Origin of the sequence: Streptomyces bottropensis ATCC 25435 (genome assembly GCF_000383595.1) — a bacterium.
Classification (GTDB): domain Bacteria; phylum Actinomycetota; class Actinomycetes; order Streptomycetales; family Streptomycetaceae; genus Streptomyces; species Streptomyces bottropensis.
On sequence record NZ_KB911581.1, the window covers coordinates 1,088,595 to 1,450,505 of the forward strand.

Consider the following 361,911-nt stretch of genomic DNA (forward strand, 5'->3'; position numbering starts at 1 on the left):
CGACCCACTCGATTAGCAGTCCGCTTGACCGAGTGCTAATCGCGGTCATAGTCTCAGGTCTGGCACTCCCCCCTGGAGAGTGCCAACTAGCGACGGGCAGGTCCGGCACCCGCGACGACGGATCCACCTGGTCGCCACCTCAGACAGTTAACCCCGTAATCTCCGAAGGGGGAGGTCGGATCGTGACGACCACCAGCTCCAAGGTTGCCATCAAGCCGCTCGAGGACCGCATTGTGGTCCAGCCGCTCGACGCCGAGCAGACCACGGCCTCTGGCCTGGTCATCCCGGACACGGCCAAGGAGAAGCCCCAGGAGGGCGTCGTCCTGGCCGTGGGCCCGGGCCGCTTCGAGAACGGCGAGCGCCTGCCGCTCGACGTCAAGACCGGCGACATCGTGCTGTACAGCAAGTACGGCGGCACCGAGGTGAAGTACAACGGCGAGGAGTACCTCGTCCTCTCGGCTCGCGACGTGCTCGCGATCATCGAGAAGTAATTCACCCATCGTTTTTCTGAGCTGCGCCCCTGGCCCCCCGACCATAATCAGCCGGGCGCCCGGGGCGCAGTTCGTTTCACCCACGTTTTCCGAGAGGGCTGAACCGCTCCCATGGCGAAGATCCTGAAGTTCGACGAGGACGCCCGTCGCGCCCTCGAGCGCGGCGTCAACAAGCTTGCCGACACGGTCAAGGTGACGATCGGCCCCAAGGGCCGCAACGTCGTCATCGACAAGAAGTTCGGCGCCCCCACCATCACCAACGACGGTGTGACCATCGCCCGCGAGGTCGAGGTCGAGGACCCGTACGAGAACCTCGGCGTCCAGCTGGTGAAGGAGGTGGCGACCAAGACCAACGACGTAGCGGGCGACGGTACGACCACCGCCACCGTGCTGGCCCAGGCGCTCGTCCGCGAGGGCCTGCGCAACGTCGCCGCGGGTGCCTCCCCGGCCTCCCTGAAGAAGGGCATCGACGCCGCGGTCAAGGCCGTGTCCGAGGAACTCCTCGCGACCGCCCGACCGATCGACGAGAAGTCCGACATCGCCGCCGTCGCCGGTCTGTCCGCCCAGGACAGCCAGGTCGGCGAGCTCATCGCCGAGGCGATGGACAAGGTCGGCAAGGACGGTGTCATCACCGTCGAGGAGTCCAACACCTTCGGTCTGGAGCTGGACTTCACCGAGGGCATGGCCTTCGACAAGGGCTACCTCTCCCCGTACTTCGTCACCGACCAGGAGCGTATGGAGGCCGTCCTCGACGACCCGTACATCCTCATCCACCAGGGCAAGATCGGCGCCATCGCCGACCTGCTGCCCCTGCTGGAGAAGGTCATCCAGTCCAACGCCTCGCGCCCGCTGCTGATCATCGCCGAGGACGTCGAGGGCGAGGCCCTGTCGACCCTGGTCGTGAACAAGATCCGCGGCACCTTCAACGCGGTCGCCGTCAAGGCCCCCGGCTTCGGCGACCGTCGCAAGGCGATGCTGCAGGACATGGCCACGCTGACCGGCGCCGAGGTCATCTCCGAGGAGGTCGGCCTCAAGCTCGACCAGGTCGGCCTGGACGTGCTCGGCTCCGCCCGCCGCGTCACCGTCACCAAGGACGACACCACGATCGTCGACGGTGCCGGTGACTCCGGCGCCGTGCAGGGCCGCATCGCCCAGATCAAGGCCGAGATCGAGAACACCGACTCCGACTGGGACCGCGAGAAGCTCCAGGAGCGCCTCGCGAAGCTGGCCGGCGGCGTGTGCGTGATCAAGGTCGGCGCCGCCACCGAGGTGGAGCTGAAGGAGAAGAAGCACCGTCTGGAGGACGCCATCTCCGCGACCCGCGCCGCGGTCGAGGAGGGCATCGTCTCCGGTGGTGGCTCCGCGCTCGTCCACGCCGTGAAGGTGCTGGAGGGCAACCTCGGCAAGACCGGCGACGAGGCCACCGGTGTCGCCGTCGTCCGCAAGGCCGCCGTCGAGCCGCTGCGCTGGATCGCGGAGAACGCCGGCCTGGAGGGCTACGTCATCACCTCCAAGGTCGCCGAGCTGGACAAGGGCCAGGGCTTCAACGCCGCCACCGGCGAGTACGGCGACCTGGTCAAGCAGGGCGTCATCGACCCGGTCAAGGTCACCCGCTCCGCCCTGGAGAACGCCGCCTCCATCGCCTCCCTCCTCCTGACGACCGAGACCCTGGTCGTCGAGAAGAAGGAAGAGGAGCCGGCCGACGCGGGCCACGGCGGCCACGGCCACTCCCACTGACGTCAGCCACGTCGGCGGGCCACCGCCACAGATGAGGCCCGGCACCCCCGCGCGAGGGGGTGCCGGGCCTCACCGCGTCGCAGCCCGTTCCGCTCCGTCCGCTCAGGTCGCCGCGCCTACTTCTCCAGGTCGTCGAGCGCGCCCAACTGCCCCATCAGCCCGAGCCGGTCGTACTCCCACCACCCCTCGCTGATCTTCCCGTCGGAAGCGCACCGGTGCACGATCGTCCCCGTCATCCGCACCGCCCTGCCGCTGGCCGGGATCCCGAGGAAGTCCCCCTTGTGGGTCGCGTTCCAGGTCCACCGTGTGCACACCCGGTCGCCCTGGGCGATCTGGTCCTCCACGGTGAACGCGAAGTCGAACCCGCGCCGCCACTCCTCGACGGTCCGCCGGAACGCGTCCATCCCGATGGCGTCCGGCTCCTCCGAGGGAACATGGTCGTGGTAGTCCTCGACGAGCAGACCGTCGAGCGGCGGCAGTTCGCCCTCGGCGGCGATGGCCGAGAGGAACCGCCGGGCCGTCTCCGCGTACAGCTGCTCGTCACGCACCACGTCCAGATCCGTGAACGTGGGCATCTCCTCGCACAGCGCCACCATCTCCTGGAAGATCCGCTCCGTCTCCGGCAGCCCGGAGTTCCGCATCGCCTCCTCGTACGACGGGAACTCCACGATCTCCACGAAGTGCGACCCGTCCGACCGATCCTTCCCGATCACGCTGTGCGTCGCCGTCCGCTTGCCCTTGGTCTGCTCGACCCATGTGTCCATCAGCCGGTTCATCTCGTCGAACCGGCTGGTCCTGCAGTCGATGAGCTGCACGAATGTCATGAGACCGCCTCCGGCCCCCCTGCGTCCGGGTGAACAGCTCCATTGTCCCCCGGCACCCGCCGTCTCTCACCCCCGGACGCCGCCGAGGCCCGCCGCCACCGCGGCCCGGAGCCGTCCTGCGCTACTGCGGCCCGTACTTCCGCCCCGTCTTCGAGCTGATCCCGCCCAGCAGCCCCCGCGGCACCACCTTCACCACACCCATCAGGACCTTGTAGCGCGGGTCGGGGATGGAGACGGTCCGGCCCCGGGACAGATCGGCGAGGGCGGCGGTGACCAGCTTGTCGGCGTCCAGCCACATCCAGGACGGAATGCTGTCGGTGCCCATGCCGGCCCGGTCGTGGAACTCCGTGCGCACGAAGCCGGGGCACAGGGCCATCAGCCGGACCCCGGTGCCGGCCAGGTCCTTCGCCGCGCCCTGCGTGAACTGCACGACCCACGCCTTCGACGCCCCGTACGTGCCCCGCGGCACGAACGCGGCGACCGACGCCACGTTCACCACGCCACCCCGGCCCCGCTCGCGCATGGCCTCGCCGGCCGCCGAGGTGAGACGCAGGACCGCCTCGCAGTGGACCTTCAGCATTCTCAGCTCGTCGGCCATGGAGACGTCGAGATAGCGGCCCTTGTTGCCGAAGCCGGCGTTGTTGATCAGCAGGTCGACCGGGTTCTTGCGGTCCGACAGCCGCCGCGCCACCGTCTCGATGTCGTCGTCCGTCGCGAGGTCCGCCGTCAGCACCTCCGCCTCGATGCCGTGCCGGTCGTGCAGTTCGGTCGCCTGTTCCCGCAGCCGCTTGGTGTCACGCGCCACCAGCACCAGGTTGTGCCCGTCCGCCGCCAGGCGCCGCGCGAACGCGGCACCGATCCCCGCGGTCGATCCCGTAATCAGAGCCGTTGTCATGGCGCAAGCGTAGTGACCGGAACTGTGCGGGTCCGTTCGCTCCACCCCCCGTTCGGCGGCGTACGCGCCGCTGTCACGCGGAACACCCGCACCGGCCGGACGCCTTCACGGACACCGCACCGCCCACCGGCCCGTCACCCCTGCCTCGCCACGTGCTCGCGCGCCATCTCCAGCAGCTCGGGATGCAGCGCCTCGCCCGCCGCCAACAGCCGCGGCAGCAGCTCGCGTTCGCCCATCGTGGCCCGGAAGGCGAGGTTCACGGTGACGTCGTGGGCGGGCCGGTGGACGATCTCGATGGGGTCCCCCGCCCGGATCTCGCCGGGCTCGATCACCCGGAGATACGCGCCGGGCGCGCCCTGCCGGGTGAAGCGCTTGACCCACCCCCGCTCGCCCAGGTGCCGCTGGAAGTTGAGGCAGGGGACACGGCCGCACGTGACCTCCAGGACCAGCTCGGGACCGATCCGCCAGCGTTCGCCGACGAGGGCGCCGGAGACGTCGAGCCCCTCGGTGGTGAGGTTCTCGCCGAAGACTCCGCTCGGCAGGGTGCGGCCCAGTTCGCGCTCCCAGCCGTCCAGGTCCTCGCGGGCGAACGCGTACACGGCCTGGTCGTCGCCGCCGTGATGCTCGGTGTTGCACACCGCGTCCCCGGCCACGCCGCTGGCGCCGACCCCCTTCGGCCCGGGCGCCGCCACCCGCACCGGCCCGTCCACCGGCCGCTTGTCGATGCCCGTGACGCGCTTCGACTCCTCCGGGACGTCGACGGCCTTGGGACGCCCCACATTCAGTGACAGAAGCTTCATACGGGCACGGTAGGCGGAGGGACATCAAAGCGTCGACGCAATATTCGGCACCTCGCCCAAGCTCCCCTTATGCTCACTCCCGTGATCGAGGCCCGTCATCTCCGTGTTCTGCGCGCCGTCGCCGCCACCGGCTCCTTCTCGGCCGCCGGACGCGAACTCGGCTGCACCCAGCCCGCCGTCAGCCAGCAGATGAAGGCGCTCGAATCCTCCGTCGGCACACCGCTGCTCGTGCGCAGCGGCCGCGAGACACGGCTGACCCAGGCGGGCGAGGCCCTGGTGCGGCACGCGGCCGGCATCCTCGCCGGGCTCACGGCGGCCGAGGAGGAGGTCGCGGCCATCGCCGGACTGCGCGCCGGCCGGGTCCGCCTGGTCTCCTTCCCCAGCGGCAGCTCCACCCTCGTCCCCACGGCCCTGGCCGCTCTGCGCGCCGCCCACCCCGGCACCCGGGTCTCCCTGGAGGAGGCGGAACCGCCGCGCTCGGTCGAGATGCTCCGCGAGGGCGACTGCGACATCGCGCTCGCCTTCCGCTACGAGGGCGCGCCGGGCGCGGAGGAGGGGGAGTGGGCCGACCTGGTCGTCCGGCCCCTGCTCACGGACCGGCTCGTGGGACTCGTACCGCAGGGACACCGGCTGGCCCGTACGCGGTCCATCGGCATCGGGGAACTCGCCGGGGAGGCCTGGATCGCCGGCTGCCCGCGCTGCCGGGGACAACTGGTGCGGGTCTGTGAGAGCGCGGGTTTCACGCCCCGCATCGATTTCGCGACCGACGACTACCCGGCGGTGGTCGGCCTGGTGGGCGCGGGCCTCGGGGTCGCCGTCCTGCCGGAGCTGGCCATCGAGTCCGTGCGCCCCAAGGGTGTGCGGATGGTGTCGGTCGAGCCGGTGGTGCGACGGGAGATCGTGGCACTCACCCTGCCGGACCTGGCCCAGGTGCCCACGGTCGCGGCGACGCTGGACCGGCTGGCCGGGGCGGCCGCGCGCTGAGGCCGCGCGGTGGCGCCGGACGGTGGCGCCGGACGGTCCCACGGCCGTCGAGATCCTAGAGAAACGTTCCTTCAGTCGTCCGAGGCGGTGTCGCCCCCCGGCGCCGACGCGGACGCCGTCACCAGCCGGTGGCGCGCCCTGCCCATGAGTTCCTCGCGCTCGTCCTCGGTCAGCCCGCCCCACACGCCGTACGGCTCGCGCACCGCGAGGGCGTGGGCCGCGCACTGGGCGCGGACGGGGCATCGCATGCAGACCTCCTTGGCCGAGTTCTCACGAGCACTCCGTGCCGCACCGCGTTCTCCTTCGGGGTGGAAGAAGAGTGAGCTGTCGACCCCGCGGCATGCCGCGAGGAGCTGCCAGTCCCACAGATCAGCGTTCGGTCCGGGAAGGCGGGAGAAATCTGCCATTACGTGTCCCCTTGTTGCCGTTATGGGCGGAGATGTTGCCCATGACCGTACATCGACTATCTAAGGAGATGAAAATATGACTCATTGCGAATCTAGCCTCAGACACCAAGAAATGGGAAGAAAAACGGCTGAATGGGGCATGCGTTGTGATGAAACATTGAGGGTCCGTTGTGCATGTCTGCACCGTGTGCGCGCCCTCACGTAGAGTGCCGAAGGTAGCCGGCCATCCCGTAACTCTTTCGAGTGACCGTCGTTGAGACGGGCGGAGGCGGTTGAAGGAACAAGCGCTCGGGCAGGCGTTCGTGTCCGCTCGTGAGTGTCGACCGCACAGGTGACGATTTCGTACCAGCCTGGAGGCTCAAGGTGACGCGCATCAGCTGCGGAGGGCGGCCATGACATCCGTCCTCGTCTGCGACGACTCCCCGCTCGCCCGAGAGGCGCTGCGCCGCGCGGTGGCCACTGTGCCCGGCGTCGAGCGCGTGACCACGGCGGCCAACGGCGAGGAAGTCCTCCGCCGCTGGGGGGCCGACCGCTCGGATCTGATTCTGATGGACGTACGCATGCCCGGACTGGGCGGCGTCGAGACCGTACGGCGGCTGCTGTCCGCCGACCCCGGGGCGCGCATCATCATGCTCACCGTCGCCGAGGACCTGGACGGCGTGGCCCTCGCGGTCGCCGCCGGGGCGCGGGGCTATCTGCACAAGGATGCCTCCCGCGCCGAGCTGCGCGCCACGGTGACGCAGGCCCTCGCCGACCCGACCTGGCGGCTCGCCCCGCGTCGGCTGCGCTCCGCCGAGATGGGCGCCGCGCCCACGCTCACCGCGCGTGAGATCCAGGTGCTGGAGGGCATGAGTCACGGCCGCTCCAACGCCGAGATCGGCCGTGAGCTGTTCCTCTCCGAGGACACCGTCAAGACCCACGCCCGGCGCCTGTTCAAGAAGCTCGGCGCCTCGGACCGCGCGCACGCGGTGGCGCTCGGCTTCCGCTGGGGCCTGGTTCGCTAGGTGAGCCGCGACGGGGGTTCGGGAGACCCCGCCTGCCATGCGGCGGGCGGGGGCGCTTACCGCGAGGTGAGCGGGGTCGCGCGGGTGCCCGCTGCTCGTTTCGCCGCGGATGCCGCATCCTTGAGGTGTGGAGCTTCTCGGGGAGCAGTCGAACGAGCGGGAGGGGAGGGCGCAGGAGATGGATTCCGGCGCACCTGCTCATAACGCTTCGGTGCACAACCATGGACGCGGCGCCACGGACCGGACGGCCGCAAGGCACCATGGACCGATGCGCGACGACGAGACGACAGTGATCGGTGCGCTCGTGCATCGCGCCGTCGACGGGGACGAGCAGGCCACGCACGATCTGCTCGCCCATGTCCACCCCTTGGCGCTGCGCTACTGTCGCACCCGTCTGTCCCGGCTCCCGGGTGACGCGCGGCACTTCGTGGAGGACCTGGCGCAGGAGGTCTGCGTCGCCGTCCTCCTGGCGCTGCCGCGCTACAAGGACACCGGCCGGCCGTTCGAGGCGTTCGTCTTCGCCATCGCCGGCCACAAGGTCGCCGACCTCCAGCGCGCCGCGATGCGGCACCCCGGGTCGACGGCCGTCCCCTCGGACGAGATGCCCGAGCGCCCCGACGACTCGCTCGGTCCCGAGGAGCGCGCCCTGCTCAGCAGCGATGCCGAGTGGGCCAAGAAGCTCCTGGCCAATCTCCCCGAGAACCAGCGGGAGCTGCTGCTGCTGCGGATCGCGGTCGGGCTCACGGCCGAGGAGACCGGGCAGATGCTGGGCATGTCACCGGGCGCGGTCCGGGTGGCGCAGCACCGTGCGCTGAGCAGGCTCCGGGCGCTGGCCGAGCAGTAGCAGTACAGCTCGTACGGGCTCCTCGGTGGTCCGCGCCTGAACACGCGGGGTGCGTTCTCCGTATTCTCCGTACGAACATACGAAGCCCGGTATCACTTCGTACCGTGGAATGTGTGCCCCACGCTTCCCGTTAGCATGGACATCCGCACCGATCAAGGCCATTTGGGGAAGGTGTCATGACTGCCAACGTCGACGGAGTGCCCGGAAAATTCGCGACCCTCGGGCTCACCTACGACGACGTGCTGCTGCTGCCGGGCGCATCCGAGGTGCTCCCCAACGCGGTCGACACCTCGTCCCGCATCTCCCGCAACGTCCGTGTCAACATCCCGCTGCTCTCGGCGGCGATGGACAAGGTCACCGAGTCCCGCATGGCGATCGCGATGGCCCGCCAGGGCGGTGTCGGCGTACTGCACCGCAACCTCTCCGTCGAGGACCAGGTCAACCAGGTCGACCTCGTGAAGCGCTCCGAGTCCGGCATGGTCACGGACCCGATCACCGTGCACCCGGACGCCACGCTCGGCGAGGCCGACGCCCTGTGCGCCAAGTTCCGCATCAGCGGTGTGCCGGTGACCGACGGCAACAAGAAGCTGCTGGGCATCGTCACCAACCGCGACATGGCCTTCGAGACCGACCGCTCCCGTCAGGTGCGCGAGGTCATGACCCCGATGCCGCTGGTCACCGGCCAGGTGGGCATCTCCGGCGCGGACGCCATGGAGCTGCTGCGCCGCCACAAGATCGAGAAGCTTCCCCTGGTCGACGACGCGGGCATCCTCAAGGGCCTCATCACGGTCAAGGACTTCGTCAAGGCCGAGCAGTACCCGAACGCCGCCAAGGACTCCGAGGGCCGGCTGATCGTCGGTGCCGCCGTGGGCGCCAGCCCCGAGGCGCTGGAGCGTGCCCAGGCCCTCGCCGAGGCCGGTGTGGACTTCCTGGTCGTCGACACCTCGCACGGCCACAACAGCAACGCCCTGAGCTGGATGTCGAAGATCAAGTCGAGCGTCTCCGTCGACGTGATCGGCGGCAACGTCGCCACCCGTGACGGCGCCCAGGCACTGATCGACGCCGGTGTCGACGGCATCAAGGTCGGCGTGGGTCCCGGCTCGATCTGTACGACCCGGGTGGTCGCCGGTATCGGTGTCCCGCAGGTCACCGCCATCTACGAAGCCTCGCTCGCCGCCCGCCCGGCCGGCGTCCCGCTCATCGGCGACGGCGGCCTGCAGTACTCCGGCGACATCGGCAAGGCGCTCGCCGCCGGCGCCGACACCGTCATGCTGGGCAGCCTCCTCGCGGGCTGCGAGGAGTCGCCCGGCGAGCTGCAGTTCATCAACGGCAAGCAGTTCAAGTCCTACCGGGGCATGGGCTCGCTCGGCGCGATGCAGTCCCGCGGCCAGGGCAGGTCGTACTCGAAGGACCGCTACTTCCAGGCCGAGGTCGCCGCCGACGACAAGCTCGTGCCCGAGGGCATCGAGGGCCAGGTGCCCTACCGCGGCCCGCTGGGCAACGTGCTGCACCAGCTCGTCGGCGGTCTGCGCCAGACCATGGGCTATGTGGGCGCGGCCACCATCGCGGAGATGGAGACCAAGGGCCGCTTCGTCCGGATCACCTCCGCGGGCCTCAAGGAGAGCCACCCGCACGACATCCAGATGACGGTCGAGGCGCCGAACTACAGCCGTAAGTAGCCGTACGAAAGTCGCCAGGCTTCGCGAGGGCGGCCCCGGGGCATCCGGGGCCGCCCTCGTCGTGCCCGTCGGCGATACTGGTAGACGCTGAACGCATCAGGGAAAGGCCACAGACGTGACTGAGATCGAGATCGGGCGCGGCAAGCGCGGCCGCCGGGCGTACGCCTTCGACGACATCGCCGTCGTCCCCAGCCGCCGTACGCGGGACCCGAAGGAGGTCTCGATCACCTGGCAGATCGACGCCTACCGCTTCGAGCTGCCGTTTCTGGCCGCTCCCATGGACTCGGTCGTCTCCCCGGCCACCGCGATCCGCATCGGCGAGCTGGGCGGCCTCGGCGTCCTGAACCTCGAAGGTCTGTGGACGCGGTACGAGGACCCGCAGCCGCTGCTCGACGAGGTCACCGGCCTGCCCGAGGAGGCCGCGACCCGCCGTCTGCAGGAGATCTACACCGCTCCCATCAAGGAAGAGCTGATCGGGCAGCGCATCAAGGAGGTGCGCGACTCGGGTGTGGTGACCGCCGCCGCGCTCTCCCCGCAGCGCACCGCCCAGTTCTCCAAGGCCGTCGTGGACGCGGGCGTCGACATCTTCGTCATCCGCGGCACGACCGTGTCGGCGGAGCACGTCTCCGGTTCGCACGAGCCGCTGAACCTGAAGCAGTTCATCTACGAGCTGGACGTCCCCGTGATCGTCGGCGGCTGCGCCACCTACACGGCCGCCCTGCACCTGATGCGCACCGGCGCGGCCGGCGTCCTCGTCGGCTTCGGCGGCGGCGCGGCCCACACCACGCGCAACGTGCTCGGCATCCGGGTCCCGATGGCCACGGCGGTCGCCGACGTCGCCGCGGCCCGCCGCGACTACATGGACGAGTCCGGCGGCCGGTACGTGCACGTCATCGCCGACGGCGGTGTCGGCTGGTCCGGCGACATCCCGAAGGCGATCGCCTGCGGCGCGGACGCCGTGATGATGGGCTCCCCGCTGGCCCGCGCCACGGACGCGCCCGGCAAGGGCAACCACTGGGGCATGGAGGCGGTGAACGAGGAGCTGCCGCGCGGCAAGAAGGTCGACCTCGGGACCGTCGGCACGATCGAGGAGGTCCTCACCGGACCCTCGCACACCCCTGACGGCTCCATGAACCTCTTCGGAGCGCTGCGGCGGGCGATGGCCACGACCGGGTACAGCGACCTGAAGGAGTTCCAGCGCGTCGAGGTGACGGTGGCGGACTCGCAGCACATGCGGTGAGCTGACGCGGCGCTCGGCTTGAGCGGGGCTCTTGGGGCTCGGTCGCCTTCGGGTGACCGGGCCCATTTGTGTGCCCAAGTGGGGTGGTGGGGGCGCGAGTTGTGGGGTGGGGGCGCGTGGGGGTGTTGGGGACGAATGTGGGCCGAATGGGCGTAGCCGGGCGATAACGTTCCTGTTCGGTGCCCCAGTTCGGCTGGGAGCCCCCTTCCAAGGACCTGGTCCGGACCCCGCCCTCGGGGCCCGGCCCGATTCCGACGGACCGCCTACCGGGTCGATGGGCGGTGTCGTGGAAGGGGGCGCCCATGGGACGTCACCGCAAGCCCACCCGCTGGGACCGAGTCCGTCTTCGGATGGTGAAGTGCCGGAGGAGGTGGATCTTGCGGCTTTTCGGATGGTGAGCGGCCGCCCCCAAGCGGAATAGGGGCGGACACTCCGTGAACCATCCAGGAGCCTGCCGCAGTGACCGCTGCGGTGGGCTCCACCTGTTTCCGTACGGTACCGGGGTGGGGCGGGGTCTGCCACCAGCCCCGGAGGACGGGGCCGCGTCGTGCGCCCCCTTCACAACCGATGCGCCGCCCCCGTGGGCGTGGCCCCCCGGGTGTCCAGCAGGAGTTGCGCCTTCACCGACAGGCCCTGGAGGTCGTAGGTGCGGTGCTGCTGGAGGAGGATCGTCAGGTCGGCGTCGGCGGTGGCCTCGTAGAGGGAGTCGGCGCGGGGGATGGGGCGGTCGAGGACGCTCCAGGTGGGGACGTGCGGGTCGTGGTAGCTGACGTGGGCGCCGAGTTCGATGAGGCGGCGGGCGATCTCGTCGGCGGGGGTGCCCTGTTGGTCGGGGATGTCTGGCTTGTAGGTGATGCCCAGCAGGAGGACACGGGCGCCCCGGGCCGACTTGCCGTGTTCGTTGAGGAGCGTGGCGGCGCGCTGGACGACGTACTGGGGCATGCGGTTGTTGACGCGCTGGGCCAGTTCGACCATGCGGAGCGATCGGGGGGCGTGGCCCGAGAGGTCCTGGGGGAGGGCGTGGCCCCCGACACCGGGGCCGGGGCGGAAGGCCTGGAAGCCGAAGGGCTTGGTCTCGGCGCAGCGGATGACGTCCCAGAGGTCGACGTTGAGGTCGTGGCAGAGGGCGGCCATCTCGTTGACCAGGGCGATGTTGACGTGGCGGTAGTTGGTCTCCAGGAGGTGGACCGTCTCCGCCTCGCGCAGGCCACGCGCGCGTACGACCTTGTCGGTGAGGCGGCCGTAGAAGGCGGCAGCCGACTCCGTGCAGGCGGAGGTGAGACCGCCGATCACCTTGGGGGTGTTGGCGGGGCCGAAGTCGCGGTTGCCCGGGTCCACGCGCGCGGGGGAGTAGGCGAGGTGGAAGTCGCGGCCGGCGCGCAGGCCGGAGCCTTCTTCGAGGAGGGGGCGCAGGAGTTCCCCGGTGGTGCCCGGTGGGACCGGGGACTCCAGGATGACCGTGGTGTGCGGGCGCAGCCGGGCGGCCAGCGTGCGGGCGGCCTCCTCGACCTGCGTGAGGTCGAGCGAGCCGTCGGCGCCGAGGGGGGTGGGCGCGCAGATGACCGCCGTACGGACGCGGCCGAGTTCGGCGGGGCTGGTGGTGGGCTTGAAGCCGCGGGCGAGCATGCGGCGCAGTTCGCCGGGGGTGAGGGAGCCGGAGTCGGGGCCGGTGCGGTAACCGAGCGTGGGGATGCCGGCGGCGACGGCGGCCTGGGCCAGCGGCAGCCCCAACTGGCCGAGTCCGATGACGGCGAGATCTGCGGGCATGGCGTGGGCCGTCCTTCCCAGTAACCGAAGCGGGACAGACGCGCAAGCCCTGTGGACTGGACGAGCGAGCGCAATGTCACACTAGGCGTAAATATGACCGATATGCGGGATTGGGGAGTCGTTTTTCTGTGCGCGTCCTGCGGAGTTATCCGCAGGCTGCGGGCGGGTGGTGGCCGAAGTCGGGCAGGGCGGTCAGAATTTTGGGCAGGGGGACATGTACCGGGTCTCGTCCGAGAGGTATGGACAGGTGAGGCCGGCGCGACCGACAGCAGGAGGCAGCGGTGAGGACAGCGGCACTGGGACCGGCGCAGCGCGCCGAGTCACTGGCGGGTATGGCCGAGCGCGAGCTGGACGTGCTGGTCGTGGGTGGTGGCGTGGTCGGTGCGGGCACGGCCCTGGACGCCGTGACCCGCGGCCTGTCCACGGGCCTGGTCGAGGCACGCGACTGGGCGTCGGGCACGTCCAGCCGGTCCAGCAAACTGATCCACGGCGGTCTGCGCTATCTGGAGATGCTCGACTTCGCCCTCGTGCGCGAGGCCTTGAAGGAGCGGGGGCTGCTGCTGGAGCGGCTCGCACCCCATCTGGTGAAGCCCGTGCCGTTCCTCTATCCCTTGCAGCACAAGGGCTGGGAGCGGTGGTACGCGGGCTCGGGCGTCGCGCTGTACGACGGGATGTCGATGGCGCGCGGGCATGGGCGGGGGCTGCCGGTCCACCGTCATCTGACCCGCGGTCACGCCCTGCGCGTCGCGCCCTGTCTGAAGAAGGACGCGCTGGTCGGCGCCTTGCAGTACTACGACGCCCAGATGGACGACGCCCGCTATGTGGCCACGATGGTGCGCACGGCCGCGTCGTACGGGGCGAAGGTCGCCAACCGTGCGCGGGTGGCCGGGTTCCTGCGCGAGGGCGAGCGCGTGGTCGGCGCCAGGGTGCAGGACGTCGAGGCCGGCGGGGAGTACGAGATCCGCGCCCGGCAGGTCGTGAACGCCACCGGGGTGTGGACCGACGACACCCAGGCGATGGTGGGTGAGCGGGGCCAGTTCCACGTACGGGCCTCCAAGGGCATCCATCTGGTCGTACCCAAGGACCGGATCCACTCCACGACCGGGCTGATCCTGCGGACAGAGAAGTCCGTGCTGTTCGTGATCCCCTGGGGGCGGCACTGGATCGTAGGGACGACCGACACCGACTGGGACCTCGACAAGGCGCATCCGGCGGCCTCCAGCGCGGACATCGACTACCTGCTGGAGCATGTGAACTCGGTCCTCGCCGTGCCGCTGACCAGGGACGACGTGCAGGGGGTCTATGCCGGGCTGCGGCCCTTGCTCGCCGGGGAGTCGGACGCCACCAGCAAGCTCTCGCGCGAGCACATCGTGGCGCATCCGGTGCCGGGGCTGGTGGTCGTGGCCGGCGGGAAGTACACGACGTACCGGGTCATGGCCAAGGACGCGGTGGACGCCGCCGTGCACGGGCTGGACCAGCGGGTCGCGGAGTGCGTCACCGAGGACGTGCCGCTGCTGGGCGCGGAGGGGTACCGGGCGCTGTGGAACGCGCGGGCGCGGATCGCGGCGCGTACCGGGCTGCACGTGGTGCGGGTGGAGCACCTGCTGAACCGGTACGGGTCGGCGACCGAGGAGGTGCTCGAACTGATCGCGGCCGACCCGTCGATGGGCGAACCGCTGCACGCGGCCGACGACTATCTGCGGGCCGAGGTGGTGTACGCGGCCTCGCACGAGGGGGCGCGGCACCTCGACGACGTGCTGACGCGGCGGACGCGGATCTCGATCGAGACCTTCGACCGCGGGACACGCAGCGCGCGGGAGGCGGCGGAGCTGATGGCACCGGTGCTCGGGTGGGACAAGGACCAGACCGAGCGGGAGGTCCAGCACTACGAGAAGAGGGTGGAGGCGGAGCGGGAGTCGCAGCGGCAGCCGGACGATCTGACGGCGGACGCGGCCCGGTTGGGGGCGCCGGACATCGTGCCGCTGTAGTCGCGCGCGGTCGGGGTCGCGGGGACGGCGGCCGGTGTCCGCCCCCTCGCCGGGCCCCGCCGGTCCCCGTCCGCCCCCCGTACCCTGCGCCTCTGAAGCCCTCTCAGCCGCCGCCGTGGCTGCTTGAGGGGGCCCTGGGCGTGGGGCGGTTGGCGGGTGGGTGACAATGGAGGCTCTGTCAGGGCGGGTTGTATGAGGGGACGCATGTCGGAGGCGGAGCGGGCTGGGGAATCCCGTCAGGACAAGGACGCACGTCTCCTCGCCGGGCGGTACCGGCTGGGAGGGGTGCTCGGTCGCGGCGGTATGGGCACGGTATGGCGTGCCATGGACGAGACGTTGGGGCGTACGGTCGCCGTCAAGGAGCTGCGGTTCCCGTCGAGCATCGACGCGGACGAGAAACGGCGCCTGATCACACGCACGCTGCGTGAGGCGAAGGCGATCGCGCGGATCCGCAACAACGCCGCTGTGACGGTCTTCGACGTCGTGCACGAGGACGACCGTCCGTGGATCGTCATGGAACTCGTCGAGGGCAAGTCGCTCGCCGAGGCCATCCGTGAGGACGGCGTCCTCGAGCCGAGGCGGGCCGCCGAGGTGGGGCTCGCCATCCTCGACGTGCTGCGCGCGGCGCACCGCGAGGGCATCCTGCACCGGGACGTGAAGCCGTCGAACGTGCTCATCGACAAGCACGACGGCCGGGTCGTCCTCACCGACTTCGGTATCGCACAGGTCGAGGGCGACCCCTCCATCACCTCGACCGGCATGCTCGTGGGCGCGCCCTCGTACATCTCGCCGGAGCGGGCCCGCGGTCACAAGCCCGGCCCCGCGGCCGACCTGTGGTCGCTCGGCGGTCTGCTCTACGCGGCGGTCGAGGGGGTGCCGCCCTACGACAAGGGGTCGGCCATAGCGACGCTGACCGCGGTGATGACCGAGCCGGTGCCGGAGCCCAAGCGCGCCGGCCCCCTGAGGGACGTCATCTTCGGGCTGCTGACCAAGGACCCCGAGCGGCGGCTCGACGACGCCGGTGCGCGGGCGATGCTCAACACCGTGATCCACGCGCCCGATCCGAAGGACGTCGATCCGGTGGACGCGACGCGGGTCGTGCCGCTGCCGCCGGTGCCGGAGGAGCGCCCGAAGAAGGGTGGTTCCGCGGGCGCCGGGGCCAAGGAGAGCGGCGGCGAGCGGCCGCGGGCGCCTCGGTGGTCCATGCGGAAGGGCTCGTCGGGGGCCGCTGCCGCCGGTGCCGGTGCCGGTGCCGGTGTGGCGCGCGGTGTCGGTGCCGGCGCCTCGGGTGGGACGTCCGGCGGGCGCTCCGGTAAGGCTTCGGGTGAGGCCGGTGCCGTCTCTCCGGCCGCGTCCTCGGCGGCGGTGACGACGAGGTCCGCGTCCGTCGGGGTGGCGTCGGGTGCCGATGCCACGAGGACCGGCGGCGGCTCGGGCCAGACCCCGGGTGGGTCGGGGGCCGCGGTGCCGGGGCCGCGTGCGGCGGGCGCGAGCGCGGGCGACGGTGCGGGGAACTCCGTGTCGGCGAAGCGGACTTCCGGGTGGCCCCAGGTGCCCCCGCCTGATCTGCCGCCGCGGCCGGTGCCCCGGGCACCGATCACGGACGTGGTGTCGCGGCGGACCCTGGCCGTCATCGCCGTGGCCGTGGTGCTGGTCGTCCTCGGGACCGTCCTCGCCCTCACCCTCGGCGACGACGGCGGTTCCGACAACAGCAAGGGCGCCGGCACCAAGGCGGTCGCGTCCGGCGGAGCGGCGTCGGGGAGCGACGCCGACGGCAAGGACGCGGACACCAAGGACGACAAGGGCGGCACGGAAGCGGACAAGGGGAAGGACAAGGGGTCCGACCCCGGTCCGGACGGTGACACGACGGACGGGGCCGGCCGTTCGGGCGGCTCCGGGGGCAGTTCGCCGAACCCCACGGGCGGGTCGGACGGATCCGTGGGCGAGGGCGGCTCCGGCTCGGGCACCATCGCGACCGAGACGTACAAGAGCGGTCAGGGGCTCTCGATCGGGCTGCCCGACGGGTGGAAGTACCAGTCGACGGACGCCGCGGGCGCCCGCTTCTCCGGCCCCGACGGGCAGCGGCTGCTCGTCGGCTGGACGAGACGGCCGAAGACGGACCCGGTCGCGGACTGGAAGAACCAGGAGCGGTACATGGTCCGCTCGCAGTACAAGCGGATCCGCATAGAGGCGGTGGACTACCGGGGCTGGAACGCGGCCGACTGGGAGTTCACCTACGTGGAGAGCGGGACGAAGTACCGGTCGATCGACCGCGGTTTCGTCGTCGACTCCCGGCAGGGCTACGCGCTGATGTACACCGCGAAGGCGTCCAAGTGGAGCGGTGAGCTGCGCAAGAACACGTGGCGGACGTTCACGAAGACGTTCAAGCCGAAGTCGTGAGGCGCCGGGTGCCCCGCCCGTGACGGTGTGCGCGGGAGCGTGCGCGGGTGGGGTGGTGTGCGCCGGTTCGTACGGAGTCGGGACCGTGTGCGGTTTCGTGCCTCAAGCTCGGGGTGCCGTACGGGGGCGTGCGGGGCTCGGGGCCGGGGTGGGCCTCCCCGATGTGACCTCGGCTTCGGTACTTGTGCCCGCCTGGTGAGTTCGGGGGCGCCGCTTCCGGGGAAGATCGGATGCGTTCGAGCACATTCGAGACGAACGAGATATCGCATCGAGTCAATGTGAGTTGCCTCCGGCACGTATCGTGAAGGGCTGCGGACCGTACGCATCAAGAGCGGAACGGGCCACAAGACGAACGGAATTGACCAACCGGGCGGCCGGGGGAGGGCGTTGTGGACGCATACGCGGGGCGCGTGCTCGCCGACCGCTATCGCCTGCCGCTGCCGCCCTCCGACGAGTACGAACCCGCCTCGGAGCTCCGCGCCTTCGACACCTACAGCGGACAGGAAGTCCTGGTCCGCCAGGTGCCGTTGCCCGAGGTCGTCGAGGCGGAGATGCTCGACGCGGACGGGCTGCCCGAAGGCTATGTCGCGCGGGACGGCGGAGGCGGCCGGGGTGCGGGCCGGGCCACGCGCCGCTCCGCCGACCCCGCCGTACGACGGGCCATCGAGGCGGCGCAGGCCGCCGCCCAGATCCCCGACCATCCGCGGCTCGACCAGGTCTTCGACGTGTTCGCCGAGGGCGGCTCGTTGTGGATAGTGAGCGAACTGGTGCCCGCGCGGCCCCTCGCCGCACTGCTCGCGGACCAGCCGCTGACCCCGTACCGGGCGGCCGAGATCGCCTCCGACGTGCTCACCGCGCTGCGGGCGCTGCACGCCCACGGCTGGGTCCACCGGAACATCACCGCCCGTACGGTGCTGATCTGCGACGACGGCCGGGTGATGCTGACCGGGCTGGCGACGGGGGCGGCCGAAGAGGCGCTGTGCGGGTACGACCCGGTGCCCGTGCGGGAGTTCGAGGACACGCCCCCAGGGGCTCCCGGCGGTGGCGCGGTGGTGCCTGCCGTGGGACCCGCCGGAGGTCAGGTCGCGCGCCGTGACCCGGTGCCGCCCGGTGGACTTCCCGCGGCGCGCGGGGCGTCGGCGCCCGGGGGCACCGGCGCGAGTACGTTCGGCGGCGCCCGCGCCGGCGTGCCCGGGGGCGCCCTTGAGGACCCCGAGGCCGCGCGGCGGGCGGCGATAGAGGCACGGGCGGGAAGTACGACGGCCCAGGGCGACCCCTCCGGGGGGCAGCGCGCGCTGGAGGCGGGCGGGGACGCCCGGGCGGCGCGGGCGGGCGCGATCGCCGCGTACCGTGCGGGCGCGCGGGCAGCGGCCCGGGTGCAGGACGACCAACAAGGCGGTTCGGGCGCGGGGTTGCCCGCGCAGCGGCCGGCGCCGCGGGACACCCCGGCGACGGGACCCGGGCGCGACGGCGACCCTGCCTCCGGCGCGGGGACACGACCGGTGCCCCTGGGCCAGATCGCCGACCCCTACGGAGTCCTCGCGAACGGCGGCGCCACGAGCGCCTGGCACGGTGCCGCACCACGCGGCACGACGGCCGCGCCCGGCGGCAACGGCCGGATGGTCCCGGCCGCCGGGAACTCCTCGCCGTACGCCGCGAGTCCGCTCGGCGGGGCCCCGGCCGTGGGTGGCCGGGCCGATGACACCTTCGACGGCGGCGACACCGGCACTCACCTGGTACTCGGTGGGCACACCGACTCCGTGCGGGACACGACCGGTCCGTATCCCGGGGGTACCGAGGACAGCGTCGCCTGGGACGGCGTGGGCGGCGGGGCCGCTGCCCGGCGGGGGCCCGCGACCGCGCTCGCCGCCGAGCGGGCACGTCAGGCGCGGATGGCGGTGGTCGGGCCCGTCACGGAGCGGTGGGCCCCGGAGCAGGCCGGGCCGGTGCACGAGAACTGGCAGCTGGCGGCGCCGATCGGGCCGTCGACGGATCTGTGGGCGCTCGGGGCGCTGCTGTTCCGGGCCGTGCAGGGACACGCGCCGTACCCGGAGGAGAACACCGCCGAGCTGGTGCAGCTGGTGTGCGCGGAACCGCCCGCGTTCGCCGAGGAGTGCGGGCCGCTGCGACCGGTCGTGGAGTCCCTGCTGCGCCAGGACCCCACTGAGCGGCTGGACTTCGAGGACCTGCGCGGCTGGCTGCGTTCGCTGGTGCGGTCGGCGCCCGAGCCCGAGGCCGGTGCGCATGTCGTGCCGACGCCGCCCGTGGACGCGAGCCGGCTGCCGATCGTACGGCGACGCGGCGAACTGGTCCGCAGGCGCCGCGCCGGGCTGCCCGCGACGAGTGCGCACGCCCGCCACAAGCGCACTCGCCAGAAAGCTCCGCAGCCCCGCAAACTGGGCCGGAACCTGCTCCTGCTGATCCTGCTCGCGTTGGTGGCGGCCCTCACGTACGCCGTGGTCTTCATGCCGAAGGCCGCGCCGGGCAGTGAGGGCGGCGACACGGGCACCCGCACGGACAGTGCCGGGCAGGGGAGTTCGGTGCCCACGGCGAGCGACGAGCCCCGGCCCGACCGGAACTCGAACTCCCCCGACGGCGGAGAGAAGGACCAGGACAAGGCAAGCCCGTCGCAGTCGTCCGGTTCGACGCAGACGCAGACCGGTGATCCCGAGGTCGCCCAGGGGTTCACCCTGCGCAAGGACCCCGAGGGGTTCCATGTCGCCGTCGCCGACGGCTGGGACCGCAGCGGCAAGAACGGGCGCGGTCAGATCGTGTACTCCCAGGGCGACTTCGAGCTGATACTCGTGCCGGGGCGGGACAGCAGGGCGACGTACGGCGGCGATCCGCTGAAGTACCAGCGGGAGGACGAGCGCGAACTGCAGCCGTTCCGCGACTCGTCCTGGGCCACCTCCACCGGGATGCGGCTGATCGAGGTCGGTGGTGTGTCCTCGGCCGAGGGGCAGTTCACCTGGCAGGACTCCGAGGGGCGCGGGGTGTACGTACGGAATCTCGCGATCCTCCTGGACGGGCGGTACCACGTGGTGCAGTTGCGCGGGCCGGAGGCGGAGCGGGACGAGGTCACACGGCTGTACGAGCAGGCGGCGGCCACCTACAAGGTGACCGGATAGCGGTTCCCCGGGCGGTCGGACGGGCTCCGCGCGCGGCCGAACGGGCTCCTCGGGCGGGCGGACGGGTGCTTGGTCGGGCGGGCTCCGGAAGGTTGCGCTCCGGTGGCGGAAGCGAGAACCGTCACAGTGCTGTCCCTGTGCGGCCCCGCCGGTTCCCCGCGGCGCGAGCCGCTCCCTAATGTGACCCTGTCAAGAACATTGCGGGGCAACGTGAATCAGATGCAGGGGCTGCTCCTCGCGGAGCGCTACCGGCTGGTCGACACGATCGGCAGCGGGGGCATGGGACGGGTCTGGCGTGCGCACGATGAGGTGCTGCACCGGGCCGTCGCGATCAAGGAGTTGACGGCCGCGCTCTACGTCTCGGAGAGCGACCAGGCCGTCCTGCTGCAACGGACCCGGGCCGAGGCGCGCGCGGCGGCACGGATCAACCACTCGGCCGTCGTCACCGTGCACGACGTGCTGGAGCACGACAACCGGCCGTGGATCGTCATGGAGCTGGTCGAAGGCGTGTCCCTGGCCGACGCGGTCAAGGAGCGGGGGCGTGTCGAGGCGCGGGAGGCGGCGCGGATCGGGATGTGGGTGCTGCGCGCGCTGGGCGCCGCCCATCGGGCCGGCGTCCTGCACCGCGATGTGAAGCCGGGCAACGTCCTGCTCGCCGAGGACGGCCGGGTGCTGCTGACCGACTTCGGTATCGCGCAGGTCGAGGGCGACACGACCATCACCCGCACCGGCGAGATCGTCGGATCCGTCGACTACATCGCACCCGAGCGGGTGCGCGGGCACGACCCCGGGCCCGCCTCCGACCTGTGGTCGCTGGGCGCCACGCTGTACACGGCGGTCGAGGGCAAGTCGCCCTTCCGGCGCACCACTCCGCTCACCACGATGCAGGCCGTGGTGGGCGAGGAGGTCGCCGAACCCGTGGCGGCCGGGCCGTTGGGGCCCGTCATCACCGCGCTGCTGTGCAAGGACCCGGCCGTACGGCCCCCCGCCGACGAGATCGAGCAGATGCTCGCCGAGGCGGCGGAGGGGCGGCGGCCCCGGGTGGCGCAGGCGTATGTGCCGACCCGGCAGCAGTCGGCGGGCGCGGTGGACGACACGGGTGGAGCCGCCCTCGCGCCGGACGGTGCGGAGGGTGGGGGCGCGCGTGGTGCACAGGGCGCGCCCGCCACTCCCGCCACTCCCGGTTCGGATACGGGTGGTGGTGCGCGGGTGCCGGGGCGCCCCACCGTGGGTGCGGGCTCCGCCGGGGGGCACGCGCCCGCCGCCGGAGGCCACCCTCCCGCCGCCGGTGGCTTCGGCACACCGGCCGCTCCGATGGCCATGGGCGTCCCGCCCGCGCCGGCCGCCCCCGCCCCGACGCCCACCGCCGGGCGGCGCGGCCGGGTTCGTACGGTCGTGGCCGTACTCCTGCTGGCCGCGCTGATCGGCGGTGGCGGTGCCGTCGCGATGCACTACGCCGACGCCTGGCGCGCGGGGAGCGGCTCCACGGCCGGCGCGAACGGCGCGGGCGAGGCGGACGACGGCGTGCCGCAGGGGTGGGAACGGGTCGAGGACCCGGAGGGTTTCAGCCTCGCCCTGCCCAAGGGGTGGAAGCGGCAGGTGATGGGCACGCAGATCGACTACACCCCCGACGACCGTGAGCACTTCCTGCGGATCGCCGTGGACGACGCGCCCGACTTCGACAGCCCGTACCACCACCAGCTCGACCTGGAGGAGCAGTTGAGAACGGCGAGGCCCGAGTACCGGCGGGTGCGTCTGGAGGAGAACATCTTCCGCGACCGGCCGGGCGCCCTGTGGGACTTCACCTGGACCGCGCCGGCGAAGGACACGGAGTTCCCCGGGCCGCGCCGGGCGATCGAGCAGATGTATCTCTCCCGGGACGGCGTCGAGTACACGATCTACATGTCCGCGCCCGCCGGGGACTGGGACACGGCGAAGGAGCAGTTCTACACGGTGCTGCGCAGCTGGCGGCCGGCGCAGAAGTGAGGCGTGGCCGAGCGGTTCGGCGCAGCGCGTGGGCCTCGCACGCGGCGCTCACGGGTCGCGCCTACGTCGCTTGTCGGCCAGGCCGTCCCGCGGCACCGGAGGGTTCCGGTCCGGTGCGGCATGATGGGGCGTATGGGGACCGAGGGGGAGAACGTCCGTCTCATAGCCGGCCGCTACCGGCTGGAGGCCAGGATCGGCCGCGGCGGTATGGGGATCGTGTGGCGCGCCACCGACCAGCTCCTCGGCCGGCAGGTGGCGGTCAAGGAGCTGGCCCTCGACGACTCGCTCCCCGAGGAGCGGTCCCGGCAGCGGCGCGAGCGCACCCTGCGGGAGGCGCGGGCGGTCGCCCGGCTCGGGCACCCGCACATCATCGTCGTGCACGACGTCGTCGAGCAGGACGAACGCCCGTACATCGTCATGGAGTTGATCAACGGCGGCTCGCTCGCGGAGCGTGTCGAGGCCGAGGGGCCCGTGGACGCGCGCGAGGCCGCGCGGATCGGGATCGCCCTGCTGGGCGCGCTGCGGCGGGCGCACGACGCCGGGGTCCTGCACCGCGACCTCAAACCGGCGAACGTCCTGATGGAGACCGGCACCGACCGGGTCGTCCTCACCGACTTCGGCATCGCCCAGGTCGCAGGCGCGACCACGCTCACCGAGAGCGGGTCCTTCGTCGGCTCGCCCGAATACACCGCGCCGGAGCGGATGTCCGGGACCCGCACCGGACCGGAGTCCGACCTGTGGTCGCTGGGCGCGCTGCTGTGTGCCGTGCTCAGCGGGGAATCGCCGTTCCGGCGGGACTCGTTGGGCGGCATCCTGCACGCGGTCGTCGTCGACGAGATCCGGCCGCCCGCGCAGGCCGCGCCCCTCCTCCCCGTCGTGCGGGGGCTGCTGGAGCGCGACCCGGACCGGCGGCTCGACGCGGCGGAGGCGGAACGGCTGCTGCGGACCTTCCGGGAGACCGGCCGGACACCGAGGACCACCAAGGCCCCGCGGGCGTCTGCCGGTTACACCCCGACCCGGCGGGACGTGCCGCGCCCCGGGCGGGACGCGCAGAGGAGGGCCGCGGCCGGGCACGCCGCCCAGGACGGGCCGGCGGCGGGCGGACCGTCGCCGTCGGGGCCGCCCTCGCCCGGCGCCCCCGAGGCGTCCCTGCGGGAGCAGCCCCCGCGGCAGCGGCAACCGCAGTCCGCCCGGACCGTGCTGGTCGCGGCGGCGCTGGTGGCGGCGATGGCCGGGGCGGGCGTCTCGGCGGCGGCGCTGCTGCTGCGGGACGGGGGCGGCGGGGGCGGCGGCGGCACGCCGAGCAGTTCGGCACCGGGGACGCCGCAGGAGTCGCGTACGACGCGTGCGCCGGCCACCTCGGGCGGGCCCGGCGCGTCCGGCGGCGCGTCCGGCACACCCGGTACGTCGACGGACGACACGCCGGGCACGTCGTCCGACGCCACGCCCACGGTGACGCGCTCGCGGGCGGCGACCGGGCCGACCGTGCCCTCGGGGTACCGGCTCGCCGAGGACGAGCGGGGCTTCAGCCTCGCCGTGCCGGACGGCTTCACACGGGACCCGCAGGGGGAGCGGGTCTTCTACCTGTCGCCGGGGGAGGTGATCCGTATCGGCGTCAAGCTCGACGACCCGCAGGAGGGCGGACCGGCCGGCGTGATGCGGCGCGCCCACGAGAAGGGGCCCTCGACGAATCCCGGTTACCGCGACGGCAGGGTCACCGAGACCACGCACGGCGGGCGCCCCGCCGCGCGCTGGGAGTTCACCTGGGACGGCTTCAGCGCGACGGAGGGGCCCCGGCACACCTACGACCTGTGCTGGGAGCAGGACGGGCGGCTGTACGACGTGTGGGTGTCGGCGCCGGTCGGGAAGGTGAGCGAGGCGAAGGAGTACTTCGACGTGGCGGTGGACACGTTCGTACGCGGCTGAGCGCGCCGCCCCCCAGCGTGGCTGGGCGTCGTCCTCTTATGCGGTCGGCCAGTACGTCCGTTCGTGTCAAACCGGATATATGTGGCGTTCCGCGTCACGGGTCTGTGACCGGAAAGCGACGGGGGTGGATGTCGACGCGCTCGCCGCGATACAGATGAGCGTATGAGCAGCAACGGGGGCGCCCCTTACGGATCCGGCTACGGGTCGGACGAGCCGACGAGTTTCGGACTGCAACCGCCGCAGCCGAGCGTGCCGTACCCGGGCAACCCGTATGCCCAGCCGACCGGGGTGGTGGCACAGCCGGCGCCGTCGTCACCGGTAGGGCCGACGGTGCAGCCACCAGTACAGTCCGCTGCGCCCTCACAACCCCCGCAGGACTCCGGCACCGGACGCCTGATCGCGGGGCGCTACCGGCTGCTCGCCAAGCTCGGCCATGGCGGCATGGGCACGGTGTGGCGGGCGAAGGACGAGACGGTGGATCGTGAGGTCGCCGTCAAGGAGCCTCGCGTACCGGACCATCTTCCCGAGCGTGAACGGGCCAACGCCTTCGAGCGGATGCGCCGTGAGGCCCGTGCGGCGGCCCGGCTCGACCATCCGTCGGTCGTGAACGTGCATGACGTGGCGGTCGTGGACGGCCAGCCGTGGATCGTGATGGAACTCGTCCGGGGACGTTCGCTCGGCGACGCGCTCCAGGAGGGCACCCTCGGGGTGCGCGACGCGGCGAGAATCGGCCTCGACGTGCTCGGCGCGCTGGAGGCGGCGCACGCGGCGGGCATCCTGCACCGGGACGTCAAGCCGGACAACGTCCTCCTCGGCCGCCACGACCGGGTCGTCCTCACCGACTTCGGCATCGCCCAGATCGAGGGCGAGACGAACCTGACGGACACCGGGGGCATCGTCGGCTCGCCCGAGTACATCGCCCCCGAGCGGGTGCTGGGCCAGCGGCCCGGCCCCGCCTCGGACCTCTGGTCGCTCGGCGTCGTCCTCTACGCGGCCACCGAGGGCGTGTCGCCGTTCCGGCGCAGCAACACGCCGGCGACCCTGCAGTCCGTCCTCAACGCCACGCCGGCGGCGCCCGCCTCGGCCACCGGCCCGCTCGCCGAGGCCATCAACGGCCTGCTGCAGAAGGACCCGGCGCGCCGCCCGGCCGCCGCCCGTGTCCGTGAGCTGCTGGAGGCGGCCGCGAACCCGCCGGCGCCCGCGCCCACCCGGCCTATTCCGCAGGCCGCCGGGACCCCGGCCGGTGACTTTCGGGGCATCCGGGTCGGCGCCAAGACCCTGACCGGGCTCGGCGCGGTGGTCGTCGCGGCGGCGGTGACGGCGTACCTGGTGATCGCCGACCCCTTCGCGGGGCCCCTGCCGGACGGCTGGAAGCAGCGGGACCTCGGTGCGAAGGTCGCCGCGAGCGTGGGCGTGCCCGGGGACTTCGTGAAGGACACGTTCGAGCCGGACGCCACGGACGGCACCTTCGCGCAGTACAGCGACCCCAGCGGGCTGATCCGGATCAACGTCGACCGGGACATCGAGGCGGACGACAAGGACAACGAGATCCCGGGCAACGCGCTGGACAAGGCGTACGCCGACTGGGAGGTGGTCAAGGACGGCGAGTACACCCTGGACATCGCCGACACGCCGACGCCGAAGGGGCGGCCGCAGGAGGCCCGGTTCAAGGACCGGGACGCCGCCGAGAACACCATCGTGTACACGACCACGGACACCCGGGCCCCGCGCCGGCGTGAGGCGCGGGTTCTGTACTACAAGGCGCGCAACGGCGACGTCTACCGGGTCTGGATCGACTATCCGGGCAAGGGGCACTTCACCGGCCAGGGCCGCGAGATCGCGCGTACGGTCCTCGCGAACCTGGAGTTCAAGCACACGTAGGCGCTCAGTACGTCCTCTCGGCGATCCACGACATGACCCGCTCGGCCACCTTCGGATCGTCCAGCAGCGCCGCGCCGTGCGCCGAACCGGGCACCGTCTTCACCGTCACCCCGTTGGCGGGCATGTTGTGGTCCCTCTCCTCGGCCGCTTCGAGGTCGAGCGAGGGCCGGACGGGTGCGGCGTCGCCCTTGGAGTGGACCAGGTACATGGGGGCGTCGTCGGCACCGGAGGCCCGGCTCTTGGCCGCCATGTCGTTCCAGGTCTCCCGGCAGTCGGGGGGCGTGGACGCGGTGTCGGGCTCCTTCGCCGGCGCCCGCGTGTCCGAGCCTGTGTCCGGCTTCCCCTCCGGGGAGCAGCGCGCCAGAATCACGGCGTTGTCGCGGAGCCTGCGCTGCCGGTCCGTCGCGGTGGCGGCGTTGCCGTCCCGCCACGCGCGGTACGGGGCGACCACGGGGGACAACCCCACCACGCCGTCGAGACCGTGCACACCGGACCGGTACGTCGCCACGCTGGTCGCGATCTGGCCCCCGGAGGAGGAACCCAGGAGCACCATCCGGTTGACGTCGAGGTCGAAGTCGGCGGCGTGGTCGCGGATCCAGTCGAGCGCGGACAGGGCGTCGGTCCGCTGGGCCGGCCAGGGGGCGTCGTGGTTCAGCCGGTAGTCGACGGCGAAGACGGCGTACCCGGCGTCCGCGAAGGCACGCGACCAGGTGGCCCAGCCGGTGTCCTCGTGCCAGTATCCGCCGTGCAGGATCACGAGGCCCGGCTGCCTGCCGTCCCGCTCCTCGCCGGCGGCGTTCCAGTAGGCGTCGAGGGTCTGCCGGGTGTGCGAACCGTAGGAGTACGTGGCCTCGTCGCGGCCGGCGGCCGCGCTGTCGCGCGTGTCGGAGATGAGAAGCGCCGCGACCGCCGCAGCGCTAAGAAACAGACAACCCCAGAGGCGACGCACGGCCACCAGCCCTTCGCATACGACCCGACGGCAGGCGTCCGTTGTCCCCGGGGCGCGGGATCCGATCGAGGCGTCCGCGTCCGCTCGTGGCGCGAAGAGTCCACAGGGGGAGCGCCCACACGGCCTGCTCGCGTGCGCACCCGGACTATAGGCGGCGGGCTCGAACAATTGCCAAGCGGGGTACGGGGGTTGCGGTGAAAATGCCCGCTCTCGAAAACAATGGTGGGTTTTCGCTGCGACGGCGTGGTCCGCCGTGTGCGCGCGGGACGGCCGAGGACGACGCGGCCGGTGTCCAGGAGGCATCGCTTTGTCCGGCCTCTTGCCCCTAACATGCCGTGTCAAGTGCATGATCGGCGCGAGGGGCGAGCGAGCGTGGGCATCGAACACCTGGACGTGCGGGCTCACGCGAGACAGCGCTGGGCGGCCAGGGCCGCGCTCGGCTGCGCCGCGCTCGCCGTACTGCTGCCGCTCGGCTATGCGCGCGGCGCGAGCCTGCTGCTCGTCGCGGGCGTCGTACTGGGTGCCGGACTCACCGTGGCCGCGCTGTGGTGGGTGCTGATCCACCGCGGGGCCGTCCGGGTCGCGGCGGGCGTGCTGGCCGTGGCCGCGCCGGTCGGCGTCATCTGGTGGTTCGCCGTCGCCAACCTGCTGTGGGTGGTGATCGTCTCCGCCGGGCTGTGGGCCGTGGCCGTCTGGTCCGGCAAGTTCGCCCTCAGCAGCACCAAGTCCCACCAGGTGCATGTGCCCGAGCACCGCACCCCCGCCCCCATCCGGCCCTTCCTCATCATGAACCCCAGGTCGGGGGGCGGGAAGGTCGAGCGTTTCCGGCTGAAGGAACGCGCCGAGCGGCTCGGCGCCACGGTCCATCTGCTCGACCCCGCGCACCACGAGGACGTCGCCGTACTGGCCCGCGACGCCGTCAGGAACGGCGCCGACCTCCTCGGTGTCGCGGGCGGCGACGGCACCCAGGCCCAGGTCGCCGCCATCGCGGCCGCGTACGACGTCCCCCTCCTCGTCATCTCCGCCGGTACCCGCAACCACTTCGCCATGGACCTCGGCCTCGACCGCGACAACCCCGCCGCCTGCCTCGACGCGCTCACCGACAAGGGTGTCGAGCTGCACGTCGACCTCGGCTACGCCAGCGGCCACCCGTTCGTCAACAACGCCTCCTTCGGCGCGTACGCCGCCGTCGTGCAGAGCCCCGCCTACCGCGACGACAAGGTCCGCACCACTTTGGAACTGCTGCCCGAACTGCTCACGCACCAGCGGGGCCCGCGGCTCACCGCCCGGATCGGGGACGCCGTCATCGACGCGCCGCAGGCCGTCCTCGTCAGCAACAACGTCTACCGCAGCGACGACCTCGTGGGCCTCGGCCGCCGTGAGCGGCTGGACGCCGGGGTGCTGGGCGTCGTCGGAGTGCGCGTCGACAGCGCGGCCGAGGCCGCCGGGATGGTCCTCGGCCCGAACGCCCCCGGGCTCAGCCTCCTCGTCGCGGACGAGATCGTCGTCGAGGCCGACCGGCCCGAGATCGAGGTCGGTGTCGACGGTGAGGCCCTCCTGCTGCCCACCCCCGTCCACTGCCGGGTCTCGCCCAAGGCCCTGCGCGTCCGTGTGCCCCGGGACCGGCCCGGCGTCCCCGAGCCCAAGCCGCCCCTGGACTGGCGCCGGCTGCGCAAGCTCGCCGCCGCGGTCGGCCGCACGGCCCTGCCCAAGCACCGCGAACGCTACGGCTGGGCGCAGCGGTTGTGGGACCGCTGGCGTTAGGCGTCCGGCGGTTGTGGGACCGCTGGCGTTAGGCGTCCGGCGTGGCGGACGTGCACACCGTGCCCCGGGGGGCGACCCGCGGTTTCGCACAAGGTGATCCACGCCGCATCCGCCCCCGTACGGCACCGCCCGCCGCGCTGATCAGCGACTTCGTTGCCAGCGATCACTGGCGTGATGGGTGGACCCGGTGAAACCCTGTTACCGCCGGGTACCCAAAGTCGTCCGGTCCGGAATACCCTGCGCGTCATGACGGACTCGCAGGCCCCCGAAAAGACCGGCACGACCATCACGGGAACGACCGGCACGGCACGGACGACCGGCACCAACCCCCTCGCGGCAGCCCCGCAGGGCGCCCGTACCGCCGCCGATGTGGTCACCCCCGAACTGGTCGCCCAGCTCACCAAGGGCGTGGTCGGCTCCGGCCGGACCGCCAACCACACGCCCTTCACCGGTGAGAAGCTGGCCGACCTGCCGGAGTCCACCCCCGAGGACGTGGCGACGGCCTACGAGCGGGCCCGCGCCGCCCAGGCCGTCTGGGCCCAGCGACCGGTGCGCGAGCGCGCCGCCGTCCTGCTCCGCTTCCACGACCTGGTGCTGGAGCGCCAGGGCGAGGTGCTCGACCTCATCCAGCTGGAGACCGGCAAGGCCCGTCTGCACGCCCACGAGGAGGTCCAGGCCGTCGCGGTCGCCGCCCGGCACTACGGCCGCAAGGCCCCCTTCTATCTGAAGCCGAAGCGGCACACCGGCGCCGTGCCGACCCTCACCAAGGTCACCGAGCTGCGCCACCCGCGCGGTGTGATCGGCCAGATCGCCCCCTGGAACTACCCGCTCGAACTGTCGGTCGGCGACGCGATCCCCGCCTTCGTCGCGGGCAACGCGGTCGTCATGAAGCCCGACACGGAGACCTGCCTGACCGCCCTGTGGGCCCGCGACCTGCTCATCGAGGCCGGACTGCCCGCCGACGTCTTCCAGGTCGTCCTCGGCGAGGGCCCCGTCATCGGCCCCGAGGTCGTGCGGCACGCCGACTACGTGTCCTTCACCGGCTCCACCCGCACCGGCCGCGAGGTCGCCCAGGGCGCCGCCGCCCGCCTCGTCGGCGTCTCCCTCGAACTCGGCGGCAAGAACGCCATGCTGGTCCTGGCCGACGCCGACATAGAGAAGGCCGCGGCGGGAGCCGTCCGCGCCTGCTTCTCCTCCGCCGGCCAACTCTGCATCTCCATCGAGCGCCTGTACGTCCACGAGTCCGTCGCGGACGCCTTCCTGGAGCGCTTCGCCGCCCGCACCAAGGCCATGCGGCTGGGCAAGTCCCTCGCCTACGGCGCCGAGATGGGCTCCCTCGTCGGCGCACGCCAGCTGGAGACCGTCAGCCGCCACGTCGACGAGGCCGTGGAGAAGGGCGCGAAGGTCGTCGCGGGCGGCGTCGCCCGCCCCGACATCGGCCCCTACTTCTACGAGCCCACGATCCTCGACGGCGTCACCGAACCCATGTCCGTGTGCACGGAGGAGACCTTCGGCCCGGTCGTCTCCATCTACCGCTTCACGGACGAGGACGAGGCCGTCGCGGAGGCCAACTCCACCGCGTACGGCCTCAACGCCTCCGTCTGGACCAAGGACGGCCGCCGCGGCCGCGAGATCGCCTCCCGCGTGCGCGCCGGCACGGTCAACGTCAACGAGGGCTACGCCTCCGCCTACGGCAGCGTCCAGTCCCCGATGGGCGGCATGAAGGACTCCGGCCTCGGCCGCCGCCACGGCTCCGAGGGCATCCTCAAGTACACGGAGGCCCAGACCGTCGCCCAGCAGCGCCTGCTGCCCATGGCCCCGTCCCTGGGCATGGACGACGAGAAGTACGCCCAGTTCATGAGCCGCAGCCTGAAGGCGATGAAGGCGCTGCGCCTGAGGTGAGCGCCCCGTGAGGGGGCGCGGGGAAGCGCGTGAGCAACCACATACGGCCCGCAAGCTGAGGACCGTTCTCGACGAGGAGAACAAGTGTCGTACGACTATGACGTCATCGTGGTCGGATCAGGATTCGGCGGTTCTGTCACCGCGCTGCGCCTGACCGAGAAGGGCTACAAGGTCGGCGTCGTGGAAGCGGGCCGTCGCTTCACCCGCGCAACCCTCCCCAAGAACTCCTGGGACCTCAAGAACTACCTCTGGGCCCCCGCCCTCGGCATGTACGGCCTCCAGCGCATCCATCTGCTGGGCAACGTCATGGTGCTGGCCGGGGCCGGCGTGGGCGGCGGCTCCCTCAACTACGCCAACACCCTCTACGAACCGCCGAAGCCGTTCTTCGAGGACCCGCAGTGGAAGGACATCACCAACTGGCAGGAGGAGCTGAAGCCGTACTACGACCAGGCCCGGCGCATGCTCGGCGTACGGCTCAACCCGACGATGACCCCCTCCGACGTGCACCTGAAGGCCGCCGCCGAGCGGATGGGTGTCGGCGACAGCTTCCACCTCGCCCCGGTCGGTGTCTTCTTCGGCGACGGCGAGGACGCCGACGGCACCGCGAAGGCCGCCCCCGGCGAGCAGGTGGCAGACCCCTACTTCGGCGGCGCGGGCCCGGCCCGCAGGGCCTGCACCGAGTGCGGCGAGTGCATGACCGGCTGCCGCCACGGCGCCAAGAACACCCTCAACGAGAACTACCTCCACCTCGCCGAGAAGGCGGGCGCGGTCGTCCACCCGATGACCACGGTCGTCGCCGTCACCGAGGACTCCCAGGGCGGCTACGCCGTCACGACCCTGCCGACCGACGCGCGCCGCAAGGGTGACTCCCGCGTGCTGAAGGCCCGCCGCGTCGTCCTCGCCGCCGGCACCTACGGCACCCAGACCCTGCTGCACCGGATGAAGGCGGGCGGCCAACTGCCGCACATCTCCGACCGGTTGGGCATGCTGACCCGCACCAACTCGGAGGCCCTGGTCGGCGCCCAGACCGACCGGCGCCGCTACCGCAAGGCCCACGGCGCGCCCGAGGTCGACTTCACCCGGGGCGTGGCGATCACCTCCTCGATCCACCCCGACGAGAACACCCACATCGAGCCGGTCCGCTACGGCAAGGGGTCCAACGCGATGGGTGGCCTGTCGATCCTCCAGGTCCCCTACGCGGGCGGCACCGCGTCGGACGCCTCCCGGGTGCTCGGCTGGCTGGCGAACGCGGTCAGACACCCCTTGCTGGTGGCCCGCTCACTGTCCAACCGCCGCTGGTCGGAGCGGACCATCATCGGTCTGGTGATGCAGTCCCTGGACAACTCCCTGTCGACGCATCTGAAGCCGAAGGGCCTCGGCAAGGGACTGTTGACGGCACGTCAGGGTCATGGCGCGCCCAATCCCAAGCAGATCGAGGCCGCTTCGACGGCCGCCGCCACCCTCGCCGCCGAGATCAACGGCTTCGCCGGCAGCAACGTGGGCGAGCTGATGGGAACCCCGCTCACCGCGCACTTCCTCGGCGGCTGCCCCATCGGTGCCACGGCGGCCGACGGCGTCATCGACCCGTACCACCGCCTCTACGGCCACCCCGGCATCTCCGTCGTCGACGGCGCCGCCGTCTCCGCGAACCTGGGGGTGAACCCCTCGCTGACCATCACCGCCCAGGCCGAGCGCGCGATGTCGTACTGGCCGAACAAGGGCGAGGCCGACCACCGCCCGGCCCCGGGAGCGGCCTACGAGCGCCTCGTTCCCGTGGAGCCCCTGCGTCCGGCGGTCCCGGCGGACGCCTTCGGCGCGCTGCGGCTGCCGCTGCTGCCGGTACCGGCCGTTCCGCCGAAGAAGTAGGTCCGGCCGGTGCGTCCGCGGCGGCGACGGCGGTGCGGGAGAGGACAGCGGAGAAGGACCCGCACCCCCCTCCGAGCGCGGGTCCTTCTCTCGTGTGCCAGGTGTGACCGGTGAGTCGTGTGAAGGGTTGCCCCCGCGATGACAGTTTTCTGGTGTGACCTGAGTCACACTCCGCTGAGGCTGAAGTGATACCCGAAACCGCTTGTGGTGCCAGGTCGCGCCCATGATCTGATGTGGCCTGTGAGGCCTCTGTGAGGCATGCGAGAAAAGCCGTAAGGGTGGGGGACATGAAGGTGGGGGACATGAGATCGAAGGTGTCGCGGGCGGTGGCGGCCGTCTCGGTCGCGGCCGCGCTGGGGCTCACCGCGGCGTGCGGCGGGGGCGGCGACGAGGCCAAGGACGCGGAGGCGAAGCCGTCGGCCGCCGGGGACGCGAAGGGCGGGCAGGACGGGCAGGACGGGGCCGGGAAGGCCGCGCTGACCGAGGCCCAGCTGAAGGAGGCGGCCCTCGCGAAGGGGGACGTGAAGGGCTACAAGATCGCCGACATGCCCGCGGAGGACATGCCCGCCGTGCCCGTTCCCGCGAACCCGGCCGCCTGCCAGCCGCTCGCGAACATGTTCAACTTCACCTCGGACCCGCAGCCGAAGGCCCGCGCCGGACGCACCGTCACCTCCGAGGACAAGCTCTCCGCGAGCGTCATCTCCCTCGCCCTCGCCGCACACGAGGAGAGCGACGCCGAGAAGGTCATGGCCGATCTGCGCGAGGCGACGGAGAACTGCGACGGGTACGAGCACGTCGGCAACAAGTACACCGACGTCGAGGCCCGCACCGCCCCGAAGCAGGGCGACGAGGCCGTCGCGTACAAGCTGAAGGCCGACATCGAGGGCGCCAAGATCCCGATGTCCTTCACGGTGGTGCGCAGCGGTTCGACGCTGATCGGGTTCTACTCGATGAACATGCTCGACGCGGACAAGGCCGAGGTGCCGGACGCGATCATCGACGCACAGGTCGCGAAGCTGGAGAAGGCCGCCGGCTGAGCGGACCACGGCGTGACGAAGGGCCCCGCGGGACGGAAGTCGCGGGGCCCTTCTGCGTCAGCACCGGCGTCAGGGCGGCGCCGGTGCCCCGAAGCGGCACCGGGGGGTCGCGCCGCGTGTCGGGATGGTGAATGAGGGGGCTGCACCCGGCGCACCGGGGGTGTGCGCCTGGTGTCGACCAGGGGCGGTCGACGGTGTCCTGTTCCGCGGTGTCCTGTTCTGCAGCGTTCTGTTCTTCAGTGTCCTGTTTCCGTGTCGTGAGGCGGGGCGACGGCCTCCGCAACCGTTCCGGCCACCCTCGGACAGGTTTCCGCCGGCCGGCCCCGGGCGTCCCCGGAGCCGGCCGTTCTCTCGTGTGACCGGGCTGCTGTCCCCTGCCGTCCGGTCACCACCCTGGAGCGAGGTCCCACGGCGCACGGCACGATCCGTACGCCTCATCGCTCCAGCGGAGCCACGCGTGGTTCTTTCGGGTCCGGACCTGGCTGGCACGGACACCGACACCAACGAAGCGCGGCGGGCGACGGTCACGCGCCGTACGGGTGAGAGGGCAGGCGTATGTACGTGCGCCGGTCAGATGCGACCCCGACACAGCTCCAGCAGCGTCATGGCGAGCGCGGTGCCGGGCTTGCCGAGGGCGTCCCTGTAGTGACCCAGGACCTCCATCTCGCGGGAGAGGTTCACCCGGCGGCCGCCGGACTCGATCCGGGCCCGCTGGATCACGGTGGAGACCGCCACCCGTTCCTGGATCAGGCCGATGATCCGGTCGTCGAGCGCGTCGATGCGCTCACGGGCACCGGTGATCACGCCGGCGGCCTCGGAGGTACGGGCGCCGGTGATGTCGGTGGCGTAGGTGGTGGCAGCGGTCGTGGCCGTGGCGGCGGTGTTGGCGGTCGTGGAGGTGGCGGCGGTGATGGCGGTGGTGGCGGCGGCGGTGGTGGTCATGGGGAGGCTCCTGGTCGGAAGAGGCTCCCGGGGCGGCAGGACCGGGAAACGCCAGACGCCCCGGACCTTGTCGGTCCGGGGCGCCTGGGAAAGTCGCTCGTCAGTGACTCAAGCAACACGACCATGGCAGCCGGCGGACCGGGTGCCATAGGTAAAGAGGAAGGTCGGGTGCGTGAGCATGGGCGCCAGTATGCCACGGCCCGTTCCGGCTCGGTTCTGCGCCGGGGGCCGGGGGCCGGGGGGAGCCCACCGTGGGCCCGCTCCGCCGGGGCGCACCCCGGTAGACTCGACCACACAGACCCCCGCCCCACCGCCGGAAGGCACCCCGTGTCATCAGCGAACCCCGCTGCCGCCGTCCCCGACACCGTCCTGGTGGTCGACTTCGGCGCCCAGTACGCCCAGCTCATCGCCCGACGGGTCCGCGAGGCCCGGGTCTACAGCGAGATCGTGCCGAGCACCATGCCGGTCGCGGAGATGCTCGCCAAGAACCCGGCGGCGATCATCCTCTCCGGCGGCCCCTCCTCGGTCTACGCCGAGGGCGCCCCCCGCCTCGACCGCGCGCTCTTCGAGGCCGGTGTCCCCGTCTTCGGCATGTGCTACGGCTTCCAGCTGATGGCCACCACCCTCGGCGGCACCGTCGACAACACGGGGGCGCGTGAGTACGGCCGTACGCCCCTGCATGTCGCCAAGTCCGGCAGCACCCTCTTCGAGGGGACCCCCGACGAGCAGTCGGTCTGGATGTCCCACGGCGACGCCTGCTCCGCCGCCCCCGAGGGCTTCTCCGTCACCGCCTCCACCGACGTCGTCCCGGTCGCCGCCTTCGAGAACGACGAGAAGAAGCTGTATGGCGTCCAGTACCACCCGGAGGTCATGCACTCCACGCACGGCCAGCAGGTCCTGGAGCACTTCCTCTACCGAGGAGCGGGCATCACCCCGAGCTGGACCACCGGCAACGTGATCGAGGAGCAGGTCGAGGCCATCCGCGAGCTGGTCGGTGACAAGCGCGCGATCTGCGGCCTGTCCGGCGGTGTGGACTCCGCGGTCGCCGCGGCCCTCGTGCAGAAGGCCATCGGCTCCCAGCTGACCTGCGTGTACGTCGACCACGGTCTGATGCGCAAGAACGAGACCGAGCAGGTCGAGAAGGACTTCGTCGCCGCGACCGGCGTCCAGCTGAAGGTCGTCGACGCGGAGGAGCGGTTCCTCAAGGCGCTCGCCGGGGTCTCCGACCCCGAGCAGAAGCGGAAGATCATCGGCCGCGAGTTCATCCGCGTCTTCGAGCAGGCGCAGGCGGAGATCATCGCCGACGAGGGCCCCGAGGTCGCCTTCCTCGTCCAGGGCACGCTCTACCCGGACGTCGTCGAGTCCGGCGGCGGCACCGGCACGGCCAACATCAAGTCCCACCACAACGTGGGCGGTCTGCCGGAAGACCTCGAATTCAAGCTGATCGAGCCGCTCCGCCAGCTCTTCAAGGACGAGGTCCGGATGGTCGGCCAGGAGCTGGGGCTCCCGGAGGAGATCGTCCAGCGCCAGCCGTTCCCGGGCCCCGGCCTCGGCATCCGGATCGTCGGCGAGGTCACCAAGGAGCGACTCGACCTGCTCCGCGACGCCGATGCCATCGCCCGCGAGGAGCTGACGGCCGCCGGCCTCGACCGGGACATCTGGCAGTGCCCGGTGGTGCTGCTGGCGGACGTCCGGTCCGTCGGCGTCCAGGGCGACGGCCGCACCTACGGCCACCCCATCGTCCTGCGCCCGGTCTCCTCCGAGGACGCCATGACGGCCGACTGGTCCCGGCTGCCGTACGAGGTCCTCGCGAAGATCTCGACCCGGATCACCAACGAGGTCGCGGACGTCAACCGGGTCGTCCTCGACGTGACGAGCAAGCCCCCGGGCACCATCGAGTGGGAGTGAGCCCTTTTTGACCGGGCTCAGGTCCGCTTGAGGGTCCGCACCGGCTCTCCGGGCTTCCAGACCTGGACGACCAGGTACGTGTCGTCCTCGACGTAGGTCCGCACGACCTCCGTCAGCTCGGTGCGGAAGAGGTGGAACGGCTCCGGCGGTTCCACCTCTTCGCCGTACGCCGCCTTGACCGCGGGATCCTCGACCTCGACCGCCCGCCCGCTCACCCGCACGTCACCGCCGCCCATCTCCGTGCCCGGGCCCGGATTGGCCTGCAGCGAGAAACGGGGGTCGCGCCGCAGATCGAGCGCCTTGAGCGAGTCGGGCATCATCCCCAGCCACAGCTCGCCGTTCACGAACCGGACCTCCAGCCCGGTCGTCCGCGGGGAGCCGTCCCGGCGGAGGGTGGCGAGGACGTGATGGGTGAAGGCGCCGAAGCGCGCCTCGACGGTCTGTCCGAGTGCGGGTTCGGCGGCGACGAACGCGCCCCAGTTCGAAAGATTCTCCGGCATACGTCGAGTCTCGCGCGGATACCCGACAACCACTGTCCGGTTACCCCGAGCGACGTACAGCGACTTACGAGCGATGTACAGCGACGTGCGAGCGATGTACAGCGACGTGCGAGCGATGAACGACGGCGGTTCGACCCGAGCGAACGGTGTGCGGTGTGGCGCGCTTCCGTGACTTGCGTAACGGTTGCGCACTCTCTTCACGGGACGGGCCTGTTCTGCCAGGGGCACCGACGGTAACTTCCGATTCGTAAAGGAAGTCACCCTGGAGGACACATGCACGGGCCCACACCGCCCCTGCCCCTACCCACCGACCAGCTCCGGTTCGCGATGCCGCCGATGCACGAGTCGGCGGAGGACGAGCGGCGACACCGCAAGGAACGCCTGGCCGGGGCCCTGCGGATCTTCGGGCGCATGGGGTTCGAGGAGGGCGTCTCGGGGCACATCACCGCGCGCGACCCCGAGTTCAGCGACTGTTTCTGGGTCAACCCGTTCGGGATGCCGTTCAAGCACGTCACGGTGAGTGACCTGGTCCTCGCCAACCAGGAAGGGCAGGTGATCGAGGGCCGCTACCACGTGAACCAGGCCGCCTTCACCGTCCACGCCCAGGTGCACGCCGCCCGCCCCGACGTCGTCGCGGTCGCGCACTGTCACTCCGTGCACGGCCGCGCGCTGGCCGCGCTCGGCGACCTGCTCGACCCGATCACCCAGGAGTCCTGCGCGTTCTACGAGGACCAGGCGCTCTACGACCACTACACGGGCGTCGCGGTGGACGCGGACGAGGGCCGCCGCATCGCCGGCGTGCTCGGCAGCCGCAAGGCCCTCGTGCTGCGCAACCACGGTCTGCTGACGGTCGGCGACTCGGTCGACGCGGCGGCGTGGTGGTTCCTGTCGATGGAACGCTCGGCCCAGGTGCAGCTCACCGCGAAGGCGGCGGGCCGGCCCCTGCTGATCGAACACCGGCTGGCCGCGGCGACGCGGGAGCAGGCGGGCGGCGATCTGGTGGCATGGATCAACTATCAGCCGCTGTGGCAGGACATCAGCAGGAGCGAGCCGGATCTGCTGAGCTGACGGGGCCCGCCCGGGGCCCTGAGGTCCGGGCCCGTCCGGGTGGGTCAGAAGTCGCGCAGTACGACCGCCTTCGTGGTGGCGAACTCCTCGTCCGTCAGGACACCCTGGCGGTGGAGTTCGCCCAGCTCACGGAGGCGACGCAGGAGGACGTCGTGGTGGTCAGGGGTGGGTGGTGGCTCGACGGCGGACTGCGTGGGCCGGGAGGCGTCCGGGCGGGCGGCGGCGCCGCGGGTGGACGGATGGGGAAGCCGTGCCGTGACCGCCGTGGCGACGAGTGCCGTGAGGAGGTCGCGCCGGGTGCTGCCCCACAGATCGAGGGCGTACGGGTCCCGCTCCGGCGGCAGCTTGGAGAAGACGGTCTCACGCGTCACGAACCGCAGGAACCCGTCCTCGTAACCGGAGTTGGGCAGCCATTCGACCTGCACCAGCTCGCCGACGTCGATGATCCGCGGGCCGGTCGCCCGCTTGACCCGGTCGGAGGTGTCGTTCCAGTCGATCCGCACCTGCATACCGTCGAACGACACCGTGCCGTCGCTGGACCGCACGGACACCGGCACGGGCGGGCCGGGCAGCAGATAGACCGTGGCGGGCTCCTTCGGTGTCTGCTCCAGCAGCATGGACTGCCGTATCTCCTCGGCCACGTACTCGGCGATCCCCGAACGGTCGAGATCGACCGTCAGCCGGTACGGATCGGCTCCGTCCGGCAGCCGCCCCCCGGTGGCCTGCAGCAGCGGATCACTGCCCTCACGAAGCCGCAACCGGAGCCGCCCGTGCTTGCGTTCGGGCTCGTAGACGACACCGGACACCGCCTCCAGCGGCACCGCGATCTCCCCGTACGTCTGCCGGAACAGCGCCACGGAACGGTGCAGGCCCGGCGTGATCCGGACCGTGCTGCCGTCGAAGGACCAGGCCCCGTCCCGCTGGATGATCTCGGCCATGGAGAGATTCTCCCAGCCGGGTCAACACGGGCACCGGAACTTCACCCCGCCCCTGTCTTGCGCGGAGTGGCCCTGCTGGATGCGGTCCGTGTTCCGTACGGCACAATTCGCTGTCATCGCAGGGCATTTGTACGGCCGCACGGCTGTGGGAGCGAGCGGACGTACATGCGAGGCCCGGCGAAGGCTGTGAAGTCGTCCACGACGTCCACGAAGTTCACGAGGTCCGCGCTCACGAAGTCCTGCTCGGAGCCGTTCATGAAGGCGCTGGCGGCGGCACGGTTACCGCGTCGTCGAAGGCGGCGACAACGGCGACGGCAACGGTACTGAGTTGGCGAACGGTGGACGACAACAACGGTACTGACGGCAGTCATGATGACGGTGTCCATGGCGACGGTGGCCATGACGAAGATGGCAATGACAACGGCGGCGAATGCCGAGAGACGCGGTCGCGCAGGCGGACGCGGTGCGGGAAGGCGGGCTCGGGCATGGCGGTGCAGGAGGCGAGAGGGGGCATGGGCGCGGCCCATGAAGGCGGGTGCACGTGCGGGGACTGCCCGCACGGGGCGCGTGCGGGACATCGGCGCGCGGTCGCCGAGTTCCTGCTGAAGCGGGAGGAGTTCGCGTCCGGGCAGGGGTTGCCGGCGGCCGTCGCGCACTCCGTGTCCGCCTCGCGCCAATGGGTCTCGGACGAACTCACCCAGTCCGCGGCCCTCGTCGCCGAACGAGGCCGCGTCGAGGGCGAGGCCTGGCTCGGGCGCCTGTGGCTGCGCACGGCGGTCGTCGTCTGGGCCGCGGTCGTGACCCTCCTCCTCATCCAGTCCCTCACCGCGATCGGCGCGGGCTGGACGGTCGCCCGCACCGCCGGACTGCTCGCCGCCCTGCTGATGGGTGCGGCACTGACGGGCGCCGGATATCTGCACCGGGCACGCGGCGGCGCCCTCGCCCCCGTCATCGGCGAGGACAACCGTCTCTCCACCTCCCGCGCGATCGCGGCCGCCTGGGTGCTCTTCGTCGTCTTCGCGATCCTCGTCCTCGTCGGCCGCCTGGCCGCCGCCTCCGACCACCGGGAACGTGACGCCCTCATCGCCGGCCTCGACCTCACCCGGGGCGCGGGCATCGTGACCGTCCTGGCCGTGGTCTGCGGTATCGCGGTCCTGGTCCGCCGCGTCGTCGGCCTGCGGATCCTCTCCCAACGCCTCCAGAAAGTCCGCGCCCACCGCCCCCGCGCCGCCGACCTCCTCACCGACGACTCCGGCCGAGGCAGCTTCACGGACATCCAGTACGTGATCATCTGCACCGTCGCCCTCACCTTCGCGGCGGTGCGCCTGGCCCGTCGCCCCGACCAACTCCCGGACCTCCCCTGGGGCCTGGCCCTCCTCGTCCTGGTCTCCGCCGCCACCTACGTCGCGGGCAAATACGCCGAGGGCGGCCGTCCCGTCGTCCTGTCCGTCGTCCGCGCCCGCGAGGCCGGCGACCTCGACGCCCCCATCCGCAACGGCGACGACATCGAGATCCGCGGCGCCGGCTTCGTCCCACCCGGCGCGCAGTCCGCCGATCACCTCTCCCGCATGGTCGTCCGCATCGGAGCCGTCCATGTCCACGTCCCCCTCGTCCCCGTGGCCGGCGGTTTCAGCAACCCCACGGACGCCGTCCTCACCGCCCCCGTCCCCGCCGACGTCGAACCCGGCAAGGTCGACGTCCAGGTCGTCACAGCCGCCGGCGTAGAGACCAACCGCTACACGATCGAGGTCTCAGCGGACTGAGCGACCGACAAGAGGAGGGGGAAGGGGGCGACGAGACGGGCGCCGGCGGCCGCGTGCTGGGCAGCCCGCGTGCCGGGTGCCGGATGCCGGGTCTCGTTTTCACGGGTGACCTCAGCTCAAGCCGGTGACGTGGTCGGCCTGGGCCGGTGGGGTGGGGGCTCGGCGATTGGGCCGGTCGACGACCTGTGGTGACGTCGATGGGGCGGGGCCGGGCCGGGCGCCGCTAGGTGAGCGTGGTGAGGGATGCAAGGGTCGCAGCCCCTTGGGCTGGGAAGTGGGACGGGTAAGGGCGGCGAGGGCGGAGGAAGGGCCCCACGAGGCCGCACTCCGACCCCGACAAGCCACCCCGACCCGGAAAAACACGCCCTAACCATTGAGCACCCCCACCCCTCCGAACGTATCGTCTGTCGAGGGGTCAACGGCACGGCGGACAAGAGGCGGCGCAGACCATGACTCACGGCATTCGCACGGACTCCCACACCCCCTACCTCGACGGTGGCCCCGACTGGCGGGACACAGCCTCCCGCTACGCCCTGCTGCCCCTGCGCGTCTTCCTCGCCATCACCTTCATCTACGCCGGCCTGGACAAACTCACCGACAGCGCGTTCATGTCAGCCTCCGGCTCCGGCTCCATCGGCGACATGATGAGCGCCACCAGGGACTCCTCCGCCATCCCAGCGATGATCGACATGGCCCTCAAGAACCCCGTCGGCTTCGGCTACGCCATCGCCATCGGTGAACTCGCCGTCGGTATCGGCGCCCTCCTCGGCCTCTTCACCCGCCTCGCCGCATTCGGCGGGGCCCTGATCTCCCTCAGCCTCTGGCTGACAGTCAGCTGGTCGGCATCCCCGTACTACTACGGCAACGACCTCCCCTACCTCATGGCCTGGATCCCCCTGATCCTCGCCGGCGCCCCGGCCCTCTCCGTGGACGCGGCCATCCGCTCCCGCCGCCACGCCGGCAGCAGGCACCGCGCAGGCGCCTACCACTGAGCCCCACGGCACCACCACGCCCACGGCTCACCGAAGCCACCCAGCAGAGCTTGCGCCAGCACGGCATCACCAACGGCATCACCAACGGCCGTCTGGTCATTGCTGCTCGCTCTCACCACCCCGGCACAGGGCACGCCCCCGGCACCTGCCTTCAACACCCCAGTGACCCCAGCTGGGCCCGCCTGCGCCAGGCATGGGTGGGGCCTCTGCGCGAGCCGGATCAGGCTCTTGATCGCCCCGCCACCAGTCTGCGGCGCCCGGCCCATGACCGCCCCACGACCTCGTCCCGCCTGCACTGCGGTCTTGGCCGGCCTGGCAGCAGAGCGCCATCTTCTCCCCGGGCCGGTGGTGCCCCCAGCCAATCTCCACCCCGGGCCGGTGGCGCCCCCAGCCAGACACGTCTAGCCACGGCTGCCCACAAACCGCCGCGCGCCGCGCCCAGGACGCCGCCCACCTGCCCTCCTCTCAAGCTCTCCGAGTTAGCCCTTCGCTGCGCCGACCCCGTCGTACCGACCGCCCCGTGGCCCGAGGCCCGCGGCCCGTGGCCCGTGGCCCGTCGCCACGCCCGTCCGGCGCCCCCTGTCCGACTGCAGCCCGCCCCTCTCGGCGTCTCTTTTCGCAGGCCGCCACCCTCGTAACTCCGACTTATCCGTGCGCGCCCGGCGGCCCTTGCGCACCTCCGTGCACGCCGGGCAGCGGCAGCCATCCCCGTCCCATCCCCGGCCGCCCAGGAAGACTCACCCCGCAGAACCGCCTGGTCCTGTTACTCCCCCGAGTCGGCCGTACCCCCGGGCCCAGTCGCCCCCGCACTCTTCGCCACTCCGGACGGCCCCGCCGCACCCCCATACCCCGTCGGCCCCGTCGGGGCCGTGGGTGCCGTGGGTGCCGTCGGCCGCGTCCGCTCTGACGTCCCGCGTCCTCGTATCGCGTGGTTCAAGAGACCCACCGCCCCCGCCAGACATAGCCCCCCGATCACGAGGGGTATCACGGCGAACCAAGGGATCTCCCAGGCGTTTCTCGCGTCGCCGAGATACACGACGCCCGCAGCGGTGAGGAAGAGGCCGGCTATGAGCTTCCCCGGGCGGAACTCATGACGCAGCACGGGCCACCTCCGCCTGTCCCAGACCGACTTCGAGGTCGATGGTGAGCGTGCCGCCGCTGTCCGAACCCTTTTCGGGGGACAGTGTCAGCCGATCGCTCTTGTCCGGTGCCACGTCCACGTCCTCCTTGTCGTCACCTGGCAACTGGATGTCACCGAGGCCCACTTCGACGTCGAGACGCACGGTGACGTCCTGTGGGACCACCACCCTCGCCTTGCCCGCGCCCAGCCCCAAGCTCGTCGTCAGCGTCTCTCCTTTCGGTATGTCCACTCCGGACAGGTCCAGCGTGCCCACGCCGGTCCCCAGCTCATAGCGGGGCGCCACGCTCTTCATGTTTCGCGGTGTCCACTCCGTACGGACCCAGTCGGTGCTGATGTTCGCCGGGAGCGCCGTCGTGCATGCCAGGAGTCCCGCGGTGACCAGGGACAGGAAGATCGACCCCGCTCCCGTGCGGCCGAGGAAGGCGCTCAGGGCTATACCCAGGCCGAGCACGGTCAGCGCGCATGCCAGGCCGGTCTGCAGGCTGGTGGCGAGAGCCTGGTACTCCCAGGTCGCTCCGGTGCCGAGTCCGCCGGCGAGCAGAGCGAGCAGGAGTATCCAGCCTCCTGTCCAGCGCGGACCGCGCGGCTTCGGCGGGCGCGCGGCGCGTATGTCGTGGCGGGAGGGCATGTATCCCCCGGCGATGTTGACCGCTGCCGCCATGTCCCGGTCGCCGGTCGTCCACGGCCCCCACAGATAGCCCGTGCCGCCCACATGCTTTCCGTCCTTGATGATCGGGTCGCGCCACCAGGAGGGGTAGGCGGACGCCACGGGCGGGGCCTGGGCCTCGGGTGGGGCGTCGGCGACGGCCTGCGCGGCGAGAGGATCGGGGTCAGGGGCTCCGCGCTGTTGCGACCAGTACCCCGCGCCGGCCAAGAGCAAGGAGACGACCACGGAGAAGGTCAGGACGGTCGTGTTGCTCAGCATGGTGAGGAACACACCACAGCCGACCAGCGCGAAGAGCACGCCCGCGAGGGCCTGGCCGTCGACCCTGCCGGTCAGCAGCTTCCGTACCTCGTTCTCCTCCTCGTCGTCATACGGTATGAACAGCCAGGCGAAGCCGTAGAAGATGAGGCCGAAGCCGCCGGTCGCGGCGAGCACCGCGAGCACCACCCGGAAGATCACCGGATCCATGTCGCACTGACGCCCGAGCCCGGCACAGACACCGCCCAGCATCTTGTGCTGGCGGTCGCGGCGGAACTTGTGCGGAGCGGTGGGCCCGTCCGCCGGATCGTCGAGGCCGGGGCGCCCCGCCGCGCCAGGAGCGGACGGGTCTTCCGCTCCGGGGGAGGAGCGGCCGGCAGCTCCGTGAGGGCCGGCGGAGGCCGATCGATCCGCAGGCGCACCCGCGCTTGTCCGCGCACCCGTGCGCGCCTGCCGGCCCGTGTCCGCGCTCCCGTGTGCGCGCGGCCCCTCTGCGCCTGTGCCCGGCGAGGGCGTGGCGTCCTGCGGCTCGGTCATGGGCCGCCGGGCGTCCGGACCCGAGCCGGGGCCCGGCTCCGCTGCCGCGTGCTGGTGATCCGTCATGCGTCCATCGTGACCGCCGAGCCGGTCGGATGGCAGTCGGGACGACCCTGGTCGAACCCTGATATCCGTACGGGGATGTGTTCGATCACGCCTGGGCCGAAGATCAGGGACGTCTCGGGGACCGACCCTGATGCCTCGATCCGCCGTGCGTGTGAATATCGTGGCATGCCGGAAGCCGCAGCACTGCCAGTCGACACTCCGCGGCCCCCGCGCAAGCTCTACCGCAGCAGCGACGGACGCTGGCTCGGAGGCGTGGCGCGAGGGCTCGCCGGACATCTTGGGCTGCCCGTGACCTGGGTGCGGCTCGTGTTCGCCGGCCTCTTTCTCGCGGACGGTCTCGGTGCTCTGGTCTACGCGGCGTTCTGGTTCTTCGTCCCGCTCGGTGTGGGAGGCGTCGACAATCAGCGGCCGCCGGCCATCGCCACCGAGACCTCGCCCGACGGCCGCCGCAGACTCGTGGCCCGCAAACCCGACCGCGGGCAGATAGTCGCCCTCCTCCTCATGGTCGTCGTGGCCATGGTCTTCGTCGGCAATGTGGACCTCGGCGAGGCCGCCCGGGCGTATCTCTGGCCGACCGTGCTCGTCGCGGCCGGTGTCGCCCTGGTCTGGCGTCAGGCGGACAACGCGCGGCGCGCCCGCTGGGCCGAGGTCGGCCGACGGCGGCGCACGATCACGCTCCTCCGCTCCGTGGCCGGTGTCCTGCTGGTCACCGCGGGCGTGTCCGGGATATTCGTCCTGCAGGGCTCGGCCGCCCACCTGGGCTCGGTGCTGCAGGCCGCGCTCGCGGTCCTCGTGGGTATAACGCTGCTGGCCGGGCCGTACCTCGTCCGTATGACCCAGGACCTCTCCGAGGAGCGCCTGATGCGTATCCGCGCCCAGGAGCGCGCGGAGGTAGCGGCCCACGTCCACGACTCGGTGCTCCACACGCTGACACTGATACAGCGCAATGCGGACAGCCCGAACGAGGTCCGCCGCCTCGCCCGAGCCCAGGAGCGCGACCTGCGGAACTGGCTGTACAAACCCGAGGGCACAGGAAAGGACGAGGACGACGAGCCGGACACCCTCGCCGAGGCCGTGCGGCGGAACGCCGCGGAGGTCGAGGACAAGCACGGCGTCCCCATAGAGGTGGTCGTCGTGGGGGACTGCCCCCTCGACGAAGGACTGACCGCGCAGATGCAGGCCGCGCGCGAGGCGATGGTGAACGCCGCCAAGTACGGTGGCGAGGGCGGCGCCGTGCAGGTCTTCGCCGAGGTCGAGGGAACGACGGTTTTCGTGTCCGTCCGCGACCGAGGTCCGGGCTTCGATCTCGACTCGATACCCGCCGACCGCATGGGCGTCAGAGAATCGATCATCGGCCGCATGGAGCGCAACGGAGGCACGGCACGGCTCCGCGCCGTACCGGACGGCGGCACGGAGGTCGAGTTGGAGATGGAGAGGGCGGAGACGACGTCATGAGTGACGCGAGCGGGGCGAACGACACTGCCGCACAGGGCGGTTCGGGCACTGACCCGGACGGGGGCCAGAGAGATGCGACCGCGCGAGGCACGGATGCGGCTGCGGGCGTGGCCGGCGGGTCCGGCCGCCCCGATACGCCCGCCGCGACCACCACGGACGGTGATGCCGGCGTGACCGCCGCACCTGGGAAGTCCGCCACGGCCGGGCAGCCCGCTGCGACCGAAGGCGGGGCCGGAGCCGGCGTCTCCGGGGCCGGGCGGTACGTCCGGGTCGTGCTGGTGGACGATCACCGGATGTTCCGTACGGGAGTGCGGGCCGAGATCGGGCAGACGGACCGTACGGGTGTGGAGGTCGTCGGGGAGGCACCCGACGTCGACCAGGCGGTCTCGGTGATCACGAGCACGCGGCCCGAGGTGGTGCTCCTCGATGTGCATCTGCCCGGCGGGGGAGGCGTCGAAGTGCTGCGCCGTTGTTCTGCGTTGATGGCGGACGCCGAACAGCCCGTCCGGTTCCTCGCGCTGTCCGTGTCGGACGCGGCGGAGGATGTGATCGGTGTGATCCGGGGCGGTGCGCGCGGATATGTCACCAAGACGATCACCGGCTCCGATCTCGTCAACTCCATCTTCCGGGTGCAGGAGGGTGACGCAGTCTTCTCCCCGCGCCTGGCAGGCTTCGTCCTGGACGCCTTCGCCTCCACCGACGCCCCGCCCGTCGACGAGGACCTCGACCGTCTCACCCAGCGCGAGCGCGAGGTGCTGCGTCTCATCGCCCGCGGGTATGCGTACAAGGAGATCGCCAAGCAGCTCTACATCTCGGTGAAGACGGTGGAGTCCCATGTGTCCGCCGTACTGCGGAAGCTGCAGCTCTCCAACCGGCACGAGCTGACGAGGTGGGCGACGGCACGACGCCTGGTGTGAGGGGTGGGCACCGGTGCCGCCTCGGCACCAGCGCAGGCATCGGCTCTGGGCCTGGCTCTGGCTCTGGCTCTGATGGTGCGGGCGCCAGGTCGGTCGAGTGGCGCGCCTTCGGTGGTCGACCTCGCCTTGACCCGCTGACCTGCTGACCCGCTGACCCGAGCCCTCGGCCAGCAGGAAGCTGGCCTGGGCTGCCGGACCGCCCGTGCCGCCGGACATCCAGGCCTTGGCGTCCGGCAGCCGCCCGACGCCGCCCATCAGCGCGAGGCAGCAGCCCCGCCCTGTCCGCTCCGTCCCGCCCTGTCAGCTCCGTCTCGCCCGGCCGGAGGCGTCCGCTCAGGCCACCCTTGTGGCCCCCGCGTACGGCATCTCGTCGAGCGGGGCGACGCGTACCGGGGCGGAGGGGTTCGGGGCGTGGATCATCTGGCCGTTGCCGATGTAGATGCCCACGTGGCTGATGCCGGAGTAGTAGAAGACCAGGTCGCCGGGGAGGAGTTCGGAACGGGAGACGCGGCGGCCGGCGTTGATCTGGGAGTAGGTGGTGCGGGGGAGGGAGACACCGGCGGCGCGGTAGGCCGCCAGGGTGAGACCGGAGCAGTCGAAGGCGTTGGGGCCGGTGGCGCCCCAGACGTACGGACTGCCGAGCTTGGAGAAGGCGTAGGAGACGGCCGCTGCGGCGCGGGAGTCGGGGGCGTCGGCGGTGGCGGAGGCCGGGGAGACCGGGCCGGTGAGGTCGCGCCGGGGTGAGGCGGAGGAGCGGGAGGCGTGCCCCGGGCTGCCGCCCGCGGTGTCGAACCGTGCCCGGTCCTCACTGGTGAGGCGGCCGAGCAGCTGCCGTGCGTCGGACAGCTTCGAGGTGATCGTCTTCTTGTGCCGCTTCAGCTCCGTCTGCCGGGTCTTGAACGTGCCCAGTTCGACCCGAGCGGCCCCGCGCAGCCGTTCGATCTCCAGCAATTGCTTCCGCACGCTCGCCACATCCGCCGACTGCCGGCCGCCGACCCGCTCGGCGAGGGCGGCGCCGTCCAGGTACTGGTCAGGGTCGGCGGAGAGCGCGAGCTGCCAGGAAGGGTCGATGCCCCCGCGCCGGTACTGCGCCGCCGCCAGCGAACCCAGCTCGTCCCTTGCCGAGTTGAGCCGTTCGGTGCGGCGGGCGGCCTGGTCGCGCAGCTCTTCGAGGTTCTCCTGGGCTGTGTCGGCCTTCTCCTTCGCGCCGTTGTACTTCTCGGTGGCGACCTCGGCCTCTTGGAACAGCTTGTTCACTTTCGCCCTGACCTGGTCGGGCGTGAGCTGGGGGTCGGCGTGCCCGGTGCCGTCGAAGCCGGTCGCGGTCGCCGCGCCCGCGAGTGCGAAGGTCGCGGCCGTGCGGACCGTGTGGCCGCCGAGTGAGCGCTGTCTGGGCTTGCGGTGCGCTGCCACGTGGAGTCCATGTCCTCTCCGTACGACCGCCGTCCGCGGTACGGACATCGTCCGACCGTACGGACCGCCTGGGGGGAGCGGTGACGCGTCCGGCGGCGGCCCGCACAGGGGGAGCGGGCCGCCGCCGGACCTTCTCGGCGGTGGTGTCCGACTGCCGCCCCTGGCCGGGCGGCGGTGGGGAGCCGGGCACCTGAGGGAGGACGCTAAACCTGGGCGTGAGGGCACGGTAACGCGTTGTACGGAAGTGACGTGCACCGACCGCGAGGTGACCGTATGTGACCGTGATCTCGTCCTGGCATCGCCGACTTCACGCTGCGCGATGACCGATACGGTCATTTCGGACCTGCCGGGAGTGCGGCGATGCTATGCGGCGCATATATGCAAGATCGTCAGCACCTCGCCGGAGGCGATCGTGCCGGTGCCATCGTGTCGGAAGCCTCCGTGCCGGAAGCCTCCGTGCCGACGAACTCCGTGCCGACGAACTCCGTGCCGGAGATCTTCGGAAGGCCATGGCACCCCCGGAGGCCGCGTGAGGTCCCCGTTCCCCCTGAGATGGAGCGGCCCCGCGCCCGGCCTGGCACAGCCCCCCACGCCCGGCCTGCCGCAGACCCCTCATTAGGCTCCGCGCATGGACGTACTCATCCACATCCTCGTCGCCCTCCACATCATCGGCATCGCCTCCCTCCTGGGTGGTTTCCTGACCCAGATGAAGGCCATGGGTCAGGGCACCGCCCGCTTCGTCCCCGCGATGCTCCACGGCGCCCTCACCATGCTCGTCACCGGTGTGCTCCTCGTCGGCCTCAATCAGGCGGACGACCAGCCCGTCGACAACATCAAGATCGGCGTCAAACTCGCACTGCTGATCGTGATCCTGGGGCTGGTCTATGTGAAACGGGACGAAGAGACAGTGGAGAAGCCGCTGTTCGGCCTGGTGGGCGCGCTGACCATCGCGAACATCTTCATCGCGGTGCTCTGGACCTGACGGCGCGCCCCCGGCCGACCGTGCGGCTACGCCGGCCGCACCACGCTGTGCACCGACGACTCGGCGTCGTAGAAGACCGTCTCCTCGCGGACGTAGGTGCCCGGCTTCGGGGCGTGGATCATCATGCCGTTGCCTATGTAGAGGCCGACGTGGCCGATGTTGTCGTAGAAGAAGACGAGGTCGCCGGGCCTGGCGTCGGAGAGGGGGACCGTGGTGCCGGCGGTGAGCTGGTCGAAGGTGGTGCGGGGGAGATCGACGCCGGCGGCCTTCCAGGCGGCCTGGGTGAGCCCGGAGCAGTCGTAGGAGCCGGGGCCGGTGGCTCCCCAGACGTACGGCTTGCCGATCTGTGCGCGGGCGAAGGCGATGGCCTTGTCGGCCTTCGTGGCGTAGGTGAGGTCCTCGGCCGGGACGGTGGTCCCGGAGGTGGTGCCGATGGACGTCTCCGTGCCGGTGGACGTGCCCGTGCCTATGGACGTCTCCGTGCCGGTGGACGTGTCCTCCCAGGTGCCCTGCGGCCCCTGGCCTACCTGCGGCCCCTGGCCTGGCTGTGATCCCTGCCTCTCCAGGGCAGGCGGGGCTTCCCGCGTTTCCACGGTCGTCGCCCGTGCCGCCTGCTGCCGCGCGAGTTCCTCCGCCCTGCGGTCGGCCTCCTCCCGCTCGCGCTGCTCGATCGCGGCGAGCCGGGCCCTCTCCTCGGCGGTGAGGGCGGCGAGCAGCTCACGGGCCTGGGCGAGCTTCGCCTGGACCTTGGCCTTGCCGGCCTTGAGCCTGTTCTGCGACGCGGTGAGCTGTTCGAGGCTGTCGCTCGCCTCCTGGCGCTGATCCGCCGCCTCGGACTGCTCGGTGACGTACGTGCCGACGGCCTCCTGCGGGCGGTCTGCCGGCCGGTCCGTCAACTGGCTCCGGTCGAAGGAGCCCTGCGGGTCGTCCGCCGGCAGCGGCGAGGCCTGGTCGGGGGCCGCCGCGCCCGTGCGGTACCGGGCCGCGGTGAGGGAACCGAGTTCCTCCCGGGCCTCGTTGAGCTTCTCCGTGCGCTTGACGACGCCGTCGAAAAGGGTGTCGACCTGCTTCTTCTGCCTGCCCGTCTTCTCCTTGGCCGGGTTGTAGTTCTCGGTCGCCGAACCGGCCTGGCGGTAGAGGGCGTCGACCTTCTTCTCGACTTCCTCCAGGCTCGGCTTGTCGTCGGTCGAGGGCGCGGCCGTGGCGCTGCCCGACTGGGAGAGCAGGGCCACCGAGGTGAGGGCGGCGGTGGCGAGAGCGGGGGTGCGTATGCCCGCGCGCGTTCCGGCCGGACGCGGCTTGCGGTGCGGCGCCATGGTGCGGCGTCTCCTTCCGTTGTCCGCCTACCGAGTTAGCTGTCGGGTTCGGGCGCAAGCTTCGGAAGGTTTGCCCTACGGCCCTCGCCGCGCGCGGCGGTCGGGTCGATTCACCCCGGATAACGGTGGGTCCCCGGCTCCGGGCGCCTCGGGGAGGCATACCGGACTCGGCGGAGGTCGTGCGGCCCGGCGACGTTCGCCGGTTGGGTCGTACGGCCCAGAAGAAAAAGTTAGCCAACTCGTGTGGCCCGTGTGAAGGTTGATGTGCGATATGCCCGATACGTTTTCGTGACCTTAGCCTCTTCGGCGCGACGAACGGTAAGCTCGATCGCTCACCGTCGCACGGCGGTCGCGGTAGGTGGCGGGGACGGACTTTTCGGGGCGGCCTCTCGCTGTCAGTGCGGGCGCCTAGACTCGGAGAGCGATGAGCAGCCTCTTTGACGACAGCTTCCTGGCGGACCTCCAGGCCCCCCGCGGCCACGCGGAGGAGCCCCCGCCGCCACCCGAGGACGATCACGTACCGGAGCCGCTTCCGGACGATCTGTTCGGTGGGAAGTTCGACGTGCCCCCGGACCGGGACGCGTACTACCGCGACGGAGCCCCCCGCCCCGCCCTGGACGCGGCGGCCCTCCTGGACGGGCTGAACGAGAACCAGCGCGCGGCCGTGGTCCACGCGGGTTCGCCCCTGCTCATCGTGGCCGGAGCCGGCTCCGGCAAGACCCGGGTGCTCACCCACCGCATCGCGCACCTGCTCGGCGAGCGGCGCGTCCACCCGGGCCAGATCCTCGCGATCACCTTCACCAACAAGGCCGCGGGCGAGATGAAGGAGCGCGTCGAGCAGCTCGTCGGACCGCGCGCGAACGCGATGTGGGTCATGACCTTCCACAGCGCGTGTGTACGGATCCTGCGGCGCGAATCGAAGAAGCTCGGCTTCACGTCCTCCTTCTCGATCTACGACGCCGCCGACAGCAAGCGCCTGATGGCGCTCGTCTGCCGTGATCTGGACCTCGATCCGAAGCGTTTCCCGCCCAAGTCCTTCAGCGCCAAGATCTCGAATCTGAAGAACGAGCTGATCGACGAGGAGGACTTCGCCGCCCAGGCCACCGACGGCTTCGAGAAGACCCTCGCCCAGGCCTACGCGCTCTACCAGTCCCGCCTCCGCGAGGCGAACGCGCTCGACTTCGACGACCTGATCATGACGACGGTCAATCTGCTGCGCGCCTTCCCCGACGTCGCCGAGCACTACCGCCGCCGCTTCCGCCACGTCCTCGTGGACGAGTACCAGGACACCAACCACGCCCAGTACGCCCTGGTCAGAGAGCTTGTCGGCACCTCCGAGCACCCCGTGGACGTGCCGCCCAACGAGTGGGACGTACCGCCTGCCGAGCTCTGCGTCGTGGGTGACGCCGACCAGTCGATCTACGCCTTCCGCGGCGCGACCATCCGCAACATCCTCCAGTTCGAGGAGGACTACCCGGACGCGACGACGATCCTGCTGGAGCAGAACTACCGCTCCACCCAGACCATCCTGAGCGCGGCCAACGCGGTCATCGAGCGCAACGAGTCCCGCCGCCCGAAGAACCTGTGGACGAACGCGGGCGCGGGCGCGCAGATCACCGGCTATGTCGCCGACACCGAGCACGACGAGGCCCAGTTCGTCGCCGACGAGATAGACCGGTTGACGGACGCGGGCGACGCGAAGGCCGGCGACGTCGCCGTCTTCTACCGTACGAACGCCCAGTCCCGTGTCTTCGAAGAGGTGTTCATCCGCGTCGGCCTGCCCTACAAGGTCGTCGGCGGCGTCCGCTTCTACGAGCGCAAGGAGGTCCGGGACGTCCTCGCGTATCTGCGGGTCCTCGCCAACCCGGAGGACTCGGTCCCGCTGCGCCGCATCCTCAACGTCCCCAAGCGCGGCATCGGCGACCGCGCGGAGGCGATGATCGACGCCCTGTCGCAGCGCGAGAAGATCAGCTTCCCGCAGGCGCTGAAGCGCGTCGACGAGGCCTACGGCATGGCGGCCAGGTCGACGAACGCGGTCAAGCGGTTCAACACGCTGATGGAGGATCTGCGGACCGTCGTGGAGTCCGGGGCCGGACCGGCGACCATCCTGGAGGCGGTCCTCGAACGGACCGGCTATCTGGCCGAGTTGCAGGCCTCCACCGACCCCCAGGACGAGACCCGCATCGAGAACCTCCAGGAACTCGCCGCCGTCGCGCTGGAGTTCGAGCAGGAGGCCACGGCCGCGGAAGGCGAGGGTGAGGGCGAGGCGGCGGCTGCGACGCCCGTCGGGCTCCCCGCCTTCCTGGAGCGGGTGGCGCTGGTCGCCGACTCCGACCAGATCCCCGACGACGAGGAGGACGGCTCGGGCGTCATCACGCTCATGACCCTCCACACCGCCAAGGGCCTGGAGTTCCCGGTCGTCTTCCTCACCGGCATGGAGGACGGCGTCTTCCCGCACATGCGCGCCCTCGGCCAGACCAAGGAGCTGGAGGAGGAGCGCCGCCTCGCGTACGTCGGCATCACCCGCGCGCGGGAACGGCTCTACCTCACCCGGTCCACCCTCCGCAGCGCATGGGGTCAGCCTTCGTACAACCCGCCGTCCCGTTTCCTGGAAGAGATCCCGGCCACACACCTGCAGTGGAAGCGCACGGGTGCCTCCGCGCCGGTGTCCTCGGGCCCGGCCTCCGGGATCGCGTCCTCGCTGTCGTCGTCCCGTTCCCGTTCCTCGGCCTCCGGAGCGTCCGGCTTCGCGACCCGCCGCAGCAACGAGAAGCCGGTGGTCTCGCTCGCCGTGGGCGACCGCGTCACCCACGACCAGTTCGGCCTCGGCACGGTCGTCGGCGTCGGGGGCACGGGCGTGAACGCGGAGGCGACGATCGACTTCGGCGACACCAAGCCGAAGCGGCTGCTGCTGCGGTACGCACCGGTGGAGAAGCTGTAGCCGCGGTCGGTCGCCGCGTGACACACCTCGGGCCCCTGCGTTCGGCAGGGGCCTGGTCTTCGTTCTCGCTGTCCGTAACGGTGGCCGCTACGGCGCCCGTTACGTCGGGTCCAGCCCGTGGCTGCGCAGCCACGGCAGGGGGTCGATGGCGGAGCCGCCCGCAGGGTGGACCTCGAAGTGCAGGTGCGGGCCGGTCGAGTTGCCCGAGTTGCCGGAGTAGGCGATGGGGTCGCCGGCCTTGACGGTCGTACCCGAGGCGACCTTGTAGGTGGAGAGGTGGCAGTACCAGGTCTCGGTGCCGTCCTTGGCGGTCACGATGACCATGTTGCCGTAGGCGCTGTTCCACTGGGTGCGCACGGTGCCGTCGGTCGCGGCCATCACCTGGGTGCCGTACGAGACCGGGAAGTCTATGCCGGTGTGCAGGGACATCCAGTTGACGCCGGACTGGCCGTAGTACGCGCTGAGTCCGCGCTGGGCGACCGGCAGTGCGAACTTCGGCCGCAGCCGCTCCTTGCGGGCCGCGTCGGCCGCCGCCTTCTTCTGCTCCAGCTCCTGCTGCGCCTTGAGGTCGATGCGCTCCTGCGTCCGGCTCGCCCGGTCGGCGAAGTCGTCCGCCTCGGCCGAAAGGCTCTCCAGCTGCGTGTCGAGCTGGTTGTTGGCGATGGACGGCTTCACGGCGGTGGCGTCCGACTTGACCGACGCGGTCGTCTCCGTGTCGTCCGACGTGGCGCCGACGGAGGCCGCCGCGATCCCCGCGACACCCATGACACAGGCCGACGGAACCGCCACGGTCAGCAGGGCGGAACGTTTGGCCGGAGGCTTCCGGCGCGACCGCGAGGCCGCGCGGGTGGCCGCCCGGCCGGGGCCCGCGCTCCTCGTCTCCGGCGGGGCGGCCTCCTCCTCGCCGTCGAGGAGCGCGACGCGGTCCGCGTCGTCGGGCTCGAACTCGTCGTCCGCGGAGGGGTGTTCGTCCTGGTCGTACGGGGCGATCTGCTCGAAGGTCGCGGTCGCCTGCTGGTGGAAGTCCGTGGCCTCGGCCGAGAGGTCCACCACGACGGTCTGCGGGTGCGACTGTGCCTCGTACGGCTCGGAAGCCGCGCCGTCCTGGTCGTACGACTCCTCGGCGGGGCCGCTGTGTTCGTCGTCGGCCGGGGTGCCGTCGCTGTTCCACTGTGTGGCGTCGAACGCGCCCGTGTCGAAGTGCTGGGTGCCGACCCACTGCTGGGTCCGGTCGGTGTGCCCCGACTGGCCGGCCTCGTCGGACGGTTCGGCCTGCAGCCAGCCGCTCGCGTCCCACTGGCCACTGGCGTCGGGACCGGCCGGCTGCGTCGGGACCTGGGAGAGGTGGTCGTAACCCGCCGCCCAGGACGTCGTTTCGTAACTGCCCGTGTCGTACGCGGCCTGGTGCTGCGCGGCGTACGGGTCGTAGTTCGGCGTCCGGTGGTTGCCCGTCGACCACTGCGAGGCGTCGTAGGAGCCCGTGCCGGTGTCATTGCCCGGCAGGTCACCGAAGAGGGGGTCGGTCGCGAAGGTGCCGGTCGCGTGGGCGCCGGTACCGGAGTCGAAACCGGTGGCGGGAAATTCGCCGTACGTGGTGAAGTCGCCATAGGAGGCTTCCTGGTGGCCGTACGACGCGTAGTGCGCCGGGTCGGCTTCGGAAGCCGGAGCCGGGGGTGTTGCGGTCCCCGACGGATGACGATCGTTCACCAACTTCTCTTTCGCCTCGACGACAGGGGCTGGCAGAGCAGTGCGGTGACTGTACCCGGCGGTATGCGGGCGCGACAATCTTCAACGGGTTTCACGCGCGCAGGAAACGGGCATTCGAGCGTCTTTCGGCGGTCTGTGGGTACGACTTTGGCCTTGCGTTCGAAGGTTGTTCGATAGTCGACCGTCGTGTGAGGGTGACGGGACGCCCGTGCCGACGGGGGCGAGACGTTTCACGGGGTGGCGGCGGGCCGGAGGTGGGGCGCGTTGTGGCTGCCGGAAGGAGTGGCGCGACTCGGGCGCGCGGCAGGGGCGCACGGGTGTGCGCCGGGTTTGGCGTCTTGCGTCCCTGTTTTGGCACCGTGTGGCGAGCGTCACTGTGCTGCCGACGGCGGCCGCGGGCTCAGGCGACGGTCAGGCCGCCGGGACGGGCGGTGAGGCGGGCGCCCGTCGACGGGTTGTCGAGGGCCTGCCGTATTTCGCCGACGACGGCGGGGTGAACCGGCAGGGCGAGGTGGCCGATACCGGTGACCCGGACGTTCTGTGCCATCAGGTCCGGGTGGTCGACGCAGGCGGTCTCCAGCGGAACCATCACGTGGTCGAGGTCGCTCCAGAACGCCACGAAGTGCGTACGGCAGCCCGGCGCCGGTTCCCGCAGCTCCTCCAGTAGCGCCGAACCCGGCCGCATCTGGCGGACGATGGGGTGCGCGTCCGCCAGCGGCACGGCCCGGGTGCCGCCGTGCGGGGTGCCGAGCGTGACGAGCGTACGGACGCGGAGGTCACCGCCGAGCCGCTGCACGTAGTACCGCGCTATCAGTCCGCCGAGGCTGTGCCCGACGACGTCCACCTGCTCCTGGCCCGTGCGTTCGCAGATGTCCTCGATGTGTCGGCCGAGCAGTTCGGCGGCGGCGCGGATGTCGCAGGTGAGGGGGGAGTAGTTGAGCGATTCGAGGTGTCGGCCGCCGTGCTGCGCGAGGGCGCGGCGCAGCAGGACGAAGACCGAGCGGTTGTCGATGAAGCCGTGCAGCAGGAGGACCGGGGGCTTCTCCTCGGCGGGCAGCCGGGGGGTGTCCGCCGGGGGGAGCGTGGGGGTGGTCCGGCGTTCCTGGGTCATTCCGGACGGATAGAGCAGCATATGTCCGGCGAAGATCGCCAACTCCAGGGCGGTCGCCTTGAGAAGGGCGAGGGACAGGCCCGCCAGACTCGTGGGCAGCAGCCGCTCGCAGAGCGGAAGAAGGGGCGTGACCGCCCTGGTGACCTTCATGCCGACCTCCCGTCGGCAGACGGGTGGACGCCTCTGTCCCCCCGTGTGCCCTAGTGAAGGGCCGCGGACGTGGCCGACGGGCGACGGGTGCGAGGCGACGTCACGCGATGCGTGTGGCGCGCGTGACATGCGGTGCGTGAACGACGCCTGAGGCGCCGATCGCGCGACGGGGATGCGACGTTCCTGACTCCCCGCTGCCCTGCCCTCCGCCGTCTGCCGGTGCCGGTCCGTCCCGTCGCCGTGCAACTTCGCGGCGGTGGGGCGGTGTGGCGTCCTTCCGACGACTCTCCTTGCTTTGCGCACGCTACCCCGTGGCGCGCACGCCGCAGGGGCCTGTGGCAGGCGGTCCGGAAACGGCCCGCATGCCGCGATCACCTCCGTGATCACCTAGGTCCCCGCGACGCGTGGGCCGCGGAAACCGGGAGCAGTGCGCGGCGAACGTGTCCCACCGTGTGATTTCCCCCTCGCCCTCGGCCGCGAAACTGCCGGTTGCGGGATGCTGGAGATAACGGTCGTTCACTTTCCCGGACTGTGGGGTGGATAGGTGTTCCATGAACCCGAAGGCCTGATCTGGACGTTTTGCGCGGTTCGCGCGACATATGAGGCTGTGTTCTGTTACGGGTTGGTGTAGTCGTTTCATGGAGGCAGTGATGGGTGTGGCAACCGGTCCGATCCGCGTGGTGGTGGCCAAGCCGGGACTCGACGGTCATGACCGGGGGGCGAAGGTGATCGCGCGGGCGCTGCGCGACGCCGGTATGGAGGTCATCTACACCGGCCTCCACCAGACTCCCGAGCAGATCGTCGACACCGCGATCCAGGAGGACGCCGACGCGATCGGCCTGTCCATTCTCTCCGGCGCCCACAACACGCTCTTCGCGGCGGTCATCGAACTCCTCAAGGAGCGCGACGCCGAGGACATCCTCGTCTTCGGCGGCGGCATCATCCCCGAGGCGGACATCGCGCCCCTCAAGGACAAGGGAGTCGCCGAGATCTTCACGCCGGGGGCGACGACGGCGTCGATCGTGGAGTGGGTACGGGTGAACGCGCGGGCGTCGGCGGGGGCGTAGGGGGACGGACGGTCGGGTGGGGGTGAGTATGGCGACCTCGGCCCCTGGAAAGCACGGGCGCAGTCCCTGCTTTTCAGGGGCGCGGGGAACTGCGCGACCAGCCCCCGCCGACTCACCTCGCATCGTCGCCCGCAACCGCAACGTCGTCGCGAGCCGCTGAAACGCCTCCGCCCAGTACCCACCCGCTCCCGGCGCCGAGTCCTCCGCATCCTCCGGCGTCGCGGTGAGCGGCTGCAGCCGCACCGCCTCCGCCGGGTCCAGGCACCGCTCGGCCAGCCCCATCACCCCGCTGAAGCTCCACGGATAACTGCCCGCGTCCCGCGCGATGTTGAGGGCGTCCACCACCGCCCGGCCCAGCGGCGGAGCCCACGGCACCGCGCACACCCCCAGCAGCTGGAACGCCTCCGACAGACCGTGCGTGGCGATGAACCCCGCCACCCACTCGGCCCGCTCCCCGCTGCTGAGCGTCGCCAGCAGCTTCGCCCGCTCGGCCAGCGACACGGCCCCCGGCCCGCCGGCCTCCGGCGTCGAGGGCGCCCCCAGCAACGCCCGCGACCACTCGGGATCCCGCTGCCGCACCGCCGCCCGGCACCACGCCCCGTGGAGCTCACCCTGCCAGTCGTCCGCGACCGGCAGTGCCACGATCTCCGCCGGCGTACGCCCCCCGAACCGCCGCGACCATGCCCCGAGCGGCGCCGCCTCCACCAATTGGCCCAGCCACCACGACCGTTCACCCCGTCCGGCGGGCGCCTTGGGCACCACACCGTCCCGCTCCATCCCGACGTCGCACTCATGCGGGGCCTCGACCACGAGCGTGGGGGTTCCGGCGGCCGTCGACGTGCTGCCTGTGCGGTCGACGGCCACACACGCGGTCGCCCGCTTCGCCATCCGCCCCGCGAGCGCCGATGCGGGCAGGGCGGACAGCAACTCCGCCGCCGTGGCCCGCACATTGCGGCTGCGGTCGGCCAACGCGGCCTCCAGGAAGGGTTCGTCCGCCGCCTCCAGCCCCGTGCGCAGCGTGTCGAGGAACATCAGCCGGTCCTCCGCGCGCTCCGTCTGCCACGTCCCCGACAGCACCTCGCGCGCCGAGGCGGCGTCCTCGGTCCGTATCGCCGTGAGCAGGGCGACGCGCTCCGCGAACAGGCCCTCCCGCCACAACCGCCGGACCCGCTCGGGCTCGTCCGGACCGGGCAGGGCCGCGCCACCGCCGGGCGCGGCACGCAGCGCGAAACGCCAGTCCTTGTTGAACCGGGCCAGCCACAGCGCCCGCGCCCCCGCGAAGACCAGCACGGCGGGCCGCAGATCGGTACGGCCGCGCGCCGCGTCCAGCAGCGCGGGCAGGGCCTCCGGAGGCGCCGCGTAGCCGTGGGCGTTGGCCAACGCCAGCCACTGCGGCAGCAGTTCCATGAGATCGGGCGCCGTGCCCCGGCGTCCGCCACCGGTGCCGGGCCGGTCGGCCAGCAGCGTCGCCAGTCTCCGCGCCGCGGCGGGCGGCAGCGGCGGACGCCGGTCGGGCGCCACCGGCTCCGGCCGTGCCGCCGCCCGCACCGGCCGTATCCCCGCCCGGCGCCGCACGGTCTCCACGGCCGCCGCGTCCAGCAAGGCCACGGGCGCCGCCCGTCCGGGCACCGGCCCGGCCGGCGCACGGCGGTCCGTCCCGAGGAGCGCGGTCGTGACCAGTTCCTCCCAGGAGGGCCCCGCCGAGGCTTCAGACGCACTCGTCATGAGGTTCCTTCCTTCCGTCCGCCGCCCGAGCTCTGTGTCCGCCGCCTCGCCTTTCCTCAGCACAGCGCCACCGCCTCCCCGCCCGCAGGTTGCTCCGCCCACGCCGTCAGCGGGGTGAAGCCCCGGTGGCCGCACTCGCCGAAGACGGTCACGGGCAGGCCGCCGGAGAGGGACAGCAGGCGCCACAGGCCGGGGCGGGCGCGTGCGGAGGGGGTGAGAGGGAGGGCAAGGTCGCTGTCGGCGTCGGCCAGTTGCCAGGAGTCGCCGTCCGGGAGGGGGACGACGCGGGTGAGGGTGACCGGGAAGGAGTCCAGCCAGGGATCGTCCCGCAGGGCCGCGCCGTAACGGGCCGCCGCCTCGGACGGAGTGATCCCCCGCGGTCGTACGGCGGCGGGCTCGGGAGCCGTGAAACGCTCGCCCAGGGCCGCTCGGAGCTGACCGGCACCCGGGTACGCCGACACCTCGGCCTCGAACGCCAGCCCGGCCGGAAGCGACAGCTCAGGCGCGCGACCGGCGGCTCCGTAGGAGAGGAGCAGGGCCGTACGGTCCGTATGGATGCCGTGCAGCCAGATGCGGCGGGTGGTGAGAGAGGAGTGGGAGTCGGACGTGTCGTACTGCGCGAGGGCGAGCCAGCGATCGCGGACCGGTGAGCCGTCCGGCGAGCCGGTCAGGCCGACCCGGGAACCGACCGTGGCCGCGAGGCCGTCCGGCAGACGATCGCGGCGCAGCCAGCCCTGGTCGAGCAGATGAAGCAGTGCGCACTCCTCCAGCAGGCGGGCCGGCCAGCCGGGGCCCGAGCCCGGTATCGCGCCCAACTCCCGCACCCGCGCCGCGAGTCCCGGGGCCTGGGCGTCGACCATGCGGGCCGCCGTCTCCTCCCACAGCCCGTACCCCGCCTGTTCCGCGGCGGCCAGGCCGCCGCGGAACAGGTCGGTCAGTCGCTGTTCGAGTTCCGTCGCGCCCGCGGTGATGCGGTCGGCGCGCCGCTCCGCTCGGCGGCGCGCCGCCTCGGGGTCAGCGGACGTGGCCCCAGATGCCGCGCCCGTCCTCGTCGTCCTCGCCGCTGCGCGCGTGCGGCGGCCTGACAGCCACTGCTGCGCCCAGTCCGGCGCCTGCCCGGACGGCACCGCGGCGGCGTCGCCCGCCCAGAGCAGGAGCAGCCCCAGCGCATGCTTGCACGGGAACTTCCTGCTCGGACAACCGCACTTGTACGCGGGCCCCGAGGAGTCCGCCACGTCGATGATCGTCTGATACGGCTTGCTGCCACTTCCTTTGCACAGTCCCCACACCGTCCCCTCGTCCGAACTGCCAGTACCCGACCACGGCCCTGCCGCGGCGAGTTTGCTTCCGGCTTTGCGCGACGCTGCGTCAGGTGCCAATGCCAGCACCTGCTCAGCCGTCCAGCGCACCCCCTGCTGAGTCATGTTCCGAAGGTAGATCCCACCACTGACAATTGGCTTGCGCGATCCAATTTCCGCAGGTCAGACTGGATTGTCAGTGGCGTGGTGCAGTGTGGTCACCAGATCCGAACCGGCCGAGCTGGAGGGGGACTCAGCCATGCCTGCGTCCGTTGGAACGACCACTGTCGACCCGAGCCGCAACCAGTCCGCGCCCGCGAACACACACACGGGCGGTGAGGTGCTGCGGGCGCATGCCGAGCACGCCTTCGCCGGGGAACTGACCGCGCTGGCAGCGCAGGACGACCGGCCCCGGCCGGCCCGCTGGAAGCTCTCACCGTGGGCCGTCGCCACGTATCTGCTCGGCGGGACGCTCCCGGACGGCACAGTGATCACACCGAAGTACGTCGGACCGCGCCGCATCGTCGAGGTCGCCGTGACCACGCTCGCCACCGACCGCGCCCTGCTCCTGCTCGGCGTGCCCGGCACCGCCAAGACCTGGGTCTCCGAACACCTGGCGGCGGCCGTCAGCGGTGACTCCACGCTGCTCGTGCAGGGCACGGCGGGCACCCCGGAGGAGGCGATCCGCTACGGCTGGAACTACGCGCAGCTGCTCGCCCACGGCCCGAGCCGTGACGCCCTGGTGCCCAGCCCCGTCATGCGGGCCATGTCGGAGGGCATGACGGCCCGCGTGGAGGAGCTGACCCGCATCCCGGCCGACGTCCAGGACACGTTGATCACGATCCTGTCCGAGAAGACGCTGCCGATACCGGAGTTGGGGCAGGAGGCGCAGGCCGTCCGGGGCTTCAACCTCATCGCCACGGCCAACGACCGCGACCGCGGGGTGAACGACCTGTCGAGCGCCCTGCGCCGCCGTTTCAACACCGTGGTGCTGCCCCTGCCGGAGAGCGCAGACGCCGAGGTCGACATCGTCTCGCGCCGCGTCGAACAGATCGGTCGCTCCCTCGACCTGCCGGCCGTGCCCGACGGCGTCGACGAGATCCGCCGTGTCGTCACGGTCTTCCGCGAGCTGCGCGACGGCATCACGACGGACGGCCGTACGAAGCTGAAGTCGCCCAGCGGCACGCTGTCCACCGCCGAGGCGATCTCCGTCGTCACGGGAGGCCTCGCCCTCGCCGCCCACTTCGGCGACGGCGTCCTGCGCGCCTGCGACGTGGCGGCCGGCATCCTCGGCGCCGTCGTCCGCGACCCGGCCGCCGACCGCGTCGTCTGGCAGGAGTACCTGGAGGCCGTCGTCCGCGAACGCGACGGCTGGACCGACTTCTACCGAGCCTGCCGCGAGGTGAGCGCGTGACGGAACGGGGGAAAGGGACGGTGGCTGTGCGCGGCGATGCCCCGGACGAGGCGCCGCCGCGAGGGGGCGGGGTCGGACCGTTGCTGCTCGGGGTGCGGCATCACGGGCCGGGGTCGGCGCGGGCCGTGCGGGCGGCGCTGGATGCGGCGCGGCCCCGGGTCGTGTTGATCGAGGGGCCCCCGGAGGCGGATGCGCTCGTGCCGCTGGCCGCCGACGAGGACATGCGGCCGCCGGTCGCGCTCCTCGCCCATGCGGTCGACGAGCCGGGCCGTTCCTCCTTCTGGCCCTTCGCCGAGTTCTCGCCGGAGTGGGTCGCCGTCCGCTGGGCCTTGGCCCACGGCGTCCCGGCCCGCTTCATCGACCTGCCGGCCGCGCACACCCTGGCCTGGGCGAGGGAGGACGCCGTCGCCGAGCCGGACGAGCCGACCGCCCAGGGGGACGAGGCTCTCCGGGGTGATCCGCTCGCCGCGCTCGCCGAAGCCGCCGGGTACGACGACGCCGAGCGGTGGTGGGAGGACGTCGTCGAGCATCGGGGGACGGGCGCGGACGTCTTCGCGCCGTTCGCGGTGCTGGAGGAGGCCATGGGGGCGCTGCGGGAGGTGTACGGAAGCGGGGGGCGCGACCGTGATCCGGCCCGCGAGGCGTACATGCGCTTGCAGCTGAGGGCCGCACAGAAGGAGTTCGGGGACGACGCCGTTGCCGTGGTGTGCGGGGCCTGGCACGTGCCCGCGCTGCGGGAGAGGCGGACCGTGGCCGCCGACCGGGCGTCGCTGAAGGGCCTGCCCAAGGTCAAGGCCGACATGACCTGGGTGCCGTGGACGAACCGGCGACTGGCCCGGGCCGGTGGCTACGGGGCGGGGATCGACTCGCCGGGCTGGTACGGGCACCTGTTCGCCGTGCCGGACCGCCCCGTGGAGCGATGGCTGACCAAGGTGGCGGGGCTGCTGCGCGAGGAGGACAGGATCGTCTCCTCCGCACACGTCATCGAGGCGGTACGGCTGGCCGAGACGCTCGCCGCCATGCGCGGTCGCCCGCTGCCGGGCCTCACGGAGACCACCGACGCCGTACAGGCGGTGATGTGCGACGGATCGGACGTACCGCTGTCGCTGGTGCGGGACCGGCTGGTGGTCGGCGACGCCCTGGGAGAGGTGCCCGACGCGGCGCCGGCGGTGCCGCTGCAGCGGGATCTCACGCGGCTCCAGCGGAGGCTGCGGCTCAAGCCGGAGGCGCTGGAGCGGGAGTTGGAGCTCGACCTGCGCAAGGAGAACGACGCCGAGCGCAGCCGTCTGCTGCACCGGCTGCGGCTGCTCGGCGTCGAGTGGGGTGAGCCGGCGACCTCGCGCGGCAGCACGGGCACGTTCCGGGAGACCTGGCGGCTGCGCTGGGAGCCGGAGCTGTCGGTGCGGGTCGCCGAGGCCGGGGTCTGGGGGACCACCGTGCTCTCCGCGGCGACCGCCAAGGCCGAGGCGGACGCCGTCATGGCCGGCTCGCTCGCCGACATCACCGGCCTCGCCGAGCGCTGTCTCCTCGCCGAACTCCCCGACGCCCTGCCCGTGGTGATGCGCGTGCTCGCCGACCGCGCCGCCCTCGACGCCGACGTCGGCCACCTCGCCCAGGCACTCCCGGCCCTCGTCCGCTCCCTCCGCTACGGCGACGTCCGCGCCACCGACACCGGCGCGCTCGCGGAGGTCGCCGCCGGTCTCGCCGAGCGGGTCTTCGTCGGCCTGCCGCCCGCGTGCGCCGCGCTCGACGCGGAGGCGGCACAGGAGATGCGCCGTCATGTCGACGCCGTGCACGGGGCGGTGGGCCTGCTCGGCGACGCCGCCCCGGAGGACCACGCGGCACCGGACGGCGGGAGCGGGGGCGGGATACGGACCCGCTGGCACTCGGTGCTCCATGTCCTGTCCGGACGGGACACGGTGCCGGGTGTGATCCGGGGCCGGGCCGTACGACTGCTGCTGGACGACGGGGAGTTGGCGCAGGACGAGGCGGCACGGCTCATGGGTCTGGTGCTGTCACCGGGGACGGCGCCGGCGGACGCGGCGGCGTGGATCGAGGGCTTCGTCGGGGGCGGTTCCGGCGGCGGGATGCTGCTCGTGCACGACGAACGGCTCCTCGGCCTGGTGGACGCCTGGCTCACCGGGGTCCCGGCGGACGCGTTCACGGACGTACTGCCCCTGCTGCGGCGGACGTTCTCGGCGTACGAGCCGGGGGTGCGCCGGACGCTCGGCGAGCAGGTGCGGCGCGGGCCGGGGCGCCGGAGGAGCACGGTGGCCGGCGGTTCCGGCATACCCGGCTTCGCCGACGACCTCGACAGCGACCGAGCGGACGCGGTGCTCCCGGTGCTGCGGCTGCTCCTCGGCCTGGACGGCGACCGCGACCGCGACGGCGACGGCGACGGCGACGGCGACCGCGACGGCGACCGTGACCGCGACGGCGATGGCGCCCACGATGGTGATGGCCGCCGGGTGCATACCGATGACGACCTTGTGGGGGTGGCGGGATGACGACCGAACGACTGCGCGAACCGAGGCGGGTCGCCGACGCGATGGACACCGTGGTGGGCACCGGGGACGGGCGCGGTCCTGGCCGCGGGGCGCGTTCGGGCAAGCGCCCGGCGACCGTGACGGTGATGCCGCTCTGGGCCAGGCCTCGGGCGGGGGCGCGCGGATGACGAGCGGGGCGGGGACAAGGGCGGCATCAGGGGCAGAGGCGGACGCGGGGGACGACGGAGCCGGCGAACGGCTGCGACGCTGGCGGCTCGTGCTCGGCGGGGACACGGCGGACGGCACCGGGCGCACGCTCGGCGGACGGGACGCGGCGATGGACCAGGCGTTGGCCGCGCTGTACGGGAAGGGGGACAGGGCGCGGGCGGGGCAGGACCGTTCGGCGGGGCTCGGGGCGTCGGCGCCGTCCGTGGCCCGGTGGCTGGGGGACATCCGGACGTACTTCCCCTCCTCCGTCGTCCAGGTGATGCAACGGGACGCCATCGACCGGCTCGGTCTGTCCGCGCTGCTGCTGGAGCCGGAGATGCTGGAGGCGGTGGAAGCGGACGTACACCTCGTCGGCACTCTCCTGTCCCTCAACAAGGCCATGCCCGAGACGACCAAGGAGACCGCGCGGGCCGTCGTGCGGAAGGTGGTCGAGGACCTGGAGAAGCGGCTCGCGACCCGCACCCGGGCCACCCTCACCGGCGCCCTCGACCGCAGCGCCCGCGTCAACCGGCCGCGCCACCACGACATCGACTGGAACCGCACGATCGCGGCCAACCTCAAGAACTACCTGCCGGAACACCGGACGGTCGTGCCCGAGCGGCTCATCGGGTACGGGCGGGCCTCGCGGTCGGTGAAGAAGGAGGTCGTCCTCTGCATCGACCAGTCCGGGTCGATGGCGGCCTCCGTCGTCTACGCGTCGGTGTTCGGGGCGGTGCTGGCGTCCATGCGGTCCCTCAGCACCCGGCTCGTCGTCTTCGACACGGCGGTCGTGGACCTCACCGACCAGCTCGACGACCCGGTCGACGTCCTCTTCGGCACCCAGCTCGGCGGCGGCACGGACATCAACAGGGCCCTCGCGTACTGCCAGTCGCAGATCACCCGGCCCGCGGACACCGTGGTCGTGCTCGTCAGCGACCTCTACGAGGGCGGGATACGCGAGGAGATGCTGAAGCGGGTGGCGGCGATGAAGGCGTCGGGGGTGCAGTTCGTGACGCTGCTCGCGCTCTCCGACGAGGGGGCACCGGCATACGACCGCGAACACGCGGCGGCCCTCGCGGTGCTCGGCGCACCCGCGTTCGCCTGTACGCCCGACCTCTTTCCGGAGGTGATGGCGGCGGCGATCGAGAAGCGGCCGCTGCCGATACCGGACAGCGCGTGAGGGGCAGGCCGAGGACGCCGAGGGGCGGGGACGTCGGCTGTGACCGACGTGGCAGTCGGTAACCGGACAAGGGTGGTTGAAAAGAGGACATGACCACGCGTCGGTGACACGGGGCTTGCGTGACGGCGGGAGTCCCGTGCGAGGATCGGCAGCGCTTCACAGCCTTCACACGGGTGTTCGCATCTCGCGCGTCTTCGCCCCCGTGCTCCGCCGTTCCGTCGCACGGGAGGGTCCTCCCCGTCTTGACCGCAGCAGCCCCGATCCCCGGTGCCGGTGCCGTCCTGCGCGTGACGCGTGGGGCCGCCGGGCGCCGTGCGGTGCGGGTGGGACTGCTGGTGGGCGGGCTGTTCGCGCTGGGTGTTCTGTGCGGGGCGCGGGCGAGCGCGGCGGACGAGGGGGCGCCGGTTGTGTCCTCGCTCCCGGCTGCCGGTACCGCTACCGGGACCGATCGGGCCGTCCGGCCGGTCGGCGAGTCGACGGCTCGGCCCGTGACCGAGGTGAACGCTCCCTCGATCGAGGGGACCGCCGCCCTGGCCGATCGGGCCGTCCCCCTGACCGAGCGGATCGCTCGACCGGTCATGGCGGACGTCGCCCAGCCGGTGACCGACCCGGTACTGCGGCCGGTGGCCGAGCAAGTCGTGCAGCCGGTGGCCGAGCGCTTCGCACAGCCGGCCACCGCGCATGTCGTGCGGCATCTCGTGGACGACCTGGTACAGCCGGCCGTCGAGGCGGTCGTGCGGCCCGTCGTCGACGATGCCGTGCAGCCGGTCGTCCCGCCCGTGTTACGGCCGGTCACCGAAGGGTCGTCCGGGATGCCGGTGCTGCCCACGGTGCCGGGGCTTGCCGAACCGTCCGGGTGGACGACGTCGCCGGTGGAGGCTTTGCCCGTCGAGGCGACGCCGCGGGAACCGGGCCGAGCGGTGGCCGGAAACCCGGGCGCGACCGTCGACGGTGACGGCGGGACGGGTGGGCAACGGGGTTCCGTTCCCCCGTCCGTCGCGTTCGGGCCGAAGCGCGTCGTCAACGGATCGGTGCTCGTGTCGGCTCCTCGCCGCGACGCCGGGGTCGGGGACGCGCCCGTCGTGCGGGGGTCCGCGCACCGGAGCCCCGGCGGTCTTTCGACCGGTGCCCTCGGCCGCCACTCCGCTGTCGACAACGGCGGGCCCCGGCACGTGGAGGCGTCGACCGTCGCCTCGCTCGGCCGGGCGCCGCTGAGCGTCGTACCCGGCGCCCCTGCGGCCGATGTCCGGGACCGGCACCGGGACATCGCCGAGTTCCCCGGCTAGCGCCGGTCCTCTCTTCCGGAGGACGGTCGCCCTCCCCTCGCGGAGCCCTGGCTCCAGGAGGCATGGAGATCTACCGGTCGCGGCTCCACAAAAACATCCGGCCACCCCCGCGCGAAACGGGCACCGGCACCGGCAACGCCACCGGCGCCCCCGGAAGCCGACCCCGGCCCCGCCCCCGTAGGCGCGGCTGCGGGAGCGGCCACAGACAACCGACCCACGACTCGAACCCGGAACGGCCGAAAGCCGTCGGCCCGGTCCGGGCGGGAGTCGGGGACGGTGGCGGACGGTCTCCGATCGGGGAGGAGATCACCCGCCAGGGGCCCTTCGGCGTCAGTGAAGGGCCTCGTAGGGACCTCACCGGACGTACCCCCGTTCGGTGAGGTCCCGCATACGCGGCACGCGGTGCCAGTGCGGGCGGCATCATGTGACAGGTATCACCGCTCAGGTGTGACCCGCGATTTAGGGGCCTCCCGGAAGCAGCGATAACCTGCGAGACGGACATGCCGCGCGCTCGGACATCGTGTGCGCCTCCCTTGTGACTCACGGCGGACGTCACGTTGCCCTTCGCGGCACGCCCACGCATCCAACGAACCGCTAGCTCACTGATAGGGACGGACGCGCGTGGACCTGTTCGAGTACCAGGCGAGGGACCTCTTCGCCAAGCACGATGTACCGGTGCTGGCCGGTGAAGTCATCGACACGCCTGAGGCGGCTCGCGCAGCCACCGAGCGTCTGGGTGGCAAGTCCGTGGTCAAGGCCCAGGTGAAGGTCGGTGGCCGAGGCAAGGCCGGCGGCGTGAAGCTCGCGGCGACCGCCGACGAGGCGGTCGAGCACGCGACCAACATCCTCGGCATGGACATCAAGGGCCACACGGTCCACAAGGTGATGATCGCCGAGACCGCTCCCGAGATCGTCGAGGAGTACTACGTCTCGTACCTCCTCGACCGCACCAACCGCACCTTCCTCTCCATCGCCTCCGTCGAGGGCGGCATGGAGATCGAGGAGGTGGCGGCCACCCGCCCCGAGGCCGTCGCCAAGACGCCGATCGACGCCAACGAGGGTGTGACCGAGGAGAAGGCCCGCGAGATCGTCGCGGCCGCGAAGTTCCCGGCCGAGGTCGCCGACAAGATCGTGAACGTCCTCGTCAAGCTGTGGGACACCTTCATCAAGGAGGACGCCCTCCTCGTCGAGGTCAACCCGCTGGCGAAGGTCGCCTCCGGCGACGTCATCGCCCTCGACGGCAAGGTCTCCCTGGACGAGAACGCGGACTTCCGCCACCCCGACCACGAGGAGTTCGTCGACCACGCGGCCGCCAACCCCCTCGAGGCCGCGGCCAAGGAGAAGAACCTCAACTACGTCAAGCTCGACGGTGAGGTCGGCATCATCGGCAACGGCGCGGGTCTCGTCATGAGCACCCTGGACGTCGTCGCGTACGCCGGTGAGAACCACGGTGGCGTCAAGCCCGCCAACTTCCTCGACATCGGCGGTGGCGCCTCCGCCGCCGTCATGGCGAACGGCCTGGAGATCATCCTGGGCGACCCGGACGTCAAGTCCGTGTTCGTCAACGTCTTCGGTGGCATCACCGCCTGTGACGAGGTCGCCAACGGCATCGTGCAGGCGCTGCAGCTGCTCAAGGACAAGGGCGAGGAAGTCACCAAGCCCCTCGTCGTCCGCCTCGACGGCAACAACGCCGAGCTGGGTCGCAAGATCCTCTCCGACGCCAACCACCCGCTGGTCCAGCGCGTGGACACCATGGACGGCGCGGCCGACAAGGCCGCCGAGCTCGCGGCCGCGAAGTAAGGGACGAGGGACAGAACAGCCATGGCTATCTTCCTCAACAAGGAATCCAAGGTCATCGTCCAGGGCATGACCGGTGCCACGGGCATGAAGCACACCAAGCTCATGCTGGCCGACGGCACGAACATCGTCGGTGGCGTGAACCCCCGCAAGGCGGGCACGACCGTCGACGTCGACGGCACCGAGATCCCGGTCTTCGGCACCGTCGCCGAGGCGATCGAGAAGACGGGCGCGAACGTGTCCGTCCTCTTCGTACCGCCGGCCTTCGCCAAGGCCGCCGTCGTCGAGGCCATCGACGCCGAGATCCCGCTCGCGGTCGTCATCACCGAGGGCATCGCGGTCCACGACTCGGCCGCGTTCTACGCGTACGCCGGTTCCAAGGGCAACAAGACCCGGATCATCGGCCCGAACTGCCCGGGTCTGATCACCCCCGGCCAGTCGAACGCCGGCATCATCCCCGGCGACATCACCAAGCCGGGCCGCATCGGTCTCGTCTCGAAGTCCGGCACGCTGACGTACCAGATGATGTACGAGCTGCGGGACATCGGCTTCTCGTCGGCCGTCGGCATCGGTGGCGACCCGGTCATCGGCACGACGCACATCGACGCGCTCGCCGCGTTCGAGGCCGACCCCGACACCGACCTCATCGTGATGATCGGTGAGATCGGTGGCGACGCCGAGGAGCGGGCCGCCGACTACATCAAGGCGAACGTGAAGAAGCCGGTCGTCGGTTACGTCGCCGGCTTCACCGCGCCCGAGGGCAAGACGATGGGCCACGCCGGCGCCATCGTCTCCGGCTCCTCCGGTACGGCCGCCGCGAAGCAGGAGGCCCTTGAGGCCGCCGGCGTCAAGGTGGGCAAGACGCCCACCGAGACGGCCAAGCTCGCGCGCGAGATCCTCGGCGGCTGATCTTCGGCTCCGCCGAGCCTTCTGCGGGCCCGCATCCCCTGTCGGGGGTGCGGGCCCGCTGGCGTTCCCGGGGCCGGCTTCGGCCCGCGCCCCGGCTCAGTGGGCCTCCGGGTGCAGCCGTTCCGGTCCGGCGGCGGTCTCGGCCCGCAGTTTGGCCCGGAGCTTCTGCTGGGGCGGGGAGAGCGGGCCGGGGGCCGCTCGCGGAGGGACGCCGTGGATCGGGACACCCGGGGGGACCGGGGCCTCGTAGTGGTCCGGGGCCGTGTACAGCGTGAGGGCGGTGGTGGTGAGCAGGAGGGTGGTGAAGGCGATGGCGGCGTGGATCCAGCGGCGGGCGCGCAGTTCGGCCCGGGCGCGGAGGGCGGGGGGCCTGGCGGGGCCCGGACGGACGTCGCGGGGGAGCGCGGCCAGGAGGCGGCCGAGGTCGTCGGCCGCCACCGGCTCCGGGAGCCGCTCGGTGCCCCTGGTGCGGGCGTGGAGCAGCCGGCCCGCCGCGGCGGGTGTGCTCGACTCCGTCTCGGCGGCCGTGTCGGGCAGGTCGAGGCCGACGCCGTCGTAGAGGAGCAGGGTGCGGCGGTACGGGGGAGGCAGTTCGAGCAGTGCGGACAGCAGGGCGCGGTCGGTGGGGTCGGCCGGCTGCGGTTCGAGGTGCCGCCGGGGGCGGGGGCGCAGCCGGTGCCAGGGGGAAAGGGCGTACTCGTGGGCCGCCGCCCGCACCCAGCCCGCCGGGTCACGGTCGACGGCCACCTCCGGCCAGCGGTGCCAGGCGAGTTGAAAGGCCCGCTCCACCGCCTCGCGCGCGAGCCGCTGCTGCCCGGTGAGTAGATAGGTCTGCTGTACGAGGGCGGGGGCGCAGTACGCGTAGAGCGCGTCGAAGGCCTGGCCGGGTGTCAGGGGCGGCGGTGCCGGATCCGAGAGGTCGGCGTCGGCGCGGGCGGCGTCGTCCGGGCGGAGCGGCTGTCGGTACCACTCGCCTCCGTCGCGGCGTCCGTCCGGGTCACCGCGTCCGTCGTCGTCACGGTGCCCGATGGCGGCCCGGGTCCGGGGCCCACGCCCGGTCACCGGATCGCCTCCCTCAGAAGCGACCCCGGAAACGACCTCCGTTGGACCGATCTGCGTACGAAAAAGCACATAAGAACATATTGGGCGACACGTGCAGGAATCCTCCGTTACGCACCTGAAGCGCGTGTCGTTGGGAGCATGGCCGACGTGACACACGCGACCGACCCGAACGACCCGGCCGCGGGGCCGGGCCAGCACCCCGTCGGCCACGGCCGGTCGGCGCCTCCCACGGCCTCCGGGGTGCCCCCGAGGCCCGTGGCCTCCACGCCGTCCCTGTACTCGTCCGCGCCCCGGTCGCCGTTGTCGCCGCTGCTCCGGCGGGCGCGGCGGCGGTCCTCCGAGCTCGTCGCCGGGGTGCTGGGCGGGGCGCTGGCGGCAGGACTCGGACTGGGGGCGTTCGTCGCCCTCGTGACCGTGCTGTGGATCAGTTCGCCGTACCCGGACAGCGGGCCCGGCGGGGCACTGCACGTGGCGGCGGCGCTGTGGCTGCTCTCCCACGGCGTGGAACTCGTCCGCACCGACACGCTCTCCGGCGCCCCCGCGCCGGTCGGCCTCGTCCCGCTCTTCCTGCTCGCCCTGCCGGTGGTCCTGCTGCACCGATCGGCCCGCGACCACGCGGGCGACGGTTCCGGGGTGAGTGCTCGTGCGACGTGGGCCGGGCTCGTCATCGGTTACGTGACCGTCGGAGCGGCGGTCACGCTCTACGCCTCGGGCGGAGTGCTGCGGCCGTCGTGGTGGTGGGCCGTGCTGTGCGTGCCGCTGCTGGCGGCGCTCGCGGCGGGTACAGGGGTGTGGGCGGCGCGCGGGCGCCCCCGGCTGCCGCTGCCCACGCTCCTCGGCGGCGCCCCGAGGACGGAGTACCGACGGCAGGTCGCGGCGGCCGCCGGACGCGCCGCCGGGGCGGGCATGCTCGTGCTGGGCGGTGGTGGCGCTCTGCTGGTGGCCGTCTCCCTGGTGTGGCACGGCGGCGCGGCCCGCGCCTCCTTCCTCCAGCTCACCGAGGGGCTGTCCGGGCGGTTCGCCGTACTGCTCCTCTGCCTCGCCCTCGTCCCGAACGCGGCGCTGTGGGCGGCGGCCTATGCCCTCGGCCCCGGCTTCGTGCTGGGCGCCGGACACACCGTCGCCCCGCTGGAGGTGGCCGCCCCGGCAGTCCTTCTGCCCCCGTTTCCGCTGCTCGCGGCGGTCCCGGCGGGCGGGGGCATGTCCGTGTACTGGGTGGTGGGGGCGGTGCCGCTGGCCGCGGGGGTGACGGTCGGCTGGTTCACCGCGGCGCGGGCGGCCGCCGACCGGACGGCGCCGTGGTCCGCGGGGCGCACGGTCGTCGCGACCCTCCTCGCGGCCCTCCTGTCCGCCGTCGCCTTCGCCGTCCTCGCCCTCCTCGCCGGCGGGCCCCTCGGAGTGGCCGCGCTGACGGCCTTCGGACCGGTGTGGTGGCAGGCCGGCGGTGCGGCCGGGGCCTGGGTGGGTGTGGTGGGGCTGCCGGTGGCCCTGGTCGCGCGGTGGTGGCGGACGAGGCTCCGGACGAGGACGGACGCGTCCGGGGGGACCGGCCGGACGAGGACGTCGGCGGTGCCCGTGGCCAGGGAGGCGGGTGGGGCGGGGCAGGGGAAGACTCCGGGGGAGGCCGTGGGCGAGGGGACCGGACGGCGGAAGCGGTCGGGGGCGGCCGGAGTGTTCCGGCGCGGGGCGAGCGCCATCGGAGACGGGCCAACTGCCGGTGACACACCGGGCGGGCCCCGAACCGCATCCCGAACCGATTTCCGCACCGCCTCATCCCGAACCGATGCCCGAACCGATTCCCCCACTGGGTCCCGTACCGGGTCCCGGGCGGCCATGGGGCGGTCGACGGCGCCCCTCTCCGAGCCGCAACCTCATCCGCAGTCTCAGCCGCTCCCGAAGCGCCGCCGTCGATTCCCGACGTGGTTCACGGGAGCGAAGCACCGCCCGGTCGGGCCGTCGATCCCGGCCGACTCCTCGCCCGCCGTCGAGACCGGCGCCCCCGCCCCCGCCACGGACACCGCCCCCGACGCCGCCACCGGCACCGGTCCCGGCCCGGGACTCGGTAGTACCAGGGCCCTCACGCATGCCCCCAGCCACCCCAGCGCCCTCGCCACCGATGACACCCATGACACGGATCACACCGATCACACCGATCACACCGATTCCACCGACGCCCTGACGTCGTACGCCGCCGTCGATCCGTACGCCGACGAGTCCGCCGCCGTACCCCCGCCCGTCCGGGACCCCGACTCCCGCGCGGCCCGCTGGGCGGCGCTGCGCGAGGTGTCCGCACTCGACCGGGGCGCCCGGGACGACCGGGAACCCACCCCGCCCCCGCCCCCCAGCCGGGAGGAACCCGTATGACGAACCGAAGGCGCGCCGCCGATGACCATCGACGGCGCGCCTTCGCGCAGCTCTGCCCGGGGCGCTCCTACTGCGCGCCCAGAATCTGCCGCAGCGGGCCCTCCGGCAGGAGCTCCTTGCAGGCCTTCGCGGAGGTGGTCGTCAGGGAGTCGTTGACGCAGGTGTAGTAGTCCCGGTACACGAACTGGGCCGTGAAGGTGATGGCGACGATGGCGAGGGCGATCGTCGAGGTCACGAGGCCGCTGATGGCAGCCGTCCGCTGGGGCCGGCCGCTCGGCTCGGGTGCCGCCGGCCGGTCCGGGTCCGGGGTGGCGGGCTTGGCGCGCAGGGCGCTGACGGCCCAGTACACGGCCAGGGAGCCGAGCAGCAGGGCGACGTACGTCCAGGCGAAGAGGGCGAAGAAGAAGGCCCACATGCCGCAGAGCAACGAGTACCGCGCGCGGCGCTGGGCGGGGTCCGTCGGGTCCCAGCGCAGGCCGCTGCCCGGACCGCCCTCGGGGCCCTGGCCGGAGCCGCCGGGTCCACCCGGACCGCCCTGGCCCCCGGCGCCCTGACCGAAGGGTCCGCCGGACGAGCGGCCGGGCTGCCGGTCGCTCCACTGACTGCCCCACGGCGAGTGACCACCACCGCGCCCGGCTTCGTCGTCGGCACCCTGGCCGTCGGGCCGGCGTGGCCGCCACGGCCGGTCGGGCGAGCCCTCGGGCGGCGGCGCGAACGGGTTGTCGTCCGAAGCGCCTGCGCCCTGGCCCCGCCCGGGCTGCCCGGACTGCTCGGGGGTGTCCTCGCTCTCGCGCGGAGGCGTGGGCGAAGAACTCCGCTCGCGCAGCAGGAGCGGAGGAAGGCGGAAACTGCGGTCCGGCATCAGGAGTGCGTCTTCCCCTTGGTGAGTACGGCGGTGAAATCTACTGGTAGCGCATGAGCTGTCACTCCTTGAACGCCACACACGCCGACCGCGTTCCCGAGCCCACTCCTGGCAGACGCTACCTTCCGGCCACGCCCCCGTCCCACGGGGGCCGTCCGGTGTGCCGGTATCGTTGCTGACGGTCGGCCGCTTCGTAGACTTCCCCGTATCGGGGGACGCGAAGCATTCGTATGAAAGTACAAGTGCACGTGCGAGTACGGCGGACCTGAACGTTCTCCTGCGGAACCCGCAGAGGCAGTACCCGTAGAAGCAGCACCCGTAGAAGCAGTACCCGTAGAAAGGGCCCCACCGTGGCCGCCAAGCCCGTGGCCAAGCGCCTCGTCGTGTTGGTCTCCGGATCCGGCACCAACCTCCAGGCGCTGCTGGACGCCATCGCCGCGGCCGGTGTCGAGGCCTACGGCGCCGAGATCGTGGCCGTCGGAGCCGACCGCGGTGGCATCGAGGGGCTCGCCCGCGCCGAGCGCGCCGGGCTGCCGACCTTCGTGTGCCGGGTCAAGGACCACGCGACGCGTGACGAGTGGGACGCGGCGCTCGCCGACGCCGTCGCCGCGTACGAGCCGGATCTCGTCGTCTCCGCAGGGTTCATGAAGATCGTGGGGAAGCGGTTCCTGGCGCGGTTCGGCGGGCGGTTCGTCAACACCCACCCGGCCCTCCTCCCCAGTTTCCCGGGGGCCCACGGCGTGCGGGACGCGCTCGCGTACGGCGCCCGGGTCACCGGCTGCACCGTCCACTTCGTCGACGACGGCGTCGACACCGGGCCGATCATCGCGCAGGGCGTGGTGGAGGTCCGGGACGAGGACGACGAGAGCGCTCTGCACGAGCGCATCAAGGAAGTCGAGCGAAGGCTGCTCGTCGATGTCGTGGGGCGGCTCGCCCGCAACGGCTATCGCATTGAGGGACGAAAGGTAGTTATCCAGTGACCGCCGACAGCACTGTCACGGCCGGCCAGAGCGGCACGAGCGACCAGCGGGTCATCCGTCGCGCGCTCGTCAGTGTCTACGACAAGACGGGCCTCGAAGACCTCGCGCGCGGCCTGCACGAGGCGGGCGTCGAACTCGTCTCCACCGGGTCCACCGCCGGGCGTATCGCCGCTGCCGGTGTCCCCGTCACCAAGGTCGAGGAGCTGACCGGCTTCCCCGAGTGCCTGGACGGCCGGGTCAAGACCCTGCACCCCAAGGTGCACGCGGGCATCCTCGCCGACCTGCGCCTGGAGGACCACCGGCGCCAGCTCGCCGAGCTGGGCGTCGAGCCGTTCGACCTCGTCGTCGTGAACCTCTACCCGTTCCGGGAGACCGTCGCCTCCGGCGCCACCCCCGACGAGTGCGTCGAGCAGATCGACATCGGCGGCCCCTCGATGGTCCGCGCCGCCGCCAAGAACCACCCCTCCGTCGCGGTCGTCACCAGCCCCGCCCGGTACGCCGACGTCCTCGCGGCCGTGCAGCACGGCGGCTTCGACCTGACCACCCGCAAGCGGCTCGCGGCCGAGGCCTTCCAGCACACGGCCGCCTACGACGTGGCGGTGGCCTCCTGGTTCGCGTCCTCGTACGCGCCGGCCGACGACTCGCAGTTCCCCGACTTCCTCGGGGCGACCTGGGAGCGCGCGCACACCCTGCGCTACGGCGAGAACCCGCACCAGCCGGCCGCGCTCTACGTTTCCGGGACCGGCGGTCTCGCCGAGGCCGAGCAGCTGCACGGCAAGGAGATGTCGTACAACAACTACACGGACACGGACGCCGCGCGCCGTGCCGCGTACGACCATGACGAGCCCGCCGTCGCGATCATCAAGCACGCGAACCCGTGCGGGATCGCGGTCGGCGCGGATGTCGCCGAGGCGCACCGCAAGGCGCACGCGTGCGACCCGCTGTCGGCGTTCGGCGGTGTGATCGCGGTCAACCGGCCGGTCTCGAAGGAGATGGCCGAGCAGGTCGCCGAGATCTTCACCGAGGTGATCGTCGCGCCCGACTACGAGGACGGCGCGCTGGAGGCCCTCGCGAAGAAGAAGAACATCCGGGTGCTGAAGGCGCCGGGCGCGCCCGCCGCCCCGGTCGAGGTCAAGCCCGTCGACGGCGGCGCTCTCCTCCAGGTGACCGACCGGCTCCAGGCCGACGGTGACGACCCCGCCCACTGGACCCTGGCCACCGGGGACGCCCTGTCCGCCGACGAGCTGGCCGAGCTGGCGTTCGCCTGGAAGGCCTGCCGCGCGGTCAAGTCCAACGCGATCCTGCTGGCCAAGGACGGCGCCTCGGTGGGCGTCGGGATGGGCCAGGTCAACCGTGTCGACTCCGCCAAGCTCGCCGTCGAGCGCGCCGGGGCCGAGCGCGCGCGGGGCGCGTACGCCGCCTCCGACGCGTTCTTCCCCTTCCCGGACGGGCTGGAGATCCTGACCGCGGCCGGAGTCAAGGCCGTGGTGCAGCCGGGCGGTTCGGTCCGTGACGAGCTGGTCGTCGAGGCCGCGCAGAAGGCGGGCGTGACGATGTACTTCACGGGGACGCGGCACTTCTTCCACTGATCGGCTGCACTGATCGGCTGCACTGATCGGCTCCACCGAGCGCCGCGCCGATGGCGTGAGCCGAAGACGTGAGCCGATGGCGTGAGACGAAGGGTCCGTCGGGTACACCGGCGGACCCTTCGGCGTGTCCGCCTGGGGCGGGAGCATGCGGAATGGCCGATACCCCGGTGCACAGGCGTGGGCTCCGCTGCGAGGGTCGAGAGGTCCGTTCCGTCGACAGGGACTCAGGGGGTCGGTCATGCGCACCAGGGCGAGTGGTTCACGCCGGGCGGCGGCCGTAGGGGCGGTGCTCGCCGTCGCGTTCGGTACGGGGATGAGCGGCGCCACGGCCGCGAGCGCCGCCGGGGACGAGGCGGTGGTGCCCTGTCTCCGCGGGTACGTCTGCCTCCAGCCGCTGCTCGGCGCCCAGCCGGTCATGGTGAGAGAGGGCGACCGGGCCACGTACAGCCCGGCCCTGCGGGTCACCGCGGTCGTCAACGCCACGAACACGCCCTACTGCGTCGGCGGCACCCTGAGCTATCCGCTCGGGCCCGGCCAGACGCAGAGCTACGACCACGGCGTGAACCAGCTGTCACCGGCGAGCGGCAGCTTCTGCCCGCTCTGACACACCGAGGGCCGTGCCCCCGCGTACGGGAGGCACGGCCCCTCGGGTGCGGTGCCCGGCGCTCAGTAGCGCGGGCGGTTGAACCACGCCTTGCCGTTGGCGTTGCCGACGAAGACGGCTATCAGGATGCCCAGCACCAGGTGGACCAGGCCGATCAGGATGAACGGGAAGACGCCCAGGACCGCGGTGATGATGCCGAAGACCAGGGTGGCGACGCGTACGCCGTTGCCGCCGGACTTGAACTTCACGGCCATCATGACCGCGTAGACGAGCCAGGCCGCCGCGAATATGGCGGTCGCCACCATCTGGCCGATGGGGACGTTGCCGAGCGCCTCGGCGAGGGCGGGGTCCTCGGCCTTGTCGCTCGCCGCGGAGACGAGGATCGCGCCGATGGCGTAGAGCAGCACGCCGACGGCCTGGAGGCCGACGATCACCCACAGCATGATGCGGGCCGCGTTCACCGAACTCGGCATGGTCTCGGGTGCGTTCGGGTAGCCGCCGTAGCCCTGGGAGACCGGCGGTGCGCTCGGGTAGCCGTACCCGGGCTGCTGGGGCGGGGTCTGCTGCGGGTAGCCGTAGCCCTGGGCGGGCGGCTGCTGCTGGGGCTGGCCGTACGGGTTGTTCGGGTCGCCGAAGCTCATCTCGGGGTTTCCTCCGTTGCCTGGTGCGGGGACGCGCGGCACGGTTCGGAGGAATGCCCTGGAACTTTTGAAATGGTCACGCCCCCCGGCAGTGCCCGCGGCACTGTGACCCAATCGTTTTATATGCCTGCTCGGATGTCCAGGGAGATTGCTCGGGTGTTGTGCAAGTGCAACACATCCGATCTTGTCCGGCACGGGCGGCGATCCGGCCCGGTACAGGTCGGAAGGCGTCCGCCAGCTGACCGGATTGGAACCCGGCACCGGTCATCCGCGAAGATTGGGGCCATGAGCGCCCAGATTCTCGATGGCAAGGCCACCGCAGCCGCGATCAAGTCCGATCTGACCGCCCGCGTGGCGGTGCTGAAGGAGAAGGGCATCACGCCCGGACTCGGCACGATCCTGGTCGGCGAAGACCCCGGCAGTCAGAAGTACGTCGCGGGCAAGCACCGCGACTGCGCGCAGGTCGGCATCGCGTCCATCCAGCGTGAACTGCCCGCGACCGCGACACAGGAGGAGATCGAGGCGGTGGTGCGGGAACTCAACGAGGACCCCGCCTGCACCGGTTACATCGTCCAGCTGCCGCTGCCCAAGGGCATCGACGAGAACCGCATCCTCGAACTGATGGACCCCGACAAGGACGCGGACGGTCTGCACCCGATGAACCTCGGGCGCCTCGTCCTCAACGAGCCCGCCCCGCTGCCCTGCACCCCGAACGGCGTCCTCACCCTCCTGCGCCGGTACGGCGTCGAGATCAAGGGCGCCGAGGTCGTGGTCGTCGGGCGTGGTGTGACGATCGGGCGTCCGATGCCGCTGCTGCTCACCCGGCGCAGCGAGAACGCGACGGTGACCCAGTGCCACACCGGCACGCGTGATCTGGCCGCGCACCTGCGGAAGGCGGACATCATCGTCGCCGCGGCCGGCTCCGCCCACCTGATCCGGCCCGAGGACGTGAAGCCGGGCGCCGCCGTCCTCGACGTCGGTGTGTCCCGCTCCGCGGAGGGCAAGATCGTCGGCGACGTCCACCCCGGCGTCGCGGAGGTCGCCGGCTGGATCTCTCCCAACCCCGGCGGCGTCGGCCCGATGACCCGCGCCCAGCTGCTCGTCAACGTGGTGGAGGCGGCGGAGCGCAGTGCCGGCTGACGGCGGGGCGGAGGGCATTTCCGGGGCACCGCGGGGGTCGGGCGCCTCCGGTACGCCCGGCACGGCGGAGACCTCCGGAACCTCCGAGGAGTCAGGCACGGCGGAGACCTCCGGGACCTCCGAGGAGCCAGGGGCGGCGGGGGCCCCGACCCCTTCGACGCAGGCAAAGGCTTCAGCCGAGGCCGGGCCGCTCGTGACTTCGTCTTCGCCCGACGCTTCGCCCGGCGGTGGGTCCGGCGGTGGGTCCGGGGAGACGGCGGGCGGACCTAGGGCCACGGAACGGTCCGGGACGACGACGGACGGGGCTGCGGCGGACGAGAGCGCGGCTTCGGAAAGGGTGGACATGGCGAAGACCGCCGGGACGACCGGGGTGGCCGGTACGACCGAGGCCGCGGACGAGATCGAGGTCCGTGATCACATCAGCGTGCCCGATGCCGAAGGGAACCCCGTTCGCGGCACCCGGCGGTTCCCGATGTTCACCAGGGACACCGCGCGGCCCGAGGGCGGTGGCCGGGCGGCGCCGCGTGAGGCGCCCGCGCCCGTCCGCCAGTGGCCGATCCTCGCCGTCCTGTCCACCGTGGGGCTCGGGCTGCTGCTCACCGCGCTGGACGCGTTCCGGGTCGGCACGATCCTGATCGGGGCCGCGATGCTCGGCGGCGCGGTGCTGCGCTGGGCCGTCCGGGATGTCGGCATGCTCGCCGTCCGCTCCCGCTTCACGGACATGGCCACGTACATCTTCCTGGGCACCGCCATCGTGCTCCTCGCGCTGATGGCCCAGCCGAAGCCGCTGCTGGAGATCCCGTTCCTCAAGGACACCCTGCACTTCACGGTGGGCGACGAGGCCGGCTGAGCTGTTTCGCCCCGCCCCGGCCCCCGAGCGCGTACGACGGCGGTCCGTCCCCTCCCCCGAGTAAGGACGGACCGCCGTCGCGTTCCACGTTCCTGCACGGTGAAGGCCGCCTTCAACACCTGTCAGCCCGCTGTGGCACGGAAGTGACCATTCCGCCACGGTGTCCGCGCCGCGCGACGACGGCGGCACCCGGACGTCATCCGCGCGCCCCCTCGCCACGCCCTTCGTTCCCCCTGCCACGCCCTTCGTTCCGCCTCGCCTCGCTTTGCCTCACCCCATGAGGCCGGCCGGGTCGGTTACCTCTCCGCGCCTCTGTGCCTTCCGGCATTTACTGACGCACACGCGTCGCACGAGTCTGTGTGCGACCCGCGTGACGTGGAGATGCCGTCGGTGTGCCGCTGTGCCGGCAGGTCCGAGGGGTGTGGCACGTGGACCTTCAATACCAGGGCGGACAAGGGTATTTGGGGCGGTCCGGGACGTCCCGTGTGGGGACCTGCGATTCCGCCCGGAATCCGGGACGTCGGTGGGACACTGGAACGCTGACGGTGCGGGGGGCGTGCGCGGCGCGCGGCCCTGCCCGGAATGCACCCGCGCGCCCCTTTCCGGGGAACTGGCATCCCGACCGGGCGCATCCCAGTGGGTAGGCCAGAACGGGGCTCCGGAGAGGGCCTCGGGACCGACGGGCAGGTCCCGGACCAGGATTCAGCGAGGGCATCATGCGTGGCACGCGGACAGCGGGCACGGGGGGACAGTCCAGAGTCGTACGGAGATCCGTACGGGCATCTGTACGAAGAGTCGTACGGAGATCCGTACGGGGGGAAGAGGGGGGAAGAAATGCCTCGTTGGAGGGCCTTGCCCGATGAACTCGATCCACAGGTCAAGGAGTTCGCGGGTCAGCTGCGCCGGCTCGTCGACCGCGGTGGACTGAGCATCGCGGCGGTGGCCGACCGCACGGGCTACAGCAAGACGTCCTGGGAGCGGTATCTCAACGGCAGACTGCTCGCGCCGAAGGGCGCGATCGTGGCGTTGGCCGAGGTGACCGGCACCGATCCCGTCCACCTGGCCACCATGTGGGAGCTGGCCGAGCGGGCCTGGAGCCGTTCGGAGATGCGCCACGACATGACCATGGAGGCGATCCGTATCTCCCAGGCGCGCGCCGCCCTGGGAGAGACGGGCGGGCAGTCCACCGTCAAGGGTGGCAGGAACGGCAGGGGAGGCCGGAGCGCGACCGTGACACCGGGTGTGGCGGGCCCGGCCGGCGTCGCCCCGTCGGTGCCGCTGCAGCCGCGCTCCTCGGCCGACGACAGCGCCTCGCGCCCGCCGTACGGGGCGAGGGCCGCCTCCGGTGGCTCGCCGCGCACCAGCTGGGGTGTCACGCCGTCGTCGGCCGCGTCCCGGCCCTCGACGTCATCACCGTCGGGGCTGGTCGGGGGGTGGTCCTCGTCGGCTTCCTCCGCCTCCGCCTCTGCCTCGGGCTCGTCCTCGGTGTCGTCGGCGTCCTCATCCCGGGGTCCGGCCGGGGCGCCGGTTGCCGATGGCGCCCAGGTCTCCGGTGGTGGCTCGGTGCCGTCGGGCGTGTTCGGCCCGCCGCCGGGCGGTGGGGCCCGGTCCGACGACGGCGATTCCCGGCCGAAGCGGCGCGTACCGATGTTCCTCGCGGGAGCCGTCGGGGGGCTCGTCGTGATCGCGGCGGCCTTCTTCTTCCTCACCGACGGTGACGGGAAGGACCAGGCGGACGGCAAGCCGCCCACCTCCCGGTCGACCTCGACCGGCACGAACCCCGACCTCCCGGCCGGAGTGAAGTGCAGCGGCAAGGACTGCGACGGCAAGGACCCGGAGACCATGGGGTGCATCGGCAACCTCGTGCGCACCGCCGACGAGGCCACGATCGGCACGACACGGGTCGAGGTCCGCTACAGCAAGACCTGCCAGGCCGCCTGGGCCCGCATCACCGGCGCCGCCCAGGGCGACGAGGTCCGGGTCACGGCAGGCGGGACCAAGCAGACCGCCGCCATCGAAGAGGCCGGCGACAACATCGCCTACACCCTGATGATCAGCGTGAAGGACGCGGGCGATGCCGCGGCCTGCGCGACGCTGGCATCGGGCCAGAAGGGATGCACGGGGTAGTGGTGCGGAGGGGGCGCGTCCGCCGCGCCCCCTCAGGTCGTGGGGGGAGCGGCGCGCCTGCCACGTACCTCGTCAGGTACATGACGGAACGTAGCCACCTCTATCGTAAAAGTAATCACGACGGAAGTGGAATGCCCGCCGAACTCCGGGGCATGCGGACAGTACCCCCACGGGAGTCCGGTCAGCCCGGGAGGAGGATCCCCCCTCCCCTCCCGGCCCGGCGCCCCCACAAAGGCGGCCGCTCGGTCCCTCCCCCCGGACCGGCGGCCGCCTTTCATGCGACGCTCCGCACGGCGCGACAGCGCGGAGCGACTTGTGGGCTGGGCCACACGAACCCCGGCCGTCCGGGATCCCGGATGCGCGGTAGCCTGACCACCGATCTCTCTTGACGCCAAGAGATCGATCATTTGTACGTCCCACCAGGGGCAGGGACGCCCCACCGCCAGCTGTCATACGGAGAACGCCATGACCCGCACTCCCGTGAACGTCACCGTCACCGGCGCGGCCGGCCAGATCGGTTACGCCCTGCTCTTCCGCATCGCCTCCGGCCAGCTGCTCGGCGCGGACGTGCCGGTCAAGCTCCGCCTGCTGGAGATCACCCCGGCGCTCAAGGCCGCCGAGGGCACCGCCATGGAGCTCGACGACTGCGCCTTCCCGCTCCTCCAGGGCATCGACATCACGGACGACCCCAACGTCGCCTTCGACGGCGCCAACGTCGGTCTGCTCGTGGGTGCCCGCCCCCGTACCAAGGGCATGGAGCGCGGTGACCTCCTGGAGGCCAACGGCGGCATCTTCAAGCCGCAGGGCAAGGCCATCAACGACAACGCCGCGGACGACATCAAGGTCCTCGTCGTCGGCAACCCGGCCAACACCAACGCCCTCATCGCCCAGGCCGCCGCGCCGGACGTCCCGGCCGAGCGCTTCACCGCGATGACCCGCCTGGACCACAACCGCGCGCTGACCCAGCTGTCGAAGAAGACGGGCGTCCCGGTCTCCGAGATCCAGCGGCTCACGATCTGGGGCAACCACTCGGCGACCCAGTACCCGGACATCTTCCACGCCACGGTCGCCGGCAAGAACGCCGCCGAGGTCGTGGGCGACGAGAAGTGGCTCGCCGAGGACTTCATCCCGACCGTCGCCAAGCGCGGCGCCGCCATCATCGAGGCCCGTGGCGCCTCGTCGGCCGCGTCCGCCGCCAACGCCGCCATCGACCACATCTACACCTGGGTCAACGGCACCGCCGAGGGCGACTGGGCCTCCATGGGTATCCCGTCCGACGGTTCCTACGGTGTGGCCGAGGGCCTCATCTCCTCCTTCCCCGTCACCGTCAAGGACGGCAAGTACGAGATCGTCCAGGGCCTGGAGATCAACGAGTTCTCCCGCGCCCGGATCGACGCCTCGGTCCAGGAGCTGGCGGAGGAGCGCGACGCGGTCCGCGCGCTCGGCCTCATCTGAGCCGACGTCCTATAGCTTGCTCCCGCAGGCCCTGTCCCGGTTTCGACCAGGACGGGGCCTGTTCGGCGTGTACGCCGCTATCGTCGGTGAACGTGCGCCGTGAGAAGGCCGGCGACGGCAAGGGGGGCAGGATGACGAGGTGGGATGCGCACCAGGGGCGCTGGGTGGACGACACTCCCGGGCGCGGCAGCCCGTGGCCGCGCCTGACCGTCGCCGTCGCCCTCGCGGCCCTGCTCGGCGGCGGCATCGGTTTCGGGGTGTGGACCCTGTCCCGTGACGAGGACGGCCCGGCCCGGGCGACCGCCGCGGACAGCTCCCCGTCGACGCCCCCGCCCTCGGTCTCGGCGGCGGGCCCGGCGGACGACGACGGCACCGACCCGGCCACACCGAAGCAGTCGGACCCGGACTCCGACGCGGGCGACGCCCCCGGTTACGTCCACTCCGACGACCCGGCCGGCTTCACCGTCGACGTCCCCTCCGGCTGGAAACGCACTGCGAAGACGCCGACGGACAAGCCCACCGTCGTGACCTACGACTCCCCGGACGGCAGCCGCGTCCTCCAGCTCTTCCTGGTCAGCGAGAGCAGCCCCGCCGAGTCCATGGACCTGGCGGAGAACGAGAACTACGGCTTCGCCCGCCTCCCCGGCTATCGCGCCCTCGACCGCTCGGCCGCCGACGACGACAGCTACTCCGAGGTCGTCTACCGCTTCGACGGCGAAGGCGAGGCGGGCCCCCGTCAGGTCGTCGACCACCGCTTCCGCACGGCCGGCGACAAGATCTACGGAGTCCGCCTCAGCGCCCCCGAGTCCACCCCGCTCGACGAACTCCGGGAACCGGTCACCACCGTGGTCACCTCCCTCTGCCCGACGGGCGCGACCTGCGTCCGGGGATGAACAGTCCGCCCCGGCACACCCGGTTGGTCCCCTCGACGGCTCGATCACTAGTCTGAGCGCCGGCAAGGCGCACATGAACGGCGGCCGGTCATCGCGTAGCGCACAGCGGACCGGCCTCGGTACGACAGGGGCCAACGGCCCGACGGGGGAGCACACATGGGAGAGCAGCGCAGGCGACTGCGGTCCAGCACGGTCGTCCTCGGAGGAATGGGTGTCGTCGCGGCGGCCCTGACCTCCTGCGGATCCGATCCGGACCGCCGTTGCGTGGATCGCGACAGCTACGACTACGCCAACGGCTACAAGGTCATCGCGGACAGGAACTGCAACACCGGTTCCGGCTCGTCGTCGTACGGCAAGAACAGCAAGAGCAACAGCAGCGGCAACCGGAAGCAGGCCGGTTCGGCCGATGCCGCCTGGTACTACGACGCGGACGTCAGCGGCGGCTGGGCCGACGACGGCACCTTCAGCCGCAGCGAGGCCGTGGACCGGGACGGCTTCGGCTGCTCGGGCGACGGTGACGGCTCCGGCTCCAGCGGCGGCTGAGCCGGCGGACGAGGCGGAATTATGGAACGCCGCACCATCGAACCCCGGCCGGGCTGGCAGGAGACCGTCGAGGAACAGGGGCTCATCTACCCGCTGACCCGCTACCCCGACGGCTCCCTGCGCCCGTACTGGGACGAGAGCGCGTACTACGTCTTCTCGCTCCCCGAGGTCGAGGCGCTGGAGGAGGTCGTCGAGGAACTGCACACCATGTGCCTGGCGGCCGCCGCGCACATCGTCGAGCACGACCGCTTCGCCGAGCTCGGCATCACCGATCCACGCCTCGCCGGCCTCGTCGCCGAGGCGTGGCGCCGACGGGCCGAACTGCCGTCCGTCTACGGCCGCTTCGACCTCCGCCACGACGGGACCGGTCCCGCCAAACTGCTGGAGTACAACGCCGACACCCCCACCTCGCTCGTCGAGGCGGCCGGCCCCCAGTGGTTCTGGATGGAGGAACGCTTCCCGGGCGCCGACCAGTGGAACTCCCTCCACGAACGCCTCGTCGCCGCCTGGAAGAAGCAGTCCTCCCTCCTCCCACCGGGCAGCCCGCTGTACTTCGCGCACTCCGCGGGCGACGAACTGGGCGAGGACCTGATGACGGTCGCCTATCTGAAGGAGACCGCCGAACAGGCCGGCCTGGACACCGACTGGATCTCCATGGAGGACATCGGCTGGGACCGCCTCGCGGACCGTTTCGTCGACAAGAAGCTGCGTTTCATCCGCAGCATCTTCAAGCTCTATCCCTGGGAGTGGCTCACCACCGACCGCTTCGCCCCCCACGTGCTCGCCACCCTCGACAACGGCGGCGGCACCGGGACCACGATGTGGATCGAACCCGCCTGGAAGATGCTCCTCAGCAACAAGGCCCTCCTCGCCGTCCTCTGGGAGCTGTACCCCGGCCACCCGAACCTCCTCCCCGCCTATCTCGACGGCCCCCGCGAACTGGCCACCACCACCGGCTACGTCGCCAAGCCCCTCCTCGGCCGCGAGGGCGCCGGCGTCACCGTCCACGAGGCGGGCACCGCCTCCGCCCTGTCCACAGAGGCTTGCTGCTACCAGGAGTTGGCACCCCTTCCGGCCTTCGACGGCAACCATGTCGTCCTCGGCGCCTGGGTCGTCGAGGACGAGTCGGCGGGCCTCGGCATCCGCGAGTCCTCGGGCCTGGTCACCGACGAGTACGCCCGCTTCCTGCCCCATGTGATCCTCTGACCTCCGCACACTCCTCCACCTCCTGCCGTCGTTCGTATGGTGGACGTCCGGACCCCGGCGTCCACCACGCCCGATAGGGTGATCGGTGGGCCGTGACTGGCGCGCTGGGATGGGACGGACCATCGGGGAGCGGCCCGGGAACGATGAGTGCCGTGCGCCTGGGCCGTACCGTGAACGCTGAACGCAACGTCCGGAGGTCCCCATGTCAGCCGAGCCCCTCTCCCCCGAGTCCACCGCCTTCCGTGCCGCCCTCGATGTGATCCGCGCCGTCGAGCCGCGCGTGGCCGACGCCATCGGCCAGGAGGTCAGCGACCAGCGCGAGATGCTCAAGCTGATCGCCTCCGAGAACTACGCCTCCCCGGCCACCCTCCTCACCATGGGCAACTGGTTCAGCGACAAGTACGCCGAGGGCACCGTCGGCCGCCGCTTCTACGCCGGCTGCCGCAACGTCGACACCGTCGAGTCCCTCGCCGCCGAGCACGCCCGGGAACTCTTCGGCGCCCGCCACGCCTACGTCCAGCCGCACTCCGGCATCGACGCCAACCTGGTCGCCTTCTGGTCCGTCCTCGCCGACCGTGTCGAGGCCCCCTTCCTGGAGAAGGCCGGCGCCCGCCAGGTCAACGACCTCTCCGAGGCCGACTGGGCCGAACTCCGCCAGGCCTTCGGCAACCAGCGCATGCTCGGTATGTCCCTGGACGCCGGCGGCCACCTCACCCATGGCTTCCGCCCGAACATCTCCGGCAAGATGTTCGACCAGCGCTCCTACGGCACCGACCCCGCCACCGGCCTCATCGACTACGAGGCCCTGCGCGCGACCGCCCAGGACTTCAAGCCGCTGATCATCGTCGCCGGCTACTCCGCCTACCCCCGTCTCGTGAACTTCCGGATCATGCGCGAGATCGCCGACGAGGTCGGCGCCACGCTGATGGTGGACATGGCGCACTTCGCGGGCCTCGTCGCCGGCAAGGTCCTCACCGGCGACTTCGACCCGGTACCGCACGCCCAGATCGTCACCACGACCACCCACAAGTCGCTGCGCGGCCCGCGCGGCGGCATGGTCCTGTGCGACGACTCCCTGAAGGACCAGGTCGACCGCGGCTGCCCGATGGTCCTCGGCGGCCCCCTCCCGCACGTCATGGCCGCCAAGGCCGTCGCCCTGGCCGAGGCCCGGCAGCCCGCCTTCCAGGACTACGCCCAGCGCATCGTCGACAACTCCCGGGCCCTCGCCGAGGGCCTGATGCGCCGGGGCGCCACCCTGGTCACCGGTGGCACCGACAACCACCTCAACCTGATCGACGTCGCCACCTCCTACGGTCTCACCGGCCGCCAGGCCGAGGCCGCGCTGCTCGACTCCGGCATCGTCACCAACCGCAACGCCATCCCGGCCGACCCGAACGGCGCCTGGTACACCTCCGGCATCCGCATCGGTACGCCCGCGCTGACCACACGTGGTCTGGGCACCGCCGAGATGGACGAGGTCGCCGGCCTGATCGACCGTGTCCTGACCACCACGGAGTCCGGCACCACCAAGTCGGGCGCCCCCTCCAAGGCACAGCACATCCTGGACGCGAAGGTCGCCGACGAGATCTCCCGCCGTGCCACCGACCTCGTCGCCGGCTTCCCGCTCTACCCGGAGATCGACCTCGGCTGACCCCCTCGCCACGGCCGGTCAGGCATCCAACAGCTCCTGACGGGGCTCCCGCGGCGGTCCGGACTCGTGCCGGGCCGCCGCGCGGCGCAGCACAAGCGCGGCGCCCCCGGAGCCGAGGAGCAGACCCAGGGCCAGGGCGGGTATCGCCCAGCGGGCACGGTCGGCCGGACCGGACGCGTCTGAGGCGGCGCGAGTGCCGGTGACCGTCCCGCCGGGCTCGGTACCGGAACCGGTGAGCGCGTCGTCCGAGGACGTTCCCTGCACCGCGCCGTCGGAGGGCTCGCCCAGGACCCCGAGTCCTCGCAGCAGCTCCCGCAGCTCCTCCGACTGCTTCGCCTTGTGCCAGACACCCTCGCCCGAGGCCGCGTTGTCCTCCGCCGTTTGCAGTCCCGTGTATATCCAGACGTCCTTCGTGTCGGGCGCCGACATGTACAGCCGGTCCACCCGCCAGGCCGTCACGTCATGGCTCATCCACGTCACGGTGACCATGTCGCCGACCTGGCCTCCCCAGGTGCCCTCAGGCCCCCAGTCCGGAGCCTTCTCCCTGCTCCCGTCGAGCGCGGAGCCGGCCGGGACGAGGAGCCTGACCAGGAGGTCGTACTGCTTGGTCGTGCCGTACAGCGAAGCCGTCCTGTGGCTGGTCGGTGAGACCAGCAGCACGCTGGTCGGGCCGCCCGCCGCCGAGGGCGGTGCCCCCAGCAGGAGCAGGGCCAGAGCGGTCAGCAACGCGCCCAACGCCGTCGCCAGTTGTCGCTTTCCACGCATCCGACACCCCCGATCGATCCCGGTGCGGTCCGTCCGCACTCGCGGTGTCACTCCTGGTACACCGCTCGAACCGCCGGGGTTCCCACCTTGACCGGACCGATCAGTCCAATGACTCCGCGATCTTCCGCGCCCGGTCCTTCGAGCCCACGCCCTCCAGCCGCAGCGTGAACTCCTCGCCGTGGACCCACAGCAGGGTGGGCCCCGCCGTGCGCTCGGAGCGGGTGAAGCGGGAGCCGTCCTTCGAGGTCATCCAGAAGCGCAGGAGGTGCGGCTCCGGGAACCACAACGCCTCGAACGCGCCCGAGCCCAGCCGGACCCACTCGACGGCCTGCTCACCGGCCACCGTCTTGCCGTACTCGGGGGCCAGCCGGGCCGCGTACTCGTCGAGCCGGACGGTGTGTCCGCGCTCCTCCCAGCAGAGGGTGATCACGAAGCGGCCCTTCGGCGCACGCGTCACGGACACCGCGTCCGGCGTCCCCAGCGCACCCGGCACGAGCGGGGCGAACCCCGCCCGCCGCCCTGCCTCGGCGAGCGGGACCGGATCGGGGCAGCCCGGCACCCCCGCCCCGGGCGGAGGCGACGCCGACGGGTCGTACCGCACCTCGACCCCGCCGAAGTCGAAGAAGTCGGCCACCGCCGCCCGCACCGGAGGGGTGAGGACGAACACGGTGAGCAGCCCGCACAGCGCGGCCGTCAGCGCCCGCCGACGGAGCCCGAGCCACCGGCGCACCGCCCGCAGCCGCGCACCGGCGCCCGGCGGCTCGGCCACCGGGGTGGGCACCTGCTCGGCGAGTATCTGCCCCAGCACCCGCTCGACCATGGTCTCGTCCCCGTCGGCCCCCGGCCGGTCCAGCGCACGCCCGAGCGCCCGCAACTCCTCGGGCAACCGGACGCCACGCCCGTCACTCCCCGTGCCGCTGCCCACACTCTCCCGCTCCGCGTCCTCGCTGCCGCAGGGCCTGTCGGGCTCATCCATCTCCCTCACCTCCTCCCGTCTTCTCCAGGGCCTTGCCCGGCTCGAACTCCGGCAGCAGACGGCCCAGCCTGCGCAGCGCCCGGCTCAGGCGGGACTTCACCGTCCCCCGGGGCCAGCCGAGGGCCGCCGCCGTCTCCGGCTCGTCCATCTCCAGCAGATAGCGGTAGGTGACGACCAGCCGGTGTTCCTCGCTCAGCTTCTCCAGGGCGCCCAGGAGCGCGACGCGGCGCTCTATGGCCAGCGCGGCGAGGGCCGGGTCGGCCGAGGACGGTATCAACGGCTCGGCCTCGACGAACGCCGCCTCACGGTCGGCCAGGGTCCGCTGACGCCCCGCTGTCCGCACTGTGTTCCTCGTCTCATTGGCCACGATCGACAGCAGCCACGGCCGGAACGCGGAGCCGTCCCGGAAGCGGCCCAGTGAGCAGTACGCCTTGAAGAAGGCCTGCTGCACCACGTCCTCCGCGTCCGCACCGGCGCCGAGCGCCCGGGCCGCCCGCAGCGCGATGCCCGTGTGGGCGCGCACCAGCTCCGCATACGCCTCCGGCTCCCCGGCGCGTACGCGTGCGATCACCGCGGCCTCATCGACGATGCGGCCCCCCTCCCGCGTTCTCACACAATGGGTACACCGCCCGAGCCGGATCGGTTCCCGCCCGTGTCCCCTCTGTTTCCGGTCGGTTCCGGAACGCCCCCCGACACCTGAGAGAATGGTGAGCATGGCCTCTGACCGACCCCGCGTGCTCTCCGGCATCCAGCCCACCGCCGGCTCGTTCCACCTCGGCAACTACCTCGGCGCCGTCCGCCAGTGGGTGGCCCTGCAGGAGTCCCACGACGCGTTCTACATGGTCGTCGACCTGCACGCGATCACCATCGCGCAGGACCCCGCGGACCTGCGCGCCAACACCAGGCTCGCCGCCGCGCAGCTCCTCGCCGCCGGTCTCGACCCGGAGCGCTGCACTCTCTTCGTCCAGAGCCACGTCCCCGAGCACGCCCAGCTCGGCTGGGTCATGAACTGCCTGACCGGCTTCGGCGAGGCCTCCCGCATGACCCAGTTCAAGGACAAGTCCGCCAAGCAGGGCGCCGACCGCGCGAGCGTCGGCCTCTTCACGTACCCGATCCTCCAGGTCGCGGACATCCTGCTGTACCAGGCGAACGAGGTCCCGGTCGGCGAGGACCAGCGCCAGCACATCGAGCTCACCCGTGACCTCGCCGAGCGCTTCAACGGCCGCTTCGGCGCGACCTTCACGATCCCGAAGCCGTACATCCTGAAGGAGACGGCGAAGATCTACGACCTTCAGGACCCCGCGATCAAGATGAGCAAGTCGGCGTCGACCCCGAAGGGGTTGATCAACCTGCTCGACGATCCGAAGGCCACCGCCAAGAAGGTCAAGAGCGCGGTCACCGACACGGACACGGTGATCCGCTTCGACCCCGCCGAGAAGCCGGGCGTCAGCAACCTGCTCAGCATCTACTCGACCCTGACGGGTACGGGTATCGGGGAACTGGAGCAGAAGTACGTCGGCAAGGGCTACGGTGCGCTCAAGACGGACCTCGCCGAGGCCATGGTCGAGTTCGTGACGCCCTTCCGGGAGCGCACCCAGCAGTATTTGGACGACCCGGAGACGCTCGACTCGATCCTGGCCAAGGGAGCCGAGAAGGCGCGCGCCGTCGCCGCGGAGACGCTCTCCCAGGCGTACGACAAGGTGGGCTTCCTGCCCGCCAAGCACTGAGCCGCACCACCTCGGGCCCCGAGCGCCGATCGCACCACCGTCGCACCACCGACAGCGCCGCATATCACTCCGGCTGCGCCTGCCCGGAACACCGCCGTGGCCGTACAGTCGATAGCCGGTGCGACGGAGTGCGCCCCGCAAGATCCATGACCACACGCAGGACACGACGACAGGAGACGACGTGGGGACCGTAACGATCGGTGTGTCGATCGCGGTCCCGGAGCCCCACGGCAGCCAGCTCCAGGAGCTGCGCGCGGGCTTCGGCGACGCCGCGGCTCACGGCATCCCCACGCATGTCACGCTGCTGCCGCCGACCGAGGTCGGCGGCGGCGAGCTGCCGGCGATCGAAGCGCATCTCGCCGAGGTCGCGGCGGCCGGCCGGCCGTTCCCGATGCGGCTGTCCGGCACGGGCTCGTTCCGCCCGCTGTCGCCCGTGGTGTTCGTGCGGATCGTCGAGGGTGCCGAGGCGTGCACCTGGCTGCAGAAGCAGGTCCGGGACGCCTCGGGGCCGGTGGCACGCGAGCTGAACTTCCCCTACCACCCGCACGTCACCGTCGCGCACGGCATCGCCGAGGAGGCGATGGACCGGGCGTTCGAGGAGCTCTCCGGATACGAGGCCCAGTGGCCCTGCACCGGCTTCGCGCTCTACGAGCAGGGCCCCGACGCGGTCTGGCGCAAGCTGCGCGAGTTCGCGTTCGGCGGATCGGTCGTCCCGTCGCAGGCGGGGGCGCCGGTGGGGGACACGACACTTCCCACGCGCTGACGCCGCCGATGGAGGGACAGGGCGCCCACCCGCGAGCCCCCCACCTCCCCTAGAGCGGCAGGCGGCGGAACAGCGCCCTCGGCATGTGCCTCAGGGCCGCCATCACCAGGCGCAGCGAACCGGGCACCCACACCGTCTCCGAGCGCCGCCGCAGACCCAGTTCGATGGCGGTGGCGACCGCCTCCGGGGTCGTCGCGAGGGGGGACTCCGGGCGGCCCGCCGTCATGCTCGTGCGGACGAAGCCGGGGCGGACGAGCATGACGTGGGCGCCCGTGCCGTGGAGGGCGTCGCCGAGCCCCTGGGTGAAGGTGTCGAGGCCGGCCTTGCTGGAGCCGTAGATGAAGTTGGAGCGGCGGGCGCGCTCGGCGGCGACGGAGGACAGGACCACCAGGGAGCCGTGACCCTGCGCCTGGAGGGCCCGCCCGCAGATCAGCGCGGACGAGACGGCGCCCGTGTAGTTGGTCTGGGCGACGCGGGCGGCGGCCACCGGGTCGCGCTCGTCGTTGGCCTGGTCGCCGAGCACGCCGAAGGCGAGCAGGACCATGTCGATGTCGCCCTCGGCGAAGATCTTGCCGAGGATCGCCTCGTGGGACGCGGGGTCGAGCGCGTCGAAGGTGACGGTGTGCGTCTGCGCGCCGAGTCCGCGCAGGTGGACGGCGGCGTTCTCCAGGTCCTGCGAGGGGCGTCCCGCCAGCCACACCGTGCGGGTGCGGCGGGCGATCAGCCGGCGTGCCGTGGCCAGCGCGATGTCCGACGTGCCGCCGAGGATCAGCAGGGACTGGGGGGTGCCGAAGGCGTCCTTCAAGACAGCTCCTGGGTGTGTGGGGGGACAGGGGTTTCCACGGCGTCCACGGCGCTCAGAGGCCGAGGCGTCGGGCCAGGTCCGACACGAAGACGCCGCCCGGGTCCAACTCCCGCCGCAGTGCGCGGAACTCGGGCAGCCGGGGGTACATCGCGGTCAGCAGTTCGGGGCGCAGACGGGCGTCCTTGGCCAGGTAGACACGGCCGTCGGCGGCCGCGACCTCCTCGTCGAGCGTGTCCAGGAAGGTGCCGAGGCCGGGCAGGCCCGCCGGGATGTCCAGGGCGAGGGTCCAGCCGGGCATCGGGAAGGACAGCCAGCCGGGGTCGCCCTCGCCGAACCCCTTCAGCACGGCGAGGAAGGAGGAGCAGCGGCGCGCGGAGATCCGGTCGACGATCCGGCGCAGGGCCTCCTCGTGGCCGTACCCGACGACGAACTGGTACTGCACGAAGCCGGACCTGCCGTAGATCCGGTTCCAGTGCGGCACCCCGTCGAGGGGGTGGAAGAAGGTGGAGAGGCGTTGGAGTTCGCCGGTGCGGGCCCGGGGGGCCCGGCGGTACCAGAGTTCGTTGAAGAGGCCGACGGCCGTACGGCCCAGGAGGCCTTCCGGGACGCGGGCGGGAGGCGCCGGGAGCCGGCTGGTCCGGAATTCCAACGGACCGGCAGCCCGCCGGAGGGTGTTCCCGCGGAACGCGTCCCCGCGAGAGAAAAGCCCCCCACGCGCGCGTGGGGACGAGGAGTGCCCCTCACGCGCGCGCGTGGACGGTGATCCCGGCGGCTCCAGCGCCTCCAGGGGCGCGTGGTCGCCGCGGGTGAGGACCGCGCGGCCCGTCGACGCGCCCCGGGCGAGCAGGTCGATCCAGGCGACGGAGTAGCGGTGGTGGCGGTCGCCTGCCGTCAGGCGGGCGAGGAGGTCGTCGAGGTCGCGGGCGCGTTCGGTGTCGACGGACATCCAGGACGTCTCGACGGGCAGGAGCCGTACGGTCGCGGTGAGGACGACGCCGGTCAGACCCATGCCCCCGGCCGTGGCGTCGAACAGGGGGGTGCCGGGGACGACCGTACGGATCCCGCCGTCCGCCGTCAGCAGTTCGAGGGACAGGACGTGCCGGGCGAACGACCCGGAGACGTGGTGGTTCTTGCCGTGGATGTCGGCCGCGATGGCACCGCCGACGGTCACCTGGCGGGTTCCGGGGGTCACCGGCACGAACCAGCCCAGGGGGAGCAGCACCTCCATCAGCCGGTGCAGCGAGACGCCCGCGTCGCACAGGACCGTGCCGTCGTCCGCGTCGATGGCGTGGACCCGGTCGAGGCCGGTCATGTCGAGAACGGTGCCGCCCGCGTTCTGCGCCGCGTCCCCGTACGCCCGCCCCAGCCCCCGGGCGATCCCCCCGCGCGCCCCGCACGCCCGTACGGCGGCCGCGGCCTCGTCGTAGGTGCGCGGGCGCAGCAGACGGGCGGCGGTCGGGGCGGTGCGGCCCCAGCCGGTGACGGGGACGGTCCGGCCGGGCGTGGGGGGTGGGGGAGCCGGAGGGGCCCCGGCGGCGTCGGCTGGCATGCCCGCGACCGTATCGCCGCGTATGCGGAGGAACCGGGTACGTCGGCCCGGCCGCTCTGTCGCCTCACCGAAACGGGTGATTAATGGGATGTCGTTCTAGATTGCCGCAGCTCCCGGACGGCCACCTAGAAGAGTGGCATCGCATGGATGAAGTTGACGTCGTCGACGGCGTGCGCGGCCTGGACCGGCGGTTGCTCTCCGTGCTGCACGCCCGGGGCGCGGACCCGCGCGTCGCGGCCGCCGCGCGCGGACTGTCCTGGGCCGGGGAGCACGGCCTGCTGTGGCTCGCGGGCGGACTGGCGGGGGCCGCCGTCGACCGGGAGCGGCGCGGCGTGTGGCGGCGCGGCGCGGTGGTGACCGCCGGGGCGCACCTGGCCAGCATGGGCGTCAAGAGAGTGGTGCGGCGGCCCCGCCCCGCGCGGGTCGTGCCCCTGGTCCGCACCGCCGGGCGGCACTCCTTCCCCAGCTCGCACGCCAGTTCGGCAGCGGCGGCGGTCGCCGTCGTCGCCCTCGGGGTCCCGGCCGCCCCGCTCGTCCTCGCCGCCGCTGCCCCGCTCGCCGCCGCGATGTGCCTCTCGCGACTGGTGGCCGGCGTGCACTACCCGTCGGACGTGGCGGCGGGCGTGGCGCTCGGGGCGCTCACCGCGCGGCTGGGCGCACGCTGGGTGGTGAACGGCCGTGGCTGAGCGCACCGTCCTCCTGGAGCGGCGGACGACCCCCGGGCAGGCGGCCCCGAAGGCCGGCCTCGCCCTCGGCCTCCTGCGCACCGCCCGACCCCGCCAATGGATCAAGAACACCCTGGTCGTCGCCGCGCCCGCGGCCGCCGGGGAACTCCTCACCCCACGCGCGCTCATCCAACTCCCGCTCGTCTTCGTGCTCTTCACGGCCTGCGCCGCCGCCGTGTACCTCGTCAACGACGCCCGTGACGCCGAGGCCGACCGCGCCCACCCGGTCAAGCGCCACCGCCCGGTCGCCGCCGGACAGGTGCCCGTACCGGTCGCGTACGCCGTCGGCGGCGCCCTGGCCGTGCTCGCGCCCCTCACCGCCGCGTGGCTCTGCCCGCCGTACACCGCCGTGCTGCTGACCGCCTACCTCGCACTCCAACTCGCCTACTGCGTCAGCCTCAAGCACGTCCTGGTCCTCGATCTGGCCGTCGTCACCACCGGGTTCCTGATGCGGGCGATGGCCGGCGGGCCGGCGCTGGGCATTCCGCTGTCGCGCTGGTTCCTGATCACCACCGGCTTCGGCGCGCTGTTCATGGTGGCGGCCAAGCGCTACTCGGAGGCTGTGCAGATGGCCGACCGGCCCGGCGCCACCCGGGCGCTGCTCACCGAGTACACGGCCGGATACCTGCGCTTCGTCTGGCAGCTGGCCGCCGGGGTCGCCGTGCTCGGCTACTGTCTGTGGGCGCTGGAGGAAGGCGGCGTCCCCACCACCGGGGTCCTGCCCTGGCGTCAGCTCTCCATGGTCGCCTTCGTCCTGGCCGTCCTGCGCTACGCCGTCTTCGCCGACCGGGGCACGGCGGGCGAGCCCGAGGACGTCGTCCTGCACGACCGCGCCCTCGCCCTCATCGCGGTGGTGTGGCTGACGATGTACGGGCTGGCGGTGGCGGACTGGTGACGCGACGGCCACCACGCCGGGGGCGGTGACGTCCGGAGCGCCTGTGCGGACCGGTGCGGGGTACCCGGCATCGGTCGGCGACGAGTGGGGCAGAGTTCGGATCATGGACTGGCTGAAAAAGCTTCCCGGGGTGGGCCCCCTGGCGGAGCGTCTGATGACCACGCACGCGTGGCGGTCGTACGAGCGGCTCGACCGGGTGAAGTGGACCCGGCTGGCCGCCGCGATGACCTTCATCAGCTTCCTGGCGCTGTTCCCGCTGCTGACCGTGGTCGCCGCCGTCGCCGCGGCGACCCTCGGCAAGGACAGGCAGCAGGACCTGGAGGGCCGGCTGGCCGAGCAGGTGCCCGGCATCTCCGACCAGCTCGACATCGCCGGCCTCGTCGAGAACGCCGGCACGGTCGGGGTCATCGCCGGCGCGCTGCTGCTGTTCACCGGCATCGGCTGGGTCGGTGAGATGCGCGGCTGTCTGCGCGCCGTCTGGGAGAAGCCGGACCCCGACGAGAACCCCGTCCTCGCCAAGGCCAAGGACACGGGTGTCCTCGTCGGCCTCGGCGGCGCGGTCCTCGTCTCCCTGGCAGCCTCCACCGCCGCCTCCTGGGCCGTCGGCCGGTTCGCCGACCAGCTCGGCATCGACCGCGACGGCTGGGGCGGCATCCTCCTGCGCATCGCCGCGTTCGCCGTCGCCGTCCTCGCCGACTTCCTGCTCCTCCTCTACGTCCTCACCCTGCTCCCCGGCGTCCATCCGCCCCGCCGCCGCCTCGTCGTGGCCGCCCTCATAGGAGCCGTGGGCTTCGAACTCCTGAAGCTCCTGCTCAGCGGTTACATGCAGGGCATCGCCTCGAAGAGCATGTACGGCGCCTTCGGTGTCCCCATCGCCCTGCTCCTGTGGATCAACTTCACCACCAAGCTCCTGCTGTACTGCGCGGCCTGGACGGCGGAGAGCAGCAAGGAGGCACCGGAACCGGCAACGGACGAGTGAGGGGCGAGGGGCTGCCGCGCGACCAGCCGCGGCGCACCCGCGCCGCACACCGGGCAGCGACCGCACGGCCGCTCCCCGTCCGCCCTAATTGCGCCCCCGCAGAGGCCACTTCCGGTTCACCAGGAACACGCCGCCGGCCACCAGCACCAGCACGCCTCCCATGATCCCGAGCGCGATCCCGATGCCGCCGCCCCCGCCGGAGGCGCTCGCCGCCACGGACTTGCCCCCCGCCCCGCCGGAGGCGGACGCCGAGTCGGTGGCCCCCGGCTGCGCACTCGGCTCGGCACTCCCGCCGGAGGTCTCCGCGCTCTTGGGCGCCACCAGCTCGCCCACCGGCGTCACCTTGCCCGCCGCCTTGAACCCCCAGTCGAGGAGGCTCGCGGTCTCCTTGTAGACCTGGTTGTGCTCGTTCTTCTCCGGGTGCATGACTGTGACGAGGAGGACCCGGCCGCCCCGCTCGGCGACCCCGGTGAAGGTGGCACCCGCGTTGGTGGTGTTGCCGTTCTTCACACCCGCGATGCCCTGGTAGGAGTCGAGGCCGCTGTCCCCGGTGAGCAGCCGGTTGGTGTTCTGGATCTCGAAGGAGGAGCGGCGCTTCTTGCCGTTCTTGCCCTTCTTCGTCTCGCCCGGGAACTTCGCCCGGACGGTGGAGCAGTACTCCCGGAAGTCCTTCTTCTGCAGCCCCGACCTGGCGAAAAGGGTCAGGTCGTACGCCGACGACACCTGCCCCTTGGCGTCGTAGCCGTCGGGGCTGACGGCATGCGTGTCGAGGGCCTGGAGTTCCTCGGCGTGCGCGTTCATGTCGGCGACGGTCTGCTTCACACCGCCGTTCATGGCCGACAGGACATGGACCGCGTCGTTGCCGGAGCGAAGGAAGACGCCGAGCCACAGGTCGTGGACGGTGTACTTCTCGTCCTCCTTTATGCCGACCATGCTGGAGCCCGCACCGACGCCCGCCAGGTCGGCGGGGACGACCTTGTGCTCGTCGTTCTTGTTGAACTTCGGCAGCAGCGTGTCCGCGAACAGCATCTTCAGCGTGCTCGCGGGGGCCAGCCGCCAGTGCGCGTTGTGCGCGGCCAGCACCTCGCCCGACTCGGCGTCCGCGACGATCCAGGAGCGGGCGCTGATGTCCTTGGGCAGGACCGGCGCGTCGCTGCCGAGGGCCGCCTGGGTGCCCGGCCTGCCCAACTGCTCGCCGCCGACGGTCGACATGGTCGCCGGGGGCGTCGCGGACGGCGAGGCGCTCGAACTCGGTGACGGCTTCGCGGCGAAGGCCGGTGCGGCCGTCAGTGTCAGCGAGGTGAGGGAGAGGGACAGCAGGGTGGCTGAGGTGACCAGCAGGGGGCGCCTGACGGTCTTCTTGGAGGCGGGCACGATCGAGAAAGTACATGGCTCCGACCGGTAAATCCCACCGCAGCGCGCCGTGGCTCGTTCTCGCCAACTCGCGCTCCCGCTCGCACCCCGGCGCGAGGACCCTGCGGCCGGCGGCGATACTGAACGCATGAAGCTCAGCCGCCCCCTCTCCTGGTTCCTGCTCGCCTTCGGGGTGTGGAGCTGGGTCATCTGGACCACTTTCATCAAGAACCTGTGGAAGGACGGCAGCGGGCTCGCGTTCGACGACGCGGGCGATCCGACGGCGTACTTCTGGGTGCATCTGACGCTCGCCGTCGTCTCCCTTGCTCTTGGGACGGCCATCGGGGTCATCGGGTTGCGCGGAGTGCGCGCCCTTCGCCGGACCGCGTGACCGGGAGCACGACGTGATGATCATTGTCTTCGTCCTTGTCGCCCTGCTCGTGCTGAGCGCTTTCGGGGCCCTGCACTGGTACGCGTGGCGCCGCCTGGTGCGCGACACGACACGTGGGTCGGGCCTCGCCAGACGCGTGGGCACGGTGGTGTTCGTCGTCGGGCCGGTGCTGATGTTCGCCGGATTCGCGGCCGAGCGCGCCCACGCCCCCTTCTGGCTGCAGCAGACGCTGACCTGGCCGGGCTTCATGTGGCTCGCCCTCTCGCTGTACCTGCTGCTGGCCCTGCTGGCGGGGGAGCTCGTACGGCCCTTGGTGAGCCGTCTGGTGGCGCGGCGCGCCCCGGCGCCCGCGCCGGAGCCGGACCAGGAGTCCGCGGTGCGCGAACCCGAGCCGCAGCCGGTCCCGGCGGGCGCCCAGCCCGCGGAGGCCATCGATACCGGACAACCGGCCACGCCCGCCGCCCCCGCCGCGACGGACCCCCCGGCCCCGCCCGCCTCCACCACCGCGGCCGCCCCCGCGGCCCCGGCCGACCCCTCCCGTCGCCTCTTCGTCTCCCGGGTCGTCGGCGGGGCCGTCGCCGCCGCGGCCGTCGGCACGGTCGGCTACGGCACCTACGGCGTCGTCCGCGGCCCGAAGCTCAAGCGGGTCACCGTGCCGCTGGCGAAACTGCCGCGCGCGGCCCACGGTTTCCGGATCGCGGTGGTCAGCGACATCCACCTCTCGCCGATGCTGGGCCGGGGCTTCGCGCAGAAGGTCGTCGACACGATCAACTCGACGCAGCCCGACCTGATCGCGGTGGTCGGCGACCTGGTCGACGGCGACGTGGACGACCTCGGTCCGGCGGCGGCGCCGCTCGCCGGACTGAAGGCGCGCCACGGCAGCTACTTCGTCACCGGCAACCACGAGTACATCTCGGGCGCCGAGCAGTGGGTGGAGGAGGTGCGCCGGCTGGGCCTCACCCCGCTGGAGAACGCCCGTCGCGAGCTGCCGTATCTCGATCTCGCCGGGGTGAACGACATCGCGGGCGAGGACGAGGGCCAGGGCCCGGACTTCGCCAAGGCGCTCGGCGACCGGGACACGTCGCGGGCCGTCGTGCTCATGGCGCACCAGCCCGTCCAGATCCACGACGCCGTCGACCACGGCGTCGACCTCCAGCTCTCCGGACACACGCACGGTGGGCAGATGTGGCCGATGACGTATGTCGCCCAGGCGGCCAATCCCACTCTCGCGGGTCTGGAGCGCTACGGCGACACCCAGCTGTACGTGACCCGGGGCGCCGGCGCGTGGGGGCCCCCGGTGCGGGTCGGGGCGCCGTCGGACATCACGCTGGTGCAATTGGCGTCGAAGCAGGCATGACGGGACGTCAGAAGCCTTTCTGTATAAGGTTTCGAAGCCTTTCGGTCATGCATGGGTAATACACTTACCTAGTTCTTTCTCAATTCAACAAAACCTGCCTTCCGCCAACACAGCCGACTGTGGTTAGGTGATCGGCGCCACCGCGAAACCACTGTGCGCAGTGGGCCGGGTGGGGTTCTTGGGAGGGTCTTCCGATGCGGTCGGTTCGCTTACGGATTCTCGCGTCGCTGCTGGTGCTGGCGGTCGCGGCGATCGGCGGCTGGCAGTTGCTGCCCGCCCAGCTGGACGCGAGCAGGACGATCACCGTCGGCACGACCGACACGGTCACCTCGCTGGACCCGGCCGGCGCCTACGACGCGGGTTCCTGGGCGATGTTCAGCAGTGTGTTCCAGTCACTGCTGACCTTCGAACCGGGCGGCGCGGTACCGGTGCCCGACGCCGCGCGGAGCTGTGCGTTCGTCGGCAACGCCCTCCTGGTCTACCGCTGCACCCTGCGTCCGGGCCTGACGTTCCCGAGCGGCCGCGCGGTCACCGGCAAGGACGTCAAGTACTCCTTCGACCGGGTCAAGCGCATCAACGCGGAGGTCGGCCCGGCCACGCTGCTCGACACCCTGCGGTCGGTCACCGCGAGCGGGCTCTCCGTCGACTTCCGTCTCTCCTCGCCGGACGCCACCTTCCCGTTCAAGGTGGCCACAGGCGCCGGGTCGATCGTCGACCGCACGAAGTACCCGGCGAACCGGCTGCGCACCGACGCCGGCGCCGACGGCACCGGCCCCTACTCCCTGACCTCCTTCACGAACGAGCAGGCCCGCCTCACCCCCAACCGTGCCTACCGGGGCATCGCCCGCACCACCGGCAGCCCCGTCCTCATGCGCTACTACAAGAACTCGCCCGCGCTGCAGCAGGCGTGGAAGGCGCGGCGGGTCGACGTCGTCACGCGCACGCTGCCGCCCGGGACGCTGGCCGACCTGTCCCCCAGCGATCCCGACCAGCGGGTCACCGAGGCCGACAGCACCGAGACCCGCAACCTCGTGCTCGACGTGCGGGCGGACTCGCCCCTGCACGACCGCCGGGTACGGCAGGCGATGGCCGCGCTGATCAACCGCGAGAAGCTGGTCGCCGACGTCTACCAGGGCACCACCGACCCGCTCTACTCACTCATCCCGGCAGGCATCACGGGCCACACCACCTCGTTCTTCGACGCGAACCCCCAGCCGGACCCGCAGCGGGCCCGCCGCCTCCTCGACGAGGCGGGCGTCAGCATGCCGGTGCGCTTCACGTACGGCTACGCCGAGGGCCGGGGTTCGTCCGCCGCCGAGGCCGCCGAACTGAAGGAGCAGCTGGAGGCGAGCGGGCTGTTCTACGTGACGACCAAGGCGTACGAGTGGACCGAGTTCCAGAAGCGGTACGCCGAGGGCAAGCTCGACGCGTACGGGGTGGGCTGGGTGGCCGACTACCCCGACCCCGACACCTTCGGCGGGCCCCTCGTCGGCACCGGCGGCTCCCTGAGCAACGGCTACAGCAGCGAGCAGGCCGACCGTCTCATCAAGAACAGTCAGCGCTACGCGGACCGCGGCCGGGCCGTGTCCGACTTCAAGGAGCTGCAGGAGGTCGTGGCGCAGGACGTGCCGATGATCCCGCTGTGGCAGCGCAAGGAGTACGTACTCAGCAGCGAGGACGTGGGAGGGGCGCAGTATCTGTCGGACGGGACCGGGGTGTTCCGGCTGTGGCGGCTGGAGTGGATCTGATCAGGCCGCGGATATGACGGAAGCCGCGTGACAGCTGACGCGAACTCGCGGGTCGGGTGAGCGCCGGAGTGACACGACGCGTCCGCCCCGCGCATCTTCGTGTCGGGGGCGGGTTCGGGGTGAGGAGCGAACGTGCTGAGACGCGACTCCTTCCGGCTGCCCCGCCATCCGGCGTCCGTGGGCCTGGTCCGACGACGCGTGAGGGAACACCTGGTCGACTGGGGGCACGGGGAGGGTTCCGCCGCCCTGGACGACATCGTGCTCGTGGTCTCCGAGCTGGCGACCAACGTCGTACGCCATGGCCCTTTGCTGGAGCGGGAGTTCGAGGTGGCCGTGACCGCGTTGGCGGACGGTTCCTGCTTCATCGAGGTCTCGGACGAGGGGACGGCCGAGCCCCGGCTCCAGGAGGTGGGGGAGTGGGCCGAGACGGGGCGCGGGTTACGGCTCGTGGAGCACCTCGCGGGGGCGTGGGGGGTGTGGAGCCGGGGGCGGCACGGGAAGACGGTGTGGGCGTTGGTGGGGGTGCCGTAGCGCCTGGGGGGAGTGGGTCGGCGGGTGGGGGTGGCCATGACTGGGCGGGCCCATGAGAGCGCGCCGCGGTTTCTCGTGGCCCCCGGGCACGGCGGTGGGGCCGTCGCTTTCAAGCCATCGCCTGTCGCGCGTACGCCCGTGCCCGTGCCCTCCTCCGCGAGCCCGTCGGCGCTCTCCTCCGCGCCCCCGCCCGCGCCCTTCTCGGCGAGCCGAGCCCGGCTGGCCTGCGGGCGCGCAGGCCCGCCGGCGCGCAGGCCCGGCAGGTCACCGGTCCCGTCGGATCGTCAGGCCTTGATCAGTCCTTCCGGCCCGCCGCCCCCGGGTCCGGCAGCACCTTCGTCATGCCCGGCAGGAAGTCCGTGAACAGCTCGTGGACCTCGCGGACCAGGGGGCGCAGCGCGCGGAACCGGGCGAGGGAGACACCCCGGGTCGTCAGCCGGGCGCCGCGCTCGGCGAGCCGGTAGCTGCGGGCGCGCCCCTCACTGCGGTCGAAGACCCAGTACAGGACGAGCCCCATCAGGGACAGCCACATCAACTCGGGCAGGATCTCCCGGAGTTCGTCCGGAACCTTGGCCTTGGACCCGGCGAGCACCTCGCGGTGGATGGCGATGGACTCCTCGCGCGGCCCCTCCGACTCGGGCGAGAAGGGGCTGAGCGGACTCTGCGGATCGGCCGCGTTCTTGAAGAACTGCGCCGCGAACTCGTGGTACGGCTCCGCCACGTCCAGCCACGCCTTGAGCACCCCGGCGATCCGCGCCTCCAGATCCTTCTCCCGCTCCAGCACGGGCCGCACCGCCACCAGATGCTCGGCGCCGATCCGGTCGTAGAACCCCTGGATCAGGTGTTCCTTGCCGGCGAAGTAGTAGTACGCGTTCCCGACGGAGACCCCGGCCTCCTTCGCGATGGCCCGCATCGTCGTCTTGTCGTACCCGCGTTCCTGGAAGAGGCGCAGCGCGGTCTCCAGGATCAGCGCCCGGGTCTGTTCGGACTTGGCGGAGGCCTTGGGGCCGGGTTGCCCGGACCCCGGCGAGGGTTCGGTGTACGGCTCGTCGGCGCCGGATTCGGTGCCGGGCTCGTCGGCGCCGGGCTCTGGACTGGGGCTGTCGTTCACTGCGGGCACGGGCAGAGCCTAACGAGTCGGGCAGGTACCGGTGTCGCAGTCGGGCGCGCGGTACAGCCACCCGTACCGCCGGTCGTACACCCATCCCGTCAGCTCGGCTCCGCCGCTCCCGCAGCCCGAGCCGGGCTGCCGGTGGGTACCGCGCCACTTCGCGGCGGCGAGTACGGCGGTGCGCGCGAACCGGGCCCCCGCCGGGGTGCTCAGCCGGTGCGCGAGCGGCCGGTGCTCGCGCAGCGCCCACAGACACACGATCCAGGCGGCGGACCCCCGGTACACCTGCCCGCCGTCCCCGACGATCGTGATCTCCTCCAGCGTCGCCCCGTGATCGAGCGACGGAAACAACCGCCGCGCCTCCTGGGATCCCGCAGCCACGAACGTCAGCGGCACCAACTGCCGCTGCCTGCCCAGCCACCCCCGCAGGAAGGCGCACAGCCCGCACCCGACGTCGTACAGCACGGTGAGCCCGCGGACCGGGACGCGCTCGGCGCCCCGGTCCGCGGTGGCCGGCTCGGCCATGGTGCTCATGCCCGCCCCGTGGGAGCGACCCAGCCCTGCGGCTGGACCGGCGGCATCTGCTCCCGCTCCATCACGCCCCGCCGCCGGAACCTGTTCAGCACGAACACGTTCCCCAGGTGCAGCGCCCCGAGCACGAGCAGCACCACCCCGAGCTTCGCCGACACCGCCTCGAACACCTCGCGCGGGCTGTCGATGGCGCCGTCCGCGTTCAGGTAGAGCGCCACGAACCCCAGGTTCACGAGATAGAACCCGACCACCAGCAGGTGGTTCACCGCGTCCGCGAGCTTCTCGTTTCCCTGCAGCACATCCCCGAGGAAGATCCGCCCGTTACTGCTCAACGTCCGCGCCACCCACACCGTCAGCCCCACGCTGACCAGCAGATACACCACATACGCGACGACCGTGAGGTCCATGTCCCCACCCCTTCCCGACTTTCTTGAACGCGTTCAAAGCGTCCTGGGAGAGACTGTAGACCTCTTTTTGAACACGTTCAAGCGGTCATCCGGTGCGGTCATCCGGTGCGGTCCGGTGCGGTCATCCGGTGCGGGCCAACTCCGGCCGCTTGGTGTAGTCCGTGAGCCCGATGACGTTCCCCCAGGGGTCCGCGAACTCGACGGTCCATCCGGTGGCGACGGAGAACGGCGCGTCGATCGGGGCCACGCCCGCCGCCGCGAGGGCTCGTGCGGCGGCCCGCGCGTCGGGCACCTCCAGCCACACCCGCGCGGGCGCCCACACGGGCGGCCGCTGCGGCAGCTCCTCCTCCACCCGCAGCAGCAGACCGGGCGTCTCCTTGCCGACCTTCAGCCCCGCGATCCCGGCCTCGTCCAGCCGAAAGTTCACGTCGAACCCGGCTCGCTCGTAGAAGGACACGGCCTGGCCGAGATCGCCGACGGGGAGGAGGAGGTTGTCGAATCCGAGCAGCTCGTACGACTCATTGTCTGACATGTCGTCAGATTAGAGCGTCGGTGGGTGGGGTGGTGGGAGCGACAGCACGTGCATGGCGCGGTCGGGGAGACGGTGGAACCAGGCATGCCAAAGGGGGCCGGCCGCGGCTTTCCGTGACCGGCCCCCTCCCCGTACTCCGGTCAGCCGATGGCGACCCGGGTCTTCCAGTAGCTCGCGGGTGCGATGATCTCCGTGCCCGAGCCGGACAGGACCGTCTTGCCACCGGCGTAGAAGCGGACCGAGCCGTCGGAACGCACGGTCCAGATGTCGGGGATGCCGTCCCCGTTGGCATCCGGCGTTCCGATGAGCAGGGGGACGTTGGCGTTGGACCAGCCGGCGGAACCGTACTCGAGGTCGGTGCCGCCGGAGGAGTCGGCGCCGGACGACAGGGAGTCCAGGTCGGTGCCGCCGCCGCTCGCCGCTTTGCCTTTGCGGAGCATCAGCTGGGCGTGCTCGTCCGTGCGGTACACCATGTCCGTCACACCGTCGCCGGTGATGTCCAGGACGGTGACGATGTCACGCTCGGTCCAGGCGGAGCCCGACAGACGGATCGCCTGGTCGATGGTGGCGCCGTGGTAGCCGGTGAGAGCCCACAGTTCGTCGCCCGCGGTGGCGAAGAAGTCGGTACGGCCGTCGCCGGTGGCGTCACCCGTGGAGACTATCTGCGTCAGCGAGGCCGGGCTGGGAGCCCCCTCGGGCAGCAGGATCTCCACGCGCTTGTCGATGTTGACGGCACCGTAACCGTCGCCGGGATACACCCACAGCCTGCCGCCGACGCGCACCACCAGGTCCTGGAGGCCGTCACCGCCGTAGACGTCCCCGTTGTGGGTGACCAGGGCACCCTTGAAGTGACCGGAGGGCGCGGCGACATACGGCGGCAGATCGTCGCCGTTCGGATCCTTGTCCGGGTTGGAGCGGTAGGCGCCGGCCATCGAGTAGTCCAGGTCGCCGGAACCCTTGGCGAGGTCGTTGGTGGCCTGGGAGGGGTAGAGGGAGAGGTTGCCCGCCTCGGTGACGGCCATCAGGTCCGGGAGCTTGTCCCCGGTGAAGTCGCCGGGCGAGTCGGCCTGGTCGCGAGGGGAGACGTAGAAGAAGTACTTCGACGGCTGTGACACGTTGCCCGCGGCGTCCACGGTCCGCACGTACAGCACGTTGGGACCGGCGGTGGGCGGTTTGGCGTTGGTCAGCGTGGCACTGACGGTGGTCGCGGTGCCTGCCTTGCGGTCCAGCTGGAAGGGATAGCTGGCCGAGTTGAACCCGTACTCGTACCGGATCACGTCGGTGTTGAGGGCGCGCACGGTGAAGGTGCCCGCCGTGCCGAACTTCTTGGTGCTCCACTTCGAATCGTCGGCGCCGCTGCCGAAGCCGTTCTCGTCGGTGTCGGCGTTGGGGAAGTCGGCGGAGCCGACCTTGGGCGATTTGGGCGCGGCTGTGTCGAGGACGAAGCGGCACGGTGTCTTGGCCGGGGAGAACGGGGAGTACGATCCCGCGTCGTCCCTGGCCCGCACCCGCCAGGAGTAGAGGGTGCCGTTGGTCAGTTTGCTGGTGGAGAACTCGTCGGTCGTCCTCAGCGCGCTGTCCTTGTCCTTGCCCACGGTGACTTTTCCGGTCTTGCCGAGAAGGTCGCCCGTCGTCGCCCATTTGCCGTGCGGCCACAGGTCGAAGTCGAGATATTCGAGGTTCTTGTCCTTGTCGGACGCCTTCGCGGTGAAGGTCAGACTTCCCGATCCCATCCGGACGTACGGCTGGGTGGTGGTGCACTTGGCGTCGGGGCCGAGGTCGAGGGCGGTGGGGGCGGTGGGCTTGCGGTTGTAGACGAGTTCGAGCACGGGCGGATTTTCCCCGTTGGCCATGAACTTCTTCCACGCGTACTGCGAGTTCTCGTCCCGGGCGCGCATCCCGAACGTGATGGTGTCCCGGCCTTCATCGGCCTTCTTCTGGGCGGCCGTACGGACGTTGAAGCCTTCCCATGCGTCCCGGCAACCGGACTTGTAGCCGTGCGCGAAGCTCTTGCTGGTGATCTTGTTCCCGTCGTGCAGCTTGGGAGCGTTCCTCCAGTTGGTGCGTCCGCTGACCTTGCCGGTGAGATGCACGCTCATCGAACGGGCGCTGCACGACCAGGAGTACGTCTCCAGCATGTACAGCTTCGCCGACACGATCTTCGTACCCTTGAGGTCCTTGTCGAAGTACATGTTGAAGTACGAGCGCGAGGTGCCCCAGGTGTCGGACTCGAAGCCGACCCGGGCCTCGTGCGTACCACCCTTGTTGAAGCCCTTGCCGTTGTAGAACGTGGCGTTGGGGTGCCTGCTGTACGCGGTGGTCCAGGCCTGGATGTGCTTCTTGACCGACGGGTCGACGAAGACCGGATACGTGGTGGCCGGGTCGCGGAGGAAGTCCTGGTCGGGGGTGAGCAGCCAGTTCGCTCCGGACAGGTCGGTCTCGACCAGCTCGCCACGGGAGTCGGGGGACGGGCCGTCGAGACCGGGCAGGCTCAGGGTGGCCGCCGAGCCGGACTGCGAGGGCTCGGGCGTCGGCTCGGCCGGTGCGGACGGCGGCGGGGAGTCCGACGGAGTGGGCGCGGGGTCGTCCGTGCCCACCGGGAGTTCCTCGGGGTCCGGGTCGGTCTGCTCGTCCGTCTCGACGAGTTCTTCCTCGGTCGGGCTCACGTCGTCGCCCGGCGTGGGGGTGGACGAGTCGTCGGGGTCGGGGCTCTCCGCGTCGGTGGGCTGGGCGGAGGCGCCGACCGAGCCGTCGGTGACCGCCGGGGCGCCGCTGCTGTCCCACATCAGCGGCGTAGGCGAGAGCGCGACCTCTTCACCGTCCGCGTCCTCGGCGGCGAGGACGCCGGTGATCGGGTTCAGCCGGAACGACAGGTCCGCCGAGGTGATGCCGTAGGTGAGCTGCTTGGCGCGCGGGTCGGCCGCGGCCTGCCGGTCCTTGAGGACCAGCAACTGCGCGAAGCCGTCGTCGTCGGCCGTCAGCACCAGATCGGCACCAGGGAAGATCTCCGGGTACAGGGCGCGCGAGCCGTCGACGATCGGGGCGGGGACGGCGCCGGGCCAGGTGAGGTTGATGTCGTGACCGTCGACAGTGAGGGTGACGAGAGTGCTCGCCTCGGCGGTGGTGGCTGCCGTGAGGCCTCTGAGCAGGGAGACCCGGTGCGCGGTGGACCGGGAGGCACGCTCCTTGTCGTCACGCGTCGGCTCGGAGCCGGCCGAGAACACCATCCTGGTGTTGGTGGCCTTCGGTTCCCAGCCCTTCCCCGTGCGGTGGAGGTCGTAGTCGATGGCCTTCCACTCACCCCCCACCTTGGCTCGGACGGGGGAGGAGTAGAGCTTCTTGGCCAGCTTGCCGTCGGGCCGCGCCCACGTCGTCGACCGCGCCGTGCGCAGCGCCGTGACCTCGACGGATTTCCCGGTCTTCGCGGCCCGCGCGAGCGCGGTGGCGTCGGAGACCGGTTTCGCCTTCCGGTCGCCGCTCGACCTGCCGTTCGGGCCTGGCTCGTCCAGGCCGAGGCCGATGAAAGTGATGCCGGTGGCAGCGAGCGCCGCGGTGAGTACGACGGCGGTGGTCCGTCCGCCGGGCACGCGACGCCCGTTGCGCTCCTTGCGCGTCATCGGGCGAGTTCCCCTTCCCCCCTAGGAACCGGCGCGGGACAGGGCTCGGCCGGGCCAGCCGATGATGGCTCACGAGGGCGCTGCCGTCACGCTTCGCAAGCGGAGGGAGCCGAATGAGTCGAGTAACAGCGGGAAACGTAAGGAGTGTTGTGCGCGGCCGTCGGCAACTGCTGCGGTGGCGAACCCTCTTGGGGCAAAGTGCTGCAGAACGGCCGCTAACTGCCCTGAATTCATGGGTATTTGCGGCAAGTCCTGATGAACTGCGCGGTTGATCGCGGACGAGTTACTGCTTCCGGTAAAGCATAGGTAAATGCGGAATAAACGTCACTGACCGTTACCTTGCATTACGCGCCGTGGCGATCATCACATCCCCTCGGTCGATCTAGCGGAACTCCACAGAGCCGACACAGAATCTGCCCATCTGATACGCCATCACGCGTGGTCCATTCCCGGCCCCGCCTCGAATGGTCCGGGGGGACCTCGCCGTGTTCGGTCGCTTTTCGCCTGTCCGTTCGCGTCGGCTGCGCCGGGTTCGCGCAGCCGTCGTGCCCACTCTCGGGGCGGCGCTGCTCGTGGGTCTGCTGCCCGCGCAGTCGTTCGCGCTGCCGCCCGACCCGGCCGCGGCCGAGAAGGGCCGCGAGACCGTCAAGCTGGAGCCCCTCGACGAGGACGAGACCGTCGCCGGAGCGGTCGCCGAACCCGACCTTGAGACGCTGAAGGTCGACGTCCCTCCGGACCGGCAGCAGGCCCCGACGGGCACGGTCACCGCACCGGCGCCTGGCACGGGCTCGGTCACCTTCGGCTCGGCCGCGAGCGCGACGCCCGCATCGGCCGGTACGGCCGCGACCGCCCGAACAGTCGCCCTGACCCCCGTCGACAACCTCCCCGTCAGCCTCGGCCAGGCCCCGGACCAGTCGGCACCCACCGGCACCTGGCAGGTCCAGGTCTACGACCGCGCGGCCGCCGTGTCCCAGGGCGTCGACGGCACCGTCGTGAAGGTCCAGGCTCCCGCGACCGGCTCCGTGCCGATCTCGGTCAAGCTCGACTACGCGAAGTTCAAGAATCTCTACGGCGCCGACTGGGGGTCTCGCCTGCGCTTCGTCCAGTTCCCCGAGTGCTACCTGACCACGCCCGATGACGAGGCCTGCCAGGAGTACGAGGAGCTGGAGACCACCAACGACGTCCAGACCCAGTCGATCACCGCCACGGTCGACACGGCGGCGGACGGAACGGTCACCCCGGCTTCGGCGAAGAAGACGTCGACCGACGGACCGTCGGTCGCGCAGGCGTCCTACCGCACGTCGGCCACCGGAGTCACGTCGGCCACCGGGGTCACTCCGGTCGCCGCGACCGGCGACGCCGCCGTCGTCGGGGCGGTCGACTCCGGCGGCGGCGCCGGCGGCACGTTCAAGGCCACCCCGCTTGCCTCCAGCGGCAAGTGGTCGGCCGGCGGTTCGTCCGGCGCGTTCACCTGGTCGTACCCGCTGACGGTCCCGGCGGCCCCCGCAGGCCCGGCCCCGAACGTCGAGTTCAGCTACAACTCCCAGACCGTGGACGGCCGTACAGCCGTCGCCTCTCCCCAGTCCTCCTGGATCGGCGAGGGCTGGGACTACGACGCCGGTCACATCGAGCGCCGATACCGCGCCTGCCAGGACGACCGCAAGAAGATGAGGTCCGGCACCGCCAACAACACGGCCAAGAAGGACAAGACGTCCGACCTGTGCTGGGTGTCGCACAACGCGGTGATGTCCCTGGGCGGCAGGACGACGGAACTGGTGCGGGACGCCGCCTCCGGCAGCGACCCCGAGAAGGACACGGAGATCTACCGGCCCCAGAGCGACGACGGCACCCGCGTCGAGCACCGCGTCGGCGGCACCAACGGCGACAACAACGGCGAGTACTGGATCGTCACGACCACGGACGGCACGAAGTACTACTACGGGCTCAACCAGGTCGGCGGCGGTCACGCCGACACCGACTCCGTCTCCACCGTCCCCGTCTTCGGCAACCACCCCGGCGAGCCCTGCCACGCCACGGCCTTCGCCGACTCCCGCTGCGGCTCCGGCAAGAAGCAGGCCTGGCGCTGGGGCCTGGACAAGGTCGTCGACGTGCACGGCAACACCCTGGTCGTCACCTGGAAGCAGGAGACGAACCACTACGCGGTGAAGAAGAAGTTCAAGTCCCCCGAGCAGTACGACCGCTTCGCCTACCCGAAGACCATCGAGTACGGCATGCGCGCGGACCTGACCAAGCCGTCCGCGACCGTCGAGTTCGGTGTGGCGCAGCGCTGCCTGAAGTCGGCGACGGCCTGCGACGCGGCGAACTTCGCCAAGACCTCCGACCCGGGCGCGTACCGCCCCTGGTGGGACACCCCCGGCAACCTCAACTGCAAGGCGACGTCGAAGCTCTGCCCGGCCTTCCCCTCCTTCTGGACCCAGATGCGTCTGGACTCGGTCACGACGAAGGCGGCCCGAGCCGGCCAGACCGGCCTCGGCAAGGTGGACACGTACGAACTCCACCAGTCCTTCCCCGAAGACTGGTACTACACGTCCCCCGGCCTCTGGCTGAACTCGATCACCCGTCGCGGCTTCGCCCCGGGCGACACCACCGGCACGCTCCAGCACAAGGACGGCGTCAGCTTCGGCGAGTACACGGTCGGCTCCTCCTCGGAACTGAAGGGGCGCCTGAGGGACCGCCAGCTCCCCAACCTGGTGTCGAGCGGCCCGAAGGACCAGCGTCCGCCCTTCACCCGCCCCCGCATCGGCACGGTGGCCACCGAGCACGGCGGTGACATCGAGATCGAGTACAAGGGCGGCTGCGCGAGCGAGCCGTCCGAGGACAAGGGCAGGGACAACGCCACCTGCTACCCGGTCCGCTGGTCGCCGGACGGCGACGAGAAGAAGCCCGCGAAGTCCTGGTTCAACAAGTACGTCGTGCACTCCGTGACCGAGAACGACAAGGTCACCTCGCGGGGCAAGCTGATCTACACCCAGTACGACTACTCGGAACCCGCCTGGGCGAAGTCCGACGACGAGTTCACCCGGCCGTCCCTGCGCACGCACAGCGTCTGGCGCGGATACCGCCAGGTGGCGGTCACCAAGGGCAGCAGGACCACCACCTCCGCGGGAGTGCCGCAGGCGCAGTCGTATTCGGAGACGCGCTACTTCCAGGGCGTCGGCGGCGAGGTCAAGGACTCCACGGGCAAGTACACGCTTCTCACCGACGACGAACCGCAGTACGCGGGCATGGTGGCGGAGAGTCTCACCTACCTCGACTCGGACAAGGGCACGCCGAAGAAGCGCACCCTCACCTACCCGTGGTCGAAGCAGACCGCGTCCCGGTTCCGTGAGGCCGAGGACGGCGCGGACATGGATCCGCTCCTGGCCCATCGCAGTGGTGTGAAGCGTACGGACGAGATCCAGAAGGTCGGTGACAGCTGGCGGGCCGTCCGGACCCTGACGACCGTCGACGACACCTACGGCATCCCGGTCCAGGTCGAGACGGCGGTGGTCGAGCCGGACGGTTCCGGAGAAGCCCTCTCCGATCAGATCTGCACCAGGACGTCGTACGTGCACAACACGTCGGCCTGGCTCATCGGCCTGCCCAAGCAGCAGCGCACCACAGGCACCACCTGCGCGGCCCACGACATCGCCGACCCGGCCACGAAGCTGATCAGCGCGAGCCGGACCACCTACGACAACCAGTCCTACGGCGACGCCCCGACGAAGGGGCTGGTCACGGCCTCTGCCGGCGTGGACGGTGCCGGGACCTCGTACTCGGTCGTCACGAGGACGACGTACGACCCGCTGGGCCGGGTCCGTACCGTCGCCAAGCCGGGCGCCGGTACGACGGAGATGCAGTACACCCCGGGCGACGCGGGTGGTCCCGTCACCTCGGTGAAGGCGATCAACGCCAAGGGCCACGCGGTCACCACGACCTTCGACCCGGGCCGCAGCCTCGCGCTGACGGTCACGGACGCCAACGGCCGGGTCATCCGCAGCGAGTACGACGCCCTCGGCCGCTTCGTGAAGGGCTGGTCGCCGTCCCGCTCCTCGGGCTCCAAGTCACCGAACGTCGAGATCGAGTACCAGTCGGCGATCGCCACCTCGAAGGAGTCCCGTCCTGCCGCCGTCACCACCAAGTCACTGAAGGACGACGGAACTTACAGCCGCCAGGTGACGATCTACGACGGCCTGATGCGCCAGGTCCAGACCCAGTCGCAGGCACACGGCCCCGGCCGCGTCGTCACGGACACCACCTACAACGACCACGGCCTGGCCGACGAGCAGACCAGCGTCTACCTCGCGAAGAACGAGCCGGCCGCCGAACTCTTCTCGCCCAGGTCGAAGTCGCTCGTCCCGAGCCGGATCAAGCACCTCTACGACGGTCTGGAAAGGCCGGTCAGTCAGTCGACGTTCCACGACGAGAAGAAGGTGTACACGGCCAGGTCGGAGTACGGCGACACCTTCACCTCGGTGGACCCGGCCGGCTCGACGTCGCCGCGCGTCCGGACCGTCACGGACGCGCTCGGCCGCGTCACCTCGGTCGTCCACCACAAGGACGACAGCACGAGCGCCGGACGCACGACCACCTACGGGTACGACGACCGGGGCCTGCGCACCAGCGTCACCGACCCCGCCGGCAACGAGTGGACGTACACGTACGACGCCCGGGGCCGGGTCACCTCCACCACCGACCCGGACGTCGGCACGACCGACACCTGGTACGACGAGGCCGACCGGCCGTACAAGGTCACGGACGCGGAGAAGCGGACGACGTACACGGAGTACGACGAGCTGGGCAGGGTCAAGTTCGTCCGTGAGGGCTCGCAGACCGGCAACCCGGTCAAGTCGTTCACGTACGACTCCCTGTCGGGCGGTCTCGGCCAGCCGGTCGCCTCCACCAGGCACACCCTGAACGGCGACTACATCAGCCGCGTCACGGGCTATGACACGGAGTACCGTCCCACGGGTACGGAGACCGTGATCCCCGCGAACACCATGACGACGGGTGTCTCGGGCACGTACGCGTACAAGTACACGTACACGCAGACCGGAAAGCCGCAGACGGTCACGCTGCCCTCGGTGGGCGGTCTGGCCCAGGAGAAGGTCGTCACCCGCTACAACAGCGACGGCCTCACCGAGTCGACCTCGGGTCTCGCCTGGTACACGTCCGACGTCACCTACTCGCCGTACGGCGAACCCCTGCGGACGGTGTCCGGCTCCCAGCCGAACCGTGTGTGGACGACCAACTTCGTCGACCCCTACACCGGACGCCTCCAGCGCACGGTCGCGGACCGCGAGACCGCCGGTCCGCACCGCATCTCGGACAGCTCGTACTCGTACGACAAGTCCGGCGTCATCACGTCGAACGCCCGTCAGCTGTCGGACGCTTCGGGCGACACCTGGGACATGCAGTGCTTCACGTACGACGTGATGGGCGAGCTGGCCAACGCCTGGACGTCGAACATCACTCCCGCGGGCAACGGCACGGGTTGCAAGTCGGCGAACGGTACGACGTGGGGCCCGCGCACGGACTACGCGGCCTCGTCGGGCCCGGTCGCCGACGCGCCGGACACGGCGACGGACGCCTCCGCGCCGGACGCCTCGCTGAAGTCGACCCTGGCGGCCACGGCCCCGGCTGCCGCGACGGTCTCCACGGGCACCACCGCCTACCACCAGTCCTTCACCTTCGACTGGCTGGGCAACCGGGCCACCCTGACCGAGGCCGACCCGGCGGACGCGACCAAGAACGTCACCTACACGTACGGCTACAACGCCTCCAAGCAGCCGCACACGATGACGTCGATCGCGTCCAGCCCGGCGGGGCAGGGCAGCACGTACACGTACGACGCGGTGGGCAACACGAAACTCCGTGACCTGCCGGCCGGGGCCCAGGACCTGAAGTGGACCCTGGAGAACAAGCTCGACACGATCACGGTCGGCAGCAAGAAGACGACGTACGTCTACGACGCCACCGGCAACCGCCTGCTGGAGAACTCCCCCTCCGGTACGACGCTGTACCTGGGCGAGACGGAGGTGACGACGAGCAGCGCGGGCGCGATCACCCGCGCCTCCCGGTCCTACGCCCAGCCCGGCGCCCCGGTGGTGACCCGCACCACGACCAGCGGCGCGACGACGGGGCACCAGCTCTCGGCCCTCCTCGCGGACCACCTGGGCACGGCGAACACGGCGGTCGGCCTGGCGAGCGGCCAGGCGGTCACCCGCCGAGCCGCCAAGCCGTACGGCGAACTCCGCGGCCCGAAGCCGGCGTCGTGGCCCAACAAGCGCGGCTACATCGGCGTCGGCATCGAGGACACCACCACCGGCCTGACCCACATCGGCGCCCGCGAGTACGACCAGAACTCGGGCCGCTTCATCTCGGCGGACCCGATCATCGACATCGCGGACCCGCTGCAGATGAACGGGTACGCGTACTCCAACAACGGCCCGGTCTCGAACTCCGACCCCACGGGGCTGTGCCTGAGCTGTGGCGAGGGATATCCGATCGGCGGCACGGGCTCCAACGGAACCGAGAAGCGTTATGTGAGTGCTTCTCAGGGTGCTTCTCAGGGAGGGGGCGGGGTCGGTGTGCCGGGCTCATCCGGCGCCGGCTACACCGGACAACTTCCCAAGGCTGCGCACGGCGATGCGAATCAGATAGTACGCATCGAGAAAGATTGGTATTTGACTATCTATCCGGGCATCTACCTGCCGGTCGGACACAAGGACATCGATCGAATAGCGCGGGAGATCCGTCAGCAGATGACGGAGGCGTGCAGTGGCTTCGACTATTACTGCAATGCGCCGCAGGAGGATGGAACCGATCCCGGATCGTGGTCCCGTACGGTCCAAAAAATATATGCCTGCCCCAAGAGCTGTGATGGTGGAAAGCTGTGGCTTAATCCCGGCGACATGGGAGCCGCTGCGGCGGCTAGCGATTTGGCTGGTCTGGGTGCCGGCGCTGGCGCGAGAGGCATGGGTGGGGCCGTTTCCGGTAGGGCTAGGGTTTTCTCGGGCTGTAATAAATGCTTCCTGGCCGGAACAGACGTCCTCATGGCTGACGGCACCACCAAGGACATCGAGGACATCGAACTCGGCGACAAGGTTCATGCCACGGACCCGGAGACCGGCGAGACAGGGGCGCGTGAAGTCACCCGCCTCATCGTCACGGAGGACGACAAACACTTCAACGAACTCTCCATCGCCACGGAAGACGGCGTCGAACAGCTCACCGCGACCTACGAGCACCCCTTCTGGTCGCCGTCAGAGGACGACTGGATCGAAGCCGGCGACCTAGAGCCGGGCATGACCCTGCTCACTGACGAAGGCGACACGGTCATCGTCACCGGCAACCGTGCCTACACACAGCACGCCCGGACGTACAACCTCACCGTCGCCGACCTGCACACGTTCTATGTGTTGGCGGGCAACACGCCGGTGCTGGTCCACAACAGCCGGTGTCCGATGGCAAGCATGGCCGGGCCCCAGGGCGTCACTCTCTGGCTCCCCCAGGGCCGCAAGGCCGTGGCGACAGCCAACAACCTGAAGGGGTGGTTCTATGACATCAAGCCAGCCGAAGCCGCGGCTGTCGGATACCACAAGAGCGTCAGATACGTGCGTGTCATGGATCCGGTGACCAACGGGCCGCATCCACTCCCCAACGGCTATGTGAGCTATCTCAACGAAGGAGGCCAAATCATCAATCCAGTTACCGGAAAGACCGTGGTCAAGTCAGACCCCTTCTGGCATATTCCGATCCCATGACCCTCATGGATTATTTCTTCACCTCCCAGGATTACCGTCCGGCCCCTGAGGTCGTCGACTGGGACCCCCTGAAGGAACAAGACGCCCTGCAGGATGCGCAACTTCTGGATTGCAGGGTGTGTCCGACTGCGAATCGTGCGGCGCTGCTCTTCGACATGCGCACAGCGTCGTACTATCCAACGGGAAATTCCGCCCTTCTTGTGGTCCGCGGACTGCGATCGTTTCACTGGAGCGGAGAGCCTCAGCAGCAGAAACTAATGGCATTCTCCGTGATGTCCAGTCGGCCTTCTCGGGTCGTTGATGGCGGTTTGCGACTGGAACTGCAGTTCTTCCCTGGCGGCGATCAGTCTGTCAGTGGAGATCATGCGGACTTCTACCTTCTGGAAGCCCACGGGATCCCTGAAGCGCCACCGATCTACCCAGGGCATGATCTCGATCAGGTTCGGCATGATCTGCCCTCGTGGAACTCCGACTGCACAGTGCTGCAATCGACCACTACGAGCGGCAAGTGACACAGTGGTGACGCTGGAATCGGCTCGTCAAGGTTCTCCTTGGCGAGCCGGTTCACTTCAGGTCAACTGCGCCTTCTCCTTCTGCTGGGCCCAGTGGTTCACCCCACCCGGACCCCTGGATGTCACCGCGCCGGACCCCTGCCCCGACGAAGAGCAGAGATGAGGGACCGGCCCCCCCCGTCCCACCAGCCCTGCCGGCCCAGGGCCTTACGCGCCATCCGTTCCTGGCTGACCCCCACCGTCATCCTCCACCAGTGGTGGCAAGCCTGGGCGGACAAGGACCCAACCCTCGACCTCCGAACCTTGATCGACGCAGTCACCACCACACAGCATTGACCTCTACCGCCGGATTTAACGAACCACCGGTACGTCCCACTCTCGGCCACGGCCTGGCGGCCTATGGCTGGACCTGGCCATCGGCAACGTCATCGGCTCCGCGATTGCGGACCACCACCGCGCCGAGCTGGTGGTCGACGCGCTGCGGATGGCCCACGGCCGGGACGCCCGAACTCCGGATGCATCGTGCACAGCGACCGCGGAGTGAGTGCACCTCAGCTGAACTCTGCGGATGAATCAGCGCGTTGGGGCTTGGACAGAGCACCGGCGGGACTGGGTGCTGTTTCGGCAACGCTTCAGAAACCCATGGATCGGGTGATCAAGGTTGGCGGCACGGGCTGGCGACACTGACTTCGCTTATTCCCCCGGGGTATCGAGCACACGTATTGCACTGACGCTTTCGGTGTCGTTGCCGACAGGTGAGGTCAACTCGACGCGAGTGGTCGTGTGCGGTGGGTGCATATACCTCGGCGCGCCGTGTGAAGCAGGGCGGTGAGTCCCCGGGGCTGGAAGTTCAGTGTGACCGCTGGGTCGTCGGATTCACGAAGACGGATTGTTCCGTCGGGGGCTGTGAGCAGCTCTATGCAGTTGCTGGCTTCGCTACTGAATGAGGACTTCTGCCAGTGCAGTTCGGACATCGAGTGGTGGCCTTTCAGGGGGTTGAGATCATGGCGTGAATGAAGTTGCGAGAGGCAGCGGCGTCCAGTGCGAGGTCCTCCATGCGGCTCATGATCGTCCGGTATTTTTCCATCTGTGCCTCCGCGTGCAGGAATTCCGAACCGTGTTCCGTGTCGAGCTGCACGGTGTCCAATCGGGGATGCGGGCCGTGGGCGATGACCACCGTCTGGCCAGCGCCGGGGAAGATTCCCGCTGCGAACGGGAGCACCAGGACCGTCACGTGCTCACGCTCGCTCATCTCGGCGATGTGCGCCAGCTGTTTGCGCATGACTTCAGGGCCACCGAACTGCATGCGCAGGGCCGCCTCGTGGATGATCCCTGTGTACGGCTTCGGGTCGTCCGCATAGAGGACGCCTTGGCGCTTGATGCGGTGGGAAAGGCGGTGCTCGATCAAGGGTGGCGAGAGCGCCGGGACGTTCTGCTGGAAGACGAGGCGGCCGTAGTCCGGTGTCTGGAGTAGTCCCGGCAGGTGTGTGAACTGGACTGTGCGGAGCGCTGTCGAGTGCTCCTCCATTTCCGACAGGTCCAGCAGGACCGGTGGCAGGAGGTCGCGGTAGTCGTCCCACCAGTTGCGGGAGCGGCTTGCGGTCATGGCGGCCAGCGCCTCGACGTACGGCTCGTCGTCGCAGTCGTACCCAAGTGCGAACGCTCGAACTCGATCGGCGCTAACGCCGAATCTCCCGGACTCGATGTTGCTGATCCGGGCTGGATCGACGCCCAGCTTCTGGCCTGCCGCACGGGTGGACAGATCGGCGCGCTCGCGTAGTTTGCGCAGCTCGGCGCCTAGTCGTTGTTGCCTGGCGGTTGCTGTGGGCCTCGGTGGCACATCTGCTCCCATTCAGGAAGTTTCCACGTTCGGTAGCAGTATTGTAGCCACCTGATTTACGGTTGGTATCACATCAACTACCTACCGTGACATGACGTTCCCGGAAGTGCACCGCCCCTGCCTGCCCATGCAGAGCAGCGACTCGGCGGCAGAGCCACCGCATGCGTCACCTGACTGCCGTTTCTCTGTCCCCTATCCACCCCCCGTAGCTCAAAGAGGAGTTGCGTCCATGACCGAACTCGCCCTCAACGCCCCCTTTGTAGACTCCCCATTCGACACCGACTGGGAATACGCCCTCCGAATCCCCCACTCGCCCCTCGGCCCCGGCATCGTCCGCGCACATGTGCGAGCCGTACTCACCCGCTATCGAGCCGATCCCACCGTCCTCGACAACGTCCAACTCGTCGCCTCCGAGCTGGTCACGAACTCCCTTGCTCATACGAGGGATTCGGTTGCTGTACGGCTTCTGCGTGCCGACGGGCGGCTGCGGCTGAGCGTGTGGGACAGCAGCCCGTGTGCGCCGCGCGAGAGGCCGGGGCCGGGGCTCGACGCCGAGAGTGGGCGGGGGCTGTGGCTGTCGAGGGCGTGCGCTGACGAGTGGGGGCATTACCTCGTCGTCAACGGGCGCCGCAGCGGCGGTGGCAAGGAGGTGTGGGCGGAGTGGGGTTTCCCGGGCGTATAGGCGAGGGGGCCGCCCGTTCGCGGAGAACGGGCGGCCCCTCAGGAGCTATGGCTTCGGGATTAGGGGAAGCGCGGTGCACGGCCCCCTTGCTCAGGCCGTGCAGCCCCCCACCCGCCTGCTGCTCACCGCGATGTCGTCCATCCGCATCTCGAACGACGCCGGTGTCGGGCCCGCCTGGTACAGCTGCCAGCCCAGCTTGAGCTTGTCGAAGGTGGGGAAGGTGAAGTCGTCCGTCGTGCCGCCGTGGTTCTTCGTGGAGACGGTCAGGTCGGGCTGGGCCACGCCGTTCAGGTAGACCGTGACCCGGTTGTCCGTGGCATCCAGGTGGAACTCCGCGCACTGCCACTTCCCGGCCACCGCCGGCGCCGAGGTCTTCCAGTTCGTCCAGTCGCCCGTCGGGCCCAGGTCGGAGCCCACTCCCCAGAAGTTGCCCTTGTCGGTGGGGGCGTACTGGCCGCCGAGGGGGCGGACGAGGGTGGGAGAGTCGGCGCCGGAGGCCTCCGCGAGGGTCCAGTGGGCCCAGTCGGGGGCTGTGGGGAACTCGGTCACGCGCAGCCGCATCCGGGCCCAGAGGCTGTTGCCGGGCGGGGCGAGGTCGGGCAGGACGACGAAGGCGCGGCCGTTGCCCTCGGCGCGGAGGCGGAGTTCACGGCCGTGGCCGGCGGTGCCGCGCTCGACCGTCAGCGTGCCGTCGGAGGTGTCGGTGGTCCAGCCTCGGCCCTTGGTGACCGGGCCGAGGGGGAGACGGTTGAAGTTCTCCCGGACGAGGGTGCCGCCGTATGTGTCGTGGTGGACGGGCGTCGCCGAGGCTGTGGGGGGTATCGCGATCAGGATCGCGGCCGCGGCCGACAGTGCGGCCGCGGCTTTCCTCAGGATGGTCATGGGTTCAGTGTGTGATCAACAGCCTGATCTTTCCTACGAGTTGGACGCGATCCAGCCACACGCCACCTCCACTGCAGGAAACTATGGTCCAGGCTTAGATCCATCACCGTGTCGGTCGTCATCCCGGATGTGCCCGCTCGGAAGAACGGACGCGTCTCACCGTCACGCCCCCGGCGAGGAGGGCCCGTGGCGCCGTCGTGGTCGTGGCCGCGGTGGCGCAGGAGGGCGGTGCCGGGCTATGCCACCACCACCCGGGTCCCGTTGAAGTTCGCGACGATCTCCAGTTCTCCGCCCAGGGCCTCCACGTAAGCCGCGACCGTTCCCACCTCGGCGGACTCGGTCCTGCCGCGTTCGATGGCGGACACCCGTTCCTGTCGTACGTGCATACGGTCGGCCACCTCGCGCTGGGTGAGGCCGAGTTGCCTGCGCATCTCCGCCAGTCGGTGCGCGCGTGCCTCGGCGACCATTCGGCGGGCGCCCGCCATGATCGCGTCCAGGTCGTCGGCATCGAAGACCTCGTCCTTGACCTCGTCCCATGAGTGAAAGCTGGTCATCGCTCTGTCTCCTCGTGACGGCGGCGGGCCAGGTGGTCCAGCCACTCGGTATAGCGTTCCTCGGCCAAGGGGATCGCGCGGCGGTACCACGCCGTCCAGCGCCCCGCCTTGTCGCCCGCGACCAGGAGTACCGCGCTGCGCCTGGGATCGAAGGCGAAGAGAATCCTGATCTCGGTCTCTCCGGCCGAGCCCGGCCGCAGTTCCTTGAGGCGGTGCAGGCCGGCCCCCTTGATCCGGTCCACCAGGGGGCGTCCCAGGTCCGGGCCCTCCTCCACCAGTGCCTGAATCGCCTGGCCCACCAGTCGTGCCGTGGTGCGGTCGTCCTTGCGTAGCCTGTGCGGCCAGTCGCGCACCTCGCCGGTCATTTCAAGATGCCAGGCCATCAGCGATCACCGTGTAGTATGTGTACATACTAGTACTCTGGTGTACTGGATGCCATCCGGCCCGACAGTCCGACGCGGATCACCCGATGGGGTTGTCCTGTCTCGCAGGCCGCTCCCGCCCTGCCTCCAGTGCCACCCTTCGGGGCAACTCTTCCGCCGCACTCAGGGGTTGGTGTACCTGGCACCGGCTGTCCGTCGACTGCCTGGCATCGCCCGCACGCGCGGGCTGCCGCAGTCGGTTGCGGGCGGAGCGCTGGATCCCACGCCCCCCGCCGGGCCAGCGTCTTGTCCCCGGGTCGGCCGTCGGCAACGCCAACGGAAGTCGGAACGGGGGCGATGCGGGGAACGGAACCGCGCAGACCGGCTGACTCCCCCATGAGGGCGACCGTATGCTCGAAGTCATCCTCAGCAAGGCGATGCTGCTCGCCCTAGGGGCACGGGGATCACGTCCGAGGGATGTGACTCCGCCCACACGCGGGAGTCGGCGGGTGCCCGGCCGAAGTAACAACTTCTCTCCGGGCCCTTCCCTCCTGCAATATGACGGACAGCCCATATTCAGTTATTCAGCCGTTCCAGCCGTTCCAGCCGCTCAAGCAAACAACACGCAGGAGTCAGTACCGTGACCGAGCAGCCTCAGCAGCCCGCTCAGCCCCCGCAGCCGCCGCAGCCCGGATACGGGTACCCGGGCGCGGCCCCCGGCCAGCCGGGCGCCAACCCGTACGGGGCTCCGCAGGCCGGCGACCCGTACGGGGCTCCGGGCGGTTACCAGCAGCCGGGTGCGGGCCAGCCCGGTTACGGCTATCCGCAGCAGGGCGGTTACCCCCAGCAGGGCGGTTACCCCCAGGGCGGTGGCTACCAGGTGCCTCCGACGCCGGGCGGCGCGTACACCGGTGACCCCAACGCCCCGTACGGCTACGACCCTTACGGGCGCCCGTACTCCGACAAGTCGAAGATCGTCGCGGGCATCCTCTCGCTGTTCCTGGGTGCCTTCGGCGTCGGCCGCTTCTACATCGGGCATGTCGGCCTCGGCATCGCGCAGCTCCTCACCTGCGGCGGCCTCGGCATCTGGTCGCTCGTCGACGGCATCATCCTGCTGACGAGCAGCAACACCACGGACTCCAACGGACGTGTCCTGCGTGGCTGAGCGCGGCCTCACCACCCTCCGGCATCCGGCGGCGGCCCCCCTCGCGGTGGCCGCCGCCGGGCTGGCGGGCGCCGCGTACCTGTACGGCACCAACCCGCACGAGCCCGGCCAGGTGCTGCCCCAGTGCCCGTTCCGCTATGTCACGGGGCTTCTCTGCCCCGCCTGCGGCGGCACCCGCATGGTGTACGACCTGATGCACGGCCGGTTCGACGCCGCCTGGCACGACAACCGTGTCCTGCTGCTCGCCGCACCCTTCGCGCTCGCGCTGCTCGGCCGCTGGGCCGTCGAGGGTCTGCGCGGCCGCCGCTGGCGCCCCGAACTCAAGCCCCGCACCCAGGCCTTGATCCTGGGCATCGCGGTGACGTGGACGATCGTCCGCAACCTGCACTGAGCGGGACTGTGGGAGTGCAGAACCCCGTCGCGTTCCCGCTGTCGACCCCCGTAAATCCCTTACGCCCGCTTTATCTTGCCCAGTTGTAGCAAGTTGGCTGGAATCGGATCACGGAATCGGAACGATCGCCTGATTGCCCTCCCCTCCGTCCCTTGAACCTCACTACGCTGCAACGGCTACAGGGGGGATGACGGGGGACTACGTCGTGCTCGATCGGTTGGCCGGTATTTGCCGTGCCCGATCGCTGCCGGGCTTTTGCCGCGCCTTCTCTCCTGGACTCCCCCCGAAGCAATCCGCTTCGGTCATTCAGTTCGGTACATCCAGGAGTTATTTCCATGACCGTCCCCACCCCTGACGCTCCCTTCGGCCACGACCCGCAGGGGCGCCCCTACTCCGACAAGTCGAAGATCGTCGCCGGCATTCTGCAGCTCTTCCTCGGCACGCTCGGCATCGGTCGCTTCTACGTCGGTTCCGTCGGCGTGGGCGTCGCCCAGCTCCTCACCTGCGGTGGTCTGGGCTTCTGGTCCCTGATCGACGGCATCCTGTTCCTCACGAGCAACGACCGCACCGACGCCCAGGGCCGTGTCCTGCGCGGCTGATCGCGTTGCTGATCACCTCGGGGTGATCGACCGAAGGGCCTCGTCCGCCCGGAGCTTCCCTCTGAGCTCCGCGCGGGGACGAGGCCCTCGTGCGTGGGGACGAAGCCCTGGTGGGCGGGGCGTGCGCACGCCCGCGCGTGCGCCAAGTGGCGCGTGCATGACGGAGGGCCCGCAGGTCACCTGCGGGCCCTCCGTCATGCGTTGTGGCGGCGGATCAGAAGCGGCGCGTGATGAGCGCCCGCTTCACCTCCTGGATCGCCTTGGTGACCTCGATACCGCGCGGGCAGGCGTCCGTGCAGTTGAACGTCGTGCGGCAACGCCACACGCCGTCACGGTCGTTGAGGATCTCCAGCCGCTGCTCCCCGGCCTCGTCACGCGAGTCGAAGATGAAACGGTGGGCGTTGACGATCGCGGCCGGACCGAAGTACTGGCCGTCGTTCCAGAACACCGGGCACGAAGACGTGCACGCGGCGCAGAGGATGCACTTCGTGGTGTCGTCGAAGCGCTCGCGGTCCTCGGCGGTCTGGAAGCGCTCACGCGTCGGCTCGTTGGTGTCCTTCGTGATCAGGAAGGGCATCACGTCCCGGTACGCCTGGAAGAACGGTTCCATGTCCACGACGAGGTCCTTGAGGACCGTGAGGCCCTTGATGGGCTCGACCGTGATCGGCTTCTCGGGGTTGATGTCCTTGATCAGTGTCTTGCAGGCCAGACGGTTCTTGCCGTTGATCCGCATGGCGTCCGAACCGCAGATGCCGTGCGCGCAGGATCGGCGGAACGTCAGCGTGCCGTCGACGTCCCACTTGATCTTGTGGAGACCGTCGAGGACGCGCTCCTTGGGATCGATCTCCAGCTGGAAGTCCTGCCAGGTCGCCTCGGCCGAGACTTCGGAGTTGAAGCGACGGATGCGGAAGGTGACAGTGATGTACGGGGAGTCGGCGAAACCGGGCTCGGGGCTGCCTGCCGCGTCCGCCTTGTCCAGGGTCGGGGTTGCCATCAGTACTTACGCTCCATCGGCTGGTAGCGGGTCTGGACGACCGGCTTGTAGTCGAGGCGGACGGTCTCGGAGCCGTCGTCGCCGACCTCGCGGTACGCCATGGTGTGACGCATGAAGTTGACGTCGTCGCGGTTCGGGTAGTCCTCGCGGTAGTGACCGCCGCGGGACTCCTTGCGCGCGAGCGCCGACACGGCCATGACCTCGGCCAGGTCGAGCAGGTTGCCCAGCTCGACGGCCTCCAGGAGGTCGGTGTTGAACCGGCGGCCCTTGTCCTGGATCGCCACGTTCTTGTAGCGGGCCCGCAGCTCGGCGATCTTCTCGACGGCCGTCTTGATCGTCTGCTCGGTGCGGAACACCATGACGTTGGCGTCCATGGTCTCCTGCAGCTCGCGCCGCAGCTCCGCCACGCGCTCGTTGCCCGTGGACGAGCGCAGCCGCTCGATCTGCTCGACGACCAGCGACTCCGGGTTCTCCGGCAGCTCGACGAAGTCGGCCGTCCGGGAGGCGTAGTCGGCGGCGGCGATGCCCGCCCGCTTGCCGAACACGTTGATGTCGAGCAGCGAGTTCGTGCCGAGGCGGTTGGCGCCGTGCACGGAGACGCAGGCGACCTCGCCGGCGGCGTACAGGCCCGGGACGACGGTGGTGTTGTCGATCAGGACCTCACCCTGGACGTTCGTCGGGATGCCGCCCATGGCGTAGTGCGCGGTCGGCTGGATCGGGATCGGGTCCGTGTAGGGCTCGATACCGAGGTACGTCCGCGCGAACTCGGTGATGTCCGGGAGCTTGGCGTCGAGCTGCTCCGGCGGGAGGTGCGTGAGGTCGAGGTAGACGTGGTCGCCCTCGGGACCGCAGCCGCGGCCCTCGCGGATCTCCGTGTAGATGGAGCGGGAGACGACGTCACGGGACGCGAGGTCCTTCATGACCGGCGCGTACTTCTCCATGAAGCGCTCGCCGTCCTTGTTGCGGAGGATGCCGCCCTCACCGCGGGCGCCCTCCGTCAGCAGGATGCCCATGCGCCAGATGCCGGTCGGGTGGAACTGGAAGAACTCCATGTCCTCCAGCGGCAGCCCGCGACGGTAGACGGCCGCCTGGCCGTCACCGGTCAGGGTGTGCGCGTTCGACGTCACCTTGAAGAACTTGCCGGTGCCGCCGGACGCGTAGATCACGGCCTTCGCCTGGAAGATGTGGATCTCACCGGTGGCGAGTTCGTACGCGACGACGCCGGCCGACTTCTTGACGCCGTCGACCTCGGTGATCAGCTGGTCCAGGACGTAGAACTCGTTGAAGAACTCCACGCCGTGCTTGACGCAGTTCTGGTACAGCGTCTGGAGGATCATGTGGCCGGTGCGGTCGGCCGCGTAGCAGGAGCGGCGGACCGGGGCCTCGCCGTGGTTCCGGCTGTGACCGCCGAAGCGGCGCTGGTCGATCGTGCCGTTCGGGGTGCGGTTGAACGGCAGGCCCATCTTCTCCAGGTCGAGGACGGAGTCGATGGCCTCCTTCGCCAGGATCTCGGCGGCGTCCTGGTCGACCAGGTAGTCACCGCCCTTGACCGTGTCGAAGGTGTGCCACTCCCAGTTGTCCTCCTCCACGTTGGCGAGCGCGGCGGCCATGCCGCCCTGCGCGGCGCCCGTGTGGGAGCGGGTGGGGTACAGCTTGGTCAGCACGGCGGTGCGGCTGCGCTGCGTCGACTCGATGGCCGCGCGCATACCGGCGCCGCCGGCGCCGACGATGACGGTGTCGTACTTGTGGATCTTCATGATCGGTTGCCTCAGCCCCGTGCCTAGCGGATGTTCGGGTCGAAGGTGAAGATCACCAGCGTGCCCAGCAGGATGGTGAACACCGTGGCGGTGTAGAGCAGGCCCTTCAGCCACAGGCGGGTGTTCGGACGCTCCGCGTAGTCGTTGATGACCGTACGCAGGCCGTTCGCGCCGTGCAGCATCGCGAGCCACAGCATCAGCAGGTCCCAGGTCTGCCAGAACGGGGACGCCCAGCGGCCGGCGACGAACGCGAAGCCGATCTTGGAGACGCCGCCGTCGAGGACGAGCTGGATGATCAGGTGGCCGATGACCAGGACGACCAGGACGATGCCGGACAGGCGCATGAACAGCCATGCGGCCATCTCGAAATTGCCGCGGGTCGACTTCGGGGACTTCTTGGTGCGCTTGCGGGGCGGCTCGATGAAGGGGGCCGGGTTGTCGGGGCTGTAGCCCGACAGCTCTCCGGCGCCCTCGACGGGGCCGATGCCGGACGCGGCGGTTTCAGTGGTGGACATCTGCCTCAGCTCCCGAAGACTTCACGGACGGCGTGGCCGAGGACGGGGTACAGGGCCCCGATCATCAGCACGAGCCAGATGCCGACGACCGACCACAGCATCGTCTTCTGGTGACGGGGGCCGTTGGACCAGAAGTCGACGGCGATGACCCGAAGACCGTTGAGCGCGTGGAAGAGGATGGCGGCGACGAGGCCGTACTCCAGCAGCGCGACGATCGGCGTCTTGTACGTGGCCACGACCTTGTCGTAGGCGTCTGGGGAGACACGGACGAGAGCGGTGTCCAGCACGTGTACGAACAGGAAGAAGAAGATGAGGACGCCGGTGACTCGATGAGCCACCCAGGACCACATTCCTTCCCGGCCGCGGTACAGCGTTCCAGCCGGCACGGAAGAACCCTCCGGGAGCGGGGATTGGGGCCGGCCGGCTTGCTTGTCGGTCTGACCCGGCCGGGTACGGTCCACCGGCCCCGGCCATGGTAGCGACGTCGTTGCACTTGGCTTAAGCCGGGAGGGTTGGTGTGATCAAACTGGCATACAAAGGTGCACGTAAGGGTGAGTAGTGGGCGGCATCCGGGGTGGGGGTGCTGGCGGCATCCCGGGGTGGGGGTGCTGGTGGGGTGCCGGGTGCGGGTTCGGTGGGGGCTGGTCGCGCGGTTCCCCGCGCCCCTGAGGCGATCCCGCCGTCACCCGCGGCCCCTAGGCGCTGCGAGGTTCCACGCGTCCTCGAAAACATCGCGCAGTTCCCCGCGCCCCAAGAGGTTGCGCCGCTCCTCGCGGCCCGAAGACGCCATGCCGTTCCCCGCGCGCCCCAGTATTGCGGCGCCCCCGCGCCCCCGAGAGGCTGTGGGGTTCCTGGCGCCCCTGGGGACTGCGCAGTCCCCCGCTCCTGCGAAGGGCGCTCAGCCCTCCGTGCCCTAGAAGATCGCGCGGTTCCCCGCGCCCCTGGTGAGGTGGCTGGTCAGGCGTTCTCTTGCCAGGCGGCGTAGTTCCTCGGCCACCACCACGCGCTCCTCCTCCGGGTCGTTCGAGAGGCGGGAGCGGATGCCCTCCAGGGTGCGGTCGAGGAGTTCGTCGGGGCGGGTGGTGGCCCCGGAGATCACGAAGACGTGGCCGAAGCGGGCCTCGTAGGCGGCGTGGGCGGCGTTCAGGGCGGTGTGGGCCACGCCGTAGGTGTCGTCGGGAAGGGGCGGAAGGGTCTCGCAGGCCAGCGCCTCCGCCAGGTCGGCCGCCGTGAGGTCGTACGCCGCCTCGTCCGACGCGGCGAGCAGGGCGTCGAGGTCGGGGTAGGGGCGGTGGTCGGTGAGGCGGTGGGCCCAGCGGAGGCTGCGAAGGCAGGTGAGGAGGATCTGGCGGGCGGTGTCGGCGGGGGCGTGGTTGAACCGCTCCAGGGCCGACGGGCCGGGCGTACGGACCTGCTCCGGTATGGCGACCTGGCCGGGGAGGCGGGGGAGGCGGTGCGGAGGCAGCGTGGTTCCTCGGCGGTGCGTAGGGGTCGGCTGGGCAGGTTGTGCGAAAGGTGCCACCACGTTATCGAGGCGGGTCATGGGCTATCCGTTCGATGCCCGAAATTCACCCGAACGGGAGAGTTTCGGAACCTGTGGTGGACTGATGGGACGGTGGAACGTCGTAGGTTCGAGAAAGGGCTCGGAAGAGAGCCGGGCGTGTCGAGAGAGCCGAGAGAGCCGAGAGAGTCGGGACAGGACCGGGGGAAGGTGCGGGCGAGAGGTGCGTGAGTTGTCGTGGATGCTGACCGGGATCGGGACCGGGGGCGCGTCGTGAACCGAGGCCGGCGCAGGGCACCCCGCAGGAAGACGGCGATCACCTCGAAAGGGTTGCTCCTGGGTACGGGAGCCGTCCTGGCGGGCGGCGCGGTCGCGGTGGCCGTGACCGTGTGGCCGGGCGACGGGACACGCACGCCCAGCGGCTCGGAGCCGTCGCGGGCGGGCTCGTCCGTGAACGCCGCCGAGAAGGCCCCCTCCGCGTCCCCGTCCCCCTCGCGCTCGTACCCGCTGTCCCAGAAACCGCGGACCATCCCCGCCGTACGGCAGCACGAGGCCGCCCGCGGCCCCGGCTGGAAGCCCGCCGACGGCGGCCGGGTCGTCGTACGGAACGCGGCGCTCGCCGACGAGGGGCGGCTGACCGCCGGGGAGCTGGGGCTGGCCTACGCGGGGGACGCGCGCCCCCGCGCCGGGGACGTGGAGCTGGCGCTGACCGGGGCCGGCCGGCCGGGGTCGGAGGCGTACACACTGACGGTGAAGGACCGGCGGGTACGGATCGCCGCGCCCGCCGAGGCAGGCGTCTTCTACGGGACGCGCACCCTGAAGCAGGAGGTGCGCGGCGGCGGTACGGCACCCGAGGGCGTCGTCCGCGACGAGCCGGCCAAGCCGCAGCGCGGGTTCATGCTCGACATCGCGCGCAAGCACTTCACGGCGGGCTGGATCGAGGACCGCGTCCGTGAGCTGGGCGACCTGAAGTACAACCAGCTCGGGCTGCACTTCTCCGACGACCAGGGCTTCCGCATCGCCTCCACGAGCCACCCCGAGGTGGTGTCGGACCAGCACCTCACCAAGGCCCAGGTGCGGAAGATCCTGGACCTCGCGAAGAGCCGGCACATCCAGGTCGTACCGGAGATCGACTCCCCCGGGCATCTGGGTGCCGTGATCGCGGGCAATCCGGGGCTGCAGTTGCGCAACGCCCAGGGCGTGGCCGCGAGCGGGGCCGTCGACATCTCCAACCCGAGGTCGGCCGTGGTCGTGGACGAGCTGCTCGACGAGTACGCCGGTCTCTTCGACGGCGCGTACTGGCATCTCGGCGGGGACGAGTACCGGGCGCTGATGGCGTCGAACCCCGAGGCGTCCTATCCGCAGCTGGCCGCCGCCGCGCGGCAGAAGTACGGCGCCGGCGCGACCGTCGCCGACCTCGCGACCGGCTGGCTCAACGACCGCGCCAAGGTGATGCGCGGCCACGACCGGACCGTGCGGGCCTGGAACGACGGGTTCTTCCGGGGCGGCTCGGTCCAGGCGGACAAGTCGATCCAGGTCGCGTACTGGACGGGCAAGGAGATCGGGGCCCGGCAGCCCGTCGAGTATCTGAGCGCCGGGCGGCAGGTGATCAACTACAACGACGAGTACCTGTACTACGTCCTCGGCGAGCCCAACCAGTTCTTCTACCCGACCGGACAGCGCATCTACGAGTCCTGGACGCCACGGGTGCTGCGCGGCACGACCGCCGTTCCGGCCCGGTACGACGACCAGATCCTCGGCGGGTCGTTCGCCGTCTGGTGCGACCTCGCGAACCGGCAGACCGAGGCGCAGGTCGCGGCGGGCGTGCGGATGCCGCTGCGGGCGCTGTCGCAGAAGCTGTGGGACCCGGGGAAGCCGACGCTGAGCTGGGCGCAGTTCCGGGAGCTGGCGGGGAAGGTGAGCTGAGGCGGTGGTGGGGCGCGTCGCCGGTGAATCGAATGGACGGGCGGGGCGGGGAAACCGTATGTTCCGCGTGTTCTGATCGCCGAGTGCGAGGGTCTGGGGAGGACCGCGTTCGGCGCGCGTTCCGATCACACGGGGGCTTCTCAACGATGAACTGTGCGCGTTGCGGGAACCACACCGCGACACCCGGCGGACAGCTGTGCCGGGGCTGCGACGCGGCGGCTCCGCGCTCGGCGGATGCGCGCCCGGCGTCTACGCCGCCGGCCGCGTATCCGGCGACGTACCCGTCGGTGACGTACCCGTCGGTGACGTACCCGTCGGTGACGTACCCGGCCGCCCCGCCGCTCGCGACCCGCACGGAGCTGCCCATCCAGTCGCCGCACGGCCCCGCCTGGCTGCGGTCGCCGGTGGCGCTCGGGCGGGCGGTGGCGATCCTGCTCGGCGCGGTCGCCGCCGCGGACGTGGTCGCGGTGTGGGCGGACCTCTCGCTCCTCGACGTGTCGGACCGGCTGGCCGGCGAGGACTGGAGCGTGGCCCTGGAGCGCGACTCCGACCGGGCGGACGGGCTCGTCGCGCTGGCGGGCATTCTCCAGACGCTCACCTACGTCGCCGCGATCGTCGTCTTCCTGGTGTGGTTCCACCGGGTGCGGGTCAACGCCGAGGTGTTCGACCCCTTCGGGCATCGCAAGAAGCGGGGCTGGGCGATCGGCGGCTGGTTCGTGCCGGTGGTGAACCTGTGGTTCCCGCGCCGGATCGCGATCGACTGCTGGGACGCGAGCAGCCCGTGGGAGAAGCCGCGGTCGCACGCGCTCGTCAACACCTGGTGGACGCTGTGGCTGCTCAGCCTGTTCGCGGGGGAGGCCGGGGACCGGGCGTACCTCAGGGCGGAGGAGATCGAGGAGTACCGGGTGGCCGCTCGGCAGATGCTGTTCGCGGACTCTCTCGAAATCGTGTCCGCCGTGTTCGCCGCCCTCTTCGTCCTCGCGCTCACGCGGATGCAGGACGACAGGGCGCGCAGCGGTCCGCGCGAGCCGGAGCCCGGCACCGTGTGAGCCCGGTCCCCTGTGGGCCGTCTGCGCGGAACCGTGCGGATTGCCCGATTCCGGGCGCGAACTGCCGTACGTGTGTGGTGTATTCCCGTTATGGGGTACTGGGGGTACTACGTCGTGGGCAGAAGCGGGCAGCGTCTTTCGGGGCTGGACGCGCTGGGCGGGGCCAAGGGGTTGACGTTGTGCGCGACGGCGGCCGGTGACTGGCAGGTGTGGGCGTATCCGACGGGCGCGCCCGGTGCCGAGACCGCGACGGCGGCCGGCGACGTCGGGAACATGAACACGCTGGCCCGGGAGACGGGGGCGCCCGCGCTGTTCGGCTACGTCATGGACAGCGACTGTGTGGTCGTCGAGGCCGCCGGGCCGGAGAGCGGCGCGTGGACCACGTGTCTCGCGCGACGGGCCATGGCCGCGTATCTGGGCGACGGCGAGGGGCTCACCGTCGAGGACTATTTCCTCGAACCGCGCGACGCCGCCGAACGTGCCGTCGCCTGGGCCGCGGAGGCCGGACGGGCCGTCGACGCGCAGGCGCTGGTCGATGTGTTGACCTCAGAGCCTGGACCGGCGGACCCCCTGGCTGAAAACATTCTGTTCCGGTTGCTCGACCGGCTCGGAGTCGTCCCTCTGTGACACTCCCGCGCCGTCGCACGCAGTAAGGGGAAGTGCGGGCTCCGTATAACCGGGGTGTGGTCGAGCGGGATACAGGGGAGGCGTGATGAGCCTGGTGGAGCTGTTGGCCCAGGCCGACGAACGCGGTCTGGCGGCAAGCGGGTTGGCTTGTTTGGACCGTTGCGTACCGCTTCTCGGTGGTGACGACGAGGTCCTGCGTCCGCTGTGGGCGGGACTCGTGGACGACGGCGAGGGGTGGGGGGAGAAGGCCGCGAAGGCGCGGGGTGAACTGGCCTCGTCCGATGCCGATGCAGGTGCGGGTGTCGGTGCTGGTGCGGCTTCCGCCTCCGGTGCGGAAGTGGTCCTGCTGGCCCGTCGGATGCTCGACGCGGTTCCCGACGAGCGGTCCGGTGACGCGTTGCTCGCGTGGGCGGAGGTCTGCTCCGTCTCCGCGCTGAGGATCCATCAGTTGCTCGACCCGCTGGACGCCGGGGGAGAGGACTCGGTGGCGGACTGCCGTGCCGGCCGCACCGAGGGGGCCTCCCCTCTCGTCGCCGCCGAACTGCGCCGGCAGGTCGTCGTGCTCGAACTGCTCGCGCAGCACGGGGCGGCGGGGGTGCGCCAGGCCCTGGGTGTGGCCACGGAGGGGCGGCGCGTGCTGCGGGCGGTCGTGTCGCGGCGGGCGCGCGGGGCGGGGCGGTAAACCTCGGTTCCTGGCAGGTCCTGTGGGTGTCCTGAGGCCGGGTGTGGCGGTCCTGCGCCGGTGTCGCGCACACGCGGAAATCGCGAAACGTCTCACGCGGGGCGGGCGCTTTCCCGAGTGTGAGCGCACAGCAGACATTCAGTTCGGGCGATGCCCCCAGCGCGCCGGGGAGCCTCGGGAGCCGGCCCACGAGCGCGGCGAAGCCCCTCCGGTGGGCGGCCGACGCGGTGGCGATGATGCGGGAAGGGGCGCGGGTGCGCCTCGACTACTCGACGCAGAGTCTGTGGCGGGTGGACCGGATGATCGAGGAGATACGACGGGAGGGCGCGCCCTACGCCGCCGTGGAGGGGGCGTTGCGGGGGTTCGGGGCGTACGGCGGTGAGGTCGTCGTGCGGTGGGCCGGGGGCGAGTGGGTCGCGTCGGGCGGGGGGTTCTGGGTGCGGACCTGGGACGGCCGCTTCTGGGATCCGCTGGACGAGGCGCGGCGCTGTTTCGCCGGCGAGGGGTCGCTGCGGCTGCTGTGCCGTGACGCGATGCCGTCCGGCTGACGTGGCCGGGCGCGTCGGAGCGGGTGAGCGGGTCCGCTGCGGGGCCGACGTGGCGGAGGCCGACGGTGTGACACTTCCGTGGAGCCCGGCGCAGATGACCATGGGGGCTTGGCGGCGGCCGGGACGGTCCCCGCAACGCCATCCCGGCACCGACTCGGCACTGGCTCGGACAGCCTGCGGCCAGGGAGGGGAACCTCTGCGCGTGCAGGCGTACGACGGTGAACTGGGCGCGGCCGTCGCGCGGGCCCAGGCCGGGGACGAGGCCGCCTTCGCGGTGGCGTACCGGCTCGTGCAGCCCGGACTGCTGGGGTACCTGCGCGGCATCGTCGGGGACGACGCGGAGGACGTCGCCTCGGACGCCTGGCTGGAGATAGCGCGGGACCTCGGGCGGTTCAAGGGCGACGGGGCGGGGTTCCGGGGCTGGAGCGCGACCATCGCCCGGCACCGGGCCCTGGACCATCTGCGGCGCCAGAGGGTCCGGCCCCGGGCGACCGCGCTGGAGAACGACCTGCTGGAGCTGCCGGGCACGCACAGCACCCCGGACCAGGCCCTGGAGACCCTCTCCACCGAGCAGGCGCTCGCACTCGTCGCCCGGCTGCCCCGCGATCAGGCCGAGGCCGTACTGCTGCGCGTCGTCGTCGGCCTCGACGGCCCCGCCGCCGCCCGTGTCCTCGGCAAACGCCCCGGCGCGGTCCGTACCGCCACGCACCGGGGGCTGAAGCGACTCGCCCAGCTCCTGCGGAGCGAGGGTGTGACGGATGACGGCCCCCGGACGCTGGGGGAGTCGAGATGACCGACAGCGACCACGGCCGGCACGGCGCAGACACCCACCACCGCGGCCACGCGTCCGCCGACCGGGAAGGGCACCCGCGTGACGACCAGGGCCCTGCCTCCCTGTCCGACGGCGTGACCACGCCCTCCGTCGAACGCGTCTCCCCCCTTCTCGCCGCCGCCGTGCGCGGTGGCGGCGAGGCCGACAGCGTGGGGGAGGCGCGGGCGGTGGCGGCCTTTCTGGCTGCGCGGGAGGCGGGGGCGCGTACGGCCCGTACCCGGCGGCGCGACGACTGGCGGCCGAACGCGCGGCGCCGCGTGCAGCTGTCGATCCGCACGATCCGCACCACCTTGGCTGTACTGCTGGCGGGCCTCACCCTCGGCGGAGTCGCCTTCGCGGCGGTCGGGGCCGCGCGCGACGACGAAGGCGCCGGCCGGGAGCACGCGCGCGACGGAGGCCAGGAGCGGCGTCCCCGTACGGCCGACAGCGCTCCCGCCCGTCCCGGGCCCTCCATCGCGGACCGCCCGGACCTGGACCGGAATCCCGCCGCGTCCCGGCAGCCGGGCAGCGCCGACCGACCGCGCAACGGCGGCGGCAAGCCCGACGGCAACGGCCAGGGCAACGGCAGTAGCGATGGCGACAAGCCGAGGCTCTCGTCCCGCCTCACCGGCCCCGACGCGTCAAGGGCGGCGAACGAGCCCGGGGGGCCGGGAGGCGAGGGGCGGCGTCCGGCGGTCGCGGAACGCGACGCGGCGGGCGCGGGACGGAAGCCGGGCGGCGAAACGCGGGGCCCGGAAACGAAGTGAGGCCGGCGTGCTCGCAAGACCCCCGTACTCGCAAGACACCCGGCCGACTCCGCCGATGGCAACGGCCGGGGCCGCCACCCCCCACAGGAGAGGCCCCGACCGTCGCGCGGCACGGGCCGCGCGGCGACCCGTACTCCCTACAGCGCCGCGCCCCCGTTTTCTGTCACACCTCGCCGCATCACGAGTCAGTTGCATGTTCTACGGACGTGGACGGTCAACGGTTTCAGGCCGTAACGTGCCTTTCGCGCCGGATCGTGGATGGCGGAAGACCACCGCAACCACAGCGGTCCCGAGACCGCGACCATCGATCGAGGAAGGGGCGCGTGGGTGCTGGGGGACGACGCGGAGCTGACCGCCGCGGTGCTTGCGGCACAGGACGGGGACGAGACCGCGTTCCGGACTGTGTACCGCTCGGTGCACCCACGGCTGCTCGGATATGTGCGGACGCTGGTCGGCGATCCGGACGCGGAGGACGTCACCTCCGAGTCCTGGCTGCAGATAGCCCGTGACCTGGAGCGGTTCAGCGGAGACGCCGACCGGTTCCGCGGCTGGGCCGCGCGGATCGCCCGCAACCGGGCCCTGGACCACATACGCATGCGGGGCCGCCGGCCCGCGATAGGCGGCGACGAGACCGAGCTGACCGCCAAGCCGGCCGAGTCCGACACGGCCGGCGAGGCGATGGAGTCCCTGGCGACCGGCCGCACGCTCTCGCTCATCGCCCAGCTGCCGCAGGACCAGGCGGAGGCGGTGGTCCTGCGCGTCGTCGTCGGTCTCGACGCGAAGACCGCCGCGGCGACACTGGGCAAGCGCGCGGGAGCCGTACGGACGGCCGCGCACCGGGGGCTGAAACGGCTCGCCGAACTGATCGGGGAGAATCCGGAGACGGCGTCGGAGACCGACCCGGAATCCAGGGGTCCGCTGGACGCCGTGCCCCGACCGAGAGCCGCGCGCGTGCGCGCGGCCACGTCCGCCGGTGTGACGCATACGCGTTCGCGGACGCAGAAGGATGTGTGATGGCCGACGAGCAGTACAGGTGGCTGAACCGCGACGCCGCGGAGCGGCTGCTGAGCGGGAAGCCGCTCGAAGCCGTCGACCCCGACACCCGTGCCCGTGCCGACCGGCTCGCCGAGGCGCTCGGCGCCCTGGCGGCGGAGGCCGCGCCCGAGCCTTCGCCGGATCCCGAACTCCCGGGTGAGGAGGCCGCGTTGGCCGCCTTCCGCACCGCCCGCGCGACTTCCTGGACGCCTGCGCCCGACTCCGGTGAGAGCGGCCGGGCCGCGGAGCCCGGCCATGGCGGCCCTACGCACCCCACCGCCTCGCCCGCGGCCGACGTGGGTGTCGTCCACCTCGGCCGACCCGCGCGGACGTCCGCCTCGTCGGCGAGCCGACGGGCCCGCTGGGGCCGCGCGGTGCGGTTCGGGCTGGCCGCGGCGGTGGCCGCCGGGATGCTCGGCGGGGTCACGGTGGTGGCCGGCGGTGGCGCGCTGGGCGCGTTCCGCGGCGACGAACCGGAACCCTCCGCCACCGTCTCCGCCGGCCAGTCGCCGGACCGGCCGCTGATGTCACCGTCGCCCGACACCGAGAAGGGCGACGACAGGCGCGGGGCGTGGGGCCAGGGAGTGCCCGACGAGTCTCCGGCCCCCTCCTCGAAGGGCGGCGCCCTCTCCGGCGAGGGCACCGGCGGTGCCGACGAGGATGAGCGGTCCGGTGAGAGCGGGCGGGACGGGCAGCCCACCCCGGAGTGGTGGCGGAAGGTGACCTCCGCCTGCCGTGACGTCCGCGACGGCAAGGAACTGGACGCCGACCGCCGCCGCGGCCTGGAGGACGCGGCGGGCGGCAGGGGCCGGGGGCAGCTGAAGCGGTACTGCGAAAACGTCCTGTCCGGCGGCTCCGTCAACCCCGGCGGCTCCGGCAACGCGAAGCGGCGGGGTGCCGGAACGGGCAAGGGCACCGGAACGGGCGCCTCGGACAACGGGGGCCCGTCGGTCGGCGGCGACAAGGGCGCGCGGTCGGGCAACGGCAACGACGATGACGACGACGCGCACCACGGCAAGGGCCGAGGCGGCCACGGGAACGGCAAGAGCCGCCACGGGAACGGCCGGGGCGACGGCAAGGGCCTCGGGCACGGGGACGGCAAGAACAAGGGCGGCAAGAACAAGGGCCACCAGGGCGGGCAGGGCGGCAAGGGGAACAAGGGCGGGAAGGGCAGCGGTGGCAGCGGTCACCGAGGCCAGTTCGCGGCGGTGACCCCGGTCGGCTTCGGCGTCGGCCCCGCCCCCACCGGGCAGACGCGCACAGACCCCTCCTGACCTGCGTCTTCGTATCCGCTCCGAATTCTTTCGCGGAACGGGTAACACTTTTGGCCGCCCCGGCGCAGTAATGAGTGAGCCGACTGGTCATCGGCCGTCGCACAGAGCCGGGGTTCCCCCCGTACCTACGGCTCGTGCACCTCGGCGCGGGCGGGACACGTTCCCCCGGTCCCGCCCGCGCCCCATTACCCCCGTGGTCCCCCGTGACCCCGTACTTCCCCTGACGCGCGAGGCACCCTCCCGCTATGCGTCATGTGACGCACGTCACTCGATCTGGTGTCCCTTCGCCGTCCGGCCGCTGTCGTCACCAGTACACGACGACCTTGTCGCCGTTCCTGACCTGCGCGAACAACTGGGCGATCGCCGCCTTGTCCCGGACGTTGACGCAGCCGTGCGAGGCCCCGTAGTAGCCGCGGGCCGCGAAGTCGGCGGAGTAGTGAACCGCCTGGCCGCCGCTGAAGAACATCGCGTACGGCATGGGCGTGTCGTACAGGGTCGACACGTGGTCACGGGACTTGAAGTAGACGCTGAAGACGCCCTCGCGCGTGGGTGTGTACTCCGAGCCGAAGCGCACCTCGACCGTCGTCAGGGTCCGGCCGTCCACCATCCAGCGCAGTGTGCGGCTCGTCTTGCTGATGCACAGCACCCGCCCGGTCAGGCACCGCGGGTCGGGCGACGCGGCCGGCTGTCCGCCGTAGGCGTACAGGTCCCATTTGCCGGGCTCCCGTGTCATGTTCAGCAGCCGCGCCCAGGTGACGCTGTCCGTCTTCCCGGTCCGCGGCAGCCCGCGTTTGCCCTGGAAGCCCCTGACCGCCTGGACGGTCGGGTCGTCGTACGTCCCCGTGGGCCCGGTGAAGAGCCACGCGATCTGCCGCAGCCGGGCCTGCAGTTCCCGTACGTCCAGTCCCTCGTCACCCCTGGCCCACAGGACCGTGGGGGCGACGGTGGGAGTGGGGGAGGCCCTGGGCGGTGGGGTCTGCTCATGCCGTCCCTTGCCGTCACCGTCGGCGTCATCGTCACTGTCGGCATCATCGGCACCGGTGCGCGCGCCGGCCCCGCCGCCGTCCCGGTCGCCGGTGTCCTGCTTCGGGGCGCCGCTCGGCGTGCCGGTCACGTCGACGCGCACGGGCCCGCGCTGGTCGCCGTGCACCTCGATGCCCTGGGCCGTGCAGGCGCCGGCCAGGGCGAGTGCCGCGAGCGCGGCCATCGATCTCCGCATGTCCCTGGTACGCATCGGGGCCCCCGTCTTCTCATGATCCGCCGCGGCCGGTCACTCTCCCGGACAGGTTTCCCGGACGTGACCCGCCGCGAACAAACGGGCATGGTTGTGAGCAAGGTCCCAGCCAGGACCGCTCCACCGGGTGCTGACTCGCCGCCACAGTCCGTCGCGAGCGTCAGTACGGGTGAGTGGCGAGCGAGGGTCCGCACCGGCGGCAGGACGGAGGCACACCATGGCGCGCGAGTCGGAGTCAGGACTGCCCATCGAGCCGGTGTACGGGCCGGAGGCGCTGCGGGACTGGGATCCGGCGGAGCGGCTCGGCGACCCCGGCGCGTACCCCTACACGCGTGGTGTCCATCCGTCGATGTACACCGGCCGGCCCTGGACGATGCGTCAGTATGCGGGGTTCGGTACGGCGGCGGAGTCCAACGCGCGCTACAAGCAGCTGATCGCCAACGGCACGACGGGGCTGTCCGTCGCGTTCGATCTGCCCACCCAGATGGGCCACGACTCCGACGCCCCGATCGCCCACGGCGAGGTGGGCAAGGTGGGCGTGGCGATCGACTCCGTCGAGGACATGCGGGTGCTGTTCGACGGGATCCCGCTGGACAGGGTGTCGACGTCGATGACGATCAACGCGCCGGCCGCCCTGCTGCTGCTGATGTACCAACTGGTCGGCGAGGAGCAGGGGGTACCGGCCGACCGGCTCACGGGCACGATCCAGAACGACGTGCTGAAGGAGTACATCGCGCGCGGGACGTACATCTTCCCGCCCAAGCCCTCCCTGCGCCTGACCGCCGACATCTTCCGGTACTGCGGGACCGAGATCCCCAGGTGGAACACCATCTCGATCTCCGGCTACCACATGGCCGAGGCGGGTGCCTCGCCCGCACAGGAGATCGCGTTCACCCTCGCCGACGCCATCGAGTACGTGCGCACGGCGGTCGCGGCGGGGATGGACGTCGACGACTTCGCCCCCCGCCTCTCCTTCTTCTTCGTCGCCCGCACGACGATCCTGGAGGAGGTCGCCAAGTTCCGCGCGGCGCGCAGGATCTGGGCCCGGGTGATGCGGGAGGAGTTCGGCGCGCGGAACCCCAGGTCCCTGATGCTCCGCTTCCACACCCAGACGGCCGGCGTGCAGCTGACGGCCCAGCAGCCGGAGGTCAACCTCGTCCGCGTGGCCGTCCAGGGCCTCGCGGCCGTACTGGGCGGCACCCAGTCCCTGCACACCAACTCCTTCGACGAGGCGATCGCCCTCCCGACCGACAAGAGCGCCCGCCTGGCCCTGCGCACACAGCAGGTGCTGGCCTACGAGACGGACGTGACGGCCACGGTGGACCCGTTCGCGGGTTCGTACGTCGTCGAGAGGATGACCGACGACGTGGAGGCGGCGGCCGTCGAGCTGATGCGGAAGGTCGAGGACCTCGGCGGCGCGGTCGCCGCCATCGAGCACGGCTTCCAGAAGGGCGAGATCGAACGCTCCGCCTACCGGATCGCCCAGCAGACCGACTCCGGCGAACGCGTCGTGGTCGGCGTCAACCGCTTCCGGCTCGACGCCGAGGAGCCCTACGAGCCGCTGCGGGTGGACCCGGCCATCGAGGCCCAGCAGGCGGCACGGCTGGCGAAGCTCCGCGCCGCACGCGACCGGTCGGCGGTGGACGCGGCTCTCGCCGCCCTGAAGAAGGCCGCGGAGGGTGAGGACAACGTCCTCCCTCCGATGCGTGAAGCCCTCAGGGCCCGCGCCACCGTGGGCGAGGTGTGCGACGCGCTGCGGGAGGTCTGGGGGACCTACGTCCCCGGCGACGCGTTCTGACGCGGACGCCGGACCCGGGTGTCATACCCCCGTGCGACACTCCTTTCCATGTTCGGAGTCACTGACCTGCCCACCTATCTGGCAGGACTCGTCCTGATCGTCCTCCTGCCCGGCCCCAACTCCCTCTACGTGCTGTCCGTGGCCGCCCGGCGCGGGATACGGACCGGGTACCGGGCCGCCGCCGGGGTGTGGGTCGGGGACGCCGTGCTGATGACCCTGTCGGCGGCGGGGGTGGCCTCGCTGCTGCAGGCCAACGCCGTGCTGTTCGGGATCGTGAAGTACGCGGGCGCCGGGTATCTGTCCTGGCTGGCGGTGGGGATGCTGCGGGCCGCGTGGGGGATGTGGCGCAGCCGCCACGAGCGGTCGTCCGAGGGGGCGGGGAGCGAGGCCGTCGAGGGGGAACGGCCGTTCCGGCGGGCCCTGGTCACCAGTCTGCTCAACCCCAAGGCGATCCTGTTCTTCGTCGCCTTCTTCGTGCAGTTCGTGGACCCCGGGTACGCCTACCCGGCCCTCTCCTTCGTGGTGCTCGGCGCCCTCGCCCAGATCGCCAGCTTCCTCTACCTGAGCGCGCTGATATTCAGCGGCACCAGGCTGGCCGCCACCTTCCGCCGGCGGAAGGCGCTGTCGGCGGGCGCCACCTCGGCGGCGGGCGCGATGTTCCTCGGGTTCGCGGTCAAGCTGTCGCTGGCGAGCAGCGCCTGAACCTCGCCCGGGTATCGCCGGGGCCTCGCTCAGGCGAGACCCGTCGCGGCCGCGTACGCCGGGAGACCGGCCGGGGTCTCGCCGGCCCAGCCGACATAGCCGTCGGGGCGGATGAGGAAGACACCGGTGCCGTAGGCCTCGTAGGGCGGGATGTGGGCCCGGCGCACGTTCTCCGGCCACGCCGGCGCCGACGGGTGCGGCCGGTCCGCCGTCGCGTCCCTGCGGTCCGCGCCGCCGTCTGAGGCGTGCGTGCCGTCCGAGGCGGCCGTGCCGACCGTGAGCAGGGTCCAGTGCGGGCCGCGGAAGACGTCGAAGAGGTGTACGCCGCCGCGCCGGCCGTCGGGGGCGCGGTCGCCGGCGCGGAGGGCGTCCGGGGGCAGGTTCTCGCGGGTGTCGACGCACAGGGAGCTGTCCCGGTAGCCGAGGCCCAGCTGCTGGGTGTCCCGGCCCCGGCGCTGCTCGCCCCGGTGCACCCGGGTGGAGAGGCCGAGCATGGCGGCGGCCACCGGGCGCCGCTCCTCCTCGTACGTGTCCAGCAGCGTCCCGTCCGCGTCGCCCCGCACCACCGCGGCCAGCTTCCAGCCCAGGTTGTACGCGTCCTGGACGCTGGTGTTGAGGCCCTGGCCCCCGGCGGGTGAGTGGACGTGCGCGGCGTCCCCGGCGAGGAACACGCGCCCGGCACGGAAATGGTCCGCGAGCGCCGCCCGCGGCCGGAAGTCCGAGGCCCAGCCCACCTCGGTCACGTCCTCGGCGGCGAGGTGGGAGCGGGCGGCGACGACCTTGCGGACGCCGTCCGCGGAGAGGTCGACCACCGTGCCCGGGTCTGGGAAGTTCGCGGCCAGCTGGAAGTCCTCGGTGCCGGGGAGCGGGCAGAGCGCCATGAAGCCGTGCCCACCGGCCGGCGGGAACAGGTGCCAGTTGTCGCGGTCGAGGGCCGGGACGCGGATGTCGGCCACCAGGGTCGGGCTCGGGTCGACCGTCTCGCCGGTCATGCCGATGCCGAGCAGGCGCCGCACGGTGGAGCGGCCCCCGTCGGCGGCCACGGCGTAGCGGGCGCGGACCTCGGGCCCGGTGGTGAAGGACGCCGTCACTCCGTCCGCGTCCTCGGTCAGTCCCGTGAGCTCCCGGCCGAAGGCGACGTCGCCGCCCAGTTCCCGCAGGCGGGACAGCAGGATCCGCTGCGTTTGCCACTGGGGGATCAGCCAGGGGCCCTGGTACGGCTCGGCCTCCGTCGGTGCCGACACGTCGAACATCCGGTGCTCGCCCTGCCGGCTCCCCCCGCTCCAGACCATGCCGACCGGGGCGGGGGCGCCGGCGGAGCGGATCGCGTCGAGGACGCCCAGGTCGTCGAGGACCTCCAGGGTCCGGGGCTGCATCCCCTTGCCCCGTGAGCCGGGGAACAGCCCGGCGGCCCGCTCCACGAGCTGGGCGCCGATGCCGCGCCGGGCCAGGTCGACGGCGAGGGCGAGGCCGGTGGGGCCGGCTCCGACGATCAGGACGTCCGTCGTCAGCGGGGTGGGAGTGGTCGCGCGGCTGGTCGCGTGGGTGGTTGCGCTCATGGGTTCCGGTCTCCTTAACGTCGTTAAGTAAGGCTGCGTGCAGCAGCATGCGCTTAACGCCGTTAAGCTGTCAACGTGGTTCCCAGGAAAAACCCGAAGCTGGACAAGGCACAGGTCGCCGAAGCGGCCCTGCGGTTGCTGAACGAGGTCGGTCTGGAGGGGCTGAGCCTCCGACTGATCGCCAAGGAGCTGGACGTCCAGGCGCCCGCGCTCTACTGGCACTTCAAGAACAAGCAGGACCTGCTCGACGAGATGGCCACCGAGATGGTGCGGCGCATGGCGGCGGACTGGGCCGGGATGCCGTCAGGGGGCGAGGACGGCGCCGGCTGGCAGGAGGCCCTGCGGGCGCGGATGCGGGGGCTGCGCGAGCACCTTCTGCGGTACCGCGACGGCGCGAAGGTGTACAGCGGGACGCACTTCACCGACCTGTCGTACGCGGCGCCGATGGAGGCGAGCCTGCGCATGCTCACGGCCGCGGGGTTCTCGCCGGCGGGGGCCGCGCGGGCCTGGTTCACGGCGTACAGCTACACGATCGGCTACGTCATCGAGGAGCAGTCGATGGGGCCGGACCCGGTGCGGGGCGGGGAGAGGTACGACCTTGCCGCGCGGGCCGAGCGGTTGGCGGGGTATCCGTTGGCCGTGGAGGCGGGGTGGGAGATGTTCCGGGACCAGGAGCGGGGGTTCGAGGTGGGGCTGGAGGCGGTCGTGGCGGGCGTCGCGGTGGTGCTGCTGGGGAGTGGGGGGAGCTGAGGGGATCGGGTTCCGTTGCGTGGTGGGCGCGGAGAGAGTGGTGAGGCCGGTTGGGGGCGGCTGACGGTGGTGTGTGGCCGGCCGCGCAGTTCCCCGCGCCCCTTACGGGGCGCGTCCCCGGCAGCGATCCCGCGCTCCGTGACCGGCCTTGCGCTCCGCGACCGATCCTGAGCCCCGCGACTCGTCCGCGTCCCGCGACCGGTCCCGCGCCCCGTCACACGTCTCGCGCCCCGTGACCGGTCCAGCCTCGGGCAGGAGACCAGCCGCCGCCCCGCCCCCTCACCGCTTCTTGCCCGCCCTCGCCCTTCTGATCGTCCTCGTCACCAGCGGGGGCAGCAGGTCCACGGCGAGTCTGCGGGCGGGGTTCCGCGGTGGACGTGGGCGGGCGGGGGGCTTCGGAGCCAGGGCTGCCGGGCTCGGTGGTTCCGGCGGGGTCCAGTGGCGGGACTTCGGGAAGGCCGGGGCCCGCATGCCCTTGGACTTGAGGCGGATGATGCGGTGGCCGGCCGCCTGCTGCTTGCTGATGTGGCAGTCGTCCCGGCGTCCGACCATCTCCAGGAGGGCCTCCTGGACGGGCTCCGGGTCGTCCCACGTGCCGTAGAGCTTCTGCGTGCTGAGGCAGATCGGGTTGAGGCCCCGGTTGAGGACGGCCTCCCACGCGGCGATGGAGACCCCGGGGGTGTGCTCCGAGCGGAAGTCGTCGAGGACGACCAGGCCGCCGGGGAGGAGCAGGTCCCGCGCGGCGGTGATGTCGCCCGCGACATGCTCGTACAGGTGCGAGGCGTCGATGTGCACGAAGCGGCAGGAACGCGGCTCGACCTCGCCGGGCACGATCGAGCTGGGGCCTTGCAGGACGCGGGGCAGCTCGTCGTGGAAGGAGAGGTAGTTCGCCTCGAAGGCCCGGCGGGTGAGCGTACTGCGGTAGGACTTGGTGGCCTCCGCCGCGTTGGCGTCGTCGGGCGCGTCGCTCTCGAAGAGGTCGCAGACCGTGTAGGCCTCGCCCTCCTGGAGATGCCGGCCAAGGAAGATGGCGCTCTTGCCCATGTAGACGCCGACCTCCAGGAGATCGCCTTTTCCGCCCGTGACCTCCTGCCGGTTCAGGAGCCAGTCGAAAAGCAGCTGGTCGAGCACCGGAAACCAGCCGGGAACATCGTCGAGTTCCCGGGGGAGTCGGATCGTGCCGTGTTCAGAGGTCATTTCAGAGGTCGTTTCAGAGGCCATGAGGACAGAAGACTCTCTTGTGTCGACGAGACGAACAGGCGATATGCGCACAAGCGGCAGGAGACGGCCGAGCGGGTTATGGGCGGACGGGTGGAAGGAGGGACTGGTGAACCCACGAACTGGGAGCCCATGAACTGGTGAACGGGCCTGGAACCTACGAGACGGCTATGGCCTGGTCAAGGATGCTGCGGAGCCTTACCGCCGAGGTGATGTCGAATCCTCGGGCCGGATGAACAGTGGGCCAATTCCAGGTTCAGAAACGGTTCAGCCGCGGCGTCCCGCGAGTGACGCGCGCAACCAGGGCTGCAACGGACGTTCGACCCACCGGTGCAGCAGCCACGCGAGCGTCAGCATCAGCGCCACCGTGAGCGCGACGGTCACGGACGACGGAACGCCCAGACCCTGGTGCAGCGCCCGGACCACCGGCCAGCCCAGGTGCTCGTGCACGAGATAGAACGGGTACGTCAGGGCGCCCGCGGTGGCCATCCAGGGCCGGTCGAGGCGCCGCAGGAGGCCCAGGGCGACCGCCGCCACGGCCGCGAAGCCGACGCCGACCGCGAGGACGATGCCGAGCTGGGGGCGGTAGGAGAAGAACTCCGCGTCCGGGGCGTGCCACATGTCCTCGACCGTGCGGTACTGGCTCAGCAGCAGGCTGAACACGACGACCAGCCAGGCGGTGGTGTCCCGGCGGTCGCGGTGCACCAGGTAGAGGCCCAAGCCGCCGATGAACAGCGAGGCGTACTGCGGCATCAGGACCATGTCCAGCAGCGGCTCCTTCGCGGCCGGCGCCAGGACCGAGGCCAGCGTCCAGCCGCCGCAGAACCAGATCACGCGTCTGCGGGTCACCCCGGGCAGGACCACGCACAGTGCGAACAGGACGTAGAAGCGGACCTCGGCCCACAGCGTCCAGCACACGCCCAGGACCCGGTCCGCCCCGAGCGGCGTCTGCAGCATCGTGAGGTTGACCAGGAACTCGCTGACGGACACCCGCGCGAAGCCGATGCCCGGGAGGGCGAACACGGCCGCGACCAGGATCACCGCCGCCCAGTACGCCGGCAGCAGGCGGGCCGCGCGGGAGGCGAGGAAGGACTGGACGGAACGCCCCCAGCCGCTCGCACAGATCACGAACCCGCTGATCACGAAGAAGGCCTGTACCCCGGCCCAGCCGTAGGCGAACAAGCCGTGGGCGGTGGGGAACTGCACGGCGGGCGAGGCGCCCCACGCCTTGGCGATCTCCCCGTCGCGCCCCCCGTAGTGATAGGCCGCGACGCAGAGCGCGGCGAGCAGCCGCAGCCCGTCCAGGGCGTACAGCCGGGGCCGGGCCACGGCCCCGCCGGGGCGGGGGCGCGGCGTCGTGTCGGTCCGGGGCTCGACCCGGTCGGCCGTCTCTGTCGAGGAAGTCACCCGGGGTTCACCCCAGCGTGGCTCGCTTGAGGGACCGGGCCCGCCGCGCGACTCTTCGCACGGTGGCGTTGCGCGGGATGAACGCGAGCTGGACGGGGATACCGCCCGGCAGCCCCAGCGAGGTCAGTCGGCGCCGCTTGAAGTACCGCAGGGTGTGCGCGCTCAGATGCCGGGTCAGATACGCCTCGGCCTCGGCGCGCAGCGACGGGTAGATCTTCGGCTGCATCGCGAAACCGACCGCCCGGACCAGACCGTCGAGGTCCGTGACCGCCGGGCCCGGCTTCTGTGAGGTGACCGCGTCCCGGTCGCCCAGCTCCGGCAGCAGCGCGTCCACGATCGTGACGGGCACCCGGTTGCTGTTCTCGTACGGGGCGAGCCGGTCCAGCAGGGTGCCGGTGCCGACGCGGGCGACCGGCAGGCCGTACAGCGCGGACGCGGTGAGCAGGGCCGTGGAGAAGCAGCCGACGACGAGGGCCGGACGCATCCGCTGGTAGAGCACCTCGGCGAGGACCGGCGTGTCCAGCACGGTCAGATCGGCGCCGAGCCGCTCCGCCTCCTTCTCCAGACCGCGCGACCAGCGGGCCGGGGCGCTCGGGTGCGGCTTGAACACCACACGCGTGTGACCGAGCGCGACCGCGCCCTTCAGCATCGTCACATGGAGGTCCTCCTCCTCCTCGGCGGTGAGGATGCCGAGCGCGGAGAGGTACTGGCCCAGCAGCAGCGCGGGCTCCTCGATCGCGGGCAACTCGTCACCGGTGTCGAGGAGTTCCGCCAGCACCTTCACGAAGGCGTCCGTCGGCACGATCTCCGGCCCGACCCCGAACTCGGTGAGCAGCAGGGGCTTCAGGTCCGGCACCAGGTCCAGGTGGAGGAGGCGGTCGATGCGGGTGCCGACCAGCGGGTCGATCTTGTTGCGGGTGGGCCCGTAACTCATCAGGCCGTCCGCGTACACGGTCACGGGGGCCCCGGTGAAGATCTGGGTGAAGCCGAGCGCCGGATGGACCTGGATGGACTCCACGGCCAGCTCGACGTCGTCGTCGCCGAGGTTCCACAGCAGCCGCAGATGCCGCTCCCACAGCGGTACGTCGTCCTGGCGCGGGGACCAGCCGCCGGGGTGGAAGGGGGAGATGGTCTCGTTCCAGGAGATCACCTCGTCGAAGCGGGCGCTCAGCCGATCGAAGCCGGGCATCTCGTCCAGGCCGGGCGCCGTCTCCGGCGTCGCCGCGTTGTTGGAGATCAGCAGGATGCGCCGGGCGGCGGGGCGGAAGCACTCGGTGTCCAGGGCGGCGGCCAGTGTGGCCGTGCCGTACAGCGTGGACGCCATGAAGATCTGCGTGGTCACGCGGCGACCCCCGTGGCGGCGGGACGGCGGCGCAGCCGGCGCAGCCGGGTGGCGCGCTGGACGTCCATGGAGTCCAGGGCCTCGTCGAGCACGTCCTGCGGCATGCGGCGCAGCGCGGTCGCGCTCATCGACTTCAGTTTCCGTGCCACCGCCGGCTCGAACCTTTCGATGGATCCCAGATGGTGGGAGATGATCGCGCAATAGGTGCGCACGGCCTTGGGGAGAAGTCTGTCCGCGTCCCGGTCCTTCGCCGTCTCCTCGATGACCTGGTCGAACGCGCGAATGAAATCGAGCTGCCGTACGTCGCCGATCTGGGTCAGCGAGGACGCCACGCCGCGCCGGTAGAAGACGCCCAGCAGCCCCACCGTGGCGAAGGATTCGGCCTCCCGGTGGAGCTTCCAGATCCAGGGCCGGTCCTCGGCGGTGCGCAGCCCGTGGGTGAAGTGCAGGACGCCCTTGTCGACCAGCCGGCGGTGGTAGATGCCCGCCCAGGCGAACGCGTAGTCGACGGAGGTGGAGCGGTCGGCGGGCAGGATCGCGTCCCGCGGGTTCATCACCACGCCCCGGCGCCCGTTGGGCACCCGGTGGACGGAGCGGGCCCGCCCGGTGCACTGGACATGGTCCGTGCGCACGAAGTCGCAGCCCAGGTCCTCGATGGCGCCCAGCAGTCGGGGGAAGTAGCCGGGGGCGAGCCAGTCGTCCCCGTCGAGGAACGTCAGGTACTCACCGCGGGCGTTGTCGATGCCCGTGTTGCGCGCGGTCGCCAGTCCTCCGTTCTGTTCGTGTCTGACATACACCGCCCCCGGCAACTCGCGCTCCGCGCGCGCGAGAATGTCCGGTGTCTCGTCGCGCGAGCAGTCGTCGACGAGAATGAATTCGAAATCCTCACGAGCGTTTGCTCCGAGGCTCTTCAGGGTGTCGGGCGCGTATTGCTGCACGTTGTAGAACGGCACGATGACGGAGAGCTTGACCACCCCCGTGACGTTAGGGGGCCCTCCGGCATTCGTCTTGACCACCCGCTTGATGTCAGGTGAACGACGCGTGGCGGAACCGTGAACCAGGTGCATTCCGCCGGCTTTCGCGCCCTGATTCGCCGTCCGGCGATGTGCTGTTAACCCTTTGTTGCATTCAGGTTGGGCCGTTCAACGGAATCGCTTCCTAGCGTCTTCGATGTGCCAGCAAGTGCTACGAACACCCTGCGAGTCGCCGTACTCGCGGATTCCGACACCCGGTGGAAATGGGGCGCGCTCACCGCGCACCGTCTCGCTCCGGAGAAGTCGGACATCCGCCTGGACGGCTTCCTCCTGCGCGGCCGGGCCACACCCACGGCCCGCCAGCTGGAGGAGGTCGGCGTCCGCCCCGACTCCCTGCGCGAGGTGACCGGCCTCGAATTCCTGCGCGCCATGAAGGAGGCCGCGTACGACGTCGTCCTGCTCTCCCTCGTCGGCGGGGGCGTCCAGGCGATGCTGCACGGCCTGCGCCGGGCCTGGGACGGGCGAACGAAGCGGCCCGTGGTCGTCACCGGGTACGTCGGTGTCGTCTACGAGAAGCTCGCCGACGGTCTGCTGCTGCGGCACGGCGCGGACCTCGTCCTCGCCAACTCCCGCCAGGACGCGGACCGGTTCAGGGCGGTCTACGAGGGCGTGGGCGCCGACGCCTCCTCGGTCACCGAGGTCGCGCTGCCCTTCCTGGGCGGCAGGACCTACGCGGGCGCCGAGGACCCGTCCGCGGAGCAAGGGCGCGGGCCCTACACGGTCGTCTTCGCCGTACAGCCGTCCGTCCCGGACAACCGCCGGGACCGCACCTACCTGCTGAACCGGCTGATCGGGCACGCCAGGCTGCACCCGGACCGTGAGGTGCTGCTGAAGCTGCGCTCCAGGCCGGGCGAGCACACCACGCACATCGAGGAACTCCCGTACCAGAAGCTGGCGGAGAAACAGCCCGACGGTCTGCCGGCCAACTTCCGCCTCGCCTACGGGAACATGGGCGAGATCCTCGACAGCACCGACCTGCTGGTCACCGTCAGTTCCACGGCCGCCCTGGAGTCGCTGCACCGCCGGATCCCCACCGTCGTCCTCACCGACCTCGGCATCCGCGAGACCCTCGGCAACCACCACTTCGTGGGCTCCGGCTGCCTCGCCTCCTGGGACCAGCTGGACGCCGGGTACGAGCCGGTGCCGGACCCGCGGTGGGTGGCCCGGCAGGGAGTCGCCGCCGGGGGCTCCGGGGGTGGCTCGTACAGCACGGCCTTCGACGCCGCCCGCGACCGCATCGCCGAGCTGGTCGGGGCCGCCGAACTGCCGCCCCTGGCCCCGTACTACACCCCCGTCACCGCGCCCGGCTATCTGCCCGGCATCCTCGCCCGCCACCACCTCGGCCCCGACGGCGCCCCGCTGCCCGGAGCGCCCGCCGCCGAGCGGCAGGCCGGGCCCGTACGGCAGATCGTGCGCCGGGCGGCGCGCGGCGCCTACCGCCACGGAGTGCAGCGCGTGGCACCCGTCATCCGCCGGATGGGGGAGCTGTGAGCCGCCACCTGTCCACTGCGCAAGGAGTACAGCCCATGCCCCACCCGGAAGCGGACCGAGCGGCCTCCGCCCGCCGCGTCCTCGCCGTGATCCCCGCGCGCGGCGGCTCCAAGGGCGTCCCCGCGAAGAACCTCGCCCCCGTCGGCGGCGTTCCGCTGGTGACCCGCGCGGTCCGTGAGTGCCTCGCCGCCCGGCTGGTGACCCACGTCGTCGTCTCCACCGACGACCACGCCATCGCCGCCGCGGCCCGCGAGTCCGGCGCCGAGGTCGTGCTCCGCCCCGCCGCCATCGCGGGCGACACCGCCACCTCCGAGGCCGCCGTCCTGCACGCCCTGGACGCCCATGAGGCCCTGCACGGCGCCTCGGTCGACGTCGTCCTGCTGGTCCAGTGCACCAGCCCCTTCATCCTGCGCGAGGACATCGACGGTGTGACCCGCGCCCTCGTCGAACACGGCGCCGACACCGCCCTCACCGTCGCCCCGTTCCACGGCTTCGTCTGGCGCGACACGACCGAGGAGTCCGCGGCCGCCCCGCACGGCGCGGCGGCCGCGGCCCTCGCCGACACCCCGGCCGGCGGCCACGCCCCCGCGGCGCACGGCACCGAGGACCTCGCCGGAGCCCCGGCCGGCGGCCACGGCGTCAACCACGACAAGTCCTTCCGCCCCCGCCGCCAGGACCGGCCGCAGGACCTGCTGGAGACCGGCGCCGCCTACGCCATGGACGCGGCCGGGCTGCGCAAGTTCCAGCACCGCTTCTTCGGCCGCACGGAACTCGTGCGCACCGACCCCGCGCGGGTCCTGGAGATCGACGACCCGCACGACCTCGCCCGCGCCCAGGCCCTCGCACCGCTCTTCGACGCGAACCGGCCCGGCGCCCTTCCCACCCGCGACGACATCGACGCCGTGGTCCTCGACTTCGACGGCACCCAGACGGACGACAGGGTGCTGATCGACTCCGAGGGACGGGAGTTCGTCTCCGTGCACCGCGGCGACGGACTCGGCATCGCGGCCCTCCGCAGGAGCGGCCTGGAGATGCTGATCCTCTCCTCGGAACAGAACCCGGTCGTCGCCGCCCGGGCCCGGAAGCTCAAGCTCCCGGTCCTGCACGGCATCGACCGCAAAGACCTCGCACTGAAGCAGTGGTGCGAGGAGCAGGGCATCGCGCCGGAGCGCGTGCTCTACGTCGGCAACGACGTCAACGACCTCCCGTGCTTCGCCCTCGTGGGCTGGCCCGTGGCGGTCGGCAGCGCCCACGACGTCGTACGCGGCGCCGCACGCGCGGTCACCACCGTCCCCGGCGGTGAAGGCGCGATCCGGGAGATCGCCGGCTGGATCCTCGGCCCCTCCCTCGACTCTCTCGACTCCCTCACCAGTTAAGGAATCCTCCGTCATGAGCACCAACTCCCGTCTGCGCACCTTCGGTTCGAAGACCGCCGGCCCCGGCCACCCCGTCTACGTCGTCGGTGAGATCGGCATCAACCACAACGGTGAGCTGGAGAACGCCTTCAAGCTGATCGACGCCGCCGCCGAGGCCGGCTGCGACGCGGTCAAGTTCCAGAAGCGCACCCCCGAGATCTGCACCCCCCGCGACCAGTGGGACATCGAGCGCGACACCCCCTGGGGCCGCATGACCTACATCGACTACCGCCACCGTGTGGAGTTCGGTGAGGACGAGTACCGCCAGATCGACGAGTACGCCAAGAGCAAGAACATCGACTGGTTCGCCTCCCCGTGGGACACCGAGGCCGTCGCCTTCCTGGAGAAGTTCGACGTCCCCGCCCACAAGGTGGCCTCCGCCTCCCTCACCGACGACGAGCTGCTGCGCGCCCTGCGCTCCACCAACCGCACGGTCATCCTCTCCACCGGCATGTCGACCCCGAAGCAGATCCGCCACGCGGTCGAGGTCCTCGGCAGCGACAACATCCTGCTCTGCCACGCCACCTCGACCTACCCGGCCAAGGCGGAGGAGCTGAACCTCCGCGTCATCAACACCCTGCAGGCCGAGTACCCGAACGTCCCGATCGGCTACTCCGGCCACGAGACGGGCCTGCAGACCACGCTCGCCGCCGTCGCCCTCGGCGCCACCTTCGTCGAGCGCCACATCACCCTCGACCGCGCGATGTGGGGCTCCGACCAGGCCGCCTCCGTCGAGCCGGGCGGCCTCACCCGCCTCGTCCGCGACATCCGCACCATCGAGGCCTCCCTCGGCGACGGCGTCAAGAAGGTCTACGACTCCGAGCTGGGCCCCATGAAGAAGCTGCGCCGTGTCTCCGGCGTCGTCGCCGAGGCGGAGATCGCGGCGGCGGCGGGCGAGCCGGTCGCGGTCTGAGTCTCCCTCCATCCCTGACCACGGGTCTCCCTCACTACGGGACGGTCGTACGTCGATGAGCCGCCGCGCCGGAACCGCCGGCCCCCACACCCTCGCCTTCGTCGAGAGCCCGGTACAGCTGCTGAACGTGCTGGAGTGGGCGCACGCCCATGCCCTCGGCACACCCGAGGACCCCGGCGCGGGGCCCTTCCGGCGGGGCGGCGCGGGACTCACCCTCGTGGTCCTGTCGCCCAACGACCCGATGACCCGCGGCCAGCTCCGCCGGATGGCGGAGCTGGCCCGGGACGAGGGGCACAACGTGCGCTGGGAGGAGGCGCGCGGCGGCACCGCCGCCCCCTTCCGCACCATCGGCGGCCTCGCGTCGCTGCTGCGTGCCGCGAGCCGCATCGTCCTGGGCGACCCCTTCTCCCGCTACGTCCAGCTCCTGCTGACCATCACCCGGGCCCGGGACGTCGTCGTCGTCGACGACGGCACCGCGACCATGGAGTTCGTCTCGCAGCTGGCCCGCGGCGAGCGCCTCGTGCGCTGGCACCGCAAGGGCGGCCGGCCCGGCCCCCGCGACCTGATCTTCGCCCCGGTCTCCTCCAAGGCCCGCAAACGCCTCACCCCGGCCGCCGGCAGACGCGTCGAGGTCTTCTCCGCCATGCCGATCGACGAGACCCCCGAGGGCGTCTTCGTCACCGCCAACGACTTCGCCTGGACCCGGTCCCGCTTCGGCCCGCCCCGCATCACCAAGGGCGCCGACCTCGTGGGCACGTCCCTCGTGGAGACCGGCGTGGTGGACGGCGACCGCTACCTCGAAGCCGTCCGCTCCCTCGCCAAGACCCACGGCGCCACCCGCTACTTCGCCCACCGCCGGGAGAGTGCCGAGAAACTCCACGCCCTCGCCGCGGAGACGGGACTGGAGATCGTCCGCCCGGATCTCCCCCTCGAACTCATCGCCCGCCGCGGCCCCATCGGCCGGACGATCCTCAGCTTCCCCTCGACCGTGGTCCACACCCTGCCGCTCGCGCTCGCCGGCACGGACGTACGCGTGGCGGTCTGCGACATCGACCCGAGCTGGCTGACGGAGAACGCCTCCCCCCGCGCCCAGGGCTTCCTGTCCGGGGTCACGGGCACCGCACGGGACGTCCACCGGCTGTCGTCGGTGGTGTCGGCCTGAGCCGCGCCTCGGCGGCCCCGGGCCGACTGCCCTGAACCGTGTTCGCTCCGGGGGGATCCGGAGCCGTCGCTTCCCCGGCCGGACCGCGCCTATCGTGCCGCGTGACGGGGGAGGCGAAGTGCCCTCCCCGAAGGGGGAGTGGTGACGACACACGGCGAACGCGCGCGGCTGGCGCCCACGGCGGACGGACACCGGGTCACCCCCGCCGAACTCTTCTTCGGCTAGTTCTCGATGGATTCGTCTACGCCATCACCCAGGTCACGGCCCTGATGGCCGACCGGCCCACCGCGTTGAGCCTGCTCGGCGGCATGGTCGTCCTCGCCCTCCTGTGGTGGTGCTGGTGCTGCTTCGCCTGGCTCGGCAACGTCGTACGCGCCGACACGGGCGGCATGGCCGCGGTGCTGGTGGCGGTGATGACGGTCGTCCTGATCGTCTCCCTGACGGTCCCCGAGGTGTACGACGACGCCCCGGGCGGCCTCTACGCCCCCGTGCTGTTCGTCGTCTGCTACGGCGCGGTCCGCGGCCTCCACCTGGTGACCTACTGGCTCTCCGACCCCGGCGACGCGGCCCTGCACGCCACCCTGCGCCGTACGGCCCTGCTCTCGGTGCTTCCGCCCTTCACCCTGCTGCTCGTGGGCTCCGCCTTCGACGGCGTGACCCGGACCCTGATCTGGCTGGCGGCGGTGGTCATCGACTACGCGGGCATCTTCGTCACCGGCCGGTCGGGCTGGCGCGTGGCGTCCCCCGCCCACTTCTCCGAACGCCACGGTCTGATCGTCATCATCGCGCTGGGCGAGTCCATCGTCGCGATCGGCGTCGGGGTCACCGGCTACCCGGTCTCCGCCCCCGTCGTGGCCGCGGCGGCCCTCGGCCTCCTGGTCTCCGCCGCGCTCTGGCGCCTGTACTTCCACGGCGTCTGCGAACCGGCCGAACACCGCCTGGCCGAACTGACCGGCGACGACCGCACGGTCCTGGCCCGCGACACGTACACCTTTCTGCACCTGCCGCTGGTGGCCGGCATCGTCGTCACCGCCCTCGGCATGAAGACGACCCTGCACCAGGTCGCCGACACGGCCCACTACGGCCTTGCCGAGCCTCTCCACGGCATGCCCGCCTGGGCCCTGGCGGGCGGCACGGGCCTGTTCCTGCTCGGCTCCGCCGCGATCCGGCTCCGTACCACGGGCCGCCACGCCCCGGCCCTCCTCACCGGCGCCGCCCTCTGCCTGGCGGCAGGACCCCTGACCTCCCTCGTCCCGGCCCTGGCAGCCCTGACAGGCCTGACAGCGACGATCGCCACGGTCCTGCTCGTCCAGGGCCGCGCAGCACGGGGCGGCGGCGCCGCCGGGGACTGAGGAAGCGCGCCCGTCGACCCCCGCGCCCCCCGTCACCCCCGTGATCCCTGTCACCCCCACCACGCCCACAGCGGCCACCCGCACGCCACGGCCCCGGCCCCCGGTTCACCCCCGCAGCCGCAGGCCACCGCCCACGTGTCGGCCGCTCGCGCCGCCTCCCCGCCCACCGCGTCGCACACAGGCCGTAGCGGAACCAGCATGCGGCGGTGATGGTTCCGGGACAGTGCGATGGGCCGGACGTGGTATCCGTGGAGGGTGGGAATCGGCCGGGCACCCCCGGACGTTTGGACCATGGGAATCGCGGGCAACCCCGGCGCTCCCTTCTCCGAGGTCAGCCCGCCCGCGAAGAGGCGGCCGGGTATACCCATCCCTGCCAATACGTATGCGTCGCGCGACCGGAAATCTTCCCCTTACGGGCTGATTTTTTGTTGATCGAGGGTGAGAAGGTCGCCCGATCGCCCTACCCTTCAGAGGGTGAACCAACTGATGTCCCGAGAGTCCGAGGCAGATCTGCCAGGGGAAGCCGAAACATCGCTCCCCGGCACGTTGCCGGAAGCCCTGCGTGCCGAACTCGTCGCCTTCCGCCGCGACTTGCACATGCACCCGGAGCTCGGCAACCAGGAGTTCCGCACGACCGCCGCGATCAAGGCCCGCCTGGAGAAGGCCGGCCTCAGCCCGCGCGTGCTCGACAGCGGCACCGGACTCATCTGTGACATCGGCGACTGGAACGGCACCGACAGCGCCGCGCTCGCCCTGCGCGCCGACATCGACGCCCTGCCCATCCCGGACACCAAGGTCGACTGCGACTACCGCTCCACCGTCCCCGACCGCGCGCACGCCTGCGGCCACGACGTGCACACCACCGTCGTCCTCGGCGCCGGCCTCGTCCTCGCCGACCTGCACCGCAGGGGACAGCTGCCCCGCCCTGTCCGGCTGATCTTCCAGCCCGCCGAGGAGGTCCTGCCCGGCGGTGCCGCCGACGTGATCAGGAGCGGCGCGCTCGACGGCGTCGGCCGCATCATCGCGGTGCACTGCGACCCGAGGGTCGACGCCGGCTTCATCGGCCTGCGCCACGGCCCCATCACCTCCGCGTGCGACCGGCTGGAACTGTCCCTGGACGGGCCGGGCGGCCACACCGCGCGCCCCCACCTCACCACCGACCTCGTCACCGCCGCCGCCCGGGTCGTCACCGACGTCCCCGCGCTGGTCGCCCGCCGCTTCGACGCCCGCGCCGGACTCGTCGTGACCTGGGGCCGCATCGAGTCGGGGCACGCCCCGAACGTCATCCCGCAGCACGCCGAACTCTCCGGCACCGTCCGCTGCCTGGACATCAACGCCTGGCGGCAGGCCCCCGACCTGATCCACGAGGCGGTCCAGGAGGTCGCGGTCATGCACCGAGCCAAGCCCGAGATCAACTACATCCGGGGCGTCCCGCCGGTCGTCAACGACCCCGTCGTCACCGAACTGCTGCACGACTCGATGGTCGCCCGCCGCGGCGTCCGGTCCGTGGAGGACACCGAGCAGAGCCTCGGCGGCGAGGACTTCTCCTGGTACCTGGAGCACGTCCCGGGCGCGATGGCGCGCCTGGGTGTCCGCCGTCCGGGCGATCTCACCGTCCGCGACCTCCACCAGGGCGACTTCGACGCCGACGAGCACGCCATCACCGTGGGTGTGGAACTCTTCACCGCGGCCGCCCTCCTCGACGCCCGCATGCGCGCCCTGGACCCGGCAGGCCGGTAAACCCCTCCGGTTGCGCCCCGCCGACCCTCGCGGCAGCCTGGTGCGCGTGTCCGTACGATCACCGTACGGAGCGCGCACCTTCACGCTGACGTCACCCCTCGTACACGCACAGCGAGGGGCGGGAGAGGCGCTGTGTCCATAAGATCCCTTTCGATCCCATGGTTCACGAGGACGTAACGGCCACCGGCACGAATGGATAACGGCCAGTCGAAACCCCGTTCCCAGGAGGGTCTACGCGCGTTAATGTGCGCCGAACTGAGCACCCGGTCGCGGGGCTTTGGAGAAGATGGGGAACTTCAAGATGCGTCGGATTTCCAAACTGACCCGCGTCGCGGTGGGGGTCGCGTCGCTGGCGCTCGCCGCCACGGCCTGTGGTGGCACCAGCAGTGAGAGCAGCGGCAGCGGTGGCGAGACCAGCAAGGGCGAAAAGGGTCTCGCGATCGCGTACGACATCGGCGGCAAGGGCGACCAGTCCTTCAACGACGCCGCGTACGCGGGCCTGGAGAAGGCTCAGAAGGAATTCGGGTACAAGACCGAGGACATCGAGCCCACCGAGGGCGAGACGGACGCCGACAAGCAGCAGCGTCTGGAGTCCCTCGCCAAGCAGGGCTACAACCCGGTGATCGGCGTCGGCTTCGCCTACGGCCCCGCCATGGAGGCCGCGTCCAAGAAGTTCCCGAAGACCACCTTCGGCATCGTCGACTCGGTCGTCGAGGGTGACAACGTGGCGTCCCTCGTCTTCGCCGAGCAGGAGGCCTCGTACCTCGCCGGTGTCGCGGCCGCCAAGGCCACCAAGACCAACACCGTGGGCTTCGTGGGCGGCGTGGACATCCCGCTGATCCACAAGTTCGAGGCCGGCTACAAGCAGGGCGTCGAGGACACCAGCGGCGGCAAGGTCAAGGTCCTCTCGCAGTACCTGACCCAGACGGCCGAAGAGGGCGGCTTCTCCAGCCCCGACAAGGGCAAGGCCGCCGCCGAGGGCCAGATCGAGAAGAAGGCGGACGTGCTCTACGCGGCCGCCGGCCTCTCCGGCCAGGGCGTCATCGAGGCCGCCGCCAAGGCCAAGGTCTGGGCGATCGGTGTCGACTCCGACCAGTACAACCAGGAGGCTCTGGCCCCCTACAAGGACTACATCCTCACCTCCGCCCTGAAGGACGTCGGCGGCGCGGTCTACGCCCTCGCCAAGTCCGTCGAGGACGGCAAGCCCCTCAACGGTGTCCAGACCTTCGACCTGAAGGTGGACGGCGTCGGCCTGGCCGACTCCAACCCGAAGATGGGCGAGATCGCCGGCCTCACCGACGCGGTCGCCAAGGCCAAGGCGGGCATCACCGACGGCTCGATCAAGGTGAAGACCGAGTAGGTCCGGATCCGCGACGAACGCCGACAGCGGGCGGGTGTGCTTCTGCACCCGCCCGCTGACGCGTCTCCCGGCGCACCGGTTTGAGACGGCCCCCGGGAGGGAGGCGGGGGACCGCGCCATCCACGTCCGAGCCGGGGAGGCCCCCTAAGGGGCACGAGGGACCTGATCGGGGCGGGGCAGCCGTCAGGGGCCGAGGGGCCGTGTCCGGGCGGGGGGCAGCCCGCAAGGGGCACGAGGGGCCCCGCCGGGCAGGGGGCAGCCCGTAAGGGGCACGAGGGGCCGTGTCCGGGTGGGGCAAGCCCCGTAGAGGTACGAGGGACCGCGTGCGGCCGGGGAGGCCACCGAAGGGGCGCGAGACCTGCTCGGGGCGGGAGCAGCCCGTAAGGGGCACAAGGGGCCGCGTCCGGGCGGGGCGGCCCCGCAAAAGCCCGAGGGGCCGTGTCCGGCCGGGGCGCCCCGCAGGGGGCGCGGGGAACTGCGCGACCAGCCACGATGCACCCGCACCCGACACTCCACCCCGACCACCCCCACGCCACCCCCGGACACCCTTGCGACACGGCCCCATAACAACGTGGTCCACCAGGCTTCACCCGGAGGGTCTACGCGCGTTACTCTGCGGCGAAAGCCATATAAGGCGCCGATGCTGTGAAGCACTACTGAGCAGTACCCCCCGGCGCTGTACGACAGGAGCACCACACATGCGCCGGGTTTCCCGCCTCGCGGTCGCAGGCGCAGCGACCGCCTCCCTCGCCCTCGCCCTCTCCGCCTGCGGCGGCACCTCGACGGACGCCGCGACGTCCGCCGACTCCAAGGGCGACAAGGGCCTCGCGATCGCCTACGACGTCGGTGGCAAGGGCGACCAGTCCTTCAACGACGCGGCCTACGCGGGCCTGGAGAAGGCGAAGAAGGAGTTCGGGTACGACACCCAGGACATCGAGCCCACCGAGGGCGAGACGGACGCGGACAAGGAGCAGCGGCTGGTCTCCCTGGCCAAGCAGGGCTACAACCCGGTCGTCGGCGTCGGCTACGCGTACGCGACGGCCGTGAAGGCCGCCGCCGAGCAGTACCCGGACACCACCTTCGGCATCGTGGACGACTCCACGGTCCAGCTGGAGAACGTCGCGGACCTGGTCTTCTCCGAGGAGCAGGCCTCGTACCTCGCCGGTGTCGCGGCGGCCAGGTCCACGAAGACGAACACCGTCGGCTTCGTGGGCGGTGTGGACATCCCGCTGATCCACAAGTTCCAGGCGGGCTTCGAGCAGGGCGTCAAGGACACCAACCCCAAGGCGAAGGTGCTCACCCAGTACCTCACCCAGACGGCCGAGGAGGGTGGCTTCTCCAGCCCCGACAAGGGCAAGACGGCCGCCGAGGGCCAGATCGAGAAGAAGGCCGACGTCGTCTACGCGGCGGCCGGTCTGTCGGGCCAGGGCGTGATCGAGGCCGCTGCCGCGAACAAGATCTGGGCGATCGGTGTCGACTCCGACCAGTACCGGCAGGAAGCCCTCGCGAAGTACAAGGACTCCATCCTGACCTCGGCGACGAAGGACGTCGCCAAGGCGGTGTACAACCTGGCAAAGTCGGTCGAGGACGGCAAGCCCGCGACCGGTATCGTCAGGGGCGATCTGAAGACCGGCGAGGTCGGCCTCGCCGACTCCCACCCGAAGTTCAAGAGCGACACCGAACTCCAGGAGGCCCTCGCCACGGCCAAGGAGAAGATCATCAGCGGCGAGATCAAGGTCAAGACCGGCTGATCAGCTGTACCACGAGCAGTCGCGCGACCCCGGTGGTGCTCAGGCACCTCCGAAGTCGCCAGTAACCGCGGGGTTACGTGCGCTCAACGGGGTACGGGGAGTATCGCTCCCTGTACCCCGTTGTCTAAGCGGCCCCGGGGACGTCGAGGCATCTCGCCCCGTTTTCCCCGGTACCGCCTGGGCGCGTCGCCCGCTTCCGATGCCGTAGGGGCGCTACGCGCGTAGACGACCCCCTTTCCCAGGAGAGTGCGCCATCAACGCGTCCAGCAGCCCTCCGGCCGACGTGGCGGTCAACGGTCAGGTGACCGCCGTCGAACTTGCCGGGATCACCAAGCGATTCCCCGGCGTCGTGGCCAACCACGACATCCACCTCACCGTGCGCAAGGGCACCGTCCACGCCCTCGTCGGGGAGAACGGCGCCGGCAAGTCGACCCTGATGAAGATCCTCTACGGCATGCAGAAGCCGGACGAGGGCACCATCGCGATCGACGGCGAGCAGGTCTCGTTCTCGTCCCCGGCCGACGCCATCACCCGCGGCATCGGCATGGTCCACCAGCACTTCATGCTCGCCGACAACCTCACCGTCCTGGAGAACGTGGTCCTCGGCAGCGAGAAGCTGTACGGCATCGGCGCCAAGGCCCGCCGCAAGATCAAGGAGATCTCCGAGCGCTACGGCTTCGGCGTGCGCCCGGACGTCCTGGTCGAGGAGTTGGGGGTCGCCGAGCGCCAGCGCGTGGAGATCCTCAAGGTCCTCTACCGCGGCGCCCGCACCCTGATCCTGGACGAGCCCACCGCCGTCCTGGTGCCGCAGGAGGTCGACTCCCTCTTCGCCAACCTGCGCGAGCTCAAGGCGCAGGGCCTGGCGGTCATCTTCATCTCGCACAAGCTGGGCGAGGTGCTGTCGGTCGCCGACGAGATCACCGTCATCCGGCGCGGCACGACGGTCGGCACGGCCGTCCCCGCCGAGACCACCCCGCGTCAGCTCGCCGAGCTGATGGTCGGCAGCGAGCTGCCCACCCCCGAGACGGCCGAGTCCACGGTCACCGACCGCCCCGTCCTCACCGTCAAGGACCTCCGGCTGGAGGCCGTCGGCGGCAAGGCGCTGCTCGACGACATCACCTTCACCATCCACGCGGGCGAGGTCCTGGGCCTGGCCGGCGTCGAGGGCAACGGCCAGACCGAGCTGGTCGACGCGCTGATCGGCCTGAAGTCCGCCGACTCCGGCACGATCGCGCTGGCCGAGGAGGACATGACCACCTGGGTCACGCGCAAGCGCCGTGAGAGGGGCGTCGGCTACATCCCCGAGGACCGTCACCGGCACGGTCTGCTCCTGGAGGCCCCCCTCTGGGAGAACCGTATCCTCGGCCATGTGACCGAGCGGCCCAACGCCAAGGGCGTCTGGCTCGACCCGAAGGCCGCCCAGGAGGACACCCGCCGGATCGTCGCCGAGTACGACGTCCGCACCCCCGGCATCGACGTCACCGCCGCCTCCCTGTCCGGCGGCAACCAGCAGAAGCTGATCGTCGGCCGCGAGATGAGCCACAAGCCGCGCTTCCTGATCGCCGCCCACCCCACCCGCGGTGTGGACGTCGGCGCGCAGGCCCAGATCTGGGACCAGATCCGCGAGGCCCGCCGCGAGGGCCTGGCCGTGCTGCTGATCTCCGCCGACCTGGACGAGCTGATCGGCCTGTCCGACACCCTCCGGGTGATCTACAACGGCAAGCTGGTCGCCGACGCCGACCCGGCCACCATCACCCCCGAGGAGCTGGGCTCGGCCATGACCGGTGCCGCCACCGGCCACCTCGCACACGAAGAGACCCCCGAGACCTCGGCGGACGCGTCCGGGTCCGAGGAAGACGAGGCCCGCTGATGAAGAAGTTCGACAAGGAGCGCATGCTCCTCGCGGTGGCCGGACCGGTCCTCGCGCTCGCCGTGGCCTTCGCGCTGACCGCGATCGTGCTGCTGGCCTCCGGCAAGAACCCGGTCGAGCCGTTCTCGATCATGCTTGAGCAGGCCACGTTCTCCGACATCCAGGTCCGGATCATCAACCAGGCCTCGCTGTACTACGTCGCCGCCCTCGCGGTGGCCATCGGCTTCCGGATGAACCTGTTCAACATCGGTGTCGACGGCCAGTACCTGCTCGGCGCCATGATGGCCGCGATCGTCGGCGCCCACGTCGACCTGCCCACCGCCCTGCAGATCCCGCTGCTGATGCTCACCGCGATCCTCACCGGCGCCTTCTGGGCCGGCATCGTCGGTGTCCTCAAGGTCACCCGGGGCGTCAGCGAGGTCGTCGCGTCGATCATGCTGAACGCGATCGCCACCTCCGTCATCGGCTACCTCTGGCTGCCGACCGTCTTCGGCGTCAAGGTCGGCAACAACAACACCACCGGCGAGATGGCCGAGTCCGGCTGGGTCCCCGGCATCGACATGGGCGCGGCCGGCGAGATCTACGGCCTGGTCCTCCTCGCCGTGGTGCTCGGCATCGGCTACTGGGTCGTCATCAACCGCACCCGCTTCGGCTTCGACCTGCGCGCCTCCGGCGCCTCGGAGTCGGCCGCCGCGGCCAGCGGTGTCGACCCCAAGCGCATGGTCCTCACCGCCATGCTGATCTCCGGCGGTGTCGCGGGCCTCGCGGGCCTGCCGATCCTGCTCGGCGACACCCACACGTACAGCCTGAACTTCCCCACCGGGATCGGCTTCCTGGGCATCGGCATCGCCCTCCTCGGCCGCAACAGCCCCGTCGGCATCGCCTTCGCCGCCCTGCTGTGGGCCTGGCTCGACAAGGCCTCCCCGGAGCTGGACTTCCACGGCTACGACAAGGAGATCGCGGTCATCATGCAGGGCCTGATCGTGCTCTCGGTCGTCGTCTCCTACGAGACCGTGCGCGAGTGGGGCCTGCGCCGCCAGCAGCGCCGGGTCGGCGCCGAGCTGGCCGCGGGTCACGTCCTCGGCGCCTCCGACAACAACAACGTCAAGAAGGAGGTGGCGGGCCGATGACCACGAGCACCACCGCGACCGACGTCAACCAGCCCTCGCTGCAGCCCGCCGCCCCGACCGGCCGCAAGATGCCGCTGCCCGTCCTGCTGCTGGTCATCGCCGGTGTCCTCGCGCTCACCTCGATCGTCCGCATCATCACCGGCGCCGACGGCATCACCAACGTCAGCCAGATGTCCACCGCGCTGGAACTGGCCGTCCCCATCGGCCTCGCCGGTCTCGGCGGTCTGTGGGCCGAGCGCGCGGGCGTCGTCAACATCGGCCTCGAAGGCATGATGATCCTCGGCACCTGGTTCGGTGCCTGGGCCGGCTTCCAGTACGGCCCGTGGACCGGTGTCCTGGTCGGCATCGCGGGCGGCGCGCTCGGCGGTCTGCTGCACGCCTTCGTCACCGTCACCTTCAACGTCAACCACATCGTCTCCGGTGTGGCCATCAACATCCTCGCCCTCGGTGCCACCCGCTACCTCGCGCCCCTCGCCTTCGAGGGCCACCAGGGCGGCTCGGCCAAGCAGTCCCCGCCGGTCGAGTCCATCGGTGACTTCACCGTCCCGGGACTGTCGGACGCGCTGACCGAACTCAACGCCAAGGGCTGGTTCTTCGTCTCCGACCTCGCCGGCCTGCTCGGCGGTCTGGTCACCAACGTCTCGTGGCTGACCCTCGTCGCCGTCGCGCTGATCCCCGCCACCTGGTGGATCCTGTGGCGCAGCGCCTTCGGTCTGCGGCTGCGCTCCTGCGGTGAGAACCCGATCGCCGCCGAGTCCCTCGGCGTCAACGTCTACAAGTACAAGTACCTCGCCGTGATCATCTCCGGCGGTCTGGCCGGCCTCGGCGGAGCCTTCCTCTCCATCGTCGCCAACCCCTTCTACCTGGAGGGTCAGACCAGCGGCCGCGGCTTCATCGGTCTCGCCGCGATGATCTTCGGCAACTGGATGCCGGGCGGTCTCGCCCTCGGCGCCGGCCTCTTCGGCTACACCGACAGCCTCAACCTGCGCGGCGGCTCCGAGAACGTCCACGCCCTGCTGCTGCTCGGCGCCCTGCTGCTGGTCATCGGCGCGATCTGGCAGGCCGTCCGCAAGAAGTACGTCCCGGCCGCGATCACCTTCGTGATCGGCGCCCTGGTCTACACCTGGTACGCGACCACCAACGAGGTCCCGAACCAGGTCGTCGCCGCCACGCCGTACGTCATCACCCTGATCGTCCTCGCGCTCTCCGCCCAGCGTCTGCGGATGCCGAAGGCCGACGGCATGCCGTACCGGAAGGGACAGGGGAAGTGACCGCCGTCGACTGGGCCGCGCTGCGCACGGCGGCCCGGGACGCCATGTCCCGGGCGTACGCCCCCTACTCCGGCTACCCGGTCGGTGTGGCCGCCCTCGTCGACGACGGCCGGATCGTCTCCGGCTGCAACGTCGAGAACGCCTCGTACGGCCTCGGCCTGTGCGCGGAGTGCGGCCTGGTCTCGCAGCTGCAGAACAGCGGCGGGGGCCGTCTGACGCACTTCACCTGCGTGGACGGAAAGGGCGACATCCTCGTCCCGTGCGGCCGCTGCCGGCAGCTGCTGTACGAGTTCGGCGGCCCGGACCTCCTGCTGGAGACCCCGGCGGGCATCCTGCCCCTCTCGGAGATGCTGCCCCAGGCGTTCGGCCCGGACCATCTCACCAAGTGACTCCCGTGCGGCCCCTCCTGACGAACGGTCGGAGGGGCCGCGCACTTTCCCGATCCGCGGCATGCCACCGGATCGCTGTCGAACACCCTCGAAGGGAACCCCATGACGTCTGTGTCCATGGATGCCATCTCCGTCATCCGCACCAAGCGGGACCGCGGTGAACTCAGCGACGAGCAGATCGACTGGGTCATCGACGCGTACACCCGCGGCGAGGTCGCCGACTACCAGATGGCCGCCCTCAACATGGCGATCCTCCTCAACGGCATGGACCGCCGGGAGATCGCCCGCTGGACGGCCGCGATGATCGCCTCCGGCGAGCGCATGGACTTCTCGTCCCTGTCCCGCCCCACCGCCGACAAGCACTCCACGGGTGGCGTCGGCGACAAGATCACCCTTCCGCTCGCCCCCCTGGTGGCGGCCTGCGGCGCGGCCGTTCCCCAGCTCTCGGGCCGGGGCCTCGGCCACACCGGCGGCACCCTCGACAAGCTGGAGTCCATCCCCGGCTGGCGCGCCCTGCTGTCCAACGAGGAGATGCTGAACGTCCTGGACGAGGTGGGCGCGGTCATCTGCGCGGCCGGCGACGGCCTGGCCCCGGCGGACAAGAAGCTCTACGCGCTGCGCGACGTCACCGGCACGGTCGAGGCGATCCCGCTGATCGCCTCCTCCATCATGTCCAAGAAGATCGCCGAGGGGACCGGCTCGCTGGTCCTGGACGTGAAGGTGGGCACGGGAGCCTTCATGAAGACGCTGGAGGACGCCCGAGAGCTGGCCTCCACGATGGTGGGCCTCGGAAACGACCACGGCGTGAGGACGGTCGCCCTGCTCACGGACATGTCGACCCCCCTCGGCCTGACGGCGGGCAACGCCCTGGAGGTCCGCGAGTCGGTCGAGGTCCTGGCGGGCGGCGGCCCGGCGGACGTCGTGGAACTCACCGTCGCCCTGGCCCGCGAGATGCTCGACGCGGCCGGAGTGAAGGACGCCGACCCGGCGAAGGCGCTGGCCGACGGCTCGGCGATGGACGCCTGGCGCCGCATGATCGCGGCCCAGGGCGGCGACCCGGACGCCCCGCTGCCGACCGCGCGCGAACAGCACGTGGTGAAGGCGACCGCCTCCGGCGTCCTGACCCGCCTCGACGCCTACGACATCGGCATCGCCGCCTGGCGCCTCGGCGCCGGACGCGCCCGCAAGGAGGACCCGGTGCAGGCCGGCGCGGGCGTCGAGATGCATGCCAAGCCCGGCGACACGGTGACCGAGGGCCAGCCCCTGCTCACCCTCCACACCGACACCCCGGAGCGCTTCGCGTACGCCCTGGAGGCGGTGACCGGCTCGTACGACATCGCGGCGGCCGGGACGGAGTTCACCCCGTCGCCGGTGGTGCTGGAACGTATCGCCTGACCAGGCCGCACGACCTCTTCGGGGTGCACGGGACCGGTGTGTGCGCCGGTCCCGTGGCGTGCGCGCCGTCGGCCCGTACCGATGAGTTACGTCCGCCCGGCCGGTCTACCGCTCGTGGACGCCATGAAACCCGCTGTACTCGTGCCGGCCGGCCCCGTCACCCGGGAGGAGGTGGCGAGGCTGTGCGACGACGTCCGGGCACTGCTCGGCACCACCCGTACCGGAGTGGTGGTGTGCGATGTCGGGGGCGTCGGACCACCGGGCCTCGGCACCATCGACGCCCTGGCCCGGATGCAGCTCGCCGCCCGGCGGGCCGGGGGCCGGGTACGGCTGCGGGACCCCGACCCCGCGCTGAGCGCGCTACTGCGGCTGGTCGGGCTTGCCTTCGAGGTGGAGGGGCAGGCCGAAGAGGGGGAACCAGCGGGCGGTGTCGAGGAAGCAGTGGAATCCGGCGATCCGGCCCTCTGAGATCTCCAGCGCCTGGACCGCCCAGGCGGTGAACCCGCCGGTGTCCGGGTCCGGCTTGTACTGCGCGAAGCCCGGCAGGCCGTTCACCGCGACCGGCACCAGGTGCGAGCCGGCGCAGGCCGCGCCGAGCGTCGTCATGAACCCGGTGATGTCGTCCGTGCCGGTCAGCCACAGGTCGAACGGCGGCATCGTCATGACCGCGTCCTCGTGCAGCAGGGCCGTCAGCGCCGCCATGTCGTACCCCTCGAAGGCGGCCACATAGCGGTCCAGCAGCTTCTGCTGCTCCTCGTCCAGCGGGTCGGAGACATCGGCCGCCGCGAGCCCCCCGCCCTCGGCGAGGGTCGCGCGGGCCCGCTGCAGGGCGCTGTTCACCGAGGCGACGGACGTGTCGAGCAGCTCGGCGACCTCGCTCGCCCGCCACGCCAGCACCTCACGCAGGATGAGCACCGCCCGCTGCTTCGACGGGAGCTTCTGCAGCGCGGCGACGAACGCCAGCCGCACGGACTCCTTCGCCACGGCGGCCTCCGCCGGGTCGTCGGCCGTCGGCAGCACCCGGGCGTCCGGCACCGGCTCCAGCCAGGTGTTGTCCGGCCGGGGGGAGAGGGCGGCCTGGGCCAGGGGCGTCGAGTCGGTGAGATCCATGGGCCTGGCCCTCTTGTTCCCCGCGGTCAGCATGTCGAGGCACACGTTCGTGGCGATCCGGTACAGCCACGACCGCAGTGACGACCGCCCCTCGAACTTCTCGTAACTGCGCCAGGCCCGGATCATCGTGTCCTGCACGGCGTCCTCCGCCTCGAAGGACGAGCCCAGCATCCGATAGCAGTACCCGGTCAGCTCGACCCGGTGCTTCTCCAACCGGACGTCGAGCTCCGCCGTCGCCGTACCGTCACCCATGGCCAACCCACCCCTGTGGCATACCTGTGCGTACCAACACCTCGGAAGCTACCGCAGCCCACTGACAATGGCCTGGGGAAGGGAGGAAGGAGCAGGTCAGGGGGCGTGAGTGACCACGACGGAGTCAGTGCGCCGGCACCGGCCCGCGCCTGGCCGCGTGGGAACCCACCACGGTGATCCCCACGACTCCCAGCACGGCCAGCAGCCCCATGGAGACGGTCCCGCCCCAGCCCCCCGCGTGGAAGGCGATCGCCCCCAGGGTGCTGCCCGCGCTGGAGCCCACGTAGTACGCGGACTGGTACAGCGCCGACGCCTGGGCGCGGCCCTCCTTCGCCGTGTGGCTGACCGCCGACGACGCGGCGGCGTGACCCGCGAAGAAACCGGCGGTGATGAGGACCAGCCCCAGCAGGACCACGGGGAGGGCGTCGGACAGGGAGACCAGCAGCCCGGTGGCCGTCGTGGCGCCCGCCAGGTACAGCGTGCCGCGCCTGCCCAGGCGGCCGACCAGCTGCCCGGCGGTGGACGCCGACACCGTGCCCACCAGGTAGACGAGGAAGATCGAGCCGATGACGCCCTGCGGCAGCGAGAACGGCTCTCCGGCGAGGCGGTAGCCGATGACCGTGTAGACACCGCCGAAGACCGTCATGAAGAGGGCGCCGATGGCGTACAGCCGGCGCAGCAGCGGGTTCGCCAGGTGGGCGCGGACCGCGCGGGCCAGTACCGCCGGGCGCAGCGACCCCGCCACGAAGTGCTTGGGCGCCGGCAGCAGCAGCCGGAAGGCCACCGCGCATCCCACGGCGATCACCCCGAGCACCCCGAGCGCGACCCGCCAGCCCCACTCCTGGGCGACCCAGCCGGTGACGACCCGCCCGCTCATCCCGCCGACGCTGTTGCCGGCGACGAAGAGGCCGATCGCGGTGATGAGGGCCTTGGGGCGGACCTCCTCGGCGAGGTAGGCGGTCGCGGAGGCCGGCACCCCGGCCAGCGCCGCGCCCTGCACGGCCCGCAGCACCACCAGCGCGCCCAGCGAGGGCGCGAAGGGGATCAGCAGTCCGACCGCCACCGCGACGACCAGCGACGCCGTCATCACCGTGCGCCGCCCGAACCGCTCGGACAGCGCGCTCATCGGCAGCACGAACAGGGCCAGCGCCCCGGTCGCCGCCGACACCGTCCAGCTCGCCGCGCTCGCCGTACTTCCGAAGCCGTCCGAGATCAGCGGCAGCAGAGCCTGCGTGGAGTACAGCAGGGCGAAGGTCGCGACACCCGCGAGGAAGAGCGCCAGGCTCATCCGGCGGTAACCGGGCCCACCCGGGGCCACCCGGGAATCGACGGCGGACGGGGTGGAGGCGGTGGGGGCGACGGCTGAGACGGCGCCCACGGTGGTGGACGCCCCGGTACTTGCGGAAGGCATGCCTCGAAACTACGTACGCCGCCGCTCATCCGTCCAATGCATGGAACCCCCATAATCGTTCCTGTGATGCATCAGCAGAGGTCAGAGCCGCGCCTGTCACCGTCCGGTGACACAGAAGACATCGAGAGCATCGAGGACATCGTCCTGCGGCTCGCCCCCCGCCTCGCCCACTTCGCGGGAGTCGCCCGCATCGAGCACGTCACCCGGGCCGCGCGGGAGATGCGCGTGCCGCAGTCGACGCTGTCGCGTGCCATGGTCCGCCTCGAACAGGACCTGGGCGTCGACCTGTTCGCCCGCCGGGGGCGCACGGTCTCCCTCACCCACGCCGGACGCACCTTCCACGCCTCCGTCGAGCGCGCCCTCGCCGAGATCGAGCGCGCCGCCGACGAGGTCCGCGCCGACGCCGACCCCTCCACCGGCAAGGTCGCCTTCGGCTTCCTGCACACCATGGGCGCCGAGACCGTCCCCGGCCTGCTGCAGGCCTTCCGTGCCGAGCACCCCCGGGTCCGCTTCAGCCTCGTCCAGAACTACGGCGAGGCCATGCTCGAACGCCTGCGCGCGGGTGAACTCGACCTGTGCCTCACGTCCCCCGTCCCGGACGCCCCCGACCTGGTGGCCCGCCGCCTCGACGAACAGAAGCTCCGCCTCGTCGTCCCGGCCGAGCACCGTCTCGCCGCCCGCAAGCGCGTCCGCCTCTCCGAGGCCGCCGACGAAACTTTCGTCACCCTCGAACCCGGCTACGGCATGCGCCGCATCACCGACGACCTCTGCGCGCAGGCGGGCTTCACACCCCGCATCGCCTTCGAGGGCGAGGAGGCGGAGACCCTGCGGGGCCTGGTGGCGGCGGGCCTGGGCGTGGCCCTCCTGCCCCCTCCGGCCGTTCCCCGGCCGGGAGTCGTCGAGCTGACGGTCACCGCCCCCAGAGCGGCCCGCGAGATCGGCGTGGCCTGGCTCGACGGCCACCCCGACACGCCCCCGGTGGCTGCCTTCAAGAAGTTCCTGCTGTCGAGAAGGGGCAACCTGCTGCCCGGCTGAGCCGCGGCAGGGTCAGGGGTGCGGGGCTGTATCGATATGCGGCTCCGCCGCGTGGGCGCGATCAACCACCCACGGCCCGCAGCCGCGAGACGACATCAACCACCCTGACGCGAGCGATGCCCCCCGAAGCCGGAGGCGAGCGGCATCCGCAACCCCAACGGCGGCGGCGCCGCCAGCGCGTCCTCCACCGGCCGCGCGAACGCCCTCCCGAACAGCACCCCCATCACGAAGTCCGAGGCCAGGGCGTGCACCTCGTCCCGGTACTGCGTCAACCCGTGCCGGTCCGCGTGCACCTCGAACCGGCAGATGTCGGGGTTCGTCTTCTTCGCCCGCGCCGCGAACCGGAACGACAGCTCGGGATCCACCCGTTCGTCGTTCGTGCCGTGCACGATCAGCACCCGCCGCCCCGACAACTGCTTCACCGGTTCGGGTGTCGCGGCCACATCCTCCTCGGGCAGCCAGGGAGCGATGGCCAGCACCGAGTTGACGGCCTCGTGCCCGCCCGCGTGCAGCGCCGCCCGCGCGCCCATGTGGAGCCCGGCGAGACACACCGGCACGTCTCCGTACCGCCGCACCACCTCGTCCACGGCCCACTCGGCGTCCCGCGCGAGCCGCGCCTGCGAACCGTTCCACCCCCGGTAGCGGTAGTGCACGACATGGGTCGCGAGCCCCTCCGTACGGCCCACGCGGGCGAGTCGGCGGCCGAGGGAACGCACGGAGGCCGTGGCCCACATGGGGGAGGGTCTGCGAGTGGACGCCTCGTCACCGGCCGGAAGGAGGAGGACCACCCCGTTGACCGTGCTCGGCTCCGGGCCGATCGTCCGCCCAAGTCGGGGCGTACGGACCGGCATTGCTTGCTGCGCCATGACAGAACAGTGTCAGAAGAGATGGTGTACGCCACCCGTCCTGTGGGTCACCGTTGGATATCGACGGGATCGCCCGACGGGCGCTCTACGCGCGTAGGAGGTATCGTACGAAAATGACGAACCAGACCGACCCGACCGGAAACACCCCGGATCCGGACCAGATCCACCGGGCGCCCAAGGTTCTGCTGCACGACCACCTCGACGGCGGCCTGCGCCCCGGAACCATCGTCGAACTCGCCCGCGACAGCGGGTACACCCAGCTTCCGGAGACCGACCCCGACCGGCTCGGCCACTGGTTCCGGGAGGCCGCCGACTCCGGCTCGCTGGAGCGGTATCTGGAGACCTTCTCCCACACCGTCGGCGTCATGCAGACCCGTGAAGCGCTCGTCCGGGTCGCCGCCGAGTGCGCCGAGGATCTCGCCGCCGACGGCGTCGTCTACGCCGAGGTCCGCTACGCCCCCGAACAGCACCTCGAGGCCGGACTCTCCCTCGAAGAGGTCGTCGAGGCCGTCAACGAGGGCTTCCGGGAAGGCGAGCGGCGGGCCAGGACAGGCGGCCGGCGCATCCGGGTCGGCGCCCTGCTCACCGCCATGCGGCACGCGGCCCGCGCCCTGGAGATCGCCGAACTCGCCAACCGCTACCGCGACCTCGGCGTCGTCGGATTCGACATCGCGGGCGCCGAGGCCGGCTACCCGCCCACCCGGCACCTCGACGCCTTCGAGTACCTCAAGCGCGAGAACAACCACTTCACGATCCACGCCGGTGAGGCCTTCGGGCTCCCCTCCATCTGGCAGGCGTTGCAGTGGTGCGGCGCCGACCGGCTCGGCCACGGCGTGCGCATCATCGACGACATCCAGGTCCACGAGGACGGCTCCGTGAAGCTCGGCCGCCTCGCCTCCTACGTCCGCGACAAGCGCATCCCGCTGGAGATGTGCCCCAGCTCCAACCTCCAGACCGGCGCGGCCCGTTCGTACGCCGAGCACCCCATCGGGCTGCTGCGGCGGCTGCACTTCCGGGCCACCGTGAACACGGACAACCGGCTGATGTCGTACACGAGCATGAGCCGTGAATTCGAGCATCTTGTCGATGCCTTCGGTTACACGCTCGACGACATGCAGTGGTTCTCGGTCAATGCTATGAAGTCAGCATTCATTCCTTTCGATGAACGACTGGCCATGATCAATGACGTGATCAAGCCCGGATATGCCGAGTTGAAATCCGAATGGCTGTTCCGGCAAACGGCCTCCACCAGCGGTTCTGTCGACGAGCCGAGCTGAACGGCGACTTCGGGAGGCGGCCGCGTCCATGGCGACGCGGCCGCTTTTCGATGTTTGCCTCCGGCGGGACTTTGGTGTTTACGTTTCGGCACCGCTCACCACCCGCCACACGCATTCCAAGGACGCATTCAACATGAAGCAGTCTGCTGCCAAGACCCTCGGTGTCGCCGTCGTCGGTGCCGCCATCGCCGCTGCGGGCGCGGGCGCCGCGAACGCCGCCCCGAGCGTCCCCGAGGCCTCCCAGGCCCTCGGCACCGTCACCCAGGCGCTGCCCGTGGAGAACGTGACCAAGGCGCTGCCGGCCGCCAGTGGTGCCCTCGCCCAGGGTCAGAGCGCGCTCGGCGCCGGCCTGGCGGCGGCCCAGCCCGCCGCCGCCAACGTCCTCGCCGAGGGCCCCACCGCCCCCGTCGCCGGGCTGCTCGGCGGCCTGCCCGTCGGTAAGGCCCTCCCCACCAAGGGTCTCGGCGTCAACGGCCTGCCCCTCGGTGGCGGCGCCTGAGCCGCACCACGCCCTCCGTACGGGGCGCATCCCTGGAGGGTGCGCCCCGTCGGCGTGCGCGTCACCAGGCCGCGCGCGCCTTGCCCTCCGCGGGGAAGAGGATCCAAAGGGCTATGTAGAGCAGGAACTGCGGGCCGGGAAGCAGACACGACACCAGGAAGATCACGCGCATCGTGGTCGCGGAGGTGCCGAAGCGCCGTGCCAGCGCGGCGCACACTCCGCCGATCATCCGGCCTTCGGTGGGGCGGGCAAGGCGGTTCATGAGGGCTCCTTCGTCGGTGTAGGACACCGGCCCGCGGGGCCGGCGGTGGGGCGAGGCCTTCCTCGGCCATCGCTCTCTTTTCCACACCTTCGACGCTACGGTGACGAAGCGGACGAAGCGTCCCTCTATGGAGCCATCCCGACCCTGTGAATCGTCGGGGTCCGACCCTGAGGCACCTCTTCGGGGCGCGAGCGCTCCGCCCGCACCCGGGTCTCCGCCCTGCGCCGCAGCGCGGACCTGACCACCGGCACCACCGCGAGATGGGCGAGGCCGACGCCGAGCGAGTTCAGCAGGATCGAGTCGATGTCGACGACCTGCCCCGGCACCCCCGTCTGCAACAACTCGATGGCCAGCGACAACAGCGCCCCGGCCGCCACCGACCGGGCCAGCGACGCCAGCGGCGACCCGGCCAGCCTCCCGTGCGCCAGCGGCAGCAGGACGCCCAGCGGAGCGAGCAGTGCCAGCCCCTCACCGATCCGGTGGGCCGCCTCCGGCCACCCCAGGGCCAGATCCGCTCTGATCCCCGCGAACGGCCGCAGATTCGCGGGGCTCATCCAGGTGACGTCCAGCGGACGCAGCGTGATCCAGGCAACGACCGCGAGATGCACGGCGAGGAGAACACCCCCCGCCGCGCGGACACGGATCCCGGCGCTACGGCCGTTCGTACCTTGAGGCTGCACGCCCCCCAAGACGCGGCCCCCGGCACGATCGGTTCCGCTGTCTTCGCGCGGCTCGGTCGCCGCCGGGGCGCAGCGGCCCGTGTCGAGCCTTCGGCTCATTCACCGGCCCTGTCGCGGTCGGCCGGGTGGTGGGCCCAGGGCGGCGAGCCGCCCGACTCGAAAACCCACGGCCGTCCGGCTCAGGAACCCCCGACCTCCGTGGACGGCGGCTTGCCCGCCCCCGGGGTCGACTGGGTCTCCGAGGCGCACTCGTAGCGGCGCAGCGACTCGGCGCTCGTGCTGCCGAGGACCACCGAGCCGTTGTCGCCCGCGGCCGCGGAGTCTGCGAAGGTGCAGACGATCTGGGCGAGGGCATACCTGGGGAGGGCGTCGGGGGCGGTGGACAGGCGCAGGGCGTCCTCGGGGTCGCCGGGCGCGGGGCCCGTCACCGTGAGGCCGGGCGGGACGGCGGTGCCGTAGCCGGCCTCGTCCTCTATACGGGTGGGGGCGGCGGCCAGGGCGTCCAGCAGGCCCTGGGCGACGGCGACGCGCCGGCGGGCCTCGTCGGTGCCCTCGGCGACCTCCACCGAGCGGTTCACCCGCACCAGTGCCCCGGAGCACAGGAGGAACACCTCGACCGGCATCCCGGAGGGCGTTGTGTGGGGCGTGATGTCCGTCACCGACAGCTCGCACGGCACCATCGAGGGCGCCGGGCCGAAGTCCGTCGGCACCTGCGTCGCCCGGATGCCGCAGCCGGCCAGCAGCCCGGCCAGCGCGCCGGTGGCGGCCAGGACCCGCACGCCGCGCGCGCGTGGGACCCGTACCCGTACGTCTGGCACTCGCACGCCCCGTGTTCCCTCGTCTTCCCGTCGCCGGGTGCCTCGTATCGTCACAGGCCGGCCCCCTCGGTGCCCTGCGGGCCGCCGTCGGCCTGCTCGCCGTCCCGCTCGTCCGCGATCAGCGAGGCCGCGTCGCGGGGCAGGCGGAGGGTGAAGACCGCACCGCCCTCGGGGGAGTTGGCGGCGGTGATGCCGCCGCCGTGGATGTGGGCGTTCTCCAGGGCGATGGACAGGCCGAGGCCGCTGCCCTCGGAGCGGGGGCGGGAGGCGCTCGCCTTGTAGAAACGGTCGAAGACGTGCGGGAGGACGTCCTCGGGGATGCCGGGGCCGTGGTCCCGTACCTCGATCAGCAGGTCCGCGTCGCTCTTGTCGCCCGCGCGCACCGAGACACGCACCGGCGAACCGCCGTGCTTGAGCGCGTTGCCGATCAGGTTCGCCAGGATCACGTCTAGGCGGCGCGGGTCGAGGTTGACGATGATGCCGCGCTCGGCGTCCAGGTCCACCGCGTCCAGCCAGGCGCGGGCGTCGATGCAGGCGGTGATCTGGTCGGCGATGTCCACGTCGTCGAGGACGAGACGGGCCGTGCCCGCGTCGAAGCGGGTGACCTCCATCAGGTTCTCGACCAGGTCGTTCAGGCGCCGGGTCTCGCTGACGACGAGCCGGACCGCCGGTTCGATCATGGGGTCGAGGCTGCCGGTGTCGGCGTCCAGTTCCTCCTCCAGCACCTCCGTGACGGCGGTGATCGCCGTCAGCGGTGTCCGGAGTTCGTGCGACATGTCGGCGACGAAGCGTCTGGACGCCTCCTCGCGGGCGCTCATGTCGTCGACCTTCTTCTCCAGCGACTCCGCCGCGAGGTTGAACGTCCGGGAGAGGTCGGCCAGTTCGTCCGTGCCCGAGACACGCAGCCGGGTGTCGAGCTTGCCCTCGCCGAGCCGCCGGGCGGCGACACCGAGGCGCTGCACCGGCTTCAGCACGGTCGTCGCGGCGGCCTGCGCGAGCAGCGCCGAGCCGATCAGCGACAGGCCGGTGGCGATCCCGAGCGACCAGGCCAGCGAGTTGAGGTCCTTCGCCTCCTCGGCGAGTGACTTGCGCATGTACCCGGTCGGCCCGCCGCCGATCATCTTCGCGCCGCCCACCAGATAGGGGGTGTCGCCGTCGATGACCCGCTGCCAGTACACGTGGTACGCGTGCTTGTTGCCCGACGTGAGTTTCTGCCGCTTGTCGACGGCCTTCTGCAGGGACGCCGGCACGTCGTCCAGCGAGAACCCGTCGAGCGCGTTGTCGGTCGAGGACCCCGAGACCGTCCGGCCGTCGGCGTCCTCGGCGACCAGCAGCACGCTGGAACGCTCGCCGCCGTCCGCCATCTTCCGTGCCGCGAGGCGCAGTTGGTCCTGTGTGGGGTTCGGGCGCAGCGTGCTCACATGGCTCTGCATCTCGCGCTCGAAGTCGTTGAGCGCCGCGTCCTGCGCGCGGGTCTGCACGGCCTCGCGGTTGAGCCAGTACGCGATGCCGGACGCCGACACGGCGGCCGTGAGCGCCACCAGACCGAAGACGACCACCAGCCGCAGCCGCAGGCTGGTGAAACGGATCCGGGACTGCACTTTCCTGCGAGCCGCGGCCCAGCCGCGGATCCCCCCCGAAGCCTTCGTCACTGAGGAGTGTCCAACCGGTAGCCCACGCCGCGCACGGTACGGATCAGGGTCGGCGACGACGGCACGTCCTCGACCTTGGCGCGCAGCCGCTGCACACACGCGTCCACCAGACGGGAGTCGCCCAGGTAGTCGTGCTCCCACACCAGACGCAGCAACTGCTGCCGCGACAGCGCCTGTCCGGGGCGGCGGCTCAGCTCCAGCAGCAGCCGCAGCTCGGTGGGCGTCAGCTGGAGGTCCTCGCCGTTCTTCGTCACGGTCATCGCCGCGCGGTCGATCACGAGGGAGCCGAAGGTCGCCGCGTCGTTGGCCTCGCGCTCGCCGCGCCGCAGCACCGCGCGGATACGGGCGTCCAGGACCCTCCCCTGCACGGGCTTGACCACGTAGTCGTCCGCGCCCGACTCCAGGCCCACCACGACGTCGATGTCGTCGCTGCGCGCCGTCAGCAGGATGATCGGCAGCTGGTCGGTGCGCCGGATCCGTCGGCACACCTCGAAGCCGTCGATTCCAGGCAGCATCACGTCCAAAACGATCAGATCAGGCCGCTGTTCGCGCAGCAGCTTGAGGCCATCCTCGCCGGTGGCGGCGGTGGCGACACGGTGCCCCTGGCGCGTCAGTGAGAGCTCCAGGGCCGTGCGGATGGCGTCGTCGTCCTCGATCAGCAACAGGGAAGGCACGGGCTCATTCTGGCCCATGGCATGGCGCCGAATCGACCGTTGGAGCGCTCCCACCCCACACCCGCACACGATCGTGCCGTTCGCGTAGCCGTACGACTCTTCTCTGTGATCAACCTGTGCCCCGGCTGGGCCCGACCCCTGTGACAGCTCTGTGACAGTCGGCGGACACGGCCATGAAGGTGAACCGGCAATCTTCTCGGCACAGGCAAGGAAACGCCGCCCGACAGCACCAAGGGGCGGAGCCGGGGAGCACGAAGAACCACAGCACAGCACCACGACCGGAAGTCCACGACGGGGGGCGCGAGATGAACACACTGCACGGCAACAGCACTGGCGCAGTTGTCACGCGTCTCCACGACGTCGTCCGGAACACGGAGAAGTCCGGTGCCGTGAGCGGGCGGGGGTGCGCTCGCGGCACCGGGCGTCAGCACACCACGTACATGTCGGTGGTTGACGCGCATGTGGCGGGAAGCACCACGGGGGTCGCCCACGGGGGAACGGGGGCGGCGGGGACCGCGTACGGGGAGGACACGGGGGAGCGCCGGTCTGTGTCGGAGGCGGAGTTCACCGCCTACGTCCAGGAGCGTCGTGCCTCCCTGTACGCGACGGCCTACCACCTGACCGGTGACCGCTTCGAGGCCGAGGACCTGCTGCAGAGCGCGCTGTTCTCGACCTACCGGGCCTGGGACCGGATCAGTGACAAGGCCGCGGTCGGGGGCTACCTCCGCCGCACCATGACCAATCTGCACATCAGCGCGTGGCGTCGCCGCAAGCTGAACGAGTACCCGACCGAGGAGCTGCCGGAGACGGCCGGCGACACGGACGCGATGCGCGGCACCGAACTGCGCGCCGTCCTGTGGCAGGCGCTCGCCCGGCTCCCCGAACTCCAGCGGACGATGCTGGTCCTTCGTTACTACGAGGGCCGCACGGACCCGGAGATCGCGGAGATCCTCGACATCAGTGTCGGCACGGTGAAGTCGAGCATCTGGCGGTCGCTCCGCCGGCTGCGCGAGGACGAGGTCCTCAGCTTCGGCCGTGACGAGGAGGAGTCCTTCGGGGAGCTTGTCGCCTGAAGGTCTGCGGGGGGAACGGGGGACGGGGGAAAAGCGGGGGGAGCACGGGGGAGGCGAGGGACGTCACGGTGGCGCGGGGGAGCGCCGGCGTGACGGCCGGGGGGTGACCGGCGGGGTCCGGGGGGACCACGACGGTGCAACGGGGAACACGGGGGACACGGGGGAAGCGGGACTGGAGGGCCGGGGGGTCCGTCCAGTCCCGTTTTCATGTCCGCCTCGGGTCCGCCCTCAGGCCGTCGCCCTCGCGCCGTGGCCCGCGGTGGCCGCCGCCAGACGCCCCAGCGCCTCGTCCCTGTCGCACGGGTGGGCGCCCAACTCCGTCTGGCGGTTCACGATCGAGCGCTCCAGCCGCATCAGCCGCCAGCCGCGCCGCAGCAGGAACGGCACCGACTTGCGGCCCTCGCGCAGATCGCGCAGGAAGCGGCGGCGGAACGTCGTCACCGCACCACGGGTCAGGCACAGCGCGTCCGCCAGCAGGCCCAGTTCGCGGCAGCGCCCGACGATCTCGGCGGCGAAGATGCCCTCGGCGATGAACACCGGCGTCCGCCCGATGTCCAGGGCCTCCGCGCCGGTCCGCGCGCTGAGCGAGATGTCGTAGGCGGGGACGGTCGTACGGCTCGTGCGGCACAGCTCCTCGATCGCCGCGACGGCGGTGTCCGCGTCCCACGACAGCGGGTGGTCCCAGTCGATGTCCGTGCTGCCCGCGACCTGCGGCAGCGTCGGGTCGTCACCCTCCTTGTAGAAGTCGTCCAGCCGCAGCACGGGCAGGCCGGAGCGGGCGGCGAGGAGGGACTTGCCTGAGCCGGACGGGCCGGACAGCAGGACGACCCGGGTCGGTATCGGAGGATGCGCGCTCACGAGAGTCCAGTGTGAGGCATCACGCGGCTCCCGCCGAGTCGGCGGGTCGCCCTTGGAGCGCACATCACACCTCAACTACCGTATGTGTCTCTATGATTACTTTGCGCATGGAAAAAACGGCACAGGAGAAGGTGGCACCACCGATGGCTCGACTCTCACTCCCGGCTTCCCAGAACCCCTCCGCGCGGCGCGCGTTGCTGGCCGTCACCACCGCGGGGCTCGCCCTCGGCGCGGGCGCCGGTACGGCCGCCGCGGCGGACGGCGCCGTCCCGGTCGTCGACGTGCTGCGCACCCGGCCCACCTCGCTCGGCCAGGTCGACCCGCAGGCGGGTCTGCAGGCCCTGACCGGCACGCTCGGGTACGTCACCGGGCCGGTCGCGGGACTCAAGCCCAACCCGCTGGCGGGCACCGGGGTCGACCCGCTCGACAACGGGGTGGGCACCCAGCTGGCCGACTTCCGGCCGCTGACGTCGACGGCCCTGACCGGGCCGGTGGCGCAGGCGCCGTCGATCGGGAGCATTCCGGTGCTGGGGCAGGTGGTGGGCGGGTTGCGCTGAGCCGCCCGTGAGGAGCGCGGGCAGCCGCGCGGCCGGTCCCGGACGGTCGACGCCGTCCCGTGGGCCCCGCGGCTGCCCGCGCTCCGGGTCAGTACGCCGAACCCGAGGCGCCCAGCGACCCCGTCGGGTGCCAGACCGTCTTGGTCTCCAGGAACGCCGTCATGCGGTCGATGCCGGGCGTCGCCGACCAGTCGTCCACAGGCTGTGGACGCAGGACGCGCTTGAGGTTGTCGGCTGCGGCGATCTCCAGCTCCTTCGCCAGGACGTCGTCCGCGCCGGCCAGATCGATCGCGTTGACGTCCTGGTGGGCGGCGAGGGGGGCCGCGATCTCCGCCGTACGGCCGGAGAGGACGTTGACGACGCCGCCGGGGACGTCGGAGGTGGCCAGCACCTCGCCGAGCGACAGCGCCGGGAGGGGGGACCTCTCGCTCGCGATCACGACCGCCGTGTTGCCGGTCGCGATCACCGGGGCCAGGACGGAGACCAGGCCCAGGAAGCTCGACTCCTGCGGCGCCAGGACCGTCACCACGCCCGTCGGTTCGGGGGAGGAGATGTTGAAGTACGGGCCCGCCACCGGGTTTCCGCCGCCGACCACCTGGGCGATCTTGTCGGTCCAGCCCGCGTACCAGACCCAGCGGTCGATGGTCGCCTCCACCAGGGCGGCGGCCTTCGACTTCGACAGGCCCTCGGCGTCGGCCACCTCGTGGACGAACTGGCTCTTGCGGCCCTCCAGCATCTCGGCGACGCGGTAGAGGACCTGGCCCCGGTTGTACGCCGTCGCGCCCGACCAGCCGCCGAACGCCTTGCGGGCGGCGACGACCGCGTCACGGGCGTCCTTGCGGGAGGAGAGCGGCGCGTTCGCCAGCCACTTGCCCTTTGCGTCGGTCACCTCGTACACCCGGCCGCTCTCGGAACGCGGGAACTTCCCGCCGACGTACAGCTTGTAGGTCTTGAAAACAGACAGGCGGTCAGACATCGAGGTACGCCTCCAGGCCGTGGCGGCCGCCCTCGCGGCCGAAGCCCGACTCCTTGTAGCCGCCGAACGGCGACGTCGGGTCGAACTTGTTGAACGTGTTGGACCAGACGACGCCCGCGCGGAGCTTGTTCGCGACGGCCAGGATCCGGGAGCCCTTCTCGGTCCAGATGCCCGCCGAGAGGCCGTACTGGGTGTTGTTGGCCTTGGCGACGGCCTCGTCCGGGGTGCGGAAGGTGAGGACGGAGAGGACAGGGCCGAAGATCTCGTCCCGCGCGATGGTGTGCGCCTGGCTGACGTTGGTGAACAGCGTCGGGGCGAACCAGTAGCCCGCGGAGGGGAGTTCGCAGGCGGGGGACCAGCGCTCGGCGCCCTCGGCCTCGCCGCGCTCGACGAGCGAGGTGATCCGGGTGAGCTGCTCCTCGGAGTTGATCGCCCCGATGTCGGTGTTCTTGTCGAGGGGGTCGCCGAGGCGGAGCGTCGACAGACGGCGCTTCAGGGAGTCGAGCAGCTCGTCCTGGATCGACTCCTGGACCAGGAGGCGGCTGCCCGCGCAGCAGACCTGGCCCTGGTTGAAGAAGATGCCGGTCACGATGCCCTCGACGGCCTGGTCGATGGGGGCGTCGTCGAAGACGATGTTCGCGCCCTTGCCGCCCAGTTCGAGCGTCAGCTTCTTGCGGGTGCCCGCGACCGTCCGCGCGATCTGCTTGCCGACCGCCGTGGAGCCCGTGAAGGCGACCTTGTTCACGTCCGGGTGCGCGACCAGGGCCGCGCCCGCGTCGCCGTAGCCGGGGAGGATGTTGACGACACCCTTCGGCAGGCCCGCCTGGCGGCAGATGTCCGCGAAGAACAGCGCCGACAGGGGAGTGGTCTCGGCCGGCTTCAGCACGACCGTGTTGCCCGTCGCGAGCGCCGGGGCGATCTTCCACGCCAGCATCAGGAGCGGGAAGTTCCAGGGGATGACCTGGCCCGCCACGCCGAGGGGGCGCGGGTCGGCGCCGAAGCCCGCGTGGTCGAGCTTGTCGGCCCAGCCGGCGTAGTAGAAGAAGTGCGCGGCGACCAGGGGGAGGTCGGCGTCCCGCGTCTCCTTGATGGGTTTGCCGTTGTCCAGGGTCTCCAGGACGGCCAGTTCGCGGCTGCGCTCCTGGATGATGCGGGCGATGCGGAAGAGGTACTTCGCACGCTCCGCGCCCGGCAGCGCGGACCACTTCTCGAAGGCCTTGCGGGCCGCCGCCACCGCGCGGTCCACGTCCGCCTCGCCCGCGCGGGCGATCTCGGAGAGGACCTCCTCGGAGGAGGGGCTGACCGTCTTGAAGACCTTGCCGTCGGCGGCCTCGGTGAACTCGCCGTCGATGAACAGGCCGTAGGAGGGGGCGATGTCCACGACCGCCCGGGACTCGGGGGCCGGTGCGTAGTCGAATGCGGAAGCCATGGGGATCAGTCCACCGTCACGTAGTCGGGGCCGGAGTAGCGGCCGGTGGCCAGCTTCTGGCGCTGCATCAGCAGGTCGTTGAGGAGCGAGGACGCGCCGAAGCGGAACCAGTGGTTGTCCAGCCAGTCCTCGCCCGCGGTCTCGTTGACCAGGACGAGGAACTTGATCGCGTCCTTGGTGGTGCGGATGCCGCCGGCGGGCTTCACACCGACCTGGACGCCGCTCTGGGCGCGGAAGTCGCGGACGGCCTCCAGCATCAGGAGGGTGTTGGCGGGGGTGGCGTTCACCGCGACCTTGCCGGTCGAGGTCTTGATGAAGTCCGCGCCCGCGAGCATGCCGAGCCAGCTGGCGCGGCGGATGTTGTCGTAGGTCGAGAGCTCGCCGGTCTCGAAGATGACCTTGAGCCGGGCCGAGGAGCCGCAGGCCTCCTTCACGGCGGTGATCTCGTCGTGGACCTTGAGGTAGTTCCCCGCGAGGAACGCGCCGCGGTCGATGACCATGTCGATCTCGTCGGCGCCGGCGGAGACGGCCTCGTGGACGTCGGCCAGCTTCACGGCGAGGGCGGCGCGCCCGGCCGGGAAGGCGGTGGCGACGGAGGCGACCTTGACGGTGGAGCCGGCGACGGCCGCCTTGGCGGTGGGGACCATGTCCGGATAGACGCAGACCGCGGCCGTCGAGGGGGCCGTGCGGTCACTGGGGTCGGGGAGGACCGCCTTGGCGCCGAGGGACCGGACCTTGCCCGGGGTGTCCGCGCCTTCCAGGGTCGTCAGATCGACCATGGAGATGGCCAGGTCGATGGCGTACGCCTTGGCGGTCGTCTTGATGGAACGGGTGCCGAGCGAGGCGGCGCGCGCCTCCAGGCCGACCGCGTCGACGCCGGGCAGCCCGTGGAGGAAGCGGCGCAGCGTGCTGTCGGACGCGGTGACGTCGGCGAGAGCGTGGGGTGCAGCTGTGGACATGGTCACCAGACGAGCATATCTACGCGCGTAGCAGGTGTACAGCCCCCGGATTGTTTGCGGTCGCCCGCGGGTCGGTCGCGCGGGCGGTGGAGTGCGTGGTCGCGCGGGCCGTGGGGGTGGGTGGTAGCGCGGGCGGTGGGGTGCGTGGTCGCGCGGGCCGTGGCCGGGTGGTCGTACGAACCGTGGGCGGGTGGTCGTGCGGCCGTCGGGTGAGCGGTCGGGGGCGGCGGGCGCGGTGCGGGCGGCGGTCGGCCGGTGGCGCGGTTCGTCGCTGCCGCGCGGGGGCGGGCGCGGGGCCGGGCCGCTCCAGCGCGTGCGGGGGCGGGCCGGGTGGGCTGCGAACAGTTCCTCCGGGGTGTCGGGCAGAATCGGACGTATGAGCACCTCGGATCAATCGTCGCCCGAGCCGGAGCACACCTCGGCGGCTCGCAGGCGGGCGAAGGCCGGCACGGCTTCGCAGACCCCGAAGGCCGAGCAGGCTCCGGCGCCGGCGGCGGCCCCCGCGTCGAAGCCCGCCGTGCCCGCGTACAAGGACCGGGTCTACCGGTCGCCCGCCGGGCTGATGGGCGGAGCGCTGCTGCTCGGGCTGTTCGCGTGGCTCGGCGGGGACGCGGTGGTGTCGGGGGAGGGGCGTACGCCCTGGCTGGCACTCGCGTCCATGCTGGTGGCCGTCCCCCTGGTGGTGGCCTTCTCGGTGCGCCCGGCCGTGTTCGCCAACGACGACCGGCTGCGGGTGCGCAATCCGTTCCGGGTGATCGAGCTGCCGTGGGCGAGCGTCGTGTCGCTGCGCTCCGGTTACACCAACGAGGTGATCGACCAGGGTGGTGCCAAGTACCAGCTCTGGGCGATCCCCGTCTCGCTGCGCGGCCGGAAGAAGGCCGCCCGGCATCAGGCCCGGGAGGCGCACCGGGCGGTCAAGGGCGGGAGCGCGGGACCGGCCGGACGGCCCGCGCGGGCGGAGACCGACCAGGTCATGGCCGATCTGCGGGAGCTGTGCGAGGCGCGGGCGAAGGCGCTCGGGTCGCAGGGCGAGCCGAGCGTGCGGTGGGCCTGGGAGGTCGTGGCGCCCGCGGTGGCGGGTGCCGTACTGCTGCTGGTGCTGATCGCGACCGGGTGACCGGCCCGCGGGCCGGACTTCCGGCCGGGGCCGGACTTCCGGCGGCCGGTGGGAGGAGGCGGCCGGCGGGAGGAAGCGGCCGGTACCGCTGCGGCCGACCCCCCCGAACGCCATCCCCGGGTCTCGGCCCGGGGCGCGCTCGTCCCGGGAGGTGTCCGCGGAGTGTGAGGGCGCCCGGGGTCGGAGGCTTCCCGGATCGGCTTCTGGCATCTGTTCTATGGTGGCGGGAAACGCGCCGGACGCGACGTCCGGGAAGCGCGCGACGGTCCAACGCCCGGCCGATCCGGGTGGGTTGGTCCGGAACGTGCCCGTGCGTCCCGCCTTCACAGCTTGGTCCCACCCGGATCGCGTCGGATCGCGCGCGACGAACGGCGTAACCACGACGGCGGCCGGAGTGTCCACGAACCGATGACCACGAACCTTGAGCCCCGCCCGCAGGCCGGGCCCGCCGTGCCGCGCCCGCTGCCCCCGACCGCCGTGCCCGAGGGCTGCGTCGCCTGGAGCGGGGACAAGCTGGAGGCATGGGCCCGGACCCGGCCGCCCGTGTGGGTGCCGGCCCGGACCCGCCCCCTGCATCTGCTCGCCGTGGTCCCGGGCGGCCTCGTCATCGGCTTCTGGCTGGCGAACTTCGCGGAGATCCCCGCCGCCCTCGCCGTGCTGGTCCCCCTGCAACTGGTGTGGACCCTGGTCAGGCCCGAGGTCGTACGGTTCTCGGCGCCCCTGCTCATGCTCCTGCTGGCCTGGCGCGGGGGATCGCACGACGTGCCGACCCTGCTGGGCCTCACCGCCCTGACCTTCACCTGGGCCGCCGCCGAGATCCGGCTGAGCAAGCGCGGGCTGCAGCGGCAGTGGGCCGTGGCGGCCGCCGAGGGTGCGACCGCCACCGTGCCGGACGGGGCGGGGCCGGCGCGGCGCGGCCGGTTCCTCATGGGGGCCGGGCTCCTTCTGGCCCTGCTCGGCGCGGGACTGCTCACCCTTGTCTCCGGCCGGGACGGCGCCACCGACCGGGACGGGGTCACGCTCGTCGGCTGGTTCGTCGTCGGCTGGGGGCTCACCGCGCTGCTCTCCGGATGGCTGGGCCGCCGCCGCGCCGCCACGCTGCGACGTGCTCCCGTGCCGGTGCTGCGGGTGCTCGTGCGCGACGGCGCCGACGGGGACGCGGAGGTCTTCGCCGCCGACGACGTGGAGGCGCGGCGACCGCTGTTCACCGTCGCGGCCGAGGAGTGGTACGACGACGGCGAGGAGGAGTCCGAGGAGGACGACGCCTCCGAGGGAGCCGCGGAGCGGGACGAGCGGGACGAACTCCTCGACGCGATCGAGTTCGCCGACGATGACGACGGGCAGCCCGGCCCCCTGCGCGAGGCCGTGCTGTACGGGCCGCCCCACGAGGGCGCCGAGATCGTGATCGTCAGCGCGGCGGAGAGGCCGGACGCGCCCGAGGAGCCGGACGCGCCCGAGCAACTGGACGGGTCCGAGCAGCTGGACGGGTCCGAGGGGCAGCCGGACCTGCGGAAGCCGGAGGAGCGGGACGGCACGGACACGGCCGGGAGCGGGGCGCCGACGGAACTCGTCGTCGAGTCGTCCAGCGGCCCGGTGCGCCCCCTGTCCGCCCGCGCCGTGCGGCGCCGGGGCGCCGCGCAGCGGGCCAGGGCCAGGCGGAGCGCGGTCCACGAGGAGCTGCGGGCCACCGCCGCCGCCCGGAGCAGGCAGCGGCTGGGCGACGAGCCGGTACCCGTACGACGCTGGCGGGCGGGTTGGGCCGACGGGGCCGCCGCTCTCCTGACGATCGTCGTGGTCGCGGCCATCGGGCTGTACGCGGACGGCCTGGTGTGGTCCGTCCTCGCAGGTCTGGTCGGCCTCTTCGGCGTCCTGACGCTGCCCCAGCAGCTGGCCTGGCGCATCACCGCCGACCGCGCGGGCCTCTGGCTGAGCGGCTGGCGCCGGGACCGGCACATCGAGTGGGACGACCTCATGACGGTCCGGTGCGCCGGTGCGGTACTGACGGTGGACAGCCGCCAGGAGTCGTTCACGCCCTGGTCCGTGCGGTCGGAACGCTGGCGCCGACTGGAGCGGAAGCTGCGCCTGGTCCATCCCTACGAGCGGACCGCGGCCGAGATCACCGCCATGTGGCGGGAGCCCGCGCTGCGGCCCGAGGGGGAGTACCCGGGCCGGGGGATGCCGTTGTGGCCGCTGGGCGTGGTGCTGGCCGTGGCCTGGGCGGCGGTGCTGGTGCTGGCGCCGTAGGGCGGTGGCGCGGCCGGATCGCCGGGTGAGAACGGCGCGGGGCCCCGGCTGGTGATCCAGCCGGGGCCCCGTCACACGTCGGCCATCAGATGCCGGCCGCCGCCGACAGGTCCCGCTTGATCCCGGCCAGCAGGTCGGTCGCCTTCGCGCGGGCCGCCGGGAGACCGGCGTGGTCGGCCACCGGCACCACGACCTCCAGGTAGCACTTCAGCTTGGGCTCGGTGCCGCTCGGGCGGACGATCACACGGGCGCCGTCGAGGGTGTACCGCAGGCCGTCCGTGGGCGGAAGGCTGTCGGTGCCCCGGGTGAGGTCCTCGGCCGTGGTGACGGCGAGGCCCGCGAGGGTGGTCGGGGGCCGCTCACGGAGCCGCTCCATGGCTCGGGCGATGACCGACAGATCCTCGACGCGGACCGAGAGCTGGTCGGTGGCGTGCAGGCCGTGCTCGACGGCGAGGTCGTCCAGCAGGTCGGGGAGGGTGCGGCCCTCCTCCTTCAGCCGCGAGGCGAGTTCCGTGATGAGGAGGGCCGCCGTGATGCCATCCTTGTCCCGGACGCCCTCGGGGTCGACGCAGTAGCCGAGGGCCTCCTCGTAGCCGTAGCGCAGGCCCTCGACGCGGGCGATCCACTTGAAGCCGGTGAGGGTCTCCTCGTGGGGCAGGCCCGCCTTCTCGGCGATACGGCCGAGGAGCGAGGAGGAGACGATCGACTCGGCGAAGGTGCCCTGGACGCCGCGCGCGACCAGGTGGGCGGCGAGGAGCGCGCCCACCTCGTCGCCCCGCAGCATCCGCCAGTCGGCGCCGTCCCGGACCGCCGCGGCGCAGCGGTCGGCGTCCGGGTCGTTCGCGACGATCAGGTCGGGGTCCGTCTCGCGGGCCTTCGCGAAGGCGAGGTCCATCGCCCCGGGCTCCTCCGGGTTGGGGAAGGCGACCGTCGGGAACTCCGGGTCCGGATCCGCCTGCTCGGCGACCAGGACGGGCTCCGGGAAGCCCGCGCGGGCGAACGCCGCCAGCAGGGTTTCCTTTCCGACACCGTGCATGGCCGTGTAGACCGTGCGGGCGGTGCGGGGGGAACCGGGCGAGAGGACCGCGTCCGTACGGGCCAGGTACGCGTCCAGGACGCTGTCGTCGAGGGTCTGCCAGCCGGTGTCGGGGCGGGGGACGTCGTCCAGGGACCGTACGGCGTCGATCTCGGCCGCGATCCCGGCATCGGCCGGGGGCACGATCTGGGAGCCGTCGCCCAGGTAGACCTTGTAGCCGTTGTCGCGGGGCGGGTTGTGGCTGGCCGTGACCTCCACGCCGGCGACAGCGCCCAGGTGCCTTATGGCGAAGGCCAGGACGGGCGTGGGCAGCGGGCGGGGTAGGACGGCCGCGCGCAGGCCCGCGCCGGTCATCACGGCGGCCGTGTCGCGGGCGAAGTCGGCGGACTTGTGCCGGGCGTCGTAGCCGATGACGACGAGGCCGCCGCCCGCGCCCTGCTTGGTCAGGTACGCGGCGAGGCCCGCGGCGGCGCGGATGACGACCGAGCGGTTCATGCGCATGGGGCCGGCGCCGAGTTCGCCGCGCAGGCCCGCGGTGCCGAACTGGAGGGTGCCGGAGAAACGGGCGGTCAGCTCCGCCGTGTCCGCCGCGTCGATCAGCCCGCCGAGTTCGTCCCGGGTGTCCGGATCGGGGTCCTCGGCCAGCCACGCCTTGGCGCGGGCGATCAGGTCGTCGTGCACGGGGGTCAACCTCTCGTGTCGTTCTTTGTCCGTGGGTGCGTTCGATTGTCCCGGAGGGGGTGCGTTGTCGGGTGCGGGTGGGTGGGGGCTGGTCGCGCGGTTCCCCGCGCCGCGCCCCTGAAAAGCAGGGGCTGGGCCCCCTGTGCCTTCGGCCCCGAAAGGGCCATGGGCCCTCAAGGGACGCGGGGAACCGCGCGAGAAGCCCCACCCACCCGCACCCGCCGATGAACCCGCGGCCCCGAGCCGTATCGCGCTACAGCCGACCGAGCACCCGCGTCAGCAGCTCACCCATCCGCGTCGCCGAGTCGCGGCCCGCCTGGAGGACCTCTTCGTGGTTCAGGGGCTCGCCCGTCATGCCGGCCGCCAGGTTGGTCACCAGCGAGATGCCCAGGATCTCGGCACCGGCCTCGCGCGCGGCGATGGCCTCCAGGACCGTGGACATGCCGACCAGGTCCGCGCCGATCACACGGGCCATCCGGATCTCCGCCGGGGTCTCGTAGTGGGGGCCCGTGAACTGCGCGTAGACGCCCTCCTCCAGCGAGGGGTCGATCTCCTTGCACAGGGCGCGCAGACGCGGGGAGTACAGGTCCGTGAGGTCGACGAAGTTCGCGCCGACGATCGGCGACGTCGCCGTCAGGTTGAGGTGGTCGCTGATCAGGACCGGCTGGCCGGGACGCATGCCCTCACGGAGACCGCCGCAGCCGTTGGTGAGGACGATCGTCTTCACCCCGGCTGCGACGGCGGTACGGACGCCGTGCGCCACCGCGGCGACACCGCGGCCCTCGTAGTAGTGGGTGCGGCCCAGGAAGACGAGCGCCCGCTTGCCGCCGATCCGGTACGAGCGGACCTTGCCGCCGTGGCCCTCGACCGCCGGCGGCGGGAAGCCGGGCAGCTCGGTGACCTGGAACTCGGCCTCGGGGGCGCCGAGCGCGTCCACGGCCGGGGCCCAGCCGGAGCCCATCACAAGCGCGACGTCGTGGGTCTCGGCGCCCGTCAGCTCGCGCAGGCGCGCGGCGGCGGCGTCGGCGGCGGCGTACGGGTCGCCCTGGATGTCGTCCGGAAGAAGAGATGCGTTCACGCGACGAGGGTATCCGGTTTGGGCCTACGCGCGTAGATGACGAGGCGCTCCGGATCGGGATCGTTGCCTTGTCGTTTCCAACGGCGGGACCGGGCGCGGGACCGGCTCCGCGGCCCCCGGCCACTCGCTCAGCAGGGGCGTTTGCGCAGTTCCATCACGTAGTCGTGGGGTGCGCCCGCCGACTCCGCCGCGTCCGCCACCTCGCCCAGGTAGCGGGCCGAGGGCAGCCCGCCCTCGTAGCCGTTGAGGACGTAGACCCAGGCCGGCTCCTCGCCGTCCAGGGTGTGGACGCGGACGCGCATCCGGCGGTATATGTCCAGGCCGACGCCGACCCAGCGGTCCATCGCGTCCTCGTCCATGGGGGCGATGTCGTACAGCGCCACGAAGACCTGGGAGCGCGGTGCCTCCACGACCGTGGCCAGCGCGCCCTCCCAGCCCATGTGCTCGCCGCCGAAGGTCAGCCGCCAGTCGTTCAGCCAGCCGGTTGCGCGCTGCGGGGAGTGGGGGGCGCGGCGGGACATCAGACGCGAGTCCAGGTTGCCGGCGTAGGCGGCGTAGAGCGACATGGGGAGAGGGTACGGGAGCGCTCCGCTCGGGGGGCCGGGCGCCTGATGGGGCGGGGGGTGCCTGTGGTTCGGCGGGTGCGGGTCGGTTGTGGCTGGTCGCGCGGTTCCCCGCGCCCCGTGCGGGGCGCCCCGCACCCCGGGGGCGTGCGACCCGCGTCCGTACGGGACAATGGGGTACGTGACTCGGATCGTGATCATCGGTGGCGGACCCGGCGGCTATGAGGCGGCGCTGGTGGCCGCGCAGCTCGGCGCGGAGGTGACCGTCGTGGACTGCGACGGTCTGGGCGGGGCGTCGGTGCTGACCGACTGCGTGCCGTCGAAGACCCTCATCGCGACGGCCGAGGTGATGACCACCTTCGACTCCTCCTACGAGGAGCTGGGGATCATCGTCGCCGACGACACTCCCCACATCGACACGCCCGCGCGTGTCGTCGGGGTCGACCTCGGCAAGGTCAACCGGCGTGTGAAGCGGCTCGCGCTGGCGCAGTCGCACGACATCACGGCGTCCGTGACGCGCGCCGGCGCGCGGGTGATGCGCGGGCGCGGCCGGCTGCAGGGGCAGCAGGATCTCGACGGGTCGCGCAAGGTCGTGGTGCGCGCCGCCGACGGGTCCGAGGAGACGCTCACCGCCGACGCGGTGCTCATCGCCACCGGCGCCCATCCGCGCGAGGTGCCCGACGCGCAGCCCGACGGCGAGCGCATCCTCAACTGGACGCAGGTCTACGACCTCGACGAACTTCCCGAGGAACTGATCGTCGTCGGGTCCGGTGTCACCGGTGCCGAGTTCGCCGGCGCGTACCAGGCGCTGGGGTCCCGCGTCACGCTCGTCTCCAGCCGCGACCGCGTCCTGCCGGGCGAGGACCCGGACGCCGCCGCCGTCCTGGAGGACGTGTTCCGGCGGCGCGGGATGAACGTCATGGCGCGCTCCCGGGCCCAGTCCGCCAAACGGGTGGGCGACCGGGTCGAGGTGACGCTCGCGGACGGGCGGGTCATCAGCGGCTCGCACTGTCTGATGGCCGTCGGCGCCATCCCCAACAGCGCGGGCATGGGCCTGGAGGAGGCCGGGGTCAAGGTCAAGGACTCCGGGCACATCTGGACCGACAAGGTCTCCCGGACGAGTGCGCCCGGCGTGTACGCCGCCGGTGACGTGACCGGTGTCTTCGCGCTCGCCTCCGTGGCCGCCATGCAGGGCCGTATCGCCATGTACCACTTCCTCGGCGACGCGGTGGCCCCGCTGAACCTGAAGACCGTCTCGTCCAACGTCTTCACCGACCCCGAGATCGCCACCGTCGGCTACACCCAGGCCGACCTGGACACCGGGGTCATCGAGGCCGTCGGGGTGAAGCTGCCGCTGCTGCGCAACCCGCGCGCCAAGATGCAGGGCATCCGGGACGGCTTCGTCAAGATCTTCTGCCGTCCGGGCACCGGCATCGTCGTGGGCGGTGTCGTGGTCGCCCCGCGTGCCTCGGAGCTGATCCACCCCATCTCGATCGCGGTCGACAACAACCTGACCGTCGAACAGATCGCGAACGCCTTCACCGTGTACCCGTCCCTGTCGGGTTCGATCGCCGAGGTGGCGCGCCAGCTCCACACGCGAAAGGCCGGCGGCGTCTGACAGGTGCTCCGGCGGTCGCCGGACGGGCCGCACCGGAGCGGCCTGTCCGGCACATTCCGTCCCGGATGGCCCCTATATCACTCCTCGCCCCACCCTGCGAACAACTTCTGCTATTCGGCGCAAACTGCTGAAAGCAGATGGTCGTTGGCGTTACTGTCAGTTTCGTGTTCGCTGCAGAACGTCGCCAATTGATCCTCGAAATGGTGCGGGCCAATGGAGCCGTGTCGCTCCGTGAGCTCGCCCGCGTCGTCCAGACCTCCGAAGTGACCGTACGGCGGGACGTGCGCGCTCTGGAGGCAGAAGGGCTCCTCGACCGCCGGCACGGCGGTGCGGTACTGCCGGGCGGGTTCACGCGAGAGTCCGGCTTTCCGCAGAAGTCTCATCTCGCGACCGCCGAGAAGACGGCCATCGCCGACCTCGCCGCGAGCTTCGTCGAAGAAGGCGAGGCCATCGTGGTCGGGGCGGGGACCACCACGCAGGAGCTGGCACGCCGGCTCGCGCGGGTCCCCGGGCTGACCGTCGTCACCAACTCCCTGCTGGTGGCCCAGGCGCTGGCCCATGCCAACCGTGTGGAGGTCGTGATGACCGGCGGCACCCTGCGCGGTTCCAACTACGCCCTGGTCGGCTCCGGCGCCGAGCAGTCCCTCCAGGGGCTGCGCGTGTCCAAGGCCTTCCTCTCCGGGAGCGGACTGACCGCAGAGCGCGGCCTGTCCACGTCCAACATGCTGTCGGCCTCGGTCGACCGCGCGCTGGTCCAGGCCGCCGCCGAGGTCGTCGTCCTCGCCGATCACACCAAGCTCGGCACCGACACGATGTTCCAGACGGTGCCGACCGATGTGGTCACCCGGCTGGTCACCGACGACCCGCCCGGCCACGACGACCGCGCGGTCACCGAGCTGCAGGCCCTGGCCGATCAGGGTGTGCAGATCTCCGTGGCCGGAGCGGCGGGCGGCGGTGCCGGCGGCGATCCCGTCCCGGCGCGCCCCTCGCGCCGGGACGTGCCCCTTCCGGGTCCTCGCCGCAACCAGGTCCACGGCACCGCGCCGCAGTTGCGCACCGCCACGGTCCTGGGGGACCAGCCGCCGGTCGGTGAACGGGAGCGGGAGAGGGCGGCGCGGGTCGCGGACCTGCGGCGCCGGTAGGGGCCTGCCGTACGCGCATGTGGCACCGCGTGTACGTCGCAGGCGGGTCCCGCCTGCCTCCGGGTGATGCCGCACGTCGTCCGGCGGGCCTCTCGAACGGTCCGGTGGCGGCGCCCCGTCACGCCGCTCTCCCCGCGCCGCTTCGGCGCCGGGCGGCGGGTCGGTAGGGGCCGTAGGGCCGTCAGGGTTTCAGGCCGCGCAGGGTGAGCGTCAGCAGACGGTCGGCCAGGTCCGGGTCGTCCGGGGTCTCCTCGGCCGCCAGCGCGATCGCGTGGGTGAGCTGGAGCAGGTCACCGATCGACACGTCCTCGCGCACCGTGTGGGCCCGTTGCGCCCGCCGGAGCAGGGCGGTGCCCGCCTCCCGGATGGGGGCGCAGCACCGGGCCAGGTCCGAGGTGTTCTCGTCCGCGGCCCGGGAGTCCGCGTACGAGACCGTCATCAGGGCCTGGGCCAGACCTCGGTATTCGCCCGCATGGGTGATGATGTCGCGCAGCCAGGAGACGAGTGCGGTGCAGGGCTGGGCCGCGTCGAGTTGCTCGCGGGCCCGGGCCAGCAGGTCGCCGACGGCCTCCTCGAAGACCGCGCCGAGGAGGGCCTGGCGGTTGGGGAAGTGGCGGTACAGGGTGCCGATGCCCACGTCCGCGCGGCGGGCGATGTCCTCCAGCGAGGCGGACGTCCCGTGGGCCGCGAAGGCGAGACGGGCCTCCGTGAGCAGGCGGTCGCGGTTGCGGCGGGCGTCGGCCCGCATCGGGCGGGCCCCTGCGGGGGTCTCCGCCGAAGCCTGGGCCGGGGTGGGGCTCACGGTGGTTCCACCTGCTCTCTGCGCTGAGGGGATGTTCAGCCTAAGAGCTCGGGTGAGCGCGGGAGTTGCGCGGGTGCCGGTCCTGCGGGGCTGGTCGCGCGGTTCCCCGCGCCCCAATGAGGGGGCGCGGGGACACGGCTGTTCGCGTGGTGCCGGACGGATCAGTCCTTGATCTCGCAGATGGCGGCGCCGGAGGTGATGGAGGCGCCGACCTCCGCGGAGAGGCCCTTGACCGTGCCGGAGCGGTGGGCGTTGAGAGGCTGTTCCATCTTCATGGCCTCCAGGACGACGATCAGGTCGCCTTCCTTGACCTCCTGGCCCTCCTCGACGGCGACCTTGACGATGGTGCCCTGCATCGGGGAGGCGAGGGTGTCGCCGGAGGCCGCCGGGCCGGACTTCTTCGCCGCGCGGCGCTTGGGCTTGGCACCGGCCGCCAGACCGGTGCGGGCCAGGGTCATGCCCAGGGCGGCCGGGAGGGAGACCTCCAGGCGCTTGCCGCCGACCTCGACGACGATGGTCTCGCGGTCGGTTTCGTCCTCGGCCTCGGTGTCGGCCGGGGCCGCGAAGGGCTTGATGTCGTTGACGAACTCGGTCTCGATCCAGCGGGTGTGGACCGTGAACGGGTCCGTGGAGCCGGTCAGCTCGGGGCCGAACGCCGGGTCCCTGACGACCGCGCGGTGGAAGGGGATCGCGGTGGCCATGCCCTCGACGGTGAACTCGTCCAGGGCGCGGGCGGCGCGCTGCAGGGCCTGCTGACGGGTGGCGCCGGTGACGATCAGCTTGGCCAGCAGGGAGTCCCAGGCCGGGCCGATCACGCTGCCGGACTCCACGCCCGCGTCCAGGCGGACGCCGGGGCCGGTGGGCGCGGTGAAGGTGGTGACGGTGCCGGGGGCGGGCAGGAAGCCGCGGCCCGGGTCCTCGCCGTTGATGCGGAACTCGAAGGAGTGGCCGCGCAGCGGCGGGTCGTCGTAGCCGAGCGCCTCGCCGTCGGCGATGCGGAACATCTCGCGGACCAGGTCGATACCGGTGACCTCCTCGGTGACCGGGTGCTCGACCTGCAGACGGGTGTTGACCTCCAGGAAGGAGATCGTGCCGTCCAGGCCCACCAGGAACTCCACCGTGCCGGCGCCGACGTAGCCGGCCTCCTTGAGGATCGCCTTCGACGCCGCGTACAGCTGCTCGTTCTGCGCCTCGGACAGGAAGGGGGCCGGGGCCTCCTCGACGAGCTTCTGGTGGCGGCGCTGCAGCGAGCAGTCACGGGTGGAGACCACGACCACGTTGCCGTGGGAGTCGGCCAGGCACTGCGTCTCCACGTGGCGGGGCTTGTCGAGGTAGCGCTCCACGAAGCACTCGCCCCGCCCGAACGCGGCCACGGCCTCGCGGACGGCGGAGTCGTACAGCTCCGGGACCTCCTCCAGGGTGCGGGCGACCTTCAGACCACGCCCGCCGCCACCGAAGGCCGCCTTGATCGCGATCGGCAGACCGTGCTCCCGGGCGAACGCCACGACCTCCTCGGCCCCCGAGACGGGATCGGGCGTGCCCGCGACCAGCGGCGCACCGGCGCGCTGGGCGATGTGCCGGGCCGCCACCTTGTCACCCAGGTCGCGGATCGCCTGCGGGGGCGGACCGATCCAGATCAGGCCCGCGTCCAGGACCGCCTGGGCGAACTCCGCGTTCTCCGAGAGGAAGCCGTAGCCGGGGTGGACCGCGTCGGCTTCGGCGTCCTTCGCCGCCTGGAGGACCTTGCCCATGTCCAGGTAGCTGGTCGCCGGCGAGTCACCGCCCAGGGCGAACGCCTCGTCCGCGGCCCGCACATGCAGCGCGTCCCGGTCCGGATCGGCGTACACGGCCACGCTCGCGATCCCGGCGTCCCGGCACGCCCGGGCGACGCGGACAGCGATTTCGCCTCGGTTGGCGATCAACACCTTGCGCACGATGGCTCCCTCTCCTTGAAACAAGCCGAGTTTAGGGACTGCCGACACGGCGTTTCGACCCGTCCACAATGGTGAGCTTGCCCACACGGAGCGTGAAACGAGGCTCACTCAACCTGCGAAATCCCTTGTCGCACAGCATTGCGCAGGTCTCCATGCGGAAACCCTAGCCCTCTGATGTGGTCAAGGTCTCTGTGCGGCCGCGCTGCGCCCGGTTGGGATTCTTTGTGGAGTCCCTACTAATGGCCCAACGATTCTTTGCTCTCGTGAGAACCCTTGTCCCGGGGTTTACCCGTTAGTAGCGTTCGCGATGTCTCGAACGCCTGCCTGGGGTGACGACATGGGTCCGCGAGGCGCTGAGAGCAGCAGGACGAGAGTGGAAAGTGGGTGGGGGCGGTGATCCGCAGACCGGTGGCGGTGGTCACGGCGTTCGTGCTGTTCGTGGAAGGGCTCGGAATCGCCGGGCTGCAGTGGTTCCTCGGCACGGTCGTCGACCGGCAGAAGATGTCCCTCGCCGGGCTGGATCCGGACGCGATGTCCCTCTCCACGAAGGCCGGGGGTGTCGTCTTCGGCCTCTACTTCGTCCTCTGCGGTGTGGTCGCCCTGCTCGTCGGGGTGCGCAACCGGCCCGCCGCCGGGCTCGGCAGGATCCTGCTCATCAGCGTGGCCGTCGTGCACGGGCTGCTCGGCGCGCTCACGGTGGGGCTGGTCGGATGGGGCGCGTTCGCGTTCATGATGGTCGTGCTGGGGCTCGTGCTGCTGACGCTGATGACGTACGACCGGCAGGACGGGGGCGCTGACGCCGTGTCGCGTGGGGCGAAGGGGTCGGGCGGAGTGGGTGGTGCCGGTGGGTCGGAGCCGGTCGCTCCTGCGGCGCCCAGCGCCTCGTGACGGTACCGGCGCTCACCTTGTGAGGGGACCGGCTCTCGCCTTGTGACGGGACCGGCTCTCGCCTTGTGACGGTTCGGCGCGATCCCCGCGTGTTCAGTTCTCGCGGGGTGTCCACAGCTCCGTGATGCCTACGCCCAGTTGGGCCAGCAGACGCCGGAGCAGGGGCAGGCTGAGGCCGATGACGTTTCCGTGGTCGCCGTCGATGCCCTCGATGAACGGGGCCGAGCGGCCGTCGAGGGTGAACGCGCCCGCCACGTGGAGGGGTTCGCCCGAGGCGACGTACGCGGCGATCTCCTCGTCGGTGGGGTCGCCGAAGTGGACGACCGTGGAGGCGGTCGCGGAGGCGTGGCGGCCGGTGGCGGTGTCGTAGACGCAGTGGCCGGTCTGGAGCGTGCCGGCGCGGCCGCGCATCGACTTCCAGCGGGCGGTGGCCTCCTCGGCGTCGGCCGGCTTGCCGAAGGCCTGGCCGTCCAGGTCGAGGACCGAGTCGCAGCCGACCACCAGGGCGCCCTTGACCTCGGGCTTCGCGGCTACCACGGAGGCCTTGGCCTCGGCCAGCGCGAGCGCGAGGTCGGCGGGGGTGGGGGCGCTGACGGCGTCCTCGTCGACGCCGCTGACGATCACCTCGGGGATGAGGCCGGCCTGACGGAGGAGGTTGAGCCGGGCGGGGGACTGGGAGGCGAGAACGAGGCGGCGGCGCTGGTGGTCGGTCATGGGCGCCAGGGTATCGGCGGGGGTGCGTCCGGGGGGTGGGCCGGGGGGCGCCTGGTGGCGGTGGGTGGGTCGGGGGCGCGCCGTACGCGGCCGACCCTGCGTGCGGGCGCGCCCGCCTGATCGCCGTACGTGGATTCAGCGGAGGCCCAGGACCAGCATCGCCAGGAGCATGGCGCAGGCCATGAGGACGCCGAGCCGCCGAAGCATGGCCTGCGTGTCGCGCAGTTCCTTCGGCGGCTCGTTCTCAGGGTCGGACCAGAGCATGCTGCGATGGTGCGTCGCCCGGGGGGCCGGGCGCCTGAGTACGCGTACTCAAGTCGTAGGGGAGGTTCCGCTCAGCCGGGCCAGTAGGTGCGGCTCCAGGTCGTGGGGCCCGGGGCCGGGAGGCGGTGGGCGGCGATGCGGGACGGGTCGGCCCAGGAGTCACGGGGGGCGGGCGCGCCGGCGGGCTGCTCCGCCGCGGCTGCTGCTGCGGTGCGGGCGCGGACGACGGCGAGTGCGGCGGCGAGTTCCTCGGGGGTGGGGTTTCCCCGGACGACCTTGATGGTCATGTCGGCTCCGTGGAGGGGGTTGAAGGGGTTAGGGGGTCAGAGGGGGATGTTTCCGTGCTTCTTCGGGGGGAGACTCTCGCGTTTGGTGCGCAGTTGGCGCAGGCCGCGGATGAGGTGGCGGCGGGTTTCGGAGGGGGTGATCACGGCGTCGACGTAGCCGCGTTCGGCCGCGGTGTAGGGGTTGAGGAGGGTGTCCTCGTACTCCTGGATGAGGCGGGCGCGGACGTCTTCGCGTTCGGCCTCGGGGGCGGCGGCGATGGTGCGGCGGTGCAGGATGTTGACCGCGCCCTGGGCGCCCATGACGGCGATCTGGGCGGTGGGCCAGGCGAGGTTGAGGTCGGCGCCGAGGTGTTTGGAGCCCATGACGTCGTAGGCGCCGCCGAAGGCCTTGCGGGTGATGACGGTGATGAGGGGGACGGTGGCCTCGGCGTAGGCGTAGATGAGTTTGGCGCCGCGGCGGATGATCCCCTCGTGTTCCTGGCCCACGCCGGGCAGGAAGCCGGGGACGTCGACGAAGGTCAGGACGGGGACGTTGAAGGCGTCGCAGGTGCGCACGAAACGGGCGGCCTTCTCGGAGGCGTCGATGTCCAGGCAGCCGGCGAACCGCATCGGCTGGTTGGCGACGATCCCGACGGGGTGGCCCTCGACGCGGCCGAAGCCGGTGAGGATGTTGGGGGCGAACAGTGCCTGGGTCTCGAAGAACTCGGCGTCGTCCAGGACGTGTTCGATGACGGTGTGCATGTCGTAGGGCTGGTTGGCGCTGTCGGGGACGAGTGTGTCCAGCTCCAGGTCCTCGCCGGTGACGGCGAGGTCGGCCTGCTCGGGGAAGACCGGGGGCTCGCTGAGGTTGTTGGAGGGCAGGTAGGACAGCAGCTGCCGGACGTAGTCGATGGCGTCCTTCTCGTCGCCCGCCATGTGATGGGCCACGCCGGAGGTGGCGTTGTGGGTGCGGGCGCCGCCCAGCTCCTCGAAACCGACGTCCTCGCCGGTGACGGTCTTGATGACGTCGGGGCCGGTGATGAACATGTGCGAGGTCCGGTCGACCATGACGGTGAAGTCGGTGATCGCGGGCGAGTACACCGCGCCGCCCGCGCACGGGCCGACCACCAGGGAGATCTGCGGGATGACGCCGGAGGCGTGGGTGTTGCGGCGGAAGATCTCGCCGTACATGCCCAGCGCCATCACCCCTTCCTGGATGCGGGCGCCGCCGGAGTCGTTGATACCGATGACCGGACAGCCGGTCTTCAGCGCGAAGTCCATCACCTTCATGATCTTCTGGCCGAACACCTCGCCCAGAGACCCGCCCAGCACCGTGAAGTCCTGCGAGAACACGGCCACCGGACGGCCCTCGACCGTGCCGTAGCCGGTGACGACACCATCGCCGTAGGGGCGGCTTCGTTCCATCCCGAAATCGGTGGAGCGGTGCCGGGCGAACTCGTCGAACTCCACGAAGGAGTCCTCGTCCAGGAGCAGTTCGATGCGCTCACGGGCCGTCAGTTTGCCCTTCGCGTGCTGCTTCTCCACCGCGCGCTCGGAGCCGGCGTGCGTCGCCTCGTCGATACGACGCTGCAGGTCCGCGAGCTTCCCCGCGGTCGTGTGGATGTCGATGCTTGCTGGCGCTTCCGGCTCGGACATCGGGATGCGGCTCCCTGCCTGCTCATGGGGACGTGAAAGATCGGTACGTGCTGCTGGGCGCGTGGGGGGTGCTGCGTACGTGCTCAGAAGTGTGTGGGGTTACTCATCCGTAGCGTAGTGCTGCGCCTACCGTTCGGCAGTGCGGCGTTTACCACACTCCTCGCCCCTTCCGGCTGTACGATCACTGCGTCGCGGCGGGACACGTCGGAGGGGTGACGTCACGAGAGTGATCGAGTGCCCGTGAACCGCAGCTCGTCAGGGCTGGAATCCGTCCCCTTCTCGCGGGGCGGAGGATGTCAAACCTAGGGTGGGTTGCATGACGATCCCACCAGGTGCACAAGGAGACCCGTCCAGCGGACCGGGTGAGCCGAGGTCGGCCCGTTGGTCCGACCTCGGCCGGCCGCCCCTCAACTCCGCCTCCCTGCGCCGGGCGCTGGTCCGGGACGGCGGGCTGTGGAGTTCCCTGGACGTGGTGCCCGTCATCGACTCCACCAACACCGACCTCGCCGGGCGCGCCGACCGCCTCGCCGAGGGTGCCGTGCTCGTCGCGGAGGAGCAGCGGGCGGGCCGCGGACGCCTGGACCGCATCTGGACCGCCCCCGCGCGCTCCGGCCTGTTCTTCTCCGTCCTCCTCAAGCCGGGCGAGGTGCCCGTCGAGCGTTGGGGATGGCTGCCGCTGCTCACCGGCGTCGCCGTCGCGACCGGACTGTCCCGGGCCGCCGGGATCGACACGGCACTCAAATGGCCCAACGACCTGCTGGTGACCGTGGACGGTCAGGAGCGCAAGGCCGGCGGCATCCTCGCGGAGCGGGCCGGGGCGGACGGCGTGGTGATCGGGATCGGCATCAACGTCAGCCTGCGGGAGGACGAACTGCCGGTGCCCGCCGCCGGCTCCCTGTTGCTCGCCGGAGCCGTGACCACGGACCGCGATCCGCTGCTGCGGGCCGCGCTGCGGGCGCTGGAGGAGTGGTACGGGCGGTGGCGGGCCGCCGGCGGCGACCCCTCGGTGAGCGGACTCCAGGAGACCTACGCCGCCGGGTGCGCGACCTTGGGGCGCAAGGTGCGTGCCGAGCTGCCCGGGGACCGGTCGGTCGTGGGGGAGGCCGTGGCGGTGGACGGGGACGGCAGGCTGGTGCTCGCCACGGAGGCCGGGGTGCAGGAGCCGGTGGGAGCGGGGGACATCGTGCATCTGCGGCCCGTGTGACGTGTGGGGATGATGGGGCCTGGGCACCCGGTGTCGCGTGTACGGGGGACTCGGAGCGCCGGCCTCCGGTGGCCCCGGCCGGCGCGGGGTGCCGTCCACCCAAAGGCGTACGCCCCCTTCGGCTCACCTCCCGGAGTGAGCTGGCGCACACCTGCCGTAGAGTTGAGGCCGGTCGAGTACGTGACCGCGGGAGATCGGAAGGGCAGCAGGAGTGAGCGTCGAGGACACGGGCTCCGGCACGGACGCGGATGACCGCGCGGAGCCGCCCCCGCTCTCGGCTTCGCTCGAGCGGTCACAACCCCATGACGTGGACGCCGCCGAGGAGGACCCGCTGGCGCTGCGCCTCGAAGGGCTGATCCTCGGGGCCGAGCGCCGGTACACCCCCTTCCAGGCGGCACGCAGCGCGGGCGTCTCCATGGAGTTGGCGTCCCGTTTCTGGCGGGCCATGGGCTTCGCGGACATCGGCCAGGCCAAGGCGCTGACCGAGGCGGACGTCCTCGCGCTGCGGCGGCTCGCCGGTCTCGTGGAGGCGGGGCTGCTGAGTGAGGCCATGGCGGTGCAGGTGGCCCGGTCGACCGGGCAGACCACCGCGCGGCTCGCCGAGTGGCAGATCGACTCCTTCCTGGAGGGGCTGACCGAGCCGCCGGAGCCGGGGATGACCCGGACCGAGGTGACGTATCCGCTGATCGAGCTGTTGCTGCCCGAGCTGGAGGAGTTCCTCGTCTACGTCTGGCGGCGTCAGCTCGCCGCCGCCACCGGGCGGGTCGTCCAGGCCGCGGACGACGAGGAGATGGTCGACCGGCGCCTCGCGGTCTGCTTCGCCGACCTCGTCGGGTTCACGCGGCTGACCCGCCGGATGGAGGAGGAGGAACTCGGCGAACTGGTCGAGGCCTTCGAGACCACGGCGGCGGACCTCGTGGCGGCGAACGGCGGGCGGCTCATCAAGACCCTGGGCGACGAGGTCCTGTACGCCACGGACGACGCGGGCGTCGCCGCCGAGATCGCGCTGCGCCTCATCGAGACCATGGCCAACGACGCGACCATGCCGGAGCTGCGTGTCGGCATGGCCTTCGGCACGGTGACGACACGGATGGGCGACGTCTTCGGGTCGACCGTGAACCTCGCCAGCCGGCTCACCTCGATAGCGCCGAAGGACGCGGTCCTCGTCGACGGAGCCTTCGCCGAGGAGCTGACCCGCACGGGCGAGGCCCCCGCCTCCGAGGCCGAGGCCGCCGAAGCCGCGGCCGCCGCGGAGAAGGAGGGCGAGGAACCGCCGACGTACCGCTTCGCGCTCCAGCCGATGTGGCAGCGCCCGGTGCGTGGCCTGGGAGTCGTCCAGCCGTGGCTGCTCACGCGGAGGCCGGGGCAGGTCTGACGGGGCACGTTCGGCGGGGCGGGTCTGACGGGCGGGTGCCTGGGAGCCTGCCTGCGCCCGTGCCTTGCGGGGTGGTCCGTCAGTGACTTGCGGGAGCCCTCTCACCTGCGCAGGGCGTCGTCGACGCAGAGGCCGACGATCGGGACGCACAGGCCCGGCTTGGCGGGCTTCGTGGGGGTGGCCGTGTCGCCGGGGGTGTTCGGGGAGTCCGGGGAGTGGGGAGCGGTCGGCTGCTGGGGCGCTGCCGCTGGTGGCCCGGTGGGCGCGGGGGGAGTGGGCCGGGGGGATTCGGGGGTGGCCGCCAGGGGAGCGTCGAGGGCGGGCGCGGAGCTGTCGAGGCCGTCGCGTGCGCCGGGAGCGTAGGGGTCGGAGGGGACCTCGACACCGATGGCGGGGTCGGGCGGGGAGGTGGAGGGGACCGGCGTGGGGGCGGTCGCTCCCGGGGACAGCGGCTGGGTCGGGGCCGGGTCCTCGCCGCCCATGGGGGTGTCGGCGGTCGGGGTCCCCGCGTCGGCCGGGGGTTCGTCGCCCACCGTCGTGCCGGCGTCGGTCGCCTCGTCCGTGACCCCGTCCGGCGCGCTCGGCGCCGGGCCCGCCGCACCGGCGCCGCCGCCGACGGGGTCCGACGCCACCCGCAACAGACTCAGTGCCCCCGCCGCCAGCGCCATCCCGCCCACCGCGAGCAGCAGTTTCCGGGGCCGGGGACGCCGGTGCCGACCGCGCGGGCGGGGCGCGGGCTCGTCGGGAGCGCCGCCGGCCGGGTCGCAGCGGCCTGACGCGAGGGGCGAGAACGCCACGGCCGGCCGTGCGGGGGCCGCCGACGGCCGCCAGGGCGCCGACTGCGCCGGTGAGTCCGGTGCGGCGGTCCTCGCCGGTGCGGAAGCCGGTGGTGCCGTGGGCGCGGTGGCCGGCGTCGGCGACTCCTGTCGCGCTCGTGGTGCGGTGGATGCCGGCCGGGTGGCCGTGTCCGTCGTCATGGTTCGTCCCTCCCCTACGCGCCCGTGTCCGCCGGTGCGCCTGTGGCGGAGCGCAGATTATGTGCAGCGGAGGGTGGTATGGCCGGAGAAGGCGCCGATGTCACTCGTACGGGGAGAAGTTTGCCGGGGTTTGTCAAGGGGACACCCCGTGCGGTCTCTCGTTGGGGTCGGCGCCCGGGCGCCGGGATGACGCGTCGGCGGTCCGTCAGGATCCGCGCTTGCCGCCCGTTCCGGCGGGGGTTTGCGTCGGCCGGGGCGGCTGCGATGATCGGGGGCACGGAGTTAACCCGCGTTAACCGGGAGGGTTCTATGGGTGACGGTGCGGCAGTGGAGCGGGCGGCAGGGCTGGAGGGCGAGGAGGAGCGGCGGTTCGGGGAGTTCGTCGTGGTGCGGCGGCACGGGTTCGTCGCCGAGCTGGCCCTCGACCGGCCCAAGGCCATGAACGCCGTGTCGACCGACATGGCCCGCTCCGTCACGGCGGCGTGCGGGGCGCTGGCCGCCGACCGGGACGTACGCGTGGTCGTGGTGACGTCGACGCACGAGCGGGCGTTCTGTGTGGGGGCCGATCTGAAGGAGCGGAACTCGTTCAGTGACGCCGATCTGCTGCGGCAGCGGCCCGTCGCGCGGGGGGCGTACACCGGCGTACTGGAGTTGCCGATGCCCACGATCGCCGCCGTGCACGGCTTCGCGCTGGGCGGCGGCTTCGAACTCGCCCTGTCCTGCGACCTGATCGTGGCCGACCGTACGGCGGTCGTGGGGCTGCCCGAGGTGTCGGTGGGGGTGATCCCGGGCGGTGGCGGTACGCAGTTGCTGCCGCGCCGGGTGGGGGCCGCGCGGGCGGCGGAGCTGATCTTCACCGCGCGTCGGCTGGAGGCCGGGGAGGCGCGGGACCTGGGCCTCGTCGATCAGCTGGTGGAGGAGGGGCGGGACCGGTCGGAGGCCTTGGCGCTGGCCGCGCGGATCGCCGCGAACTCGCCGGTCGGCCTGCGCGCGGCCAAGCGGGCGCTGCGGCTCGGGCACGGGCTGGATCTGCGGGCCGGCCTGGAGGTCGAGGACGCGGCCTGGCGCTCGGTGGCGTTCTCGGGGGACCGGGCGGAGGGCGTGGCCGCCTTCAACGAGAAGCGGAAGCCGGACTGGCCGGGGGAGTGAGGGCCGAGGTGGCGCGGGCGGGTCCGGTGTCGAGGGCGGCCGGGGTGCGGGCGGGTCCGGTGTCGAGGGCGGCCGGGGTGCGGCCGTGGGTCACCGGTGGCCCGTACCCCTGTTCGCTTCACCAATCTCCCAAATCGTCTCAAAGCTCCCTAGCCTGGGGTGATGGGAGAGGACAGGCGGCTGAGGGCCGTGGTGGCGTTGGCGCGTGGGATGGCTGGGGCGCGTACGTCGCCGGAGACGTGGTGGGCGGCCGCCGACGGGTCGTGCCGGGCCCTGTCGGGCAGCTTTGCCGCGCTGTCCGTGTGGGAGCGGGATCGTGGGCTGCTGCGGGTGCTCGTGAACGTGGGGAACCGGGCGGCGGACGAGGAGGAGTTTCCCGAGGACGAGACGTATCCGGTGCACGAGTTCCCGGAGATCGCGGAGTTCCTGCATGAGCGCTGGCTGGAGGGCGGTGAGCCCAACGCCTGGGTGGAGACGGCCGCCGGGCCGGTCGGGGGGCGGCGCCCCGGCGGCTACTGCCACCAGCGGGTCGCCGCCCTGCGCCGTCGCGGCCGGGGCTGCTGCGTGGTGGCGCCCGTCGTGATGAACGGCCGGGCCTGGGGCGAGCTGTATGTGGCCCGGCCCGCCGGGGAGCCCGTGTTCAACGGCGGCGACGCGGCCTTCGCGACCGTGCTGGCCTCGGTCGTGGCCGCGGGACTCGCGCAGTCCGAGCGGCTGGAGGAGGCCCGGCGCCTCGCCTTCACCGACCCCCTCACCGGACTCGGCAACCGGCGCGCGGTCGATCTCCGTCTCGACGAGGCGATGGAGGCGCACCGGCGCGACGGCACGGTGATCAGCCTCGTCGTCTGCGACCTCAACGGCCTGAAGAAGGTCAACGACTCCCACGGGCACGCGATGGGGGACCAGCTGCTGGAGCGGTTCGGATCCGTGCTGTCGCGCTGCGCGGCGGAGCTGCCCCGGGTGCTGGTGGCGCGGCTCGGCGGGGACGAGTTCTGCCTGCTGGCGGTGGGGCCGTCGGCGGACGAGGTGGTACGGGTCGCCGGTGACCTCTGTGTACGGGCGCGGGAGCTGGAGCCGGGCGACGGGGTCGCCTGCGGTGTCGCGTCCACCGGCGATCCGATCGGGCCGTTGCGCTCGGCCCGGCGGCTGTTCCGGCTGGCCGACGCGGCGCAGTACCGGGCCAAGGCCGCCGGTTCCGTGGAGCCGGTCGTCGCGGGGCGGGAGGGGGACGGCGACGAGGATCCGGTGGTCAGTCTCGCGGACCGCCCGCCCGCGCCCGTCGATCCCGCGCACCCGGGGGACCGGCGCCGCATTCGAGGGCGCCGGTCCTCCTAGGGCGGGCCGCGCGCGGGGTCGAGTCGACGCGCGGTCCTGGGCTGCCCACGGCCGAGGGGGGAGTGGGCCGTGGGCCGGTCGGTGGTCCGGAAGGGGCAGGGCAGGGGGAGGGTGGCTCCGGTGGGCACGCGCCCTGCGGCGTCCGGTATTTCGACCCTACGCGCGCGTACCCGCTGACAGGGCTCTGACCTGGTGATTCTGATCAACCTCGGAGGGATCTCTGACCGTTCTCCGATCTGTCTCTGATCTACGCGGATAGGTGCGGGGCCGGTCGGTGGGGACGAGGATCGGTCGGTGGGGGTGGGGACCGGTCGGTGCGGGCGGAGACCGGTGGGCGGGGGCGGGGACCGGTGGGTGGGGGNTGGGGGGTCCGCTCCCGGAGGAGGCGCGACGGGAGTAAGGAGTCCCTCCCCGTCGCGGTCGTGACATTCGGCGATTCAGTCCCTACGATCCTGAATATGGATATGCACTCTGTGGACACGGTGGTCCTCGGGACGTCCGGGGTCACCGCGGCCGACGTCCTCGCCGTGGCGCGCGCCGACGCCCGGATCGAGCTCTCCGACGAGGCGGTGGCCGCGCTCGCGGCGGCCCGCGAGATCGTGGACGCGCTGGCGGCCAAGCCGGAGCCCGTCTACGGGGTCTCCACCGGCTTCGGCGCCCTCGCGACCCGGCACATCAGCCCCGAACTGCGGGCCCGACTCCAACGCAACATCGTCCGCTCGCACGCCGCCGGCATGGGGCCGAGGGTGGAGCGCGAGGTCGTCCGCGCGCTGATGTTCCTGCGCCTGAAGACCGTCTGCTCCGGCCGCACCGGCGTCCGGCCCGAGGTCGCGCAGACCATGGCCGACGTCCTCAACGCAGGCATCACCCCCGTCGTCCACGAGTACGGCTCCCTCGGCTGCTCCGGGGACCTGGCCCCGCTGTCCCACTGCGCGCTCACCCTGATGGGCGAGGGCGACGCCGAGGGCCCGGACGGGGTCGTACGGCCGGCCGGCGAGCTGCTCGCCGAGCACGGCATCGCGCCCGTCGAGCTGCGCGAGAAGGAGGGGCTGGCCCTCCTCAACGGCACCGACGGCATGCTCGGCATGCTCGTCATGGCACTGGCCGATCTGGAGAAGCTGTACACGTCGGCGGACATCACCGCCGCGATCTCCCTGGAGGCCCTGCTCGGCACGGACCGGGTCCTCGCCCCCGAACTGCACGCCATCCGCCCGCACCCCGGGCAGGCGGCCTCCGCGGCCAACATGCTCGCCGTGCTGAAGGATTCGGGGCTCACCGGGCACCACCAGGACGACGCGCCCCGCGTGCAGGACGCGTACTCGGTGCGGTGCGCTCCCCAGGTGGCCGGGGCCGGGCGGGACACCGTCGCGTACGCGCGGCTCGTCGCCGAGCGGGAGCTGGCGGCGGCGGTCGACAACCCCGTCGTCCTGCCGGACGGGAGGGTCGAGTCCAACGGCAACTTCCATGGCGCGCCCGTCGCCTACGTCCTCGACTTCCTCGCCATCGCCGTGGCGGACCTCGCCTCGATCGCGGAGCGGCGCACCGACCGGCTGCTCGACAAGAACCGCTCGCACGGGCTGCCGCCGTTCCTCGCGGACGACGCCGGGGTCGACTCCGGGCTGATGATCGCGCAGTACACGCAGGCGGCGCTGGTGAGTGAGCTGAAGCGGCTCGCCGTGCCGGCCTCCGCGGACTCGATCCCGTCCTCCGCGATGCAGGAGGACCATGTGTCGATGGGCTGGGCGGCGGCGCGGAAGCTGCGGACCGCCGTCGACAACCTGACGCGGGTGCTGGCCGTGGAGTTGTACGCCGGGACGCGGGGGGTGGAGCTGCGGGAGGGGCTGGTGGCCGCGCCGGCCACCCGGGCCGTGGTGGAGGCTCTGCGGGGAGCCGGGGTCGAGGGGCCGGGGGCGGATCGTTTCCTCGCGCCTGATCTGGCGTTGGCCGACGCGTTCGTGCGGGACGGGCGGTTGGTGATGGCCGCGGAGTCCGTGACCGGGGTGCTCGCCTGAGGTAGGGGCGGGTGGGTGTGGGTGCGGGTGCGTCGCCGGGTGCGGGTGGGGCGTGGTCGCTCGCGCAGTTCCTCGTGCCCCTGGAGGGCGCGGTTGCTTGTGCGCGCCCCGCGCCCCGGGAGGGCGTGGTCGCCCGGGCGGGCGCCGCGGCCACTGCGAGGAGCAGGGGTCGCGGCCCTTGCTCCTCGTTCTTTCACGGGGCGTGCGGGAGTTCGAGGTCCTCGCGTTCGCGGCGGATGGAGTAGGCGACGAACGCCGCGCCCAGGCCGAGCATGGCCGTGCCGCCGATGACGTAGGGGGTGGTGTTCGGGCTGCCGGTGTCGGCGAGTTCGCGGGTGTCGCCGGTGGTCGTGGCCGCGTCCGACGTCGTGGTCGTCTGCTCGCGTACGGCCGCTTCCTGGGTCGCGTTGGCGGACGGCACGAACCAGAGGGCACCCAGAAGGGTGCCCGCGGCGGTGGCGGTCACCAACGACCGGCGGGCGGTGGACGACGCGCGACGTGCGACGGACACGGAATATCGATCCCCTTGTGACGCTGGCGAATTGGCCGTGGAGAGCGATGCTAATGAAAGGCGCGGGTCGTGGGAAAGTCGCGTGACCTGTGAGCCGTACGCTCCGGAGCATGAGTACAGCGGAGACATCACAGTTTGTCCGGCTACGCGTCGAATTGGTGGTGGAGATCGACGACGTCGAGGCCATCACCGGGGCCGCTCTGCGGCGGATCGCGACCGATTCCGATATGCCTGCCGATGAGCGGGTACACGCCGAGAGCGCGGTGACCGAGGACACCGCGGAGGCCCTCGCCTATCTGGTCGACCCGTTCGACCTGGTCGGAGAGGTCCCCGGGGTCGAACTGGCCCAGGCCTCCTGGAGTAGTGAGGGTATCGACTACGACCCCGATTCGCCGGAATGGGGTCTCGACGAGGATGATGACGCAGAGGTCGAAGAGGAAGACTCCCGCGGCTGAGCGGTCGGGGAAATTGATGGTCCCGGGCGGCAACCGCCGTCCGGGGTTCTTTCGTCTCACGAGGCGCACCAGTCACTTGTGCACCCCCGGGTCGCCGACGATCCGATGCGGGTGGAGTGGCGTATCCCACATATCCGCGGGAGCGGAACGGCCCGTGCCGTTGTGGTGTTTAAGTGCTTACGGGGATCTTCGGGGTTTTGGGGATTCGGCAACGATGGAGAAGCGTGTGATGACGAACAGTAAGCGGCGCAGGGGCCTGACGGTCGCGTCCGCACTGCTCGGCGGGGTGCTGGTGCTCTCTGCGTGCAGCGGGGGCGACGGCGACAAGGCGTCCGGGGGTGACGGCGGGGACTCCTCGCAGTCCAAGGTCGACGAGGCGGCGGCGGAGAAGACCTCCGAGGCCGACATCAAGATCATGCCGAAGGACGGCTCGGACAACGCCTCCATCAACAACTCGGCCAAGGTCACCGTGAGCAAGGGCACGCTCACCGAGGTGAAGATGACCACCTCCGACGGCACCGCCGTCGAGGGCGAGATATCCGCGGACAAGAAGAGCTGGGCGCCGAGCGCTCAGCTGGAGCGGTCCACCGGCTACAAGATCACCGCTGCCGCCGAGGACTCCGAGGGGCGCAAGGCCCACGAGAACGCGGCGTTCACCACGGTCTCGCCCGCCAACAGCTTCATCGGCAACTTCACGCCCGAGGACGGCTCGACCGTCGGCGTCGGTATGCCGGTCTCGATCAACTTCGACAAGGCGATCACCGACAAGGCCGCCGTGCAGAAGGGGATCACCGTCTCCAGCAGCTCCGGCCAGGAGGTCGTCGGGCACTGGTTCAACGCCAACCGCATCGACTTCCGGCCCGAGGAGTACTGGAAGGGCGGCTCCACCGTCACCCTGAAGCTCGCGCTCGACGGTGTGGAGGGTGCCGACGGTGTCTACGGTGTGCAGCAGAAGACCGTGACCTTCAAGATCGGCCGTAATCAGGTCTCCATCGTCGACGCCAAGACCAAGACGATGAAGATCACGCGGGACGGCAAGGTCGTCAAGACCATCCCCATCTCCGCCGGTTCGCCCGAGAACAAGACGTACCAGGGTCAGATGGTGATCTCCGAGCAGTTCAAGGAGACCCGGATGAACGGCGCGACGGTCGGGTTCACCGACGACGACGGCAAGGGCGAGTACGACATCAAGGACGTCCCCCACGCTCAGCGTCTGACGACCTCGGGCACCTTCATCCACGGCAACTACTGGGGTGCCGACTCCGTCTTCGGCAACGTCAACACCAGTCACGGCTGCGTCGGTCTGAACGACACCAAGGGTGCCAACGACCCCGACACCGAGGGCGCCTGGTTCTACGACAACTCCATCATCGGTGACGTCGTGGACATCCGGAACACCGGAGACAAGACGGTCGCCCCGGACAACGGCCTCAACGGCTGGAACATGAACTGGGCCGACTGGAAGGCCGGTTCGGCCGTCTGACCCCCCGTCATCCGTAGAACGCGCGACCGGTGCCGCCCCTGTGACACGCAGGGGCGGCACCGTTGTTTCCGAGGCGATGCCCAGGGTTCTCATCAGGCTCTTATCGAGGACTTATCCCGTCATCACATGGCGTCCCTAGCTTGCCGCCATGTTCTTCACCTACCTGAGGCGCGAACTGCGCCGCCGCAGAAAGGCGGCGCTCGTCGTCGCCTCCGGGCTCGCCCTGGGCATCGCACTGGTCATCGTGGTCAGTTCCGTGTCCTCGGGCATGGAGAAGGCGCAGGGCAAGGTTCTCGAATCCCTGTACGGCCTGGGCACGGACATGACCGTCACCAAGGCCGCCGCCGCGGCGGACGAGAACGGCGGCCAGCGCCCGCGATTCGAGTTCGACGCCCAGGACGACGACTCCGACGAGAACCAGAGCAGTGACCTCGTCCGGGTGCAGGGCTTCCAGACGCTGGCGAGTTCGACCGTCACCGAGGTCGGCGAACAGGCGGGTGTCGCGCAGGCCGTCGGCGGTCTCAGCCTCCAGGTCATCAAGGTCGACGGGCAGTTCCGGCGCGGCCAGTTCCAGCAGGACGAGGGCACCGGGGGCCAGCAGCCCGGCGGCCCCGGCGCCGGTGGCCAGAACGGCGGCGGCACAGGCCGGGTCGAGGGCGGCGGCGCCCAGTTCGACGTCGACAACTACTCCGTCTACGGCACGGACGTCACCGAGCCCGACCTGGGCCCCCTGACCTCCTCGAAGATCACCAGCGGTCGTACGTTCACGACGTCCGAGACCGACGCCGAGGTCGTCGTCGCGGACAGGTCGTACGCCAAGGAGAAGGAGCTGAAGGTCGGTGACAGCGTCACCGTCAACAGCGTCAAGTACAAGGTCATCGGCATCGCGACGCCCGACAGCGGGGACGCGGCGGCCGACCTCTACATGCCGCTGAAGCAGGCGCAGACGCTCAGCGACTCCAAGGACAAGGTCACCACGATCTACGTCAGGGCGAGCGACTCGCAGCGGATCGACGGCGTGAAGGCGGCCATCCAGAAGAACATCGACGGGACGACCGTCACCACCTCCGCCGACCTCGCCGACACGGTCTCCGGATCGCTGTCGACGGCCTCGGACCTCGCCTCCGACGTCGGCAAGTGGCTGTCGATCGCGGTGCTCGTGGCCGCGTTCCTGGTGGCCGGGCTGCTCACCTCGTCGGCCGTGTCGCGGCGGGTGCGGGAGTTCGGCACGCTCAAGGCGCTGGGATGGAAGTCGGGGCGTGTGACCCGGCAGGTCGTCGGTGAGGCCGTCGTCAACGGACTGGTGGGCGGTGCGCTCGGTATCGCGCTCGGGCTCGGCGGGGCGTACGTCGTCACGGCGATCAGTCCGACGCTGCAGGCGGAGATCGGGGCGGCGGGCGGTGGTTTCGGCGGATCCGGTGCCGGCGCGCCCGGCGGAGGCGGCTTCCCCGGCGCGGGCGGGCCCGGCGGAGGGCGGCAGACGGCTTCCGACGCGCTGGACGTGGCCCTCACGGCACCCGTCAGCGTCACGACCATCGGCGTCGCGGTGGGGCTCGCCGTCGCCGGCGGGCTGATCGCGGGGGCGTTCGGCGGGTGGCGGGCCTCGCGGCTGCGGCCGGCGGACGCGCTGCGGCGCGTGGAGTAGTACGGCGGCGGCCGAGGCGCCCGCCCCACAGCCAGGTCCATCCGAATTCAGGGAGTCCACATGTACGTACTGACCGGCGTCACCAAGCGCTACGCGCGCGGCAAGGACACCGTCACCGCCCTCGACGGGGTCGATCTCACCATCGCCGACGGGGACCGGCTGGTCATCCAGGGGCCCACCGGGGGCGGGAAGTCCACGCTGTTGCAGATGCTCGGGGGGCTGGACAAGCCCTCCGATGGGAGCGTCGAACTGGACGGGACCGATCTGGCGAGGCTGTCGGAGGCGAAGCTCACGAGGGTGCGCGGCGAGAACATCGGGTTCGTCTTCCAGAGCTTCAACCTGATCCCGACGCTGACCGCGCAGGAGAACGTGGAGACGGCCCTCGTGCCGCTCGGGGTCAGGGCGAAGGAGCGGCGGGAGCGGGCCGCGGAGGCGCTTGGGTCGGTGGGGCTCGGCGAGCGGCTCGGACATCTGCCGGCCGAGCTGTCGGGCGGCCAGCAGCAACGCGTCGCGATCGCCCGCGCGCTGGTGAAGCGGCCGAAGGTGCTGCTCGCGGACGAGCCCACCGGCAACCTCGACGAGTCCACGCGCGACGAGATCATGGAGGTCCTGGAGACGCTGTGGAAGGAGCACGGCCTCACGTTCATCATGGTCACCCATGACTCGACGCTGGCGAGGAAAGCCCCTCGGGTCGCGACCATCCGCAAGGGGCGCATCACGGTGAAGGAGAACGCCGGGGCGTGAGCGCCTGCCCTCATCGGGTGGAACCCGGAACCCGGAACCCGGAACCCGGTGAGTTCCCTGGGCGTGGGGCGCGTTGGTGTGGAGCTCGGGCGCGTGCGGGCTGTGCGTGGCCCGGGTTCGCCGCTTTGCGCCCACCCGCGAGGGAGGGGACGTGAGTTGACTCCCGGTCATACTGCGTAGACCGGGGGAATTGGCGCGTATGTGTGCGGAAGCTCCCCTGGCCGGATGAACCGGATCAAGGGGGAGACTTGCGCAGACACACCAAGAGCGCGTGCACGGCCGCGATCGCCATGGTGTCCGCCGTCGCGCTGACGGCGGGCCCGACCAGCCCGGCGTCCGCGATATCCGAGCGCGTGACGGGCGTGGCCGGAGTGACCGGCATGACGGGCTTTGCCGGCGTGACCGGCGTGGAAGGCGTGACCGCCGCCGGCCTCGCGGCAGGCCGTCGCATCACCCTCGTCACCGGTGACCGCGTCCTCGTCGACGCCGGGGGCCGCGTGGTCGGCCTGGAGCGGGCCAAGGGCCGTGAGGGCGTCCCCCTGGCGGTGCGCGAGGCCGGCGGCCACACCTACGTCCTGCCGGCCGACGCGGCCCGGCTCATCTCCGCCGGCCGGGTCGACAGGCGGCTGTTCGACATCACCGCGCTGAACACGTCGGCGGCCCGCGCCGCCCACAAGCAGGGCCTGAAGCTGATCGTCGGCTACACCGGAACCGCCGCCGGCGCCCGGGCCGACGTACGGGCGGCTGGCGACACCAAGGTCCGCCGCACCCTGCGGACACTGAACGCCGAGGCGGTGCTCACCCCCGGGGACGACGCAGCCGCGCTGTGGAAGGCGGTCACCGACGCCGACGGCACCACCGCCACCGGGATCGCCCACCTCTGGCTGGACGGCGTCCGCGAGGTCACCCTCGACAAGTCCGTCGCGCGGATCGGCGCCCCGAAGGCATGGAAGGCCGGCTTCGACGGCAAGGGCGTCACCATCGCCGTCCTCGACACGGGCGTCGACGCGACCCACCCCGACCTCAAGGGCCAGGTGAAGGCCGCCAAGAACTTCTCCACCTCACCCGACACCACGGACAAGTACGGCCACGGCACGCACGTCGCCTCCATCGCGGCCGGCACCGGGGCCGGCTCCCGCGGCAAGTACAAGGGCGTCGCGCCCCGCGCCAAGCTGCTCAACGGCAAGGTGCTCGACGACGAGGGCTACGGCGACGACTCCGGCATCGTCGCCGGCATGGAGTGGGCCGCCGCGCAGGGCGCCGACGTGGTCAACCTCAGCCTGGGCGGCGGTGACACCCCCGAGATCGACCCGATGGAGGCGGCGATCGACAAGCTCTCCGCCGAAAAGGGCGTCCTCTTCGCGGTCGCCGCGGGCAACGAGGGCGACTGGGGTGCGGGCACGGTCGGCTCGCCGGGCAGCGCCGCCGCCGCGCTCACCGTCGGCGCGGTCGACGACAAGGACCGGCTCGCCTCCTTCTCCAGCCGGGGCCCCACCCTCGACGGCCGGATCAAACCCGACGTGACCGCCCCCGGCGTCGCCATCACCGCCGCCGCGGCCCCGGGCAGCGTCATCGAGCGCGAGGTCGGCCAGAATCCCAAGGGCTACCTGACGATCTCCGGTACGTCGATGGCGACCCCGCATGTCGCCGGCGCCGCCGCCCTCCTCAAGCAACAGCACCCGAAGTGGACGTACGCCGAACTGAAGGCCGCCCTCGTCGCGTCCGCCAAGGGCGGCGCGTACACCCCCTTCGAGCAGGGTTCGGGCCGTATCCGCGTCGACAGGGCGATCAAGCAGAAGGTCGTCGCCCGGCCCGTCTCGGTCGACTTCGGCGTCCACCGGTGGCCGCACACCGACGACAAGCCGGTGGCCAAGAAGCTCACCTACAAGAACCTCGGCACGAAGGCCGTCACCCTCACCCTCGCGGTGACCGGCACGAACCCCAAGGGCGAACCCGCCCCGGCCGGCTTCTTCAAGCTCGGCGCCAGGAAGGTCACCGTCCCGGCCCGGGGCAGGGCCACCGTCGACCTCATCGTGAACACCAGGCTCGGCGGGAACCTGGACGGCGCCTATTCCGCGTACGTCACCGCCAAGGGCGGCGGCCAGGGCGTCCGCACGGCGGCGGCCGTACAGCGCGAGGCGGAGTCGTACGACGTCACGCTGAAGACGGTCGGCCGGGACGGCGCACCGGCCGTGCACCACGTGCTCGACCTGACCGGCGTCTCCGGGCTCGCCCGGGACACGTGGTTCACGCCGTACGACCAGGACGGCACGGTCGATCTCCGGGTACCGGAGGGCGACTACATCCTGAACGCCGGGATCGTCGTGGACCCGGACGACGCCGCCAAGGGCGTGGACTGGCTCGCCCGGCCGACGCTCACCGTCGACCGGCGGATCTCCCTCACGCTGGACGCCCGCACGACGAAACCGGTGGACATCACCGTGCCCGATCCCGCCGCCCGACAGGTCCTCGCGGCACCGGAGTTCGCCCTGACGGTGGGCGGGGACAGCTACTCCTCCGGCTGGCTCCTCGACACCTACGCGGGGTTCCGCACCGCGCACCTCGGCCCGCGGACCGCCGGCGGCATGCTCAGCCAGACCTGGGCCGGCCAGTGGACCGGGGGCGGCACGGCGCAGTACGCCACCGCCGGCGGAGGCAAGGTCGAGAAGCTCGCCACCGGCTGCACCAAGCACTGGAGGAAGGGCGAACTGGCCACCGTGCGGACCGGCCTGGGCGCCTCCGGCACCGGAAGGAAGGGCGCGGTCCTCGCCTGGGCCCAGCTTCCCGGCAGCTCCGGCTCGCCCGCCGTGGGCGTCCCGCAGCCGGTGCCCGGCAGGCGCACGCTGTATCTGTCCGCCGCGAACGGGGTCTCATGGGTCCTGGACTTCGAGCAGTACGGCGCGGAGGACGAGGAGGGCTTCCCGCTCCTGGACGCCTACTACACGACCGGCGGCAGCCGCACCTTCAAGGCGGGCCGGACGTACGCACAGACCTTCAACGTCGGGATCTTCGGACCGCGGATCGCCGGGAGCCACGGCATCCGGCGTGACGGCGCGTACCTGTACGGCCTGCTGCCGATGTTCGCCGACGGCCGGGGGCACGCGGGGGCGTCCGTCTACGAGAAGGTGACGACCACCCTGTACCGCGACGGCGAGAAGTTCGCCTCGGGCGAGGACGCGCTGGACGGGTCGGGCCGGTTCCCACTCCCGGCGGGCCGCGCCGCCTACCGGCTGACGACCTCCCTCACCCGTTCCGCCGGCCTGGCCAGGGCCTCGTCCCGGATCGACGCGAGCTGGACCTTCACCTCCGAGAAGACCGCGCGCGACACGAAGATGCCGGTGTCCACGGTCCGCTTCGGCGCCCCGTTCCTCGGCCTCGACAGCACCGCTCCGGCGGGCGGCAGGGCCACCGTCCGCGTCACCGTGCAGGGCGCGGCCGCCGGTGACAACCTCAGGTCGTTGTCCGTGTACGTGTCGGGCGACGGCCGGAAGTGGACCGAAGTCGCGGTGAGGAAGGGCGCGTTCACGCACCGGACCCCGGCGGCGGGGAAGAGCGTGTCACTGCGCGCCGAGGTGACCGACAAGCAGGGGAACACGTCGACGGTGACGATCCACGACGCGTACTTCGGCAGGTGAGGCGCCCCCTCTGAGGCGCTCCGCCTGAGGCACCGCACCTGAGGCACCCCACGGCGGACGGCAGAAGGCATCCGGGGTGACGTCGTGGCATCCGGCTACGGCGTCACCCTCGGTGCCCGGGGCGCGTCCGTGCCCCAGCTGGCCAGGAGGCGGAGGGCGTCGGCCGAGGGGGATCCCGGTTCGGCGTGATAGGTGATCAGGCTCTGCTCATGATCGTCGGGCAGCTGCAACGTCTCGAAGGAGAGGGTGAGTTCACCGACCAGGGGATGACTCATGCGCTTCACCCCGTGACTCTTCTCCTTCACGTCGTGCGTCGCCCACAGCCGCCGGAACTCCTCGCTCTTCACCGACAACTCACCCACCAGCGCCGACAGCAGCGGATCGTCCGGGTGACAGCCCGCGTCCATCCGCAGATAGCTGACGATGTCGGCCGCCTTCTGGTCCCAGTCGAGGTACAGATCCCGGTAGTCGGGCCGCAGGAACACCATCCGCGCCCAGTTCCGCTCCTGCGCGGGCAACTCCGACCAGTCCCCGAACACCGCCGCCGCCATCCGGTTCCAGATAAGGATGTCCGAGCGCCGGCCGGTGACGTACGCGGGAACCATGTCCAGCGTGTCGATCAGCTGCCGCAGGGAGCTGCGCACCTGCTGGGGGCGGGCCGACCGCTTCTTCTTGTGCGCCTTCGGCTTCGCGAGGTGGCTGAGGTGCGCGTGCTCGGCGTCGGTCAGCCGCAGGGCGCGCGCGATGGCGTCCAGCACCTCCGCCGACACATTGCGCCCGTTGCCCTGCTCCAGCCGCGTGTAGTACGCCACCGACACCCCCGCGAGCTGCGCCAGCTCCTCCCGGCGCAGCCCGGGGACCCGCCGGTGCCGTCCGAACGCCGGCAGCCCCACGTCCTCCGGCTTCAGCCGGGCCCGCCGGGTGCGCAGGAACTCGCTCAGCTCGGCGCGCCGGTCCAGGGCACCGGCGGCTCCGGCCTCACCGAGGGGTGGCAGTTGCGCTGCTTCGGGCTGTTCGTCCATACGGCAAGTATTCACGGTCGTACGCCGGGGAGCCTGACCCCGCCAGTGGTAGGACCAGCGGACGTACGCAAAGCCGTGACCTGGGTGAACCCTGTGAGTTCGGGCAGGCTGGTATCCGCACCCGGCCGGAAGGCAGGCCGGTTGCGGGACGACGATCAGGAGAATCCCGGCATGACCACCACTGTTGCCGCCTATGCGGCGCCCGCTGCCAAGGCTCCGCTGGAGCGCACCACCATCGAGCGCCGCGACGTCGGTGAGTTCGATGTTCTGATCGACATCAAGTTCTCCGGTATCTGCCACTCGGACATCCACCAGGCCCGCGAGGGCTGGGGCGAGGCGATCTTCCCGATGGTCCCGGGCCACGAGATCGCCGGTGTCGTCGAGGCCGTCGGCTCCGGTGTCACCAAGTTCGCCGTCGGCGACAAGGTCGGCGTCGGCTGCATGGTCGACTCCTGCCGCGAGTGCGAGAACTGCCGCGCGGGCCTGGAGCAGTACTGCCTCAAGGGCAACGTCGGCACCTACAACGCCATCGGCAAGGACGGCGAGCCCACCTACGGCGGCTACGCGGAGAAGATCGTCGTCGCCGAGGCCTTCACCGTACGCATCCCCGACGGCATCGGTCTCGACGAGGCCGCGCCCCTGCTGTGCGCCGGCATCACCACGTACTCCCCGCTCAGGCACTGGAACGCCGGCCCCGGCAAGAAGGTCGCCGTCGTGGGTCTCGGTGGCCTCGGCCACATGGGCGTCAAGCTCGCCCACGCGCTCGGCGCCGAGGTGACCGTCCTGTCGCAGTCCCTGCGCAAGAAGGACGACGGCCTGAAGCTGGGCGCCGACCACTACTACGCGACCAGCGACGAGGCGACGTTCAAGGAGCTGGCCGGCACCTTCGACCTCATCCTCTCGACGGTCTCGGCCCCGCTGAACCTGGACGCCTACCTCTCCCTGCTGAAGACCGACGGCGCCTTCGTGAACGTCGGCGCCCCCGAGGAGCCCGTGGCCCTCAACCTCTTCTCGGTCATCGCCGGCCGCAAGACCCTCGCGGGCTCCGGCATCGGTGGCATCCAGGAGACCCAGGAGATGCTCGACTTCTGCGCTGAGCACGGCCTCGGCGCCGAGATCGAACTGATCCGCGCGGACCAGATCAACGAGGCGTACGAGCGGGTGCTGGCGAGCGACGTCCGCTACCGCTTCGTGATCGACACGTCGACGATCTGAGAAAGCCGGTCAGGAGAGCGGCGGGCCCAGCCCCTGCTTTCCCCTGTGAGGGGCGTGGATAAGCATGGATAGGGGCGGTGGGGGGCGAAACGCCTCACGCCGCCCCTGCCCATGCTCCCCGGACCCACCCCGTGCGGATGCGGGCCCACCCCCGCAGCCGGACGATGGAGGGGGGAGAAGACACACGGCACGCCGCCACGAAAACGATCACCACCCGGGGGGCGCGGAGGAGGGCGACATGCCCCTTCAGAAGGTCCGCCCCGGCACCGTCCACACGGTCCGCCCGGACATCACCGTCCTCGCCGACAGCCTGGAGGTCCCGGGCATCGGCCACATCCCGGTCAACGCCTTCGTGCTGTCGGCCGCACAGCCGGTCGTCGTCGACACCGGACTCAGCCTGCCCGACCGCGACTTCGTCGAGACGCTCGCCACGGTCCTGGACCCGGCGGACGTGCGCTGGATCTGGCTCACCCACCCTGACCGCGACCACACGGGCGGCCTCTTCGACCTGCTGGCGGCGGCGCCCGACGCCCGGGTCGTGACGACCTTCGTCGGCGCGGGAATCCTCTCCTGCGAACGCCCCCTGCCCCTGGACCGCTGCTATCTGCTGAACCCGGGCGAATCGATGGACATCGGCGACCGTACCCTCACCGGCTTCCGCCCGCCCCTGTTCGACAACCCCGCCACCGTCGGCTTCTTCGACGACCGCTCCGGCGTCTGCTTCAGCTCCGACTGCTTCGGAGCGCCCCTGCCCACGGCCGACCTCGCCCGGGCCGACGACGTCCGCGAGGTGCCGGCCGACGACCTGCGCATGGCTCAGCTGCTGTGGGCCACGGTGGACAGCCCCTGGGTCAGGACGGTCGACAGCGACAAGTACCTGGCGACCTTCGGCCCCCTCAAGGACCGCGAGCCCGACCTCGTCCTCTCCACCCACCTCCCCCCGGCCACCGGCATCACGAACTCCCTCTTCGACACCCTCGCCACCGCCCCCGACGCCCCGCCCTTCACTGGCCCGGACCAGGCGGCCCTGGAACAGATGCTGGCGGGGTTCGAGCCGAACGGGGGCGGCCACGGAGGGTGAGCGAAAGCCGACTCCCGACCCCGACCCCGACCCCGACCCTCAGCCCTCGCCCTCAGCCCTCAGCCCTCGCCCTCAGCCCTCAGCCCTCGGCCTTCGCCCCGCCGATCGGGCAAGAGACCTGCCCCGCCGAGCCCTCGCTGCCCTGTGTCCCAGGGGCACAACAACCGCCTACTCAGGTTGAGTTGAGTAGGTGCGCTCATGCCCGGTGGGCCCCTGGGCGGCGAGTATCGGGGAAGCGGCGCAGAGAGTGCCGTCCCGAGGCAGCTCGGATTCTTATGGAGTCTCCTATGTCCCGACGCACTCTTCTGTCCGTGGCCGCCGGTGTCGTCGTCCTCGGTGGCGCCGGTGCCCTCACCCTTGCCTACGCCGGGGACCAGCCGGTGAAGCTGGCGCACAGCACGGCCCGTTACACCGCTCCCCACGGCGACCGCGACGGCTCGCTCACCTTCGCCACCGACGTCACGGCGTCCTCCAGTGTCAAGGGCGTGAAGGTGCTGGCATGGCCGCAGGACTCGTCCTTCGCCAAGGACGGGCTGACCGCCAAGGACATGGCCGGCGCGGAGTCGGCCGTCTGCAAGCCCTCCGGAAAGGACACCGTGCACTGCACGTACAGCGTCAAGGTCACCGGTTCCGACGCGAAGTCCTCCCCGCGCGGTGCCTGGCACGTCGCCGTCCTGGCCACCGCCAAGGACGGCACCACGACCCTGGACACCGAGGCGGCGGACTTCATCGTCCGGTGACCTGGCCGGCACGTGACCGGGAGCCTGTGCGATCCCGCTGGGTGGGGATGGAATCGCCTGGAGCCCTCGCGCGTTGAGGTCGGTGGGCGTCGGATGGCGATGGTGTACGAGCCGAGTACGCCGAGCCACCGAGCTGACACGTATGGGAGGGCCGCAATGGCTGCGCAGACGCAGAGGGCCGTGCTGGCGGGCGGGTGTTTCTGGGGAATGCAGGACCTGATCCGCCGGCTCCCGGGGGTCGTGGCGACCCGGGTCGGATACACCGGGGGTGACGTGCCGAACGCGACGTATCGCAACCACGGCACGCACGCGGAGGCCATTGAGATCCTCTTCGACCCTGCGGGAACCGACTTCCGGGCGATCCTGGAGTTCTTCTTCCAGATCCACGACCCGAGCACCCAGAACCGCCAGGGCAATGACATCGGCCTCAGCTACCGCTCGGCGATCTACTACGTGGACGACGAGCAGAAGCGGATCGCCGAGGACACCATCGCGGATGTGGACGCCTCCGGCCTGTGGCCGGGCAAGGTCGTCACCGAGGTGGAGCCGGTCGGCCCCTTCTGGCAGGCCGAACCCGAGCATCAGGACTACCTGCAGCGCTACCCCGACGGCTACACCTGCCACTTCCCGCGTCCGGGATGGCGGCTGCCCGCCCGCACGGAGGGCTGACCCGCGAGACGGCCCGGCGGGGCGGTGCCTGGTGAACGTTCCAGGCACCGCCCGCGTTCTGTCCGGCGTCCGCGCGGGCTCGGTACGGCGTACGGTCTTGTACTACCCGTACTACCCGTACTACCCGTACTACCCGTACCGCCCGTTCAGTCCGTCGCGGACGTCGCCGCCACCGCCCCCGCCGAGGCGTTCCGGATGCGGCAGTAGAACGCGGCCATCGCCTCGCCGTCGCCCTGGTAGCGCCACGGCAGGGCGTTGACGTACCCGTCGACGAGCCTGAACTGTTCGAGCGCGGCGTCGTCGCGGTCCTGCAGGGTGAGGTAGTACGCGAGCAGGTGCCGCAGTTCGGGCAGGCGCGGGTGGGCGGGGTCGGCCGCAGCGGCGTCCGCGAGGCCGGCGTCCACGCGGCCGATCATCCGGGGCGTACGGTCGACGCTGTTGTCGTCCGACGTGTCGTGCTCGAAGTGCGCGATGAGCGGGAACGCGGTGAGCAGGCTGCCGAGCGGGGCCTGGGCCGCCGCGCGCTCGGCGAACTCCACCGCCAACCTCTCCGAGCCCCGCCACTTCGCACACCAGTACTGCAATGCGGAGAAGTGGGCTTCGTAGTGGTGCGGGGCCCGGGCGGTGATCTCCGCCCACAGCCTGTCCATCTCGGAGTTCGGGTAGCCGAGCCCGAGCGCGACCCAGATCTCGGTGATGTACGGCGTGGGGTCGTCGGGGTTGAGCGCCGCCGCCCGGCCGATCTCCTCGCGGGAACGTTCCAGCATCCGGTGGAAACCGCCGAACTGCTCGCCGGTCGTGTACTTGGCCTTCTTCCCGCCGCGCAGGTTCCAGGCCAGGATCACGGTGCTGCGGGCCCGTACGACGGCGGCGTCCGGGTCGTCGGGGCGGTCCGCCTCCCAGGCGAGCAGCCAGTCGTCCTCCTTCGCCGCGATCTCGCCCAGCAGATACGCGGTGAACGACCGGCGCTCCCAGTCCCGGCCCGCGTCGTGCATCAGCTTGGCGGCCGCCTTCCAGTCGCCGCCGCGCACGGCGGCCAGCGCCGCATCGTGGCCCGCCGGCAGGGGACCCGAGAGGCCGGAGTTCTGGCGCTCCGCCGGCAGCAGCCCCAGGGCTTCGGCGACGTCCGGGTCGGCGTCGGTGCCGGGGGAGAAGAACTCCTTGAGGAAGACCCAGGCCATCCAGAGGCCGAAGAGCACGGTCGGTACCGCCAGCACGGCCAGTATCCAGAGCAGTACGGTCATCGCGGCGCGTCCGTCTCTCGGTTCGCGGGGTCCTGGGGCGCGGGCAGCAACGTGCGCAGCGGGCCCGTGTCGGGGTGGTCGGCGACCGCCGCGGCGATCGCTGTGCCCAGGTCGGCCTCCGTGCCGTCCGGCGCGGGCGGCAGCCGTACCGCTGCCGGTTTTGACCAGGAGAACTGCCAGCTCAGCCGGGAGTGGGCGCTCAGCTCGGCCAGCACCATGCCCTGCAACGCGTCCGCCAGCGCGGGCCGCGCGAACTCGCGGAAGGCCCGGCCCTGCGCCTCGGCAGCCTGGTCCGACAGCGGCAGCCGTCGTGCCAGCTGCCACAGCTGACCGTCGTCGATGACCTTGAGCAGCGCGGCCAGGGACGGGTGGCTCTTGGTGTACATCGCCAGCGCCCGGTGCAGCGCGGTGTCGAAGGAGGCGAGGTTCGCGACCATGGCGCCGTCGAGCAGCTCCTGCCAGTCGGCGGTGCGCCGGAACCGCAGGACGTCCTCGGTGAGGACCGCGTCCTCCAGCGCCGCCAGGGTCCGGTCGGGGTCGGTGAGCAGTCCGAGCGCCGCGCCCCGGGCCTCGTCCGCGCGGCCGTCGGCGGCCAGCGCCTCGATCCGCTCGACCCGGTCGGCGATGGGCGGGTGCGAGTCGTACGGGGAGGTCGGCTCGGTGGGCAACTCGGTGCGCAGACCGATCAGTTCGAGCTGGCGAGCGGAGAGCATCCGCCCGTAGCCGCCGAAGAACTCGCCGCGCGGCGGGAGCAGCCGGGCCTCGGCGCCGAGCGTGGCGTAGCTGTTCATGTAGAAGCCGAACGCGGCGTCCAGCGCCGGTATCTCGCGCAGCGCCGAGGCGGTGGCGTCGCGGCCGGCGATCCGGGCGGCCGCGGCGTCGGCGGCGTACTCCTGGCGGCGCGAACCGGTGAGTGTGGCCCGGATGTAGAGCTTGCCGTAGCCGGCGTAGAGCCACGCCATCACGCGGTAGGTGATGCCCGCGCCCGTCGTGTCGATCTCCTTGGTCTTCTTCCCCTTGGCCGCGGCCTTGGCGTTCTTCTTCTCCAGCCGGGCCCGCTCACGTCCCGCGGTCCTGTCGGCCCGCTCCTCGAAGTGCCCGATGGTGCGCAGCACCTGGGCCCGGCCGCGGGCGGTGATCGCGGCGAGCCGGGTGTCCGCGTTCGAGTAGTGGCCCAGTTCATGGGCGAGGACCGCGCGCAGCTGTGCCTCGGTCAGGCCCTGCGTCAGCGGCATCCCGAGGTAGAGGTGGCGCGGTCCGGGCAGCAGGCCGAGCAGCCGGGCGTCCTCGCTGACGGCGGCGTTGACGTCGGCCGTCAGGACGATCCGGGACGGCGCCCGGGTGCCGACCGCGGCGGCCAGCTCCCGTACGGTGCGCCACAGTGCGGGCTCGTCGGCCTCCGTCACCGGCAGGCCCGGCGGATCCTCGCCCTTCGGCGTCCGCAGCATGAACAGACCGCGGACCAGCGGGATCGCCAGCAGTACGGAGACCACGTAGAGCTTGGGGGCGAGGCTGGAGGGCGCATACAGGTAGAGCAGGTAGTCGGCGCCGGCGAGCGCCGCCAGCAGGAGCACGCCGAGCAGATAGAAGCCGGCGAGCAGCACGAGGGCGCGCAGTGCGCGCAGGGTCGCGCCCATTGGGCAGAGTCCCCCCACGGGAAAGATCGCGAACGATCATTTATGCGTTGAAAATGGTCAAAGCCGGACGACTTGAGGCGTGTCCATGACCAAAAGGTGTGAGGGGCGGAGTATTTCGCACGGATGTGCGGGGTTGCAAGGGCCCACCTGAGGGGCGGGCCCCGCGGCCCGGTCGGGTCAGTGCGGCAGCGTCGCGGGACTGCCCCCGTTCGCCTCGTAGCCCGCCACCGCCAGGGCCCGGTATATCGCGTAGTCGGCGGCCGGGTCGGAGGTGAGGGTCCAGGGAAGGGCGCCCACGTGCCCGTCGACGTGCATGAGCTGGTCCATGGCCTCGGACCAGCGCTCGGAGCGGACCAGGAAGAAGACCAGCAGGTGGCGGACATGGGCCAGCATCGGATCGTCCGGCCGCGCCGCGTGCACCGCGAACAGCGCGCCGTGGATCGCCTTGGTGACGACTTCGCTGCGGTAGAAACCCTGCACCAGGTTCACCTCGGGCAGGTGCTCGAAGACCGCGAAGAGCGGCATCGCCGCGAGCAGCGACCCCTGCCGAGCGCGGGCCGCCGCCGCCTCGGCGAAGGAGTACGCCAGCTCGCGCGAGCCGTGCCACTTCTCGCACCAGTAGTGCAGGGCCGCGATGTGGGCACCCATGTGGTCCGGGGCACGGTCCAGGATCTTCAGCCAGAGCTGCTCGAACTCCGCGCGGGGGTACTCCAGCCCACGTGCCACCGACAGCTCGATGATGTACGGGATCGGGTCGCCCGGGGCCAGCAGCGCCGCGTCACCGCACGCCGACCTGGCCTCCTCCATGATGATCCGGAAGTCGTCCGTGCCTGGCGTCGACGTCCGCCACGCCTGCTGCACCAGGAACTCCGCGTGCACCGCCGCACCGCCCGCGTCCTTGGGCGCCTCCGCGCGCCACACCCGCAGCCACTGCCCGCCCGGCGTCTCGCCCACCCCGCCGGGCCGCTGCGTCAGCTCCAGCGCCGCCGCGCCCGCGAACGCCTGCACCCGCTGCCAGCGGACCTCGCCGGCTGCCTCCGTGCCGGCCAGCAGCTGCTTCGCCGCCCGGTAGTCCTCGGAACGCTGCACCACGTCCAGCACGTCCAGCAGATCCTTGTCGGGGCCCGGCATCCGCACGTCCAGCAGCTCCTGGCGCACGAACCCGTAGTCCGCCGGGTCCGCCGCGTCCGGGTGCCCCGCCTCCACCTGCTGAATGCCGGCCCTGCGGCGCGCCAGGATCGGCCACGCCACGAAGCCGATCATGAGCATCGCCATCAGGACCCAGAGAATCTCCATGCCACAAGGGTTCCAGACCCGGCCGACAATTGCCCAACCCGGCCCGTCGCCTGTGGACAACTCCGGTCCGGGCACGGCTCCCCGGCGGAGCCGCAGGGGCACGGGGCGCCTCGAACCCCCGCGACCGCTTACGCTCGGTACCCATGAGCGACAGCCACACCAGCCAGCACTTCGAGACCCTCGCGATCCACGCGGGCAACACCGCGGATCCCCTCACCGGCGCGGTCGTCCCGCCGATCTACCAGGTCTCGACCTACAAGCAGGACGGCGTAGGGGGCCTGCGCGGCGGCTACGAGTACAGCCGCAGCGCCAACCCCACCCGCACCGCGCTGGAGGAGAACCTCGCCGCCCTGGAGGGCGGCCGCCGCGGTCTCGCGTTCGCGTCCGGCCTGGCAGCCGAGGACTGCCTGCTGCGCACGCTGCTCAGCCCCGGCGATCACGTGGTCATCCCCAACGACGCCTACGGCGGCACCTTCCGCCTCTTCGCGAAGGTCGTCTCCCGCTGGGGCGTGGACTGGTCGGTGGCCGACACCGCCGACCCGGCGGCCGTCCGGGCCGCCCTCACCCCGCGCACGAAGGTCGTCTGGGTGGAGACCCCCTCCAACCCGCTGCTCGGCATCACCGACATCCCGGCCGTCGCCCAGATCGCCCGCGAGGCGGGCGCCAGGCTGGTCGTCGACAACACCTTCGCCACCCCCTACCTCCAGCAGCCGCTCGCGCTCGGCGCGGACGTCGTCGTGCACTCGCTCACCAAGTACATGGGGGGCCACTCCGACGTCGTCGGCGGCGCACTGATCGTCGGCGACCAGGAGCTGGGCGAGGAACTGGCGTACCACCAGAACGCGATGGGCGCCGTCGCCGGACCCTTCGACTCCTGGCTGGTCTTGCGCGGCACCAAGACCCTCGCCGTCCGGATGGACCGGCACAGCGAGAACGCCACCAAGGTCGCCGACATGCTCACCCGGCACGCGCGCGTGTCGAGCGTGCTCTACCCGGGGCTGCCCGAGCACCCCGGCCACGAGGTCGCCGCCAAGCAGATGAGGGCGTTCGGCGGCATGGTGTCCTTCCGGGTCACCGGCGGCGAGGAGGCGGCCGTCGAGGTCTGCAACCGCGCCAAGGTGTTCACCCTCGGCGAGTCCCTGGGCGGCGTGGAGTCCCTGATCGAGCACCCGGGACGCATGACGCACGCCTCGGCGGCCGGTTCGGCCCTGGAGGTGCCCGCCGACCTCGTACGCCTCTCCGTGGGCATCGAGAACGTCGACGACCTCCTGGAGGACCTTCAGCGGGCCCTGGGCTAGACCCGGGCCCGGGCGCTCACCAGCCCGACACGGGTGGGGTCGTCGTCGACGGCGGCTCCACCCAGGGGCGGGCCGTCAGCGCCCACACGACGAACGCGACCACGGCGGCCCCCAGCAGTACCCACATCACGTGCCGGGCCACCGCGCGGCGCCGCAGCATGCGCCCGCCGCGCCGTACCGCCGCCCCGCACAGGTCGGGCGGCACCTGCACCGACTGGCGCTCCAGGATCTGCCGTACGGCCGCCTCGCGGTCCCGCAGGCTCATGACGGCGCCACCTTCGCCACCTTCTTCAGGGCGGGTTCGCGCGGGGGATGCAGGACCGTCGCCATCGCGCGCAGACAGATCGTGGTCACGCGCTCCACGGGCAGCCCGAGCAGCGCGGCCGTCTGCTCCGCGGCGACCCCCTCGTAGAGCCGCAGGACGAGGATCAGCCGCTCCTGCGGGCCGAGAAAGGCCAGTGCCCCGCCGGGCGGCGGGCGGAAGAGACCGTGGTGATGCCACGCCCCGCGCGCGAAGCGGACGGCCAGCTGCTGCCGCGTCCGGTCGTAGGGGTCCTCGCCGCGCAGCCGGTCCCAGGTGGCGTACGTGTGGGCGAGGGCATGGGTCAGCAACCGCCGCGCGCGCGGGTTGCCGTCCGGCGGTTCCGCCGTGAGCAGGGTGGCGGTCTGCAGCAGCCGCCCCGCCGCACCCGCGACGAACGCCTCGAACTCCCTGGCCCGGCGGGCGCCTTGGGCCACCTGCCGATCTCGCACCACGCCTCCCGCCTGAGGCCGACCCTGAGGGGAACGGGGCCCGGTCGCGCGCGGATCGGTCCGCCGCGGAGGGATACGTCCGCCGCGTACGACGAGGGCCCGGTCTCATATGAGGCCAGGAGCGGGGGCGCGGTCAAGGGTCAGGAGGGCGACGGTGCCTCCGGCGCCGCGGCCATGCGGGTCGAGAGCGCGGTGTTGAAACGGGTGAGGAGGGAGCAGAACGCCTCGCGCTCCTCGGGGGCCCAGTCCTGGGTGAGTTCGGCCATCAGCTGACGCCTGGAGGAACGTACCTCCTCAAGGCGGGACAGCCCTCGCGGCGACAGCTGGAGCACCACGGCACGGCCGTCCTCCGGGTGCGAGGTGCGCTTGACGAGTCCGGTGTCCACGAGTGGTGCCACCTGGCGGGTGACCGTCGAGGAGTCGATCCCCATGCTCGCCGCGAGCGCCTTGACGCCCATCGGCCCTTCCTTGTCGAGACGGTTGAGCAGCAGGTAGGCGGCACGGTCCATCGAGTTGCGCACCTGCCCGACGCCGCCGAGCCGGGTCTGTTCGGCACGGCGTGCGAAGACCGCGACCTCGTGCTGCAGCGTGTCGAGAAGACCGTTCTCACCGACGGTCGTCATGTCCATCGACATTTCAGGTGTTGTGGGCATGGCCAAAGGCTCAATTCATGCGTGGGGCGCTGGGTTGGGGGACAGAGTACGCGGACCGGGCGTGGGGTGTACGGGCCCTGGTGAAACCCGGTCCCGCCCCTTGGTCACACCCGCGTTCGGGCCCTGTGAACTGCGAGACTGTGGTCATGGGCTACAGCACGGCTGACTCCTTTCCGCGCGTGACGATCGACGACGTGCGGGGCGCGCAGAAGATGCTTACGGGTGTTTCACGTGTCACCGCCATGGAGGGCAGCAGGCATCTGACGCAGCTCGTCGGCGCGCCGGTGCACTTCAAGTGCGAGAACCTCCAGCGGACGGGGTCGTTCAAGCTGCGGGGCGCGTACGTCCGGATCGCGGGCCTGCTGCCCGAGGAGCGGGCCGCCGGAGTCGTCGCCGCGAGCGCCGGCAACCACGCCCAGGGCGTCGCCCTCGCCTCCTCGCTGCTCGGCGTGCGCTCCACCGTCTTCATGCCGAAGGGCGCCCCGCTGCCGAAGATCAGCGCGACCGAGGAGTACGGCGCCGAGGTGCGTCTGCACGGCACGGTGGTCGACGAGACGCTGACCGCCGCCCAGGAGTACGCGGCCGAGACGGGCGCGGTGTTCATCCACCCGTTCGACCACCATGACGTCATCGCAGGTCAGGGCACGGTGGGCCTGGAGATCCTGGAGCAGTGCCCCGAGGTGCGCACGATCGTCGTCGGGGTCGGCGGCGGCGGACTCGCGGCAGGAATCGCGGTCGCGGTGAAGTCACTGCGGCCGGACGTGCGCGTCGTCGGCGTGCAGGCGGAGGGCGCGGCCGCGTACCCGCCCTCGCTGGCCGCCGGGCTGCCCCTGGCCGTGGCGAACCCGGCGACCATGGCCGACGGCATCAAGGTCGGACGGCCCGGCGACGTGCCGTTCGGGATCATCGCCGAGCTGGTGGACGAGATCCGCACGGTGTCGGAGTACGACCTCTCCAGCGCCCTGCTGCTCTGCCTGGAGCGGGCCAAGCTGGTCGTGGAACCGGCCGGGGCCAGCCCCGTCGCCGCCCTGCTGCGCGACCCGGGGTCGTTCGAGGGCCCGGTCGTCGCCGTGCTCTCCGGCGGCAACGTCGACCCGCTGCTGATGCAGCGCATCCTGCGGCACGGCATGGCCGCCGGTGGCCGTTACCTGCAGGTCCGTCTCCGCCTGACCGACCGCCCCGGTGCCCTCGCGACACTTCTGGGGGTGTTGTCCGTGGTCGACGCCAACGTCCTCGACGTGAGCCATGTGCGGACCGATCCCAGGCTCGGGCTCACGGAGGTGGAGGTCGAACTGCACCTGGAGACGAGGGGACCGACGCACTGCGCCGAGGTCGACCACGCCCTCCGTGAGGCGGGCTACACCGTCCTCGACTGACGTCCTCGACTGACGTCCTCGACCGAGGCCGGCGACCCGTCGTCCGCCGTGCGTCACTCGTTCGGGAAAGTCCATTGAGGGACGCGATACATCGCGTTATGGTGTGTCGGTCGGCTCGACGACGCGGCCCATGCCGCGAGTCGGTCAGAACAAAACGTACAAACTTAGGCTTTGCGAAGGAACCCCAAAGACGTGGAGAAATCACATGCCAGGCGCCATTCATGCCGAAGGCCTGGTGAAGACCTTCGGTGATGTGAAAGCCCTGGACGGCGTGGACCTCGATGTTCCCGAGGGCACCGTCCTGGGTCTGCTCGGGCCGAACGGCGCGGGCAAGACGACCACCGTCCGCTGCCTCACCACCCTGCTGCGGCCCGACAGCGGCAGGGCCGTCGTGGCCGGCATCGACGTGCTGAAGAACCCCGACGCGGTCCGGCGCTCGGTCGGCCTCTCCGGCCAGTTCGCCGCGGTCGACGAGTATCTGACGGGCCGCGAGAACCTGCAGATGGTCGGCCAGCTGTACCAGATGCGGGCCAAGGACGCGAAGGCGCGGGCGGGCGAGCTGCTGGAGCAGTTCCATCTCGCCGACGCCGCCGACCGGCCCGCCAAGACGTACTCCGGCGGTATGCGCCGCCGGCTCGACCTGGCCGCCGCGCTGGTGGTGTCGCCGCCGGTGATGTTCATGGACGAGCCGACCACCGGACTCGACCCGCGCAACCGCCAGCAGCTGTGGGAGGTGATCAAGCAGCTGGTCTCCGGCGGTACGACCCTGCTGCTCACCACCCAGTACCTCGAAGAGGCCGACCACCTCGCGCACGACATCGCCGTGGTCGACCACGGCCGCGTCATCGCCCGCGGCACCTCCGACCAGCTCAAGGCCCGCACCGGCGGCGAGCGCGTCGAGGTCGTCGTGCACGAGCGCGAGCGCATCCCGGACGCCATCGGGGTGCTGACCGGCTTCGGCAAGGGCGAGACATCCGTCGAGGAGCACACCCGACTGCTCACCGTGCCCGTGACCGGTGGCGCCAAGCTCCTCGCCGAGGTCATCCGCGAGCTGGACACCCGGGGCATCGAGATCGACGACATCGGTCTGCGCCGCCCCACCCTGGACGACGTGTTCCTCTCGCTGACGGGACATCTCGCCGAGGTGAAGGACGAGGCCGAGGGGCAGGCCGGGACCGCCGCCGCCAAGGGGCGTGACCGCAGGAAGGAGGGGACGAGGTGAGCATCGTCAAAGGCGCCGTGCACGTCGTGCCGCCCGGCAACCCGATCACCCAGTCCGTCAGGGACTCGCTGGTCGTCGCCAAGAGAAATCTGATCCGGATGTCCCGGATCCCGAATCCTGATCGCTCGTGTCGGCCAGGATCCATCTCGCAACACGCCGCAGGCCGGTACGTGAGCGCAGGGAAGGAGGAGGCGAAGTGAGTGCAGTGAGCGACTCCATGGTCATCGCCCGTCGCAATCTGATTCGGATGAGTCGGATTCCCGAAATGATTATTTTTGGGCTCATACAGCCGGTGATGTTCGTCGTCCTGTTCTCGTACGTCTTCGGCGGCTCGATGAGCATCGGCGGCTCCACCGACCCGGACGTCTACAAGAACTTCCTGATGGCCGGCATCTTCGCGCAGACCGTCACCTTCGCCACCGCCGGAGCCGGCGCGGGCATCGCCGACGACATGCACAAGGGGCTCATCGACCGCTTCCGCTCCCTGCCCATGGCCCGCGGCGCGGTCCTCACCGGCCGTACCATCGCCGACCTGGTGCAGACGTCGCTGACCCTGGTTGTCCTGGCCGCCGTCGCGCTCCTGGTGGGCTGGCGTCCCGGCTACGCGGAGCCGACCAACTTCGGCAAGATCATGGGCGCCTTCGGACTGCTGCTGCTCCTCGGCTACGCGTTCACCTGGATCGGCGCCCTGATCGGCCTGAGCGTGCGCACCCCCGAGGCGGCCACCTCGGGTGGGCTGATCTGGCTCTTCCCGGTCACCTTCATATCCAACGCGTTTGTGGACTCCTCGCAGATGGCGTCCTGGCTGCAACCGATCGCCGAGTGGAACCCGTTCAGCGCCACCGTCCAGGCCTGCCGCCAGCTGTTCGGCAACCCGGGAGTGTCACCGTCGGACGCCTGGCCCATGCAGCACCCGGTGTGGGCCTCGCTGATCTGGTCGGTCCTCATCGTCGTCATATTCCGGACCCTGTCCGTACGGAAGTACCGCTCGGCGTCGGCGTGAGAGGCGTGGCGTGAGCGGCGTCGCCGTGAGCGCCGACCGGCCCGGTGCACGACCGGGCCCCCGGCGCCGAAGGGGCACCGGGGGCCACGGGACGAGCGGGGGCGATCAGCTCTGGTAGGGCACGGCCTTGAGGATCTTCACCGAGGCGAGCTTGCCGTTCGGCAGCTCGTACTGCGCGTCCTGGCCGACCTTCTTGCCGGTCACACCCGAGCCGAGCGGGGACTGCGGCGAGTAGGTCTCGATGTCGGAGCTGGCGTACTCACGGGAGGCGAGCAGGAAGGTCACCGTGTCGTCCTCGTCGCCGTCGAAGGCGATCGTCACGACCATGCCGGGCGCCACCGCGCCGTCCGCGGAGGCCGGTGCCTCGCCGACCTTGGCGTTCTCCAGAAGCTGGGTCAGCTGGCGCACCCGGAGCTCCTGCTTGCCCTGCTCCTCCTTGGCCGCGTGGTACCCGCCGTTCTCGCGCAGGTCGCCCTCCTCGCGCGCGGCCGCGATCTTGGCGGCGATCTCCGTGCGCGCGGGACCAGACAGGTAGTCCAGCTCGGCCCTGAGCTGGTTGTACGCCTCCTGGGTCAGCCAGGTGACGTTCTCGCTGGTCTGGGTCACAGGTGCTCCTCGTAGGTACTGGGAATACAAAGCATCGCCCTACACAGAAGAATGTTCCTTCTCGAGTGGGCGAAACCACGAGCCTAACAATTCGGTGGCCGAAGGGGGAGGACATAAACCACAAGCGTTACGTCGACGCAGGTCACGGCGCACATTCGGAGGGGTGGAGGCCGACGCGGGCCGGGTGGAGGCCGGGCCGGGTCCGGGTGCGCCGATCCAGCGGTCCGGGGCCGGGTCAGCCGGCGTGGCAGCCGAGGAGTTCGGCCGTGGTGCCGCGTGAGGTCGTCCTCAGCGTGACGATCTTGTCGATGTCCGTGACATCGGCGGCGAAGCGGAAGTCGGCGCGGCCGACCTCGGCGCCGTCCTCGGACTGGGAGCGCACGGTGCAGTAGCCGTCGACACCGGCGTCCTTGTCGCCCCTGAGGTGCACCTTCACCGCATGCGCGGAGGTATCGAAGGTGTAGATCTCGACGCTGATCCTGTTACCGGCGACGTAGTGGTAGGCGAACCAGCCGATCAGGACGAGAAGGGCGGCGCCGAGGACGCTGCCGATGACCTTGAGCTTGCGGTCGGCGCGCTCGTCCGCGGAGCGGCCGTAGCGGCCCTGGGGGAGCCGCGTGCTCGCCGTCGTCATGGTCGTCCTCTCGGAAAGGGGCCGGGAGCGTGCTCCCGGCAGGGGCGTCCACGCATCGGACCGGGAATATCCCGCCCCCCGATGCCGTCACTATAGAAGCCCCCCGCCCAGCGCCTGACGGCCGCCCCGCACCCGGGTGTCCGAGCGGGACGGCAGTATGGACTCTCCGGATCGCGCCGGGCCGAGTCACCGAAGTTCAGGCCGGGCGCCGAGTTACGAGGGAATGAGTCTTGACTGACCAGCTGCGACTGATGGCCGTGCACGCGCACCCCGACGACGAGTCGAGCAAGGGTGCGGCCACCATGGCGAAGTATGTGTCCGAGGGGGTGGACGTGCTGGTCGTGACCTGCACGGGCGGGGAGCGCGGCTCCATCCTCAATCCGAAACTCCAGGGCGACAAGTACATCGAGGAGCACATTCACGAGGTTCGCAAGAAGGAGATGGACGAGGCCCGGGAGATCCTCGGCGTCGGCCAGGAATGGCTCGGCTTCGTCGACTCCGGCCTTCCGGAGGGCGACCCCCTGCCGCCCCTTCCCGACGGCTGCTTCGCCCTGGAGGACGTCGACAAGGCGGCCGGCGAGCTGGTCAGGAAGATCCGCGCGTTCCGTCCCCAGGTGATCACCACCTACGACGAGAACGGCGGGTACCCGCACCCCGACCACATCATGACCCACAACATCTCGATGGTGGCGTTCGAGGGCGCGACGGACACCGAGAAGTACCCCGAGGCCGAGTACGGCCCGGCGTACCAGCCGCAGAAGCTGTACTACAACCAGGGCTTCAACCGTCCGCGCACCGAGGCGCTGCACAACGCCCTGGTGTCCCGTGGCATGGAGTCCCCGTACGGCGACTGGCTCAAGCGCTGGGACGAGTCCGAGCACAAGGACCGCACCCTGACCACGCACGTGCCCTGCGCCGACTTCTACGAGATCCGTGACAAGGCACTCCTCGCCCACGCCACGCAGATCGATCCCGACGGGGGCTGGTTCCGGGTTCCGATGGAGATCCAGAAGGAGGTCTGGCCCACCGAGGAGTACGAGCTGGCGAAGTCCCTCGTGGACACCTCGCTCCCCGAGGACGACCTCTTTGCGGGCATCCGTTAGCCCTGGGGGACAATGCCAGACATGAGCGTAAGCCTGGCAGTCACACACCTCGTCCCCCTCGCCAAGGAGCTGGACAAGGACAAGGTCACCCCCGGCGTCCTCGGCTTCATCGTGTTCGCGGTGATGGCTCTGGCCGTCTGGGGCCTGATGAAGTCCATGAACAAGCACATGGGCAAGGTCGACTTCAAGGAGTCGCCGGACACGGACGCCTCCGTCGAGGAGACGGCGTCGGAGGCGAGCGGGAAGGCGACGTCCGCGAAGGGCTGACGCCCGGGGCACGACGTCTGTGAACGGCTGACGCCCGGGGCGATCGTGCGGCGACGTGGCTCCGTGACACCGCTCGGGTGTCGCGGAGTCCCACGGCGCCCGTCGCCGTGACGGGCACCCGGTGCTCCTTCGCCGTGACGGGTACTCCGGCGCTCCTCAGCCGTGTCGCGCGCCCGGTGCTGTTCTGCCGCGTCGGGCGCCCCGGCGCCGTTCGCTCACCCGTGCCCGCCCGTGACGCCCGTCACCGGTACCCCCATCACCTCCCGCGCGTGGCGGTTCGGGACCATGCCGAGGGTCCAGGCGCGCCAGCCGCTCTCCAGGTTCACGCCCCGTTCGAGCAGCAGCCCGTACGCCTCGATGTACTCGGTGAGTTTCTCGTCGCGCAGCGGGTGGGCGGTGCGGGAGAGGTGGGCCAGGTCCTCCTGGGCGACGGCGGTGCCGATCTCGACGCCGCCGGGGGCCGCGTACGGCAGCAGGGTGCACTTGAGGAAGCGGGCCCAGTCCTCGCCGCGGCGGTCGCCGTAGGAGGTGAAGAGGCGGGTCGCCTCCTCGCAGAGGGCCAGGGCCTGGGGGGTGCGGGCGTTGCCCGCGTCCACCACGGCCAGCTCCAGGCAGGTCCAGGCCTCGCCGTGGGCGACGCCGATGCGCTGGAAGTCCGCGCGGGCGTCGACCAGCAGTTGGCGGGCGAAGCCGGAGTTGCGCAGCGAGCCGGTCTGGACGGCCCGCTGGTCGCGGGTGACGCGGGCCGAATGATGTCTTGCGCAGGCCAGACCGTAGACGTCCCGCATGCGGGAGAACATCGTGCGGGAGCGCTCCAGCTCGCGGACCGCCTGGTCGAGGGTGCCGGTCTCCTCCAGTGCCTGGCCGAGGTAGTAGCCGCTCCAGGCCTCGCCGCGGGCGTCCTCGTTGTCGCGGTGGCGCGACAGGGCCTGGCGAAGACCGTCGACGGCGGCGGAGGGGTCACCGGCGACGAGGCGGGCGCGGGCGAGCTGGGTCATGGACCAGGCCTGGCCCCGGGCGTCGCGGGTCCGGCCGAAGAGGTCCAGGGCGGTGCGCAGTTCGCTCTCCGCGCGCGGTATCTCGCCCATGCGCAGCAGCAGTTGACCCAACTGGAAGTACGCCCAGCCCTCGCCGTGCAGGGACTCCTGCTGGCGGTGGATGACCAGGGCGCGGGTCAACAGGTCCAGGGAGTCCGCCAGATGGGAGCGGTCGCGTTCCACCGCCGCCAGGGCGTGCATCGTCCAGGCGCGGTCCGCCGCCAGTTGGGGGGCCGACTGGAGCTGGAGCGCCTCCAGGAGCTTCTCCGCCGCCTCGGTCAGATTGCCCTGGTGGTGCAGGGTGATGCCGAGCGAGCACAGGGCACGGGCGGCGCCCGCGTCGTGGTTGGTCTCCCGGTAGAGGCCGACGACCGAGGCGAGCGTCGTGCGGGCCTTGTCCAGCTCGCCCAGCTGACGGGCCGCGATACCCGTACGCCACTGCACCGAGCGGGTCAGCAGGCCCTGGTCGACCGACTGGGCCAGCTCGCTCAGCTCACCGAGGCGGTAGAGGTCGCCGCGCAGCAGGCAGTAGTCGCACAGCGCTCCGAGGAGGCTGAGAACCGCCGCCTGGTTCACGCCCTCCGCGTGCCGGAGCGTGGAGGTGATGAAGCTGGTCTCGTCGTCCAGCCAGCGCAGCGCCTCGTCCAGGGAGACGAAGCCGTGCTGGCCGAAGCGGTCCGAGCGGGTCGACATGTTGCCGTCGACCAGACGCAGGACGGAGTCGGCGAGGTCGGCGTAGGTGACGATCAGGCGTTCCTGCGCGGCGGTGCGCTCGCTCGGCTCCTCCTCGTCCAGGAGCCGGGCGTGGGCGAAGGCGCGGACCAGGTCGTGCAGGCGGTAGCGGTTGCCGTGGACATGGTCGATCAGGCCCGCGCGGGCCAGCGCGGTGAGGTGGCGGGTCGCCTCCGTCTCGTCGGTGGCGAGGAGGGAGGCGGCAGCCGCCGCGCCCAGGGAGGCGCGCCCGGCCAGCGCCAGGCGGCGCAGCAGTCTGCGGGAGAGGTCCGACTGGTCGGTGTAGCGGAGCCACAGGGCCCGTTCGACCGGCTCGACCGGGCCGTAGGCACCCAGTTCCGTGGCCAGTTGGCCCGGCGTGCGCGGGCCGAGCGAGGAACCGGCGACGCGCAGGGCGAGGGGCAGGCCGCCGCACAGCTCCCGGATCCGGGCGAGGGGTTCGGCGGTGTGCGCGTGCGGGTCGATCGCTGTCACGGAGCCCGCCGAGGACGAGCCGCCGTACGCCTGTGCCGGCGGAGCCGAGGACAGTACCCCGGGCTCCGAGGCCGTCGTCTCCAGGAGTTCCAGCGCGCCCTTCCCGTCGAGCGCCTCGACCGGGAGCTCGTGGACCCAGGCGGGCAGGTCGGCGGGCAGGGCGAGCGCGGAGCGGGCGGTGACCAGGACGAGGCTGTCGGAGCGCTCGGGGACGAGGGCGCGGACCTGCTCGGGGTCGGAGGCGTCGTCGAGGACGATCGTCACCGGCACGGCCGCCAGATGCTGGTGGTACAGCTCGCTGAGCCGCTTGACCTGCTGGTCCTGTGAGGTGCGCTCACGGAAGAGGAGCTGGTCGCGGGGGGCGCCGAGGCGATTCAGCAGATGCATCAGCGCGTCCCGGGTGGAGAGCGGAATCTCCTCCGGGCTGTCGGCGCGCAGATCGACCACGCAGGCGCCGCGGAAGTAGTCCCGCAGCTCGTGGGTCGCGCGCACGGCGAGGGCGGTACGACCGGAGCCGGGCGCGCCGTGCAGCACGACGACCGTCGGCCGGGTCTCGGTCTCGGCGCGGGCCGCCTGCACCCACTGGCGGATCCTCCCCAGCTCCGTGCGCCGGCCCGCGAAGCGGTCGTCCGCCTCCGGGATCTGCAGGAACGACTGCTCCAGCACGTTGCGCCGCCGCGCCGCCGCGCTCTTGTCGGCGCCGCGCAGCTGGGGGGCCTTCTTCTTCGGCGTGGACGCGGCGAGTACGCGCTGCTGGTCCAGGAACGGCCGTATCCCGCGCACCTCCAGCGCCGTCAGCCACTGCAGCCGCAGCTGCTCGGGGCCGCCGGGCTGGCTCAGGGCGCCCGCGCGGTGATGGGCCGCGGGTACATGGGAGGCCGTCACCTTCAGGACCGTGGCCACGGCGCTCGCGATGCCGACGATCAGGCCGGTGCTCACGGCGGTGCCGGCGCCGACGCCGAAGGAGAGGTCGGCCACGACCGCCGTGCCCGCGGCAACGCCCGCCACCAGCAGGGCGGTTCCGGCGCCCTCCTTCGCGTAGCGCTGGCCGAAGGTGAGCCGGCCGGCCTGTGACTCGTCCAGTGCGCGGGTGTACGCCTCGTACTCCTCCGCCGCGTTGCGGGCCATCGTGTCCAGCGCGGCGCGGGCGCGGCCCAGGAGCACCACCCCGTCGGTACGGCCGCCCGACCTGCGGACCTCCTCCTCGACCGCCCGGACCAACAGCCCTTCGGCCTCCCCCCGGTGGCTGTCCCGCATCACACGTCCCCCTTCGCCGAAACGGCATGCCTCCGGCCAGTGTGGGGCGAGAGGCGCGACTAATCGAGAGGGCGTGATCCCTGCCGGGGGCGAGGTTCGGGGTTTCGCCGCGGGGGCGGGGGCCGTCGCCGGCCGAGGCTCCTTCGTGGTCGCCCGCGCGGTTCCCCGCGCCCCTTTCGGGGGCGCGCGCCTGTGCTGAACGGCGCTGCGCGGGTACTGGTGAATGATGGTGCCCATGGCGAATCGACTGGCCCACGAGACCTCCCCCTACCTCCTCCAGCACGCCGACAACCCGGTCGACTGGTGGCCCTGGTCGGCCGAGGCGTTCGAGGAGGCGCGGCGGCGGGGCGTGCCGGTGCTGCTCAGCGTGGGGTATTCGAGTTGCCACTGGTGCCATGTGATGGCCCACGAGTCGTTCGAGGACGGAGAGACCGCCGAGTACCTGAACGCCCACTTCGTCAACATCAAGGTCGACCGCGAGGAGCGCCCCGACGTCGACGCCGTGTACATGGAGGCCGTGCAGGCGGCGACCGGGCAGGGTGGCTGGCCCATGACCGTGTTCCTGACGCCGGACGGGGAGCCCTTCTACTTCGGGACCTACTTCCCGCCGGCGCCCCGGCACGGGATGCCGTCCTTCCGGCAGGTGCTGGAGGGCGTGCGGGCCGCCTGGGCCGACCGGCGGGACGAGGTCGCCGAGGTCGCCGGGAAGATCGTGCGGGACCTGGCCGGGCGGGAGCTGAAGTTCGCGGCGGTCGACGTGCCCGGGGAGGACGAGCTGGCGCAGGCGCTGCTGGGGCTCACCCGGGAGTACGACGCGGCGCGCGGCGGGTTCGGCAGGGCGCCCAAGTTCCCGCCGTCGATGGTGATCGAGTTCCTGCTGCGGCACGCGGCGCGCACCGGTTCCGAGGGCGCGCTGCAGATGGCGCGGGACACGTGCGAACGTATGGCCCGCGGCGGCATCTACGACCAGCTCGGCGGCGGCTTCGCCCGGTACTCCGTCGACCGGGAGTGGGTCGTGCCGCACTTCGAGAAGATGCTGTACGACAACGCCCTGCTCTGCCGGGTCTACGCCCATCTGTGGCGGGCCACCGGCTCCGAACTCGCCCGGCGCGTCGCGCTGGAGACGGCCGACTTCATGGTCCGTGAACTCCGGACGAACGAGGGCGGGTTCGCCTCCGCGCTGGACGCCGACAGCGACGACGGCACCGGTACCGGGAAGCACGTCGAGGGCGCCTACTACGTCTGGACGCCCGAGCAGCTGACCGAGGTGCTCGGCGAGGAGGACGCGCGGCTCGCCGCGCACCACTTCGGGGTCACGGAGGAGGGCACCTTCGAGGAGGGGGCGTCCGTGCTGCAACTCCCGCAGCGCGAGGGCGTGTTCGACGCCGACAAGATCGAGTCGATCCGGGAGCGGCTGCTCGCGGCGCGGGTGCGCCGCCCCGCTCCCGGCCGGGACGACAAGGTGGTCGCCGCCTGGAACGGGCTGGCCGTCGCCGCGCTCGCCGAGACCGGCGCCTACTTCGACCGCCCCGACCTGGTGGACGCCGCGATCGCCGCCGCCGACCTCCTCGTACGCCTGCACCTGGACGAGCGGGCGCGGCTTGCGCGGACCAGCAAGGACGGTCGGGTGGGGGCCAACGCGGGGGTGCTGGAGGACTACGCGGATGTCGCGGAGGGGTTCCTGGCGCTGGCCTCGGTCACGGGGGAGGGCGTGTGGCTGGAGTTCGCGGGGTTCCTGCTCGACCATGTGCTCGTGCGGTTCGTCGACGAGGAGTCGGGGGCGCTGTACGACACCGCCAGTGACGCGGAGAAGCTGATCCGGCGGCCGCAGGACCCGACCGACAACGCCACGCCCTCCGGGTGGAGCGCGGCGGCCGGGGCGCTGCTCGGCTATGCCGCCCACACCGGCTCCGAGCCGCACCGGACCGCCGCGGAGCGGGCGTTGGGCGTGGTGAAGGCGCTGGGGCCGCGTGCGCCGAGGTTCATCGGGTGGGGTCTGGCGACCGCCGAGGCGTTGCTCGACGGGCCGCGCGAGGTGGCGGTCCTCGGGCCGCAGGGGCATCCGGGGACGCGGGAACTGCACCGGACGGCGTTGCTGGGGACCGCGCCGGGTGCGGTGGTCGCCGTCGGACCCCCGGACAGCGACGAACTGCCGCTGCTGGCCGACCGTCCGCTCGTCGGCGGTGAACCGACCGCGTATGTCTGCCGAAATTTCACCTGTGACGCTCCCACGACCGATGTCGACCGGTTGCGGACGGCTCTGGGGGTGGCCTCGACCGGCTGAAACTCGCCGGTCAGAGACCGTGACAAGATCGAACAACTGTCGAGAAACAGGTCGGTGTGCGGACACATCCGACTACGTGTTCCCTCGAACGGAAACACGCTTTTTATCGGAAGGGCTCCCTGGGTTCACAGTTTCCCCCTAGTCTCCTCACAGTGACGCGACGGGAGTAACTCCTCTCGCGGCAGGGGGTATCCGGATCCGGGGGGATCTCTTTTGCTGACATACGTCCTTATTGTCGTCATCTCGTTTGCCTTGTTCTGGATGGCGGCCTTCACTCTGTGGTGGCAGATGCACGCGTGGCGCACGCCCGAAGTGCTCGCCTCCACCCGGTTCAGCAGACCGGACGGCGACGAACACGTGTCGTTCTCACTGCTGCTGCCCGCACGTCATGAACAGGCCGTGCTGGACCACACCATCCAACGACTGCTCGAATCGAGCCACGACGACTTCGAGATCATCGTGATCGTCGGACACGACGACCCGGAGACCACCGCGGTGGCCCGGACGGCCGAGGGGCGTGACCCCCGGGTCCGCGTGGTCGTCGACCACCACGAGAAGAAGAACAAGCCCAGGGCCATGAACACGGCGCTGCCGCACTGCCGCGGCGACGTCGTCGGCGTCTTCGACGCGGAGGACCAGGTCCATCCCGAACTGCTGTCCCACGTCGACCACGCCTTCCGCACCACGGGCGCGGACGTCGTGCAGGGCGGGGTGCAGCTCATCAACTTCCACTCCAGCTGGTACAGCCTGCGCAACTGCCTGGAGTACTTCTTCTGGTTCCGCTCCCGGCTGCATCTGCACGCGCAGAAGGGGTTCATCCCGCTCGGCGGCAACACCGTCTTCGTCCGGACCGGCGTCCTGCGGGAGGCCGACGGCTGGGACCCCGACTGCCTCGCCGAGGACTGCGACCTGGGCGTCCGGCTGTCGAGCGTCGGCAAGAAGGTCGTCGTCGCCTACGACTCCGCCATGGTGACCCGGGAGGAGACCCCCGGCAGCCTGATGTCGCTGATGAAGCAGCGCACCCGCTGGAACCAGGGCTTCCTCCAGGTCTACCGGAAGAAGGACTGGAAGCAACTCCCCGGCTTCCGGCAGCGGTTGCTGGCCCGCTACACGCTGATGACGCCGTATCTCCAGGCCTTCTCCGGGGTGGTCATCCCGCTCAACGTGGCCGTCGCGATCTTCCTCGACGTCCCCGTCGGCGTCGCCTTCATCACCTTCCTGCCGGCCGTCACCGCCCTCGTCACCTTCGTGTTCGAGGTCGTCGGACTGCACGACTTCGGCAAGCAGTACGGCCTCCGCGTTCGGTTCGTCCACTACGTCAAGCTGATCGTCGGCGGCCCCTTCTACCAGGTGCTCCTCGCCATCGCCGCCGTACGCGCGGTGTGGCGTGAGCAACGTGGCGACAACGACTGGGAGCTGACCAGTCACGTCGGCGCACATCTCGCGCACGTGAACCGAGAGGACGTTCCTGCGTGACCTCCACACTTCCCGCGGCGACCAAGACAGAGGTCAAGGTCCCCGCGCAACGGACAGCTGCGCCCGTAACCGGTTCGACCGGTCGAACGACCGCGTCCGCTTCCCCTCCGACCGCACCGACGCGGCTGCGCGACTCGCGCCCCGACCTGATCCTCTGCGCTCTCCTCCTCGTCGCGATCATGATCGTGCAGGGGTGGAACATCGCCGACTACCCGGCCCTCAGCGACGACGAGGGCACCTATCTCGCGCAGGCCTGGGCCGTGCAGGAGGGCAGAGGGCTCGCCCACTACACCTACTGGTACGACCACCCGCCCCTCGGCTGGATCCAGCTCGCCGTCCTGACCTGGATCCCCGCCCAGCTCGCCCCCGAGTCGATGACCGTCGGCTCGATGCGCGTGGTGATGCTGGCGGTCAGCGCCGTCAGCGCCGTCCTCGTCTACGTCCTCGGCCGCCGCCTCTCGCTGCCCCGCTGGGCCGCCGGCCTCGGCATGGTCCTCTTCGGGCTGTCCCCGCTGTCGGTGGTGCTCCAGCGGGAGATCTTCCTCGACAACATCGCGGTGATGTGGACGCTCCTCGCGTTCTGCCTCGCCGCCTCACCGAGCCGTCACCTCTGGCACCACTTCGGAGCCGGGCTGGCGGCCGCCGCGGCCGTGCTCACCAAGGAGACGATGCTCCTGGTCCTGCCCGCCGTGCTGCTCACCATGTGGCGGCACAGCCACCGTGACACCCGGAAGTTCGCCCTCACCGGCGCCGTCACCGCCTGCGTCCTGATCGGCGCCTCGTACCCGCTGTTCGCCCTGCTCAAGGGCGAGTTGTTCCCCGGCGCCGGCCATGTCTCGCTGTGGGACGGCATCGTCTACCAGATGAGCCGCCCCGGCTCCGGCTTCATCCTCACCGAGGGCACGGGCTCGTACGGCGTTCTGCAGTCCTGGCTGTACTACGACCGCGTCCTGCCCCTCGGCGGACTCGCCGGCGCGCTGCTGCTCCTGGTCACCTGGCGCTGGTCGGTGACCGCGCGCGCCCTCGCCGGACCCGCGCTCGCCGTCGCGATCCTCGCCGGCATGGCCCTGCGCCCCGGCTATCTGCCCGCGATGTACGTCCTGCAGGCCCTGCCGTTCCTCGCGCTCGTCCTCGCGGGCGGCACGGCGAGCGTCGCCCACGGCGTCCTGCGCAGAGGCCGGGGCGCTGCGGAGATACGGCCCCTGACCTGGGCGCGCTACACGGTCGCCGTCGCCCTGGCCGCCCTCGCGACGGTGTACGTGGCCCCCCGCTGGTACGAGGGCAACCACACCGCGATGACGTTCGACGCCAACGTGCCCTACCGGGAGGCCGCCGAGTGGCTCGGGCGTGAGGTCGACGATCCCGAGGGCACCCGGGTCCTGGTGGACGACGCGCTCTGGCTGGACCTCGTCCACGAGGGGTACGAGCCGGGGCTCGGCGTCATCTGGTTCTACAAGGCCGACCTCGACCCGGCGGTGACGAAGACGATGCCGCGCGGCTGGCGCGACCTCGACTACGTGGTCGCCTCCCCGACCGTACGGCGCGACGCGGTGGACCTGCCCAACGTCAGGAGCGCCATGGAGAACTCGACGCCGGTCGCCACCTTCGGCACCGGCGAGGACCGGATCGAGATCCGCAGGATCGACACCGCCGGCGGCGACGATCGCGCACGCGGGACCGGGGAGGCGGACACCGACCGCGTCCGCGACACCGAGGCCGCTGGAGGCGACCGATGAACAGCGGAAGCTACGAGTCCACCGCCCCCGGGGAGCTGGACGACCCGGCCGTCCGCGGCGTCGAGATACCCGAGCCCGGCGCCGTCACCATCGTCATACCCACCTTCAACGAATCCGCCAACGTACGGGAGTTGCTGCACCGGATCACGGAGTCGGTGCCCGCCCGGCTGCCCTGCGAGGTCGTCTTCGTGGACGACTCCACCGACGACACCCCCGCGGTGATCGGCGAGGCCGCGCAGGACTGCCCCTTCCCCGTGACCGTGCTGCACCGCGACGAACCGGTCGGCGGACTCGGCGGCGCGGTCGTCGAGGGCATCAGGGCGGCCACGTCCGACTGGATCGTCGTCATGGACGGCGACCTGCAGCATCCGCCTTCGCTGGTACCGGAGTTGGTGGCGACCGGGGAGCGGTCGTCGGCGGGTCTGGTGGTCGCCTCCCGCTACATCAAGGGCGGGAGCCGGGCCGGGCTCGCGGGCAGCTACCGCGTGGCCGTCTCCCGAGGGGCGACCTGGCTCACCAAGTCCCTCTTCCCCCGCCGACTGCACGGCATCAGCGACCCGATGAGCGGCTTCTTCGCGATCCGCCGCAGCGCGGTCACCGCCGACATCCTCCAGCCGCTCGGCTACAAGATCCTCCTCGAACTCGCCGTGCGCAGCCGCCCCCGCCGGGTCACCGAGGTGCCGTTCGTCTTCCAGGACCGGTACGCCGGCGAGTCCAAGTCCACCGCGCGGGAGGGCCTGCGGTTCCTGCGCCACCTCGCCGGGCTGCGCACCGCCTCGCCCGTGGCCCGCATGCTGGTCTTCGGGCTGATCGGCGTCACCGGCTTCCTGCCGAACCTGGCCGGCCTGTACGCCCTCACCTCGGCCGGCATGCACTACCTCCCCGCCGAGATCCTCGCCAACCAGCTCGGGGTCCTCTGGAACTTCTTCCTCATCGAGCACCTGTGCTTCCGCGAGCGGCGCAGGCACCGCAAGGTGTGGGACCGCGTCGGCCGGTTCGCGTTGCTGGCCAACGCCGATCTGGTGCTGCGCATCCCGCTGATCGCACTGTTCGTCGGCCGGTTCGGGATGGGGGCGCTGTCCGCGACCGCGCTCGCCCTGGTGACGACGTTCGTACTGCGCTTCGTGGCGGTCGAGGCGCTGGTCTATCTGCCGCGAAAGGCGTCTCGCCGTGGGGAGCACGGCGAGCAGAAGCAGGCCGAGCGGAAGCAGGCCGAGCGGAAGCAGGCCGAGCAGACGCAGGCCGAGCCGGCAAGGAGAGCCGTGTGAAGAACCATCCGATGAACCATCTGCGGGGCCGCTTGCATCTGCGGGCCCGCTTCGGGATCCGTCGCAGACCCGGGCCCCTGCCCAAGGTCAGACGGAGCACGGCCCTGCTGGCGGTCGGGGCGCTCGCCGCCGGCCTCCTGCTGGTCTCGCCCCAGTCCGCGTCCGCCGCCAACCTGGTCCAGAACCCCGGGTTCGAGACCGCCGGCACCGACGGCATGCCGTACTGCTGGGAGAAGTCCGGCTGGGGCGACAACGACTTCACGTTCACCACGGTGGCGGGCGCCCACTCCGGCACCAAGGCCATGAAGGTCGAGCTGACCCGCCGGGTCTCCGGTGACCGCAAGGCCCTCATCACCGAGTCGGCGGCCTGCGCGCCCACGGTCACCGTGGGCAAGCAGTACGACCTGGCCCTCTGGTACAAGTCGACGACCCCGGACACGTCCGTCACCCTCTTCCGGCACGACACCACGGCCGGCTGGCAGTACTGGACCGACCTCAAGACGCTGGACATGGCCGGGAGCTGGACCGAGGCGACGGTCCGCACACCGGAGATCCCGGCGGGCACCGACCGGATCACCTGGGGTGTCTCGGTCTACGGCACCGGTTCCGTCACCACCGACGACTACACCATGGACCAGGTCGCCGACCCCGTCCCCCAGCCGCAGTGCACGGGCACGCCGGACGAGTGCCTCAACGGCCGCTGGGACGTGCTGCCCACCAAGAACCCCGTCCGCTCCATGCACTCCGTCGTCCTCAACAACGGCAAGGTGCTGCTGATCGCCGGCTCCGGCAACAGCGAGCAGATGTTCGAGGCGGGGACGTTCACCTCCGCGGTCTACGACCCGAAGAACGGCACGTACAAGCAGATCCCGACCCCGGACGACATGTTCTGCGCGGGCCATGTGCAGCTGGACGACGGCCGGGTCCTCGTCATGAGCGGCAACAAGGCGTACCCGGTGGCGGGCGGCCACGGCTACGAGGGCTACAAGGACTCGTACGTCTTCGACCCGGTCACCGAGACCTACAGCAAGACCAACGACATGAACGACGGCCACTGGTATCCGTCGGCGACGATCCTCGGCAACGGTGACGTCATCTCGTTCGGCGGTCTGAAGGAGGACTCGACCGGTTCGGTGACGGCCGAACTGTGGTCGGACGCCGAGCAGAAGTGGCTCGAACTCTGGAAGGTCAACCAGACCTGGTCGTACTGGGGTCTCTACCCGTCGATGATCCTCATGCAGGACGGCCGCCTCTTCTACTCCGGCAGCCATGTCTTCGGCAACAACATCCCCGGCACGGGCAGCGCGATCTACGACTACGGCGCCAACACGATCACCCAGATGCCGGGCCTGCAGCGCAAGGACGAGCGGGACCAGTCGGCGAGCGTGCTGCTGCCCCCCGCCCAGGACCAGAAGGTCCTCACGCTCGGTGGCGGCAACATCGAGTCCAACCCCGACGCCAACCGCCTGACGGACGTCATCGACCTGAAGGCCGCGAACCCGGCGTACGTCGCGGGCCCGCCGATCCCGCAGGGCACGGTGGACCTGGGCAACGGCAAGGTCGCCCAGACGGGCGCCCAGGGCAAGATGTACGTCTCGGCGGTGCTGCTGCCCGACGGCAAGGTCCTGGAGACGGGCGGCGCCCTGCACAACCGCGCCGACCCGGTGTTCGAGACGTCGATCTACGACCCGGCGACCAACACGTTCGACCCGGTGGCGACGGACCCGGAGGAGCGCGGCTACCACTCCTCGGCGTTCCTGCTCCCCGACGGCCGCGTCATGACGACCGGCGACAACCCGGGCAACGGCACCTGGAACCACGACGTGTCGATCTACACCCCGCCGTACCTCCTGAAGGGCGCCCGCCCGCAGATCACGTCGGTGATCGACAAGGAGTGGGTGTACGGCGACACGCAGCGGATCACGGTGGACCGGCCGATCGTGAAGGCGGAACTGATCCGCCCCGCGGCGGTCACGCACTCCTCGGACCCGAACCAGAGGTTCGTGGATCTGCCGCTGTCCGTCGACGGCAACAACATCGACCTCAACGTGACGAGCAACCCCAACCTGGCGCCGCCCGGCTGGTACATGCTCTTCGCGGTGGACGCAGGCGGCGTCCCGTCGGTCGCGGAATGGGTCCACCTCCAGGGCCCGTCCGCCTTGGCCCAGGCCTCCGGCGACGCCCCCTCGGCCCACGTCCACGACTTCGCGGACGCCCCGAAGGGCAAGACCACGGGGCCGGGGAAGAAGACCAGGTCCAAGAAGGTCAGCCCCACGATCTCCGGCTGTGACCGCCACTACGGCACCGCGAACGTCTGCGTCCCGACGGTCTTCCCCGCCGAGGTGAAGAAGACGACGGCGTCGCGCTGCGCGTGGCTGAAGCAGAACGACTACGGCCGCCTGAAGGTCAACGGCAAGGACGACCCGCTGAAGCTGGACCGGAACCGGGACGGCGTGGCGTGCGGGAAGGGGGACGTCAAGCGCCGCTGACGATTGCCGGGTCGACGTGATCGGCCCCCGTGCCCGGCGGACAACCGCCGGGCACGGGGGCTGTGTCGGCTACGCGCGACCGACATTGTCGGGACTCTGCCCGGCCCGTGCCTGGGGTTGTGGTCACCACGATCCAGACCCACCCCGCCCCCGCTCACCCCGCGCGCATCCTCAACGCCTCCCGCACGATCGCCTCCAACTGCTCGTGGTGCGCGCCCTTCCAGTACGCTCGGCCGCATGCGTCGCACTGGGCGAACACGTCGTACGACTTCTGGGTGCCGCCCTCCAGTCGGTCGGCGACCTGCTCCTTCGTGGCCGGCTTGAGCAGGCCGTTGCAGGCGGTGCAGCGGGTCCAGGGGTGCAGGTCGGGGGCGAAGCGGGCCAGGACGTCCTGGAGTTGGTCCTCCGGGTGGGTGCTGTAGATGTACGCGCCGGCCCACAGTTCGCGTCGTCGCAGGAGGCCCCGGTCGCGGCTGAGCAGCACCCGCTGTTCGGCGGCGGAACGGGTGGCCAGCGCGGGGTCGCCGATGTCCGTCGACTCGTAGGCCGTGTCCACGCCCAGCAGGCGCAGGCGTCGGGCGAGGGTGCCGAGGTGGACGTCGAGGAGGAAGCGGAGGGGGGCGCCGGGGACGCGCTGGGGGCGCTCCACCGGGCGTACGGTGACCGACTCGCCGTGCGCCGGGATGTGGGACACCGGGACCTCGCGGCCGTCGACGACCAGCGTGCCCACCTCCGTCAGCGGGACGCCGAGGGACTCGACCACGTGCCCCAGGGTCGAGATCCCGTCCGTGGCCAGCGGGGTCGCGCCCGCGCGGCGGCCGTGCGGGACGAACAGGGCCAGTTCGGGGGCGACTTCGATATGGATCTCGGCGGCTCTCACCTGGTCAGGATGGCATGGGAGACAGGGGGTGGGTTCAGGGATTTTCCCTCGGCAGGCCGTGTTGCAGCGTGGTCAGGGTGCGGTCGACGAGTTCGGCGAAGTCGTCGCGGTGGCCGTTCTCGGCCCAGTAGAGGGACGTTTCCAGCAGGCCGCCGATCAGGGACATGGCGTAGACCCGTACCTCCAGGCTGTCCGGGTCCCGGCCGGTGCGCTCGGCGATGGCGGTGCAGAGCATGCGGCCCGTCACCGACATGCTCTCCATCATGCGTGAGCGCACCGCGGGGATCTCGACCATGAGGCGCGTACGCAGCCGCGCCACCGCCGCGTCCCCCTCGACGCCCGTGCGGACGGCCTCCCGCATCACGTGACGGATGCTGTCTGTCCAGGGTTCGTCCGTCGGCCGAGCCCGCAGTTCCTCCATGAGGATCGGATCGTCCTCGTCGGTGAGGACGATGTCCTCCTTGGTGGGGAAGTAGCGGAAGACGGTCGACGGCGAGACCTCCGCCCGGTCGGCGATCTGCTCGATCGTCGTGGCGTCGTAGCCCTGTTCCTCGACCAGCGCGTAGGTCGCGGCGCGGATCGCCTCGCGGGTCTTGATCTTCTTCCGCTCGCGGAGTCCGAGCGGGGGGCGGTCGGTGGGGCGGTCCGTGGGGCTGTCGGTGGGGCTGTCGGTGGGGGTGCCGGTGGGGGTGCTGGGGCGTGCGGCCGTCATGCGGTCATTGTCGGGCATCGGCCCGCGAGGTGGCCAGGTCAGGCCCGGTGTCCTCCCCGCCGGTGTTCCCGCCGCCCTTCGCCGTCGGCGCGCTCGGCAGCAGAGCCACGGCCAGCAGCGCGGCGACCAGGGCCGTGGCGCCGCACACCAGCAGGACGAGGCCCATCCCGTGGACGTACGAGGCGTTCGCGGAGGTGAGGAGATCGGCCGCGCCCGCCCGTTCGGCGACCACGTGGGCCGCCACCACCGAGTCCCCGGCCGTGTCGGCGGCGGACGCGGGCAGCCCGGCGGTGTCGAGCCGGTCCCGGAAGATGCCCGCGAGCAGGCTGCCGAGCAGGGCGATGCCGATGGCGCCGCCCACCTGACGCAAGGTCATCAGCAGCCCGGAGCCGGAGCCGGCCCGGTCGGCGGGCAGGGTGCCGAGGGCGCCGGACATCGCGGGCACGACCGAGAGCCCGAAGCCGGCTCCGGCCAACGACAGCCACAGCGCCGTGAACCCGTAGCCGGAGCCGACCGTCGTACGGCTGCCGAGGAGGGCGGCGAAGGCCAGCACCACCAGGCCCGCGCCGACCACGGACCGGGACCCGAAGCGTTCGACGACCGGCTGAGCGACCCGCGCGCCCACCAGCAGGCCGCCCATCAGGGGCAGCAGCCGTACGCCGGTGCCCAGGGCGTCGTTGCCGAGGACGGCCTGGAGATACGGCGGCAGGACGAACATCAGGCCGGACAGCACGAACATGACCAGGGTCGCGGCGAGCGCGTTGAAGAGGAAGCCGCGGTGGGCGAGCAGTCCCATGTCGAGCATGGGACGCACGGCCCGCCGTTCGCGCAGAACCAGCGCGGTGATCAGGACGGTCGATGCCGCGAACGCGCTCAGCACCAGCGGGTCGCTCCAGCCGCGCGTGGGTGCCTCGATGATCGCGTAGACGAGCGAGCCGAGGCCGGCCGCGGTGAGCACGGTGGAGACCGTGTCGACCTTGGGCGAGGCGGGGTCCCGCGTCTCGGGCAGCAGGAAGACGCAGGCGGCCATGCCGATCGCCGCCATCGGGAGGTTGATCAGGAACACCGAGCCCCACCAGTAGTGGTCGAGCAGCCAGCCGCCGATGATCGGGCCGAGCGGCAGGCCCAGCGTGGAGCCCGCGGAGACGATGCCGACGGCCTTGGTGCGCTCGTCGGGGGCGAAGAGCGAGGGCAGCACCGACAGGGCGAGCGGGGTGACCAGCGCGGCGCCGATCCCCATCACGGCGCGGGCCGCGACCACCGCGTTCACGTCCTGGGCGAGCGCGCCCACGACCGACCCGGCGAGGAAGATACCGAGCCCGGTGATCAGCATGCGCCGCCGGCCGAACCGGTCGCCGAGGAGTCCGGCCGGGAGCATCAGGGCCGCGAACACGACGATGTACGCGTCCGCCATCCATTGCTGCTCACCGGTGGCGGCGCCGAGCTGTCCGGCCATGGTCGGCAGCGCCACATTGAGGATCGTCATGTCGAAACCGAGCACCAGCATGCTCGCGACGAGGGCGCCGAGGGCCCACCAGCGGCGGGGGTCGGGCCGAGCCCGGGAAGGGGTGATGACAGTCTCCATGAAATGAGAGTAACTCTCAAAAGATGGTAGGTGTCAATTGTCGGATGGTGGATGGGTGCGGGCGTGACGTGCGCGCGGGCATACGGAAATGGCCGCGGCTGGGGAGCCGCGGCCAGGGAGGGAGTGGGCGTGTCCGGTCGCCCCGCAGGGTCAGCCGTGCTGGTAGGCCACCATCGAGATCCCCACGTAGTGCACGACGAACGCGGCGAGCGTGAAGGAGTGGAACACCTCGTGGAAGCCGAACCAGCGCGGTGACGGGTCCGGGCGCTTGAGGCCGTAGATGACTCCGCCGATGCTGTAGAGCAGGCCGCCGACGATCACCAGGACCAGGACGGCGATGCCGCCCGTGCGCATGAAGTCGGGCAGGAAGAAGACCGCCGCCCAGCCCATCGCGATGTAGCAGGGGGTGTAGAGCCAGCGCGGGGCGCCGACCCAGAACACCCGGAAGGCGATGCCGGCGACGGCCGCTCCCCAGATGCCCCAGAGCAGCCACTGACCCTTGGCGCCGGGCAGGAGCAGCATGGTGAGCGGGGTGTAGGAGCCCGCGATGATCAGAAAGATGTTGGCGTGATCCAGCCTGCGCAGGACGCCGTCCATCCTGGGGCTCCAGGTTCCCCGGTGGTACAGCGCGCTCACGCCGAACAGCAGGCAGGCGGTGAGGGCGAAGATCCCGCACGCGATGCGTCCGCGTGTGGAGTCGGCGAGGGCGGTGAGCACCAGGCCGGCCACGAGTACGGCCGGGAACATGCCGAGATGCAGCCAGCCACGGAGTTTGGGCTTGATCTCGTCGGTGATCTGATGGATCTCGTCGGTGATCTGGTGGGCGAGCTGATGCGGCTTGGTTCGCGCGTCGGACGTGCGGCTGTCGGCCGGCGTCTCCGGGTGCGCATCGGGGACGGACGCTGTCATACCTTGCATCGTACCTACGGAGCCGTAACTTACGGGACCGTGCGTCCTGTTCACACCCTCGGAAGTGGCCATCGTCTCACGGGGAGCCCCGGAGGGGCCCGGCCACCTGTGTGGATACCTGCGGTGAACCGGCGGTGACACAAAGAAACCTTTCGGACGCGGTTTCGGTGAGTGGTGATGGTCACCATGCTCACGTGTGAGGTCCTATGGACATATGGGCACTCTCGTCGGATGATCAAATGAGTGCAGTCGGCACCGGATGAGCGCCAAGGGCACCACTGATGAAGCATCCGGGTCGCAGCCCCCACGGGGCCTCCCACACAAAATCCCTCATTTTAGGAGCGATCGTGGCGCGCAACATCGCGGCTCCCCCTTCAACCGTCCCGACCACCCACCGAGAACTCGTGGCGTGGGTGAACGAGATCGCCGAACTGACCGAGCCGGACAACGTGGTCTGGTGCGATGGATCCGAGGCCGAGTACGAGCGCCTGTGCGGGGAGCTCGTCGAGAAGGGCACCTTCCGTAGGCTCGATCCGATCAAGCGCCCGAACTCCTACTACGCCGCGTCCGACCCGACCGACGTCGCCCGGGTCGAGGACCGGACGTTCATCTGTTCGGAGAAGGAGGAGGACGCGGGCCCGACCAACCACTGGAAGGCCCCCGCCGAGATGCGGGACATCTTCCAGGGCGAGAAGGGCCTGTTCCGCGGCGCGATGCGCGGTCGCACGATGTACGTCGTCCCGTTCTGCATGGGCCCCCTGGGCTCGCCGCTGTCCGCCATCGGCGTCGAGATCACCGACTCCGCGTACGTCGCCGTCTCCATGCGCACGATGACCCGTATGGGACAGCCGGTGCTGGACGAACTGGGCTCCGAGGGCTTCTTCGTGAAGGCCGTGCACACCCTCGGCGCCCCGCTGGAGCCCGGTCAGGCCGATGTGCCGTGGCCCTGCAACAGCACCAAGTACATCTCCCACTTCCCCGAGAGCCGTGAGATCTGGTCCTACGGCTCCGGGTACGGCGGCAACGCGCTGCTCGGCAAGAAGTGCTACGCCCTGCGCATCGCGTCGGTGATGGCGCGGGACGAGGGCTGGCTGGCCGAGCACATGCTGATCCTCAAACTGACCCCGCCGCAGGGTGAGTCGAAGTACGTCGCCGCCGCGTTCCCGTCGGCGTGCGGCAAGACGAACCTGGCGATGCTGGAGCCGACCGTCAAGGGCTGGACCGTCGAGACCATCGGCGACGACATCGCGTGGATGCGCTTCGACGAGGACGGGCAGCTCTACGCGATCAACCCCGAGGCCGGGTTCTTCGGCGTCGCGCCCGGCACCGGTGAGCACACCAACGCCAACGCGATGAAGACGCTGTGGGGCAACTCGGTCTTCACCAACGTGGCGCTCACCGACGACGGCGACGTGTGGTGGGAGGGGATGACAGAGGAGACTCCGGCCCACCTCACCGACTGGAAGGGCAACGACTGGACGCCGGACGCCGAGGCGCCGGCCGCCCACCCGAACGCCCGGTTCACGGTGCCCGCCTCGCAGTGCCCGATCATCGCGCCCGAGTGGGAGAACCCCAAGGGCGTGCCGATCTCGGCGATCCTCTTCGGTGGCCGCCGCGCCACGGCGGTGCCGCTGGTGACGGAGTCCTTCGACTGGAACCACGGGGTGTTCCTGGGCGCGAACGTGGCGTCCGAGAAGACCGCGGCGGCCGAGGGCAAGGTCGGCGAGCTGCGCCGCGACCCGTTCGCGATGCTGCCCTTCTGCGGCTACAACATGGGCGACTACATGGGCCACTGGGTCGATGTCGCCAAGGGCAAGGACCAGGCGAAGCTGCCGAAGATCTACTACGTCAACTGGTTCCGCAAGAACGACGCGGGCAAGTTCGTCTGGCCCGGGTTCGGTGAGAACAGCCGGGTCCTGAAGTGGATCGTGGACCGGCTGGACGGCAAGGCCGAGGGTGTGCAGACGCCGATCGGCATCCTCCCGACGCCGGAGGCGCTCGACACGGAGGGGCTGGACCTGTCCGCGTCCGACCTCGACTTCCTGCTGACCGTCGACAAGGAGGTGTGGCGGGAGGAGGCCGCGCTCGTGCCCGAACACCTCAACACCTTCGGTGATCACACGCCGAAGGAGCTGTGGGACGAGTACCGGGCGCTGGTGAGTCGTCTGGGCTGACGCCCGCGTGTGTGCTCCGCGATCGGCCGGTACGGGTTGCCCTGACGAGCGACGTCTCCTCGGCCGGTCGCGGACTTTGTGCGCGCCGGGGTTTGGTGCGCATGGCGGCTCGGGGGTGCGGGTGCGTCGGGGAATGCCGCTTCGGTGGGGCTTCTCGCGGGAGTTCCCCGCGCCCCTGAAAACCCGGGCCCTGGCGGGCCTGAAAGACCGGCCCCCGCAGGTCCGAAGCGGTTTGGGCGCGCGGGCCTGCAGCGGTGGGTGCGCGGGCCTGAAAAGCGGTGGGCGCAGCCCCTGCTTTTCAGGGGCGCGGGGAACTGCGCGATCAGCCCCCACCGGGCCCGCGGCCGAGGGGGAAGGGGTGCTGCCCCTCGGGATGGGGACGGGTAGGGGCGGAGGGGGCGAAAAGGGCTACCGCGCAACGGATTTCGCGGGACACTCGGGACATCCGCACCGAACCCCGAAATGAGGTGAGCGGGGTGCGTACACCCGTAAGTGACCCCCTGAAGATCGGCCCGTACAAGATAGTCGGCCGCCTGGGATCGGGCGGCATGGGCTGGGTCTACCTGGGCCGCTCACCCGCCGGCCGCGAGGTCGCCGTCAAGGTCGCCCGCCCCGAACTCGCCGCGGAGCCCGAGTTCCGCGAGCGCTTCGCCCGCGAGGTCGCCGCCGCCCGCGTGGTCAGCGGCGCCTACACCGCCGCCGTCGTCGACGCCGACCCGACCGCCGAACTCCCCTGGCTGGCCACCCTGTACGTCCCCGGCCCCTCCCTCGCGGAAGCGGTCCGCGCCGACGGCCCCCTCCCCGAGGCCCAGGTCCGCCCCCTCGGCGCCGGACTCGTCGAGGCGTTGCAGGCCATCCACGCCGCGCACGTGATCCACCGCGACCTCAAACCGGCCAACGTCCTGCTCGCCCAGGACGGCCCCCGCGTCATCGACTTCGGCATCTCCCGGGTCGACGGCGCCCCCGGTCTGACCCGCGTCGGTGTCGTCGTCGGCACCCCGCCGTTCATGTCGCCCGAGCAGATCCGCGGCGACCGGGTCGGACCGGCGAGCGACATCTTCTCGCTGGGCGGCGTCCTGGTCTACGCGCTCACCGGCCGTTCCCCGCACGGCAGCGGCGAAGGCGTGAGCGTGGAGGTCGTACGAGGAGAGCCCCGGCTGAACGGCGTACCGGCGGGACTGCGCCCCCTGATCGCCCGCTGCCTGGCCAAGCGGCCCGAGGACCGGCCCCGACTCGCCGAGATCCTGGCCGAGTTGGTGGAGGAGGACGCGAGCGCCGAGGTGTGGCCGCCGCCGCAGGTGGCCCGGACCATCGAGGTGCGGTACGAGGAACTGAAGGAGCGCCACCTGCGCCGTACGACGAGCGAGTCCGTCCCCTCCTGCCTGCTGCTTCACGCCCAGGCACTGCTCGACGCCGGTCTGACCGGCGCCATGGTCGCCGGGGCGGTGGTCCGTGACGGTGCCTGACTCCTACCCGGGCCAAGGCTCCTTCCCGGGCCAAGGCTCCTACTCCGGCCGGGAATCCTCCACGGACCGGGAGTCCTCCGGGGGCCGCGAGGCGTATCCCTCGGTCAACGCCGAGATACACGACCTCGGCACGCACTGGCGGCAGTTGGTGCAGAACTGGGTCGCCCGGCGGAATTACCACACGGTCCACGACACCGTGTCCGTGTCCCTGCGATTCGATCTCCCCGAGGCGGGGCGAATGGTCACGGTGAGATTCATGACCACCAAAAGGCTTCTCGTGGCCTTCGCGACGGACGGGCATTTCCTCCGGCAGGACCAACTCGCCATGGCGGCGGCCGCGTCGAACGCGTGGAATACCGAACAATTGATTCCCATGCTTTCCGTGTGGGACGTACGCGGGCCGCGCCCCTGCCTCGCCGGGGTGTGCGACCTGCCGCTGACGTGCCGCATCACCCAGGCCGACTTCGACGCGCTGGCCAATGACTGGGTGGAGAGGGCGCGGCAGATGTTCAGCCGTTGCCATCAGGTGTTCAAGTTGTAGAAGTGAAAAGCGTACTGATCGTAAGCCGACGAAAGTCGCCGTAACTCCACCGGCGGAATGCACCAAACCCTTCCGGCCGCCCCGTCACCTGCTCCACTATGGGATGGGCTATTTCAGGGCCGCGGGGGCGTGCCTTTCAGGCCACGGGGGGTGGGTGCGATGGGTGCGATCGGGCGTTTGTCGTTCGTCGGTGTGCTGGTGGGGTCACTGGTCGCACTCGTGCCGGGTGGGCCGTCCGTGGCGGTCGCCGACTCGTGTGCCGACCGGCTCACCGAGCAGTTGGCGTGCTGGGCCGAGGTGATCAAGGACGGACCTGTCGTGATCACGCTGGACGAGCCGCTGGCGTACGAGGACGTCGAGGAGCGGCAGCACCAGGACATCGAGGCATTGCGCAGGGACCGGTACCCGCTCGTGGTCCGCGTGCAGAAGGACAAGGCCACCGGCGAGGGCGGTACGGCCCTCCTGGTCCTGGCCGAGGGTCGGCTCGTCCATCCCGAGGCCCGCGTCGACCGGCTGCGGCCCGGCCCGATGAGAGCCCTGAAGGAGGCGGGCCTCTGCGTCGACCGCACACTGATCTGCGAGCTGATCGAGCGCAAGGGTGACAAGTCCGCCTCCCTGGCCGGCAAGGAGCTGATCGACGCGGGTCTGGCCGCCGACGTCACCAGCCATGTCGACGCCATCGGCCCGGGGGAGGACGACGGGAAGCCGCCCGCCGACACCTCCTCGGGCGGATCCGCCGAGCAGGGCGGCCAGAAGCAGGGCGGTGAACAGGCCGTCACCACCGACGACGAACCCGCCGGCTACGGCAGCGGCGCCTGGACCGCCTTCTGGATGGGTCTCCTCCTCGCCCTGCTGCTGCTCGCCTTCGTGATCGTGATCCGGCGCTCCAGGGGCCCGGTGGCCGTGGGCCATCGAGCGGTGTCTCCCGGACGGGCCCTCGGCGGACCCACCCGGCCGACGCCGGCGCACGCGGCGCGCGGCGGAAACGGAAGCGGGAGCGGGAGCGGGAGAGAGGGCGGGAGAGAGGGCGGTAACGGCCTCGGCGGCGCGGCCGTCGAGGGGGACGAGGCCACCACGCGGCTGCGCGCCGCGCCCGCACCCCGGTACGGGCGCCAGGTGGGACCCCGCCCGACGCACTCCCGGACCGCCGTCGTACGGACCGAACTCCACCCGCAGGGCTATGTCGAACTCGACCGGGTGCTGCGCCGGGCCGTGTGGGCCGAGCCGGGGCGGCCGCCACCCGCCCCCGGCGCTCTCGTCGACGTCGCCGACGCACGGGAACGCGATTCCGAGGTTCTGTACGCCTTCCCGCCGACCGCCGCCCGGCACGCGAAGGGCACGCCCAGATGACGTCGGCGCCAGCCGGCAGCCACCGGGCTGCAAGCGCCGGCAGCGACCCCGGCAGACGTGGCAGACGTGACGGTCGCACCAGCCGCGACCCCGGCAGCGGCGACCGCGACACAGGCATCGACGACGCCAGAAACATCACCAATACCAGAGGCATCAGCAACACCAGAGGCATCGGCAACACACAGGCACAGGGGGAAGAACCATGCACCGCGAATACCCGCCCACGCTGCCGGCGGAGTACGCCGACATCGAGTTCGAGAACAACGCCCAGCGCATGCCGCTCGTGCTCTGCCTCGACACGTCCAGCTCCATGGCGGGCCCGCCGATCCAGACGCTGAACAACGCGCTCGCCGAATGGACCCGCGAACTCCACGACGACGTCAGCCTCAGCTACAGCGTGGAGGTCGCCGTCGTCACCTTCGGCGGCCAGGGCGTCGGCGCCTGGCGCGGACCCCAGCTCCTCGACCCGCGCACCCGCACGAGCCCCTTCATACCCGCGCACGCCTTCCAGGCACCGCAGCTCACGGCCGCCGGAGTCACCCTGATGACCGAGGCGCTGGAGCTGGCGATGCACATCGTCGCGGCCCGCAAGGCCGAACTGCGGGCCTCGGGGCTGCAGTACTACCGGCCGCAGATCTGCCTCGTCACCGACGGCCTGCCCACCGACCCGACCGGTCACCTCACCGAATCCTGGCACCGGCTGGTCCCCGTCCTCGCCGAGGAGCAGAGCGCCCGCCGCTTCCGGCTGTACGCGATCGGGGTCGGCGGGATCACGGACCGGGGGGAGCAGGTGCTGCGCGCGTTCGCGCCGAAGTTCAACGCCCGGCTGCAGGGCTTCCCGTTCCGGGAACTGCTCCAGATGATGTCCGCCAGCGCCAACGCCGAGCAGAAGGGCGCCGGGGACGAGGTGTTCGAGAAGATCTTCAGCCAGTTCAAGACGCAGCGCCCGGCCTGGGAGGCGTGAGATGACCGCCGCCGCGCCCTGGCGGATCCACGGCCTGAGCGTCGAGGGATACCGGCACCGGCGCCAGGGACTGCCCTGTCAGGACGCGTGCGCCGCCACCGCCACGACCTCCGTCGCCGTGCTCGCCGTCGCCGACGGGGCCGGCAGCCGACCGCGCTCGGAGGAGGGCGCGCGGCTCGCGGTGCGGCTCGCGACGGAGCACTTCGGGCGGCGGGCCGAGGCGGCCCTGGAGGTGCCGCCGGGGGAGGCCGTGCACGACCTGCTGCGGGACTCCCTGCACGACGTGAGCAAGGACTTCCTCGACCGGACCGGCGCCGACGCGCAGGACTTCGCCACGACGCTCACGGTGGTGGTGCTCGCACCCGGCTGGATCGGTCATGTCACCGTCGGGGACGGCTTCGTCGTCGTCCGGGCCGGGACGGAGGACGGGGAGCGGCAGTTCCATCTGCTGCCGCAGGCCGCGGCGGCGAGCGAGTACAGCAACGAGACGGTGTTCCTCACCTCGCCGGACGCGGCGCGCTGGACCCACACCGAGTGTGTGGCGGACGACGGGGTCGACGGGGTGCTCCTGTCCACGGACGGCCTCGCCCAGGCCATGCTCAACCGGGCGGCCGACGGCGCCGCGTCCCCGAACACCTCGTTCGCCGACGCCGTGTTCCGCTCCCTGGACACCGCCGCCGAGGACGACCGCGACCCCAATCTGGCGGCCCTCCTGCGCTCCGACCGCCTCACCGCCCTCAACGCCGACGACAAGACCCTGCTGCGAGCCGTCCGCACACACCGGCGATGACCGCTGCGCACGACGGACGATTCTGCCGGGCGTGGCCCTGCCCCAGGCCGACGCCTCCGCGCGGCGGCGACCGGCCCATGACACCTGGAGGTACGGCCATGAGCGGCCGCACGGTCTTTCTCGACGGCAGGCGGGTCACGCTGGCCGAGTCGCCGCTGAAGGGCGGCGGGCAGGCGGCGGTGTTCCCCGTGGAGGGGGACGCCGGGATCGTCGTCAAGATCTACCGGGACACACCCGGGCCGGACCAGGAGCGACGGCTGGCACGCATGCTCACGATGTCCCCGCTGGCCGCCCGCCCGACGGACGCCAACCAGCCGCCCGAGCTGGCCTGGCCCACCGCCATCGCCCGGGGCACGAACGGCGAGTTCCTCGGCTACGCGATGCGCCGGTTCGGCGAACCCCAGCACGTGCAGCTGGTGGGCCTGTTCACCCGTGTCCAGCGCCTCAAGCTCTTCCCCGACCGGGCCGACTGGCGGTTCCTGCTGGGCGTCGCCTGGAATCTCGCCTTCATGACGGCCCGGATGCACTACGACGACCTCGTCATCGGAGACTTCTCCAGCAGCAACGTCGTCGTCGACGCCAACGGCTTCGTCACCTTCCTCGACTGCGACTCGATCGCCTTCACCGACCCGGTCACCGGGGAACTGTTCCCGTGCCTGATGCACACCACCGACTACTCGTCCCCCGAGCGCCAGGCGGGCGGCCCCGCGACCCGGCAGAGCGACGACTTCGCCCTCGCGGTCCTCGTCTACCAGCTGCTCACCGCCGGCAACCACCCCTTCGGCGGGGTCCCGCACGAGAGCGCCTCCGAGTCGACCGTCAAGGACAACATCGCCGCGAGCTGCAGCTATGTCGTCCGCCCCGAGCGGGTGACCATCCCGCGCGGCACGATCGACCCCTCCGTGCTGCCGACCGAACTCCTGACCCTCGCCAAGGCCGCCTTCGGTGCCGGCGTCGAGAATCCCGACGCCCGGCCGAAGGCCGAGGCCTGGCTCCGCGCGCTCGACAAGGAGCGCGGCGAGGTGCGCGCCTGCACGGTGCGGCCCCTGCACACCTACGGCTCCCATCTGCCGACCTGCCCCTGGTGCACGCGGGCCGCGGTCACCGGGCACGACGTGTTCAACGGACCCCGTCCCGTGTCGGCCTCGGGGGCCCCGTGGGTGGCTCCGCCGGATCAGTCGCCGTCCCCGTACGCGGCGTTGAAGGTGCTGGCGGTGGTGGCGGGGGTGGTGTTGCTGATCGTGATCCTGGCGAACCTCGGCTGACGGCTGCCGCCGGTCGTAAGGGGTGATGCGGGTTTCGTGGGCGGGTGCGGGCCCGGTGGGGCTTCTCGCGCAGTTCCCCGCGCCCCCAAAAGCCCAGGCCCCTGCGGGCCTGAAAAGTCCAGGCCCCTGCGGGTCCGAAAGCGACGGTCCTGCGGGCCTGGGAAGCGAGGGCCTACGGCCCGAAAAGCATGGGGCGCAGCCCCTGCTTTTCAGGGGCGCGGGGAACTGCGCGACCAGCCCCCACCGGACCCGCACCCACCGACGCACCGGACCCGCACCCTCACCCCGACCGGTCCTCCAGGTACCGCGTGTGCGACTCCTGTCGACGTGCCTCCGCATCGCGCAGCGCTGCCGCGAGACGTCCCAACTCCTCCTGTAGCAGGCCGAGTTGACGCTCCAGGTGGCGTTCCGGGGGATCCGTTCCCGGGGTCAGCCGGGTCCACCAGCGGGTGCGGACGAAGGTGTCGACCGCCTCGGGGACGTCCTGCCGTACGGCCCGGGAGAGAGCGTGGACGCCCTCCGGGTCGCGGGCGAGGATCTCGGCGACCCAGCCGGGATCGAGGAGGGCGGTGAGGAGTTCGGTCAGCTCGGTGAGCCGGCCGGACGCGGCGGGTGGCAGCTCGACACCGGCCAGGTACTCCCGCAGGGTGCCGAAGTCGGTCCGCACCTCGTCGAGCTGGGCGGAGGGGTCCGGGAAGTCCGGCGGCGGAGGGCGCTCCGGCGGGGCGATCAGGGCGCCCGCGCCGTACAGCCCGACGACCACGACCGGCCAGTACGGTCCCGCGATCCCCGCGAAGGTCAGTCCGAGTCCGGCGATCCCGAAAGCGCTGCCGGTGAGGTTCTTGCGGGACTCGACGTACGCCATGAATTTACTGGTAGCCACGGATCTCCTCGAAGGCGCCGTCGAGTGAGCCCTGCCGGGCGTCGAAGAGACGGCCGCCGGTCAGGTCGGCGATGTGCTTCAGTTCGCCCTGGTCGGAGTCGCCGAAGAGGATCGGGAAGACGGGGATCCGCCGGTCGGCGGCGGGCAGCCGCTCGTAGAACTCGTCGAAGTCGGCGGGGCTCGCGCCCTCGGTGTTCTCGCCGTCCGTCATCAGCACGATGGAGGTGAAGGTGTCCCGGTCGGCGGCGCCGAGGCGCTCGTACGCCTTCCGCAGGGAGGTGTAGATGGCGGTGTCCCCGGAGGCGGACAGCCTGCGTGTGTCGGCGCGGATGCCGTCGAGCCCGGCCTTCGGGTCCTCGGGCCGGACGACATGCGTCGTCACGCTCTTCACGTCCGACCCGAACGGCATCAGCGTGACCTCCTCCCGGTCGCGGAAGTCGCCGGTCAGCTCGGTGAGCGCGGTCTTCAGCCGGTCGAGCCGGTCGCCCTCCATCGAGCCCGAGGTGTCCAGGACGTACACGGTCCGTGACGGGCGGCGCAGCTCGTTCTCGTACGCGTCGAGCAGGCCGTCGGCGACGGACCGGGAGCCGGGGAAGGGGAGTTCGCGTCGGCGCGTGGTGTCGAGACCGGCCGCGGGCGGGACGGAGGCGACGACCGGGCGGCGCAGCGTCCTCTCGGTGATCAGGCGCTGGATGTCCGGGGTGCGCAGGGCGTCGGTGAGTCGGCGTACGTCGTCCCGGACGTCCTTGCTCGTGGACGCCAGCGACGAGAGCGGGTAGTCGGCGGTGACGACCCCGTCGCGCGGCCGGATCACCGTCAGGTCCTGGCGGGACTTCAGCACGGACTCGTAGTTGAGGAGCGCGTCGACGTCACCGCGCCGGTCGTACGCCGTCGCCAGCCAGCCCGAGGACCCCGACGTCAGCTGCTGCCCGGTGAAGAACTCCTTCAGCCGGGGCGCCGCCCGTGCCACGTCCGCGTCCGTGAGCGCGGACTGGGCGCCGGACAGGCCCGACGCCACCGAGATCAGCGTCGAGAAACCGGAGTTGGAGCGGGAGGGGTCCGTCATGCCGTACGACAGCTTCCCGTCCGCCACCGCGTTCTCGATGTCCGACCAGGTGACGCGGTCGGGCTTCCATCCCAGCTTCCGTACGGTCTCGTTCTTCACTCCGATCGCGACCGGACTGGACATCACCGGTGTCTCCGACACGACCTGCTTCGCCGCGTCAGGGCGCAGCCGCAGATAGTCGTTGGAGGAGAGCCACAGGGCGTCGTACGAGCCCTTCGCCCGGGACCCGGTGAGCAGGTCCACCGCGTCGAGCGTGCCCATGTAGGTGGGCCGGACCTTGATGCCGGTGTCCTTCTCCACGCGCTCCAGCACCGGCTTCATGTCGGCGAGTTCGCTGGAGGCGAGGACCCGCAGGGTGCCGGGGATGTACTGGGTCGCCTCCGCCGGGCCGGGCCCCGCCTGGTCTGTGGCGGTGCAGGCGGTGGCCAGGAGCACGAGCCCGGTCACGGCGGCGACGGCCGCCGTGGTGCGTGCCCTCGTGCGGGTCGCCGTCCCCGCTCTCGTCGGTGTCCTCATCCGAGTCCCCCTTCCAGCGCACCCTGGTTCCGGCTGCGCTCCAGGTACTGGCTCGCGTTCTGGAGTTCGGAGGTCAGGGACTCCACGGTCGCGGCCATGGTCTCCGTGGCCTGCGCCTTGTAGGTGTCGATGGCGTCGAGCGTGCGGTAGATCTGCTGGAAGGCCGAGCGGAGCGTCTCCGCGCCGACGGCCGGATCGGCGGCGATGCGCTGGATCTCGCCGCTCTGGGTGGACAGCATCTCGGCGTTGCCCCGGATCAGGTCCTCGGTGGTGCCGCGCAACGCGTTGACCTGGTCGACGACCTTCCGCTGGTTGTCGAGCGCGGAGGCGAGCATCACCGAGATGCGTAGCGCCGACACCGTGGTCGTGGCGGCCCGGTCGACGCCCTTGATCAGCTCCTCGTTGTTGCGCCGTACGACGTCCATGGCCAGGTAGCCCTGGGCGCAGACGGCCAGCTGGGTGAGCAGGTCCTGGTGCTTCTGCCGGACGGGGAAGAGGACGTCGGCGCGCAGGGTGTCGCCCTGCTGCGGGTCGACGCCGTCGACGTGCGTCCGGATGTGGGCCTCGACGGCCGTGTCCAGGGCCTCCGCCAGGACGACGTACTCCTGGAGCTTGCCCATGGTCTCCCACAGCCGGACCCGCTCGGTCTGCAACGCGGCGCTGTCACGCCGCAGTTCGTCCTGCCCGCCGCGCAGGGAGCCCACGATCCTGTTCAGCGTGCCCTGCGCGGAGGCGTACTTGGCGACGTGGTCGCGCAGCTTGTTGCCGCCGGGAAGCCGGGACAGGAACCTGCGGCCCTTGCTCGCCGGCAGGTCCCTCGGGTCCAGGTCCTCCACCACGCGCCGGAGTTCGACGAGCGAGCCCGCGACCTGCGACTGCGCGTCCCCGCCCTTGCTCGGCAGGCTGCGCACGGTCCGCTCCAGCATCCGGTTGGACTGTGCGGCGGCGGTGCGCATCTCGCCCGCGCCGAGCGAGGTGATCTCCCCGACCTTGCCGGCGAACTCCGGGGAGCGCGCGTCGAGGGCGGTGAGCCCCCGCACGTACTCCTCGGCCTTGCGGGCCATGTCCGTCCGCACGGACTCCTCGACCGGGACGAGTCCGCCGGCCTTCTCCCGGGGCACGGCGGCGACCGGTGCGGGAGGGGTGAGCGTGAAGGTGTGGTCGTCGTTGCTGTCTTCGATGGTCATGTGTCGTCTTCCCCCTCGTCCTACTGGCCCCTGGCCCGGCGCGCCATCTCGTGCAGCACCTCGGAGGTGGGCACGGGCGCCTGCCGGACGGTCAGCCTCTGCATCAGGTGGGTGGTGTGGCCGGCGGTCGCCGACGTGAACTCGGTGGCCGCGCCCTGCGGCCGGAAGCCGTGCCGGGCCGCCAGTTCGCGCAACGCCGGGTCGGTGCCGAGCAGTTCGCCGAGCGCGCGGCCCTCGTCCGTGACCGGGACGACGGTGTGGTCGCTGAAGACGGTGGTGTCCGGGTAGAGGACGACCAGGTCGTCGACGCGCTGACCCGCCGCGAGCAGGGCGGCCACCTGTGACTCGTACACGAGGACGAGCGGATTGCCGACCCCGCTGACGAAGTCACGGAACGCCGCGTCGGTGCTCGGCTGCTGGGCGCCCTGGACACTGATCAGCTCGTGCATCAGCGGGGCGGTCCTGTCCAGGTCCGCCTTGCTCGCGACCACACGGCCGCCGTTGACGACGTTGGAGGCGGCGGCGAGGTAGAGCGCGCCCGAGTTGGAGGTGGTCGGGTCGGTGGTGGCGATGTAGAGCAGCCCCATCAACTCGCCGTACTTCTCGGACCCCTTGAGGTCCTGCCACGTCCGGTTCTTCTCGGCGGCCTTCAGATAGGCGGCCATGTCGAGGACGCCCCGGCCCTTGTCGAGCGTGGCGAACCCGTTCCCGCGCAGCACCTCGGCGGCGTCGCGGTGGGCGACCACGACAAGGGGGGAGTAGAAGGGGCGGGGCAGTGGTTCACGGACCTTGTACTTCGCGGCCAGTTCGTCGGCGGGTGCCTTGCTGGACGGGAACGCGAAGTCGTATCCCTTCAGATCCAGGCCGTCCATGGCCCAGGATCCCGACGTCTCCGTCTTCACGGTGTAGCCCTTGGCGGCCAGGGCTTTCACCACCTGGGGGTCGGCGAAGAACTCCGCCTTCTCCGACCCGATCACTCCTCGCACGGTCTTCGTTGCCGTGCTCGTGTCCCCGGTGTCCCGGCCTGCCACGACGGCTGCCACCACGCCGCCGATCAGCAGGACCGCGAGGACGATTCCTGCGATTCGTCTCACAGGGGGAGAGTGCTCCCGGAACCCAACGTTCCCCGTCGTTCCGGGTGAACGGGGGGTGAAGCGGTGGTCCCGGAACGCAACGGGCGGCTGCCGCCGGGGGTGCGGGCGCGGGTGCGTGTTTCAGCGCGGGCCCGCTGGGGCTTCTCGCGCAGTTCCCCGCGCCCCTAAAAGCCCAGGCCCTGCAGGGCCTGAAAAGCCCAGGCCCGCGGGCCTGGAATGCGGCGGCCCCGCAGGGCCTGGAATGCGGCGGCCCCGCGGGCCCGGGAAGCGACGGCCCTGCGGCCCGAAGAGCACGGGGCGCGGCTCCTGCTTTTCAGGGGCGTGGGGAACTGCGCGAGGAGCCCCACCGGAGCCGCGGTCGACGACGGACCCGTACCCCCGAGTCGCTACGCGCTCAGCGGTACGGCCGCGTGCGCGTCCATCCGCTCGGCCGCCAGGATCGCGGACGCCGTGTCCGCGCGGGACGCCGCGACGACGAGTGCCCGCCCCGCGAGCGCGTGCGCGCGCCGGTGCAGCGCGGCGACATCCCCCGCGCCCCCGCCGGAGGCGACACGGACCGGCGGCAGCCCCCCCCGCAGCCCGGCGACCCGCGCGGCCAGCGCCTCGGCGGCGGCGTCGAGGTCGTCGGAGGGGCTCAGCGCGCGGAGCTCGTCGGTGGCCGCCAGCAGCGCCGCCAGATGACCCGCGAGCTGAATGTCCAGCTCCTCCTCACGCGAACGGTGAGGGAAGTCGGAGGAGGTCGTGCCGGCCATCGTGTGGACCGACTTCGTGCGGATCGGCTCGTACATGGGATGGCCTCCAAGCTCTCGGACGACCACTCTACCTTAGATTGGGTCTAAAGTTGAGCGAGGTCCGAAAGCTCGGGCCCACCACTCTCGGCGCGCCGCACCACGCTTCGTTCCGCGCCGCTAAGCCTGCGCGTACCCGTCCAGGAAGTTCCCGATCCGGGTGATCGCGGACCGCAGATCGCCCACCGTCGGCAGCGTGACCACCCGGAAGTGGTCGGGCTCGGCCCAGTTGAACCCGGTGCCCTGGACGACCATGATCTTCTCCCGCCGGAGCAGGTCGAGGACCATTTGGCGGTCGTCCTTGATCTTGAAGACGTTCGGGTCGAGGCGCGGGAAGAGATACAGCGCCCCCTTCGGCTTCACGCACGAGACACCCGGGATCTGCGTCAGCAGCTCGTACGCGACGTCCCGCTGCTCCTTGAGGCGCCCGCCCGGCAGGACCAGGTCGTTGATCGTCTGGCGTCCGCTGAGCGCGGCGACCACCCCGTGCTGCCCCGGCATGTTCGCGCACAGCCGCATGTTCGCGAGGATCGTCAGACCCTCGATGTAGGAGTCGGCGTGCGCGCGCGGCCCGGAGATCGCCATCCAGCCCACCCGGTAGCCGGCCACCCGGTACGCCTTCGACATGCCGTTGAAGGTGAGGGTCAGCAGGTCGGGGGCGATCGCGGCGGTCGGGGTGTGCGTGGCGTCGTCGTAGAGGATCTTGTCGTAGATCTCGTCCGAGCAGACCAGGAGGTTGTGGCGGCGCGCGATGTCCGTGAGTCCGCGCAGCATCGCCTCGTCGTACACCGCGCCCGTCGGGTTGTTCGGGTTGATGATGACGATCGCCTTGGTGCGGTCGGTGACCCTGCGCTCGACGTCCGCGAGGTCCGGCATCCAGTCGGCCTGCTCGTCGCAGCGGTAGTGCACGGCCGTGCCGCCGGACAGGGAGACCGCCGCCGTCCACAGCGGGTAGTCCGGGGACGGTACGAGGACCTCGTCGCCGTCGTCGAGCAGGCCCTGCATCGCCATCACGATCAGCTCGGAGGCGCCGTTGCCGATGAAGACGTGCTCGACGTCCGTCTCGATGCCGATCGTCTGGTTGTGCATGACGACCGCCCGGCGCGCGGCGAGCAGGCCCTTCGCGTCGCCGTATCCGTGGGACGACGACACGTTGCGGAGGATGTCCTCCAGGATCTCGGGCGGGCACTCGAAGCCGAACGCCGCCGGATTGCCGGTGTTCAGCTTGAGGATCCGATGCCCCGCGGCCTCAAGTCGCATCGCCTCCTCGAGCACCGGGCCCCGGATCTCGTAACAGACATTGGCGAGCTTCGTCGACTGGATCACCTGCATGCCCGTGAGCTTACGGCCCGGTAACGCGTTCCGTGTCGTGTTTTCCACCACCCGTGGCGACCTCTCCCGCCCGAACCGCCCCACCGTCCCCCGAGCCCCCGCCTTCTGGCCGAAGATCGTGCGGCCGGAACCAACTCCTTGCTCGGCCCTCACCCGGCCTTCACAATGCGCATGACAAACTGCGGTGGCCGAAAGATCTTCACCCCCCACCGCACGACAGCCCGCACGGCACGGCACAGTCCGCACGGCTCAGCCCGCACAGCACACCCCGCACGGCAGCTCACGCAGAACCCACGCAGCAATCCACGTAGCAAGAGGGGACCCCCCACATGAGAAAGCCTCTCGTCGCCGCGCTGTTCGCCCTGGTGATCACCGGGGCGGGCGCGGCACCGGCGGTCGCGGCACCGGAGCCCGCGGCGGCTCCCGTGAAGTCGGCCGTCGGCAGCGTCGTCGACACGGCGAACAAGGCCGTGGCCGACCTCGCGGCCCCGGCCCCGGCGATCCAGGCCGTCAACTTCGCCGGCACCGTCTCGCTCAGCAACTGTTCCGGCTCGGTCGTCCGGATGCCCGCCTCCGAGGACAACGACCCGGCGCTGGTCATGACCAACGGCCACTGCCTGGAGACCGGCTTCCCGGCCGCCGGCCAGGTCCTCGTCGACCGTGCCTCCACCCGCACCTTCGGTCTGCTCAACTCCGCCGGCACCCGCGTCGGCACCCTGCGCGCCAGCAAGATCGCCTACGGCACGATGACCGACACGGACATGGCGGTGTACCAGCTCACCACCACGTACGCGCAGATCAAGAGCACGTACGGCATCGACGCCCTCGTCTACGACACCGCCCGCCCGACCGTCGGCACCCCCATCACCGTCGTCTCCGGGTACTGGAAGCGGACCTACAGCTGCGCCGTCGACGGGTACGCGTACCGGCTGAAGGAGGGTTCCTGGACCTGGAAGGACTCCATCCGTTACACCTCCGCCTGCCAGACCATCGGCGGCACCTCGGGCTCCCCGGTCCTCAACAACGCCACCGGCAAGGTCGTCGGCGTCAACAACACGGGCAACGAGGACGGCGGGCGCTGCACCGAGAACAACCCCTGCGAGGTCGACGCCAACGGCACCGTGACCGTCCGCCCGGGCATCAACTACGCCCAGCAGACCTGGCACGTCCCCGCCTGCTTCGGCGTGGACAACAAGCTCGACCTCACCCGCAGCGGCTGCATCCTTCCCAGGCCGTAGGGAACCCGTCAGGCGCCACGCCGGACCGCCCGGCCCGCCAGTACGTCCGTCCGCCGGCCGTCCTCGATGACAGGACGGCCGTCGACCAGGACGTAGGGGATGCCGGTCGGCAGGGTGCGCGGGGCCTCGTACGTCGACCCGGCGGCCACGGTCGCCGGGTCGAAGAGCACCAGGTCGGCGCGGTACCCCTCGCGGACGAGTCCCCGGTCCACGAGGCGCAGCCGCGCGGCGGGGCGTGAGGTGAGGTGGGCGACGCACTCCTCCAGCGAGAGCACGCCCAGCTCCCTCACGTACCGGCCGAGGTAGTGCGGGAACGTTCCGTACGCGCGCGGGTGCGGCTTGTCGCCGCGCAGGATGCCGTCGGAGCCGCCGGTGTGCGCCCGGTGGCGCATGATGGCCCGCACGTTCTCCTCGTGCCCGACGTGCTGCAGGATCGTGGAGCCGAGCCGGTCCTCGACGAGCAGCCGGCGGGCGGTCGCCCAGGGGTCCTCGCCGCGCTCCTTCGCCGACCGTGCGATCGTCCGGCCCACGTACGACGACAGCGCCGGCTCGGTGACGCCCGAGATCTCCGCGGTGTCCCACTCGACGGGCACGCCGTGGCAGCCGTCGGCGCCGAGGGCCTCCATGTGGTGCCGGATCCGTTCGGCCGTCGCGTCGTCCCTCAGCCGCGCGAGCACCGCCTCCGGGCCGCCCTCGCCCGCCCAGCTCGGCAGCAGCGCCACGAGCGTCGTGCAGCCGGGGGTGTAGGGGTAGGTGTCGAGCGTGATGTCCGCGCCCGCCGCGAGCGCCTCGTCGAGGAGCGTCAGCAACTGCGGGGCCCGCCCCTCGTTCACGCCGAAGTTCATGGTGGCGTGGGCCAGGTGGAGGGCGCAGCCCGCCTCCCGGGTCAGGGCGACCATCTCCTCGTACGCCCGGAGCGCGCCCGCCCCGTAGGAGCGGTGGTGCGGGCAGTAGTAGCCGCCGTAGGACGCCACCACCCGGCACAGCTCGGTGAGTTCGGCATCCCCGGCGTACATGCCGGGGGTGTAGGTGAGCCCCGACGACATCCCGACCGCGCCCTCCCGCAGGCCCGCCGCCACGGCCTCCCGCATCCGGTCCAGCTCCCGCGGTGTCGCCTCCCGGTCCTCCCAGCCCATGGCGAGCATCCGCACCGTGCCCTGCGGGACGAGGTAGGCGGCGTTCACGGCGATGCCCTCGCCGTCGAAGCCGTGGTCGAGGCGGTCCAGGTACTCGCCGACCGAGCGCCAGGTGAAGTCGATGTCCTCGCCGTAGCCGTTCCAGCCGGTGATCGCGCGGCGGACCTCTTCGAGGGTGCGGTCGTCGACCGGCGCGTACGACAGCCCGTCCTGGCCGATGACCTCCAGGGTCACCCCCTGCGCCGCCTTCGCGGTGTGCTCGGGGTCTCGCAGGAGCGCGAGGTCGCTGTGGGCGTGCATGTCGATGAAGCCGGGGGCCAGGACCAGGCCCTCGGCGTCGATCTCCCGCCGGGCCCTCGGCCGCTGGCACCCGGCCGCGGCCGCCTCCTTGACGATCGTCGTGATCCTGCCGTCCGCCACGACCACGTCGGCGCGGTAGGAGGGCTCACCGGAACCGTCGACGACGTCGGCGTCACGGAAGACCAGGTCCATGTGCGTCACCTTTCAGGGCGGTGCCGGGATCGGCAGCGGTCGCCGCCCGCTCAGAAGAACGTGCGGACGTAGTCCACGACCGTGCCGTCCGCCTCCACCACCGGGATCAGCTTCCACTTGTCGAACGACGTGCACGGATGCGACAGCCCCAGCCCCACCCAGTCACCGACCTCCAGCGCGGCCCCCTCCTCGGTGCGCAGCCACGCGTGCTGGTCGGACAGCCCCGTCACCGTGATTCCCGCGGCCTCGCGGACCTCGCCCGTGCCCGCGTCCCGCACCACCTCGGCCGACGGCAGGTCCAGGTCGTGCGCGGCATCGCGCTTGCCCGCGTTGGCGAAGGCCTGGTCGGGGGAGGGGCGGGAGACGACCTGGGCCCAGAGCCGGAAGGCGGGCTCCAGGGCGCCCTCCTCGGGGACGCGGTTGAAGGGGGTGAGCCGGCGGTAGTGGCCGGCGTCGTGCGAGACGTACGCGCCGGACCGCAGCAACTTCAGTACGGGCACGGACAGTTCGGGAAGCTCGGCGAACACCTCGGCCACCGCGTCGAACCACGCGCTGCCGCCCGCGCTGACGATCACCTCGTCCAGCCCCGTGAACCGTCCCGCCTTGTCGAAGTCGACGGCGAGCGAGGTCAGCCGGCGCAGCCAGGCCGCCACCCGCTCGGGGTCGGCCCCCGGCACCTCGCCCTCGTAGCCGGCGACCCCCACGAGCCGCAATGTCCCGCTCCCGGCCACCGCGTCCGCCACGGCCGCGCACTCCGCCTCCGTGCGGACGCCGGTGCGCGCGCTCTCGCCCGCGCCCAGCTCCACGACGACGTCGACCGGGCGGGCGGGGCCCCCGGCGGCCCGCAGCGCCGCGTCCATCAGCTCGACACCGCGCACGGAGTCGACGTAACAGACGAGGCGGAAGGCGGGGTCGGCGGCCAGTTCGCCGGCGATCCACCGCAGGGCGGCCGGATCGACGACCTCGTTCGCCAGGAAGACCCGCTCGATCCCGAACTCCCTTGCCACGCGCACCTGATGGGGTACGGCCAGGGTGATGCCCCAGGCGCCGCGCTCGATCTGCCGCCAGAACAGCCGCGGTGCCATGGACGTCTTGCCGTGGGGGGCGAAGGCGAGGCCGTGGCGGGCCGAGTAGGTCTCCATCAGCGCCAGGTTGTGCTCCAGGCGCTCGGCGGACAGGGCGAGCACGGGAGTGGTGAAGCCGTCGGTGAACAGGTTGAGCCGCCGGGCGGCCAGCTCGGCCACGGTGCTGCCGTCGGTGTCCGGCGGGAGGCCCTTGAAGCGGTGGTCGACGCGTTCCGCGGCCAGCCGGGCCAGCGCTTCGACACTCTCGGCGCCCATGGGGTCCTCCCTGACGAGGTTCGTTGCACTATATGCAACGTTCATTGCGTATGTCGCTGAAAGCTGTCTAACATCCCAGCCAGACCTGGGTCAACGGTGCAGAACCCGCCCCCCGACGCGACGAGGAGCCTCCACCATCGTGACCGCCGACGCACTCTGTACCCCCGGCGCCGCTCCCGTCGGCGTCGACGTCGTCGCGCTCGGCGAGTCCATGGTCACCTTCCTTCCCACCCGCCCCGGGCGGCTCGCCGACGTCCCCTCCTTCGACCGGGCCGTCGGCGGCGCGGAGTCCAACGTCGCGTGCGCGCTGGCGGCGGCCGGACACACCGTCCGCTGGGTGAGCCGGGTGGGCGCCGACGCGTTCGGTGACCACCTGGTCGAGACGATCGGCGGACACGGCGTGGACGTGACCTCCGTGGGCCGGGACCCGGCCCGTCCGACCGGCGTGTACTTCCGCACGGCGGGGGACCGGGCCACGGACGCGCACGAGGTCGCCTACTACCGGGCGGGTTCGGCCGCCTCGGCGATGTCGCCCACCACCGTGGACCTCGCGGCGGCACGCGCCGGACGCGTCCTGCACCTCTCCGGCATCACCGCCGCCCTGTCCGAGGGCTGCCTGAGCCTGCTGCGCGACCTGACGGGCCCGCACCCGGACCGCCCCCTGATCTCCTTCGACGTCAACCACCGCCCGGGCCTGTGGCGCACCGCCGACGGCCCCCGCGTCCTGCTCGAACTGGCCCGCGCCGCCGACCTCGTGTTCGTGGGCGAGGACGAGGCGGAGAAAGCCTGGGGCGTCACGGGCGGCCCGGCGGCGATCCGGACGCTGCTGCCCGAACCAGCGACCGTGGTGGTGAAACAGGGAGCGCACGGAGCCACCCTGTTCGCACGCCGGCCCGCCGGACCGGGGACGTGCACACCCCGGCGCGCCCCCGCGGACACGACCACGTCCGAGCCCGCCCCGCACGTCGACGTGGTCGCCCCCGTGGGCGCCGGTGACGCCTTCGCCGCCGGTTTCCTCTCGGCCACCCTGCGCGCGCTCCCCGCCCGCGCCCGCCTCCGCCACGGCCACCTGACGGCCGCCGCCGCGCTCACCGTCCCCGGCGACCTCGCCACCCCGCCGCCGCGGGACCACGCCGACCGCCTGGCGGCCCTGGACGACGAGACGTGGGGGAGACTTCGACTCGGCCCCGGCTGGACACAAGCCGATCGGGCCCCCGAGGAGGTACGCACCCCATGAGCCAGACCGTCGACCGCGCGCTGAGCATCCTGCCGCTGCTCGCCGAGGGCCCCGCCGACCTCGGCCGGGTCGCCGACCGCCTGGGCGTCCACAAGTCCACGGCCCTGCGTCTGCTGCGGACCCTCCACGAACACGGGCTCGTCTACCGGCAGTCCGACCAGCGCTACCGCCTCGGCGCCCGCCTCTTCGCCCTCGCCCAGGAGGCCGTCGAGAACCTCGACCTCCGCGAGATCGCGCACCCCCACCTCGTACGCCTCAACGAGACGTGCGGCCACACCGTCCACCTCGCCGTGCACGAGGACAACGAGGTCCTCTACATCGACAAGGTGGAGAGCCGCTACCCGGTCCGCATGTACTCCCGCATCGGCAAGCCGGTCGCCCTCACGGTCGCGGCCGTCGCCAAGCTGCTGCTCGCCGACCTCCCGGAGGCCGAACGCCGGGCCCTGGCGGAGAGGCTCGACTACCCCCTGTACACGCCCCGTTCGACCCCCAACGCCCCCGCCTTCCTCAAGGAGCTGGCGCGGGTCCGCGAACAGGGCTGGGCCACCGACCTCGGCGGCCACGAGGAGTCCATCAACTGCGTCGCCGCGCCCGTCCACGGCACCGACGGCCGGGTCGTCGCCGCGATGTCGGTCTCCGCGCCCAACGTCGTCGTCACTGCCGACGAACTCCTCACCCTGCTCCCGCTGGTCCGCCGCACCGCGGACGCGATCAGCGGCGAGTACTCCGGCACAACCCCAGCGAAGGACACCGTATGAGCCACCGGCCCGGGCCGGCCGAGAAGGTCGCCCTCACCCCCACGACCCACACCGCCCCGCCCGCGAAGTTCTCCCACGGCGTCCGCAAGGGCAACATCCTCCAGGTCGCCGGCCAGGTCGGCTTCCTCCCGGCCGTCGAGGGCGAACCCCCCACCCCCGCCGGCCCCACCCTGCGCGAGCAGACCCTTCAGACCCTCGCCAACGTCAAGGCGATCCTGGAAGAGGGCGGCGCCACCTGGGACGACGTGATGATGATCCGCGTCTACCTCACCGACGTGGACCACTTCGCCGAGATGAACGCCCTCTACAACGCGTACTTCGAAGAACAGCTCACCGGGGTCCCGGCCGCCCGCACGACGGTCTACGTCGGCCTCCCGGCGGGCCTGCTGATCGAGATCGACGCGCTGGCCGTCCTGGACGCCTGACCCCGCTCCGCGCGCCCGTGGGGAGGGTCATGAAATCCAGATACGGACATATGCCCGGCCCGACTGTCCCCGGCACAGGATCGTCGACCATACTGCCCGCTGTGGAGCAGCGCATCGGTTCGAACAACCAGCCCCTGGCCGCCGCCGCGGTCGACCCGTCGCACATCCCCGGACTCACGGCACCGGTGTCCGTGAAGAAGGAGAAGCAGGAGGAGCCGGAGGACATCAAGCCGACGGAGCCCGTCGAGCCGGACGAGGCTGCCCCGGAGCGGAACGAGCCGGCGGCCGCCGAGCCGTCGAAGCCGTCCCTCGACAAGTCGCCCGCCGGGAAGACCCCGGCCGACGACGACGAGACGGACGCCGAGGACGACACCGAAGCGGACGCGGACGCGGAGGTTGAGGCGGAAACCGAAGCGGAAGCCGGCGCGGCCGACGGTCCCGTCTTCGAGGCCTCCGACCGCCGCGCGAAGATCATCGCCGACAGCCGTGGCGTACGGCTGCGCCTGGACGACCAGGAGTGCGAGTTCGGCTGGGACGAGATCGGCGCGATCGAGACGGAGTCCCCCCGCTTCGGCAAGCGGTTCACGATCACGGTCCACACCCCGGACCGCCGCTGGTACTTCCTGGAGATCGAGGCCAAGGCCAAGTCGGAGCACGCGGCCTGGGAGAAGCAGATCGACGAGGTCCTGGACGCGTACTTCGACGAGGGTTCCGCGGAGGGTTCCGCCGAGGAGGAGCAGGAGTCCGAGGACACCGCCTCCTAGAGGACGCGGGAAACCGCGGGACCGGCCACGACGGTCCCGCGGTCACCCCCTCACCGATGGTGACCCTCGGCTAGCAGTACTGCGCTTCCTTGCCGATGGACCGGTACATGCAGTCCGAGTTCTCCAGCAGCTGCAGCACCGCGTCCCGGTTGCGCGAGGTCTCCCGGGAGATCACCTCGTCGGGCGGATAGAAGCCGCCCCCCGAGGCCGACCCCGGATACATCTCGAAGGTGTACCCGAAGATCTTCTGGTTGCCCCACAGCCAGTCGTCGATCGACCCGTCCGTGATGTAGAGGTCGCTGGACTGCTCGGGTGTGTACCCGTTGCTCGCGGCCATCTTCCCGCCGACCGTCGCGAACGCGTTGCGGTCGTCCGCCGTCATCCCGGTCGTCGTGTTGGCGGTCGTGTACCCGAACGGCCACAGCACCAGCTCGCTGTACGTGTGGAAGTCGATCGCGGACCTGATCTGCTGGACCCCGCCCACGACCCGGCCACGTACGAAGTTGGCGACGACCTTCACCTCGGGCGCCGACTCGGCGGCCGCACCCCGGTAGGTGTCCGAGGACGTCGACCCGGACGAGCCGCCGCAGCAGCCCCAGCGGTAGTTCCAGTTGCGGTTGAGGTCGGTGCCGACGGCCGACGAACCGCTGTTGGGCTGCCGGTTCTTGCGCCACGAGCGGTACGAGCCGGTGGCGACGTCGTACTCGCCGCCGTCGGGGTTGACGTCCGGGATGATCCAGATCTCGCGGTTGTTCACCATGTTCGTGACCCGGGAGTCGGTCCCGTAGTCGGAGGTCAGCTCGTTGAGCAGGTAGAGCGCCATCTCCACGGTGAGGTGCTCACGGGCGTGCTGGTGGTGGGTGAACAGCACCTCGGGCTCGGCCTCGTCCGTGCCGACGTTGTCGCTGATCTTGATGGCGACGATGTTCCGGCCCTGGTACGTCGTGCCGATGACCCGCTGGCTGGCGATCGAACTGTTCGCCGCGACCACGGAGTTGATCTCGTTCGTCATCTCCGCGTAGTTGTGGTAGCGGGAGTCGGCGGACGGGAAGTCGAAGAGGCGTACGTCGTCCTCGCCGTGGGAGCGGTCCGGGACCGCTCCGAGCGCCGTGATCTCGTAGCCCTGCTGCCGCAGCTTCTTGATCTGGTCCGCGCGTCCGGAGACGAAGACCGAGTGGTCGTCGGCGTCGTCCACGGTCACGCCGGACCGTTGCAGCGCCGTGCGGGACGCGCTGTCCGAGTGCATGTGGACCTCGTACTGGCGGATGTCGTCCGCCGAGGCCCGGGGCCGCTCGGCGCTGGTCGCCGTCGCGTCCGTGGTCGTCGCGGCGACCGGGGCGGCGAGGGCGAGGGCCAGCAGGGTGGCGAGGCCGGCGGTGCGGCGGCCCGATCTCCTGCCCGCGCCGTCGGGCGTGGCCGACCTGCCGCGTATGCGGAGTCGCATGAAGTCTCCTCTTGTCTCCAGGAATTCCGGGGTCTCCGGATGTGGGGAGTGGAGCGGGGGGTGGATCCTTGCGACGTGCCTCGGGCCTGGCGATGACCGTGGGGGCGTTCGGCAGGCCCTCGTGCGGGTGTGGCGCTCATGGTGCGGCTCTGGCATGACCAGGTCAAGAGTGGGGAAACGGCCGACGGGTGCGTATGCCGCGCACGACCGCGTAGGGGCACATGGGTCTCATAGGGCCCCAATTGTGGACATAATCGGGCGGGAAACAGGTATATGCGCGGCCGGAAACGGGTATTCCTCCCCGTGCGCCGCGTACGCGCGGCGGCAACCCTGGAAGCATGCTGCAACTCTCCGGGGGTCTCTTTCCGGATTCCGGCCCCCATTTCGCCTCGTACCCCCAACCACCCATGGGTGCGGGTCACTTGAGCGTCGAGTACGACCCCCGTCCCACCGCCGCCGCCCAGGCCCGCACGCAGGTGCGCCGGCAGCTGGAGAAATGGGGACTGCTCGACCAGACCGACACGGCGGAGCTGTTGGTGAGCGAGCTGGTCACCAACGCGCTCGTGCACGCGGAGAGCCGGCTGAAGCTGACTCTGACGGCCGCGCACGGCGTACTGCGCTGCGAGGTGTCGGACACGGACGGCCGCCCGCCGCGGGTGCGGCGGGTCACGGGAATATCGGAGAGCGGCAGGGGGATGTTCCTGGTGGACGCGCTCGCCGGGCGCTGGGGCTGCCAGGAGGACGGGCCGGGCAAGACGGTGTGGTTCGAGCTGGGTACGTGCGGGGCGGACGGATGCGGCTCCGCTCCGCCGGGTTGAGCGGGTCCGGCGGGTCCGGTGGGCCCGGTGGGTCCGGTGGCTTCGGTGGCATCCGGTAGTGAAGCCGCCGTTCACTGAGGCCGTCGGTCGTCCGCGGCGCCGTCGTGGCTGGTCGCGCGGTTCCCCGCGCCCCTGAGACATCCCCGGCACGCCCTCTTGTCTGGTGGGAGCCCATGGGGTTTCTTGACCTGCATGGCGGACACCACGGGAAACCCCACAGACACCCCCGCACCCTCCGGCCCCAACCCCCCACCCCGCGCGTCCAGTTGGAAGTACATCGGACCCGGCATCGTCGTCGCCGCGACCGGTGTCGGCGCCGGTGACCTCGTCGCGACGCTGATCGCGGGCAGCAACTTCGGATACACCCTGCTGTGGGCGGCCGTCATCGGCTGCCTCGTCAAGATCTCCCTCGCCGAGGCGGCCGGCCGCTGGCATCTGTCCACCGGCCGCACCCTCTTCGACGGCTGGGCGAGCCTCGGCCGCTGGACGACGTGGTTCTTCGTCGTCTACGTCGTGATCTGGGGGTTCGTGTACGGTGCGGCCGCGATGTCCTCCAGCGCCCTGCCCCTGCAGGCGCTGTTCCCGGACGTCATGGACCTCAAGTGGTGGGCCGTGCTGTGCGGCCTGAGCGGTCTGGTCTTCGTCTGGTTCAACAAGTACGAGGTCTTCGAGAAGGTCATGACGGTCCTCGTGGGCGTCATGTTCGTCGTCACCGTCTACCTGGCGATCAGGGTCACCCCGAACCTCGCGGACGCCTTCGCCGGCCTCCTGCCCGTCCTGCCCGACGAGAAGGACTCGATCCTCAACACCCTCGGCCTGATCGGCGGCGTCGGCGGCACGATCACGCTGGCCGCGTACGGCTACTGGGTCAACGCCAAGGGCTGGACGAACACCGGCTGGATGAAGATCATGCGTCTCGACAACCGGGTCGCCTACATCACGACCGGCATCTTCGTGATCTCGATGCTCTTCGTCGGCGCCGAACTGCTGCACTCGGCCAACATCGCCATCGCCTCCGGCGACAAGGGCCTGATCCAGCTCGGCGACATCCTGGCCGACGAGTACGGCACGGCCACCGCCAAGTTCTTCCTGATCGGCTTCTTCGCCACCTCCTACACCTCCCTCATCGGCGTCTGGCACGGCGTGAGCCTGATGTTCGCGGACTTCGTGGAACGCTTCCGCCGCAAGGGGGCTGTGACGGGCGAGGAGGTCGCCTCCGGCCGGCGCGAGAAGTCCTGGCCGTTCCGCGCGTACCTGCTCTGGCTGACCTTCCCGCCCATCGTCCTGCTCTTCCAGGGCCAGCCGTTCCGCCTGATCATCCTCTACGGCGTCCTCGGCGCGGCCTTCCTCCCCTTCCTGGCCGCCACCCTCCTCTGGCTCCTCAACTCCGCCCGCACACCGCGGGAATGGCGCAACGGCATCCTCAGCAACACGATGCTGGCCACCGCGGGCCTGCTGTTCCTGGTCCTCGCCGTGAAACAGATCTGGGACCAGCCGTGGGCGGACTTCTTCTGACTCGCCGAGTAGACGCTGAGCCAAGTCACTGTGGACGCGTTGCTGATGACCTCGCGCAGCTCCCACTGCATTCTGATCATGTTCTTGGCATTGACCGCAAACAATGTGGAGATTTCATGATCAAGTCCCGCCTGGGTGCCCTTGCCCTCACCGCCGCTTCGGCCGGAATCCTCAGCATCGTTCCGACCCAGGCCCATGCCGCGGGAGGTTCGAGTGGCTGCATCTCCAATGCGGCCACACCGAGCCAGGCATTCTGTTTCTTCTACAACTCGAACCTCGGGGGTTCCTACGCCGGGATGGCCACAAGGCAGGCGACCTTGGCCGGTCACAAGTTCAGTTACGTGGGAACCACCAACGCGGGTATCGGGCAGAACGTGATGAACAACTCTGCCAGCGTCTACAACAACAACTCCACCTGCGTTCGTATCTACTACAACAGCAACTTCGCCGGCCCTTCGGACACGGTGTCGGCCAGGAGTGGCAGAAACCTTGCCAATACCTACAACAACAACGCCTCCTCGCTGCCTTGTTGAGGTAGGCCGTGGGGCTCACGGCCGTCTCTTCCGAGCGGCGGCCGTGTGCTCGTTCGGTGTTCCGCGCCCCACGTACCGGCCAACCCATCACTGAGGCAAGAGCAGATCATGCGCATTCCGGCCAGGGCCTTCGTCACCTCCCTCGTCCTCACCGCCGTCGTCGGCTGCTCGTCAGGGCAGGAGGCCGACTCGGCGAGGACAGACATGCCGCGCCCTTCCTCCGCCGCGACGACGAAGGGCGCGGCGGAGAAGTACAAGCCCCATCGGCTCACGCTTCCCATCTACGAGTACAAGTTCACCCCGGAGGAGAACGCGGTGGTCGATCGGGCCACCAACATCGCCATGTCCTCGTGCATGCGCCGTTACGGGTACTCCCTGACGACCGACGAGCCGACGATCACCTTGGGTGACCGGCGATATGGCGTGATCGACCTCTACGCCGCCCGGAACTACGGTTACCACCTGGTGACACCGAGAGGTTCACCGGAGGCACGGAACCAGAGGTTCACAAAGGACGAGACCTCGGCGATGACCGGCGGACTCTTTTTCGATTCCGTCACGGGTGAATTCCGTGCGATGCCCGGATACTCCCGCCCCGTCACCGAGCTGAACGGTCGACGCGTCCCGAAGGGAGGATGTTCCGCGGACGCGCAACGAGAACTTCTGGGACGCCGATCCCTGCGTACGCATGCGGCAGTCGTGAGCGATATCGACACGGCGTCCTTCGCTCGATCGCAGAAGGTCCCGGCGGTGGTCGAAGCGCTCAAGGAATGGTCGACCTGTATGAGAGGCAAGGGCTATTCCTACGCCACCCCCCTCGAAAGCATCAGTGCGGTGGACCTGGGAAAGCCCGTCGGCGACAAGGGGCAGAAGAGGCTGGCGATCGCCGACGTCGCGTGCAAGAACGAGGTCGGGCTCGTGAAAATCTGGAGCGCGGCTGAAGTCAAGATCCAGGACAAGATGATCTCGGCTTCCCGTCAAGCCCTCCAGCAGCAGAAGCGGGACAATGCCACCACGTTGCGGAACGCTCGCTCACTCGTCGCCGCGCACCCGGACTCCTAGTCACGCTCGTTCGTCGGTATACGCCCTGCGGCGTCTCGCTGTCCGTTCCTCGCGGCGACGACCCCGAGGCCCGCTCCGCGCGGGGCAGGGATACGGTGCCGTACGAGTCATCACCACGGGGCAGGGGGACGAACCGCCATGGACCAGTCCGAGCAGGGCCACCGGCCGCCACCGCCACCACCGCCGCCACAGCCGGGGACGCCGCCGGGAGGCCACCCGGGCTTCGGCCCCCCGCCCCCGCCGTACGCACCCCCGGCCGCCCCACCGCAGCCGTACGCCCAGCCCCCGCAGCCGTACGCGCAACCGCCGCAGCCGTACGGACAGTCGGCGCAGCCGTATCCCCAGCCCCCGCAGCCGTACGGGCAGCCGGCCCCGCCCGCCCACCCATACCCGTACACCCAGCCCCCCGCGGGCGAGGCTCCGCTCCAGGGGCCGGAGTTCATGGCCGTCGACCGCCACAACTCCGTCGTCGTCGACGTCGGCGGGGTCGCCTTCGAGGACCACGGCGTCTCCGTCGACTTCCCCTGGCCGGAGATCCGCAGCGTCCACTACAAGGCGAGCGGCAACGGCAAGGCCCTCATGGTCGCCGTGATCCACGCCGACGGCACCTTCTTCGAGTGCTCGGTGGAGGCCAAGCCCCGTGAGCGCCTCCACCAGTGGTTCGCCCACCTGGCCCAGGTGCTCGGCCACTACCGTCCGACGGGATGACCACGGACCGTGTCCCTGCCCGAGGACGACACCCCGGGCAGGGACGGTCTCATCCCTGAGGACTCATCCCTTCGAACCCGGCCGCTCGCGGTACGCGTCGACGACGGCCCGCTCCAGGACGGCGGTCTCGCTCAGGATCAGGCCCTTGGCCCCCATCGGGCCGTCCGCCGTCAGCCGGCTGCGTTCGCCCAGGTACGCGAGGGTGTCCCGGTCGAAGACCCATTCGGTGGCCCACCCGGCGCGTGCGTCGACGCGGCGGATGCCTACGCCGTGCCGGCCGGCCGGGTCGACGGCGTCGTCGGTACGGGTCACCCCGGGGATCTTCGCGGCGGCCTCGTAGAGCGCGGCGGCGGTGCGGGCGGGCATGACCGTCTCGCCGAGCAGTTCGCCGATCCTGTCGAAGACGGCCTGCGCCTTCTCCTCGCCCTTCCACGTCCTGGTCAGCCGGTACAGCTCGGCGAGCAGGTCGTCGGGGTCGGTGGGCAGCGAGGCCAGCCACCGGTACGTGGGCCGGTCGATCCCGGCGGGGACGCCCGGCGAACCCGGCGGCAGCAGTTCCCTCAGCGGGGAGTACGCGCCGCCCTCGTAGTGCAGGGCCAACTGCTTCACCGGGCCCGGCTCCTGCGACACCCACACCTCCCGCCGGTGCGGCTTTCCCGGCTCGTACGGGCCGTCCTCCACGGCCTCCGCCCCGGCCGTCAGGCTCTTGACGTAGACCAACTGGTCGTCGCGGACCGGCTCGACCTCCGTTTTCGCGGCGACGTCGGCGATCCGGTCGAGCAGGACGACGGCGCTCGTGCCGTCGTCCCGGCGCGCCCCGTCGCCGGAGTCGGTGGTCGTGACCAGGCCGACGGTCAGCGTCCCGGCCAGGGCCAGCGCGGCGGCGGGCAGCCACAGCGCCGGACGGGCCGGTCTCGGGCGCGGACGGGGTGCCGGCGGGGCGGGAACGACGGGCGCCGTGGCCCGGTCGTCGTCGATGAGTCGCATCAGACGGTCCTTGTGGTGGGCGAGGCGACCAGGCGGAACGTCCCGTTCGGGCGGGGGCGGCAGCAGTCGGGCCAGCTCCTCGTTCATCGGGATCCCTCCTGGATCTCCTTGAGCGGATGGGCCGCGAACACGGCCTCGCTCTCTGCCTCTCCGCGGCGACGCCCCGGTTCCCTGGGAGGGGGGCGCTCCTCGCGCAGCCGCTCGTCCGTCAGGCGGCCCAGACGCGCCCGCGCCCGCGAGAGCCGCGACCGCACGGTCCCCACGGGGACGCCCAGCGCCTCGGCCGCCTGCCCGTAGTCGAGGCCGGCCCACACGCACAGCGCCAGCACCTCCCGCTCCCCGCGCCGCAGCCGCCCGTACACCTGGCGTACGGCGGCGAGCCGACGCGCGTCGTCGAGGCGCCCGGCGGTCTCGTCGGCGAAGTCGGCCACCGGGGCCGGGGCGGGCCGACGGGCCAGGAAGGCCAGCCGGCGGCCGAGGCCGCGGTTGGCGTTGCGGGCCTTGTTGGTGGCCATGCCCAGCAGCCACGGCTTCACCGAGCCGCCGTCCGGCTCCAGCCGCTCCCGGGTGCGCCAGGCGTCGAGGAAGGTGTCCGCCATCACCTCCTCGGCCGTCGACCAGTCGCCGGTCAGCCGGTAGGCGTGGTTGTAGACCGCCCGCGCGTACGCGTCGTAGACCTCGGCGAAGGCCTCCCGGTCGCCCGCCCGGATCCGCGCCCGCGCGGAGGACTCGGCCCGCGCCTGCGCCCGCTCGGGGTCACTCATCTCGTATGCACCTCTCCCACCTCACACCTGTGTCTCTCCGTGCGGTGGGACAGGTTCCGGTGACCTGCGCCACAACAGGACGCAGGCCACCGCTCGCCGTTCTCTCCTCCTCTACGTCCTCTGTGTCCTCTGTGTCCTCGACGTCCTCTGCTTGCTCTACGGCAGCCCGTGCACGTGCGGCCCCACCGCGTTCGACCACGCGTTGCCCGCCGTGGCGTCCCAGTTGGTCGACCAGGTCATCGCGCCCCGCAGGTCGGGGTACGTCCGCGGCGGCTTGAAGGAGCCGCAGTCGGTGGCGCGGGTCAGACAGTCGAGGGCGTTGTTCACCACGGCCGGCGACACGTACCCGCTGCCCGCGCCCCGCGTCGAGGCCGGCAGACCCAGCCCCACCTGGGACGGGGCGAGGCCGCCCTCCAGCTGGATGCAGGCGAGGGCGGTGAGGAAGTCCACCGACCCCTGGCTGTAGACCTTGCCGTCGCACCCCAGCATCGAACCGCTGTTGTAGTACTGCATGTTGACGACGGTCAGGATGTCCTTGATGTTCAGCGCGGTCCGGAAGTACGCGTTCGACGTCGACTGCATGTCGATGGTCTGCGGCGCCATCGTGATGACGAGCGACGGGCCCGCCTTCGACGACAGCGACCGCAGCGCCTGCGTCATGTAGGTCGCGTCGAGCCCGTTCTCCAGGTCGATGTCGACGCCGTCGAAGCCGTACGTCTGCATCAGGGCGTACACCGAGTTCGCGAAGTTCGTCGCGGAGGCCGCGCTGTTCACCGCCACCGTGCCGCGCTCACCGCCGACCGACACGATGACCTTCTTGCCGGCCGCCTGCTTGGCCCGTAGGTCCGCCTTGAACTGGTCGACGGTGTACCCGCCGAGCCCGGCCGAGTCGAGGCTGAAGGTCACCGCGCCCGGCGTGGCGGTGGCGTCCGCGAACGCCACGGCGATGATGTCGTACTGCGACTGCACGTCCGAGAGCCTCTGGACGGCCGCCCCGTTGTCGAAGTTCTGCCAGTAGCCGGTCACGGCGTGCTTCGGGACGCCCGTGCCGCCGCCCGGGGTCGCCGTCGTCGTCCCCGTCACCGTCGCCGAACGGGCCGACTCGCCCGCCGTGTTCGTCGCCGTGACCTGGAAGGTGTACGAGGTGGAGGCCGCGAGCCCCGTCACCGTCGCCGAAGTGCCCTCGGCCGACTGAACCTTCGTGCCGCCCCGGTAGACGTTGTAGCCCGTGGCGCCCGCGACCGCGTTCCAGGTCAGGGACACAGAGGAGGACGTCGAGCCCGACACCGTCACCCCGGCCGGGGCCGAGGGGACGGTGGGCGGCTGGTCGCCGCCACCGCCGCCGTCGGGGCCGAGGAGGGACACGTCGTCGGTGAGGTACGCGGCCTGCCCGTACCAGCCGTGGGTGTAGACCGTCACCGAGGTCGTGGAAGCGCCCGTGGTGAAGGTCGTCGACAGCTGCTTCCAGGCCGCCGAGTCCGGTGTCCACGTCGAGACGTCGGTCGTACCGGTACCGGTCGCGCCCAGGTACGCGTACCCGCCGCGCACCCAGGCGCTGAGCGTGTACGTCGAGCGGGGCTTGACCGCCACCGCCTGGGTGCAGCGGGCGTTGTCCTGCCCGGCCGGGGTCGCCCGCAGCGCGGACGCGCCCCCGTGCACGGGGGAGGAGACGGTGGCGCCGCTGCCCGCCGAACAGTTCCAGTCGCTGAGCCCCGACTCGAATCCGGCGTTCCTGACGTTGTTGATGTCCGCGGCGGAGGCCTGTCCGGCGCCGAGGAGCGAGAGACCGAGGGCGAGGGCGGTGACGACGGCCGTGGTGACGGCCCCCGACCGCAGACGCGTCCGCCCCCGTATACGCCCTTGCGCTTTCATCCGCATCCGTATGCGTTGTGGGTGTCTGAACATGCCCGGTACGCTGGTCCAGACCAATTGAGTTGTCAATACTCCCGGTCGAAAGCCGTTCACCCGTACGGGTATCCCAACCAGCGCCCCCACCTGCCGAGTTGAGGCATATGCGTCTCACTCTGTGTGGATACGGCCCGCACCTTCCGTGAGTTGATCAAGAAGATCCGGTGTTGATCTGGCCATGCCGTGGATATGGTGCTGATGCAAGAGGATGCAGGAGGGGCGGCGGGCACGACGCCGTTCCCCACAGGGGTCATCTGAGGCGGTGGTCGACCACCCCGCCGAAGCGAACGGGGTGGTGTGCAGCGTGCCGACCGCGATAGCCGTCACCAGCTCCGGCCTGGTGCTCCCACCGCTCGACCGACAGACCCCGCCCGCGGTCGTCCAGCCTCAGGAGACCCTCGAAGCCTCCCTGTTCGGCATGCACGCGCTGATCGAGCAGCACGGCTATGTCATCGCCCTGCACTCGGCCTCCGACCCTGCCGCCCTCACCCGGCGGCTGCACACGGTCCGTTCCGTGCTGGAGAGCGACCGCATCGCCCTGCTCGGCGTGGACCTGCCCCCGCTCGGCCTCGCCCTGCTGGCCCAGCAGTTGCGGCAGCTCTCCGCCTGCGACTTCAGCCCTGGAGTGCTCGCCTCCTCCGTACGCCTCCTCGCGCACTACATCTACGCCGGCGCCCTCCTCGGCTCCGTCGCCAAGCTCGACCGGGTGCCGGTCACCCTGAAGTCGCACGCCAAGTCCTGGCTGCCGGGCGCCCGGTTCGCCGTACTGGCCAACCCCAGGCCCCAGCTCGTGCGGATCGACACTGGCGGCCAGGAGCCCCTCGCCGGGCCCGAGTTCGCCACCCGGCTGCTCGTCGCGCAGGGGCCGCAGCCGCCGTCCGACTGGGTCACCGCGACGCTCGCGCAGGACTGGCAGGTGCAGGGGTCCCTGCCGGTGCCGCTGCCCGAGGAGTCCGTGCGCTGGTGGGGGACCGGCAAGCTCGTCGAGTTCGCCGCCGGTCTCTCGGACGTCTCCGTGCTCTACCAGCTCGTGTCGTCCGTACGCCGCGAGACGTGCCACTGGTGCGGCCTCGAACTCATCGGCGACCGCTGCGGATTCTGCGCGGCCCCGTTACGGGAGCCGGAAACCCCGGCCGGCCCGGCCCGGACGGCAGCCCTTCCCCGAGGGGTCACATGACAGCCGTACGACAACTCCACAGTCCGCGAGCCATCACCCACAGCAGGCCCGCACCCGTGCCCGGCACGTTCCCACGAGGTGAGAAGTAGTGAACTCACGCCAGCGCCGCGGCGTCATCCTGCTGGTCCTCTCGGCCCTGTGCGCCCTCGCCGCCTTCGCCGGGGTGCTCTCGGTGATCCGTGACGTGAACGCGAAGGTCGGACCCGAGGTGACCGCCTACCGGCTCAAGGGCGACATCGCGCCCTACAAGAAGCTGACGGCGGACCAGTTCGAGCGGATATCGATGCCCGAGCGGTGGCTGTCCGGCACCGCCGTCACCGATCTGTCGGAGATCCGCGGGAAGATCGCCGTCACCCAGCTGCGCAAGGGCTCCCTGCTCCAGTCCGACATGATCGTCGACCGGCCGGAACTCGAAGCCGGACAGCAGGAGATCGCGATCCTGATCGACGCGTCGACCGGTGTGGCGGGGAAGATCAACCCGGGGTCGCGGGTCAACATCTACGCCACCTTCGAGGAGAAGGACAGCGACTCCAAGAAGGACACCTCCAAGCTGATGGTCACCGACGCCCGGGTCATCGACGTGGGCAGGCTGACCCCCCTGGAAGCCGGCCAGTCCAGCAGCGACCGCCGCCGCACGGCCACCGAGGCGGTCCCGATCACCTTCGCGCTCGACACCGCCGACGCCCAGCGCGTCGCGTTCGCCGAGTCGTTCGCCGAGCACGTCCGGCTCGCCCTCGTCGGGGGCGGCGAGGCCACCGTCGTCGTACCGGACGACCGCTCGTACACCCTCGACGAGGACAAGGAGGAGGCCCCGCGATGAGGTCGGTCCGGAACGTGGGCACGGGAACGCCTCGAACGAGAGTGCGTCGAATGCCGATGCGGGTGGGTGTCCCGAGGGTGGGCATGCTGAAGGGGGCACGGCGAACGGGCGTTCCGCGCGAACCCTGCCGGTGCGCGGCCGCCGAGCCCCGCACGTCCGCGAACGGAACGGGGATCCGCCGATGACCATCCGCATCCTCCCCGCCGCCGGGGACCTCGACTCGGCCCAGGCCCTCACCACCCTGCTCGACCAGCTGGCCGACGCCGAACCCGCCCCGCACGTCTCCGACTCCACGGCCCTGCTGGACACCCTGGCGCGGCTGGCCGCCGACTCGCTGGACGAACTGCCCGAGGTGGTGATCGTCCACGAACGCATCGGCCCCGTACCGGCGTTGGACCTGGTCCGCGATCTCGTCCTGCGCTTCCCGGCCGTCGGCGTCGTCCTCGTCACCTCCGACACCAGCACCGGCGTCCTCACCGCCGCCATGGACTCCGGCGCCCGCGGCATCGTCAACCTCCCCCTCTCCTACGAGGCCCTCGCCGAACGCGTCCAGGCCGCCGCCGCCTGGTCGGCCGGTATGCGCCGCCACCTCGGCAGCCCCACCCCGGAGCTGTACACGGGCCCCGGCGGCACCGTCGTCACCGTCAGCGGCGCCAAGGGCGGAGTCGGTGCCACGGTCACCGCCGTCCAGCTCGCGCTCGCGGCCCGCGCGTCCGGCCGTACGGTCGCCCTCCTCGACCTCGACCTGCAGTCGGGGGACGTCGCCTCGTACCTGGACGTCCAGTTCCGCCGCTCGGTCGCCGACCTGGCCGCCATCACGGACCTCAACCCCCGCGTCCTGCAGGAGGCGGTCTACACCCACGAGACCGGCATCGCCCTCCTCCTCGCCCCCGCCGAGGGCGAGCGCGGCGAGGAGGTGACGGACCGGGTGGCCCGTCAGGTGGTCGCCACGCTCCGCTCCCGGCACGACGTGGTGATCGTCGACTGCGGTTCGCAAGTGACCGCGGCCACCGCGGCGGCCGTCGAGATGGCCGACCACGCCCTCCTGCTGGTCACCCCGGACGTCGTGGCGGTCCGCGCCGCCAAACGCATGGTCCGCCTCTGGGACCGCCTCCAGATCCGCAAGGCCGAGGAGACCCTGACGGTCGTCAACCGCCTGTCACGCGCCACGGAGATCCAGCCGTCCCTGGTCGAGAAGGTCACCGGCACCAAGGTGGCCCGCGCCGCCGTCCCCGCCGCCTTCAAGGAACTCCAGTCCGTCGTCGACGCGGGCCGCCTCCAGGACCTCGACGCCCGCTCGGTCGTCAAACAGGCCCTCTGGGCCCTCGCCGGAGAACTGGAACTGGTAGCCGCCCCGGAACACGGCCACGGAGGCCGCCGCCGCAGGTCCCCCTCCGACCGCGGCGCCCTCGTCCTGCGCCGCAAGGGAGGCGACCGGGGCTCGGTGACCCTCGAATTCGCCGGCATGTTCCCGCTGCTCCTGATCACCATGACGATCCTCTGGCAGGCCGCGCTCTACGGCTACACCTACTCCCTCGCCGGCAACGCCGCCGACGAGGCCGCCCGCGCCGCCACGGCCGCCTACGCCGTCGACGGCGACGTGCCCGGCGCCTGCGAAGCCGCCGGCACCCGGAACCTCCCGAACGCCTGGGCCGACACCTCCATCGACTGCGCCCCCGCGGGCACCGTCATGCGAGCCGAGGTCCAGGCCAACGTCCCCCTCTTCTTCCCCGGCTTCGACGCGGGCTGGACCGTGAGCGGCGAGGCGGGCGCGGCCCTGGAGGGGGACCCCCGATGACCCGGACGGACGGAACCCCACGGAGCCGACGAACGGCCCGCGCAGGACGGCCGGTCCTCCCCCGACGGGCGCGCCCCGCACGCGGGTCCGGCCGCGTACGCCGCGAAGGGGGCGTGCCGGGGGGAGTCCGCCCGCAGCGGTCGGCGCGTCAACGCCCCGCGCTACCCGGCCGACCGATCCCGCACCGTTCCGAGGACGGAAACCCCCCGGCGGGCCCCCGGCCCTGCGACCGCCCCCGGGCGCGCCCCCGGCCCACCCACCGCCCCCGCGCGACCCCCCCACCCACGGGACGCGCCCCTACCCACCGTTGGAACGACCGAGGCTCCTCCATCCTGGAGTTCGCCGGCTTCCTCCCGATCCTCCTCCTCGTGGGCATGGCCGCGATCCAGCTCGGCCTCATCGGCTACGGCATCAGCCAGGCGGGCTCGGCGGCCCGCGCGGCGGCCAGAGCCGAGTCACTGCAACCCGGTACCGGCGGGGCCGCAGGCGTGGCCGCGGCGAGCGCATGGCTGAACCCCTCGGTCGACCCGGGAGGAGGCGGCACGGACACCACCACCGCCACGGTCACCGTCACCGTCCCCTCCGTGGTCCCCCTCTTCGACCCGGTCACCGTGGAACGCTCGGTCACCATGCCGAACGACCTCGACCCCTGACCGGCCCCCACCGCCCCGACACCCCACCCCCCGAGAGGAGTTGACGAGAAGATGAGCCTGCGATCCCGTATCGCCGCCCCCGACGAAGGGGGAACCGGACGCGAGGACGGACACCTCGTGGCCGTCTACCGTGCCAAGCTCCTCGAAGAGATCGACCTCGCCGAGATGTCGACACTGACGGCGGCCGACCGCAGGGCCCGCCTCGAACGCGTACTCGGCCACATCATCAGCCGAGAGGGCCCGGTCCTCTCCTCCGCCGAACGCTCCCAGCTGATCCGCAGGGTCGTCGACGAGGCCCTCGGCCTGGGCGTCCTGGAACCCCTCCTGGCCGACGCGTCCGTCACCGAGATCATGGTCAACGGCCCCGACTCGATCTTCGTGGAGCGCGCCGGCCGCGTGGAACAGCTCCCCCTCCGCTTCGCCTCGACCGACCAGCTGATGCAGACGATCGAACGCATCGTCTCCACGGTGAACAGAAGGGTCGACGAATCGAACCCGATGGTCGACGCCCGCCTCCCCACCGGCGAACGCGTCAACGTGATCATCCCCCCGCTCTCGCTCACGGGCCCGACCCTCACGATCCGCCGCTTCCCCCGCGCGTACACCCTTCCGGAGCTGATCGACCTCGGCTCCCTCGACGAGCAGATGCTGATGCTGCTCGCCGCCTTCGTCCGCGCCCGCTTCAACGTGATCGTCAGCGGCGGCACCGGCACCGGCAAGACCACCCTCCTCAACGCCCTGTCCGGCCTGATCCCGCCCCGCGAACGCATCATCACCATCGAGGACTCGGCGGAACTCCAGCTCCAGCAGGAGCACGTCATCCGTCTGGAGTCGCGGCCCCCCAACATCGAGGGCAAGGGCCAGATCACCATCCGCGACCTGGTCCGCAACTCCCTGCGCATGCGCCCCGACCGCATCATCGTCGGGGAGGTCCGAGGCGGCGAGACCCTCGACATGCTCCAGGCCATGTCGACCGGCCACGACGGCTCCCTCGCCACGGTCCACGCCAACTCCGCCGAGGACGCGCTGATGCGGCTGCAGACCCTCGGCTCGATGTCCGAGGTCCTCATCCCCTTCGAGGCCCTCAAGGACCAGATCAACTCGGCGGTGGACGTGGTCGTCCAGCTCACCCGCTTCGCCGACGGCTCCCGCAAGGTCACCGAGATCGCCCTGCTCGTCTCGCACGGCCGCGAACAGTTCCGTATCGCCACGGTCTCCCGCTACGCCCCCGACCCCCTCGGCGCCGACCGCGTCGTCCACGGCCGCTTCGAACACCTGCCGGTGCCCCGCTCCGTCGCCGAGAAGCTGTACGTGGCCAACGAGCCGCTGCCTCCCGCGTACGGAGTGACCGAGGCCATCGACCCGCTCAACACCCGCCAGGCCATCGGATAGCCCCGAGAGCCCCGAGGAGGTAGGACCGAACATGGCGACAGCCCAGGCACTCCAGGAACTCCGGGCGCCCCTGGCGACCCTGGCCCAGGCACCCCTGGACCTGGACAACACCACCCTGCTGGCCCTCGGCGCCACCGTCCTCTGCGGCACCCTCGCTGTCGCGGGCGCCCACGCGTACGTCTCCGGCCGCGCCCAGCGCCAGGCCCTGGCCGACCGTCTCGCGGGCAGCCACGGCGGCGGCCCGGCGCGCACGGCGGCGGGCCGTGTCCGACGCTTCACGACCGTCGACCGCAGGCTGCGCCGCACCCGCCTCGGCCGGGCGATCCACCTAAGACTGACGACGACGGGACTCGACCTGACGGCGGGCGAGTTCACCGCGTACGTCGTCATGGCCGTCGTCGCCCTGTGGCTGATCGCCGCCGCCACCCTGGCCCCGTTCTTCGGCCCGATCGCGGGCGCGATCGGCGTGTGGGCGGCGGCCATCTTCCTCAACTGGCAACGCCAGAAACGCATCGAGGCCTTCATCAACCAGCTCCCCGACGTCGCCCGCCTCCTCGCCAACGCCACCGCCGCCGGCCTCGCCCTGCGCACGTCCCTGGCGATGGCGGCGGAGGAGCTGGAGGCCCCGGCGGGCGAGGAACTGGCCCGGGTGGCCGATCAGCTGGCGCTCGGCCGCTCGGTCGACGACGCGCTCGGCGAGCTGGCCGAACGCCTCCCCTCGCGCGAACTGATCGTCCTCGTCACCACCCTCGTCCTGTCCAACAAGGCGGGCGGCACGGTGGTGAGTTCGCTGCGCAACCTGACCCAGACCCTGGAGGACCGCAAGGAGACCCGGCGGGAGGTCCGCACGATGCTCTCCGAGGTCAACGCGACCGCCTTCACCGTCCCCCTCCTGGGCCTCGGCTCCCTCCTCCTGATCAACTCCTCGAACGAGGGCGCCCTCGCCCGGGTCACCGGCTCCCCCCTCGGCCAGCTCCTGGTCCTGATCTCGATCGGTCTCTACACGGTCGGCTTCTTCGTCATCCGCCGCCTCGGCAAGATCGAAGTCTGAGAAGGGGGCGATGACACGGCCATGACGACATCGACGCTCCCCCTGCTCCTGGCGCTCCTGACGGCCGTCGCCGTCGTGGGCGCCCTGCTGGGCATCCGCATGATCCGCGCCGAGGCGAAACTCCCCGCCGACCTGGCCCTCGCCCTGGAGGTCGGCGCCACCCGCGTCTCGAAGGCCGGCTCGGCCGTCGACCGCCTCGGCATGCGCTTCGCCCCGCTCGTCCTGCGCCTCATGGGCCACCGCCGGGTCGAGGCCAAGCGCCGCCGCATCGACATGGCGGGCAACCCCGGCGGCCTCACCCTCAACCGCTACGCCGCCCGCCGTGCCGTCTACGGCTTCTTCGGCGCCTTCATGGGCCTGGTCTTCCTGACCAGCGACCGCCCCCTCTTCGCCGCCTTCACCTTCGCCTTCGGGCTGCTGGCCGCCGACGCGGCGATCTGGCAGGCGATCCGCGACCGCAAGGACGTCATCGACCGCACGCTGCCCGACTTCCTCGACGTCCTCGCGGTCGTGGTCTCGGCGGGCCTGGGCTTCCGCCAGGCCCTGGACCGGGTCGCCGAGAAGTACGAGGGCCCCTGGGCGGACGAACTCCGCATCACCCTGCGCCAGATGGACATGGGCGTCAGCCGCCGCCAGGCCTTCGACGAACTCCGCCGGCGCAACTCCTCCGAGCAGGTCGCCCAGTTCGTCTCGGCGCTCCAGCAGGGCGAGGAACTCGGCTCCCCGATCGCGGAGACCCTGATCCAGCTCGCCGCGGACATGCGCCGCACCGACGCGCAGAACGCCCGCCGCCGAGCCGCCCGCACCGTCCCCAAGGCCACGCTGGTCACCCTGGTCTTCATGCTCCCGGCCACGATGATCCTCATCGCCACGGGCATGTTCCTGGGCTCGGGCACCAACTTCGGCGACATTCTGGGCCGCTGATGACAGGCCGACGCACTCCACCCCCGCCCGGCCCCACCCCCGGCACCGGCTATCTCGCCGACGACGCCACACCCCCCGCCACCCTCCGCCTCCAGCTCAACGCCCTCCAGTCCCTCGCCCGCCAGACCTTCGCCGTCCGCCTGGTCACCCTCGCCATCGGCACTCCCTTCGCGATGGCCAACACCACGGACGGCCCCCAGAACCACGCCGTCCTCCTCGCCGCCGTCCTCGGCATCACCGTCTCGTACGCCATGCTCAGGGACTGGCACCGCTTCGCCCCCCGCCTCCTCGCCCACCCCACCCTCATGGCCCTGGACCTCCTCTTCGGCGCGGTCCTCCTCCTCACCGCCTCCCCGGCCTCCCCCCTCGCCTACGCCACGGTCTGCACCCCCCTTCTCTCCGGCCTCCTCTACGGCTGGCGCGGCGCCGGCGTGCTCACCGGCCTGCAACTGGCCGTCCTCGTCACGGTCCACCGCACCTGGGAACACCATCCCGGCGCGGGCGTCAGCACCCTTCTCATCGCCGGCTTCTGCGTCGCGGCCGGCATCATCGGCGTCACCCTGCGGAACCTGATGTTCCGTTTCGGTACGGCCACCCAGGCGCTCTCCGAGGTCACGTCCCGCCTCGCCGTCGCGGAGGCGGTGGAGTCCGAACGCGCCCGTCTGGCCCGTGAACTGCACGACTCGGTGGCCAAGACCCTCCACGGCCTGGCCCTCGCCGCCGACGCCCTGGCGACCTCTGCCGACCGTCCGGCCCCGGACCCGGACCAGCTGAAACGACAGGCCGGCCTCGTCGCCTCGGCGGCCCGCCGAGCCGCCGCCGAGTCCCGCGACCTCCTCACGGACCTGCGCCGCCACACCGACCTGACGACGACCCCACCGGCGGACCTGCGCACCGAACTGGCCGGCCGGACAGCGGACTTCGAGTCCCGCACCACCCTCCCCACCCACCTGACCCACACGGGCGAGCCACCCCCGCCGCTCCCGCCCGAGACGACCCGCCACCTCCTGGCGATCACGTCGGAGGCACTGGAGAACGTCCACCGCCACGCGCGGGCGACGGCGGCGGAGGTCTGCCTGAGCGTCACCCCGGACACCCTGCACCTCAGGATCAAGGACGACGGCGTGGGGCTCCCGCCCGCCCTCACCCTCGAAGAGGCGCAGGAATCCGGCCACTTCGGCCTCCTGGGCATGGCGGAACGCGCGGACCGTACGGGCGCGGCCCTGCACGTGGCATCGGACGGCACCGGTACGGAAGTGACCCTGACCCTCCCGCTCCCCGCACACCCGGACGGCGCACCGCCCGCCCCCGATACCCCCAGAGAGGAGGCCGCACATGCCTGACCAGCCCCAGGCCCGCCCCGGCCCACCCCTCCGCGTACTCGTGGCGGACGACAACCCGGTGGTCCGCGCCGGCCTCACGGCCCTCCTGGACACGCACCCTGACATCGAGGTGGTCGCCCAGGCCACGAACGGCGAGGAGGCGGTGACCCGAGCCCGCCGCCACCAACCGGACGTCGCCCTCCTCGACGTCCGTATGCCCGGCACGGACGGGCTCACCGCACTCCCCGAACTGGCCGGCCTCTGCCCCGTCATGATGCTGACCTACAGCACGGAACCCGAGGTCGTGGCCGAGGCGCTGCGCCGGGGAGCGGTCGGCTACCTCGTCCACGGCGAGTTCACGGCACCCGAACTGATCGCGGCGGTACGGGACGTGCGGGAAGGCCGCGCGACCATCTCCACGACTGTCTCATCCTCGCTCGGCGTTTCCTACGAACCTTCACACGAAAGTCACGACCACTCTTCGCAGCTGCAACCATCTGTGAAACAGTTCAACCGACCGTCCTTCGGCCTGAGTTCAAGGGAGGTGGAGGTGATGGACCTCATCGCGTCCGGCATGAACAACCGCCAGATCGCCGCCACCTGCTTCATCAGTGAGAAGACCGTCAAGAACCACATCAACCGGATCTTCGCGAAGCTGCACAGCTCGACGCGCAGCGAAGCGATAGCCCACTGGCTGGGCACGACCCCCGGGGGGTGGCCCCGATGACCCCACCCTCCAGGGAAATTTGGGCCCCCGGACCCACCCCCGGTACGCGCTGTCTCACGTACGGTGATCCGGTTGGTGTCGGCATCGCGCGGGAAGGCAACCGCCATGAAGGTGAAGCACCGTTTCCAGGCCTGGAGGACCACCGTCGTCTCCCGCATGCGCGGGAAGGGGCGGGACGCGGGCGCGGGGTTCGTGGAGTACGCGGGAATCATGATCATCATCGCGGGGATCTTCGTGATGATCGACAGCTTGGGGCTCGACGGTTTGATCTCCCAGGCGATCCTGAACGCGGTGAAGAGCGTCGTCGGCTGATCCGGGCGCGGCTGGTCGGTGACCAGGGATCGACGCTTCCCATCTATATCTGGCTGACGACGATTCTGCTTTTCGCGGCGCTGGCCTTTTTCGTGTTCGCACAGGCGGCATCCGCGCGCAACGGCGCACAGTCGGCGGCGGACGCTGCGGCGTTGGCGGCAGCACAGCAGGCGCGGGACGAATTGTTGCTGAACCTCGAAGACGCCATCGGGGGCGGTGACACCGACTGGTTGGACTGGCTCGACCTGCCTGAGGGAGAACTTCCTCTGGAAGGAGCCGACGCCGCGGCCGCGGAGTTGGCTGCCCAGAACAACTCCAGCCTTGAAGGTGGTGCTCAGCTCACCGAGGTGGACGGTGCTCCGGGGTTCCAGGTCCACGTGGTCACGGACTACACCGTGGGCGATTCGATCATTCCAGGCACCGAGAGCATGCCGGCCAAGGCCCAGGCGGTCGCCGTCATCCAGCCGCGCTGCGACCTCGCTCCGGACGCCGACCCCGAGAAGCCGGTCTCCCTGGACTGCGACGGCGTGCCCGTGGACATCGACCCCGGAAACTTCGATCCGGACGACCTTCCCGACGCGTCCGTGATGTTCTCTGTGTATCTGGCCAAGTGAGAGGAAGCCGTACCGATGAACCTCCGGCACACCATGAAGGGCCGCAGGACAGTGACCGCGGTGGCGATCGCGACCGGGCTGGTCCTCACGGTGGCCGGTTGCGGCGGCGGAGACGACGACAAGCCGGCGGACAGCAAGGGCTCGTCGTCGGCCCCGTCCAAGAAGGACTCCAGCGATGATGAGCAGGATCCGACGAAACCCACCACTGATGCAGTCTTGGCCGAGGTGAAGGGCGAGAACGGGCTGACGCTCACAGTGACGTCCGCTCAGAGGGACAGGGGTGGCTTCGTCACCGTCGAGGGCACCGTCGTGAACAACACCGGCGAGGCCTGGGTCCCGGCGAATTGGCGAGGAGACGAGAAGGAACTGACCAAGAACGGCGCATCCATCGCCGGTGCCAACCTCGTCGACCAGTCCGGGAAGAAGAAGTACCTCGTTCTGCGTGACACCTCGGGCCGATGCCTATGCACGCAGTTCACCGGCGGTGTCGACGAGGGCGCGACCGCCCAGTGGTTCGCCCAGTTCCCCGCCCCTCCCGAAGACACCACCTCCGTGGACTTCCAGGTCGGCTCCATGCCCCCCGCCACGATCGAACTCTCCGAGGGCGAGTGACGTGACGATGACCGCCCCCACCCCACGCGCCGCCGTGCTGGCCGGAGCCGTGGCCGTCCTGGCCGCCCTCACCCTCGCCGCCCCCGCGTACGCCGAGGACGACCCGAGCGAACCCCCGGGCACCGTCACCACCTCCCCACCGCCGGAGGTCGACGCGAACAGTCCGGGGCTGAAGCTCGCCCAAGGGGCCACGCTCGCCCCGGCGAAGGTCCTGGACATCAAGTCGGTCGTGGAGGACCTCGGCGGTGAGGAGCGCCGGGAGGACACGAACGAGAACGTGACGTTCGCGCTCCAGGCGGAGGTTCTCTTCCCGAAGAACAGCGCGAAACTCAACCCGCAGGCCCGCTCACGCATCCAGGCGATCGCGGAGGAGATCAAGAAGCAGGACGCGGCCAAGATCCGCGTCTTCGGCTTCACGGACAACCTCGGCTCGTACGCCCACGGCCTGACGCTGTCCAAGAAGCGCGCGGAGGCCGTCCACGACCTCCTCGCCGCCGACCTGGACGGCGACGTCACCTTCGAGGTGCGCGGCTACAGCGAGGACTACCCGATCGCCGACAACGCGACGGAAGAGGGCCGTAAGAAGAACCGCCGAGTGGAGGTCTCGTTCCCGAGGACCGGAGGAACGACGACCGACAGCTGACCGGCGGGGAAGACTACTCGCCGGGATCGTCTGCCGGGTACGCGACGAACGTGCCCTTGGCGGGGAGGGTGACGACGAGACCGCGCTCCCGCAGCTCGCGGGTGGCGCGGCGGGCGGTCAGGTGTGCCACTCCGTACTCGACGGCGAGGTCACGTTCGCCGGGAAGACGTGCGCCGGGCCGCAGCTCACCCTTGGCGATGCGGTCAGCGATGTGATCGGCCATCTGCATGTAGACGTACGCGATCTTGTGCGGGTCGATCGGCGACTGCTCGGGGTCCGGGGTCATTCCAACAACGTACGGCTGCGATCAGCTGTGCGAATCAATGAGGCGTGCATAACCGCTATACACCGCGCATGTCTACCCAGTAGCGTGCTTGCCATGCTCGACCACGCCCTCCGCCTCTTGGCCCAGCTGCTGCACACCTGCCTGCCCCACCCCCGCGGCCGACACCGGGCCGAACCACCGCCACCCCCGCCTCCGCCCCCGCCGCTCATCACCCAACCCCACGCACCCCATCCCCACGTCCACCCGAACCCCCACCCCCAGCCCCGCCCCCTGGACGACCGCATCCGCCGGCGCGCCACCCGAGGTCTCCGTGAACGCCGCCGAGCCCTCTACCTCGCCTCGCTCGGCCTGGACTCCGAGCCACCCGTACCCCGCGAGGCGCGCGTTCCCGTCGGCGTGGCGGGGACGATTGGATGACGCATGGGGAACACCGCACCCCGCGCCGCCTCCCGGTCCGCATGTGCGTCCGGTGCGAGAACGTCACCGAGAGCCCCGTACTGGTCCACGAGCACCATGGAGCCACCGGCCCCGGCTTCAACGTCTACGCCTGCGCGGAGTGCGCCGTGCACTACCCGCCCCTGGCGGGCGCGTTCGGCGACGCCACGGACGGCCCCTGACCAGGCGTCGAACACCAATTCCCACCATCCGTTCCACCGACGGCGTAGCCACGTGCGGTGTGATGCGAAGCGTTCACGCCACCGGAAACGCCAGGGAGCCGCAGTCATGCGAAAGATCGTCCTGATGATGTCCGTGTCCCTCGACGGCTACATCGAGGGGCCGAACCGTGAGATCGACTGGCACGTGGTCGACGACGAGCTGCACGCGCACTTCAACGACGTCCTCAGGGGCATGGGAGCCTTCCTCGAAGGCCGCGTCACCTACCAGCTGATGGACGCCTACTGGCCCACCGCCGACCAGGACCCCGAGGCCTCGCCCATCGTCGTCGACTTCGCCACGATCTGGCGGAACATGCCGAAGCTGGTCTTCTCCCGGACCCTGCGGCACGGGGACCGGCACACGACGATCGTCCGGGACGTCGTCGTGGCGGACATCCTGGCGCTCAAGGCACAGGACGGCGGCGACCTGGCCCTCGGCGGCGCCGATCTGGCGGCCGAGTTCATGCGGCACGACCTGGTCGACGAGTACCGGATCTACGTCCACCCGGTACGCCTGGGCGCCGGCAAGCGGCTCTTCCCGGAGGGCGACACCGCCACCCCGAGCGGTCTGCGCCTGATCGAGACCCGCGCCTTCGGCAACGGCGTCGTCCTCATGCGCCACGGCCGCCCGGTCGACCGACCCACCGACCACCGCGGCGCCGACCCCGGGAACGGCTAACCCCCGCCCCCGTGTTCGTCCGCGTACGCCCGCAACGACCCCACCACCGTGTTCGTGACCGCGACCAGCGGCACGGCGACCACCGCGCCCCCGATGCCCGCGATCATGCCCCCGGCGGCGACGGCCAGGACGACGGCCAGGGGGTGCACCCGTACGGCCCGTCCGAGGATGAACGGCTGCAGGATGTGCCCCTCGATCTGCTGGACGGCGAGCACGACGACCAGTGTCATGACAGCGGTGAAGACGCCTTGCGTCACCAGCGCCACGACCACGGCCAGCGCGCCCGAGACGACCGCACCCACCAGGGGGATGAAGGAGAACAGGAAGATGAAGACGGCCAGCGGGACCGCCATCGGCACATCGAGGAAGTAGATCCCCAGGCCGATGAAGATGGCGTCGATCAGCGCCACGACCACTGTGCCGCGCACATACGCCGTCAGCGTCCGCCAGGCGCGCGGCCCCGCGTCGGCGACACCCGGCCGGGCCGCCGTGGGCACCAGCTTCAGCGTCCACTGCCAGATCCTCTTACCGTCGTACAGGAGGAAGAGCGTGGAGAACATCGTCAACAGGATGCCGGTGAGCGCCTCGACGAGGACGGTCACGCCCTCCAGGCCCGCCGAGGTGATCGTGTCCGTGTTGTCGCTGACCGCCTCGCGGAGGTTCTTGGCGATGTCGTTGATCTGGTTCTCGGTGACGTGGAACGGGCTGTCGAGCAGCCAGCGCTGCAACTCGTCGATGCCGTCCTGGATCTGGTCGGAGAGGTCGTCGATGTTCTCCATGACCTGCCAGGTGACGAACCAGCCGATCAGTCCGATGACGACGAAGCCGAGGGCGGCGGTCAGGGCGGTGGCGAGGCCGCGCGGTACACCGTGCCGGGTCAGCCGTGCCACGGCCGGCTGGAGCATGGCGGTGATGAGCAGCGCGGCGGTGAACGACATCACCAGCAGCTGGACGGAGCTGATGATGCGCATCAACACCCAGACGGTGCCCGCGAGCACGAGCAGCCGCCAGCCGGCCTCGGCCGCCACCCGCATGCCCCAGGGCACCGCCGTCGCGGGATCGGGCCGGGTGGGGAGGACCGGGACGGCCGTCCAACCCGGAGCGCCACCGGGGGAGCCCGCCGACCCGCCCGCCTCGCCCGTGGCGTCCTCGACCCCGCTCCCGGACTCCTTCGTGGTCCGGACACCCGCGACACCCTCGGAACGACCGGAGCCCGAGCCGGAGCCGGATCCGGACCCGGCCCCTGACCCCGCGTCAGAGGCAGGCCCCGTACCGGAGCCGAGGCCGCTGTCGCCCCCTCCGTCCGCCCCGCTGTCGCGTCGCCGCCCGGCCGGGGCGTCCCTGCCGCCGTCCGGGTCCTCGGTCTCCGACTCGATCTCCGCCCGGCGCCGCTCCAGCCTGTCGGCCCACCGGTGCAACCCGGTGCCGACCCGGCCGAGCCACCCGGGCACCCGCGACATCATCCGCCCTCTTCCCCCGTCATCTCTGCTGGTCACCACTCCTCCCGGAGGCCGCGATCCCGCTCGGCGAACCGACCGTACATGGCCGAAGCCCTCCACCAAAGGACGGTGGAGGGCTTCGCAAGGTTGAGCGGCGGGCGGTCAAGCCCTCGACGGCCTGGAGGCCTAGTACCAGTTGTTCGCCTGCCAAAACGTCCAGGCTTCGCACGGGCTGCCGTAGCGGGATTCCATGTAGTTCAGGCCCCACTTGATCTGCGTGGCCGGATTGGTCTGCCAGTCGGAACCGACGGACGACATCTTGGAGCCGGGCAGCGCCTGGAAGAGTCCGTACGCACCCGAGGAGGGGTTGACGGCCTTGTAGTTCCAGGTGGACTCGTGGTTCACGATGTTGCTGAAGCACGTCCACTGGTCGCTGGCCACGACGGCCTTCGCCATCGCCTGGATCTCGGCGACGGTGTACGAACTCTGCGTGGGGATGTCACCGAGCGAACCGGCGGCTGCGGACTTGGCCTTGACGTCGGCCGCCGCCGCTTCCTTCGCCTTGCGCTCCTGCTCGGCCTTCTCCGCCGCCTGCTGCTTGTCGATCGCGTCCTGGGCCGCCTTCTTACGGGCGGTCTCCTCGGCGTCCTTGCGGGCGCTCGCGTCGGCGGCGACGGCCTGGGCGTCGGCCTGAGCTGTCAGGGACGCGGTCTGCACCTGGGCCTGCTCGCCCACAGGGATGTCGGCGAGCAACATGGTGTCGTTCGCGACCGCCTCGGCGTCGTCAGTCGTCGTCTGGGCGGTGCTGCCCGAGGCAACTCCGACGACACTGCCGACTGCGGTGACCGCGGTGGCCGAGGCCACTGCGAATCCCCGGACCGAAATCCGGCTCACACGGTTTCCTTCCAGCATCGCCCGCCTCGGTGACCCTGGCGGACGCAATCGTGCCCCTGTTCGCTGGCCTCCAACTGCGGGGTCACGGAGGCGCGGGCCCGGTGGGCAACTCCCTTGCGAGGAGCGCCGCGAGGTGCTCGGGCGGCATACGACGAAGGCTATGGAGTTGACCTGGTGCATCTGTGGTGCCGTACCGCTGGGGGTACAGGTGTGTCGTATGCGGGGCCTGACAGGAATGAGACTCTGCCGTAACCCGACACCCCGAGGCAATTCAGTGGTGAGTGTGAAAGCTCACACCTCGTTTGACGCCGGAGATTCACGGAAAGCCGCACGCACCAAGGCGCCGCCCGGCTAGGCTGCTGAGCCTTTTGCCGGGCGGCGCCCTGGGGTTGGGGCTGATTCCGGGAGGTCGGGGTTAAATCTGCCCGTCCTCCAGCATTTCGGTCACAAGGGCCGCGATCTGGGACCGTTCGGACCTCGTCAACGTGACGTGGGCGAAGAGCGGGTGGCCCTTCAGCTTCTCGACCACGGCGACGACACCGTCGTAGCGGCCGACGCGCAGGTTGTCGCGCTGGGCCACGTCATGGGTCAGGACGACACGGGAGTTCGCGCCGATCCGGGACAGCACGGTCAGCAGGACGTTCCGCTCCAGCGACTGTGCCTCGTCCACGATCACGAACGCGTCGTGCAGGGAACGGCCGCGGATGTGCGTGAGCGGCAGGACCTCCAGCATCCCGCGTGCCGTGATCTCCTCGATGACCTCGCGGCTGGTGACCGCGGAGAGCGTGTCGAAGACCGCCTGCGCCCAGGGGCTCATCTTCTCGGACTCGGAGCCGGGCAGATAGCCCAGTTCCTGCCCGCCCACCGCGTACAGCGGCCGGAAGACCATCACCTTCTTGTGCTGCCGCCGCTCCAGCACGGCCTCCAGACCGGCGCACAGGGCGAGCGCCGACTTGCCGGTGCCGGCTCGCCCGCCCATCGACAGGATGCCGACGTCCGGGTCGAGCAGCAGATCCAGCGCGATGCGCTGCTCCGCGCTGCGGCCCTTGATGCCGAACGCCTCCCGATCGCCCCGCACGAGGCGGATGTTGCCGTCGGGCGTCACCCGGCCCAGTGCCTTGCCGCGCTCCGACTGGATCGTCAGGCCGGTGTGCACGGGCAGGGTGCTCGCCTCGGGGACGTAGATCGATCCTTCCTCGAAGAGGATGTCGACCTGTTCGCCGGCCAGGGTCAGCTCGGACATCCCGGTCCACCCGGAGGCGTCCGTGATGGCCAGCTCCGCGCGGTACTCCTCGGCGAGGAGACCCACGGACGATGCCTTGATCCTGAGCGGCAGGTCTTTCGACACCACGGTGACGTCGAAGCCCTCGGCCTGCAGATTGCGGGCGACCGCGAGGATCCGGGAGTCGTTGTCCCCCAGGCGGTAGCCGCTCGGCAGCACACTGGGATCCGAGTGGTTGAGCTCGACCCTGACGGTGCCGCCGAGATCCCCGATCGGGAAGGGGGCGTCGAGGCGGCCGTGCCGGACCCGGAACTCGTCGAGCAGGCGCAGGGCCTGCCGGGCGAAGTAGCCGAGTTCGGGATGGTGCCTCTTGGCCTCCAGCTCCGTCACCACGACGATCGGCAGCACGACTTCGTGCTCGTCGAAGCGGCTCAGGGCGTTCGGGTCGGCCAGCAGGACGCTGGTGTCGAGGACGTAGGTGCGCCGGTCTGGCATACGGCGCTTTGTGCTGGTCACCACGGAAGGACGTACCCCCTCGGATGAGGTCGGGGAGCGACGGGTTCGAACTGGGCCGGTCGACGGCGCCGTTGCACGGGCCGAAAACCGGCCCTCCGCTGCTTCGTCCGTGCTGTGACCGCACGATCGGGCTGGTGCAAAGGGCCTCCCGGGCGGACGGCCCCGAGCCGCCCGCTGAGATCCGACACCCGTGGTTCGGGTGTCGACCTGACTGGCTTATGCCCTCGAACATGCGCCGCCATGCCAAGCGGTACGACGGCGTCGCGGTGAACTCCTCGTTACTTCTGTCCCGGACGCGCTGATGCGCACCTCATCCGCAATACGGAGTTTCAGCCTCCGAAACGGCGCCCGCGCACGGCGTAGTCGCGCAGGGCCCGCAGGAAGTCGACCTTCCGGAAGGCCGGCCAGAAGACGTCGCAGAAGTAGTACTCCGAGTGCGCGGTCTGCCAGAGCATGAATCCGGACAGCCGCTGTTCGCCGCTCGTACGGATCACCAGGTCCGGGTCGGGCTGGTCGACGGTGTAGAGGTGCCTGCCGATCATGTCGATGTCGACGGACTCGGCGAGCTCCTCTATCGAGGTGCCCTTGTCCTGGGCCTCCAGGAGCATCGAGCGCACCGCGTCGGCGATCTCCTGGCGGCCGCCGTACCCGATCGCGACGTTGACCAGTATCCCGTCGACGTCCGAGGTGGACTCCTCGGCCTCCTTGAGCGCGCTCTGCATCCCGGGGGACAGCAGATCCAGCGCCCCCACGTGGTGCACCCGCCAGCGGCCGTCGGCTGCGAGGGAGCGGACGGTGTCCTCGATGATGCCGAGGAGCGGGACCAGCTCTTCCTTCGGGCGGTTGAAATTGTCGGTGGAGAGCAGCCAGAGGGTGACGACCTTGACGTCCGTCTCGGTGCACCAGCCGAGGAATTCCTCGATCTTGTGGGCGCCGGCCTGGTGGCCCTGCATCGTGGTGGAGCCCGCCGCCTTCGCCCAGCGCCGGCTGCCGTCCACGATCACGCCGATGTGCTCGGGCACCTGGGCGTGGTCGAGGTGACCCTCGACCCTGCGTGCGTAGACCTTGACCAACAGGCCGCGCAGTGTGTCGCGCAGGTTCACGTGTTCCAGCCCCTCCGGTGCGGTGACGGTCCCCTTGGAGAGCCGAAGCCTACCGGTGCCGGAGGCCTTGGGAGGTCCGGGGGCGGGGGGCTTGGGGGGCGGCCCGCTGCGGTGTGCGGGGGCGCCGGCCTCCCGCTCGCCGTCCCGGGGGAGCGGTCGTGCGGGCAGAAAAAACGGGCCGGTCCGTGGGGGGGAGACGGACCGGCCCGAGGGGGGGTTTCCACCATAACCCTTCGTGAGTGATGCTGCGTGCATCGGCGCTCCACAACTACTCTCCGGAGCTGGACGACAGCGCGACGGTGAATGCGGAAGCGTTCATTCAGGGTGTGATCGAGGGGTGATCATGGCCGAATTCCGGCGGATTCGAAGGAGGAAAGGCGAAATCCCTGCGGGAATGTGAGGCTTGCGCGGTGTTGTGCGGCTTCCGGGGAGAAACGGCCCGGCGCCCCCGTACGGGTGAAGCGCGAGCGGAACGCGCGCTTGACGGTGAAATCCTGGGGTGCACGGCTTCGCGCAGCCCCCTCCACTGCGCGACGCCGTACCGCGCAGCTTTGCTCACGCGAATTCCCTTGGTCTGAACCTACGTGAGCGGGGCGGGAGAATCCAAGCCGTGGGCGATAACGATGTGGACACCCGATCGACGCCGCAATCTAGGTCAGGATCTGACCGCCATCGGGCCTGGCCTCGGTCCCATGACGGCGACGAGCGCTGGGGGTGCCCCCGTATGAAGGCCACACGGACCTCGAAGAACGAGCAGGTCACGCCGGTCAGGTCGGTCACCTGGGAGCAGGCGAGTGCGCGGCGGACGGAGCGGCTGTTCCTGAGGGCGCCCGCGCCGGCCGGTACGCCGGTCGCCGAGGTGGCGGGGGCGATGCTGGGCGCCCACGCACAGGTGCTGTCGGCGGCCGAGCTGTCGCTCGGGCTGCGCACGGCGGAGAGCACACGGGCGGACGTACGGGCCGCGCTGTGGGAGGACCGGACGCTGGTGAAGACGTTCGGGCCGCGCGGCACCGTGCATCTGCTGCCCACCGCCGAGCTGCCCCTGTGGACGGCCGCGCTCACCGCGATCCCGGCCGGAACGAGCCCGTTCGCCCCGGACGTACGGCTCGGCGAGGAGCGGGCCGCGCAGGTCGTGGCCGCGATCGGCGCCGCCCTCGACGGGACCACGTTGACCGTCGAGGAGCTGGGCGAGGAGGTCGTCGCGCGCACCGGACCCTGGGCCGGGGACCTCGTCATGCCCGCCTTCCAGGGACTGTGGCCCCGCTGGCGCCAGGTCCTGCACCGCGCGGGCCAGTCCGGCGCCCTGTGCTTCGCCCCCGACCGCGACCGCCGGGCGACCTACACCCGGCCCCCGCACTTCGCCTCCCTGCCCTCCCCAAAGGACGGCCTGCCCACGCTCGTACGGCACTGTCTGCGCGCCTACGGCCCCGCCTCCCCTCGCCACTTCGCGCGATGGGCGGCGGCCCCCGGCGCCTGGTCCGACCGCCTCTTCGCCTCGCTGGCCGCCTCCGGCGAGATCGAGCCGGTCGACTTCGAGGGCGAGCCCGCCTGGGTGGCGGCGGGCGACACCGGCTTCCCCGAGGACCCCGCCGCTGTCCTGCGGGGCGTACGGCTGCTGCCCTATTTCGACGCGTACGGCATCGCCGCGCAGCCCCGCGAGCGGCTGTTCCCCGGGGCGGCGTACGAACGGGCCCTCGCGCGCGGACAGGCGGGCAACTACCCGCTGCTGCTGGTGGACGGCGTGGTCGCGGGCGTCTGGCACCAGCGGCGCCAGGGACGGCGTACGACGGTGACGGTGGAGCCGCTCGGGCGGCTGGACGCGCGGCAGGAGCGGGAGTTGGGGGAGCGGGTCGAGCGGGTGGGCGAAGTGCTGCAGGCACGGGCCGAGTTGACGATCGGGAAGGTCACGGTCGGACCGCACGCCTGAGCGGGCGCCTCACCCGGCCGGCTTGCGGGCCTCGACGAGGTGGCGGGCGCTGTGCGCGACGAAGGGACCCTCACGCTCGATCCGCTCGTGCAGGGAGCGCAGTTGCGGGAGGTACGCCTCGACGGTGAAGCCGGGCACCATCCAGACGACCTTCTTCAGGAAGTGCACGACCGCGCCGATGTCATGGAACTCCATCCGGAGCCGCTCGGCCCGCAGGTCCACGATCTCCAGCCCGGCCGCCTCGGCGTCGGCGCGCTCGTCGTCCGGGTGGCGGCCGCGCCGGGTCTCCTCGGTCAGCGGCCCGGTGAAGTGCTCGACCAGCTCGAAGACACTGCTCGGCCCCACGTGCTGCGCGAAGTACGTGCCACCGGGTTCGAGGACCCGGGCGATCTCCGACCAGGGCGGGCGTACCGGATGCCTGCTGGTGACCAGGTCGAACGCCCCGTCCGCGAACGGCAGCGGCGCGCCCTGCTCCACGGCCACCACCACCGCGCCCCGGGGACGCAGCAGCGCGGTGGCCTTGGCGACGTTCGCCGGCCACCCCTCCGTGGCCACGGTCACCGCCGGGAACCGGGGAGCGGAGGCGAGCACCTCACCGCCCCCGGTGTCGATGTCCAGCGCCGCCGAGGCCCGCCCCAGCCGCTCACCCATCGCCCGCGCATACCCCCACGACGGCCGGGCCTCCGTGGCCCGCCCCTCGAACCACGAGAAGTCCCATCCGTCGGTGGGCACGGCATCGCCTTCGGCGACGAGGTCGTCGAAGGCGCGGGCGGAGAGGGGGGAGTGGGAGGAGTGGGGGGACAGGGAGGCCATGGGGATGGATTGTGCCGAGGGGGAGCAGGGGCCGCGACCGATTTTCGGCGCCTGAGGGGCGGAGGGCGCGGCCCCTGCCCCTCAGGCGCGCGGGGAACCGCGCGACCAGCCACGACCGACCCGCGGCCGCCCGATCACCGAACCCCCGCATTCCGTAGGCGGCCTCGGGCCACTTCGACCCGCACCTACTCGGAGAGCACCGCCTCCGCCTCCAACGTGACCCCGACCGCCTCGATCACCGCCGCGATCCGGAACGCCTCCTGCACCGTCTCCCGCCCGACCCCCGCCCGGCGGAGCGCCTGCTCGTGCGAGTCCAGACACGCCCCGCACGCGTTGACCGCGGACACGGCGAGCGCCCACAACTCGTAGTCGACCCGGTCCACCCCCAGATCGCCGATGACCTTCATCCGCAGCCCCGTCCGCAGATCGCCGTACGCGTGGTCGGAGAGCAGATGCCGGGTCCGGAAGAAGACGTTGCTCAACGCCATCGTCGCGGCGGCCGACTTCGCCGCCGTGTACGCCTCGGGCGACAGCCGCGCCCTCGCCTCCGGCGCCAGCTCGCGCAGCACCCGCGCCGAGCGCGAGGCGATCGCCGTGGCCAGCGCGGTCCCCCACAGCCGCTGCTCCGACAGCTCGGAGTCGCCGAGGACGGCATCCAGGTTCCGCCGCAGATCCTTCGCGTACTCCGGAATCGCGGACCTCAAGGTGTCGAGCGACATGGCGTCCTCACTCCCGGGCGGGCGGCTGACGGGGTCCAGTGTGGCGGTGCCGCGGGGCCGGCGCGGCACCGGCCTACTCCGTACGCAGCCCCTCCGGCCGCATGAGCCGCACCAGCGGCGGCATGCTCAGGGCCGTGACCAGCAGGACGACGCCCGCGCCGATGCCCGTCATCGACAGCACCCCCGACCAGTCGACGGCCACCGGGAAGCCCGTCATCTTCAGCAGTACCGCTCCCAGGGCCAGTCCGACCGACGAGGCCAGGACGAGGCCCAGTGTGATCGGGATCGCCGTCTGCCACAGCACGGACAGACCGAGCGTGCGGCGCCGGGTGCCGAAGGCGACCAGGGCCGACAGCAGCTTCCTGCGTTCGCGCAGCTGCTCCAGCTGGGAGACGAGGAGGCTCGCGCCGATGAGGACGAGCACGGCGGACGCGCCGACGAGCAGACCGGTGCGGATGTCCGCGAACTGGTCCACCCGCCGGGTCGAGGCCCACTCCCAGGTCCGGATCAGCGGATCGACCGCGACGGCGGCGTTGCGCACCTCGTCGAGTGCGTTCGGGACCTTGGGGTCGGTGCGGACGTAGACGGTGCTGGAGAGTCCGTCCGCGGCCTTCGCGGGCAGGGCACCGGGGGTGGCCAGCAGCCCCTCCGCGCCGCTCCGCAGCGGGTCCGACCGCTGGGACACCTGCTTCACGTCGGCCGGCAGCTTCCAGGCGGTCTCTGCTCCCGGCTCCTCCCCGCTGAAGGACGGGTCGAAGTACAGCGTCTTTCCCGCGACACCGAACTGCGCCACGTCGGCGTCCCTGAGCCTTTCGGGAGTCTTCAGTACGAAGACGTCACCGTCCCGGCACGAGGAGATCGTGGCGAGTTCGCGCAGCGCGGCGCAGTTGCCGACGGTCACCCCCATCCATGCCTCGGGGTCCTTGGCCGTGGCGGAGATCTCCGCGGTGGAGAGCGCGGCGATGGCCTCGGCCCCCTTGGCCCGCTTCAGCTCCTGGGCGGCGACGCTCACAGGCAGGTCGTCCGGCAGCGCCAGCTCCATCTGGGTACGGGTGACGTCCTGGCCGGTCGACTCGGTGTACCTGCCCTCGACGCCGGCGAACAGCATCTGCAGGGCGATCGCGCCGGCCACCGCCACCGCGATGCCGTTGACCATGCGGGCCGCCGATCCGCTGCTCAGCTGGAGCCTGCGGACGGCCAGTTGCCAGGAGACGCCGCCGGAGCCCAGCCGGGCGACGAACGCCTCGACGATCCACGGCAGCAGCGCGGTGATGCCGAACAGCAGCAGGACGACACCGCCGGTCACCATGTACTCGTTGAACTCCCCGTTCCCCGAGCCCTGGCCGATCATCGGGTAGAGCAGGGCGAGACCGCCGAGCGGCGGCAGCAGCCGCCACCAGAGCCTGCGGCGCGCGGGCCTGGCCGTGCGGACCACACCGAGCGGTTCGATGACGACACCGCGCAGCGCGAACAGGGTGACGAGGACGGCCGCCGCCGGCACCGTGAACGCCACCAGCAGGGCGAGCGCGGGGGAGGGGTCGAGGTAGCTCGGGAACACACTGACGTCGAACACTTCTATGGAGCCGATGACCTGACGGCCGAGCAGGAAGAAGCAGGTACCGAAGACCAGCCCCAGCACGGCACCCGAGAGCGCCTCGCCCGCCGCGATCCTCCGCGTCATCCGCCCGTCGGAGCCGACCAGCCGCAGCGCCGCCAGCCTGCGGTCGCGCCGCTCGCCACCGAACCGTACGGCCGTGGCGATGAAGACGGCGACCGGCATCAGCAGCACCACGAAGACGACCAGCGTGAGCAGCAGAAGGATCGGGTCCATCTCCTCCTGCGGCTGATCGGTCGTACCGAACCGGTCGATCCGTGCGACCAAAGAGCCGTCGAGCCGCTGCGCGAGTCCGTCGGCTCCGGCGTAGTAGGCGAGTTCACCCGGGCCGATCAGCCCGCTCTCGCCGATGGTGCCCACCGTCCGGTAGCGCAGCCGGTCGCGCAGGAGTTCCCCGGCGTCCGACGTCAACAGGTCGGCGAGGGCCGGGGAGACGACCATCTCGCCCGGTGCGGGGAACTTCGCCAGTCCCGGCGGCGGCTGCGCGTCCGCGCCCTCCTGTTCGAGGAGCCGTCCCCGGATCTCCTGGTGCTGGTACTCGGTGTCGGTGTCGCCGACGAGCAGGGTCCTGTCGGTCGGCTCGGAGTGGGCGTTGTCCTCCAGATAGCCGATGCCCCGGTCCTGCCGGGCGTCCTCACGGGCTCCCCGGGTCTCCAGGGCGTTCGGTATCGCCGTGGTGAGCAGCAGCAGCGCCACCCCGAGTCCGACGCCGGCTGCCGTGAGCAGGGCACGCACCCAGCCCTCGCGGCCCCCGGTGAAGGCGAACCGGGCCCCCATGGCCAGGTCCCGGTACCACTGGCGCACGGTGGCGCTCATACGACGCGCTCCATGTCCCGTGACTTCCCGTCCCGTACGACGATCTCGCGGTCCGAGTACGCGGCCACCCGCGCCTCGTGCGTGACGAGGACGACGGCGGCGTTGGTCGACCGGGCGGCCTCGGTGAGCAGTTCCATCACGCGCTCGCCGTTGAGCGAGTCGAGCGCGCCGGTGGGCTCGTCCGCGAACAGCAGCCGGGGATTGGTGACCAGCGCACGCGCCACGGCGACCCGCTGGCCCTGACCGCCGGAGACCTCACCGGGACGCTTGCGGGCGAGGTCGTCGACCTCCAGGCGCTCCATCCAGCCGAGGGCGGTCCGCTCGGACTCCTTGCGGGAGCCGCCGTTCAGCCGCAGCGGGAGCGCCACGTTCTCCACGCATGTCAGTTCCGGAACGAGCTGGCCGAACTGGAAGACGAATCCGAACTCGCTGCGCCGCAGCGCGCTGCGTTCGGTGTCGTTCATGGTGGCCATCTCGCGGCCGTTGTACGTGATCGAGCCCGAGTCGGGCGGCACGATCCCGGCGAGGCAGTGCAGCAGCGTCGACTTGCCGGAGCCGGAGGGGCCCATCACCGCGACGACCTCGCCGGGGTGGATGGAGAACCCGGCGCCGTCCAGGGCGTTGGTCGGCCCGTACGCCTTGCGCAGATCGGTCGCGACGAGCAGGGAGCCGGCGGGGGTCATCGGCGGACCACCGCCTCGGCCAGTCTGCCCAGTCGGGCGGCGGTCAGCTCCAGCCATCGCAGATCGGCCTCCAGGTGGAACAGGGCGTGGTCGCAGATCAGTTGATCGGCCAGGTCGCCCTTGCGCTTGCGGTCGGTGAGGATGCGCATCATGCGCAGGTGCTCGGAACGCTGGGTGTCGAGGATGTCGGCCGCGTTCCGGTCGGTGAGCAGGGCGAGGACGACCTTCGTGTAGAGGGTCGACTGCAGATACGGCTCGGGCTTCTCGGGCGTCGCGAGCCACCGCTGGACATCCGTGATGCCCGCCTCGGTGATGGCGTACCGCTTGCGCTCGGGTCCGCCGCCGGGTTCGATGCCGTCGACCTCGACGAGGCCGTTCTTCAGCAGGCGCGACATCGTCGAGTAGACCTGGCCGTAGTGCAGCGGCCGGTCGTGACCGAACTTCTCGTCGAAGGCCCGCTTCAGGTCGTAACCGTGTCGGGGCCCGGACTCCAGGAGTCCCAGGAGAGTGTGACCGATGGACATGAGCACGACTGTACACAGTGGGTATACACCGCACGTATACCTGCCGTGTATAGGTCGCCACCGGGCGTGGAGGGGCCCAGGTCAGGGCCGATTGTCACGGTTCTGTCACCGGGATCGTCGCCAACTCATGCGTCTGGTGGGGCAACCATCCGGCCTGTTGGAACGTCCGTTCCGGTGGGATGAGGTCTGCGACACGCGTGGCCGCGTGCGCATTGTCACGCCGCCTCTGAGCGGACCGACTCCCTCTTGCCACAGTCCTCGGTGTTAGCTTGCTGAGCTGACAACACCTGAGTGACGTATGAGACCGAGAAGAAGTCGGAGCGGACCGGAGCCATGGGACGAGCGGAAGAAAGACGAGCGCGGCAGCGCGGCGGTCGCCGCGCGGCGCCCCAGCGCTCGTCCGGGAGCGAAGCGGGGGCGACGGCCGTCATAGCCCCGCCCGAGGGCGGCGGCCGGGCGGCCGCCAGAGCGGCGGCCAAGGGCGGCGGCAAGAAGAAGCAGCAGAAGAGCTTCCTGCGCCGCCTCTTCACCTGGAAGAAGATCCTCGGCACGTTCTTCGGCGTCTGCCTGCTCGGCATGGGTGCCTTCGTCGTGCTCTACATGTCGATCGACATTCCGAAGGGGAACCCGCAGGCGACCCAGGAGAGCAACGTCTACAAGTTCTCCGGTTCCAACGGCAAGGTCTTCGCCCGCACCGGCAACACCAACCGCGAGATCGTCGAACTCAAGGACATTCCCAGGCAGGTCCAGCTGGCCTTCGTCGCAGCCGAGAACAAGACTTTCTACGACGACCCCGGCGTCGACTTCAAGGGCATGGCGCGTGGTGTGATCAACACCCTCTCCGGCAAGGGCAAGCAGGGTGGCTCCACGATCACCCAGCAGTACGTCAAGAACTACTACCTGACGTCCGACCAGACGGTGACCCGTAAGCTCAACGAGCTGGTCATCTCGCTGAAGCTGGAGCGTGACGAGTCCAAGGACTACATCCTCGCGGGCTACATCAACACCAGCTACTACGGCCGGGGCGCCTGGGGCATCCAGGCCGCCGCCCAGGCGTACTACCGCAAGGACGCCAAGGACCTCGACGTCGAAGAGGGCGCCTACCTCGCCGCGCTGCTCCAGGCCCCCAGCCAGTACGACCTGGCCACCGCCACCCCCACGGGTCGGAAGCTGGTCACGAACCGCTGGAACTACGTGCTGGACAACATGGTCGAGATGCGGGACCTGACCAAGTTGACCGCCTCGGAGCGCAAGGGCATGAAGCTCCCCAAGCCGAAGCCGCCCCAGGCAGCCCCCGACATGGCGGGCCAGAACGGCTACCTCGTCGAGGCCGCCAACAACCAGCTGGCCAGGCAGCTCGTGGCCGACGGCACGGTGGAGGACTTCGAGGACGCCAAGACGAAGATCGAGGCGGGTGGCTGGACCGTCACGCTGAACATCAACGCCAAGAAGCAGGCCGCGCTGGAGAAGGCCGTCAAGCAGCGCCTCACCAGCAAGCTCGACCCGAAGAAGCGCAAGGTCGACAAGTACATCCAGGCCGGCGCCGTCTCGGTCGACCCGAAGACGGGCAAGGTCGTCGCCATGTACGGCGGCGTCGACTACGTGAAGCACTTCACGAACAACGCCATGCGCCGGGACTACCAGCCCGCCTCCACCTTCAAGCCGGTCATCCTCGCCGCGGCCGTCGACGAGGACGCCGAGACGCAGGACGGCGACCCGATCACCGCCAGCACGGTCTACGACGGTGACAGCAGGCACAAGGTGATGGACGACGGCACCGCGGTCGGCTTCAACCCGCCGAACGAGGACAACGTCGACTACGGCGACGTCACCGTCCAGACCGCCATGAACAAGTCCATCAACTCCGTCTTCGCGCAGATGGGCGTCGACGTGGGCATGGAGAAGGTCATGGAGGTCGCCGGGAAGCTCGGCATGGACACCGAGGGCATGGAGGCGGTCCCCGCCCAGACCCTGGGTTCCATGGGCGCCAGCCCCCTGGAGATGGCCGGCATCTACGCCACGCTCGACAACCACGGCAAGAAGGTCACCCCGACCATCATCGCCTCGGCCACGCACCGGGACGGCGAGGTCGAATTCCCCAGTCCGATCGGCGACCAGGTCATCAGCAAGCAGGCCGCCGACACGGTCACCTCGGTCCTCACCGGCGTGGTCGACGACGGCACGGCCAAGACCTCCGTCCGCGACAACCCGTCCCGCAACGGCCAGCAGGTCGCCGGCAAGACGGGTACCTCCGACGAGAACCGCTCCGCCTGGTTCACCGGCTACACCCCGAACCTCGTGACCTCCGTCGGCCTCTTCGGCGAGGACATGAGCAAGAACGGCAAGCACGTCTCGATGTACAACGCCGTCGGCGTCCCCCGGGTCAACGGCGGTGGCTTCCCCGCCCAGATCTGGGCCACGTACACCTTCGGTGTCATGGGCAAGCCCGCCAAGTTCGACCTGGACACCAAGCAAGGTGCCGCGGTCGCGCCCACCGCTTCGCCGACCCCCTCGCAGACCCCGAGCGAGACCCCGTCCGAGACGCCCTCCAGCGAGCCTTCGACGTCCGAGCCTCCTACGACCCCGGAGGAGACCCCGGAGACGACCCCGGAGACGACCCCGGAGGAGACGCCGTCGACGACGCCGGAGGAGACCCCGTCCGACGACGGCGGCATCGAGTTCCCGCCGGATCCCAAGGATCCACAGGTGGACGACTAGCGCACATGACAGGCGAAAGGGCGCCCGGTGAAAATCACCGGGCGCCCTTTCGTGTGTGCCCTCACGAGGCTCGTGTGTGCCTTCAAGAGGCGCGGGGCGCGGGGCCGCGGCCTGCGCGGCCGTGGAGCGCTCACGCGTGGTTCAGCTCGAACCACACGACCTTCCCCGCACTCAGCCGCGTGGCCCCCCACCGCTTCGCCAGCCGATTGACCAGGTAGAGCCCACGGCCCCCCTCGTCCGTCGCCCGGGCCTGCCGCAACCGGGGCAGCTGCGGCACGTCGTCGGTCACCTCGCACCGCAGCACGTCGGTGCGCAGCAACCGCAGGGTGACCGGCCGCGTCGCGTACCGCACCGCGTTCGTCACGACCTCGCTGATCAACAGCTCGACCGAGTCGGTCAACTCCTCCAGGCCCCAACGGGACAACGCGTGCCGGGCCAGCCGGCGCGCGCGCCCCGGAGCCATCTCCTCCGGCTCCAGGAACCAGTACGCGACATCGCTGGGAGCGATCCCATCGAACCGCGCGGCGAGCAGCGCGATGTCGCCGTCCCGGTCACCCGGACCGAGCATGTCGAGCACCTCGTCGCACAGCGCTTCCAACGGCGGCGGATGGTCCGGCCCGGTCAGCTGCGCGGTCGCGGCCAGCTTCTCCCGCAACTGCTCTATACCGGTCCACACGTCCCGGAGCCGGGACTCCACGAGCCCGTCGGTGTACAGCAGCAGCGTGCCACCGGCCGGCGCGTCCAGCTCCACCGCCTCGAAGTCCACGCCGCCCACACCGATCGGCGCACCCGGCGGCACCCGCAACACCTCGGCACGCCCGCCCAGATGCAGCAGCACCGGCGGCGGATGCCCCGCGTTGGCGATGGTGATCCTGTGCGAGACCGGGTCGTACACGGCGTACAGACAGGTCGCCATGCGATCCGTACCGAGCCGCTGGGCCTGCTCGTCGAGGTGGTGCAGCACCTCCTGCGGCGGCAGATCCAGCCCGGCCAGCGTCTGCGCGGTGGTCCGCAGCTGGCCCATGATCGCGGCAGAGGTCATCGAATGACCCATCACGTCACCCACGACCAGCGCGACCCGGCTCCCCGGCAGGGGAATCGCGTCGTACCAGTCACCGCCGACCCGCGCCGTCTCGGCGGCCGGCAGATACCGGTGCGCGAGCCGTACGCCGGTGCAGCGCGGCAGCGCCTCCGGGAGCATCGTGCGCTGCAGCTCGTCGGCGATGTACGCCTCGCGGCCGTACAGCACGGCCTTGTCGATGCCGAGCGCGCTGTGCGTGGCGAGCTGGGCGGCGACCAGCAGGTCGTCCTGCTCGAACGCCATCCGCTCCGGACGGCGCAGGAAGACCGCCGCGCCGATCACCCGCCGCCGGCCGCGCAGCGGGGCGAGGATCGCCCGCTGGCCGGTCGGCACCGTCAGCTCCGCGTCCGGGCCCAGCAGTTCGGGCAGCGCGTCGTGCGCGGCCGGCGCGTCCGCGAAGACCGGACGCACCCCCCGCAGCACCTCGGCGAGCGCCCCGCCGGGCCGTACCTCGCACTGCTCGGCCGTGACGACCGCCAGATCCACCGGCTGCTCCGGCTGGAGCGCGGACGGCATGAACCCGCCCTCGGTGTCCCGCTCCTCGGGGATCCGGTCCGTGCGGCGCAGGCGCAGCACCATGGGCCCGGTCGGCCGCTCGTCCCCGACCGGCAGCGGCTCGCGCAGATACACGAGGATCGCGTCCGAGAACGTCGGCACGGTGGCCCGGCACAGACCCATCACGATCTCGTCCAGGTCTATGCCCCGTGCGATCCGCCGGGTCGCGGCGCCGACGAACCGCAGCCGGTCGCCGTCGCGCCGCATGGGCATGGGGGCGCCCGGCGCCACTCCCTGCCCGCTGCGCCGCTCCAGAGCGCCGACGCTCCCGCCGGACCGTTCCGGCTCACCGTCGGGCTGCGCCGGGATCGTCTCCGGCGCGGGGCGCGGGCGGTGCGGGGGGTCGGGTTCGGCGGTCGCGGGCTGGGAGTGCTCGGAGACCGCCGGCTGGGCGTGCTCCGAGGGGGCCTGTCCGCCCTTCGCGCAGGGCGTCGCGGTGCCGGGCTCGGCCGACGCGTCACCCATGCGTGCCTGAGCGGGTAAAGCCGCGGCGGGCGTGGTGCGCATCGACTCCTGCGTACGCAGGAGCGCCCCGCGGGCATCCGTGGGGCCGGCGCCGCCCTGAGGGCGCTCATGGGAGGTGGGGTGCTCCGTCACGCGTGTCGAATCCATCCGTCCGGGACTGCGCGTTGTGTGCGCAGTGCGTCCCGCAAACCCGATACTTCGTCCCGCAGAAAGGCCGATACCCGGATTACGTGTCCTGGGAACGGAATTCCCGCGTGGTCAGAGGCAGTTCCTGTGCCACACACGGTACCGGCGGGCACGGCGAACGACAGTACAGCCCGTCCGCCTTGCCGTCTCCGGCTCGTCCCGGTGTAACCCTCGTACCCCTTGATCACGTCTTGCCGCCCCTCGGTGACGTACGGTCAAGCCCTGCCCGAACTGCGGGAGTTGCCCCTGTGAACTCTTGCGGAGGACGATCCTACGGTTGCGGACCCGGGGCGCATCAAGGGTCTCATGAGGACAAGTGCGCGGGCGTACGGTCCCAGTCGTCCGGGAGAGACGGTACTCCCCATGCCGGATTCGGGCGCCAGTGCTGCCAGCCGTCCGCGAACGGCGGGCCCCACGCGCGGATCGCCTCCACCGCGGACCGGCCCGCCTCCCGCACCCGCTCGGCCGCCGACGCGTCCATCAGGCCGTCCTGCTGGGCCTGCGCGAACTCGTCCTCGTCGAGCCAGGTCCAGGACCGGTCAGGGTAGACGCAGATGTCCAGGAAGTGGTCCTCGGAGTCCACACCGCCGCCCCAACGGGCCATTGGTGCCTCCAGGTTGACGTACCAGTTCTTGAAACGCCAACCCTGCTCCCAGAAAAGCCACACCGACCACGGCTCGCCCGGCCGCGCGAGCTTCAGCACCCCGGTGCCGGACCAGCGGCCGTGCCGCACGCCGCGCGGCTTCTTGTAACGCGACGCGAGCGGCTCGGAGTTCAGCGAGGTGCCGTCGGCCAGCACGGGCCGTACACACTCGGTGCCCGGCGCCAGCCACACGGCCAGCAACTCGGCGTCGTCGTGTACGACCGTGACGGGGCGCGCGATATGGAAGCGTTCGCCACCGTTCTCCCGGTAACGCCACAGGATCTGGCTCCCCGGCTCCCAGAACGCCGCCGACCCGCCCGCTTCCACTCGTCTCACCACTCCGTCGTCTCCCATGCGCAGATATTAGGTGTCATGCGCATATGACGCTGCGGTACCGCTCACGGTTCACGCCTCGGCGGGAATCGGTTACCCGCGCGACACCCACGACGGCCGGAACTCGCCGTACGGTCACGGCCGTGTCATCCGCAGGACATCCAGCGCCTCGTCGAGCTGTTCGAGGGTGAGGTCGCCGCGCTCCACGTACCCGCTCCGCAGGACGACCTCCCGGATGGTCCGCCGCTCGGCCAGCGCCTTCTTGGCGACCTTCGCGGCCTCCTCGTACCCGATGTACTTGTTGAGCGGGGTGACCACCGACGGCGAGGACTCCGCGTACTCGCGGGCCCGTTCCCGGTGGGCGACGATCCCGTCCACCGTCCGGTCGGCGAGCAGCCGCGAGACGTTGGCCAGCAGCCGGACGGACTCCAGGACGTTCTTGGCGATGACGGGCAGCATGACGTTCAGCTCGAAGTTGCCGGACGCGCCCGCCGTGGTGACCGTGACGTCGTTGCCCGTGACCTGCGCGGCGACCATGAGCACGGCCTCCGGGATCACCGGGTTGACCTTGCCGGGCATGATCGAGGACCCGGGCTGGAGGTCCGGCAGGGAGATCTCCGCGAGACCGGTCCTCGGCCCCGACGCCATCCACCGCAGATCATTGGCGATCTTGGTGAGGGACACGGCGATCGTACGGAGCTGTCCGGACGTCTCGACGAGCCCGTCCCGCGCCCCCTGCGCCTCGAAGTGGTCCCGCGCCTCGGTGAGCGGCAGCCCGGTGACCCGCGCGACCTCCGCGATGACGGCGGCGGAGAAGCCGGGGGGCGTGTTGATGCCGGTCCCCACGGCCGTGCCGCCCAGCGGGAGTTCGGCGAGCCGGGGGAGCGAGGCCGTGAGCCGCTCGACGCCGTACCGCACCTGGGCCGCGTACCCGCCGAACTCCTGGCCGAGAGTCACCGGTGTCGCGTCCATGAGGTGTGTACGACCGGACTTCACCACGTCGGAGAATTCCGCCGACTTGCGCTCCAGAGCGGCGGCCAGATGCTCCAGGGCCGGGATCAGATCCCGGGTGACGGCGGCGGTGGCGGCGATGTGGATCGAGGAGGGGAAGACGTCGTTGGACGACTGCGAGGCGTTCACATGGTCGTTCGGGTGCACGTCCCGGCCGAGCCGCTCGCTCGCCAGTGTGGCGATGACCTCGTTGGTGTTCATGTTCGACGAGGTGCCGGAACCGGTCTGGAACACGTCCACCGGGAAGTGCGCGTCCCAGCGGCCCTCGGCGACCTCCTCCGCCGCGTCGCGGACGGCCTCGGCGATGTCCTTGTCGAGCACGCCCAGTTCGGCGTTGACCGCCGCGGCGGCGCCCTTGATCCGGGCCAGGGCCTCGATGTGGGCGCGCTCGATGTGCTGCCCCGAGATCGGGAAGTTCTCGACCGCCCGCTGTGTCTGGGCCCGCCACTTGGCGTCCGCCGGCACGCGGACCTCACCCATGGAGTCGTGTTCGACGCGGTAGTCACTCATGCCCGGTACAGCGTCCGGACCGGGCCCTGTGTTCCCGGCCGTACCCCGTGAGGGTGAGCGCGAAATTCCGCACGCCGATGTCGGTGACGTGCAGTACGGTCACCGCGGTGAGCCGATCGTCGAACCTGATGTCGAATGAGATATCGAATGAAGTGTCGAAGAAGGAACGTGCATTGAGAAGCGCTGTCATACGCCGGTCCTGCGTGGCCGGTGTCGCCGCCCTGTCCCTGACCCTGCTCGCCGCGTGCTCGGACTCCGGCGGGAGCGGGGGAGAGGGCGACTCGGGCGGCAAGGCCCTCTCCGCCGCGGACCTGGAGAAGGTGGTCCTGAAGGACGGGGACGTGAAGGGCCACAAGGTCACCGAGCCCACCGGCTCGGTGGACCGGAAGGACATCGAGCCGGGCACCGACGCGTGCGCGCCCGTCGCGTACGCCATGCTCGGCTCCGTGGTCGACGAGCCGGCCGCGATCGTGCAGCGCGAGACGCAGAAGAAGATCGACCCCGCCGAGGCCGCCAAGAGCGGTGACGTCTCGGGCCTCGACGCCACCCGCACCCTGCTCCGCCTGACCTCCTACGACGGCTCGGCCGCCCAGAAGGTGATGAAGTCCCTCGCCGCCTCGGCCAAGAACTGCGCGGACGGCTTCGAGGTCACGGCCGACGGCACCTCCCAGCAGGTCACCGAGGTCACCACGGACCCCGCGCCCGAGGGGGCCGACGAGGCGATCGCCCTCACCTACCTCAGCGAGGCCGAGGGCACGAAGATCCCCATGAAGGTCGTCGTCTTCCGCGAGGGCGGCACCGTCGGCTACGTCACCGCCCTGAACCTGGCCTCGGCCGCGTCCGGCAAGGACTTCGAGTTCCCGGCGGAGGTCGTGGACGCGCAGGTGAAGAAGCTGGCGTAACCGTTCGACGAGGCCCGCGCACCGCCGCCCCGGCCCGTCCGGCGTCCGGGGAGGAGCCCAGAGGGACCCTCCAGCCCGTCCGGCGCTTGAGGACGGGCCCGTTCAGGGCCGAATGGGGGTGCGGGGGGCGGCACCCCCGGCGGGGTCGAAGAGGCGGCGCCCCTGGGAGGGGACGGATGGGGGGGCGGCGGGGGCGAGGAAAAGCGCCCCCACCCTCCCGCATCCGCTACGCCAGCCCCGGCCCCCGCACCGGAATGGTCGTGAACGTCGGCGCCGGTGCCGGGTCCTGGAAGAAGTCGTTGCCCTTGTCGTCGACGACGACGAACGCCGGGAAGTCCTCGACCTCGATCTTCCAGACGGCCTCCATGCCGAGCTCCTCGTACTCGACGACCTCGACCTTCTTGATGCAGTCCTGGGCGAGACGGGCGGCGGGACCGCCGATGGAGCCGAGGTAGAAGCCGCCGTGCGTGTCGCACGCGTCCGTGACCTGCTTGCTGCGGTTGCCCTTGGCCAGCATCACCTTGGAGCCGCCCGCCGCCTGGAACTGCTCGACGTAGGAGTCCATGCGGCCGGCCGTGGTCGGGCCGAAGGAACCGGACGCGTAGCCCTCCGGGGTCTTCGCGGGGCCGGCGTAGTACACCGGGTGGTCCTTCAGGTACTGCGGCATCCCCTCGCCGGCGTCGAGGCGTTCCTTGATCTTGGCGTGCGCGATGTCCCGCGCCACCACCAGCGGTCCGGAGAGCGACAGCCGCGTCTTCACCGGGTACTTGGTCAGCTCGGCGAGGATGTCGTCCATCGGCTGGTTGAGGTCGATCCGCACGACGTCCGACGACTCGTCCAGGTGCTCGTCCGTGGTCTCCGGCAGGAACCGCGCCGGGTCCGTCTCCAGCTGCTCCAGGAAGACACCCTCGGCGGTGATCTTCGCGACGGCCTGCCGGTCGGCCGAGCAGGACACGGCGATCGCGACGGGGCACGAGGCGCCGTGCCGCGGCAGCCGGACGACCCGCACGTCGTGGCAGAAGTACTTGCCGCCGAACTGCGCGCCGATCCCGATCTTCTGCGTCAGCTCGAAGACCTTCTCCTCCAGCTCCTTGTCCCGGAAGCCGTGCCCGAGCGGCGAGCCCTCGGCCGGGATCTCGTCCAGGTAGTGCGCGGAGGCGTACTTCGCGGTCTTCAGCGCGTACTCGGCGCTCGTACCGCCGACCACGATCGCGAGGTGGTACGGCGGGCACGCGGCCGTGCCCAGCGAACGGATCTTCTGCTCCAGGAACTTCATCATGGAGGCCTCGTTCAGGACGGCCTTCGTCTCCTGGTACAGGAACGACTTGTTGGCCGACCCGCCGCCCTTGGCCATGAACAGGAACTTGTAGGCGCCGCCGTCCGTGGCGTACAGCTCGATCTGCGCCGGCAGGTTCGACCCGGTGTTCTTCTCCTCCCACATGGTGAGCGGAGCCATCTGCGAGTAGCGCAGGTTCAGGTTCAGATAGGCGTCGTAGATGCCCTGGGACAGGGCCTTCTCGTCCCCGCCCTCGGTGAGCACGTTCTGCCCGCGCTTGCCCATGACGATCGCCGTACCGGTGTCCTGGCACATGGGAAGGACGCCCGCGGCCGCGATGTTCGCGTTCTTCAGCAGGTCCAGGGCGACGAACTTGTCGTTGCCCGACGCCTCGGGGTCGTCGATGATCCGGCGGAGCTGCGCGAGGTGCGCCGGCCGCAGATAGTGCTGGATGTCGTGGATGGCCTCGGCGGCCAGCTTGCGCAGCGCCTCCGGCTCCACCTTGAGGAACGTGCGCCCGTCGGCCTCGAAGGTGGAGACACCCTCGGAGGTCACCAGCCGGTACGGGGTGGTGTCCTCTCCCATGGGGAGCAGATCGGTGTACTCGAACTCAGGCATGTCGCCCATTCCTCACTCGGCACTCGGCACTCGGCTCTCGGCGCTCGACAAGACGGCGCGGCTGGCCTCCATCGGCAGCGCTCACCAGCGTAGAACCTGGCGCTGAGGCCGGGCTTGTGAGGTAAGGCTCAGTTCGCCGGCCCGGAGTTGTCCACAACCCTGGTCGCGATCTATCGCGAGTGGGTAATCTGCTGTCGTGGACCTTCAGAAGCGCCCCACCCAGGAACCGCCGTTGCCGTCTGCCGAGCTGCGCGCCTCCGACGCCGACCGCGACCGGATCGCCGACCTCCTGCGCGACGCCCTCGCCGAGGGCCGCCTCACCGCCGAGGAGCACTCGGAGCGGGTCGAGGGCGTGCTCGCCGCCAGGACGGTGGGTGAGCTGGACGTCTTCGTGCGGGACCTGCCGGCCGGTCAGGCGGCCCGCAGGGCGGCACCGGCGTATGTGCCGCCGGTCTCCTCCGTGCCCAACCGTCCGACGCCCGGCGCCATCCCGCTCGACCCCGACGACCGTCTGATGGCCGTCTTCAGTGCCTCGATGCGCAAGGGCCGCTTCCGGGCGGGCCGGCGCATCCACGCGTACGCGATATTCGGCAGCGTCGAGATAGACCTCAGCGAGGCGATATTCGAGCACCGGCAGGTGATGATCAAAGCCATCTCGGTCTTCGGCAGCGTCGAGGTCCGCGTCCCGGAGAACGTCTCGCTGCGCGGCAGCGGCGGCGGCATCCTCGGCAACTTCGAGGTGCACGCGCTCGATTCGGGCGAGACCGACGCCCCGGTGGTCTATGTGGACGGCCTCGCCGTCCTCGGGAACATCGAGGCGAGGCCGAAGCGGGGGAAGGTCATCGCCGACCTCCTCGGCCGGGTCTCCGACCATGTCGCCCGCAAGGTGGACGATCATTTGCGCAAACACCAGGACCGTTGACGGGTGTGAATTCGACCACGTCCGGACATGACCCGAGGGGTCCGGTCCGGTTGTGCTCGCGCGGTGCGGGCGGCGAATTCCAGCGGATCGGGACTCAGTGCATAGGCCCGCGCACAGCGGGTAGGCCTTGCTGCATCGTCTCTCGCTCGCGAAGCCGTCGTCAGGAGTAGACCGTGCTGCATCCGCCGCATTCGTCTCTGCAGGTCGCTGCTGTTCCGCCCCAGCGGGTGCCAGTGCGAGACCGGGATCAGGACGCCCCGTGGCACACGGAGGCCGTGTGCCGGCGCGACGAGGCCGGGCTGTTCTTCGCCCCCTCCAAGGAGCCCACCGCGTCCCGGCTCTCCCGCGAGGAAGCCGCCAAGCGCGTCTGTGCCCGCTGCCCCGTCATGGTCGAGTGCCGGGAACACGCACTCCTGCAACCAGAGCCCTACGGAGTCTGGGGCGGCCTGACAGCGGCCGAACGCCGGGTCGTCCTGGCCCGCAGGCGCCGCCGCGACCTGGAACTGAACAAGGCGGCACGCACGAACGGGGCGATAGCCGCGGCCGGTTGACGCCGGTTCGGACATGGCGAGGGCGCCCTCTCCGCACAAGAGGGCGCCCTCGCCATGTACGGCCGCGCCGCGTGGGCGCGACCGGCGGAGCTACTTGGCCTTCTCGAAGTCGATCGAGCTGTAGGCCCGCAGCTTGCTCAGCCGGTGCGTCGAATCGATCCGTCGCACCGTTCCCGACTTCGACCGCATCACGATCGAGTCGGTCGTCGCGGTCTCCGAGCGGTAGCGCACACCCCGCAGCAGCTCCCCGTCCGTGATGCCGGTCGCCACGAAGAACACGTTCTCCCCGGACACCAGGTCGTCGGTCGTCAGGACCCGGTCGAGGTCGTGGCCCGCGTCGATCGCCCGCTGCCGCTCCGCGTCGTCCTTCGGCCACAGCTTGCCCTGGATGGTGCCGCCGAGGCACTTCACCGCGCAGGCCGAGATGATGCCCTCGGGCGTGCCGCCGACCCCGAGCAGCAGATCGACACCGGTGCCCTCCCGCAGCGCCAGGATCGAGCCGGCGACATCCCCGTCGGAGATCAGCTTGATCCGTGCTCCGGCCTCGCGGATCTCCTTGATGATCCCTTCGTGCCGGGGCCGGTCGAGGATGACCACGGTCACGTCGTCCGGCGCGGACCGCTTGGCCTTGGCCACGCGACGGATGTTCACGGAGATCGGCGCGTCGATGTCGACGAAGTCGGCCGCCTCGGGCCCGGTGACCAGCTTGTCCATGTAGAAGACGGCCGAGGGGTCGAACATCGTGCCCCGGTCGGCGGCCGCGAGCACGGCGATCGCGTTGGTCATGCCCTTGGCCGTGAGCGTCGTGCCGTCGATCGGGTCGACGGCGATGTCGCACTCCGGGCCGGTGCCGTCACCGACGCGCTCGCCGTTGAAGAGCATCGGGGCCTCGTCCTTCTCGCCCTCCCCGATCACGACGACGCCGTTCATGGACACGGTGGAGACGAGGGTCCGCATGGCGCGCACGGCGGCGCCGTCCGCCCCGTTCTTGTCGCCGCGCCCGACCCAGCGGCCCGCAGCCATCGCGGCGGCCTCGGTCACCCGGACGAGTTCCAGGGCGAGGTTGCGGTCGGGGGCCTCGGAGGGCACTTCCAGTTCGGACGGCAGCTGATGATTCTCGGTCATCGGAGCGCACCTTTCTGATACGACGACGGCCGGATGAGGGTTCCGCCCGACTCTATCGTCAGTCCGACTAAATGAGCAGGGGCCCCCACGGATGAGCGGGCCGGTGCACCTGCGACGATGAGGACGTGGCAGGTACGAAAGGCAAGCAGACCGTTCGCGACATGGTCCTCTCCCTGGGGATCATTGTGCTGGCGGCATGGGTCATCTATCTCTTCATCCCGCACGACGAGACCGAGCAGGAGCCGAAGCGCGTCGACTACCGCGTCGAACTGCTGACGGCGCGTCGCGCGGCCTCCTACCCGGTGGTCGCGCCCGAGGGGCTGCCCAAGACCTGGAAGGCGACCTCCGTCCGCTTCCGGGGCGACGAGTCGGACCACTGGCACCTCGGCTTCCACGACCCCGACGGCCAGTACGTGGCGGTCGAGCAGTCCGCGGAGAAGCCGTCCCGGTTCGTCGCGGACGCCACCCAGGACGCGCGGAAGACCGGTACGACGCAGGAGATCGGCGACGAGACCTGGACCCGCTACGAGGGCGACCGCTACGACGCCCTCGTCCTGAGCGGCGAGGGCTCCACGACCGTGGTCACGGGCTCCGCGTCGTTCGACCGGCTGACGAAGATGGCCGAGGCGCTCAGGACCGGGTGACGGGCGCGGGTGGTGAACCCGCCGCGAACGTGACGAAGGGCCCCGGCGAGAACGCCGGGGCCCTTCGTGGTGTGCGACTGCGGGTGGTGCGTCGCTGCGGGTGGTGCGTCGCGGCGGTGGGACTCAGACCGTGGTGACGACGTGGTCGAAGTCGAGCCGCGGGGAGCGCGGGTAGGACGCGCCCTCGCCGGGACGGCCGATGTTGACCACCATCAGCGGGGTGTGGTCGTCGTCCAGGAACTCCTTCTGGACCCCGGCGAAGTCGAAGCCGGTCATCGGGCCCGCGGCCAGGCCGGCGGCGCGGACGCCGATGATGAAGTAGGCGGCCTGCAGGGCGGCGTTCATGCCGGCGGCGGACTCACGGGCGGCGCGCTCGGCGAAGAAGAGGTCCTTGGCCTGCGGGAACGCCGGGAACAGGGCCGGCAGCTCCTCGTGGAACTCGTTGTCCGCGGCGAGGATCGCGACCAGGGGAGCGGTGGCGGTCTTGGCCTGGTTGCCCTCGGCCATGTGCGGCACCAGACGCTCACGGGCCTCGGCGGAGCGGACCAGGACGATGCGCAGCGGGGTCTGGTTGAACGCGGTCGGGCCGTACTTGACCAGGTCGTAGATCGCCTGCACCTGCTCCTCGGTCACCGGCTCGTCGGTGAACGTGTTCGCGGTGTGGGCCTCGCGGAACAGCAGGTCCTGGGCGGCGGGGTCAAGAACGAGGGACATGAGGCAACTTTCGTGCGAGAGGAGGTGTACGTCCTCGACCGTACGCGAAGGAAGTTCAAAGTTCAACCAAAGCCTGATCGTGGTGATCTGCTTCACAGCGCCTCGGTGTTCGGGGCCCCCTCGCGACGGGCCGCCGGAGTCACCTGCCCCGGCCCGCCGCCTCCGCGTCGCCCTCGTCGTCCTCCGCCAGTGCCGCGTCCAGCCGCGCCCGCGCCCCGTCCAGCCAGCGGCGGCAGACCTTGGCCAGCTCCTCGCCGCGCTCCCAGAGGGCGAGGGACTCCTCCAACGTCGTACCGCCCGCCTCCAGGCGACGCACGACGTCGATCAGCTCGTCCCGCGCCTGCTCGTACCCCAGGGCGCGGTCGGTCTCGGAGGCCCCGGCCGCCTCGGTCGTCCCGTCGGCCTCGCTCACGTTGCTGGTCATGCGGCCCACCTTATGCGTCCCCTCCGACAGTCCCGGGTGCGCCGACAGTCCCGGGTGCGCCGAGCGCCCCCGGGGAGTCCCCGGTCCCCGCGCCGTCGGCCCGGACGGCGAACTCGCCCTCGGCCACCCGTGCCCGCAGCGGCTCCCCGGCTTCGACCTCGTCCGGCGCGCGGACCACATGGCCGTCGGACTTCTGCAGCACCGCGTACCCCCGCTGGAGCGTCGCCGCGGGGGAGAGGGCCACCACGCGCGCGTGCGTGTGCGTCAACTCCGAGACCGCGCGGTCCAGATGGTGCCCCAGGCAGCGGCGGCCCCGGTCCAGCAGCGAGCCCACGTGGTCGGCGCGCTCGTCGATCATGCGGTGCGGATCCTCCATCGAGGGGCGCGCGAGGGCATGCGCGAGCCCCCGCTCCTCGCGCTCCACGAACGCCTCCACGCACCGGCGCGCCCGGTCGCGCAGCCACCGCACCCGCTCGTACTCCTCGCCCACGTCCGGCACGACCTTCTTGGCCGCGTCGGTCGGCGTGGACGCGCGCAGGTCCGCCACGTAGTCCAGCAGCGGGGTGTCCGGCTCGTGCCCGATCGCCGACACGACCGGCGTACGACAGGACGCGACGGCCCGGACGAGCTGTTCGTCGGAGAACGGCAGCAGGTCCTCGACGCTGCCTCCGCCGCGCGCCACGACGATGACGTCCACGTCGGCCATCGCGTCCAGCTCCTTCACCGCCTGCACGACCTGGGGCACCGCGTGCACCCCCTGCACGGCGACGTTGCGCACCTCGAAGCGGACGGCCGGCCAGCGGTGCCGGGCGTTCTCCAGCACGTCCCGCTCGGCCGCCGAGGCCCGGCCGCACACCAGCCCGATCAGCTGCGGCAGGAAGGGCAGCGCCTTCTTCCGCTCCGGCGCGAACAGCCCCTCCGCGGCCAGCGACTTCTTCAACTGTTCCAGCCGGGCCAGCAGTTCACCGACTCCGACCGGCTTTATCTCCGTGGCCCGCAGCGACAGCTGGCCGCGCGGCGCGTACCACTCCGGTTTCGCGAGGACGACGACCCGGGCGCCCTCGCTGACCACGTCGGCCACCGCGTCGAACACCTGCCGGTAGCAGGTCACGCCCACGGAGATGTCGTGCGACGGGTCCCGCAGCGTGAGGAACACGACGCCCGCGCCCGGACGCCGCGACAGCTGGGTGATCTGCCCCTCGACCCACACCGCGCCGAGCCGGTCGATCCAGCCGCCGATGAGGCGGGAGACCTCGCCGACGGGGAGGGGGGATTCGGCGGACGTGTTGAGTGCCATGCGCCGAGGGTAGCGGGGGGTACGGACAGGGCCCTGTCGCGAGTTCGGGGGTGTGGTGCGGTGGTGCGGTGCGTTTTCGGGTGCGGGTCCGTCGTGGTCGCTCGCGCAGTTCCCCGCGCCCCTGAAAGCCCAGGCCCCCGCGGGCCTGAAAGAAGTCGGGCCCTGCGTCCCTGGAAGGCCACGGCGCCGCGGGCCTGAAAAGCGCGGGGCGCAGCCCCTGCTTCTCAGGGGCGCGGGGAACTGCGCGAGAAGCCCCACCGGACCAGCACCTCAAACGAACGAACCCCCCGCCCCTCCCCCCGCTTCCCTGGCGGAGCACCCGCCGGGGAACCCCCTACGATGGAAGGCATGACCGCTTCGCCTGGCCGCCGCCGTGTCCTCCTCGCCGCCCCGCGCGGCTACTGCGCGGGTGTCGACCGCGCGGTGATCGCCGTCGAGAAGGCCCTGGAGCAGTACGGGGCCCCGATCTACGTCCGCCACGAGATCGTCCACAACAAATACGTCGTGCAGACGCTGGAGCGGAAGGGCGCCATCTTCGTCGAGCAGACGGAGGAGGTCCCCGAGGGGAACATCGTCATGTTCTCGGCGCACGGCGTCGCCCCGACCGTCCACGACGAGGCCGCCCGCGGCAAGCTCGCCACCATCGACGCGACCTGCCCGCTGGTCACCAAGGTCCACAAGGAAGCCATCCGGTACGCCCAGGACGACTTCGACATCCTCCTGATCGGGCACGAGGGGCACGAGGAGGTCATCGGCACCTCGGGCGAGGCGCCGGACCACATCCAGCTCGTCGACGGCCCCGAGGACGTCGCCAAGGTCGAGGTCCGCGACCCGTCGAAGATCGTCTGGCTCTCCCAGACCACCCTCTCCGTCGACGAGACGATGGAGACGGTCGGCGCGCTCAAGCAGAAGTTCCCGCTGCTCGTCTCGCCGCCCAGCGACGACATCTGCTACGCCACGCAGAACCGCCAGCTCGCCGTGAAGCAGATGGGCGCCGAGGCGGAACTGGTCATCGTGGTCGGCTCCCGCAACTCCTCCAACTCGGTCCGGCTCGTCGAGGTCGCCAAGCTCGCCGGCTCGCGCGAGGCCTACCTCGTGGACTTCGCGAGCGAGATCGACGAGGCCTGGCTGGAGGGCGTGGAGACCGTCGGCGTCACCTCGGGCGCCTCCGTGCCGGAGGTCCTCGTCGAGGAGGTCCTCGAATGGCTCTCCCAGCGCGGTTACGGAGATGTCGAACTGGTCAAGGCCGCCGAGGAGTCGATCACCTTCTCCCTGCCCAAGGAACTCCGCCGCGACCTGCGCGAGGAGGCCGCCTCCCTGGTCGCCGAGCGCACCGGACAGGGCGCCTGACCCTCCCCGCATCCGCCGTACGGCCCCGGAACGTGAAGGTTCCGGGGCCGTACGCGTCCCACGGCGTGAGAATCCGGGCGCCCGGCGGCGGCCGGGCACCTCGCCGGCGTGACTGTCAGTCGTACGACGTAACGTAGGGCCATGCACATCTTCGGCGTGGACATCGGTGGTTCCGGGATCAAGGGCGCACCCGTGGACCTGGACCTGGGCGACCTGGCGGACGAGCGACACAAGGTGCTGACGCCGCACCCGGCGACGCCCGACTCGGTGGCCGACGGGGTCAAGGAGGTCGTCGACCACTTCGGGTGGACCGGCCCGGTCGGCATCACCTTCCCCGGCGTGGTCACGGGCGGCGCCACGATCCGTACGGCGGCCAACGTCGACAAGAGCTGGATCGACGTCGACGCGCGCGCCCTGCTGAGCGAGCGCATCGGCGGCCTGCCGGTGACCGTGGTGAACGACGCGGACGCGGCGGGCGTCGCCGAGATGCAGTTCGGAGCCGGGCGCGACCGTCAGGGCACGGTCATCCTGCTCACCTTCGGCACGGGCATCGGCAGCGCCGTCTTCTCCGACGGCGTCCTCGTCCCCAACACGGAGCTGGGCCACCTGGAGCTGGACGGCCACGACGCCGAGACCCGCGCCTCCACCAAGGCCAAGGAAGACCACGACCTGACCTATGAGCACTGGGCCAGGCGCGTCACCAAGTACCTTGCCCACGTCGAGATGCTCTTCTCGCCCGAGCTGTTCATCATCGGCGGCGGCGTCAGCCGCAAGTCGGCGAAGTTCCTGCACCTGCTTGAGGGGATCAGGGCGGAGATCGTCCCGGCCCAGCTGCAGAACAACGCGGGCATCGTGGGCGCGGCGATGCGGGCGGCGAAGGCCGGCTAGGAGCGGGCGGCGCACCGGGGCGGGGCGCGGGCGGGAGCCCGCAACGCCCCCTAGCGCCCCCGGGGGACGGTGTCGCGCGGCTGGGCCGGGGGCCTCGGGGTACGCGGCCCGCCCGGCCGGTGGCCGTCCGGGGTCCGGGGCCGGACACGGGCCGCCCGCCCCGGAACATCCGCTTCCGGGACCCGGCGCTGCCTGCCCTGCCCCCCGACCCGCGCCCGGCCCTCCCGGACGTACCGCTCCCGCTCGGCAGCCCGGTGGGCCATCAGCCGGAGCTTGCGCACGGTCACGATGACACCGGCGACGAGCGTGCCGCCGTACAACCAGCCCGCCTGCATGGCGAGGGCGGTGACAAGAGCCATGAGATGCCCGCCGAGGCCGCCCTCCCCCTCGGCCAGCAGCGGCAGTCCGGCCGCGAAGGCGATCGGGACGACGACGGGGGCGCTCGCCAGGTCGCCGCGCCGCACCCACACCGCAGTCAACGCGCTGACCAGCAGGAACAGCACCCCGTAGACGGCCGGGGACGCGCCGAACAGCAGCCGGTCGAGGCAGGCGAGCACGAACATCGCCGCCCCGCAGAACAACCCGCAGCCCAGGTCGGTGAGGCGTGGATTCGGCATCCGGCGCACGGCCCGCGCGACGCTCCGCACGGCTCGGACCGGCGGGGGTACGGGCCCGCGCGCGACCGGAGCACGAGGCGGCACGCTCGCGCCGGGTGCCCGGCCCCCTCTGCCGGCCTGCGGGGGAAGAGGCGGTGTGCCGCGCGGCGGCCCGGTCCGAGGGGGATGCGTCCTCTGTTGCTGCTCCACTCGTCCAACTTAGGTCGGTTAATGTGCCGAATGGGTTCAGAGACACGCCGTCGAGCGGACCTTGGCCAAGCGTTCGACAGTTCGCCGGACCGAGTGTCGGCACGCCGTAAACTGGGGGATCGGCCGGTCCTCCGGCCGCTGGGGCACGATCCGCCGGACTGGCCTCAGGCCCTGCCGCTCCAGCCCCCCGGCCGCCTGGCCCTCCTACATACGGGAAGTCGCAAACGTGTCGCTCACGATCGGAATCGTCGGTCTGCCCAACGTCGGCAAGTCGACCCTGTTCAACGCCCTGACCAAGAACGACGTGCTGGCGGCCAACTACCCGTTCGCCACGATCGAGCCGAACGTCGGCGTGGTGGGCGTCCCGGACGAGCGCCTGACCAAGCTGGCCGAGATCTTCAGCTCGCAGCGCGTCCTCCCGGCGACCGTCGACTTCGTCGACATCGCGGGCATCGTGCGCGGCGCCAGCGAGGGTGAGGGCCTCGGCAACAAGTTCCTCGCGAACATCCGCGAGTCGGACGCGATCTGCCAGGTCATCCGTGCCTTCCAGGACGAGAACGTCGTGCACGTCGACGGCAAGGTCTCGCCGAAGGACGACATCGAGACGATCAACACCGAGCTGATCCTCGCCGACCTGCAGACCATCGAGAAGGTTCTGCCGCGTCTCCAGAAGGAGTCGCGCATCAAGAAGGACATCGTCCCGAAGGTCGCCGCCGTCGAGGCCGCCAAGGAGATCCTGGAGAAGGGCGACACCCTCTTCTCCCAGGGCATCGTGCAGGGCTCCGGCAACGAGGAACTCCTTCACGACCTGCACCTGCTCACCACCAAGCCGTTCCTCTACGTCTTCAACGTCGACGAGGACGAGCTGACCGACGAGGACTTCAAGAACGAGCAGCGCGCGCTGGTGGCCCCCGCCGAGGCGATCTTCCTCAACGCCAAGCTGGAGCAGGACCTCGCCGAGCTGGACGAGGCGGACGCGATGGAGCTGCTGGAGTCGGTCGGCGCCGAGGAGCCGGGCCTGGCCACCCTCGCCCGGGTCGGCTTCGACACCCTGGGCCTGCAGACCTACCTCACGGCCGGCCCCAAGGAATCCCGCGCCTGGACCATCAAGAAGGGCGCCACGGCCCCCGAGGCGGCCGGCGTGATCCACACCGACTTCCAGAAGGGCTTCATCAAGGCCGAGGTCATCTCCTTCGCCGACCTCGTCGCAACAGGCTCCGTCGCGGAGGCCCGCGCCAAGGGCAAGGCCCGCATGGAGGGCAAGGAGTACGTGATGCAGGACGGGGACGTGGTGGAGTTCCGCTTCAACGTGTAGTCGTGCTGTCGCTGTGCGTCCAGAGATTCGTCGAGCGTGCAGGTCAGAAGGGGTCGTCTCCTCCCGGGGCCGGCCCCTTCGTGGTCACCGTGCCGGAGGGGCGCTGGATGTTCTGACGCCGGATCGGCCGGCGTCTCCCTCATGACGTGGGCCGCGAACGCCCGTCGAGGCCCGGTGCGGGCGGTGGCAGGATGCGGGGAGGGCCGGAGAGGGGCGGGACGGGTGGGGCGTGGCGAGCGGGACACCATCGCGAGGGGAGCACGACTCCACGAGGCTGCGCGGTCCGTGGTCGGTGACCACGCAAGGGCGGTGGAGGCGGTACGGGCGGCACTGAAGCCGATCCACGACGAGGCGGTGAAGCGGGAGCTCGACGCCATTCCCGTCGCCCGGCTGCAGGACGTCACCGAAGGTCGGCTGCGCCTGGGGAGCGTCGAGAAGAGCGGACTGCGCACCCTGGGCAGCGTTCTCGAAGCGGGCCCCTACCGGTTGCGGCAGATTCCCGGTGTCGGGCAGCGCACCGTCGACCACATGCTCGCCGCCGCCCGTCGGCTCTCCGAGGCCGTGCACGAGACCGTGGCCGTCCACATCGACGTGGACCGGCCGGAACCGCGCACCACAGCGCTCGTCATGGCCCTGCACGTCCTGGTGGAGGCCGGCCCGGACGCACGGCGTGCGGTCGACAAGGCCACCCTCCTGACGGAACGGCTCGGTCCGTTGCTGGCCGACGCGAGGCCCGCCGCCGGCAGGGTCCGGATGCTTCTGGCCGGCCAGGAGAAGAAGGCCCGCGCGCGGGCGGCGGTCGCCGAGATCCGGTCGCTGGTGGACGAGGCGGACCGGGCGGGCCTGCCCGAGCTGCTCGCCCAGGCGTCGGTGGACCTGCTCCGGGGGCTCTCGTCCGACGTCGCGGCCTGGGTGGACTTCGAACTCCGTTCCGCCGAGTACTACAGCTTGCTCGCCGAGATCTCGGGGCGGCTGCCGGACGCGGCCGCCGCCGAGGGCTTCCTGCCGGACGAGGTCGCGGAGCGGGTACGGGCCCAGCACCTCGACGACACGCACCGGCGCGTCTCCTTGCGCGGTTACCAGGCGTTCGGCGCACGGTTCGCGCTCGCGCAGCGCAAGGTGCTGCTCGGCGACGAGATGGGCCTCGGGAAGACCATCCAGGCGATCGCGGTCCTCGCCCACCTGGCAGCCGAGGGGCAGAGCCGGTTCATGGTCGTCTGCCCCGCGAGCGTCCTCGTGAACTGGACACGGGAGATCGAGGCCCGCAGCGCCCTGCGCGTCACGGTGCTCCACGGCCCCGACCGGCACTACGCGTTCGCCGACTGGAAGGGGCGGGGCGGCGTCGGGGTGACCACGTTCGACGCGCTGCGCGGCTTTCCCGCCCCGGGCGGCGGGGAGGTCGGACTGCTCGTGGTGGACGAAGCGCACTCGGTGAAGAACCCGCAGGCCAAGCGGTCCCGAGCGGTCGCCCTGTGGGCGGAGCGCTGCGGGCGCGCGCTTTTCATGACCGGAACCCCGATGGAGAACAGGGTCGTGGAGTTCCGCAACCTGGTCCGGATGCTCGACGGCGACGTCGCGGACTCGCTCGGCGAACGTGACGCGTTGGCCGGATCGGTCGCCTTCCGCAAGGCCGTGGCCCCGGTCTACCTGCGGCGCAACCAGGAGGACGTGCTGACGGAACTTCCGAGTCTCCAGCAGACCGACGAGTGGGAGGAGTTGAGCGCGTCGGACGAGGAGGCGTACCGCGAAGCCGTGCGCGCGGGCAACTTCATGGCCATGCGCAGGGCCGCGTACACGCGTCCCGAGAAGTCGGCCAAGCTGGGCCGGCTCCGGGAGATCGTTCAGGAGGCGTGCGAGAACGGGCAGAAGACGGTGGTCTTCTCCAATTTCAAGGACGTACTGGGTGTGGTGCAGGAGGCTCTCGCGGCCGGAACCAGCGGGGCCGTTCCGGTGTTCGGTCCGCTGACCGGTGGCGTCCCGGCCGGGCGTCGCCAGGAGATCGTCGACGACTTCGCCGGTGTCCAGGGCCCCGCGGTGCTCCTGGGGCAGATCCAGGCAGCGGGTGTCGGCCTCAACATGCAGGCCGCCTCGGTGGTCGTCATCTGCGAACCCCAGATCAAGCCGACCATCGAACATCAGGCGGTGGCCCGGGCCCACCGTATGGGCCAGGTCAGACCGGTTCGCGTGCACCGTCTCCTCGCCACCGGGGGCGTGGACGAACGCCTGGTGAAGATGCTGGAGGCCAAGACGCGCCTGTTCGATGCCTACGCCCGTCGCAGCGCCGTGGCCGAAGCCACCGCGGACGCGGTCGACGTGTCGGACACCGAGCTGGCACGCCGGATCGTCGAGGAGGAACAGGCTCGTCTGGGTATGACGGACGAGAGGCTCATGCCGGCCGAGTGAGTCGGGCGCAGGTCGGTACGGTCGATACGAGGTGGGGGCGACGGGGATGTCGTCGCAGGCGTGGGCACTTCAACGTCCGAGCGGGTGGCACCACTGCGTCGCCGCTCCGGCAGTCATGCGGGTGAGAGCGGGGGCCCTGCTTTCGACGGCGGCCGGCGGATGTGCGTGAGCGGTGACCGCACGGACGTCCGGGGATGTCGATCTCCCGGCGCGGGCAGTCCTTCAGCAGGTGGTCCGCATCGGGCTGGGAGGGGAATCCCATGTGGGTGGCACTGGCGATACTCGGCGTGCTCGTGGTGTTCAACGGTGAGTTCCGGGTGCTGGCGGTCGCCGCCGGGGCACTCCTGCTGTGGGTCGGTCACAAGCGGAGCAACATGCTGCTGACGGCGATCGGCGCGGGCTTCCTGGCGCTGATGCTGTACGCGGCGTACTGACCGATGCGGATGCGGATGCGGGTGCGGATGCCTATGTCTATGCCGGGCCCCGGTTCCGGACCGGCCCGGCTCGGGCGAAGTCCCCGGCCCCTCAGCTCCCCGCCACTCCTGTCTTCACCCCCGCGCCGCACAACGGCACCACCGCCGAGCGCGCCCCCAGCGCCCCCTCCCGTACGGCCGCCCAGCAGGCCACGCCCGTGGACTCGACGTACAGGCCCCGGGAGGCCAGGTCGCGTTGCGCGTGGCGGAGTTGGTCCTCCGTGACGGTGAGGAAGGTGCCGCCGGAGTCGCGGACCGCGCGGAGGATCTGGCGGGCCCGGGGCGGGCGGGGGATGGCGATGCCCTCGGCCAGGGTGGGGGCCGTGGTGGTGTCCCCGACGAGGTCGTCGGCGCCCTCGGTCCAGGCGTGGGCCAGCGGTGCCACGGCGGCCGACTGGACGGCACAGAGGGCCGGGCGGCGGTCGATGAGGCCCGCCGCGTGCAGTTCGGCGACGGCGAGGGCCGCGCCCAGCAGCAGCGTGCCGTTGCCGACGGGGACGACGAGCACCTCGGGGAGCCTGCCGCCGAGGTCCTCCCACAGTTCGTGGACGTAGGTCTTGGTGCCGTGCAGGAAGTACGGGTTGTAGACGTGCGAGGCGTAGAAGACGCCGTCCGCGTCCGCCGCCTCCCGGGCCGCGCGGGCCGTCGCCTCGCGGCCGCCGTCGACGAGGTGGAGCTGAGCGCCGTGGGCCCCGATCTGCTCCAGCTTCTTGTCCGAGGTGCCGAGCGGGGCGTACACCGTGCAGGGCAGCGCGGCCCGGGCGCAGTACGCGGCGAGGGCCGTGCCCGCGTTGCCGCTGCTGTCGGCGATCACCTGCCTGGGCCCCAGTCGCAGCGCCAGCTCGGCGAGGAGCACCGCGCCCCGGTCCTTGAAGGAGAGCGTCGGCATGAGGAAGTCGAGCTTGGCCCGGATGCCGTCCTTCAGCTCGACGAGCGGCGTCCGGCCCTCGCCGAGGGAGACGGTGGGCGAGGCCAGGGGGAGGCATTCCGCGTAGCGCCAGAGCGAGTTCACCCGGCCGGTCAGGGATTTGAGCGGCGCCGGTGTGGGCGCGAAGTCCAGATCGAGGGGGCCCCGGCAGGCCGGGCAGCACCAGGCGAGGGAGGTAGTGGGGACGCGCGTGCCGTCCTTCGGGCAGAAGCGATCCGGCAGAGGGGTCATGGGCGAAGGGTAGTGGGGTCGGTCCGGTTGTCCGGGACGGTCGGTGACGGTGCGTCATGACGCCGCGGTGGCCGGTGGCGCGTCCGCAGCCGGTGATCCGGACGCCGGGCAGGGCACGGTGACGCGGCCCCCGCTTTCTTCCCCGGGCCGTCCTTTCTGCGTATCGCCCGCCTTCGTCGTCCGCTTACGATGCGCCAAGTCGTACGCCAGTTCCCACCCACTCGGCGCAAGGAGCAGCTGTATCCGTGGCCACACCACCGCCCCTCGGGCCCCAGCCACCTCAGGGCGGTGGCCCGTTCCCGCCCCCGGGGCAGCCGTACCCGTACCAGGCGCCGCACCAGGTCCGGGGTCAGCTCCCGGGTCAGGCGTGGGGACAGGCCTGGGGGCGGGCGTACCCGTTGCCGAGGCCCGCGCCGCCCGTCAACGGGCTCGCGATCGCCGCGCTCGTGCTCGGGGTGCTGTGCTTCCTGCCGGGCGTCGGGCTGCTCCTGGGGATCCTCGCGCTGGCGCAGATCCGGAAGAAGGGGGAGCGCGGCAAGGGCATGGCGGTGGCCGGAATCGTGCTCTCGACGGTCGGCGCGCTGCTGACGACGCTCGCGTTCACCACGGGTGGCGCGCGCGGCGCGTGGGAGGGCCTGCGTGACGCGGCGAACGGTGCGGGCGGCACCTTCTCGGTGGCCACGGGCGAGTGCTTCGACACGCCGAGCGGCTCCTTGGAGGGGTACACGGACGACGTCGACGTCGTGCCGTGCGACGGCGAGCACGACGCCGAGGTGTTCGCCGGCTTCTCGCTGCCGGACGGCCCCTACCCGGGCGACGACGCGGTGACCGAGGCCGCCGACGACCGGTGCTACGCGCGCTCGGCGTCCTACGTGATGGACCCCTGGGGTCTCCCGGCCGACGTCGACGTCTACTACTTCACGCCGACCCGGGAGAGCTGGCGGTACGGCGACCGCGAGATCACCTGCATGTTCGGCAACACGGACCCCGAGGGCGGCCTGACCGGCTCGCTGCGGCAGGACGAGACCACCCTCGACGACGACCAGCTCGCCTTCCTGAAGGCCGACGCGATCCTGGACGACGCCTTCGACGGGATGCCCGACACGGAGTACGTCGAGGACGATCTGGCCGGGCACAAGGCGTGGGCGTCGCAGGTGGCCGCGGCACTGGAACGGCAGACGAGGGCGTTGCGCACGCACGACTGGGAGCCGGGCGCCGAGCAGGCGGTCACCGACTACGCCGAGGCACTGGACGGCGCACGCGAGGAGTGGCGGGCGGCGCACGAGGCCGACGACGCCGGGGACTTCACCGACCACTGGGACAGGGCGCACCGGCTGACCGACGGCCCGAAGGCGGTCACCGCACGCGAGGCTCTGGGGCTGGCCACCGAGTCGCCGACGGGCGACGACGAGGGCACCGGCAGGGGCGGAGACGACGGCGAGACCGAAGCGGAGGTGTGACGGCACCCATAGTGGGGAGAAAGTGCCTGCGTAAAGCCCTCCGCGGACACATGTCATCACATCGAGTGATTCTCTGGCCTTTGCTTGCATGGTCGAACCCACGGTTGCCACGCTGTTGCTGTCTGTACATCCTGATGGGAGCGGCCAGTGACTTTCGGTGAGCAGCCGGCGTACTTGCGTGTCGCGGGTGATCTCCGCAGGAAGATCGTGAACGGATCGCTGCCGCCGCACACCCGCCTTCCCTCGCAGGCCCGTATCCGCCAGGAGTACGGCGTTTCGGACACGGTCGCGCTGGAGGCCCGCAAGGTGCTCATGGCCGAGGGGCTGGTGGAAGGCCGCTCCGGTTCGGGGACGTATGTGCGAGAGCGGCCGGTGCCGCGCCGGGTCGCCCGCTCCGGGTTCCGGCCCGCCGGTGGCGCCACACCCTTCCGCCAGGAGCAGGCCGACATCGCGGCGCGCGGCAGCTGGGACTCGCGCAGCGAGCAGGTCGAGGCGGGCCGGACGGTCGCTGAGCGGCTCGCGATCCAGATCGGCGACCGTGTGATGTGCACCCGGTACACCTTCCGGGACGCGGGGGAGATCATGATGCTCTCCACCTCCTGGGAGCCCCTCGCCGTCACGGGCCGCACACCCGTGATGCTTCCCGAGGAGGGCCCCCTCGGGGGTATGGGCGTCGTCGAGCGCATGGCGGCGATCGACATCGTCGTCGACAACGTCACCGAGGAGGTCGGCGCCCGCCCCGGCCTCGCCGAGGAGCTGCTCGCCCTCGGCGGCGTCCCCGGGCATGTCGTCCTGGTCGTCCAGCGCACGTACTTCGCCTCCGGCCGGCCGGTCGAGACGGCGGACGTGGTGGTCCCGGCGGACCGCTACCAGGTGGCGTATCACCTGCCGGTGAAGTGAGGTCGTGCCGCTGCGCGTTCGGAAATCAGGCTCACCGCGGGTGTAGGGGGCGGTGGCGCCGACATGGGTCAAGTGGCCTTTGCCGGAGGGAAGTTGGACCTGTCGGGGCTACGGGGGTGCATCCGAACGTAGTTCGAATTCGGTCGTTCTTGGCGCCGGGGCGCGAGGACGTCCGGTAGCTGCCCGTTTCGTGCGACGGGCGCGGGATCGCTGCTCGTCGGAGCGCTGGGGGGCGCGCGGGTGGTGATCGGCGGCGCGTGCGACGGGGTGCGCCCCCCTCGTCTTGGCTGGTTGCGTACCTCTTTGTGAAAAGACAGATTCGCTGCGTGAAGGTTAGGCGTACGCTCGGGCATATGCGGATTGCGGTTTCCTTAGGTGACGGGGCGCGGCGGCATCCGGGGGCGGGACCTGGGCGGGCCGGGGCGGGAAGGAGCGGTGGGGGTCGATGAACGACGGCACGATCACTCTTCCCTGGCTCGTGGTGCGGCAGGACGACAACGGCAATCGCTACCGGGTGGGCCGGTACGCGACGCGCGCCGAGGCGCAGCAGATCGCGGACAGCCTCGACAGTCGCGGCCACAAGCAGCTCTACTGGGTCGAACGCATCGGACAGAACGGGCACAGCAGCCAGAACGTCCAGAACGGCCAGAACGGCCACGGTGGGAGTAACTGATCCACCCCGCCCGGCGTCCGTGTCCGCTCCCGTAGGCTCCCGCGCATGACCGAACCGATCGTGGTGGTGGGAGCCGCTCTGCTGAGCGGCGGGCGCCTGCTCGCCGCACGCCGCAGCGCACCGCCTGAGCTGGCCGGACGCTGGGAACTGCCCGGCGGCAAGGTGGAGCCCGACGAGTCGCCCGAACAGGCGCTTGTACGTGAGTTGCGCGAGGAGTTGGGCGTCGAGGCGAAGTCCGCGGGGCGCGTGCCCGGCGAGTGGCCGGTGCGGCCGGGGTACGTGCTCCAGGTCTGGATCGCGCGTCTGCTGTCCGGTGAGCCGCGGCCGCTGGAGGACCACGACGAGCTGCGGTGGCTGACCGTGGACGAGGTGTGGGACGTCGACTGGCTGGACCAGGACGTGCCGGCCGTGATGGAGGCGGCGCGGGTGGCCTGGGGCGACGTCGGCTGAGCGGTCGATCGCCGGGTGTCATGGCCCGTCGGGATTCGGTGCCGGCCCCGGTGCGGGGGTGTGTCCCCTCGGCCCCCGCGGACGTCCCGCGCGAGCCACCGGGGACACCCGCGCCACCGGCCCGGTCCGGGAGTGTCGCCCGGGAGTGCCGCCACTTCGCCCCCGGGACGCCACGGCGGTGAGTATCGTGGCTGCGGGTCGAGTGCGGCCGATCGCGCGGTTCTCCGCGCCCCCTGCGGGCCCGTCCTGGGTGCGCTCCCTACGCCGTTCGTGCCACAGTGCGACCTCGTGCGCGGTACTTCGGCAGGGATATCGGGTATGTGCCCATTAACCCCATGAAACCGGACAGGGCCTGCTTCTGGACTGGGAAGTGATCGGCGTGATCGACAGCGGAGACGACTGCGCCGAGTGGACCTTTCCGGCGGAGCCGGGGGCGGTGCGGGACGCGCGTGCCGTCGTGCGACGGCAACTGCGCGAGTGGGGCCTCGATGTGCTCGGGGACATCACCGCCCTGTTGGTGAGCGAGTTGGTGACCAATGCGCTGCGGCACGCCACCGGACCCATCGGGGTGCGGCTCGTGCGTCCCTCCGGCCCCTCAGGCGCACTCCTGGTCGAGGTTTCCGATCCACTGCCCGATCCGCCCCGCGAACGCGCGGCCGATGTCGACGACGAGAGCGGCCGGGGCCTGCAGTTGGTGGCCTGTTCCTCACGGGCCTGGGGTACCCGCCCCGGCGAAGCGGGCAAGACCGTGTGGTTCGAACTCGCGGTTCCCGGCTGAGCGGGCGTGTCGGCGTACGGGACGAAGAACCCGGTGCACGGCGGGAGTCCACGGCGTACGGTTCGAGCGGGGGCGGCTCCCCGGGGCGCGCGTGCGACCGACTGGTTCAAGCCAGTAGGGCTGGCTGGAGTCTTTGATTCGAGAGGGCACCGCCTGGTTAGAAGACTTGGGACTATGTTCCGGCCGGTCCAAAAATGATCGGGACCGTGCTGTGATCGTGAACACCGTGTTGCGCGGCGCCGTAGTGCTGGATACTGCGGGCAGCCGCCCCTGGTGACCGAAGCCGGACGCGGTGAGCTGGAGGGGACGGTTCGCGTGAGCGAGATACCAGCGAAGGCCACGGAGTCCACGGGTTCCCGGAACCCGTCGGACCGCGCGAGGCCCGAGGCCGCAGAAGATTCCGGCCTGGGCGGAGCCACGCGCGACAGCGGGGCCGCACGCGGCGAAGCGGGCGACGGCCGCCCGGGTCGCGGGTCCGGGAACCGAGGGCCGCAGGGGCGGCCGTCCGGGGAGCGAACGCCCGAGGGGCGACCGTCCGACGCGCGCGCCGGTGCTGCCGACGGTTCCAGCGGTGCCGAGGGTGGCGCGAGTGTCATGGGTGGTCACGGCACCGGGGACTCGATGTGGCAGACCAGCGCGCCCGGATCCATCTACGACTACATCAAGGTCGCCTCGTTCTCGATCGGTGCCGACGGGCTCGTCGACCAGTGGAGCCTGCGCGCCGAGCAGTTGTTCGGCATTTCCGCCGAGCGGGCCGTGGGGATGGACCCCATCGAGGTGTTCATCGACCCCGACCGGCGTGAAGAGGGCCAGCGGAAAATGGCCGAGGTCCTCGACGGCCGGGAGTGGACCGGTGTGGTCCCCTTCCGTGTGCCGGGTCCCGAAGGGATGGAGGGGCTGGCCGAGGTCTATGTGATGCCCACCACCGTGGAGGGCGGTGAACGGGCCGCGGTGTGCATCGTCGTGGACGTCCGCACCCTGCGCCGGATCGAGACCGATCTTGCCGCTTCGCAGGCGATTTTCGGCCAATCCCCGTTCGGTTTCCTTCTGATAGACACCGATCTTCACGTGCGGCGCGCCAACCAGCGCTTCGCCTCCATCTACGGCGGCGAGGTCGACGACCACCGCGGCCGGGGCGTCCACGACTATCTGCAGTCCCCGGAGGCCGAGCGGGTCGAGGCCACCCTGCGCCGCGTCCTGGAGACCGGCGACTCGATCACCGACATGCACATCACGGGCTTCGTGCCCGGCTCCGAGGAACGCCGCCACTGGTCCATCAACCTCTACCGCGTGCACAGCGGCACCGGCCGCCCCATCGGCATCGCCTGGCTCGGCATCGACATCACGGCCCGTCGCTCCGCCGCCCGCGAGGCCGCCGCCGCCCGCCGCAACCTCGCCCTCCTCAACGAGGCCGGCTCACGCATCGGCAACTCCCTCGACCTGGAGACGACCGCCCGCGAACTGCTCGACGTCGTCGTCCCGGGCTTCTGTGACCTGGCCACCGTCGACCTCTACCAGGGCCTCCTGATGGGCGACGAGACCCCGCCCGGACTCGCCGACGGCAGCGCCGAACTGCGCCGCGTCGCCTTCGCCAGCGCCGTCTCCGACGCGCCCTTCGTCGGCGGACCGGCCCCCGTGCGGGTCGGCGCGGTCCACCACTACCCGTTCAACTCTCCTTGCGCGGACGCCCTGCGCACCGCCCGCCCCCAGGAGGTGCCGGAGGAGGGCAACCTCATCCAGTCGACGCTCGCCGTGCCGATGGTCGCGCACGACACCGTCGTCGGACTCGTGCAGTTCTCCCGCACGAAGGGCAGCGAGCCGTTCGGCGAACGCGACGGGGGCCTGGCCGTCGAGCTGGCCGCCCGCGCCGCCGTCTGTATCGACAACGCGCGCCTCTACCGCCGCGAGCACGAGCGCGCCCTCATCCTGCAGCGCTCCCTGCTGCCGCCGGGCGACCCCGAGGCCTCCGGGCTCGACATCGCCTGCCGCTATCTGCCGGGCAACGCGGCCACCGAGGTCGGCGGCGACTGGTTCGACGTCATCGAACTCCCCGGCCACCGCACGGCACTCGTCGTCGGCGACGTGATGGGCCGCGGACTGCGGGCGGCGGTGGCGATGGGCGAACTGCGCACGGCTGTGCGCACGTTGGCCCTGCTGGACCTCGAACCCGCCGAGGTCCTCTCGGCACTCGACGAGATCGCCCGCGGCCTCGGCACCCCCGGCGGCGGCCAGTCGGCCTCCCGCACCTCAGCCAGCCGCCCCCGCGACAAGGATCTCTCCGAGGTCTACCTCGCCACCTGCGTCTACGCCGTCTACGACTCGGTGACCCGCCGCTGCACCTTCGCCAACGCGGGCCATCTGCCGCCGGTACTGGTCGAGCCCGGCGAGAGCGCGCTGATGCTCGACGTGCCGCCCGGCATGCCGCTCGGCGTCGGCGGCGAGCCCTTCGAGGAGGTGGAGGTCGAACTACCCGAAGGCGCACTGTTGGCGCTCTACACGGATGGACTGGTCGAATCCCGCGACCATCCCCTCGACGAGGGCCTCCAGGCGTTCGTCGGCGCGCTCACGGACCCCGCACAGCCGCCGACCGCGCCGCGCGGCGACGCACCCCGGTCGCTGGAGGACGTCTGCGACCACGTCCTCAACACCCTCGACACCCACCACGGCGAGGACGACATCGCGCTGCTGATGGCCCGTGTCCAGGGGCTGCCGGAGGACTCCGTCGGCGACTGGACCCTGCCGCGTGAGCCGCGCAGTGTGGGCCGCGCCCGCGAGCACGCCCGCGGCCGGTTGCAGGCCTGGGACCTGGAACCCCTCATCGACACCGCGGAACTGCTGGTCAGCGAGCTGGTCACCAACGCGCTGCGGTACGGCGAGGGCGAGATACGGCTGCGACTCCTGCTCGACAGAACGCTTGTCTGCGAGGTGTGGGACGCGGGTCTCGTGCAGCCCCGCCGGCGCCGGGCGCGTGACACGGACGAGGGCGGGCGAGGGCTCCAGCTCGTCGGCCTGCTGTCCGCCGCGTGGGGGTCCCGCCGGACGCCTCGCGGCAAGACCGTGTGGTTCGAACTGCCGCTGCCGGGCGGGGAGCACGGGCTGACGGATCCGGCCGAGGCGTTGCTGAGCCTGTTCTAGGGCGGAGTGCCGGGGGCCGGGACTCGCCCTGTCAGAACTGGCCGCCCGCCGTTCTGCGGGCGCGGGTCGCCGTTCCGCCGTAGCAGGCGGGGCCCCGCAGGTCGGCCCGGCCGTCGCCACCGGGGGGCTCGCCGAGGACGATGCCGCCCAGCAGGGCACCGGCCAGGCCGTCGCCGACGGGGCCGCCGTACGGATTGCCGTACGCCCGGACGTCCTGCTCGGCGAGGTGCCGGGCCTCCTGGGCCAGGGCGTGGGCCCGCCGGGTGTCCGCCGCCTTTTCCACGTTCTCGTCCTGCCCGGCGGAGTCCGTCGGCATCGCCTGCGTCAGATGCCGTTCCGCCTCCCACAGCCGGGTCCTGGCAGGCGCGCCCACCGCTCCCCGGTGCGTGGTGACGAAGTCCGCCGCGGTGGCGACCGCGCTGTGGGCCGGGAGGAACCAGCGGTCCTGACGGCGCAGGACGTCGAAGGGGTCGTCGTGCGTGCCGGTGGAACGGGCAGCCTGCCCGGCGGTCACCGTGGCGTGCGCCAGCTCGGCGGCGAGCCGTTCCACCCCGGTCACGAACAGGTCCGCCTGGTCGATGGCGCCCTCGGCGGCCCGCAGGTGCGCGGCCGCGGTGTGCAGGTCGCCCGGATAGGCGGCCTGGCGGGCCCGGTTCAGCTCGGTGGTGGCGAAGACAAGGCGGTCCTTGGCCTGTTCGACATGGCCGGCGACGGGGAGCGAGACGGCCGGGGCGTAGTCCTCGCGCAGGGTGGTGAGGGTGGCGGCCGCTGTCGCCGTACGGCCGGCCAGCTCGCGGAAGCGGGTCTCCGCGCACTCCAGGGCGGGGGTGATGTCCCGCTCCAGGGCTCGGAGTTGGTCGAAGGCGGGCGTCGCCGTGTCGAGTCGCCGCTGTGCGGTCGTGCACCGGGTGAGGATCTCTTCCAGCAGCGCGCGTTCCTCGTCGGGCGACAGGGCGCCGCGCTCCTCGTCCAGCCGCAGATCCGCCCGGCAGGCCCCCGCCAGCTCCCGCCGCGCGTCCGCCAACGCCTCCACGAACGGCTGTACCGCGTCCCGGCCCGCAGGGGTCTCGGCGAAGGGCATGGCCGGGTCGAGGGGGATCGCGGCCTCCGAGCGGGGCTCGGCCGAGTCGACTGTGGGGGGTCCGGCGTCCGCGTCGGTGGGGCCGGTCGGTTGCGCCGCGTGGGGTGTGGGTGGGGCGGCGGCGGGATCGGGCGGGGTGGGGTCGGGCGGGCCTTGTTCCTCGGGTGGGGCGGCGTCGGAGACCGCCGGAGTTTCTCCGTGCGGCTGCGGCTGCGGCTCGGCTTCCGGCTGCGGATCGGGCTCGGCGTCTTCGGCGGGGCCGGCCGGGGCTTTCGCGGAGGGCTCGGTGTCGTCGTGGTCCGTGGGCCGGTCCGGGGGCGGCCCGGCGGCAACGTGGCCCGGGCGGGCCGCCGCGAAGCGGAGTTCCTCGGCGCTGGTACGGACACTGTCGTCGGTCTCGACGAGCAGCCGCTGGGCCCGGAGATGGAGGTCGGACAGGGGGCTGGTCGGCGGTGCGTAGGTGCCGGTCGGCGTCGTGCGCAGCCGGGCGCGGCGTCGGCGTCGTACGAGCGAGTACGCGGCCACGGCGACGGCCGCGCCCGCGGCGGCCACCGGCAGGATCAGATCCGCCCCGGACGCCTCGTCACCGACCGGCGCCGCCGCACCGACGCCGGGCGCCACCGGCCGTGCGCCGGTGGCCGGGGGCGCGAGTGGCACGGCGGCGGGGCCACCGGGTGCGGTGCCGGCACCTGCTTCCAAGGGCCACCCGCCGATGGCCGGGAACGTGGACCATGCGGGATCGACCGGATGTGCGGGGCGGCTTCTCGTACGGTCTGTCACCCCGGGGGAGCCGTCGCTGTCCGCAGTGCCGGGTCGTCGGTCGGCGGCGGGGCCGACGGTTGTCGTGCCCGTGCCCGTGCCCGTGCCCGTGCCTGTGCCCGTGTCCTGCGTCCGGGACGGCTTGTCGTCGTGGGGTGGGGCGGATTGTCTCTCGGCAGCCGGTCCGACGGCCGTCCTTCCCGCGTCCGGCGGCGCCTCGGTCGGCTCGCCGCCGTCCGCGGGCACCACCCGGGGCGAACCCGGGGCCGTGTCGCCCGCGTGGCGTGTGTCGGCGGGGCGGTCCGTGGATCGCCCTTCGGCCGGTTGCGTGGTCGTGGGGAGCAGGAGCCAGGCCAAGGCTGCGAGCACCCCGAAGGCGGTGTGGGCCAGGCGCACGGCTATGTGCGACGTGGCGCCCCGCGCTCGGCTCCTTCTCAGACGCGACGTCACATTTGGGAGCGTATGGCCGGACTCGCGCGGTCGCGAGCGGGGGACGGCGGAGTGGGGAGGACGAGGGTCGGCACCGACGGCGAAGGCCAGGCAGAACCGCTTCCCCCGCGAGGGTGGTCCTGATCGTCGCCTGCTCGGTGCTGTCGTACCCCGCGAGCCGCCCCGGCCGCGTCGCCACCCGGTGACGCGCGGGCGGTGACGCGCGGCGACCGCGATGCCCGGATGACGACCCGCACCACCCCCGAGGGCCGGCCCTCACCCCGCCGAGGACCGCCTCCTGATCTTCGACCCCAGCCACACCAGCGGGTCGTACTTGCGGTCCACGGCACGCTCCTTCAACGGGATCAGCGCGTTGTCCGTGATCTTGATGCCTTCGGGGCAGACCTCGGTGCAGCACTTGGTGATGTTGCAGTAGCCGAGACCGTGTTCGTCCTGGGCCGTCTTCTTGCGGTCCAGGCCGGTGTCCTCCGCCGCGTCCAGCGGGTGCATGTCCAGCTCCGCGACGCGCATGAGGAAGCGCGGGCCCGCGAAGGCCGGCTTGTTCTCCTCGTGGTCGCGGACGACGTGGCAGGTGTCCTGGCACAGGAAGCACTCGATGCACTTGCGGAACTCCTGCGGACGGTCCACGTCCTCCTGCATCATGCGGTACTCGCCGGGACCGAGCTTCTCCGGCGGCACGAAGGCCGGGACCTCGCGCGCCTTGGTGTAGTTGAACCCCACGTCCGTGACCAGGTCACGCACGACGGGGAAGGCCCGCAGCGGCGTGACGGTGATCGTCTCGTCCCGCTCGAACACCGACATCCGGGTCATGCACATCAGCCGGGGACGGCCGTTGATCTCGGCGGAACACGAACCGCACTTGCCCGCCTTGCAGTTCCAGCGGACGGCGAGGTCGGGTGTCCGGGTCGCCTGGAGCCGGTGGATGATGTCGAGCACCACCTCGCCCTCGTTCACCTCGACCTCGAAGTCCTCCAGGGCGCCGCCTCGCACATCGCCCCGCCACACCCTGAAGCGCGCCTCGTAGCCGCTCATGACCGCGCCTCCTCGTGGCTGTCGTAGCCGCTCACTCGTACAGCTCCTCTTCGGCGAGGTACTTGACCAGCTCCTCCTTGTCGAACAGGGCGAGCAGGTCGGGACGGATGGCTTCGGTGGTCTCCCGGGTGAGGGCGATCTGGCCGACGACGGGGTCCCAGGTCTCCGGCCCGCCCGTCGGATCGGAGAGCCGGCACAACAGGTTGATCCGGCGCCAGTCGCGGTCCATCGTCGGATGGTCCTCGCGGGTGTGGCCGCCACGCGACTCGGTGCGCTCCAGCGCGGCCCGGGCCACACACTCGCTGACCAGCAGCATGTTCCGCAGGTCGAGGGCGAGGTGCCAGCCCGGATTGAACTGCCGGTGCCCCTCCACACCCGCCCGCCGCGCCCGCACCCGCAGGTCGGATAGCTTCTCCAGCGCCTGCTCCATCTCGCCCTCGCGGCGGATGATGCCGACCAGGTCGTTCATGGCCTGCTGCAGTTCCTGGTGGAGGGTGTACGGGTTCTCCGGTGGCCGGCCGGCCTCCAGACCCGGCTCCGGACCCTCGGCGGAGAACGGCCGCAGCGCCTCAGCGGCGGCCGTGTCCACCTCGATGTCGTCCACCGGGGGCCGGGCCCCGCTCAGGCCCGCCGTGTACGCGGCCGCGTGCTGCCCCGCCCGGCGGCCGAACACGAGGAGGTCGGACAGGGAGTTGCCGCCCAGCCGGTTGGAGCCGTGCATCCCGCCGGCCACCTCACCGGCCGCGAACAGGCCCGGCACCCCGCGCGCCGCCGCCGTGTCCGACTCGACCGCGATCCCGCCCATCACGTAGTGGCAGGTGGGCCCGACCTCCATCGCCTCCGCCGTGATGTCGACGTCCGCCAGCTCCTTGAACTGGTGATACATCGACGGCAGCCGGCGCCGGATGGTCTCCGCGGGCATCCGCGTGGACACGTCCAGGAAGACCCCGCCGTGCGGCGAGCCCCGGCCCGCCTTCACCTCGGAGTTGATGGCCCGCGCCACCTCGTCGCGCGGCAGCAGTTCGGGCGGGCGGCGGTTGTGGTCCGGGTCCTCGTACCAGCGGTCGCCCTCCTCCTCGGACTCCGCGTACTTCTCCTTGAAGACGTCCGGGACGTAGTCGAACATGAACCGCTCGCCCTCGGAGTTGCGCAGGACGCCGCCGTCCCCGCGCACCGACTCCGTGACGAGGATGCCCTTGACCGAGGGCGGCCAGACCATGCCCGTCGGATGGAACTGCACGAACTCCATGTTCAGCAGCGGCGCCCCCGCGAGCAGTGCCAGTGCGTGGCCGTCGCCCGTGTACTCCCACGAGTTCGACGTCACCTTGAACGACTTGCCGATCCCGCCGGTGGCGATGACCACGGCCGGAGCTTCGAGGACGAAGAAGCGCCCGGATTCGCGCTCGTAACCGAAGACGCCGCAGACGCGGCCGCCGTCCTTCAGCACCCGGGTGACCGTGCACTCCTGGAAGACCTTCAGCCGGGACTCGTAGTCGCCGGTCTCCTTGTGGTCCTCCTGCTGGAGCGCGACGATCTTCTGCTGGAGCGTGCGGATCAGCTCCAGGCCCGTACGGTCGCCGACGTGTGCCAGGCGCGGGTACTCGTGGCCGCCGAAGTTGCGCTGCGAGATCCGGCCGTCCTTCGTACGGTCGAAGAGGGCGCCCCAGGTCTCCAGCTCCCACACCCGGTCGGGGGCCTCGCGCGCGTGCAGCTCGGCCATCCGCCACTGGTTGAGGAACTTGCCGCCGCGCATGGTGTCGCGGAAGTGGACCTGCCAGTTGTCGCCGGAGTTGACGTTGCCCATGGCGGCCGCGATGCCGCCCTCCGCCATCACCGTGTGCGCCTTGCCGAACAGGGACTTGCAGATCACGGCCGTACGGGCGCCCCGCTCACGGGCCTCGATCGCGGCGCGGAGCCCGGCGCCGCCGGCGCCGATCACGACGACGTCCCACTCCTGTCGTTCGACCACGGACATCAGAAGCACCTTTTGTCTGTTAGAAGAGGGCCGGATCGTCGAAGACGCCGGACGCGACCAGGTACACGTAGAAGTCGGCGAGCGCCACGCTCACCAACGACGCCCAGGCCAGCTGCATGTGGCGGGCGTTGAGCTTCCCGACCCAACTCCACATCCGGTAGCGCACGGGATGCTTGGAGAAGTGCTTGAGTTTGCCGCCCACGATGTGCCGGCACGAGTGGCAGGAGAGGGTGTACGCCCAGATCAGCACGATGTTCACGAGGAACACGAGGGTGCCGAGGCCCATGTGGCCCCATGCGTAGTTCTCGTCGCGGAAGGCCAGGACCGTGTCGTAGGTGAGGATGCAGGCGACGAGCAGGGCCGCGTAGAAGAAGTACCGGTGCAGGTTCTGCAGGATCAGCGGGAACCGGGTCTCGCCGGAGTACTTCTGGTGCGGCTCGGCGACCGCGCAGGCGGGCGGGGAGGCCCAGAAGCCGCGGTAGTAGGCCTTGCGGTAGTAGTAGCAGGTCAGGCGGAAGCCGAGTGGGAAGATCAGGATGATGATCGCCGGTGAGATGCCCCACCAGCCGCCGAAGATCTCCCAGTTGGGGCCCCCGCGCATGGGCTCGCAGCGTTCCGCCAGACAGGGCGAGTAGAACGGCGAGACGTACGGGGCCGCGTAGTAGTGCGCGTCGGCGAAGGCCCGCCACGTCGAGTACACGATGAAGGCCAGCAGGCCGGCGGCTGTCGCGGCGGGGGCCAGCCACCAGCGGTCGGTGCGCAGGTGCGGGGCGGAGATCGCGGCGCGCGTACGGGTCCGTACGCCGCCGCGCCGGGGATGGGGTTCTGTTGCCGGTGGTTCCGTACCAGTGGCCAACGGGGGACTCCCGGTCGGGTTCTTGGCGTGTCGGGGACGAGGGCTGGGGCTGGGCTTTCGGGGTCGCGGGGGTGGTCGGTTACGGCGGTCAGGGGGCGCGGCGGTCGCGGGCGCCGAGGCCCTCGTCGTCCGAGTCCGTCCACAGTGAGCTGTCGTACGGGGTGTCGGGGATCGGGACCAGGTCCGGGCGGCGTGGCTTCGCCAGGGCGGGCGCGGCCTCGCCGAGCAGGGCGACGCTTTCGCGCAGGTGGTCGGCGTCGGTTCGGACGCGGCGTATCTCCAGGCCGCTGCCGCCGAGTTGTTGCTCCAGGCGGCGTACGGAACGGGTCAGTTCGTCCAGGCAGCGCCGGACTGCCGTCAAGTCGTCGTGCACGGACATGACTTGCCCTCGCTTTCAGGGGGTTGGTGACCCCAAGGCGGCAATGTTCATGCGCCTGCGAGTGTCGCGCGTCACACGTGTCGGTGGGAAGTCGTGTGCGGTGTTCTTTTGCGCCGGGGGAGGGGTGGGGGGTGCGGGTGCGTTGCCGGGTGCGGTCCGCTGGGGCCTCTCGCGCAGTTCCCCGCGCGAGACGTCCCACCGGACGGGGCACCCGCCGAACAACAGAACCCACCGGGTCCCGAGGCGCCCCATCCGACTTCATGGCGCCCAAACGGGTGGGTTCCGCAGCCCCCTCGTCGTGTCGCCGTCCCCACGAGAACCCCGTCCTCTTCAGTGGGCCGCATCCGTCTGATCAGCTCCATATACCGCCGAACGTGATCAGAGCCACCCCCGTCCCCGTTCTCCCACCGCGGAGCGAGGAGGTCGCAGTGATGCCGATTCCCCACGACCGCGTTCGACCGCGCGCCCGGCGCCGCACCCTGGCGTTCCTGGCCGCAGGCGTGCTCACCGTGCCCGGCCTGAGCGGCTGCAGCGAGGAGGATCCGGCGGGCAGACCCCTGGCCGGACAGGACATCGCGCCCGCCGCACGCGACCGCGTCGCCGACGGCGGCACCCTGCGCTGGGCCGTGGACGCCGTACCGGAGACGCTGAACACCTTCCAGTCGGACGCCGACCCGACCACGGCACGCATCGCCGGTGCCGTCCTGCCGTCGATGTACCGCCTCGACGCCGGCGGACGCCCCCAGCTCAACGCCGACTTCCTGGAGTCCGCGAAGGTCGTCGAACGCGAGCCCCGGCAGGTCGTCCTCTACAAGCTCAACCAGCAGGCGGTGTGGAGCGACGGCCGCGAGATCGGCGCCGCCGACTTCGCCGCGCAGTGGCGGGCCCTGTCCGGCAAGGACGCCGCGTACTGGACCGCCAGGAACTCCGGCTACGAACGCATCGAGAAGATCGAACGCGGTGACAACGACCTGGAGGTCCGGGTCACCTTCGCCCGCCCGTACGCCGACTGGAAGTCACTGTTCTCGCCGCTGTACCCGAAGCAGGTGATGGGCACCCCCGACTCCTTCAACGACGGCGCCCGCAAGAAGCTCAAGATCACCGCCGGGCCGTTCGCGCTGAAGGAGGTCGACCGCAAGGCCGGCGAGGTCACGCTGGCCCGCAACCCCCGCTGGTGGGGACGGACCGCCAAGCTCTCCGAGCTGGTCCTGCGCGCCGTACCGCGCGCCGAGCGGGCCGAGGCGCTGGCCGAGGACAAGATCGACATCGCCGAGATCGACTCCGTGCAGGCCGAGCGGATCATGCTCGCCTCCCGTGACAAGAAGGCGCAGGGCGCCGGCCCGCCGCTCTCGCAGAGCGGCCCGCCCGGCCGGGAGGGCGGCGCGCACGGCCCCGAGTCCGCCTTGACCCCCGCGAAGTCGCTGCGGTCCTGGGCCCTCGCGCACGGCTCGGACGAGAAGGCCGCCGACGGCGAGGCCCGCGCCCGTGAGAGGCGGCGCGCGGCGCTCGCCGAGTACCTCTCGCAGCAGTCCGCCCTGCGCGGCTTCGCCGTCCGCCGGTCCCTGGAACCCGCCTTCACCCAGCTCGCGCTGAACGGCTCCGACGGTCCCCTCGCCGACGAGCGCGTCCGCCGCGCCGTGGCCCGCGCGATCGACCGCGAGAAGCTCGCCGCCCTCGTCCTCGAACCCCTCGGACTGCCCGCCGAGCCCGTCGGCAGCCACCTCGCCCTCGCCGGTCAGGCCGCCTACGCGGACAACAGCGGCGCCCTCGGCGGCCAGGACGCCGACGAGGCGCGGGCCCTCCTGGCCGATGCCGGCTGGGAACAGGGCGGCCCCCTCGAACCCCGCGAGCCCGCGGCGGAGAGCAAGAAGGCGGCCGGCGCGGAGGGGGAGAAGCACGGCACGAAGAACGGCTCCGGTTCCGACATGCCCGGTTCCGAGAAGTCCGGTTCCGAGAAGCCCGGTTCCGACGAGCCCCGCTCCGAGAAGTCCGGTTCCGAGAAGCCCGGTTCCGACGAGCCCCGCTCCGAGAAGTCCGGCTCCTCCGCGGACGACAGCACGTACGTCGTCGGCGGGGACGACAAGCCCTACGACGCCGACGAGAACCTCGCCCAGGACGGCAAGCAGTTCAAGCCGGGCGGCGCGCCCGGCGCGTACGCCCCGCAGGGGACACGGGCGCCCGCCGAGGCCGCGCGGGGGCCGCTCGCCAAGAACGGCAAGCTGCTGACGCTGCGGTTCGTGCTGCCGTCGGGACCGGGGACGGAGTCGCTGCGGGCCGTCGGCGAGCGGATCGCGGTGATGCTGGAGCGCGTCGGGATCCGCACGGAGATCACCAAGGTCCCGGACGAGAGCTACTTCAAGGACCACATCGCGAACGGACAGTACGACCTCGCGCTGTACTCCTGGCCGACCTCCGCGTACCCCGCCACCGACGCCCGGCCGATCTATGCCAAGCCGGTCCCGGCGGCCGACGGCTCGCTGAACGTCGAGCAGAACTACACGCGTGTCGGCACGGACCGCGTCGACCAGCTGTTCGACCAGGCCGTCTCCACCCTCGACGAGTCGAAGACCCGCTCGCTGATCCGCAAGGCGGACGCCCGCATCTGGGCCGCCGCCGGGTCCATCCCCCTGTACCAGCGGCCCCAGCTCGTCGCCGCCCGCACCACCCTCGCGAACGCGGGCGCCTTCGGCTTCCAGACCCCGGTCTACGAGGACATGGGCTTCCTGAAGAAGGGCGCGAAGGGACCGGCGCGGCCCTCGCACACGTAGGCGATCACGCTCCCTCGAACCCCGCCGCCGCCCCCGTGACGAAACGGGGGCGGCGGCCGGGGTTCGAGGGCGGCCGAGGCGGCCCGAGTCGCCGAGAAACGGTCCTGAGCTGGGGCTGAGCCGGGCTGAGCTGGGCCGGAACGGCCCGGGGAGCCTCGGTGCCCGCGGCCCCGTACCATGGGGTGAGGCCGTGGCATGTCCAGCCCGGCAGGGTCCGCGCGACACAGATGTCAGCGCAGGCCGTCCTCACACTCCGGGAGAAGCGCCTCAATATGGCCACGCGCCACGACATCCGCAACGTCGCCATCGTCGCCCACGTCGACCACGGCAAGACCACTCTGGTCGACGCCATGCTCAAGCAGGCCGGTGCCTTCGCCGCGCACGCCGCCGAGTCGCTCGACGACCGCATGATGGACTCGAACGACCTGGAGCGTGAGAAGGGCATCACGATCCTCGCCAAGAACACGGCGGTGAAGTACCACCCGAAGGATGGCGGCGACGTCATCACCATCAACATCATCGACACCCCCGGTCACGCCGACTTCGGTGGCGAGGTCGAGCGCGGCCTGTCGATGGTCGACGCGGTGGTCCTGCTCGTCGACGCCTCCGAGGGCCCGCTGCCGCAGACCCGCTTCGTGCTCCGCAAGGCGCTTCAGCAGCGCCTGCCGGTCATCCTGTGCATCAACAAGACGGACCGCGCGGATTCGCGCATCGACGAGGTCGTCAACGAGACCTACGACCTCTTCCTCGACCTCGACGCCGACGAGGACCAGATCGAGTTCCCCATCGTCTACGCGTGTGCGCGTGACGGTGTCGCCTCGCTGACCAAGCCGGAGGACGGCACCGTCCCGGCCGACAGCAACAGCCTGGAGCCGTTCTTCTCCACGATCCTGTCGCACGTCCCGGCCCCGTCGTACGACGAGGAGGCCCCGCTCCAGGCGCACGTCACCAACCTGGACGCCGACAACTTCCTCGGCCGTATCGCGCTGCTCCGCGTCGAGCAGGGCGAGCTGCGCAAGGGGCAGACGGTCACGTGGATCAAGCGTGACGGCACGATGGCCAACGTCCGCATCACCGAGCTGATGATGACCGAGGCGCTCACCCGCAAGCCCGCCGAGGTGGCCGGCCCCGGTGACATCTGTGCCGTCGCCGGTATCCCGGACATCATGATCGGCGAGACCCTCGCCGACACCGAGAACCCGATCGCGCTGCCGCTGATCACGGTCGACGAGCCGGCGATCTCGATGACCATCGGCACGAACACCTCGCCGCTGGTCGGCCGCGGTGGCACCGGTAAGGGCGCGGAGAACAAGGCCGCGGTCAAGGACCGCAAGGTCACCGCCCGCCAGGTCAAGGACCGCCTCGACCGCGAGCTGGTCGGTAACGTCAGCCTCCGTGTCCTCGACACCGAGCGTCCCGACGCCTGGGAGGTCCAGGGGCGTGGTGAGCTGGCGCTGGCCATCCTGGTCGAGCAGATGCGCCGTGAGGGCTTCGAGCTGACCATCGGCAAGCCGCAGGTCGTCACCAAGGAGGTCGACGGCAAGACCTACGAGCCGGTCGAGCGCATGACGATCGACGTCCCCGAGGAGCACATGGGCGCGGTCACGCAGCTCATGGGCGTCCGCAAGGGCCGGATGGACAACATGTCGAACCACGGCTCCGGCTGGGTCCGCATGGAGTTCGTCGTCCCCTCCCGCGGCCTGATCGGCTTCCGTACGGAGTTCCTGACCGGCACGCGCGGCACGGGCATCGCCCACTCCATCCACGAGGGCCACGAGCCGTGGTTCGGCACGCTGACGACCCGTAACAACGGTTCGCTCGTCGCCGACCGCTCCGGCGCCGTCACCGCGTTCGCGATGACGAACCTCCAGGAGCGCGGTGTGCTGTTCACCGACCCCGGCACCGAGGTCTACGAGGGCATGATCGTCGGTGAGAACTCGCGCTCCGACGACATGGACGTGAACATCACCAAGGAGAAGAAGCTCACGAACATGCGGTCCTCCTCGGCCGACTCGTTCGAGGCGATCGTCCCGCCGCGCAAGCTCTCCCTGGAGCAGTCCCTGGAGTTCTGCCGCGACGACGAGTGCGTCGAGGTGACCCCGGAGGCCGTGCGCATCCGCAAGGTCAACCTGGACGCCCGCGAGCGCGCCCGCGCCGCGAGCCGCGCCAAGCACGGCTGACGTTCCGTCAATTGCCTTCTGCGAAACCCCGGTTCTCCGCGCTCGGAGGACCGGGCTTCCGGCCTGCTCGCCCGACGGGGAGGTCTCGTGGGGATACTGGGGCTTCCGGGTGATGTGTGAAGGGCCTGCGGGGGAGGCCGGCCTTCCGTCGCCGACTGTCCGATTGGCTGTCTCCGGGCTGTGAACCGCTGTTCGGATATCGGTGTTGCAGCGATCAAGTTTCGGACATGTAAACAAAAATCGTAGCGGGAATGTCCGATTCGCCGGTTCCTGTTGTGGCTTGTCAAGCGCGACCAGGTGTCAATCTTTGCAATTTTTGCTCAAAATATGGACGGTAGGGAGATCCCTATGCCTTCCGCCCTTGACGCGCGTTGACCCGTTTGGCGAAAGTTCCCCCAAACCACAGAACCTGCCGGTATCTGTGCTGCGCTCAACTCTCCAACCCCCCGGGGGAAGAACAGACATGACCAGTCCAACCAAGGCCGAGGGCTCCGGGTCCGCGGTCGCCTTGGACCCCGAGCTCGAGACGGCCGCCGAGGCCGCCAAGGGTGAGCAGAAGCTTGAGGGTCGTTCCCCCGGCCAGTTGATGTGGCAACGGTTCAAGCGGGACCGTACGGGAGTCATCTCCGCGTGCGTAGTGATTTTCTTCTTCGTGATCTCCGCCCTCGCGCCGGTCATCGCGAGCCTGTACGGCAAGAACCCCTACACGCTGTACGCGCAGGAGCCGGACTACCCCTTCCTGCTCGACGACTTCGCGATGCCCACCGGTTCCTTCGGTGGCATGTCGGGTGACTTCTGGTTCGGCGTCGAGCCGAAGCTCGGCCGTGACGTCTTCACGATGCTGCTGTACGGCATGCGGACCTCGCTGTACATGGCGGTGCTCATCACTGTGGTCAGCGTGGTCACCGGCGTGCTCATCGGCATGGTCGGGGGCTACTTCGGCGGTCGCGTGGACTACTGGGTGGGTCGGATCACCGACTTCTTCCTGGGCTTCCCGCAGCAGCTCTTCTTCATCGCCTTCATGCCCGTGGTCACCGCGCTGTTCGTCGACCCGAAGGACGAGACGCCGACGTATCTGCGCGCCCTGGCCATCATCCTGGTGATGTGGTTCCTCGGCTGGATGGGCCTGGCCCGCCTGGTCCGCAGCTCCGTGCTCTCGCTCCGTGAGCGTGAGTTCGTGGAGGCGGCGAAGGTCTCCGGGGCCTCGCCCTGGCGCATCGTGCGCAAGGAGATCCTGCCGAACATCGTCACCCCGATCCTCGTGCAGGGCACGTACATCCTCCCCAGCACGATCCTCTCCATCGCCTTCCTCTCCTTCGTCGGTGTCGGCTTCGTCGAGCCCACCCCCGACTGGGGCCGCATGTTCGCCATCGGCTCCGACATCTATGAGCAGGACCCGATGTTCATGATCTTCCCGGGCGTGGCGATGGTGGTCTTCGTTCTCTGCTTCAACCTTCTCGGCGACTCCGTCCGGGACGCATTCGACCCCAAGACCGGACGCTAATCGTCCATTGGTGGGTGGGGGGACTGCCACCCCCGATCCGGGTTCGGCCCGGGCCGTCAGGCAGTACTAGTGGACAACAATCGACAGGTAGGTGCATAGGCATCATGAAGCCCATCAGAACCCGCACCACGCGCGCCGTGGCCGTCGCCATCGTGGCCGGCTCACTGGCGCTCACCGGGTGCTCGGACAACGGCAAGACGGACGCGAAGGACACTTCCAAGTCCCAGGACGACGCCGCCGAGCAGTCGAAGCCTGTCACCTACGGTGACGCCGCCGCCTCCACCGGCCCCGCCGAAGAGGTCAAGGGCGCCAAGCCCGGCGGTGTCATCAACGTGTACGCGCAGTCGGACATGACCCACATGGACCCGGGTCAGATCTACGTCTCCGACGCCGGTCAGCTCGCCAACCTGCTCCACCGGGGTCTGACGAACTACCAGGAGGACGACAAGGGCAACCTGACGGTCGTCGGTGACATCGCCACCGACTCCGGCACGTCCTCCGACGGCGGCAAGACCTGGACGTACAAGCTCAAGGACGACATCAAGGACGAGGACGGCAACGCCATCACCTCGGCCGACGTCCGCCACACCATCGAGCGCCAGTACTCCAAGGTCATCTTCGACGGCCCGACGTACATCCAGAGCTGGCTGTCGGGCTCCGACTACCGCAAGGCGCTGCCGGACGGCCCCTACAAGGGCAAGCACCTGCCGGACTCCGTCCTGGAGACCCCGGACGCCAAGACGGTCGTCTTCCACTTCGACCAGCCGCGCCCGGACCTCCCGCAGGCCCTCGCCATGGCCGGTTACGCCATCGTGCCCGAGAAGCAGGACACGAAGGAGAAGTACGACAAGGCCCCCGCGGCCCTCGGCCCGTACAAGGTCTCCGAGTACAAGGCCGGCAAGTCGCTGACCCTGGTCAAGAACGACCAGTGGGACCCGAAGACGGACTCGGTGCGCCACCAGTACGTCGACGGCTACAACTTCACCACCACCATCGACCAGGCCAGCCAGACCAAGCGTCTGATCGCCGACCAGGGCGAGGCCAAGAACGCCATCCAGTTCACGGACTCGGTGGACCCGGCCCAGCTGTCGACGGTCATCGGCAACGCCGGTGCCAAGAAGCGCACCATCCAGGGCTACCAGCCCTACGTGTGGCAGATGACCTTCAACCTCGACAGCGCCAACATGAAGGACAAGAAGGTCCGCGACGCGATCACCTACGCGCTCCCGTCGCAGGCCATGGTCCAGGCCGACGGTGGCCGCTACGGCGGTGAGATCGCCGGTGGTCTGATGGCCCCGACCCTGCCGGGCTACGACAAGTCGTACGACCCGTTCGGCAAGCTGAAGAAGCCCAACGGTGACCTGGAGAAGGCCAAGGAGCTGCTGAAGGAGGCGGGTGTCAAGGACGGCACCAAGCTGACCTACGCCTACTCCAACACCCCGCGTGGCCAGGCCCAGATGGTCATCATCAAGGACACGCTGAAGAAGATCGGCTTCGACGTCCAGGCCAAGGAGATCGACCGGGCCAGCTTCTACGAGCAGATCGGCAAGCTGGACAACCCGTTCGACCTCTACATGACCGGCTGGGGCCAGGACTGGTCCTCCCCGTCCACGGTCATCACCCCGGTCTACGACGGCACCCTGGTCGCCGACGGTGCGTCGAACTACTCGCACATCAAGGACGCCAAGGTCGACGCGCTGATCAAGAAGGCGCTGACCGAGGAGCCCGAGGCCGCGGCCAAGACGTGGGAAGAGGCTCACCACCGCATCGTGGAGGAGATCAACCCGGCCGCCCCGGTCTACTACTCGAAGCAGATCCAGCTCTTCGGATCGAACATCGGTGGTGCCCGGTACAGCACGGAGTCGAGCTACATCGACATCAACGACCTGTTCGTGAAGCAGCCGTAATCCGTCAGTCCGGCCAGTCCGGTCAAACCGGCTGATCCGCGGGGGTGTGCGCCAGGCGGAGCGCACCCCCGCGGTCGGTTCCACCCCCTCCGACCGCCGCGTTTTCGAAGAGAGCATCCACCCGCCATGCTTCAGTTCCTCATCCGCAGGCTGATCGGCGCTGTCGTCATCATGTTCCTGATCGGCGCCTTCACGTTCTTCCTGTTCTATACGATCCCCCAAGACTTCGCGCAGCTGTCCTGCGGCAAGAACTGCTCCCCCGAGAACATCGCGGTCATCAGAGAGAACCTCGGCCTCGACAAGCCCATCACCACGCAGTTCTGGGACTTCATGTCCGGCATCGTCGTCGGCCGGGACTTCGCGGTGGGTCACTGCCCCGCGCCGTGCCTGGGCATGTCCTTCCAGAGCGGTGAGTTCGTCTGGGACTCCATCATCGACCGCTTCCCGCTCACGCTGTCGCTGACCATCGGCGGCCTGGTGATCTTCCTGGTGCTGGGCCTCGGCTCCGGCCTGCTCGCCGCCTGGAAGCGCGGCACCATCGTCGACAAGATCGTCAGTGGCGCCTCGATGGTGCTCAGCTCGTTCCAGATCTACTTCCTGGGTCCGATCGTCCTCGGCATCCTCGTCTTCAGCACCGGCTGGATGGAGAGCCCGAAGTACGTCCCGTTCACCGAGGACCCGGTCGGCTGGGCCCTGGGCATGCTGATCCCCTGGGCCGTCATGGCCACGATCTTCACCGCCCAGTACACCCGTATGGCCCGCTCGACCATGATCGAGCAGCTGTCGGAGGAGCACGTCCGCACGGCCCGGGCGAAGGGCATGAAGCAGCGGTACGTATTCTTCCGTTATGCCTGGCGTGGTTCACTCATTCCGATCGTCACCATCATCGGCATGGACCTGAGCGCACTGCTGTCGGGCGCGGTGGTCACTGAGTTCACGTTCGACCTGGCCGGCATCGGGCGTCTGGCGGTCGAGTCCTCGACCGACAAGGACATCCCGCTGACCATGGGCGTGATGCTGTTCGGGGCCTTCTTCATCCTGCTTCTGAACATCGTCGTGGACATCGCCTACGCCTACATCGACCCGCGCGTGCGCCTCAGCTAGGAGAAATACCGTGACCACTCTGACCAAGACCGAAGGTGAGAAGGCCCCGACCGGGCCGGAGGCCTTCCTCTCGGTCCGCGACCTGCGGGTGCGGTTCTCCACCGAGGACGGCATAGTCAAGGCCGTCGACGGGCTCTCCTTCGACGTCGAGCGCGGCAAGACGCTGGGCATCGTGGGTGAGTCGGGCTCCGGCAAGTCCGTGACCAACCTGACCGTCCTCGGTCTGCACAACCCCAAGACCACCACCGTCGAGGGCGAGATCATCCTCGACGGCAAGGAACTCGTCACCGCCAAGGAGAGGGAGCTGGAGCAGCTCCGCGGCAACAAGGTGGCGATGATCTTCCAGGACCCGCTGACGGCGCTCTCGCCGTACTACACGGTGGGCCGGCAGATCGCCGAGCCGTTCATGAAGCACACCGGCGCCTCCAAGAAGGAGGCCCGGCGCCGCGCGATCGAGATGCTGGCCAAGGTCGGCATCCCGCACCCGCAGACGCGCGTGGACGACTACCCGCACCAGTTCTCCGGCGGTATGCGCCAGCGCGCCATGATCGCCATGGCGCTGGTCTGCGACCCGGACCTGCTGATCGCGGACGAGCCGACCACCGCCCTGGACGTGACCGTCCAGGCGCAGATCCTCGACCTGCTCAAGGATCTCCAGCAGGAGTTCGGCTCCGCGATCATCTTCATCACGCACGACCTCGGCGTCATCTCCGACATGGCCGACGACCTGCTGGTGATGTACTCCGGCCGGGCCGTGGAGCGCGGCAGCGTCCGCGAGGTGCTGCGCAACCCCACGCACCCCTACACCTGGGGTCTGCTCAGCTCGATGCCCCGTCTCGGCGGTGACACCAGCCAGGCACTCACGCCGATCCCCGGCTCCCCGCCCAGCCTGCTCAACCCGCCCACCGGCTGCCCGTTCCACCCGCGTTGCTCGTTCACCGGCGAGGTCGGCGGCAACCGCTGCAGCACCGAGCGGCCGCCGCTCGGCCAGGGGCGCGACTCCGCCTGCCATCTGACGGCGGAGCAGAAGCAGACCATCTTCATCGACAAGATCCAGCCTCGGCTGCGCTAGGGAGAACCGAGACATGAGCGACAACCTCACCCTCCCCGCGCAGCAGGGCTCCAAGGACACCCCGGCCGAGACCCTCCTCAAGGTCGAGGGCCTGGCGAAACACTTCCCCATCTACGGCGGCTTCCCGATCAAGCGCAAGGTCGGGGCCGTCCAGGCGGTGGACGGCATCGACCTGTCCGTCGGCGTCGGCGAGAGCGTCGGCCTCGTCGGCGAGTCGGGCTGCGGCAAGTCGACCACGGGCCGGCTGATCACCAAGCTGATGGAGCCCACCGGCGGGAAGATCACCTACAAGGACCAGGACATCACCCACGCCTCGCGCAAGCAGCTGGCGCCGGTGCGGTCCGAGATCCAGATGATCTTCCAGGACCCCTACTCCTCGCTGAACCCGCGGCAGACGGTCGGCACGATCATCAAGTCGCCGATGGAGGTCAACGGGATCAACCCCGAGGGCGGCCGGGAGCACAAGGTCCGCGAGCTGTTGGAGCTGGTCGGTCTCAACCCCGAGCACTACAACCGCTTCCCGCACGAGTTCTCCGGCGGTCAGCGCCAGCGCATCGGGGTCGCCCGCGCGCTCGCCCTGAACCCGAAGCTGATCGTCGCGGACGAGCCGGTCTCGGCGCTGGACGTGTCGATCCAGGCGCAGGTCGTCAACCTGCTCCAGAAGGTCCAGGACGAGCTGGGCATCGCGTTCCTGTTCATCGCCCACGACCTCGCGATCGTCCGGCACTTCTCGAAGCGTGTCGCGGTGATGTACCTCGGCAAGATCGTCGAGGTCGCCGACCGTGACTCGCTGTACAACCGGCCCCGCCACCCGTACACCCACGCCCTCCTCTCGGCGGTGCCCGAGGTCGCGATCGACGACGAGACCGAGACGAAGGAGCGGATCCGGCTCGCCGGCGACGTGCCCTCGCCGATCTCGCCGCCGTCCGGCTGCCGCTTCCGTACCCGCTGCTGGAAGGCGCAGGACAAGTGCGCCTCGGAGGAGCCGCCGCTCATCCAGCTCTCCGGCAACCTGGCCGGCCACCTGACGGCCTGCCACTTCCCGGAGGACCCGACGACCGAGGCCCGCGCCGAGGACGTCGTGCTGGACCCGGCGCTCAAGGCGCTGGAGGACAGCGCGCCGGAGGCATCCGGGGCGAAGATCGCCAAGGGCTGACCTGACCGAGTCGTCATGGGCCCGTCGTACGACGGTGACGTTCCCGCTCGCCGGGGCCGTCACCGCCGTACGACGGGCCTTGTCGTGTGCGGTGGGCCGCCGGTGACGGTGGGAGCCGGGCGGCCGTGCGGGCGGCCCGCGTGGGTCGTGGGGGGCGTCCGGTGGGTGGCGTGGCGTCGAGGCGTGTCTCCTGCGTCGTCGTCGCCTTCACCGCCCCAGAACCCTCCGACCGCCGCCCAGGGGAGGCCGTACGGGGCTGGGGGGGGGCGCCGGTGGGGCCGCGTCTGCGCCGAGGGCGTGCGTGAGGGCGAGGTGTCGCCCGACGGCCGCCCGACGGTCGCCTGGCGTGGTGACCCGGCGGCTGACGGGACCGTGGGGCGAGAGCGGGGCCCGCAGCGAAATCGGTGGCGGCCCGTGACCGCGGGCGGCAACCTGGGCTGTTGATCTCGGCCCCTGCCGAGCGCCTCACCCACCGACTCACGACGGAGCCCCTGTTGAGCCCCACGCACCCCGCCATCCACAGCGTCACCTTCGACTGCACCGGCGACCCCTACGACGTCGCCCTCTTCTGGAGCGAGTTGCTCGGCCGTCCGCTGGCCGACGACGACAAGCCCGGCGACCCGGAGGCGCTGATCGCGGACCCGGCGGGTGGGCCGCGGCTGCTGTTCGTGCGGGTGCCCGAGGGCAAGTCGGCGAAGAACCGGGTCCACTTCGACCTCAAGCCGCACGGCCGCACCCGCGCCGAGGAGGTCGAGCGGGCGGTCGCGCTCGGCGCCCGGGTGATCGCCGACCACACCCGTCCCGACGGCGGCGGCTGGGTGCTCATGGCCGACCCCGAGGGCAACGAGTTCTGTGTGGAGCGGGGCGAGCTGGGCTGACGACGGGCGTGCCGGGCCGGGCCGGGCTGCCGCAGGTCGCCCAGCGGCAGCCGGCCCGCCCGCCGAGTACACCTAGGCCAACCGCACCCGCGGATCGATCAGCGCGTACACCGCGTCCACCACGATGTTCGCGACCACGATCGCGGCGGCGGCGACCAGGACCACTCCGAGGAGCAGGGGGAGGTCGTTGTCGCGGACGGCCTTGATGGACAGGGCGCCGATGCCGTGGAGCCCGAAGGTCTCCTCGGTGATGATGGCGCCGCCGAGGAGGTAGCCGATGTCGAGGCCGAGGATGGTGACGATGGGGCCCATCGCGCCGCGCCAGGCGTAGCGGAAGAAGACCGTGGACCGGGACATGCCCTTGGCGCGGGCCGTGCGGACGTAGTCCTCGGCGAGGGTCTCCACCAGCTGGGAGCGGGTCATCCGGGTGTAGTTGGCGGTGAAGATGATCGCGAGGACCAGCCAGGGGAGGAGGAGCCCCTTGAACCAGGCCGGCGGGTCCTGGGTGAAGCCGACGGCGTCCGAGGGGCGGGGCAGCAGGCCCCACTGGTCGGAGAGGTAGTACATCGCCACGACCCCGACGATGTAGATCTGGAGCGAGGAGCCCACCAGGGACGCCGAGGACGCGATCTTGTCCAGGGCGCGGCCCTGTGCCACCGCCGCGACCATGCCGGTGCCCACGCCGAAGACGACGAAGACGACCGTGCTGCCGAGCGCGAGCGACAGCGTGGTGGGGAAGCGGTCGGTGATCAGTCCGAGTACCGGCTCGTGGTTGGTGAAGGAGTAGCCGAGACAGGGGGCCGGGCAGTGGCCGAGGCCGGCGTAGTCCCGGCCGGTGAACACTCCTGCCAGCCAGTGCCCGTACTGGACGGGCAGCGGGTCGGCGATGCCGAGGTTGTGCCGGACCAGCGCGAGCGTCTGCGGGGTGCACAGCTTGCCGCAGGCGGAGCGGGCGGGGTCGCGTGGGGCGACGTAGAAGAGGAGGAAGGTGATGGCGCTGATGATCAGCAGGATCAGCAGCGCGCTCAGCGTCCTGCGGGCGACGAAGCGGAGCATGGCGGTTCGGGGCCCGGTCCGGTTCAGGCCTTGGCGTACAGCTTGTGGACGAGGAACGCCGAGAACAGGGGGTCGAACTGGGCGCCGCCCACCTTGGACCCGTACAGGTAGTACCGCCGCTGGTAGGTCTCCGGGATGATCGGAGCCTCCTTCGCCATGATCGACTTGTCCAGCGCGGCCCAGGCCGCGTTCTCCTTCGCGGTGTCGGTGATGGCCGCGTCCTTCTTGATCGCCGCGTTGACCCAGCCCACGTTCAGCTGGGAGACGTTGGGGGCGTTGTCCGCGATCGTGGTGCCGTCGAAGAGCGGCTGGAGGAGGGTGTAGGCGGCGGGCCAGTCCGGTGACCAGCCGTACCACATCACGTCGAACTGGTTGTCGATCTGGCCGACCTGGTCGTAGTAGCTCGTCGACTCCACGGGCTTGATCACCGGATCGAAGCCCGCCTCCTTCAGGGCGTTGGCGATGACGACCTTGGTCTTCTCGTAGGCGTCGTTGCCGCCCTGCGGATAGGTGTAGACGATCTTCTGGCCGAGCTTGCCGGCCTCCTTCAGCAGGGACTTCGCCTTCGCCGTGTCGCCGCGCGGGTTCTTCAGCTTGCCGTAGGCGTCGAACTTCACCCGGCCCGCGATGTCCGGGCTGAGGATGGTGGTCGCGTAGTCGCCGGCCGACGGGCCGCCGTAGATGGAACGGATCTGCTCCAGCGGCCAGGCGTAGTTGAGGGCCTGGCGGACCCGGACGTCCTTGATGCGGCGGCAGTTGACGGCGTAGTAGTACAGGCCGGTCAGCAGGCCGTCGATGGTGCGGGACTCCAGGGCGGAGTCGCCGATCACCTTCTGGATACGCTCGGCCGGCACCCCGCTGTACGCCATGACCGCGTACCGGTCCGTCCCCGAGTCGGCGATCAGCCGGTCGGTGGCCGGCAGGGCCTCGGGGCCGAACTCGAAGACGACGGAGTCCGGGTAGGCGTTGCGGATCGGGTCGGTCGCCGGGTCCCAGTGGGTGTTGCGCACCAGCGTCAGGGACTTGTCGACGGAGTGCTGCCTGATCCGGTACGGGCCGCAGGAGACGGGGTCCTTGTCGTACTTCTCCTTGCTGTCGTGCGCGACCGGCACGGCACCGTAGGAGTGCATCGCCAGTGCCCAGTTGAGGTCGGGGCGGGCCGTCCTCAGGTGGAAGGTGACGGTCTTCTTCGCGGTGTCCGTGACGACGGAGGAGAGGTGCTTGCCGCCGTACGGGCCCTTGTAGACCGACCGGAAGTCGTTCGAGCCGGTGAGCCAGGTCTGGACGTAGGTGGCGCCCTCGGTGGTGAAGCTCGCGAAGCCGCGCTCGATGCCGTGGCGTACGTCGTCGACGGTCAGCTCGCTGCCGTCCTCCCACTTCAGGCCGTCCTTGAGGGTGAACGTCCAGGTCCTGCCGCCGTCCGTCATGGTGCCGGTGTCGGTGGCGAGGTCACCGACGAGCCTCATCGAGCCGTCGGCGGCGATCTTGTAGCCGGTGAGGCAGCGGACGTAGAGGTTCGCGACCGTGGAGTTCCAGGCGAAGTAGATGCGCTGCGGGTCCAGGTGCGAGAAGTCGTCCGGGCCGATCGGGCGGATCGTGCCGCCCCTGCGCGCACCCGGGACCTTCGGCGCGGGGCCGGTGGAGTCCGCCGCGGTGCCCACGGTGACCTTGGCGTACGTGGCGCCGGAGGCCGCGCCGCCGCCCGCCGTACCGCCCCCGCCGCCGCTGCTGCACGCGCTGAGGACGAGCGCGCCGCCGGCCGTCGCGACCGAGCTTGCGATGACGAAGTTCCTGCGGGAGATCGACATGGGTGTCCTGCCTGAATCAGGGAGAGGGGGTTTCTTGAGAAGGGGGAGGGGGGTGGGGCGGGCCTCCGAGGAGGGGGTCAACGTCTGCTCTTCGGGTCGAGCGCGTCGCGGACCGAGTCGCCGAGGAGGTTGAAGGCGATCACGAAGATGACCATCGAGAGGCCGGGGAAGAGCATGTACGTGATGTCGTTCTGGTAGACCTGCGCGCCGCGCTGGATCATCACGCCCCAGTCGGGGGTGGGGTCGCTGAGGCCGACGCCGAGGAAGGCGAGGGCCGCCTCCGTGGTGACGTACATGGGCAGCGCGAGGGTCGCCTGGATGAGGACCGGGGTCCACAGGTTGGGGAGCAGTTCCCGGAAGACGATCCGGGCGGCGGAGGCGCCGGTGACCTTGGCTGCCTCCACGAACTCCCGCTCGCGCAGGGCCAGTACCTCGCCGCGCAGCAGCCGCGCGATGGGTGCCCAGCCGAACGCGGTCATCACCGAGATCAGGCTCACGACCGTCAGCCAGGTCGGGGTGTTCTCGTCGGGCGGCACCAGGATCGAGATCAGCACCGGCCACATGGCGATGAAGAAGAGGGTGGAGGGGAAGGCCAGCAGGATGTCGACGATCCGGCCCACGAGGCTGTCGACCCGGCCGCCGAGATAGCCGGCCGTCACGCCGACCACGATGCCGAGGCCGGTGACCAGCAGGGTCGTCACCGTGGCGATCAGCAGCGAGTTGCGGATGCCGTAGAGGAGGAGGGTGAAGACGTCCCGGCCGAGCTGAGGCTCGATGCCGAACCAGAAGTCGCCGCTGACCCCGCCGTTCGGTGCGACCGGGAAACCGAACTGGTTCAGCAGGCCGGGCTGGTTCTGGCCGTACGTCGTGTACGGGTTCCTGCCGTAGAGCTTCGCTGTCAGGGGGGCGGCGATCGCGGCGGTGAAGAACAGCAGCACGATGTACGCCGATACGGTGCCGGCGCGGTCCCTGCGGAAGCGGCGCCAGGCGATGCGGCCGGGTGAGCTGGTGCCGTGGCCTCCGGCGGGGCGGGGCGGGGTGGTGGGCGGCGCCTCGAAGGGCGTGGCCGTCGTGGATGCGGGCGAGGTCCCCATGACGTGACCCTTCAACTCGCCCGCGGCCGGGGTCAATGCGTTGCCGGTGCCCTTGACCAAGGGGAGGGTGATTGCCGAACCCGCTCTTACTGGGTGGAGGCTGCTCTTACCGGGTCCTCGGGGTTTCTTGGCTTTCGCGGTGG

General features: G+C 71.2%; 303 protein-coding genes, 3 pseudogenes and 2 riboswitches. Of the genes and pseudogenes, 181 read left to right on the forward strand and 125 right to left on the reverse strand.

The window, feature by feature from the left end; genetic code table 11:
* Window positions 1-182 precede the first annotated feature (182 nt).
* Both groES and groL read left to right on the forward strand, forming a co-directional pair.
* A complete protein-coding gene (gene groES / locus STRBO_RS0105015) occupies window positions 183-491 on the forward strand; it encodes a co-chaperone GroES (RefSeq protein WP_003998759.1) in 309 nt (102 codons plus the stop codon).
* A gap of 111 nt (window positions 492-602) precedes the next feature.
* Window positions 603-2,228, forward strand: a complete 1,626-nt coding sequence (gene groL / locus STRBO_RS0105020; RefSeq protein ID WP_005481149.1) for a chaperonin GroEL — start codon at window positions 603-605, stop codon at window positions 2,226-2,228.
* A gap of 116 nt (window positions 2,229-2,344) precedes the next feature.
* Here groL and STRBO_RS0105025 read toward each other — a convergent pair whose 3' ends face one another.
* The 3 genes from STRBO_RS0105025 to STRBO_RS0105035 form a co-directional block, all read right to left on the reverse strand.
* The gene (locus STRBO_RS0105025) at window positions 2,345-3,052 is read right to left on the reverse strand and encodes an ester cyclase (RefSeq protein ID WP_020113862.1); all 708 of its coding nucleotides are present in this window, start codon (window positions 3,050-3,052) and stop codon (window positions 2,345-2,347) included.
* Window positions 3,053-3,173: 121 nt separating this feature from the next.
* Entirely contained in the window at window positions 3,174-3,947 is a 774-nt protein-coding gene (locus tag STRBO_RS0105030) for an SDR family NAD(P)-dependent oxidoreductase (RefSeq protein ID WP_005481145.1), read from the reverse strand.
* A gap of 134 nt (window positions 3,948-4,081) precedes the next feature.
* A complete protein-coding gene (locus tag STRBO_RS0105035; RefSeq protein WP_028796467.1) occupies window positions 4,082-4,747 on the reverse strand; it encodes an MOSC domain-containing protein in 666 nt (221 codons plus the stop codon).
* 81 nt (window positions 4,748-4,828) lie between these two features.
* Here STRBO_RS0105035 and STRBO_RS0105040 point away from each other — a divergent pair, with 81 nt between their 5' ends.
* Window positions 4,829-5,731 carry a LysR family transcriptional regulator gene (locus tag STRBO_RS0105040; RefSeq protein WP_028796468.1) on the forward strand — a complete coding sequence of 301 codons (903 nt, stop codon included), beginning with the start codon at window positions 4,829-4,831 and terminating at the stop codon, window positions 5,729-5,731.
* Between the two features lie 71 nt (window positions 5,732-5,802).
* On the opposite strand, the gene STRBO_RS0105045 is transcribed toward STRBO_RS0105040, so the two are convergent.
* A complete protein-coding gene (locus STRBO_RS0105045) occupies window positions 5,803-6,138 on the reverse strand; it encodes a WhiB family transcriptional regulator (protein WP_005481142.1) in 336 nt (111 codons plus the stop codon).
* 392 nt (window positions 6,139-6,530) lie between these two features.
* Here STRBO_RS0105045 and STRBO_RS0105050 point away from each other — a divergent pair, with 392 nt between their 5' ends.
* From STRBO_RS0105050 to STRBO_RS0105065, 4 genes are all read left to right on the forward strand, one after another.
* Window positions 6,531-7,142 (forward strand): response regulator transcription factor, encoded by a 612-nt coding sequence (locus STRBO_RS0105050; protein WP_003948568.1) that lies wholly within the window; start codon window positions 6,531-6,533, stop codon window positions 7,140-7,142.
* A 268-nt stretch (window positions 7,143-7,410) separates the two neighbouring features.
* Window positions 7,411-7,986 carry a sigma-70 family RNA polymerase sigma factor gene (locus STRBO_RS0105055; RefSeq protein WP_005481141.1) on the forward strand — a complete coding sequence of 192 codons (576 nt, stop codon included), beginning with the start codon at window positions 7,411-7,413 and terminating at the stop codon, window positions 7,984-7,986.
* 176 nt (window positions 7,987-8,162) lie between these two features.
* Entirely contained in the window at window positions 8,163-9,665 is a 1,503-nt protein-coding gene (guaB, locus tag STRBO_RS0105060) for an IMP dehydrogenase (protein WP_005481140.1), read from the forward strand.
* Window positions 9,666-9,780: 115 nt separating this feature from the next.
* Complete coding sequence (locus STRBO_RS0105065) at window positions 9,781-10,905, forward strand: GuaB3 family IMP dehydrogenase-related protein (protein ID WP_005481139.1); 1,125 nt, start codon at window positions 9,781-9,783, stop codon at window positions 10,903-10,905.
* 558 nt (window positions 10,906-11,463) lie between these two features.
* Here STRBO_RS0105065 and STRBO_RS0105070 read toward each other — a convergent pair.
* On the reverse strand, window positions 11,464-12,672 hold the full coding sequence (locus tag STRBO_RS0105070; RefSeq protein ID WP_005481138.1) for a nucleotide sugar dehydrogenase: 1,209 nt from the start codon (window positions 12,670-12,672) through the stop codon (window positions 11,464-11,466).
* 281 nt (window positions 12,673-12,953) lie between these two features.
* Here STRBO_RS0105070 and STRBO_RS0105075 point away from each other — a divergent pair, with 281 nt between their 5' ends.
* From STRBO_RS0105075 to STRBO_RS0105100, 6 genes are all read left to right on the forward strand, one after another.
* Window positions 12,954-14,660, forward strand: coding sequence for a glycerol-3-phosphate dehydrogenase/oxidase (locus STRBO_RS0105075; protein WP_005481137.1), 1,707 nt, complete (start codon window positions 12,954-12,956; stop codon window positions 14,658-14,660).
* A gap of 204 nt (window positions 14,661-14,864) precedes the next feature.
* Entirely contained in the window at window positions 14,865-17,060 is a 2,196-nt protein-coding gene (locus STRBO_RS0105080) for a serine/threonine-protein kinase (protein ID WP_020113864.1), read from the forward strand.
* A 389-nt stretch (window positions 17,061-17,449) separates the two neighbouring features.
* The gene (locus STRBO_RS0105085; protein WP_020113865.1) at window positions 17,450-20,188 is read left to right on the forward strand and encodes a protein kinase domain-containing protein; all 2,739 of its coding nucleotides are present in this window, start codon (window positions 17,450-17,452) and stop codon (window positions 20,186-20,188) included.
* Window positions 20,189-20,407: 219 nt separating this feature from the next.
* Window positions 20,408-22,174, forward strand: coding sequence for a serine/threonine-protein kinase (locus STRBO_RS0105090; RefSeq protein ID WP_005481134.1), 1,767 nt, complete (start codon window positions 20,408-20,410; stop codon window positions 22,172-22,174).
* 132 nt (window positions 22,175-22,306) lie between these two features.
* On the forward strand, window positions 22,307-24,100 hold the full coding sequence (locus tag STRBO_RS0105095; protein ID WP_005481133.1) for a serine/threonine-protein kinase: 1,794 nt from the start codon (window positions 22,307-22,309) through the stop codon (window positions 24,098-24,100).
* 162 nt (window positions 24,101-24,262) lie between these two features.
* Complete coding sequence (locus tag STRBO_RS0105100; RefSeq protein WP_005481131.1) at window positions 24,263-25,981, forward strand: serine/threonine-protein kinase; 1,719 nt, start codon at window positions 24,263-24,265, stop codon at window positions 25,979-25,981.
* A gap of 4 nt (window positions 25,982-25,985) precedes the next feature.
* Here the strand turns inward: STRBO_RS0105100 and STRBO_RS0105105 are convergent, their stop codons facing one another.
* Complete coding sequence (locus STRBO_RS0105105; RefSeq protein ID WP_245170577.1) at window positions 25,986-26,930, reverse strand: alpha/beta hydrolase; 945 nt, start codon at window positions 26,928-26,930, stop codon at window positions 25,986-25,988.
* 372 nt (window positions 26,931-27,302) lie between these two features.
* Between STRBO_RS0105105 and STRBO_RS0105110 the strand changes: the two genes are divergently transcribed.
* The 4 genes from STRBO_RS0105110 (at window position 27,303) to STRBO_RS0105125 (ending at window position 33,499) form a co-directional block, all read left to right on the forward strand.
* Window positions 27,303-28,694, forward strand: a complete 1,392-nt coding sequence (locus tag STRBO_RS0105110; protein WP_005481129.1) for a diacylglycerol/lipid kinase family protein — start codon at window positions 27,303-27,305, stop codon at window positions 28,692-28,694.
* Window positions 28,695-28,940: 246 nt separating this feature from the next.
* Complete coding sequence (locus STRBO_RS0105115) at window positions 28,941-30,596, forward strand: succinic semialdehyde dehydrogenase (RefSeq protein ID WP_005481127.1); 1,656 nt, start codon at window positions 28,941-28,943, stop codon at window positions 30,594-30,596.
* 84 nt (window positions 30,597-30,680) lie between these two features.
* Window positions 30,681-32,462: a GMC family oxidoreductase N-terminal domain-containing protein gene (locus STRBO_RS0105120; RefSeq protein ID WP_005481126.1), complete on the forward strand. Its 1,782-nt coding sequence runs from the start codon at window positions 30,681-30,683 to the stop codon at window positions 32,460-32,462.
* Between the two features lie 302 nt (window positions 32,463-32,764).
* Window positions 32,765-33,499 carry a hypothetical protein gene (locus tag STRBO_RS0105125; RefSeq protein ID WP_237547588.1) on the forward strand — a complete coding sequence of 245 codons (735 nt, stop codon included), beginning with the start codon at window positions 32,765-32,767 and terminating at the stop codon, window positions 33,497-33,499.
* Between the two features lie 570 nt (window positions 33,500-34,069).
* On the opposite strand, the gene STRBO_RS0105130 is transcribed toward STRBO_RS0105125, so the two are convergent.
* Window positions 34,070-34,441, reverse strand: a complete 372-nt coding sequence (locus tag STRBO_RS0105130; protein WP_005481124.1) for a chorismate mutase — start codon at window positions 34,439-34,441, stop codon at window positions 34,070-34,072.
* A gap of 327 nt (window positions 34,442-34,768) precedes the next feature.
* Between STRBO_RS0105130 and guaA the strand changes: the two genes are divergently transcribed.
* A complete protein-coding gene (guaA, locus tag STRBO_RS0105135) occupies window positions 34,769-36,349 on the forward strand; it encodes a glutamine-hydrolyzing GMP synthase (RefSeq protein ID WP_005481121.1) in 1,581 nt (526 codons plus the stop codon).
* A gap of 17 nt (window positions 36,350-36,366) precedes the next feature.
* On the opposite strand, the gene STRBO_RS0105140 is transcribed toward guaA, so the two are convergent.
* Window positions 36,367-36,849 carry a pyridoxamine 5'-phosphate oxidase family protein gene (locus tag STRBO_RS0105140; RefSeq protein ID WP_005481120.1) on the reverse strand — a complete coding sequence of 161 codons (483 nt, stop codon included), beginning with the start codon at window positions 36,847-36,849 and terminating at the stop codon, window positions 36,367-36,369.
* Between the two features lie 273 nt (window positions 36,850-37,122).
* Between STRBO_RS0105140 and STRBO_RS0105145 the strand changes: the two genes are divergently transcribed.
* Window positions 37,123-37,917, forward strand: a complete 795-nt coding sequence (locus STRBO_RS0105145; protein ID WP_020113866.1) for a class II aldolase/adducin family protein — start codon at window positions 37,123-37,125, stop codon at window positions 37,915-37,917.
* A gap of 44 nt (window positions 37,918-37,961) precedes the next feature.
* Here STRBO_RS0105145 and STRBO_RS0105150 read toward each other — a convergent pair whose 3' ends face one another.
* Window positions 37,962-38,855, reverse strand: coding sequence for a DUF4429 domain-containing protein (locus tag STRBO_RS0105150; RefSeq protein ID WP_005481118.1), 894 nt, complete (start codon window positions 38,853-38,855; stop codon window positions 37,962-37,964).
* Window positions 38,856-38,968: 113 nt separating this feature from the next.
* Window positions 38,969-39,256: a hypothetical protein gene (locus STRBO_RS43385; protein WP_158690970.1), complete on the reverse strand. Its 288-nt coding sequence runs from the start codon at window positions 39,254-39,256 to the stop codon at window positions 38,969-38,971.
* 84 nt (window positions 39,257-39,340) lie between these two features.
* Here STRBO_RS43385 and STRBO_RS0105160 point away from each other — a divergent pair, with 84 nt between their 5' ends.
* Window positions 39,341-40,618, forward strand: a complete 1,278-nt coding sequence (locus tag STRBO_RS0105160) for a hypothetical protein (protein WP_028796469.1) — start codon at window positions 39,341-39,343, stop codon at window positions 40,616-40,618.
* Between the two features lie 449 nt (window positions 40,619-41,067).
* A complete protein-coding gene (locus tag STRBO_RS0105165; RefSeq protein WP_005481114.1) occupies window positions 41,068-41,610 on the forward strand; it encodes a DoxX family protein in 543 nt (180 codons plus the stop codon).
* Between the two features lie 1,088 nt (window positions 41,611-42,698).
* Here STRBO_RS0105165 and STRBO_RS0105170 read toward each other — a convergent pair.
* The gene (locus STRBO_RS0105170; protein WP_005481113.1) at window positions 42,699-44,276 is read right to left on the reverse strand and encodes a PspC domain-containing protein; all 1,578 of its coding nucleotides are present in this window, start codon (window positions 44,274-44,276) and stop codon (window positions 42,699-42,701) included.
* 165 nt (window positions 44,277-44,441) lie between these two features.
* On the opposite strand from STRBO_RS0105170, the gene STRBO_RS0105175 reads away from it, so the two are divergent.
* Together STRBO_RS0105175 and STRBO_RS0105180 are read left to right on the forward strand one after the other, a co-directional pair.
* The gene (locus STRBO_RS0105175) at window positions 44,442-45,731 is read left to right on the forward strand and encodes an ATP-binding protein (RefSeq protein WP_005481112.1); all 1,290 of its coding nucleotides are present in this window, start codon (window positions 44,442-44,444) and stop codon (window positions 45,729-45,731) included.
* A gap of 107 nt (window positions 45,732-45,838) precedes the next feature.
* Window positions 45,839-46,648, forward strand: a complete 810-nt coding sequence (locus tag STRBO_RS0105180; protein WP_005481110.1) for a LuxR C-terminal-related transcriptional regulator — start codon at window positions 45,839-45,841, stop codon at window positions 46,646-46,648.
* Window positions 46,649-46,981: 333 nt separating this feature from the next.
* Here STRBO_RS0105180 and STRBO_RS0105185 read toward each other — a convergent pair whose 3' ends face one another.
* Window positions 46,982-48,061 carry a C40 family peptidase gene (locus tag STRBO_RS0105185; protein ID WP_020113871.1) on the reverse strand — a complete coding sequence of 360 codons (1,080 nt, stop codon included), beginning with the start codon at window positions 48,059-48,061 and terminating at the stop codon, window positions 46,982-46,984.
* Between the two features lie 628 nt (window positions 48,062-48,689).
* Here STRBO_RS0105185 and STRBO_RS0105190 point away from each other — a divergent pair.
* Complete coding sequence (locus tag STRBO_RS0105190; RefSeq protein WP_005481106.1) at window positions 48,690-49,043, forward strand: hypothetical protein; 354 nt, start codon at window positions 48,690-48,692, stop codon at window positions 49,041-49,043.
* Window positions 49,044-49,069: 26 nt separating this feature from the next.
* Here STRBO_RS0105190 and STRBO_RS0105195 read toward each other — a convergent pair whose 3' ends face one another.
* A complete protein-coding gene (locus STRBO_RS0105195; RefSeq protein WP_005481104.1) occupies window positions 49,070-50,359 on the reverse strand; it encodes a C40 family peptidase in 1,290 nt (429 codons plus the stop codon).
* Window positions 50,360-50,368: 9 nt separating this feature from the next.
* Window positions 50,369-50,542, reverse strand: a riboswitch (cyclic di-AMP (ydaO/yuaA leader).
* 241 nt (window positions 50,543-50,783) lie between these two features.
* Here STRBO_RS0105195 and pcrA point away from each other — a divergent pair.
* Complete coding sequence (pcrA, locus tag STRBO_RS0105200; RefSeq protein ID WP_005481103.1) at window positions 50,784-53,300, forward strand: DNA helicase PcrA; 2,517 nt, start codon at window positions 50,784-50,786, stop codon at window positions 53,298-53,300.
* Window positions 53,301-53,399: 99 nt separating this feature from the next.
* Here the strand turns inward: pcrA and STRBO_RS0105205 are convergent, their stop codons facing one another.
* Together STRBO_RS0105205 and STRBO_RS0105210 are read right to left on the reverse strand one after the other, a co-directional pair.
* Entirely contained in the window at window positions 53,400-55,007 is a 1,608-nt protein-coding gene (locus STRBO_RS0105205) for a peptidoglycan DD-metalloendopeptidase family protein (protein ID WP_020113872.1), read from the reverse strand.
* Window positions 55,008-55,407: 400 nt separating this feature from the next.
* Entirely contained in the window at window positions 55,408-56,268 is an 861-nt protein-coding gene (locus tag STRBO_RS0105210; protein WP_005481098.1) for a lipase family alpha/beta hydrolase, read from the reverse strand.
* A 650-nt stretch (window positions 56,269-56,918) separates the two neighbouring features.
* On the opposite strand from STRBO_RS0105210, the gene icmB reads away from it, so the two are divergent.
* Window positions 56,919-57,335 carry a coenzyme B12-dependent isobutyryl CoA mutase small subunit gene (icmB, locus tag STRBO_RS0105215; RefSeq protein WP_020113873.1) on the forward strand — a complete coding sequence of 139 codons (417 nt, stop codon included), beginning with the start codon at window positions 56,919-56,921 and terminating at the stop codon, window positions 57,333-57,335.
* A 111-nt stretch (window positions 57,336-57,446) separates the two neighbouring features.
* On the opposite strand, the pseudogene STRBO_RS44420 reads toward icmB, so the two are convergent.
* Window positions 57,447-59,060: pseudogene (locus tag STRBO_RS44420) on the reverse strand (DUF5691 domain-containing protein); the annotation flags it as partial.
* A 56-nt stretch (window positions 59,061-59,116) separates the two neighbouring features.
* A complete protein-coding gene (locus STRBO_RS0105225; protein ID WP_005481093.1) occupies window positions 59,117-60,484 on the reverse strand; it encodes an SWIM zinc finger family protein in 1,368 nt (455 codons plus the stop codon).
* Between the two features lie 133 nt (window positions 60,485-60,617).
* Here STRBO_RS0105225 and STRBO_RS0105230 point away from each other — a divergent pair, with 133 nt between their 5' ends.
* The 7 genes from STRBO_RS0105230 to sucD all read left to right on the forward strand — a co-directional run bounded on the left by STRBO_RS0105230 (window position 60,618) and on the right by sucD (window position 69,637).
* A complete protein-coding gene (locus STRBO_RS0105230; protein ID WP_020113876.1) occupies window positions 60,618-61,772 on the forward strand; it encodes an ATP-binding protein in 1,155 nt (384 codons plus the stop codon).
* Between the two features lie 26 nt (window positions 61,773-61,798).
* Complete coding sequence (locus STRBO_RS39900; protein ID WP_245170578.1) at window positions 61,799-64,279, forward strand: DUF5682 family protein; 2,481 nt, start codon at window positions 61,799-61,801, stop codon at window positions 64,277-64,279.
* Window positions 64,276-64,446, forward strand: a complete 171-nt coding sequence (locus STRBO_RS43390) for a hypothetical protein (protein WP_005481088.1) — start codon at window positions 64,276-64,278, stop codon at window positions 64,444-64,446. Before STRBO_RS39900 ends, STRBO_RS43390 begins: the two co-directional genes overlap by 4 nt.
* Window positions 64,443-65,645 carry a vWA domain-containing protein gene (locus tag STRBO_RS0105240; protein ID WP_005481087.1) on the forward strand — a complete coding sequence of 401 codons (1,203 nt, stop codon included), beginning with the start codon at window positions 64,443-64,445 and terminating at the stop codon, window positions 65,643-65,645. The genes STRBO_RS43390 and STRBO_RS0105240 overlap by 4 nt, the downstream gene beginning before the upstream one ends.
* A 242-nt stretch (window positions 65,646-65,887) precedes the next feature.
* Window positions 65,888-66,931: a hypothetical protein gene (locus tag STRBO_RS0105245; RefSeq protein ID WP_020113879.1), complete on the forward strand. Its 1,044-nt coding sequence runs from the start codon at window positions 65,888-65,890 to the stop codon at window positions 66,929-66,931.
* A gap of 621 nt (window positions 66,932-67,552) precedes the next feature.
* Window positions 67,553-68,731, forward strand: a complete 1,179-nt coding sequence (gene sucC, locus STRBO_RS0105250) for an ADP-forming succinate--CoA ligase subunit beta (protein WP_005481083.1) — start codon at window positions 67,553-67,555, stop codon at window positions 68,729-68,731.
* 21 nt (window positions 68,732-68,752) lie between these two features.
* Entirely contained in the window at window positions 68,753-69,637 is an 885-nt protein-coding gene (sucD, locus tag STRBO_RS0105255; RefSeq protein ID WP_005481081.1) for a succinate--CoA ligase subunit alpha, read from the forward strand.
* Window positions 69,638-69,733: 96 nt separating this feature from the next.
* On the opposite strand, the gene STRBO_RS0105260 is transcribed toward sucD, so the two are convergent.
* Complete coding sequence (locus STRBO_RS0105260; RefSeq protein ID WP_020113880.1) at window positions 69,734-70,699, reverse strand: RNA polymerase sigma factor; 966 nt, start codon at window positions 70,697-70,699, stop codon at window positions 69,734-69,736.
* Between the two features lie 138 nt (window positions 70,700-70,837).
* On the opposite strand from STRBO_RS0105260, the gene STRBO_RS45605 reads away from it, so the two are divergent.
* A complete protein-coding gene (locus STRBO_RS45605) occupies window positions 70,838-73,063 on the forward strand; it encodes a cell division protein PerM (protein ID WP_005481077.1) in 2,226 nt (741 codons plus the stop codon).
* A 67-nt stretch (window positions 73,064-73,130) separates the two neighbouring features.
* Here the strand turns inward: STRBO_RS45605 and STRBO_RS0105270 are convergent, their stop codons facing one another.
* Complete coding sequence (locus tag STRBO_RS0105270; protein ID WP_005481074.1) at window positions 73,131-73,925, reverse strand: hypothetical protein; 795 nt, start codon at window positions 73,923-73,925, stop codon at window positions 73,131-73,133.
* A gap of 350 nt (window positions 73,926-74,275) precedes the next feature.
* Between STRBO_RS0105270 and purN the strand changes: the two genes are divergently transcribed.
* The 3 genes from purN (at window position 74,276) to STRBO_RS0105285 (ending at window position 77,098) form a co-directional block, all read left to right on the forward strand.
* Entirely contained in the window at window positions 74,276-74,905 is a 630-nt protein-coding gene (gene purN / locus STRBO_RS0105275; RefSeq protein WP_005481073.1) for a phosphoribosylglycinamide formyltransferase, read from the forward strand.
* The gene (gene purH, locus STRBO_RS0105280) at window positions 74,902-76,494 is read left to right on the forward strand and encodes a bifunctional phosphoribosylaminoimidazolecarboxamide formyltransferase/IMP cyclohydrolase (protein ID WP_005481071.1); all 1,593 of its coding nucleotides are present in this window, start codon (window positions 74,902-74,904) and stop codon (window positions 76,492-76,494) included. Before purN ends, purH begins: the two co-directional genes overlap by 4 nt.
* A 238-nt stretch (window positions 76,495-76,732) precedes the next feature.
* Window positions 76,733-77,098, forward strand: a complete 366-nt coding sequence (locus STRBO_RS0105285; protein ID WP_202499716.1) for a hypothetical protein — start codon at window positions 76,733-76,735, stop codon at window positions 77,096-77,098.
* 62 nt (window positions 77,099-77,160) lie between these two features.
* Here STRBO_RS0105285 and STRBO_RS0105290 read toward each other — a convergent pair whose 3' ends face one another.
* Entirely contained in the window at window positions 77,161-77,739 is a 579-nt protein-coding gene (locus tag STRBO_RS0105290) for a hypothetical protein (protein ID WP_005481068.1), read from the reverse strand.
* A 285-nt stretch (window positions 77,740-78,024) separates the two neighbouring features.
* On the opposite strand from STRBO_RS0105290, the gene STRBO_RS0105295 reads away from it, so the two are divergent.
* From STRBO_RS0105295 to STRBO_RS0105330, 8 genes are all read left to right on the forward strand, one after another.
* The gene (locus tag STRBO_RS0105295; protein ID WP_005481066.1) at window positions 78,025-78,879 is read left to right on the forward strand and encodes a bifunctional methylenetetrahydrofolate dehydrogenase/methenyltetrahydrofolate cyclohydrolase; all 855 of its coding nucleotides are present in this window, start codon (window positions 78,025-78,027) and stop codon (window positions 78,877-78,879) included.
* A 343-nt stretch (window positions 78,880-79,222) separates the two neighbouring features.
* Complete coding sequence (locus STRBO_RS0105300; protein ID WP_020113881.1) at window positions 79,223-79,729, forward strand: DUF3017 domain-containing protein; 507 nt, start codon at window positions 79,223-79,225, stop codon at window positions 79,727-79,729.
* Window positions 79,730-80,581: 852 nt separating this feature from the next.
* Window positions 80,582-81,856, forward strand: a complete 1,275-nt coding sequence (locus STRBO_RS0105305) for a helix-turn-helix domain-containing protein (RefSeq protein WP_005481064.1) — start codon at window positions 80,582-80,584, stop codon at window positions 81,854-81,856.
* Between the two features lie 465 nt (window positions 81,857-82,321).
* A complete protein-coding gene (locus STRBO_RS0105310) occupies window positions 82,322-83,311 on the forward strand; it encodes a malate dehydrogenase (RefSeq protein ID WP_020113882.1) in 990 nt (329 codons plus the stop codon).
* 131 nt (window positions 83,312-83,442) lie between these two features.
* The gene (locus tag STRBO_RS0105315; RefSeq protein WP_237547587.1) at window positions 83,443-84,204 is read left to right on the forward strand and encodes a hypothetical protein; all 762 of its coding nucleotides are present in this window, start codon (window positions 83,443-83,445) and stop codon (window positions 84,202-84,204) included.
* Between the two features lie 156 nt (window positions 84,205-84,360).
* Window positions 84,361-84,747, forward strand: a complete 387-nt coding sequence (locus STRBO_RS0105320; RefSeq protein WP_005481057.1) for a hypothetical protein — start codon at window positions 84,361-84,363, stop codon at window positions 84,745-84,747.
* Between the two features lie 21 nt (window positions 84,748-84,768).
* Window positions 84,769-85,953, forward strand: coding sequence for a glutathionylspermidine synthase family protein (locus tag STRBO_RS0105325; RefSeq protein WP_005481056.1), 1,185 nt, complete (start codon window positions 84,769-84,771; stop codon window positions 85,951-85,953).
* A gap of 82 nt (window positions 85,954-86,035) precedes the next feature.
* Window positions 86,036-86,124: riboswitch (ZMP/ZTP riboswitch) on the forward strand.
* Window positions 86,125-86,155: 31 nt separating this feature from the next.
* A complete protein-coding gene (locus tag STRBO_RS0105330; RefSeq protein WP_005481055.1) occupies window positions 86,156-87,604 on the forward strand; it encodes a glycine hydroxymethyltransferase in 1,449 nt (482 codons plus the stop codon).
* 18 nt (window positions 87,605-87,622) lie between these two features.
* Here the strand turns inward: STRBO_RS0105330 and STRBO_RS0105335 are convergent, their stop codons facing one another.
* From STRBO_RS0105335 to STRBO_RS0105345, 3 genes are all read right to left on the reverse strand, one after another.
* Window positions 87,623-88,369, reverse strand: coding sequence for a hypothetical protein (locus tag STRBO_RS0105335; RefSeq protein WP_005481054.1), 747 nt, complete (start codon window positions 88,367-88,369; stop codon window positions 87,623-87,625).
* A gap of 100 nt (window positions 88,370-88,469) precedes the next feature.
* Window positions 88,470-89,345, reverse strand: coding sequence for a hypothetical protein (locus STRBO_RS0105340; protein WP_020113885.1), 876 nt, complete (start codon window positions 89,343-89,345; stop codon window positions 88,470-88,472).
* Window positions 89,338-89,958, reverse strand: a complete 621-nt coding sequence (locus STRBO_RS0105345; protein WP_005481052.1) for an RNA polymerase sigma factor — start codon at window positions 89,956-89,958, stop codon at window positions 89,338-89,340. The genes STRBO_RS0105340 and STRBO_RS0105345 overlap by 8 nt, the downstream gene beginning before the upstream one ends.
* 100 nt (window positions 89,959-90,058) lie before the next feature.
* Between STRBO_RS0105345 and trpS the strand changes: the two genes are divergently transcribed.
* Entirely contained in the window at window positions 90,059-91,072 is a 1,014-nt protein-coding gene (trpS, locus tag STRBO_RS0105350; protein ID WP_037627768.1) for a tryptophan--tRNA ligase, read from the forward strand.
* A 181-nt stretch (window positions 91,073-91,253) separates the two neighbouring features.
* Window positions 91,254-91,835, forward strand: a complete 582-nt coding sequence (locus STRBO_RS0105355) for a 2'-5' RNA ligase family protein (RefSeq protein ID WP_020113886.1) — start codon at window positions 91,254-91,256, stop codon at window positions 91,833-91,835.
* A 49-nt stretch (window positions 91,836-91,884) separates the two neighbouring features.
* Here STRBO_RS0105355 and dprE2 read toward each other — a convergent pair whose 3' ends face one another.
* Both dprE2 and STRBO_RS0105365 read right to left on the reverse strand, forming a co-directional pair.
* The gene (gene dprE2, locus STRBO_RS0105360) at window positions 91,885-92,640 is read right to left on the reverse strand and encodes a decaprenylphospho-beta-D-erythro-pentofuranosid-2-ulose 2-reductase (protein ID WP_005481048.1); all 756 of its coding nucleotides are present in this window, start codon (window positions 92,638-92,640) and stop codon (window positions 91,885-91,887) included.
* Window positions 92,641-92,692: 52 nt separating this feature from the next.
* Complete coding sequence (locus tag STRBO_RS0105365; protein ID WP_005481047.1) at window positions 92,693-94,189, reverse strand: FAD-binding oxidoreductase; 1,497 nt, start codon at window positions 94,187-94,189, stop codon at window positions 92,693-92,695.
* Window positions 94,190-94,332: 143 nt separating this feature from the next.
* Between STRBO_RS0105365 and STRBO_RS0105370 the strand changes: the two genes are divergently transcribed.
* The 3 genes from STRBO_RS0105370 to STRBO_RS0105380 all read left to right on the forward strand — a co-directional run bounded on the left by STRBO_RS0105370 (window position 94,333) and on the right by STRBO_RS0105380 (window position 96,788).
* Entirely contained in the window at window positions 94,333-94,875 is a 543-nt protein-coding gene (locus STRBO_RS0105370; RefSeq protein WP_005481046.1) for a phosphatase PAP2 family protein, read from the forward strand.
* Window positions 94,868-95,809: a decaprenyl-phosphate phosphoribosyltransferase gene (locus tag STRBO_RS0105375; protein ID WP_005481045.1), complete on the forward strand. Its 942-nt coding sequence runs from the start codon at window positions 94,868-94,870 to the stop codon at window positions 95,807-95,809. Before STRBO_RS0105370 ends, STRBO_RS0105375 begins: the two co-directional genes overlap by 8 nt.
* Before the next feature lie 103 nt (window positions 95,810-95,912).
* On the forward strand, window positions 95,913-96,788 hold the full coding sequence (locus STRBO_RS0105380) for a YihY/virulence factor BrkB family protein (protein WP_005481044.1): 876 nt from the start codon (window positions 95,913-95,915) through the stop codon (window positions 96,786-96,788).
* Window positions 96,789-96,872: 84 nt separating this feature from the next.
* On the opposite strand, the gene STRBO_RS0105385 is transcribed toward STRBO_RS0105380, so the two are convergent.
* Window positions 96,873-98,162, reverse strand: coding sequence for a D-alanyl-D-alanine carboxypeptidase family protein (locus STRBO_RS0105385; RefSeq protein WP_005481043.1), 1,290 nt, complete (start codon window positions 98,160-98,162; stop codon window positions 96,873-96,875).
* 127 nt (window positions 98,163-98,289) lie between these two features.
* Here STRBO_RS0105385 and STRBO_RS0105390 point away from each other — a divergent pair, with 127 nt between their 5' ends.
* The 4 genes from STRBO_RS0105390 (at window position 98,290) to STRBO_RS0105405 (ending at window position 102,168) form a co-directional block, all read left to right on the forward strand.
* Window positions 98,290-98,532, forward strand: a complete 243-nt coding sequence (locus STRBO_RS0105390) for an SCO4848 family membrane protein (RefSeq protein ID WP_005481042.1) — start codon at window positions 98,290-98,292, stop codon at window positions 98,530-98,532.
* Window positions 98,533-98,548: 16 nt separating this feature from the next.
* Window positions 98,549-99,889 carry a metallophosphoesterase gene (locus STRBO_RS0105395; RefSeq protein ID WP_020113889.1) on the forward strand — a complete coding sequence of 447 codons (1,341 nt, stop codon included), beginning with the start codon at window positions 98,549-98,551 and terminating at the stop codon, window positions 99,887-99,889.
* A 194-nt stretch (window positions 99,890-100,083) separates the two neighbouring features.
* On the forward strand, window positions 100,084-101,637 hold the full coding sequence (locus STRBO_RS0105400; protein ID WP_005481040.1) for an ABC transporter substrate-binding protein: 1,554 nt from the start codon (window positions 100,084-100,086) through the stop codon (window positions 101,635-101,637).
* Between the two features lie 132 nt (window positions 101,638-101,769).
* On the forward strand, window positions 101,770-102,168 hold the full coding sequence (locus tag STRBO_RS0105405; RefSeq protein ID WP_005481039.1) for an ATP-binding protein: 399 nt from the start codon (window positions 101,770-101,772) through the stop codon (window positions 102,166-102,168).
* 295 nt (window positions 102,169-102,463) lie between these two features.
* On the opposite strand, the gene STRBO_RS0105410 is transcribed toward STRBO_RS0105405, so the two are convergent.
* The 5 genes from STRBO_RS0105410 to STRBO_RS0105430 form a co-directional block, all read right to left on the reverse strand.
* Window positions 102,464-103,138, reverse strand: a complete 675-nt coding sequence (locus STRBO_RS0105410) for a TetR family transcriptional regulator (RefSeq protein WP_237547621.1) — start codon at window positions 103,136-103,138, stop codon at window positions 102,464-102,466.
* 159 nt (window positions 103,139-103,297) lie between these two features.
* Complete coding sequence (locus STRBO_RS0105415) at window positions 103,298-103,813, reverse strand: thiol-disulfide oxidoreductase DCC family protein (RefSeq protein ID WP_005481037.1); 516 nt, start codon at window positions 103,811-103,813, stop codon at window positions 103,298-103,300.
* Window positions 103,810-104,217, reverse strand: coding sequence for a hypothetical protein (locus tag STRBO_RS0105420; protein ID WP_005481036.1), 408 nt, complete (start codon window positions 104,215-104,217; stop codon window positions 103,810-103,812). Before STRBO_RS0105420 ends, STRBO_RS0105415 begins: the two co-directional genes overlap by 4 nt.
* A gap of 121 nt (window positions 104,218-104,338) precedes the next feature.
* Window positions 104,339-104,749 (reverse strand): VOC family protein, encoded by a 411-nt coding sequence (locus tag STRBO_RS0105425; protein ID WP_005481035.1) that lies wholly within the window; start codon window positions 104,747-104,749, stop codon window positions 104,339-104,341.
* Window positions 104,750-104,889: 140 nt separating this feature from the next.
* Window positions 104,890-108,366: a DNRLRE domain-containing protein gene (locus STRBO_RS0105430; protein WP_005481034.1), complete on the reverse strand. Its 3,477-nt coding sequence runs from the start codon at window positions 108,364-108,366 to the stop codon at window positions 104,890-104,892.
* A gap of 545 nt (window positions 108,367-108,911) precedes the next feature.
* Between STRBO_RS0105430 and STRBO_RS0105435 the strand changes: the two genes are divergently transcribed.
* The 3 genes and pseudogenes from STRBO_RS0105435 to STRBO_RS45860 all read left to right on the forward strand — a co-directional run.
* Window positions 108,912-116,132, forward strand: a complete 7,221-nt coding sequence (locus STRBO_RS0105435; RefSeq protein WP_020113892.1) for a polymorphic toxin-type HINT domain-containing protein — start codon at window positions 108,912-108,914, stop codon at window positions 116,130-116,132.
* Window positions 116,129-116,644: a hypothetical protein gene (locus tag STRBO_RS43395; protein WP_158690969.1), complete on the forward strand. Its 516-nt coding sequence runs from the start codon at window positions 116,129-116,131 to the stop codon at window positions 116,642-116,644. The genes STRBO_RS0105435 and STRBO_RS43395 overlap by 4 nt, the downstream gene beginning before the upstream one ends.
* Window positions 116,645-116,705: 61 nt before the next feature.
* Window positions 116,706-116,973 (forward strand): annotated as a pseudogene (locus STRBO_RS45860) (IS701 family transposase); the annotation flags it as partial.
* 432 nt (window positions 116,974-117,405) lie between these two features.
* On the opposite strand, the gene STRBO_RS41385 reads toward STRBO_RS45860, so the two are convergent.
* Together STRBO_RS41385 and STRBO_RS0105450 are read right to left on the reverse strand one after the other, a co-directional pair.
* Window positions 117,406-117,618, reverse strand: coding sequence for a DUF397 domain-containing protein (locus STRBO_RS41385; RefSeq protein ID WP_078531458.1), 213 nt, complete (start codon window positions 117,616-117,618; stop codon window positions 117,406-117,408).
* 14 nt (window positions 117,619-117,632) lie between these two features.
* Window positions 117,633-118,496: a helix-turn-helix domain-containing protein gene (locus STRBO_RS0105450; RefSeq protein ID WP_005481027.1), complete on the reverse strand. Its 864-nt coding sequence runs from the start codon at window positions 118,494-118,496 to the stop codon at window positions 117,633-117,635.
* A gap of 217 nt (window positions 118,497-118,713) precedes the next feature.
* Here STRBO_RS0105450 and STRBO_RS0105455 point away from each other — a divergent pair, with 217 nt between their 5' ends.
* Window positions 118,714-119,166 (forward strand): ATP-binding protein, encoded by a 453-nt coding sequence (locus tag STRBO_RS0105455; RefSeq protein WP_005481025.1) that lies wholly within the window; start codon window positions 118,714-118,716, stop codon window positions 119,164-119,166.
* 90 nt (window positions 119,167-119,256) lie between these two features.
* Here STRBO_RS0105455 and STRBO_RS0105460 read toward each other — a convergent pair whose 3' ends face one another.
* The 3 genes from STRBO_RS0105460 to STRBO_RS0105470 all read right to left on the reverse strand — a co-directional run bounded on the left by STRBO_RS0105460 (window position 119,257) and on the right by STRBO_RS0105470 (window position 120,985).
* Window positions 119,257-120,048, reverse strand: a complete 792-nt coding sequence (locus STRBO_RS0105460) for a LamG domain-containing protein (RefSeq protein WP_005481024.1) — start codon at window positions 120,046-120,048, stop codon at window positions 119,257-119,259.
* A 236-nt stretch (window positions 120,049-120,284) separates the two neighbouring features.
* A complete protein-coding gene (locus STRBO_RS0105465) occupies window positions 120,285-120,602 on the reverse strand; it encodes a helix-turn-helix domain-containing protein (protein ID WP_005481022.1) in 318 nt (105 codons plus the stop codon).
* Window positions 120,599-120,985, reverse strand: a complete 387-nt coding sequence (locus tag STRBO_RS0105470; protein WP_028796472.1) for a type II toxin-antitoxin system RelE/ParE family toxin — start codon at window positions 120,983-120,985, stop codon at window positions 120,599-120,601. Before STRBO_RS0105470 ends, STRBO_RS0105465 begins: the two co-directional genes overlap by 4 nt.
* A gap of 619 nt (window positions 120,986-121,604) precedes the next feature.
* On the opposite strand from STRBO_RS0105470, the gene STRBO_RS0105475 reads away from it, so the two are divergent.
* The 3 genes from STRBO_RS0105475 to STRBO_RS0105485 all read left to right on the forward strand — a co-directional run bounded on the left by STRBO_RS0105475 (window position 121,605) and on the right by STRBO_RS0105485 (window position 123,119).
* On the forward strand, window positions 121,605-122,129 hold the full coding sequence (locus STRBO_RS0105475; protein WP_005481020.1) for a TM2 domain-containing protein: 525 nt from the start codon (window positions 121,605-121,607) through the stop codon (window positions 122,127-122,129).
* A complete protein-coding gene (locus STRBO_RS0105480) occupies window positions 122,122-122,520 on the forward strand; it encodes a DUF2752 domain-containing protein (protein WP_020113896.1) in 399 nt (132 codons plus the stop codon). The genes STRBO_RS0105475 and STRBO_RS0105480 overlap by 8 nt, the downstream gene beginning before the upstream one ends.
* A gap of 335 nt (window positions 122,521-122,855) precedes the next feature.
* Complete coding sequence (locus STRBO_RS0105485) at window positions 122,856-123,119, forward strand: TM2 domain-containing protein (RefSeq protein WP_005481016.1); 264 nt, start codon at window positions 122,856-122,858, stop codon at window positions 123,117-123,119.
* A gap of 214 nt (window positions 123,120-123,333) precedes the next feature.
* On the opposite strand, the gene STRBO_RS0105490 is transcribed toward STRBO_RS0105485, so the two are convergent.
* The 5 genes from STRBO_RS0105490 to STRBO_RS0105510 all read right to left on the reverse strand — a co-directional run bounded on the left by STRBO_RS0105490 (window position 123,334) and on the right by STRBO_RS0105510 (window position 127,928).
* Window positions 123,334-124,113 (reverse strand): succinate dehydrogenase iron-sulfur subunit, encoded by a 780-nt coding sequence (locus tag STRBO_RS0105490; protein ID WP_005481014.1) that lies wholly within the window; start codon window positions 124,111-124,113, stop codon window positions 123,334-123,336.
* On the reverse strand, window positions 124,113-125,870 hold the full coding sequence (gene sdhA, locus STRBO_RS0105495; RefSeq protein WP_005481012.1) for a succinate dehydrogenase flavoprotein subunit: 1,758 nt from the start codon (window positions 125,868-125,870) through the stop codon (window positions 124,113-124,115). The genes STRBO_RS0105490 and sdhA overlap by 1 nt, the downstream gene beginning before the upstream one ends.
* 23 nt (window positions 125,871-125,893) lie before the next feature.
* Window positions 125,894-126,385: a succinate dehydrogenase hydrophobic membrane anchor subunit gene (locus STRBO_RS0105500; protein ID WP_005481010.1), complete on the reverse strand. Its 492-nt coding sequence runs from the start codon at window positions 126,383-126,385 to the stop codon at window positions 125,894-125,896.
* Between the two features lie 5 nt (window positions 126,386-126,390).
* The gene (gene sdhC, locus STRBO_RS0105505; RefSeq protein WP_078531457.1) at window positions 126,391-126,771 is read right to left on the reverse strand and encodes a succinate dehydrogenase, cytochrome b556 subunit; all 381 of its coding nucleotides are present in this window, start codon (window positions 126,769-126,771) and stop codon (window positions 126,391-126,393) included.
* A gap of 527 nt (window positions 126,772-127,298) precedes the next feature.
* Window positions 127,299-127,928, reverse strand: coding sequence for a 2-oxo-4-hydroxy-4-carboxy-5-ureidoimidazoline decarboxylase (locus tag STRBO_RS0105510; RefSeq protein WP_020113897.1), 630 nt, complete (start codon window positions 127,926-127,928; stop codon window positions 127,299-127,301).
* Between the two features lie 288 nt (window positions 127,929-128,216).
* On the opposite strand from STRBO_RS0105510, the gene STRBO_RS0105515 reads away from it, so the two are divergent.
* The 9 genes from STRBO_RS0105515 (at window position 128,217) to STRBO_RS0105555 (ending at window position 136,605) form a co-directional block, all read left to right on the forward strand.
* Window positions 128,217-129,812, forward strand: a complete 1,596-nt coding sequence (locus STRBO_RS0105515; protein ID WP_005481004.1) for a beta-N-acetylhexosaminidase — start codon at window positions 128,217-128,219, stop codon at window positions 129,810-129,812.
* A gap of 287 nt (window positions 129,813-130,099) precedes the next feature.
* Window positions 130,100-130,861: a DUF4328 domain-containing protein gene (locus STRBO_RS0105520; protein ID WP_005481002.1), complete on the forward strand. Its 762-nt coding sequence runs from the start codon at window positions 130,100-130,102 to the stop codon at window positions 130,859-130,861.
* A 90-nt stretch (window positions 130,862-130,951) separates the two neighbouring features.
* Window positions 130,952-131,488, forward strand: coding sequence for a hypothetical protein (locus STRBO_RS0105525; RefSeq protein ID WP_005481000.1), 537 nt, complete (start codon window positions 130,952-130,954; stop codon window positions 131,486-131,488).
* A gap of 85 nt (window positions 131,489-131,573) precedes the next feature.
* Entirely contained in the window at window positions 131,574-132,170 is a 597-nt protein-coding gene (locus STRBO_RS0105530; protein ID WP_020113898.1) for a hypothetical protein, read from the forward strand.
* Window positions 132,171-132,289: 119 nt separating this feature from the next.
* Window positions 132,290-132,718 (forward strand): hypothetical protein, encoded by a 429-nt coding sequence (locus STRBO_RS0105535; RefSeq protein ID WP_020113899.1) that lies wholly within the window; start codon window positions 132,290-132,292, stop codon window positions 132,716-132,718.
* A 202-nt stretch (window positions 132,719-132,920) separates the two neighbouring features.
* Window positions 132,921-133,511 carry an RNA polymerase sigma factor gene (locus STRBO_RS0105540; RefSeq protein ID WP_005480994.1) on the forward strand — a complete coding sequence of 197 codons (591 nt, stop codon included), beginning with the start codon at window positions 132,921-132,923 and terminating at the stop codon, window positions 133,509-133,511.
* Window positions 133,508-134,296 (forward strand): hypothetical protein, encoded by a 789-nt coding sequence (locus STRBO_RS40875; RefSeq protein ID WP_005480992.1) that lies wholly within the window; start codon window positions 133,508-133,510, stop codon window positions 134,294-134,296. Before STRBO_RS0105540 ends, STRBO_RS40875 begins: the two co-directional genes overlap by 4 nt.
* Window positions 134,297-134,623: 327 nt before the next feature.
* Window positions 134,624-135,310, forward strand: a complete 687-nt coding sequence (locus tag STRBO_RS0105550; RefSeq protein WP_020665497.1) for an RNA polymerase sigma factor — start codon at window positions 134,624-134,626, stop codon at window positions 135,308-135,310.
* Window positions 135,310-136,605 carry a hypothetical protein gene (locus STRBO_RS0105555; RefSeq protein ID WP_202499713.1) on the forward strand — a complete coding sequence of 432 codons (1,296 nt, stop codon included), beginning with the start codon at window positions 135,310-135,312 and terminating at the stop codon, window positions 136,603-136,605. Before STRBO_RS0105550 ends, STRBO_RS0105555 begins: the two co-directional genes overlap by 1 nt.
* A 304-nt stretch (window positions 136,606-136,909) precedes the next feature.
* Here the strand turns inward: STRBO_RS0105555 and STRBO_RS0105560 are convergent, their stop codons facing one another.
* Window positions 136,910-137,839, reverse strand: coding sequence for a L,D-transpeptidase family protein (locus STRBO_RS0105560; protein WP_028796473.1), 930 nt, complete (start codon window positions 137,837-137,839; stop codon window positions 136,910-136,912).
* Window positions 137,840-138,056: 217 nt separating this feature from the next.
* Between STRBO_RS0105560 and STRBO_RS0105565 the strand changes: the two genes are divergently transcribed.
* A complete protein-coding gene (locus STRBO_RS0105565; protein WP_005480984.1) occupies window positions 138,057-139,637 on the forward strand; it encodes an acyl-CoA mutase large subunit family protein in 1,581 nt (526 codons plus the stop codon).
* A gap of 48 nt (window positions 139,638-139,685) precedes the next feature.
* On the forward strand, window positions 139,686-140,339 hold the full coding sequence (gene leuE / locus STRBO_RS0105570; protein ID WP_005480982.1) for a leucine efflux protein LeuE: 654 nt from the start codon (window positions 139,686-139,688) through the stop codon (window positions 140,337-140,339).
* A 29-nt stretch (window positions 140,340-140,368) separates the two neighbouring features.
* Here the strand turns inward: leuE and STRBO_RS0105575 are convergent, their stop codons facing one another.
* Window positions 140,369-141,898, reverse strand: coding sequence for an FAD-dependent oxidoreductase (locus STRBO_RS0105575; RefSeq protein ID WP_005480980.1), 1,530 nt, complete (start codon window positions 141,896-141,898; stop codon window positions 140,369-140,371).
* Between the two features lie 75 nt (window positions 141,899-141,973).
* On the opposite strand from STRBO_RS0105575, the gene STRBO_RS0105580 reads away from it, so the two are divergent.
* A complete protein-coding gene (locus STRBO_RS0105580; protein WP_005480978.1) occupies window positions 141,974-142,648 on the forward strand; it encodes a TetR/AcrR family transcriptional regulator C-terminal domain-containing protein in 675 nt (224 codons plus the stop codon).
* A 279-nt stretch (window positions 142,649-142,927) separates the two neighbouring features.
* Here STRBO_RS0105580 and STRBO_RS0105585 read toward each other — a convergent pair whose 3' ends face one another.
* The 4 genes from STRBO_RS0105585 to STRBO_RS0105600 form a co-directional block, all read right to left on the reverse strand.
* Entirely contained in the window at window positions 142,928-143,845 is a 918-nt protein-coding gene (locus STRBO_RS0105585) for a class I SAM-dependent methyltransferase (protein ID WP_005480976.1), read from the reverse strand.
* A 288-nt stretch (window positions 143,846-144,133) separates the two neighbouring features.
* The gene (locus STRBO_RS0105590; protein ID WP_005480974.1) at window positions 144,134-145,273 is read right to left on the reverse strand and encodes an acyltransferase family protein; all 1,140 of its coding nucleotides are present in this window, start codon (window positions 145,271-145,273) and stop codon (window positions 144,134-144,136) included.
* 7 nt (window positions 145,274-145,280) lie between these two features.
* Window positions 145,281-146,615, reverse strand: a complete 1,335-nt coding sequence (locus STRBO_RS0105595; protein WP_005480968.1) for an alpha-2,8-polysialyltransferase family protein — start codon at window positions 146,613-146,615, stop codon at window positions 145,281-145,283.
* Complete coding sequence (locus STRBO_RS0105600; RefSeq protein WP_005480967.1) at window positions 146,612-147,589, reverse strand: glycosyltransferase family 2 protein; 978 nt, start codon at window positions 147,587-147,589, stop codon at window positions 146,612-146,614. Before STRBO_RS0105600 ends, STRBO_RS0105595 begins: the two co-directional genes overlap by 4 nt.
* A 198-nt stretch (window positions 147,590-147,787) precedes the next feature.
* On the opposite strand from STRBO_RS0105600, the gene STRBO_RS0105605 reads away from it, so the two are divergent.
* The 14 genes from STRBO_RS0105605 to STRBO_RS0105670 all read left to right on the forward strand — a co-directional run bounded on the left by STRBO_RS0105605 (window position 147,788) and on the right by STRBO_RS0105670 (window position 165,356).
* A complete protein-coding gene (locus tag STRBO_RS0105605; protein ID WP_005480966.1) occupies window positions 147,788-149,140 on the forward strand; it encodes a DUF6716 putative glycosyltransferase in 1,353 nt (450 codons plus the stop codon).
* A 35-nt stretch (window positions 149,141-149,175) separates the two neighbouring features.
* Complete coding sequence (locus STRBO_RS0105610) at window positions 149,176-150,516, forward strand: N-acylneuraminate cytidylyltransferase (RefSeq protein ID WP_005480965.1); 1,341 nt, start codon at window positions 149,176-149,178, stop codon at window positions 150,514-150,516.
* Window positions 150,517-150,529: 13 nt separating this feature from the next.
* Complete coding sequence (locus tag STRBO_RS0105615; RefSeq protein ID WP_005480963.1) at window positions 150,530-151,468, forward strand: N-acetylneuraminate synthase family protein; 939 nt, start codon at window positions 150,530-150,532, stop codon at window positions 151,466-151,468.
* Window positions 151,469-151,523: 55 nt separating this feature from the next.
* Window positions 151,524-152,630 carry a hypothetical protein gene (locus STRBO_RS0105620; RefSeq protein ID WP_005480962.1) on the forward strand — a complete coding sequence of 369 codons (1,107 nt, stop codon included), beginning with the start codon at window positions 151,524-151,526 and terminating at the stop codon, window positions 152,628-152,630.
* Window positions 152,631-152,899: 269 nt separating this feature from the next.
* Window positions 152,900-153,982, forward strand: coding sequence for a low temperature requirement protein A (locus STRBO_RS39915; protein WP_020113901.1), 1,083 nt, complete (start codon window positions 152,900-152,902; stop codon window positions 153,980-153,982).
* Between the two features lie 486 nt (window positions 153,983-154,468).
* Entirely contained in the window at window positions 154,469-155,722 is a 1,254-nt protein-coding gene (locus tag STRBO_RS0105630; RefSeq protein ID WP_037627053.1) for an amidohydrolase, read from the forward strand.
* 301 nt (window positions 155,723-156,023) lie between these two features.
* On the forward strand, window positions 156,024-157,082 hold the full coding sequence (locus tag STRBO_RS0105635) for a BMP family lipoprotein (RefSeq protein WP_028796474.1): 1,059 nt from the start codon (window positions 156,024-156,026) through the stop codon (window positions 157,080-157,082).
* 698 nt (window positions 157,083-157,780) lie between these two features.
* Window positions 157,781-158,833: a BMP family lipoprotein gene (locus STRBO_RS0105640; protein ID WP_005480952.1), complete on the forward strand. Its 1,053-nt coding sequence runs from the start codon at window positions 157,781-157,783 to the stop codon at window positions 158,831-158,833.
* 301 nt (window positions 158,834-159,134) lie between these two features.
* Window positions 159,135-160,703 (forward strand): ABC transporter ATP-binding protein, encoded by a 1,569-nt coding sequence (locus STRBO_RS0105645; protein WP_028796475.1) that lies wholly within the window; start codon window positions 159,135-159,137, stop codon window positions 160,701-160,703.
* Window positions 160,703-161,833, forward strand: a complete 1,131-nt coding sequence (locus STRBO_RS0105650; protein WP_005480949.1) for an ABC transporter permease — start codon at window positions 160,703-160,705, stop codon at window positions 161,831-161,833. The genes STRBO_RS0105645 and STRBO_RS0105650 overlap by 1 nt, the downstream gene beginning before the upstream one ends.
* Entirely contained in the window at window positions 161,830-163,104 is a 1,275-nt protein-coding gene (locus STRBO_RS0105655; RefSeq protein ID WP_005480947.1) for an ABC transporter permease, read from the forward strand. Before STRBO_RS0105650 ends, STRBO_RS0105655 begins: the two co-directional genes overlap by 4 nt.
* Window positions 163,101-163,493, forward strand: coding sequence for a cytidine deaminase (locus STRBO_RS0105660; RefSeq protein WP_005480945.1), 393 nt, complete (start codon window positions 163,101-163,103; stop codon window positions 163,491-163,493). The genes STRBO_RS0105655 and STRBO_RS0105660 overlap by 4 nt, the downstream gene beginning before the upstream one ends.
* Before the next feature lie 111 nt (window positions 163,494-163,604).
* Entirely contained in the window at window positions 163,605-164,888 is a 1,284-nt protein-coding gene (locus tag STRBO_RS0105665) for a thymidine phosphorylase (protein WP_028796476.1), read from the forward strand.
* Between the two features lie 123 nt (window positions 164,889-165,011).
* Window positions 165,012-165,356 carry an STAS domain-containing protein gene (locus tag STRBO_RS0105670; RefSeq protein WP_237547583.1) on the forward strand — a complete coding sequence of 115 codons (345 nt, stop codon included), beginning with the start codon at window positions 165,012-165,014 and terminating at the stop codon, window positions 165,354-165,356.
* Here the strand turns inward: STRBO_RS0105670 and STRBO_RS0105675 are convergent.
* Together STRBO_RS0105675 and STRBO_RS0105680 are read right to left on the reverse strand one after the other, a co-directional pair.
* Window positions 165,249-166,250, reverse strand: coding sequence for a sigma-70 family RNA polymerase sigma factor (locus tag STRBO_RS0105675; protein ID WP_005480943.1), 1,002 nt, complete (start codon window positions 166,248-166,250; stop codon window positions 165,249-165,251). The two genes, STRBO_RS0105670 and STRBO_RS0105675, sit on opposite strands and share 108 nt — an antisense overlap.
* 124 nt (window positions 166,251-166,374) lie before the next feature.
* A complete protein-coding gene (locus STRBO_RS0105680; protein WP_005480941.1) occupies window positions 166,375-167,661 on the reverse strand; it encodes an MFS transporter in 1,287 nt (428 codons plus the stop codon).
* A gap of 66 nt (window positions 167,662-167,727) precedes the next feature.
* Here STRBO_RS0105680 and STRBO_RS0105685 point away from each other — a divergent pair, with 66 nt between their 5' ends.
* The gene (locus STRBO_RS0105685) at window positions 167,728-168,696 is read left to right on the forward strand and encodes a LysR family transcriptional regulator (protein WP_005480940.1); all 969 of its coding nucleotides are present in this window, start codon (window positions 167,728-167,730) and stop codon (window positions 168,694-168,696) included.
* Window positions 168,697-168,791: 95 nt separating this feature from the next.
* On the opposite strand, the gene STRBO_RS0105690 is transcribed toward STRBO_RS0105685, so the two are convergent.
* Window positions 168,792-169,562: a prolyl oligopeptidase family serine peptidase gene (locus STRBO_RS0105690; RefSeq protein ID WP_028796479.1), complete on the reverse strand. Its 771-nt coding sequence runs from the start codon at window positions 169,560-169,562 to the stop codon at window positions 168,792-168,794.
* Between the two features lie 113 nt (window positions 169,563-169,675).
* Between STRBO_RS0105690 and STRBO_RS0105695 the strand changes: the two genes are divergently transcribed.
* Together STRBO_RS0105695 and STRBO_RS0105700 are read left to right on the forward strand one after the other, a co-directional pair.
* A complete protein-coding gene (locus tag STRBO_RS0105695; RefSeq protein ID WP_005480937.1) occupies window positions 169,676-170,839 on the forward strand; it encodes an adenosine deaminase in 1,164 nt (387 codons plus the stop codon).
* A 133-nt stretch (window positions 170,840-170,972) separates the two neighbouring features.
* The gene (locus STRBO_RS0105700) at window positions 170,973-171,338 is read left to right on the forward strand and encodes a hypothetical protein (RefSeq protein ID WP_005480936.1); all 366 of its coding nucleotides are present in this window, start codon (window positions 170,973-170,975) and stop codon (window positions 171,336-171,338) included.
* A gap of 61 nt (window positions 171,339-171,399) precedes the next feature.
* Here the strand turns inward: STRBO_RS0105700 and STRBO_RS0105705 are convergent, their stop codons facing one another.
* The 5 genes from STRBO_RS0105705 to afsQ1 all read right to left on the reverse strand — a co-directional run bounded on the left by STRBO_RS0105705 (window position 171,400) and on the right by afsQ1 (window position 175,424).
* Window positions 171,400-171,600: a PspC domain-containing protein gene (locus STRBO_RS0105705; RefSeq protein ID WP_028796480.1), complete on the reverse strand. Its 201-nt coding sequence runs from the start codon at window positions 171,598-171,600 to the stop codon at window positions 171,400-171,402.
* Between the two features lie 125 nt (window positions 171,601-171,725).
* The gene (locus tag STRBO_RS0105710) at window positions 171,726-172,208 is read right to left on the reverse strand and encodes a VanZ family protein (protein WP_005480934.1); all 483 of its coding nucleotides are present in this window, start codon (window positions 172,206-172,208) and stop codon (window positions 171,726-171,728) included.
* Between the two features lie 251 nt (window positions 172,209-172,459).
* Complete coding sequence (locus STRBO_RS0105715) at window positions 172,460-173,104, reverse strand: hypothetical protein (protein ID WP_381288395.1); 645 nt, start codon at window positions 173,102-173,104, stop codon at window positions 172,460-172,462.
* 44 nt (window positions 173,105-173,148) lie between these two features.
* Window positions 173,149-174,750: an ATP-binding protein gene (locus tag STRBO_RS0105720; protein WP_028796482.1), complete on the reverse strand. Its 1,602-nt coding sequence runs from the start codon at window positions 174,748-174,750 to the stop codon at window positions 173,149-173,151.
* Window positions 174,747-175,424, reverse strand: coding sequence for a two-component system response regulator AfsQ1 (gene afsQ1, locus STRBO_RS0105725; protein WP_013001223.1), 678 nt, complete (start codon window positions 175,422-175,424; stop codon window positions 174,747-174,749). Before afsQ1 ends, STRBO_RS0105720 begins: the two co-directional genes overlap by 4 nt.
* A 305-nt stretch (window positions 175,425-175,729) precedes the next feature.
* On the opposite strand from afsQ1, the gene STRBO_RS0105730 reads away from it, so the two are divergent.
* Window positions 175,730-176,497, forward strand: coding sequence for a SigE family RNA polymerase sigma factor (locus tag STRBO_RS0105730; protein WP_005480929.1), 768 nt, complete (start codon window positions 175,730-175,732; stop codon window positions 176,495-176,497).
* 228 nt (window positions 176,498-176,725) lie between these two features.
* Here the strand turns inward: STRBO_RS0105730 and STRBO_RS0105735 are convergent, their stop codons facing one another.
* On the reverse strand, window positions 176,726-177,355 hold the full coding sequence (locus STRBO_RS0105735; RefSeq protein WP_005480928.1) for a uridine kinase family protein: 630 nt from the start codon (window positions 177,353-177,355) through the stop codon (window positions 176,726-176,728).
* A 143-nt stretch (window positions 177,356-177,498) separates the two neighbouring features.
* Here STRBO_RS0105735 and STRBO_RS0105740 point away from each other — a divergent pair, with 143 nt between their 5' ends.
* Window positions 177,499-177,912, forward strand: coding sequence for a hypothetical protein (locus STRBO_RS0105740; protein WP_020113906.1), 414 nt, complete (start codon window positions 177,499-177,501; stop codon window positions 177,910-177,912).
* An 88-nt stretch (window positions 177,913-178,000) separates the two neighbouring features.
* Here STRBO_RS0105740 and STRBO_RS0105745 read toward each other — a convergent pair whose 3' ends face one another.
* Genes STRBO_RS0105745 through deoC form a run of 3 tightly spaced genes read right to left on the reverse strand, consistent with a single transcriptional unit; the run spans window position 178,001 to window position 181,276 of the window.
* Window positions 178,001-178,888 carry an aldehyde dehydrogenase family protein gene (locus tag STRBO_RS0105745; RefSeq protein ID WP_005480924.1) on the reverse strand — a complete coding sequence of 296 codons (888 nt, stop codon included), beginning with the start codon at window positions 178,886-178,888 and terminating at the stop codon, window positions 178,001-178,003.
* Entirely contained in the window at window positions 178,881-180,317 is a 1,437-nt protein-coding gene (locus STRBO_RS0105750) for an aldehyde dehydrogenase family protein (protein WP_005480923.1), read from the reverse strand. The genes STRBO_RS0105745 and STRBO_RS0105750 overlap by 8 nt, the downstream gene beginning before the upstream one ends.
* Before the next feature lie 5 nt (window positions 180,318-180,322).
* Window positions 180,323-181,276 (reverse strand): deoxyribose-phosphate aldolase, encoded by a 954-nt coding sequence (gene deoC, locus STRBO_RS0105755; RefSeq protein ID WP_020113907.1) that lies wholly within the window; start codon window positions 181,274-181,276, stop codon window positions 180,323-180,325.
* 376 nt (window positions 181,277-181,652) lie between these two features.
* On the opposite strand from deoC, the gene STRBO_RS0105765 reads away from it, so the two are divergent.
* Window positions 181,653-182,393 (forward strand): PH domain-containing protein, encoded by a 741-nt coding sequence (locus tag STRBO_RS0105765; protein ID WP_381234697.1) that lies wholly within the window; start codon window positions 181,653-181,655, stop codon window positions 182,391-182,393.
* A gap of 408 nt (window positions 182,394-182,801) precedes the next feature.
* Window positions 182,802-184,637 (forward strand): hypothetical protein, encoded by a 1,836-nt coding sequence (locus tag STRBO_RS0105770; protein ID WP_005480917.1) that lies wholly within the window; start codon window positions 182,802-182,804, stop codon window positions 184,635-184,637.
* Window positions 184,638-184,722: 85 nt separating this feature from the next.
* Here the strand turns inward: STRBO_RS0105770 and STRBO_RS0105775 are convergent, their stop codons facing one another.
* The 3 genes from STRBO_RS0105775 to STRBO_RS0105785 all read right to left on the reverse strand — a co-directional run bounded on the left by STRBO_RS0105775 (window position 184,723) and on the right by STRBO_RS0105785 (window position 187,998).
* Window positions 184,723-186,354 carry a phospho-sugar mutase gene (locus tag STRBO_RS0105775; protein ID WP_005480916.1) on the reverse strand — a complete coding sequence of 544 codons (1,632 nt, stop codon included), beginning with the start codon at window positions 186,352-186,354 and terminating at the stop codon, window positions 184,723-184,725.
* A 253-nt stretch (window positions 186,355-186,607) separates the two neighbouring features.
* A complete protein-coding gene (locus tag STRBO_RS0105780; RefSeq protein ID WP_005480915.1) occupies window positions 186,608-187,432 on the reverse strand; it encodes a purine-nucleoside phosphorylase in 825 nt (274 codons plus the stop codon).
* A 128-nt stretch (window positions 187,433-187,560) separates the two neighbouring features.
* Complete coding sequence (locus STRBO_RS0105785) at window positions 187,561-187,998, reverse strand: gamma-glutamylcyclotransferase family protein (protein ID WP_005480914.1); 438 nt, start codon at window positions 187,996-187,998, stop codon at window positions 187,561-187,563.
* Between the two features lie 169 nt (window positions 187,999-188,167).
* Here STRBO_RS0105785 and STRBO_RS0105790 point away from each other — a divergent pair, with 169 nt between their 5' ends.
* Together STRBO_RS0105790 and STRBO_RS0105795 are read left to right on the forward strand one after the other, a co-directional pair.
* On the forward strand, window positions 188,168-189,613 hold the full coding sequence (locus STRBO_RS0105790; RefSeq protein WP_005480913.1) for an NAD(P)H-quinone dehydrogenase: 1,446 nt from the start codon (window positions 188,168-188,170) through the stop codon (window positions 189,611-189,613).
* 137 nt (window positions 189,614-189,750) lie between these two features.
* Window positions 189,751-190,755 (forward strand): DeoR/GlpR family DNA-binding transcription regulator, encoded by a 1,005-nt coding sequence (locus STRBO_RS0105795; RefSeq protein ID WP_005480912.1) that lies wholly within the window; start codon window positions 189,751-189,753, stop codon window positions 190,753-190,755.
* A gap of 181 nt (window positions 190,756-190,936) precedes the next feature.
* Here the strand turns inward: STRBO_RS0105795 and STRBO_RS0105800 are convergent, their stop codons facing one another.
* Window positions 190,937-191,503: a TetR/AcrR family transcriptional regulator gene (locus STRBO_RS0105800; RefSeq protein WP_005480911.1), complete on the reverse strand. Its 567-nt coding sequence runs from the start codon at window positions 191,501-191,503 to the stop codon at window positions 190,937-190,939.
* Between the two features lie 215 nt (window positions 191,504-191,718).
* Complete coding sequence (locus STRBO_RS0105805) at window positions 191,719-193,491, reverse strand: acetyl/propionyl/methylcrotonyl-CoA carboxylase subunit alpha (RefSeq protein ID WP_005480909.1); 1,773 nt, start codon at window positions 193,489-193,491, stop codon at window positions 191,719-191,721.
* Window positions 193,492-193,884: 393 nt separating this feature from the next.
* Here STRBO_RS0105805 and STRBO_RS0105810 point away from each other — a divergent pair, with 393 nt between their 5' ends.
* Complete coding sequence (locus STRBO_RS0105810; protein ID WP_020113909.1) at window positions 193,885-194,379, forward strand: hypothetical protein; 495 nt, start codon at window positions 193,885-193,887, stop codon at window positions 194,377-194,379.
* Window positions 194,380-194,472: 93 nt separating this feature from the next.
* On the opposite strand, the gene STRBO_RS0105815 is transcribed toward STRBO_RS0105810, so the two are convergent.
* From STRBO_RS0105815 to STRBO_RS0105830, 4 genes are all read right to left on the reverse strand, one after another.
* Window positions 194,473-195,093, reverse strand: coding sequence for a nucleoside triphosphate pyrophosphatase (locus STRBO_RS0105815; protein ID WP_005480906.1), 621 nt, complete (start codon window positions 195,091-195,093; stop codon window positions 194,473-194,475).
* Between the two features lie 135 nt (window positions 195,094-195,228).
* Window positions 195,229-195,357, reverse strand: coding sequence for a morphogenic membrane protein MmpB (gene mmpB / locus STRBO_RS45340; protein ID WP_005480905.1), 129 nt, complete (start codon window positions 195,355-195,357; stop codon window positions 195,229-195,231).
* Window positions 195,358-195,428: 71 nt separating this feature from the next.
* Window positions 195,429-195,644 carry an acyl-CoA carboxylase epsilon subunit gene (locus tag STRBO_RS0105825; protein WP_005480903.1) on the reverse strand — a complete coding sequence of 72 codons (216 nt, stop codon included), beginning with the start codon at window positions 195,642-195,644 and terminating at the stop codon, window positions 195,429-195,431.
* A 36-nt stretch (window positions 195,645-195,680) separates the two neighbouring features.
* Entirely contained in the window at window positions 195,681-197,279 is a 1,599-nt protein-coding gene (locus STRBO_RS0105830) for an acyl-CoA carboxylase subunit beta (RefSeq protein WP_005480902.1), read from the reverse strand.
* A 316-nt stretch (window positions 197,280-197,595) separates the two neighbouring features.
* Here STRBO_RS0105830 and STRBO_RS0105835 point away from each other — a divergent pair, with 316 nt between their 5' ends.
* Together STRBO_RS0105835 and STRBO_RS0105840 are read left to right on the forward strand one after the other, a co-directional pair.
* Window positions 197,596-198,483: a biotin--[acetyl-CoA-carboxylase] ligase gene (locus STRBO_RS0105835; protein ID WP_005480901.1), complete on the forward strand. Its 888-nt coding sequence runs from the start codon at window positions 197,596-197,598 to the stop codon at window positions 198,481-198,483.
* A 211-nt stretch (window positions 198,484-198,694) separates the two neighbouring features.
* Window positions 198,695-199,858 (forward strand): adenylate/guanylate cyclase domain-containing protein, encoded by a 1,164-nt coding sequence (locus STRBO_RS0105840; protein WP_020113911.1) that lies wholly within the window; start codon window positions 198,695-198,697, stop codon window positions 199,856-199,858.
* A 101-nt stretch (window positions 199,859-199,959) separates the two neighbouring features.
* Here STRBO_RS0105840 and STRBO_RS45345 read toward each other — a convergent pair whose 3' ends face one another.
* Entirely contained in the window at window positions 199,960-200,835 is an 876-nt protein-coding gene (locus STRBO_RS45345) for a hypothetical protein (protein WP_005480897.1), read from the reverse strand.
* A gap of 309 nt (window positions 200,836-201,144) precedes the next feature.
* On the opposite strand from STRBO_RS45345, the gene STRBO_RS0105850 reads away from it, so the two are divergent.
* The 3 genes from STRBO_RS0105850 (at window position 201,145) to hutH (ending at window position 205,331) form a co-directional block, all read left to right on the forward strand.
* Window positions 201,145-201,984, forward strand: a complete 840-nt coding sequence (locus STRBO_RS0105850) for an enoyl-CoA hydratase/isomerase family protein (RefSeq protein ID WP_005480896.1) — start codon at window positions 201,145-201,147, stop codon at window positions 201,982-201,984.
* Between the two features lie 162 nt (window positions 201,985-202,146).
* A complete protein-coding gene (locus STRBO_RS0105855; protein ID WP_005480893.1) occupies window positions 202,147-203,319 on the forward strand; it encodes a GGDEF domain-containing protein in 1,173 nt (390 codons plus the stop codon).
* Window positions 203,320-203,792: 473 nt separating this feature from the next.
* The gene (gene hutH, locus STRBO_RS0105860) at window positions 203,793-205,331 is read left to right on the forward strand and encodes a histidine ammonia-lyase (protein WP_005480891.1); all 1,539 of its coding nucleotides are present in this window, start codon (window positions 203,793-203,795) and stop codon (window positions 205,329-205,331) included.
* 193 nt (window positions 205,332-205,524) lie between these two features.
* Here the strand turns inward: hutH and STRBO_RS0105865 are convergent, their stop codons facing one another.
* The gene (locus tag STRBO_RS0105865; RefSeq protein ID WP_020113913.1) at window positions 205,525-205,842 is read right to left on the reverse strand and encodes a hypothetical protein; all 318 of its coding nucleotides are present in this window, start codon (window positions 205,840-205,842) and stop codon (window positions 205,525-205,527) included.
* A 110-nt stretch (window positions 205,843-205,952) separates the two neighbouring features.
* Here STRBO_RS0105865 and STRBO_RS0105870 point away from each other — a divergent pair, with 110 nt between their 5' ends.
* From STRBO_RS0105870 to STRBO_RS0105890, 5 genes are all read left to right on the forward strand, one after another.
* Window positions 205,953-206,297: a hypothetical protein gene (locus tag STRBO_RS0105870; protein ID WP_028796486.1), complete on the forward strand. Its 345-nt coding sequence runs from the start codon at window positions 205,953-205,955 to the stop codon at window positions 206,295-206,297.
* 214 nt (window positions 206,298-206,511) lie between these two features.
* Complete coding sequence (locus STRBO_RS0105875; protein WP_005480886.1) at window positions 206,512-207,780, forward strand: L,D-transpeptidase; 1,269 nt, start codon at window positions 206,512-206,514, stop codon at window positions 207,778-207,780.
* A gap of 148 nt (window positions 207,781-207,928) precedes the next feature.
* The gene (locus STRBO_RS0105880; RefSeq protein WP_005480884.1) at window positions 207,929-209,425 is read left to right on the forward strand and encodes an ABC transporter permease; all 1,497 of its coding nucleotides are present in this window, start codon (window positions 207,929-207,931) and stop codon (window positions 209,423-209,425) included.
* Between the two features lie 60 nt (window positions 209,426-209,485).
* Window positions 209,486-210,169, forward strand: a complete 684-nt coding sequence (locus STRBO_RS0105885) for an ABC transporter ATP-binding protein (protein WP_005480883.1) — start codon at window positions 209,486-209,488, stop codon at window positions 210,167-210,169.
* 248 nt (window positions 210,170-210,417) lie between these two features.
* The gene (locus STRBO_RS0105890; RefSeq protein ID WP_005480882.1) at window positions 210,418-213,804 is read left to right on the forward strand and encodes a S8 family peptidase; all 3,387 of its coding nucleotides are present in this window, start codon (window positions 210,418-210,420) and stop codon (window positions 213,802-213,804) included.
* Window positions 213,805-213,899: 95 nt separating this feature from the next.
* Here the strand turns inward: STRBO_RS0105890 and STRBO_RS0105895 are convergent, their stop codons facing one another.
* On the reverse strand, window positions 213,900-214,826 hold the full coding sequence (locus tag STRBO_RS0105895) for a helix-turn-helix transcriptional regulator (RefSeq protein WP_005480881.1): 927 nt from the start codon (window positions 214,824-214,826) through the stop codon (window positions 213,900-213,902).
* A 171-nt stretch (window positions 214,827-214,997) separates the two neighbouring features.
* On the opposite strand from STRBO_RS0105895, the gene STRBO_RS0105900 reads away from it, so the two are divergent.
* The 4 genes from STRBO_RS0105900 (at window position 214,998) to msrA (ending at window position 218,531) form a co-directional block, all read left to right on the forward strand.
* Window positions 214,998-216,041: an NAD(P)-dependent alcohol dehydrogenase gene (locus STRBO_RS0105900; RefSeq protein WP_020113915.1), complete on the forward strand. Its 1,044-nt coding sequence runs from the start codon at window positions 214,998-215,000 to the stop codon at window positions 216,039-216,041.
* A gap of 238 nt (window positions 216,042-216,279) precedes the next feature.
* Window positions 216,280-217,122, forward strand: coding sequence for an MBL fold metallo-hydrolase (locus tag STRBO_RS0105905; RefSeq protein WP_005480878.1), 843 nt, complete (start codon window positions 216,280-216,282; stop codon window positions 217,120-217,122).
* A gap of 287 nt (window positions 217,123-217,409) precedes the next feature.
* Window positions 217,410-217,862, forward strand: coding sequence for a DUF5707 domain-containing protein (locus STRBO_RS0105910; RefSeq protein WP_020113916.1), 453 nt, complete (start codon window positions 217,410-217,412; stop codon window positions 217,860-217,862).
* 156 nt (window positions 217,863-218,018) lie between these two features.
* A complete protein-coding gene (gene msrA, locus STRBO_RS0105915) occupies window positions 218,019-218,531 on the forward strand; it encodes a peptide-methionine (S)-S-oxide reductase MsrA (RefSeq protein ID WP_028796487.1) in 513 nt (170 codons plus the stop codon).
* A gap of 146 nt (window positions 218,532-218,677) precedes the next feature.
* Here the strand turns inward: msrA and STRBO_RS0105920 are convergent, their stop codons facing one another.
* The 3 genes from STRBO_RS0105920 to STRBO_RS0105930 form a co-directional block, all read right to left on the reverse strand.
* Entirely contained in the window at window positions 218,678-219,775 is a 1,098-nt protein-coding gene (locus STRBO_RS0105920; RefSeq protein ID WP_005480874.1) for a hypothetical protein, read from the reverse strand.
* Window positions 219,772-221,412 carry a M48 family metalloprotease gene (locus STRBO_RS0105925; protein ID WP_005480872.1) on the reverse strand — a complete coding sequence of 547 codons (1,641 nt, stop codon included), beginning with the start codon at window positions 221,410-221,412 and terminating at the stop codon, window positions 219,772-219,774. Before STRBO_RS0105925 ends, STRBO_RS0105920 begins: the two co-directional genes overlap by 4 nt.
* 177 nt (window positions 221,413-221,589) lie before the next feature.
* Window positions 221,590-222,708: a hypothetical protein gene (locus tag STRBO_RS0105930; RefSeq protein WP_005480870.1), complete on the reverse strand. Its 1,119-nt coding sequence runs from the start codon at window positions 222,706-222,708 to the stop codon at window positions 221,590-221,592.
* Between the two features lie 143 nt (window positions 222,709-222,851).
* On the opposite strand from STRBO_RS0105930, the gene STRBO_RS0105935 reads away from it, so the two are divergent.
* The gene (locus STRBO_RS0105935; protein WP_005480869.1) at window positions 222,852-224,006 is read left to right on the forward strand and encodes a cystathionine gamma-synthase; all 1,155 of its coding nucleotides are present in this window, start codon (window positions 222,852-222,854) and stop codon (window positions 224,004-224,006) included.
* 16 nt (window positions 224,007-224,022) lie between these two features.
* On the opposite strand, the gene STRBO_RS42700 is transcribed toward STRBO_RS0105935, so the two are convergent.
* From STRBO_RS42700 to STRBO_RS0105950, 3 genes are all read right to left on the reverse strand, one after another.
* Window positions 224,023-224,271, reverse strand: a complete 249-nt coding sequence (locus tag STRBO_RS42700) for a hypothetical protein (protein WP_005480867.1) — start codon at window positions 224,269-224,271, stop codon at window positions 224,023-224,025.
* Window positions 224,268-224,759, reverse strand: coding sequence for a sigma factor-like helix-turn-helix DNA-binding protein (locus STRBO_RS42705; RefSeq protein WP_028796488.1), 492 nt, complete (start codon window positions 224,757-224,759; stop codon window positions 224,268-224,270). The genes STRBO_RS42700 and STRBO_RS42705 overlap by 4 nt, the downstream gene beginning before the upstream one ends.
* A gap of 140 nt (window positions 224,760-224,899) precedes the next feature.
* Window positions 224,900-225,394, reverse strand: a complete 495-nt coding sequence (locus tag STRBO_RS0105950; protein WP_005480865.1) for a MarR family winged helix-turn-helix transcriptional regulator — start codon at window positions 225,392-225,394, stop codon at window positions 224,900-224,902.
* A 164-nt stretch (window positions 225,395-225,558) separates the two neighbouring features.
* Here STRBO_RS0105950 and ilvA point away from each other — a divergent pair, with 164 nt between their 5' ends.
* The 3 genes from ilvA to STRBO_RS0105970 all read left to right on the forward strand — a co-directional run bounded on the left by ilvA (window position 225,559) and on the right by STRBO_RS0105970 (window position 229,013).
* Window positions 225,559-226,788 (forward strand): threonine ammonia-lyase, encoded by a 1,230-nt coding sequence (gene ilvA / locus STRBO_RS0105955; protein ID WP_020113918.1) that lies wholly within the window; start codon window positions 225,559-225,561, stop codon window positions 226,786-226,788.
* A gap of 205 nt (window positions 226,789-226,993) precedes the next feature.
* Complete coding sequence (locus STRBO_RS0105960; RefSeq protein WP_005480861.1) at window positions 226,994-228,010, forward strand: daunorubicin resistance protein DrrA family ABC transporter ATP-binding protein; 1,017 nt, start codon at window positions 226,994-226,996, stop codon at window positions 228,008-228,010.
* A 217-nt stretch (window positions 228,011-228,227) separates the two neighbouring features.
* A complete protein-coding gene (locus STRBO_RS0105970) occupies window positions 228,228-229,013 on the forward strand; it encodes an ABC transporter permease (RefSeq protein WP_078531454.1) in 786 nt (261 codons plus the stop codon).
* Between the two features lie 105 nt (window positions 229,014-229,118).
* On the opposite strand, the gene greA is transcribed toward STRBO_RS0105970, so the two are convergent.
* Together greA and STRBO_RS0105980 are read right to left on the reverse strand one after the other, a co-directional pair.
* Complete coding sequence (gene greA, locus STRBO_RS0105975; protein ID WP_005480857.1) at window positions 229,119-229,619, reverse strand: transcription elongation factor GreA; 501 nt, start codon at window positions 229,617-229,619, stop codon at window positions 229,119-229,121.
* Between the two features lie 235 nt (window positions 229,620-229,854).
* Entirely contained in the window at window positions 229,855-230,253 is a 399-nt protein-coding gene (locus tag STRBO_RS0105980; protein ID WP_005480855.1) for a DUF4307 domain-containing protein, read from the reverse strand.
* A gap of 251 nt (window positions 230,254-230,504) precedes the next feature.
* On the opposite strand from STRBO_RS0105980, the gene mca reads away from it, so the two are divergent.
* Window positions 230,505-231,356, forward strand: coding sequence for a mycothiol conjugate amidase Mca (gene mca / locus STRBO_RS0105985; RefSeq protein WP_005480853.1), 852 nt, complete (start codon window positions 230,505-230,507; stop codon window positions 231,354-231,356).
* A 21-nt stretch (window positions 231,357-231,377) separates the two neighbouring features.
* Window positions 231,378-231,623 carry a hypothetical protein gene (locus STRBO_RS0105990; protein WP_005480851.1) on the forward strand — a complete coding sequence of 82 codons (246 nt, stop codon included), beginning with the start codon at window positions 231,378-231,380 and terminating at the stop codon, window positions 231,621-231,623.
* A gap of 215 nt (window positions 231,624-231,838) precedes the next feature.
* Here the strand turns inward: STRBO_RS0105990 and STRBO_RS0105995 are convergent, their stop codons facing one another.
* A complete protein-coding gene (locus STRBO_RS0105995) occupies window positions 231,839-235,123 on the reverse strand; it encodes a tetratricopeptide repeat protein (protein WP_020113920.1) in 3,285 nt (1,094 codons plus the stop codon).
* 235 nt (window positions 235,124-235,358) lie between these two features.
* Here STRBO_RS0105995 and STRBO_RS0106000 point away from each other — a divergent pair, with 235 nt between their 5' ends.
* From STRBO_RS0106000 to STRBO_RS0106020, 5 genes are all read left to right on the forward strand, one after another.
* On the forward strand, window positions 235,359-237,407 hold the full coding sequence (locus STRBO_RS0106000) for a thioredoxin domain-containing protein (protein ID WP_020113921.1): 2,049 nt from the start codon (window positions 235,359-235,361) through the stop codon (window positions 237,405-237,407).
* 261 nt (window positions 237,408-237,668) lie between these two features.
* Window positions 237,669-238,883, forward strand: a complete 1,215-nt coding sequence (locus STRBO_RS0106005; protein WP_005480846.1) for a glycosyltransferase — start codon at window positions 237,669-237,671, stop codon at window positions 238,881-238,883.
* Window positions 238,880-240,619, forward strand: a complete 1,740-nt coding sequence (locus STRBO_RS0106010; protein WP_005480845.1) for an ArnT family glycosyltransferase — start codon at window positions 238,880-238,882, stop codon at window positions 240,617-240,619. Before STRBO_RS0106005 ends, STRBO_RS0106010 begins: the two co-directional genes overlap by 4 nt.
* On the forward strand, window positions 240,616-241,887 hold the full coding sequence (locus tag STRBO_RS0106015) for a glycosyltransferase (protein ID WP_005480844.1): 1,272 nt from the start codon (window positions 240,616-240,618) through the stop codon (window positions 241,885-241,887). The genes STRBO_RS0106010 and STRBO_RS0106015 overlap by 4 nt, the downstream gene beginning before the upstream one ends.
* Entirely contained in the window at window positions 241,884-244,376 is a 2,493-nt protein-coding gene (locus STRBO_RS0106020; protein ID WP_005480836.1) for a galactose oxidase-like domain-containing protein, read from the forward strand. The genes STRBO_RS0106015 and STRBO_RS0106020 overlap by 4 nt, the downstream gene beginning before the upstream one ends.
* 154 nt (window positions 244,377-244,530) lie before the next feature.
* Here the strand turns inward: STRBO_RS0106020 and STRBO_RS0106025 are convergent, their stop codons facing one another.
* The 4 genes from STRBO_RS0106025 to trhA form a co-directional block, all read right to left on the reverse strand.
* Window positions 244,531-245,256 carry a Mut7-C RNAse domain-containing protein gene (locus STRBO_RS0106025; RefSeq protein WP_005480835.1) on the reverse strand — a complete coding sequence of 242 codons (726 nt, stop codon included), beginning with the start codon at window positions 245,254-245,256 and terminating at the stop codon, window positions 244,531-244,533.
* Window positions 245,257-245,290: 34 nt separating this feature from the next.
* Window positions 245,291-245,968, reverse strand: coding sequence for an acyl-CoA-like ligand-binding transcription factor (locus STRBO_RS0106030; protein ID WP_005480833.1), 678 nt, complete (start codon window positions 245,966-245,968; stop codon window positions 245,291-245,293).
* Window positions 245,969-245,972: 4 nt separating this feature from the next.
* Entirely contained in the window at window positions 245,973-247,553 is a 1,581-nt protein-coding gene (locus tag STRBO_RS0106035; protein WP_005480832.1) for a DHA2 family efflux MFS transporter permease subunit, read from the reverse strand.
* Window positions 247,554-247,703: 150 nt separating this feature from the next.
* Complete coding sequence (trhA, locus tag STRBO_RS0106040; protein WP_020113923.1) at window positions 247,704-248,462, reverse strand: PAQR family membrane homeostasis protein TrhA; 759 nt, start codon at window positions 248,460-248,462, stop codon at window positions 247,704-247,706.
* A gap of 347 nt (window positions 248,463-248,809) precedes the next feature.
* Between trhA and STRBO_RS0106045 the strand changes: the two genes are divergently transcribed.
* The 7 genes from STRBO_RS0106045 (at window position 248,810) to STRBO_RS0106075 (ending at window position 257,012) form a co-directional block, all read left to right on the forward strand.
* Window positions 248,810-250,636 (forward strand): phosphoenolpyruvate carboxykinase (GTP), encoded by a 1,827-nt coding sequence (locus STRBO_RS0106045; protein WP_005480829.1) that lies wholly within the window; start codon window positions 248,810-248,812, stop codon window positions 250,634-250,636.
* A gap of 476 nt (window positions 250,637-251,112) precedes the next feature.
* Window positions 251,113-252,102, forward strand: a complete 990-nt coding sequence (locus STRBO_RS0106050; RefSeq protein ID WP_028796492.1) for a serine/threonine-protein kinase — start codon at window positions 251,113-251,115, stop codon at window positions 252,100-252,102.
* A gap of 256 nt (window positions 252,103-252,358) precedes the next feature.
* Entirely contained in the window at window positions 252,359-252,643 is a 285-nt protein-coding gene (locus STRBO_RS44445; protein WP_237547582.1) for a hypothetical protein, read from the forward strand.
* A 159-nt stretch (window positions 252,644-252,802) separates the two neighbouring features.
* Window positions 252,803-253,993: a hypothetical protein gene (locus tag STRBO_RS0106060; RefSeq protein WP_020113926.1), complete on the forward strand. Its 1,191-nt coding sequence runs from the start codon at window positions 252,803-252,805 to the stop codon at window positions 253,991-253,993.
* A 202-nt stretch (window positions 253,994-254,195) separates the two neighbouring features.
* On the forward strand, window positions 254,196-254,957 hold the full coding sequence (locus STRBO_RS0106065; RefSeq protein WP_005480825.1) for a vWA domain-containing protein: 762 nt from the start codon (window positions 254,196-254,198) through the stop codon (window positions 254,955-254,957).
* Between the two features lies 1 nt (window position 254,958).
* Window positions 254,959-255,747 (forward strand): PP2C family serine/threonine-protein phosphatase, encoded by a 789-nt coding sequence (locus STRBO_RS0106070; RefSeq protein WP_005480824.1) that lies wholly within the window; start codon window positions 254,959-254,961, stop codon window positions 255,745-255,747.
* A 98-nt stretch (window positions 255,748-255,845) separates the two neighbouring features.
* Window positions 255,846-257,012: a hypothetical protein gene (locus STRBO_RS0106075; protein WP_020113927.1), complete on the forward strand. Its 1,167-nt coding sequence runs from the start codon at window positions 255,846-255,848 to the stop codon at window positions 257,010-257,012.
* Between the two features lie 280 nt (window positions 257,013-257,292).
* On the opposite strand, the gene STRBO_RS0106080 is transcribed toward STRBO_RS0106075, so the two are convergent.
* The 6 genes from STRBO_RS0106080 to STRBO_RS0106105 form a co-directional block, all read right to left on the reverse strand.
* The gene (locus STRBO_RS0106080; protein WP_005480822.1) at window positions 257,293-257,877 is read right to left on the reverse strand and encodes a hypothetical protein; all 585 of its coding nucleotides are present in this window, start codon (window positions 257,875-257,877) and stop codon (window positions 257,293-257,295) included.
* Window positions 257,878-257,881: 4 nt separating this feature from the next.
* Window positions 257,882-259,477, reverse strand: coding sequence for a substrate-binding and vWA domain-containing protein (locus STRBO_RS0106085; protein WP_005480821.1), 1,596 nt, complete (start codon window positions 259,475-259,477; stop codon window positions 257,882-257,884).
* Window positions 259,474-260,664 (reverse strand): toxic anion resistance protein, encoded by a 1,191-nt coding sequence (locus tag STRBO_RS0106090; protein ID WP_005480819.1) that lies wholly within the window; start codon window positions 260,662-260,664, stop codon window positions 259,474-259,476. The genes STRBO_RS0106085 and STRBO_RS0106090 overlap by 4 nt, the downstream gene beginning before the upstream one ends.
* 20 nt (window positions 260,665-260,684) lie before the next feature.
* On the reverse strand, window positions 260,685-261,758 hold the full coding sequence (locus STRBO_RS0106095; RefSeq protein ID WP_005480811.1) for a substrate-binding domain-containing protein: 1,074 nt from the start codon (window positions 261,756-261,758) through the stop codon (window positions 260,685-260,687).
* A 386-nt stretch (window positions 261,759-262,144) separates the two neighbouring features.
* Complete coding sequence (locus tag STRBO_RS0106100) at window positions 262,145-262,546, reverse strand: SCO4983 family protein (protein WP_005480801.1); 402 nt, start codon at window positions 262,544-262,546, stop codon at window positions 262,145-262,147.
* A 120-nt stretch (window positions 262,547-262,666) separates the two neighbouring features.
* Window positions 262,667-263,878, reverse strand: a complete 1,212-nt coding sequence (locus STRBO_RS0106105; protein ID WP_005480800.1) for a pyridoxal phosphate-dependent aminotransferase — start codon at window positions 263,876-263,878, stop codon at window positions 262,667-262,669.
* A 329-nt stretch (window positions 263,879-264,207) separates the two neighbouring features.
* On the opposite strand from STRBO_RS0106105, the gene STRBO_RS0106110 reads away from it, so the two are divergent.
* Window positions 264,208-265,116 (forward strand): S1 family peptidase, encoded by a 909-nt coding sequence (locus STRBO_RS0106110; protein WP_005480798.1) that lies wholly within the window; start codon window positions 264,208-264,210, stop codon window positions 265,114-265,116.
* Window positions 265,117-265,124: 8 nt separating this feature from the next.
* Here the strand turns inward: STRBO_RS0106110 and STRBO_RS0106115 are convergent, their stop codons facing one another.
* Window positions 265,125-266,744, reverse strand: a complete 1,620-nt coding sequence (locus STRBO_RS0106115; RefSeq protein ID WP_005480793.1) for an N-acyl-D-amino-acid deacylase family protein — start codon at window positions 266,742-266,744, stop codon at window positions 265,125-265,127.
* 50 nt (window positions 266,745-266,794) lie between these two features.
* Window positions 266,795-268,084: an amino acid deaminase gene (locus tag STRBO_RS0106120; RefSeq protein ID WP_005480791.1), complete on the reverse strand. Its 1,290-nt coding sequence runs from the start codon at window positions 268,082-268,084 to the stop codon at window positions 266,795-266,797.
* Between the two features lie 139 nt (window positions 268,085-268,223).
* On the opposite strand from STRBO_RS0106120, the gene STRBO_RS0106125 reads away from it, so the two are divergent.
* The 4 genes from STRBO_RS0106125 (at window position 268,224) to STRBO_RS0106140 (ending at window position 271,268) form a co-directional block, all read left to right on the forward strand.
* Window positions 268,224-269,321 (forward strand): sugar kinase, encoded by a 1,098-nt coding sequence (locus STRBO_RS0106125; RefSeq protein WP_005480790.1) that lies wholly within the window; start codon window positions 268,224-268,226, stop codon window positions 269,319-269,321.
* The gene (locus tag STRBO_RS0106130) at window positions 269,318-270,079 is read left to right on the forward strand and encodes an IclR family transcriptional regulator (protein ID WP_005480789.1); all 762 of its coding nucleotides are present in this window, start codon (window positions 269,318-269,320) and stop codon (window positions 270,077-270,079) included. Before STRBO_RS0106125 ends, STRBO_RS0106130 begins: the two co-directional genes overlap by 4 nt.
* On the forward strand, window positions 270,076-270,504 hold the full coding sequence (locus tag STRBO_RS0106135; protein ID WP_005480788.1) for a RidA family protein: 429 nt from the start codon (window positions 270,076-270,078) through the stop codon (window positions 270,502-270,504). Before STRBO_RS0106130 ends, STRBO_RS0106135 begins: the two co-directional genes overlap by 4 nt.
* Window positions 270,505-270,605: 101 nt before the next feature.
* On the forward strand, window positions 270,606-271,268 hold the full coding sequence (locus STRBO_RS0106140) for a hypothetical protein (RefSeq protein ID WP_005480787.1): 663 nt from the start codon (window positions 270,606-270,608) through the stop codon (window positions 271,266-271,268).
* Between the two features lie 70 nt (window positions 271,269-271,338).
* On the opposite strand, the gene STRBO_RS0106145 is transcribed toward STRBO_RS0106140, so the two are convergent.
* Complete coding sequence (locus STRBO_RS0106145) at window positions 271,339-272,712, reverse strand: M14 family metallopeptidase (protein ID WP_005480786.1); 1,374 nt, start codon at window positions 272,710-272,712, stop codon at window positions 271,339-271,341.
* 422 nt (window positions 272,713-273,134) lie between these two features.
* On the opposite strand from STRBO_RS0106145, the gene STRBO_RS0106150 reads away from it, so the two are divergent.
* The 5 genes from STRBO_RS0106150 to STRBO_RS44100 all read left to right on the forward strand — a co-directional run bounded on the left by STRBO_RS0106150 (window position 273,135) and on the right by STRBO_RS44100 (window position 277,348).
* The gene (locus STRBO_RS0106150) at window positions 273,135-273,530 is read left to right on the forward strand and encodes an ATP-binding protein (protein WP_020113928.1); all 396 of its coding nucleotides are present in this window, start codon (window positions 273,135-273,137) and stop codon (window positions 273,528-273,530) included.
* Window positions 273,531-273,722: 192 nt separating this feature from the next.
* A complete protein-coding gene (locus tag STRBO_RS0106155; RefSeq protein WP_005480784.1) occupies window positions 273,723-275,045 on the forward strand; it encodes an Nramp family divalent metal transporter in 1,323 nt (440 codons plus the stop codon).
* Window positions 275,046-275,161: 116 nt separating this feature from the next.
* Window positions 275,162-275,578: a peptidase inhibitor family I36 protein gene (locus STRBO_RS0106160; RefSeq protein WP_005480783.1), complete on the forward strand. Its 417-nt coding sequence runs from the start codon at window positions 275,162-275,164 to the stop codon at window positions 275,576-275,578.
* A 108-nt stretch (window positions 275,579-275,686) separates the two neighbouring features.
* Window positions 275,687-276,640: a hypothetical protein gene (locus STRBO_RS0106165; protein WP_005480778.1), complete on the forward strand. Its 954-nt coding sequence runs from the start codon at window positions 275,687-275,689 to the stop codon at window positions 276,638-276,640.
* 138 nt (window positions 276,641-276,778) lie between these two features.
* Window positions 276,779-277,348 (forward strand): hypothetical protein, encoded by a 570-nt coding sequence (locus STRBO_RS44100; RefSeq protein WP_005480772.1) that lies wholly within the window; start codon window positions 276,779-276,781, stop codon window positions 277,346-277,348.
* Between the two features lie 63 nt (window positions 277,349-277,411).
* Here STRBO_RS44100 and STRBO_RS0106175 read toward each other — a convergent pair whose 3' ends face one another.
* The 3 genes from STRBO_RS0106175 to STRBO_RS0106185 all read right to left on the reverse strand — a co-directional run bounded on the left by STRBO_RS0106175 (window position 277,412) and on the right by STRBO_RS0106185 (window position 280,971).
* Window positions 277,412-278,422, reverse strand: coding sequence for a CU044_5270 family protein (locus tag STRBO_RS0106175; protein WP_005480771.1), 1,011 nt, complete (start codon window positions 278,420-278,422; stop codon window positions 277,412-277,414).
* Window positions 278,419-279,099 carry an RNA polymerase sigma factor gene (locus tag STRBO_RS0106180; protein ID WP_005480770.1) on the reverse strand — a complete coding sequence of 227 codons (681 nt, stop codon included), beginning with the start codon at window positions 279,097-279,099 and terminating at the stop codon, window positions 278,419-278,421. The genes STRBO_RS0106175 and STRBO_RS0106180 overlap by 4 nt, the downstream gene beginning before the upstream one ends.
* 156 nt (window positions 279,100-279,255) lie before the next feature.
* A complete protein-coding gene (locus tag STRBO_RS0106185) occupies window positions 279,256-280,971 on the reverse strand; it encodes a chitinase (protein ID WP_020113930.1) in 1,716 nt (571 codons plus the stop codon).
* A gap of 298 nt (window positions 280,972-281,269) precedes the next feature.
* On the opposite strand from STRBO_RS0106185, the gene STRBO_RS0106190 reads away from it, so the two are divergent.
* The 13 genes from STRBO_RS0106190 (at window position 281,270) to STRBO_RS0106250 (ending at window position 293,052) form a co-directional block, all read left to right on the forward strand.
* Window positions 281,270-282,184 carry a hypothetical protein gene (locus STRBO_RS0106190; RefSeq protein ID WP_005480768.1) on the forward strand — a complete coding sequence of 305 codons (915 nt, stop codon included), beginning with the start codon at window positions 281,270-281,272 and terminating at the stop codon, window positions 282,182-282,184.
* Window positions 282,185-282,272: 88 nt separating this feature from the next.
* The gene (gene cpaB / locus STRBO_RS0106195) at window positions 282,273-283,004 is read left to right on the forward strand and encodes a Flp pilus assembly protein CpaB (RefSeq protein WP_005480767.1); all 732 of its coding nucleotides are present in this window, start codon (window positions 282,273-282,275) and stop codon (window positions 283,002-283,004) included.
* 181 nt (window positions 283,005-283,185) lie between these two features.
* Window positions 283,186-284,802, forward strand: coding sequence for a CpaE/TadZ family protein (locus STRBO_RS0106200; protein ID WP_020113931.1), 1,617 nt, complete (start codon window positions 283,186-283,188; stop codon window positions 284,800-284,802).
* Between the two features lie 374 nt (window positions 284,803-285,176).
* Complete coding sequence (locus STRBO_RS0106205; protein ID WP_237547580.1) at window positions 285,177-285,455, forward strand: hypothetical protein; 279 nt, start codon at window positions 285,177-285,179, stop codon at window positions 285,453-285,455.
* 51 nt (window positions 285,456-285,506) lie between these two features.
* Window positions 285,507-286,847, forward strand: a complete 1,341-nt coding sequence (locus STRBO_RS0106210; RefSeq protein WP_005480761.1) for a TadA family conjugal transfer-associated ATPase — start codon at window positions 285,507-285,509, stop codon at window positions 286,845-286,847.
* A 31-nt stretch (window positions 286,848-286,878) separates the two neighbouring features.
* Entirely contained in the window at window positions 286,879-287,898 is a 1,020-nt protein-coding gene (locus STRBO_RS0106215) for a type II secretion system F family protein (RefSeq protein ID WP_005480757.1), read from the forward strand.
* Window positions 287,899-287,919: 21 nt separating this feature from the next.
* Complete coding sequence (locus tag STRBO_RS0106220) at window positions 287,920-288,822, forward strand: DUF5936 domain-containing protein (protein WP_005480756.1); 903 nt, start codon at window positions 287,920-287,922, stop codon at window positions 288,820-288,822.
* On the forward strand, window positions 288,822-290,165 hold the full coding sequence (locus STRBO_RS0106225) for a sensor histidine kinase (RefSeq protein ID WP_005480755.1): 1,344 nt from the start codon (window positions 288,822-288,824) through the stop codon (window positions 290,163-290,165). Before STRBO_RS0106220 ends, STRBO_RS0106225 begins: the two co-directional genes overlap by 1 nt.
* Window positions 290,158-290,871 carry a response regulator transcription factor gene (locus STRBO_RS0106230; protein WP_020113932.1) on the forward strand — a complete coding sequence of 238 codons (714 nt, stop codon included), beginning with the start codon at window positions 290,158-290,160 and terminating at the stop codon, window positions 290,869-290,871. The genes STRBO_RS0106225 and STRBO_RS0106230 overlap by 8 nt, the downstream gene beginning before the upstream one ends.
* Before the next feature lie 105 nt (window positions 290,872-290,976).
* The gene (locus tag STRBO_RS0106235; RefSeq protein WP_005480752.1) at window positions 290,977-291,183 is read left to right on the forward strand and encodes a hypothetical protein; all 207 of its coding nucleotides are present in this window, start codon (window positions 290,977-290,979) and stop codon (window positions 291,181-291,183) included.
* Between the two features lie 11 nt (window positions 291,184-291,194).
* A complete protein-coding gene (locus tag STRBO_RS0106240; protein WP_280634025.1) occupies window positions 291,195-291,797 on the forward strand; it encodes a pilus assembly protein TadG-related protein in 603 nt (200 codons plus the stop codon).
* A 15-nt stretch (window positions 291,798-291,812) separates the two neighbouring features.
* The gene (locus STRBO_RS0106245; RefSeq protein ID WP_005480748.1) at window positions 291,813-292,409 is read left to right on the forward strand and encodes a hypothetical protein; all 597 of its coding nucleotides are present in this window, start codon (window positions 291,813-291,815) and stop codon (window positions 292,407-292,409) included.
* Window positions 292,410-292,416: 7 nt separating this feature from the next.
* Window positions 292,417-293,052, forward strand: a complete 636-nt coding sequence (locus tag STRBO_RS0106250; protein WP_020113934.1) for an OmpA family protein — start codon at window positions 292,417-292,419, stop codon at window positions 293,050-293,052.
* 13 nt (window positions 293,053-293,065) lie between these two features.
* On the opposite strand, the gene STRBO_RS0106255 is transcribed toward STRBO_RS0106250, so the two are convergent.
* Complete coding sequence (locus tag STRBO_RS0106255; protein ID WP_005480744.1) at window positions 293,066-293,338, reverse strand: GntR family transcriptional regulator; 273 nt, start codon at window positions 293,336-293,338, stop codon at window positions 293,066-293,068.
* A gap of 93 nt (window positions 293,339-293,431) precedes the next feature.
* On the opposite strand from STRBO_RS0106255, the gene STRBO_RS43400 reads away from it, so the two are divergent.
* From STRBO_RS43400 to STRBO_RS0106270, 3 genes are all read left to right on the forward strand, one after another.
* Window positions 293,432-293,755 carry a hypothetical protein gene (locus STRBO_RS43400; protein ID WP_005480743.1) on the forward strand — a complete coding sequence of 108 codons (324 nt, stop codon included), beginning with the start codon at window positions 293,432-293,434 and terminating at the stop codon, window positions 293,753-293,755.
* Complete coding sequence (locus STRBO_RS43405; protein ID WP_158690968.1) at window positions 293,752-293,955, forward strand: hypothetical protein; 204 nt, start codon at window positions 293,752-293,754, stop codon at window positions 293,953-293,955. The genes STRBO_RS43400 and STRBO_RS43405 overlap by 4 nt, the downstream gene beginning before the upstream one ends.
* 106 nt (window positions 293,956-294,061) lie before the next feature.
* Window positions 294,062-294,673, forward strand: a complete 612-nt coding sequence (locus STRBO_RS0106270) for a dihydrofolate reductase family protein (protein ID WP_005480739.1) — start codon at window positions 294,062-294,064, stop codon at window positions 294,671-294,673.
* On the opposite strand, the gene STRBO_RS0106275 is transcribed toward STRBO_RS0106270, so the two are convergent.
* The 4 genes from STRBO_RS0106275 to STRBO_RS0106290 form a co-directional block, all read right to left on the reverse strand.
* A complete protein-coding gene (locus STRBO_RS0106275) occupies window positions 294,670-296,136 on the reverse strand; it encodes an AI-2E family transporter (RefSeq protein WP_005480738.1) in 1,467 nt (488 codons plus the stop codon). The two genes, STRBO_RS0106270 and STRBO_RS0106275, sit on opposite strands and share 4 nt — an antisense overlap.
* Window positions 296,137-296,298: 162 nt before the next feature.
* The gene (locus STRBO_RS0106280) at window positions 296,299-297,024 is read right to left on the reverse strand and encodes an aggregation-promoting factor C-terminal-like domain-containing protein (RefSeq protein ID WP_005480732.1); all 726 of its coding nucleotides are present in this window, start codon (window positions 297,022-297,024) and stop codon (window positions 296,299-296,301) included.
* A gap of 397 nt (window positions 297,025-297,421) precedes the next feature.
* The gene (gene phoH2 / locus STRBO_RS0106285; protein WP_028796497.1) at window positions 297,422-298,747 is read right to left on the reverse strand and encodes an RNA 5'-3' helicase PhoH2; all 1,326 of its coding nucleotides are present in this window, start codon (window positions 298,745-298,747) and stop codon (window positions 297,422-297,424) included.
* 326 nt (window positions 298,748-299,073) lie between these two features.
* A complete protein-coding gene (locus tag STRBO_RS0106290) occupies window positions 299,074-299,847 on the reverse strand; it encodes an isoprenyl transferase (RefSeq protein ID WP_005480727.1) in 774 nt (257 codons plus the stop codon).
* A 724-nt stretch (window positions 299,848-300,571) separates the two neighbouring features.
* Between STRBO_RS0106290 and STRBO_RS0106300 the strand changes: the two genes are divergently transcribed.
* Window positions 300,572-301,774, forward strand: a complete 1,203-nt coding sequence (locus STRBO_RS0106300; RefSeq protein ID WP_005480726.1) for a winged helix DNA-binding domain-containing protein — start codon at window positions 300,572-300,574, stop codon at window positions 301,772-301,774.
* 9 nt (window positions 301,775-301,783) lie between these two features.
* Here the strand turns inward: STRBO_RS0106300 and STRBO_RS0106305 are convergent, their stop codons facing one another.
* From STRBO_RS0106305 to STRBO_RS0106325, 5 genes are all read right to left on the reverse strand, one after another.
* On the reverse strand, window positions 301,784-302,587 hold the full coding sequence (locus STRBO_RS0106305) for a class I SAM-dependent methyltransferase (protein WP_005480724.1): 804 nt from the start codon (window positions 302,585-302,587) through the stop codon (window positions 301,784-301,786).
* Window positions 302,588-302,772: 185 nt separating this feature from the next.
* A complete protein-coding gene (gene ahpD / locus STRBO_RS0106310; protein WP_005480723.1) occupies window positions 302,773-303,306 on the reverse strand; it encodes an alkylhydroperoxidase, AhpD family in 534 nt (177 codons plus the stop codon).
* Window positions 303,307-303,379: 73 nt separating this feature from the next.
* Entirely contained in the window at window positions 303,380-305,737 is a 2,358-nt protein-coding gene (locus tag STRBO_RS0106315; protein ID WP_005480722.1) for an ABC transporter permease, read from the reverse strand.
* Complete coding sequence (locus tag STRBO_RS0106320; RefSeq protein WP_005480721.1) at window positions 305,734-306,420, reverse strand: ABC transporter ATP-binding protein; 687 nt, start codon at window positions 306,418-306,420, stop codon at window positions 305,734-305,736. Before STRBO_RS0106320 ends, STRBO_RS0106315 begins: the two co-directional genes overlap by 4 nt.
* On the reverse strand, window positions 306,417-306,944 hold the full coding sequence (locus STRBO_RS0106325; protein ID WP_028796498.1) for a PadR family transcriptional regulator: 528 nt from the start codon (window positions 306,942-306,944) through the stop codon (window positions 306,417-306,419). The genes STRBO_RS0106320 and STRBO_RS0106325 overlap by 4 nt, the downstream gene beginning before the upstream one ends.
* 333 nt (window positions 306,945-307,277) lie before the next feature.
* Between STRBO_RS0106325 and STRBO_RS0106330 the strand changes: the two genes are divergently transcribed.
* Complete coding sequence (locus tag STRBO_RS0106330) at window positions 307,278-309,662, forward strand: transglycosylase domain-containing protein (protein WP_028796499.1); 2,385 nt, start codon at window positions 307,278-307,280, stop codon at window positions 309,660-309,662.
* 130 nt (window positions 309,663-309,792) lie between these two features.
* Here the strand turns inward: STRBO_RS0106330 and STRBO_RS0106335 are convergent, their stop codons facing one another.
* The 4 genes from STRBO_RS0106335 to STRBO_RS0106350 form a co-directional block, all read right to left on the reverse strand.
* Entirely contained in the window at window positions 309,793-311,910 is a 2,118-nt protein-coding gene (locus STRBO_RS0106335) for an ATP-binding SpoIIE family protein phosphatase (RefSeq protein WP_202499704.1), read from the reverse strand.
* Window positions 311,911-312,253: 343 nt separating this feature from the next.
* On the reverse strand, window positions 312,254-312,946 hold the full coding sequence (gene fomD / locus STRBO_RS0106340; RefSeq protein WP_005480715.1) for a cytidylyl-2-hydroxypropylphosphonate hydrolase: 693 nt from the start codon (window positions 312,944-312,946) through the stop codon (window positions 312,254-312,256).
* A gap of 114 nt (window positions 312,947-313,060) precedes the next feature.
* Window positions 313,061-314,446: a class II fumarate hydratase gene (locus STRBO_RS0106345; RefSeq protein WP_005480713.1), complete on the reverse strand. Its 1,386-nt coding sequence runs from the start codon at window positions 314,444-314,446 to the stop codon at window positions 313,061-313,063.
* Window positions 314,439-314,636 carry a hypothetical protein gene (locus STRBO_RS0106350; RefSeq protein WP_020113940.1) on the reverse strand — a complete coding sequence of 66 codons (198 nt, stop codon included), beginning with the start codon at window positions 314,634-314,636 and terminating at the stop codon, window positions 314,439-314,441. The genes STRBO_RS0106345 and STRBO_RS0106350 overlap by 8 nt, the downstream gene beginning before the upstream one ends.
* Here STRBO_RS0106350 and STRBO_RS0106355 point away from each other — a divergent pair.
* Entirely contained in the window at window positions 314,620-315,348 is a 729-nt protein-coding gene (locus STRBO_RS0106355; protein WP_028796501.1) for a hypothetical protein, read from the forward strand. The genes STRBO_RS0106350 and STRBO_RS0106355 overlap by 17 nt on opposite strands.
* A 226-nt stretch (window positions 315,349-315,574) precedes the next feature.
* Here STRBO_RS0106355 and STRBO_RS0106360 read toward each other — a convergent pair whose 3' ends face one another.
* Entirely contained in the window at window positions 315,575-317,242 is a 1,668-nt protein-coding gene (locus tag STRBO_RS0106360) for a fumarate hydratase (RefSeq protein WP_020113941.1), read from the reverse strand.
* Between the two features lie 196 nt (window positions 317,243-317,438).
* On the opposite strand from STRBO_RS0106360, the gene STRBO_RS0106365 reads away from it, so the two are divergent.
* Both STRBO_RS0106365 and STRBO_RS39925 read left to right on the forward strand, forming a co-directional pair.
* Window positions 317,439-318,164, forward strand: coding sequence for a DUF1707 SHOCT-like domain-containing protein (locus STRBO_RS0106365; RefSeq protein WP_005480707.1), 726 nt, complete (start codon window positions 317,439-317,441; stop codon window positions 318,162-318,164).
* 173 nt (window positions 318,165-318,337) lie between these two features.
* Window positions 318,338-318,715, forward strand: coding sequence for a WhiB family transcriptional regulator (locus tag STRBO_RS39925; RefSeq protein ID WP_028796502.1), 378 nt, complete (start codon window positions 318,338-318,340; stop codon window positions 318,713-318,715).
* Window positions 318,716-318,805: 90 nt separating this feature from the next.
* Here the strand turns inward: STRBO_RS39925 and glpX are convergent, their stop codons facing one another.
* Window positions 318,806-319,840, reverse strand: coding sequence for a class II fructose-bisphosphatase (glpX, locus tag STRBO_RS0106375; protein ID WP_005480703.1), 1,035 nt, complete (start codon window positions 319,838-319,840; stop codon window positions 318,806-318,808).
* Between the two features lie 125 nt (window positions 319,841-319,965).
* On the opposite strand from glpX, the gene STRBO_RS0106380 reads away from it, so the two are divergent.
* Entirely contained in the window at window positions 319,966-320,484 is a 519-nt protein-coding gene (locus tag STRBO_RS0106380) for a DUF4245 domain-containing protein (protein ID WP_028796503.1), read from the forward strand.
* Window positions 320,485-320,607: 123 nt separating this feature from the next.
* On the opposite strand, the gene STRBO_RS0106385 is transcribed toward STRBO_RS0106380, so the two are convergent.
* The 3 genes from STRBO_RS0106385 to xseA all read right to left on the reverse strand — a co-directional run bounded on the left by STRBO_RS0106385 (window position 320,608) and on the right by xseA (window position 322,919).
* The gene (locus STRBO_RS0106385) at window positions 320,608-321,198 is read right to left on the reverse strand and encodes a malonic semialdehyde reductase (RefSeq protein WP_020113944.1); all 591 of its coding nucleotides are present in this window, start codon (window positions 321,196-321,198) and stop codon (window positions 320,608-320,610) included.
* A 139-nt stretch (window positions 321,199-321,337) separates the two neighbouring features.
* Entirely contained in the window at window positions 321,338-321,622 is a 285-nt protein-coding gene (locus tag STRBO_RS0106390) for an exodeoxyribonuclease VII small subunit (RefSeq protein ID WP_020113945.1), read from the reverse strand.
* 10 nt (window positions 321,623-321,632) lie between these two features.
* Window positions 321,633-322,919 (reverse strand): exodeoxyribonuclease VII large subunit, encoded by a 1,287-nt coding sequence (xseA, locus tag STRBO_RS0106395; RefSeq protein WP_005480697.1) that lies wholly within the window; start codon window positions 322,917-322,919, stop codon window positions 321,633-321,635.
* Between the two features lie 339 nt (window positions 322,920-323,258).
* Between xseA and STRBO_RS0106400 the strand changes: the two genes are divergently transcribed.
* Together STRBO_RS0106400 and ppgK are read left to right on the forward strand one after the other, a co-directional pair.
* Complete coding sequence (locus STRBO_RS0106400; RefSeq protein ID WP_005480693.1) at window positions 323,259-324,269, forward strand: 4-hydroxy-3-methylbut-2-enyl diphosphate reductase; 1,011 nt, start codon at window positions 323,259-323,261, stop codon at window positions 324,267-324,269.
* 141 nt (window positions 324,270-324,410) lie between these two features.
* Complete coding sequence (ppgK, locus tag STRBO_RS0106405; protein ID WP_005480691.1) at window positions 324,411-325,157, forward strand: polyphosphate--glucose phosphotransferase; 747 nt, start codon at window positions 324,411-324,413, stop codon at window positions 325,155-325,157.
* Between the two features lie 50 nt (window positions 325,158-325,207).
* Here ppgK and STRBO_RS39930 read toward each other — a convergent pair whose 3' ends face one another.
* Window positions 325,208-325,774, reverse strand: a complete 567-nt coding sequence (locus tag STRBO_RS39930; protein WP_020113947.1) for a DUF6542 domain-containing protein — start codon at window positions 325,772-325,774, stop codon at window positions 325,208-325,210.
* A gap of 415 nt (window positions 325,775-326,189) precedes the next feature.
* Between STRBO_RS39930 and ychF the strand changes: the two genes are divergently transcribed.
* From ychF to STRBO_RS43670, 3 genes are all read left to right on the forward strand, one after another.
* Window positions 326,190-327,278, forward strand: a complete 1,089-nt coding sequence (gene ychF, locus STRBO_RS0106415; protein WP_005480688.1) for a redox-regulated ATPase YchF — start codon at window positions 326,190-326,192, stop codon at window positions 327,276-327,278.
* A 222-nt stretch (window positions 327,279-327,500) separates the two neighbouring features.
* Window positions 327,501-329,681: a DEAD/DEAH box helicase gene (locus STRBO_RS0106420; RefSeq protein ID WP_209442936.1), complete on the forward strand. Its 2,181-nt coding sequence runs from the start codon at window positions 327,501-327,503 to the stop codon at window positions 329,679-329,681.
* 266 nt (window positions 329,682-329,947) lie between these two features.
* Window positions 329,948-330,115, forward strand: a complete 168-nt coding sequence (locus tag STRBO_RS43670; protein ID WP_209442986.1) for a hypothetical protein — start codon at window positions 329,948-329,950, stop codon at window positions 330,113-330,115.
* 91 nt (window positions 330,116-330,206) lie between these two features.
* On the opposite strand, the gene STRBO_RS0106430 is transcribed toward STRBO_RS43670, so the two are convergent.
* Window positions 330,207-331,313 (reverse strand): pyridoxal-phosphate dependent enzyme, encoded by a 1,107-nt coding sequence (locus tag STRBO_RS0106430; protein WP_005480678.1) that lies wholly within the window; start codon window positions 331,311-331,313, stop codon window positions 330,207-330,209.
* 245 nt (window positions 331,314-331,558) lie between these two features.
* Between STRBO_RS0106430 and STRBO_RS0106435 the strand changes: the two genes are divergently transcribed.
* From STRBO_RS0106435 to STRBO_RS0106460, 6 genes are all read left to right on the forward strand, one after another.
* Window positions 331,559-332,773, forward strand: a complete 1,215-nt coding sequence (locus STRBO_RS0106435; protein WP_028796505.1) for a DUF4190 domain-containing protein — start codon at window positions 331,559-331,561, stop codon at window positions 332,771-332,773.
* A gap of 147 nt (window positions 332,774-332,920) precedes the next feature.
* A complete protein-coding gene (locus STRBO_RS0106440) occupies window positions 332,921-333,673 on the forward strand; it encodes a GntR family transcriptional regulator (protein ID WP_005480674.1) in 753 nt (250 codons plus the stop codon).
* Window positions 333,674-334,118: 445 nt separating this feature from the next.
* Window positions 334,119-334,346 (forward strand): SPOR domain-containing protein, encoded by a 228-nt coding sequence (locus STRBO_RS0106445; RefSeq protein ID WP_005480673.1) that lies wholly within the window; start codon window positions 334,119-334,121, stop codon window positions 334,344-334,346.
* 45 nt (window positions 334,347-334,391) lie between these two features.
* Window positions 334,392-334,796, forward strand: coding sequence for a (deoxy)nucleoside triphosphate pyrophosphohydrolase (locus tag STRBO_RS0106450; protein ID WP_005480670.1), 405 nt, complete (start codon window positions 334,392-334,394; stop codon window positions 334,794-334,796).
* A gap of 370 nt (window positions 334,797-335,166) precedes the next feature.
* Entirely contained in the window at window positions 335,167-335,574 is a 408-nt protein-coding gene (locus tag STRBO_RS0106455) for an ATP-binding protein (protein WP_005480669.1), read from the forward strand.
* A 273-nt stretch (window positions 335,575-335,847) separates the two neighbouring features.
* A complete protein-coding gene (locus STRBO_RS0106460) occupies window positions 335,848-338,709 on the forward strand; it encodes a SpoIIE family protein phosphatase (RefSeq protein WP_381324161.1) in 2,862 nt (953 codons plus the stop codon).
* 31 nt (window positions 338,710-338,740) lie between these two features.
* Here the strand turns inward: STRBO_RS0106460 and STRBO_RS0106465 are convergent, their stop codons facing one another.
* The 5 genes from STRBO_RS0106465 to STRBO_RS0106485 all read right to left on the reverse strand — a co-directional run bounded on the left by STRBO_RS0106465 (window position 338,741) and on the right by STRBO_RS0106485 (window position 345,241).
* Entirely contained in the window at window positions 338,741-340,447 is a 1,707-nt protein-coding gene (locus STRBO_RS0106465) for a hypothetical protein (RefSeq protein WP_245170579.1), read from the reverse strand.
* An 807-nt stretch (window positions 340,448-341,254) separates the two neighbouring features.
* The gene (locus STRBO_RS0106470) at window positions 341,255-342,031 is read right to left on the reverse strand and encodes a succinate dehydrogenase/fumarate reductase iron-sulfur subunit (protein ID WP_005480663.1); all 777 of its coding nucleotides are present in this window, start codon (window positions 342,029-342,031) and stop codon (window positions 341,255-341,257) included.
* A 31-nt stretch (window positions 342,032-342,062) separates the two neighbouring features.
* Window positions 342,063-344,006, reverse strand: coding sequence for a fumarate reductase/succinate dehydrogenase flavoprotein subunit (locus STRBO_RS0106475; protein ID WP_020113951.1), 1,944 nt, complete (start codon window positions 344,004-344,006; stop codon window positions 342,063-342,065).
* Window positions 344,007-344,025: 19 nt separating this feature from the next.
* Window positions 344,026-344,862 carry a hypothetical protein gene (locus STRBO_RS0106480; RefSeq protein WP_005480661.1) on the reverse strand — a complete coding sequence of 279 codons (837 nt, stop codon included), beginning with the start codon at window positions 344,860-344,862 and terminating at the stop codon, window positions 344,026-344,028.
* 88 nt (window positions 344,863-344,950) lie between these two features.
* Window positions 344,951-345,241 carry a hypothetical protein gene (locus STRBO_RS0106485; protein WP_005480660.1) on the reverse strand — a complete coding sequence of 97 codons (291 nt, stop codon included), beginning with the start codon at window positions 345,239-345,241 and terminating at the stop codon, window positions 344,951-344,953.
* Window positions 345,242-345,954: 713 nt separating this feature from the next.
* Between STRBO_RS0106485 and STRBO_RS45865 the strand changes: the two are divergent.
* From STRBO_RS45865 to STRBO_RS0106525, 9 genes and pseudogenes are all read left to right on the forward strand, one after another.
* Window positions 345,955-347,016 (forward strand): annotated as a pseudogene (locus STRBO_RS45865) (ABC transporter substrate-binding protein); the annotation flags it as partial.
* A gap of 41 nt (window positions 347,017-347,057) precedes the next feature.
* A complete protein-coding gene (locus STRBO_RS45870; protein WP_425336033.1) occupies window positions 347,058-348,128 on the forward strand; it encodes a pentapeptide repeat-containing protein in 1,071 nt (356 codons plus the stop codon).
* 153 nt (window positions 348,129-348,281) lie between these two features.
* Window positions 348,282-350,189: a translational GTPase TypA gene (typA, locus tag STRBO_RS0106495; protein ID WP_005480656.1), complete on the forward strand. Its 1,908-nt coding sequence runs from the start codon at window positions 348,282-348,284 to the stop codon at window positions 350,187-350,189.
* Between the two features lie 463 nt (window positions 350,190-350,652).
* Window positions 350,653-351,693 carry an ABC transporter permease gene (locus STRBO_RS0106500; protein WP_005480655.1) on the forward strand — a complete coding sequence of 347 codons (1,041 nt, stop codon included), beginning with the start codon at window positions 350,653-350,655 and terminating at the stop codon, window positions 351,691-351,693.
* Window positions 351,694-351,797: 104 nt separating this feature from the next.
* Window positions 351,798-353,600, forward strand: a complete 1,803-nt coding sequence (locus STRBO_RS0106505; RefSeq protein WP_005480653.1) for an ABC transporter substrate-binding protein — start codon at window positions 351,798-351,800, stop codon at window positions 353,598-353,600.
* A 126-nt stretch (window positions 353,601-353,726) separates the two neighbouring features.
* Window positions 353,727-354,704: an ABC transporter permease gene (locus tag STRBO_RS0106510; protein WP_005480651.1), complete on the forward strand. Its 978-nt coding sequence runs from the start codon at window positions 353,727-353,729 to the stop codon at window positions 354,702-354,704.
* 10 nt (window positions 354,705-354,714) lie between these two features.
* Window positions 354,715-355,776, forward strand: coding sequence for an ABC transporter ATP-binding protein (locus tag STRBO_RS0106515; RefSeq protein ID WP_005480649.1), 1,062 nt, complete (start codon window positions 354,715-354,717; stop codon window positions 355,774-355,776).
* A 13-nt stretch (window positions 355,777-355,789) separates the two neighbouring features.
* Window positions 355,790-356,932, forward strand: coding sequence for an ABC transporter ATP-binding protein (locus STRBO_RS0106520; RefSeq protein ID WP_005480647.1), 1,143 nt, complete (start codon window positions 355,790-355,792; stop codon window positions 356,930-356,932).
* A 494-nt stretch (window positions 356,933-357,426) separates the two neighbouring features.
* Complete coding sequence (locus tag STRBO_RS0106525; RefSeq protein ID WP_005480643.1) at window positions 357,427-357,810, forward strand: VOC family protein; 384 nt, start codon at window positions 357,427-357,429, stop codon at window positions 357,808-357,810.
* 72 nt (window positions 357,811-357,882) lie between these two features.
* Here the strand turns inward: STRBO_RS0106525 and STRBO_RS0106530 are convergent, their stop codons facing one another.
* The 3 genes from STRBO_RS0106530 to STRBO_RS0106540 all read right to left on the reverse strand — a co-directional run bounded on the left by STRBO_RS0106530 (window position 357,883) and on the right by STRBO_RS0106540 (window position 361,768).
* Entirely contained in the window at window positions 357,883-358,866 is a 984-nt protein-coding gene (locus STRBO_RS0106530) for an ABC transporter permease (protein WP_005480642.1), read from the reverse strand.
* A gap of 23 nt (window positions 358,867-358,889) precedes the next feature.
* Window positions 358,890-360,674: an ABC transporter substrate-binding protein gene (locus STRBO_RS0106535; RefSeq protein ID WP_005480640.1), complete on the reverse strand. Its 1,785-nt coding sequence runs from the start codon at window positions 360,672-360,674 to the stop codon at window positions 358,890-358,892.
* 77 nt (window positions 360,675-360,751) lie between these two features.
* Window positions 360,752-361,768 (reverse strand): ABC transporter permease, encoded by a 1,017-nt coding sequence (locus STRBO_RS0106540; protein ID WP_020665505.1) that lies wholly within the window; start codon window positions 361,766-361,768, stop codon window positions 360,752-360,754.
* Window positions 361,769-361,911: the final 143 nt, after the last annotated feature.

Bases quoted from the DNA above. Each gene is read 5' to 3' on its own strand.
- groL (WP_005481149.1), top strand. From the start codon at position 603: ATGGCGAAGATCCTGAAGTTCGACGAGGACGCCCGTCGCGCCCTCGAG.
- STRBO_RS0105025 (WP_020113862.1), bottom strand. From the start codon at position 3,052: ATGACATTCGTGCAGCTCATCGACTGCAGGACCAGCCGGTTCGACGAG.
- STRBO_RS0105030 (WP_005481145.1), bottom strand. From the start codon at position 3,947: ATGACAACGGCTCTGATTACGGGATCGACCGCGGGGATCGGTGCCGCG.
- STRBO_RS0105035 (WP_028796467.1), bottom strand. From the start codon at position 4,747: ATGAAGCTTCTGTCACTGAATGTGGGGCGTCCCAAGGCCGTCGACGTC.
- STRBO_RS0105045 (WP_005481142.1), bottom strand. From the start codon at position 6,138: ATGGCAGATTTCTCCCGCCTTCCCGGACCGAACGCTGATCTGTGGGAC.
- STRBO_RS0105050 (WP_003948568.1), top strand. From the start codon at position 6,531: ATGACATCCGTCCTCGTCTGCGACGACTCCCCGCTCGCCCGAGAGGCG.
- STRBO_RS0105055 (WP_005481141.1), top strand. From the start codon at position 7,411: ATGCGCGACGACGAGACGACAGTGATCGGTGCGCTCGTGCATCGCGCC.
- guaB (WP_005481140.1), top strand. From the start codon at position 8,163: ATGACTGCCAACGTCGACGGAGTGCCCGGAAAATTCGCGACCCTCGGG.
- STRBO_RS0105070 (WP_005481138.1), bottom strand. From the start codon at position 12,672: ATGCCCGCAGATCTCGCCGTCATCGGACTCGGCCAGTTGGGGCTGCCG.
- STRBO_RS0105080 (WP_020113864.1), top strand. From the start codon at position 14,865: ATGTCGGAGGCGGAGCGGGCTGGGGAATCCCGTCAGGACAAGGACGCA.
- STRBO_RS0105090 (WP_005481134.1), top strand. From the start codon at position 20,408: ATGCAGGGGCTGCTCCTCGCGGAGCGCTACCGGCTGGTCGACACGATC.
- STRBO_RS0105095 (WP_005481133.1), top strand. From the start codon at position 22,307: ATGGGGACCGAGGGGGAGAACGTCCGTCTCATAGCCGGCCGCTACCGG.
- STRBO_RS0105100 (WP_005481131.1), top strand. From the start codon at position 24,263: ATGAGCAGCAACGGGGGCGCCCCTTACGGATCCGGCTACGGGTCGGAC.
- STRBO_RS0105115 (WP_005481127.1), top strand. From the start codon at position 28,941: ATGACGGACTCGCAGGCCCCCGAAAAGACCGGCACGACCATCACGGGA.
- STRBO_RS0105125 (WP_237547588.1), top strand. From the start codon at position 32,765: ATGAGATCGAAGGTGTCGCGGGCGGTGGCGGCCGTCTCGGTCGCGGCC.
- STRBO_RS0105130 (WP_005481124.1), bottom strand. From the start codon at position 34,441: ATGACCACCACCGCCGCCGCCACCACCGCCATCACCGCCGCCACCTCC.
- STRBO_RS0105140 (WP_005481120.1), bottom strand. From the start codon at position 36,849: ATGCCGGAGAATCTTTCGAACTGGGGCGCGTTCGTCGCCGCCGAACCC.
- STRBO_RS0105145 (WP_020113866.1), top strand. From the start codon at position 37,123: ATGCACGGGCCCACACCGCCCCTGCCCCTACCCACCGACCAGCTCCGG.
- STRBO_RS0105150 (WP_005481118.1), bottom strand. From the start codon at position 38,855: ATGGCCGAGATCATCCAGCGGGACGGGGCCTGGTCCTTCGACGGCAGC.
- STRBO_RS43385 (WP_158690970.1), bottom strand. From the start codon at position 39,256: ATGGCCACCGTCGCCATGGACACCGTCATCATGACTGCCGTCAGTACC.
- STRBO_RS0105160 (WP_028796469.1), top strand. From the start codon at position 39,341: ATGGCGGTGCAGGAGGCGAGAGGGGGCATGGGCGCGGCCCATGAAGGC.
- STRBO_RS0105165 (WP_005481114.1), top strand. From the start codon at position 41,068: ATGACTCACGGCATTCGCACGGACTCCCACACCCCCTACCTCGACGGT.
- STRBO_RS0105170 (WP_005481113.1), bottom strand. From the start codon at position 44,276: ATGACGGATCACCAGCACGCGGCAGCGGAGCCGGGCCCCGGCTCGGGT.
- STRBO_RS0105175 (WP_005481112.1), top strand. From the start codon at position 44,442: ATGCCGGAAGCCGCAGCACTGCCAGTCGACACTCCGCGGCCCCCGCGC.
- STRBO_RS0105190 (WP_005481106.1), top strand. From the start codon at position 48,690: ATGGACGTACTCATCCACATCCTCGTCGCCCTCCACATCATCGGCATC.
- STRBO_RS0105195 (WP_005481104.1), bottom strand. From the start codon at position 50,359: ATGGCGCCGCACCGCAAGCCGCGTCCGGCCGGAACGCGCGCGGGCATA.
- pcrA (WP_005481103.1), top strand. From the start codon at position 50,784: ATGAGCAGCCTCTTTGACGACAGCTTCCTGGCGGACCTCCAGGCCCCC.
- STRBO_RS0105210 (WP_005481098.1), bottom strand. From the start codon at position 56,268: ATGAAGGTCACCAGGGCGGTCACGCCCCTTCTTCCGCTCTGCGAGCGG.
- icmB (WP_020113873.1), top strand. From the start codon at position 56,919: ATGGGTGTGGCAACCGGTCCGATCCGCGTGGTGGTGGCCAAGCCGGGA.
- STRBO_RS0105225 (WP_005481093.1), bottom strand. From the start codon at position 60,484: ATGACTCAGCAGGGGGTGCGCTGGACGGCTGAGCAGGTGCTGGCATTG.
- STRBO_RS0105230 (WP_020113876.1), top strand. From the start codon at position 60,618: ATGCCTGCGTCCGTTGGAACGACCACTGTCGACCCGAGCCGCAACCAG.
- STRBO_RS43390 (WP_005481088.1), top strand. From the start codon at position 64,276: ATGACGACCGAACGACTGCGCGAACCGAGGCGGGTCGCCGACGCGATG.
- STRBO_RS0105240 (WP_005481087.1), top strand. From the start codon at position 64,443: ATGACGAGCGGGGCGGGGACAAGGGCGGCATCAGGGGCAGAGGCGGAC.
- sucD (WP_005481081.1), top strand. From the start codon at position 68,753: ATGGCTATCTTCCTCAACAAGGAATCCAAGGTCATCGTCCAGGGCATG.
- STRBO_RS45605 (WP_005481077.1), top strand. From the start codon at position 70,838: ATGGCCGACGTGACACACGCGACCGACCCGAACGACCCGGCCGCGGGG.
- STRBO_RS0105270 (WP_005481074.1), bottom strand. From the start codon at position 73,925: ATGCCGGACCGCAGTTTCCGCCTTCCTCCGCTCCTGCTGCGCGAGCGG.
- STRBO_RS0105285 (WP_202499716.1), top strand. From the start codon at position 76,733: ATGCGCACCAGGGCGAGTGGTTCACGCCGGGCGGCGGCCGTAGGGGCG.
- STRBO_RS0105290 (WP_005481068.1), bottom strand. From the start codon at position 77,739: ATGAGCTTCGGCGACCCGAACAACCCGTACGGCCAGCCCCAGCAGCAG.
- STRBO_RS0105295 (WP_005481066.1), top strand. From the start codon at position 78,025: ATGAGCGCCCAGATTCTCGATGGCAAGGCCACCGCAGCCGCGATCAAG.
- STRBO_RS0105300 (WP_020113881.1), top strand. From the start codon at position 79,223: ATGGCGAAGACCGCCGGGACGACCGGGGTGGCCGGTACGACCGAGGCC.
- STRBO_RS0105310 (WP_020113882.1), top strand. From the start codon at position 82,322: ATGACCCGCACTCCCGTGAACGTCACCGTCACCGGCGCGGCCGGCCAG.
- STRBO_RS0105315 (WP_237547587.1), top strand. From the start codon at position 83,443: ATGACGAGGTGGGATGCGCACCAGGGGCGCTGGGTGGACGACACTCCC.
- STRBO_RS0105320 (WP_005481057.1), top strand. From the start codon at position 84,361: ATGGGAGAGCAGCGCAGGCGACTGCGGTCCAGCACGGTCGTCCTCGGA.
- STRBO_RS0105325 (WP_005481056.1), top strand. From the start codon at position 84,769: ATGGAACGCCGCACCATCGAACCCCGGCCGGGCTGGCAGGAGACCGTC.
- STRBO_RS0105330 (WP_005481055.1), top strand. From the start codon at position 86,156: ATGTCAGCCGAGCCCCTCTCCCCCGAGTCCACCGCCTTCCGTGCCGCC.
- STRBO_RS0105335 (WP_005481054.1), bottom strand. From the start codon at position 88,369: ATGCGTGGAAAGCGACAACTGGCGACGGCGTTGGGCGCGTTGCTGACC.
- STRBO_RS0105340 (WP_020113885.1), bottom strand. From the start codon at position 89,345: ATGGATGAGCCCGACAGGCCCTGCGGCAGCGAGGACGCGGAGCGGGAG.
- trpS (WP_037627768.1), top strand. From the start codon at position 90,059: ATGGCCTCTGACCGACCCCGCGTGCTCTCCGGCATCCAGCCCACCGCC.
- STRBO_RS0105365 (WP_005481047.1), bottom strand. From the start codon at position 94,189: ATGCCAGCCGACGCCGCCGGGGCCCCTCCGGCTCCCCCACCCCCCACG.
- STRBO_RS0105370 (WP_005481046.1), top strand. From the start codon at position 94,333: ATGGATGAAGTTGACGTCGTCGACGGCGTGCGCGGCCTGGACCGGCGG.
- STRBO_RS0105380 (WP_005481044.1), top strand. From the start codon at position 95,913: ATGGACTGGCTGAAAAAGCTTCCCGGGGTGGGCCCCCTGGCGGAGCGT.
- STRBO_RS0105390 (WP_005481042.1), top strand. From the start codon at position 98,290: ATGAAGCTCAGCCGCCCCCTCTCCTGGTTCCTGCTCGCCTTCGGGGTG.
- STRBO_RS0105395 (WP_020113889.1), top strand. From the start codon at position 98,549: ATGATCATTGTCTTCGTCCTTGTCGCCCTGCTCGTGCTGAGCGCTTTC.
- STRBO_RS0105400 (WP_005481040.1), top strand. From the start codon at position 100,084: ATGCGGTCGGTTCGCTTACGGATTCTCGCGTCGCTGCTGGTGCTGGCG.
- STRBO_RS0105415 (WP_005481037.1), bottom strand. From the start codon at position 103,813: ATGAGCACCATGGCCGAGCCGGCCACCGCGGACCGGGGCGCCGAGCGC.
- STRBO_RS0105420 (WP_005481036.1), bottom strand. From the start codon at position 104,217: ATGGACCTCACGGTCGTCGCGTATGTGGTGTATCTGCTGGTCAGCGTG.
- STRBO_RS0105425 (WP_005481035.1), bottom strand. From the start codon at position 104,749: ATGTCAGACAATGAGTCGTACGAGCTGCTCGGATTCGACAACCTCCTC.
- STRBO_RS0105430 (WP_005481034.1), bottom strand. From the start codon at position 108,366: ATGACGCGCAAGGAGCGCAACGGGCGTCGCGTGCCCGGCGGACGGACC.
- STRBO_RS43395 (WP_158690969.1), top strand. From the start codon at position 116,129: ATGACCCTCATGGATTATTTCTTCACCTCCCAGGATTACCGTCCGGCC.
- STRBO_RS41385 (WP_078531458.1), bottom strand. From the start codon at position 117,618: ATGTCCGAACTGCACTGGCAGAAGTCCTCATTCAGTAGCGAAGCCAGC.
- STRBO_RS0105450 (WP_005481027.1), bottom strand. From the start codon at position 118,496: ATGGGAGCAGATGTGCCACCGAGGCCCACAGCAACCGCCAGGCAACAA.
- STRBO_RS0105455 (WP_005481025.1), top strand. From the start codon at position 118,714: ATGACCGAACTCGCCCTCAACGCCCCCTTTGTAGACTCCCCATTCGAC.
- STRBO_RS0105460 (WP_005481024.1), bottom strand. From the start codon at position 120,048: ATGACCATCCTGAGGAAAGCCGCGGCCGCACTGTCGGCCGCGGCCGCG.
- STRBO_RS0105465 (WP_005481022.1), bottom strand. From the start codon at position 120,602: ATGACCAGCTTTCACTCATGGGACGAGGTCAAGGACGAGGTCTTCGAT.
- STRBO_RS0105470 (WP_028796472.1), bottom strand. From the start codon at position 120,985: ATGGCCTGGCATCTTGAAATGACCGGCGAGGTGCGCGACTGGCCGCAC.
- STRBO_RS0105485 (WP_005481016.1), top strand. From the start codon at position 122,856: ATGACCGTCCCCACCCCTGACGCTCCCTTCGGCCACGACCCGCAGGGG.
- STRBO_RS0105490 (WP_005481014.1), bottom strand. From the start codon at position 124,113: ATGGCAACCCCGACCCTGGACAAGGCGGACGCGGCAGGCAGCCCCGAG.
- sdhA (WP_005481012.1), bottom strand. From the start codon at position 125,870: ATGAAGATCCACAAGTACGACACCGTCATCGTCGGCGCCGGCGGCGCC.
- STRBO_RS0105500 (WP_005481010.1), bottom strand. From the start codon at position 126,385: ATGTCCACCACTGAAACCGCCGCGTCCGGCATCGGCCCCGTCGAGGGC.
- STRBO_RS0105510 (WP_020113897.1), bottom strand. From the start codon at position 127,928: ATGACCCGCCTCGATAACGTGGTGGCACCTTTCGCACAACCTGCCCAG.
- STRBO_RS0105525 (WP_005481000.1), top strand. From the start codon at position 130,952: ATGGGGTACTGGGGGTACTACGTCGTGGGCAGAAGCGGGCAGCGTCTT.
- STRBO_RS0105530 (WP_020113898.1), top strand. From the start codon at position 131,574: ATGAGCCTGGTGGAGCTGTTGGCCCAGGCCGACGAACGCGGTCTGGCG.
- STRBO_RS40875 (WP_005480992.1), top strand. From the start codon at position 133,508: ATGACCGACAGCGACCACGGCCGGCACGGCGCAGACACCCACCACCGC.
- STRBO_RS0105555 (WP_202499713.1), top strand. From the start codon at position 135,310: ATGGCCGACGAGCAGTACAGGTGGCTGAACCGCGACGCCGCGGAGCGG.
- STRBO_RS0105560 (WP_028796473.1), bottom strand. From the start codon at position 137,839: ATGCGTACCAGGGACATGCGGAGATCGATGGCCGCGCTCGCGGCACTC.
- STRBO_RS0105565 (WP_005480984.1), top strand. From the start codon at position 138,057: ATGGCGCGCGAGTCGGAGTCAGGACTGCCCATCGAGCCGGTGTACGGG.
- leuE (WP_005480982.1), top strand. From the start codon at position 139,686: ATGTTCGGAGTCACTGACCTGCCCACCTATCTGGCAGGACTCGTCCTG.
- STRBO_RS0105575 (WP_005480980.1), bottom strand. From the start codon at position 141,898: ATGAGCGCAACCACCCACGCGACCAGCCGCGCGACCACTCCCACCCCG.
- STRBO_RS0105585 (WP_005480976.1), bottom strand. From the start codon at position 143,845: ATGACCTCTGAACACGGCACGATCCGACTCCCCCGGGAACTCGACGAT.
- STRBO_RS0105610 (WP_005480965.1), top strand. From the start codon at position 149,176: ATGCCCCACCCGGAAGCGGACCGAGCGGCCTCCGCCCGCCGCGTCCTC.
- STRBO_RS0105615 (WP_005480963.1), top strand. From the start codon at position 150,530: ATGAGCACCAACTCCCGTCTGCGCACCTTCGGTTCGAAGACCGCCGGC.
- STRBO_RS0105620 (WP_005480962.1), top strand. From the start codon at position 151,524: ATGAGCCGCCGCGCCGGAACCGCCGGCCCCCACACCCTCGCCTTCGTC.
- STRBO_RS39915 (WP_020113901.1), top strand. From the start codon at position 152,900: ATGGCCGACCGGCCCACCGCGTTGAGCCTGCTCGGCGGCATGGTCGTC.
- STRBO_RS0105630 (WP_037627053.1), top strand. From the start codon at position 154,469: ATGTCCCGAGAGTCCGAGGCAGATCTGCCAGGGGAAGCCGAAACATCG.
- STRBO_RS0105635 (WP_028796474.1), top strand. From the start codon at position 156,024: ATGCGTCGGATTTCCAAACTGACCCGCGTCGCGGTGGGGGTCGCGTCG.
- STRBO_RS0105640 (WP_005480952.1), top strand. From the start codon at position 157,781: ATGCGCCGGGTTTCCCGCCTCGCGGTCGCAGGCGCAGCGACCGCCTCC.
- STRBO_RS0105650 (WP_005480949.1), top strand. From the start codon at position 160,703: ATGAAGAAGTTCGACAAGGAGCGCATGCTCCTCGCGGTGGCCGGACCG.
- STRBO_RS0105655 (WP_005480947.1), top strand. From the start codon at position 161,830: ATGACCACGAGCACCACCGCGACCGACGTCAACCAGCCCTCGCTGCAG.
- STRBO_RS0105670 (WP_237547583.1), top strand. From the start codon at position 165,012: ATGAAACCCGCTGTACTCGTGCCGGCCGGCCCCGTCACCCGGGAGGAG.
- STRBO_RS0105675 (WP_005480943.1), bottom strand. From the start codon at position 166,250: ATGGGTGACGGTACGGCGACGGCGGAGCTCGACGTCCGGTTGGAGAAG.
- STRBO_RS0105680 (WP_005480941.1), bottom strand. From the start codon at position 167,661: ATGCCTTCCGCAAGTACCGGGGCGTCCACCACCGTGGGCGCCGTCTCA.
- STRBO_RS0105685 (WP_005480940.1), top strand. From the start codon at position 167,728: ATGCATCAGCAGAGGTCAGAGCCGCGCCTGTCACCGTCCGGTGACACA.
- STRBO_RS0105690 (WP_028796479.1), bottom strand. From the start codon at position 169,562: ATGGCGCAGCAAGCAATGCCGGTCCGTACGCCCCGACTTGGGCGGACG.
- STRBO_RS0105695 (WP_005480937.1), top strand. From the start codon at position 169,676: ATGACGAACCAGACCGACCCGACCGGAAACACCCCGGATCCGGACCAG.
- STRBO_RS0105700 (WP_005480936.1), top strand. From the start codon at position 170,973: ATGAAGCAGTCTGCTGCCAAGACCCTCGGTGTCGCCGTCGTCGGTGCC.
- STRBO_RS0105705 (WP_028796480.1), bottom strand. From the start codon at position 171,600: ATGAACCGCCTTGCCCGCCCCACCGAAGGCCGGATGATCGGCGGAGTG.
- STRBO_RS0105730 (WP_005480929.1), top strand. From the start codon at position 175,730: ATGAACACACTGCACGGCAACAGCACTGGCGCAGTTGTCACGCGTCTC.
- STRBO_RS0105740 (WP_020113906.1), top strand. From the start codon at position 177,499: ATGGCTCGACTCTCACTCCCGGCTTCCCAGAACCCCTCCGCGCGGCGC.
- STRBO_RS0105745 (WP_005480924.1), bottom strand. From the start codon at position 178,888: ATGTCTGACCGCCTGTCTGTTTTCAAGACCTACAAGCTGTACGTCGGC.
- STRBO_RS0105750 (WP_005480923.1), bottom strand. From the start codon at position 180,317: ATGGCTTCCGCATTCGACTACGCACCGGCCCCCGAGTCCCGGGCGGTC.
- deoC (WP_020113907.1), bottom strand. From the start codon at position 181,276: ATGTCCACAGCTGCACCCCACGCTCTCGCCGACGTCACCGCGTCCGAC.
- STRBO_RS0105765 (WP_381234697.1), top strand. From the start codon at position 181,653: ATGAGCACCTCGGATCAATCGTCGCCCGAGCCGGAGCACACCTCGGCG.
- STRBO_RS0105770 (WP_005480917.1), top strand. From the start codon at position 182,802: ATGACCACGAACCTTGAGCCCCGCCCGCAGGCCGGGCCCGCCGTGCCG.
- STRBO_RS0105785 (WP_005480914.1), bottom strand. From the start codon at position 187,998: ATGTCGCTCTACGCCGCCTACGCCGGCAACCTGGACTCGCGTCTGATG.
- STRBO_RS0105790 (WP_005480913.1), top strand. From the start codon at position 188,168: ATGGGGTACGTGACTCGGATCGTGATCATCGGTGGCGGACCCGGCGGC.
- STRBO_RS0105795 (WP_005480912.1), top strand. From the start codon at position 189,751: ATGGTCGTTGGCGTTACTGTCAGTTTCGTGTTCGCTGCAGAACGTCGC.
- STRBO_RS0105800 (WP_005480911.1), bottom strand. From the start codon at position 191,503: ATGCGGGCCGACGCCCGCCGCAACCGCGACCGCCTGCTCACGGAGGCC.
- STRBO_RS0105815 (WP_005480906.1), bottom strand. From the start codon at position 195,093: ATGACCGACCACCAGCGCCGCCGCCTCGTTCTCGCCTCCCAGTCCCCC.
- mmpB (WP_005480905.1), bottom strand. From the start codon at position 195,357: ATGCTCTGGTCCGACCCTGAGAACGAGCCGCCGAAGGAACTGCGCGAC.
- STRBO_RS0105825 (WP_005480903.1), bottom strand. From the start codon at position 195,644: ATGACCATCAAGGTCGTCCGGGGAAACCCCACCCCCGAGGAACTCGCC.
- STRBO_RS0105830 (WP_005480902.1), bottom strand. From the start codon at position 197,279: ATGTCCGAGCCGGAAGCGCCAGCAAGCATCGACATCCACACGACCGCG.
- STRBO_RS0105835 (WP_005480901.1), top strand. From the start codon at position 197,596: ATGACGATCCCACCAGGTGCACAAGGAGACCCGTCCAGCGGACCGGGT.
- STRBO_RS45345 (WP_005480897.1), bottom strand. From the start codon at position 200,835: ATGACGACGGACACGGCCACCCGGCCGGCATCCACCGCACCACGAGCG.
- STRBO_RS0105850 (WP_005480896.1), top strand. From the start codon at position 201,145: ATGGGTGACGGTGCGGCAGTGGAGCGGGCGGCAGGGCTGGAGGGCGAG.
- STRBO_RS0105855 (WP_005480893.1), top strand. From the start codon at position 202,147: ATGGGAGAGGACAGGCGGCTGAGGGCCGTGGTGGCGTTGGCGCGTGGG.
- STRBO_RS0105870 (WP_028796486.1), top strand. From the start codon at position 205,953: ATGAGTACAGCGGAGACATCACAGTTTGTCCGGCTACGCGTCGAATTG.
- STRBO_RS0105875 (WP_005480886.1), top strand. From the start codon at position 206,512: ATGGAGAAGCGTGTGATGACGAACAGTAAGCGGCGCAGGGGCCTGACG.
- STRBO_RS0105880 (WP_005480884.1), top strand. From the start codon at position 207,929: ATGTTCTTCACCTACCTGAGGCGCGAACTGCGCCGCCGCAGAAAGGCG.
- STRBO_RS0105885 (WP_005480883.1), top strand. From the start codon at position 209,486: ATGTACGTACTGACCGGCGTCACCAAGCGCTACGCGCGCGGCAAGGAC.
- STRBO_RS0105895 (WP_005480881.1), bottom strand. From the start codon at position 214,826: ATGGACGAACAGCCCGAAGCAGCGCAACTGCCACCCCTCGGTGAGGCC.
- STRBO_RS0105900 (WP_020113915.1), top strand. From the start codon at position 214,998: ATGACCACCACTGTTGCCGCCTATGCGGCGCCCGCTGCCAAGGCTCCG.
- STRBO_RS0105905 (WP_005480878.1), top strand. From the start codon at position 216,280: ATGCCCCTTCAGAAGGTCCGCCCCGGCACCGTCCACACGGTCCGCCCG.
- STRBO_RS0105910 (WP_020113916.1), top strand. From the start codon at position 217,410: ATGTCCCGACGCACTCTTCTGTCCGTGGCCGCCGGTGTCGTCGTCCTC.
- msrA (WP_028796487.1), top strand. From the start codon at position 218,019: ATGGCTGCGCAGACGCAGAGGGCCGTGCTGGCGGGCGGGTGTTTCTGG.
- STRBO_RS0105920 (WP_005480874.1), bottom strand. From the start codon at position 219,775: ATGACCGTACTGCTCTGGATACTGGCCGTGCTGGCGGTACCGACCGTG.
- STRBO_RS0105925 (WP_005480872.1), bottom strand. From the start codon at position 221,412: ATGGGCGCGACCCTGCGCGCACTGCGCGCCCTCGTGCTGCTCGCCGGC.
- STRBO_RS0105930 (WP_005480870.1), bottom strand. From the start codon at position 222,708: ATGGAGATTCTCTGGGTCCTGATGGCGATGCTCATGATCGGCTTCGTG.
- STRBO_RS0105935 (WP_005480869.1), top strand. From the start codon at position 222,852: ATGAGCGACAGCCACACCAGCCAGCACTTCGAGACCCTCGCGATCCAC.
- STRBO_RS42700 (WP_005480867.1), bottom strand. From the start codon at position 224,271: ATGAGCCTGCGGGACCGCGAGGCGGCCGTACGGCAGATCCTGGAGCGC.
- STRBO_RS0105950 (WP_005480865.1), bottom strand. From the start codon at position 225,394: ATGTCGATGGACATGACGACCGTCGGTGAGAACGGTCTTCTCGACACG.
- ilvA (WP_020113918.1), top strand. From the start codon at position 225,559: ATGGGCTACAGCACGGCTGACTCCTTTCCGCGCGTGACGATCGACGAC.
- STRBO_RS0105960 (WP_005480861.1), top strand. From the start codon at position 226,994: ATGCCAGGCGCCATTCATGCCGAAGGCCTGGTGAAGACCTTCGGTGAT.
- STRBO_RS0105970 (WP_078531454.1), top strand. From the start codon at position 228,228: ATGGTCATCGCCCGTCGCAATCTGATTCGGATGAGTCGGATTCCCGAA.
- STRBO_RS0105980 (WP_005480855.1), bottom strand. From the start codon at position 230,253: ATGACGACGGCGAGCACGCGGCTCCCCCAGGGCCGCTACGGCCGCTCC.
- mca (WP_005480853.1), top strand. From the start codon at position 230,505: ATGGCCGTGCACGCGCACCCCGACGACGAGTCGAGCAAGGGTGCGGCC.
- STRBO_RS0105990 (WP_005480851.1), top strand. From the start codon at position 231,378: ATGAGCGTAAGCCTGGCAGTCACACACCTCGTCCCCCTCGCCAAGGAG.
- STRBO_RS0105995 (WP_020113920.1), bottom strand. From the start codon at position 235,123: ATGCGGGACAGCCACCGGGGGGAGGCCGAAGGGCTGTTGGTCCGGGCG.
- STRBO_RS0106000 (WP_020113921.1), top strand. From the start codon at position 235,359: ATGGCGAATCGACTGGCCCACGAGACCTCCCCCTACCTCCTCCAGCAC.
- STRBO_RS0106005 (WP_005480846.1), top strand. From the start codon at position 237,669: ATGGCGGCCTTCACTCTGTGGTGGCAGATGCACGCGTGGCGCACGCCC.
- STRBO_RS0106015 (WP_005480844.1), top strand. From the start codon at position 240,616: ATGAACAGCGGAAGCTACGAGTCCACCGCCCCCGGGGAGCTGGACGAC.
- STRBO_RS0106030 (WP_005480833.1), bottom strand. From the start codon at position 245,968: ATGACGGCCGCACGCCCCAGCACCCCCACCGGCACCCCCACCGACAGC.
- STRBO_RS0106035 (WP_005480832.1), bottom strand. From the start codon at position 247,553: ATGGAGACTGTCATCACCCCTTCCCGGGCTCGGCCCGACCCCCGCCGC.
- trhA (WP_020113923.1), bottom strand. From the start codon at position 248,462: ATGACAGCGTCCGTCCCCGATGCGCACCCGGAGACGCCGGCCGACAGC.
- STRBO_RS44445 (WP_237547582.1), top strand. From the start codon at position 252,359: ATGACCACCAAAAGGCTTCTCGTGGCCTTCGCGACGGACGGGCATTTC.
- STRBO_RS0106060 (WP_020113926.1), top strand. From the start codon at position 252,803: ATGGGTGCGATCGGGCGTTTGTCGTTCGTCGGTGTGCTGGTGGGGTCA.
- STRBO_RS0106065 (WP_005480825.1), top strand. From the start codon at position 254,196: ATGCACCGCGAATACCCGCCCACGCTGCCGGCGGAGTACGCCGACATC.
- STRBO_RS0106070 (WP_005480824.1), top strand. From the start codon at position 254,959: ATGACCGCCGCCGCGCCCTGGCGGATCCACGGCCTGAGCGTCGAGGGA.
- STRBO_RS0106075 (WP_020113927.1), top strand. From the start codon at position 255,846: ATGAGCGGCCGCACGGTCTTTCTCGACGGCAGGCGGGTCACGCTGGCC.
- STRBO_RS0106080 (WP_005480822.1), bottom strand. From the start codon at position 257,877: ATGGCGTACGTCGAGTCCCGCAAGAACCTCACCGGCAGCGCTTTCGGG.
- STRBO_RS0106085 (WP_005480821.1), bottom strand. From the start codon at position 259,477: ATGAGGACACCGACGAGAGCGGGGACGGCGACCCGCACGAGGGCACGC.
- STRBO_RS0106090 (WP_005480819.1), bottom strand. From the start codon at position 260,664: ATGACCATCGAAGACAGCAACGACGACCACACCTTCACGCTCACCCCT.
- STRBO_RS0106100 (WP_005480801.1), bottom strand. From the start codon at position 262,546: ATGTACGAGCCGATCCGCACGAAGTCGGTCCACACGATGGCCGGCACG.
- STRBO_RS0106105 (WP_005480800.1), bottom strand. From the start codon at position 263,878: ATGCAGGTGATCCAGTCGACGAAGCTCGCCAATGTCTGTTACGAGATC.
- STRBO_RS0106110 (WP_005480798.1), top strand. From the start codon at position 264,208: ATGAGAAAGCCTCTCGTCGCCGCGCTGTTCGCCCTGGTGATCACCGGG.
- STRBO_RS0106115 (WP_005480793.1), bottom strand. From the start codon at position 266,744: ATGGACCTGGTCTTCCGTGACGCCGACGTCGTCGACGGTTCCGGTGAG.
- STRBO_RS0106120 (WP_005480791.1), bottom strand. From the start codon at position 268,084: ATGGGCGCCGAGAGTGTCGAAGCGCTGGCCCGGCTGGCCGCGGAACGC.
- STRBO_RS0106130 (WP_005480789.1), top strand. From the start codon at position 269,318: ATGAGCCAGACCGTCGACCGCGCGCTGAGCATCCTGCCGCTGCTCGCC.
- STRBO_RS0106135 (WP_005480788.1), top strand. From the start codon at position 270,076: ATGAGCCACCGGCCCGGGCCGGCCGAGAAGGTCGCCCTCACCCCCACG.
- STRBO_RS0106145 (WP_005480786.1), bottom strand. From the start codon at position 272,712: ATGCGACTCCGCATACGCGGCAGGTCGGCCACGCCCGACGGCGCGGGC.
- STRBO_RS0106155 (WP_005480784.1), top strand. From the start codon at position 273,723: ATGGCGGACACCACGGGAAACCCCACAGACACCCCCGCACCCTCCGGC.
- STRBO_RS0106160 (WP_005480783.1), top strand. From the start codon at position 275,162: ATGATCAAGTCCCGCCTGGGTGCCCTTGCCCTCACCGCCGCTTCGGCC.
- STRBO_RS0106165 (WP_005480778.1), top strand. From the start codon at position 275,687: ATGCGCATTCCGGCCAGGGCCTTCGTCACCTCCCTCGTCCTCACCGCC.
- STRBO_RS44100 (WP_005480772.1), top strand. From the start codon at position 276,779: ATGGACCAGTCCGAGCAGGGCCACCGGCCGCCACCGCCACCACCGCCG.
- STRBO_RS0106175 (WP_005480771.1), bottom strand. From the start codon at position 278,422: ATGAACGAGGAGCTGGCCCGACTGCTGCCGCCCCCGCCCGAACGGGAC.
- STRBO_RS0106180 (WP_005480770.1), bottom strand. From the start codon at position 279,099: ATGAGTGACCCCGAGCGGGCGCAGGCGCGGGCCGAGTCCTCCGCGCGG.
- STRBO_RS0106185 (WP_020113930.1), bottom strand. From the start codon at position 280,971: ATGAAAGCGCAAGGGCGTATACGGGGGCGGACGCGTCTGCGGTCGGGG.
- STRBO_RS0106200 (WP_020113931.1), top strand. From the start codon at position 283,186: ATGACCATCCGCATCCTCCCCGCCGCCGGGGACCTCGACTCGGCCCAG.
- STRBO_RS0106205 (WP_237547580.1), top strand. From the start codon at position 285,177: ATGGCCGCGATCCAGCTCGGCCTCATCGGCTACGGCATCAGCCAGGCG.
- STRBO_RS0106210 (WP_005480761.1), top strand. From the start codon at position 285,507: ATGAGCCTGCGATCCCGTATCGCCGCCCCCGACGAAGGGGGAACCGGA.
- STRBO_RS0106215 (WP_005480757.1), top strand. From the start codon at position 286,879: ATGGCGACAGCCCAGGCACTCCAGGAACTCCGGGCGCCCCTGGCGACC.
- STRBO_RS0106220 (WP_005480756.1), top strand. From the start codon at position 287,920: ATGACGACATCGACGCTCCCCCTGCTCCTGGCGCTCCTGACGGCCGTC.
- STRBO_RS0106225 (WP_005480755.1), top strand. From the start codon at position 288,822: ATGACAGGCCGACGCACTCCACCCCCGCCCGGCCCCACCCCCGGCACC.
- STRBO_RS0106230 (WP_020113932.1), top strand. From the start codon at position 290,158: ATGCCTGACCAGCCCCAGGCCCGCCCCGGCCCACCCCTCCGCGTACTC.
- STRBO_RS0106235 (WP_005480752.1), top strand. From the start codon at position 290,977: ATGAAGGTGAAGCACCGTTTCCAGGCCTGGAGGACCACCGTCGTCTCC.
- STRBO_RS0106245 (WP_005480748.1), top strand. From the start codon at position 291,813: ATGAACCTCCGGCACACCATGAAGGGCCGCAGGACAGTGACCGCGGTG.
- STRBO_RS0106250 (WP_020113934.1), top strand. From the start codon at position 292,417: ATGACCGCCCCCACCCCACGCGCCGCCGTGCTGGCCGGAGCCGTGGCC.
- STRBO_RS0106255 (WP_005480744.1), bottom strand. From the start codon at position 293,338: ATGACCCCGGACCCCGAGCAGTCGCCGATCGACCCGCACAAGATCGCG.
- STRBO_RS43400 (WP_005480743.1), top strand. From the start codon at position 293,432: ATGCTCGACCACGCCCTCCGCCTCTTGGCCCAGCTGCTGCACACCTGC.
- STRBO_RS43405 (WP_158690968.1), top strand. From the start codon at position 293,752: ATGACGCATGGGGAACACCGCACCCCGCGCCGCCTCCCGGTCCGCATG.
- STRBO_RS0106270 (WP_005480739.1), top strand. From the start codon at position 294,062: ATGCGAAAGATCGTCCTGATGATGTCCGTGTCCCTCGACGGCTACATC.
- STRBO_RS0106275 (WP_005480738.1), bottom strand. From the start codon at position 296,136: ATGATGTCGCGGGTGCCCGGGTGGCTCGGCCGGGTCGGCACCGGGTTG.
- STRBO_RS0106280 (WP_005480732.1), bottom strand. From the start codon at position 297,024: ATGCTGGAAGGAAACCGTGTGAGCCGGATTTCGGTCCGGGGATTCGCA.
- STRBO_RS0106300 (WP_005480726.1), top strand. From the start codon at position 300,572: ATGAAGGCCACACGGACCTCGAAGAACGAGCAGGTCACGCCGGTCAGG.
- STRBO_RS0106305 (WP_005480724.1), bottom strand. From the start codon at position 302,587: ATGGCCTCCCTGTCCCCCCACTCCTCCCACTCCCCCCTCTCCGCCCGC.
- ahpD (WP_005480723.1), bottom strand. From the start codon at position 303,306: ATGTCGCTCGACACCTTGAGGTCCGCGATTCCGGAGTACGCGAAGGAT.
- STRBO_RS0106315 (WP_005480722.1), bottom strand. From the start codon at position 305,737: ATGAGCGCCACCGTGCGCCAGTGGTACCGGGACCTGGCCATGGGGGCC.
- STRBO_RS0106320 (WP_005480721.1), bottom strand. From the start codon at position 306,420: ATGACCCCCGCCGGCTCCCTGCTCGTCGCGACCGATCTGCGCAAGGCG.
- STRBO_RS0106325 (WP_028796498.1), bottom strand. From the start codon at position 306,944: ATGTCCATCGGTCACACTCTCCTGGGACTCCTGGAGTCCGGGCCCCGA.
- STRBO_RS0106330 (WP_028796499.1), top strand. From the start codon at position 307,278: ATGGGACGAGCGGAAGAAAGACGAGCGCGGCAGCGCGGCGGTCGCCGC.
- STRBO_RS0106335 (WP_202499704.1), bottom strand. From the start codon at position 311,910: ATGGATTCGACACGCGTGACGGAGCACCCCACCTCCCATGAGCGCCCT.
- fomD (WP_005480715.1), bottom strand. From the start codon at position 312,946: ATGGGAGACGACGGAGTGGTGAGACGAGTGGAAGCGGGCGGGTCGGCG.
- STRBO_RS0106345 (WP_005480713.1), bottom strand. From the start codon at position 314,446: ATGAGTGACTACCGCGTCGAACACGACTCCATGGGTGAGGTCCGCGTG.
- STRBO_RS0106350 (WP_020113940.1), bottom strand. From the start codon at position 314,636: ATGACAGCGCTTCTCAATGCACGTTCCTTCTTCGACACTTCATTCGAT.
- STRBO_RS0106360 (WP_020113941.1), bottom strand. From the start codon at position 317,242: ATGCCTGAGTTCGAGTACACCGATCTGCTCCCCATGGGAGAGGACACC.
- glpX (WP_005480703.1), bottom strand. From the start codon at position 319,840: ATGACCGAGAATCATCAGCTGCCGTCCGAACTGGAAGTGCCCTCCGAG.
- STRBO_RS0106385 (WP_020113944.1), bottom strand. From the start codon at position 321,198: ATGTCCCTCGTTCTTGACCCCGCCGCCCAGGACCTGCTGTTCCGCGAG.
- STRBO_RS0106390 (WP_020113945.1), bottom strand. From the start codon at position 321,622: ATGACCAGCAACGTGAGCGAGGCCGACGGGACGACCGAGGCGGCCGGG.
- xseA (WP_005480697.1), bottom strand. From the start codon at position 322,919: ATGGCACTCAACACGTCCGCCGAATCCCCCCTCCCCGTCGGCGAGGTC.
- STRBO_RS0106400 (WP_005480693.1), top strand. From the start codon at position 323,259: ATGGAAGGCATGACCGCTTCGCCTGGCCGCCGCCGTGTCCTCCTCGCC.
- ppgK (WP_005480691.1), top strand. From the start codon at position 324,411: ATGCACATCTTCGGCGTGGACATCGGTGGTTCCGGGATCAAGGGCGCA.
- STRBO_RS39930 (WP_020113947.1), bottom strand. From the start codon at position 325,774: ATGCCGAATCCACGCCTCACCGACCTGGGCTGCGGGTTGTTCTGCGGG.
- STRBO_RS0106430 (WP_005480678.1), bottom strand. From the start codon at position 331,313: ATGACCCCTCTGCCGGATCGCTTCTGCCCGAAGGACGGCACGCGCGTC.
- STRBO_RS0106445 (WP_005480673.1), top strand. From the start codon at position 334,119: ATGAACGACGGCACGATCACTCTTCCCTGGCTCGTGGTGCGGCAGGAC.
- STRBO_RS0106450 (WP_005480670.1), top strand. From the start codon at position 334,392: ATGACCGAACCGATCGTGGTGGTGGGAGCCGCTCTGCTGAGCGGCGGG.
- STRBO_RS0106470 (WP_005480663.1), bottom strand. From the start codon at position 342,031: ATGAGCGGCTACGAGGCGCGCTTCAGGGTGTGGCGGGGCGATGTGCGA.
- STRBO_RS0106475 (WP_020113951.1), bottom strand. From the start codon at position 344,006: ATGTCCGTGGTCGAACGACAGGAGTGGGACGTCGTCGTGATCGGCGCC.
- STRBO_RS0106485 (WP_005480660.1), bottom strand. From the start codon at position 345,241: ATGTCCGTGCACGACGACTTGACGGCAGTCCGGCGCTGCCTGGACGAA.
- typA (WP_005480656.1), top strand. From the start codon at position 348,282: ATGGCCACGCGCCACGACATCCGCAACGTCGCCATCGTCGCCCACGTC.
- STRBO_RS0106500 (WP_005480655.1), top strand. From the start codon at position 350,653: ATGACCAGTCCAACCAAGGCCGAGGGCTCCGGGTCCGCGGTCGCCTTG.
- STRBO_RS0106505 (WP_005480653.1), top strand. From the start codon at position 351,798: ATGAAGCCCATCAGAACCCGCACCACGCGCGCCGTGGCCGTCGCCATC.
- STRBO_RS0106510 (WP_005480651.1), top strand. From the start codon at position 353,727: ATGCTTCAGTTCCTCATCCGCAGGCTGATCGGCGCTGTCGTCATCATG.
- STRBO_RS0106520 (WP_005480647.1), top strand. From the start codon at position 355,790: ATGAGCGACAACCTCACCCTCCCCGCGCAGCAGGGCTCCAAGGACACC.
- STRBO_RS0106530 (WP_005480642.1), bottom strand. From the start codon at position 358,866: ATGCTCCGCTTCGTCGCCCGCAGGACGCTGAGCGCGCTGCTGATCCTG.
- STRBO_RS0106535 (WP_005480640.1), bottom strand. From the start codon at position 360,674: ATGTCGATCTCCCGCAGGAACTTCGTCATCGCAAGCTCGGTCGCGACG.
- STRBO_RS0106540 (WP_020665505.1), bottom strand. From the start codon at position 361,768: ATGGGGACCTCGCCCGCATCCACGACGGCCACGCCCTTCGAGGCGCCG.